Origin of the sequence: Lysobacter niastensis, from assembly GCF_015453285.1 — a bacterium.
GTDB classification, from domain to species: domain Bacteria; phylum Pseudomonadota; class Gammaproteobacteria; order Xanthomonadales; family Xanthomonadaceae; genus Lysobacter_J; species Lysobacter_J niastensis.
The window spans coordinates 1-446,315 of sequence record NZ_JADLZT010000003.1; the positions used below are offsets into that span (position 1 = coordinate 1).

The window sequence follows — 446,315 nt, forward strand, 5'->3', positions numbered from 1 at the left end:
CCGCCCGCTACGCCCGCCTCGGTGCACGCAGCCACCGAAACGCACTTCGGCATTACCGTCGATGACCCGGACCGCTGGCTGGAGGACCTCAAGAGCAAGGACGCGCAGGACTGGATCCGTGCCCAGGCGGACCGTACGCGCTCGGTCCTCGATGCGATCCCCGCGCGGGCGCAGGTACTGGCCGACGTCGAGCGTCTGGAGAAGACCACCGCCAGCAACATCGAAGCGGTGGTGCTGATGCACGGCGAGCGCCTGCTGATCCAGCGCCAGGACGCTGGCGAGGACGTCGCCAAGCTGTACCTGCGCGAGGGCTGGGACGGCGAGGACCGGCTGCTGCTGGACCCGGAGGACTGGCGCAAGCGCACCGGCAAGCCGCACGCGATGAACTACGCCGATCCATCACCGGACGGCCGCCATGTCGTGGTCGGCCTGTCCGAATCGGGTTCGGAGATGGCCTCGGCCTACGTGATCGACCTTGCCAACGGCAAGGTGGTGGAAGGACCGATCAGCCGCGTGCGCTTCGGCATCTCGTGGCTGCCCGATTCGAGCGGCTTCTTCTACAACCGCGAGAACGAAGTCGGGCCCGGCATGTCGGCGGCTGAGCACCAGCTCAACAGCCAGGCCTACCTGCACCTCATGGGCCAGGACATCGCGCGCGACCGTCTCGTGTTCGGTAACCGCTACGACCCGTCGCTGAACATCGCACCGGGACAGCTGCCCATCGTCATCGCCAGCGCCGAGAGTGACTGGCTGATCGGCATGCCCGCGTCGGTCGACAGCCGCCTGACCCTGTTCGCCGCGCCGCGCGCCGAGCTGGGCGCCGAACGCATCCAGTGGCGCAAGCTCGTCACCACCGACGACCAGGCGCGCAGCTTCGTCCTCCACGACAATGCGCTGTACCTGCTCACCGCGAGCAAGCCCAACCGCGAGATCAAGAGGCTCGCGCTGAAGAACGGCAAGCGCTCGACCGTAGTCGCTGAAGGCGCCCTGCCGCTCGACGAGGTTTACTACAGCGGCAATGCTCTCTACTACACGGCCAAGACCGCCAGCGGCGTGGGGATGCAGCTCAACCGCCTGCCGTGGCAGGGCGGCAAGCCCAGTGTGGTCGCGCTGCCGGGCATGGACTCGGTGTTCCCGTATACGGTGCAGGACAAAGTCGACGGCATCGCGGTCGGTGGAGTGGGCTGGGCCCACTTCCCCGACGTGGTGCGCATCGACGCCGAGGGCCGCGTGCATGAAACCAACCTGCAGCCGCCGCCGGCCGGTGTCGACGCCGGCCAGCTGGAAGCGACCATCGTGCAGGTGCCCAGCCACGATGGCGCGATGGTGCCGCTGTCGATCGTGCACCGCCGTGACCTGCGCCGCGACGGTAACAACCCCACCTTCCTGCAGGGCTACGGCGCCTACGGCATCAGCACCAACCCGGCGCTTGTGCCGGCGCACTTCGCCTACTTCGATCGCGGCTTCGTGCGCGCGTTCTGCCACGTGCGCGGCGGCGGCGAGAAGGGCGAGGCCTGGTACCGCGGCGGCTACCAGGAAACCAAGGCCAACACCTGGAAAGACTTCATCGCGTGCGCTGAATACCTTGTGCGCGAGAAGTACACCTCGCCCTCGCGGCTGGGCATTTCGGGCGGCAGCGCCGGCGGCATCCTGATCGGCAACGCGCTGATCGAACGCCCCGACCTGTTCGGTGCGGCGATGCCGCAGGTGGGCGTACTCGATTCCATCGGCGCCGCCCTGCGCGATCCCAATGGCCCGGTGAACTGGCCGGAGTTCGGCGACCCCAACAGCGAAAGCGGATTCAAGTCATTGGTCGGCATGAGCGCGTACCAGAAGGTGCACGACGGCACACCGTTCCCCGCGGTGATGCTCTCGCACGGCTTCAACGATCCGCGCGTGGCGGTCTGGCACTCGGCGAAGATGGCGGCGCGGCTGCAGCGCGCCAGCAGCAGCGACAAGCCGGTGCTGCTCAACATCGACTACGACTCCGGCCACGGCGTCGGCTCGACCCAGAGTTCGGTCAACCGCGAGCGCGCCGACCTGATCAGCTTCATGCTGTGGCAGTTCGGCGTGGATGGGTATGCGCCGAAGCCCGCCGAGGTCCGTCAAGCGGCGAAGTGAACGCGTGCGATCCGCGGCAGGTCATCGTCGCGGGGCAAGAAGGGAAAGGTCCGCAAACCAATGCCCCGGCGTGCCGGGGCATTTTTTATTGATCTTGAGCCGAGGGCGATTCCATCGCCTTGCCTCAGGCTGGATCACGAAGGGCTCGATATACGCCAATCCCCAGGAACAGGCCAATCTGGCAGAGGAACAGAACAAGCCAGGACGCCTTGAGCGCGATCAGGACCAGCGCGGACAGCAAGACCGACATCAATGCCCACAGAAAGCTGTAGTCGTACGCCGCGCCCACCGACTCCATTCGACCGGCGCGAAAGAACGTCACCGCGCACACGAGTGCCAGCATCACCTCGACACTAAGCGCCCCCATACACCTCCCCTTGCGCTTCCGGTCATACACGAGACTACGGAACCCGCCACGGGCTAACAAGCCGGCGCGCCGCGTAGAACCGGGACAAAGACGAAGATCTCAATGCCAGGGGTCGCGGGCGCCTTGCTTGTACCGGGCATTTCTCCGGCGCGATTCCAGCCGCATTTCATGACCATGGACTGGGCCCCGGGATTCTCCGAGGAGATGAAGCCGAGGACGTACTGCAAGGCCCCCGCCGTGGCGTGATCCATGGTGTGTCGGATGAGCGCTTCGCCGACACCTCTTCGTGCGGAAGCACTCGCTACATAAGTACTTGCCTCTGCCAGGAAGGGACGCGTCGCAGGATTATTGTCAAACGGAAGAAGGGCCTGCCATCCGACGACAACACCCTCGTCATCGCACGCCACCCAGAAGCCAAATGGCGGGCGAGCGGAACTGATTCGCTCAAGAAAAAAATCTTCCACGCGATCCACGTCCAGCGCGGGCCTGCCAATCGCGCTATCCACGCCCTCCTGCCAGATGCGGATCACCGCTGGGGCATCGTGCGCTTCGGCCAGTCGAATCGAAGTGTTCATGCTTCCTCAGCTCGCCAATGATGATCGCCAGGGGAACCGGATGGCCCCCTGCTCGTCTGGTTCAGAGCGCAGGTCGATCAGCGACATCCTCACGCAGGATGCGCAGGATCTCGTTCACCGCATCGCCGTTGTCGTACAGGTTGTGCCCCGCATGCATGACCAGCGTCGATGCCGCGCCGGGAAGCAGTGCGCTGCTCAGTGGCACGACGCCGTCGCCCGGCGGATCGATGCCAGGCAGTGCGCCGGCAATGACGTGATAGGGAATGTCGTGGCCGGGCATCAATGCTTCGCCGGCGCGCCGTACCGGCTGCGAAACCTGCAGGGTGGAAATGCTGTTGAGCCTGCCCTGCTGGTAGGTGGCGCGCAGTTCTTCCCGCACCATCTCCGGATGCTCGCGCACCAGCGTCCGCAGCACCCGTATCTCCGTGGTCCGATCGCCGACCAGGATCCGCGCCAGGCGCCCGAGCCAGTTGTCCGCGTTGGGGCTGCCGCGGTGCGGCGCGGCCAGGAAGATGGCGCGGCCCACGCCGGGGTAACGCTCGAACCGGAACACGTCGGGTACCTGCGGCGCTGCCGCCAGCGTGTGGACCGGGAACGCGCGCGGATCGACGGTGAAAGCCGCCGACCACAAGGCGTCGCCACTGTCCACGCACAGCATCCTCGCCACCACGCCGCCGAGACTGTGCCCGATCAGCACCATGCCCGAACGCGCCGCGGCGCGGCCTTCCGGATCCAGTCGCTGCCAGGTTTCGTCGAGATAGCCCTGGGCACGGCGACGTATCACCAGCGTCGGGGCGTTGCTGTTGTAGACCACGTGCCACACCTGGAAGCGCGCATGCAGCTGCGGGCACTGTTCGATGGCCTCGGTGAGACGCGACCAGGCAAGGGCGTCGCCGCCCAGGCCGTGGATCATCACGATCGTGCGCCTGTCGGGATCGAAGGGTTCGCACTGGTAAAGGCCGGCCGCGCCATCACCGTCCTGCAGGCCAAGCAGGCGCAGGGCAGCCGATATGCGGCGCAAGTACAGGCGCGTCGCACTCGAGTGCGGAAGCTGCTGCAATGAAACGCGCATCTTCATGATCCGTCGTCCATAAGGCCGACTGGCATGCGGACCCGACGCCCCCCTCGGCGCAGGACGACCGATGGGCGCCCGGGCATTGGCCCCATTCTAGAACCTGGCGCCGTTAACCTGCCGCGTCGGATCGCACGGCGCGGCGATATGCGACCGGGAGCCCTGGCGCAATGCTATTGCGCGCTACGTGCCACGCCCGCCATCGTAAGATCGCCGGATGATGACCCAACCTGCCTTCGCACCCGACTCCCCAGCCGACATCGATCGACTGATTGCCGCCCACCCGTTCGCGCTGATGATCAGCTCGGCCACCGGCACACCCATCGCGACGCCCTTGCCTCTGTTGATGGAACGCGACGCGGACGACGCGATCACACTGCTGGGCCATATTGCGCGCGTCAGTCCGCACACGGAACTGCTGCGCCGGCAGCCGCGGGCCCTCGTGGTGTTCCTGGGATCGCATGGATACATCTCGCCGTCGTGGCTTGCCGATCGCACCCAGGCGCCGACATGGAACTACGAAACCGTGCATTTCGAGGTCGACGTCGCCTTCGATGACCGCGCCGAGGCCACGCAGACCGCTCTGACTCAACTGGTCGACCATATGGAACGCGGGCGCCCCAATGCCTGGTCGGTGGCTGACATGGGAGCGCGCTATGACATGCTCGCGCAGGCAGTCGTCGCGTTCCGGGCGCGAGTGATCTCGACCAAAGCCAAGTTCAAGCTCGGCCAGAACGAACGGCCCGCTGACCGGGTGGACATCCTCAAGGGCCTGGAGCGCACGGCACAACTGCCACTGCTCGCAGCCATGACGCGGTCCAACCCTTGAGGTAACTCCAATTACGCACCCTTGCGCGCGCGCCACGACTTGAGCAGTTCCGCTTCCTGTTCGCGGGTGAGGCCGGCACGCAGCGTGGCCTGGCGCTCGGCCGGCTGGCTGCGGAACCAGGCGAGCAGGTCGGTCACAGTGGTCTCGAGCGGACGGTAGGTCAGCCCGGCGCGGATCGCGCGCGCGTTGCTGACCGCTCCGTAGCCCGCGTACGGGCCGCTCTTCCTCGACACCCAGATGGGCAGCTCGGGGACCTTCTGTTCTTCCAGGAACTCCGGGGTGACGTGCGTGTAGGTTGGCTTCGCACCCGTGACGGTCTGGCAGGTGCGCAACATCGCATCCATGGTCAACGGCTTTTCCGGGCCGACGGCGTTGAATGCGCCCAGAGTGCCCGCTTCCGCCAGCCGCATCATCCATTCACCCAGGTCGCGGCCGTCGATGACCTGCACTGGGTCGGCACCATCGCCGGGCACCAGCATTTCACCGCCCTGGGCAACGCGGTGTGGCCAATAGGTGAAGCGGTCGGTCTCGTCGCGCGGGCCCACGATGTAACCCGGACGCACGATCGTCACGCGCTCGCCGAACTGCTTGTGCGCTTCGGCCTCGCTCAGCGCCTTGAGTGGGCCGTACAGGTTCTCGATGTCGGCGCGCAGCGACTCCTGCGTCTCGGCCATCGCGTCCTTGCCCTTGTAGACGGCAAGCGCGTCGTCCTCGCTGATGCCGGGCCTGGTTCCGTCGGCATACACCGAGATCGTGGAGATGAAGAGGTAATGGCCGACGTTGCCACGCAGCACCTTGCCGGCATCACGCACCCAGAACGGCAGGCTGGTGGGATTGTCGATGCACACGTCCCACTTGCGCCCCTGCAATGCCTTGAGGTCGCCGGTGTTGCGATCACCGAGCAACTGCTCGACCTCGCCCGGCCACTCCGGCGACGGCTTCTTGCCGCGGTTGAACAGCGTCACCTTGTGCCCGCGCGCCAATGCGTAGTTCACCTGGAACGGGCCGGTGAAGCCGGTGCCGCCCAGGATGAGGATGTTCAGCGGCTTGCTCGCCTTGCCTACGGGCTTGGCGCCATGCGCGAACGCGAACGATGGCAGCGCGGCCGCCGCGGCGGCGAGCGCACTGAACTTGAGCAGGTCACGGCGGGTGGTCATGGAGTGGCTCCTGGCTGAGCGGGCGCACCAGCAGACGCCCCTGCCCCTCGGCTGGCGTCCTCCGGCTGCAAACGGGTCAACTCTAGACCGCCCCCATGGGGGTGCCGCAAGACCCGGAAGGCCAGTCAGACGGCGAGCAGCTTGCCTTTCGGAAGCAGTTCCCGCCCTTCCTCAGGAGCCCCGCACGCGCAGCGTCAGCCCCTTGAGGAAGTTGCGCAGCAGCTGGTCGCCGCACGCGCGGTAATTGTTGTGACCGGGCTGGCGGAACAGCGCCGTCAGCTCCGGCTTGGAGATCGGGAAGCCGGCGGATTCGAAGACCTGGTGCATGTCGACATCCTTCAGCTCGAACGCGACCCGCAGCTTCTTCAGCACCACGTTGTTGGTGACGCGCTTCTCGACCGGCCGCGGCGGCAAACTGTCGTTGCGGCCGCGGCAATAAATCACCAGCCCGTCGAGGAAATGCGCCAGCACCCCGTTGCTGCACTCGGCGTAGTCGGGATCGTCGTCCCGGCGCAGGAAGGCCTGCACGTCCGCTTTCTCAATCGGAAACGCCGGGTCGGCGAGCTTCGCGATCTCGACGACCTTGATGTCGCTGAGGTCGAGCATGTAGCGGATGCTCCGCAGCACGTCGTTGTTGATCATGGGGTTCCCGGGCTGCTGCCGGCCACGGCGTCGAGGCTCCCTAGTTTAGGCCACCGGGCCGTCGAAGGGCGTCCCGCGCTCCCCGGGCCCGGCAAGCGCATACTGCGCTGGCCTGGCTGCCACCGCAGCCGCCCACCACCACACGCACCAGGAGAAGCACATGAGCAAGGGCATGGACCAGAAGAAGGAACAGAAGAAGAAACCGGCCAAGACGATGAAGGAAAAGAAGGCCGAGAAGCGCGACAAGAAGGCGACGAAGGGGTTTTCTCCGCTCTGACGGCATAAGGCCGCCGACTGCCTGCAGGGTGCAATAAGCGAAGCGCATTGCACCCACCCCGCGTCAGGGAGACGCAACAAGCCGACGACCGCACTACTTCTGGTAGATCGCCGTCACCGCGGAGATCCAGTACTGAGCGGCGGTTAACGGCCGTAGCCGCTTCAGGCGTGCCTCCTCGGCGATACTGCCAGCCACGGATTGAGTCGCCAGTGGGGGCTGGATGAAGACGTTGGTATTAGGTGGCTACGGGAACTTCGGCGCCCGCATCTGCCGCGCCTTGGCGGCTGATTCCAATATTGAGCTGCAGGTGGCAGGACGCGACCGCGGGCAGGCGCACCGGCTCGCCGATTCCCTCGGCGGGCGGGCAATGGCCGTATCGATCGACTGCAATGCCTCGGACTTTGGCCAAACGCTGAGTGCGCTGGGTGTCGGCCTGGTGATCCACGTCGCCGGCCCGTTCCAGCAACAGTCGTATGCGGTGGCCCTCGCGGCGGCGCGCGCCGGCGCGCACTACATCGATCTGGCGGATGGCCGCCGCTTCGTCTGCGACTTCCCGCAGGCACTGCACGACACATTCCGGCAGGCCGGGCGAGCGGGCATCAGCGGCGCGAGCACGGTACCTGCCCTGTCTTCGGCTGTCGTCGACCACCTGTGCCCGGATTGGCGAGCCATCGACGCGGTGGACATCTGCATCGCGCCTGCGCAGACGGCGCCGCGGGGTAAGGCCACCCTGGAAGCAGTGCTGAGCTACTGCGGAGAGCCAATCCGCGTCTGGCGTGGAGGGCAATGGACACAAGCGTCAGGCTGGGCTTCGCCCGAGCGTGTTGAGTTCAAGCGGCTGAGCCCACGCATCGGAGCGCTGTGCGACATTCCCGACCTCGAACTGTTCCCGGGGCGATACAGCGTGCGGGACCGCGTGATGTTCCGTGCCGCACTCGAAGTGACCGCGACACAACATGCCTTCGCGCTGCTGGCGGCGTTGCGCAGCAGGGGGCTCCTGATGCAGCCGGGGCGCTGGGCCGGCGCCCTTAATCGCTTCGCTGGCGTGTTCGACTCGCTCGGCACGTCGCTGGGCGGGATGGTCGTTCGAGTCGAAGGGCTCGACAATGCAGGACATCCCGCGCGGCGTGCCTGGCACATCGCAGCGGACAACGACCATGGCCCCGAGATTCCCTGCATGGCCGCGATCGTGCTGGCGCGAAAGCTGGCCGCCAGTGACGCCATGGCATCAGGGGCTTTCACTGCGGCGGGGATGTTGTCGTTGAGAGAGTTCGAGCCGGAGTTCGCCAAGTGGGGCATGGTCACCGACCTCGTCGATGAAGCTCCCGCGTGGTCTCAGGCGACGCTTCCCGCCACTGCACCTTAGACATCGCGATGAATGCAAAGGACGAGAACGTATTGCGCTTCAGCGTGGCGATTGTATGGCTGGCAACGGCGGTCATCAGCCTGTGGGAATTCAACGGCCAGAGCATGGATCTGCTGGTGAACGCAGGCATCGGTAACCGCGTCGTCGCCAAGGCGCTGATTGCGGCGGGCGCGGGTTCCGACCTCCTGCTCGGTGTCGCGATGGCGCTGTGGCCATCGCGGCGCGTCTACCTGTTGGCACTGGCATTCATGTCGGCGATGACGGCAGTGGCCAGCGTGCTCGATCCCTCGCTTTGGTTGCATCCGCTAGGGCCATTGACCAAGAACATCCCCATCGCCGCGGCATTGTCGATACTGATCAGGGCAGCGAGATGACGACCTACCTGGTGGTGAAGTGGATACACGTGCTGTCCAGCGTCGTGCTGGTCGGTACCGGCTTCGGCACGGCGTTCTATCTGTTCTTCGCCAATCGCAGTGGGAACCTCCAGGCACAGGCCGTCGTGGCGCGACTGGTGGTTCGTGCCGATTGGTGGTTCACGACGCCAGCGGTCCTGATCCAGCCCGCCAGCGGCCTACGCCTACACGCTGTCGTCGCGCTACGCCTTCATCGGCGCCAACGCACGGATCAAGCCGCCGGTGCTGCCGGTGTACTTCATCGGCCGGGCCGGCTACCTGGCGCTGGAACGCAAGCTGGACGAAACCTACGTCGACCATCCCCTGAACACGTCGCCCGTCACCGGGCACAGCGCGTTCGAGGAAACCGATGGCGGCACGTACTACGGCGTCGGTGTAGGCACCACGATCCTGCCGCTGCTCGACATCGGCCTGATGGTCAACCAGTACCACTACTCGCAGGTGCAGTACGACCCGTCCAACGGCGACTACCAGCTGTCCGACGACAACCGCGATGCGCGCAGCGTGACCCTGTCGGTCGAGTACCGCTTCTAAGGGCCGGCACCGAGAAAAGGGGCCAGGGTCATTTACCGTCGTGAATGAACCTGTCCCCTTGTTTCCCCACGCTGCTAGCGCACATCGAAATCGATGATGGCATCCCCCGGCGGGAACTCTTTCCTGCGTTCCTGCCAGGCTCCTTCGGGACGCTTTATTCGAAACCGATCGATGACGTAGGGCAAACCTTCGCTCGCCAGGATGTCGGGACCATTCGTCACCTGGAGGTGGAGGTGCGGCTCGCGCGCATCGCCCGAGTTTCCGATCGCCCCTACCACTTCGCCACGGCGTACGCGATCGCCTGTCCGGACGCCTACGCTGCCCGGCTTCAGATGAGCGTAGTAGGCGTACTGGCCGTCGCCCAGGTCGAGTACCACCGAGTTCCCGGCGACCGTATCCATCGTCACAGGGACGGCCGTTTCGAACCCGGCCGCCGTGCGTGGAATGTTGTCCGGCAAGCCGTCCTTGACGTGCACGACCGTCGCATCCGCCACCGCGCGCACTTCGGCGCCGTACGCATGGTAGGAACGCACGTCCCGCGGATCACCGGAAAAGAAGGCGCCATCCTTGCGACGCTTCCAGTCCACGGCATAGCGACGCGAGATCTGCCCGAGCCCGCCAGCCACGATGATGCCTGAGCGGTGGTGCGCACCGGCACTCAACCCGCTCACTGCCACCCACTCCGAGCCCGACAGCGGCGCTGCCAGCGTCCTGAGTTTGACAGCCTGCGTGTCGACGGACGGCCCATCAGTCGCGGCATCGTCTAGCAGCACACGATGCATCAGCTTCCGCGGGGGCATCCGGTCACCGTCGAATGCGATGCACAGGAGTGCAATGGCCATGCGACCAGCGCCCAATGTCGACGCTTCATCGAGCTCACCCCCACCCACGGAAATGAGCTTGCGCCCAAGCTGCGGGCCTGAGAACGAGATGAGAGGGGCGTCAGCGGTACGGGTTCCATCGAAAACCTGGATGCCGCGCAACGGCATAGGCCTGTCCGAGAAGTTCTGGAGATGCAGTTCGTAGATCAGCAGGACATGGCCGCCCGCAGCGAACGCGGTGGGCGCCACCGGTGTGCGAACCTCGAGCTGCACCGGAGGGAACTGAGGGGCGTGAGCGACCGCAGTGGAAATCTCGCTCGCTTCTGATTGGACGTACTCGCATCCACCCGGGAGAGGCAGGTCACTCTGTTGCGTCGCAAATGCCGGAGCGCTCCCAAACAGCACAAGCCCTATTGCGGCTGTGCGCAACCATCCTGTCGACACTTGGTTCTTCCGTGGCTTCTCGTAGCGCAGAGTCTAGCTGAGTAAGTCGCTGCATTGATTGCAGACAAGGGCCAAAGGATCGCCAGCAGCTTTTGGCCGGAAGACGCGGACATGCGAACGCCTGAGTCAAGCTGCGCCGCTTGCACGGATTGTCAGGCCGGCAGATTCGAACGAATCAGGTCCGCGGTTTCCGCAAGTTGCCTGGTGGAAACTTGAACTCGTTCCCGGCGCTGTGCATCCCCGGTTGGATCGTGCGGAGTACCCCTCTGACGTCCGGCGCCATCGAAGGTCGCGAGTTGTGGTGGACCTATGCCCCAGTCACTGCCCTTCTGCCGAGGGACGACATGGAAATGGAAGTGCGGCGTTTCCTGTCCGCTGTAGACCCCGTTGTTCTGGAACGTAAGTATTCCGAGGGGCCGGTAGGTCCTGACGAGCGCCTCCGCAACTCTCCTGGCCGAGAGCATTACCGCCTCGCATTCCTGGTCGGAAAGATCCAGGAGCGTCGCGACGTGCCGGCGTGTGATGACGCAACATTGACCGACTTCGAATTGCCACGGATTGATGACCGTCAACGTATGTTCGCTTTCGTCGATGATCGCCCATCTGTCTTCGCGACCTGCCGTTTCACAAAGGTCGCACGGATCTCTTATGGGAAGTTCGATCATTTGCCTTCTCCGATAAAGCCGGCTGCCCCTGCTCCATCGATCGCCGGGTGACCTAGGCTGCATTGGTCGGAGACGGACATTAGCACCGCGCCGTCCGTCGCGCCCCCCCAATGACCGCTATCGGCCAGAAGCCGAGCAGCAACACCTCACTGCCTTTCGGAGTCAAGCACGTTCCGCGCATCTTCGCGTTGTTCCCGCCACTGCGCCGCAGTCTTACAGACACGTTCCCTGCGGTTGCTACCAAGAACGGGACGACGTTCGCACACCATGCGCTCGTCCTCACCCTGCCTGGCCGCGGCGCCAATCCACTCGATGGAATTGAACAAGTCGAGCTGCTGTTGTTCTGTCAGATCGTCCGTCGACCCCTTGCCTTCGATGACCTTGAGAACGTGGGCCTGCCTCTGCAACAACTCGCCGCGTTCGGCTTCACTGAGGTTGTCGTAAGGGGGCTTGCGTGCCTCGACGTCGGCTCGTATCTGTGCCTGCTGTGTGCGAATGTCGTCGACAGAGCGGGGGTAATCACCGGCAGCGGACACACTCATCGATGCCAGGATCAGGGGAATCAATACATAACGGTTCATAGCGCCCTAGGTAATCTGTTGACCAAGTTTGAACAGTGTTAACATTTAAGCTACCGGACAAACTTGGCAGTGTAAAGATGCCCAGGAAGATTGCTGCGCCCAAGCCCCCCGATCCGCCGCGATATCACCACGGCGATTTACGGGCAGCCTTGATCCAGGCCACGGATGCAATCCTGTCGGAGAACGGGGTGGAAGGCTTCACGCTTCGAGAGGCCGCCCGGCGCGCGGGCGTCTCGGCTGCGGCGCCGGCATACCACTTTGGCAGCTCAGCCGGACTGTTGTCGGAGGTCGCAGCCCTGGGGTTCGATCAGCTGGCCGCGCACCTGGAGGTCGACCCGGAAAAGGGTTCGCCAACCCAACGCCTGCGCCAACAAGGGGTCGGCTATGTGCGCTTCGCGCTCTCGCACCCCGGGCGTTTCCAGTTGATGTTCCGCCGCGATTTGCTCAGTGCCGAGCATGAAGGATTGAAGGCAGCTGGCGATCGCGCTTTCGGACAACTTGTATCAGCCATTCGCTCCATGCACGGGATTCCGGCCGACCAGCCGCTGAGCCCCGGTGAGCGAGCGGAGGTGCTTGCAGCCTGGTCGTTGGTTCATGGATTCGCGCGCCTTGCGTTGGATACCGAGTTGTCGCACTTGCACCAGGGTGCCAACAACCAGGAGCTACTGGAAACGGTGCTTCCGCGCATTCTTGAAAGCCAGTGGCCGGACCCATGAGGTCAAACTCCAGCTTGGATGAGGAACTCCTCCCTGGGGCCTGCTGTTCTGTCGCGGGGTAGTACACGCCTGCTCGTCAAAGCGTCTGTTTCTTCCAATCGGGATCACGCGCCTCGCGCGCTGAGCAAATGCGCAGCCTCGCGCAGATCAGCTGTCTGAAAGCCTTCGTTGAAGCGTAGATACGTGGCGCTCAGATCGGTCAGAGCTTGTGCACCGTCCTCGCTGGTCAGTCGAGCCCGGGTCATCGCAGAACGCAGCTCCCATGCCAGTGCGCCTTGTTGCTGCGAGATCCGGAGGGACGCTTCGATGCAGGCGCTGGCCTGCGGAAGCGCGGCGGCGTCGTCAGACTTCGCCAGCAGATCTGCCTTGATGCGCAGCGCTTCGGCCAGGTACCAGCGTTCCCCGCTCAGGTCGCACCACTGGATGGCGTCCTCGATCGTCGCCAGGGCATCCGTTGGCCGGCCGACCATCGCCTGTCCCTTCGCCAGTTCGCACAGGTACCACGAACGACGTAGCAGGTGACCCGCGGCGCGCACGTTGCCCAGCGCCTGCTCCAGGCGTGCGACTCCCGAGGAATCTCCTCGTGACACCATGACGATGCCCTGTACACACGAGACCAGCTGGCTGCCGATGAGCGATACGTTCTCCGGCACCATGTCGAGGATCTCCGACAGGTGCCGCTCCGCGGCGAGCCGGTCACCGGTGTGGAGCGACAAGGGTATTGCGACCTGCCCCAGCGCGGTGAACACCGACAGGGGATGATCGGCATGTCTCGCGTCGTCCACTGCGCTTTCCGCCATCCTTACAGCCTGGTCGGGACATCCCTGCAGCCACAGCACGTTGGCCAGCGTGGCGCGCGCCATGCTGCGTGGTTCGTACTGATAACGATCGATGTGCGATTGCCGCGCGAGTGACTCGTAGTCGCGGAGCATCCGTTCCGTTCGACGACGTGCGCTGTGCAAGCGGCCGAGGTAATAAAGCGTGGTGCCGATCAGGCGGTCGCAACTGAGCTGATCGGCGCGGTCTCCGTGTGTTCGCGCCACGGTACGGAAGCGGCGGAGATAGTCCAGGGCACGACGATAATCGCCCGCAAAGTTCAGGTGCAGCGGAAGCCCCCACAGCATCCTCAGCCGGTAGACCGTGTCGCCGGCCTGATCGGCGAGTTGCAGCGCTTCGTTCCAGAGCGACTCCGCATCTCCGCGAGGGCCGCGCGTGTGCAGCAGGACCACGGCCAAGGCCGCCTTCAGCGGCAGCGCTTCCTTCGGCGCCAGCGATCGGCCAAGGCGGTCATCGTCGAGTGCGCGCTGAAGGTTGTCGCGGCACTCCGTCAGCAACGACAGGTGCAACCACAGTGGAATGGCCGCGATCCTGAGCGCGAGGCAAAGCTCAGGGTCGCCCTCATCGGAGACGGCCCAGTCGATGGCACACCTGACGTCATCCAGGGATTCACCCTGCCCGGCGAACCCTGCCGCGCCGTGCTGCTCATGGGACTGTTGCTCGGCCTGTACCAGCGCCTGAAGCTGGAACTGCGCGTGTCTTCGGCGCGCCTGCCTTCCCTCGCCCGCCACATCCAGTTGCTGGCCGGCGTAGGCGCGCGTCGTGTCCAGCAGGCGATAGCGCACGGATGCCGCATCGTCGGCGAGCACGAGCGATTTAGCGATCAGACCTCCCATCACGCCGACGGCGTCGACGTCATCTCCCACGACGCCGGCGGCGCTTGCCAGCGCGAAGCCACCGGGAAACACCGACAGGCGCCGGAAGAGTGTCTGCTCGTCCCGCGACAGAAGACCGTAGCTCCAGTCCAGCGTATCCCACAGGCTTGCATGACGGGGCAGTGCCCCGCGACGTTCAAGCCGGAGCAGTCGCAGCCGATCCTCCAGCAGCGCCAGCAGATCGCGCAGCGGGTAGGCATCGACGCGCGTGGCTGCCAGCTCGATGGACAGAGGAATGCCCTCGAGCCTCGTGCACACCGCGACCACGAGTGGAACGTCGGCATCGTCGAACCTGAAGCGCTGGCTGCTCGCCAGAGCGCGCTCCACGAACAGCCGGACTGCCGAGTAGGACATGGCCTCGCTCGCCGAAAGCGGCCGCTTGCCATCAGGACATGTCAGCGGTTCGAGCCGATGGACCAGTTCTCCCACGACACGCAGCGGCTCTCGCGACGTGGCCAGGAATCGGATGCCGGGCAAGGCCGCCAGCAGGCGCTCCAGCAACGCGCTCGTTGCATCCAGCACCCGCTCGCAGCAATCCATCACGACCATCGCATTACGGCCGCGCAGCGCGGTGGCCAGCTCGGCGGCAACATCCTCGGAGTGAACTGCGACACCCAGCGCCCGCGCGACGGCAGCCGCCACGAATCCCGGATCGGAGATCGCGCCCAGGTCGACGAAATGGACGTCACCCTCGAACGAGTCGTCGAATCGCTCCGCCACCGCAAGCGAAACCAGCGTCTTACCGATTCCGCCCGGCCCGACGATCGACACCAGCCGATGCGATTGCAGGGACGCCACGAGCGCCGGGACAACCGCGTCGCGACCGATCAAGCGAGTGGGAAGGCAGGGCAGCGTGGCGGCCGGCGGCATCGCAGCGGTCATGCCTGCTTCGTGAGGCTCGTGCATGACGGGCGCGACGAACATGTAGCCGCGTCCTGGAACGTTGACCACGAACCTGCGGGCATCGCGGTCATCGCGAAGGACCTTTCGCAATTCGGCTACCGCCACCTTCAGGCTGCCCTCCCCGACGACCGTGCTTGGCCATACCCGCGAGGTCAGCTCCCGCTTGGTGACCACCTGCCCCGCATGCTCGACAAGCACGATCAACACATCGAGCGCTCGGCTGCCAAGCGCGACCTTCTCTCCGTCCTCCAGCAGGATCCGTTGGTTAGGCACCAACCTGAAGGAGCCGAAAGCGAAGCTCGCGTCATCCTGGATCGCTGGATGGTTGACCATGGCGGCACGCTGGGAGGCGGAGTGTTCCTCCGGCCGCTCAAGGCTCGACTCACCCCGATTCACTGTCAAGGCGGGTGGCGCGATGGCTCCTCGGCGCGCGCCACCCAGGGCGAAGCGCGAGTGTCGTCATGCCGTCGCGCATTCATCGGTAAACGCCCGGCCTTACCACTCTTAACCCGGATTGACTCGTGTCCGCGCCCGCCGGCCCATAGGCTGGTCCCCACTCGATGGCAACACAGCAACGCGGCAGGACGCCGCTCTGCGAGCCGGATGAGTACAAGGTCGGGCACCGGGACCTGCGGATGCCGAAAGCGACCAGGACGACACGTCGTCCAACCTCCCCCAACTGGTCCGTCGCATGGCGACGTAACTCTCGAAGGATCTCTCCAATGCGTTTGCACGACAAAGTGGTGCTCGTCACCGGCGCCGCCAGCGGCATCGGCCATGCCGTGGTTGAACTGTTCGCCAGCGAAGGCGCTCGCGTGGTCGCCACCGATATTTCCATCCCTCTCGCTCCCTACCCCGCTGGCGTGGAGTCGATGACACTCGACGTCACCAGCGAGGACGACTGGGCCAAGGCCGTCTCCGCCGTCGTCGCCAAGCACGGCAAGCTCGACGTGCTCATCAACAATGCCGGCATCATTGCTTACGAACCGCTACACGAGCTGGGCATCCAGGCATGGAACCGGATGATCGCGGTTGACCAGACCGGTGTCTTCCTCGGTATGCGCGAAGCGGTTCGCGTAATGCGCCAGCGCAAGCACGGCTCCATCGTCAACATCTCGTCGATCTGGGGCAGTGCGGCCGTCGCTGGTGCGCATTCCTACCACGCGGCGAAGGGAGCGGTGCGCAACATGTCCAAGAACGCCGCGATGACCTATGTAGGCGAAGGCATCCGCGTCAACTCCGTGCACCCGGGCTTCATCGCCACCCCGTTGACCGACGCACAGGCAAAGAACCTCAACGACCAGGTGATCGACGCCACGCCGATGAAGCGCGCCGGCACGCCGGTGGAAGTCGCCTACGGCTGCCTGTTCCTCGCGTCCGACGAATCGAGCTACGTGACCGGCACCGAGCTGGTGATCGACGGCGGCTACCTGGCCCAGTGAAGGACGCGTATCCGATGGAGTTCAGTACAGTCGTTCAGGAGCGCATCGACGCCTGGAACGAAGCCTCGCTGGCCTTCGGCCCCCTGTTGCGCGGCGAATCGAGAGCGTGGACCGAGGCGCGCCAGAACTATGTGGGCGTGCTGGCCGAGCACCCCACTCCGGAAGGCGTTTCGATCGAGGAGATCGACATGGGCGGCATTCCCGCCACTGTCGTCTCGCCCGAGACGATCGTGGGCGATCGCGTTCTGCTCTACCTCCACGGCGGCGGCTACATCGCAGGCAGTCCCGCCGGTTACCACGGCCTGGCGGGCCATTTCGCCAAGCTGCTCAATGCACGGGTCTACATGCCCGACTACCGGCTGGCGCCCGAGCACCCGTTTCCTGCCGCGATAGAGGACTCGCTCGCGGCGTATGCGTGGCTGCTCGATCAGGGCCACTCACCCGGATCGATCGTTTTTTCGGGCGACTCGGCCGGAGGCGCCATGGTGGTGTCGGTGATGGTCGCGGCGAAACGGGCGGGCCTGCCTCTGCCGGCGGCAGGCGCAGCCTTGTCACCCTGGGCCAACCTGGAGCATTCCGGCGCGTCCATGGCAACGCGCGATGGTGTCGATCCGACGGTGAGCCTGGCGGGCCTGAACCTGATGGCGCGAGCCTTCCTCGACGGCGTGCCGAAGAGTGACCCGGACGCCTCGCCCGTCTTTGCGGACGTGCGCGGCCTGCCGCCGATCCTCGTCCACATCGGCGAACGGGAGGTGATGCTGAGCGATGCCATGCGGCTGGCCGAACACCTGGCCGAGAATCGCGTGCGGGTGAGCCTGGAGGTGTGGCCCGGCATGTTCCATGTCTGGCATCTGTTCGCGGCCGTATTGCCGGAAGGCATGCAGGCGCTTACAGGAGCGGCGGCGTTCCTGGACGCCGCCATGTCGCGTCACGTGGCAACAAAGTGACAAAAAAGGGGTCAGGGTCATTTACCGCCCTGAATGAACCTGACCCCTTATCTTCTTGACCAGCGCGACATCCGGTGCGCGGTGACCGACTACAGCGCTCGGACCCGTTTCGACTAGGCAGTCTTCCGGTCATCGCGGGCTGCTCCCAACGTCGGCTGGTGGCCAAAAAGGAGACTGACATGTCCCGTTCGGGTTCCATCACACGAGCCTGGTTCCTGGCGTTGTTGCTTGGCGCCCTGCCCGCGGTTGAGACGAGCGCCGAGGTACGGCCTTTTCCTGCCGACTTCCACGCAAGCCAGATGCCGGTGGCCGGTGGCACGCAGTACGTGCGCGTCGGAGGAAAGGGCCCCGCGGTGGTGCTGCTGCATGGCTTCGGCGACACAGGCGACATGTGGGAGCCGCTGGCGGCCAGGCTCGTCAAGGACCACCTGGTCATCGTGCCGGATCTTCGCGGCATGGGACTGTCGTCGCACCCCGAAGACGGTTACGAGAAGGCGGCGCAGGCCCGCGACCTGGCCGGCATCCTCGACAAGTTGAAGGTCGAGAAGGCGCAGCTGGTGACCCACGATATCGGCAACATGGTCGGATACGCACTCGCCACGCACTATCCGGGCCGGGTGACGGCCTGGGTGGTCATGGATGCTCCACTCCCCGGGATGGGCACGTGGCAGGCTCAACTGGTGAACCCGAAAGTCTGGCACTTCAACTTCCGCGGTCCTGACGTCGAACGCCTGGTGGCGGGGCGCGAGCGCATCCTGCTCGATCGATTCTACAACGACCTCGGTGGCGACCCTGCCCGCATCGACGAACAGACACGCCAGCACTATGCCGCGCTCTATGCCCGGCCGAACGCCATCCACAACGCATTCGGCGGGCAATTCGAGGCGTTCTCGCGCGACGCAGAAGAGAACAAGGCCACCTTCGCCAAGAAGGGCAAGCTGGATATTCCGGTCCTGGCGATCGGTGGCGACAAATCGTATGGCGCTTCCATGAAGTCCGAGGTGGAGTACGTCGCATCGAACGTCGAAGGCGCCGTCATCCAGAACTCTGGACACTGGATCATGGAGGAACAACCGCAGCAGGCCATCGACCTGATCGTGCCATTCCTTGCCAGGCACTGAGCGAACGGGGAATAAGGGGTCGCGAAGCGGCAGTGGCTAGACTGGCCGCATGACACGCCGCTCCGTGCAAACCGCGCTTGCCGCCCTCGCACTCTTCATCGCGATCACTTTCGCCCTGTGGGTCGCGACTGGCACGCCGCTCCATTGGACCAAGGGCGTCGTCCTGCCCGGTTCGTGTACACGCGAGGGAAACTCGTACGCATGCCAGGTGGAACTCGTGCCCGACGGGACGCATGTGACGGTGCGGTCCGATGCAGCGCTTGCCGCGGGGCGCGGGGTCGAGCTGCGCGTATGGCACGACATGGTGTCGGGCACCGACACCTACACCGTCGTGCGCTGATGCGATGGGAGCAGGTTCATTTGCCGCCAGCCGACAAACGGGCCTGCCCCTTGTCGGCCATTACTGGCTCCTGAGCTCCATGCGGCCTGAGGCCACTTTGGCCGCGTAATCGATGATCTCCTGGGCTGTCATCCCAGCCACTTCATCCTTGATCCGGGAGATCGATGGCCGCTGCAACTCCGGATTACGCACGATCTCGCCAGCGCTTTGCACGCCCTTCAAATTGATGGCAATCATTGCCATCGAAAGCTTCTGCCAGTCGTCGCCAGGAAGCTCCTCCGACATCTTGCGGAACGAAGCTTCCGCCGACTCATTCGACGTTGCATCCAAGCGAGTGGCTGCTTGCCGGCTCGGCGAGGAGGCACATGCCGTCAACAGCATCAACAACACCGAAATGACCAGGTTTTTCATGACACCCCTCCCCATGAGGCCAGACGCCTTAATTGAGCCGATCCGCGAAGCAGCTTCGGCTCGGATGAGTGGTCATACCTGCCGCCCTCACTCTGCCGCTTCTGGAAAATGCAGATTGAACTTTGCCTGGAACAGGACCTTGTTGCCCGTCTTGCAAGTAAAGGTTTCCGCCTGCTTCGCCCTGTCAGGCGTTGTCATCGCGAAGACGTAGTACATGGGATTGAAGAAATGCCCATTCGCCCCTTCCAGCTCAAACTCATGCGATTGCGACGTTACGTCTTTAGCCAGCACCTTGGACGGGTTTCCCGGCGATGTCGGATGGGATGTCTCGACCTGGCACTGGAGCTTTGTCCCGATCTCATTCGCCGTGTAATCGAACTCAAAGCCAAACCATGTACAACGCTTTGTGGCGCCGTCGTAAACGCAGCGACTTTGGTCCGTCACGAGGATGTCCTGCGTCTCATGGCAGATCCAGCCATCAGCTACTCGCGCTGATTTCGGGGAGGAGCACACCAGGCCGGACTTGAAGTTCGCAATCTCTATGGCAGCCGCAGGCGAGCTGGCAAGAATCAGGAGCGACGCTATGGCAAGCCGCATACATTCTCCGCAGGATGACTACCTGGTTGACGGCCCCATGGGGACCGCGATGCATTGATTCCAGCGCGAGACTACGGGAAGCCGGGACCGGCTAACAAGCCGCCCATGCGGCGCGATGCCATTGCGCCCTATCGGCTACAGCCCGCCCCCCCAACGGCGCTGCCACGACACCCCGATGGCGTCGAAGTTGTTGCCGGTGCGTGCAGACACGCCGCTGCTCACGGCGAACTTGATCGAGTTCAAGGGGTCCACCGGCAACGCCAGGGAGGCGCCCACGCGCCAGTTCTGCTGCAGGTCGCGATTCCGGACGCCGTCCACCTCCGAACGCCCGCCGGCAAACCAGGTCGCATCGAACGACCACCACACGCCGGACGCCAGCCCGCGGATGACGTGCCCCTGCAGCGAATACACCGGGTCCTGCGAGCGCGTGGTGCCACGGAAGAACTCGTCGTTGTCGGTGAAGAAGGTCGCCGCCGCCTGCAGCTCCAGCGTCCACGGGCCTGCGGCCTTGGACAGGCCGAGCTCCGGCTTGAACGACCAGCGGTTGCTGCTGATGTTGATGATCCGGTCCGGGTCGTATTGCCCCAGCGGCGGCGCCACCTGCAGGCTCGCGCCGACGATCAGGTCCTGCTTCCACTCCCGCAGCTCCGGCAGCGACAGCGCCGGCGCGCCATGGAAGTTCACCGACATCCGGAACGCCGGCCGGCCGAAGCCAGTGACGTTGCGTTCGACCGGCTCGCCGTTCAACTCCGCGCTTCCGCGCAACTGCGTGTACGGCACGATCGCGTCGAACTTGGCCGACCGCCCCCACAGCTCGAACACGTGGGCATAGGCCATCACCAGGCTGGTCGTGCGCAGGTCCTCGTTGGTGACCGGCACCGTGGAGTCGGACGGCAGGCCGCCCCGGGTCTCCACCGCGCCGGCGATGAAAAAGTTCACGCCGATGGGGGCATTGGAATACGCGCGCGGTTCGATCTCCTGTGCAGGCGCACGCCACGCCATCACGGCCAGCGCCACCGCGGTCACGCAGCGGAGCCACCCGGCGATCTGTCCCCTCAACCGTGTCTGGCGCATTGGCTGCATCGGCTCCCAGTCCCGCACCTGCCACCGATCAGATAGGGTCTTCGATCGACCGGGCCAGCTCCGTGAAAAGTTTCGGGCCGGTCTCGGTCATGTACCAGCAGTCTTCCATCCGGATGCCGAACTCGCCGGGAATGTAGATGCCCGGTTCGTCGGAGAAACACATGCCCGGCGCCAGCGGTGTGGCGTCGCCATGCACGAGATAGGGCGGCTCGTGTCCGTCCAGCCCGATGCCGTGGCCCGTGCGGTGGGAAAGACCGGGCAGGCGGTAGCCGGGGCCCCAGCCTTCCTTTTCGTAGTAGGCGCGCACGGCATCGTCGATCGCGCCCACCGGGGTGCCCGGCTTGGCGGTGGCCAGCGCAAGCTCCTGGCCCCGCTTCACGGTGTCCCAGACCTTTCGCTGTTTCGCGGTCGGCTGACCCATCACCCACGTGCGCGAGATGTCGGATTGATAGCCATGCACGGTGCAGCCCACGTCCATCAGGATGACCGAGCCCTCGCGCAGCGTCTGCGGCTGGTGCGAGCCGTGCGGATAGGCGCTGGCCTCGTTGAGCAACACAAGGGCGAATCCCGGCTCGCCGCCCAGGGCCACGGTGGCGGCGTTCGTCATCGCGGCGATCTCGTCCGGGCGCATGCCGATGCGGACGTTGCCATGGACGTGGCGCAACGCCGCCAGGGTGACGTTGTTGGCGACTTGCATCAGCGCGAGCTCGGCCGGCGACTTGATCAGCCGGACGGCTTTCACCAGCGCGTCGCCGGACACCACTCGATAGGCCCCGGCGCTTGCCTCGCGCACGCCATCGACGATGAACAGACGCGTGGTGGATTCGAATGCGATCGGGCCGGAGGTCACACCGCGGTCACGCAGCGCGCCAACCAGGCGTACGAACGGGCTCTCATGCTCATTCCAGGGCCGCACGTCGCCGCCCACCGCCAGGGTTTCGCGGACCGAGGGCTCTTCGAAGGCCGGGGTCACGACGACGACATCGCCCCGGGCCGGGATCACCGCGGCCGTCGTACGCTCCGAGCGATGCCACTGGACGCCGGTGAAGTAATCCAGGCTCGAGCCCGACTCCAGGATCAGGGCACCGATCTTCTGGTCGACCATCAGCCGTTGCAGCTTGGCGATCCGCGCCAGGCGCTCCTCCACCGAGATCGGCTTGGCGCCAGCGGTCAGGGAGGCCAGTCCGCTCACCCCGGCAGGCGCAGCCTGAGCCGACCGGCCGGGCAGCATGAGGCCGGTGGACGCGGCACCGGTGGCAGCCACTGCTGCGAAGAGAAAGTCGCGACGACGCATGGGGACTCCGGACCGATGCCAAGGTGCTTCGCAGTATGAGGCCGAGTGGGCGACGCGACTGCCCTGCCCGTGTCGGGCTTGAATGGCCAGTTAGGCCTCAGGCTTGGTGTGCCTGGAGCCTTGCCAGGTCACTGCCACAGACACTGCTGCCAAACAGGGGAGCAAGACAAATGACAGAAAGGCGGACGCGCCAGTCGCAACAGCGGCCACGATCGCCGCAGTCCACAGGACTACATTGCTCAGGACATGCATCTGCTTCATTGGAATCCCTGCTAGTGATCTGTGGGGGACCTTAGCGCCTGAAGCAAGCCGAGCCGCGAAGCGGCTTGGGCTTGAATGAACTTCTAGATTTCACCAGCCCCGAAGAACGAGGTGATGTCGAAGTAGACGTGTCGCTTCTCGCCGGATGGCAACGTAACTTCGAATGCGTCGTAGATGCGGGAGCCGGAGATGAGTGATTGAGACTCCAGTTTTGCGCCGGGCAAGTTCTGCCTGATCCAGGCGTACTCAGCCGGAACGCCTTCCATGGAGCTGCGGGCGCCAGAGATGATCACGGCCTGCTGTGTGCTTGTGCCATCTCCTCCGGAATACTGGATGGATGACTGTCCAGTTGCTGATGAATTCGGACGGGTCGTCTGGCAAGCAGAGAGCCCCATGAGAATGCAAACTGCCAGAACTGCTGTGAGACGCATCGGACTCCCCCGTGAAATCTAACGCCTGAAGTAGGGCCGAGCCGCGAGCGGCTTCGGCTTGAGTGGGTTATTGGGCACCGCTGGCAGCGTCTAGCGGACATCCTGCCTTGTCATAAGGGTGTCGGCATGCCGATGGACGACACGCCAGCCTTCAGGACCGCGCCGAAAGATAATGGTGGCTCGATAATCCCGCCTGGCAGGCTCCTGCTGTCCTGGGCGGTGGTAGCGAATATGCTCGTACCGCACGATGTAAGCGAAATCTCCGCTAACCGTCGTTTGGATCTGCTCGATGGTTCTGGTGCCGGTCGTGCCCTTGAACTCGGAGCTCGCCCAATCGAGCCTCGAGCTGACGTTGCGCCACCCTTTCGCTGTGGTGCCACCAGCAGCGCCCGACAACGTTACGTCATCCGAGTGTGACCAAAGCGCCTTAACCGCCTCGGGTTTGCCGTTATAGAACAGTTCTGCAGCCTCGGCATACTGGTCGAGCATGGTCTGTAGTTCTTTGTCAGGAGCCGGTTGCACTGACGTTTCTGCAGCGAGACCAATTGGCGTCACGGCCAGGAGGGCGGCTGCGAAAACAACGGATCGCAACGATTTCATGCTCTTCTCCTGTGGTGGTTGGTACGGCGCCTAACGCCTGAATCAAGCAGAGCCGCGAAGCGGCTTCCGCTTGAATGAATTGCTAGACCGCGCCCTCACTGCTCATCCTCCGGTCGCAATGGAGAATGTAACCAGTCAAACGCGGTCAGAACCTCTTTGGCCAGTGCATCGAACTCCTCGCGGTAGTGATGCTCATGCGGTGCCGGAACGTCAGGCCGTCCGGGGCTAAAGCCCATAGACCTTAGAGTGGAAGAGTACCGGTCAAGTGGGCCGTAGCCGAACACTTGGTTATGCCGGTCCCACACAACAGTGGCCTTGCCCCCCGGAGAGTGTGCCCAGAGGTCAAAGCGTGCATCTGCGGAGAGAAACGGAGCAAACCGGGTCAGAAACTCTTTGACCAGGGCCAACGACAAGGCTGGGCTTTGGTAGCGGCCAGGCAGCGCCTCTCCGCGAGGAGTGTGAAGCACATACAGCAAGTAATACGGTGGCTCCGAGCACTCAACCAACCGCTCAAACACGACGGGGTCGCCGCCGGGAGCGCCCGCAGTTACGCGCTCACCGACGTCGAACACGGGCAGGTGCGAGTGCGCAATCCACTCGCCGTTAACAAGGTGGCCGAGACGGTACATAGCGGTCTAACGCCTGAATTAAGCCGAGCCGCGAAGCGGCTTCCGGTTGAATGAATTGTTAGATGGCAGCCTTACACGGAACCAGCGGCGGCGGATTACCCAGATCGTGACTGACCGGGCGCGCGGAGTCATACAGATTGAGCGCCAGTACCCGCCGTGCGCTGGACCCGCTGGGTCGACCACGATGGATAACGCCGGCCGGCAACACTAAGGACTGGCCGGGACCAAGACTATGGCTGCGCTCGGGTGTTTCCAAGCACTGCTCGCCAGCGACAACGTAGAACGCCTCTGGGCCTGAGTGAGTGTGGACGGGCGTAGCGGTTCCAGGCTCAAGCATGGAGGACAGTACCCGCATTGAATAACGCTCCCCGGCAGGCATTTCGAGAGGACCTATCCACGCTACATGGTGGCCGCCGTGATGTGATTCAGTCCGAGTTTCGACCGCCATGAGCCACACGGAGCCATGTGCCTCAGCAGCGACGCCGTCAGGGCCGGCCACTTTTGTTGCAGCCTCGAGGGAATCGAAACGATCAAGATGCCAGTACATGGGCTTGTTTATGGGCCCATGCAGAGGCCTATTCGCCAGAATTGTGCAACCGACTTCCCCTCGCCGTTCCGGAGAATCTTCGGTGCACCTTACGGAAGGTCGCTGTGCCGCAGAGGCAAGCCCGCAGACTGTCAAGATGATGAGAAGCATGCGACTCATGTGTCTCTCCTCTCGTTTCGGGCAGGGTTGCCGCCATCCGACTGACACGTAGCCTTCACTCTCACTGCCATCTAGCGCCTGAATTAAGCCGCGCCACGAAGCGGCTTCGGCTTGAATGAATTGCTAGCTTCCATGGGCCGTGAAGCATAGGGCGGCAAACGGAGCCAGATTGAATAGCAGGATGCCAATCTTATAGATGGCCATTCCGCTGTAATGAGCGACGTCGAAGCTCTCTGGAGCGAGCTTGAACCAGCGGGTATGAAGCCCAAAAAGCCAACTGCGACCGAAGACAAAGACCACGAACCAAACGAGCAGAACGCCGTAGTTGACGACCAGACACCACAGCAGGAACTCTTTCAGCATTCCAATGCTCATTGGCCACTCCCCTTGGTAGCTAACGCCTGAACTAGGCCGAGCCGCGAAGCGACGTCGGCTTGAATGAATTGTTGGGCGCGCAGCGAGCACGCCACAGAAAGTGGAAAGCGCAAGCGACGGGACCACCAAAGCCCCAATGGCGGACGAGCACGTCCCGAGTGGCCTCAACGAGCGGCACGCCGGTGGAACCGGTCACGAAGTCCGCGACGGTGCCGTAGAGCAGCACGACGGAGAACGGAAGCATTGCTACCAACCCGCAGACGAGGAGCAGCGAGGATATCCAGTAGGAGCCCCGTGAAACCGGGAATGACAGTACAGCCGCGATCGCCAAGCCTGCGATTCCCGCGAATGCACCAAGATGGACGACGCCACCAAACGCCCGCGCCATAGGCAGCACGAAAACGGCTGGCGCGAGGCCAACTGCGAAATAGACCAGACGTCGCCAAGTCTGTGTCATGCGCGCCTAACGATGGAGTTCAGCCGTGGCGCACGAGGAGCGAAGCGACGAGGGCGACGTCGGTTGCAACGAGTTGTCAGGCGGCATCTGCACCTCCACTTGAATCTTGTTGCTGCAGAAATTTTGCCGCGCTAGCTATGGGTACGATACGCGTCCATTTCGGTATACGGATCGCGAGCGAATATGTCTTCTACCCATTCTATAAACTCTGGCTGAAAGTAGCGCTTTCGCTGACGCCAATATAGATGCATCCCAGGTAGATCATTGGCCGCGTGCAGCGCCGTGCCGATTGAGTCTCGTAGCCCAATGTCCAGCGTTCCCACCTGGGCCAGAAAGAAGCATCTTTGAACGCCAAGGAAGAAGCTATGCATCATCATCAGGAACTGGTACTGCGCTTCCCGTGACAAGGTCTCTGGGTAGGTTAATCCGTCCAAAAACAGCTTGGCGGCAGCGGGATTGCTGCCGAGTTCCAGATAGAAGGCCTGCATCGCGGTTGTCGCGTCTGTGACCGCCGCTGACTTGGATGCGCGTGCGGCATCCCTTATCTGAATCGACAGGTAGAGCAACGTAATAACGATCGCAATCGCGCTGACGATTTCCGCGAGTCTACCGAGCTGTTCAAGCAACATTATGTTGAGCCCGAGTTTTGGCGTTGACGATAGCGCAGGTGGGATCTGTGACGCCTAACGCCTGAATTAAGGGGAGCCGTGAAGCGGCTTCGGCTTGAATGAATTGTCAGGCCGCGCCTTTAGCGACCATCCATGTTGCGGATCAAGTGAACCATAGACTCTTCACTGCGCTGCATATCACGCGGATTGGATAGCTTTGCATGGTTGCTAAGTAGCACTAGCAGTTCGACCAGGCGGGCGTTAACAGTGTCGGGTTCGGGAGACCAAGTCTCTCCGCACCCAGCCCGTGGAGACGAGAAGCGGTAGGAAACACCATCTACTCCGCGGCGATCTGTCTGACTGGCACCTGCTATGGCGCCGGCGTAGATTTCCTCAATGCGGCTGGCTAGCTCTGGGCTGATTGCAGCTCGATTCGTTCTGGTCTCTATGCGTGGCGATGCGAAGCTGCCGTATGAGTTGGCTTCGCCCCAAAAGGAAGACTTGAACTCGACAAAGTAGACATCCGAGCCAACTATGCGAACCCCAGACTCAGCCCAGAACGAAGGTAGGGTGGTCAATGACAAAGAAGGGGTTTGGCCCACGGCATTGTCGATAACCCTATCGACGCCGCGATAGTAGCCAGCCAGGAACTCAGGCTGACGACATGGCTCAAGTGTCTGTGCGTATGACCGCCCGCACAGAAGTGCGCTGACGAGAATCAACAGCAGCGATGCTTTTTTCATGCCGCCTGATGCCTGAGTTGAGCCGTGCCGCGAAGCGGCTTCGGCTTGAATGAATTGTTAGACCCTTATGGCCGCGCCTGCCGGACCGCCGCTATAACGGCATGCCCGGCGTGGAAGAGAGGCGAGAGGCTATCCCGCTCCTCGCCTAGCTCAGCCTCAGGTGCGGCATACGATCGAACGCCGTCAAACGTAAGAAAAAAGAACTGCGTTTGGCCCACCGCAGGCGGTTGCATGGAGGCAGCGGGATGGGCTGCCCCTAGAAGGCGATTACCCCAGCCAATGAACTGCTGGCTTGCCTCACGCACCTGCGCCTTTTCCCCTGCGCCGATGACGCCGCCGCCGGTACTGAAGTAAAGGCTGGTTGTGCCGTCGGCAAGGACTACGAGGGTGTAGTAACCGGCATCCATGCCGGTCTCCATGACCATGCCCCAAGCTTGGTGTGGGAAGTTCTGTGGGGATAGGCCGATCTCGGTAGGCGAGAGGTTGAGCACCATTGAGCGTAGATCGCTCGTGACAGGCGCGGGCGTCTGGTCTGGCGGGCGCGCTACCGCTTGGCCGAAACCAAAGATTGAGAGCAAGGCCACCAGGATCTTCCGCATAAGGTCTAACGCCTGAACTAAGCCGAGCCGCGAAGCGGCTTCGGCTTGAATGAATTGTTAGCGCTCATTGACCGAGAGCTCAGCTTTGAGAGCTTGTGCCGTCTCGATGAGCTGTGGAGCCACCTTGAGCATTCTCTCCTTCTCTTCCAGTGCGTCCGCAAGGACGGCTTGGCCACCGCCACCATCTGCCGTGTCAGGCCTCTTGGGCGCAGAGTCAATCGCGAGCAAAACCCAGGCAAGCCCCCGCGCTTGATCTTTCCCGATTCCAGCACCATCGAAATAGGCGATGCCTAGATGAGTCTGGGATTTCGCAAATCCGACCTTGGCGGCTTCCGCCCACAAACGAACCGCTTCAGCTTTGTCCTCGCGCCCCGCAAGGCCGGTGTATAGCAGATAACCGAGATTATTCTTTGCCGGGATAACGCCCAAGTCAGACGCTCTGCGCCACATCTTTGCGGCGTTCTCGTAACTCTTCGGGATAGCTGTGCAGCGCCCAGTGTAGAAGGCGACACCCAGATCATAGGCCGACCGAGGGTCATCGAGAGCAGCGTGAACTGCGAGTTCTGTAATGCCGTCGCACCGGTCATCGGCGAGAGCAGAAAGCGAAAACAAGAGAAGGATGGATGCGACTACATTCTTCATGAGCGCTAACGCCTGAATTAAGCCGAGCCACGAAGCGGCTTCGCCTTGAATGAATTGTTAGGGTGCGGAGCCTTACAGAGAAACATAGCCGCCCCTTCTGTAGGCAAGCCAGCCAAAGGGCACCAACGTAACGAGAAACGCAACGAGCAAGAGCGGCCTACTAGCACCGACAGGAAGAGCCCCGGTTTGCTCAAGAGCAATGATGAGCCCCAGGACAACGGCGCATAGTGCTAGGCCACCGAAGAACCAGTGCCAAGTGACCCTACTAGCTTTGAGCAAAGTGCGGCAGTGCGGGCAGCACCACCTGAAGGCATTGTGAGATCTGCACCACTCGCCGAAACCAATTGTCTGTTGCTCGCACTCTGGACAACGCATGGCTGCACCCTGACTACCCATTAGACGGACCCGCCGGTCCGGTTATACATCCAGCGCAAGACCCGCCGAATGTGGGCCAACGCGTTGATCTGACCTGAGATTAAGGATCCCGGGTCCAGCTAACAAGCCGACGCATAACCGGACCCGGCGGGTCAGTGCGGTGGCGAGAGCAGCACCGCTGCGCGGACCGGGGCGAGGCGCGCAGGCCGCTCTAGCGGTTCCACGTACTGCCGGCCCTGCCCCGCCCGATCGACGCGGTCGCCCGGGCGACGACCGGCCGATTTCCACGCAGGTTTGCGTTGGCCTTGGCGGCTACTGATCGCATGCTGGAGGCATCGCAATGATGAAAGAAGTGGCACTTGCCATCGCTTGCGGCATTGCCTGCACCGCGGCAAACGCCGGCGACACTCTGGTGGAACAGGTTCGCCAATGGCGCTCGGAACACGAGCCGGCGCTCGTGCGGCAGCTCTCCGAGTTCGCCGCGATTCCGAGCGTCGCCGAGGACGCCACTGGCCTCGACGCCATGGCCCATCGCCTGCAGGCCGAGCTTTCGCAACGCGGGTTTCAGGCGCAGCTGTTGCAAGGCGGTCCGGGTGTGCCGGCGCTCGTGTATGGCGAGTTCAACGCGCCCGGTGCCAAGCGGACGGTGGTGTTCTACGCCCATTACGACGGCCAACCCGTCAACCGCGCCGAGTGGGAGGCGGACCCGTTTGCGCCGGTATTGCGCGGCGCACCGAACCCCAAGGCGCCGCCTGTCGACCCGGGCAATCTGCGTCCACCGTTCAATCCGGAATGGCGACTGTTCGGCCGCGCTGTCAGCGACGACAAGTCGTCGATCACCGCATTCCTTGCAGCGTTTGACGCACTGAAGGCGCTGGGGCGAGCACCATCCGTCAACATCAAGGTGTTCTGGGAAGGCGAGGAGGAATTGGGTTCACCGCATCTGGCCGACCTGCTTCGCCGGAACCGGTCGCTACTCACTGCCGATCTGTGGTTGATCGGCGATGGGCCCATGCATCAGTCACGCCGGCCCACGCTCTACTTCGGCGCACGCGGGATGATTGGAGTGAAGGCAACGGTCTACGGTCCGCTCCGGCCGCTGCATAGCGGCCACTACGGCAACTGGGTGCCCAACCCGGCCTACCAGGCGGCGGAGCTGGTCATGGACCTGCGCGCGCCCGACGGCAGCATCCGCGTCCCCGGCTTTGATCGCGACGTGCGACCACTGACCACAGCAGAACGGGAATCCATCGCTGCACTGCCGCCGGTGGAGCCGTCGCTGAAGCGGGAGTTCGGCATCGCACAGGGCGAAGGCAGCGACGGCCTGACCGCGAGCACCATGCGCCCCGCGCTCAATGTGGTTGGCCTCCAAGCGGGTGGCCCCGGCCGAGCTATCCCCGCGACGGCAGAGGTGAGTCTGGATTTCCGTCTGGTTCCCGACCAGACGCCGGAGCGTGTGCGCGAACGGGTGGAGAAACGGCTGCAAGACCTCGGCTGGACGGTGCTGCAGGCGGAGCCCGATGAGGCCACGCGCAGCAGCAAGTCCAAGCTGGTGAAGCTCGATTGGGGCCCCGGTTATCCTGGCTACCGCGCCGACATGACCCAACCCGCTTCGCGCGCCGTGCTGGCTACCGCGCAGCGCGCCGCCGCTGGCCCCGTCGCCGTGCTGCCCATGATGGGAGGCAGCGTTCCGATCTATCTCTTCACCCAGATACTGGACGTTCCGGTCATCGGCCTGCCCATCGCCAACCATGACAACAACCAGCACGCCGCCAACGAGAACGCCCGACTGCAGAATCTGTGGGACGGAATAGAGACCTACTCCGCCATGCTCGGCGAGCTCAACTGGTAAAGCACCGGACGTCAGGTCCCGCCAGGTGCCGTCTCTGGCACGCGACAGAAATCTTCAAACGCCTTCTGCGTGTTGTCGAAGGCGCGCTGCTTCGCGAGTTCCCATGGCCTTTCACACTGCTGGGTCTTTGCGCACCAGGAGTAGCCGGCAGACGGAATGCAACCATGAGGGTCGCGGTCCGAACCGGGTGCGGGCTGTGGCTGCGGTTCACCGCTTGAGCACGCGACCAGAGAAGCGAAGCCGAGCAGACCAAAGAGGTGCGAGCGCTTCATACGACTCCCTCCGAGCTGGAATTGGGTCAGGCTCATCCAGCGTCAGCCGATGAATGAGCCTGATCTACTAAAGAGCGGGCAGACGCCCTTTACCATGACCGCTTCAGGCCCAAAGCGGCAATAGCACCGAACGCGGCCTCTTCGCGTTCCGTTCGAGCGGCACCCGGCCATCGGCCGGGTGCCGGGAGGACTCGATCAGAAGCGGTAGTCGAATCCCAGGGTGACGTAACGCCCGCGCAGGTCGTACTGAGTGATGTCGTACGGCACGCGCAGACCCGCGAAACCGGCAGGATCGTACGGCGGCTCCTCGTCGAAGAGGTTCTGCACCTTCGCGTACAGCGTCCAGCCTTCGAACCCCTTGTAGCCGACGTACAGGTCGAACTGGTTGCCCGCATCCACGCGCGCGGGGATGCCCGGTCCGATGACGGTGCGCTGGTCGTAACCACCCGTGTAGTACCAGGTGAGGCTGGTGCTGACGTCGGCGATGTCCCAGCCGAGGGAGGTCGTGGCCTTGTTGCGCGGCAACGCGGGGCCGAGGTTGCTGCCCGCGTAGTCCACAGGTGGCCCGCCAACTGTCGCCGGCCGCTTGTACTCCAGCACGTGCGTGTACACGCTCGACAGGTTGAAATCGCCGGCCGATGCAGTGCGCCAGCGCTGGCTCAGTTCGACGTCGATGCCGGACGTCTCCAGCTCGCTCAGGTTCTGGTAGCGGTTGTAGACCGCCACCAGCTTGCCGTTGGCATCGCGAATCACGTCGCTCGGGTCGTTGCGGTTGACGATGGCGGTGGTGTTGTTCGTGCCGATGAGGTTGTCGAGCTTGATGCGGTAGTAGTCGACGCTCACGCTGGTGTTGGCCAATGGCGACAGCACGAAGCCCAGGTTGTAGCTGCGCGTGCGCTCCGGGTCCAGGTCGCTGTTGCCGACGGTGAAGAATGTCGGCCGCTGCGTGGAGTTCGGCAGGTTCGGATCGTACGGGTCGACGACTGCGCCGTAGGAGATGTTGGTGCTGTCCGCGTTCTCCGACAGCGACGGCGCGCGGAAGCCGCGCGAAGCCGCTGCGCGCACCAGCAGCCAGTCGAGCGGCTGCCAGCGCAGGCTGGCCTTGGGCGAGAACGCGTTGCCGAAATCGCTGTAGTGATCGCCGCGACCGGCCAGCTGCACTTCCAGCGACGACGCCAGCGGCACGTTGAACTCGGCGTACACGGCGGCAACGTCGCGTTGACCGTCCACTTCCGCGATGGCCGGGCGGATCTGCAGGCCTGCGTCGATCTGCCACGGATTGCTCGAGCGCAGTTTCTCTTCGCGCCACTCGGCACCCGCGGCGAAGCCGACGCTGCCCGCGGGCAGGTCGAACAGGTCGCCGGTGACTTTGAAGTCGACGCCGTTGAGCTCCGATTCGGCCGGACGCACCGTGCTGAGGTTGATCGAGTCGATCACCGCCTGTGGCGTCGCCGACGGATTCAGCAGGTTGTAGCTGCCATCCGCCAGCGCGGCGGCCAGGCCGTAGCGGTTGGCGAAGCCGGCGGTGACCGTCTCGCGCTCGCGGCTCTTGGACGCGAACACCGTGCTCTCCCAGTCCCAGCGATCGGTGCGGCCGCGCACGCCGCCAAGCACCCGGTAGAAATGCGAGGTGTTGATCTTCTTCGACTGGCCGAGATCGAAGAACGTGTACTCGATCGGTGTATCCACGCCGAACGGGTTGTACGGATTGCCAGCCGGAAGTACCGCGGGCACAGGTTCGGCCAATCCCGTTTGCGCATTCAGCGCGAAGCGCCCGCTCTCCAGCGTGAAGTAAGGACTGGAGCCGAAGATCGAATCGCCGCGGATATAGCTGTAGAGCGCTTCGCCGAACACCTCCACGTCGTCCGTCGCAAGGTAAGTGCCTGTTACGTACGCCTGATAGCGCTCTGTGCCGGGGATCAGCGTCGTGTACGGCGCAACGTTGAACGCGCACGTGTTGCCGGCGCGGCCGTCGATCGGCGCGCTCGCGGTCAGCACCGTGCCCTCGGGGCAGTTGCCGTTCGCGTCGAGCAGCGGGATCGATGCACCGTTGGCGCCCAGCAGGCGCGCGCCCTTCGCCGACCAGCCGTTCCAGCGCCCGCCGGGCTTGTCGCTGTAGATGCCCGACTTCGTCAGGTCGCGCTCGTCCTGGTCGAGGCGGTCGCGCTGGAAATACTCGAAGCTGTAGAGCACGTTGAATCGGTCGGCTTCGAGATCGCCGACGCCGCCGACCAGCGTGAAGTGGTTCTGGTCCGCGCCGCCTTCGGTCGATGTGCCGACGCTGGCGCCGACCTCCACGTCCTGTGCGTTCTGCCGCGTGATGATGTTGATCACGCCCGCCACGGCGTCGGAGCCGTATACGGCCGATGCGCCGTCCTTGAGTACTTCGATGCGCTCTACCGCAACCAGCGGCAACGCGTTGAGGTTCACGAACGTGTCGGACAGGCCGCCCTGCGGGAAACCGTAGTTGGCAAGACGGCGTCCGTTGAGCAGCACCAGCGTGTTCTTCTGCGACAGTCCGCGCAGGCCGATGCCGGCTGCGCCCGACGCCCAGCCGTTGTTGTAGGTCTCGTTGTAGGCGTTGCCGGTGTTGGCGGAGATGGAGCGCAGCACGTCGGCAACGGTCTGCTTACCGGACTGCTCGAGTTGGACGCGGTCGATGACCTGGACGGGGCTGGGGCCTTCGGCGTCGGTGCGTTTGATGTTGGAGCCGGTGACCACGACCGCATCGAGCGTCTTTCCGGCAGGAGCTTCGGATTGGGCGAGCAGAGTTCCCGGTACGAGTGCCACGGCGATCGCCGCGGCCAGAGGTGCAGCTTTGCGCATTGCGAACAGACAAGTCAGTGGGCGGCACAGTAGGCCACACCCCATTCAGCCAACATAATGAAGGAACGGAATGGGGTCATGCGACATGCTTACTGCTGCGCCTTCATCGAAACGAATGCAACGGTGAAGTCCGCAGTGACGTACCCGGCAAGGCCGAAGGTCGCACCCGCGTTGCTCGCACGAGCCTCATCCGGTGACAAGGCCGGGGGTATAGTCCGGCCATGTGCTATTCCGCCCAGATCCGCCAGGACTACAAGAAGTACGTCAGAGCGTACGGCGCTGATATCAGCATCCGCGACTTCGTTCGCCTGTACTGGGAGAGGAATGGAAGCCCCCAGATTAAGATCCCCAAGGCGATGGACGCCGCGTTCGCCACGCCGCAATCCGAGGACGAGCGCGAGATCCGAACGCTGATCAATGAGTTCAACGCCCAGCAGGCGGCCAAGCTGGAGCAGGAGCTGTTCAAGCAGACCAAGCGCCGCGCCGACGCCGAGCGCACGTTGCAGACCAAGACGACGAAGAAAGCGCAGGAAGACCTGCGCATCTCAACCGACAAGATCGAGTGGGCGAAAGGCAAGCTCTCGGACCTGCGCCGCACCCAACTGATCGACGAGGATGAGCGGATCTTCCCGGGCTGGTACGCGCCGGTGCTGATCGTCGAGAACGGCCGGCGCGTGGTGAAGCCGATGCGCTACCAGTGCAGGCTGGCCGGCAAGTCCGCCGACTACGACCGGCTATACCCCGGCACCTACAACGCGCGTCGCGACAACCTGGAAGGATTCTGGGGCGACACGTTCGGCTACACCCATGGCATCACCGTGGTCAGCGCGTTCTACGAGAACGTCAGCCGGCATAAAGCCGAAGGCCGCGAACTGGCGCCCGGAGAGAGGGACGAGAGCGTCGTGTTGGAGTTCCGGCCATCGGAGCCGCAAGACATGCTGGTCGCTTGCCTGTGGTCGCATTGGCGGGGCCGCGGCAACGAGCCCGATCTGCTGTCGTTCGCGGCGATCACCGATGACCCGCCGCCCGAGATCGCGGCCGCCGGCCACGACCGCTGCATCATCCCGATCAAGCCCGAGCACATCGACGCCTGGCTCAATCCGGACCCGAAGAATCTCGCGGCGCTTTACGCGATCCTCGACGATCGGTTCCGTCCCTACTACGAGCATCGGTTGGCGGCATAGCGAATCAGCGGTGCGGGCATCCGGGCCAACAGCACGGCCTGCGCATGCCGCCTCGCATCTTGTCGATACCGACCTCGATGCGACGCTGCCTGGTCGCTTCCTGCTTGGGCGAAGTGACCCAACAGATCCACTCGTTCCGCGCCAACGGGGTGATATCGGCCCAGAGGCCCTTGGCCGTGGCATCAGATTCGATGGCTTTCCGGAAATCAGCAGGCAGCTTATGAACCGTGCCGTCCGCGAGCTTTTGAGTGGTCATGGGTCAATGGCTCGAATGAATTGTTAGGCGGCAATGATGTGCTACGACCCCTTGTAAACAATCGCAAGCTTCGCGCTGGGGTCCTGCACGATCAAGTTGCCGCCCTCAATGCAGTAATTGTGCGCGCCTGGAGCGCCATTGATCTCCAGCTTGTAGCAGTTGTCAGCCTCTCCGACGACCTTGTAGTTGCGGGCAATGGCCTCCGGGAATCCAGCGATCCTGATAATGAGCGTATCGCCCGTGATCTCGAGCTGCCCCCCATCATAGATCTCGCGAATTTGAGGTGACTCCGAATCCGGGATGCCAGCTTCCTTCGCCTTTCCAATAGTTGCTTCAACGTCTACCGCCCACTTTCCTTGCAAGGAAGGAGTTCGGCCACAGGCGGCAATAGCAAGAGCCGAGACGACAAGCAGCAAGGGCAATAGGAGATTTGGTCTTTTCATTCCGTGAGTACCTGATAAGTAATGGTGTGCCGCCAAAAATCTGAATCAGGCCGACCCGCGACGTACCTTCGGCTTGGATGAATTGTTAGCGCTCATTGAAAACATCCGTCCGGAATGACCAATGGGCACGAGGCTGGTACTGCTACTTTTGGCGACTGAAGCGAATAGCAGCGGTACTTTGGCTTTTCAGCTTCATGGCCCAGGAAAGTTCGGAGCATGACCTGTGCATCCGAGGCTGAAGCTTGGCATGGCCAGCCTGGAAGGGTCAGTGTCTTGACTGCCCTTACGCGGCCGCCGGGGACTCTTGAAAGCACGTACACGCTGCCGCGATTCTCCTGGAGATGAGCAAGGCCAGTTACCGCGACAACTCCAAACGGCATATTGAAGATGCCCTGGCTGTTGTCAGCTATCAACTGATACTCGGACCCATCGCGCTCCCGGAAGGTCACTTCGCCTCCCCACTCGCCCAAGTCCTTGCCGTTGACTGTTCCGTCGAACGATTGGAGTGAATGGTTTGGCACAGCGCGAGCGAGTCTCTCCTTCTCTTGTCGTTCCGCCTGTGCACGCAAATCTTCTCGGGAAGAACCGCAGCCTATACAAGCGAGCACAAGAATCGCGAGCATGTACCTCATGAGTTTTAGCGCCTGAACTGAGCCGAGCCGCGAAGCGGGCTCGGCTTGAATGAACTGTCAGGCGATCGGGCTGCGAATACCATGGCTAAAGTGCCTCGGGCGCGCTGTGAGGCTGATAGAGCATCGGTGTTTCATCAAACGCTACCCATCCGAACTGGTCGCAAAGCCTTTGCACGAGCGGGGTGTAATCCGAGCGAAGGGAGCAGCGGAGCGCGAGTGATTGAGTGGCGCCCTCGCCGGGCTGAGCGAACTCAACCCATCCCTCGCCCGTCTCCCCAGACGCCTCTGTAGAAGATGACCAGACCAGAGTAGGCAAAGCCTGTTTCAGGCAGGCGGCTACTTCCTTGGAGTCGATAGGCGAAACGGATTCCGCAGTCAGGGCGCGCCCGGAGAGCGGCAGTTGGGTGGGTTTCAGAAAGAGGTACGACTTCGCCATACAACCTCCAACCGACGCAAAACGTCTGAATCGAGCCGACCCGCGAAGCGGTTCGGCTTGAATGAATTGTCAGGCACGCCCTGAGGGGCTGACACCTTTGCGCACAATCCTATGGTACTCAAACGTGCCGACGGCGCCGTGGTAGTAGAAGAAGCCGAAGATCAGTGAAAGCACCAGCCCTTGCGGCTGACCTGCCTCCACCATGATGAGAATTTTGGATACAACAAAATAGACGAGCATCAGCACGGAACAGACGCGACTCTTCTTGTAGATGCCAAATGCAAGTCCAAAAATGAGAGCGGCATCGACCGACTCCAATGCCGAGTAGCCAAGGATGCTCTTGCCTGAGATCGCGAGAAGCGAGAGTGCAAGGGTAAAGGCCCCAGTGATCGCTGCCGTTATCCAGGCATACCTGATCTTCTTTAGAACGTCCTCGGGAATCTTCGGTGCAGCGACGTCGCCGACGGCCGCAGCTGGTGCTGCATATGGATTCTCAATCACGTGACCCCCTTGATCGCGCCTAACGTCTGGGTAATGCCAAAGCCGAGCCACGAAGCGGCTTCGGCTTGAATGAACGGTTGGACCGCGTCACCTGACGCTGGCCGCATCAAAGTGGGGATTCTCGATGATGCCGAACCTGTTTCCGAACGGGTCTGTTACCGCTGCGACCCTGATGCCGCCGCCAACGTCCGTGACTGGGTCGAGCGAGGTGGCACCGAGCTCAATAAGCCTGGCATAGGCTTGCGATGCGTCCAGCACACCCCAAAGGGCCTGTGGCCCGTCAACGCCGGGTTGGCCATCGGGAATCAAGCCAAGCTCAAATCCTCCGACGTTGAACCCAACGTAGAACGGTTCATCAAAGTAGGGCTGCAGGCCAAGAACCTGGGCGTACCAGTCCTTTGCAGCCGCAAGATCATGTGCAGGGTAGATCGTCGTACGTAACCCAAGGATCATTTTCCTTCCCTCTGAATCAGTTGACGGTGATGCTGATCAGCGGCCTAGCGCCTGAATCAAGCCGTGGCCGCGAAGCGGCTTCGACTTGAATGAATGGTCAGGCGGATGACCCGCTACCGCCACGCGAGAATGGTAGCTTTGATGCCCAAGGCCTGCTCAATGCGGGCGATGCACTTGGGCTTGGGACTGACCAGATAGCGCTCGGAGCTCAGCCGAAGCACCGGAAGGTCCACATGGTGATCCGTGTATGCAATGGCCCATGGCGGCGCGAAGCCGCGCGCGGAAAGCATTGGGATCTTGTTGGGGCCGAAGCAATGCTGATCCCGCACCAGGCCGCCGAGGAACGGACGAAGCGTAGAGGCCACCAACGGCACATGGCCGAACCCGGCGTGCCTCAGCAGGGCCTGGGCCAACGCCTCCACGCAGCCGGTAGCGATAACGACTTGATCGCCTTGATCCATATGGGCCTGCAGTTGCTCCGTAGCGGCGGGCAGAAATACAGAGGCATGCCCCATGGGTAGGGACTGAATGTGTTCGTCGGCAAGTACGGACAGGGAGTCGGACGAGCGGCCCAGCGTTGCGACCCATACAGCAAACCGGATGGGCCATTTCCGAGTGGATCTCGCCAACAGGAGTGGCCCCAGTATCGGAAGGGCGACAAGAATCAAGGCGAAGCGCCATGGGTCACGACGAAGCATCCACCGAAAGAAGCGGTCCGCGGTATCCCACCGTGTCAGGGTGAGATCGAAGTCGAACACAACGACACGCGACTCTTGATTCATCCACCTAACGCCTGAATTAAGCCGAGCCGCGAAGCGGATTCGGCTTGAACGACGTCAAGCAACCGGCGGAGAAGATCATCTCCTTCAGCAGAATTGGAGAGTAGGTAATCCCCGGACCAGTTGTCCCAGCCTGCATCCAGCGTCAGTTCCCCCTGCTGAAAACCTTGGCGCACCCCCTCACCCGTGCCCGCTACTACCACCTGGCCCGTCCGGCTAAACCCGAGATCAATCTCCAGGTAGTTGGATATGGCCGACCAAAGCGCTGAGTCGTATGTGCCAAACTCGAGCGTGAGGTGTCCGTTAGCTGCAGTGTGAAGTGATGGTTGCATGTGGGCCTAACGCCTGAACTAGGCCGAGCCGCGAAGCGGCTTCCCCTTGAGTGAATTGTTCGGCCTCAACATTGTCACGGTGCTTGCTTCGTTGTGCTGGTCTTTGAGAGCGCGATCAGCTCATCAGCGGTCATGCCATTGACACGATCCTTGATTAGCACGATCGACGGATTGCGGAGCTCGGGGCGAGTCATGGCCTCCTTAGCACTACCGACGCCATCCATCACTATCAGCAGCATCGCCACCTGAAGATCCATGCGCTTCTCAGGGGCGATTTGCTCCACCATCCGGTTGAAGCTTTCGTTGGCCGACTGATCAGTCGTTCCATCAATGCGCACTGGATCCGCAGCAGACGCGCTGAGCGAGGCAACGAGCACGAAGCATGCCGCCAGAGATTCCATCACCTTCCTAACCATAACGCCCTCCATTTGTCTGGCTTGAGGCCTAACGCCTGAACTAAGCCGAGCCGGGAAGCGGCTTCGGCTTGAATGAGTTGTCAGGTGCCACCTACGACACCATTTGGATCCAGAAAAAACATTCGCTTCCAGCCCTGCGTTGCGCTGCTTATCCGCCACGGTCTCGGCAACAGCGACGTGATGGCGTAGTGCAGGTGCGGGGGCTTTCCGGCTGCATTGCCAGAAGTGCCGACGTCCCCAACACGCTGGCCGCGTGACACGAACGAAAGCGGCGACACATGCCACTGACTAAGGTGCGCAAAGTAGTGGAAGTGCCAGCGAGGCCCAAGAATGATAATGGCTCGGCCACCGATCCCCATATCCCCACGAAACAGCACGATGCCGCTAACTGGTGCGACGACGGGCCTGCCGTCAGGAGCGAAGATGTCTATCCCTTTGTGTACGCCAGACTGGCCCCACGGCTCATACCAGAAAGACTGGGAGTTCCAGTCGCGCGTCGATGCGCCTTGCACCGGGATGATTGCGCGCTCGGGAATCAAGTAACCGACGGCAAGCACCGCAATCATCACTGCGAGTGAGGCTTTGAATATTCGTGTTTTCCAGAATCGCATCTGCGGCACCTGACTACCTGTTAGACGGACCCGCGGGTCCCGTTATACGTCCAGCTAGCCTCGCCCGATTACATCTCAGGCGTGGAATCCGCAATCGTTTCGATGGCGGCGTCCGCATCGCGCTTTTGCTTCCGAAGCTCGTCTGCGGAGACCGTCGACATCGGTGTCTTCGCACAGTGATCGATGTACGTGCCAGAGGGCTTGTCGATCACTTCATGGCAGGCGTCGGCATACGTGGCTACCTTCGAGTCCGTCACCGCTTGGACCGGCACGACGGTAGCCGGCGCTCCCGAGGGTTGCGACCGCGCCACCGGTGGCGGGGTGAGGATGGCCGTGATGTAGCGCGTGAACAGCCACCCTATTGCAGCCAGAAGTGACACGGTCAACGCCAGTCCCAGCAGCTTCATCACCAGCAGCGTCCCGAAGCTGCGGGCCGCCACCCGCCGATGACCACCAGCGGTCCCGTAACGAATGCGGTCCTCTGCCGACAGCAGGCGCTCCCCTACCCGCCTTGCGACGAGTGAGCCGGTGCCGCCTTCCCCGCCCATGCGGATGGAATCGAACGCTGACGGCTCCGGCTCGCGCACTGGCCCGAGCATCACCCGCAATTCGTCGCCATCGATCAGGTGCACATGGCCCAGGCGCGTCGCGGCTTCGATGGCCGCCTTGGTGAACTCGCCACTCGTCGCCAGGATGGCGCCCGTCGCGCCCTCGTTGACCATCAGCCCCAGCAACTCGTGCACGGCGTTGTGCGGCACCTTCATGGCGTTCCAGTGCTTGCACTGCACCACGATGTACTGCTCGCCGCGACGCAGCTTGAGGTCGATACCGCCGTCGAACTTGGCGCCGGTCGCGCCGGTTCCGACGTGCTCGACCTGATATCCCTCGCTGCGGTAGTAGGCCGCCAGCAGCGTTTCGAGGTGATCCCAGCCGACGCGCGCCAGGGCGTCGTCACGGCGCTGGGTTACCCGCTTGAGTCCTTTCATTCCGCCCCCTGCGGAAGTCCGTCGACCGGATGGTAGCGCCCAGTGGCGCACCCGGTAAGGGCGAACAGCTCCGGCGTGCGCTTTGCTGGCCGGACCGCCCGAGCGGCGCTTGGAGCTCCGAGCTCCATCGACGGAGCTCCCGAGCTCGGACCGCCGGGCATTTTGCTCGGCCGCTGGTGAAACTTTCACCACCGCCCGAGCTCGGAGCTCCACATTTGTGACTTTTCCTCGTCGGAGGTGGAGCTATTTGCTCCGTCGCTGGAGCTCGGAGCTCCGGTCCCCGAGCAAATAGTCACAACAACGGAGCTCAGAGCTCGGCGCGCCGAGCAAGATCAGTCGCGCGTCGAGCTCGGAAACCCAAACGGCTAACGGCCAGCGGCCCCGCGAGCCCATGTGGCGGGCTTTTCGGGTCAGAAGGCGCTACGCGCCCGCCGCCCCGCCCGGCCAGTGGGCGGCGCGGACGATGCCGTCCAGGTCGCCGGCGAGGCGGTCGAAGCAATGCGGCAGCGCGAGGGGCGACAGTGGGACTTCGTCGCCGTCGCCCCCGGTGCGGGTGCGCGGTTCGGCCAGGCGGGCGAGCGCACTACTGCTGATGGTCTTTGGCAACCTGCGCTTCACTCAAGCGCAGGAACCGTGCGGCATTGTTGTAGAAGATGTCGCGCTTCTGTTCCGCGCTGAGGAAAGGCGCGGCTTCGATCGACTTGATCGCCTCGCCTATGGCATCCGGCCAGTACATCTGGTCGGAGCCGAACAGTATCCGTTTCTCAAAACCGGCATCGACCATGCGTTTCAGCGCGTCGTAGAACTGCGCGCGCGGGAACGCGAAGACATTGCAGGAGACGTCCACGTAAAGGTTCGGGTGGGTGAACATCATTGCGATCATCTCGTCCACCAGCGGCGAGCCATAGTGCATGACGTAGATGCGCAGCTTCGGATGCTTGCGCAGCACATCCTCCAGCATGAACGGTGAGCCCATGCTGGCGCGGTATTCCTCGTAGCCCGGGATGCGCGCGGCGGCCGGCGGGCCTTCGCCCAGATGGATGCCGACCGGAATGTCCAGTTCCTCGGCAAGCGCGAAATAGGCTTCGTAGCGCGGGTCGTCGGGGCGGTGGCCGCGATATTGGAGATAGGCCTCCCCAAGCACCGCCAGTTGCCCATTCGCATGCAGCCGGCGCAGTTCGTCGATGCTCTTGTCCTTGCGCTTGCCGAAGGCAACGCCCGGAATGATCGTGTCGCCGCCCGCGGCCTTACGCCAGTCTGCGACCAGTTCCACCGGGCCCTCGGTCACCGCCCGTCGAACGTTGTACTTGCGCAACTCCGCGAGCGTGCGGTCGCGGAGCTCCGCATCGCTCTTCGCCGAGAAGATCGGCTTGTCGCAGGCGATGAAGCTGGCGAAGTCCAGTTCGGCCTTGGGATCGAAGGTGGGGATCGTTACGCCCTGGTCGCCCGGGCAGAGTGGCGTACCAGGCGGGAACTCATCCGCCGGGAAGGCATGCAGATGCATGTCGATGACCGGGAGCCGCTGCTGCGCGTAAACAGGGGTGCAGAGGAGAACACAGAGCACGAAGCTCAAGGCTTTCATGGAGTCACCTGAGAATGGGCGAGGAAAGTTTCGCAGCGGCAGCCATCGGTCACACGAACCCGCCGCGCCATCCCGCGCAACACTTCATCAAGTGGGACTGACGCGTTGATCCGGGCTGAGATTAAGGACCGCGGGTCCGGCTAACAAGCGGGTGCGTCGCCGGACCCTGCGTGTTCCAGGGTGCCCACTGCCCCACCCGGCCAGTGGGCGGCGCGGACGATGCCGTCGAGGTCGCCGGCGAGGCGGTCGAAGCAGTGCGCCAGCGCGAGGGCGACAGCGGGACTTCCTCGCCGTCGGCATCGGTGTTGGACTCTGGCAGGCGGCCCCGCTGCGCATAGCGCATATGGGCCTGAGTGAGACTGTCCGCGCTTGGATAGACTAGTTCGAACCCGCCAACACGAGTCCTACCGCCACATGGCAAACAATCAAGAACTGAAACAAGGCGACGGATTCATACGACCGGCACAAGATTGGCATGAACTTGAGCACAGCCAAGTTGTATCGACGGACAGTGACCCTTTCCAATGTTTGGTGCGCCTCCCCGGGGGAGCAGGCGCCAAGCTTGCGGACCTGGTGCCGTCTTCCGATCTCTTTGTTTCCCCTTTCACTCGAGCCTTCTCTGAGCGAGACCCGCAAGCTCATCAACAAGCACGAGCACTTTTCGACCTGGCGAGTTCCTTCATCCGTGAAGCAGGGGCGATAGAAGTCGGGGCATTGACTAAGAAGATCAAGAGTGATCTTCGGTTCAAGCATCTCGATATGCCGTACATTGAAAACTGCCTGAAATGCAGAGCCGCTATCGGCTCTTTTATCGTGGAGAGAATGAAAAGGCCACCATCTTTCCGGCTCTCATTGGCCGATAGCCTTAAGCAGCGAGAGAAGACTCGTATCTTCGCGGCAACATTCGCCGAAGAGTTGGACGCCCTCAGCAAGCGGGTGAGACACATAATTCCACACGCGGCCACTCTTGGAACTTACCGCGAGAACCTTCTTCAAAGCCTCCTTCGCAAGAACCTGCCGGATCGATACCACGTCGCCACAGGATTCATCCATGGGTGCGACCGACAACTCGATGTCTTGATCTACGATAGCGTCGATTACGCGCCGATATTCAGGGAGGGAGACCTTGTGGTCGCGACCCCAGAATCGGTTCGTGCCGTGATCGAGGTCAAGACTAGTCTGACCACTTCTGAGTTAGGCAATAGCCTCGCCCTATTGAACGAGGTGTGTGATTGCGATGAAGGCACCCCGCCGTTCTTCAAAGGAATCTTCGCTTTTGAGTCAGCAGACACCGACACTCTGATGAGCGGTGTACATGACTTTTACCGGGACACCTCTGACGAAGTCGAGGCTGAGGACCTTCCTACCTCCATCTCCCGTCCCTTTCAGCATCTAACTGCCCTTGCCGTTCCCGGAAAGTCCTTCATCTCAATCGACTATCTGAAAGGCAAGGACACATCACGGTACCGGCCTGTAGCCGTTTCGTGGGAAAGCGCTTCGAATCTGCGGCCTCAAGCTGCCCTCTTCTTGAGCATGCTGCTTTCCTACCTGCGACACGACACAGCAAAGCGACAGGGGAGCTGGGACCCTCAAGCACTCCTCGGTTCTGACACAAAACCAGTCCTGATGCGTCCCCTCGGGTCAGCTAGCTGGGGTAACTATGTACTCGAAGACCATGGACGCGAGATCGAAGGTGTGCCGCTCAACCAGCAGATCGAGAGTGTGCAACGCTGGCTCAGCGGGGCGGTGTGGGAGTCCTAGCCGCGCCATGCGGCATAAGACTTGACGCTTGGAGCTTGCTGTAAGCCCAGCGCATGGGACGGTACGGCGAGGCTGCGCGCCTCGCTCGACCGAGACCCCGACTATCTAGACGGGGATGCCCTGCCCGGCCAGTGGGCGGCTTGGACGATGCCGTCGAGGTCGCCGGCCAGGCGGTCAAAGCAATGCGCCAGCGCGAGCGGAGACAGCGGGACTTCGTCGTCGCCGGCTTCGGTGCGTGGTTCGGTCAGGCGGGCGAGCAGCCGCAGGTGGTCGCGGGCTTGTACGAGCGCCAGGTGCGCGTCCTCGGGAAGCTGATACGCCATCGGCGAGCGGTCGGCGGCGGTGGTTGCGGTGGTTGCGGTGGTGCGATGGTCCTTTCGCATCTCGATTCCTCCAGGCAGTCCTTGCTGGCTTGCGCCGCGAGCGCGACGCAAGGGTGTCGGGAGGCTAAGAACCGAGCGTAGTCGGCGGGCAGCTTTTCCCTTGCGGGTGTTGTATGGCTGCCGCCCTCCCGACGCGGAGCAACTACGTCGAGTTGTGCACCAAGAAACCTTGGACACAAAAAACCCACCGGTTTGACGGAGGTGGGGACCGCTACGCTCGGAGTTCTTAGGCTCCGGGAGTGAGTCTGCTACTGGGTGGTTGAGTGCGTCAAGCAGCGCTTTGCGCGCTTCGGGGGCCTGGGCGAACTCGCCGAGCGGACTTTTCCGAATGAGCGCCGACGGAGTATCGTCGCCGTGGGGACAAGGGGGAGCGACATGGGTCGTCGCAAACAGAATGGACTGGAGCTGATCGCCTCGCTGCCGTGGCCGGTCGGAATCGTCTTAGGCATCCTCGCGTTTGTTGGCATTCGCTACGGGCTGGGTTGGTACTTCACGACCACCGCATCGCACATCACGCAGCAGGTCGGGCGCCAGATGCTGTCGAGCGGCATGCTTGCCCCGATCGCGTGGATTTTCCTGGCGATCTGCTGGTTCGGCGCCCTGCTCTCCTGGCTCGGCAGGCGCAAGCGCAAGCAACTACTGGCCACACAGACCGGACTCGACAACCTGCGTGCCATGACCTGGCGCGAGTTCGAAATGCTCGTAGGAGAAGCCTTCCGTCGACGCGACTACGCCGTCGAAGAAACCGGGCTTGGAGGTGCGGATGGAGGCATCGACCTGATCCTCCGCAAGGACGGACGCAAGGAACTGGTCCAGTGCAAACAATGGCGCAGTATGCAGGTCGGCGTTTCCGTCGTGCGCGAGATGTGGGGACTCGCGAACCACCACAGCGCGGATGGCGCCAAGATCGTCAGCGTCGGCGACTACACGCGGGATGCAATCGAGTTTGCGAGGGACAAGCAGATCGAACTAATCAGCGCCCCGCAGTTGCTGGAAATGATTCGAAGCACCCAAATGCCCGGACGACACGAACCATCGACGGAAACCACAAGCGGAGCACCATCTTGCCCCTCTTGTTCGGCCGCCATGGTGCTACGTCGGAACAAAGCAAGCGGCCAATCCTTTTGGGGATGTGGCAACTACCCGAACTGCAGGGGCACAAGGGCGATGAAAAACCTACTCTGACCGCTGTTCTTTGCCCCGTGCCACCCAATTCCGCGGGGCGAAGCCAGATGGGACAAGAAACGCACTCTGCCCCTGCTTCGATAGGTCTCCTCCCCTTTTTCATCACAGGCATTCCATGGACACATTAGTTGACAGCACTGAACGCGCAGAAAAACGATGGCCAGATGATGTGTTGGGCCGGGATCGTCTTGCCGACTTCCTCACGACGTCATTGACCGAACAGGCACGCATCCGGACGCGATCACAGGGCACAGGACTGACGGTAGCCCTCGACGCGGACTGGGGCACCGGCAAGAGCTTCTTTGTTAGGCATTGGGCATCGGACCTTACGACCCTGGAACATCCCGTAGTGGTATTCGACGCTTGGGAGAATGACATCGGAGACGAGGCCGCTGTCGCTCTGATGGCATGCATAAAACTGGAACTGGAGAAGTGGACTGCAAAGCTGCCAAACAAGAATGCAATTCGAAATAAAGCAAAGGAAGCCACGACCAGCGCAATTCAAGGCCTCAGGAAAGCAATCGTTCCAGCTTCGAAAGTCATTGCCGCAGGCGTCTTGAAGAAGGCAACCGGAATTGTCGTAGAGGAAATTTTTGACGCCTATACAAGCACTTCAAACAAAGCCCTTGACGAAATCTCGGAAGCCACATCTGCAACACTAGAAGCGGGCCTCGATGAGCTTTTCAAAAGGTCGCTAGACGAGCATCAGAAACGAAGCGCGGCGATAAAACATTTCAAGACCTCAATTTCTAGTTTGATTGAGCTATTAGAGGCTGAGGCAAACGCAAGAATGCCGGTATTTGTCTTTATCGACGAAGTTGACCGATGTCGCCCAACGTATGCAATCAAGCTCCTTGAAGAGATCAAACATATTTTTGGAGTTTCCAAGATATGTTTTGTTGTCACGACCAATCTCAGCCAACTCCGGGAATCTGTCTGCGCCATCTACGGCGCTGGATTCGATGGTCACCGCTACTTGAAGAGGTTCTTTGATTACCAATACACACTTCCCGAACCCGACAACGAAAGCTTCTCTGCCCAACTGTTGACGGAAGGATCGGCAATCAGCTCAAGAAGCACGGCAAATGGGCTGCCTGCCCGATCTGCCGAGCCAGATGCAAAGCATGCAATTGCCCTCATAGCGAATGGGTTCGGACTCGACCTCAGGTCACAGAAGCAGGTCTTCTCTGTCGCAAATTCCGTAGCAGCAGCCATCCCAAATGACAAGAAAGTCTTCGTGATATGGCTGTTCTTCCTTTGCGCACTCCAGCATAAAAAGCCCGACCTTTTTGAGGCACTCCTACATACGAGACTGGACAAAAAAAGCTTTGATGACTTATGCCGTGAAGCTTTCAAGAAAGACATCGAGGTCGAGTATTCAAAGCCAGGGCAACACCCGTATGAACGACAGCCCCCCAGCGGCAGAGCATCGCTCTCAGAAATCGTCTGGGCCTACTACGACTGGTCGTTTGAAGATCTCTTGAAGCTACGTGACAGGAGCTCCGAAATAAATCTGTACAACTATCCTGCCTCGAACATTAGAGAGGTAGCTGACGAAGCACCGAATCCATACTACGAAAGAACAAAGTACCCTCCATCTATCGCAAGATATGCCGAGTGGGTCAAATACGCAGGACTTGCTTACGCGGATTAGCACAAGCAACTAACTTTCAGGGCCTGCCAAAGGCGCATCGGGGAACGTGGCAATTGAACTGGCATTGTTGCCATCTCTTGCGGCGCTCTCGGGCGGTGGTCTGTAGCGACTTCAGCCCTCGACCGCGTAGCCGTTGCGGTTGCCTGGTGGCCGGCGACGTTGTCGACCTGCCACGTCTAGCTCCTTTCTAGAGTCAGCCCCGATCAGTCCCCGCCCTGCGGTGCCGCTGCCACAAACCGAACCGCCTCGGCCACGGCCTTGGGATTTTCGCGGTGGAGGTTGTGCCCGGTGGCGTAGTACTGGTGGATGCCGCGCGACGCGCCGGCAAACAGGTCCGCGTGCTGGCGCTTCCACAGGGCCTTGCCCTGCGCGGTTTCCTCGAAGACGAACGGCTCGGCTGCCACCTGCGTCGTAGTGAGCAGGGCCACCGGCAGGTCAGGAAGAGTGCGCGGCGTGGTGGCGGCGTCGCTGTCGAGCTGGGCGATCAGCAGCTTGTAGTCTTCCGCCATGTTCGGCGGCAGCATCGACAGCAGCGCCTTGTCGTCGGCCAGTACGCGCTCGCGATCGGCGCGCAGGGTGTCGTGGCGTTGGCCCATGGTCGCCGGATCGACCAGCACCAGGCCCAGCAGGCGCTGCGGATGCTGGCGTGCGAACTCGGTGGCCAACAGGCCGCCATAGGAATGGCCGACGAGCACGACCTTGCGGTTGGGCGCCAACGTGTCCATGACGGCGTTGAGGTCCTGCAGGTGCTGCTCGATGGTCTTCGGGGCGCCGTCCGTGCCGGACTTGCCCAGGCCGGCGCGCGCATAGGCGATGCAGGTGCAGTCGGCGCCCAGGCTGGCGATGGTGTCCTTCCACACGCCGGCGCCCTGGCCGAAGCCGGACTCGAACACGACGGTGACCGGCCCCTGTCCCTGCTGCTCTGCCTGCAGGCTGTAGCCCTTGCGGGCGACCTGCACGCCGGCTGCCGGCGCGTCTGCTGCGTGCACCGTCGTTGCCGCGCATGCCAGCGCCAACGACAGCATCCATCCCTTCATTGCGAACGTCTTGCTCATTACCACTCCGTGTTGTGGGGTTTGTTGATGTGCGGATTCTGGCTGTATGAATGGGCGGTGCGGAGTGCGGTTGGTCATGTTGCGTTCTTACCCATGACGGTCGAACTCAAAAGCAAGGACAGCCGGATGCGGGAGTTTGCCGTGGTCATCCTTCGACTCCGCTTCGCGGAGCCTGTCCTGAGCGCCAGCGAAGGGCTCAGGACGAACGGTTAGGTGATTGCGTTGCTGATGGAATAAGCAGGGCCCGCTGGATGGCGCGCCCTCACCCCTACCCTCTCCCGCAAGCGGGAGAGGGGGAACAGCCCGCAAGGGAGATGGGGAACAGCGCGCAATGGAGAGGGGGAACGGCCCGCAAGGGAGAGGAAGAACAGCGGCGTTGCGTAGCTGTTCGCGGCAGCATCGGCAGCAGCGCCTCCCGCATGCAGGGAACGTGTCGGTGCCTACGTGCCCTTCGCACGTGCAGTCGCTGTGCCCGGGCGGCGCGGCACTTGGGCCGCGGCCGCGTTGTGCATTGAAGGTTCTTTGGTCTTGCGTTGCCGCGCTGGAGCAGCGGCTTCGGCGAGCAGGCGACGGAACGTCGGGCACTCCAGATGGCTCGGTGCCCGGCATGCGGCGGCGTGGCGCAGGCCATCGCGCATCGCGCTGAGCCGGTGGATGGTGCGGTCCAGTTCGGCGGCCTTCGCGGTGAGCATGCGTCGATCGATGCTGGGGCGGCCGTCGGCCGCAAACATCGCCGCTATCTCGTCCAGCGAGAAGCCAGCGGCGCGGCCGAGCGCGATCAACGCCAGGCGCTCCACCACCAAGGGATCGAAGACGCGCCGCAGGCCCTGTCGGCCGATGGATGCGATGAGCCCCTTCTCCTCGTAGTAGCGCAGCGTGGACGCGGGCACACCAGAGCGTTTCGCCACCGCGGCGATATCCATGCGGGCACCTCTTGACCTCAAGTCGACTTGAAGTGGCACTGTGCTCGCCATCGCACGACGGCACAAGCCGCGGAGGATGGATATGGACCTGGTGGCATGCACGGCAGGGATTGGCGCTGGGGCGACCCTGTTGATGGACCTCTGGTCACTCGCGCGGCGGAGCCTGCTGGGAGTGCCGCTGCCGAATTACAGCCTCGTCGGGCGCTGGCTGGGACATATGCGCAAAGGCCGCTTCCGTCATGAAGCCATCGCCAAGGCCGCACCCGTGCGGAATGAGCCGCTGATCGGCTGGGTCGCGCATTACCTGATCGGCATTGGCTTCGCTGCACTGGTGCCGCTGTTCTGGGGCGCAGCCTGGTTCCACGCGCCGACGCCCGGGCCGGCGCTGACGGTCGGGGTGGCCACGGTGGCCGCACCTTTTCTGCTGATGCAGCCCGGCATGGGCGCCGGCCTTGCCGCACGTCGAACGCCACACCCGCACGCGGCCCGCCTGCAGAGCCTCATCACGCACGCGGTGTTCGGGCTGGGCCTCTACATGGCGGCCGTGGTGCTGCGTGCCCTGCTCCCGCAGTAACCGCGCGCTCGCGCCTCTTCATTGCACCCACGACAGGAACATCACCATGCGTATTCCCGCCCGTTTTGCCCCGATCCTTTTCGGCGCCCTGCTCTCGATGATCATGGTCGCCGTGGTCACGGCCTTCGTGCTCGCGATCAATCAAGGCCTGCATCCCGGCTTCTTCGCTCAATGGTCGAAGAGCTGCATGACGACCTGGCCGATGGCCTTCGTCACCGTGACGATCGTTGCGCCGCTGGTGCGCAAGGCGGTGTCGAAGGTCACGGGCTGAAGCAAGCCCACAAAAAGAAACAGGCCCGCCAGTGGCGGGCCTGTGTTCTGAGACCTGGGCAGTCAGGTCACATGTTGCGGCGGTACTCGCCACCGACGTCGTACAGCGCGTGGCTGATCTGGCCGAGGCTGTGGGTCTTCACCGCTTCCATCAGGCTGGCGAAGACGTTGCGGCGTTCACGGGCGGTGGCCTGCAGGGTCTTGAGGCCGTCGGCGGCATGGCCGTTGCGGCTGTTCTGGTAGCCGGCCACGTTGTCGATCTGCTGGCCCTTCTCGCCTTCGGTCGAACGGATCAGCTCGATCTCGGTGACGATGTCGCCGCCGTGGTCCTTGGGCAGGAAGGTGTTGACGCCGATCAGCGGCAGGCTGCCGTCGTGCTTCTTGTGCTCGTAGTACAGCGACTCTTCCTGGATCTTGCCGCGCTGGTACATGGTGTCCATGGCGCCGAGCACGCCGCCGCGCTCGCTGATGGCCTCGAACTCCTTGTAGACGGCTTCCTCGACGATGTCGGTGAGCTTGTCGACGATGAAGCTGCCCTGCCAGGGGTTCTCGTTGAAGTTGAGGCCCAGTTCCTTGTTGATGATCATCTGGATCGCCACGGCGCGGCGCACGGACTCTTCCGTCGGCGTGGTGATCGCTTCGTCATACGCGTTGGTGTGCAGGCTGTTGCAGTTGTCGAACAGCGCGTACAGGGCCTGCAGCGTGGTGCGGATGTCGTTGAACTGGATCTCCTGCGCGTGCAGGGAGCGGCCGCTGGTCTGGATGTGGTACTTCATCATCTGGCTGCGTGCCGAGGCGCCGTAGCGCTCGCGCATGGCGCGGGCCCAGATGCGGCGGGCGACGCGGCCGATGACGGTGTACTCCGGGTCCATGCCGTTGCTGAAGAAGAACGACAGGTTCGGCGCGAAGTCGTCGATCTTCATGCCACGGGCGAGGTAGTACTCGACGATGGTGAAGCCGTTGCTCAGCGTGAAGGCGAGCTGGCTGATCGGGTTCGCACCGGCTTCGGCGATGTGGTAGCCCGAAATCGACACCGAGTAGAAGTTGCGGACGTTGCGGTCCACGAAGTACTGCTGGATGTCGCCCATCATGCGCAGGGCGAACTCGGTGCTGAAGATGCAGGTGTTCTGCGCCTGGTCTTCCTTGAGGATGTCGGCCTGCACGGTGCCGCGCACGGTGGCGAGCGTGTGCGCCTTGATCTTCTCGTAGGTCTCGGCGTCGACGACCTGGTCGCCGGTCACGCCCAGCAGACCCAGGCCGAGGCCGTCGTTGGTCTCGGGCAGCATGCCGGAGTACTCCGGACGCTTCCGACCTTCGAACATCTTTTCGATCTTGTCGTGCGCGGCGTCCCAGCGGGCCTGGTCGGCGCGCAGGTACTTCTCGACCTGCTGGTCGATCGCGGTGTTCATGAACATCGCCAGGATGATCGGCGCCGGGCCGTTGATCGTCATCGACACCGAGGTGCTCGGCGCGCACAGGTCGAAGCCGGAGTACAGCTTCTTCATGTCGTCCAGCGTGGCGATGTTGACGCCGGAGTTGCCGATCTTGCCGTAGATGTCCGGGCGCACGGCCGGGTCCTCGCCGTACAGCGTGACGCTGTCGAAGGCGGTGGACAGGCGCGCGGCCGGCTGGCCGACCGACAGGTAGTGGAAGCGGCGGTTGGTGCGCTCGGGCGTGCCCTCGCCCGCGAACATGCGGATGGGGTCCTCGCCGGTGCGGCGGTACGGATACACGCCGCCGGTGTACGGGTAGTAGCCCGGCAGGTTTTCCTTCTGCAGGAAGGTCAGCAGCTCGCCCCAGCTCTTGTAGGTGGGCGCGGCGATCTTCGGGATCTTCTGGTGGCTCAGCGACTCGCGGTAGTTCTCGACGCGGATGGTCTTGTCGCGGACCTGGTACTCGTTGACCTCGTCGGTGATCGACTTCAGGCGGGCCGGCCACTCGCGCAGCAGCTTCAGCGCTTCGGAGGTGAGCGACTGCACGGCGTCGTTGTAGCGCTGGCGGAGGGTGAGCAGGGTGCGGTCTACGGCAACAGCGCCCTCATCCGCCCTCCGGGCACCTTCTCCCGCAGGCGGGAGAAGGGCTTCCGCGGCGTACAGGTCGAGGGCCTTCGGCAGGTCCTTGTCGCCCAGGTCGTGCAGCGACTGCCTGTAGCTCTGCGCGCGATCGGCGGTCTCGGACTGCGTTTCGATCTTGGCGTTGATGCCGCGGCCCTGCTCGGCGATCTCGGCGAGGTAACGCACGCGGGCGCCCGGGATCAGCACGGTGGCGCGCGGCTCCTTCAGCGAGGTGTCGAGGGCCGGCGTCCACTTCTCGGCCGGCAGCGACAGCTTGTCGCGCAGCAGGCGGCACAGGTTGGCGAACATCCAGCTGATGCCGGGGTCGTTGAACTGGCTGGCAATGGTCGGGTAGACCGGGACGTCCTCGTCCTTGGTCTGGAAGGCGACGCGGTTGCGCTTCCATTGCTTGCGCACGTCGCGCAGCGCGTCTTCGGCACCGCGCTTGTCGAACTTGTTCAGCACGACCAGCTCGGCGTAATCGAGCATGTCGATCTTCTCGAGCTGGCTCGGCGCGCCGAAGTCGGACGTCATCACGTACATCGGGAAGTCGACCAGGTCGACGATCTCCGAGTCGGACTGGCCGATGCCGGCGGTCTCGACGATGACCAGGTCGTAGCCCAGCGACTTCAGGAAGGAGATGCAGTCCTTCAGCACGACGTTGGTGGCCATGTGCTGGCGGCGCGTGGCCATCGAGCGCATGAAGACGCGCTTGGAGCGCAGGGTGTTCATGCGGATGCGGTCGCCCAGCAGCGCGCCACCGGTGCGGCGGCGGGTCGGGTCGACCGAGATCACGGCGATGCGCATCTCCGGGAAGCTGGAGACGAAGCGGTTGAGCAGCTCGTCGGTGACCGACGACTTGCCGGCGCCGCCGGTGCCGGTGATGCCGATGACCGGGGTCTTGCCACCGGCCAGCTGCCACTCCTTGCGCAGGTGGGCGAGCTCGGATTCCTCCAGCGCGCTTTCCTCGATGGCGCTGAGCATGCGGCCGATCTCGATCTCGTTGCCGAGGTCGACCTGGTGCGGCTTGTCGACCGGCAGGCGCGCGGCGCCGGCGCGGCGCACGACGTCCTCGATCATCGCCACCAGGCCCATGTGCATGCCGTCGTTCGGGTGGTAGATGCGCTCCACGCCGTAGGCCTGCAGTTCGCGGATCTCCTCCGGCGTGATCGTGCCGCCACCGCCGCCGAACACGCGGATGTGCGAGGCGCCACGCTCCTTGAGCATGTCGACCATGTACTTGAAGTACTCGACGTGGCCGCCCTGGTAGGACGACAGCGCGATGGCGTCGGCGTCTTCCTGCAATGCGGCGCGGACGACGTCCTCGACCGAGCGGTTGTGGCCGAGGTGGATGACCTCGGCGCCCTGCCCCTGGATCAGGCGGCGCATGATGTTGATGGCCGCGTCGTGGCCATCGAACAAGCTGGCGGCGGTGACGAAACGCAGCGGGGAAGTTTCGACGGCGACTTCGGGGAGGGAGGTAGCAGGAGTGCTCATGACGCGCTCAATACGGACACAATCGAACGCGCATTGTAGCGCCGCGACGGTTTTCCCACCCGCAGCGGCATTCCGGCGCGGTCCGCAGCGGTGAATGGAGGCTTCCGTACGCGCCAGCATTGACTCGCGAAGGCGCGCCGCCCGGGCCACTGTGAAGGCCGCGCGACGTGGGTTAGGCTCGTGCGTCATGACCCAGATCGCCGAAGACTCCATCCTCACCCGCCTGCGCCAGGACGCCGATCGCGGTACGCCGCAGGCCCTGTACGCACTCGCCAGCGCACTGGTGACGCGGCAGCAGATGGCCGAGGCGTTCGACCTGCATCACCGCGCGGCGCAGGCCGGCCACGCGAACGCGCAGATCGAAACCGCACGGATGCTGATGTTCGGCATCGCCGCGAACGTGGACGTGCCGCGCGCCGGCGAATGGCTGCTGCGCGCCGAGGCTGCAGGAAGCCCGATCGCCGGGTACTTCCTCGCACTGATGGCGGTGGGCCATCCGTCGTTCGCGCGTGAGGCACGCACCAACGAGCGCGTGCTGGCGGCGGTCAACGCCAATTACCCGCCTGCACTGCGCGCGGCCGCCATCCATTTCGGCCGCAAGCCGGACGAGCACGACCAGACGCTGTGCCTGCAGCTGCTGGAACGGGCCACCCATGCTGGCGACGTCGTCGCGGCGCAGCTGCTCGCCGAACGCCTGATGCACGGCGAAGGCTGCATCCCCCAGCCCGAGGCCGCCGAGGAGTTGTGGGCCCAGCTGGCGCCGCTGGGGATCGAACGGCTGCCTGATATCTCGCTGCCGCTGCCGGCGTCCACGCCGGGCCCCTCGAACACGCTGGCACTGGAAGAGGTGCTGCAGCGCCCGGCGGTCAAGCTGCTTTCGGCCGGCCCGCGCATCGGGCAGGTCGATGGGCTCCTGTCGGCTGACGAGTGCCGCCTGCTGATGGCGTCGGCGCGCCCGCGCCTGCAGCGCTCGCGCACGATCGACCCGGAGACGGGCCTGCCGGTCGCCCAGGAAATCCGCACCAGCAGCGATGCCAGCATCGACCCGATCGTCGAGGACCTGGCGCTGCGGCTGGTGCAGCTGCGCATGTGCGTGGCCGCCGGCGTCTCGCTGACCCAGGCCGAAAACCTGACCGTGCTGCGCTACGAGCCGGGCCAGGAATACCGCCCGCACCGCGATTACCGCCCGCCGGGCGCGATCGAGCAGGACCGTCCGGAGGCCGGCAACCGCCTGCGCACGATCTGCGTCTACCTCAACGAGGTCGAAGCCGGCGGCGAAACGGAGTTCCCGATCGCCAGCGCGGTGATCTCGCCCGAGCCGGGGCGCGCGATCATCTTCGACAACCTGTTCCCCGACGGCCGGCCCGATCCGGACTCGCTCCACGCCGGCCGCCCGGTCCAGCAGGGCATCAAGTGGCTGGCCACGCTGTGGCTGCGCGAACGCCGCTACCGGCACTACTGAGCGGCGCGCTCCGCGGCGCAACACGTCGCACAATTGGCAACGCCAGCCCAACGGCTGACGCCTGAACAGGCCCAACCGCCAGAGTCGGCCAGACGCATACCTAGCCGTATCGCGGGTTTGCATTAGACTGTCGCCCCTGCGGCGGCCGGGCATTACCCGCTGCATAGGCGAATCCTTCAAAGATTCAACGACTTATCAGACAAAGCTGGCGCCGGGCGCATTGCGCAGAACCGGCGTCCAGGGCGGAGCATCCGATGATTTTCGAAACCCTCGACACCTTCGGTCACGAGCAGGTGGTTTTTTGCCACAACAAGGATGCGGGCCTGAAGGCCATCATCGCGATCCACAACACCGTGCTGGGTCCGGCGCTGGGCGGTACCCGCATGTGGCCGTACAAGACCGAGCAGGATGCTCTGAATGACGTGCTCCGCCTGTCGCGCGGCATGACCTACAAGAACGCGGTCGCCGGCCTCAACATCGGCGGCGGCAAGGCCGTGATCATCGGCGACCCGGCCGTCGACAAGTCCGAGGCGCTGTTCCGCGCGTTCGGCCAGTTCGTCGAAGCGCTGGGCGGCCGCTACATCACTGCCGAGGACGTCGGCATCGACGTCAACGACATGGAGTACGTGTACCGCGAGACCGAGTACGTCACCGGCGTGCACCAGGTCCACGGCGGTTCGGGCGACCCGTCGCCGTTCACCGCCTACGGCACGCTGCAGGGCCTGATGGCCACGCTCAACAAGCGCTTCGGCGACGAGGAAGTCGGCAAGTACTCCTACGCCGTGCAGGGCCTGGGCCATGTCGGCATGGAGTTCGTGAAGCTGCTCAAGGAGCGCGGCGCGAAGATGTTCGTCACCGACATCAACAAGGGCCTGGTCGACAAGGCCGTGTCCGAGTACGGCGCAGAAGCCGTGGGCCTGGACGAGATCTACGACGTGCCGGCCGACGTGTACTCGCCGTGCGCGCTGGGCGGCACCGTCAACGAGCAGACCCTGCCCCGCCTGAAGGCCAAGGTCATCTGCGGCGCGGCCAACAACCAGCTGGCCAACAACGCCATCGGCGACGAAGTGCAGAAGCGCGGCATCCTCTACGCGCCGGACTACGCGGTCAACGCCGGCGGCGTGATGAACGTGGCGCTGGAACTCGACGGCTACAACCGCGAGCGCGCCATGCGCATGATGCGCACGATCTACCACAACCTCGGCCGCATCTTCGAGATCGCCGAGCGTGACGCGATCCCGACCTACAAGGCTGCCGACCGCCTGGCCGAAGAGCGCATCAGCGCGATCGGCAAGCTGAAGCTGCCGCTGGGCCGTTCGGCTCCGCGCTTCCAGGGTCGTATCCGCGGCGGGCATTGATTCCGTCTTGCGACGGCATCAATCCCAAAGTTTGCATTCGCAAACTTCGGGCCCGGCCCACGCTGCCGAATCCCCGCCGCTATCGCGACGCCCCCTTTACCAAAGGGGGCTCTCCTCCAGAAGGGGAATCGGTCGCTGGAACTGGAAAGATAAAGAGAACGCCCGGCTGGTCCGGGCGTTTTTTTTGCGCCGCAGGACTGCGGTTTCACCTGTAACCGATAGAATCGGGTTTCGATCCGCGCCGCCCGCCACACGCACTCCAAGGAATCCCATGCGCCCGTTCCCTCTCGGTGAAGAAATCGATGCCCTGCGCGACGCCGTGCGTCGCTTCGCCGACGCCGAAATCGCACCGCGCGCCGCGCAGATCGACCACGACAACTGGTTCCCGCAGGACCTGTGGCCGAAGCTGGGCGAGCTGGGCCTGCTCGGCATGACCGTGCCGGGCGAATACGGCGGCAGCGAGATGGGTTACCTCGCCCACCTGGTGGCGATGGAGGAGATCTCGCGCGCTTCGGGTTCGGTCGGCCTGAGCTACGGCGCGCACTCCAACCTGTGCGTGTCCAACCTGTACGCCAACGGCAACGAGGCTCAGCGTTCGAAGTACCTGCCCAAGCTGTGCAGCGGCGAGTGGAAGGGCGCGCTGGCGATGAGCGAGCCGGGTGCTGGTTCCGACGTGGTGGGCTCGATGAGCTGCCGCGCCGAACTTCGCGACGGCGTGTGGGTCGCCAACGGCAACAAGATGTGGATCACCAACGGCCCCGAGGCCGATGTGCTGATCGTCTACATGCGCACCGCCGGCAAGGAATCCGGCAGCCAGTGCATGACCGCCTTCATCGTCGAGAAGGGCATGAAGGGTTTCTCCACTGCGCAGAAGCTCGACAAGCTCGGCATGCGCGGCTCCAACACCTGCGAACTGGTGTTCGACAACTGCGAGATCCCGGCCGAGAACGTGCTTGGCCACGTCAACCACGGCGTCAAGGTGCTGATGAGCGGCCTCAACACCGAGCGGCTGGTGCTGACCGGCGGCCCGCTCGGCCTGATGCAGTCCGCGCTCGACATCGCGCTGCCCTACGTGCGCGAGCGCAAGCAGTTCGACGCGGCGATCGGCACGTTCGGCCTGATGCAGGGCAAGATCGCCGACATGTACACCTCGCTGCAGTCCAGCCGTGCCTTCGCCTACCAGGTCGCGCGCGACTACGACGCCGGCCACAAGTCGCGCATCGATGCGGCCAGCTGCCTGCTGCACGCCAGCGAGGCCTGCGTGCAGGTGGCGCTGGAATCGATCCAGACGCTCGGCGGCAACGGCTACATCAACGAATACCCGACCGGACGCATCCTCCGCGACGCCAAGCTCTACGCGATTGGCGCCGGCACGAACGAGATCCGCCGGATGCTGATCGGGCGCGAACTGTTCGACGGCAGGAGCTGAGGCTTTAGCTTCGGTGACACCGACACCATCCCGGCCGTGCCGGGATGATGTGTTTGGTGGGCGCGACTCTTCTGGTTAGAACCCCACGGACCACGTCGCCATGGCGCGCGTGTAGGTCTGGCCGTACTCGTGCCGGCTGTCGAGATCGAACCCCAATCGGCTGCCGCGACCGAAGCGCGCCTCCAGGCCGACGCCGAACACACCGATGTCGTCGTCCAGCGATGCCCCGAGGATCGGCGACCACACATCCAGCGCCGTGAAACGCGCATTGATGTCGGTGCCCGACTGCGACAGCAGGTGCTGCCATTCGACACGCCCCTGCAGCGACCACAGCCAGCTCCCGGCACGCCACTCGCGCGCCGCGCGCACGCCGAACAGCGCCTGCGTCGCGCGCATGGTCGAATCTGCGGTGCTGAGACCGAAACCGGCGGCGCCGTCTTCGCCGAAACCATCGCGTTCCAGGTGCAGCGCCTGCACGCCGGCGTAAGGCGTGACGCGTCCGGCATCGAACGTCAACGGCAATCCCGCCTGCAGGCCCACCGTGGCGTAGCGGTCGGCGTAGTTGGCCCCGACGCGGAAGTCGTCCGCGCCGAGCACGATCTCGCGCTGCGTCCAGCGCTGCATCCGGCCCAGCGCCATGCTGCCAAAGAGGTAGCCGCGGCCGAGGTCGTACGCAGCGTAGAGCTGGCCTTCGACCTGGCGGTTGCGCTCGCGGTCGTAGCGGTCGGCATGCCACGCGTAGCCTTCGGTTTCGGAAACGGCCACGCCCAGCGCGAGGCGGTCGTTGTAGCGGACGTCCTGACCGAGCATCCAGCCGTCGGCGTCGACGTCGAAGCTCGACACGGCGCGTTGCGATTTGAGCCCATCGGCCCAGGCGCCCGTCGCAGGCGTCGCCAGCAGCGCGTCCGCGCGGGCCTCCAGCGCGCGTCGGTTGCTTTCGATCGCCATCATCGCGAACGCACTGTCGGCGCCGTGCAGTTCGCCGGACAGGCTGGAAAGCGTGCGTTCGGCCGCCTGTGCCGTGGGCACGCCCTGGATCGCACCGGCGCCGGTGCGGAAATCGCCGTCGATGGGCTCGGCCTGGCCATCGGCGTCGTCGATGCGGTCGAACGCGTCTTCGACCCGTTCCGCGCCCGATGCGGCCATGGCGCTCAAGCTCATCGACTGCGCGGCAGCGGTCACTTCCAGGCGGGTGATGTCCAGCCAGGCTTCGGTCGCGCTGTAGCCCAGCGTTGCAGTGAGAAGGACGTTCGACTGCGATGTGAGGCTGTTGAACTGCCCGGTCACGCTGCCCGCATCGAGAAAGACTTCCCGACTGGCATTCACGTAGCCGGGAAGGAGACCCAGCACGTGCAGGTTGCCGGCGAGGCTGGCGGTACCGCCTGCCCTGAAATGAGCGCCCACCATGAGCGCCATCCGCGCAGACGCCGTCTGTTGATAGTCGCCGGTCACGTAGGACGAGCCTGAATCGAGCAGCAGCGTGCCCTGGTTGATCACGCTGGCCGCACTTGCTCCGCTGGACCGGCCACCGCTGCCGATGGCCAGCGTGCCAGCCGGTCCGATGGTCACGGGCGAGGTGATCGTGGTGCCGATGCGCAATGTGCCGCCCTGTACGCGAGTGCTGCCGGCGTACTGGGCGGAACCGTTGATCACCAGCGTGCCGGTGCCCTGCTTGGTCAGTCCGCCGTCACCGAAGATGTTGTTCGCCCAGGTCGACGTGCCGCCGTCGAAATTGACCGTTACATCTCCCCAGTCGAACCGCGCGGGACCTCTCACGGCCTTGCCCACGTCGAGAGAGCCATACCCGAACGAAGCATCCACTCCGGGCGCGCCGAGGTCCGTCGCGGTTCCCAGCAGTGTCTGCCGCACCAGGTCGTTGTTGAAGTAGGGAAACGCCTGCCACACCAGCGCCGCCGCACCCGACACCAGCGGCGCCGCGAGCGACGTGCCGCTCCATCGCCAATACGTCGGGTTGCTCGGAGTGTCATTCGTGCCGGTCACTACGACGGTACCGGGCGCGGCCAGGCAATAGCGCATCGCCACGCCGCAGGCATTGGAGTAGCTCGCGAGCACATTCGGATTGGTGCCGTCGAGCGCGACGACCGACAACCAGCCACGTTCGAGATCCGCCGCGGGCAGGGTGCCATTGGGACCGGGCTGGCTCGGCAATGCCGCCATGCTGGACGGATTGGCGCGCGATTCGTTGCCGGCGGCGAACACCACGAGGCCGCCGTTGCTCTGGATGAAGGGCCTGTATTCGTCGGCGATGGGCGCGGTGGCGGCGCTGTTGGTCCAGTACAGGCCGCCCCACGAGTTGTTCATGATGCGGGCGCCGCGATTGATCAGGTCCTGATGGATCGACTTCAGTCCCAGCGCACCGTCGACTTCGTTGCCCTGCCCCGAGCCGTCATCAGTCGGCTCCTTGTCGGCGATGATCCGCGCCGAAACGATCTGCGCGCCGGGCGCGATGCCGCCGGGCCACGCACCGAACGGCGTGCCGGCCATGATCTGCGAAACGGCCGTGCCATGGCCGACGACGTCGTCGACCGCGAGGTTGTTCTGCGATGCGCTGATGTAGGTGAGGTTGGCCACAACGCGCGGCGCCAACGCCGGGTGGTTGCGCATCACACCGCTGTCGACAACGCCGATGCGCACGCCCGCGCCGCTGAGTCCGGCCTGATGCGCCGAAGATGCATTGGTGAGCGTCAGGTGCGTGCTGTATTGGGGATTGGGCGCGAACACCACCGGCGGCGGTGGCGTCGGCGGCGCAGGAGGAGGTGTAGTCGTCGCGGGCGGCGGACTGGGACGGACGTTGCCGCCTCCGCCTCCCCCGCCGCCGCATCCGGCCATCACCACGGCCGTGCCCAGGAGCACGCAGCGCACAGCCACGACAAGTCCATCCAACCGGTAGCGCATATCGTCCTCGGTCGATGACGCGTTCGCTCCCCAGCGAATCCAGCGCGCATCCCTGCTCTGCCGTTTTAATCCAATGCCCGCCGCTCCACAATCCACGCAGCCTCACGTCGATGAACCCTTCAGGCGCGCGGACATGGCTACACGCGATCCTCACATCGCCATTACAACGCGCGCATTGAAGCGCGACGACTGGCCGAGCATCGAGCGCCTGTTCGGCAAGAACGGCGCCTGCGGCGGCTGCTGGTGCATGTGGTGGCGCGTGCCGATGGGCGGCAAGACCTGGGATGCAGCCAAGGGCGCACCGAACCGGAAGGCGTTCCATGCCCTCGTCGAACACGGTGATGCGAGGGGCGTGCTCGCCTTCGCCGACGAGGAGCCGGTGGGCTGGTGCGCGATCGGTCCGCGACAGGACTTTCCGCGCCTGGACCGCAGCAAGGCACTGGTGCGCGATTGGCAGCCCGCAACGTGGTCGCTCAACTGCCTGTTCGTGCCATCGCGCTGGCGCGGCCAGGGCGTCGCCCGCGCTCTGATCGCCGCTGCGATCGACTTGGCCCGGCAGTCCGGCGCCAGCGAAATCGAGGCCTACCCGCAGGCCGTCGCCGCCGGCGAGCGGCAGGCCGGCGCCTTCGTCTGGACCGGCGTACCGGGTTTGTTCACGCCCTTCGGTTTCCGGGCGGTTCACCGTCATGAGCGTGGCCGGGGCCTCTACCTGCTCGAGCTGGGCTGACTCAGTTCCGGGGTTTGCCGCGGTGCAGCATGACGCCGCATAATCCGGGGGTTCCGGCCGCTGCGCCGGCCCGTGTTTTTTCCGGAGTCCTTCATGAGCGATGTCGTCATTGTCGGTGCCAAGCGCACCGCCATCGGTTCCTTCCTTGGCCAGTACACGGGCGTTCCCACGCCGACGCTGGGCACCGCCGTGATCGGCGGCGCGCTGGCGCACGCGGGCGTGGCTCCCGACCAGGTCGACGAGGTCATCATGGGCTGCGTGCTGCCGGCCGGCCTCGGCCAGGCTCCGGCCCGCCAGGCGTCGCTCGGCGCCGGCCTGCCGGCTTCGGCCGGCTGCACGACGATCAACAAGGTCTGCGGCTCGGGCATGAAGGCGATCATGCTGGGCACCGACCTGATCAAGGCCGGTTCGGCCAATGTCGTCGTGGCCGGCGGCATGGAGTCGATGACCAATGCCCCGCACCTGCTCAACGGTTCGCGCACCGGCATCCGCTACGGCAGCGGCGAGCTCCTCGACCACATGGCCTGGGACGGCCTGACGAACCCGTACGACGGCAAGGCGATGGGCGTGTTCGGCGACGCCACCTGCTCGACCTACGGCTTCGACCGCGAAGCGCTGGACGCCTATTCGGCCGAGAGCGTGCGCCGCGCGCAGGCCGCCGTGGCCGGCGGTGCGTTCAAGGACGAGATCGTTCCGGTGACGGTCAAGGGCCGCAAGGGCGAGGTCGTCATCGATACCGACGAGGAGCCCGGCAAGATCGACCCGTCCAAGATCCCGACCCTGCGTGCCGCGTTCGGCAAGGACGGCGTGCTGACGGCAGCCTCCTCCTCGAAGATTTCTGACGGCGCGGCCGCCACGGTGCTGATGAGCGCCGACGAAGCAGCCAAGCGCGGCCTGAAGCCGCTGGCGCGCATCGTCGCGCATGCCGGCCATGCGCAGGCGCCGGAGTGGTTCACCACGGCTCCGGTGAAAGCGATTTCAAATGTCCTGGACAAGGCCGGCTGGACGGTCGCCGACGTCGATCTGTTCGAGGTTAACGAAGCGTTCGCCTGCGTCGCGATGGCACCGATGAAGGACCTCGGGATCGCGCACGACAAGCTCAACGTCAACGGCGGCGCCTGCGCACTCGGCCACCCGATCGGCGCCAGCGGCGCTCGCCTGGTCGTCACCCTGCTGAACGCTCTGCGTACGCGCGGCGGCAAGCGCGGCGTGGCGTCGCTGTGCATCGGCGGCGGCGAAGCCACCGCGATCGCCATTGAGCTCCTGTAAAGGATTTCAAACGAAGTCTGTAAAAAAAACCGGCCAGCCGCTTGACACGCGTCACGGGCTTGTCATCATGTTATAGGCGCGCAGTTGCGCGTTGCCTAACTAACGACGAGGAAACGAACATGAACTTCAACAAGGCGCTGATCGCCCTGGCTCTGGGCCTCGCCCTGGCCGCTTGCTCGAACAAGGAGCAGGCTGAGAACGCTGCTGCTGACGCCGCTGCCGCTTCGACCGAAGCCCAGGCCGCTGCCGACACCGCCGCCGCCACCGGCGACGCCGCTACTGCCGACGCTGCCCAGGCCGCTGCCGACACCGCCGCTGCCGCTGCTGACGCCGCTGCCACCTCGGCCGACGCTGCTGCTACCGCCGCTGCTCCGGCCGCTGCCGACGCCGCTGCTGACGCTGCTGGCCAGGCTGCTGACGCCGCCGGCCAGGCTGCTGACGCTGCCGGCCAGGCCGCTGACGCTGCTAAGGAAGAAGTGAAGAAGTAATCGCAAGCAATTGCGATACACTGAAAAAGCCGTCGGTCCTCCGGCGGCTTTTTCTATGTGGGGTCAGTGACCGATCGAGCCGGACCTACCGGCAAGCCGCGACACTGGCGTTGCCCGATCGATGTAATTCCAGCTTTTCAGACAACCTTTTCGGAGACCGTCATGAATACCAAGCTCTACGTCGTCCTGGCCGCTGCCGTTCTCGCGCTGTCGGCCTGCACCAAGAAGGATGCCGATCAGGCCGCCGACCAGGCTGCCGCTTCGGCCGACCAGGCCGCTGCCGCCGCTGGCGACGCCGCGACCGCCGCGGGTGACGCTGCCTCGGCCGCCGGCGATGCCGCTGCTGCCGCCACCGACGCCGCCGCCACCTCGGCCGCCCAGGCTGTCGACCAGGCCGCCGCCACCACGGCTGCCGCTGCCGATTCCGCCCAGGCTGCTGCAACCGACGCCGCTGCCGGTGCCGCCCAGGCAACCGCGGACGCCGCGCAGAAGACCGCCGATGCCGCACAGAATGTGGCCGACAAGGCCGCTGACAAGGCTGCTGAAGAGAAGAAGCCGTAAGCGTCAGGCAATACGATTCCAGGAAAGGCCCGCGCAAGCGGGCCTTTCTTTTTTGACGACCCCGACGCAACGGTTGGCGCGCGTATACATCAGTGCGATTGGCCGCCTGCGGCCCTTTGTGGTTTGATGCCGCGTCCCATTGCATGCCGCGCTTCGATGCCCACGATCACGTCCCAGCTCGACCCCCGCTCGCAGGAGTTCCAGGAGAACGCCACCTACCACCGCGCGCTGGTCGAAGAGCTCGATGCACGCCTGGCACGTGCGGCCAACGGCGGCGGCGACAAGGCGCGGGCCAAGCACACCGAGCGCGGCAAGCTGCTCGCGCGTGACCGCATCACAGCCCTGCTCGACCCCGGTTCGCCATTCCTTGAAATCGCACCGCTGGCCGGTGAAGGCATGTACGAAGGCGCGGCCCCCGCCGCCGGCATGGTCTGCGGCATCGGCCGCGTCATGGACCAGGAAGTCGTGATCGTCGCCAACGACGCCACGGTAAAAGGCGGCACGTATTTCCCGATCACGGTGAAGAAGCACCTGCGGGCGCAGGAGATCGCTCGTGAGAACCGGCTGCCCTGCATCTACCTCGTCGATTCCGGCGGCGCGTTCCTGCCGCTGCAGGACGAGGTGTTCCCGGACAAGGAACACTTCGGGCGCATCTTCTACAACCAGGCCCGGCTGAGCGCGGAGAACATCCCGCAGGTCGCCGTCGTCATGGGCTCGTGCACGGCCGGCGGCGCCTATGTGCCGGCGATGTGCGACGAATCGATCATCGTCAAGGAACAGGGCACGATCTTCCTCGGCGGTCCGCCGCTGGTGAAGGCGGCCACCGGTGAAGTCGTCGATGCCGAGGCGCTGGGCGGCGCCGACGTGCATACCTCCGTGTCCGGCGTGGCCGACCACTTCGCCGAGGACGACCGCCATGCGCTGCAGATCGCGCGCGACGTGGTCGGCTCGCTCAACCGCAGCAAGCGCCTGCCCGTCGCCGTACAGCCGGCGCGCGAGCCGCTGCACGCCGCGCAGGAGCTGTACGGCATCGTGCCGAAGGACACGCGCCGCCCGTTCGACATCCGCGAGGTCATCGCGCGCGTGGTGGACGGCAGCGAGTTCCAGGAGTTCAAGGCGCGCTACGGCAAGACGCTGGTGACGGGCTTCGCCCACATCCATGGCTACCCGGTCGGCATCGTCGCCAACAACGGCATCCTGTTCTCGGAATCGGCGCTCAAGGGCGCTCACTTCATCGAACTGTGCAACCAGCGCGGCATCCCGCTGGTGTTCCTGCAGAACATCACCGGCTTCATGGTCGGCCGCAAGTACGAGAACGCCGGCATCGCCAAGGACGGCGCCAAGATGGTGACCGCGGTCGCGTGTTCGCACGTGCCCAAGTTCACCGTCGTCATTGGCGGCAGCTTCGGCGCCGGCAACTACGCGATGTGCGGCCGCGCCTACGGCGCACGCTTCCTGTGGATGTGGCCGAATGCGCGCATCTCCGTGATGGGCGGCGAACAGGCCGCAAGCGTGCTGGCCACGGTCAAGCGCGACGGCTTCGAAGCGGCCGGCAAGTCCTGGTCCGCCGAAGAGGAAGAAGCGTTCAAGGCACCGATCCGCGACCAGTACGAATCGCAGGGCAATCCGTATTACGCGACGGCGCGCCTGTGGGACGACGGCATCATCGATCCGGCCGACACGCGGCGGGTGCTCGGACTCGCACTGTCGGCCAGCCTCAACGCACCGATCGAGGATCGCACGCGCTTCGGCGTGTTCCGCATGTGACACATGCCGCCGTTCGCTGTGATGGTATCGATGCGCGACGGATTCAGGCAGGTGATCGCCAGATAAACGCAGGTGAGCGACAGCGCTATTGGTGAGTAGTGTCACACCCGATGTCGGGCGCGCTGCGTAGCCTCAAGGGGTTCTACAAACCCCAACGAGGAAGTACGCAATGGCGATTTTCAATCAGAGTGCCACGCCCAAGCGCGACACGATGCCGTCCCAGCCGGAGAGCGCGCTGGCGAAGGAGCCCGCACCCAACGAGATCTCGTTTGGCTCCCCTGCCCCGGCCGCTGCACCTGCACCCACTCTCTCTGCGCACACCTCCCGCGCCAGCGAGAGCAAGGAATCGCTGATCGCCGCGGACCTGTCGATCGAAGGCAAGATCCAGGGCGCGGGCCATGTGCGCATCGCCGGCCGCTTCAAGGGCGACGTGCATGTCGACGGCGACCTCACCATCGAGATCGGCGCACGCGTCCATGGCGCCGTGCGTGCGCGCAAGGTGGTGGTGGCGGGCGAACTGGAGGGCAACATCGAGTCGGCGCAGCGCGTCGAACTGCTCCACGGCGGCCAGATCGTCGGCGACGTCAAGGCCGGCTCGGTCACGGTTGCCGCCGGCGCGCGCATGCGCGGCCAGGTCGACTTCGGCTTCGAGGACAAGGCAGCGAAGGGCAACGGCAAGGCCGAGCACAAGGCGGAGGCGGACGCCGCCGCATGAGCACGCCGCGCCCCGGCACGCCCGGCGCCACGCGCACCTGCCCGCACTGCAAGACGACGATCCTCGAAAGCGCGAACGTCTGTCCGGGGTGCAAGCACCACCTGCGCTTCGACCCGGACGCCGAAGCCTCGGGCCGGCAGCGCAGCGTGCCGTTGCGCGTGGAAGGCACGATCGCTCCGGAGAGCGACACGGCTCTGGAATACCAGGTCGTGCTGACCATCGTCGACGACAATGGTCGCGAGATCGAACGCCAGGTGGTCGGCGTCGGTGCGCTCTATGCGGGCGACCGGCGCACCTTCACGCTTGCGGTGGAGGCGTTGGAGATCAAGGGTGTCCGCGCGCCGCGCAAGCGGCATTGATGCGCCGCGACGCGGCCATCCATTAAACCGGCATGCAACAAGGGGCCATCGGCGACGATGGCCCTTTCTCTTGGCGGGGATGGCTGCTCAGCGCTTGGAGGGGCCGCAGCTGTTGCAGCCGCCACACGCGTCTTCGAACTCACGTCCGGGCGGCGCGATGCGGCGTCCCAGCTCGCGCAGCCAGCGCGGACGGCCATCGCGCACCATCGGCACCGCGATGGCGATGCGCAGGCGCCGCACCGTTCCCGGGAACTGGCGCCTGGCGACGAAGCCCGCGCTGACCAGCACCGCCAGCGCGATCACCACGTACTGCGCGAGCAGCCCAGCGTCCACGATCATCCCCCGCCCAGCGCCACGGCGACCTGGTAGGTCAGCAGCGAGGCCAGGTACGCGAGCCCGAACAGGTAGCCGGCGCTGATCGCGACCTGCTTCCACGAATGCGTCTCGCGCTTGATCGTCGCAAGCGTCGAGATGCACATCGGCGCGTAGATGTACCAGACCAGCAGCGACAACGCCGTCGCCAGCGACCAGCCGTGGCTGATGATCGGACTGAGCGCCTGCGCGGCCGCCTCGTCGCTCACGGCGGACAGTGCATACACCGTCGCCAGCGACGACACCGCGACTTCGCGCGCGGCCAGGCCCGGGATCAGGGCGATGCAGATCTGCCAGTTGAAGCCCAGCGGCGAGAAGACGGTCGTCATGGCATGGCCGAGGCGGCCGGCGAAGCTGTAATCGATCGCCGGTCCGGTCGCGCCCACCGGCGCCGCCGGGAACGAGAGCAGGAACCACAACAGGATGGTGAGCGCGAGGATGATGCCGCCGACGCGGCGCAGGAAGATCCACGCGCGCTCCCACAGGCCGATCGCCAGGTCGCGCGGGTGCGGCACGCGATAGGACGGCAGTTCGAGCAGCAGTGCGTGCTCGCTCTTGTCGCGGCGCCACTTCTTCATCACCCACGCGACCAGCAGCGCGCTGAGGATGCCGGCCGCGTACAGCGCGAACAGCACCAGGCCCTGCAGGTTGAGCAGTCCGCCGGCCACCGAGCGTTGCGGGATGAAGGCGCCGATCAGCAGCGCATACACCGGCAGGCGCGCCGAACAGGTCATCAGCGGCGCGACGATGATCGTCGCCAGCCGGTCGCGGGGATCCTGGATCGAGCGCGTCGCCATGATGCCGGGTACCGCGCAGGCGAAGCTCGACAGCAGCGGAATGAAGGAACGCCCAGACAATCCGGCCTGGAACATCAGCCGATCGAGCAGGAACGCCGCGCGTGGCAGGTAGCCGGATTCCTCGAGCGCCAGGATGAAGGCGAACAGGATCAGGATCTGCGGCAGGAACACGATCACGCTGCCGAGGCCGGCGATGATGCCGTCGACCAGCAGGCTCCGCAGCGGTCCTTCCGGCATCGTCGCGCCGACGAACCCGCCCAGCCACGACGTGCCGGCCTCGATCAGGTCCATCAGCGGCGTCGCCCAGGCATACACCGCCTGGAAGATCAGGAACATCACCACGGCCAGCGACAGCAGGCCGATCACCGGATGCAGCAGCCAGCGATCGAGCGCATCGTCCACTTCCGCGGTACGGCGCGGCATCGTCACCGCCAGCGACAGCAGGCGGCGGGTTTCGGAATGCAACGCCTCGGGATCATGGGCCTGCCCGGCCGGCAGGTGCGAAGTGGGCTCATGCAGTCGCTCGGCGACGCGGTCGAGCATAGCCACGAGTTCGCGGGCGCCGCCATTGCGGACCGCGATGGTGGGCACCACCGGGATACCAAGCTCGCGCTCGAGCGCCGCGAGGTCGACATCGATGCCGCGACGCTTGGCCGCATCCATCATGTTGACCGCCAGCACCATCGGCCGGCCGAGCTCGCGCACTTCCAGCGCGAAGCGTAGGTGCAGGCGCAGGTTGGTCGCATCGACGACGCACACCAGCACATCGGGTGCGGGCTCGCCGGGATAGAAGCCGCGGCAGAGGTCGCGCGTGACCGCCTCATCGAGGCTGGCCGCCTGCAGGCTGTAGGCGCCGGGCAGGTCGAGGACGGCGTAGCTGCGGCCGGAAGGCGCATGGAAGCGGCCTTCCTTGCGTTCGACCGTGACGCCCGCGTAGTTGGCGACCTTCTGGCGGCTGCCGGTGAGCTGGTTGAACAACGCGGTCTTGCCGCAGTTGGGATTGCCGACCAGGGCGATGCGGATGGTATCGGCCTGGCTCATGCGGCGCTCCCGGCCTGCAACTGCACCCGTACCCGCGCCGCCTCGCTGCGGCGCAGGGCGAAGCGCGTGAACCCGACCTGCACCAGCAGGGGCTCGGCCGCGACCGGACCCGCCGCCATCACTTCGACCCGCTCGCCTTGCACGAAGCCCAGCTCACGCAGGCGGCGCGCGATCGTGTCGTTCGGCGAATGGTCCTCGACGGTCTCGACCGTGGCGGCGATGCGACGGGGCAGTTCGGACAGCTTCAAGGCTCACCTCAGGCCAGCCCGAAGGAGGCTCCGGCTTCGGCCACAAATGGGAATTGTTCTCAATTGTAGCACCCCCACCCGACCGCACGAGCCTTGAAAGCCACCGGCTATCATTCGCCAGACTCCAACAAGCGCCGACCGTCCATGACCCACCCGCTGTTGTGCCTTCGCGACGGTCCCGTCGCCCGGTTGCGCATGAACCGCCCCGATCTGCACAACGCGTTCGACGCGATGCTGATCGCCGCCCTGACCGGTGCGCTGGAGGCCCTGGCGCGCGACGACGAAGTCCGCGTGGTGGTGCTGGAGGGCGACGGCCCTTCCTTCTCGGCCGGCGCCGATCTCAACTGGATGCGCGGCATGGCCGCTGCCGGCGAGAACGAGAACCGCGAGGACGCCCTCGCCCTCGCCCGCCTGATGCGCGCGCTCGACGAACTGCCCAAGCCGACCATCGCGCGCGTGCACGGCGCCGCGTTCGGCGGCGGCGTCGGCCTGGTCGCCTGCTGCGACATCGCCATTGCCGCCACCGAAGCGAAGTTCGGACTGACCGAAAGCAAGCTCGGCCTGCTGCCCGCGGTGATCTCTCCCTACGTGATCGAGGCGATCGGCCCGCGCCAGGCGCGGCGCTGGTTCGCCACGGCGGAGTTGTTCGATTCAGCGACGGCGCTGCAGATCGGCCTGCTGCATGCGGTGGTGCCGGCGGACGGACTCGATGCCGCGGTCGATCGCCAGGTCGGCCTGCTGCTGAAGGCCGGCCCGTTGGCCTCGGCACAGGCGAAGTCGCTGGTCCGGCGTGTGGCGTCGGAGACCGGCCGCGACCGCCTCGACGCCGACAACGCCACGTTGATCGCCAAGCTGCGCGTGTCACCGGAAGGACAGGAGGGCCTCGGCGCCTTCCTCGACAAGCGCACCCCGCGATGGGCTCTGAAGGAGTGAGACCGTGACGGCACGCCCGCCCCACCCGATCCTCAATCTGGACGCGGTCGAGTTCGTGGACTACGAGCGCGGCTCCCCCGGCGCCGATCCGGAGCGCTATGGCAGCCGGCGCGGCGCGGTAGGCCCGCGAATCGGCGCGACCCAGCTCGGCTACAACGTTACGGTGATCGCGCCCGGCAAGCGCGCATTCCCGGCGCACCACCATGCCGTCAACGAAGAGATGTTCTTCATCCTCGAAGGCCAGGGCGAAGTGCGCATCGGCGATGCCGTGCACCCGCTCCGCGCGGGCGATTTCATTGCCTGCCCCGCCGGGGCTTCGGACACTGCACACCAGATCCGCAACACCGGCACCGCCGACCTGAAGTACATCGCGGTCAGCACCATGCGTTATCCCGAAGTCGTGGGTTACCCCGACTCGGGCAAGTTCGGAGTGCGCGCCGATCTGCCCGGCCCGGCCGGCACGCGCGAAAACTTCGTCTACATTGGCCGAGCCGGCGAAAGCCACGATTACTGGGAAGGCGAATAGGCCTCCTGCCCTCCACGACGTCCGCTGATCGCCTTCAAGAACGAGAACGCATGTTCGACAAGATCCTCATTGCCAATCGCGGCGAAATCGCCTGCCGCGTGATCCGCACCTGCCGCCGCCTCGGCATCCGCACCGTCGCGGTGTATTCGCAGGCCGATGCGGGCGCGCAGCATGTTCGTCTTGCCGACGAAGCGTGGCCGATCGGCGGCCCGCGTCCGGTCGAAAGCTACCTGCGCGGCGACGCCATCATCGACGTCGCGCGACAGTCCGGCGCACAGGCGATCCATCCGGGCTACGGCTTCCTCAGCGAGAACGCCGATTTCGCCGACGCGGTCGAAGCCGCCGGCATCGTCTTCATCGGCCCGAAAGCGGCGTCGATGCGCAAGATGGGCAGCAAGGCCGGCGCCAAGGAGCTGATGCATGCGGCCGGCGTGCCGGTCGTGCCGGGCTACACCGGCGAGGACCAGAGCCCGCAGACCCTGCAGCGCGAAGCCGACGCGATCGGCTATCCGCTGATGATCAAGGCCGCGCACGGCGGCGGCGGCAAGGGCATGCGGATCGTGCGCGACTCGGCCGAGTTCATCGCGAACCTGGAAAGCTGCCAGCGCGAAGCCGCCGGCGCATTCGGCCGCGACCGCGTGCTGCTGGAGCGTTATGTCGAACGCCCGCGCCACATCGAGATCCAGGTGTTCGCCGATGACCACGGCCACGCCATCCACCTCAACGAGCGCGAGTGCTCCGCGCAGCGCCGCTACCAGAAGGTGCTGGAGGAATCGCCCTCGCCCTTCCTCACGCAGGAACTGCGCGAGGCAATGGGCGCCGCCGCGGTGCTGGCCGCGCGCGCGATCGACTACGTCAACGCCGGCACCGTGGAGTTCATCGTCGGGCAGGACGGTGGCTTCTACTTCATGGAGATCAACACGCGCCTGCAGGTCGAACACCCGGTCACCGAGATGGTCACCGGGCTGGACCTGGTCGAGTGGCAACTGCGTGTCGCCGCCGGCGAAGCGCTGCCGCTCGCGCAGGACGCCATTGCACAGAACGGCCATGCCATCGAGGTGCGCCTGTACGCCGAGGATCCGGAAGCCGGCTTCCTGCCGGGCTCGGGCCGGCTCGAGCGGCTGCGACTGCCGGCCACCGATGCGCACGTGCGCATCGACTCGGGCGTGATCGAAGGCGACACCGTGACGATCTTCTACGACCCGATGATCGCCAAGCTGATCGTCCACGACGCCGACCGTCCGCGCGCCCTAGCCCGCCTGCGCGCGGCGCTGGCAGAGAGCGACATCGTCGGGCCGAAGTCCAACATCGAGTTCCTCGAGCGCCTGGTCCGCCACCCCGCGGTCGTCGCCGGGACGATCGATACCGGCTATCTGGACCGCAGCCTCGATGAGTTCATGCCCGCCGCGGGCGAAGACCACGAGGATCTGCTGATCGCCGCGACGGTGGCCCAGTTGCTCGCCCAGGAGCGCGACACGCTGCAGCGCGCGACACGCTCGGCCGACCCCACTTCGCCGTGGGCCATCGCCGACGGCTGGCGGCTGGGACATGGCAGCCGCCGCAGCCTGGCCTTCCTGGGCCGCGAACAGCGCCTGGAAGTCCATGCCCAGGGCAGCGGCGGCGAATACCGCATCGAACATGCCGGCCGCACCCGCCGGGTCGAGGGGGCACGCCTGAACGGGGCGGGGGCGCGCCTTAACGGAGCGGAGCTCAGCCTGCGGGTTGACGGGAAATCCCTGCGTTTTGCGTTGCTGGGGGATGAGGGGACGATCGTGGTGCACGACGGCGAGCGGCGGCTGCGCCTGCAACCGGTGCCGATGTATCGTCACGAACAGAGCGCGGGCGCCGGTGCCGGGCACCAGGTGATCGCGCCGATGCCGGGGCGGGTCGTGGTGGTCCGCGCCAGCGCGGGGGATCCGGTCGAGGCCGGACAGGAGCTGATGGTGATCGAAGCGATGAAGATGGAGTTGAGCCTGAAGGCACCGCGCGCCGGCACCATTGCCGAGGTGCGCGCCGCCGGTGGCGACTTCGTCGAAGCCGACGCCGTGCTGGTGACGCTGGCGTCATGAAGAGTTCGGTGCGCATCGTCGAGGTCGGTCCCCGCGACGGATTGCAGAACGAAAAGGCCACCATCGCCACGGCGGACAAGATCGAGCTGATCGACCGCCTGTCGGCGACCGGCCTGCGCAGCATCGAGGCGACCAGCTTCGTCAGCCCGAAATGGGTGCCGCAATTGGCCGATGCATCGGAAGTGTTCTCCGGCATCGCCCGCCAGCCGGGCGTGCGTTATCCGGTACTGGTGCCGAACGAGCAGGGCTACGAGCGCGCCCGCGCCGTCGGCGTCGAGGAGATCGCGGTATTCACCGCCGCGTCGGAAGCCTTCAACCTCAAGAACATCAACGCCAGCATCGACGAATCGCTGCAGCGCTTCGCGCCGGTGATGGCACGCGCCGCCGCCGACGGTGTCGCGGTGCGCGGGTATGTCTCCACCGTGCTCGGCTGCCCCTACCAGGGCGACGTGCCGCTGTCCGACGTCGTCCGCGTCGCCAAGGCACTGCACGAGATGGGCTGCTACGAGGTTTCGCTGGGCGACACGATCGGCGTCGGCACGCCGGCCAAGGCGCGGGCGATGCTGCTCGCGGTCGCGCAGGAAGTTCCGATCAGCTCGCTTGCCGTGCACTTCCACGACACCTATGGCCAGGCGCTGGCCAACATCCTTGCCTGCCTTGAAGAAGGCGTGGCGGTGGTCGACTCAGCGGTCTCCGGCACCGGCGGCTGCCCGTACGCGAAGGGCGCCAGCGGCAACGTCGCCAGCGAAGACGTTGTGTACATGCTGCACGGGCTCGGCATCGAGACCGGTGTCGACCTGCCGAAACTGGCCGAGACCGGCCGCTGGCTCGCCGCCCTGCTGGGGCGCGAGACCGGCAGCAAGGCCGGCAAGGCACTAGCCGCTGCATCATGAGCAGCGCGCCGCAGGCACCGGCCGCCACCAGGTCCTCCGCACCGGAGGAAACGGCAGCCACGCTTGCGGCGCTCGAGCACTCCCTCCTCGACCCGGCCTTGCCGGAGTCCACGCGCGTTCTGCTGGAACGCGCGCGCGACGCACTGGTCGCATCCATCGATGAAGCGCGAACCGCCCGGCAGAACTACCGGGCGTTGTTCGACGCCGTGCCCGACCCGGTCAGCATCATCGCCTGGGACGGCACCGTCCTCGATCTCAACAAGGCCGGCATGGCCGCCTACAAGCGACCGCGCGCGGAGATCGTCGGCCAGCCGATCCACGTGCTCAATCCGGATCTTCCGCGCGACCACATGGGCCCCGTGCACGACGCGTTGACGCGGGGCGACACCTACGTGGTCGAAGTGACCAACATGCGCGCCGACGGCACGCGTTTTCCGGTCGAGGTGCATTCGGCCGCTTTCGACCACGAAGGCGAGCGCTGCATGGTCGCCGTCGCCCGCGACCTCAGCGGCCGCCACGATGCCGAACTGCGCTACCGCGAGCTGATGGAAACCATCGACCGCGGCATCCTGGTGCGCAACGCCGACCAGCGCATCGTCTACGCCAATCCGGCGGCGATACGTCTGTTCGAAGTCGAGGAAGGCCTGAGCCTGGACGAAGAGCTGCGCCCCGAACGCTGGAAAGTGTTCGACGAGCACGGCCGCGAACTGACCGAGCCACAGCTGCCCTCGATGCGAGCGCTGCAGACGGGCGAGTTCTCCGCGAGCGCGGTGCTGGGCTTCTACAATTGCCGCCTGCGGCGTCTGCGCTGGATGTCGGTCACCACCGTGCCGCAGTTCGCCGCCGGCAGCCACCGCCCCCATCAGGTGCTGTCGCTGTTTTCTGACGTCACCGAGCTGAAGCGCGACAGCGCCCTGTTCGATCGCGCGCAGGCGCTGGCGCACATCGGTGGCTGGGAATGGGATACCGGCCGCAACCATTTGCACCTGACCGCCGAGGCACGCCACATCCTGGGCGCGCACCCAGCGCCGGAAACGGTCGATGACATGCTCGCATGCCTGCGCGATCCCGACCGTCACAGGCTTCGCTCCGCGCTCGACCACGCGGTGTCGTCCGGCCGCAGCTTCGACCTGGAACTGCAGGGCCAGCAGATGGAGGGCCCGTCTTTCTGGGTGCGCTTCATCGGCGAAGCCGAACCCGGCAATCCGATCGGCTCGCGCATCACCGGCACGCTGCAGGACATCACCGAACGGCGCCGTTCCGAGGAGAGCCTGCGCATGCAGGCGCGCAGCGACGCGCTCACCGGGCTGCTCAACCGGGATGCGGTGCTGCACGAACTCGAAACACGCCTCGACGACCCACGTCGCTCGACGCTGGCCGTGCTCTACATCGACCTGGACCGCTTCAAGGTGGTCAACGACGTGCTCGGCCACGCCGCCGGCGACCGCCTGCTCGCGTCGGCGGCACGGCGCATCCAGCGTGCCGTCGGCCATGAAGGGCTGATCGCCCGCTTCGGTGGCGACGAGTTCCTGGTGGTGTGCGACTGCGGCGACGAGCCGCAACGGCCGGAGCGCCTGGCCGATGCGATCCTGGAGATCTTCGCCGACAGTTTCCGCATGGACGGCGAGGAGTTCAGCATCACCGCCAGCATCGGTATCGCCCAGTCGCCGATCGACGGCCTGCGTTCGCAGCAGCTGATCCAGAGCGCCGACGTCGCCATGTACGACAGCAAGCGTCGCGGCCGCAACGGCTGGCAATCGTTCACCCCAGAACTCGCCGAGCAGCAGTTGCACCGGCTTCAGCTGGAAACGCACCTGCGCCGCGCGGTCGGCAACGAGGAGTTCCACCTGGTGTACCAGCCGCAGGTGCGGCTCACCGACGGCGCGGTGGTATCGGCCGAGGCGCTGATCCGGTGGCGTAACCAGTCGCTGGGCGAAATGCGCCCTGCCCGCTTCATCGACCATGCCGAGACCACCGGGGACATCGTCGGCATCGGCGGCTGGGTGCTGCGCGAGGCCTGCCAGCAGATGCGGCGCTGGCGCAACGACGGGCTCGGCATCGAACGTATCGCGGTCAACGTGTCGTACCGGCAGTTCCTCGGCGAGGACCTGGCCAGCAGCGTCGCCGCGGCGCTTGCCGAATCCGGCATTCCCGGCAGCGCGCTGGAACTGGAGTTCACCGAGCGCGTGCTGATCGAGGACGTGCCCGACACGCTGCGCACGTTCGAGATCCTGCGCGACCTCGGCGTGGTGCTGACCATCGATGACTTCGGCGAGGGCTACAGCGCCCTGAACTATCTGCGGCGCCTGCCGATCCACGGGCTCAAGCTGAGCCAGCTGTTCGTGCAGGGCGTGCCGCACAACCAGTCCGACGTCGCCGTGTGCCAGGCGGTGACCGGCATCGCGCGCAGCCTCGGACTCGGCCTCGTCGCCGAGGGCGTGGAGACCGAACTGCAGCGCCGCTTCCTGCTCGATCTCGGCGTCGAAACGGGCCAGGGCTTCCTGTTCTCCGCGGGCCTGGTACCCGACGCCTTCCGTCAGTACTGCCTGGCGCGCGGCGCAGCAATGGACATGACCGCGACGCTCTGAGCCCCGCTATCATCGATCGCCGCCCCAAATGACAGGCCACGATGAGCGACCAGACCCGCTACCTGATCCGTCCGATCGAACCGCGCGACGACGCCGCCATGGCCGCGATCATCCGCAAGGTGATGCCGGAGTTCGGCGCGGTCGGCGAAGGCTTCGCGATCAACGATCCGGAAGTCGACTGGATGCACCGCGCCTATTCGGCGCCGCGCAGTGCGTATTTCGTCGTCGAAAGCGAGGGCGTGGTCGTCGGTGGCGGCGGTGTCGCGCCGCTGACCGGCGGCGACGGCGCGACCTGCGAGTTGCGCAAGATGTACTTCCTGCCCGAGGCCCGCGGTCTCGGTGCCGGCGCCGCGATGATGGCGCGCTGCCTGGACGCGGCACGCGGGTTCGGCTTCCGCCGCTGCTACCTGGAAACGCTGTGCGGCATGGACGCTGCGAAGAAGCTCTACCTGCGCACAGGTTTCACGCCCCTCGATGCGCCTCTGGGCGACACCGGCCATGGCGGTTGCAACGCGTTCTACTCCCTCGACCTGTAGGCCCCTCCCTCCGTGCGAGGTGTGACGATGAAGTCCTGCCTGCGTGTTCTCGCTTGCATGCTGCTGGCTGCAAGCACCGCATCAACGGCCGCCGATGCACAGAAGCGTCCGCCGTCCGCGCCTGTCCTGCTGGTGCCGGAACGGGTCTGGACAGGCGACACCGACGCCGCGCATACCGGCTGGGCGGTGCTGGTGCGCGACGGCGTCATCGCGGCCGCCGGCCCCATTGGCCAGGTGCCTGCGCCCGCCGACGCACGACGCATCGACCTGCCCGGCGCCACGCTGGTGCCGGGCCTGATCGACCTGCATTCGCACCTGTTCCTGCATCCGTATAACGAAACGCTCTGGAACGACCAGGTCCTGAAGGAGCCGGTCGACTACCGCACGCTGATGGCGGCGAAGCATGCGCGCGACACGCTGCGCGCGGGCTTCACCACGCTGCGCGACCTCGGCACCGAAGGCGCCGGCTATGCCGACGTGGCGGTCAAACGCGCGATCGAGGACGGGCTGATCGAAGGCCCGCGCCTGTTCGTTTCCACGCTCGCGATCGTCGCCACGGCCAGCTACGGGCCGGGTCCGCGCGGCTTCCGCCCGGACCTGCATTTGCCGAGCGGCGCGCAGGAGGTCAGCGGCACCGGCGAGGTGATCCGCGCCGTGCGCGAGCAGGCCGGACACGGTGCCGACTGGATCAAGGTCTACGCCGATTACCGCATTGGCACCGATGGGAGCGCGCAGCCGACCTTCACCGCCGACGAACTGCGCGCCCTGGTCGAGGCGGCGCACGCCAGCGGACGCCCGGTGGCGGCGCATGCCTCCAGCGATGCCGGGATGCGCATGGCGATCGAGGCTGGCGTCGACAGTATCGAACACGGAACGGCGGGCACCGCCGCCACCTTCAAGCGGATGCGCGAGCGCGGCGTCGTCTACCTGCCGACCCTGACCGCGGTCGAATCCTACGGCCAGTATTTCGAGAAGTACGTGCCCGGGCAGTCGCCGCCGACTCCCGAGATGCGCGACGCCGAGCGCGCCTTCAAGGCGGCCCTGGCGGCCGGCACGACCATCGGCTGCGGCAGCGACGTGGGCGTGTTCCCGCATGGCGACAATTACCGCGAGCCGGTCTGGATGGTGCGGCTGGGCATGTCCGCGCCCCAGGCCCTGCGCGCCTGCACGTCGCTCGCCGCGCGCATCCTCCGCCAGGAAGCCCGCATCGGCCGGATCGCGCCGGGCCTGCGCGCCGACCTGGCCGCGTTCGAGGGGGATCCCAGCATGCGGATCGAGGATCTTCAGCACCCCGTCCTGGCGATGAAGGACGGCACCGTCTACCGCGAACCCGGCGAGGCCGCCCCGGAGCGCCCGGTCCGGTAAAATCGCGGTTTTCCCCGATCCGGATATCCCGATGCAACTCGACCACGTCCGCGCCGTCGTCACCGGCGGCGTTTCCGGCCTTGGCTTCGCCGTCGCCCAGCACCTGGTCGCCCAGGGTGGCAAGGTCGCCCTGTTCGATGTCAACGACGACAAGGGCGCCGCTGCCGTCGCCGAACTCGGCCAGGCCAATGCCCGCTACTTCAAGACCGACGTCACCAGCGAAGCCGGCGTCGCCGCCAACCTCGCCGCGGCGAAGGAATTCCTCGGCGGCCTGAACACGGTCGTCAACTGCGCGGGCATCCTCGGCGCCGGCCGCGTGCTGGGCAAGGAAGGCTCGATGCCGCTGTCGCAGTTCCAGACCACGGTGATGGTCAACCTGATCGGCAGCTTCAATGTCTCCAAGGCCGCCGCCGAACTGATGCAGCACAACGAGGCCGGCGTCGACGGCGAACGCGGCGTCATCGTCAACACTGCATCGGTCGCCGCCTACGAGGGACAGATCGGCCAGGCCGCCTACTCGGCCAGCAAGGGCGGCGTGGTCGGCATGACCCTGCCGATGGCGCGCGAACTGGCGCGCTTCGGCATCCGCGTGATGACCGTCGCACCGGGCATCTTCTGGACGCCGATGGTCGACGGCATGCCCGAGTCGGTGCAGCAGTCGCTCGCCGCGTCGATCCCGTTCCCGTCGCGCCTGGGCAAGCCGGAGGAGTTCGCCGACCTGGTCGCCTATATCCTGCGCAACACCTACCTCAACGGCGAGACCATCCGCCTGGATGGCGCGACGCGACTGGCGCCGAAGTAAGCGCCTGCCCGTTTTCCTGTCGTCCGGCCTGCCGGACGATGCCCAAAGAACACACCATGAGTTGCAGAGCATGAAAGCGTACGACGTCAAGAAAGGTAACGTGGTCGAGCACAACAACACCGTCTATCAGGTGCGCGACATCGAGCGCAGCTCGCCGCAGGGCCGCGGCGGCAACGTCAAGTTCCGTTTCACGATGTACTCGGTCCCGGGTGGTGCCAAGTTCGACCTCAGCCTGGGCGCGGAAGACGAACTCAAGGAAGTCGAGCTGAGCCGCCGCCAGGCGACGTTCTCCTACAAGGACGGCGATGCGTTCGTGTTCCTCGACGACGAGGACTACACGCCGTACACGCTCGATGCCGATGTCGTCGGCGACAGCGCGGGCTACATCGTGCCGGACCTCAGCGGCTGCTACGTGCAGATCATCGACGACGCGCCGGTGGCACTGCAGTTGCCGCAGAGCGTGGCGATCGAAGTCATCGAGACCCCGCCGGAACTGAAGGGCGGCACCGCGACCAAGCGCCCGAAGCCGGCCAAGCTGTCGACCGGCATCGAGATCATGGTGCCGGAGTACATCGGCAATGGTGAGCGCGTGCTGGTCAACACCACCACCGGCGAGTTCGCCGGCCGCGCGGACTGACCGGACCACGTCCGTGCACGCGCCTGCGTGCACGGACGATTCCCTTCAAGACCATGCTCGTCCGTCGCGCCACTGCCGCCGACGCTGCCACGCTGACCGCATTGACGCAGGCCAGCGGTGCCTACGAGGGTGAGTACCGTTCCATCCTCGATGGCCTGTCGATCACGCCGGAGCAGATCGACCGCGAACTGTTCTTCCTGGTCGAGGACGACCACGGCGGCACGGTCGGCTATTACGGCCTGATCGTCGGTTCCGCCGCAGTGGACCTGTCGGGTACACGCGAAGCGGAACTCGACCTGATGTTCGTCGCCGACCACGCACAGGGCGGCGGCCTGGGCGGATTGTTGTTCCGGCACATGGCGCAGCAGGCACGCGAACACGGCATCGCGCGCGTGCGCATCGTCTCGCATCCACCTGCCGAATCGTTCTACCTGCGCATGGGCGCCACGCGCATCGGCACGCAGCCCCCGCATGGGCGCGCCACCTGGGAGCGTCCGGTGCTGGAACTTCGCATCTGACTTCGCTTCTCCCGCGAGCGGGAGAAGGTGCCCGAAGGGCGGATCACCCGTTTCGCAGCAGCCACTTGTGCGCCATGCGGCGCATCGATTCGTCCGAGGCCGGATCGTCGGCGATGGCATCGATGTCGCGCCAGGCCAGGTCGTGCGATTCTTCGCTGACCACGTAGTCCTCCTCCCCTCCGGCGCGAATGACGAAACGTGCGTCGTAATGCCAGTGGCCCGGCACGTCGCCACGCTCCGGGATCCAGTGGCGGTCCAGATCGAACAGCTCCGGCTCCACGATCAGCTCAGTGAGCCCCGACTCTTCTTCGGCTTCGCGCAGCGCGACGCGTGCCAGGTCGCGATCGCCATCGGCGTGCCCACCCAACTGCAGCCAGCGGTCGAGCTTGCGGTGGTGGGTCAGCAGCACGCGCGTGCCGCTGCGATCGACCAGCCACGACGAAGCGGTGAAATGGCCGGCGAGGCGTGCGCGTTCGAACGGGTCCTGCGCATCGTCCAGCAGTTCCAGGAACTGCGCAGCGGCTTCTGCTTCCTCCGGCCAGCGTCCGGCGTACCCGGCAAATGCGGTGCGCAATGCGGACAGATCGTTCGCTAATGAATGGGGCATGGGCGTCCTGCAGGCGCGAGGGGGCGCCAATTATGGCGATAGCGCGACCGTGCCGGTGTTACTTGTGCCTGTGCGGCGCCGCGGGGTAATGTGCCCCGCCGGGCCACGCGCCACATTCGTGGGGGCCTATGCAGCCCGCCCGTATAAAAAATCACAGGGGAGAACGCAATGCTTTTCTGGCGCGTCAAGCCGCTCGACAAGATTCTAGAAACTGCTGAGAAGAAATCGCTGAAGCGCCAGCTCGGCGCCTTCCAGCTGACGATGCTGGGCATCGGCGCCGTGATCGGCACCGGCATCTTCGTGCTCACGGCCGAAGCCGGTCAGAAAGCCGGCCCGGGCATGATGATCGCCTTCGTCATCGCCGCGACCGTCTGCGCCCTGGCCGCGCTGGCCTACTCCGAACTGGCATCGATGGTGCCGGTCTCCGGTTCCGCCTACACCTATACCTACGGCGTGTTCGGCGAAGTCATCGCCTGGGTCGTGGGCTGGGCATTGGCGCTGGAATACGGCGTCGGCGCGTCCGTGGTATCGGTCGGCTGGTCCGGTTACATGAACGGCCTACTGGCGCACAGCGATCTGTTTGGCCTGGTGGCACCGGGCGCGCTGGCCCTGCCCGAAGCCCTGCGCGCGGGTCCGTTCGCGGGCGGCAGCTTCAATCTGCTGGCGTTCCTGATCTCCTTCGCCGTGACGGTGCTGCTGCTCATCGGCACGTCCAAGAGTGCGAAGGTCAACGCGATCCTGGTCGCCATCAAGATCGCCGCCCTGACCCTGTTCATCGCCCTCGCTCTGCCTGTGGTGAAGAGCTCCAACTTCGAGCCGTTCCTGCCTGGCGGTTGGGGTAGCCCGCTCGGCGGCGTCGGCGTGCTGGGTGCCGCGGCTTCGATCTTCTTCGCGTACGTGGGCTTCGACGCCGTGTCGACCGCCGCCGAGGAGACCAAGAATCCGAACCGCAACATCCCGATCGGCCTGATCGCCTCGTTGGCCATCTGCACCATCTTCTATCTGCTGGTCGGCTACTCCGCCGCCGGTTCGGTGGGTGCGCAGCCGATCCTGGGCGCCAACGGCCTGCCGCTGGATCCGGGCAGCGACGCGATGGCTGCGGCCTGTGCCGGCTCCGAAGCTCTGGTCTGCAGTCGCGAACCGCTGGCCCACGTGCTGCGTCTGATCGGCTTCCCGACGTGGGGCAACTGGATCGGCATCGCCGCGATCCTGGCGCTGCCTTCGGTCATCCTGATGATGATGTTCGGCCAGACCCGCATCTTCTTCACGATGTCTCGCGACGGCCTGCTGCCCGAGGCCCTGTCGCGCGTCCATCCGCGTTTCCACACGCCGCACGTCATCACCATCATCACCGGTGTCGTTGTCGCGGTGTGCTCGGCCCTGTTCCCGGTCGGCAAGCTGGCCGACACCTCGAACTCCGGCACGTTGCTGGCCTTCGCGATGGTGGCGATCGGCGTGATGATCCTGCGCAAACAGCAGCCTGAGCGCCATCGTCCGTTCCGCACCCCGCTGGTGTGGCTGGTGTGCCCGCTGGCGGTGGCAGGCTGCCTGCTGCTGTTCGTCAACCTGACCATGACCGCCAAGGTCGTGTTCGTGGTCTGGGCGGTGATCGGCCTGATCGTGTACCGCATGTACGGCTACCGCCGCAGCCAGCTGGCACCGGGTCACAAGGATCTGCCGGCCGCTCCGCATCTGGAGCCGCACCCGACCTTCCACGAAGGTCCGGATCCGGGCCCGTAAGCGCCCCGTGTGTCACACACGAAGGCCGGCGGACTCCGCCGGCCTTTGTTTCATCCATATCTCGCACTCATCCCGGCCACGCGCCGTATCCGGAAGTCGATAGATGTTCAGACAGCTCTGGGCCACCAAGCACCCACACGCCAGCCATGCCGACGCCGAAGGGCTGAGCCTGCATCGCACCCTCGGCCCCTGGGGCCTGACCGCGCTCGGCATCGGCGCGGTGATCGGCGGCGGCATCTTCGTCATCACCGGCCAGGCCGCGGCCGACCACGCCGGCCCGGCGATCATGTTGTCGTTCGTGCTGGCCGCGCTGTGCTGCACGTTCTGCGCGCTGGCCTATGCCGAGTTCGCGGCGATGGTGCCGGTCTCGGGCAGCGCCTACACCTACACCTACGCGACGCTCGGCGAACTGGCGGCGTGGTTCATCGGCTGGATGCTGGTGCTCGAATACGGCGTATCGGCCTCGGCGGTGGCGGTCAGCTGGACCGGCTACTTCCTGAGCCTGCTCGACCATTTCGGCATACACCTGCCGCAGGCACTGGTCAGCGCACCGCTCGACGCCCAGCTCAAGCCCACTGGCGCCATCGCCAACCTGCCGGCCGCCGGCATCGTGCTGCTGCTGACCTGGCTGTGCTACGTCGGCATCCGCAAGTCGTCGGGCCTGAACTCGGCGATGGTGGTGCTGAAGACCGGCCTGATCCTGCTGGTGATCTTCGCCGGCTGGAAGTACATCGACACCGCCAACTGGGAACCCTTCATCCCGGCCAATGAGGGGCCTGGCAAGTACGGCTTCGAAGGCGTGCTGCGCGGCGCCGCGCTGGTGTTCTTCGCCTACATCGGCTTCGAAGCGGTGTCGGTGGCGGCGCAGGAATCGCACAAGCCGCAGCGCGACCTGCCGATCGGCATGCTGCTGTCGCTGGCGATCTGCACGGTGCTGTACATCGCCATGGCCGCGGTGATGACCGGCCTGGTCCCGTACACGCAACTGGGCACCGACGAGCCCGTGGTCACTGCGGTGGCCGCGCATCCGCAGCTGGGCTGGCTGCGCGTGGTGGTCGAGATCGGCGCGCTGATCGGTCTGTCGTCGGTGGTGCTGGTGATGATCATCGGCCAGCCGCGCATCTTCATGATCATGGCGCGCGACGGCCTGCTGCCGCCGGTGTTCACCAAGATCCACCCGGAATACCGCACGCCGCACATCAACACGGTGATCACCGGCATCGGCATCGCGATACTGGCGGCGCTGTTCCCGCTGGACGTGCTGGGCGAGCTGACCTCGATGGGCACGCTGATCGCATTTGCCGCGGTTTGCGGCGGCGTACTGATCCTGCGCCGCACGCAGCCCGACCTGCCGCGCCCGTTCCGCATTCCGTTCGCCTGGGGCGTGTGCACGGCCGGCATCCTCAGCTGCCTGGCGCTGCTGTCGACGATGACCGCGCACAACTGGTTCCTGATGATCGTCTGGACGGCCGTCGGTTTCCTGATCTATTTCCTGTACGGCTACCGCCACAGCCGCATGCGGCGCTGATCGCAGGCGGACTCAAACGGCGCGGGCAACCGCGCCGTTTTCGTTTGTGGACTCGCAGGTCGCCCCAGCCGAACTGATCCGGTCTCCACGCCCGCCCGGACAGAATGCGGGCTCCCACCACCCGAGGAGTCCGTCATGCCGGGCATTCGCAATCCGTTGCCGGTCGCGGGTATCGCGGCCTGCGTGATCGCATTGGCGCAGCTGCTCGCCCCGGCGCGGGCGTGCACGCGGCTGGTTTACCTGGGCGCCGATGGCGACGTGATCACCGCGCGCAGCATGGACTGGAAGGTCGACGTAGCCACGAACCTGTGGATCTTCCCGCGTGGCATGCAGCGCAGCGGCGAGGCCGGCCCGAACAGTCTGCGCTGGACCTCGCGCTACGGCAGCGTCATCGCCTCCGGTTACGACGTCTCCACCACCGACGGCCTGAACGAAGCGGGCCTGTCGGCCAACCTGCTGTGGCTGGTGGAGTCGCAATATCCCGCCTTCGACAAGACCCGGCCTGGCCTGTCCATCGCGGCGTGGGCGCAGTACGTGCTCGACAACTTCGCCACGGTGCGCGAGGCCGTCGACGCGCTGCGCAAGGAACCGTTCTCGATCGTCACCGACAACGTCCCGGGCGAGAAGCGGCTGGCGACGCTGCACCTGTCGCTCTCCGACGCGAGCGGCGACAGCGCGATCATCGAATACATCGGCGGCAAGCAGGTGATCCACCACGACCGCAAGTACCAGGTGATGACCAACTCGCCCGTGTTCGACGAGCAGCTCGCGCTCAATACGTACTGGAAACAGATCGGCGGCACCGTGATGCTGCCCGGCACCAACCGCTCAGCCGACCGCTTCGCGCGTGCGTCCTTCTACGTCAACGCGATTCCGAAGAGCGAAGACCCGGTGATCGCGCTGGCCAGCGTCTTCAGCGTGATCCGCAACGTCTCGGTGCCCTACGGCATCAGCACGGAGAACGAGCCCAACCTGTCATCGACCCGCTGGCGCACCGTGGCGGACCACAAGCGCAAACTGTATTTCTTCGAGTCGGCGCTGACGCCCAACACGTTCTGGGTAGACCTGAACGACGTCGACTTCTCGCGCGAGACCGGCCGGGTGAAGAAGCTCGACCTGGGCCCGGACCAGCGCAATGTATTCGCAGGCAACGCCTTCGCCCGGTTCCAGGATGCCGAACCGTTCCACTTCCTGGGAATCTGAAGACGCCTCGTTTCGCGGCGAGCGGATCAGACCTTCTTGGCCCAACCGCTGCACCAGCCCTTGGCGGCCACCGAGTTCTGCGGGAACAACTGACAGGGTCCGTACGCCTGGCCGGCCACGCCCTTGTAGAGATTGCAGTTGGCGCAGTGGCTACCCGGTTTGAACGAGGGATGCTTCACTGACGCGGCATTCTCGGTATAGGCCAGCGCCTTGGCGGTCGGGTTGTCCAGCGGCAGCTTGGGCAGCGCCGCGGCCGGCTTGGCCGCCTGCCCGGCCGCCGTATTCACAGCCATGGCCGCCACCGAAACGGCAATGGCCTGAACCAGGAACCGCCTGCGCGAGGGATCTTGGACGTTCATGGGACACCTCCGCGCCCGAGTATGCGCCCACGCCGGACCGGCGTTGCTCCATTCGTCCAGAAAGGGCTGTAAATCGAACCCGAACACGGCCTTCCCCGGCATTTAGTTAAACTTCCCCCATGAGCACCCCACTGCCCTACTCCCCCGAACGCCTGGCCCAATGCGCGGACGAGATCATCGTCAACGTGCGCGAGCTGGCCGAACGCGGCTGGACGCCCGCGACCAGCAGCAATTTCTCGCGCCGCATCGACGATGCCCACGTCGCCATCACGGTCTCCGGCCGCGACAAGGGCCGCCTGACCGGGCCCGACATCATGGTCGTAGACCTGGACGGCCAGCCCGTCGCCACCAGCCAGAAGTCCTCCGCCGAGACGCTGCTGCACACGCAGTTGTACAAGCGCTATCCGGAGATCGGCTGCGTCCTGCACACGCACTCGCTGACCCAGACCGTCGCCTCGCGGCTGTACGCCGGCTCCGGCCATGTCCACCTGGAAGGCTACGAGCTCCTGAAAGCCTTCGCCGGCAACACCACCCACGAAACGAGCGTCGACCTCCCGGTCCTGCCCAACAGCCAGGACATGCACACGCTGGCCGCGCAGGTGGACTGCCTGCTCGACCAGCAGTGCATGTGGGGCTACCTGATCGACGGCCACGGCCTGTACGCCTGGGGCCGCGACATGGCCGAGGCCCGGCGCCACCTGGAAGCATTCGAATTCCTGCTCGGATGCGAGCTGGAATTGAGGAGGTTGCAACGATGAGCCGATTGCGCATTTTTTCCGAGAACGAACCCGGCACGCCGCAGCTGAGCTCGTCCGACCGCGCGCAGATCGCGAACGAACTGCAGCGCATCGGCGTCATCTTCGAACAATGGCAGGCCAGCGCGCCCGTCGCACCGGGCGACGCGCCCGAGAAGATCATGGAGGCCTATCGCGCCGACATCGATCGCCTGATCGCGGAACGCGGCTTCAAGACCGTCGACGTGGTCAGCATCGCGCCGGACAACCCGCAGCGCGAGGCGATGCGCACCAAGTTCCTCGACGAGCACTTCCACAAGGAGGACGAAGTCCGTTTCTTCGTCGCCGGGTCGGGGCTGTTCACGCTGCACGTCGAGGACAAGGTCTACGAGATCAAGTGCGAGCAGGGCGACCTGATCGGCGTTCCCGACAGCACCAAGCACTGGTTCGACATGGGCCCGGAGCCGAGCTTCGTCGCGATCCGCTTCTTCACCGAGCCGGACGGCTGGGTCGGACATTTCACCGGTACCGACATCGCCCAGCGCTTCCCTCGCTACGAGAAGGGCCAGGCGGGCTGACTCTGCCCCGCCAACACCCCACCATTCCCGCGTCCGACTGGACTCCCTTCGGTCGAATGCGGGAATGAAGTGCCTTGAGAGCTCGCTGGTTTGCCCGTGTGGGCATAACGAGCATCACGTCTCTGGATTCCCGCTTCCGCGGGAATGAACATCAACACAGCAAGAACGAGCGCCGCCCCATGCCCATCCGCGCCATCCTCACCGACATCGAAGGCACCACCAGCAGCATCTCGTTCGTCAAGGACGTGCTGTTCCCGTACGCGCGCCGCGCCCTGCCCGGCTTCGTCGCCACGCGCGGCAAGGAACCGGCGGTGCGCAAATGGCTCGATACGGTCGCGACCGAAAACGGCGGCATGTGCGAGGACGGCATGGTCGTCGAGGTCCTGCAGGGCTGGATCGACGAGGACCGCAAGCACACGGCGCTGAAGGCGCTGCAGGGCATGATCTGGGCCGATGGCTACCGCAGCGCGGACTTCACCGCCCACATCTATCCTGATGCGGCCGACGCGCTGAAAAGCTGGCACGCGGATGGCACGCCGCTGTACGTCTACTCCTCCGGCAGCGTCCCGGCGCAGCGCCTGTTCTTCGGCCACAGCGATGCCGGCGACCTGACGCCGATGTTCTCGGGCTGGTTCGACACCGAGATGGGCGGCAAGCGCGAGGCGGACAGCTACCGCAACATCGTCGCGGCGATGGGCCTTCCGGCCGGCGATATCCTGTTTCTCTCGGATGTCGTCGAGGAACTCGACGCCGCACGCGAAGCGGGCCTGCAGACGGCGCTGATCGACCGCCTCGAGGACTACCCGAAGCCGCGCACCGGCGAAGCCACGCACGGCCACACGCGCGTGGAAACCTTCGACCGCATCCAGTTCGACTGAAGCCAGGCTCCGCGGCGCTCAGCCGTGGAGCTTCTCGCCTCGCGCCAGCATCTCGACGAACTTCGCCGCCTTCGCCACGCGCGATTCCGGCTTCTTCAGCGTGTGCACGCGCCAGCAGTAGGCGTAGCGGTTGGTCTTGTCGAGCTGTTCGAAAAAGCGGCGCGCCTTCGCGTTCTTCGCCAGCGCGGCCTCCAGTTCCGGCGGCACCTCCATCCCGCTCGCCGCATGGTAGGCCGCCTGCCAGCGTCCGTCGGCCCTGGCTGCCTCAACCTCCTGCAAACCGGCCGGCTGCATGCGCCCGGCGGCGATCAGCTTCTCGACCTTGCCGACGTTGATCTTCGACCACAGGCTCTTCGGCCGCCGTGGCGTGAAGCGCTGCAGGAAGTATTGCTCGTCGCAGGCACGCTTGAGTCCGTCGATCCAGCCATGGCACAGCGCCACGTCCAGCGCTTCGGCATAGGTCACCGACACCACGCCCTGGTCCTTCTTGGCGATCTTCAGCCATAGCCCGGGCTCGCCGCCGTGCGTACCCAGCCACTTCTCCCACGCAGCCGCGTTGCGGAACAGCCTGATCGGAAGATCGGTGGGAAGCGTGGCCGTCATCGCGTCACTCCGGTGCTTCTTCGAGGCGGTAGTTCGTCTGTGCGCGCTGTTCGCCCTGCCAGCGGTCGAACGCGCGGACCTCGATGCGGTGCTCGCCAACCCCCAGATCCGTCGGCAACGTGCCGCGCCACAGGTGGGTGGATGGGTCGGCCTCCGGCGAACGGTCGTATCCGCGCAGTGTCGCGCTGCTCTCGTCTGCGACGTTCTCGGCCACGAGCCGCGGATCCGGCTGGTCGACGCGCTTCATCGCCTTCCACTCACCGCCATCGATGCGGTACTCGACGCGCGAGTCGGCCTCGCCCATGTAGACGTTGGCATACACCGCGAAGGCCGGCCAGGCACCGCGGCGCAACACCTTCGGCGCATGCAATCCGATCGCTTCGCCGGCCGGCGCGCGTGCCACCTGGTAACGCAGCGTGTAATCGCCTTTCGCGTCGAACGTCAGCCATGCGTAGCCGTTCGGCGTGCCATCGCTCATCGTCGTGTCGGGAATGCCCTGCGCGTCCTTCACGCCAGACCAGAACGCGCCACACGCGGCACCGGCGTTGTACTCGTGCAGCGGTTGCGTGCCGTGCCAGCCGGTGTCGGCGCCGTGGCGATAATGCCGCTGGTTGTGGGTATGGGCACTGAGCAGCAGCACGCGGCTGTGGTCCTCGAGCAGCGCGAACAGACGCTCGCGGTCAGCACGCCGGAACGTTTCCACGCCGGGCACCGGGTCGAAGAACGGGATGTGCACCGCGATCACCACGCGCCGGTCTTTCGGCAACGTCGCCAGGTACGCCTGCAGGAAGGCGAACTGGTCCTCGCGCAATCCACCGACGTAGGCCGGCTTCCTACCCGGCATGTAGACGACGTCGTCGAGCACGATGAAGCTGGCCTGCGCCTCTTCCCACGCATAGCTGTCCGGTCCGAACACATTGCGGAAGCCGAGCAGCGAATCCTCGTCGCGGGTGGCGTCGAAATCGAGGTCGTGGTTGCCGGGCACGTGCAGCCACGGCACGCCGAGGCGCGCAGTGACCCGGTTCATCTCGGGATACAGCGACAGGTCGTCGTTGACGATGTCGCCCAGGCTCAGGCCCAACTGCGCGTCGTGATGGCCTACCAGCGGCGCGACGATGTCGCGCTCGTAGTAGCCGACGTCGGTGCGGGTCTTGGGCTGCGGGTCGCCGAACACCAGCATCTTCAAGCCGCCGTCGCGGCGAGGCTGCGGCTTCAGCGCGAAGTCGAAGGCCGAGGTGGCATCGACCGCGCCGGTGGACGCGATGCCTCCGTAACGAACCTTCGCAGAACCTTCCGGAAAGACGTGCGCCCAGAATCGCGGCAGGCCATTGTCGCCGGTGGCCGCCGCATAACCTGACGGCTTGATCACGAACAGCGTGCTGCCGTCGCGATACGGCAGGCGGTAACGGCCCTGCGCGTCGGTGATGGCGAGATCGCGTCCATTGGAGACTTTGATGCCCGCAATACCGCGTTCGCGCTGGTCGCGCCGGCCATTGCCGTTATCGTCGCGAAAGACCGACCCCGCCAGCGGGGCATCCGCTGGGGCATCGATCGCGAGAGTCGCGCCGGACAGGCACAGCAGCAGGCATCCAAGCAACAAACGCATGGCGGGCTTCTCCGGCCACAGGCAGACCGGAGGATTATCTGCGGTGCGGATGGCCTTGCGAAGGCCTGCACCTCGTCATCGTCAGCCGCGATGGCGCTGGGCCAACAAGGCCTCCAGGTCGTGCAGGCCCAGGCCCCGCGAGCGCAGCAGCACCAGCAGGTGGTACAGCAGGTCGCCCGCCTCGCCGAGCAGTTCGGCATCGTCCTGCGACACCGCCGCCAGCGCCGTCTCCACGCCTTCCTCACCGACCTTTTGTGCGATGCGGCGGATGCCGCCTTCGAACAAGGTCGTCGTATAGCTGCCGGCGGGCCGCTCGTTTTCGCGCCGCGCGATCAGCGCATCGAGTTCGGCGACGAAGCCCGAAGGCGCCTGCGCGAAGCAGCTCGCGTTGCCGAGATGGCAGGTCGGGCCGTGCGGTCGCGCCCGCACCAGCAGCGTATCGGCATCGCAATCGGCCTCGATGTTCACGAGTTCGAGCACATTCCCCGAGCTCTCCCCCTTCGTCCACAGCCGCTGCCGGCTGCGGCTGAAGAAGGTGACGCGGCCGCTGTCGAGCGTCGCCTGCAGCGCGGCACGGTTCATGTAGCCGAGCATCAGCACGCGCAGCGTGCGGGAGTCCTGCACGATCGCCGGGATCAGCCCGCCCTGCTTGTCCCACGCCAACGCGTCGATGTCGAGTGCCTGGGCTTCAGTCGTCATCCCGCACCTCGATGCCGCGGGCCTTCAGGTCCCGCTTCAGTTCGCGGATACGCACGACACCGGAATGAAAGACGCTGGCAGCCAACGCCGCGTCGGCATCGGCCTCGCGGAACACCTCGGCGAAGTGCGCTGTTTCGCCAGCGCCGCCCGAAGCCACCAGCGGTACGCGGCAACGCCCGCGCACCGCTTGCAGTTGCACGATGTCGTAGCCGCTTCGAACGCCGTCGCTGCCCATGCAGTTGAGCACGATCTCGCCTGCACCGCGCTGCTGCACCTCGTCGACCCAATCGAGCGTTCGCCTCGACAGAGCGCGTGTGCGCGATGGGTCGCCGGTGTACTGGCGGACCCGCCATTCGCCGTCCTCGTCGCGCAGGCTGTCGATGCCGACCACCACGCACTGCTCGCCGAAGGCGTCAGCCAATTCCGCGATCAGTTCCGGGCGTTCCAGCGCGGGTGTGTTGACCGAGATCTTGTCGGCGCCGGCATGCAGCACGGCGCGTGCGTCCGCGACGCTGCGTATGCCGCCGGCCACGCAGAACGGAATGTCGATGATCCGCGCCACCCGCTCGACCCAGGCGCGATCGACGCTGCGCCCCTCCGGACTGGCGGTGATGTCGTAGAACACCAGTTCATCGGCACCTTCGTCGCGGTAACGCAGCGCGAGTTCCGCGATGTCGCCCATGTCGACGTGGTCGCGGAAACGCACGCCCTTGACCACGCGGCCGTCGCGCACATCCAGGCACGGCACGATTCGCCGGCTCAACATGACACGGCCCCTTCCAGCGCCTGTTCGAGCGTGAAGCGCCCTTCCAGCAGCCCTTTGCCGAGTACCGCGCCGCGGCAACCTGCGGACTGCACGGTGCGGATGTCTTCGACACCGCGGATGCCGCCCGAGGCCTGCACTTCCACCTCCGGCGCCAGCCCCGTCAGTGCGCGGTACAGGTCGGCATTCGGTCCCGTCAGCATGCCGTCGCGGGCGATATCGGTGCACAGCATGTGGCGAAGGCCGGCGTCGGCGAAACCTCGCACCAGCACGCCGAATTGCCGGTCGCTGTCCTGCGTCCATCCGGCAACGGGGAGCCTCCAGATGCCCTGCTCGTCCTGACGCGCATCCAGCGCGACAGTGATGCGTTCGGCACCGAAGTCGCGGATCCAGCCGGCCACGCGCTCCGGATCGCGCACTGCCAACGAGCCGACAACGACGCGGTCCGCCCCGGCCTGCAGGATGGCCTCGACGTCGCTTTCGCCGCGCACGCCACCACCGGTCTGCACGCGCAACGGCGTATCCGCCCGGATCGCAGCCAGCAACGGCGCAAGCGTGTAACCACCGGACCGCGCCGCATCCAGGTCGACGAGGTGCAGCCAGTCCGCACCGGCATCGGCATAGCGCCGCGCCGTGGCGAGCGGCGATTCCGGATAGCGCGTCTCCTGCTCGTAGTCGCCCTGGCGCAACCGCACGACGCGGCCGTCGCGGACGTCGATGGCCGGATAGAGAATGCAGCCGCTCATGCCGCCGCCCCGCGCAGGAAGTTCTCGAGCACGCGCGCCCCGACAGCTGCCGAACGCTCTGGATGGAACTGTGCACCGAGGCACCGGCCTCGGCCCACTACGGCCGCGAACTCGCTGCCATGGGCCGACGAGGCCAGCGTATCCGCGGTCAGCGGAGCCGCGTAGCTGTGCACGAAATACGCATGTGCGCCTTCATCGATACCGTCGAGGAGCGCACTGTCGCTCCGGCGGCTCAAGCGGTTCCATCCCATGTGGGGCACGCGGATGCCCTGCGATGCCGGCATGCGCCGGACGCGCCCCGGCAGCAGGCCAAGACATTCGACATCGCCCTCTTCCGACGACTCGAACAGCAACTGCATGCCCAGGCAGATGCCGAGCAGGGGTTGTTCGAGGGCTCGGATGAGATCGACCAGGCCGAGTTCCCGCAATCGCGCCATGGCCGGTGCAGCAGCACCGACCCCCGGAAGGATCACGCGATCCGCACGGGAAATGGTGTCCGCGTCCGCGCTCAGTACGGCGCTCGCGCCCAGTCGCTCCAGGGCGTAGCGCACCGAGCCGATGTTGGCGCCACCGGAATCGATCAGCACCACGTCCATCACAGCACTCCCTTGGTGCTGGGCAATTCGCTGCCCTCGCGCCGGATCGCCTGGCGCAGCGCACGCGCGACCGCCTTGAAGCAGGCCTCGACCTTGTGATGGTCGTTGTCGCCGTCGACCTTCAGGTTGAGGTTCAGACCCGCGCCCTCGCACAGCGAGCGGAAAAAGTGCGGAACCAGTTCGGTCGGCATCTCGCCGACGCGCTCGCGTGCGAAGCTGCCGGCGAACACGAAGTACGGCCGGCCGGAAAAATCCAGCGCAGCCGATGCCAGCGACTCGTCCATCGGCAACGTGAAGCCATAGCGCCCGATGCCGCGCTTGTCGCCCAGCGCTTCGCGCAATGCCTGGCCCAAGGCCAGCGCACTGTCCTCGACGGTGTGATGCTCGTCGATGTGCAGGTCGCCATCGCACTGCAGGTCCAGCGCGAAGCCGCCGTGCTTGCCGACCTGCTCCAGCATGTGGTCGAAGAACCCTATCCCGGTGCTGACCGTCGGCTCGGCAGCGCGATCCAGATCCACCTGCACGCGGACCCTCGTCTCACGCGTGTTTCGTTCGACCTTCGCAACGCGCGACTGCACCGCCAATGCATGCGCGATGCCCGCCCAATCCCATTCACCACCGTCGAAGCGGCCGTTGCGCAGACGGAAGCCGCGGATACCGAGGTTGCGTGCAAACGCAATGTCAGTCTCGCGGTCGCCCACCATGGCCGAGCGCGACCAGTCGATGCCACGGTCCTGCAGGTACGGCAGCACCAGGCCGATACCCGGCTTGCGTGTCGGCACGTTGTCGGCCGGCCGACTGCGGTCGATCAGCACCTCGCGGAACGCGATGCCCTGGCTGGCGAACACCTGCATCATCAGGCCGTGCGGGCCGTCGAAGCTTTGCTGCGGATAGGCTTCACTGCCCAAGCCATCCTGGTTGCTGACGATGACGAACTCGTAGCCGGCGTCGCGCAGGCGCAGCATCGCGGGGATGACGCCCTCGACGAAGCGCAGCTTCTCGTAGCGGTCGATCTGGAAGTCCTCCGGCTCCTCGATCAGCGTGCCATCGCGGTCGACGAACAGGATCGGTCGGAGCGTGGCGCCTGGGAGCGAGGTGTTCATGCAGCCTCCCGGCTTCGTGCCAGCACGTCGACCACCACTGCGTTCTGCTCTGGCGTGCCCAGACTGATGCGCAACGCATCGTGCAAGCCTGGCGCGGCGCGCATGTCGCGCACGACGACGCCGGCGCCGAGCAATCGATCGAACGCGCCCTGCGGATCGTCGAAACGCACCAGCAGGAAGTTCGCCTGCGACGGATAGACCCGCCTGACACCGGGCAATGCGCGCAGTTGCCGGTACAACCGGTCGCGCTCGCCGCGCGCGGTGGCGATATGCGATGACGTCTGCACCAGTCCATCGTCAGACAGAGCGCGCAATGCGATGGCCACGCTCGGCCCGGGCAATGGGTAAGGCGCCTGGCAGCGCTGCAGGACGCCGATCAGCGCTTCATCGGCGATCACGCAGCCGACCCGGGCGCCGGCGAGTGCATGCGCCTTGGACAACGTGCGCAGCACGGCGATGTTCGGCTGCGCTTCGATCAGGGACACGGCGGAACCGGCATCCGAATACTCGGCATAGGCCTCGTCCACCACCACCAGTGCCCGCCCCTGCAGACGCCTTGCCAGTCCGGCAATTGCGTCCAACGGCAATGCAGTGCCGGACGGATTACCCGGCGAGCACAGGAACACCAGCTTCGCTTCTGACGCAAGCGCGACTTCGGCGACCGTGTCGAAATCGCAGGCGAACCCATCCTCCGCGTCAACGAGGGAAACCTCGACCACGCGCGTGCCGTGCAGCCGCGCGCAGACGGCATACATGCCGAAGGTCGGCGGGGTCAGCACCACGGCATCCTGCCCAGGGCGGCACAAGGCCCTCACCAGCAGGTCGATCGCCTCATCGCTGCCACGTCCAGCCAGCAGTTGTTCGGCACTGCATCCGTACAGCCGCGCCAGGCGTTCGCGCAGCACCGCAGGTTGCGGATCCGGGTAGCGTCGAACCGTGGTTGCCGAATCGGCGTAGCTGGCCCAAGGCGATTCGTTTGCATTGAGCCAGATGCGCCCGTCCAGCGCCTCGCTTCGCGCAGACCGGTAGCCGGCGAAAGTGCGCAGGTCTTCGCGCACCAACGCGATGATGTCGTCGCTGCTCATGCCGCCACCGCCTGCAGGCGCAGGACCACCGCCTGCCGATGTGCGTGGAGCCCTTCGGCCGAGGCGAGCTCCACTGCGCAAGGCCCGATCGCGGCGATGCCTCGCGGCTCCACTTCCTGCACCGTGATCGCCACCTGGAAGCTGGCCACGGTGAGGCCGCCGATGAAGCGCGCCGCGCCGCTGGTCGGCAACACGTGGTTGGTTCCGCTGCAGTAGTCGCCCAATGCCTCCGGTGCCCAATCGCCGAGGAACACGGAACCTGCCGCCTGCACGCGTGGCAGCCAGGAGCGCGCGTCGCGCAACGCGAGGATCAGGTGCTCGGGCGCGTATCGGTTGCTGATGTCGAGCGCCTGCGCAATCGACCCGACGCGGATCGCACGCGAGCCGGTCAATGCCTGTCGAGCCACGTCGGCGCGCGGCAATGCGTCGAGCTGCGTATCGATTTCTGCCGATACCGCATCGATCAGTACATCGTCGTCGCTGAGCAGGATGACCTGCGAGTCCGGACCGTGCTCGGCCTGCGAGAGCAGGTCCGCGGCGACGAAAGCAGGATTCGCACCGGAATCGGCGATCACCAGCACTTCGGACGGACCGGCCGGCATGTCGATGGCGGCACCGTCATCGGCCAGCGCGACTTGGCGCTTGGCCTCGGTCACGTAGGCATTGCCCGGTCCGAACAGCTTGTCGCAGCGCGGAATACTGTCTGTGCCGAACGCCATCGCCGCGATCGCCTGCGCGCCGCCGGCCTTGTAGACGCGGGTGATGCCGCAGCGCCGCGCGGCGTACAGCACGGCCGGATCGGCGCTGCCGTCGCGCCTTGGCGGCGTGCACAGCACCACTTCCGCACAGCCCGCCAGCCGTGCCGGCACGCCCAGCATCAACGCCGTCGAAGGCAACGGGGCTGAGCCCGCGGGCACGTAGAGCCCCACCCGCTGGATGGCTCGCAGGATGCGCTCGCAACGCACGCCGGGCGCTGTCTCCAGCGCATAGGCCGAAGTCATGCCGGCTTCGTGGAAGCGGGCGATGCGCTGCGCGGCCTCGTCGATCGCGGCGCGCAGTGCGGGTGTCAGTTCACTTCCGGCGACGGCGAACTCCTCGTCCGTCACCTGCATGCTCTCCAGCGCAATGCCGTCGAAGCGTCGCGTGCAGGCACGCACAGCGTCGTCGCCGTCGCGCTGAACCTCATCCAGGATCGCCGACACCGCGGCGGCCGTGGTGGCCTGCGCGAGCTGCACAGGCCGGCGCAGCGCCTGTTCGCGCTCGCCGGGATCCAGCGCGTTCCAGTCCATCCGAATCAGTGGCGAGCGCTTCATGCGAGCATCCCCTCCACCGGCAACACCATCAACCCGCGCGCACCGGCGCGCTTGAGGTCCTCCAGCCGTTGCCAGGTGAGCGCACCGTGGCAAAGCGCCTGCAGCGCGAGACTGTCCTGCCCGTCGACCTGCATCACCGTCGGTGCTTCCGCATCGGGCAGCAGCGGCAGCAGGTCTGGCAGCACGTTGCGCGACGCCTGGAAGAGCAACAACTTGCTGTGGCGGATGCGCAGCGCGCCATCGAGGCGGCGCAGCAGCAGGTCGGCCAGTTCGCCGCGCACGTCGTCGAACGGCGCCACCGGCCCGGCCAGTACCGCTTCGCTTTCCAGCAACGTCTCCACCGGCTTGAGTTGGTTGGCGGTGAGCGTCGCGCCGCTGGATACGAGGTCGCAGACCGCATCAGCCTGGCCGAGCCGCGGCGCGATCTCGACCGAACCCAACAACACCACCACCTCTGCGGCGATACCCTCGCGCTCCAGCCACTGCGACAACAGCGCCGGGTAACTGGTGGCGATGCGCCTGCCGGCCAGTTGCGACGGCGAGCGCCAGTCGCAACTCTCCGGCACCGCCAGCGCCAGCCGGCAGCCTCCGAAACCCAGCGCGCGCCATTCACGGAAGGACGGCACGCGGCCGTTGCCGCGCCGGTCACCGTCCTGTTCCAGCAATACGTTGCGGCCGACGATACCGAGATCGCACACGCCATCGGCAATCAGGCCCGGGATGTCGTCGTCGCGCACCAGCAGCAGATCGACCGGCAATGTCTCGCCGTAGCAGAACAGGCGGTCGCGGCTCTCGCGCCAGCTCATGCCGCAGGAACTGAGCAGCGCGCGCGCGGGTTCGGCCAGGCGGCCGGATTTCTGGATGGCGATGCGCAGGCGATCACGCGCGGGCGCGGCGGTGGGCGGACTCATGTTGGACGTTGCTCGGAAAGCGGGGCGGACGGGATTCGACGTGCGTGGCCGGCGTTCAGCGCGACCGCTTCGTATGTCGCGCCATCGCCGCCGCATAGCCGCCTGCGCCGCGCTCGAGCGTGCGCGCGACACGCCCGATGGTCGTCACGCTGACCGCGGTGCGTTCATGGATTTCCCGGTACGGAACGCCCTCTGCCAGCAGCGGCACGACGCGCCAGCGGTCGGTCATCGACTCCAGCTCCGCCGGCGTGCACAGGTCCTCCAGGAACGCCTTGATCTGCGCCGTGCTGCGCAAGCCCGCGAAGGCAGCTGCGAGGCTGCCCATCGGGTCTTCTGCGGCATCGACTTCTTGGGCGCGGCGCTTCATGGCAAAGCCGGAGGATCGTTACAATGTATTAATGCGTTAATACACTATAAGAACGGAAGCGACCGCGTCAACCTGGTCCCTGAACGTTGGGAGCCCCTCCCTACGTCTGGGAGTGACGTCCCGGACCAGGGACTGGATCCGGTCGCTCGAGAATCAGGAGCAAAACGCAGGCACGGCGCTGCCTGCCCCGCTCGCACAGGGCAAAAACCCGCCATCGGCGGGCCTTGGCATCGGGGGAATGACCACGGCGCCAGGCGGCGCCGTGGTTGCACCGTCAGGCGGCGCGCGCCGCCGCGAGGACGCGGTTCTCGGCCACCAGGCGCACGGCCGTCGCTACTTCGCCATCGAGGGCGCGGTCGCGATCGAGGAACGGGATCTCGGCACGGATCGCCGCATGCGCGGCCGCCACCGCACGCCCCGGCAGGAACTCACCCGCCGCGGCCAGCTCGGCACGCAGACCCTCGACCTCGTCGAGGAAGGCGTCGTACTCCAGCGTCCCGGGCTGCGGGCCGCCGGCGATCTTCGCCACCAGCGCGGCCGCGTCCGTCCGACTGGCCACACCACGCGCGGCGTTGATCATGCCGCGGCGCAGGTCCAGCGCCTGGGCCGCCGTATACAGCTCCAGCGCCAGCACCTTGCCAAGGTCTTCCGCCATCGCCAGCACATGGCGCGCCTCGTTGGCGCCCATCGAGACATGGTCCTCGGCGTTGGCGCTGGTCGGAATCGAGTACACCGACGCCGGATGCGCGCGGCTGGCCAGGTCGTTGACGATGGCCGCGGCGGTGTACTGCACGATCATGTGGCCGGACTCGGTGGAGTCCTCGTTGCCGATCAGGAAGCCCGGCAGGCCGTCGTTGGTGGCCGGATCGACCAGCTTGTTGAGGCGACGTTCGGAGATGCTCGCCAGCACCGGGATCGCTGCCTTGACGTAGCTCATCACCAGCGCCAGCGGCATGCCGTGGAAGTGGCCGGCGGAGATCACCTGCTGCTCGACGAACTCGGCCTTGGCGTCCGGGAACACGATCGGATTGTCGGTAAGCGCATTGAGCTCGACCTCGAGCACGCGCGCGGCCTGTGCGACCGCATCGCGCACCGCGCCGTGCACCTGCGGAATGCAACGCAGCGAATAGCTGTCCTGCGGCTGGTGCTTCTTGCCGCCGCGGAACGGGCGGAAGCGCGTGTAGAACTTTTCGCGGCCATGACGCTGGGTGAGCGGCACCCAGTCCCAGCCGATATCGAACCGCAGAGCCTGCGATTCAGCCGTATCCCAGCTGCCCGGCTGCCAGGCGCGGAATTTCGGCACCAGGTGGTACGGGATGTCGGAGAGCGTCGAGCCCTGCAGCAGACGGCGCAGGTTGGCCGCGCTCTCGACCTGCCCCGGATGCGGACGCAGTGCGTGCACTTCTTCGGCGAACGCACCCAGGCGGCCGGCGAACGCATCGATGGTCATCGCCGCCGCGAGGTCTGCGGTATCCATCAGGTCCTCGAGCCGCGCCAGCGCCAGCACGCCACAGGCGAGCATCTGCGCTGTGCCGTTGTTCAGCGCGAGGCCTTCCTTGTACGACAGCGTGACCGGCGCCAGGCCGGCGCGCTTGAGCGCCTCACCGCCCGGGATGCGCTCGCCCTGGTAGAACGCTTCGCCACCGCCGAGCAGCACGATCGCCAAGTGCGACAGCGGCGCAAGATCGCCGCTGGCACCGACCGAACCCAGCTGCGGCACCACCGGCACGATACCGGCGTTGAGCATCGCGGCCAGTGCCTGCAGGGTTTCGACGCGGATGCCGGAATGGCCACGCATCAGCGTGTTGATGCGGATGCACAGCATCGCGCGGACGATCTCCGGCGCGAACGCCTCGCCCACGCACACGGCGTGAGTGACGATCAGGTTGCGTTGCAGTTCCTCGTGCAGCTTCTCGCCTGAGGGTTTCGCGCCCGGCAACTGGTCGCGCAGGTGATGCGCGCCAAGCAGGCGGTCGGCATTGCTGCCGAAGCCGGTCGACACGCCGTAGATCGGCTCCTCACGACGCACCTGCTCGGCCAGGAACTCGGCAGCGCGAGCCACCGCGGGGAGTTGTTCGGCGACGAGTTCAACCTGGGCGCCACGGGCCACTGCCACCAGGCCGGCGCGCGTCAGCGAGCGGCCATCGAGACGGACGACATTCTTGTTCATGCGTGCTGATCAGCCTTGCGGCAGTGCCTGGGCCTGCGCGAGTTCGACGCGCAAGGTTTTGGAAAGTTCGGAACGCGCGACCTCGAACTGGTCCTCGCGGCGCAGGTCCTTGACGGTGACGGTGTCCTTGGCGATCTCGTCCTCGCCCAGCACCACCACGAAACGGATGCCGGCGCGGTCCGCGTACTTGAACTGCTTGCCGAGCTTGGAAGGCTCCATCACCACTTCGGTGTTGAAACCGCCATGACGCAGCTCACTGGCCACCGCCAGGCAGTGCGGAAGGTGCGCGGCGTCCATCTGCGTGACCAGCACCTGCACGGTGCTCTGCGCGGTATCCAGCAGGCCGGCCTCGCGCAGCTGCCAGAACAGGCGCGTCAGGCCGATCGAGATGCCGACACCCGGCAGCTTCGACTTGGTGTAGTGGCTGGCCAGGTTCTCGTAGCGGCCGCCCGAGCAGATCGAGCCGATCTGCGGGTAGTCGTTGAGCGTGGTCTCGTAGACGGTGCCGGTGTAGTAATCGAGGCCGCGAGCGATCGAGAAGTTGAGTGCGTAGGCGCTTTCCGGCACGCCGAGGGCGTGCACCAGCTCCAGCACCTCGCGCAGCTCCTGCACGCCTTCGCGCAACACCTCGCTGCCCCCGCCGAGCGCATCAAGCTTGGCGATGGCGTCGGCGTGCGAGGTCGAGCGGACCTTGACGAACTCCAGGATGCGCGCGACGACGTCGTCCGCAAGGCCGAACTCGTCGACCAGCGTGTCGCGCACGTGGCCTTCGCCGCGCTTGTCGAGCTTGTCGACCTCGCGCAGCACCAGCGCCTGCTGCTCGCCGTCGGCAATACCCAGGGCCTCGAAGAAGCCGCGCATCAGTTTGCGGTTGTTGAGCTGGATGGTGAAGGCACCGATGTTCAGCTCGGAGAACACCGCATGGATCACCGCCGGCAGTTCGGCGTCGAAGCGGATCGACAGCGCGTCCTTGCCGATCACGTCGATGTCGCACTGGTAGAACTCGCGGAAGCGGCCACGCTGGGCGCGTTCGCCGCGGTACACGCGCTGCATCTGGTAGCGGCGGAACGGAAACGCCAGCTCGTGCTCGTGCTCGGCGACATAGCGCGCCAGGGGCACGGTCAGGTCGAAGCGCAGCGCAAGCTCGGGCATGCCCTCGCCACTGCCGCCCTCGGTCTTGTTAAGCGCGCCGGTGGACTGGACAAAATAGACCTGTCGCTCGGTCTCGCCGCCGGACTTGGTCAGCAGCACCTCAGACAGCTCCATCACCGGCGTCTCGACCGGCAGGAAACCGAAACGTTCGAAATTGCGGCGAATCGTGTCCAGCAAGCGCTGGAAAGCGATCTGGTCATGGGGCAGCAGCTCCATGACCCCGGGCGGGGTGCGCGGCTTGATCAAGCGGGGCTCCGGTGACGGCGGGCCGCGGCGCAGCCCGGTACAGGTGGGGAAAACCGGCACAGTTTAGCGGCTGCGGCAAGGCAAGTGCCGCGCAGGTGAACGAAATTGCATCAGACCCCTTGCCTCGACCCCACCAGACTCGCTAACATTTGCGGCTCAGCAGTCGGGGTGTAGCTCAGCCTGGTAGAGCGCTACGTTCGGGACGTAGAAGTCGCAGGTTCAAATCCTGTCTCCCCGACCAACTTTCGCGATCGCAAGAACGTGAATCATGCTGAAGACGGAACGCCGGCCACGAGCCGGCGTTTTTCGTTCCGGGCGCATGGTATCCGAACTCCGTCCGGAGCATGATGAGCCCCGCTCCATGGCGCGACACGATGCGATTCGAGCAGATCGAGCACAAAGGCCGCCCGCACCTGCGCCTGACCGCCGACGATGGCGCCAGCGCGGAAGTCAGCCTGCACGGCGCGCACGTGACCTCGTGGCAGCCGACGCCGGGCCGCGAACGCCTGTACCTCAGCCCGAACGCCAGCCACGCTACCGGGACCGCGATCCGCGGTGGCATCCCGGTGGTGTTTCCGCAGTTCGCCGGGCGCGGGCCGATGATCAAACATGGCTTCGCGCGCCTGCTGGACTGGCGGCTCATCAACGCTTCGAATGCGCGGACCGCGATCTTCGAGCTTAACGACGGTCCCGCTACGCACGCATACTGGCCCGCACGATTCTCGGCGCGACTCGGCGTGACGCTCGCACCCGCCACGCTCGAGGTCGATCTCGAAATCGTCAACGAGGGCGATGCCGCCTGGGATTTCACCGCGGCACTGCACACCTATCTGCGCGTGAGCGGCCTGGCCGGCGTGTCGCTGGGCGGCCTCGAGGGCGCGCCCTACTTCGACAGCGCAAACCATGGCTCGCGCGCGCCGGGTGACGGCAAAGTCGTGCATTTCTCAGGCGAACTCGACCGCATCTATCCCGATGCCGCTGGCCCCCTGCTGCTGCGCGGCGCCAACCTCCCGCCGCTCGAGATCACGGCACGTGGTTTCCGCGACACGGTCGTCTGGAATCCTGGCGCCCACCTCGCCGCATCGATCGCAGATCTGGGCGATGGCGAACACGAACACTTCGTCTGCGCCGAATCCGCCACCGTGATCGAACCGGTCACGCTGGCGCCCGGAGAGCGCTGGCGCGGCACGCAGCGCCTGCGGGAGCTTCCCGCGAGCTAGCGCGGCGCAGTCAGGTCCAGAGCTGCGGCTTCTCGATCCAGTAACCCTGCGCGTAGTTGACGCCCATGCTCGCCAGCAGGTCGACCGTGGCCTGATTCTCCACGTATTCGGCGATCGTCTCGATGCCCATGACGTGGCCGATGTGGTTGATGGCCTCCACCATCGCGCAATCGATCGGGTCCTGGTCCATGTGCTTGACGAAGGTGCCGTCGATTTTCAGGTAATCGACCGGCAGGTGCTTCAGATAGGCGAACGAGGACATGCCGCTGCCGAAATCGTCGAGCGCGAAGCGGCATCCCAGCTTCTTGATGTCGCTGATCATCGATTCGGCGTGGGCCAGGTTGGCGATGGCCGCGGTCTCGGTGATCTCGAAGCACACCGAATCGGCGCGCACACCGGAGGATTCGACCTGGGTCCGCACGAACTCGGTGAACGATTCGTCCCCCACCGACGCTCCCGAGAGATTGATGAAGCAGATCTCATCGCCCATATCTTCGCCTGCGAGCTTCTTCATCGCCGCGCCGATCACCCAGCGGTCGATCTCGGGCATCAGGCCGTAGCGCTCGGCCGAGGGTATGAACGTCATCGGCATGACCAGCTTGCCGTTGCTGTCCATCATGCGCAGCAGCGTTTCGAAATGCGCCGACTTCGCCGTCGGCAATTCGACGCTGGCCTGGCGGGCCAGCACGAAACGGTTCTCCTCCAACGCCTGGTGGATGCGGGCGATCCACCCGATCTCGCCGCGCCGGCGCATCCGGCGCTGGTCGTCGTTCTTGTAGACATGGATGCGGTTGCGGCCGCGATCCTTGGCCAGATAGCAGGCGGCGTCGGCCCGCCGCAGCATTTCCTCGCGCCCGACCGCGCCGCCGGTCGCAAGCACCAGTCCGATGCTGACGCCGACATGGAAGGTGTGCTCCTCCCACATGAAGGGGTAATGGGTGATGGCCTGGCGCAGGCTCTCGGCGATGCGCTTGGCGCCATCGGCCGAACAGTTCTCCAGAATCACGCCGAACTCGTCGCCACCCAGCCGGGCCAGCGTGTCGGCCTGGCGAAGGCGCCGGCGGAACACGCCAGCGAGCCGCTTGAGCAACTCATCTCCGGCGACGTGGCCGCCGGTGTCGTTGACCAGCTTGAACTGGTCCAGGTCCATGAAGAGCACGGCCATCTCGCCGTGCGTCACCTCGTTCTGCTTGAGCGCGGCATCGAGGCGGCGCTCGAAGCCGCGTCGGTTGACCAGGCCCGTCAACGGATCGTGCGATGCCTGGTGCGTCATTTCGGCGGCGATGCGGCGCGCCTCTGACACGTCATGGAACACCAGTACCGCGCCGATCACGTCGTCGCGCGCGTTCTTGATCGGCGCAGCGCTGTCCTCGATGGCAAACCGGCCGCCACCACGGCGCTCCAGGATCGAATCCTCTGTGAGTCCCCTCACCACGCCGTCGCGCAGCACGGTCTCCACCGGATTCGGCGGTGGATCGCTGCTGCCCTCCTCGGTCAGCACCAGCACCGTGGGCAGCGACTCTCCGATCGCCTCCTCGTTGCTCCAGCCGGTCATGCGTTCCGCCACCGGGTTGAGGTAGGTGATGCAGCCATGCGTATCGGTCGTGATGACGCCGTCGCCGATCGATTCCAGCGTGACGCGCAGGCGCTCCTTGTCGGCGAACAGTTCGGCTTCGGCCTTGCGCCGTTCGGTCACGTCGCGCATCACCGCCACAAACAGTTCGCCCTCTCCGGTAGTGAGCGCGTTGACGATGACTTCCAGGTGGATGACGGAACCGTCCTTGCGCAATGCCGGCAGGACTGCGTGACCCTTGCCCACCAGTTCCGGCTCGCCGCCCTGCAGGTAGGCCTGGATCTCGCCATCCCGCGCGTCGCGCAGGCGCTCGGTGAGCAGCACCTCGATGTTCGTGCCGATGATCTGCTCTGCGGCGTAACCAAACATCCGCGATGCGGCCCCGTTGAACGAATGGATCGTGCCGTTGGCGTCGAAGGTGATCAGGCCGTCGCCGATGTTGTCGACCACGCTGGACAGCTGCTCGTCCTTCTCGACCAGCCGCTGGTTGGCTTCACGAAGCTCCTGCTCGATGGCCTGCCGGTGGGAGATGTCGCGAACGACGCAGTAGCGGTGTCCATCGCGCGGATAGGTGTTCCACTCGAGCCAGCGGTAGTCGCCGTCCTTGCCCCTCACCAGGTTGCGGAAGCTGCGGGCTTCCTTGTCGTGTTGCAGGATCTCCGACAGCGCCGCCGCTTCCTCACGCTGCGTGGGATGTATGAGGTCGAGGAACGGCCGCGTGGCGAGGTCGTCCGCGCTCCACCCCAGCGTGCGCTGCCAGGCGGGATTGACGCGCTCGAGTCTGCTGATGTCGGACGGCGTCACCGCCAGCATGTCGGGCGACAGCCGGAACAGCACGTCGTTCTGGCGTTCGGTACGGCTTTCGACCGTAACGTCGCGCAACTGGGAGACGAAGAACCTGGGACGCAGCTTGCGATCGCGCGCCAGGCTGACCGTCTGGTAGATGCGTGCCGTGTCCCCGGTCTTGCGCACGAACCGCTTGGCGACGGTGAACGACTCGACGCGCCCGGCGAGCAGATCCTGCAGCCCGATGACGTCGACTTCACTGTCGCCGGGATGGGTAATGCTCTGCAGGTCGAGATCGAGCAGTTCCGCCTCGTCGTAGCCGAGCATGCGGCACGCTGCGGGGTTCGCAGCCAACGCACGCCCATTCAGTCCGGACAGGATGGTGCCCAGCGGCGCGTGCTCGAACGCCTGCTGCATGAGCTCGCGTTTGGTGCGTGGATCGGCGGACATTGCGTCCCTCGGCGCGCAGCTGTGGTTGGAAAGCCGGGACGAAGAAGATCGTCCGCCGCATTGTCGCCATCGGCGACCGGCACGTTAGTGAACGCTTCGCAGCGGATTATCAGGACGTGGATACAGGAGCAGTCCCTGCGGCACGCTACTTGCGTGCGACTGTTTTCCCCGGCTTCAGCCCGCCATCGATTCGGGATGTCGCACCTGGCCATCGCCCCGGACGACGAATCGTTCGATGGTCAGCGACTCCGCCCCCATCGGTCCGTACGCGTGCAGGCGCGTGGTCGAAATGCCGATCTCCGCTCCCAGCCCGAGCTGCCCGCCGTCGTTGAAGCGTGACGACGCATTCACCATCACCGCCGAGCTTCGCGTTCCCGCGATGAAGGCGTCGGACGCCGCGGCGTCCTCGGTCGCGATCACCTCGGTGTGGTCGGAACCGTAGCGCTGGATGTGCGCGAGCGCCTCGGCAAGGCTGTCGACCACGCGAACGGCCAGGATCAGGTCGAGGAACTCCGCGGCGTAATCAGCCTCCTCGGCCGGACGCACCGCATCGCCCCAGGTGCGCGTGCGCGCGCAGCCTCGCACCTCAACGCCGCGGTTCGCCAGCACCTCCAGTGCCAGCGGCATGAACACGGGCACGATGTCGCGATGCACCAGCAGGGTCTCGAGCGCGTTGCAGACGCCTGGCCGCGAGGCCTTGCCATCGACCAGCAGGTCGAGCGCCTTCACCGGATCGGCGGCGGCATCGACATAGAGGTGGCAGACGCCCTTGTAGTGCTTGATGACCGGCACGCGCGCATGTTCGGCGACGAACCGGATCAGTCCCTCGCCACCGCGCGGGATCGCGAGGTCGACCAGGCCGGTGAGCTGCAGCAGCTCCAGCACGTGCTCACGCGAGGCGTCGGCCACCAGCGATACCGCCGCTTCGGGAAGGCCATGCTCGCGCAATGCCGCATGCAGGCAGGCTGCGATGGCGGCGTTGCTAGCCCGCGCCTCCGAACCGCCCCGCAGCACGACGGCGTTGCCGGCCTTCACGCACAGTGCGGCGGCATCGGCCGTCACGTTGGGCCGGGCCTCGTAGATCATCGCGATCAGGCCCAGCGGCACGCGCTGGCGCTCGATCACGATGCCATTGGGCCGCCGGTCTCGACGCGTCACCTCGCCCAGCGGATCAGGCTGCGCGGCAACCTCTTCCAGTGCGACGGCCATCGACTCCAGGCGGGCGGCATCCAGCATCAGGCGGTCCAGCTGTGCCGGCGCGAGCCCGGCCTCGCGCGCCCGGGCCATGTCCCCGGCATTGGCAGCCAGCACCGCTGCGCCCTGCTGGCGCAGTTGCGCGGCCATGCCTTCGATCAGTTGTCGCCGCTCCTGTGGCTCCAGCGCCGCGATTGCGCGCTGCGCCTCGCGGGCGCGCTCTGCCAGTTCACGTACATAGCCACGGACATCCGAGCTCATTCCGCCTCCGCTGCCAGCAGTACCAGGTCGTCGCGGTGGACCACCGCCTCACCGTAACGGAACCCGAGCACGGCTTCGATGTCGCGGCTGTGGCGCCCGGCGATCCGTTGGATCTCCCCCGCACTGTACTGCGCCAGTCCGCGCGCGGACGGTGCGGCATCGGGATGCCCGGCGATCTCGATCACGTCGCCACGACGGAACCCCCCATGGACCGAGGTCACTCCGCCGGGCAACAGCGACGCACCCCGGCGGTGCAAGGCCTCGGCGGCGCCTCCATCGATGCACAGGCGGCCGGACGCCGGCGCGTGCCGCAACCACTGCTTGCGCGCGCGCAGGCGATCGCCCTGCCCCGACACCAGCGTGCCGTGCAGGCGTCCCTCGGCGAGGGCCTCGACCACGCCCACGTCGCGCCCGCAGAACAGCGCCGTGGCGATGCCGGCGGCAGCAGCCTTCGCCGCCGCCTCGAGCTTGGTGCGCATGCCGCCGGTCCCCAGCACGCCCGCCCCGCCGGCGGCATCGAGCAGCTCGGGCGTGACCCGCTCGGCATACGTGATCGGCCGCGCCGATGGGTCGCGCTGCGGATGCGCGCTGTACAGGCCGCCGATGTCGGTGGCGATCAGCAGCAGGTCGGCATCGACCAGCGAGGCCACGGCGGCAGCGAGGTTGTCGTTGTCTCCGAGCTTGAGCTCGTCGACGGCGACGGTGTCGTTCTCGTTGATGATGGGCAGCGTGCCCAGCCGCAGCAGCTCGCGCAGGCTGGCGCGGGCGTTGAGGTAACGGCGGCGGTGGCGCAGGTCGTCGTGCGTCAGCAGCACCTGGGCCACCGGGCGCTCGCTCAACTGCTGCCAGAACGCGATCAGCGAGGCCTGCCCGAGTGCCGCCAGGGCCTGCCGAAGCACGAGACCATCGCCACCGGAGGCAACACGCGCGCGTCCGGCTGCGACCGCGCCGGAGGACACCAGCACCACCTCGCGGCCCTGGGAATGGCTGTGTGCGATGAAGCGCGCCAGCCCCGCGGCATGGCGTGCATCGAGTCCCGGATGGGGATGATCGCCGAAGCCGGCCAGCAGGCTGCTGCCGACTTTCAGCACCGCGCGTTGCCAGCGCGGCAGGGGTTGCGCCGGGAAGTCTCGATCGATCGAACTTCCCGGCGCGCTCATTGCAGCGCGTCCAGGCGTTGCTGCAGTTCGGCCAGCCTCAGGTCGGCGGCGGAACCGGGTGAAGTGCGTGCCGCCAGGCTGGCTTCGGGATCACCCTGCGCCCAGCGCGCCGGGTCGGCCGCCTGGCGATACGCCTCGCGGAACGGCAGTCCCTGCCGCGCCAGGTCGACCGCGAGGTCGGTGGCGTACATCGACGGGTCGAGCGCGGCGCGCATCGCCTCGGTCTTCCACTCCAGGTTGCGCAGCAGGTCCGGCAGCAGCTCCAGGGCACCCAGGCCGCGACCGAAGGCGTGGAAGATCGCGCCCTTGGAGAACTGCAGGTCGCGGTGGTAGCCCGACGGCAGCGACAGCAACTGCTCGATCTCGGTGCGCGCAGCGGCCGCAGCCGAATAGCTGGCGCGCATCAGTTCGATCACGTCGGGATTGCGCTTGTTCGGCATGATCGAACTGCCGGTGGTGTACTGCGACGGCAGCGCGACGAAGCCGAACTCGGCGCTGGTGAACAGGCTCAGGTCCCAGGCCAGGCGGCGCAGGTCGAGCAGCGCCGAAGACAGCGCTTCGATGGCCGCCATCTCGAACTTGCCGCGCGACAGCTGCGCGTAGGCTGCCGACACCTGCATACGGCCGAAACCGAGCGCCGACGTCGTGTGCTCGCGCGCCAGCGGCAGGTTCACGCCGTAACCGGCGGCACTGCCGAGCGGATTGGCGTCGACCCAGCCCAGCGTCTGCTGCGCACGTTGTGCGTCATCGATGAAGCCCTCTGCCCACGCCGCCCACCACATGCCCAGCGACGACACCACCGCACGCTGCAGATGGGTATAGCCGGGCAGCGGCATCGCGCCTTCCACGCCGGCACGTGCCAGCGCGACCTGCGCGCTTTCGCGGCAGACCGCGGCGAGCCGCGCGAGCCGATCTTTCAGCCACAGGCGCGTGGCGACCAGGATCTGGTCGTTGCGGCTGCGGCCGGTATGGATCTTCTTGCCGGCATCGCCCAGGCGTTCGACCAGGCGCACTTCAATGGCCGAGTGGCCGTCCTCGTACTGTTCGTCGAGCACGAAGCGCCCGGCCTTGAAGTCCTCGGCCAGCGCGGTCAGTTCGCGCTCCAGTCCGGCCAGTTCATCGGCATCGAGGATGCCGATCTGCTGCAGGCCCTGCGCATGCGCGCGGCTGGCATCGATGTCGAACAGGAAAAACTCACGGTCGAGGATCACGTCCTCGCCGGCCAGGAACTGCTGGATGCGTGCATCGACCTGGACACCGGGCTTCTGCCAAAGCAGCTGGCTCATGCGTTGTGCTCCGCGGCGGGAATGCCCGCCATTTCATCAAACCCGAAGGCGAGATTGAGGTTCTGCAGGGCCTGCGTCGCCGCGCCCTTGAGCAGGTTGTCTTCGGTGGCGACCACGACCAGGCGACGCCCATCCGGCGACAGCGTGAAGCCGCCCAGCTCGACGTGGTGCCGGCCAGCGATGCGGCTGACCCACGGCGCTTCGTCCTGCACGTCCACCAGCGGTTCGCCGGCGTAGCGCGTGCGGTAGCGGCCGACGATGGCCTCGCGATCGAACGCCTGCGACAGCGGCAGGTTGGCGGTAATCGTCAATCCGCGGAAGTGCGGCGCGACGTGCGGCAGGAACTGCACCTCGTGGCCGAGTTGGCGCGTGACCTCGCGCTCGTGCACGTGGTTGGTCAGCGCGTACGGCATCAGGTTGTCGCGCAGCTTGTCGGGGTTGTTCTTGTCCGAGGGCGAAGTGCCTGCGCCGGAATAGCCCGACACGCCGAAGCACTGCACCGGCCCGTCCAGCGCGTCGAGCATCGGCGACACCGCCAGCTGCATCGCCGTGGCGTAGCAGCCGGGATTGCTGATGCGCTTCTGGCCTGAGTACTGCTTGCGAGTGAGCTCCGGCAGGCCGTAATACCAGCCGTTGTCGAAGCGGTAGTCGGCCGACAGGTCGATGATCACTGGATCGGCACCCGCGGCATCGAACGCCGCCACGCACGCCGCCGCCTTGCCGTTCGGCAGCGCGAGCACGACGGCATCGGCGCCGAGGCCCGGAAGTTCCTCGTGACTGGGCGAGGAATAGCGCAGCTCGCTACCGATGCGATCGGCGAACTCCGGGAACTGATCGGCCACGCGCTGGCCGACCAGCTCGCGCGACGACACGAATGCCAGTTCGAACTCCGGGTGCCCGGCGATCAGCCGGATCAGCTCCGCGCCGACGTAGCCGCGCGCGCCGACGATGCCTACCGACTTAGCCATGACCGTTATCTCCCTGGTCCAGGCGATAGCGGAGGTTGGCCTTCACTGCCGGCCACTCCGGCTGGATGATCGAGAACACCACGGTATCGCGCAGGCTGCCGTCCGGCATCCGCATGTGGCTGCGCAGCACGCCGTCCTGCTTGGCGCCCAGGCGCGCGATCGCCGCACGCGACTGCTGGTTGAACCAGTTCGTACGGAACTCCACGGCGATGCACTGCCATTCCTCGAAGGCGTGGCGCAGCAGCAACCACTTGCACTCGGTGTTGACCGCGGTGCGCTGCACGCGCTGCGAATACCAGGTGTAGCCGATCTCGACGCGGCGGTGGTCGTGATCCACATTGCAGAACGTGGTCTGCCCGACCACCTCGCCGCTGTCGCGCAGCGTCACGACGAACGGCAGAAAAGTGCGAAGCTCGCGCCGCTTCAGCATCAGCGCGACATGCTCGTCGATGGCTTCTGGCTTCGGCACGCTGGTGTACCACAGCTTCCACAGCTCGCCGTCGGCGGCCGCCGCGGCGAGTGCCGTCGCATGGCCGGCCCCCATCGGTTCCAGCCGCACGTGACGGCCTTCCAGCACGACAGGATCGAGGAACGCCGCGCTCATGCCGCGTCCACCAGGGTCGGTCGCCGCGTGGCGCAATGATCCACGCACCAGGCAATCTGTTCGAAGCCTTCCAGGCCGTACCAGAACACCTTCCACTTCTCCTGCTTGATGCAACCGTCGGATTCGGCGTAGTAGAACGGATTGACCGCATTGCCGTGGCGCGAACGCCAGAACAGCGTCGGATTCTGCTCTCGCATCACCTGCCACACCGCGCGGCCGAGGCCCTCGCCCTGCGCTTCGTCGAGCACGGCGAACTTGTCGAGGTAGGTCAGGCCATCCTCGCGCGTCAGGATCACCGCGGCCCGGTAGTTCTCGCTGACGTAGGCGCGGTGCAGCTTCGTGCGCTCGAAGTAATCGGGCAGCAGGCGGCGACCGAAGGCGGATTCGATCAGCTCTCGCAGGCGCGGCAGGTCCAGCTCGTCCCACTCGCTGACCTGCAACACGCGCTCGCCGCGCCGCACCAGCGTGCCCGAACCCTTGTGGGTGAACAGTTCCTTGGCCAGCTCGGAAGGCTTGGTGATCGACACCGACGAGGTCAGCGGCAGCTTGTCGAGCAGGTCCTTGATCTGCTCGATCTTCACGCGCATGCCGCCGTTGATCCACGACTGCGCCATCAGGTGTTCGTACTCGGTCGACAGGTTGATCGAGTCGATGACCTTGCCGGCATCGTCGAGCAGGCCGCCGGTGCCGGTCAGGAACACGATTTTGTACGGCTGCAGCACCTGCACCAGTTCGTTGGCGGCGAAGTCGGCGTTGACGTTGAGGATCTGCCCGCTCGCGGTCTCGCCAAGACTGGCGATGACCGGGATCGAACCGGCCTTCAGGCTGGCCTCGATCGGCGCCAGGTTGACGCGCTTGACCTCGCCGACCAGGCCATAGGTGTTCTGGTCGAGGTATTCGGACTCGAACACACCCGACACGATCGAAGTCGCGCGCGCATCGAACGCCTGCAGCGCCTCGACCAGCTTGAGGTTCTGTGTCTGGAACACGCGGCGCACGATGGCGAGCGCTTCCGGCGACGTGACGCGCAGGCCGTTGACGGTCTTCTTCTCGATGCCGGCGGCCGACAGCTCCGTGTCGAGCTGCGGGCCCGCGCCATGGATGACGATCGGGGTCAGGCCGACGTCCTGCAGGAACGCCAGCGAAGAGGTCAGCGCCTCGAGATCGTCGCGCAGCACGGCGCCACCGACCTTGACCACGGCGAAGCGCTTGGCGTCGAGCTGGGAGAACCGCTTGAGGTACTGCGAGATTTCCTTCGCGCTGGCCATGCTCGAAAGCAGGCGCACGATGGTCTGGCGGGTTTGGAGATCGTGGGTGTCGTTCATCTTTTTTGCGTTGCTGTTGTCTGTTCGCGTACTGGCTTCGGGTCGGCGGGCGCCGCTGCGCGGTGCCCTCAGGGTCTAGCGCCAGATCCCCGCCTCGCCGCTTCGCGTCGAGGCCGCCCCCTTGACTCAAGGGGGCTCCCAAAGCTCATGGTTCCCGAATCACTTGAAGGCTCATGGATTCTCGAGGATGCGGATGACGGAATCGGTGTACTGGCGAAGCTGCTGCAACTCCACCCATTCGTCGGCGGTGTGGGCCTGGGCGATGTCGCCGGGGCCGTAGACAATCGCGGTCAGGCCGGCGGCGGAGAACAGCGAAGCCTCGGTCCAGAAATCGACCGCATTGCCGATCGGCAACTGCAGCGCGTCGGCGAGATCGCGCGCCTCAAGACGGCGATGCTCGGCATCGGCAACGTCGCCGGATGGCAGCGACGGGCCACGGAAGGTTTCCTCGTAGCGCTCGATCGCACCGGCCTCCACCAGCGTGCCGAAGTGCTCGTGCAACGCGTCGATCGACATCGACGGCAGCGGCCGGAAGCCGAAACGCATTTCGGCGCTCGGCGCGATCATGTTCGCCTTGATGCCGCCTTCGACCCGGCCGATGTTGAAGCGCAGGCCGGTGAGACCGCCGAAGCGCTGGTGCGCCTGGCTCTCGACGAAATCCAGCGCGCGGCCACCCCAGCGGATCGACTGGTGCAGGGCGCTGGCCTGCATGGCGTTGGCGCCCGAGGCGTGACCGGCCATGCCGCGGAACTTCAGCAGCACCGAGCTGATGCCGCGATGCGCCAGCACCGCCTCGCAACGGGTTGGCTCGGCCACGATCGCTTCCTCGAACGCGGGCGCCGTCGCCAGGAATCCGGCGATGCAGCGTGGATCGTTGGCTTCCTCGTCGGTGCTGAACAGGAACGCGGCATCGCCCTTGGTGACCGACGCGGCGGTCAGCAGGCCGGCGGCGGCGCCCTTGATGTCGCAGGCACCCAGGCCGATGGCGCGATCTTCGGTCACGCGCAGCCGATGCGGATCCGCGCTCCACGCCTCCGACGACGGCACCGTGTCCAGGTGCACGTTGAACAGCCGGCGCGGATTGCCGCGCACGGCCAGCATCGACACCGCGCCATCGCCGTAGTCGGTCACCTCGATGTTGAAGTCCGCCAACTGCGAGCGCAGGTAGTCGAAGATGCCGCCGGTACCGATGGCACGCGGCGGATTGCGGGTGTCGAACGACACCAGCGCTTCGAGATGCTTGAGCGTCTTGGCGAGCACGTCAGCCCTTCCCGGCGCCACGATTGACCTCGGCCCACAGGGTACTGCTCATGCCGAACAGCTTGATGAATCCTTCGGCCTCGGCCACGCCCCAATCGGCCGCCTGCGCGTAGGTCGCGCCCTTGGCGTTGAGGATGTGCCTGGACTCTATCGCCACCGCGGTCACCGTGCCGCCCTGCGTCTCCAGCGTCACTTCGCCGTTGACGGTGGACTGCGTCGACTGCAGGAAGGCCTCCAGGTCGGTCTTGAGCGGATCGTGGAAGAAGCCCTCATAGACCAGCTCCACCCACTTGCGCGCCACGTCCGGCTTGAAGCGGTTCTGCTGCTTGCTCAGCACCGCCTCTTCGAGCGCGCGGTGCGCGGCAAGCAGCGCAGTCAGGCCCGGCGCTTCGAAGATGATGCGGCCCTTCAGGCCGATGGTGGTGTCGCCGGTGTAGATGCCGCGACCGACACCGTACTGGCCGAACAGGCCATTGAGCCTGGCGAGCATCGCGCGGCCGGCGATCTTCTGGCCATCCAGCGTCACCGCCTCGCCGTTCACGAAGCCGATCTTCACGCGCAGCGGCTGCGCCGGCCATTCGCTACGCGGCTTGCACCAGCCCACCGCGCCTTCGCCCGGTGCCTGCCAGCGGTCGATCTCGCCGCCGGACATGGTCAGGCCGAGCAGGTTCTCGTTGATGGTGTAGGCCTTCTGCTTGGCGCGCACGCCGAAGCCACGGTCTTCCAGGTACTTCTGCTCATAGGCGCGGACTTCGGTGTGCTCCTTCTGGATCTCGCGGATCGGGGCCACGATCTCGTAGTCGCCGAGCGCCTTCACCGCCAGGTCGAAGCGCACCTGGTCGTTGCCCATGCCGGTGCAGCCGTGCGCGATCGCCTTCGTGCCGAGCTCATCGCAGCGCTTGAGTGCGGCATCGACGATCAGGTAACGGTCGGACACCAGCAGCGGGTACTGCGACTGGTAGCCCTCGCCCGCCCACACGAACGGCTTGACGAAGCCCTCCCAGATCGCCGGGCCGCCATCGACGGTCACGTGCGAAGCCACGCCCAGTTCCGCCGCGCGCTGTTCGATGAAAGCACGCTCCTCGGCGTCGACGCCGCCGGTGTCGGCGAACACGGTGTGCACGTTCCAGCCGCGCTCCTTCAGGTAAGGCACGCAGAAGCTGGTGTCGAGGCCGCCGGAGAAGGCGAGGACGATGTCTTTGCTCATGATGGGTTCTCGGTTCTTTGTTCTTTGCTCCCTCCGCCGCTTTGCGGAAGAGGGTTTGGATGGGGGCGACGGGTGTGCGGCGACTTGCGCTCACCCCAAACCTCTCCCGTTCGCGGGAGGGGCTATGTCGTTACTTGCCGATCACCGCGGCCATGATCGCCTTCTGCACATGCAGGCGGTTCTCGGCTTCGTTGATCGCGATGCATTGCGGCGAATCCATCACCGCATCAGTGGCCTTGACGTTGCGGCGCAGCGGCAGGCAATGCGAGAACACGCCGTGGTTGGTCAGCGCCATCTTGGCTTCGTCGACGATGAAGTGCTTGTACTGGTCGCGGATGGGCTTTTCTGGTTCCCAGTTGCCGAAGTACGGCAGCGCGCCCCAGCTCTTCGCGTAGACGACATCGGCACCGCGGTAGGCGCTCTCGATGTCGTGACTGACGCTGAGCGAGCCACCGCTCTCGGCGACGTTCTGCTCGGCCCAGCCCATGTAGCGCTCGTCCAGGATGTACTCGGGCGTCGGGCACAGCAGCGTCACGTCCATGCCCATGCGCGTGGCGATAGTCAGTGCCGAGTTGGCCACGGCGGTGTTGAGCGGCTTGGGGTGATAGGTCCAGGTCAGCACGTACTTCTTGCCGCGCAGATCGGAGGTGCCGAAGTGCTCCTGCAGCGCGAGGATGTGCGCCAGCTCCTGGCACGGATGGGTGATCGTCTCCATGTTGATCACCGGCACCGGCGAGTACTTCGCGAAGCTGTTCAGGACGATGTCCTGGCGGTCGTACTGCCAGTCGACGAACTTCGGGAACGCGCGCACGCCGATCAGGTCGACGTAACGGCCCAGCACCCTGGCGACCTCGGCGATGTGCTCCTCGGTCTCGCCGTCCATGACCGTGCCGAGGTTGAACTCGATCGGCCACGCGTCCTTGCCCGGCTGCAGCACGACGGCGTGGCCGCCGAGCTGGAACGCGCCCAGTTCGAAACTGGTACGCGTGCGCATCGACGGATTGAAGAACACCAGCGCGATCGACTTGCCCTTGAGCTGGTCGCCGAGCTTGCTGCGCTTGAAGGCGCTGGCCTGGGCCAGCAGCGCGTCGAGGTCGGTGCGCGACCAGTCCTGGGTGTTGAGGAAATGCTTGAGGGTCATCGAGTGCGTTCCGTGTCTGAGGGGACAGTCGTTGCGCGGGCCCGAAAAGCAAAAAGCCCAGCGCTTAGGCTGGGCTTTTCTGTGTCACTTCGCCGTTACGAATGTTGGCGTGTGCAACCGTTACCCAGCTGGATGGCAGGGAAACGGTCGACGCGCGCGCGAGGTCATGCCCGCCGCCATGTAGGCGGAGGTCAGGATGTCGGCGTCGGCGTAGTGGGCGTTCATCAGGGCGCGAATGCTCGCATGCACCCGCCGCAGGCGCAAGCCCGAGAGGCCTGAGCAGGCATCAACGGCTGCGGGCCGGTGCCACCACCGGCGTCACCGAAACCCGGATCCGGAGGCGGTTACCGGGGTCTTCAGGCAGGCGGGAGCGGAACTTGGAGCCCTTGTAGACGTAGTCCACGTCATAGGCGATGGGACGGCGGAACTCACGCTCCACCGTCACCGGCTTGCAGTTCGCCGCGGCCGAGCCCTTGCCGTCCTTCTCGCCCTTGTCCTCGCGCGTCAGCGCGTCCTTGACCTTGCCGACCACCCGCGACAGGCGCGAATCCTCGTCGCCTTCGCACTGCTGCTCGACGCTGCTGGCGCGCAGGGTCTGGTAGACCGGGGTGACCCGCAGCACCTGGGCGTAATCGAAACGGACGTTCTCGGCCTGGATGACCGTGTTCTGCGCCACCGCGGCACTGACCCACAGGGCGAGCGTCAGGGTCGGCAGCAGCAGAAAAAATCGGTTCATCAGGCTCGCGGGGTCAGCTTTGTTCAGAAAGTGTAATGGCTGTCATGACTTAGGGCCTGAACCCCGGTTCAAGGACCCGGCGGCACGCACCTGCCGACGGCCCGGCAGGCCCGCATTTCGCAATCGCTCCGGGCCGTAGGGCCTGTTGACGCCATGGGGATAGGCCGCGTTGCACCTCAGGGGCCGCCAGGTGGTGTTGCGCGCCGCAGCGGCTTGCTGATTGCAAGCTCAAGGCACGCGACGCCGCATGGCGGCCCCTGAGGTGCAACCCGGAGGGCCGGCGCGGCCTGTCCCCCATAGCGTTAACAGGCCCTAGAATGGCCGCCATTCCCAGCGGTGCCCCCATGAGCCTGCAACTCTTCAACAGCCTGACGCGTCGGGTCGAGCCGTTCGTGCCGCTCGATCCCGCCCGCCCGACCATGTACGTGTGCGGGCCGACCGTCTACAACTATGCCCATATCGGCAATGCCCGCGGGCCGGTCGTGTTCGACGTGCTGGCACGATTGCTGCGCCGACGCTTCGGCGACCTGGCTTACGCCCGCAACATCACCGACGTCGACGACAAGATCAATACCGCCGCCAAGGAACAGGGCGTGCCGATCTCGACGATCACCGACCGCTTCGCCGCGATCTATCGCGAGGACATGGCCGCGCTGGGCGTGCAGCCGCCGGACCTGGAGCCCGAGGCCACCCGCCACATCGGCCAGATCATCGCCATGATCGAACGCCTGATCGAGGCCGGCCATGCCTACGCCGCCGAAGGCCATGCCCTGTTCTCGGTTGCCAGCTTTGCCGAATACGGCAAGCTCTCGCGCCGCGATCCCGAGGAACTGCTGGCCGGTGCGCGCGTCGACGTGGCGCCCTATAAGCGCGACCCGGGCGATTTCGTGCTGTGGAAGCCCTCGACCGACGACCTGCCGGGCTGGGACTCGCCCTGGGGCCGTGGCCGTCCGGGCTGGCACATCGAATGCTCGGCGATGGCGGCCACGCACCTCGGCGAAACCATCGACATCCATGCCGGTGGCGTCGACCTGCAGTTCCCGCACCACGAGAACGAGCTCGCACAGAGCGAATGCGCCCACGGCGGCAAGCCGTTCGCCCGTTTCTGGCTGCACAACGGCATGCTCAATTTCGCCGGCGCCAAGATGGCCAAGTCGGTGGGCAACATCCAGCGGGTGCACGAGCTGATCCAGCACCACCCGCACGAGGCGCTGCGCTACGCCCTGCTCTCCGCCCACTATCGCCAGCCGCTGGACTGGTCGGACGGCCTGATCGAACAGTGCGTGCGCACGCTGGACCGCCTGTACGGCACCTTGCGCGACCTGGCCGATGTCGCCGTCGTGACGGACCTTGCCGATCCTGCCATTCCGGCATCGATCGAGACCGCGCTGAACGACGACCTCAACACGCCCCAGGCGCTGGCCGAGCTGTCCCGCATCGCCGGCGATGCGCGCAAGGCCGAGACGGACGCGGACAAGTCGCGCCTGAAGGGTGAACTGCTCGGTGCCGGCCTGGCGCTGGGCCTGCTGCAGCAGGAGCCGGCGGCGTGGTTTGCGCGCGGCGCCTCCGCGGAGGACGACGTCCGCATCCAGGCGCTGATCGACGAGCGTATCGCGGCCAAGAGGGCTCGCGACTTCGCCCGTGCGGACGCCATCCGCGACCAGCTCGCCAGCGAAGGCATCGTGCTCGAGGACACGCCGCAGGGCGTGCGCTGGAAGCGGGGTTGATGGCCTGCTGTCGCGGCTTCCGCCGCGACAGCCACGCCGAGGTCGCGGTTGAAGTCGCTCCTGCAACGCACCAGGTCATCCGCGATCAAGGTCCGTCGACACGCGACGGCGTAAAATCCCATTGAAATGAACGCCATCGCCATCCCCGCCAGCCCCTTCCCGATCGAAACCAGCGCCACCGACGCGCAGGTCGCGATCCGCGACGAGTTCGCTTTCTTCGGCGACTGGTCCGAGCGCTATCAGTACCTGATCGATCTCGGCCGCAAGCTTCCCGACCTGCCGGCCGAGTGGAAGACCGAGGAGCATCGCCTGCACGGTTGCCAGTCGATGGTATGGATCGTCGCCGAGGGCGGCCGCGACCGGCTCGACTTCCATGCGATCAGCGACTCGGCCATCGTCTCCGGCCTGATCTACTTGGCGCTGCGCGTGTACTCCGGCCGCAGCGCCGCCGAGATCGCGCGCACCGACGCCGACTACATCGCCGACATCGGCCTGGCCAGGCATCTCTCGCCGACCCGCAGCAACGGCCTCGCCGCGCTGCTGGGCTTCATCCGCGACCAGGCCCAGCGCCACCTGTGAGCCAGCCCGCGGCCGAAGCCCCGGGCGTCTCGGCGCTGCTGCACAACCGCGGCTTCGTCGGCCTGCTGGTCTACCGTCTGCTGGCGATGCTGTCGTACCAGATCGTCGCGGTGACGGTCGGATGGCACGTTTACGAACTCACCCGCGATGCGCTCGCGCTGGGCCTGATCGGCCTGGCCGAGGTCATCCCGTACTTCTGCTTCGCGCTGTTTGCCGGTTATGCGGTCGACCACCTGCCTCGCCGCAAGCTCGGCATGGCGGCCTGCATCGGCCTGCTGGTGACGACGCTGACGCTTGCGGCGGTCGCCGGTGGCGTATTGCCCGCCGGCTTCGGCGGCTTCGGCACGCTCACCATCTATGCCGCCATCGCAGTCAACGGCGTGGTACGTGCGTTCCTCGCGCCGGTCTACATGTCGCTCTTCGCGCGCGTGCTCAAGCGCGAGCAGTTCGCACGCGGCGCCGGCGTCAGCAGCGTGGTGATGCAGAGCGGTCTGGTGCTGGGTCCGGCGATGGGCGGCCTGCTGGTGGCCTGGGGCGGCAAGACCTCGGCCTACCTGGTCGCGGCCGGCTTCGCCGCCGCCGCGGCCATCGCGGTCATCAGCCTGCGCGTCACCGAGCCACCGATGCCCTCCGAGCGCGCGCCCGTGTTCAAGAGCATCGGCGAAGGCCTGCGCTTCGTCTTCAATACCCAGGTCGTGCTCGGCGCGCAGGCATTGGACATGTTCTCGGTGCTGTTCGGTGGCGCGGTCGCGCTGTTGCCGGCGTTCATCAACGAGATCCTGCACTACGGGCCGGAGGCGCTCGGACTGCTGCGCGCCGCACCAGCGGCCGGTGCGGTACTCGTCGGCGTTTACCTGGCGCGGCACCCCCTTCAGCGCAATGCCGGACGGATCCTGCTGTTCGCGGTGGCCGGCTTCGGACTTTGCATCATCGGCTTCGCCCTGTCGCGGCAACTGTGGCTGTCGGCGCTGCTGCTGATGATGTCGGGCATGTGCGATGGCGTATCGGTGGTGGTGCGCTCGACCATCCTGCAACTGGCCACGCCCGACCACATGCGTGGGCGGGTGTCGTCGATCAACGGCATCTTCATCGGGTCGTCGAACGAACTGGGCGCATTCGAATCCGGCGTCGCGGCGCGCCTGCTCGGCCTGGTGCCCTCGGTGATCTTCGGCGGCTGCATGACGCTGGCCGTGGTCGGCATCACAGCGCGGCTGGCCCCGAAACTGCGGCGCCTGGACCTGCGCGAACTGCACTGAGCGTTCAGCCGCGCCCGTGTTGCCAGGCTTCGTACAAGCCGGCCTCGCCGTCCGGCATCAGTATGCGCACCGGGAGCGATTGCTGTTGCGGCGGACGCGCCATCTGTGCGTAGACCGCGGCGGTCGACAGTCCGTAGGGCTCGCCCTCCTCGTTGGAGTAGGCGTAGTACACCGCCTCGATGCCACACAGGTGCATCGCCGCCAGGCACATCGGGCACGGGTGGCCGCTGGCGTAGATCACGCAGCCGTCCAGGCGGGGGCTGCCCAGGGCGCGGGCGGCCTCGCGGATCGCGAGCAATTCCGCGTGCGCGGTCGGGTCGCCCGTCTCGTGGATGCGGTTGACGGCCCGCGCGATCACTTCACCGTCGCGCACCAGCACCGCGCCGAACGGCCTGCCGCCGGCGTCGATGTTGGCGCGGGCAAGCGCGATAGCCTCGCGCATCAACTCCGGCGCGTCCGTTGGGAAGGGCATGTCGGCGATTCCGCGATGGCCAGCGAATAGCATGCCTCCATGCGCGGCACGCCGCCCGCCGGTTCCTGTCCATTGGCGCCATGAACGAAAAAGCCCGGCCGTAGCCGGGCTTCAGCCCCCGCAGGGGGCGATTCGGGCGGGGTCCGGGCCATGCCCGGAACCTTCAGTCGCCCATCTGCTTCTGCAGGTGCTCCCACCGCTCTTGCGCATCGATCGTGCGCTCGGCGGTGAGGCGGGCCTCCAGGCGTTCCAGGCCGATTTCTTCGCCGGTATCGACGCAGTAGCCATAGTCGCCGGAGTCGACGCGCTTGAGCGTGCTGTCGATCTTGCTGATCAGCTTGCGGTAGCGGTCACGGGTGCGCAGTTCGAGCGAGTTCTCTGTCTCGCGGGTCGCGCGCTCGGCTTCGTCGCCGACGTCGCGGACTTCGTCCTTGAGGTTCTCGATGGTCTGCTTGGACTCCTCGACCAGGTCCGCGCGCCAATGCAGCAGGCGCTGGCGGAAATATTCGAGCTGGAGCGGGCTCATGTACTCCTCGTCCACCGTCGGGCGGTAGCCCTCCGGGACGATCGGACGCCCACTGGAATCGGATTTGTACGGCACGACCTTTACCTTGCCTTTCGGCGCCGGTGCCTGCGGCTTGGCCGCGATGGCGACCGCGACCTTGCCGGCCGGGCGCGGGGTCGCCGCAGGTTTTGCGGTGGAACTGACGGCTGCGGCTTTCTGCGCAGGTACCTTGCTGGGAACAGTTTGAGTCACGGAATTCTTTGCGGTTGCGGGAGTACTGGCTTCGGCCGCTACCGGTGCTGTCTTGGTGGCAGGACGAGGCGCGGGCTTCTTGACTACGGACGGCTTGGTGTCAGCCGGCTTGCTGACCGGTTCCGACGCCTTCGCGACCGGCGCCTTGGCGGCGACGGGCTTGGGTGCCGGTACCTGCTTCGCAGGAGCCTGCTTGACGGGAACTGACTTGGCGGCAGCCGGCTTGGCAGGAGCCGCCTTCTGGGCGACGACCTTCTTCACCGGAGCTGCTTTCTTTGCAACGGGTTTTGCGGCGGCGACCGGCTTCTTCGCAACCGGCTTCTTGGCGACCGCAGCCTTCTTCGCGGCCACCGGCTTCTTGGCAACGGCCTTCTTCGCCGCCGGCTTCACCGGCGCCTTCTTGGCGACCGGCTTCTTGGCCGCAACCTTCTTGACGGCAGCCTTCTTGGCTACCGGCTTCTTGGTCACGGCCTTCTTTGCGGCCGACTTGCTGGGAGCCGACTTGGCGGCGGCCTTCTTGACGGCCTTGGCGGCCTTCTTGACGGGTTTTTTCACTGCCACGAGTGAGATGTCCTTCTGTTCCCTTGTGACGGGAAAGCGCGCTGTTATACCCTGCCCCGGGCAACGGCGGCAACCGCACCACAAGTGATTGTCCGCATTAAGGAATCGTGATCGACCGTCTGCTCATCGTCCTGCTTCGCGCCTACAAGCGGTGGCTCAGTCCGCTGCTCGGTCCGCGCTGCCGCTTCCATCCCACCTGCTCCGTTTATGCGATGCAGGCGATCGCGCGTTTCGGCGCGATCAAGGGTAGTTGGCTGGCCGTGAGGCGAGTGTTGCGCTGCCACCCCCTTCACCCCGGCGGGTACGATCCCGTGCCCGGCGACGACTCACACGGAAAGAGCCCATGTCATCGACACTGATCGTCAACGCCCGCCTGGTCAACGAGGGTCGCGAGTTCGACGGAGACCTGCGCATCGAGGACGGACGCATCGCGCAGATCGGCAGCGGGCTGAAGGCGCGCGCGAACGAGGATGTCGTCGACGCCGCGGGCTGCCGGTTGCTGCCGGGCATGATCGACGACCAGGTCCACTTCCGCGAACCCGGCCTGGAGTACAAGGCCGACATGGCGACCGAGTCGGCAGCCGCGGTCGCCGGCGGCCTCACCACCTTCATGGACATGCCCAACACCAGCCCGCCGACGCTCAACGCGGCGGCGCTGGAGGACAAGTACCGCCGAGCGACCGGCCGCGCCTGGGGCAACTTCGGCTTCTACATGGGCGCCAGCAACGACAACCTCGCGGACATCCAGTCGCTGGACCCGCGCAGCGCGCCCGGCATCAAGGTGTTCATGGGCGCCTCGACCGGCAACATGCTGGTCGACAACCCCGACATCCTCGACGGCATCTTCCGCGACGCGCCCACGCCGATCATCACGCACTGCGAAGACACGCCGATGATCGACGCCGAGCTGGCGCGCTACAAGGCGCAGTACGGCGACGACATCCCGGCGGCCTGCCACCCCGACATCCGCTCGCGCGAAGCGTGCATGAAGTCGACGCAGCTGGCGCTGTCGCTGGCGCGCAGGCACGACTCGCGGCTGCACGTGCTGCACATCAGCACCGCCGACGAGCTCGCCCTGTTCGAGCGCGGTCCGCTGGTGCGCGCCGACGGCAGCCGCAAGCGCATCACCGCCGAAACCTGCGTGCATTTCCTGCGCTTCGACCGCGCCGACTACGAGCGGCTGGGCCACCTGATCAAGTGCAACCCGGCGATCAAGGACGCCGGTGACCGCGAGGCGCTGATCGCCGCGCTGGCGGAGGACGTCATCGACGTGCTGGCCACCGACCACGCACCGCACACGCTGGAGGAAAAGGCGCGCCCCTATACCTCCGCGCCGAGCGGCCTGCCCCTGGTCCAGTACGCACTGGTGGCGGCACTGGAACTGGTGCACGAAGGCCGCCTGACCACCGCCCAGGTGGTGCAGAAGTTCGCGCATGCCCCGGCCCAGCTGTTCGACGTCGAAGGACGCGGCTTCCTGCGCGAGGGCTACGCCGCCGACCTGGTGCTGGTCGAGGACACGCCCTTCACGGTGCAGCGCGAGGACGTGCTCTCCAAGTGCGGCTGGTCGCCGTTCGAGGGCACGACGTTCCATTCCCGCATCGCCTCGACCTGGGTCAATGGCGTGCTCGCGTGGAACGGACGGCAGCTCGTCGGCGCACCCGCCGGCCAGCGACTGGCCTTCGCGCGTTGAGGACGGAGTTGAGGCTGGCGTTGCCGGCCGCGCTGGCGCTGGCCGCATTGACTGCCTGCTCCGCGGCCCCTGCTCGCGAGAGCGTTGCGCCGAACTCATCCGTGGTACCTGCGGACACGCGCATCGTCTTCCCAACCTCGGTGCAGCAGGGAGCGCTGGTGATCGGCAAGGTGCCGCCGGGAAGCAGCGTCCGTTACCGCGGCCGGAACCTGCGCCCTACCCCTTATGGCTCGGTGGTATTCGGAGTCGGGCGCGACGAGAGCGGTCCGGCCAGCGTCGAGGTTACCTTCCCGGGCGGCCAGGCACAGACGCTTGAAGTGGCGGTCACGCCGCGCGACTGGCCGGTGGAGAAGATCGATGGCGTCCCACCTGCGACGGTCGAACCGCCGCCGGACATCGCCGCCCGCATCGAACGCGAACAGGCGCAGGTCAGTGCGGCGCGGGAACGCGACGACGACCGTGCGGACTTTGCCCAGGCGTTCGTCTGGCCGGTGCAGGGACGCATCAGCGGCCGCTTCGGCAACCAGCGCGTCTACAACGGCACGCCGAAATCGCCGCACTCCGGCATGGACATCGCCGCGCCCAACGGCACGGCGGTGCAGGCGCCGGCCAGCGGCATCGTCACCTTCGCCTCGCCCGACCTGTACCTGACCGGCGGCACGCTGCTGCTCGACCACGGCCACGGCGTCAGCTCGAACTTCCTGCACCTCTCGCGCATCGACGTGAAGGTGGGCGACCGCGTGAACCAGGGCCAGATCATCGGTGCCGTCGGCGCCACTGGACGCGCGACCGGACCGCACCTGCATTGGGGGATGAACTGGTTCGACGTGCGGATCGATCCGCTGCTGGTGCTCGAACGTGGGAAGTAACCACCTTTAGTTCACCGTCAGCACGCGCTGCGGCGCGTTCGTCACTGCCGCAGCTGTGTTTCCACACGGCGCGGAGCGACGTGCAGATCGGTCACGCCGTCGCGACAGCGTGACCGCTGCTGACGCGATTGCGCCCCGCGGCCTTGCTCGCGTACAGCGCGCCGTCGGCGCGCTCGATCAGTGCGGACATGCCCTCGCCCTGCCGCAACTCCGCGACGCCAATACTGAGGCTCGCTTCGAACAGGCCGCCATCGATCGACAGCGGCCGGCTGTCGATGGCCGAGCGCAGGTTCTCGGCGACGCCCATGGCTTCGCCCAGCCCGGTATCGGGCAGTATCACCAGGATCTCATCGCCGCCGTAGCGGCCGCACATGTCGTAGACGCGCAGGCGATTGCGCGCACGCAGCACGATGATGCGCAGGAACTCGTCGCCCACGCGATGACCGTGCTGGTCGTTGATCTGCTTGAAGCGATCGATGTCGAAGAACACGATCGACAGCCGCCGGCGTTGCGCGTGGGCATCGTCGATGGCATCACGCAGGCGCTCCTCGATCGCCACGCGAGACAGCGCGCCGGTGAGCTTGTCGTAGGTCGCCATCTGGCTGGCGCGGTCGCGATCGCGGCGCAACTGCTGCATCTTGTCGGTCAGGCCGACCATCAGCACCAGTCCGGCACCGGCGAAACTGGCCGGAAAGGCGTACTGCATCCACGGCGAAACCGGCCACCACTCCTGCAGCTCGCCTACGCGCCACACCGCCAGCGCGAACATCGGCAGCCACGACAGCAGCACGAAGAAGGCCGAGCGCTGGCGTTCGATGCAGCCGACCACGCTGGCCAGGAACAGTGTGCCGGTGACCACCAGCAGGACCAGATTGGCGATGCCGCCGACCATCTCCGATGGCGTCGCCAGCGAAACCAGCAGCAGGAGGCCCATCGCCGCGCTGCAGACTTCCACGAGACGCATCAGCCGTGGCTGCCGCTCGCTGAGATTCAGGTAGAACGCGAGGAAGTGCGTGCTCGCCAGCAGCGCGATCAGCCCGAGCAGGCGTCCGATGCGCGGGTCGCTTCCGATCAGGTCCGCCAGCACGGGCGACATGCGCAGCTCGCCGCCGGTCAACGACAGGTAGCCGATCTGCGCGATCAGCGTGAGCAGCAGGTAGGTATAGCTGGTCTCGCCCACGCCGACCCGGAACCCGACGGCCAGGAACGCCAGTACCGCCATTGTCGCGAGCACCGCCGTGCGCAAGGCGACATGGGTGAGGTCCTTTCGATGCACGTCCGCCATCGATTCGACGCTGACGGGCATCGGCAGCGTGGTCGGTGCGCGAACCCGCAGGTAGATCGGTTCGCCGGCGACCACGCCACGGGGCAGCGCGACCACCAGCGCCCGCGTGGATACCGCATCGTCGGCGGCGGGCCCGTACAACGCGCGGCGCACTGGCAGCGGCTCGCCGGGCGTCCAGACCTCGGCCTCGTTCAAGTAGGGCGCCATCAGCAGCAGTTGCGGGTCGTCCGCAGCCGGTATGTCCCGCGTGGCCACCAGCCGCCACCAGCGCGGCTGGCGGCTGGTCTCGAAGATGGTCTGGCCTTCGACGTCGCTGAACTGGTTGTCGAGAGCGCCGGTCAGGACTTCTGCAGGAACGGGATCGGCGTCGAGCCTGGCCACGCGGAAATCCTGCGCCGGCGCCGAGGCCGCCAACAGAATTCCGACCAGAAAACAGATGGCCCGCCCCGTCCGTCCCAAGGGTTCCCCCAACCCGTCGCGGCACTGCGCAGCGCCCCGAGCATAGCCCAGGTCATGTCGACCAAGTAAATAGGCCGTTCCGGAGGGTTACTCCCGGGCGCCGGTACCGCTCACCCGGGCGACCGCGTCGTGGGCGTGCAGGCTCTCGAAGTGCGACACCTGCGCATCGAAGCGCTCGATGCGCGGATCGGCCGAGAGCGCGGATGCGACGCGGCGGGCGGCGTCCTCGCAGAACATCAGGTTCTCGGCGTTGAGGCGGGCAAAAGCCTGTTCGTCCTCGCGCTTGACCGCCGTCTGCACCGGCGTGCCCAACGTCCGCTCCACGGCATCGATCAGCGCCGACAGGGGCAGTTCGTCGAAGGCCGGGCGCAGCTCGACGCGGATGTCGGCGCGGCTGCGCTGGGCGTGCGGCGTCGCCGCGAGGCCGCGCTCGGACGCCAGCCAGTCACTGACCACCGCCGCCGACAGCGGCCGGGCCGCGGCGAAATCCTCGGCGAAGCGTTCGGCGTTGAGCTGGCGCGACAGTGCAGCGGACGCCGGACAGGTACTGGAATATTCGACCGCGAAACGCAGCGCCAGGTGCAGGTGCCCTTCGCGCAGCGTGGCTTCGATCTCGACCGGATAGCGCTTCCAGCCGGCGTTGTCGCTGGCGAGTGCCTGGCGCAGCAGCAACTGCTCGTAACGCACCACCAGCCGCGACGCGGTGGAGATGCCGCCCTGGTTGTCGATGAGGGTCTGCAGCACCCGGCGCAGGCCAGCCGGCGTGACGGTCTCGCTGGCGAAAGCGCCCTGCAGCTGCAGGTACATGCGCGACATATGGATGCCGCGGGTGTCGGCATCCTTCAGGTCGACCGACACGTCGACGGAAGCCGCGACCGTGATCGCCTCGCCCTCGCCCGTCGCCACGCGCAGCGGCAGGGCCACGTTCGACATGCCGACCCAGTCGAGCGGCCGCGCGGCGGCGGCGGCGTCGAAGGCCACATCGGGAAGATGGCGCGGAGTGCTGGAAGGAGTGCTCACGTCGGTATCGGTTCGGCGCGTGGGGGACGCAACGGACGGCCATTGTAGCGGCCCGCCCGGACCGGGCCCCCTGCGGCCCTGCAACAGTCAGTTTCGGGGGTTCGCCTTGGATCAGCGTGCGCTGCGCCAGGCGGTCAGCAGCGTCGCCCAGGGCGGCAGCGGCAGGCCTGCATCGCCGCGGCTGAGGCGCTGGCGGGCCAAGGCCGACCAGATCCGCCGTGGCCGGGCGCCGGCGAGGGCTGGCCAATGCGCCAGGAGCTCGCCGTTCCAGGCCCGTCTAGGGCCGTGGTCGCCGGCAACCGCCAGCAGGCCCAGCGGTACCGCCGACTCGCCCATCTGCGCCAGGCGTGCATGCAGCAGGCCGGCGGTGACGGCCGGAATCGCGGGTTCGAACGGTGCTTCGAACAGGACGGCCTCGGTCGCGGCCACCGCGCGCGCGAACGGCTGCAGCGCGGCCACCGCGTCCGCGCGGTCGCGCGGACGTTCCCGGCTCTCGCGCAGTGCAGGCAACGCCGAAGCCAGTTGTGCCCACGGTGCCGGCTGGCGCTGCAACGCGGCGCCGAGGGGATGGCGGCGACGACCCAGGGCCCAGCCCTGCAGTTCCTCTCCCCACCAGGCCAGCTTGGCTTCGCCCGGGCGCGCGTCGCTTCCGCCCCAGGCGGCGTCGGTCAGTTCCTGCAGCAGCGAGGCCCAGGCCAGTGCGATGGGACGCTGCGCCGCAGGCACGAACACCTGCGCCACGGCCCACTCCGGCCAGCGCGCGCGCCATTTGTCGACGAAGCTTTCCAGCGCCTCGTCGTGGTCGTGCGCTGCGAACTGCGTTTCGGCCATGGTCATGCCGTCGCCGGCCAGGCTTCGGGCGCGGCCAGCGCTTCGGGGGTCTCGATCATGACGTCGCCCTGCCAGGCGAACGGATCGTCTTCGGTCAGTCGATAGCCCCACAGGGCGACCACCGACGGCATGCCCGCGGCGCGCGCGGCGAGGATGTCGCGCTCGTCGTCGCCGACATAGATGCACTGCTGTGGCGCCACGCCGATGCGCTCGGCCGCCACCGTCAGCGGCAGCGGATGCGGCTTGCGCTCCGGCAACGTGTCGCCGCCGATCAGCACCGCGCAGCGCTGCTCCCAGCCCAGCAGCGGAATCAGCTGCTGCGCGAGGTACTCGGGCTTGTTGGTGACGATGCCCCATGTGCATCCCGCGGCTTCCAGCGCGGACAGCATCGTCTCGATGCCTTCGAACGGCGTGCCGTGGCGTCCCAGCTCGCGCTGGTAATGGTCGAGGAACTCGGGGATCCACGCCTCGCGCTCGGCCGCCTCTACCTGCGGGAACGCCGCGGCCACCATCGCCCGCGCGCCCTTGGAGACATGGGGACGCAACGCCTCCAGCGGCATGCCGGACTGTCCACGGGCGGAACGCATCGCATTGACCGCAGCGAGCATGTCGGGCGCGCTGTCGAGCAGCGTGCCATCGAGGTCGAACAGGACCGCCTTCGGAAACGCCATCGTCCTGCTCACGCCTGCGCCTTGATCGCGCATGCCAGGTAGTTCACGTCGGTGCGGCCGATCACGCGTGCGCTGTTGCGCCACGGTTCGTACATCAGGCCACTGACGTCCTCCAGATGCAGACCAGCCGCACGCAACCAGGCCGCCAGTTCCGACGGCTTGATGAAGTCGCGGTACTGGTGCGTGCCCTTGGGCAGGATGCGGGCGACGTACTCGGCGCCGACGATCGCCAGTGCGAACGCCGCCGGGGTGCGGTTGAGCGTGGACAGGAACAGTCGGCCGCCCGGCTTCAGCAGCGATGCGCAGGCGCGGATCACCGAGCCCGGATCGGGCACATGCTCCAGCATCTCCATGCAGGTGATCGCGTCGAACTCGCCGGGCATCTCAGCCGCCAGCGACTCCACCGACTGCAGCCGGTAATCGACCTTCACGCCGCTCTCCAGGCCGTGCAGGCGGGCCACCTTCACCAGTTCCGGCGCGAGGTCGAGCGCGGTCACCTGCGCGCCTTCGGCGGCCATCGCTTCGCTCAGCAGACCGGCGCCACACCCCACGTCCAGCACGCGCGTGCCTTTCAGCGGCGTGCGGCCGGCGACGTAACCCAGGCGTGCCGGGTTGAGCGCGTGCAGCGCCTTCTGCGGGCCTTCCGGGTCCCACCAGCGCTGCGCCAGCGCACCGAACTTGTCGAGCTCGGCCTGGCTGTAGTTGTCGTTGTTGTTCGAAACGGGGGCGCCGGTCATCAATCGCTCTCTCTCAGGTCATCGCCCCGTAACGCCGGGACGTGCAACACCATCACGAAATCCGGATCGCGGCGATGCGGTCGCGCCACTGCCGTGCATTGGCGACCAGCGCGGCGGTATCCATGTCCACCAGAACGCGATTGCTCAGCTTCGCCTGGCCGGCGATCCACACATCGCTGACCTGGTGCCTGCCGGTCGCATAGATCAGCTGCGAGATGACGTGGTGCAGCGGCTGTGTCTCCAGCTGGCCGAGATCGACGCAGACCAGGTCGGCCTGCTTGCCGGCTTCGATCGAGCCGATCTTCGTTTCGAAGCCGAGCGCACGCGCGCCGCCCATCGTCGCCGCCTGCAGCGCGCTGGCAGCATCGAACGCGGAGGCGTCCTGGGCCACGGCCTTGGCGAGCAGCGCGGCGGTACGTGTCTCGCCGAACATGTCCAGGTCGTTGTTGCTGGCGCAGCCGTCCGTGCCGATGGCGATATTGACGCCCGCCTTCTGCAGCTTGCCGACCGGGCAGAAGCCCGAGGCCAGCTTGAGATTGGACTCCGGGCAGTGCACGACGCTGACGCCGCGCTGCGCGCACAGCTCGATTTCGGCGTGGGTCAGCTGGGTCATGTGCACCGCGATCAGGCGGTCGTTGACCAGCCCGAGCCGGTCCAGGCGCGCGAGCGGACGCTGGCCCAGCTTGTCGTGCGACTCGGTGACCTCGTGTGCGGTCTCGTGGGTGTGCAGGTGCACCGGCACATCGAGCTGGTCGGCGAGCATGCGGATGCGCTCGAAGTTCGCGTCCGACACCGTGTACGGCGCGTGCGGCGCGAAAGTCGTCGCGATCAGCGGATCGTCGCGCCACTGGTCGTGCACTTCACCGGCACGATCGAAGTATTCGTCCGACGAACTCGCCCAGGCGGTCGGGAAGTCGATCACCGGCAGGCCGACACGCGCGCGGAATCCATGCTTCTTGTAGACAGCGGCCTGGACGTCGGGGAAGAAGTAGTTCTCGCTGGCGCAGGTGGTGCCACCGCGCAGCATTTCGGCGATCGCCAGCGTGATGCCGTCGGCGACGAACTCCGGCCCGATCACCGCACCCTCGACTGGCCAGATGTGGCCCTGCAGCCACTCCATCAGCGGCAGGTCGTCGGCGATGCCGCGCAGCAGCGTCATCGGGTTGTGGGTGTGGGCGTTGACCAAGCCCGGGATCAGCGCCGCGTCGGGACGCGAGACCGTCTCGGTGGCGACGAAGCGTGCGCGTGCCTCGCGGGTCGGCAGCAGCGCGACGATCGCGCCGTCCTTCACGGCGACGGCGTGATCCTCCAGGACCACGCCGTGCGGTTCGACCGGAACCACCCAGCCGGCTTCGATCAAGAGGTCGCAGGACTGGGGGTGGGAGTCGGTCGTCATGGGCTTCCTGGTCCGTCATCCCGGCGAACGCCGGGATCCACTTTGACTTTACGGCTTTCGCGACAGGCATCGCGGCAAGTACTGGGATCCCATCTTGCCTTAGCCGTTTGGACCGGAATAAGACAACGCAACGGCCGAAGCTAGAAGCAACAGCAACATGGATCCCGGGGTTCGCCGGGATGACGCGTTGGCAAGGCCACCTGCGCTTTGCGCAGGCGGGCCAATGCGTCACTTCACGCGGCTGACGTACTCGCCCGAACGCGTGTCGACCTTGATGATTTCTTCCTGGCCGACGAACAGCGGCACGCGCACCACGGCACCAGTTTCCAGGGTGGCCGGCTTGCCGCCGCCGCCCGAGGTATCGCCGCGCACGCCCGGATCGGTCTCGACGATCTTCAGCTCGACGAAGTTCGGCGGCTGCACGGCGATCGGGGTGCCGTTCCACAGGGTGACCACGCACTCTTCCTCGCCCTTCAGCCACTTCTCGGCGCCGCCCATGCCGGCCTTGTCGGCCTGGACCTGCTCGAAGGACTCCTGGTTCATGAAGTGCCAGTACTCGCCGTCGCTGTACAGGTACTGCATGTCGGTGTCGACCACGTCCGCCTGCTCGACGCTGTCGGTGGCCTTCATGGTCATTTCGACGACGCGGCCCGACTTGATGCTGCGGTACTTCACGCGGGTGAAGGCCTGGCCCTTGCCCGGCTTGACGTATTCGGTCTCGGTGATGATGCACGGGTCGTTGTTGACCAGGATCTTCTGTCCGTTCTTGACGTCGTTCATGCCCAGGCTGGCCATGGTGAAACTCCTGCTAAGTGAATAGGTATCGGGGCGCCGCCCGCCGATGTGCGGCGGAGGCTAGAATGGCGGGTTGTTGTGCCGGGCCAGCGGGCCGCGGCGCAAGGAAAACCGATCCGCCATGATACCCGCAGCCCCCCTCCCTATGCAGCCCGCCCCGACCGGCCAGCGCTGGCAACAGCTTTGGCGCGAAGCCGTGCGCGATCCGCGCGAACTGCTCCGGCTGCTGCAGCTGGATGCCGCGGCGCTGGGGGTGTCCGATGAGGCCGCCGCGCAGTTCCCGCTGCGCGTGCCGCGCGGGTTCATCGCCCGCATGCGCCCCGGCGACGCCAACGACCCCCTGCTGCGCCAGGTACTGCCGATCGGCGAGGAAATGCGGCCCATGCCGGGCTTCAGCCTGGATGCCGTCGGCGATGCCGCGGCCAAGGCCGGCGATGGCGTCATCCGCAAGTACCGCGGCCGCGCCCTGCTGGTGGCCACGGGCAGCTGCGCGGTGAACTGCCGCTACTGCTTCCGCCGGCACTTCCCGTACGGAGACGAGACCGCGGCCGCAGGCGGCTGGCGCGAGGCGGTCGAGCTGATCCGCGCCGATGCCGGCATCGACGAGGTGATCCTGTCCGGCGGCGATCCCTGGTCACTGGCGACCGCCAAGCTGGCCGAACTCACGGCCGCGCTGGCCACCGTCCCGCATCTGAAGCGCCTGCGCATCCACACCCGCCTGCCGGTGGTCCTGCCCGAACGCGTCGACGACGCACTGCTGGAGTGGCTCGCGGGCCTGCCCTGGCCGGTCACCGTGGTGCTGCACGCCAACCATGCCAACGAGTTCGATGCGGCCGTCGATGCCGCGCTGGCGCGACTGCGCCGGGCTGGCGTTACTTTGCTAAATCAGGCGGTACTGCTGCGCGGCGTCAATGACGACGTCGACACGCTCGCCGCCCTGAGCGAGCGCGGCTATCGTGCCGGCGTCCTGCCGTACTACCTGCACCAGCTCGATCGCGTACAGGGCGCCGCGCATTTCGAAGTGTCGGACGAGCGCGCCCGCGAACTGCATCGCGCCCTCGCCGCCCGCCTGTCGGGCTACCTGGTGCCGAGGCTGGTGCGCGAAGTGGCAGGCGATCCGGGAAAGCGGCCGCTGTAGCTCTCACTTCACGCCGCCCTGCGTGGACGGGAACATCTGCTTCGTGTCATAAACGCGCTGGGGAGGAGCCACGGATGCAATTCGGCAAAGACACGGCGCTGCGCCTGCTGATCGTCGACGACAGCGTCGAGGCAGCTGAGGCCATCGTCAGCGGACTGCGCAACAGCGGTATTGCGGTACGGCCGTCCCGGCCGGAAAGCGAAGACGATCTGAAGGCGCTGATCTCCCAGCAGCCTCCCGACCTCGTGCTCGCCGCTCGCTCTGCGCACACCGTGCCATTGGACAAGGTCATGCAGGTGGTGACGGCGACTGGCAAGGACTTGCCGGTGCTGGTGCTGATCAACCAGCTCGACGACAGCCGCCTGCTCCAGGCGATGGCGCTGGGCGCACGCGGCGTTGTGCTCCGTGAGCACATGGACCATGTGCAGAACACGATCCGTGCCGAGTGGGCCGACCTGGAAGCACGTCGCTCGCTGCGTCGGCTCGAGGCGCAGGTCCGCGAGACCGAGCGCCGCTGCGACGCGCTGATCGATTCCTCGCGCGATCCGATCGCCTACATCCACGAAGGCATGCACATCCGGGCCAATCCGGCCTACCTGGAGATTTTCGGCTTCGACGCGTTCGAGGACATCGAGGGGATGTCCCTGCTCGACCTGATCGCGCCGCAGCACGTCAGCAACTTCAAGCAGCTGCTCAAGCAGCTGTCCAAGGGCGAGCCGCCGCCGCCGCGCTACGACACCCAGGCGCGGGCGCTGGACGGCGGCCTGTTCCCGGCCGTCATGGAGTTCACCCAGGCCAGCTACGAGGGCGAGACCTGCCTGCAGGTCGTGCTGCGCCGCCAGGAACTCGACCCCGAGCTCGCCCGCGAAGTCGAGGAACTGCGCCAGCGCGACCAGGTCACCGGCCTGCTCAATCGCGCCACGTTCCTGCGCGCGCTCGAGGACTGCGTCGCCGATGCCGCCCAGAACGCCTCGCACCACGCTTTGCTTCTGGTGGAGCCGGACCACTACACCCGCCTGATGCAGGACATCGGCCTGGACGCCGCCGACGACCTGATCGCCGCCTTCGCGGCGCGCCTGCGCTCGGCCCTGGGTCCGGACGACATCGCCGCGCGCTTCTCAGAACACCAGTTCGCCGTGCTCGGCCGCAACAGCGACCACCTTGGCACCACGGCGCTCGCCGAAAAGGTGCGCTCGGCTTTCGCAAACGACGTGCTGGAAATCGGCAGCCGCTCGCTCACGGCCACGGTCAGCATCGGCGGCGTACAGATCGGCGAGAAGATCGCCAGCGTCACCGCGGTGCTGGGCAAGGCCAACCAGGGCGTCCAGTCGACGATCGGCGTGGGCGGCAACCGCGTCGACCTGTTCGACCCGGGTGCGGTCGATCGCGCCGAGGAAGAACGGATCGAGGCCTGGGTGGCACGCATCCGCGATGCCCTGGACGGCGATCGCTTCCTGATGAATTACCAGCCGCTGATCAGCCTGCACGGCGAGCCCGGCGAGATGTACGAAGGCTACCTGCGCATGCAGGGCGACGAACCGGGCGAACTGGTGCAGCCGCTGACCTTCCTGCAGATCGCCGAGGAACACGGCCTGTTGTGGGAGATCGACCGCTGGGTCGTCGGCAAGGCGATCCAGGTCATCGGCGACCGCCAGCGCAGCGGTAAGCGCACCACCATGCTGGTGAAGATCACCCAGGCCTCGCTGCAGGACGACAGCCTGCTGCGGCATATCGAGGAGAAGCTGGCCAAGCACGGCACCGACGGCAGCCTGCTGGTGCTGCAGCTTCCGGAAGCCAAGGTGTTCACCAACCTGCGCGCCGCACAGGAATTCCAGAGCAAGGTCGCGCGTTTCGGCGTGCGCGTGGGCCTGGAGCAGTTCGGCGCGGGCCTGAACTCCTTCCAGTTGCTCAGCCATTTCGACGCGGCATTCCTCAAGATCGACCGCGGCTTCATGCAGGACCTGCCGAGCAACACCGACCACCAGCAGCGCATCCGCGAGATCGCCGACAAGGCGCACGAACTGGGCAAGCAGACCATCGCCGAGTTCGTGCAGGACGCGGGCAGCATGACGGTCCTGTTCGGCGCCGGCATCGACTACGCGCAGGGCCATTTCCTCGCAGCCGCGGGGCCGGAGATGGACTGGGAGTTCGAGTAACGACTTACCGACGCTTTGAGCCGCCCGCCCATCCGATGGGCCACGAAAAAGCCCGCCATCCGGCGGGCTTTTTTCGTGTTGCGAAACGTCGGGGACCTCAGGTCACCACGCGTCCGCGCACCTGCTCGACCGGGGCGTTGCGCAGGGTCTGGATGCGCTCCTCGAGCGGCGGGTGGCTCATCAGCAGGCGGCGCAGGCCATGGCCGACCGCGCCGCTGATGCCGAAGGCCTGTACGGTCTTGGGCAGCGTGCTCTCGCCGTAGGTCTGCGACAGGCGCTCCAGCGCCGAGATCATCTTGTCGCGGCCGGCCAGGCGCGCACCGCCGGCGTCGGCACGGAACTCGCGGTGACGCGAGAACCACATCGCGATCATGCTGGCGAACAAGCCGAACACCATGTCCAGCACGAACACGATCACGTAGTAACCAATGCCTGGGCTGCCCTCGCGGTTGCCGCTGAGGTAGCCGTCGATCACGCGGCCGACCACGCGCGCCAGCACGATCACGAACGTGTTCAGCACGCCCTGGATCAGCGCCATCGTCACCATGTCGCCGTTGGCGACGTGGCTGACTTCATGGCCCAGCACCGCCTCGGCCTCGTCGCGGTTCATCGCCCGCAGCAGGCCGGTGGACACGGCGACCAGCGAATTGTTGCGGCTCGGGCCGGTAGCGAAGGCGTTGATCTCGGGGCCGTCGTAGATCGCGACCTCCGGCATCTTGATGCCGGCGGCCTCGGCCTGGCGGCGCACGGTATTGACCAGCCACTGCTCGGACTCGTTGCGCGGCTGCTCGATCACGTGGGCGCCGGTGCTGCGCTTGGCGATCCACTTGGAGGTCATCAGCGAGATCAGCGAGCCACCGAAGCCGAACACGGTCGCCATCACCAGCAGGCTGCCGTTGTTGCCAAGGTTGATGCCAGCGCGCTGGAGCAGCGCCATGACGATGCTGAGCAGCGCCAGCACCGCGAGATTGGTGGCCAGGAACAGAGCGATACGTTTGAACATGACGGAACCTTTCGCGCACCACGCGCGTTCAGAACAGAAAATGTGGCAGGCTGGCGTTGAATTCAAGTGAACCCGTCACCACGCGCTTTGCCACGCCTGCCCGCAGTGCCCAGCCCTACGACGACATCCTACCGCGGCCGGTTCGCCCCCTCTCCGACCGGCGAGCTGCATTTCGGTTCCCTGCTGGCGGCCTTCGGCAGCTGGCTGCTGGCGCGGCATGCCGGCGGCGCCTGGCTGGTACGGGTGGAGGACCTGGATCCGCCTCGCGAAGTCGCCGGCGCGTCGGAACGGCAGCTCGCCACGCTGGCGGCCTTCGGCCTGCACAGCGACGAGCCGGTGGTTCGCCAGAGCGATCGCGGCGCGCTGTACCAGGTGGCCATCGATCGCCTGCTCGCCGCCGGCCTCGCCTTCGAATGCCATTGCAGCCGCACGGTGCTCGCCGCCAGCGGAGGCATCCATCGGGCCTGCGTGCGCACGAAACGTGCCGACCCCGCCATCCGCCTGCGCGTACCCGACGGAACGGTGGTGACGTTCGAGGATGCCGTGCACGGCATGCAATCCCAGGATGTGGCGGGCGAGGTCGGCGATTTCGTCCTCAGGCGGGCCGATGGCTACTGGGCCTACCAGTTGGCGGTGGTCGTCGACGATGCCGCGCAGGGCATCACCGATGTCGTGCGCGGTGCCGACCTGCTCGACTCCACCGCACGACAGATCCTGCTGCAGCGTGCCCTGGGATTGCCCATGCCCCGTTATGCGCACCTGCCGCTGGTGCTGGGCCAGGATGGCCGCAAGCTCTCCAAGTCCGATGCCGCAATGCCGGTCGACGCGGACGATCCGCTGCCGGCGCTGCGCGAAGCCTGGCGCTGGCTCGGCCAGGCGCCCGAGGCGTTGACCAGCGCACAGGACCTGCCGACCCTGCTCGCACTTGCCCGGGCTGCATTCGATCCATCCGTCATTCCGGCGCGCGGCGGCCGTACACCGGAAGCGGCGCCCTCGAACGTCACATTTGCGTCCTAGACTCGACCGCGCGCGATCGAATGCCTAGGATCGATCCTGCAACCGATTCGAAAGCACATCCGCAACCGGGGAGAGACGACAATGCAGTCACGCGTGGCACTGGTCACCGGCGGCACCGGTGGTATCGGCACTTCGATCATCCGCCGCCTGGCCCAGTCGGGTCATCGCGTCGCCACCAACTACCGCGACGAGGCCAGGGCCCTCGCCTGGCAGGCGCTGATGCGCGACCAGGGCGTCGAGGTTGCCCTCGCCCGCGGCGACGTGTCCTCGGCCGAAGAATCGGCGGGCATGGTGCGCGAGGTCGAGCGCCAGCTCGGCCCCGTCGACATCCTCATCAACAACGCGGGCATCACCCGCGACTCGACCTTCCACAGGATGGACGTGCTGCAGTGGAACGAGGTGATCAGCACCAACCTCAATTCCTGCTTCAACGTCACCCGCCCGGTGATCGAAGGCATGCGCGAGCGCCGCTGGGGCCGCGTCGTGCAGATCAGCTCGATCAACGGATTGAAGGGCCAGTACGGCCAGGCCAACTACGCCGCCGCCAAGGCCGGCATGCACGGCTTCACGATTTCGCTGGCTCGCGAGAACGCCCGCTTCGGCATCACCGTCAACACCGTCTCGCCGGGCTACGTCGCCACCGACATGGTGATGGCGGTGCCGGAGGAAGTGCGCGCCAAGATCGTCGCCGAGATCCCCACCGGCCGGCTCGGCGCACCGGAGGAGATCGCCTACGCGGTGTCCTTCCTGACCGCCGATGAAGCCGCCTGGATCACCGGCTCCAACCTCGACATCAATGGCGGCCACCACATGGGCTGGTGATGCGGACGGCATCCCCCGGGGATGCCAGCCGTACCGCGATCTTGAACGGCGCGCCCGTGCAGGCTTGCAAGGCCCCGCGGGCTGCGCCATGCTGCGAAGCATCATGATTTAGAGCCAAAGCTCGATGGCCTCGATCCGCGTCATCAAGAAGTATCCGAACCGGCGTCTCTACGACACCGAAATCTCGAGCTACATCACGATCGAGGACGTGCGCCAGTTGATCGTCGATGGCGAGGAGTTCGAGGTGCGCGATGCCCGCAGCGGCGAGGACCTCACCCGCCAGGTGCTGCTGCAGATCATCGCCGAGCACGAGCAGGACGGCGAACCGGTGCTGTCGACGCAACTGCTGAGCCAGATCATCCGTTTCTACGGCGACTCGCTGCAGGGCTTCATGGGTAATTACCTGGAGCGCTCGATGCAGGCCTTCCTCGACCAGCAGCAGCAGTTCCGCAACCAGATGGGCGGCATGCTGGGCCAGACGCCCTGGGCGATGATGAACCAGCTCACCGAGCGCAACCTCGCGCTGTGGAACGAGTTCCAGCGCAACCTGTCCGGCAACATGGGCCAGAGCGCCAGTGCCGAACAGAAGAAGACCGGCAACAAGCGCTGACGCCGCCGTCCGCGCTCCGCACAGAAGCCTCCCCAGTTCATGAATCCCCGCATCGCTGTCGTCAGCGGCGGCATCGGCGGTCTTGGCACCGCGATCTGCCTGTCCCTCGCCCGCCACGGCCGCCGCGTGATCGCGGCAGACCTCGATCGTGATCCCCAGCGCGTCGCCGGGTTCGCCGAAGCCACGCAGGACCACGACATCCGTTTCGCGCCACTCGACGTCACCGACCCCGAGGCCTGTGCCGGCTTCGTGCAGGGCATCGAGGAGGAGCACGGCGCGATCGACGTGCTGGTCAACGCCGCCGGCATCACCCGCGACACGCGCCTGCGCAACATGGCGCGCACGCAATGGGACGAGGTCATGTCGGTCAACCTCGACGGCGTGTTCAACCTGTGCCGGCCGGCGGTCGACGGCATGATCCGCCGCAGCTTCGGCCGCATCGTCAATATCAGCTCGGTCAACGGCCAGACCGGACAATCCGGGCAGACCAACTACGCGGCAGCGAAGGCCGGCATGCACGGCTTCACGATGGCGCTTGCGCGCGAAGTCGCGCGTCACGGCGTCACCGTCAATTCGGTGTCGCCCGGCTACTGCGAAACCGCGATGGTCATGGCGCTCAATGAGGACGCCCGCCGGAAGATCGTCGATGGCGTCCCGGCCGGGCGCCTCGGCAAGCCCGAGGAAATCGCACGCGCGGTCGAGTTCCTCGCCGCCGACGACGCCGGCTTCATCACCGGCGCCAACCTGCCGGTCAACGGCGGCTTGTTCATGAGCTTCTGACCTGCTGGCGGACTCGTCCGCCGCCGGTCTACGATGCCCCCGGGGACAAGCCCGCCGCGCGGGCAACGGGGAATGCCATGGATCGCAAGTACGCCTTCGCGGCGCTGCCGCTGCTGGCCGCCGTTCTCGCCGCACCGTGCATATCGAACGCCGCAGACGCGCCGGACAAGCCGGTGCTCGTGCATATGCAGGCCGCGCTCGACATCGACCGCGACGGCCGGGTCGCGGCAGTCGAGCTCATCGACGGCGAGAAGCTGCCGGATGTGATCCGGCAACAGGCGCAGCAACGCGCCCTGGCACTGAAGTTCCAGCCGCCGGTAAAGGCAGGACAGCCCGTCGGCGGCCGCACCTACGCCCACGTACAGGCCTGCATCGCCCCAAAGGCGGACGGACTCGATGTCTCCTTCGCTTTTACCGGCAATGGCCCAGCCAGCACATACCACCCACCGCGCAAGCCTCAGTCACCTGCTCTGCCGATCGCCAAGCTCATGGGACAGGGTATCGATGGAATGAAAGGCAAGGTGGTCTATGTAGTGTCGGTGGATGGCAAGGCCACACTGGAGCGCGCGACGCTCGACGACCCCGAGCTGCAGGCGCAGTACGGCGAGTTGTGGCTCAAGGACCAGCGCGCGTTCTTCAAGCGCTTCCGTTATCGCCCTGAGCTGATCGATGGCGTGCCGACTCCTACGCGCGTGGAGGACGAGATCGAGAATCGATGGGTCCGTTACCACACCAGCAAAGAGGCCGAGGCCAACAGGCAGGCCGAAAGGCAGGCGCGCGCTGAAAGCTCCGACGCCTGCCGCGCCCTGCGCAGCGACGACGGCCGCCAACTCGCCAGCGACAGTCCGTTCAAGCGCATCGACGGCTGATCGGCTTCAGCGCGATGGCATTTTGAAAAGCCGGCCTCCGCGCCGGCTTTTTCGTGGCGCCATTTGCCGCATCCACCGCGTCGCCCGAAGGACGCCGCAAGCGCAACGCGCGCGCATACAATGCCGCCCGCGATGCGTTCCCCCGCCTTCCACCTGCGAATGAGCCTGCTGGCACTGGCCGCCATGCTGCTTCTGCTGGCCGTCCCGACGGCGGGACGCGTGCTCGCGTCGTCGTCCGACGACGGCGGGACGTGGGCGCAGATCTGCACGATGGCCGGGCTCAAGCTGGTCAAGATCGCGCCTGGCGACAGCAATCCCCTTCAACCGGAGCAGCCTGGCAACGGCATGCCGGACGGCGATTGCGCCTATTGCCCGATCCTCGGCGCGATGGCCGCGCTGCTGGTGTGGGTGGCGTTCGTCCTGCTACCGTCCACCGGATCGCCGCTGCGTCCACGCCGCGAGCCGCTGCCTCGGACAACGCGGCATCCCTGCGGGCTCGGATCGCGCGGTCCGCCGATCGCACTCTGAAACACAGCGCCATTCCCTGATCGCGCCCGCTCTGCCGGGTGCGCGCCTTGTGCTTTCCGGAGTTTTTCCATGCCTTCGTTATTCGACGCGATGCCCCACGCATCGCGCCTGGCCGTGGCTGCGTCCACGGCCCTGGCCGCGTTCGGCCCCACGACCGCCTTCGCCGATGCTTCCTTCGATTCCGCGACCACGCTTGACGCTGTGGAGGTACGCAGTCAACGCCCGCCCCTGGCCACGGTCGAAAGCCTGCGCCAGGCACAACAGCGCCTCGATGAACGCGCCGGTGCGACCGGCCTCGTCGACGGCGAGTCCTATCGCGACGGCCGTGCCAGCACGCTGACCGATGCGCTTGGCCATGCCACCGGCGTGTTCGTGCAATCGCGATTCGGTGCCGAGGAGGCGCGCCTGTCGATCCGCGGCTCGGGATTGCAACGCACCTTCCACGGCCGCGGCATCGTGCTGCTGCAGGACGGCAGTCCGCTCAACCTCGCCGATGGCGCCTTCGATTTCCAGGCCGTAGAGCCGTTGGCGGCGCGCCAGATCGAGGTCTACCGCGGCGCCAATGCACTCGAGTACGGCGCATCGACTCTCGGCGGTGCGCTCAACTTCATTTCGCCCACCGGCTACGATGCCGCGCCGCTGGGTTTACGCGTGGAGTCGGGCAGTTTCGGTTACCTGCGCAGCCAGGCGACGCTCGCCGGGTTTTCCGATCGTGCCGACGGCTACCTGAGCCTCACCGGCCTCCGCCAGGACGGCTACCGCGACCACTCGCAGCAGGAGAACTACCGGTTGTTCGGCAACGCCGGCTGGCGCTTCAGCGATGCGCTCGATGCGCGCGTCTACCTGACGCATGTCGATACCCGTTCTGAATTGCCGGGCAACCTCACCCTCGCCCAGTCACGCGACAACCCGCGCGCAGCGGCGCCGGCAAGCGTCGCACTCGACCAGCGCCGAGATTTCCGGCTCGACCGCATCGCCGGCAAACTCGGCTGGTCGCCGGGAGACGGCCGCACGCTGACGCTCTCGGCCTTCTACTCCGGCAAGTCGCTGCACCACCCGATCTACCAGGTGCTCGAACAGGAGTCGCACGACGCCGGCCTCGACCTGCGCTGGCGCAACGAAGGCGAACTGGGCGGACGCAGGAATGTCCTCGTTGCCGGTATGGCCTATACGCAGGGGGACATCGACGATGACCGCTTCATCAACGCCGCCGGCCATGCCGGTGCACGCACCAATCGCTTCGACCAGCACGCCACCAATGCCAGTGCCTACGTCGAGAACCAGACGTGGCTCGATGCGCGCTGGGTACTGTCGCTGGGCGCGCAGGGCCTGTCCTCCACGCGTCGCTCGCGCGACGGCTTCATCACCGCGGGCAGGGATGAAAGCTACGACGTGGACTACGCCGGGTTCAGCCCGAAGGTGGGGGTGCGTTACCTGATCGACGCGCATGGCGAATGGTTCGCCAACCTCAGCCGCAGCCTGGAACCGCCGAGCTTCGGCGAGCTCTCCGGCGGTCCCAATGTCACGCAGGTGGACAAGCAGCACGCGGATTCGGGCGAGGTCGGCTTCCGTGTGCGACGCGACGCGCTGACCATAGACGCCGCACTCTATCGAGCCCGGCTGCGCGGTGAACTGTTGTCGCTGAGCGACGCGCAGGGCAACCCGCTCGGCACCGTCAACGCAGGCCGAACGCTGCACCAGGGCCTCGAACTCGGCGCGGATTGGCATCTGGGACAGGCATGGACGCTGTCGGGCAACTACCTGTGGAACGACTTCCGTTTCGATCGCGATCCCGTGTACGGCGACAACGCACTGGCGGGCGTGCCGCCGCAGCAGATGCGGATGACGGTGCGCTGGTCACCCGGCGACGGGCTGTACATCGCGCCGAACGTCGAATGGGTACCGCAGGACTACTACGTCGATCACGCCAACAGTTTCCGTGCACCGGGTTACGCGGTCACCGGCCTGCGCATAGGCGGACACGTGGGCGCGCAGTGGTCGTGGTTCGTCGATGCGCGCAATCTCGGCGACCGCCGCTGGATCGCAAGCACCAATGTCGTTGCCGACGCGCATGGAATGGACCAGGCCAACTTCCTGCCCGGCGACGGACGTGCGTTCTATGCGGGCATCGAATGGCGCATGCCCTGATACACGCGTTGCAGAAAAAGCCGGCTCGCGCCGGCTTTTTCGTTCACCTCACTTCAACGGCGGCTGTCCCTGGCAGTACTTGGCGTAGTACTGCTCGGCCTGAGGCATCAGCGACTGCAGGTGTGCGATGCGATTCGCAGGATCGGGGTGCGTGGAGGCGAACTCCGGCGGCCGCTCGCCGCCTTCGAGCTGCGACATGCGCTCCCACAGCGGGATCGCTTCGTGCGGGTTGTAGCAGGCGGCTGCCGCCAGCATCAGCCCGACCTGGTCGGCCTGGCTCTCGTGATTGCGCCCATAAGGCAGGATCAGTCCGTACTGCGCGCCGGCGCCGAGCGCGGCCATCACCGCCTGCTGCTGCCCCGGATCCATGCCGCCCAGCGCGACGCCGGCCGCCATCTGCCCCATCTGCACCAGCTTCTGCTGCGCCATGCGCTGCGAGCCGTGGCGCAGGAGCGCGTGCGCGATTTCGTGGCCCATCACCACCGCCATCGCGTCCTGGTTTTTCGCGATCGGCAAGAGCCCGGTATAGACCGCCATCTTGCCGCCCGGCAGGCAGAACGCGTTGGCCTGGTCAGACTGGATCACCGCCACGTCCCACTGGAAGTTCTGATGGTCGGTCGGCGCCTGCTGGTTATATTGCGCAGCGAGGTCAGCGGTCACCTGCGGCACACGCGCGACCAGGCGCTGCGCGATCTCGCGGATCTGCTTGCTCACCTGCGCATCGGGCGGCATCAGCGCGCCCTGCGCGTTGGCGTCGCCGATCACTTGCTGGAAGGCCTGCGCACCGAGCTGCACTTCTTCTTCCGCGGTCGCTCCGTAATGCGCCTTCTCGCCGGTGTACGGATCGACCTTGGCACTGCCGAACCACTGCCAGGCCGCGTAGCCGGCAAACAGGATCAGGATCCACCAGCGGATGCCGCCGAAGCCGCGTCGTGGGCGGCCTTGCCCGCCGTAGCTGCTGCCCATCGGATCGACTCTCATCTGCACACTCCTTCGGTCAGATTCCAACCCGTCGCAACCGGGTTGTCAGATCTCGCGCGCCACCCGGAATCCGGTGCGCGCACTGGTGGCGTTTGCCTCGCCGCTCGTGCGCCAGGACGAGCGCATCTCGTTGGGCGAACTGGCCCAGGAACCGCCACGCACCACGCGCGAGCGGCAGCCGGGATTCAACCAGGCCTCGCCGTCTCTCGGTGCACGGCGGTAGGTATCGTGCCAGCAGTCGGCCACCCACTCGCTGACATTGCCCGCCATGTCGTGAAGACCGAATGCATTGGCATCGTAGCGCCCGACCGTCGCGGGACCCCATGCGCCGTCGCCGTAGCGGGCGAAGGCATTACGCCAATGACGCCCGCTTGGCGAAGCATCGAGTGACCCGGTGAAATTGCCGCTGTTGGGGGGCGGTGCTCCTGCGCCCCACGGATACAGGCCGCCTCCTCCGGCACGCAGCGCGTATTCGAATTCAGCTTCGCTGAGCAGGCGGTAGCGCTGGCCGGTCTGCTCCGACAGCCATTGCGCGTAGGCCGTCGCGTCTTTCGCGCTGACATGGACGACCGGCATCGAATCCGCCGCGGGATGGCCGGCATAGTCGTCCTGCCAATCGACGTTGCCACTGCGCACGAAGTTGCCGCTGCGTTCGTCGTACGCGGTCGAATAGCCGCGCCGGGTCGCTCGCGGACGATGCTTGCTGGCCTGCACGAAGCGGCGGAACTCGCCGACGGTGATCTCGTACCGGGATACCGCGAGGCCACGCTCGAACCGGATGTTGCGCGCCGGGCGCTCGGTCTCTCCGCCGGGCTCGCCTTCGGCCGCCCCCATGCGGAACGCACCGTGCGGGATCACCACCATCTGCGGCCCGCGCCCGCCGTTGCGGATGCCGTCGGTCAACACCTGTCCCGGACGGAACAAACCGTAATGCGTGGCGAGGTCGATGCGCTGTCGCAATTCCGCGGAGGCAGGATCGGCGGCAGGTGCGATGCGCAACATCGTCGCCAGGTAGCCGCGCGCATCATCGATGCCACCCTCGCGCGTCAATGCCGCGATACCGAGGTCGCGCAGGCGCCCGACGCGCACCACGCGCTGCATCGCGATGCGTGCGCGCGCATCGTCCACCGAGGGGAAACCCGGCCGCACCTTGGCGGCCTGGTCGAGCCAGCGCGCCGCGGTCTCGTAGTCGTCGGCCGAGGCCGACAGCTCGGCGCGACGGATCAGCGTGCTCTCCGACGCGGCGAGTCCCTGCATCGCGCGCACGTCGCCGGGACGCAGGCGCAGCGCTTCGCGGAAATGACCGATCGCGCCCGGGCCGTCCTCGCCCAGGCGATCGGCATTGAGCGCGTTCTCGCCGAGGCGGTTGGCTTCCTGCGCTTCGTCGGCGCGGTCCAGCCGTTCGAGGTAAGCCGTCACGCGGTCGTCGTCGGCCGCCACGACACGCGCGACCGCCGCCACTTCGTGCGCACGGCGCAGAGACAGAGGATCGTCGTCGATCCGCTGGAGCGCCTCGTCGCCCTGCTTCACCAGCGCCGTCACGGCACGCTGCAGTCCCTGGCCTGTCGCGGCGTCGTCCGACTTGTGCGCTCGCAGGGCCAGGTACAGCGGGATCGCGCCGCTGGCGTCGTCGAACAGGTTTCCCGCCTGCAATGCGGCCGACGCCTGGCGCCGCAGCTTGGCGGCGTTGGCGTCGGTGACCTCGACGGCCGGTGCGCGCCACGGCGGGACCGGCGATACCGCCTGGTCGGCGCTGATCGTGACGATCGGCGCGCGCGCCGGACCGGCATCGCTGCGAGCGTCCTGTCCGCCCTGATCGCGCGAGCAACCGGCAAGCACCCCCGCCAGCAACACTCCCGCCCATCCGGCTACGACATGTGCGCGCAATCGCCCTCCTGACCTCGATCGGGGCCTCGCCGGGATCCGTCAGACCCGGTTCGGCAAAAAAGAGTCGAACCGCCCGAACCGGGCCCGCCGAAAGTAGGCTATTGTCGCCCGCCCCGGCAACCTCGCCCGCCCAACGTGTCCCTCTGGATCAATACCCCCGCCGCGCTGCAGGCGCACCTCGAACGCCGTCCCGCCCGCATCGGGCTGGATACCGAGTTCGTGCGCGAGCGCACCTTCTGGCCGCAACTGGCCCTGGTGCAGATCGCCATCGAGAACGGCCATGACGGCGGCGACGGCCCTAGCGAGACGATCCTGCTGATCGACCCGCTGGTGCCCGGCATGGCGCAGGCGCTGGTGCCGGTGCTGACCGACCCGGCGGTGCTGAAGATCATGCACAGCCCGAGCGAGGACCTGGTCGCGTTCCGGCACACCTGCGGCGTGGTGCCCAAGCCGTTGTTCGACACGCAGCAGGCGGCGGCGCTGGCCGGCGTCGGCGCCGGACTGGGCTACCAGAAACTGCTCGAGCAGCTGACCGGCGTCGCCCTGGCCAAGGGCGAGACGCGATCCGACTGGCTGCGTCGCCCGCTCTCACCGTCGCAGCTGGAGTACGCCGCCGACGACGTGCGCCATCTGTTCGAACTGAACGACATCCTCGATGGCATGCTCGACAAGCTCGGCCGGCGCGAATGGCTGGCCGAGGATGCCGCCCGCACGATCGTCAACGCCGAGAACGAGGCACCCGAGCGCTGGCCTCACCTGTCGATGCGCAGTGCATCGTTCCTCGATCGCGATTCGCAGCGTCGACTGTTGCGCCTGCTGCGCTGGCGCGACGTCTATGCCCGCGAGACCGACCGTCCGCGCAACTGGGTGCTCGACAACGAACTCGCCGTCGCCATCGCGCGGCGTGCTCCCACCGACCGGCAGGAACTGCAGGACCAGCTCGACGCCCATCCCAAGGCACCGCGCAAGCTCGGCGACACGATCTGGCGCGTGCTCGACACTCCCTTGCAGGACGAGGACGAGGCCCCTGACGCCACCCTCGGCGAAACCCGCGACAAGCAGCAGCTGCGCCGCCTGCAGGATGCTGTCGCCGCGCGCAGCGCCGCACTCGGCCTGCCCGACGGCGTGCTCGCCTCGCGCCGCTGGCTGGAAGCCTTGATGGACCAGGGCACCTGGCCCGACGCCCTCGCCGGCTGGCGCCGCGCCGCACTCGAAGCTGACCTGGCGCCGCTGCTGGGCACGCAGGAGTAATCACTCGCGTAGGCCCTGCACGCGATTCCGTCGCAGGGCCTCCGATGACATCATGCGATCAAGACGATCGCGAAGAACAATGCCATGCCCCGTAAAGCGCAGCCCTCCGACAAAGTGCTCAAGAGCCTGCGCGAGTTCGGTCTCGCCTACCCCGGTGCGCACACCAAGAGCCCTTGGCCCGGTCATCTGGACCTCGCCGTCAAGGACAAGACCTTCACCTACCTGAGCATCGAGGGCGAGCCCTTCAGCATCAGCTGCAAGCTGCCGCAATCGCACTCCGAAGCCTTGTGGCTGCCGTTCGCAAAGCCCACCGGCTACGGCCTGGGCAAGAGCGGCTGGGTCACCGCCACGTTCGAAGCCGGCGAAGAACCGCCGATGGACCTGTTCAAGGCGTGGATCGACGAAAGCTATCGCGCGCAGGCACCGAAGAAGCTGGTGGCGCAGATCGGGAAGTGAGGCATTCCTCCCATGAGCAATGCGCATGTCGCACGCTCGCCTCCAGTTCCCGGTACCGGGGGATGGGGCATCCGCTGGTAACCTCCGGGACAAGGGGCCGCAACGAGCGGCGGCAAGGGGGCAAGAAGATGGCATCACAGGGATTGCGTAGCGTAGCTCTGCACATGGGGGTTTCGCTTTCGTTGCTTGTCGCGTCCGTTAATGCACAGGCAGCCACTACCGAAACCGCCACGACGCCTGAATCGGACGCGGCCAGGGTCCTCCGGTACACACGCGCACTGGAGGCGTCGCCTGATCGCGCGGACGCGCCTGAACTTCGCAAATGGCTGATGGAATGGGCAGTCGAAACGCCCGATTACGTCGTCAACGTCTGTGACGTGCTCGACCTCGCCCATCCGGGCGACGACACCACGCCCCATGCCGGCGAGCTGTTGATGCAGGTGGTTTACGGAAACGCCGCGTTCCAGGTCGAGCACGGCGCGCAAACCGACGAACTGTCGAAGCAGGTCGCGGCGGTCGAAAGCGCACTGCGCGCTTATGCCGCGTTCGTCGCCAAGGATGCAAAGGCGAAGGTTCCCCATCTGGATGCGCTGGTCGCGAAGCGGAACGCGGGCACGCTGCGCGAATATCTGACGCCGGTCGTGGCGAAGGAGTGCGGCAGCCGCCCTGCGACCACCGCGAAGTCAGGTGATCCCATCGACGCGCCGAAAGCCTCCGAGACGGTGTTCCTCGGCGGCTTCCTCCAGGAATCGCACGTGGTGTATCCCGTCAAGCTCGATGGTTGGGAGATGCAGGGCGAACATCGTTACGACACGCAGGAAGCCGGCGCCTCCGTCCGGTTCCAGCGCGCTGGCGGCAAGAGTGGCTGGATCGACGTTTTCTTCTACCCGGTCGGCGTGCTGTCCGATGAGGACGTGGCGAAGATGGCCGGCACCGAACGCCAGACGCTGCTCGATACCTGGAGCAAGTCGATGGCAAGTCCGCAGGACATGACCGCGTTGGCGACTTTTGCTGTGCCGATCGGAGACGCCAGCGGCATCACCGCTTACGGCGTCGATTTCGCCTATGCACGCGACGGGAAGGTGCTCAGTTCGGCGATGGTGTTCACGGTCGACCGGATGTACGCCATCAAGTTTCGCTACAGCGCCGAGGCGTCGACGTCCACGCGTACCCGCGTGCGTCAGGACCTGGAGCAGTTCGCGAGGCACATGCTGCTGCGGCTCGACATCAGCAACACGGGTGGCTGCGGGTCGGCACAGGCGCCTCGTTACGAAGGGTGCACGGGTGCGGAGCCGTTTCAGCCGGACGTGAAGGACGGCATGCGCGAACTGCGCTTCGAGTACCGCGCCAGCGAGCCGGCACCGATGGATCGTCCGCTGAGGGCCAAGCGTTCGGGGACCGGTTGACCGCGGACACAGGCGGCCAATGCGGCGCTTCACGTTTGCGCCTGCACCCGCTCGTAATCTGCAGGATTAAAGCGGGACCAGGCTCCGCAACCGGTGCCTGGTCCCGTTCGCAGCATCGGCGGATCAGTACGCCGCCAGCACCGTCACATTAGCCGCCGCAGCCACACCGACCATGCGCAGGTAGTACGTGCCCGGCGCCGGATTGGTCAGCGTCATGGCCTCTGCATTGCCCAGGCGTGCCGACGACATCAGGTAGCTTGACGTGGTGGGCACAACGTTGCGCGCGACGTACAGCGACACGTCGCCGGTGCCGCCGTAGCTGCGCAGGCTCAGACTGCGCACGCCGGCCGGCACCGTGAAGCTGTACAGGCTGCTCCCACCTGCAGTGACCGACTGGCCGGGCACCGGCAGGCGGTTGACCAGCGGAACCGTCAGGTCCTCCTCGCGCACGCCGGCGATGGCGACGGCCACCGCGGCCGGCGCATCGACGATGCCCGAGCCCACCGGCGTCGCCACCGGCGGCACGATCGCGAACGGCTTCACCTTCGCACGCAGCACCGCCTTGACCAGGTCCGGCGTCAGCGGCGCATGCCCGGCGCCGACCGAGGCGCTCTGCATCAGTGCGACCACGCCGGCCACGTGCGGCGCCGCCATCGACGTACCGATCTGTCCGCGCAACACGTCACCGCCCGGACTCGCTACCGGCGTGGTGGCACCGCTGTTGCCAAGCGACCAGATCCACGCCGTGTCGCCATCGGCGCTGGAGGTGGCATTGCCGCCCGGCGCGGACAACGCAACCCCCGCGCCGTAGTTGGAGAAGTACGAACGGCCGCCGTCGATGCCGGTGGCACCGACCGTGATCACGCCCGAGCAACCGGCCGGCGAGTAGCCCTTGACATCGACGTTGGCGTTGCCGGCCGCGACCACCACCGATACGCCGCGCGACAGCGCGCCATTGATGGCGTCCTGCGTGGCCGGATCCTCGGAGCAGGCGTAACCACCGCCCAGGCTCATGTTCACGACTTCCGCCGGCGTGGGGTTGGCGGGTACGCCGGCGACGGTGCCACCCGAGGCCCAGGTCAGACCGTCGGCGATGTCGGAAGTCAGGCCGCCGCAATGACCAAGCACGCGCACCGGCTGCACCTTCGCACCGTACGCGACGCCCGCCACACCGACGGCGTTGTTGGTGACGGCGGCAATCGTGCCGGCCACGTGCGTGCCGTGCCAGGAGCTGCTGGAGATGTTGCCGCCGCAGAAGTTCTCGTTGCCGGTGAGGTAATCGCCGGGGTCGTGCGCGTCCGCGTCGCGGCCGTCGCCGTCACCGGCGACGTCCGGATACACGACACCGTCCTCGGTCTGCCCGTACCAGCTGATGAAGTCGTAACCAGGCACGATGTTGGCGTTGAGGTCGCGATGATCCACGTAACCGGTGTCGATGACCGCCACGACGACGCCGTCGCCGGTGGAGCCATCCCACGCCGCCGGCGCGCCGATACCGGCGACCGGATCGGTGAAGTCCCACTGCAGGTCCGCGAAGCGCGGGTCGTTCGGGATCACGTCCTGCTTGTACTTGAAGTAATCGGGCTGTGCGTACGCCACCGACGGATCGCTGCGAAGTGCGGCGAGCAGTGCCGCGGTTTCCTTCGCATCGAGCGCGCGCGAACTGCGCATTGCTTCGGCCCCGGTGGCGAGACGGCGTACGCGGCTCATCGCCAGCGGTTTCGCCGCGCTACGCGTCGTGGCCGCGGCATGCACCAGACCCGCGCGCTTCGCCGCGGCGTTCGCCGACTGCTCGACCGTGGCTGCGCTGGAACGCGCCGCGGCACCGGCCTTGTACTTGACGATGAAACGGTTGAAGTGGGTCTGCGCCGGCTTGCGGTCCGGCGTGTAGGTGACGAGGGGACCGGTGGCGCTGCGTGGAGTGCGCTTGACGGCCTGGCTGACGTCGGCGGCGCCGGCGACGAGAACGGTGCTGCCAAGCGCGCCCATCAGGGCGAACTGTTTGATGAGTTTCATGGAGTGTCCTGTTTGAGAGGGCGCACCGCGCATCGCACGGTGCGCACAACCTGGGGTCAGAGGTCGAGACCGAAGCCGATGCCGGCCGAACTGTCGTCGTCGGTGAAGGCACCGCCGATGCTGAAAGAAGCACGGGTGCCGATCGGCTTGGCGTAGCCGACCGAAAGCGCGCTCTCGCCGTTCTGCCAGCCGGCGCCGACCGCCACGCGACCACGAGGGCTATGCGTGTTGGCCGCGTTGATCGCCATGCTCATCATCGCGGAGTTCATCGCGCCCATCTTGTCCAGGTGCTTGTCCTGCTGCGAGAAGCGGTTCTCGATGTCCTGGGTGAAGTCGCTGAACTGGTCGCTGAGCGTCTGGAAGCGCTGGTCGGTATAGGTGTTGGCCGATGACAGAGTGCGCGTGGCCGTGGCGTCGGTGTACTGGTTGGCGGTGGCCAGCGTGGCCGCATCGGCCACATCCATCTGCCCCTTGGTGGCGGCATCGGTCGTGGCCACGCCATTGGCCAGGTTGCGGATCTGCGTGCCATTGGCACCGGCCAGCGTCAGGCTTGCCTTCGTGCCGCCGTCGTAGGCGACGCCGTCGCCGCTCGCGGGCGGTTGCGGATTGGCCGGCGGCTCGGGCAGCTGCGGCTCGGGCAGATCGTCGATGGTGTCCTGCAGGCCGCTCAACCGGCTGTCCACCGCGGCGAGCGCCGATCCCACGTCGTTGTAGGCGGTTCCCTGGATCGAATAGGTCGGCGCGTTCAGCACACCGAACTGCATGCTGGCACCGCCACCCAGCGCCCCGGCGTACTGACCGAGCTGCCCGACGTTCACCGCATCGGTGGCTTCCGTACCCGCGGACACGTTGACGATCTGGCGCGTGAAGGCGGCAATCGTGGAACCGTCGCGGCGCATCCACGACTGCGATGCACCGACCGATACCGTGTTGTCGCGGTCGGTCATCGAGTTGGCGCCCAACGCGACGCTGCTCTCGCCCATGGTCAGGCTCTGGTAACCCAATGCCAGGCTGCCGCTGCCGAATGCATGCGCCTTCTCGCCAATCGCCACCGCGTGAGGCGGCTGCTCGGGGCCTTCGTAATCGAACGGACCGATGATGACGCCGCCGCAGTCCTGCGTCGCAGGGTCGCACGGCGGTGGCGGCTCCTTCCATGGCCGATCACCGCCGGTCAGGGCCTGATAGCCCAACGCGACACTGCCCTCGCCCCAGGTAAAGGTCTGGAAGCCGATCGCGACGGTTCCGGTGGATTGGGAGATGGCTGCGTTGCCCATCGCAATGGATTGGAAGCCCCAGCCCATCGCAAAAGCGCCCGCCGCGGTCGACTCGTCGCCGTGCGCCAACGTGCCGGTGCCGAGCGCGGTTGAGTTCCGGCCGCGTGCAGTCGATGCGCCGCCGATCGCCGTGGCGGCGTGAGCCGTGGCTTCTGCCTCGCTGCCGAATGCGGAGCTCAGGTAATCGCTTGCCAATGCGAAATTGCCGACCGCGGTGGCTTTGTCGCTGGCCTGCGCACGGTGGCCGATCGCCACGCTGAGAAAGCCGCGCGATTCCGCGCCGGGGCCGATCGCGACCGACACGGCGCCGTCGGATGCGGCACCGGGACCGAGTGCAGTTGACAGCACGCCGTCGGCGCGCGTCACGAAGGTCGCGGTGCCGTCCCACGGAGCCGGGCTCACTGCCAGCGTCGCCTCGGTGCCGATCGCAATCGCGCCGGCGCCGTTGCTGCTGGCGTTGTAGCCCATCGCCAGCGAAGCGAAACCACCTGCGTTGGAGCCGTAGCCCAATGCCGAGCTGTAATCGCCGGTGGCGGTGGTGCTGAAGCCAAACGCCGAAGCCCCCTGCCCAACGGACAGGCTCAATGCGCCGACCGCCGTGCTGTCGGCACCCAACGCCATCGCGCCATAGCCGAACGCCGCTGCGTTATCGGCGCCAGCAAAACTGGAGGCGCCCGCAGCAATGGCGTACGTGCCGGCGGTGGCGGCCGAATCGCTGCCGTCGCCGGCACCATCGGCCTGGAAGTAGTTTTCCGCCGACGCGGCATCGGCCACTTCGACGGTGTCGCCGCTCTCATCTGCGGCGGCCGTTTCAGTGGCGGCGGCCTTCCCGTTCGACACCGGCTCGTTCGCCATCACCGGCGTGGCAATGAGCAATCCCAGCGCCATTGCGAGTGCCGTGCGCACAGGCATGCCGTTACGTCCGGCATTCGTGTTCAGTGCAGACGCTAGCGTGGCGTCCGCTTTGTTCGATTTCCTCGTCCCGATCGTGCAAAGCATAGTCATCCAACCCTTTCGGCTGATTCCAACCATTCGCTTGAAATCGAAGGGCATGCAACGCCGCTGCGGCGTGCGTTCGTGATCGCCCCTCTCCCATGCCGCTTCCCCGGCGGTGCAATCGTTCCGTCGCGCGGCATACTCGGCGCCCGCAGTCCATGGAACGAACGGGACACTACGTTTCAGTTCAATGACTTGTCACGCACGCTGGCTGCGCTATTTCTTCCCTATTTCTCACGCTTTTTCCGGAACCTCGACCGCAGATGCCCTCCAACGACGACGCCATCGCCGCATTGCTTCGCCGGATCCGTGCTGCCATCGCACCTGCGATGAGATGGCTTTCGAACGTGCCCATCGAGGACCCCATCGATCGGCGCAATGCGCCCACGATGCAGCTGCTCTTCTTCGTGTTCGGCACGACGCTTCCGCTCAGCTGGGCGCGTCATCTGGCGTCGATCACGGAGATTCCGAAAGGCTGGCTGCTCATCGGCGCGATGGACATGGTCACTGCGGCACTGGCGTTCTGTGGCATCACAATGATCCGCCGCGGCCGCTTCCGGCATGCGGTGACGATGTTCGTATCGGCGCTGCTGGTGGCGCTGTTCATCGGCCATCTCGCGGTGGGTTTCCAGAAGCATGCGATCGACCAGACCTCGCAGATGCTGACGCTGTCCATCGGCGGCCTGGTACTGGGCCGGCGCGCGTTGTGGGGCGTGTTCCTGGCACTGATAGCGGCATTCACTGCCGGGTTCGGCATCGATGCACTGGAGGCGCACCGTCGCGGCGAATCCATCGAAATGGCGTTCCATTTCCTGCCTTCGGCGGCGTTCAGCTACTTCGTCGTCACGCTGGTGCTGGACCGCTGCATCACCGCGCTGCGTTCGAGTCTGTCGGAGTCGCAGGAGCGCGGTCGCGAGCTGAGCCGCGAGATCGCCGAACGCGAGCGCGCCCAGTCGCAACTCGTGCATGCCCAGAAGATGGAAGCGGTCGGCCGCCTCGCAAGCGGCGTCGCGCACGACTTCAACAACATCCTGGGCGTCGTCGTCGGGTACACCGAGGCTCGTCACCAGCTGGACGACACCGACGTCGGTATCAAGGCGGCCGCCTACGAGATGGCCGACGCGCTCGAAGGCATCGAGCACACCGCGAACAAGGGCATGAACCTGACACGGCAGTTGCTGTGCTTCAGCCGGCAGGACCCGTCGCGCCCGGTGATCGTCTGCGCGGGCGAAGCCATACGCGACATCGAGCCGATGCTGCGTCGATTGCTGCCGCGCTCGATCGGCCTGTCATTGGACGTCCCCGGCGAAGCCATGCCGGTACACATCGATCGTGGACAGTTCGAGCTTGCGGTGCTCAACATCGCCTCCAACTCACGCGATGCGATGCCCGCGGGCGGGAAGTTCCATGTCCAGGTGCGGCAGGCTGGGGCCTCCATCGAGATCCGGATGTCGGACGACGGTCCCGGCATACCGAAACAGATCATCGACCGCGTGTTCGAGCCGTTCTTCAGCACCAAGCCGGCCGGCACCGGAACGGGACTTGGTCTCGCCACGGCCCACGCCCTGGTGACCGCCGTCAAGGGACGCATCCACCTGGAAAGCGAGCCTGGACGCGGTACGACGGCCTGCATCAGTCTGCCGCTGGCCGCTTCCGAACCGGTGCCACTTGCCGCGACCGCCTATGCCTTGAGCACGTAGCCTTCGCCGTGCACCGCCGTCAGCGGCAGCGCTTCGCCGCTGGCGCCGCTGACTTTGCGGCGCAGGCGATGGATCAGCGAGTCGAGCCGGTGGGGGTCGAACTCGTGCGCATCGGAGGTGAGTGCGTCGATGATCTGCGCACGCGTCACCAGCCTGCCTGCCGCGGACATCAGGGGCTTCACGAGTCGCCGTTCGGTCTTGCTCAGCGCGATGCTCGTACCGGCGGGCGTCACCAGGCACCAGCCTTCGGCATCCAGGTGCCACTTGCCGCTGGAGCGGCGGAAACCGGCATTCGAGTGGCGGCCGATGCGGCGCGCCAGGCTGTGCAGCGTCGCCGCAAGCAGGCCGAGGTCGACGGGCTTGGAAAGATAGGCGTCGGCGCCCTCGACCAGTCCACGGATGCGCGCATCGTTCTCGGCGCGTCCGGTCAGCATGACGATGCCCAGGCGCGGGTCGCTGTCGCGCAACGACGCCGCCAGCTGGAAACCATCGGCGTCGGGCAGGCCGATGTCGAGGATCACGATGTCGGGTGGATCGGTCTGCAGGAGCTCGTGCAGCTCCCGCGCACTGCGCATCCCCACCAGGTCGAAGCCGTAGCCGAGCATGCGCGGCACCAGCACCGAATCGCGCAGCACGTCGTCATCTTCGACCAGCGCGATACGCAGGTTGTCGTAGGCGGAGCGGGATTCCATGGGCGGCCCGGACATGGGAAGGCCCGCATCTTACGATGCTCACGATGACAGCCTGGGCCTCATCGCTGGAACAGGCTGTGTGCGCGGCGGCGGCAAACCGGGCGGCCTGCGGCTTCCCGCAGCGAGGATGCGGCCAGTGGCGGCCGTCAGCTCGCGAGCAGTTCGATGACCTTGACGACCGCTTCCCGCCGGCGGCTGTTCACGCGACGCAGCCCGATCAGCGCGCGGCTTTCGAGTTCGTCGCGCGCATAGTCCTGGGCGGTCAGAGCTGTTTCGAGCGCCCCCGGCGACGGCTGCGACTCGCCGCGCCCCGTGGCCAGCCATTCGAAGTGCACGCCGGTTTCGCACGCGATCTGGGCCAGGTGTGCAACGCTGGGATGCGTACCGCTGTCGCGCTCCCACTGCGTCACCGCACTGCGCTGCACGCCGAGCCGGCGCGCCAGCTCGGCCTGGGTCAGGCCGGCGCTCACTCTGGCACGACGGATCCGCGACGACATGGAGAACATGATCCCCCCTGTGGAACGAGAAACATGGACGATGCACATTCGAGGACGGACGGCCTCGAAGGCCTTCTGCTTGCGTTCGCTACACTCGCGAGTCACACGCATCAACGTCGACCGATCCGGGCACGGGTCATGGCCTGTCGCATCGGGATGGCGACTTCCGGTCGCAGGGAATTCGGGAGAAAGCGCGCCAACGTCCGCGGAAACGCTTATGGCAGCGACGACGCCGCCATATGTGACCAGAAGACAGCACGTTGCCGACAGAAACGGTCGCCGTGCCACTCCCGAGCACCTTCCTATCATCAGGCAACCGTTGCGGCAGTTGATTCGCCACTCACCCGGCTGGAATCTGCGACAACATCGGCCGGCCTTCCGGGTCGCTGCCGGCGCCATCAAAGCCCGCCCGGGGCTGGCATCCCCGCCGCCGCGCCGCTAAACTGCCTTCCTTTCATGGGGCGGTAGCTCAGCTGGGAGAGCGTCGCGTTCGCAATGCGAAGGTCGGGAGTTCGATCCTCCTCCGCTCCACCATGAAATCAAAGACTTACGAGAAGCCGGCCTAGTGCCGGCTTTTTCGTGCCCGCACGGTACCGGCCATCGTGTTGAGGCACTGGTCGCGGCGGACTTATCGGGTGACGTCACTTCGGACGCGCAAAACCCGACCCTGCGGCACTGCCCTTTACGGCTTCCAATCCACCGCATAGTCGGCGAGGTACGCATCGACGGCGGCGCCGATGGTCGGGTACTGCGGGCCCAGGCTGTCGAGGATCTCGAACCGTCGCAGCTTGTCCTTGACCGGGTCCTTGAACTCGGCGAAGCGCAGCTCGACGCCCGCCTCGCTCAACGTGCGCTGCAGGTCGGCCAGCATGTCCGCCGAGGTTACATCGATGCCGGTGACCGGCTCGGCCGCGACGATGATCCGCCGCACCGGCGTCGGCGATTGCGCTATCGCCTCCAGCACGCGCTGGTGGAACAGCTCGGCATTGGCGAAGAACAGCGGCGCATCCCAGCGGAACAACACCAGGCCAGGCACCAGGCGTGCTTCCGGATAGCGGCGGATGTCGTGATAGCCGCGGATTCCATCGACGCGCCCCATCACGGCGTGGTGCGGCCGCCAGCCGTCCCAAAGGAATTCGATCACCGCGATGGCGACAGCGATGCCGATGCCGGGAATCACGCCCCAGACGGCCACGCCGACGAAACACGCAATCGACAGCCAGAACTCCCACGGCTGCATGCGCAGGATGCGACGCAGGTCGTTGAACTCGAACAGGCCGATCGCCGCGGCGATCACCACTGCGGCGAGCGCGGTGCTGGGCAGGTACTTCAGCAGGTTCGGTGCGACCAGCAACAGCGTGGCCACCGCCAGCGCTCCGATCACGCCGGTGAGCTGGGTCTTCGCACCTGCCGCTTCCGCCACCGGCGTGCGCGAGGAACTGCTGCTGATCGGAAACCCCTGAAACAGCCCGGCCGCCAGGTTTGCCGCGCCGAGCCCGATCATCTCCTGGTTCGGGTCGACCACCGTGCGGGTTTTGGCCGCGTAAGTGCGAGACAGCACGCTGGTGTCGGCAAACGCCACCATCGCCACGGCACAACCGCCAATCACCACCTGTGCGAGGTGGGCCGGTTCGATCCACGGCAACACGAACGAAGGCAGGCCCTGCGGCAGTGGGCCCAGCACCTTCACCCCGGCGCTCTCGTCCAGCCCGAGCACACCGACCACGACCGTGGCCGCCACCACCGCGATGAGCAGGCCGGGAAGGCGCTTGAAGCGCTTGAGCAGCAGGATCGCCATCAACGTGCCGGCGCCGACGGCCAACGCCACCCAGTTGGTCTGGCCGTCGAGAATGGCCCGGACGATCCGCACGATGTCGCGCAGCGGCCCCGTGCTTTCGATCTTGAAGCCGAGCAGCTTCGGCAGCTGGCTGATAAGCACCGTGAGCGCGATGCCGTTCATGTAGCCGTAGCGGATCGGTTTGGACAGCAACTCGGTGATGAACCCCAGCCGCAGCACGCCGATCATGATGCAGAACAGTCCCGACACCACCGCCATCAGGCTCGCCACCAGCACCGCGCGCGCCGGGTCGCCCGCGGACAACGGCAACACCACCGCCAGTATCACCGCGGCCAACGACGAATCCGGCCCCAGTACGAGGATGCGACTCGGGCCGAACAGCGCGTACGCGAGCAGCGGCACGATGGTGGCGTACAAGCCGTAGATGCCCGGCACGCCCGAGGCCGTGGCATAGGCGATGCCGACCGGCACCAGCATCGCGGTCAGCACCAGGCCGGCCATGAGATCGTTGGGCAGCCAGGCGGCCCGGTAGTCACGAATGGTCTGCAGTCCGGGTAGCCAACGCTTCCAGTCGTTCATGCGCGAGCTCCGCACGTAGCCAGGTGATGCCGTTCGCGGCGATGGGTCGGCAACGCAGCCCGGGCGGCGCGTGCGCGGGCCCAGCGGGATCAGTATCGCTCTTTGATGTAGTTGAACGGATAGTCAGGCTCGACGTAATCGCCGCGCTTCTGCCGCTTTGGCAGGCGCACCTTCTCGCGTGCGAGTTCCTCGTAGGGGATGTGGTCGAGCAGGTGCCGGATGATGTTGAGCCGCCCGCGGCGCTTGTCGTCGGTGCGCGCAACGTACCAGGGTGCCTGCAGCGTGTCGGTTGCCTCGAACATGTCGTCTCGCGCGCGCGAGTAGTCGTACCAGCGTCCATACGACTTCAAATCCATGGGCGAAAGCTTCCACAGCTTGCGTCCGTCGGTGATACGGTCCTTCAGGCGCTGCGTCTGCTCATCCGCGCTGACTTCCAGCCAGTACTTGAGCAGGATGGTCCCGGAGTCGATGATTGCTGCTTCCACTGACGGCACCATGCGCAGGAACCGGCGCACGTCCTCCTCGCTGGTGAACCCCATCACGCGCTCGACCCCAGCGCGGTTGTACCAGCTGCGGTCGAAGATCACGATCTCGCCGGCCGCCGGCAGGTAACGCATGTAACGCTGGAAGTACATCTGGCTTTTTTCGCGCTCGGTTGGCGCCGGCAACGCCACCACGCGGAACACGCGTGGGCTCACGCGCTCGGTGATCGCCTTGATGACCCCGCCTTTCCCGGCCGTGTCGCGCCCCTCGAACACGACGCAGACCTTCTCCTTGCTGGCGGCGATCCACATCTGCAGCTTGACCAGCTCGACGTGCAGCTTGTCGAGTTCGGCTTCGTACTCCTTCCGCTTCATCATCTCCGGCGGAGCGGCGGGGTCGTCGTTGTGTTTGCGTGCTTTCATGTCGCGGCTCCGCTTTTTCGCCATGACGGCCCGCCTCGCCTGCGGTTGCCGATCGCTCGGCACCACCGCCAACCGGCGGCCTCGGGATACCCACTCATGGGGAAGCGCCCCGACAAGCCTGTTCCCCTGCAAGCCATTCTGCGCCGCGCCTGCCGGGCCCGGCGTGATGGTGGTTTCACGCGGCGCGGCCTCTTCTCCGCCTGCTCGAAGGCCTGCAGCATCGTGATGTCGGTTGGCCCGTTCCTCCGCAATCGGTTCTCCTTGCGGGAGCTGCGCGCGATGAGTCGGCGTTCCAGTGCGGCTCATCGGGCTGCGCCACGACGACGGCTTGGCTCCGGGACCGGGCGACCTTCGTTCAGCAGTTGATACAATCGTCACGACAGCTGCAGTCGGATGCGCCCGGCCGCACGGGTGAAGCCACGCAAGGCCTCCCCGGCGACTGTAAGCTATTGATCCAAAAGCATGGCCCCGTAGCTCAGCTGGATAGAGCGTCCCCCTCCTAAGGGGAAGGTCGCACGTTCGAATCGTGTCGGGGCCGCCATTTCCCCTAGGAGCTAGCTAATGACCCACCCCGTGCTCGCCGCACTCGGCCTGAACGACAGCGAATCCGGCACCTATCTCGGCAGCGGCCAGTGGTCGCAGACCCGCGACGCCGGCGTGCTGGAGCCGATCAATCCGACCACGGGCGACGTGCTGGGCAAGGTCTACGCCTCCTCGCAGGCCGACTACGACACCATCGTCGAGCGCGCCCAGGCCGCCTACAAGGTGTGGCGCACCACCCCGGCCCCGCGCCGCGGCGAGGCGATCCGCCTGTGTGCCGACGCCCTGCGCAAGCACAAGGACGCGCTGGGCTCGCTCGTCGCGCTGGAAATGGGCAAGTCCAAGCCTGAGGGCGACGGCGAAGTGCAGGAAATGATCGACATCGGCGACTTCGCCGTCGGTCTGTCGCGCCAGCTCTACGGTCTGACCATGCATTCCGAGCGCCCAGGCCACCGCATGTACGAGCAGTGGCACCCGATCGGCATCGTCGGCGTGATCTCGGCGTTCAACTTCCCGGTCGCGGTGTGGGCCTGGAACTCGTTCATCGCGGCGATCTGCGGCGACATCACCATCTGGAAGCCGTCGCCGAAGACCCCGCTCTCGGCGATCGCCTCGATGAAGATCTGCAACGAAGCCCTGCGCGCCGGTGGCTTCCCGGACATCTTCTACCTGTTCAACGACGCCGGCACCGAACTGGCATCCGGCTTCGTCGACGACAAGCGCGTCCCGCTGATCAGCTTCACCGGCTCGACCAAGGTCGGCCGTATCGTCGGCGAGCGCGTCGCCCGCCGCATGGGCCGTTCGCTGCTGGAACTGGGCGGCAACAACGCGATCATCGTCGACCCCAGCGCCGACCTGAAGCTGGCGATCCCGGCGATCGTGTTCGGCGCGGTCGGCACCGCCGGCCAGCGCTGCACCACGACGCGCCGCCTGTTCGTGCACGAGTCGATCTACGCCGACGTGCTGGGCAAGCTGGTCACGGCGTACAAGCAGGTCGAGAAGAAGATCGGCGACCCGACCGACCCGACCAACCTGATGGGCCCGCTCAACAGCAGCGATGGCGTGCAGGCCTACCTCGACGCCGTCGAGAAGGCCAAGGCATCGGGCGGCAAGATCGAGACCGGCGGTGCAGCGATCGAGGGCAAGGGCAACTTCGTCCTGCCGACGATCGTCACTGGCCTGGCCAACGACGCCGAGATCGTCCAACACGAGACCTTCGCGCCGATCCTGTACGTGATGAAGTACCGCGACCTGGACGAAGCCATCCACCTGCAGAACGACGTGCCGCAGGGCCTGTCGTCGGCGATCTTCACGCAGAACCTGAAGGCGGCCGAGGCTTTCCTGTCGGCGGCTGGTTCCGACTGCGGCATCGCCAACGTCAACATCGGCACCTCCGGCGCCGAGATCGGTGGTGCGTTCGGCGGCGAGAAGGAAACCGGTGGTGGCCGCGAGTCGGGCTCCGACGCGTGGAAGGCGTACATGCGCCGCCAGACCAACACCATCAACTACTCTGACTCGCTGCCGCTGGCACAGGGCATCAAGTTCGACCTGTAAGCTCGAACCTCCATTCCCGCACGCGACCGGCGTCTTCCGGTCGCGTGCGGGAATGACGATGGAACCACAATCCGGACCAACGACGAGTCGCTGACCCGCCCATGTACGGACTTGCCCGCCCATTCCTCTTCACTCTCGATGCCGAGACCGCGCACGGCCTCGGCCTGCAGGCGATGGAGGTGGCGTATCGCGCCGGCCTCAATCCGCTGCTGTCGCGGCGCCCGACGCCGCTGCCGACCAAGGCCTTCGGCCTGACGTTCCCCAATCCGGTCGGCCTCGCCGCCGGCCTGGACAAGAACGGTGCGCACATCGACGCCCTGCTCTCGCTGGGCTTCGGCTTCGTCGAGGTCGGCACGATCACGCCGCGCCCCCAGGAAGGCAATCCGAAGCCGCGCATGTTCCGACTGCCGGAACACGAGGCGGTGATCAACCGCCTTGGCTTCAACAACGAAGGCGTCGACGTGCTCGTGCGCAACGTCGAACGCGCCCAGCGCAAGGGCGGGCTGCTCGGCATCAACATCGGCAAGAACAAGGACACGCCCAACGACTCTGCAGAACGGGATTACCTGATCTGCATGGAGCGCGTGTATCCGCTCGCCGATTACATCACCGTCAACATCTCCTCGCCCAATACCGCCGGCCTGCGCGAACTGCAGGAAGAGCAGGCGCTGCGCCGCCTGGTCGGCACGCTGCGCGAGGCGCAGGAGAAGCTCGGCGCACGCCACGGCCGGCGCGTGCCGATGCTGGTGAAGATCGCCCCCGACCTCTCCGACAACGACGTCGAGGCCGCCGCGCGCGTGCTCAGCGACCTGCAGGTGGACGGCGTGATCGCCACCAACACCACCATCGCCCGCACCGGCGTGGAGAACTCGCCACTCGCGGGCGAACAGGGTGGCCTGTCAGGCCGTCCGCTGATGACGCAGGCCACCGCGGTGCTGCGGATGATGCGCACGCGACTACCCGAATCGATCCCGATGATCGGCGTCGGCGGCATCCTGTCCGGCGCCGACGCCGTCACCAAGATGGCCGCAGGCGCGACAATGGTGCAGTGCTACAGCGGCCTGGTCTATCGCGGCCCGGCGCTCATCGACGAATGCGTCGAGGCGATGCGCCGCCGCAAGGAAGCCCCCAGCCGGGGCCACGTGCCGCCGGTCATATGAGCGAGACCATCCGCATCCTCCGCGATGCCCCGCTGCTCACGCGCAACACCTTCGGTGTCGAGGCGACCGCGCCGCTGCTGGCCGAAGTATCCGACGCCGCCGCGTTGCCGGAACTGCTGGCGCGACCCGAGTTCGCCGGACGTCCCACGCTCGTCATCGGCGGCGGCAGCAACCTGCTGTTCGCCGGCAACCCCGACGTCCCGCTGCTCGCGCTGACCGCGCGCGGCGTGCGCATCGTTCGCGATGACGGTGAACGCGCGATCGTTCGCGCCGATGCCGGCGTCGCCTGGCACTGGTTCGTCATGCACACGCTGGCCGAAGGATTCGCCGGACTCGAGAACCTGGCACTGATCCCGGGCACGGTCGGCGCCGCGCCGATCCAGAACATCGGCGCCTACGGCGTGGAAGTGCGCGAGTTCATCCATGCCGTGGAGGCGTTCGAACCCGCCACCGGCCAGGTGCGTCGCCTGGATGCGCAGGCCTGCGCGTTCGCCTACCGCGACAGCGTGTTCAAGCATGCGCCCGACCGCTACGTCGTCACGGCGGTCGAGTTCGACTTGCCGCGCGCGCCCTCGCTGAAACTCGACTACGCCGGCATCGGCGACGCGCTGGCGGCGAAAGGCATCGCCAACCCGACGCCGCACGATGTCGCCGAGGCGGTCATCGCGATCCGCCGTCAGAAGCTGCCCGACCCGGTCGTGCTGGGCAACGCCGGCAGCTTCTTCAAGAACCCGATCGTGCCGATGGCGCAAGCGGAGGCGCTGCTGTCGGAGTATCCGCAGATGCCGGTGTTCCGCGGCAGCGATGCCGGCACGAAGAAGCTCTCGGCTGCCTGGTTCATCGATGCCTGCGGCTGGAAGGGACACCGCGACGGCGACGCCGGCGTGGCCCCGACGCATGCGCTGGTGCTGGTCAACCACGGCAACGCAACAGGCCGGCAACTGCTCGACCTGGCCCGCCGCATCGCCGATTCCGTGCAAACGCGTTTCGGCGTTGCCATCGAGCCCGAACCGCGGGTCATCGGCGCGGCCTGGTGAGCACGCCCGCCCACCACCCGATGCGCGCCGCGGGCTTCATGCTCGCCAGCACGATCTCGTTCGGGGTGATGGCGATCACCATCCGGCTGGCGTCGCAGACGCTGCATACGTTCGAGATCGCGTTCTTCCGCAACCTCTTCGGGCTGCTGGCGGTGCTACCGCTGGTGATCGGCATGGATCCCGCGTCGCTGCGCACGCAGCAGCTGCCACGTTACTTCATCCGCTGCGCGATCGGCATCGGCTCGATGCTCGCCGGCTTCTGGGCGATCGGGCACCTGCCGCTGGCGCAGGCGATCTCGCTGTCCTACTCGACGCCGGTATTCGTGACCATTGCCGCTGCCTTGTTCCTCGGCGAGCACGTGCGCGGCCGGCGCTGGGCCGCAGTGATCATCGGTTTCGTCGGAGTGCTGGTGATCGTGCGTCCGGGATCGGCCGAGTTCACCACCGGCACGCTGATCGCGTTGCTGGCGGCGGTGCTGAGTGGCATCGTCGCGATCCAGATCAAGCAGCTCTCGCGCGTCGATCCTGCCAACACGATCGTGCTGTACACGTATCTGTTCTGGGTGCCGATGTCGTTGGCACCGGCGCTGTGGGTCTGGGAGTGGCCGCACGGCATCGCCTGGCTGTGGGTGATCGGATCCGGCATATTCGGCACCGCCGGACAGGTGCTGTGGACGCACGCGCTCAAGCTCGGCGAGGTCTCGGCGCTGACGCCGATCAGCTTCATGCAGTTGCCGCTGGTCGCCACCGCGGGCTGGCTGTGGTTCGGCGAGAGCGTCGGCGTGTGGACCTGGGTGGGCGCGGCGATCATCCTTTCGGCCAACGCCTACATCGCGCACCGCGAAGCGCTGCTGTCGCGTCGCGCCGCGTCCGAAGCGCCGAGCGAGGGCGCCAAGCCGGGCGAGTGATGCCCGGCGCTCCCGGGCCGTCGTCCAAGTGTCCGGCGCTGGAATTCAGATATTGGTCGACGGCCATGGCCGCCGATGCACTCCGTAAACCGTCAGGAACACCGCCACCGCCCACGCCATCGCCGCGGCCCAGCCGGCGAGGATGTCGGATGGGTAATGCACGCCCAGGTACACGCGCGACAGGCCGACGAGTACCACGAAAGGCAGCAGCGCCAGCAGCAGCGGCCAGCGCCAGCGTGTGCGCCAGGCGAGCAGCACCAGCACGCAGGCCAGCGTCATCGACCCCATCGCGTGGCCGCTGGGAAAACTGAAATTGGCTTCCGGCGCGATCGACTCCCACAACGCAGGACGCGCCCGTGCGAATGCAGGCTTGGCCGCCAGGTTGAGCAATGCCGACCCGCCAAGCGCGACTGCCGCGAAGGTCGCTTCGCGGTATCGGCGCAACGCGGTCAGCAGCAGCACCAGCGCGATGTCGAAGGGCACCACGCCCCACTGGTAGCCGGCCCGCGATATCAGCACGAAGAAACGGTCGAAACCCTCGCGCGCCATCTCGTGCGCGAAACGCAGGATCGGTTCGTCGAAGGCGATGGCCTCCTGCTCGTGGATCTCGTCGGCCAGTTCGGCGAAACCCCACATCGGAAGCAGCAGGCCGATGAACACGAGCAGCAGGCGCCAGCCGTGCCGGCGCAGGAAGCCTGCGCCGAAGCGCAGTTCTTCCGTGACGGGACTTTCGTGGTCAGCCGCCACGCGCGCCGTAGGTGCGCTCGACGTAGCGGTCGATGAGCTCAACGAACTCGTGGGCGATGTTCTCGCCGCGCAGCGTGACGGTCTTCTCGCCGTCCTCGAACACCGGCGCCGAGGGCGCCTCGCCCGTGCCCGGCAGCGAGATGCCGATGTTGGCGTGGCGCGACTCGCCCGGACCGTTGACCACGCAGCCCATCACCGCGAGCGTCAGGTTCTCCGCGCCCGGATGGCTGATCTTCCACTCCGGCATCTTCGCGCGGACGTGCTCCTGCACCCGCTTCGCCAGCTCCTGGAAGAAGGTGCTGGTGGTGCGGCCGCACCCCGGACACGCGGTGACCATCGGCGTGAACGCGCGCATGCCCATCGTCTGCAGCAGTTCCTGCGCGACGATGACTTCCGTAGTGCGCGACTGGCCGGGCTCGGGCGTCAGCGAGATGCGGATGGTGTCGCCGATGCCTTCCTGCAGCAGCACGCCGAGCGCGGCGCTGGAGGCGACGATGCCCTTGCTGCCGATACCGGCCTCGGTCAGGCCCAGGTGCAGCGCGTAATCGCCGCGGCGCGCGAGTTCGCGATAGACCGCGATCAGTTCCTGCACGCCGCTGACCTTGGCGCTGAGCACGATGCGGTCGGCCGGCAGACCCAGCTCGACCGCGCGCGCGGCCGAGTCCAGCGCCGAGCGGATCAGCGCCTCGCGCAGCACTTCGGCGGCGTCCATGGGCTCGGCCAGCTTGTGGTTCTCGTCCATCAGCTGCGCGGCCAGGGCCTGGTCCAGCGAGCCCCAGTTGGCGCCGATGCGCACCGGCTTGCCATGCCTGATCGCCATCTCGATCAGCGTGGCGAACTGGGTGTCCTTCTTCTTGCCGAAGCCGACGTTGCCAGGGTTGATGCGGTACTTGGCCAGCGCTTCGGCACAGGCCGGCTCGGCGGTCAGCAACTGGTGGCCGTTGTAGTGGAAGTCGCCAATGATCGGCACCTCCACGCCCATCATCGCCAGCTTCTCGACGATGCGCGGCACCGCGGCGGCGGCCTCGACCGTATTGACGGTGACGCGCACCATCTCCGAACCCGCGCGCCACAGCTCGGCCACCTGCTTGGTGGTGGATGCAACGTCGGCGGTGTCGGTGTTGGTCATCGACTGCACGACCACCGGATGGCCGCCGCCCACGTCGACGCCGCCAATGCGGACGGCACGGGTCAGGCGGCGCGGGAGGGGACCAAAACCGGGGTTGGCGCAGGGCAAAGGAGCGTCTTGATTCATGCGGCCATTGTACCGCCGGCGTGACCACGGACCCCGAGGGCCTGTTAACGAATATGGCCCAGGCCGCAAACCCGAAGGGCCGGGCCTGCGGCGTCATCGCTCGGGCGCGTATCGACATACGCTTCCTCGCTCTTCCTGGCCTCGCACGTGCTCGGGCCCGGCGCGGTCTGGCCCATATGCGTTAACAGGCCCTAGTGCTACCGTGACCCGCCAAGCCCGCCCTCCTGCATGCGCAACGACGACGCCAGCGAAGTCCTGACCCCGAGCCAGCTGAACACGCTGGCGCGCGACCTGCTGGAAGGCGCCTTTCCGCTGATCTGGGTCGAGGGCGAGCTCGCCAACGTTTCGCGCCCCTCCTCCGGCCACCTGTATTTCACCCTCAAGGACGCGCGTGCGCAGGTGCGCTGCGCGATGTTCCGGCCCAAGAGCACCTGGCTGCGGTTCCAGCCGCGCGACGGCATGCAGGTGCTGGCGCGTGGCCGCCTCACGCTGTACGAAGCTCGCGGCGATTACCAGTTGGTCCTCGACCACATGGAAGAGGCCGGCGAAGGCGCCCTGCGCCGGGCCTATGAGGAGCTGCGCGCGCGCCTGACCGCCGAGGGCCTGTTCGACACCGAGCGCAAGCGGCCGTTGCCGCGCTTCGCCCGGCGCATCGGCGTGATCACCTCGCCCAGCGGCGCAGCAGTGCGCGACGTGCTCAGCGTGCTGGCCCGGCGCTTTCCGCTGGTCGAGGCCGAAGTGTTGCCGGTGCCGGTACAGGGCGAAGGCGCCGCCGCGCGGATCGTGGCCATGCTGCAGCGGGCGATCGCCTCGCAACGCTACGACGTGCTGGTGGTGGCGCGCGGCGGTGGTTCGCTGGAGGACCTGTGGGCCTTCAACGACGAGCATCTCGCGCGTGCGATCGCCGCATCGCCGGTGCCGGTGGTGTCCGCGGTCGGCCACGAGACCGACTTCAGCCTCAGCGATTTCGCCGCCGACGTGCGCGCACCGACGCCCTCGGTCGCGGCCGAACTCCTGGTGCCGCAGCGCGACGATCTGTTGCATCGACTCCGCATCCTGGAAGCACGCCTGCGCAACCTGCAGGTGCAGCGCCTGCGCCAGGCCATGCAGCGCGCCGATCGGGCGCAACTGCGCCTGAACGCCTGGAAGCCACGGGCGCGATTGGAACTGCTGCGCCATCGCCAGAACGAAGCGCTGCGTCGCCTGGTCGCCGGATGGCGGCGCCAGTTCGAGCGTGAAGAAGCGCGTCTGCGCCATGCCGATGCAGTGTTGCGTACCGCGCACCCGCAGCGTCGCATCGCGCGCCTGCGCGAACGCATGGCTGCCCTCGCCCACCGCCCGCAGGCAGCGATCGCACGGCGCCTGGGCAACGACGCGCTGCGCCTGCGCGGACTGGCGCGCTCGCTCGAAGCGGTCAGCCCGCTGGCGACCGTCGCGCGCGGCTACAGCATCCTCAGCCACGACGATGGTCGCATCGTGCGCAGCGTCCTCGATGCCTCCCCCGGCGACCATCTCGACGCTCGGCTCGTGGATGGCAGCCTGCGCATGAAGGTCGTCGGGCACGACGAGTAGAGCGAACACGCGTCGGGCGTCCTCGGGCACCACCGTCGCGGCCACGGATGACCCCGCCTTCACCGCGTTTGTCCGATCTTGCAGTTACGAGGGACCGCCATGCTCGCGAAACGCTACCCGTACTACCTGGCCAACCAGCCGGTCTCGGCCAACACCGACCTCGACGTGCTCGACAAGTACAGCGGCAAGCGCGCCACGCGAGTGGCCAAGGCCGATGCCACCGCGGTGCGCAAGGCGATCGTCGCGGCGCACCGCGCGCGCGAGGCGGTGGCGGCGTTCACGCCCGATGCGCGCCGCGACGTGCTTGAGCATTGCGTGAAGCGTTTCAGCGAACGCTTCGAAGAACTCGCGCTCGCGCTGTGCATCGAGGCCGGAAAACCGATCCGCGACGCACGTGGCGAAGTCACCCGCCTGATCGACACTTTCCGCATCGCCGCCGGCGAAGCCACGCGCATCGACGGCGAGGTCGTCGAGTTGCAGATCTCGCCGCGCACGCGCGGCTACCGCGGCATGGTCAAGCGTGTGCCGATAGGTGTGTGCAGCTTCATCACGCCGTTCAACTTCCCGCTCAACCTGGTCGCGCACAAGGTGGCTCCTGCGATCGCGGCGGGCTGCCCTTTCGTGCTGAAACCCTCGGAGAAGACGCCGATCGGCGCACTGATCATCGGCCAGGTGCTGGCCGAAACCGACCTTCCCAAGGGTGCGTTCTCGGTGCTGACATGTTCGAACGAGGATGCCGCGCAGCTGGTCGAGGACGAGCGCATCGCGCTGCTGAGCTTCACGGGCGGACTCGTCGGCTGGGACCTCAAGGCGCGCGCCGGCAGGAAGAAGGTCACGCTCGAACTCGGTGGAAACGCCGCGTGTATCGTCGATGCCGATCCCGGCATGCCGCTCGACCACGTCGTCGAGCGCCTCGTCTTCGGCGCGTATTACCAGAGCGGCCAGAGCTGCATCAGCGTGCAGCGCATCTACGCGCACAAGGACATCCACGACAAACTGCGCAAGAAGCTCAAGGCCGCGGTGGCCAAGTTGCGCATGGGCGACCCGCGCGACGAGAAGACCTTCATCGGGCCGATGATCGACGAGGCGGCGGCCAAACGCGTCGAAAGCTGGATCGCCGCAGCGCGCAAGGGCGGCGCCAAGGTATTGGCGGGTGGCAGCCGCAACGGCAACCTCGTGCCGGCCACGCTGATGGAAGGCGTGTCGCACGACAGCGACCTGTACCGCAAGGAAGCGTTTGCGCCGGTTGCGTTGCTGGAGCCGTTCGAGGATTTCGACGACGCCATCGCCAGCGTCAACGACAGCGATTTCGGCCTGCAGGCCGGCGTGTTCACCGGCCGGCTCGACCATGCGATGCGTGCTTGGGACCGGCTGGAAGTCGGCGGCGTGATCGTCGGCGACGTGCCCAGCTTCCGTGTCGACAACATGCCCTACGGTGGCGTGAAGCACTCCGGCCTCGGACGCGAAGGCGTGCGCTACGCCATCGAGGACATGACCGAGCAGCGGCTGCTGGTGATCCGCGACAGCATCCGGTAGCACCAACCCGCTCGTCCTGAGCGCAGGCCTCAGGCGGAGCCGAAGGATGAGCGAGGCGATGGGGCGCAGCCCGCCCCTGATCGCCTCAACCCCATTCCCCATCCCCGCGCGTTCTCTCTCGCAACCCAACCGGAGAACGCCCGATGAAACGCGAAGTCCGCACCGCCCCCGCACGCGCCGCGCTGTTCGTGGTCGTCCTGTCCGCGCTGTCGGCCTGCCAGACGGCGCGCCAAAGCGAAGCCGCCGCCGAAGCGGTAGAGCTGCGCAATGCGGCCGTCGCGGCGGCGGATGCTTCCGAATCCGAGGCATGGAGCCAGAACCGGGCGAGAGAGGCCGCTGCCACGCAGGCCGCCACCCGGCGACAAATGAAGCAGGCGCCAATGAAGGCGCTTGCCGCTCCTGCCGCGCCGTCGCCGCCACCACCGCCTGCCAGCTCCCTCGACATGATCACCGTCACCGGCGCGCGCATCGCCAGTGGCTACATGGCCATGCCGCAGCAGCCCGCCAACACGGAGAAGTACGCCGCACGCGAGGACAATCCGGTGCAGCGCGCGTCGGAACAGCCTGTGTCGACGTTCTCCATCGACGTCGATACCGGCAGCTACGCCAACGTGCGGCGCATGCTGGTGCAGGGCGAGCGCCCTCCGGCGGATGCAGTGCGAGCCGAGGAGTTCATCAACTACTTCGACTATGGCCACCCCGCCCCGGCCTCGCGCGAGACACCGTTCCGCGTGACGACCGAGCTGGCACCGGCGCCGTGGAATGCGAAGCGGCAGGTGCTGATGGTGGGCATCAAGGGCTACGACGTCCCCAAGGCCAAGCTGCCGCCGACGAACCTGGTGTTCCTGATCGACACATCCGGCTCGATGGACGAGCCCGACAAGCTGCCGCTGGTGAAGGAATCCCTGCGCCAGCTGGTGCCGCAACTGCGCCGCGAGGATCGTGTCTCGATGGTGGTGTATGCCGGCAGCGCCGGACTGGTGCTGCCGCCGACGCCGGGCGACCGCCACGACGAGATCCTCTCCGCGCTCGACCGCCTCGAAGCCGGCGGCAGCACCAACGGCGGCGACGGCATCCGCTTGGCCTACGCGATGGCGAAGCAGGCGTTCGTCCAGGGCGGCGTCAACCGGGTGATCCTGGCGACCGATGGCGACTTCAATGTCGGCACCGTGGACCAGGGGGCGTTGGAGACGCTGGTCGCTGACCAGCGCAAGAGTGGCGTGGCGCTGACCACGCTCGGCTTCGGCACCGGCAACTACAACGACGCAATGGCCGAACGGCTGGCCGACGTCGGCGATGGCAACCACGCCTACATCGACAGCGTGCGCGAGGGACGCAAGGTACTGGTCGAGCAGATGGGCTCGACGCTGATGACCATCGCCCGTGACGTGAAGGTGCAGATCGAGTTCAACCCTGCCCAGGTCGCGGAGTACCGGCTGATCGGCTACGAGAACCGCGTGCTGCGCAATGAGGACTTCGCCAACGATCGCGTCGACGCCGGCGATATTGGCGCCGGCCACGAAGTCACGGCGCTGTACGAGATCACACCGGCCGGATCGGATGCCACGCGCCTGCCTGCATTGCGCTATGGCGATTCGACGAGGCGGTCTGCCGCCTGCCAGGACAAGGGTTGCGAAGTCGCGACACTGCGCCTGCGCTACAAGCTGCCCATGCAATCTCAGAGCACGCAATCCAACAGCCGCCTGATCGAAACGCCGATCCTGGCCTCGCAATTGGGAACGCGTCCGGGCAGCGCGCTTCGCTTCGCCACCGCGGTGGCGGGCTTCGCCGACGCGCTGCGCGGCGGTACGGCGTTCGATGGCTGGAGCTGGCAGGCGATCGAGCGCGAGGCCCGCGCCGCGACCGCGACCGATCCGCGCGGCGAGCGCGCCGAGTTCATCGAACTGGTCGAACAGGGACGCCGCCTGGTGAGCGGCAACACGGACGCGGCGATTTCGTCACGCTGACAGGTTCATCGTCTCGGTCCTTCTCCCGTGCCCGGGGGAAGGACCGGACCTGTGATCAGGGCACCAGCGCCCGCACCAGCGCCGGATGGAAGTCTTCGGACGGCTGGCCGAACAGGAAGCCCTGTCCGTACGTGCACCCCAGCTCACGCAGGGCGTTGCGCTGGGCTTCGCTCTCGACGCCTTCGCCGATGGTGTGGATGCCCAGCGTACCGGCCAGCGCCTGGATCGCGCGGACCACGGCCACGCTCTCCGGCTGGGTTTCGCCGATCAAGCCGGCGACGAAGCTCTGGTCGATCTTCAGGCACTCGATCGGGAACCGGTGCAGGTAGGACAGCGCCGAGAAACCGGTGCCGAAGTCGTCCAGCTGCGCCAGCACGCCGTGGCTGCGGAGCGTGCGCAGCATGCGCAGCGCGCGCGGAACGTCGTCCAGCAACGCCACCTCGGTGATCTCGATGCGCAGGCGGTGCGGATCGGCGCCGGCGCGATCGATCATGCGCAGCAGGCGATCGGCGAAATCCGACGCCAGGAAATGGCGGGGCGAAACATTGACCGAGATGTAGCCGCTGTCGGTGCGGGCCAGCTGGTCGATCGCCTGCCGGTACAGCAGCCAGTCCACTTCCTCGATCAGGCCGCTGTCCTCACCCAGGCCGATGAAGTCGGCCGGCAACAGCAGGCCGCGACGCTCGTGGCGCCAGCGCAGCAGCGCCTCGTGGCCGATGATCTTGCGATCGTCGAGCCGCACGATCGGCTGGTAGAACGCGACGAAGCCGTCGACATTGATCGCGCGGCGCAGGTCGGCTTCGAGGTCGAGGATGCGCATCGCCTCCTCGCGCATCGCCTCGTCGAACACGGCGCAGCGGTCGCGTCCCGTCGACTTGGCCCGGTACATCGCGGCGTCGGCGTCGCGCAGCATCTCGGCACCGGAACGGTAGCGCGGATGCCATGCGGCGATGCCGATGCTGGCGGACGGAAACACCTCGCGGCCGGCGATCCAGCAAGGCTCGCCCAGCACCACGAGGATGCGTTGTGCCAGTTCTTCGACCGCGTGCAGGCCGTCGACCGCTTCGACCAGGATCGCGAACTCGTCGCCACCCAGTCGCGCCACGGTATCGTCCGAACGCACGGCCGAGACGATGCGGCGCCCCGCTTCGATCAGCAGTTCGTCGCCGGCGGCATGGCCGACGCTGTCGTTGACCAGCTTGAAGCGATCCAGGTCGAGGAACAGCACCGCGAACAGTCCGCCCCTGTCCGCCCTGACGCGTTCGATCGCGGTGTTGAGGCGATCGAGCAGCTGCGCGCGGTTCGGCAGACCAGTCAGGGAATCGTGCAGCGCCTGATGGGTGAGCTGCTGCTCGGCACGCAGGCGCTCGCCGATCTGCGAGAGCAGCTCGGCATTGGCTTCGGCCAGCTCGCGCGTGCGCGCGGTCACGCGCTGCTCCAGTTCGGCATGCGCCGCCACCAGCCGGTCCTGCGATTGCTTGCGCGCCAAGCCGATGCTGATGTGGTGGGCGACGAAGGTCAGCAGTTCCTGGTCGCGCAGCGAGAACGAGATCGCCGCCGAGTAACTCTGTACCGCGATCACGCCCACCACCGCCTCGTTGCGGAACAGCGGCACGCCGAGCCAGCAGTGCGCGAGTGAGCCGCGGCTGCGCAGCAGCCCCTGGGCCTCGAGCATCGCGATGCGGTGGCGGTCGGCCAGCAGCGGGCGGCCCTGGCCGATCACGTACTCGGTCAGGCCCGAACCCAGCTTGCGGCTGTGGCGCACCGGGTCGCGCTCGTCGACCGAATACGGGAACTCGAGCCGCTCGCCGTCGTCGGTCAGCAACGCGATGTAGAAGTTGCGCGCGTAGAGCAGCTCGCCGACGACGTCATGGACCTGGGTATAGAAGCGTTCCAGCGTCTCGGACGTGATCGACAGCTCCGCAATGCGGAACAACGCGCGCTGCAGGCGTTCGGCGCGCTGGCGCTCGATGATCTCGGCCTGCAGGTCGCGGTTGCTCAGCTGCAGCGCCTGGGTGCGCTCCTCGACGCGGCGCTCGAGCTCTTCGCGTGCGCGGAAGCGGTCCAGCGCGGTAAGGATGTGTTGCGCGACGAAGGCGAGCAGCGCGCGTTCCTCGTCGCCGTAGATGCCAGCGCGATCGTAGCTCTGCACCACGAGTGCGCCGCAGACGCGGTCATCACGGCGCATCGGTACGCCCAGCCAGTCCTGGGCCTCCGGTCCGTGCGCGATGTCGTCGCCAATCTCCAGCCGCTCACGGATGGCCTCGGAGGAACCGATCAGCGGCTCGCCGTGGCGCAGCAGCGCGAGCGTCAGGCTGTTGGGCATCTCGTCGACGGGAATCTCGCGATCGGGCTCGGCCACGTAAGTGTCGATGCGGTCGGCGAAATACAGGAAGCGCAGGCTGTCGCGAACATCGTCGTACAGCACGATGTAGAAATTTTCGGCGAACATCAGTCCGCCGACGACGCGGTGGATGCGGCCGAGCATGTCCCGCATTTCCAGGTCCGAGCCCGCCAGGTCGGCGATCTCGTACAGCGCCTGCTGCAGGCGTTCGGACTTTTCCAGCGATTCGACGCGGCACTGGGCCCGGACCGCGGCGAGTTCGGCCGCGACCAGGCGCTGCGCCATGGTCATCCAGGCCTCGCGCGAGGATGCCGTCAGCGGCTCAGCCGACCACGCCGCAATCGCCGCGCGCGCACCGTCATCGAATGTCCATGCGGTGGCGAGACGCTGCGGATGTTCGACGGCATCGGCGCCGTGCAGCAGTTGTTCCGCCAGTTGCGGCATGCCGTCGCCGGCCGCTCCCGAGACCGAGCCGGCCGACCCATGGCCGCCTTCGCGCCAGCCAACCGCCACCTGCGAGCCGTCGGGCAGGGTCTGCTGCAGGGTGCGGGCCAGGGCGTCGACGCAGACCGCCTCCCGTTCCCTGCCGCTTGCCATCTGCATACCAGCCCTGTGCACTGCTCGCCCCCGTTGCGAATCCGCAGCATACCGTGATGATCGCCCCGGTATGTTCAACCCCGTCACACCCCGGCGGCCGTTGATCAGAACATGGAAATGATCATCAAGGGAGGGGCGCCATTCCATACGGGCGCCCCCGGCGGCTTCACCTGGCCCTCGCCAACCCGTAACCTGCCCCGGATGAATTCGGCAGCGGACGCAAGCGACGACGTATTGATGCTGGCCTGGTCGGCCGGCGACGCGTCCGCCTTCGAACTGCTGTACGCCCGCCACCGCGGCCCCCTGTACAGGTTCCTGCTCCGCCAGGTGCGCGACAACGCGTTGGCCGACGAGTTCTTCCAGGACGTCTGGCAGCGGGTGATCGCTGCCCGCCACGGCTGGAAGCCGGACGCCGCATTCAGTACCTGGCTTTACCGGATCGCCCACAATCGCCTGAACGACCACTGGCGGGCGCTCAAGCACCGGCCGCCAGCCCCCGAGGATGGCGACGAGCGCGCCGCCCGGGTCCCCGACCCCGCCACGCCCGAGCGCGAGCTGTCGGAGTTCGAACAGCGCCGCCGCCTGCAACGGGCGATCGAGGAATTGCCCGAGGACCAGCGCGAGGCGGTGTTGCTGCGCCTGGAACAGGAATTGAGCCTGGAGGAGATCGGCGCCATCACCGGCGTCGGACGCGAGACCGTCAAATCACGGCTTCGCTACGCCCTCGACAAGCTGCGCGCGAGACTGACCGAATGAACCATCCCCGCCACGAACCGCTGACGCCGGAAGAGCGCGCGCTGGCCGAGCGCCTGGCGCGGATCGGCCCGCACGCCGACGGCCCGCCGCCAGCGCTCGACGCCCGCATCCTCGCCGCCGCGCATGCCGCCGTGGCCGTGGAGCCTCGCCGACGCCGCTGGCTGGCCCTGACCGGGGTGCCGGCCAGCCTGATCACGGGGGCCGGCATGGCCGCGGCGCTGGCGCTGGTCGTCGGCGTGGTCTGGCAGATGCAACCGGCCTCGGGGCCGGTGCGCGCGCCCAAGGGCGAGACCGCCGACATGGGCTATGTCAGCGCCGAGATGATCCGGCGCGAACGCGCGCCCGCTCCGCCACCGCCGCCTCCGCCGCCGGAAGCTCCCGCCGCGCCAGCGCTCGCAGTCGAGCCCCCGGCCCCGCGCAAGGCGCTGACGCCGCCCGCCGAGGCCCGGCGCGAGGCCGCCACGCCGCAGGCCGCTGCGGCACCGGCACAGGCCGCCAACGTGGCCGAGGACGCCTATCTGGACGAAGCCGTCGTCGATGCACCGGCGCCCGCGGCTCCGGCCGGTTACTCCCGTCAGCACCGGACGCCGCCTGCCGGTGCGATGGCACCGGCGCCGGCGTCCGCGCCGTCGATGGCGAGTCCGGCAGCGGATGAACCTCGCTTCGTGCCGGCTCCGCCCGCGCCACCGGCGCCTGCCGCCGCGATGGCGCAGCGCAAGGCCGTCGCGATCGAAGCCGAATCCCGGGCCAAAGCCGCCGCAGCCGAGGAAGACGCTTCCAAACAGTCGCTGGACACCATCACCGTAACCGGTTCGCGCATCCGCATGACCGATATCCCGCCGCGCGACGATGCCCGCCTCTCGCCGGATGACTGGCTCGAGCGCATTCGCCAGCGCCGCGATGACGGCGACCTGGACGGCGCACGTACCAGCCTGATGCTGTTCCGCCGCGAGCACCCGCATCGCCGTGTGCCGGATGGCCTGCGCGCCCTGCCCGCCGGGCCGGAGCGATGAGCGCCACCCTTGCCGCACCGGCCTCGCACCTGCTCGAGGTCAAGCACAGCCGTTTCCTCGTCCATGCCGCACCGGTCACCACGCCGGAAGCCGCGCTCGCGTTCTTCTCGGACGTCGGTGATCCGGCCGCCACGCACAACTGCTGGGCCTACCGCATCGGCAACGAGTACCGCTTCAACGACGACGGAGAACCCGCCGGCACCGCGGGACGGCCGATCCTCGCCGCGATCGACGGCCAGGGACTGGACCAGGTGGCGGTGGTGGTGACTCGCTGGTACGGCGGCATCAAGCTCGGCGCCGGCGGACTGGTCCGCGCCTACGGCGGCAGCGCGGCCGAATGCCTGCGCACGGCACCGCGCCGCACGCTGATCGTGCATGCCGACGTGCTGCTGGAGTATCCGTTCGACGTGACCGGTGCCGTGCATGCCGCGCTCGCCATGCATGGCGCGGAGAAGCTGGAGGAACGCTTCGATGCAGGCGGCGCACACCTGCACCTGCGCCTGCCCGAGTCGGAACTGGCGCCCTTGAAAGACAGGCTTCGCGACGCCACCCGTGATCGGGTGCGCCTGCGCACCGCCGCCCCCCAAAGCGAGTCCCGATGACCGGCAAGGTTGATCCCACCCAGGCCAAGGCGCCGATCGGCAGCCTGCAGGCCCTTTGGCCTTTCGTACGCCGCCACAAGACACTGTTCGCCGCTTGGCTGGTGGCGCTGGGTTGCTCTTCGGCCGCCACGCTGGTGTTGCCGAAAGCGTTCGGCACGATGATCGACCAGGGCTTCTCGCAGGGCGGCACCGCGATCGACCGTGCCTTCGTGCTGCTGTTCGTCGTGGCCGTCGCGCTCGCGCTGGCCACCGCGGCGCGCTTCTTCTTCGTGTCGCTGCTGGGCGAGCGCGTCGTCGCCGACCTGCGCGAACGGCTGTACGCACATCTGATCGGGCTCGATGCCGGCTTCCACGACCGCACCCGCAGCGGCGAGCTCGTCTCGCGCCTGACCGCCGATGCGGAACTGCTCCGCAGCGTGGTCGGCTCGAGCATGTCGGTGGCGCTGCGCAGCTCGGTCACCGTGGTCGGCAGCCTGGTGATGCTGTTCGTAACCAGTCCGCGCCTCGCCTCATACGCGCTGATCGGCATTCCGCTGGCGGTGCTGCCGATCGTGGTCGGCGGACGCCGCCTGAAGAAGATTTCGCGTTCCAGCCAGGACCGCATCGCCGATGCCAACACGATGGCCGCGGAGACGCTGGGCGCCGTGCGCACGGTACAGGCGCACGCACGCGAACCGTACGAGCGGGGCCGCTTCGGCGAAGCGCTCAACATCGCAGTAGGCACCGCAAGGCGCCGCATCCAGGCGCAGGCCTGGGTCACGGCCATCGCCATCACGCTGGTGTTCGGCGCGATCATCCTGGTGCTGTGGATGGGTGCACACGACGTCGCCGCCAAACGCATGAGCGCCGGCACGCTGGGGCAATTCGTGCTCTATGCGCTGATCGGCGGCGGCTCGATCGGTGCGCTGGCCGAGGTCTGGAACGAACTTCAGCGCGCTGCCGGTGGCATGGGCCGCATCAGCGAACTGCTCAGCGAAGACATCGCCATCACCTCGCCCGCGCATCCGCAGGCGCTGCCACAGCCGTTCCAGGGCAGCATCGACTTCGAAGACGTGACGTTCCACTATCCGATGCGCCCCGACCTGCCGGCGCTGGAAGACTTCACGTTGCATGTCCGTCCCGGCGAGACCGTCGCCCTGGTCGGCCCGTCCGGCGCCGGCAAGAGCACGGTGTTCTCGATGCTGCTTCGCTTCCACGATCCCCAGACAGGCCGCGTCCGCATCGACGATGCCGATGTCCGGCAACTCGACCTCGCGGTGTTGCGCGACACGATCGGGCTGGTGCCGCAGCAGCCGACGATCTTTGCCACCACCGCGCGCGACAACATCCGCTACGGCCGGCTCGAAGCCGACGATGCACAGGTGGAATCGGCCGTGCGCGCGGCCTACGCGAGCGACTTCATCGCCGACCTGCCGCAAGGCCTGGACACCGAACTCGGCGAGCGCGGCGCACGCCTTTCGGGCGGCCAGCAGCAGCGCATCGCGATCGCCCGCGCACTGCTGAAGGATGCGCCGATCCTGCTGCTGGACGAGGCCACCAGCGCGCTCGACGCGCAGAGCGAACGTGCCGTGCAGCAGGCGCTGGAAGGCCTGATGCGCGGCCGCACGACGCTGGTCATCGCGCATCGCCTGGCCACGGTGCTGAAGGCGGACCGCATCGTCGTGATGGATCGCGGCCGCATCATCGCCCAGGGTAGCCACGAGGAACTGCTTGCCCAGGGCGGGCTCTACGCCGAACTCGCCAAACTGCAGTTCCTGGACTGAGCTCCACGCCTACGCTTCGTTCCCGGCGCGGGCCTTTCACAAGGAAGTGTTCTGATGAACCTCGCTCTGTTCGACTTCGACGGCACCATCACGACCCGGGAGATGTTCCCGGATTTCATGAAGTTCGCCGTGTCGCCGGTGCGGTTGGCCATCGGCAGCGTGTTGTTCGCGCCACTGGTTGCGGGCTATCGCGCCGGGCTGGTGTCGGGTTCTCTGATCCGCGCCGCCGTCGTCGCCTTCGGCTTCCGTGGCGTTTCCGAGACGCGGCTGCGGCAGGCCGGGCTGAAGTTCTCGCGTGAAGTGCTGCCCCGCGTGATGCGCCCCGAGGCGCTCGATCGGATCCTGTGGCACCAGGCGCAGGGCGACACGGTCGTGGTGGTGTCGGGCGCGCTGGACGTCTACCTGACGCACTGGTGCGCGGCGCACGGCGTGGACCTGATCTGCTCGCAACTGGAAAGCCGCAACGGCCTGCTCACCGGCCGCTACGAAGGCCTGCAATGCGTGGCCGGCGAGAAGGCGCGGCGCGTGCGCGAACACTACGACATGAGCGCCTACGCCACGGTCTACGCCTACGGCGACACCATCGAAGACCGCGAACTGCTCGACATCGCGCAGAAAAAGTACTTCCGCTGGCGCGAGGTCGCCTGCGTTCCCGGCTGAAGCCGCGCTTCAGGGCAACGCACGCTCGATCAATCCGGCCAGGTCGATGCCACCCGGCAAGGTGCCGTAGACGTTGCCGTGATCGCCTCCCAGGCGAGTGCGGCAAAACGCCTCGGCCGCCAGACTGTGGTGGCGCAGCAGCAGGCCCGCCTGCAGGCCCAGCGCCATCGCCTCGACCCAGCGCCGTGCCTGCCACTCCTCGGCCTCGATGCCGCCGTCAAGCAGCGGCCTCAGACCGGCGAGATGCTCGTCGTATTCGGCATTCAACCCGCGCGCCAGTTCCAGTTCTGCGAGCAGCCGCGATCCCGTCCCGGGTTCCCGCGACAGCGCACGCAGCACGTCCAGGCACTGGATGTTGCCGCTGCCTTCCCAGATCGAATTGAGCGGCGCCTGCCGGTACAGCCGCGGCAGGATCGATTCCTCGACATAGCCCGCACCGCCGAGGCATTCCTGAGCCTCGTTGACGAACGCCGGGGCGCGCTTGCAGACCCAGTATTTGCCGACCGCGGTCGTGATGCGCGCGAAGGCGGCTTCGTGCGGATCGTGCGGGGCGCGGTCGACCGCGCGGGCGACGCGCATGGCGAGCGCGATCGACGCTTCGGCCTCGATCGCCAGGTCGGCCAGCACGTTACGCATCAGCGCGTGCTCGGACAGGTTCCGCCCGAAGGTCTGGCGGTGGCGCGCATGGTGGATGGCCTGCGCAAGCGCCATGCGCATCTCCGCCGCCGAACCAAGCATGCAGTCCAGGCGGGTCAGCATCACCATCTCGATGATGGTCGCCACGCCGCGGCCTTCCTCGCCGACGCGGTACGCCCATGCGTCGGCGAACTCGACCTCGGACGATGCATTCGCCCAATCGCCAAGCTTGTCCTTGAGCCGCATCAGGCGCAGCGCGTTGCGGCTGCCGTCGGGCCGCCAGCGCGGCAGCAGGAAGCATGTCAGTCCGCCTGGCGCCTGTGCCAGCACGAGGAAACCGTCCGACATCGGCGCCGAGAAGAACCACTTGTGCCCGACCAGCAGGTACTCGCCCTCGCCCGCGAGCGGCTTGGCGACCGTCGCGTTGGCGCGCACGTCGCTGCCGCCCTGCTTCTCGGTCATGCCCATGCCGATGGTGACGCCGCGCTTGTGCGGGATGCCGATGTCGCGCGGGTCGTAATGCGACACGGCGGCCTTCGTACCCCACTCGGCCAGCGTTGGCGCATGGCGCAGCACGGGGACGGCGGCGTGAGTCATGGTTAGCGGGCAACTCGTGCCCGGTTCGACCTGGTGGTGGAGATAGCTCAGCGCGGCGCGCGCGACGTGCGAGCCCGGCCGCGCATGCGACCACGACAGCCCGGCGACACCGTGCCCGATCGCGGCCTCCATGATGCGGTGGTAGTTCGGGTGGAACTCGACCAGGTCGATGCGCTCGCCGAAGCGGTCGTGCGTGCGCAGGCGCGGCCGGTCGCGGTGGGCGTCGAAGCTGAGGCGGTAAAGCTCGTCGCCAGCCAGCGCACCGTAGCCCGCGAGCACATCGGTGAAATCGCCTCCCCCTTCGTGCGCGACGGCTTCACGCAGGGCGTGGTCGTCGCGCCAGAGGTTGCGCGGTGCGAACTCGGGCGGCTGGTTGCCGACAACGTGCGTGGCGAACGGCGGCAGCGGTTCCATGTGCAATTCCGTCCTGGCGTTGCCGGGATTCTAGTAGTCGGCAGCTTCGGCCGATGAACGTGACGGCAGCGGAAAAGCGAGGATAGCGGTGCCGGCCTGCGCACGGGCACGCAAGAAAAAAGGCCTCGCCGAAGCGAGGCCTTTCAAACAAGTTACCGGTTGTAGTGCCTTGGCGGCCGGGATTACGGCGCCGGCGCCACACCCGATGCCTGTGCGCCCTTCGGCCCTTGGGTGAGCTCGTAGGTCACGCGCTGGCCTTCCTGCAGGCTGCGGAAACCCTTGGCGTTGATCGCAGAGAAGTGCACGAATACATCCGCGCTGCCGTCTTCGGGCGAAATGAAACCGAAGCCCTTGGCGTCGTTGAACCATTTCACGGTGCCGTACTGCATATCCTTGATGACCTCATGCTGGATGCGTTGTCGCGCGCGCTCGCCGGGCGGCCAGGCGCGCAACGAGTATGCAAACTGAATCACGCCTTGACAACTCACCCCCGCCCGGCCGAGTCCAACAGGGCTCGAAGCAGAGCCGGCAGGCCGGACGAGGCCGCGGCGACATGGTCGAGGACGTCCTGCAGGGTGATCACTTCGTCGGGATCCGGCCCGGCGCCGGCCGCCCAGTTGGCGACGATGCCCAGGCACGCGTAGTCCAACCCCATCTCGCGCGCGAGCCCGGCCTCGGGCATGCCGGTCATGCCGACCAGGTCGCATCCGTCCCGGCGCAGGCGGGCGATCTCGGCGCGGGTCTCCAGGCGCGGCCCCTGGGTGGCGCCATAGCAGCCGCCATCGACCAGCGCGACGCCGCTTCGCTGCGCGGCCGCCAGCACTTCGCCACGAAGGGCGCAGGTATAGGGCTCGCCGAAGTCGATATGCAGGACCTCGGTGCCTTCTTCTTCGCAGACGGTGGAGATGCGGCCCCAGGTGTAGTCAATCAATTGGTCCGGGCACGCCAGCACGCGCGGGCCGAACCGCTCGGTGATTCCGCCGACGGTGTTGAGCGCGAGCACGCGCGTGGCGCCCAGCGCCTTCAGCGCGGCGAGGTTGGCGCGGTAGTTGATCTTGTGCGGCGGCAGCGAATGCCCCTCGCCATGGCGGGCGAGGAAGGCGACCCGGTGCCCGTCGAGCGTGCCGACGCGGATCGGCCCTGACGGTGCGCCGTATTGCGTCGCCGGCTGGTGGGTTTCGACGTCCTGCAGGTCGGCCAGCTTGTACAGGCCGGTGCCGCCGATGACGGCCAGTTCGATGGTGCTCACGGTGATGTTGCTCACGGCAATGTAGTGGTTTCGGCGGCGGATGCCGCCACGAAGCGACGGTGGGCCGGGGCCGTCAGTGCCCTGCCGGCGGCGACCGCGGCAAACCAGAGCGCGGCGCCGGCCAGGGTTGCCCAGATGTCCTGCAGGTCGAACGTCCGATTGGGCCGGTACACCTGCACGAACTCCCATGCGAGCAGGCATCCGCTGGTGACCGCCACCGCCAGGACGTGCCTGACGGTATCGCGCCACAACTGCGACCAGCCATGGGGCAAATCCGCATCGAAGCCGCGCTTCAGGCGCAAGGAGACCCACAGTCCCGGCAGCGTTGCAGCAGCGACCAGGTTCGGCGCGTACCCCAGGAACGGTTCGGTGGCGCCGTGCTCACGCAGGTCCTTGATCCAGATGATCGCCAGCTGGCCCATCACCATGGCGACAGTCATCCAGCCGGCGATGCTCCTGCGCGTCGCCACGCGGTCAGTCCTTCAGCGCGTAGATCGCGGGCAGGTTGCGGCCCTGTTCGTGGTAATCCATGCCGTAGCCGAACACATAGCGGTCCGGTACTTCGACGCCGACGTAGTCCGCCACCAGGCCCGGCACGCAGCGGTCGTGCAGCTTCACTGCCAGCGCGGCGATGCCCACGTCGCGCGCACCCTGCTCCAGGCACCACCCGCGGATGCCGGCCAGCGTGTGGCCCTCATCGAGGATGTCGTCGGCCAGCAGCACGCGGCGGCCCTGCAGCGGCGTTGCCGGACGGTGCTTCCACACCAGCTCGCCGCCGGACGTGGCACCGCGGTAACGCGTGGCGTGCAGGTAGTCGAACTCCAGGTCGACGCCGAGCGCACCGACCTCCATCGCGAGCCGGCCCGCGAACGGCAGGCCGCCGTGCATCACGGTCAGGAACAGCGGCACTTCGTCCCGGTAGTCGTGGCGGATCAACTGCGCCATCCGCGCGATCGCCTGCTCCAGCGTGTCGCGGTCGAAGATCAGGTCGGAATTGGCCAATGCCTCGGCCAGGTTGTGTGCATTCGAGGTGGGCGCGGTCATCAGGCCAGGCCCTCCAGGCGGCCACGGGTGGCTCCGTAACGGGCATCGGCCAGCAGACCGTCCCAGCCCATCGCACCGCGGCCGAGAAGGCCAGCCAGCGCCATCGTGTTGAGCCGACGGCCTTCGACGGCCTTCAGCGATTCCTCGACCAGTTCCGGATGGCAGACCAGCACGACGTCGCAGCCGGCATCCAGGTGCGCGTCGATGCGCTGCTTGACGCCGCCCGCGGAGAACGCGGCCTTCATGCCGATGTCGTCGCTGAAGACGACGCCACGGAAGCCCATCTCGGTGCGCAGGACGTCCTCGATCCAGAAGCGCGAATAGCCCGCAGGCTCCGGTGCGACCGCCGGATACTTCACGTGCGCCATCATCACCGCGTCGGCCTTGGCCTCGATGCCGGCGACGAACGGAACCAGGTCGGTGGCTCGCATTTCATCCAGCGGACGCGGGTCGACGGCGTCGTCGAAGTGCGTATCGGCCAGCACCGAACCGTGTCCCGGGAAGTGCTTGAGCGTGGCCGCCATGCCGGCAGCGTGCATGCCGCGCACGTAGGCGCGGGTGAACTCGGCGACGATGGCCGGGTCGGCGGAGAAGGCGCGGTTGCCGATGGCGAGGTTGCCACGGCCCAGGTCGACCACCGGCGCGAAGCTCAGGTCGACGCCACTGGCGCGCACTTCATTGGCCATCAGCCAGGCGTGCTCTTCGGCCAGCTTCAGGGCGGCGTCGCGGTCGCTGGCATAGAGCCGGCCGAAGCCTTCGAGCGGCGGCAGCGCGCTGTAGCCTTCTCGGAAGCGCTGCACGCGGCCGCCTTCCTGGTCCACGCAGATCAGCTGGGGACGCGGCGCGGCCTCGCGGATCGCGGCCGACAGTTCGGCGACCTGAGCCTTCGACGCGAAGTTGCGGGTGAACAGGATCACGCCGGCGCAGGCATCGTGCTGCAGCCAGTCGCGCTCCTGCGCGGTGAGTTCGGTACCGGCGACGCCGATCACGAGCATGCGGAAACTCCAGGCGGGGGTGGCGGCGCCGAGGGCGCGGCCCCGCATTGTCGCGCAGTTGGCGACGCCGGCATAACCCGCGCGGGGCGGCTGTTCAGATCGTTGCCGCGCTCAGACCGCGCAACCATCCGGCCCGCAGGCGCCCGCCGCCTCCGGCGAGGCCGATGGCGTCGGGGCCACGCCGAGCCGGGCGAAGGCGTCACGGAACACCTCGGGCGTCTGCGCGCCCTGCACGGCCAGGCGGCCGTCGAGCACGAAGGTCGGCACCGCGCGGATGCCCATCGCCTGCGCCTGCCCGAGCTGGGCGCGCACCTCGCTGATGCCTTCATCGGAGTCGAGCATCCGGCGCACGCGCGCCTCGGACAGCCCACCCGCGGCGCCAGCATCGACCAGCGTCTGCGCATCGGCGAGATTGCGGCCCTGCTCGAAGTGCGCGCGGAACAACGCCTCGCCGACTGCCAGGGCATCGCCTTCCTGCGCGGCCAGCCACATCAACCGGTGCGCCTTGAACGTATTGACGCGGACCTGGCCGCGATCGAAGTCGAACGGCAGGCCTTCCGCGCGACCGGTGGCCTGGGTCTGCGCGAGGATCTGCTCGGTGCGCTCGCGGCCACCGAACTTGCGCTCGTAGGCCTCGCGCAGCGGCACCGGCATCTCGTCGGAATCGGCATCGAGCTGGAACGCGTGCCAGTGGATGTCGACGTTCTTCCCGGCTTCGCCGAGCGAATCCAGTGCCCGCTGCAGGCGGTGCTTGCCGATCCAGCACCAGGGGCAGACCACGTCGGACCAGATGTCGATGCGCAGGGGTTTCGCGTTCATGCCTGAAGTCTGTCTGCGTTCCCCGCGTGGCCCGCGCCGGGTTGGTGGGCACGCAGAGCAAGGAAGAGTGAGGGAGTGTATGTCGATACGCGACCGAGCGATGACGCGGCACTGCGTGTCCACCGGCCCGGCCTCAGGTTGCTTCGCGCTTGAAGCAACGCGGGCCGCGTGGGGATCGCAGCCAGACTTCTTGGGGCGTCAGTGCGCGGACGCAACCGAACCCGCACGCTCGGCCTCGGTCCACTGCGAGTACGGGCGCGTGGCCAAGGCGAGGTTGTAGTAACGAGTCGAGTCGGTCACCTCGGCGCCGATCCACTCCGGCTTCGCGAAAGCGGCATCGGCGGAGGCCAGCTCTATCTCGGCGACGACCAGCCCGGCGTTCTCGCCGAGGAACTCGTCGACCTCCCACAAATGACCCTCGTACTCGACGTAGTGACGGCGCTTGTCGACCAGCCCGCCGACGCTCAGCGCGAGCAGGCCGCGCGCGTCCTCGACCGGGATCGGGTAATCGAACTCCTGTCGCGTATGCCCCAGTTCGCGCGACTTGAGGTTGAGGAACGCCTCGTCGCCGGCGATGCGCACGCGCACCGAGGCCTTCATCGCGCCGGTGTCCATCGCCGCCAGGTCGTTGAGGTAACCCTGCGCCATCGGCACGACCTCGCGCGCAGCGGCACGCCAGCCGTCGCCGGTGACTAGGAACTTGCGTTCGATTTCGATGCCCATGGCGGACCCTATGTCTTCTTGATCGGTTGGAAGCCTTCCACACACCGTTCGCCCTGAGCGTAGCGAAGCGGAGTCGAAGGGTGAGCGGACGGTCGATCCGTCCGTCGACTCCGGCGCTGTCGCGCCTACGCTCAGAGCCTGCCCCGGACTAGATCCCGGGTTGAATATTCGAAGCCCTTACTGCTCGAACATCGCGATCGATTCCACGTGCGCGGTGTGCGGGAACATGTCCATCACGCCCGCGGCACGCAGCTTCCACCCGCGCTCGTTAACGAGGAATCCAGCATCGCGCGCCAGCGAGGCCGGATGGCAGCTCACGTAGACGATGCGCTTGAACTGTTTCAGCGGAAGCTGTGCGAGCACCACGTCGGCGCCGGAGCGCGGCGGGTCGAGCAGCAGCTTGTCGAAGGGATGACCCTTCATCCAGTACTCGCCGCTGAGGTCCTTGGCGAGGTCGGCCGCATGGAAGTCGGCGTTGGCGATGCCGTTGTGGGCGGCATTGTCGCGCGCGCGCCGCACCAGTCCGGCCTCGCCCTCCACACCGACGACCTCGCGCACGCGGCGCGCCAGAGGCAGGGTGAAGTTGCCGAGGCCGGCGAACAGGTCGAGCACGCGTTCCTCCGGCTGCGGATCCAGCAGCGTCAGCGCATGCTCGATCATCTTGCCGTTGAGGCCGGCATTGACCTGGATGAAGTCGAGCGGACGGAACAGGAACTCCAGGTTCCACTGCGGCAGCGTGAAGGCCAGCTTCGGGTCTTCCGGCCACAGCGCGTGCACGCTGTCGACGCCGCCGGGCTGCAGGAAGATCGCGAAGCCATGCTGCTTGCCGAAGGCGACGATGGCGTCCTTGTCCGCGTCCGTCAGCGGGACGAGGTGGCGGAACGTCAGCGCGATGCCCGAATAATCCTGCTGGGCATCGCCGGCGATGAACTCGATCTGCGGAATCTCGCGACGCGCCTGCAGGCTGTCGACCAGCGTCGCCAGCGCCGCGATCTTCTCGCCGATCTGCGGGATCACCGTGTGGCATTCGCCGAGCTCGGCGACGAAGCGCGGGTCCGTCTCGCGGAAGCCGACCAGCGTCTTGTCCTTCTTCTCCACGCGCCGCACCGAGAAGCGGCCCTTGCGGCGATAGCCCCACGACGCGTCGGTCAGCGGCGCCAGGATGCGCTCCGGCGTGACGTGGCCGATGCGCTCGAAGTTCTCCATCAGCACGCGCTGCTTGGCGAGGATCTGCTTGTCCTCGGCGTAGTGCTGCAGGGCGCAGCCGCTGCAGGTGCCGAAGTGCGGGCAGCGCGGAGTGACGCGTTCGGGAGCCGCCAGCAGCACCTCGACGGTCTTCGCTTCGTCGAAGCTGCGATGGCGGCCGGTCTGCGAGGCCATCACGCGCTCGCCCGGCAGCGCGCCGGCTACGAACACCGCCTTGCCATCGGGCCGGCGCGCGACGCCGCGGCCATCGTGGGTCAGGTCGGTGATCTCTACTTCAAAGGGGGTCTGGTCGATGCGGGCCACAGCTAACTGCGTGAAGCGGGGGGTCGGCTATTGTCGCAGAAGCGGCTCCCTCCCCGCCCAAAAACCCCGCCCAAAAACACAGACAGCCCGCCGGAGCGGGCTGTCCCTGACCACCTTCCGGCCTTATTTCTGGCGCCAGCCGCCACCGGAGTCCTGCACCCACCAGCCCGGACGCGCGCTGTCGATCCACTGCCGCGCGAACACCGCCCGGATCTGCTGCTCCCATTCCGGGTGGTTGTTGGCGACCGCGATCTCACGGTAGACCGCCTTGGCGTCGCGGCCCTGGTCGGACACGGCCTGGTTGACCGCCACGCGCTGCGGCAACGGGATCTTGTTGGCGTCGCGCACGCTGATGGTGCCGTCGTTGGCAAAGCCGAGCGCGCCGGAGTCGAAATGCTCGCGCAACTGGCTGTCGAAGCGCGACGCCATGCGCGACTGGATCGCCTGGATCGCCGGCGTCTTGATGGTGATGTCCGGTTGCTCCTGCGCATACGCAGTGCCGATGCCGACCAGCGACAGCCAGTCGATGCCGCGGTCCAGCGAGGCGCTCTGCCCGCCCGGCTTGTTCTCCTTCACCGGCTCCTTTGGCTGCGCTTCGTCGCCGATGACCTTCTCGACGAACTCCTTCGCGGCTTCCTTGGCCTCGGCGGCCGGGAAGTACACGTTGATCGTGACGCACGCGGTCAGCATCACCGCGGCGACCGGAACCCCCAACAAACGGCGCATATCCTTTCTCCCTGATATCTGAGGGCGCTGGCCCTGAGCGTGGCTAAGTTATCCGAACTGTCGCACGAAGGGTCACTCGAAGACCGGCGACACGTCACCCTTGCTGGCGGCCTCCAGGCGTTCAAGCAAGATCGGCCAGTCGACCCGGCGGTTGAAGCCGACCACCGACAGCCTCGGTACGCCGGAACCCTCGACGATAATGAAGCCGGGCCCGGCTGAACCCAGCCCTTCCATTTCGCAGACCTCGTCGTTCAAGCGGCAACGGATGCCGATGCGGCTGTACCCGAAATCATCGAACACCCCGATCAGCTGCGACTGCAGGCTGCTGATGAAGGACGCGTCGCTGACGCTGGACAGGTCCTGCACGGCGCGCTGGCTGATGCGCTGACGCACACGGGCCGCACGGGCCGCGGCACGATCGCTGTGCAGCTCGGCGTCGAACGCGACCGGCTGCCAGTCGACCAGGCGCAGGTGGGTGATCGAGCCGTCGAGCTTGCCGGTGACAGCGCCGAAGCCAAGCACGCCGGTGAGCGCCTCCAGGTCGATGTTGTCGAAAGCGATGTCGGAGGACAGCGTCGGCGCGACACCGAATGGCCGCTCCATCGCCAGCGACGACACCTGCACGCTGCCTCCGAACAGTTGCATCGCGAGGCCACCTTCGAACTCGAGGCGGTCGCCGGCGTAGCGCGCTTCGGGAATGTGCCCGGTCAGCTCGCCGGTGAATGCCGGCCAGTCCAGCGCCTTCGCAAGCGCGGCGATGTCCAGCCGCTCCAGTTCCATCCCGAAACGGATCTCGAGGCCCCGTTCGCCGGACGGCGGGCGCAGTTGCAGGTGGTCGAACCCCACTTGCCCGCCCAGCATCGGCACAGTCGCGGCTTCGCGCAGGCTCAGCACGCCGTCACGGCTGGTGAATGGCAGACGCGCCGCACCGAACGACAAGCCGTGCAATGCGCCGCCATGCCAGCGCAGTTCGCTGTCGATCGAAGCGACCGAGGAGAAGCGGACATCGCCTTCGAGCCCGTCGAAATCGAAACGTCCCTGCGGATCGTCGATCGTGAGCGCATGCGGGGTGAAGTCGGCTTCGCGCAGCTCGCCATCCTCGATACGAGTTCGCGTGTCGACCCCGCCACGCAACTGCAGGTCCGCAAGGCCGGCCAGGCCGAGGAAGCCGGTCAGGTATGCGTCGCGCAAGCCACCGGCATCGACGCTGCGTGCGCGCAGGTCAAGCGACCTCAGCGTGGCATCCGGTGCAAGCGCCGCGCTTCCATCGGCCTCCAGAAGATCACCGTCCTGCCAGTGCAGTCGCGGGAACTCCCAGCCTCCCGCGCCCCTTTGCACGGCATCCAGCGAGAACCCCACGCGTCGCTGCTGCAGCGCGAGATAGGCATTGCCGAACAGCAGATCGCCGCCGAGCAGGCTGCCATCGAGCTTCACGTGCGTCGTGTCGGCGATCCGGGCATCGATCTGCGCTTGCGCGCCGACATTCTCGCCGGCGATGGTGCCGTCGGGCGTGGCGAACGCGACTCCACCCAGCCGCACCGGGCCGGTGATGCGCATCGGTGCGTTGGCGGGTGCCGCGACCGTGAGGCGGCCGTCCAGCGTGCCCTTCGTGAACCTCCCCTGCTCCCAGGCTTTCGCCAGCATCGCCTGCGTCCACAACAACGGAACGCGCGTGAGGTCGATGCGAGTGAGATCCGGCGCGGCGGCATCACGATGCAGCGCGAGCACGCTGCCGCCACGGGCGAGGCGTGCGTCGGTACGGACCTCGTCGATATCGATGGCCAGCCGCATCGGCGCCGCGCGGCCGGAGCGAAGGTCTCCCTCGCACCGCCAGCGCGCGCCGTCGCGACGCAGCGGGCATTGCCACGTCACGTCGCGGAAGCGATAACCCAGCTCCGGCGCCTCGACACTTGCGGCCTGTACGTGCAATTGCCCCTGCGGTGCCCGATCGGGCCAGTCGAGCCGGACGACGACGTTCTCGAACACGCCGACGGCTGTAGTGATTTTTGCGACCCTCGCCTGCGCGGTACGCGCATGCGCCTCGCCGCCGGCCAGCCAGGGCACGGTCAGCAGGCACGCGATCAGCAGGCGTAAGATCGGTTGCGGCATGCAAAGAGCATAACGTCCACGATGTTTCGCGACTGGTACCGATGACGCAATCAGACCCGCCCCGCATCCTGCTGGTCGAAGACGATCCGACCAGCCGCTGGTTCCTCACATCGGCCCTGGTCGCCTTGCCGGCGGAAGTCGATGCCGCCGACAGCGTGACGGCAGCGGTCGCGCTCGCCTCCTCGCAGGACTACGCCTTGTGGCTGATCGACGCGCACCTGCCGGATGGCAGCGGCAGCGAACTGCTTGCGCGCCTGCGCGCGCAACGACCCGACACGCCTGCGCTGGCGCACACCGCCGCGACCGAGGCGGTGGTGCTCGATGAGCTGGTGGCCGCGGGCTTCGCCGAAGTCCTGGTCAAGCCGTTGCCCGCCGCCACGGTGCAGGGGGCTGCGCGGCGAGCGCTCGGCCAAGGGGTATCACACGAGTCCGTCAAGGTGCTCCCCGGCGGCAAGCTGCCGGTGTGGGACGACGACTCCGCGACCCAGGCGCTGAACGGCAACCGCGCCCACGTCGACACGTTGCGCGGATTGTTCGCGCAGGAACTTCCAAACTCGCTGAAGACCATCCAGTCGGCGGCAGCACGCGGAGATACGGCGACGGTGCGCGGCGAATTGCATCGCCTTCGCGCGAGCTGCGGCTTCGTCGGCGCGGCCCGGCTGGGCGCCGCCGTGCAGGCGCTTCAGGAGTTCCCGGACTCGCCCTCCCTGTTGTCCACGTTCGAATGCGTCGCGCAGGACACGCTCTCGCAAAGGGCATCCGATCAGTCGCCGCCACCCGCCTGATCGGCCTTGGCCCTGGGCGCGACGCGACCAAGCTCGGCCAGCATCTCCCATGACTTCAGGCCGCGCGGCCCGAGGTAGTGCGACAGCAAACCGCGCATGGCCCGGCGCAGGCCAGGCAGGTCATCGGCTTCGGGATGCTGGTCGCTCGCCAGCGAGAGCAGCGCCCGCCCGGTCGCCGCGCTGCTGCGGTCACCGTGGCCGCGATCACTCAGCACTCGGCGCGGTCCGTATTCCGGATCGAGGCGATAACGCGCGGCAGGATCGATCGGCGTGCCCTCGCCATCGTTCGACCAGTCGAAACCGAAGCCGAGCGCTTCGAGCAGGTCGCGCTCGTAGCGGCGCAGCGTCCAGCCGAGCGGCTCATCGGCGGCCAGGCGCGCACGCGCCTGTGCGTAGGCCTCGAACAGCTCCGGCACCGGATCCTGGCGCGGCGCCAGGCGCAGCGTCAGCTCGTTGAGGTAGAAGCCGGCCAGCATCGCTTCGCCGGCCAGCCTGGGCGCCACGTCGACGGCCTCGGCGGCCGTCAGCCGCGCCAGTTCGCCGGTCTGCACGGCATCGAAGCGGATCCACTGCAGTGGCTGCAATGCCGCACGCAATGGCTGCCGCTTCGGCCCCTGCACGCCGCGCGCCACCAGGCCGATGCGGCCGTGGTCGAAGCTCAACACCTCGACCAGCAGGCTGGTCTCGCGCCAGGGACGCGCGTGCAGCACGAAGGCGGGTTGGGCGGTGTAGCGCACTCAGCCGCCGGTGCGCTCAGTCGTGGTAGCCGAACGCGCGCAGCGCCGCTTCGTCGTCCGACCAACCCTCGCGCACGCGCACCCAGGTTTCCAGGAACACCTTGTTGCCGAACAGGCGTTCCATCTGCTGGCGCGCGCGCGAACCGATCTCGCGCAGGCGCTCGCCACCCTTGCCGATCACGATGGCCTTCTGCCCATCGCGCTCGACCCAGATCACCGCGCCGATGCGCAGCATCGTGCCGTCGACTTCGAACTTCTCGATCTCCACCGTCGTCGCGTACGGCAGCTCCTCGCCGAGCTGGCGCATCAGCTGCTCGCGCACCATCTCGCCGGCCAGGAAGCGCTGGCTCTTGTCGGTGATCTCGTCCTCGCCATACAGCGCCGCCTGTTCCGGCACGTGCGCGAGCACGGTCTTCACCAGCGGATCCAGGCCGCTGCGCTTGAGCGCCGACACCGGATGCACGCCGGCGAAGTCGCGCCCCTCGCTGACCTTGGCCAGGTACGGCAGCAGCGCGGACTTGTCCTTGAGCCGGTCGACCTGGTTGACCACCAGCACCACCGGCACGCCGGCCTTCTTCAGTGCATCGAAGGCGAGCGAGTCCTCGTCATCCCACTGCCCGGCGCGCACGACCAGCATCGCGGCATCCACGCCCTCCAGCGCACCGCGGGCGGCGCGGTTCATCCAGCGGTTCATCGCACGCTTCTGCTCGCGATGGATGCCGGGGGTGTCGACCAGCAGCAGTTGCCCTTCGGGGAAGGTGGCGATGCCGAGCAGCTGGTGGCGCGTGGTCTGCGGGCGGTTGGAGGTGATGCTGACCTTGGCGCCGACCAGCGCGTTGACCAGGGTGGATTTGCCGACGTTGGGACGGCCGATGACGGCCACGTGGCCGGCGCGATGGGCGGGGGTATTCATTGGGGGGATTGTCGGCCTGTGGGGGGACGAGGGCAAACGAGCGATGCCGAGGCACCTGTACGATTTTCCTTCTCCCGCACGCGGGCGAAGGTGCCCGGAGGGCGGATGAGGGCGGCTTGGGCTTTGCCCTCACCCGAGAGCGGGAGAGGGGCTTTGGAATGCCTCAGTCGGACTTCAGTCCAGCGCCTTGAGCTGTTCCAGCGCCGCTTCGGCCGCGATCTGCTCGGCGGCGCGGCGCGAGCCGGCGGTGCCTTCGGTCACCAGCGGCGGCTGCGTCAACGTGCAGGTGACCTGGAAGATCTTGGCATGATCCTCGCCGCCCTCTGCGTGCAGCTCGTAAACCGGCAACGGCTTCTGCCGGCCCTGCAGCCATTCCTGCAGGCGGGTCTTGGCGTCCTTGCCGACCTTGTGCGGCGGCGGCAGCGCGGCGATGGCCGCCTCGAACCACGGCAGGACCGCCGTGCGGCACGCCTCGAATCCGGCATCCATGTAGATGGCCGCGACGACCGCCTCCAAAGCATCGGCCAGGATCGAATCGCGGCGATGGCCGCCGGACTTCATCTCGCCGGGGCCCAGCGTCAGGCGGGGGCCGAGTTCGAGCGTGCGCGCGATCGGCGCCAGCGCGGATTCGCGGACGAGCTCGGCGCGGGCGCGGGTCAAGGCACCCTCGTCCGCTTGCGGCCAGTGTGCGTACAGCGCTTCGGCGACGATCAGGTTGACCAGTGCGTCGCCGAGGAACTCCAGGCGCTCGTTGTGTGGCGCCCCGGCGCTGCGGTGGGTCAGCGCCTGCGCGAGCAGCTCCGCCCGCGCGAAACGATGGGTGATCCGGTCACTCAAGCCCGCCGCCGCGACGCAGTTCCTTCACCGCGTTGAACCGGCCGACCACGTCCAGGTTGGCGATCAGCGGCTTGCGGACCTCGTAATCGACGGTGACCACGTAGCCGGCGTCCTTGCGCTGGACCTTCATGTTCTCCGGCTTGATGTTGTCGGCGTAGCTGATGTACAGGCGACGGAAGAACAGGTCCTTGACCTTGGCCGGGTCCTTGTCGGTGATCCCAGGCTCCTGAGCGATGCCGTTGAGGGCCTGCTTCACAGCGTAGAACTCCGAATACATCGGGATCGTCTTCATCCCCATGTAGATGAAAACACCGACCACGGCGAGCACGATGATGAACCCGACCAGGGTCATGCCGCTTTGCGAACGCTTCATTGACGCTCCCCCATCCCCGTTGATTGATTACTGAATGCTGTTGCCGATGCGCGAACCGTCGATGCCCCCATCGAAGTTCATCCAGATCAGGAACGCCTTGCCACGCAGGTTCTGCTCCGGCAGGAAACCCCAGTATCGGCTGTCCTCGCTATTATCGCGATTGTCGCCCATCACGAAATAGTGACCCGGCGGCACCACCCATTCGCCTTCCCCTTGATCGAGGAACGGCAGATCGGTGCGTTCCAGGACGTGGTGGCTGCGGCCGGCCAGGTTCTCGGTCAGTTCCTCGGCTCCGGTCATCTCCGCGCCGTTGCCCTTGCCCTGGTAGGCCCCGATCGGCTGGTAGGCGAGCGCCTTGCCATTCAGGAACACCTGGTTGTCGTGGTAGGCGACGCGGTCGCCCGGCAGGCCGACAACGCGCTTGATCCAGTCCTGGTCGGGGTGGTGCGGCGGCTTGAAGACCACGACGTCGCCCCGCTGGGGTTCGCCGATGGAAACGACCTTGTGGTTGGTGACCGGCAGGCGCAGGCCGTAGCGGAACTTGTTGACCAGGATGAAATCGCCGGTCAGCAGGGTCGGCATCATCGAGTTGGACGGGATCCGGAACGGCTCCGCGATGAAGCTGCGCAGGATCAGGACGACCGCCAGCACCGGGAAGAAGGCCTTGGAGTAGTCGACGACGATGGGCTCCTTGCCTTCGTCGAGCAGGCCTTCGCGGGCAGCGCGGCGCTTGGCAAGGAACAGCTTGTCGAGCAGCCAGACGATGCCGGTGAAGGCGGTCAGCAGTACCAGTCCGATCTCAAACCAACGCATGCATGCTCCTTTGGAGCCGGGATTGGGGGTTCGGGATTGGACATTCGGAATCGGAATCCTGAGCGCGTCCCGACGGGCTTGCCGTCCGGAGCATAGCGAGGGCCGCGCTCTTCGTCACAGCCCTGCCCGTGCTTGCCCGCGCCTCGCGAATCCCCGGTCCCGAATCCCCGATCCCGGCCTGTGTTACTTGCTGTCGACCTGCAGGACCGCCAGGAAGGCTTCCTGCGGAATCTCCACGCGTCCGACCTGCTTCATCCGCTTCTTGCCCTCTTTCTGTTTCTCGAGGAGCTTCTTCTTGCGGCTGATGTCGCCGCCGTAGCACTTGGCCAGGACGTTCTTGCGCATCGCCTTGACCGTGCTGCGGGCAATGATCTGCGAGCCGATCGCGGCCTGGATGGCGACGTCGAACATCTGCCGCGGAATCAGTTCCTTCATCTTCTCGCACAGGTCGCGACCGCGACGGTCGGCGTGGCTGCGGTGGGTGATGATGCTGAGCGCGTCGACCTTGTCGCCGTTGATCAGCGTGTCCACTCGCACGAACGGACCGGCCTGGAAACGCAGGAAGTGGTAGTCCAGCGACGCGTAGCCGCGGCTGACCGACTTGAGCTTGTCGAAGAAGTCCAGCACCACTTCGGCCATCGGCAGCTCATAGCTGATCTGCACCTGGCCGCCCATGTAGTTGATGCCGATCTGCACGCCGCGCTTTTCCTCGCACAGCGTGATCACGTTGCCGACGTAGTCCGGCGGCGTGAGGATGTTGGCGCGGATGATCGGCTCGCGGACCTCTTCGACCATGTTCACCGGCGGCAGCTTGGCCGGGTTGTCCATCGGCACGATGCTGCCGTCGGTCTTGAGGACCTCATAGATCACCGTTGGCGCGGTGCTGATCAGGTTGAGGTTGTACTCGCGCTCAAGGCGCTCCTGCACGATCTCCATGTGCAGCATGCCGAGGAAGCCGCAGCGGAAACCGAAGCCCATCGCTTCGGAACTCTCGGGCTCGAAGCGCAGCGCGGCGTCGTTGAGGCGCAGCTTTTCCAGCGCTTCGCGCAGGTCCGGGTAGTCCTCGGCGTCGACCGGGAACAGGCCTGCGAACACGCGCGGCTGCATTTCCTGGAAGCCCGGCAACGGCTTGGCCGCCGGATCGCTGGCCAGGGTCAAGGTGTCGCCGACGGGCGCGCCGTGCACGTCCTTGATCGATGCATGGATCCAGCCCACCTCGCCCGCAGCGAGCCTGGGCAGGTCCTTGCGCTTGGGCGTGAACACGCCGACCTTGTCGACCTGGTGGGTGCGTCCGGTCGACATCACCAGCAGCTTGTCGCCGGGCTTGATCTCGCCCTGCATCACGCGCACCAGCGAGACCACACCGAGGTAGTTGTCGAACCACGAGTCGATGATCAGCGCCTGCAGCTTGTCGGTATCGCGCGGCTTCGGCGGCGGGATGCGATGCACGATCGCCTCGAGCACCTCCTCCACGTTGAGGCCGGTCTTGGCGCTGATTGCGACGGCATCTTCGGCATCGATGCCGATGACCGCTTCGATTTCGCCCTTGGCACGTGCGATGTCGGCGGTCGGCAGGTCGATCTTGTTCAGGATCGGTACCACCTCCAGCCCCTGCTCCACCGCGGTGTAGCAGTTGGCGACGGACTGCGCCTCGACGCCCTGCGCGGCGTCGACCACCAGCAGCGCGCCTTCGCAGGCGGCCAGCGAACGGCTGACCTCATAGCTGAAGTCGACGTGGCCGGGGGTGTCGATGAAGTTCAGGAAATAGGTCTTGCCGTCGCGCGCCTTGTACGGCAGCGACACGGACTGGGCCTTGATGGTGATGCCGCGCTCGCGCTCGATCGGGTTGGAGTCGAGAACCTGGGCTTCCATTTCGCGGGCTTCGAGACCGCCACAGAGCTGGATGATGCGGTCAGCCAGGGTCGACTTGCCGTGGTCGACGTGGGCGATGATGGAAAAATTTCTGATCTGCTGCATGCGGGGCGGCGCGAGTCCGCCGGTTCCATAAAATTCAACGCCGGATTATCGCATACGGCATGGACCGGGCCGACACGGCGCTCAGTTCCCTGGCGCCGTGGGGCCGGAGACCGGGTCAGCCGGTCTTGCTTTCCGCGGTGACGGCCACGTACTGGGTGTTGCCCTGGCGCCGCACCAGCAGCATCACGGTCTCGCCCGGCCTGACTCCCGCCAGTTCACGATCCAGCGCAGAGGCCGATCCGACCGGATTGCGGCCCACGGCCAGCACCACGTCCCCCGGCCGCAGCCCGACTTCGGCGGCAGCATCACCCGGATTGCGGATCATTACGCCCTCCTTGCCCGACAGGCCAAGGCGCTGGCGATCGTTCGCGGACAGGTCCTGGGCCACCAGGCCGAGGCTGTTGCCGGCCGAGGGCTTGGACGGCACGCCACCGGGCACGTCGGATTGATCGTCGTTACCGGCGACCAGGCCGGTGTCGAGCTCGTTGACCACCACCGTGCGCTCGATCGTCTTGCCATCGCGGAACACCGAGACCTTCGCCTTGGTGCCCGGCGCCATCGAGCCGATCATCGGCGGCAGGTCGCTGGATTCCAGGATTTCCCGGCCGTTGACCGAGCGGATCACGTCGCCGCGCTCGATGCCGGCCTTGTCGGCCGGACTGCCCGGCAGCACCTGGGTGACCAGCGCGCCGTTGCTGTCCGGCACGCCGAAGCCGCGCGCGTTTTCGGACGTCAGCTGCTGGACGACCACGCCCAGCTGGCCACGGCTGACCTTGCCGGTCGCGCGCAGCTGCTCGGCCGCGCTCATCGCCACGTCGATGGGGATGGCGAAGCTCACGCCCATGTAGCCGCCGGAATTGCTGAAGATCTGCGAATTGATGCCAACCACCTCGCCGCCGGTATTGAGCAGCGGGCCACCGGAGTTGCCCTGGTTGATCGCCACGTCGGTCTGGATGAAGGGCACATAGCGCTGATCGGCATACGGATTGGCGCGGCCGACGGCACTGACGATGCCGGCCGTGACCGAATGGTCGAGACCAAACGGCGAGCCGATCGCGATCACCCACTGGCCCGGTTTGGCCGAGTCGGCCTTGGCCATGCGCAGGAACGGCAGGCCCTTGGCGTCGATCTTGAGCAGCGCGACGTCGGACTGTTCGTCGCTGCCGATCACCTTGGCGGTGAACTCGCGGCGGTCGGACAACATGACCTTCACCGTCTCGGCGCCATCGACGACGTGGTGGTTGGTCATCACGTAGCCGTCGTCGGAAATCAGGAACCCGCTACCGGCGGACGTGCCGCCGCCGCGAGGCCCACGCGGTCCGCGCGGACCCGGCATCGGCAGGTCGTCGCCGAAGAAGCGGCGGAAAATTTCAGGAACCTCTTCCTCGCCCGGCATCGTGCCCGCGCTGCGGCGCGGCGCGATTTCCGCACGGATGTTGACGACCGCCGGCCCCACTCGTTGAACCAGGCCGGTGAAGTCCGGCAACCCACTGACCAGCGGCGCGGCCGGCGTGGCTGCGGGCGGCGGAGCGATCGGCGTGGACGGTGGCTGCGCGGTACACGCCGCCGGCAGTGCCACGGCAATGGCACCGACCAGGGCAAGAGAGCGGAGACGGGTCATCGAATCGGCCTCGATCAGGTGAGAGGTTGTTGCGGAGCGCGTTGCAGGCGGCAACGCGTTTGGATTGCGTCAGTGCTGCGGCGGATTGCGCTCACCGCCTTCCGCTGCGGTCTCATGGGGCATGCTCGGTTCGAACGGATAAAACGACGGTGAAGTCCCGCCAAAGCTGGCGTTGAGCGCACCTGCATTCGAGTACTGCGGCAGGACTGCGCGCGGCCATGGGCGCGGCGCCGCTTCGCTGTGTTGCGGCCGGAAGGGATTGGCGTTCTGGCTTGCGGCAGCTGCGGGCGCGGCCGACGCGGTCAGCGCTTCGATCGCGCCGGGCGCTGCGGCCATGGCCGGCGCGGGCGCAGCCGATGCCACCGCTTCCATCGCCGAAGCCTCTCGGCGTGCACTGGCACGCATCGCCGCGCGCTGGTTCTGGCTGCGTGCGCTGCGACGCTCGATGGCCCGACGCGGAACCTCTGCGGCTGCGACGGCGGCCGTACCAAGATCGACCACCGGAGCGGTGGGTGCCGACGGCATGCGCGGCACCGTGCGACTGCCCACGGCCGGCGCACGTACCGGCGCGGCGGCATCCGCGACCTGGGTGGGTGCCGTCTCCGGAGCCGCTGGCGAGGAGCCGTTGCTCAACGGACGCGCCACGAACAGCGCGACAACAGCGACCGAAGCCGCCAGCGCACCGCCGATCCAGCCTCGCCTTCCACCAAAGACGGAAGAGCGCGGCGGGGCCGGCTGCGCCTGGGCGGGGGCCTGCTCCAGCGCGATGGCGGCGGCCACTCGCTCGGCAAAGCCGCCTGCCGCGACCGCGGACGCCTGGCCGCGCAGCACGTCGCCGCACAATTGCCAGCGGCCAAAAGCGGCGCGTGATGGCTCATCGTGCCCCAATCGCTTCAATGCGAAGCGCGCGGCATCGCCGCTCAATTCGCCGTCGAACAGCGCGCTGAGGGCATCGCGATCGTTCTCGTAGTTATTGGCCGCCATCAGTGCGCGCGCTCCCGTTCGTCGTGATCCAGCAGGGGCCGGAGTTCGGCATCGATCGCTTCGCGCGCCCGGAAAATGCGCGAACGCACGGTGCCGATCGGACAACCCATCTTCTGCGCGATCTCGTCGTAACTCAGGCCGTCCACCTCGCGCATGGTGATCGCGGCCCGCAATTCTTCCGGCAGTGAATCGACCACGCGCATCACCGTGCGTTCGATTTCCTGCCGCAGCAGCTCATGTTCGGGGGTGTCGGTGTCGCGCAGTCGCGTGCCGGTGTCGAACTGCTCGGCGTCGCCAGCATCGACATCGTCGGTGGGCGGTCTGCGGTTCTGCGCAACGAGGTAATTTTTGGCGGTATTCACTGCGATACGGTGCAACCACGTATAGAACTGGGCGTCGCCTCGGAAGTTCGGCAGCGCCCGGTAGGCGCGGATGAAGGTTTCCTGGGCCACGTCCTGGCATTCGCTCCAGTCGGGTATGTAGCGCCCGATCAGCGCGGTGATCCGATGCTGGTACTTGCGCACCAGGACATCGAAAGCCGTACTGTCGCCACGCTGGACACGCCTGACCAGCTCCTGGTCCAACTCCACATCTTTGGGCAACGTTGTTTCGGCCATGCCGTGCCGGCACTCCTGTCAGCTCGGCCTTGGCCGAACAATGGGACAACCCTGTCGGGGGAAAGTTCAATCACTACGATTAATGGGGGCGCACCGGGATCGGCGCAACGGCCAGGCGTCATGCGACGGGCTTCGCGGGTTCCCGGGCGCCGATTCGCGGGGCGATTTGACGGGCGATTTGACGGCACCGGAACGACATCGGGATGATAGCGGCCGATTCCATACCCGAACGGATGGTCCCGCAATGATCGCAGGCCTCGACGGTCTCCGCTTCCAGCACTGGCAGACCGAGCTGCGCCCCGATGGCATCCTCGTGCTGTCCTTCGACAAGGCTGGTTCGCCGGTCAACACTTTCTCCCAGGACGTCCTGATCGAGCTGGATGCCCTGCTCGAGCGTCTGGCGCTGGACCCGCCCAAGGGCGTGGTGCTGCGCTCGGCCAAGACGACCGGCTTCATCGCCGGCGCCGACATCAAGGAGTTCCAGAGCTTCGACGCCAAGGGCACGGTCGGCGATGCCATCCGCCGCGGCCAGCAGACGTTCCAGCGCCTGGCCGAGTTGCCCTGCCCGACCGTCGCCGCGATCCACGGATTCTGCATGGGCGGCGGCACCGAGATCTCGCTGGCCTGCCGTTATCGCGTCGCCAGCAACGATCCGTCCACGCGCATCGGCCTGCCCGAAGTCAAGCTCGGCATCTACCCCGGCTGGGGCGGCAGCGCACGCCTGCCGCAACTGGTCGGCGCGCCGGCCGCGTTCGACATGATGCTGACCGGCCGCACGCTGTCGGCGTCGGCAGCGCGCGGCATCGGCCTGGTCGACAAGGTGGTCGATGCGTCGTCGCTGATCGACGTCGCTGCCGCCTACGCAGCCAAGGGCTCGCTGCGTCCGTTCAAGCAGCGCTTCATGGGCTGGGCCACCAACGTGTGGCCGACGCGTCAGTTGCTCGCACCGATGCTGACCAAGCAGGTCGCACGCAAGGCACGCAAGGAGCACTACCCGGCGCCCTACGCGCTGATCAACACCTGGGCGCGCACCGGTGGAGGCATCCAGAACCGCCTGTCGGCTGAGCGCAAATCGGTGGTCAAGCTCGCTTCCACGCCCACCGCGCGCAACCTGATCCGCGTGTTCTTCCTGCAGGAGCGTCTCAAGGGCCTGGGCGGCAAGGATCACGGCATCGCGAACGTGCACGTCGTCGGCGCCGGCGTGATGGGCGGCGACATCGCCGCATGGTCGGCCTACAAGGGTTTCAACGTCACGCTGCAGGATCGCGAGCAACGTTTCATCGACGGCGCAATGACGCGTGCGCAGGAGTTGTTCGGCAAGAAGGTCAAGGACGAAGCCAAGCGCAGCACGGTATCGGCGCGACTGAAGAGCGACCTCGCCGGCGACGGAGTGGCGCAAGCCGACCTGGTGATCGAGGCGATCATCGAGAAGCCCGAAGCCAAGCGCGAGCTGTATGCGTCGGTCGAGCCGCGCATGAAGCCGGACGCGCTGCTGACCACCAATACCTCGTCGATTCCGCTGACCGAGTTGAGCGGGCACATCGCGCGACCGGCGCAGTTCGCCGGCCTGCACTACTTCAACCCGGTCGCGTTGATGCCGCTGGTGGAGATCATCCATCACGACACGATGGCGCCGCAGACGCAGCAGCGCCTGGCCGCGTTCTGCAAGGCGATCGACAAACTGCCAGTACCGGTCGCGGGCACGCCGGGCTTCCTGGTCAACCGCGTGCTGTTCCCGTACATGCTCGAAGCGGCAACCGCTTTCGCCGAAGGCATTCCGGGCCCGGCGATCGACAAGGCTGCCGTGAAGTTCGGCATGCCGATGGGACCGATCGAACTGATCGACACCGTCGGCCTCGACGTCGCCGCAGGCGTCGGCGCGGAGCTCGCACCGTTCCTCGGCCTGCCGATCCCGGCCTCGCTGTCGTCGCCTCCGGAGGCCGGCAAGCGCGGCAAGAAGGACGGCCAGGGCCTTTACAAGTGGGAGAACGGCAAGGCGGTGAAACCCGAACTGCCGAAGGACTACCAGACGCCGTCGGACCTGGAAGACCGCCTGATCCTGCCGCTGCTCAACGAAGCGGTCGCCTGCCTGCACGACGGCGTGGTCAGCGACTCCGAACTGCTCGATGCCGGCGTGATCTTCGGCACCGGCTTCGCTCCGTTCCGCGGCGGCCCGATCCAGCACATCCGCGAAGCCGGCGCCGACGCCCTGCTCGCGCGACTGAAGCTGCTGCACGCCCGCTACGGCGACCGCTTTGCGCCGCGTCCGGGTTGGGACAACCCGGCGCTACGTCAGCAGGCCGCCGAACTCAGCACCCCATCGGCAGCCTGAAGTCCAGGATGCTCAGCGTGCGCCAACCTTCCGGCGCACGTATCTCGATGCGCACGCGCACCGTGCTGATGGCAACGTAGGATTGCCCGCCGCCAGCATGCTGCGCCTCGCGGGCGATCTGCAGCCAATGCGCGTCGGCTTCCGCTCCCAGGTCGTAGCCCACGAGCACGCGACGGGTCTGTTCGACGATTTCCTCCGCCCGGACGGGTGGAAAGCAGGTTTCCTCCTGTTCCGCCGGCACCGGCAGCACGAAGTTCAATCCGTCTTCGCTGCTCGCCTCGTGCCAGGACGACAGGCAATGCTTCCAGTCGTGGAAATCCAGGTGAGGCCCGGAATCGCCCAGCGCCAGGCTGGTCTCGTACTGCACACGCACGCGGTAGCGCGAAGTCCGGTCCGTAGTGAGCAGACTCAGCGTCGCGCCATTAGGCGAGTCGCCCAGTTCAAGCGAAGCTTCGATCTGTGCCGGCAGCGGGTCGGGATGGCGCCAGATCGGCGTGGCAGCCCCCTCGCTGGATGGCTGCCGCAGTTCTGCGCCCATGGGGCGCTCAATCGGAGCGGTCTGCATTGACGCAACAGCCGATGACGCCAGCATCGATGTAAGCGCGAGTGCCAGGATGCTCCGCATGACATTGTCCATGACGTCCTGTGCCTTGCCGTGGGCCAATACGGCTATCGGCGCACCCGCGCCGTTAGGACTACATCGTGTGCGTCGCGCGCTCCGCGCTGAGCGTGCCGGCAAGCAGCGCTTCGATCTTGTGCCTGACCGCTTCGCCCTCGCTGCTGTCGGCGAACTGCACGCCGATGCCGGCCGGACGGTTGCCCTGCGCACCCACCGGCGTCACCCAGATGACCTTGCCGGCCACCGGCAGACGCTCGGTCGACTCGGGCAGCGTGAGCAGCAGGAACACTTCGTCGCCGATGAAGTAACGCTTGGGCGTGGCGACGAAGATGCCGCCGTGCCTCACGAACGGCATGTAGGCGCTGTACAGCGCCGCCTTGTCCTTGATCGCGAGCGACAGGATGCCCTGCCGTGCACCGCCGCCACCGCCCGCCGAGGCCATTCCGTTCATTTCCTGGTTCCCCCCTGGGCCCGCCCCGCCTCACCGGCGCGCCAGGCCAACAACAATTCGATGACCGCCAGATCGGAGCGGACCGTCGTCCGCAGCAGATCGCGCGTCCGGTTCGCCTGATCGAACCATGCGGCCAGACTGCGCGCTCGCACCGGGTCGGTCAAGCTGGCCGCGTCGGCCAAGGCCAGGTCCGCGGCATGGCGCAGGCGCAGCGCGGCATCCTCGTCCCCGCACCAGCGCTGCGCGACCTCGCTGGCCGAGGCCTCGCCGCGCCCCAGTTTGGCCAGGTCCGCCGCCACCTCGCGGCGCAGCTTGAGGCCTTCACCCTTCAGCCATTCATGCGCCAGTCCCGGATGTCCGCGGGCGGCATCCAGTGCCTCGCGCGCGGCAGCATCGGCATGGCCCTGCGCATTCAGCCAGGCCGAGGCCTCGGCCTGCGGCGGCAGCCGGAACTCCAGCCGCTGGCAGCGGCTGCGGATCGTCGCCGGCAGCCGCGCCGGATGAGCGCTCACCAGCCACAGGTAACGGCCCGGGACCGGCTCCTCGAGCGTCTTGAGCAACGCATTGCAGGCGGCCGTGTTGATGGCGTCGGCGGGATCGATGATCACGACCTGCGCGCCACCGTATTGCGGTGTCAGCGCCATCTGTTCGGACAGGCGGCGGATCTGCTCGATCACTATTTCCGTACGCAGTCGCGTGCCTTCCTTGTTCATAACGAAGGACACGACCTGATAGTCCGGATGGGTACCGGCCGCGATCAGGTGACAGCTGCGGCACGTGCCGCAGGGTTCGCCATCGGCGCCGCGCTGCTGGCACAGCACGCGCTGCGCGAGGCGCTCGGCGACTGCTCGCTTGCCCAGCTGCGCCGGGCCGCAGAACAGCAGGCCGTGACCCAGCCGCCCGGCATCGAGCGAGGACGCCGCCTGGTCGTAGATGCGCCTTTGCCAGGGCGCGAAGGACACCGGCGCGCTCACGGCGCGGCCTCGATCAACCGGCGCAGGTGAGCGACCGCCTCGGCGGCGACCGCCTCCACGGTTTGCGTGGCATCGATCACGCGGAAGCGCTGCGCATCGGCTCCGGCACGGGCCAGATACCCCTCGCGCACGCGTTCGAAAAAGTCGTCTCGCTCGCCTTCGATGCGGTCGGAGGCGCCGCGGCCGCGCGCACGCTGCAGGCCGATCGCCACCGGCACGTCCAGCAGCAGCGTCATCGCCGGCGCAATGCCGACGACACGACGCTCCAGCTCGGCGATGAAGGACGGATCGCCTCCCCGCGCCGCCCCCTGATAGGCGAAGCTGGCATCGGTGAAGCGGTCGCTGATGACCCATGCGCCACGTTCGAGCGCAGGCAGGATCGTCTCGCGCACGTGCTGCGCGCGGGCAGCGAACATCAGCAGCAGTTCCGTGTCGATCGTCGGCGGTTCGTGGTGCGTGTCGAGCAGCAGGCCGCGGATCTGTTCGGCCAGCGGCGTGCCGCCCGGCTCGCGCGTGCTGACCACTTCGCGGCCGGTGGCGTCCAAGACCTCGCGCAATGCCTTGAGCACGGTCGACTTGCCGGCGCCCTCGCCGCCTTCCAACGTGACGAAACGCGGATACGTGCGCAGCGTCATTGCGAGCCCTGCGATGCTTCGGCTCGCGACTGCTGGCTCTGCCGGTAACGCTGCAGGTAGGTGCGCACGTTGGCCTCGTGCTCGGACAGCGTCCTGGCGAACAGATGCCGGCCGCTGCCGTCGCCGACGGCAACGAAGAACAGCTCATCGCCCGGGGCCGGCTTCGCGGTGGCCATCAGCGCATCGCGCCCCGGCATGGCGATTGGCGTCGGCGGCAGCCCGGCGCGGGTGTACGTGTTGTAGGGCGTGTCGGTCTGCAGGTCGCGCTTGCGGATGTTGCCGTCGTAGCTCGCGCCGATGCCATAGATCACGGTCGGATCGGTCTGCAGGCGCATGCCGATGCGCAGGCGCCGTTCGAACAGTCCGGCGATGCGCGGCCGCTCTTCGGCGATGCCGGTTTCCTTCTCGACGATCGAGGCCAGGATCAGCAATTCATCCGGCGTCTTCAGCACGCTGTCGGACGCGCGCTGCTGCCAGGCGTCGTCGAGCGCCTTGTCCATCGCTTCGTGCGCGCGCTTGAGCACATCCAGGTCGCTGTCGCCGCGCGTGTACAGGTAGGTCTCGGGCAGGAACCGCCCTTCCGGATGCTGGCCTGGCTCGCCGATCGCCTTCATCAGCGCGGCATCGTCCAGCTTGCCGGTATCGTGTTCCAGCGGTTCGGCCTTGGCCAAGGCGGCGCGCATTTCGCGGATGTTCCAGCCCTCCACGATCGTGAAGCGGTGGCTGATCACCTTGCCATCGCGCATCGCGATCAGCAGTTCGCGCGGCGACGTCCCCGGCGCCAGCGCGTACTCGCCGACCTGCAGCTTGCCTGCGGCGCCAAGCTGCCGCGCCAGCGCGCGCCACTCGACCAGCTCGCCGCTACGCACGCCCGCCTCGCGCAGCTTGCGCACGACGATGGGCAGTGAGTCGCCGGGCGCGACCACGATGCTGTCACCCTCTTCCAGACCGGCCATCGGCGCGTCGGCGAAGCTCGTGTAGCGCTGCCACAGCAGTCCGCCGCCCACGGCCGCCAGCAACAGAACAAACAGGAAGAACCCGCCAAGACGGCGCCCAGTTTTACGACTCACGAAACCTCCGTGACGAATGCGGGATGCGCGGCAGCCAGCCGGTGCTGAAGTTCCATGACCTGCGGATGCGGCCGCCATGTGCGCGAACCGAGCCGGGCCACTGGCAGGATACCCCGCACGGCATTGCACAGGAAAACCGCATCGGCGGCTTCGACGTCGGTCACAGCCAGCCGTGCCTCGCAGGCTTGCAAGGCGTCGACCGCCCATGCGCGGCAGACCCCGGCGATGCCACAACGGTCCACGAGGGGCGTCGTCCATCGGCCGTCGCGAAGCACGAACACGTTGGCAGCGGTCGCACTGACCACGTCGCCTTCCGCGCTGAGCACAAGTCCTTCATGAATGTCAGGGTCGGCCCATTCGCTGCGCGCCAGGACCTGCTCGAGCCGGTTGCAATGCTTGATGCCGGCCAATGCCGGCTGGAGCGCGAGGCGCGTCTCGCACCAGCGCAGCGCCAAACCAGCAGATGGCGTTGCCGGAGGCAGTGGGTGCCGTGACAGGATCCAGTTCGGCACGGACTCCTCAGGGGCGGGATAGCCGCGACCACCGGCACCGCGCGTGACGATCAGCTTGAGCACGCCGTCTCCGCCCTCGAGCATGCGTTCGGCTTCTTCCCGCACCTGCGCCTCGGCGGGCAGCGACAGTCGCAATGCCTGCGCGCCTCGCTGCAATCGCTGCCAGTGCGCGGGCCACCATGGCACGGAGCCGTGCACGGCCCGCATCGTCTCGAACAGACCGTCGCCATAAGCCAGGCCGCGGTCGTGATCCGGCAGCGAGTCCACGCGATCGCGACCCACGAAATAACGGGGCGTCGCGACCATCACCCGGCGACCCCAAGCGCGCGAAGCATGCCGCGCGCCTTGGCGCGGGTCTCGTCGAGTTCGCGCTCGGGTACCGAGTCGAAGACGATGCCTGCGCCGGTGCGGAAACGCAGCGAATCACCCTCCACCTCCGCGCTGCGGATCAGGATGTTGAGGTCGAGGTCGCCATCGCGATTGAGCCAGCCCATCGCGCCGGTGTAGGCGCCGCGACCGACACCTTCGAGCTCGGCGATGATCTGCATGCAGCGGACCTTCGGGCATCCGGTGATCGTGCCGCCGGGGAACACCGCGCGGATCACCTGCCCCGGCGTCGCGTCAGCCTTCAACCGGCCGCGCACGTTGCTGACGATGTGGTGCACGTGCGCGTAGCTTTCCACCGTCATCAACTCGTCGACCTCCACGCTGCCCGGCGTGCAGACTCGGCCGAGATCGTTGCGCTCCAGGTCGATCAGCATCACGTGCTCGGCGCGCTCTTTCGGATGACCGACGAGTTCCTGGATCCGGGCGGCATCGTCGTCGCCGGCGAAGCGCGGCCGCGTGCCAGCGATGGGGCGCGTCTCGACCACGTCGCCACGCACCGAAACCAGGCGTTCCGGTGAGGCGCTCACCACGGCCCAACCGTCTCCGGCGAACACGCCCGCGAACGGCGCCGGATTGTTGTCGCGCAGGCGCTGGAACAATGCTGACGGTTGCAGCGGCGCATCGAAGGCCGCACGCCATGCGCGCGACAGGTTGACCTGGAACACATCGCCCGCGGCCAGGTATTCGAGCACGCGCTGGACGCCGTCGATGTAGCGCTGAGGTTCGTCCTCGTCGATCGCCCTCGGTGGCTGCCACTCCGGCAGGGCCGGCAGTTGCGCGGCGGATTCGACATCGGCCAGTACCTGGTCCAGCAGGTCTTCATGACCTCGCTCGGCCACCACCACGCAATCGCCGGTGGTGTGGTCGCGCAGCACCGCCGCCGGACAGCGCAGCGCCAGTGCGACCGGCAGACCACCCGGCGCCTGCGGCAGTTTCAGCACCGGCTCGACCTGCGCCGCGGCCTCGTACCCCATGAGCAACGCCCAGCCGCCGCGGAACGGCCAGCGCGGTTCGTCGCGCGGCACGCGTAATGGCGTCCACGCCGCATCCAGCACCGAAAAGAAATCGCCCTCCTTCGCAGCGCCTTCCGCATCGCGGGTGACGCCGTCCGCGTGCAGGCGCAGCGTTTCGCCATTGCCTACCAGCAGCATGTCCCAGCGCCCCTGCGCGGTGCCGTGCGCGGTGGACTCCAGCAGCAGCGGGTAGCGCTGCGGCGCCAGGCGTTGCAGCGACAGCAGGTCGATGGTGGTTCCGGGCCGGGACGGCAGCGAGCGAGTCAGGAGCATAGTTGCGTATTAGACCCCACAAACGACGATCCCCGCCGGAGCGGGGATCGCGGGACACGAGTTGCGGCGCCGTCAGAGGCGCTTGAACACCAGCGTGCCGTTGGTGCCGCCGAAGCCGAAGCCGTTGGAGACGGCGACGTCGACCTTGGCCTGGCGCGCCACGTTGGGCACGTAGTCCAGGTCGCAGCCTTCGCCCGGCTGCTCCAGGTTGATGGTCGGCGGGATGATGCCGTGATGCAGCGCCAGCACAGAGAAGATGGCCTCCACGCCGCCGGCGGCGCCGAGCAGGTGACCCGTCATCGACTTGGTCGAGCTGACCATGGTCTTGTAGGCGTGGTCGCCCAGCGCGCGCTTGATCGCCAGCGTTTCGGCGACGTCGCCCAGCGGCGTGGACGTGCCGTGCGCGTTGAGGTAGCCGACGTCCTGCGGATTGACTCCCGCGTCCTTCATCGCCGCGACCATGCAGCGGGCCGGGCCTTCACCGTTCTCGCTCGGTGCGGTCATGTGGAAGGCGTCGGAGCTGGCGCCGAAACCGGCGAGCTCGCAATAGATGCGGGCGCCGCGGGCCTTGGCGTGCTCGTATTCCTCGAGGACCAGGATGCCGGCACCGTCGCCGAGGACGAAGCCGTCACGGTCCTTGTCCCACGGACGCGAAGCGTGGGTCGGGTCGTCATTGCGGGTCGACATGGCCTTCATCGAGCAGAAGCCCGCGACCGAGGTCGGCGACGAGCCGCGTTCGGCACCGCCGGCGACCATGACGTCGGCGTCGCCGTACTGGATCATGCGCATCGCCATGCCGATGGAATGGTTGGCGGTGGCGCAGGCCGAAACGGCCGAGAAATTCGGGCCCTTGATGCCGGTCAGCAGCGACACCTGGCCGGGCAGCATGTTGATGATGGTGCTGGGCACGTAGAACGGCGAGACCTTGCGCGGGCCGCCCTCGTGATACTTGACCGTCTGCTCCTCGATGCCGAGCAGGCCGCCGATGCCCGAGCCGATCAGCGCACCGATGCGCTCGGCGTTGGACTCGTCGACGGTGAGGCTGGCGTCCTGCATCGCCATCAGCGAAGCAGCCACGCCGTAATGGATGAACTCCTCCATCTTCTTCGCGTCCTTCGGATTCACCCACTGGGTGATGTCGAAGTCGCGCACCTCGCCCGCGATGCGGGTGGTGAAAGCGGAGGCGTCGAAATGGGTGATCGGGCCGATGCCGGAGCGGCCGTTGACGATGCCGTCCCAGCTCTTGGCCAGGTCATTGCCGAGCGGCGACACGATGCCGAGGCCGGTGACGACAACACGCCTGCGATTGGACATGAAACACTCCATTTACCTACGCCGGCGTATCGGCCGGCTGATAAAACGCGGGGCCGCAAAGCGGCCCCGGTTTGACTTTCGTGGGAGCAGGCGGCCGTTGAGACCCCGCTCCCGCAAGACGCGCTTACGACTTGACGTGCGACTTGACGTAGTCGATCGCCTGCTGCACCGAGGTGATCTTCTCGGCTTCCTCGTCCGGGATCTCGCACTCGAACTCTTCTTCGAGGGCCATCACCAGCTCGACGGTGTCGAGCGAGTCAGCGCCGAGGTCGTCGACGAACGAAGCGTTGTTGGTGACTTCTTCTTCCTTCACGCCAAGCTGTTCGACAACGATCTTCTTAACGCGCTCTTCGATGCTGCTCATGGGTTCTCACTCCTCCCGGGACGGGATATTCGACGGAATAGTCTAAAGGAAACATTGGCGTTCGCGAGCATACGCGAAAGCCCTTTTGGTTCAAGTGGTTAGGACCGGAAGCCCCCCGCCACGGGGAGGTCTCAGGGCATGTACATGCCGCCGTTGACGTGCAGCGTCTCGCCGGTGATGTAGGCGGCCGCCGGGCCGGCCAGGAAGGCCACCGCACGGGCGATGTCGGCCGGTTCGCCGAAGCGGCCGAGCGCGATCTGGCCGAGCATCGCGTTCTTGGCATCGTCGGGCAGGGCCTTGGTCATATCGGTGTCGATGAAACCGGGCGCCACGACATTCACGGTCACGCCACGGCTACCGATTTCCTTGGCCAGCGACTTGCTGAAGGCGATGATGCCGGCCTTGGCCGCGGCGTAGTTGGCCTGGCCGGCATTGCCGGTCACGCCGATCACCGAGGCAATGTTGATGATGCGGCCCTTGCGCGCCTTCATCATCGAACGCATCACCGCCTTGCTGCTGCGGTAGACGCTGGTGAGGTTGGTGTCGAGGATCGCCTGCCAGTCCTCGTCCTTCATGCGCATCAGCAGGTTGTCGCGCGTGATGCCGGCATTGTTGACGAGGATCGAGATCGGGCCGATCTCCTTGCCGATGGATTCGATCAGCGCCTCGATCGACTCGGCCTCGCCGACATTGAGCACACGACCGTGGCCGCCGTGCGCGGCCAGGCGCTCGCCGATCGCCTTGGCGCCAGCCTCCGAAGTGGCGGTGCCGATGACCGTCGCGCCCTGCGCAGCCAGCTCGTCGGCGATGGCGGCACCGATGCCGCGGCTTGCGCCGGTGACGAGTGCGACCTCGCCCTTCAACACGTCATGGTGGCTCATGCGTTCTTCCATTCTTCGAGAGCGGTTTCGAACTCGCCCGGCGTGCCGAGCGCGCGTGCGTCGAGCGACTTGTCGATGCGCTTGACCAGGCCGGCCAGGACCTTGCCCGGGCCGCATTCGGCGATGCGGGTGATGCCGCGCGCGGACAGCGCCTGCACGCAACCGGTCCACTGCACCGGCAGGTACAGCTGGCGGACCAGTGCGTCGCGGATCGCATCGGTATTGTCGTGGATGCGCGCATCGACGTTCTGCACGACCGGCCACTGCGGCGCGTGCCAAGCCAGGCCGGCCATGGCTTCGGCCAGACGATTGGCGGCCTCACGCATCAGCGGAGTATGCGAGGGCACGCTGACGGCCAGCTTGACCGCCTTGCGCACACCGCGTTCGCCGAGCATCGCCAGCGCTTTGTCGACCGCAGCGGCATGGCCGCCGATCACGATCTGGCCCGGCGAGTTGTAATTGGCCGGCACGACGACTTCGCTGCCGGACGCGGCTTCGCAGACTTCCTGCACCAGCGCATCCTCGGCGCCGAGCACGGCCGCCATCGCGCCGGTGCCGGCGGGGGCGGCATCCTGCATCAGCTGACCACGCAGGCGCACCAGGTGCGCACCGTCCTTCAGGGACAGCGCGCCCGCTGCGACCAGCGCGGTGTATTCGCCCAGGCTGTGCCCGGCCAGCACCGACGGCTTCGTGCCACCGCGCTGCTGCCACAGGCGCCACACCGCCACGCCCGCGGCCAGCAGCGCCGGCTGAGTGAACTCGGTGCGGTTGAGCATTTCCTCGGGACCGCCCTGGCTCAGCGCCCACAAATCGGCACCAGCGCCGTCGCTGGCTTCAGCGAAGGTCTCGCGCACTTGCGGATGCAGTTCGGACAACTCGGCGAGCATGCCGAGCGACTGCGAACCCTGGCCCGGGAATACGAAGGCCAGCTGGGGGGATGAATCGGTCACGCGTGAATCCCTGCGAAAAGAGTGCGCATGATACGAGTGTTTGCTCTAGGACGTCTGTACCGGCACGTATTGAGCAGCTTCCGGATGTCGCAAAAACGAAACGCCCCCGCTGTTTCCGGCGGAGGCGTCACATGCAACCCGTACTGGTGGATCAGTAACGCAGCAGCGCCGATCCCCAGGTGAAGCCGCCGCCGAACGCCTCGAGCAGCAGCAACTGGCCGCGCTGGACACGGCCGGAACGCACCGCTTCGTCCAGCGCCAGCGGCACCGAACCGGACGACGTGTTGCCGTGCCTGTCGACGGTGACGATGACGCGATCCATCGGCATATCCAGGCGCTTGGCCGTGGCTTCGATGATGCGCAGGTTGGCTTGGTGCGGGATCAGCCAGTCGATTTCGTGGCGGTCGAGGCCGTTGGCTTCGAGCGCTTCCTCGACGACCGAGTCGAGCGCCTTGACCGCATGTTTGAACACTTCATTGCCGGTCATCAGCACACGCACACCGGCATTGTGCTCTTCAGGCTTGAAGCCGGCGGACACGCCGACCGGATTCCACAGCAGCTCCTTCTTGGCACCATCGGCATGCATGTGCGTGCTGAGGATGCCCGTCTCGGTATCGGCCTTGAGCACGACCGCACCCGCACCGTCGCCGAACAGCACGCAGGTGGCGCGATCGTTCCAGTCGAGCATGCGCGTAAGCGTTTCGGCGCCGACCACGAGCACGGTTTTTGCAGACCCCGAGCGGATGAATTTGTCCGCCACCGTCAGCGCATAGATGAAGCCCGAGCAGGCGGCGTTGACGTCGAACGCAGCGCAACCGGCGACACCAAGGCGGTGCTGCAGCAGGCAGGCGGTCGAGGGGAAGATCAGGTCCGGCGTGGTGGTGCCGACGACGATCAGGTCGATGTCCTGCGCGGTGATGCCTGCCGCTTCGATCGCGCGGGTCGCGGCATGGAACGCGAGGTCGCTGGTGGTTTCACCTTCGGCGGCGATGTGGCGCTCGCGGATGCCGGTACGGGCCGCGATCCATTCGTCGCTGGTGTCGACGAACTTGGCCAGATCGTCGTTGGTCAGCACTTTCTCCGGCAGATAGCTGCCGGTACCCGCAATGCGGGAATAAACGTTTGAAACCGCCTGCTCAGTCATCTCCACTCCGCTGCGAAACCGTTGCCAAGGCCCGCCGGCAATGGGCGGGACACCTTGCCGCACAGCGGCCGTGGATCCGGGTTGTCAGATCGCAGGCAGCCCGCGCGCCGCACCAGGGCAGCGCGCGGCGCGGCAGGACGCGAAGATTACTCTTCGTCGGCGACCTTGGCCTGGGTGTCGATCACCTTCTTGCCACGGTAGTAGCCGTCGGCGGTGACGTGATGGCGCAGATGGGTTTCGCCCGTGGTCGGGTCGGTCGCCAGCTGCTTGGCGCTGAGCGCGTCGTGCGAACGGCGCATGCCACGCTTGGACGGGGAAACGCGGGACTTCTGGACAGCCATGGTCTTGCTCCAAGAACTCGTGAGACGAATCTGTAAAAAAACGGAAAACTATTTTGGTTTGTGCTTCAGCGCCGCCAGCGCGGCAAACGGGTTGGCGCGCTCCTGTTCGGCCTCTTCGGCCGGCCAGTCGCGTTCCATCGCTTCCGTGCCAGGCGCCATCGGCACGACCGGGATGGCGAGGATGAGTTCATCCTCCACCAGCTCGGAAGCCCGCAGCATGCCGTCCTGCGGCATCAGCAGCGGTTCGTAACCTGGCGGCAGCGCAGCCTCGTCCGCTTCTTCGCGGATGAGACCAAGCCGCTGCACGATCCTTACCGACAGCAGGAACCGTTGCAGGCTGCGCTGGCATTCCAGCGGCAGCTCGGCCTCGATGCGCAGCTCGACATAAGGCACCTTCAGCGAATCGCGATCGAAATCGAGCGCGAAGCGCACGTCACCTTCGGTATCGAGCAGGCTGTCCCGCAGCCGCGTCAACGCAGACAACGGCAGGCGGCCTTCCACGCCGCGCCGGGCCTCCACCATGCGCCAAGCATCCAACATCTCGGGCAGGTTCGCTGACATAAGCTGGAGAATGCTACGGGGCGACTTCTCCTCTGTCAAACCTAAACCCCTGTCGGAACGGGGATTTGCCGATGGCGACGGCAAGCGTTCAGACTGGAGCCCTCTCGACGTGATCGCTGAACCGTGTCCACTACCCTGCTGATCCTGCTCGCCGCCGTGGTGGCCATTGCCGCATCCGTGCTGATGATCCGGAGCCGCCAGCCCGACCCTCGCCAGCGCGCGGTGCGGGAAGTCCTGGATGCCGCCGATGCCCTGGAGGCACGCCTGCGCACCGCCCGTGCCGAGATCGAGGCCATTGCCGGCGAGCGCAGCGAAGACCCGGTCGGCGAGGCGATGCGGGAAATGCTGAGGCAGCGCGTCTGGCTTCGCGACCACGGCCGCGACGCGACCCTGTCGCAACTGACCGAGGTCCGCAACTCGATCGACGCCGCCCGCGGCCGGATCGAGCAGCAGCTGACCCGCATCGAGCGGGCCCGCGCGCCGATGGCCTGAACGGGCCACCCATCATGCCGGCCCTGATCCTTGCTTCCACCTCGCCCTATCGCCGTGAGTTGCTGAACAGGCTGGGTCTGCCCTTCGACGTGGCCCGGCCCGAGACCGACGAAAGCCCGCTGCCTGGCGAACCGCCGGAGGCACTGGCGGTCCGGCTCTCGGCCGCCAAGGCCCAGGCCGTCGCTTCACGGCACCCCGAGGCCTGGGTCATCGGCTCGGACCAGGTCGCCGAGTTCGACGGCCGCCCGCTCGGCAAGCCCGGCGGACGCGAACCGGCGATCGCGCAACTTGCCTCGATGTCGGGCCGCAGCGTGCGCTTCCGCACGGGCCTCTGCCTCGCACGTGCCGGACACGCGCCGCTGCAGGCCCTGGATACGACCACGGTGCGCTTCCGCACGCTGACGCCGCGCGAGATCGAGCGCTATGTCGATGCCGAACGGCCATTCGACTGCGCCGGGAGCTTCAAATCCGAAGGGCTCGGCATCGCCTTGTTCGATGCCATCGAATCTCAGGATCCGACCGCGCTCATCGGCCTTCCGCTGATCGCAACGGCGCGCCTGCTGCGTGAAGCAGGCTACACCCTGCCCTAGTCGCGCACATCGACAGGCTGCTCCGACCAATCCTCGATGCTGCCATCGCGCGCATGCAGGCGCAGACCGAGCCAGTGCCGCCCCGGCGTGACCGCCCCGAGTTCGACCGGCCCGGAAAAGCCCACGTTCGGGTGCTGCGGGTCGTTGCTGATTTTCCAGTATCCCTGCACGCCCGGAGCGGGCTGTCCGTAGGCCATCGTCGCGACGACTTCGCCATCGAGCATGACCTCGACACGCGACAGGCCTTCGCCGTCCTTGAATGCCCAGCCACGGACTTCGAACGAGCGCGCGACCTTGTCTCCGCTGGCGGGCGCGTCGATCCACGCCATCGCCGGCGCGGTGCATCGCGACGACGGGCCCCGGGGCGCCGGCTCCAGCGCGAACAGGAGGAACCGTTGCCGGCCATGGTCGATGTTGAGCACGCGCGGTGGCGGCAATGGCCCGACCATCGAACACAGCGCGTGGTAACGCGCGAGCAGGTTCTTGTACTCCACTTCGCTGGCACCGACCACCAGCAGCACGGGCGCGGCGCCCCAGTCCTCGCGACCGCGCGTCAGCAGCCCCCACAGCGCCAACTGCGGCGCGCGACCATGCTTGTGGTTGAGAGGATGATCGAGCACGGGAATGTCGGCATCGCCGAGTGCGAAGCCCAGTTCGGAAGCGATCTTGAAGTTGTCGGCAACCACGCGCGTGCCGGCGGGCATCGCGGCGCGTTGCCGGCGCACGGCTTCGGCGAGTTCATTCCAGCCCGCGAAGTTCGAGGGATACCATTTCTGCGCCGCGCTGCGCGCACGGACGTCAGGCAGCGAGACGGCCACGTAGTAGCCCAGCATGCCGACCAGCCCCAGGGCTGCCACACCGAAGGTCAGCCTCCGCACCGTGCGCGGCCATGTCGCAAGCAGCGCCGGCAACAACGGCAGCAGCGCCAGGTAGCCGGGCATCGGCCAATGGAAACTGACACGCTCGGTATCGGCGAAGAAGCCCAGCGCGAAAAAGCCGAGCAGCACGCCACCGCCGAGCAGAGCGAAGTAACGGGCCGCCGGTATGACGCCATTGCGATCGCGCCACGCGGCCGCGAGCAGCGCCGCGAACAGCGGTGGAGTAACCAGCAGTGACTGGATCACCACGAACCACAGGCCGTCGGCGTGGAACGCCCAGGGATGGCGGTCGACCAGCTGGAAGCGAAGGCCGGCGTCGGCATTGTCGTAGTTCCATGCCACCAGCGGCGCCCACGCCGAAGCACCGATGGCGACCGCGATCCACACCCGCACGTCGCGCAGAAGCTTTCTTCCGTCCGGGATCGCCAGCAACACCAGGAAACCAACGCCGATCACCGCGATGAAGCGGTAATGGCTGAGCGCCCCGATGGCCAGGCCCGCCGCCAGTTCGAGCGACGACGACGCACGTACTTCACGCAGCAGCCTCGCTCCGGCGTCGAGGCACAGCAGCGTCGCCAGCGCCATTGCGGCATCCGGCAATGCCAGCAGTCCGAGCGTGCCTGAAAGTGGCAGCAGCAACGCGAAGCATCCGGCCTGCCATCCTGCCGCCGGACCGAACTCGCGCGTGGTGATGCGAGCGACCATCCACGGAACCAGCGCACCGATCAGCAGGAAGGGCGCGCGCAGCGCCAGCGTGCTGTCCCCGCCGAGCGACGTGCCCAGCCGGGCCAGCCATGCCGTCAGGCCTGGGAGATCGGAATAGGCCGCAGCGAGGTGCTGCCCCTCCGTCCAGTAAAAGGCTTCATCGACGAACAACGGCAGCCTCGCGGCAATGGCGAGCTTGAGCAGGAACACGGCGCCAAACAGCGCCCAGAACACATGCCGCAGCCGATCTTCATCCCGCATCCGTTCGCTACCTCGTTACACTCTGGGTCATCAAAGGAGAGACTCGATGGCAGCATCCCCTTCCGCGGCGGCCATGCTAACCGATGACCTGCGCACGACCCTGGATCGGGCCCAGAAACAGGTGAATGGCCTGGTGCTAGGCAAGCCGCACGAGGTGCGCCTGGCCTTCGTCGCGCTGCTGTCCGGCGGGCACCTGCTGATCGAGGACCTGCCCGGCCTGGGCAAGACCACGCTGGCGCATGCGCTGGCCGCCACGCTGGGGCTGGAGTTCCAGCGCGTGCAGTTCACCTCCGACCTGCTGCCGGCCGATGTCGTGGGCGTGTCGGTATTCGACCCACAGACCCGCCGTTTCGAGTTCCATCCGGGCCCGGTGTTCACCCAGGTACTGCTGGCCGATGAAATCAATCGCGCCCCGCCCCGCACGCAGAGTGCGCTGCTCGAAGCGATGGCCGAGCACCAGGTCACGGTGGATGGCACGACTCATGCCCTGCCCGATCCGTTCTTCGTCATCGCCACCCAGAACCCGGTGGATCTGTCCGGCACTTATCCGCTGCCGGATTCGCAGCTCGACCGCTTCCAGCTGCGCCTCACGCTCGGCTATCCGGGAGACGCCGCCGAACGCGACCTGCTGGCCAGCGGCGACCGCCGCGACCTCATCGTGCAGACGATGCCGTTGCTGGGCAGCGAAGACGTGATCGCGGCACGCCAGGCGGTGAATGCCGTGCATGCCAGCGATGCACTGATCGCCTACGTGCAGGCGCTGCTTGCCCGCAGCCGCCGGCATCCGGGCGTGCGCGTCGGACTGTCGCCGCGCGCCGGCCTGTCGCTGCTGCGCGCCGCACGTGCCTACGCATTGCTGCTGGGCCGCTCGCACGTGCTGCCGGAGGACGTGCAGGCCCTGTTCGCTCCCGTGGCGGCACACCGCCTCGTCGCCGATGCCAGCGCGGGTGACGACGCCATGCTCGCCAAGTCGATCCTGCACGCGGTGCCGGTGGACTGAGCATGACGCGCTGGGGGCGCCTGCGGCTGGCATTGCGCACGGGATTGACGCGTCCGCGCGATCCTGAAGCGCTGCCTGCGACCCTCGATCGCCGCCGCGTCTACGTGCTGCCGACGAAGTTCGGCCTGTTCTATGCCGCGCTGTTGCTGACGATGACGGTCGGCTCGCTCAACTACAACAACAATCCGGCGCTGCTGCTGGCCTTGTTGCTGGGAGGAGCGGGCCTGGCCAGCCTGGTCGCGGCCCAGTTGCAGCTCACCGGCCTGCAGGTCACCGCCATCGATGCGGAGTCGGTGGCCGCCGGTTCGCCGATGACGGTGCGCGTGCATGCCAGCGCGCCGCCCAAGCGCGTGCGCCGTGGGTTGCGTGTGGACGACGACGGCGCACTCGACGTGAAGCACGCGGTGCTCGACCTGGACCAGGGCCGCGGCGAGGTGTCGATCGTGTTCGCGACCGAGCGGCGCGGCTGGTTCGATCTGCCGCGCCTGCGCTTGTCGACGACGCGTCCGCTCGGACTGGCCCGCGCCTGGTCGTATGTGTGGCCGGAAGCGCCGCTGCTGGTCTATCCCGCACCTGAGGCCTACGGACCTCCCCTGCCCGCCGGCACCGGCGAACACGCGCAACGGCGACTGCATGCCGCTGGCGACGATGTGCATCACCTGCGCGCCTACCGGCCCGGCGACGCGCGGCGGGCCATCGCCTGGAAACCATCCGCACGTCGCGACACGCTGATCGTGCGCGAATACGAACGCCCGGTCGGTGCCGACGTCGTACTCGATTGGCGCCAGATGAGCGGCGTGCACTACGAAGCACGCATCGCCCGCCTGGCTCGCTGGGTCGACGAGGCCGAGCGCGATGGCAGGCGCTATCGGCTATGCCTGCCGGGCCAGCCGGAACTCGGTCCTGCCCGCGGTTCGCTGCATCGCCATGCCTGCCTGCGTGCCTTGGCGCTGATGCCCCATGCGTAAGCCGACCATCCCCCTCGATGCCCCGCGACGCCGCTGGACGCTGGCAGCGTCGGCGGCCTGTCTGTTGCCGCTGCTGTTGCAACTCCCGCCGGGACTCGCTGTGTTGATCGGCGCAAGCGCGATGGCGGTCGGCGCGATGGCGTGGCGGCAGCCACTCCCCGGCTGGATGCGGCTGGTGCTGACGCTGGCGCTGGTCGGCGCGGTGCTTGGCCTGGCCAGGTTTTCCTTCGGGCGCGATACCGGTTGCGCGCTGCTGGCCGCGATGCTGGCGATCAAGCCCTCCGAGACCGCGGGGCTGCGCGATGCCCGCAGCATGATTGGATTTGCGCTGTTCGCACCGTTCGCGACCTTCCTGCTCGACCAGGGCCCGGTGTCGCTGATGCTGGGCCTGGTTGCCATCGTCCTGTCACTGGCCGCCATGCAAACCCTGGCGGATCTGGAATCCGGCGACCGCATGCAGCGCACGCCCGGAAAGCGGCTGCGGGCGATCGGCCGGCTGCTGGCCATCGGGCTGCCGCTCGCGCTCTCGGTCTTCTGGCTGTTCCCGCGACTGGGCACGCCGCTGTGGGGCGTGCCGGAGCGCGCGATGGCGCGACCGGGCCTGTCCGACCGCATGACACCCGGCGAATGGATCGACCTGATGACCGACGACACGCCAGCACTGCGCGTGCGCTTCTTCGGTCCGGCGCCGGATACGTCGAGGATGTACTGGCGTGGCCCCGTGCTCTGGAACTTCGATGGCCGAAGCTGGACGCAACCTCAGTGGCTGCGTGGCGTTCCGGCAGCGGAAAGCACCCCGGCGGCCGAACGCTGGGACTACGAACTCGAAATCGAGCCCACCGACCGCCGGCAACTGGTCGCCCTCGACCTGCCGCTTGCCGCGCCGGACAGCATGCAGATGTCGCGCGATCACGGCCTGTACGCCCGGGCCCCACTCACCAGCATGACCCGGTTGCGCCTGCGCTCCGCCGAGCCCCGGCAATACGACATGAAGTTGGGACATGTGTTGCGCGGCATGGCACTGGCGCTGCCGGATGGCTACAACCCGCGCACGCTTGCGCTCGCGCGGCAATGGCGCGCGCAGGCCGGTAGCGACGATGAGGCGATTGTCCGTCGCGCTTTGGACTGGGTGCGGCGCGACTTCGCGTACACCCTGGAAACGCCGCTGCTCGGTCGCAACTCCGTCGATGAGTTCCTGTTCGACTACAAGGCCGGCTTCTGCGAACACTTCAGCTCGGCCTTCGTCGTGCTGATGCGCGGAACAGGCATACCGGCGCGCGTGGTCACCGGCTACACCGGCGGCTATCGCAATCCGATTGGCGACTATTGGCTCGTGCGCCGCTCCGACGCCCACGCCTGGGCCGAGGTCTGGCTGCCCCGCCGCGGCTGGGTGCGGGTGGACCCGACCGCCGCGGTCGCACCGGAACGCATCTACGACACCCTGGCCGATCGCGCACCCGGCGGCGACCTGCTGGGGGGCAGCGTTACGCCGTTGCTCAACACCAGCGACTGGCTTCGCCGTGGATGGAATAACCTGGTTCTCGGCTTCGACGCCAACCGCCAGCAACGCCTGCTCGCTCCACTTGGCATCGACCGGGTGGACGGCTCGCAACTGGCGCTGATGTTCGCGTTCGCGGCCTCGTTGGCGCTGCTGTGGATGCTCTGGCTGAGCGCAAAGGGCCATCGCGAGCCTGATCCGATCCTGCGCGCCTGGCATGCGCTCGATCGCCGTTACCGCCGCCTCGGACTGGGACGCGAACCTCACGAGCCCGCGTCGGATTGGGCCCAACGGGTCGGCCGGACCCGGCCGGAGCTGGCGTTGTCCTTGCAAATACTCAGCGACCGTTTCGTTGAATGGCGGTACGCTGAGGGCCAGACCGGGGGGCGCGCAGGCGTGGCGGATGGACAGCGCAGCCTGGCCAAGGCATTACGCGCACACCGCCCCCACTCCGGACGTCCGCGGCCGGACCCGCAGGCCGTGACAAGGGAATGATCCACTGGAGAATGCTGATGAATGTCCGCTTCGCCGTACTCGCCTGCAGCACGATGCTGCTTGCCGCCTGCGCCACGCAGCCCGAGCCGCTGCAGGGCGAATACAACCCGATCACGCCCCGCGAAGCCGCGGCAACCGACAGCACCGGCGCCACCGTGCGCTGGGGCGGGCGCATCGTCAGCGTCGAGCCATTGAGCAATCGCACCTGCTTCGAAATGATCTCGGGCAGCCTGACCAGTTCCGCACGCCCCTACTGGGGCAGCGACGATACGGGCGGCCGCTTCCTCGCCTGCCGCACCGGCTTCTACGATCCGGCCGTGTTCGAGCGCAACCGCGAGGTGACCTTCATCGGCCGCATTGATGGTTACGAAAACCGCCGCATCGGCCAGTACGACTACCGCTTTCCACGCGTGGAAGCCGACGTGGTCTACCTGTGGCCGCAGCGCGAGATGGTCGACGTGATCTATCCCTACCCGGCACCCTGGCCGTGGTGGGGCTGGTGGTAAGCCGTCGGCTCTGATGGCGAAACGCCCGGCCTGGCCGGGCGTTGTCGTTTCAGGAGTCCGCGATCAGCGCGAGGTGCCGAACCGGCCGAGCGGTGCTCCCGCCAACAGATGCAGGTGGACCTGGAACACGGTCTGGCCGCCGTAGCCGTTGCAGTTCATCACGATGCGGTAGCCGTCTTCGGCGAAGCCCTGCTGGCGGGCGTACTCCGCGGCGGCCAGTGCCAGCCGGCCGACGACTTCGGCCTGTGCAGGCTTGAGATCGTTGAGCGTCGCGACGTCGGTCTTGGGCACGAACAGCACGTGCACCGGCGCTTGCGGCGCGATGTCGCGGAATGCAATCAGGTGCTCGTCTTCGTAGACGATGTCCGCGGGAATTTCGCGACGGATGATCTTGTGGAAGATGGTGTCGGACATGGCGAACCCGCTTGGGGGATTGAGCGTGGATGATGCCATGGCGAGGAAAAGCGGAGCGATCCCGCCTGCCGCCACTCGTCTATTCGGCCATCTCGCTGCGACTGCCGAACGCATGCGACAACGTGCCGCGATCGACATACTCGAGCTCACCGCCCAGCGGCACGCCGTGCGCCAGGCGGCTCGGCCGCACCTTGTGCTGGCGCGCCAGCTGCGCGAGGTAATGCGCAGTCGCTTCGCCCTCCACCGTCGGGTTGGTGGCGATGATCAGCTCCTGCACCTCGCCTTCCGCCAGCCGCGACGCGAGCACGTCGAGGCCCAGCTCGCGCGGGCCGATGCCGTCCAGCGGCGACAGCCGCCCCTGCAGCACGAAGTACAGGCCCCGATACCCGGTGGCCTGCTCGATCGCCAGCCGGTCCGCCGGCGACTCGACCGCGCACAGCAGATGCGCGTCACGCGAAGCGCTGGCGCAGGTCGTGCAGACCTCGCTCTCGCTGAAATCGCGGCAACGCACGCAATGCCGGATGTTCTCCACGGCGCTGGAAAGCGCAGCGGCCAGGCGCTCCCCTCCCGCACGGTCTCGTTCGAGCACGTGGTAGGCCATGCGCTGGGCCGACTTCTGCCCGACACCGGGTAGCACGCGCAGCGCATCGATCAGTTGTTCGAGGAGTGGCGACGTCATCGTGGGTGATTACCATCAACGCCATCCCTGCGCGGGCAGGAATCCATGGCGCCTGGCATTTCCTGATGGAAAAGGCAGGTCCGTGGATCCCCGCGTTCGCAGGGATCGCGCGCGGAACTCAGAACGGCATCTTCATGCCAGGCGGAATCGGCATGCCGGCGGTCGCGGCCGACATCCTCGCCTGCGATTCGGCGTTGACCTTGTTGACCGCATCATTGAAGGCCGCTGCGACCAGGTCCTCGGCCATTTCCGGATCACTGAGCACGCTCGGGTCGATGCGCACCTTGCGGCACTCCATACGACCGGAGATGGTGACACTGACCATGCCGCCGCCGGCATTGCCGGTGACTTCGAGCTTGGCCAGTTCTTCCTGGGCGCGCTGCACGTTCTCCTGCATCCGCTGCGCCTGCTGCATCAGTTGGGCGATATTTCCACGCATGTCTTTCTACTCGTCTAGGTGAAGAACCCCTCTGGCGAGGGGGTGGCCGCATCGCAAGGACGACGCGGCGCAGTGGGGAATCAGTTCTCGTCGAACGGCCGGATCGAATCCGGCACGACGCGCGCGCCGTGCTGCGAAATCAGGCGCTGCACGTCTGGATCGTTCATGAAGATGGTTTCGGCGATGGCCTGGCGCTCGTCGCGGGCGCGCTCGTTGCGCTGGTGCAGCGATTCCGCCTTGGCCGCTTCCACGAACTTGATCTGCGGCACCTCGCCCAGCGCAGGAGCCAATGCTTCGGCGACCATCTTCACCATCGCGTCGCCGCGCAGGTGGTCGTCGGTGGGCGGCAGCGACAGACTCAGCACGCCGTTGGCATAACCGACGAAGCCGGCGTGTTCGGCCAGCAGACGCGCCGGACCGCGCAACGTGGTGGTCGAGACCAGTGCGTGCCATGCGTCATCGTCGGCGATGCCGGCCGACTGCGCGACGCCCGAAGGCATCGGCTCTGCGCGCACAGGGGCAGGCTCCTGGCGAACCGGCTCCTGACGAACCGGTTCCGCACGGACCGGTGCCGGCAATTCGGTCGCACGCGTTTCTTCCGCGGGTGCCGCAGCACGCGGCGGCTCGATGGACCTGGATTTGGCGGCTGTCTCCGCCAACGGATTCGGCGGGGGCACGCGTTGAGCGGACGGGGCCGGAACGGCCACGGCAGCCGCGCGCTGGACGGGCTCGCGCGCCACCGCGCTGCCCCCCGCTGCGGGCACGCGCGCACCGTCGCCCTCGGAGGGGCGGAACGCCAGCATGCGCAACACCGCCATCTCGAAACCGGCGCGGGGACTCGGCGCCAGCGGCAGGTCGCGCCGGCCGTTCAAGGCCATCTGGTACCAGAGCTGCACCACTTCGGCACGCAGTCGCGCGGCCAGTGCATCGACATCGACGCCATCGGCCTCCACGGTCGCACCCGGTACAAGTTGCCGTACCTGGATGCGGTGCAACGCATCGGCCAGCGCATCCAGCACGCTGCTCCAATCAGGCGAGAACTCGGCGAGCGTCGCCACTTCCGCGAGCAGGCGTTCGCCGTCGCCCTCAGCCAAGGCGTTGAGCACGGCGCCGACGCGCGTGCGATCGACCGTGCCGAGCATCGCCGCGACCGCGGCATCGCCCAGCTCGCCGCCGGTGTAGGCAATCGCCTGGTCCAGCAGCGACAGGCCGTCGCGCAGGCTGCCGTCGGCGGCCTTGGCGAGCTGACGTATCGCGCCTGACTCGGCCGCGATGGCTTCCGCCTCGAGGATGCGGGTCATCTGCCCCTGGATCTGCTGCTCGTCCAGGCGCTTGAGGTTGAACTGCAGGCAGCGCGACAGCACCGTCACCGGCAGCTTCTGCGGGTCGGTGGTCGCGAGCAGGAACTTCACGTGCCCCGGCGGCTCTTCCAGTGTCTTCAGCAACGCGTTGAAAGCCGACTTCGACAGCATGTGCACTTCGTCGATCAGGTAGACCTTCACCCGGCCGCGACTGGGCATGTACTGGGCGTTGTCGATGACCTCGCGCACGTCGTCGACACCGGTGTTGCTGGCGGCGTCGATTTCGAGCAGGTCGATGAAGCGGCCGGCGTCGATGTCGCGGCAGGAGGCGCACTCTCCGCACGGTTCGGCGGAGGTGCCCCGCTCGCAATTGAGCGACTTGGCGAAGATGCGCGCGATCGTGGTCTTGCCGACGCCACGCGTACCGGTGAACAGGAAGGCGTGGTGCACGCGGCCTGAATCGAGCGCATTGGTAAGCGCTCGGACCACGTGCTCCTGCCCCACCAGTTCGGCGAAGCGCTTCGGACGCCACTTGCGGGCGAGGACGAGGTAGGACATGTCACCATTCTGCCGCGCCACGATCCCGTTTGCCCACCCTGAACACAAACGCGCCGCAGCGCGCCGGGAACCATGCCCCTGGGCTTTGTTGTGGTGACCCACCTTCGCCGGTTAGAATCTTCGACCCTGGAAACGGCCGGATGCCGCGTTCAGGGCTGCAAGCCCCAGGTGCGGAGAGGTGTCCGAGTGGTTGAAGGAGCACGCCTGGAAAGTGTGTAAGCGTCTAAACCGCGCTTCGGGGGTTCGAATCCCCCTCTCTCCGCCAGCTTCGTCTTGCACGACAAGGCCCCGCCCGCAACGCGGGGCTTTTGATGAAAAAGTCCATGGTGGCCCCGTCGGCCCCTCGCGACGCTAGGTCGAAAACCCCGCCAGGGCCGGAAGGCAGCAACGGTATCGACTGACGCGGGTGCCGAGGTCAGCCGGCGGGGCCGCCGCCTTTTTGGGGCTCCGCCCCAAACGGCCCACGATTCGCTGCGCGAATCCCGGGTCCCGCTATGTACTTCCGAACCCCGCGGCTTCGCCGCGCCCCCTTACCAAGGGGGCTCTCCTCCAGCAGGTTTGCTGGCGAATTGCATGCATTCAACTTGGCTGCGCCGCGTTTGGGCTTGAGGAGCCTGACTTCGCAGGACGCATCACTCCACGATCGCAAGCGCGTCCGGTTCGCGGCCGGTGGTCCAGCGGTCGATGACTTTCCACGTCGCGGTGTCGATCACCGCGATCTCGTCGCCGCCGCTGATCGCGACATACACGCGCGGCCGCTCCGGATCGGCGATCACGCCGATCGGCAGTGCAGCGCGTCCAAGCAGGGTTTCCCGATATTCCACGCCAGCACGCGCCAGCGGGATCGCCCGCTCCACCCGTTTGCGTTCGGCATCGATCACGGAGAGCGTTGCCGCACGGGCATTCGTTGCCAGCGCGGTGCCACCGTCCGCCGTGAACACGACACGGATCGGGAAGCCTGGGCTTTGGAGCGTATGCAGTACCTTCAACGTTGCAGGATCGTGCACCGTGATGGTGCCGGCCTCGCGATTGCTGACCCACACCTCGCCATGTCCTGGTCGCACCGCCACGCCCTCGGCGCCCGCGCCGGCGGCGACTTCGTGCGTCTTGCGCAGCGCGCGCAGATCGATGCGGCTCACTGTGCCGGCGTCGATCTTGGTGACGTAGGCGAACCGTCCATCCTCGGAAACGGCCACCATGTGCCCGCGCCCTTCACCCAGGTCGATGGCCGAATCGACGCGTCCGGCCGCGATGTCCACGACTAGCAGCTTGTGCGAGGCCTCGGTGGTCACGACGGCGCGCCGGGTTCCGGGCACGAAACGCATCCCGTGTGGGCGGCCGTGCTCGCCCAGGTCGAGCGTCCGCGTCTTGTTCGAGTCCAGCTCGCGCACGCTAATGGTGTTGCCGGGCGAACCGGCGCCGTAATTGCTGACCAGTGCCGTGCGGCCATCGGCACTGACGACGATCTCGTGCGGCCCCTGCCCCGTCGCGAACTCGCCGAGCTTGCGGCCATCCTGCGTCGACAGGCGCCAGACGGTATCGGCCGACTTGTTGCCGACCAGCAGTTCGACGGCCTGCGCTCCAGGCGCCAGCAGCATCAGCGACAACACCAGGAAAGCCGGACGGATCATCGAGGCAGCTCCTTGCTCGGTTTGGACGTCAGCGCGAGTCCGGGTGCAGCCAGCCGGCGTCGCCGTCGGCGTACTGCTCGTGCTTCCAGATCGGCACCCGCGCCTTCACCTCGTCGATGATGTAGCGGCAGGCCGCGAACGCGGCGTCGCGATGGGCGGCGCTGACGCCGACCCAGACCGCCAGCTCGCCGATCGCAAGATCGCCGATGCGGTGTACGCAATGCGCATCGACGATCGCGAACCTGTCCATCGCCTCGTCCAGGATGCGCTGCCCTTCGGCCTCCGCCAAGGCGACGTACGCTTCGTAGCGCAGCCCTCCGACGGCACGGTTCTCATTGTGATTGCGCACCCAGCCTTCGAAACTGGCGTAGCCGCCGACGCGGTCGTCGAGCAGTTGCGCGCGCAGGGTTGCGGTGTCGAACGGGGTTTCGGAAAGGCTGAAGCGTTTCATCGGTTCGATTTTCGCATCATCGGACGCAAGTGGCATTCGCGGTTGAAACCGCTGCCTTCCATGGCGATGCCTCATCGGCTCCGGAAGATCCGGCCCGGCCATCCATGGCCGGGCGTTCGCTGGTGCGCGAGCCCGTGGCTCGCGAGCGCACGCGCTCACCCCCCGCTCACGGGGGGAATGAAGGCAATCTCGCTGCCGCTTCGCACGGCGTCGTCCCAGCGCGCGAACTCGCCGTCGACCGCCACGCGCAGCCGATCCTGCGGCAGCGCGAAGCCATGGCGGGCACGCAAGGCTTCGTAGAGCGCACGCAGGTCGCCGCCGGCCTCCACGGTTTCGCTGGCGACACCGGCGGCATCGCGCAAGCTGGCGAAATACAACACGGTGATCAGCGCCATCACGCGGCTCCAAAGTCGTGGCGTCCGCCACGCTTGCCGAGCAGTTTGGCCGGGCCGATGACGATGCGGTGCGACAGGGCCTTGCACATGTCGTAAACGGTCAGCGCGGCAACAGTGGCGCCGGTCAACGCCTCCATTTCCACGCCGGTGCGATGCGTGGTCTTGACCGCGCATTCGATGCGCAGCGAGTTCTCGCCATCCCAGTCGATGCCGACGCGGCACCCGTCGATGGGCAAGGGATGACAGAACGGGATCAGTTCGTGGGTGCGCTTCACCGCCATGGTCGCGGCCACGATCGCGGTTTCAACGATGCCTCCCTTGGCGCTTTTGAGCCCGCTGGCGCGCAACTGCGTGGCAACGTCGGCAGGAAAGCGCACACGGCATTCGGCGCGCGCCTCGCGCGCGGTGACGGCCTTCGCCGACACATCGACCATGGCCGGCCGCCCTGCGGGATCAAGGTGGGTCAGCTTCTTTGCTCGTGTCTTCATTCAACCGCCAATCAAGTACATCTCGACGTGCTTGCGGGGCGCGGACGCGGCTCCGCGCACTTCGCTGTAGCGGTCGCCGCGGCGCGCCCAGATCGCGGCTACGCGATCTCCCAGCGCGGCCTCGCCTTCCCCCAACGCCGCGCGCAGATCGTGGCCGTCGGCCGCGAACAGGCAGGTGTACACCTTGCCGTCGGCGGAGACGCGCGCGCGATGGCAATCGCCGCAGAACGGCTCGCTGACGGAGCTTACGAATCCGATCTCGCCCTGCCCGTCGGCGAAGGCGTAACGCGAGGCAACTTCACCGCGGTACTGCGCTTCCAGCGGCCGCAGCGGCCAGCGCGCGGCGATCCGGTCGCGCAGTTCGCGAGAAGGTACGACGCGTTCGCGGACCCAGCCATTGCAGGTGCCGACGTCCATGTATTCGATGAAGCGCACGATGTGGCCGCTGTCGCGAAAGCGCTCGACGAGCGGAAGCACCTGATCCTCGTTGATGCCGCGCTCGACCACGCAGTTGATCTTGATCGACTCGAATCCAGCGGCCTGCGCCGCATCGATCCCGGCGAGCACATCGGCGATGTCGCCACGGCCGCCGGACATCTCGCGAAAGCGCTGGGGATCCAGTGCATCCAGGCTGACCGTGATGCGACCGAGCCCGGCCTCGCGTAGCGCGCGCGCCTGCGCGGCCAGCAGCGAGCCATTCGTGGTCAGTGCAATGTCTTCCAGCCCCTGAATCGCGGCCAGACGGCGCACCAGGTCGGGCAGACGCTTGCGCAGCAGCGGCTCGCCGCCGGTCAGGCGCAGCTTGCGCACGCCCGCCCGCACGAAGCCGCGCACGAGCACCTCGATCTCGTCGAACGACAAGCGCTCCGCCGAATCAAACCCGTAGTCGTCCGGAACGCGGTCGGCCGGCATGCAATACGGACAGCGGAAGTTGCACGCCTCGATCACCGACAGGCGCAGGTCTCGCAGCGGGCGGCCGCGAAGATCGAGCGGGAGCGAAGGTAGCGCGGTCACGGCGCTCATGCCGCCTCCGATCTCGCCGCGGTGGGTTCGCTCAACGCCACGACCTCACCAGGATGTGCGACGCGATAGCCGCGCCCGGACAGCGTTTCGCCATCGTGCCGGTCGGCGTAGTGGTACAGCAGGCAGCGTTCGAGCAGTTCGCGCGGATATTCACGCTCCAGATCATCGATACCGCTGTGCGAAGGATTGCCATGCAGCGCGCAATCGTGGGCAACCAGTTCACCGGCATCGGCGAAGCGCGCCAGCGTTTCGGGGATCGGCCGCGTGTCGCCGGTCCACACCACACTGCCACGCAAACGCAGCCCATAGGCGGTTTCCGGCCAGTGATGCCGCGTGGGAAACACTTCCAGCCGCACGCCCTCGTGCCAGAACGAGACTCCGACCGGAATTACCTGGAATGCATCCCAGAAGTTCGCCCCGCCTTCAGCCAGCGTATTGGGATAGTCGCCGACGCGCTGGTGAAGCAGCGGCACGACCGTCGCCGGCACATATACCTTCATCTTGCCGCGGCGCGCCTCGTCGAAGTAATTCGACACGAATAGCCGCTCAAACCCGGCGACGTGGTCGAGATGCGTATGGGTGATGAACAACGCGTGCGGCGCCTTGCCGTAATGGGCGAGATAAGCGGTCAGGCCTTCGCCGCCGCAGTCGATCGTCAGCCACGGCGCGCCATCGCGCTCGATCGTCGCCATCGCCGAACCGAGCTCGACCGCCGACGCGTTGCCGACGCCGTGCAGACGCAGTTGCCAGCCCATCTCAGAACCCTCGTTGCCAGGCGCGATCGTACGCCTGGCGCAGCCTGGAGAAATCGCGCTCGATGTCCTCCATTGGGCGCCCGCCACGCAACTTCAACAGGGAACGCTTGAGCCTTGCCAGGTTGCGCTCCCGCCAGCCGGTGGCCGGGATCCGCAGCCGCCCCCGGTCCAGGTCGATGACCCAGCCGCGGCCGGTGGTGTCGAACAGCAGGTTATGGGCGTTGAGGTCAGCATGATCGAGGCCGGCCCGATGCATGCGTGCGATCAGCCGCCCGGCCTCCTCCCAAGGCGCGCCGTCGCCGGCGACCGCGGCCCGATCGGCCAGCGAACGCACGTCATTGAGACGCTCCAGCAGGATGGCCGCGTGATAATGCATGCCCTCGCGCCGGTAATAGGCGGCGATGGGCTTGGGTACCGGAACGCCCTTCTCGGCAACGGCTCGTGTCAGGCGGAACTCGGCGAAGCTGCGCGTTTCGCGCGCCCCGTGCCACCAGTAGCGATCGCGGCTGAAGCGCGCAACTATGCCGCCGCGCAGGTAGCGGCGTAGCAGCGTAGGACCAAAGGGCGCATCGACGAACCAGGCGCCACCGCGTCCTCCGCTTTCGACCGGACGAGCGCGTTCGCCCCAGAACGACGGCGAAAACCATTCCGGGTTCGCTTGCCGCACGCGGCCAAGGTCGAACAGAATCCCGCCATATCCGCTTTCGTCGCGGAAAGGCGTCAGTCCTTCGGTGGCGTCATACCCCGTCATTCCACGGAGTCTAGCAATTCACGTGCCCAGGAATCCGCTCTCATGTTTCGCATGGCCCTCGCTGGCGTTGCCCGCCCAGAGAGAGGGGGTGGATGTCTATCCACGACCGAACGATGACGCTCTCCTTCGGACGGGCAGCGCCTGCCCGAAGGGTGTCTGGCCCATGGGCCAGACACGAGGGGCGTGCGCAGCATGAAGACGGATTCCTCATCAGCTCAGTCCATCTGCCTGCTGCGCCTGTCCGCACTCGGCGACGTCACCCACGTCGTGCCGCTGGTGCACACGCTTCAGGCAGCCTGGCCGCAGTCCCGGCTGACCTGGATCATTGGCCGCGGCGAACATCGGCTGCTCGCCGGCCTGCCCGGCGTGGACTTCGTCGAGTACGACAAGAAGTCCGGCGTGGCCGGAATGCGAGCCCTGCGACGCGACCTTCGGGCGCGGCTCGCTCCGGGCAAGCGCTTCGACACGCTGCTGCAGATGCAGGTGGCCGCGCGCGCCAACCTGCTGTCGGCCTTCGTGCCCGCGCACCGGCGCGTCGGCTACGACCGCTCGCGCTCGAAGGACGGGCACGGGCTTTTCATCAATCAGCGCATCCCCGACCGGCCCGGCATCCATGTCCTGGACGCGATCGGCAGCTTCTGCGAACCGCTTGGCCTGCGCCAGACACAGGTGCGCTGGGACCTGACGGTCCCGGCCGACGCGCGCGAATGGGCGCGGGCACAATGGCCGGACGACGGCAAACCGACCCTGCTGATTTCGCCCTGTTCCAGCCACGTGCTGCGCAACTGGCGGGCGGAACGCTATGCAGCGGTCGCGGATCACGCGGCAGGCCGCGGCTGGCGTGTCGTGCTTTGCGGCGGCCGCAGCGAACTGGAGCGCAGCACGAGCGACGCGATCCTCGCGGCGATGACGCAACCGGCACTCGACCTGGTTGGCAAGGACACACTCAAACAGCTTCCTGCCCTGCTCGAACGTGGCCAGGTGCTGATGACGCCCGACTCGGGCCCGATGCACATCGCCAACGCGATGGGAACCAAGGTGCTGGGCCTGCATGCGGCCAGCAACCCGCACCGCAGCGGCCCCTACAGCGACCGCCGGTACTGCGCCGACCGCTACGACGATGCCGCGCGCCGTTACCTTGGGCGGCCGGCGTCGGAACTGCGCTGGGGCACCAAGATCGAGCACGAAGGCGTCATGGACCTGATCACCGTCGACGACGGCATCGCGGCATTCGAGCGTTACGTGTCCGATCACCCGTCCATGGACCACCGGAGTCGCTGACGGCCGCCGGGTTCACCTTCGTGGCACCGCTACCGGGCCTGGACCGTGCCGGTCACGGCGATGACGGCGGCGGCGCTGGCGTTTGCCGTCTTACGGGGCAGCGCCGGTCCGATAGTCCTGATAGGACTTTTCCTCGACGTAAGCCGAGCCGAGGGCCAGGTTGATGTCCTTCTTGATGCGCGCGCGCTCGTCGTTCTCGAAGTAGACGCTTCGCGCGAGACGGACAAACTCCGCGTCGAACTCCTGCGCCTTTTCCTTGATGCGGATGTCGTCCTCGATCACCCAGAGGCGCTCATTCACTGTCTTCAGTTCGGCGCGCAGTCGGGCGATGTCCTTGCCGGCAGCCGGATGCGCCATCCAGGTCTTTTCCAGCGCGGACAGTTCGTTGCGGACATTGGTCAGCTTGGCGGGGTCGCTCATGCGCTCGGACTTGATCTGCAGGATCGCGATCTTGTCCAGCAGTTCGCCAAAGGACACCGGGACCAGGATTTCGGACATGGGAAGCCGCTTCGTTCAGGGGGACGACAGTGTAGCCGTCGTACGCCATCTCTTGTCGTGACGGCCAGCTACCCGTATCATTGCCGGCTTGCTGCACCCGGAGAGGTGGCAGAGTGGTTGAATGTACCTGACTCGAAATCAGGCGTACGTTTATAGCGTACCGAGGGTTCGAATCCCTCCCTCTCCGCCAGTTTCATGAAAAGGGCCCCATGGGCCCTTTTTTCTTGCCCCGGATTTGTTCCGAGTCCGGAATTGGCTCGGGCGATGCCCAACCGTCGGCAAGAATCCCGCCCGTCTTGCGTCCCTGCATCCCAGTTTGTGACACCCGTTACAGGTCCGCCTTGCTTGACGGCCGCCCGGCCACGATGATTCCGTTATCCGGCATGAATAGCCCCGACGACGCGACCGCCCTGCTCGACACATGATCGAATTCGGACATCTGACGCACGTCGGCCTGCGACGCGAACTCAACGAAGACACCTATTACGGTGACAGCGAGTTGGGCTTGTGGCTGGTGGCCGACGGCATGGGCGGCCACGAGTATGGCGAGGTCGCCAGTGCGCTGGCGCGCGAAACGATCGTGCGCGAAGTCCGTGATGGCACGCCGCTTGCGCAGGCGATCCGGATCGCCGACGAAGAAATCATCCGCACCTCCAAGCGCCGCAACGATGCCCTGCCCATGGGCACCACGGTCGTCGCCGCGCGCATCGGAACAGGCAACCGGTTCGAGGTCGCCTGGGTCGGCGACAGCCGCGTGTACCTGTGGCGCGATGGCCACCTGGCCCAGCTGTCGCAGGATCACAGCTATGTGCAGGAACTGATCGCCAACGGCGCCATCACCCACGAGCAGGCGCGCAGCCACCCGCATCGCAACGTGGTGACCCAGGCACTGGGCGTCACCGATCCGCGCAACCTCAATGTCGAAACGATGACCGGCGAGCTCAAGCCGGGCATGCAGTTGCTGCTGTGCAGCGACGGCCTGACCGAGGAAGTCGACGATCGCAACATCGCCCGCGTGCTGGCGCACAGCGACTGCAGCGCACAGGAATGCGTGGACAGCCTGGTCGCGGCCGCGCTCGACGGCGGCGGCTCTGACAACGTCACGGTGATCCTGGTTCGCAGCCACTGACACGGCGACGCCGGCGCGCGGCCGGCCAGCCTCAAGCTCAGGCCAGCGCCATCTCCTCGGGCTCTTCCGCCGGGGTGTAGATATCCCACACGCATTTGCCGGCCTTCTTGCGCAGCTTTTCGAGCCGCGCCTCGTGCGCGGCGAGTTCGTCGGCCCCCACCAGCACGCGCGGGCGCGGTGCCGAGGCATCGGTGCGGAACCGCATGACTTCGACCTGGGCGCCCGCTTCCTCGATGCCGAAGCCGATCTCTTCCTGACCCGACGTCAGGCCGATGTAAACGTCCGCCAGCAGTTGGGCGTCGAGTAGCGCGCCATGCAACTGGCGGTGCGAGTTGTCCACGCCCAGGCGCTTGCACAGTGCATCGAGCGAGTTGCGCTGACCCGGGAAACGCTGGCGCGCCAGCAGCAGCGTGTCCTCGATCGTGCAGCGATCCTTCAGGCTGCCGTACTGCGGCCCCACCAGGCGCAACTCGTTGTCGAGGAAGCCGACGTCGAAGGCTGCGTTGTGGATGATCAGTTCGGCGCCGTCGATGAAGGCGACGAACTCGTCGACGACCTCGGCGAAGCGCGGCTTGTCGGCGAGGAACTCCAGCGTCAGGCCGGTGACTTCCTGTGCGCCCTGCTCGAAATCGCAATCGGGCTTGAGGTAGACATGGAACGTACGCCCGCTGGGGCGGCGCTCGATGTATTCGACGCAGCCGATTTCGACCACGCGGTTGCCGCGCTCCCAGCTCAGGCCGGTGGTTTCGGTATCGAGGATGATCTGACGCATCGTTGGATTCTTACAGGACTCGGTGGGAACGTCAGCGGGTGACGGCGGCGGTGCTGCGCAGGCGTACCGCCTGATTGCGGGCGAGCTGGTCGACGCGCTCGTTGTCAGGGTCGCCGGAATGCCCCTTCACCCATTTCCACTCGATCTTGTGGCGCTGGGAGGCCGCGTGCAGGCGTTCCCACAGGTCGCGGTTCTTGACCGGATCGCCCCCTGCCGTCTTCCAGCCGCGGCGCACCCAGTTGCCGATCCACTCGGTGATGCCCTGGCGGACGTATTGCGAGTCGGTGTGCAGGACCACCTCGCACGGCTCGCTGAGCGTCTCCAGCGCCATGATCGCGCCCATCAGCTCCATGCGGTTGTTGGTGGTGTCGGGCTCGCCGCCGGAGAGTTCGCGTTCTTTCCCCTTGTAGCGCAACAGCGCCGCCCAGCCGCCGGGGCCGGGATTGCCCAGGCAGGCGCCGTCGGTGTGGATGTCGACGGCTTTCATTTCGGATTTCGTCATCGGCGCATTATGGCCGTTGGCTGTCGCATCTGGTCGGACGACGCGGCGAGTGGCGCACGTCCGGCCTGCCAGCTCAGGCGTTTGAGCGGTGCAGGTGGGATTGCCGCGCGCACGCGCTTGCAAACCGACAGTGCGACCCCGGCCCGCAGCCGGTCTGCAGCGCCAATGCCGGCCTCGCCATGCGCCATGCGCCAGTGCGGCCCGAGCCATTGCAGGCTGACCGCCTCGCCGGCGAAACCCGCACGACGAAGGGCGGCCTGCCAGCGGCCCGGGTCGTGCCCACGCAAGCCGGTGCGCGCCCAGCGCGCGCGATAGGGACTCCAGGGGTTCAGGGCCGCCAGCCAGAGCAGCCCGCCCGGCGCCAGCACCCGCTCGCACTCGTCCAGCAAGGGCTGGGCGTCGATGTCGTCATCGAGCACGTGTTGCAGCATTACGGCCCCCAGCGACTCGCTGGCGAGGGGCAGCGGCAGTTGGCAGCGAATGGATCCATCGAATGCGCCCCCCCGCCTCCGCAGCAGTACGCCCCGGCGTCCGGCCAGCTCCGGCGGGGCCGCGCCCGGCAATCCGAACCAGGCCCAGGGCAGCGGCGGAGCGCTCTCCAGAACCCGCGCCATGGCCGCCACCTCAACTGCTAGCACGCCCTGCCCCGCCTCACTGCCAAACCAGGCCAGGGCGGGGGCGGGTTGACGGCCGTGGGCAAAGGCGGGCATCGTCGCGGCGTTTCCAGGTGGGCCCGGTCCCCCGGGCTGTTCTGATTCTGAGGGAAAGCCACAGGAGGGTCACGCGATGCCGTTATTGGCCCTGCCCGCTTTCAGCGACAACTACATCTGGGCGCTGGTCGGCGGCAACGGCCGGGCCGTCATCGTTGATCCGGGCGAAGCCGGCCCCGTGCTGGCCGCAGCCAACGACGGCCTCGAGCCTGCCGCCATCCTGCTGACGCACCACCATCACGACCACATCGGTGGCGTCGCGGAGCTGCGGGACCGTTGGCCGGCCCTCCCGGTGGTGGCTCCCCGCGACGACCGCATCACGACGGCAACGGTCAGGGTCGGCGAGGGCGAACTGGTCGAAGTCGCCGGCAGGTCTTTCGGCGTCATGGAAGTGCCGGGCCATACCCTCAGCCACATCGCCTATGCGCTCGACGACGGCCACGACAAGGTGCTGTTCAGCGGCGACACGCTGTTCAGCCTCGGCTGCGGGCGCCTCTTCGAAGGCAGCCCCGGCCAGATGCTGGATTCGTTGAGCAGGCTGGCCTCCCTTCCCGACGACACCCAGCTGTGCTGCGGCCACGAGTACACCCTGGCCAATGCGGCTTTCGCCCGGGCCGTCGAGCCGGACAACCAGGCCCTGCACCAGCGCACGGAACAGGCGCGAAACCTGCGCGAGCTGGGGCGGGCGACGCTTCCGACCACGCTCGGCGAGGAAAAGGCGGCCAACCCGTTCCTGCGCACCGATGCGCCGAGCGTGCTACGGACGCTGCGGGAACGGTTGGGACGCGAGCCGACGGATCGCGTCGAGGCCTTCGCCGAATTGCGGCGCTGGAAAGACGGGTTCGCCGCATGAAGTGCCAGTGGCTGGCCGCAACCGCCATGTGGCTCGCGCTGTCTGCGGCGTGCATGGCACAGACCCCGGCGGAAACCGGCGCATCCCCGACGACGCGCAACGGTCGCGAGATCTACGAGGAGTTCCGCAGCGGCTTGGCCGACCCGGAATGTGAGCCCGGCGCGACCAGTCCACGCTGGCGGCAGCATTTCGCCTCCGCGCCCAAGCGGATGGCCGCGGACAACGACGATCTGCTGCCACTGTTCGGCTACGTCGTCAGCGCACTGCGCGAGGCAAGCCTGCCGACCGAGTACGCATTGATTCCTTTCGTCGAAAGCGGCTATCGCCCCGGCGCGCGCAGCCCTTCCGGCCCGGCAGGCCTGTGGCAGATGATCGCGGTCACCGCGCGCGACCACGCCGTTCCGATCCGCAACGGCTACGACGGCCGGCTGTCGCCTATCGATTCGACACGGGCGGCCGTGCGCTATCTGAAGACCCTGCACGGCATGTTCGCCGGCGATTGGCGCCTGGCCGTGATGGCCTATAACGCAGGCGAGTACCGCGTGCTTGGCTCGCTCAAGCGCAGTGGCCAGAAGGCGCGCTCGGCCACGCCCGAACAGCTGGTCGGGTTGTCGGACATCACGCAGGCCTATGTGCGCAAGCTGCATGCCCTGTCGTGCCTGCTCGAACAGGCCGACGATCGCGAGGACTGGCTGCAGGCGCTGGACCGGCCGGTGCCGCGCCTGGAAGCATTGCCGGTGCCGGACGGCATCGACAGCATCGGCGAATGGGCCAGCCGGACTGGGCAGGACGCCGCGCAACTGCAGCGCTTCAACCCGGTATTCACCGATGGCCGTATCCGTCGCGCCAGTGGCCAGCCTCCGCGCCTGCTCGCGGTGCGGGCGGACATTGCGGTGGAGCGACAAACAGACGCCGCGTCCGCCATCCAGGCCGACGCAGCGGCCATCAGCACGGCGGTGCCGACCTCGGCCCGGCGCCATACCGTGGCACGCGGCGAGAGCGTCTCGACTATCGCGCGCCGCTACGGCATCCGCGTGGCGGATCTGCTGCAACGCAACGGCCTGCGCCCTGGCAGCGTGCTGCGGCCCGGACAAGCCTTGCTGATCGACCCGCTCGAGATCCTGGCCGACGGCATCCCCGCCAAGACCGGCACGCCGTAACCCTACGCTGCCGCATCGCAGCAACCGGCCGCGCTCGGCGGATACACTAGATCCTTTGCTCGACCGCGCCCGCGGTCACGACATCATCAGAGGAAGAGCCAATGGGTTTTCTGCAAGGCAAGCGTGCACTGATCACCGGCATCGCCAGCGAGCGTTCGATCGCCAGCGGCATCGCCGAGGCCATGCACCGCGAGGGCGCGCAACTGGCGTTCACCTACCAGAACGAGAAGCTCAAGTCGCGCGTCGAGTCGGCTGCCACCGAGTATGGAAGCGACATCGTGCTGCCGCTCGACGTCAGCGATGACGCGCAGATTGCCGCCTGCTTCGAACAACTCGGCCAGCGCTGGAACGACGGCTTCGACATCCTGGTGCATGCCATTGCCTACGCCCCGCGCGAAGCCATTGCAGGCCAGTACCTCGACGGCCTGACCCGCGAGAACTTCGCGATGGCCCATGACATCTCGGCGTATTCGCTGTCGGCGCTCGCCAAGGCCGCGCGCCCGCTGATGCAGGGCCGCAAGGGTTCGATCCTGACGTTGAGCTATCTCGGCGCCGAGCGTGCGTTGTCCAACTACAACGTCATGGGCGTCGCCAAGGCCAGCCTGGAGGCGTCTGTGCGCTACCTCGCGCTCAACCTCGGTCCGGAGGGCACCCGCGTCAATGCGATCTCGGCCGGTCCGATCCGCACGCTGGCCGCTTCGGGCATCGCCGGTTTCCGCAAGATCCTTGGCCACGTCGAAGACTATGCGCCGCTGCGTCGCAGTGTGACGATCGAGGATGTCGGCAATGTCGCCGCGTTCATGTGTTCCGACCTGGCCGCCGGTGTCACCGGCGAGGTCACCTACGTCGATGCCGGCTACAACATCCTCGGCATGACCGGCATCGATACGGAGTGATGCGAAGCATCCTCCTTCGATCAAGCTGAATAAGAAAAGGCCCGGTGGAAACCGGGCCTTTTTCTTTGCCTCATCAGCGGCGCACCGTCAGAGGTTGCGCTCGACCACGTTGATCTTCACGCGCTTGCGCATCGACTTCATCAGCGCTTCGGCATCGTCGGTACCGCCGACCTGCGCGACCTGCGCCGCCAGCATCTGACGCTGTCCCGGCGGCATCGTCGCCGCGTCGCCCGGGGTGACCTTGCTCACGGTGAACAGAACGATACCGCCGGTGCTGAGCACCGCCATGCCGGGCGACGCCTTGCCGGCAACGGGCGCCGGCACGGAGAAGAATGCCTCCGGCTGCGAAGGTTCCGGCACCGGCGCGCCACGCGGCACGCTGGTCACCTGCTGCGGCGGCGGCAATTGCTTCGATGCAGCGACGGCTTCCAGCGACTCGCCATTGCGCAGTCGCGCCAGCAGCGCCTCGGCCTCCTTGGTAGCCGCCTTGCGGGTGCGATCGGCGTGGATCGCGGCGACGACCTTCTCACGCACCTGCGCAAGCGGCTCCGCGCGCTCGGGCGTATGCGCGACGACACGGATCATGACGCTGTGGCCCGGCGCGATCTCGATGGGATCGCTGACGGTTCCATCCTGGATCAGGGTGTCGGAGAACGCGGCACGCAGCACGGCCGGCGTGGCTGCGATGCCCGGTGCGCCCTGGCGTGCGAACGGGCCCAGCTTCTGGACCGGCAGATTCACTCCGCGCGCAGCCGGAGCCAGCGAGGACGGATTCTTGTAAACCAGGTCGACGAGTCGGCTCGACAGGTCGTTGAATGCACGCTCGCGGTCGGCATCGGCCTGCTCGCGGGCAAGTGCTTCGCGGGCCTGCTCGAAGGTCTCCTGGCTGCCCGACTTCACCTCGCGCAACTGGATGACGTGCCAGCCGAACTCGGTCTTGACCGGTGCGCTGACCTCGCCCGCCTTCATTGCGAACAGGGCATTCTCGAACGGCCCGACCATCGTGCCCTTGCTGACCCAGCCCAGATCGCCACCGGCATCCTTGGAACCCGTGTCGTCGCTGCTGGCCTTGGCGAGTGCGGCGAAGTCGGCGCCCGGCGCCTTGGCCTGCGCGGCGAGCTGAGCGGCCTTCTGCTCGGCTGCCTTCTGTGCGGCCGCGTTCGCACCCTCATCCACGCGAACGAGGATGTGCGAGGCGAGGCGCTCTTCCTGCGCCACGAAACGGACCTTCTCCTTCTCGTAGCGCTGGCGCAGCGTGGCCTCGTCGGCAGCCGGCGGCGCCGGCATCGTCGCGCTGTTGAGTTCGACGTACTCGATCGCGACCGTTTCAGGTGCACGGAAATCGGCTGCGTGGCTGTCGTACCACTGCTTGATCTCGGCATCGCCGACCGGAGTTGCGTCTTCGGCGGGCGCCGGCAGGGCCAGCATGCTCACGTCGCGACGCTCGCCCATCAGGCGGATCAGGCGATCCATCTCGCCAGCCGTGAGGAAGTTGCTCGAGGCGATACCCGTGGGCACCAGCGCCTGCTGCAAACCGGAGCGCACCAGGTTCTCGAACTGGCGCGGCGTCTGCGCCGGCACCTGCGATGCCAGCGCCAGCTGGTAACGCTTGGGATCGAACTTGCCCTCGACCTGGAACGCCGGGATCTCCTGGATGGTCCGCACCACCATGGCATCGCTCACGCGCAGGCCGGCGCTGCTGGCCATCATCTGCTGGATGCGCTGGTCGATCAGGATGTCGAGGATCGCTCGCTTGTTTTCGACGCTCTCGAAAGCGCGCGCATCGAAGGCATCGCGCTGCTGCTCACGGGCACGCTGCCGCTCCTGCTCGAAACGGGTGCGGAACTCGTCGATCTCGATCTTGTCGTGGGCCCAGAACACGGACACCGGCCACCAGGACGGCGCCGACGACCACCACGACGGCGGGGCCGTGATCGTTGCGACCGAGGTGTCGGTCCGCTGGCCGAGGTATTGCTCGATGCCCACGAAGGCAAAGGGGACGATCAGCAGGCCAAGGATCACCGTGGCGATCCAGCCCGAGGTCTTGTCGCGAAGTTTCTGCAGCATGTCCGAAAGACGCGTCGATTCGAAGCGGGACAGTGTACGGTTCCGCCAGCGCGTTGTCGCGGCGGAACCAGAGAAAATGGGAGGCGGCCCGTACCGCGCCGAGCGCGTCGGCAGGGCTCCGCAGACAAAAAGAAAGGCGCCGTTGCCGGCGCCTTACAAAAACTAATGGCGGAGTGGACGGGACTCGAACCCGCGACCTCCGGCGTGACAGGCCAGCATTCTAACCGACTGAACTACCACTCCGCGCTTGAAACTCTGGCGTCGCGTACCCCGTAATCCGGGAGATGCGACGCCCTCATCTATTGTAAAACAAAGGCGCCGTTTCCGGCGCCTTTGGCGAAACTGGCGGAGTGGACGGGACTCGAACCCGCGACCTCCGGCGTGACAGGCCAGCATTCTAACCGACTGAACTACCACTCCGCGCTTCAAAAACCTTTCAAACAACCCACTGGGCGCTTGATGGTGGGTGCTGAGGGTTTCGAACCCCCGACCCTCTCCTTGTAAGGGAGACGCTCTACCGCTGAGCTAAGCACCCGTCTGTTGCCTGGTGCCTCTGCCGATTCCTTGGGTTACCCCAGTCCTCGGCGGCGAGTCGCTTAGTTTACGGCATCCTTGAGCGCCTTACCAGCCTTGAACGCCGGATTCTTCGAGGCCTCGATCTTGATCGTGTCGCCCGTCTTCGGGTTGCGGCCTTCGCGCGCGGCACGCGTGCGGACCTGGAAGGTACCGAAGCCGACCAGAGTGACGGTGTCGCCCTTCTTCAGCGCCTTGGTGATGGTGCTGATCATGGCATCCACCGCATTGGCTGCGTCGGTCTTCGTAAGCTCGGCGGCTTCAGCGACAGCAGCAACAAAATCGGCCTTATTCATTCGTATTGACTCCATGTGCGGGATTGATACCGCGGGTTGATATTCGGATCCGTCACGCGCATTGGCGAGCGTTCCGAGCGATTCTGCCGCGCTGCGCGCATGAAGGCGGCAGCGCGGTCGCGGTCGTTATACCAGCGGCATTTTTGAGGCGCAAGCCGGAAAGCCAGTATTCACGGGCTTTCCAGCGGTTTTTGCCATTCGCTTCGCCACCTTCGCGGCTTTGCGATCAGTGCTTGAAACCTGCCTCGGTTGCCGACTGCCCGTCTTCCCGAACCGGAATCTCGCCGCCCTGCGCAGGCGATGCGAGCGGCGTAAGCGGGCGCTCCAGTGCGATGTCGAGCACTTCGTCGATCCACTTGACCGGCACGATCTTCAAACCCTGCGTCACGCTCTTCGGCAGGTCGCTCAGGTCCTTCCTGTTTTCATCCGGAATGATGACCGTGCGGATCCCGCCGCGAAGCGCGGCCAGCAGCTTTTCCTTGAGGCCACCGATCGGCAGCACGCGGCCGCGCAGCGTGATCTCGCCGGTCATCGCCACATCTGCCTTCACCGGATTTTTGGTCAGCATCGAGACCAGCGCTGTCGCCATCGCGATGCCGGCACTCGGCCCGTCCTTCGGCGTCGCGCCCTCGGGCACATGCACGTGCACATCGTGCTTGGTCAGGAAGTCCAGATCGATGCCCAGCGATTCCGTGCGCGCACGCACCACCGACAGCGCCGCGGACGCGGACTCCTTCATCACGTCGCCCAGTTGCCCGGTGAGCAGCAATTGTCCCTTGCCCGGTACCAGCGTCGATTCGATCTGCAGCAGATCGCCTCCGACCTCAGTCCAGGCCAGACCGGTGACCAGCCCGACTTCGTTCTGCTCTTCGGCACGACCGAAGTCGAAGCGGCGCACGCCCAGGTACTTGTCGAGATTCTTGGAGGTGACGTTGACCATGCCCTCCTTGCCCTTCTTCTTCGGGCCCGCCAGCGCCAGTTCCTTCACCACCTTGCGGCAAATCTTGGAAACCTCGCGCTCGAGGCTGCGCACGCCAGACTCGCGCGTGTAGTAACGCACGATGTCGCGCACGGCGCTCTCCGCCACCTTCAACTCCTCCGGCTTGAGGCCGTTGGCTTTGATCTGCTTCGGCAGCAGGTAACGCATGGCGATATTGAGCTTCTCCTCCTCGGTGTAACCCGGGAGGCGGATCACTTCCATTCGGTCCAGCAGCGGCCCCGGAATGTTGAGCGAGTTCGAAGTCGCCACGAACATCACTTCGCTCAGGTCGAGATCGACCTCGAGGTAATGGTCGTTGAAGGAATTGTTCTGTTCCGGATCCAGCACTTCCAGCAGCGCCGAAGACGGATCGCCACGGAAGTCCATCGACATCTTGTCGATCTCGTCGAGCATGAACAACGCGTTCTTGCTGCCGACCTTGTTGAGGTTCTGCACGATGCGGCCCGGCATCGAACCCACGTACGTACGGCGATGGCCGCGGATCTCGGCTTCGTCACGCACGCCGCCGAGCGACATGCGCACGAACTTGCGGTTGGTGGCCTTCGCGATCGACTGGCCGAGCGAAGTCTTGCCGACGCCCGGCGGACCGACCAGGCACAGGATCGGCCCCTTCATCTGCTTCACGCGCGACTGCACCGCGAGGTATTCGAGGATGCGTTCCTTGACCTTCTCCAGGCCGAAATGATCGGCATCGAGCACGTCCTGGGCGGCCTTGAGGTCCTTGCGGACCTTGGTGCGCTTCTTCCACGGAACGCCTAGCAGCCAGTCGAGGTAGTTGCGCACGACCGCGGCTTCCGCCGACATCGGCGACATCTGCTTGAGCTTGTTGAGTTCGGCGCGCGCCTTCGTCTCCACCGGCTTGGGCATGCCCGCCTCGGCGATCTTGCGGGCGAGTTCGTCGATGTCGTTCGGCGCATCGTCGATCTCGCCCAGCTCCTTCTGGATCGCCTTCATCTGTTCGTTGAGGTAGTACTCGCGCTGGCTCTTCTCCATCTGCGACTTCACGCGGCCGCGGATGCGCTTCTCCAGCTGCTGCACATCGATCTCGCCGTCGACCAGCCCGACGAGCTGCTCCAGGCGCGCGCCAATGGCATGCGTCTCCAGCAGCTTCTGCTTGTCGCCGATGCGCACGCCGAGATGGGCGGCGATCGTGTCGGCGAGGCGGCCGGGCTCATCGATGCCCGACAGGGTCTGCATCAATTCGGGCGGCAGCTTGCGGTTGGTCTTGACGTACTGCTCGAACAGACTCATCAGCGAGCGCATGATCGCCTCGATCTCGCGCTGCTCGCGGTCGAACTCCGGCTCCACGACCTCGGCATGGCCTGCCAGCACGCCATCGCGCTCGGAGACCTTGCCGATCTTCACGCGGGCCACGCCCTCGACCAGCACCTTGATGGTTCCGTCGGGCAGCTTCAGCAACTGAAGCACCTGCGCCAGGGTGCCGACGTCGTACAGGTCGTCGGCACCGGGGTCGTCGGTTTCGGCCGAACGCTGGGCGACCAGCAGGATGCGCTTGTCAGACTCCATCGCGAGGTCGAGGGCGCGAATCGACTTGTCACGGCCGACGAACAGCGGGATGACCATGTGCGGGAACACGACGACGTCGCGCAGCGGCAGCACCGGCAGGTCCAGCGTTTCGGTGATATCGGTCATGGGGATGCTCCGGAAGACGGTGGTTCGGGCCCGGGGCCCGGAATGTCGCGGGCACGAGGCCCATGGCGTCGGTTATGGGGTCCGCCGAGAAAGGATGCAAGCGACCATCGGTTACGCCTCCGTATTCAGTCTATGGACGTATGAAAATCAGACACTTGAAACAAAACGGGCCGCCCTTTCGAGGCGGCCCGCAGGTTGCTGTTCAGGTTGTGCGCGATCAGTCGCCAGAAGCCACCTTCGGCGCCGCAGGCGGCGTCTGGTAGATCAGGTAGGGCTCGGTCTTGTGGTCGATGACCGACTCGTCCACCACGACCTTGCTGACGTTCTCCAGCGACGGCAGCTCGTACATCGTGTCGAGCAGAACCCCCTCGACGATGGTACGCAGGCCACGGGCTCCGGTCTTGCGCTTGAGCGCCTTGCGGGCGATGGCCGCGAGCGCGTCCTGGCGGAACTCGAGCTCCACGCCCTCCATCTCGAACAGCTTCTTGAACTGCTTGGTGATGGCGTTCTTGGGCTCGGTCAGGATCTTGACCAGTGCCGGCTCGTCCAGCTCTTCCAGGGTGGCGACCACCGGCAGGCGGCCGACGAACTCGGGGATCAGGCCGAACTTGATCAGGTCTTCAGGCTCGACATCCGCCAGCACCTTGCCGACATCGGACTTGCGCTCGGCGCTCTTGACCTTGGCGCCGAAGCCGATGCCGCCGGCCTCGGTGCTGCGCTGCTGGATGATCTTTTCCAGGCCTGCGAACGCGCCACCGACGATGAAGAGGATGTTGCGCGTGTCGACCTGCAGGAACTCCTGCTGCGGATGCTTGCGTCCGCCCTGCGGCGGCACGCTGGCGACGGTGCCCTCGATCAGCTTCAGCAGGGCCTGCTGCACGCCTTCGCCCGACACGTCGCGGGTAATCGACGGGTTGTCGCTCTTGCGCGAGATCTTGTCGATCTCATCGATATAGACGATGCCCTGCTGTGCCTTCTCGACGTCGTAGTCGCACTTCTGCAGCAGCTTCTGGATGATGTTCTCCACGTCCTCGCCGACATAGCCGGCTTCGGTCAGCGTGGTGGCATCGGCCATCGTGAAGGGCACGTTGAGCAGGCGCGCCAGCGTCTCGGCGAGCAGCGTCTTGCCCGAACCGGTCGGACCGACCAGCAGGATGTTCGACTTGGCGAGTTCGACGTCGTCGTTCTTCTGCCGGCTCTCGATGCGCTTGTAGTGGTTGTACACGGCGACCGCGAGCGTGCGCTTGGCGCGCTGCTGGCCGATCACGTACTGGTCCAGCACCTCGAGGATCTCGCGCGGCTTGGGCAGGTGGCTGCGAGCCGACTGCGCCTTCTCCTCGAGTTCCTCGCGGATGATGTCGTTGCACAGCTCGACGCATTCGTCGCAGATGAAGACGCTCGGGCCCGCGATGAGCTTGCGGACCTCGTGCTGGCTCTTCCCGCAGAACGAGCAATAGAGAATCTTGTTGCTGTCGGTGCTGCGGCCCTGTCGGTCGTCGCTCATTGCTTGTGCCCAAATGGTGCTGGTGTCGCGAACGCATCGTGAACAAACGCGTTCAGGTACTACGGCCCGAGAATAACACAGCGGTCCAGCCTGTCTGCAGGCCGGCCCGCCGGGCCAAAAGTCAATTAAAATCAATCAATTGCATGGCAACACTCAGGCCGACTGGATGGAATCTTCCGGTCGGCGTTCCAGCACCTGGTCGACCAGACCGTATTCGCGAGCCGCCTCGGCGCTCTTGAAGTTGTCGCGCTCGGTGTCCCGGGCGATGGTCTCGAGGGCCTGGCCGGTGTGCTTGGACAGCACCTCGTTGAGGCGCTGGCGCAGGGTCAGGATCTCGCGGGCATGGATGTCGATGTCCGTGGCCTGGCCCTGGAAGCCGCCCAGGGGCTGGTGGATCATCACCCGCGAGTTGGGCAGCGCATAGCGCTTGCCCTTGGCGCCGGCGGCCAGCAGGAGGGCACCCATCGAGGCGGCCTGGCCGACGCAGATGGTGCTCACGTCCGGCTTGATGTACTGCATGGTGTCGTAGATCGCCATGCCCGCCGTGACGATGCCGCCCGGCGAATTGATGTACAGGCTGATGTCCTTCTCAGGGTTCTCGGCTTCGAGGAACAGCATCTGCGCCACGATGACATTGGCGACGTGGTCGTCGATCGGCCCCACCAGGAAGATCACCCGTTCCTTCAGCAGGCGCGAGTAGATGTCATAGGCGCGCTCGCCGCGGCTGGTCTGTTCGACCACCATCGGCACGAGATTGAGGGCTTGGGTTCGGTTGTCCATCGGGCGGCACCTGGAAAGACTGTGGGCGCTATTGGATAGCGCGGTCCGCTCAAATTGGGGCCATCCGCGCCGGAGCGCAAGGGGCGGATGGCTCAGGATGCACCGCCGGTTGGCGGCGGTGCATCTGGCAACACCAGGATTACTGGCGGATCGCGTCGCTGAACGACAGCGCCTGCTCGGTGTGCTGGGCGCGCTCGGCGATCCAGTCGATCACCTGCTCTTCCATGACGCGCGCCTGCAGGCCGGACATCAGCTGCTGGTCGTTGCGATACAGCTCGATCACCTGCTGCGGCTCTTCGTAGGTCGAGGCGATCAGGTTGAGCGTTTCGGTGACACGGCGCGGATCCAGCATCAGCTGGTTGCGACGGGCGATTTCACCGACCAGCAGGCCAACCAGCACGCGCTTGCGGGCCGGGTCCATGAAACCCTGGTACGCATCGGCCGGGATCTCGCCGACCGCGCGACCCTGGCGACGGGCCTGCTCGAAGGTCTGGAAGGCCAGGTCGCGGGCTTCGTTCTCGACCAGCTTCGGCGGCATTTCGACGTGTGCGTAGGCAGCGATCAGCTGCTCGCCCACTTCGCGGCGCAGGCGGGTCATCAGCGCACCCTTGAGCTCGCGCTCGAGGTTGGAGCGGATGTCGGCGCGGAACTGGTCGGCATCGCCGCTGCGCACGCCGAAGCTCTTGATGAAACCGGCATCGACTTCCGGCAGCACCGGCTCGGACACCTTGGTCGCCTTCAGATGGACCTGGACCTTGCGGCCGGCGAACTGCGGCACGCGCCAATCGGCCGGGAACTCGACTTCGACCTGCTTCTCTTCGCCGGTCTTCATGCCGACCAGCGCCGACTCGATCGCCGGGAACATGGCACCGGAGCCGATCGCGGTGACACCGCGCTCGACGCCCTCGGCCGGCAGGCGCTCGTCGCCGATCTGCGACCAGGTTTCGATCTCGACCGCGTCACCGGCGGCGGCGGCGCGCTCGACCACGTTCCAGGTGCGGCGCTGCAGACGCAGGTTGTCGATCATCGCGTCGATGTCGGTGTCGCTGACTTCCGCGGTGTGGCGGATGACATTGAGCTTGGCCATGTCGATGTCGCCGAACTCCGGCACGACTTCGAACGTGGCGACATAGGCCAGCTCGCCTTCCGAGCCATCGGCCTGAACGATCTGCGGATTGCCGGCGATCTGCAGGGACTCCTGGCGCACGGCGTTGCTGAAACCTTCGCGCAGCATGCCATCCAGCGCTTCGGCGCGGACCTGCTGGCCGAACCGCTGCTCGATGACCTTGGCCGGCACTTTGCCAGGACGGAAGCCCTTGATCTTGGCGCCACGCGCGATCTCGCGCAGGCGACCACCGACCACCGCTTCCAGGCGATCCGCCGGGAGGCTGAAGGTCATACGGCGTTCGAGGTTTCCGAGCGATTCGACCGAAACTTGCATATCCACTCCTGCCACCACGGCGACCTGCCGCAGCACGATGTTGATGACCTGTCCGACCGCGGGCACGACACAACGTCGCCGGCCAGCGGAACGCAATAGTTTCGCTGATTACGGCCCGCGCCGCCAGCGCTGGAACCGAAGGTGGCTGAGGCTCGGGCGAGGTCTTTGCGGCTGCAAGCTGCCCCACTCGCCTGAACAGCCCGCGATGGTTTCGATGCGGCGGGCTACGGCTGAGGGCCGCCAGCCTTCAAATCAACAACGTCACTCGCGAGCGCTCGCTCGACACGGCCGGCTGCCACTCGCTGCGGAGGGCTGGTGCGAAAGGAGGGACTCGAACCCTCACGGGGTTACCCGCTGGAACCTAAATCCAGTGCGTCTACCAATTCCGCCACTTTCGCGAAGGGCACTGCGTGCGCCGGCATTCTAGGGCCGGCTCCGGAAAAGAAAAAAGCACCTGGCGAACCAGGTGCTTTCCGGATTGGTGGGCCGTCAAGGATTCGAACCTTGGACCTATTGATTAAGAGTCAACTGCTCTACCAACTGAGCTAACGGCCCGGAACAACTAGAAGCGAAACTATAACAATAAAAATCCGCTTCGCCAACATGTTTGGGGTGGCTGAGGGGACTCGAACCCCCGACAACTGGAATCACAATCCAGTACTCTAACCAACTGAGCTACAGCCACCGTAGAACACTTACTTCGCAACACCGTGGCGCGCCCGGCGGGACTCGAACCCACAACCACCGGCTTAGAAGGCCGGTGCTCTATCCGGTTGAGCTACGGGCGCCAGTCATCATCTTAACCGACGTACCGCAGATCTCCGCCTGATCGCTCTACCGAGGAACAGGATGGTCGGGGCAGAGGGATTCGAACCCACGACATCCAGCTCCCAAAGCTGGCGCTCTACCAGGCTGAGCTATACCCCGATCGAAACTCCGGGACTTCCGTTGCGCGCCAACGCCGCGAAAGGCCGACTAGTTTGGTGGCCGCGCGCGCGCCTGTCAATGCGGAACCGAATCGATGGGGCGCACCGGCTCAGGCCTCCGATGCCAGCGCCTCCGGCGCACGGCCACGTGCAGGCCACAGCATCGCGATCACGGTGACCGCACCCAGCAGCCAGCTGTAGTGCACGTTGCCGACGAGGGCGAAAGCCGAGACATTGCCGAGAGACGCCGCCAGCAGGATCTGCGCGCCGTAAGGCAGCACTCCCTGCGTCACGCAGGCGAAGATGTCCATGACACTGGCCGCACGTGCGGGTGGGACCCCGTGCTGCCCGGCGATGTCGCGCGCCAGACCGCCACTGATCAGGATCGCCACCGTGTTGTTGGCGGTGAACACATCGGTCGCCGCCGACAGCGTGGCGATGCTCACCTCGCCCGCCCGGCGGCTGCGATGGCCTCGCGCGAAACGGCCGATCACGGAGGCCAGCCATGCCAGGCCGCCAGTGGCCTTCATCAGCGCTCCCAGTCCGCCCACCAGCAGCGACAGCAGCGTGATCTCCACCATGCTCTCGAAGCCCTGCCAGACATGGTCGGCATAGCTCGCGATGCCGAAACCTTCCGCGAAGAAGAGGCCGAACGCGCCGGCGATGACCAGCCCCAGACCCAGCACGATGATCACGTCCACGCCCGCGAGCGCCAGGCCGAGCACCACCAGGTACGGCAGGATCAGCCAGGGCGACACAGGCTCGAGCGCCTGCACGGGCTCGGTTTCGCCGACGAAGCCCAGCACCACGAGAGTCAGCAGCGCCGCCGGCAGTGCGAGCTTCAGGTTCTCGCGGAATTTCTCCCGCATCGTGCAGCCCAGCGTGCGGCTGGCGACGATCGCGGTATCGGAAATGACCGACAGGTTGTCTCCGAAGGTGGCGCCGCCGATCACCGCGCCGAGCACCAGCGCGCGGTCCAGGCCAGACGCGTCGGACACGCCCAGCGCGATCGGCGCGACCGCGGCGATCGTGCCCATCGACGTGCCCAGCGACAACGAGATGAAGCCAGCCACGACGAACAACCCCGGCAGAAGCAGCGCCGGATGCACGTTGCCGACGCCAAGCGCGACGATCGCGTCGACCGCGCCGATCGCCTTGGAGACTTCGACGAAGCCGCCCGCGAGCAGGAAGATCAGGCACATCAGCACGACGTTGTGGTCGCCCATGCCCGACAGCAGCGTCTCCAGCGGTTTCAGACCGCGACGCCATGCGATGAAAGCGGCCAGAGCCAGCGCGGGCAGGATCGCGACCGGCGCCTTGAGCTGGTAGAAGCCGTCCTCGTGGCCGAGGACGTAGGTGAAGTACATCCCCGCCCCGAAGAACAACGCCAGGAACAGCAACAGGGGACTCAGCGCCAGCGCGCTCGGCTTGATGCCGGCGCCGGCGGCGGTCGATTCATTCATCTTTTCATCCGCATGAAGCAATAGGTTTGCGATTTTGCAGTGCAGCATCCGCACTGTCGAGCGGCGGCCGCGGAAATCTGTCGCCGCATCCATGGCCTCAATCCCGCGGTTTTCGGCTCCCTGAACGCATCGGGGCGCCCGAAGGCGCCCCGATGCCGGTTCTCTGAGCCAGTGTCCCGGAATCAGATGCGGGTGGCGATGGCCTTCGCGAACGACATCGTGTTGCCGCTGCCGCCCAGGTCCGGCGTCAGCGAGTCCTTCGCCTCCAGCGTGGCGATGATGGCTTCGCGCAGCCTGGTCGCCTTCTCCGGCATGGCGAGGTGGTCGAGCATCTGCGCAGCGGCGAGCAGCAGCGCGCACGGATTGGCCTTGCCCTGCCCCGCGATGTCCGGCGCGGTGCCGTGCACGGCTTCGAAGATCGCCGCATCGGTGCCGATGTTGGCGCCCGGCGCCAGGCCGAGGCCGCCGACCAGGCCGGCGCACAGGTCGGAAATGATGTCGCCGAACAGGTTGGTGGTGACGATGATGTCGAACTGCTCCGGACGCATCACCAGCTGCATGCAGGTGTTGTCCACGATCATCTCGTTGCACTCGATGTCCGGGTATTCCGTGGCGACGGCACGCGCAGTCTTCAGGAACAGGCCCGAGGTCGACTTCAGGATGTTGGCCTTGTGGACGATGGTGACCTTCTTGCGGCCAGTCCTGCGGGCCAGTTCGAAGGCGTAGCGCACGATGCGCTCGGAGCCGCGGCGGGTGATCTTCTGCGTCAGCGTCGCGACCTCGCCGTCTGCCGACAGCGTCTGGCCTTCGCCGATGTACGCGCCTTCGGTGTTCTCGCGGACCGTGATCAGGTCCACGCCCGAGGGGAAGCGCGACTTGGTGTTCGGGAACGACTTGGCCGGACGCACGTTGGCGTACAGGTCGAAGCGCTTGCGCAGCTCGACGTTGATCGAGCTGAAGCCCTCGCCCACCGGCGTGGTCAGCGGGCTCTTGAGCGCGATGCGGTTCTTGCGGATCGAGTCCATCGTCGCGGCGGGCAGCAGTTCGCCCTGCTTCTCGAGCGCGACCAGGCCGGCATCGGCGAACTCGTACTGAAGCCCGAGGTTCATCGAGTCCAGCACGTGCAGGGTGGCGTCCATGATTTCCGGGCCGATGCCGTCGCCACGGATGACCGTAATCGTCTGCGTCATAAAAAGGTTTCTTCCAGCTGAAGGGCGCGGCAGTGAGTACGGCGCCGGATGGTTAGCCGCGGAATTATGCCGGAAGCAGCGTCCCCCTGCAGGCACGAGCGCCCCCCGGAGCCTCGTCCTTTGGTCGCAAGTACCTGTCCCGAAAAGCAAAAGGGCGCCTCCCGAAGGGGCGCCCTTTGCCGGATCTGTCCGCCTGCTCAGTCGTGGTCGTGACCGGCGGGAGCCGTGGCCTCGCCCTGTTCCAGCTGATCGAGGAAGTCGACGGCGCGGCGCAGGTGCGGGATGACGATCGAGCCTCCGACCACCAGGCCGACCGAGAACGCCTCGAACATCTCGTCGCGATTGACGCCGGCCTCCTTGCACTGGGCGACGTGGTAGCTGATGCAGTCGTCGCAACGCAGCACCATCGACGCGACCAGCCCGAGCAGCTCCTTGGTCTTAACGTCCAGTGCGCCGGCCTGGTAGGTCTGCGTGTCGAGCGCGAAGAAGCGGCGCACGACCTGGTTCGGCTCGGCCAGGATGCGCTCGTTCATGCGCTTGCGGAACGCGGTGAACTCGGCGATGCGGTCCTTCCCGCCGCCTTCAGCATTGTCGGCGCTCATGCGGCACCTCCCGCTCCCAGCAGCGGCTCCAGGCCGCCCTCGCGATGCAGCGCGATCATGTCGTCGTAGCCGCCGACGTGGGTCTCGCCTACGAAGATCTGCGGCACGCTGGTGCGCCTGGCGCGCGCGACCATCTTCTCGCGCTCGGACGGATCGAGGTCCACGCGCACCTCGGTCCAGGACTGGCCCTTGCTCTTGAGGAAGTTCTTGGCCGCGACGCAATACGGGCAGATCGCGGTGGTGTAGATGACGATCTCTGGGACCGCCCGGACGGACTCGCTCACTCTTGGACTCCAGGGAAACTCGTTGGATTTGCCGCGGTCAAATACGGCTGAGCGCCAATATGGTCTCCGCCCGGCACCTTTTCCACCCCGGATACGGAGCACCTGCGGAACACAAGGGTGCCGCGTTCGCGACCAGTACCACGGTGGCATGGAGATTAACCGCCGATTCACGCGAACATCGACACCGGGCCGCATCCTGCCTTAGGTTGCGGCCGACAGCCCGATGCCCCGGCTCGAAACGAGTCAGCCCCACGAGGAAGCTCCACTTGCGACGCATCGCCCTGCTCACTGCCGCGATCACCTTGGCCGTCGCCAGTCTCGCGACTCCGGCGCAGGACTCGCGCCTGCCCGACATCGGCTCTTCGGCAGGCGAATTGCTGACGCCCTCCCAGCAGGAGGAGTACGGCTCGATGATGCTGGCGCAGTTGCGCCACTACGGCTACATCCTCGAAGACCCACTGATCGACAGTTGGCTCGACACGCTGGGCACGCGCCTGGCGGCCAACAGCGACCGTCCGCGCCAGCCCTTCACCTTCTTCATGCTGCGGGAGCGCCAGATCAACGCCTTCGCCACGCTGGGCGGCTATGTGGGCGTCAACTCCGGGCTCGTGCTCGCCGCCGAACGCGAGGACGAGGTGGCCGGCGTGCTGTCGCACGAAATCGCCCACGTCACCCAGGACCACGTGCTGCGCGCGGTCGAGCGCGCCCAGCGCGACCAGTTGCCGATCCTGCTGGCGATGCTGGGCGCGATCGTCGCGGCGCAGGCGGCGGGCAGCAATTCCTCCGACGACGCGGCGCAGGCGGCCATGGTCTCGGCGATGGGACTGATGGCGCAGCGCCAGATCAACTACACCCGCTCCAACGAATCCGAAGCCGACCGCCTCGGCATCCAGACGCTCGCACGCAGTCACTACGACCCGGTCGCGATGGCCGATTTCTTCACGCTGATGCAGGCGCGCTCCCGGGCCAACGCCGCCAACTACTGGGGCGAAGCGCCGGACTGGCTGATGACCCACCCGGTCACCATCACCCGCATCACCGAGGCCAAGGAGCGCGCGGAGCAGTTGCGGCGCGAACAGGGCACCAGCGAGGTCTGCGTGCGCGACCCCGACGGCCCGCCCGAATGCCGGCGCGAATCCACGGCCAAGCCGGACTACTCCGGCGGCGACAGCACCACGAACCCGTTGATCCCGGGCCACCTCGCCACCGGTCTTTCCTCGGCACTGCAATCCGGCGGCACCGGGCAGTTCGACCTCGCCCGCGAGCGCCTGCGCGTGTTGAGCGCCGACAGTCCGCGCGACGCCCTGCGCGAATACGACCGCCTGGCCGGCAACGGCAAGCTCGACGACGCGCAGCGCTACGGCCAGGCCGTCGCGCGCCTTCGCAGCAACCAGGCCGCGGCGGCGACGGAGACGTTGGCGCAGTTGCTGGCCAAGCGGCCCGGCGACGTCTGGCTGACCCTGGGCCTGGCCGAGGCCGAGTCGCGTACCGGCAAGACCGCTTCGGCCGACAGCCGTTTCGAGGCATTGACCCGGCAGATGCCGAACAATCGCGCCGTCGCCCTCACCTACGCCCAGGCGCTGGTCGAACGCGACGGCGCCGCGGCAGGCAAGCGCGCACAGGAAGTGCTTCGTCCGCTGCTGTCGCGTTCCGGAGGCGACCCCGAGTTCCAGCAGCTGTTCGGACGGGCCTGCGAGATTGGCGGCGACCCGGTTCGGGCCGGCGAAGCCCTCGCCCAGGCCGCCTACCTGAATGGCCGCCCGGAACAGGCGCTGATCCAGCTGAACACCCTCAAGAAGCGGCCGGACCTGGACTATTACGCCCGCGCCCGGATCGAGGCGCGGATCGCCGCGATCACACCGACGGTGCTGGAACTCAGGCGCCAGGGCATCCGCGACGAGGACCTGCGGCGACAGTGAACGCGAACTGGCCCGTCAGGCCGGGCCATGTAACGGCGCTGTCACAAAACGGTAGTGTACTGGCGCGGCTTCCAGAGGCCCCTTCAGTCTCTTCCCCCAGGTGACCGCGTGCAGAAGCGCATTCTGATAGTCGAAGACGAACCCGCCATCCGAGACATGGTGTCCTTCGCCCTGCGCAAGGGCGAGTACGACCCGGTGCATGCCGGCGACGCGCGGGAAGCGCAGGCGGCCATCGCCGACCGCGTCCCCGACCTCATCCTGCTGGACTGGATGCTGCCCGGCACCAGCGGCCTGGAGCTGGCCCGGCGCTGGCGCAAGGAGCAGCTGACGCGGGAGATCCCGATCATCATGCTGACCGCCCGCGGCGAGGAGAACGACCGCGTCGGCGGCCTCGAGGCCGGCGTCGACGACTACGTGGTCAAGCCGTTCTCGGCGCGCGAGCTGCTCGCCCGCATCCGCGCCGTGCTGCGCCGCTCGCGTGAGGACGACGAGGACGGCAGCGTCGGCGTGGGTCCGCTGCGCATCGACGGCGCCGCACACCGCGTGTTCGCGCAATCGGCAGAAGGCGACCAGGCGGTGCAGATCGGCCCGACCGAATACCGCCTGCTGCACTTCTTCATGACCCACCCCGACCGGGTCTACTCGCGTACGCAGCTGCTCGACCATGTCTGGGGCGGCAGCGTGTACGTGGAGGAGCGCACCGTCGACGTCCACATCCGGCGCCTGCGCAAGACACTGGAGCCGCACCAGCTCGATGGCATGGTGCAGACCGTGCGCGGCGCCGGCTACCGCTTCTCCGCCGCGGTAGAAGCCTGAGTGGCGGCGCTGGCGGCGGCGTACCGCGCTTGCCGCCCGCCCTCTGCCCGCCATCGGATGCCTTTCCGCGCCGCCCACGCGCGGTGTGTTCGCGCGCAGACGCCCCCATTTCCGAAGCGCGAACCGTAACGCGCCTTCGCCCATGACAATTCAATAGACTTCGCCCATGCCGCCCCGCGCACGCTCTGCCTGGTTCCGCACGCTCGGCCAGCTCGCCCTGATCCTGGCCGTGGCGGCCATGGTCGGCGTGCTGATCGGCTATCCCTGGCCGGTGATCACCGTGGCCGCGCTCGGCGTCGTTGCCTGGCACTACTGGCGCCTGCGCAGCGTGCTGATCCGCCTGACCGCGCGCCAGCGGATGTCGCCGGCGCTGGGCGAAGGCATCTGGAACGAACTCGACCGCCTGCTCTACCGCGGCCAGAGCGAGATGCGAAGCCGCAAGAAGCGCCTGATCGGCATGCTGCGCGCCTACCGCGCCGCGGCTGCGGCGCTGCCCGACGCGATCGTCGTGGTCGAGCGCAACAGCCAGCGCATCCAGTGGTTCAACGAGGCCGCCACCGGGCTGCTCGGCCTGAACCACCCGCGCGACATCGGTCAGCCGGTCGTGCAGCGGCTGCAGCCACTGACGCTGTCGCACTGGCTCGCAGCCGGCCGCAACGCCGAGCCGCTGGAAGTGCCCTCGCCCTGGCAACCCGGCAGCACGCTCAGCCTGCGCCTGATTCCCTACTCCGACGACCTCTGGCTGCTGATCGCGCGCGACGTCAGCCGCCTGCTGCAGCTGGAGCAGATGCGCCGCGACTTCGTCGCCAACGTCTCGCACGAACTGCGCACGCCGCTGACGGTCGTGCACGGCTACCTCGACATGCTCGATCCGCAGGAGCATCCGGACTGGGCGCCGATGCTGGCCGAGATGCAGCGCCAGTCGCAGCGCATGACCCAACTGGTCGAAGACCTGCTGATGCTGTCGCGGCTGGAGTCGCAGGACAGCCTGGCCACCGAGGAAACCGTATCGATGGCGCCGATGCTCGCCACGCTTCGTCGCGAGGCACAGGCGCTCAGCCAGGGCCGCCACGAGATCAGTATCGAGGACACCGCCGGCGTCGACCTGTGGGGTTCCAACAAGGAACTCCACAGCGCCTTCTCCAACCTCGTCGGCAATGCCGTGCGCTATACGCCCGCCGGCGGCAGCATCCGCGTGCGCCTGCGCAGTGAGCAGCGCGGCGGTGTCGCGCTGGAAGTGATCGACAGCGGCTACGGCATCCCGGCCGCGCACCTGCCGCGCGTCACCGAACGTTTCTACCGGGTTTCGACCAGCCGCTCGCGTGAAAGCGGTGGCACCGGACTCGGGCTGTCCATCGTCAAGCACGTGCTCAACCTGCACCAGGCCCGGCTGGAGATCACCAGCGAGGTCGGCCGCGGCAGCACGTTCTCCTGCCACTTCGGCGCCGAGCGCGTGAGACAGCGCGACCACGGCTTTGCCGATACTCTCGAAGCCTTGCCATGACGCGCCCCCAATGAACGCGCCCGCCAAAAACCATCCGGCCGACATGCTCGCCGACAGCACCGATCCGCTGCGCGACAACTCGCTGTACTTCAACCGCGAAATCGGCCAGCTCGACTTCAACTTCCGCGTGCTTGCCCAAGCGCAGGACCCGCAGGTGCCGCTGCTGGAGCGCCTGCGCTATCTGTGCATCTCCTGCACCAACCTCGACGAGTTCTTCGAGATCCGTGCCGGCACGCTGCGCCATGCCCAGGACCTCGGACTGGCCGCCGGCGCCGACGGCTTGTCGCCGGCAACGGTCCTGGCGCGCATCCACGACCGCGCCGCCGAACTCGTGCAGGCGCAGTACGAGTGCTGGAACAACGTGCTGCGCCCGGCACTGGGCGAGGCAGGCGTGCGCGTCCTCCACCGCGACGCATGGAGCGAGGCGCAGACCGCCTGGCTGCGCGGTTACTTCCAGGACGAGATCATGCCGGTGCTGTCGCCGCTCGGCCTCGACCCCGCGCATCCGTTCCCCAAGATCCTCAACAAGTCGCTCAACATCGTCGTCGTGCTCAAGGGCAAGGACGCGTTCGGGCGCGAGGGACATCTCGCCATCGTCCGCGCGCCGCGCTCGCTGCCGCGCATCATCCAGATCCCGGAGGAAGTCTCCGGCGGCAAGAGCGACTTCGTGTTCCTGTCGGCCGTGCTGTCTGCCTTCGTCGACGAGCTGTTCCCGGGCATGAAGGTCAAGGGCGCCTACCAGTTCCGCGTCACCCGCAACTCCGAGCTGCTGGTGGACGAGGAGGAAGTCGACAACATTGCCCTGGCGCTGCGCGACGAGCTGGTCGGCCGCGGCTACCTGCGCGCGGTGCGGCTGGAGATCGCCGAGCAGTGTCCGGACGACATCGTTCGCACGCTGCTGGAGAACTTCGACCTCACCGAGAACGCGGTCTACCGCATCAACGGCCCGGTCAACCTCAACCGCGTGATCCAGGTCTACGACCTGGTGCAGCGCCAGGACCTGAAGTTCCCGCTGTTCCAGCAGCGCGTGCTACCCGGCATCGAAGCGATGTTCGACAAGGTGGCCGAAGGCGACGTGCTGCTGCACCACCCCTTCGACGCGTTCACGCCGGTGCTGGAACTGATCCGCCAGGCCGCGGAGGACCCGAACGTACTGGCCATCAAGCAGACGCTCTACCGCACCGGCAAGGACTCGCCGATCGTCGAGCACCTGGTGCAGGCCGCGCGCAACGGCAAGGACGTCACCGTCGTGGTCGAGTTGCGCGCGCGCTTCGACGAAGAGGCCAACCTCGGTCTGGCCGATCGTCTGCAGGAGGCCGGCGTGCAGGTCGTGTACGGCGTGGTCGGCTACAAGACGCACGCGAAGATGCTGCTGATCGTGCGCCGCGAGGGCCGCAAGCTGCGCCGCTACGTGCACCTGGGTACCGGCAACTACCACAGCGGCACCACCCGCGTGTACACCGACTTCGGACTGATCACCGCCGACCCGGACATCGGCGCCGACGTTCACCTGATTTTCCAGCAGCTCTCCGGCCTGGCACCGCTGATCAAGCTCAAGCGCCTGCTGCAGTCGCCCTTCACCCTTCATGCTGGCGTGCTCAAGCGCATCGATCGCGAGACCAAGCATGCCCGGGCGGGCAAGCCGGCGCGCATCATCGCCAAGATGAACGCCCTCAACGAGCCGCAGGTGATCCGCGCGCTCTACCAGGCCTCGCAGGCCGGCGTGCAGATCGACCTGATCGTGCGCGGCGCCTGCACGCTGCGCCCCGGCGTGCCGGGCGTGTCCGACAACATCCGCGTGCGCTCGATCGTCGGCCGCTTCCTGGAACACCACCGCGTGTACTGGTTCGCCAACGACGGCGCGCCTGACCTGTTCTGCTCCAGCGCCGACTGGCTGGAGCGCAACCTGCTGCGCCGGGTCGAGGCCGCCTTCCCGGTTGTCGACACCGACCTGGCCTCGCGCGTGTGCGACGAAGCCCTGACCAACTACCTCGCCGATAACGTCAACGCCTGGCAGTTGGCGGCGGACGGCAGCTACCGCCGCGTCGTCCGCGAAGAAAACACCGCACCTCATTCCGCTCAGGCCATGTTATTGGCGAAAATCTGCGGATGAACAACGCCTACCCGACCTCCAGGCTGCCTCTAGCGGACGGCGACCTGCTCGCTGCCGTGGACCTGGGGTCGAACAGCTTCCACATGGTCGTGGCCCGCTACGTGCTGGGCCAGCTGCGCATCGTCGACCGCCTGCGCGAGACCGTGCGCATGGCCGAAGGCCTGGACCGCAAGGGCGGCCTGGCCCCGGACGTGCGCCAGCGCGCGCTCGACTGCCTCTCGCGCTTCGGCCAGCGCGTGCGCGATATCCCGCCGCAGCGCGTGCGTGCCATCGCCACCAACACGGTGCGCCGCCTGGCGCAGCCGCAGACTTTCCTGATGCCGGCGGAGAACGCGCTCGGCCACGCCATCGAAGTCGTTGCGGGCCGCGAAGAAGCGCGCCTGGTCTATCTCGGCGTCGCCCACGCGCAGCCGTCCAAGCCGGGCGACCTGCGTCTGGTGATCGACATCGGCGGCGGCTCCACCGAATGCATCATCGGTACCGGCTTCGAGGCGATCGAGCGCGAAAGCCTGCAACTGGGCTGCGTCGCCACAACGCGGCGCTTCTTCGAGAACGGCAAGCTGTCCAAGAAGAAATGGAAGGAGGCGCTGACCGAGGTCACCGCCGAGTTCCAGCAGTTCGCCGCCACCTACCGCGCCCTGGGCTGGGGCGACGCGCTCGGGTCCTCCGGCACCAACAAGGCGATCGGCGAGATCTGTGCGGCACTGAAGCTGACCAAGGGCGCGGTCACCGCCGAGGCGTTGCCGCAACTGCGCGAGCGCCTGTTGCAGGCCGACCGTATCGACGCCATCGACCTGCCCGGCCTGTCCAGCGAGCGACGCCCGGTCATCGCCGGCGGCGTGCTGATCCTGGAAGCCGCCTTCGACGCGCTCGGCATCCAGCGCATGGCGGTGAGCAAGGCGGCGATGCGCGAAGGCATCCTCTACGACATGGTCGGCCGCGGCGGCGTCGACGATCCGCGCGACGCGGCCGTGGCCGCGCTGATGCAGCGCTACGGCATCGACGATGCGCAGGCCAGCCGCGTCGTCGGCACTGCATTGCAGCTGTTCGACCAGGTCGCGCGGGCCTGGGCGCTGGACGACGATGATCGACTGATGCTGGCTCGCGCCGCGCGCCTGCACGAACTCGGCCTGGCCATCGCACATAGCGGGTACCACGTGCATGGTGCCTACGTCGTCGAGAACTCCGACATCGCCGGTTTCTCGCGCCAGCAGCAGCAGTTCCTCGCCGCGCTGGTGCGCACGCATCGCCGCGGGATTCCCAAGTCGGCGTTCGATGCATTGCCTGACCGCCTGCTGTTCAACGCACGTCGCACCGCCGCGCTGTTGCGCCTGGCCGTGCTGGTGCATCGCGCCCACGAGCCCGATCCGATCCCGCAACTGTCGGCGCGCGCCGACGGCGTCAACCTGACATTGACCGTGTCCAGGCGCTGGCTGGAGTCGCGCTCGCTGATTCGCGCCGACCTGGAAGGCGAGCCGCAGGACATGGCAGGCCTCGGCATCGCGCTGAAGCTCGAAGCCGTCTGATCCATTCCGGTGGCCGGCGGAACTCGCCGGCCTCACTCCGCAATACCTTGATCGAGCCGCAGGCTCAGCCGCGCCGAGCTGCCGCGCGCCGCAACTGCGCGGCCCGGGTAAGTACCGGCGGCGGCGTGTGCTCCTCGGGAATCGAGAAGATGCGCAGGCGGCGCAGCGCGAGACCCAGGCGACGCGACGAGGTCATCATGACGATGGGGATCGCCAGCACCAGGCCGAGGATCACCGGCGCCATCCAGGCGGCGAGCGACGGTGAGACCAGATAGGCGGCGACACCGGCGATGACGCCCAGCACGCTCAGGCCACCATAGCTGCGCACCAGGCTCGACAGTGGCACGGTGCCATCGTCGCGACATTGCGCATCCCACCCCGAGTCCTTGCCCGCGAGCACTTCGGCGACGCCGCGCGACTGCACGTACATCGTCACCGGCGCCATCAGCGCGGCCAGCAGCGTCTCCGTGACCATGCTCAACGCTGCGCGGAACCCGCCGCCGCAGCCGCGCCGCATGTCGCGATCGAACATCAGGGTCAGGTAGCCCATGCACTTGGGCGCCAGCAGCACCGCCATGGTCAGGATGAAGACCCACAGGAACCGCTCCGGGTCCTGCTGCTTCCAGTACTCGCCCGGCGAGAAGCCCGGCAGCGACAGGCTGCTCCAGGTGAACCCCGCGCTTTCCAGCGGTATGGCGAGGCCGATCAGCATCAGCATCGCCCACATCGGCGACGTGAAGTAATGGCCGATGCCCATCAGCAGGTGCCAGCGGCTGACCCAGTGCAGGCCGCGCGCCGGCAGCACCGCGCCGTGCTGCAGATTTCCCTGGCACCAGCGGCGGTCGCGGATCAGCATGTCGGTCAGCGTCGGCGGACCTTCCTCGTAGCTGCCCTGCAGCCCCGGCACCATGTGCAGCGCCCATCCGCCGCGCCGCAGCAGCGCCGCCTCGACGAAGTCGTGACTCAGCACCGTGCCGCCGAACGGCTTGAAGCCGCGCAACTCCGGCAGGCCCGCATGGTCGGCGAAAGTGCGCGTGCGGATGATCGCGTTGTGGCCCCAGTAGTTGCTCTCGGCGCCGTGCCACCAGGCGATGCCGTGCGCGATCACCGGTCCGTACACGCGCGAGGCGAACTGCTGCATGCGCGCGAACAATGTGTTGCCGTTGACGATCATCGGCAGCGTCTGGATCAGCGCGACGTCGGGATGGCGTTCCATCGCACCGGCCAGGCGCACGATCACGTCGCCGGTCATCAGGCTGTCGGCGTCGAGGATCAGCATCTGCGGATAGGCGCCGCCGAAGCGCCGCACCCATTCGGCGATGTTGCCGGCCTTGCGCTCGCGGTTGTCGTCGCGGCGCCGGTAGAACAGCCGCTCGCTGTCGCCGCTGCGCTCGCGCAGCGCGGCGAACGACTGCTCCTCGGCAGTGCGGATCTCCGGCCGCGTGGTATCGCTGAGCACGAAGAAATCGAACTGCGCGAGCTGGCCGGTGTCGCGCACCGATTCGTAGATCGCCTGAAGGCCTGCCAGCAGGCGCTCGGGGTCCTCGTTGTAGGTCGGCATCAGCAATGCCGTGCGCGACTGCAGCACGGGCAGCGGTCCGCGCGGCGACACACCCAGGCGGGCCGGCGTGCGCGAGGCGATCAGGATGAAGCCCGCCAGCGCGCTGACGAAGGCCATCGCGATCCACGCGAACAGTGCGATGAACAGCAGCACCAGCAGCAGTTCGAGCACGTTGATGCCGCCGCCGCGCAGCACCCACCAGATCTGGTAGGCGGCCAGCAGCGTCAGTGCGCCGGCGCCGCCGATGACGTAGGCACGACGCAAGGACATCGCACGCGGCGTGGTCGGCAGCGAAGGCTTGTCCAACCGCCCCGCGCGCAGCGTCTGCACGGGCATGTCCAGCGGCGACTCGGGCGGAAGCGTGAGCGGCCGGTTGGATGCATCGTCGGGGGTGTGGGGCGTCGCCACGATCGTCGCCCCGGTCACAGCGTCCACCGGTACAGCCAGGTTTCCGACAGCGGGCCGGCGCCGTCACGCAGCACGGCGCGCAACTCGACGCTGCGTTCCGCGCCCGGGAGCAGTTCGAACGCGATGCGCCAACCGCCTCCTTCCGGGTTCGGATGCGCGACGACGTTGGCCACCTGTCCCTTGGACGCACTGACATCGGCACGCACGTCCTTGCCGTCGCCCACCTTGGCCAGACGACCGCCGGCGACGTCGATCACGACGCGCCGCGAGCCCTTCGGGCCGGCGCCGATGCGGGTGCGCGCCACCGCCGCCAGCTGCGGCAGCCAAGTGTGGTCGTTGCACCAGTGCAGGCGATAGTCGAACCGATGCTCTCGTCCTGCCGCGAGCGGCTGCGTCGGCCGCCAGAACGCGACGATGTTGTCGTGGAACTCGTCCCCGGTCGGAAGCTCGAGCAGGTGCACGGCGCCCTCGCCCCAATCGCCCACGGGTTCTACCCACAGGCTCGGACGCTTCTCGTAATGCGCCTCGCTGTCGGCGTAATCGGCGAAGGCGCGCTTGCGCTGCATCAGGCCGAAGCCGCGCGGCCGGGTGTCCTCGAACCCGCTCTCCTGGATCACCGACGGATTCTGCAGCGGACGCCATATCTGCTCGCCGCGGCCGTTGATCATCGCGAGTCCATCCGAGTCGTGCACCGCAGGGCGGTAATCGTCGATGCCTGCGCGATCGTTCGCATCGAACTGGAACATGCTGGTCAGCGGCGCGATGCCGGCCTTGTCCAGCGCGACGCGCGGGAACAGGCGCATCGACACGTCGAACACGGTCTCGGTGCCCGGATGGATGTCGAAGCGGAACGCGCCGGCCGCACTGGGCGAATCCATCAGCGCATGCACCACCGCGTGGTCGGCGCCCTTGCCCGGCTGCTCCAGCCAGAACGCGCGGAACACCGGGAACTCCTCGGCCGGCCCGCCGCTGCCCAGGGCCAGCCCTCGCGCGGACAGCCCATAAGCCTGACCCTTGGCGACGGCGCGGAAGTAGCTGGCGCCGAGGAACGCGCACACCTCGTCGAAGTAATCGGGCCGGTTGATCGGCGAATGCAGGCGGAAGCCGGCATAGCCCAGGTCGTTCTCGGTCGGCGCGGGCGCGCCGTCGAAGGTGAACTGATCGGGGTGGTAGACCACCGGCGTCGCCTGTCCGCCACTCACCGCGTAGACATCGACGCGGTCGCGGAACAGGAAGGCCCGATGGAAGAACTGCGCCTGGAACGGCAGCCCCTGGTCGCGCCACAAGGCCTTGGCAGGATTGAAGCGGATGCCGCGGTACTGGTCGTATCCGATCTTCGCGAGCGACGGCGGCAGCGCCTGCGCCTGCGGCTTGAACGGCGCGGCGGCCAGCGTACGCGCCAGGCCGGCGACGGTGTCCTCGCCAAACGGCGTCGGTGCGGACCGCGACGCTTCCCGCGCCCGCGCGGCCCCGTCGGGCACCAGCGAGATCAACGGCCAACACAGTCCTGCCAACAGCACTTCCCGTCGTTGCACGTGCTCTCCTTGGGTCCCGGCATCCGGGTAGCCGCGCATTGTATGAACTGGAGCGTTAACGCCGCCGCGACGCGCGACCCATCTGCGCATCAGGACGGACGCTTGCCAGCACGCGTAATCGTTTTCTCACGCACGCCGTCATCGCGCCGTCATCGCATTGCCATCGCCGTTTCACCGTACCCGGCCAGCCTTGCAAAAACCGGGAGCCGCGCATGCGCTACGCGATCATCACCGAGACGTACCCGCCGGAAGTCAACGGCGTCGCCCTGACCGTGCAGGGCCTGGAGCGGGGACTCCGCTCCCGCGGCCACGACGTCCAGTTGATCCGGCCACGGCAGCCGGACGACGTCGAAGGCACCGATCATCTCGAACTGCTCCTGCCGGGCGCGCCGCTGCCGCGGTATCCGGGCCTGCGGCTGGGCCTTCCCGCCACGCGCCGGTTGCGCGCGCAATGGCAGCAATGGCGGCCGGACGCGATCTACGTCGCCACCGAAGGCCCGCTCGGCTGGTCGGCATTGCGCGCGGCAAGACGGCTCGGCATTCCGGCCGCAACCGGGTTCCACACCCGCTTCGACGAATACATGCGCGACTACGGCGCCGCTTTCCTGGCGCACACGGCGCTTCGCTGGATGCGCCGCTTCCACAACGGCGCCGATGCGACCCTGGTGCCGACCCAGGAGTTGCAGCAGTTCCTGCAGTCGCAACGCTTCGACAACGTGGTGCGACTGCCGCGCGCGGTCGACACCGGCCTGTTCGACCCGCAGCGCCGCGATCCCGCGCTGCGTCGCGAATGGGGGCTGGACGACAACGGCTTCGCCGCGATCTACGTCGGCCGCATCGCCGCGGAGAAGAACCTCGGCCTGGCGGTGCGCGCGTTCCGCGAACTGCAGAAGACCCGACCCGGGGCGCGCTTCGTCTGGGTCGGCGACGGCCCCGCGCGCGAACGGCTGCAGCACGACAACCCCGATTTCATCTTCTGCGGCGTGCAGCGCGGCGAGTCGCTGGCGCGCCACTTCGCCAGCGGCGACCTGTTCGTGTTCCCGAGCCTCAGCGAGACCTTCGGCAACGTCACGCTGGAGGCTCTCGCCAGCGGCGTGCCTACCGTGGCGTTCGACTACGGTGCGGCACGCGAGCACCTGATCAACGACGTGCACGGCGCCGCGATCGGCCCGGGCGACGAAGCCGGCTTCATCGCCGCCTGCGCCCGCATCGCCGGCGACGACCTGAGCCGCGCAGCGATGCGCATGGCCACGCGCCAGGCCGTGGCGACATTGCGCCCGGAACGTGTCGCCGCCGATTTCGATTCGCTGCTGATAGGCCTGGCCCAGGCACGCGTGGCAGACGAGCCCGCCCCGCCGGCGGAACAGGAGGTCCCATGAGCCGCATGCCGCTGCACAGGTCACCTCTTCGCCGACGCCTCATCGACCGCGACAGCGGCTGGTGCCTGCGCGCCAACCGCTGGGGCAAGCGCAGCCATTCGCGCGCCTACTTCGCTGCGATCAGCCGTCTCGGAGACGGCGTGTTCTGGTACGTGCTGATGGCGGCGCTGGTGCTGGTGGACGGCATCCAAGGCCTGGCCGCTTCGGCGCACATGGCCGCCACGGGCGTGATCGCACTGACGCTGTACAAGCTGCTCAAGCGCTGGACGCGCCGCCCACGGCCGTTTGCTTCCGACGCGCGCATCCGCGCCTGGGTGGCGCCGCTGGACGAGTTCAGCTTCCCATCGGGCCATACGCTGCATGCGATAGCCTTCAGCCTGGTGGCGATGGCGCACTACCCGACGCTGGCATGGCTGCTGGTGCCGTTCACGGCCAGCGTCGCGGCCTCGCGCGTCGTGCTGGGCCTGCACTATCCCAGCGATGTGCTCGCCGCAACGGCGATCGGCACGGCGCTCGCGGGGTTGTCGCTGTGGCTGGTGCCGGGCGTGTCGTTGTTCTGGTGACGCCTGCCGCTACCTGACGTAGCGCACCTCCACGGGGCCTATACGGGACTGCTCTTTGTACGTCACCGCATTCGCCGGCAACCGCACCTCAAGCGTGACGTCATCCACCCAGCGCACATCCAGCCTGACACGATCATCCACCACCAGAGCGTTTCCCGGATCATTTGGCAGGGCATCACTCCGAGACAGCACTGAAAGCTGTGTGCTGTGGCCCGTGGTCGCGCCGCAAGCACGCTCAAACACCACCGCAGTGCGGTGACTGCTCGGTGAGATCGTCGTTGCAACCAGATCGTTGCCGCAGAGATCAGCGCAAGCCGAAAGCGACACCACCGTCAGCAGCGTCAGGCAGCGCAGCCAGACATTGACTCCGCCACCCATCACCGCGCGAATGCGCTCACCTTCGCCCGAGCCACGCTGGGAAAATACTGGCTTGCCCAATCGCGATCGTTCGCCACCTGCGCCTGAGTGCGGCTTGCCTCCAGTGCGGCGAAGTCGAGCGTGGCTACGGCCCAGTGCTGCTGCCCGCTGGTCTGCACGATCATGCCGTCGTGCGGGAGACCCACGTCCATCGGTGCGATCAGCGCCGCCTCGCCGGTGTTGACGTCGAGCGCCGGGCTCCACAGAGCTTCCCCCGCGGTCACCGCCTGCGCGACGAAGGAGCGGTTTTCCAGTGCGCGAGCCAGGCAGCCGACGCGAACGCGTGTCGCGCCCGCCTCGGTGTCGGTACAACTCGGCACGATCAGCAACCGCGCGCCGGCCTCGCATTGGGCGCGCACAGGCAGCGGAAACTCGCTGTCGTAGCACACGGCGATCGCACTGCGGACCTCGCCGGTCTCGAACACCTTCAGCGCGTCGCCCGGTTCGATGACCTGCGCGCGTTTCTCGAAGCCGGTCAGGCGCAACTTGTCCTGCCAGACATGGCTGCCGTCGGGTGCGAACGCATAGCTTCGGTTGCGGTAGCGGCCGTGCCCCAGGTCGAGCAGGAACGTACCGGCCACGACGTGCATCGCGCACTCGCGCGCCAGTTGTGCGAACAGGTCGAGCCAGCGGCCATGATGAACCTGTATCGCCGCCATTGACGCATGCAGATCGCTGCGCGTGGCCTCGTCGAACGTCGCACCCAGTTCCAGCGACAGGTACTCGGGCAGCACCGCCATCTGCGCGCCGAGCCGGTGCGCTTCGTCCAGCCACTGCGCCTGCTTCGCCGCGAACGCATCGAAATCCCCCGGCGCGTCGATCGTGTACTTGGCCACCGCGACTTTCATCGCGCCTTGCATCACAGCGCTCATCGCCCCGCTCATAGCATGTCCTCCAGCGGCCGCAGCCAGTACGTCAGGGTGTGCATGACCTCGCCACCGCCTACCTCGTTCCACGGCAGCGACATGCTCAGATTGGCGGCACGCCGGTAACCGCGCTTGTGCCAGAACGCCTCGTTGCCGCGATGGGCGGACGGACGGCGCGGATCGTCGTCGCTGCGGTCGACCGCGCAGAACGACGTCCAGCGGAAGCCGCCCAGGGCGCGTGCATGCGCTTCGCGTTCGTCGAAGAAGCGATGGCCCAGGCCCAGGCCACGGTAACGTGGAAGCAGAACCGACTCGCCGCAGTAGAAGACCTGCCCGGTGTCGTAGCCGGCCTGGGCGAGCACCACCACGCTGCGCGGCGAGTCGACGTAGGTGCGCAGGTATTGCGCCTCGTAGCCGGCATCACCCTCGTAGAGGTAAGGCCAGTCGCGGAACACCGCGATGCGCAGCCGCGCGATGTCTTCGAGATGAGGTTCGATCGCGGTGCCGGAGCAGCATCGGATCGTCAGTGCTGAAGTATCCATGGCTCGATTCTAAGTCCTGAGATCCGGCGCCATGGCCCGGAGCGACCATACCGCCAGCACGGGTCAGGCCCGCGCCATCGCGGCACGGCTGCCGGACAGCTGGTACCAGTCGACTCGCCGCGTGACCACCATGATCGCCGCCAGGATCACGAACAGCAGCGCCGAGCCCAGCACGAGCGCGTTGTCCTCCGATACCAGCAATCCATACAGCGCCGCGTACAGCGTGGCCAGCATCGCCGCGAAACCGATGCCACGCACAGCGCTGTGCAACACGGCACTGACGTAGAAACCGAGCAGCCCGATGCAGGCGACGCTCGCGGCCAGATAGGCCCAGCCGAAGGCGATGTGCTCGCTCAGGCTGACCAGCAGCAGGAAGAAGATCGCCAGCGCCAGCCCGACCAGCACGTACTGGATCGGGTGGATGCGCAGCTGCTTGATCAGCTCGAACATGAAGAAGCCGACGAAGGTCAGCAGCACGAACAGCATGCCGTACTTGCTCGCGCGGTCGGCCTGCGAGTAGACATTGACCGGATCGACCAGCGACAGGCCCACCGCATCGATGCCGCCCATGCGCATCGCCTCCCCCTCCGCCTCACCGCTCTCCAGTTCCGGCAGGCGCTTGCCGGCCAGGTATTGCGCCTGCGCGTTGGTGGCCAGCGAGGACACCTCCCACTGCGCGTTGAAGCCCTTGGCGCTGATGTCATGCATGCGCGGAAGGAAGCTGCCACCGAAGCGCGGATGCGGCCAGGCCGACTCGATGGAGAAACGGTTGCTCTTGCCCAGCGGCACGATCGCCAACGACTCGGTGCCACCCAGCACGAAGTCCAGCCTCGTCTCCAGCTTCAGGACCTGTCCGGCGGAAGGTTCGGCCAGACGCACGTGCACGCCGCCGCCGTCGCGACTGCCCAGGCCTTCCTCCAGCGCCATGTCGACGCCGTTGACCTGCAGGCGCGGCGAGCCGATCAGGCCGCGCACGTCGGCGATGCCATAGCTCAGCCACGGGCGGCCGATGCGGCGGGCGGGCGCGACGCCTTCCGGTGCGGTAGCGGGATTGTCGGCGCCATCCTGCGGGATGCGCACGTCGAACCGGGCGCGGGCATTGGCCTGCCACTCGTAGACGCGCACCTCGTGCAGCCCGCGACGGCGGACGCCCGGCCGCAATTGACCGCCGGCCTCCAGCGACACCGGGAAGAAGGTCCACTGCCCCGCCTCCTCGCGCACTACCTTGCGGGGAAAGCCCCGGTCGTCCTTCTCCTCCACTTCCACCTTGCGCGTGTACGGCACCACCAGCACCGGACCGGCGAACGACTGCGCGCCCGCGTAGCTGCGCGCGATGCCTTCCACCGCCTGTGTCCGGTACATCTGCCGCTCGCCGATCACGCCGCGGATCATCGAAAGCGGCACCAGGATCGCCAGGGCCAGGCCCAGCACCATCAGTATCTTCAGTCCCAGACGCATGTGCGTCTCCCGTCGTTGGTCGTGACGGCAGGATCGAGGACGTTCGTGTGGCGCCGATGGCGCGACGGTGAAGCGAGGGTGAAGTCTCAGCGCAGCGGCAGGTCCAGCGACGCCACGGCGCCGCCGCCCTCGCGGTTGACCAGCGCGGCGCTGCCGCCGTGCAGTTGCGCGACTTCGGCGACGAAGCACAGCCCCAGACCGCTGCTGCGGCTGCCGTTGTCCGGACGTGCGAGCGAATAGAAGCGCTCGAACACGCGCGATACCGCATAGCCGGGAATTCCTGCTCCGCGGTCGCGGACCTCGATGTGCAGCCTGCCCGCGCGATGCGAATACTGCAGCTCGATCGTCCCGCCTTGCGGCGAAAAGTCGGCGGCGTTGTCGATCAGGTTGACCAGAGCCTGTCGTAGCAGGAAAGCGTCGCCTGACACCTCCAGCGACCCGTCGTCGGCCATCACTTCGACGCGCTGCCCGCGTTGCGACAACCGCAGCGCACACTGCGCGGCGGCCTCGCGTGCGATCCCGGCGACGTCGACACTCTCGGGATTGTCCAGCCGCTGGCGATGCTCCACTGCCGCCAGCGCCAGCATCTTGTCGATCATCTGTGCCAGACGCTCGCTCTGCGCGCGGATGCTGGCAGCGAAGCGCGCGCGGTCGGCTTCGTCCATCGGCGAGTCGCCGCCTGCCTGCTCGAGCAGTTCGGCGCTGCCACGGATCGCCGCCAGCGGACTCTTCATCTCATGCGTCAGCGTGTGCACGTACTGCTCGACGTACTGCTTGCCCTCCAGGCGCGCACGCATCGTCTCCAGCGCGTTTCCGAGGTCGGCGAACTCGCCGGCCGACTTCGGCAGCGTCGCGCGTTCGCCGGCGGTGACCGCGTGGGCATAACGGCGCAACCCACCGAGCTGGCGTGACAGCCACCACGCCGCGACCAGTCCCACCAGCAGCGCCACGCCCATCAGCACGATGCCCCAGCGCGTCACCACCGCCTGGCTGCGCTCGATGAAAGGCGCGATGGAGCGGTTGGGCTTGGCGATGGTCAGCACGCCGATGATGCGGTCGCCGTCGCGGATTGGCGCGGCGACGTGCATCACCGTGGAGTTCGGATCGTTCGGGTCGCTGCGGGTGGAGCGCGCACCGTAGCGTCCGCGCAGCGTCAGATAGACATCGTTCCAGCGCGAGTAGTCCTTGCCGACATCGCGTCCGGTGCTGTCGAACACGACGATGCCGCGGGCGTCGGTCACGTACAGTCGGTAGTTGGCGGCGCGCTTGTCGAAGCCCCAGATCTCGGCACCGAGGTCGCGCCCGCGCAGTGCCTTCACCCGGCGCGCGAAATTGCCGTCGTTGATGCGGCCAGCCATCAGGTCGTCGGTAGCCAGTTCGGCGAGAACGTTGGCGCTGTCGACCAGCGTGTCCTCCATCGCCTGGCGCACGCCAGGCTTGACCTCGGCGATGAACACCCGCGCCAGCAGCCACGCCGCCAGCGCGACTATCAGGAAGTAGCCCAGGAAGATGCGCAGTCCGATCTTCATCGCGATTCGAGCGAGTAGCCCAGCCCGCGATGGGTGCGGATCGGGTCGGAGTCCGGGGCGACCGCGTGCAGCTTGGCGCGCAGGGTCTTGATGTGGGTGTCGACGGTGCGGTCGCCGCTGTCCAGCGCATCGCCCCAGACGCGATCCATCAGCTGCGCACGCGACAGCACGGCGCCGGGACGCAGCAGCAGCGCCGCGAGCAGGCCGTACTCGTAACGGGTCAGGTCCAGCGGCTGGCCGCGGTAGCGGATCCGGCGGCTGTCGGCGTCGTGCACGAAACCGGCCAGGGCCGCCTCGGCCGGTTGTGGGCGTCCGCGCCGCAGCACCACCCGCACCCGGGTGGCGAGCTCGCGCGGCGAGAACGGCTTGGTGACGTAATCGTCGGCACCGATCTCCAGGCCGAGGATGCGATCGGCCTCGGCTCCCTGGGCGGTCAGGAAGATCACCGGCAGGTCGCCGTCGCGGCGCAGTTCGCGGCACAGCGCCAGCCCGCCGATGTCCGGCAGGCCGATGTCGAGTACTGCCAGGTCGAACGGCTGCGCGCGCGCCTGGCGCAGCGCCTCGCCGCCGGTCAGGCAGTGCACGGCCTCGAAACCCTCGGCCCGCAGCGCGTAAAGCACCGTTTCGGCGATTGCGGTTTCGTCTTCGACCAGCAGGATGCGCGGCATGCGGAGGCCATGGACCCGGGGGGCACCAGCATAGGACAAGCGCCACGGGCTACCCTATGCCCATGAACTACCGCCACGCCTTCCACGCCGGCAACCACGCCGACGTGCTCAAGCACGTCGTACTGCTGGCCCTGTGCGACGCAATGACCGCCAAGCCGGCGCCGCTGTTCGCCCTCGACACCCATGCCGGCCGCGGCCTGTACGCGCTCGACAGCAACTCCGCGCAGCGCACCGGCGAGGCCGAGGGTGGCATCGGGCGCCTGCTCGCCGAAGCCCCCAAGGATCCGCTGATCGACCACTACCTGCGGGCCGTGCGTGCCTGCCGCGTCGAACACGGACGCGCCGCCTACCCCGGCTCGCCGTGGCTGCTCGCCCATGCGCTGCGGGCGGACGACCGCATCGCCGTCTGCGAACTGCACCCCGAGGAAGCCGGCCAGCTCCGCGCCAACTTCAGCGCCGACGAGCGCGTCGCCGTGCACGAGCGCGACGGCTACGCGGCGATGAAAGCGCTGCTGCCCCCGCGCATCGGCAATACCCGCTACAACCGTGGGCTCGTGTTGATCGACCCGCCGTACGAGGCGCAGCTGGAGGAGTTCGACGCGGTCATCCACTCGTTGCGCGAAGCATTGACGCGCTGGCCGCAGGCGACCTACGCGCTGTGGTACCCGATCAAGCTGCGCCGCTCGCTGCAGCCGTTCTTCCGCCGTGCCGCCGCGCTGCCGGCCAAGTCGGCGCTGCTGGCCGAACTGCAGGTCTACCCCGACGATTCGCCGCTGCGCATGACCGGCAGCGGCATGCTGCTGCTCAACCCACCCTACAAGCTCGACGAAAAGCTCGCGCCCGCCCTGCCGGTACTGGCGCAGGTGCTGGGGGAAGTGCAGCCTCAGTCGCGGCTCGAATGGCTGCGGCAGGCGCCGTGATCGCGGGCGCGGTCCGGCACGGATAAGGAGAAACGCAGCAGCATGCCAGCTTCGATCCTGCGCCTGCTGTTCCGGCGCGTGCTGTTCAGACGCCTGCTCCCGGTCGTCCCGGCCATGGCCCTGCTGCTGGCCGCCGCCGTCCACGCGAACGAGCCCGACCGCCGCATCGCGGTGACCTTCGACGATCTTCCGTGGGCGTCGCTGGAACCGGCCACGCCGCTTCCGGCGGAGGGATCGGTGCCGATGGACATGCTGGACCACCACAAAAGGCTCGTGGATGCCCTGCGGCAAAGCGGCGTCCCCGCCATCGGCTTCGTCAACGAATCGCGGCTGTGGTCCCAGGGCAGTTTCCGCCCCGATCGCACGGCGATGCTCGAAGCCTGGCTGGAGGCCGGCCTGTCTCTCGGCAACCACACCGCCAGCCACCTCGACTTCAACGCGGTGGGCCTGGAGGCGTACCAGCGCGACATTCTGCTGGGCGAGGCGCACCTGCGGCCGCTGCTCGCGGCACGTGGCCAGACGCCGCAATGGTTCCGCCATCCCTACCTGCGAACCGGAACGAACCATGACGACCGGACCGCGCTGGAGACCTTCCTGCGCGAGCACGGCTATCGCATCGCGCCGGTCACGGTGACGAACTCGGACTGGATTTGGGCGGCCGCCTACCGCAACACCTTGCGGCAGGGCGACGAGCAGACCCGGCAACGGCTACGCCAGGACTATGTGAGATACATGATGCTGCGCGTCGCCTACTTCGAGCGCCGGTCCAGCATGCTGCTGGGCTACCTGGTGCCGCAGGTCCTGTTGCTGCATGCCAACGAACTCAACGCCGATGCGTTCGCTGCGCTGGGCGATGCCCTGCGCGGACACGGCTACCGGTTCGTGTCGCTGGAGGACGCCACCCGGGACCCCGCCTATGCGCGGCCCGACGGCTACACCGGCAGCTATGGCACCAGTTGGATCCATCGCTGGGCCGCGGCCGAGAACCGCGGCACTTCGTTCTACGGCGGCGAGCCCACGACGCCGCGCTGGGTTCTGGAACTGGCAGGCGTCGCCTCGGAATAGCGCAGCCGCCTCAGGCCGACTTGAAGTCCGGCTCGAAGAAGCTCCAGCGCACTTCCGGGAAAGCCTGCTTCATCGCCCGCTCCACGGCGTTGATGTGCTCGGAGAGCATCCGCACGCTGTTCTCTTCGCGCATCTGCGCCTGCACCGAGACCATGACCTCGTTGCCGAGCTGCAGCGTGATCACGCTGATCACGCGCGCGATCTCCGGGCGCTTGTCTAGGAACTCGCGGATCTGGCGCTGGCGCTCGGGATCCACGCTCTGGCCGATCAGCAGCGCCTTGATCTCGACCGCGACCAGCACCGCGACAACCACCAGCAGCGCGCCGATGGCGATGGTGCCGATGGCGTCCCACACCGGGTTGCCGGTGATCACGGCCAGCATCACCGCACCCAGCGCCAGCACCAGGCCGAGCAGCGCGGCCAGGTCCTCGCCGAAGATCACCACCAGCTCGGCCTGGCGGCTCTCGCGGAACCACTGCCAGATCGAGCGCGACCCGCGCGACTTCCTGACCTCATACAGGCAGGCCTTCATCGAGATGGCCTCGGCGATGATGCCGAACACCAGTACGCCTGCCGCCCACCACCACTGCTTCAGCGGTTCGGGGTGCTGCAGCTTGTGGATGCCCTCGTACAGCGAAAACATGCCGCCGATCGTGAAGAGCATCACCGCGACCAGGAACGACCAGAAGTAGATCGCCTTGCCATAGCCCAGGGGGTAGTCCGGAGACACCGGGCGCTTGGCCTGGCGCATGCCGAACAGCAGCAGCAACTGGTTTCCGCAGTCGGCCAGCGAGTGCACGGTTTCGGCCAGCATCGCGCTCGACCCGGTGAAAAAGGCAGCGACACCCTTCGCCACCGCAATAGCAAAATTGGCGCCAAGCGCGAACACGATCGCGCGGGTCGAATCTCCACCACCAGCCATGCTGTCTTCCTTGCTCCAGGTTGTCGGGCATTGTGCCGCGCGAGTCTAGCATCGGGGGCGATGCCCCCCGGCCGCCACGACTGCATCCGTGACGCGCTCGCACCCGTTCGCGACCCCGGCTCCCAGCCGATTGCACCCGCGAAAACCGGCCCTTGAGCAGCGCCTGGATGTAAAAACCGAATGAAGGGTTTTGCAAAAGCGTTGTGCGAATATCCGCCGCATGGCCGCGCGCGAACGACTCCCACCCTGGCACGAACGCCAGCGTCTCCCCAATGGGCGTGAGGTGCTCATCCGCCCCATCCGTCCCGAAGACGCGGAACCGATCCGCGCCGCCTTCGGGCTGCTGGGACCGGAAGAAGTGCGCCAGCGTTTCCTCTATGCGCTCAAGGAACTGACACCGGACATGGCCGAACGCCTGACCCGGATCAATCCGAAGACCGAGTTCGCACTGGTCGCCGCCGAGCCGCTGCCGCCCGGCGAAGCCCTGGTCGGTGCCGTTGCCCGCATCGCCATCGACGACAACGGCCACGATGCCGAGTTCGCCATCCTCGTGAGCCACTACGTCGCCGGGCTCGGCCTGGGCCGTTACCTGATGACGCGGCTGGTCAAGTGGGCGCGCGGCAAGAAGCTCGACCGCGTGTACGGCGACGTGTTCGAACACAACCAGCCGATGCTCGCGCTGGCGCAGTCGCTTGGCTTTGAACGCGAGTTCCAGCAGGACGCGCCCGGGCTCGTGCGGGTCGTGCTGAACCTCAAGCCGGCCGAAGCGGCCTGACATTCCCGAGCCGGATCGCGTGGCGCCCGGCCGCGCGCGGGCCGTGCCGGTAGCCCGCGGCAGGCGGTGCCGCTTGTCCATGGAAGGTCCGCATCACCCCGGGGCGCAGCCATGAGCATCAACGAAGACCGGCTCAACCAGTTTCTCGGCCACGCGGTCGGCGACCTCGGCGCCGCGATCAGCGCCGCGCTGATGCTCGTCGGCGACCAGCTCGGGCTGTACAAGGCGCTGGCGAAACGGCCGATGACCTCCGGCGAGCTGGCGCGGCAGACCGATACCAACGAACGCTACGTGCGCGAGTGGCTCGGCAACCAGGCCGCCGGCGGCTACGTGCAATACGACGCGGCCACCGACACTTACTCGTTGAGCGAGGAACAGGCGGCGTGCCTGGCAGACCCGCACGGGCCGGTCGACCTGCCCGGCGCGTACTCGGTGGTCGAAGCCACGTTCCATGCACTCGAACGCACCAAGGAAAACTTCCGCACGGGCAAGGGCATGGAGTGGGGCGAACACCATCCCTGCCTGTTCCAGGGCACCGAACGCTTCTTCCGCGCGGGCTACAACGCCAACCTGCTCGCCAGCTGGCTGCCAGCGCTCGACGGAGTGCTCGAGAAGCTCAGGGCCGGCGGCAAGGCGGCCGATGTCGGCTGCGGGCATGGCGCCAGCACCACGCTGATGGCGCATGCGTTCCCCAAGGCGAGCTTCATCGGCTACGACTACCATCCGCCTTCGATCGAGGTCGCACGCGAGCGTGCCAAGCAGGCCTGCGTCGACAATGCGTACTTCGAAGTCGCCGATGCCACCGGCTACAGCGGCCATCACTTCGACCTGATCTGCTTCTTCGACTGCCTGCACGACATGGGCGATCCGGTCGGTGCCGCGCGGCACGCGCTGCAGGCGCTCAGGCCCGATGGCAACTGCATGCTCGTGGAGCCCTTCGCCAACGACAAGGTCGAAGACAACCTCAATCCCGTCGGACGCGTGTACTACGGCGCATCCTCCCAGATCTGCGTGCCGGTATCGCTTGCGCGCAACGGGCCTGCACTGGGTGCGCAGGCAGGTGAAGCGCGGCTGCGTGCCGTGATGGAGGAAGCGGGCTTCACTCGCTTCCGCCGCGCGACGCAGACGCCGTTCAACCTCGTCTTCGAAGCGCGTCCGTAGTCCTCACACGACGACTCCCGGCGCGTGCCGGGAGTCGTCGAGCCTGCTCGGAGGTTTCCAGCGACGAGCGCTTACAGCACCGTCAGGGTGACGTCGACGTTGCCGCGGGTTGCGTTGGAGTACGGGCAGACGTGGTGCGCCTTCTGCACCAGCGCTTCGGCCTGCTCGCGCGGCATGCCCGGGATCGAGATCTTCAGTTCGACCGCAAGGCCGAAGCCGCCTTCGATCGGGCCGATGCCGACGGCACCTTCGATGCTGGTGTCGGCCGGCAGCGCGATCTTCTCCTTGCCGGCGACGAACTTGATCGCGCCGATGAAGCATGCCGAATAGCCGGCGGCGAACAACTGCTCGGGGTTGGTGCCTTCGCCACCGGCACCGCCGAGCTCGCGCGGCGTGGTGAGCTTGACGTCCAGCACCTTGTCGGAGGACACGGCGCGGCCATCACGGCCACCGGTGGCTTTGGCGTAGGCGGTGTAGAGGATCTGCGGGACGGACATGGGATGACTCCTGTTGGGGGGGACTGCGGGGATTGGATGCCGTTGCCGGCGGATTACCACTATGCGCTATTAAATAGCGCGCTATATGTTTGATCAAACGAAACGTGGGCAGTGGGGCTACGTGTTCCTGGCAAGGCTGGTCCGCAGCGACTCCAGTTGCTGCTTCATCGCGCCCAGCTCATCGACCGTGCATTCGGTCGCGCAGAACAGTTCCATCGGCACCGCGCGCGCTTCGGCCTTCTGCGCCCGGCCTTCCGGCGTCAGCGCGATGATGACCTGACGCTCGTCGTCCTTGGCCCGCGTGCGCGTAATCAGCCCGGACGCTTCCAGCCGCTTGAGCAGCGGCGTCAGCGTCGCCGAGTCGAGGAACAACCTTTCGCCGATTTCAGAGACGGTGACCTGGTCGCGCTCCCACAGCACCAGCATCACGAGGTACTGCGGATACGTCAGGCCAAGCGGGGCCAGCAGCTTGCGATAGACCTTGTTCAACGCCAGGCCGGTCGAATACAGCGCGAAACAGAGCTGGGCATCCAGCGTCTGCGGGGCTGCGGCCTTCGGCTTGCGGGTGGCGGCGGCGGTCTTCATGGGCCGGTAATTTACATAGCGCGCTATCTACTTGCAAGCGATCATTATCGCAACCGCTGGAACGGTGCGATCCGGCGACGGCGGGCGGAACCGGCCCCGTTCCTGCACAACCGCAGGCGAACCTCTCCCGTAAAATGCTGCCCTCTTTGCGCTGGAGCGATGGCTTCCGGCGCTGCCCGTGTTTTGCGCGAGATGCCCGAGCCGATGCCGAAATCCGCCTTCCCTTCCCCGCCCCTGCCCAGGACCGGCCAGCAGCGCGCCTGGTGGCGCGCGCCATCCTCGAGCTCAGCGCTCGCATTCCATATCGCGGCCGCAGCCAATGCGCACGATGGGCCGCTGCTGGCGGTGACCCGCGACAACCAAGGCGCGAACCAGCTCGAAAGCGACCTTCGCACCCTGCTGGGCGTCGCCTCGGACCTGCCGGTGCTGGCCTTCCCCGACTGGGAAACCCTGCCCTACGACGTCTTCAGCCCGCACCCGGACATCGTCAGCCAGCGACTGGCGGCATTGCATCGCCTGCCCTCGCTCGAACGCGGCATCGTCGTCGTGCCGATACAGACGCTGCTGCAACGGCTGGCTCCGCTCAAGCACGTCGTCGGCGGCAGTTTCGACGTCAAGGTCGGCCAGAGGCTGGACCTGGACGCCGAGAAGCGCCGGTTGGAATCGGCGGGCTACCGCCACGTCCCGCAGGTGCTCGATCCGGGCGACTTCGCGGTGCGCGGCGGCCTGCTCGACGTCTACCCGATGGGCGCGGACCAGCCGTTCCGCGTCGAACTGCTCGACGACGAGATCGAGACCATCCGCGCCTTCGACCCGGAGTCGCAGCGCTCGCTGGACAAGATCGACGCGGTGCACCTGCTGCCGGGCCGCGAAGTGCCGCTCGACGACGCCTCGCTCAAGCGCGCGCTCGATGCCCTGCGCGACCGCTTCGACCTCGACACCCGGCGCAGCGCGCTCTACCAGGACCTGAAGGCCGGACTCGCACCTCCGGGCATCGAGTACTACCTGCCGCTGTTCTTCGATCGCACCGCGACGCTGTTCGACTACCTGTCCGACCGCACGCTGCCGGTGCTCGCCGATGGCGCAATGGAGGCCGCCGACCAGTTCTGGACGCACACCGCCGAACGCTACGAGCAGCGCCGCCACGACCTCGAACGCCCGTTGCTGCCGCCCGACGCGCTTTACCTCGCGCCCGACGCATTGCGCGAGCGGCTCAACGACACGCAGCGCATCGAGGTCTGCGGCGAAGCGCACGCTCAGCGCGAACGCGCGTCGGCGCTGGGCGACCAGCCGGCAGCGGCGCTGCCGATCGCGGCGAAGGACCACGCTCCCGGCGAAGCGCTGCGCTCGTTCCTCGCCAGCTACCCGGGACGCGTACTCATTGCTGCCGATTCTCCCGGCCGCCGCGAAGCCCTCGGCGAGATGCTGGCTTCCGCCGACCTCCAGCCGAAGGTGCTAACCGGTTGGCCCGAGTTCGCCTCGACCGATGTGCGCTTCGCGCTGGCCGTGGCACCGTTCGACGACGGCTTCGCCATTACCGATCCCGCGCTGGCGGTGCTCACCGAGCGCCAGTTATTCCCGGAGCGCGCCAGCCAGCCGCGCCGCCGCCGTCGCGCCGGTCGCGAACCGGAAGCGATCATCCGTGACCTGGGCGAACTGTCCGAAGGCGCGCCGATCGTGCACGAGGATCACGGCGTCGGCCGCTACCGTGGACTGATCACGCTGGAGGCCGGCGGCCTCCCCGGCGAGTACCTGGAGATCGAATACGCCAAGGGCGACCGGTTGTACGTTCCTGTCGCGCAGCTGCACCTGATCAACCGCTACTCGGGCGCCTCGCAGGAAACCGCGCCGTTGCATTCGCTGGGTGGCGAACAGTGGACCAAGGCCAAGCGCAAGGCCGCGGAGAAGGTCCGCGACGTGGCCGCGGAACTGCTGGAGATCCAGGCCAAGCGCCAGGCACGCGCCGGTCTGGCGATCGACGTCGACCGCGTGGCGTACGAGCCGTTCGCGGCCACGTTCCCCTTCGAGGAAACGCCCGATCAGCACTCCGCGATCGAAGCGGTGATCCGCGACCTGGCTTCCAGCCAGCCCATGGACCGCGTGGTCTGCGGCGACGTCGGCTTCGGCAAGACCGAAGTCGCGGTGCGTGCTGCCTTCGTCAGCGCGATGAGCGGCAAGCAGGTCGCCGTGCTGGTGCCGACCACGCTGCTGGCCGAACAGCATTACCGCAACTTCCGCGACCGGTTCGCCGATTGGCCGATCAAGGTCGAGGTGCTGTCGCGCTTCAAGACCAAGAAGGAAATCGAGACCGAACTGCAGAAGGTATCCGAAGGCCAGATCGACGTGATCGTCGGCACGCACCGGCTGTTGCAGCCGGACGTGCGCTTCAAGGACCTGGGCGCGGTCATCGTCGACGAGGAACAGCGCTTCGGCGTGCGCCAGAAGGAGGCGCTGAAGGCCTTGCGCGCGAACGTGCACCTGCTCACGCTCACCGCGACGCCGATCCCGCGTACGCTCAACATGGCCATGGCAGGGCTGCGCGACCTGTCGATCATCGCCACGCCGCCTGCGCATCGACTCGCTGTGCAGACGTTCGTCGTGCCGTGGGACGACATGCAGCTGCGCGAGGCCTTCCAGCGCGAACTCTCGCGCGGCGGCCAGGTGTACTTCCTGCACAACGACGTGGAAAGCATCGGGCGCATGCAGCGCCAGCTCGAGGAACTGGTGCCGGAAGCCCGCATCGGCGTCGCCCACGGCCAGATGCCGGAACGCGAACTGGAACGGGTGATGCTCGACTTCCACAAGCAGCGCTTCAACGTGCTGCTGGCCACGACCATCATCGAGTCGGGCATCGACATTCCCAATGCCAACACCATCATCATGAACCGCGCCGACAAGTTCGGCCTTGCGCAGCTGCACCAGCTGCGCGGCCGCGTCGGCCGTTCGCACCACCGCGCGTATGCCTACCTGGTCGTGCCCGAACCGAAGGCGATGACCGCCGACGCACGCAAGCGCCTGGACGCGATCGCGGCGATGGACGAACTCGGCGCCGGCTTCACCCTGGCCACGCACGACCTGGAGATCCGCGGCGCCGGCGAGTTGCTGGGCGAAGACCAGAGCGGGCAGATGGCCGAAGTAGGCTTCAGCCTGTACACCGAACTGCTGGAGCGTGCGGTTCGCTCGATCAAGCAGGGCAAGCTGCCCGACGTCGACGCGCATGAGGCGCGTGGCGCCGAGGTCGAGCTGCACGTGCCCGCGCTGATCCCGGATGACTACCTGCCCGACGTACACACGCGCCTGACGCTGTACAAGCGCATCAGCAGCGCGCGCAATGCCGAGGAGCTGCGCGAGCTGCAGGTCGAGATGATCGACCGTTTCGGCCTCCTGCCCGATGCGGCCAAGCATCTGTTCACGGTCGCCGAGCTGAAGCTGCTGGCCACGGACCTGGGCGTCCGCAAGCTCGACCTGGGCGACAAGGGCGGGCGCGTGCAGTTCGTGGAGAAGCCCAACGTCGACCCGATGGCGATCATCAAGCTGATCCAGGGCCAGCCCAAGCTGTACCAGATGGAGGGCCCGGACAAGCTGCGCCTGAAGCTGGAACTGCCCGACGCGCCCGCACGGGTACAGGCCGCCAAGGGCCTGCTGATCACGCTGGGGAGGCAATAAGCGGCCAGCTGCGACCGCTGGCCTGCCGGCCGTCGTCTGCCTGAACCGGTCGGGTGCGGCGTTGACCGCCCGATCGGGTGACACCCGTTGGAAGCATGGAACGCGGCTTGCTAGAAGCCGCGCGCAGGGAAAGGCCATGCGACCCACCCGCATCCAACAGATCGACCTGCTGCGATTCCTCGCGGCCATGATGGTCGTCTTCTTCCACTACGGGTTCCGGGGTTATGCCGGCGAACGCACGGAGATGCCCTATCCGCTGTTGGCGCCCGTTGCCCAGTACGGCTACCTCGGAGTGCAGCTGTTCTTCATGATCAGCGGATTCGTGATCCTGATGACCGCATCGCATGCCAGCCTTCGCGGTTTTGTGGTGTCGCGGGCGGTTCGCCTTTACCCCGCGTTCTGGATCTGCTGCACGCTGACCTTCCTCGCCACCCTGGTGTTGGGCGCGGACCGGTTCCAGGCCACGGCCACCCAATATCTCCTCAACCTGACCATGCTGGGCGGCTTCCTGCACGTGAAGTCGATCGATGGCGTCTACTGGTCGCTGTTCGTCGAGCTGCAGTTCTACGCATTTGTCGCACTGCTGCTGGTGCTTGGCCAGATTCGACGCGCGGAAACCTGGCTGGTGCTGTGGCTGCTGGCCACCGCGGTGATCGAATGGCTGGATGCCGGTACATTGCGCGCACTGCTGATCACAGCGTATTCCGGCTACTTCATCGCCGGCGCCACGTGCTACCTGATCCATCAGCACGGATGGTCGGCCAACCGGATTGCGCTGATCGTCGCTGCCTGGCTGCACGTGCTGTATCAGGCCGCTGGCCGGATCGCCTCCTTCGAGCAGGTGTTCCATGTACCCATCAGTACGCTCATCGTGCTGGCGATCATCACCTCGTTCTTTGCCGTCATGCTGCTGGTGGCCACGCGTGGCACGTCGGCAACCAATGCCCGATGGGTCGCGCTCGGCGCATTGACCTACCCGCTCTACCTCCTGCACCAGAACATCGGGTACATGGCCTTCAATGCGCTGTACCCGGCCGTGAACCCCCACGTGCTGTTCTGGTCCGCCATCGCAACGATGCTGATTGCGTCCCACGTCGCGCACCTTTTCCTGGAGCGGCCGCTGTCGCGACGGCTCCGGTACCTGCTCGATTCGCTGCTCGATCTGCTTGCCAGGGCATGGCGCCCATGGACAACGGAGCCGAGCGACTCGTCCCTCGACATCAGCGGAGCCAGAGAGATGCCAGGCGGGCATGACAGTCGAAGCAACGAACTGCGATGATGCGGCACCGCACTCCTGGACAATGACATGCAGCGAAGAATCCCGGACGCAATGCGCTTTCTGGCTCCCCTGCTGCTCTGCTCAGTCCTGAATGCCTGCGCCACGCACGCCCCGGTTGCCGAGCCCGGCGCCACCTTCGTGCTGGTGAGGCATGCCGAGAAATCCACCGACGACCCCAAAGACCCGGCACTGACGGCGGCCGGCCACGCACGCGCGCAGCGCCTGGCCGACACGCTCGCCAATGCACCGCTCACTGCCGTCTATGCGACGGCCTACCGCCGCACGCAGCAGACCGCGGCCCCGACGGCACAGGCGCGCGGCTTGCCAGTTACGACGTACGACGCGAAGCAGCCGGCCGCAGAGTTTGCCGCGTCGCTGCGCGAGCGCCATCACGATGGCAGCGTGCTCGTGGTCGGGCACAGCAACACCGTTCCAGGCATCGCCGCGGCGCTGTGCGACTGCACGGTCACGGAGATGCCGGAGACGGAGTACGACCGGCTGATCACCATCCGGATCGCTGCCGACGGCAAGGCCGTGCTCGAACAGTCCCGGCAGCACTGACCGGGCTCGCGACGGCGTTCACGCGCCGCGACGGATACTCGCGCATGACAGCCTTCCGTGCCGACGCAGTTCCGGAGTGGAATGGCGACACGGCAGCGGCGCGTGACCTGCAGCTCCGCCTCGCCGCCGAGGTGGTGCTGGAAGACCGCCTGCCGTCGCCGCTACGCACCGTCGCGGGACTCGATGCCGGCTTTGAGGACGGTGGTGCCATCACCCGTGCTGCCGTCGTGCTGCTCGATGCAGACACGCTGCTGCCGCTGGAATCGCACATCGCACGCGTGCCAACGCGCATGCCGTACATCCCCGGCCTGCTCAGCTTCCGCGAGTTGCCCGCGCTGATCGAAGCGATGTCGAAGATGTCGAGGACGCCGGATCTCGTGTTCCTCGACGGACAGGGCATTGCCCATCCCCGTCGGCTCGGCGTGGCTGCACACTTCGGCGTCGCCAGCGGACTGCCCGCGATCGGCGTGGCCAAGACCGTGCTGACAGGTGAGTACGACGAGCCGGGGCCACAGCGTGGCGATGCTTCGCCGCTGCGCGATCGCGGCGAGGACATCGGCATGGCAGTCCGCAGCCGGCCGCGCTGCCGGCCATTGATCGTGTCACCCGGGCATCGCGTCTCGATAAGCACCGCCGTGGAACTGACCCTGCGATGCGTCACGCGCTATCGGCTGCCGGAGCCCACCCGCCTCGTCGACCGGCTGGCTTCGCGGCGCGATGAAAGACCGGCGCGGCGCGGGCGTTAGACTGGCGGCATGCGCACGAGACTCATGCAGCGATACCAGGTTGCCTTCGCCCTCGCGGTCAGCCTTGCGTTGTCCGGCGGATGCGCCAGCACGCAAGCCAACGAGCGGGCCGCGTCGCAGGTGTTGACGCTGCGCGGCGGCGAACAGGCCGCAGCCGGCGACGGCACGGTCCGATACGTCCGCCTGCTCAGCGACTCGCGCTGTCCGGTCGATGTGCAGTGCGTCTGGGCCGGCGACGTCGAGGTGCTGTTCGAGTTCGCTCCGCGTGGCGAAACGGCGAAAGCGCTGACGTTGACGTTGCTCCGGCCATCGTCTCCGCTCGGGGCCCGCTGGATCCACCTGATCGAAGTGGAACGTGGACCGTCGCCGAAGGTAACGATCCGCATCGACGACGCCCCCGCTCAACCCTGATGCGGCAAAAGCACGAAGCGGCCCGGCCGTAACGCCATTGCCACCGTAACCACTGATTACGACGAGGAAACGGATATGACCACGATCATCACGCCACGCATCCACGACCTCGGCGGCGGCTTCCAGGTCAGGCGCGCGGTGCCGAGCATCCAGGCCCGTTCGGTGGGTCCATTCGTGTTCGTCGACCACATGGGCCCGGCTGTGTTCGAACCCGGCCGCGGCATCGACGTGCGCCCGCACCCGCACATCGGACTGGCGACTGTGACGTTCCTGTGGGCCGGCACCATCACCCATCGCGACACGCTGGGCAGCGTGCAGGACATCAATCCCGGCGACGTCAACTGGATGACCGCGGGCCGCGGCATCGCCCACTCCGAGCGGTCGCCGCAGTCGCTGCGCGGCGGCGAACATGCGCTGCATGGCATGCAGACGTGGGTGGCGCTGCCCCGTTCGCAGGAAGAGGTCGCCCCCGAGTTCCATCACCACGGCGCGGCGGCGCTGCCGCACCAGCGCCGCGAAGGCGCCTGGCTGCGGGTGGTCGCCGGGCGCGGCTACGGCGAGGAGTCGCCGGTGCGGGTCTTCGCCGACACGCTGTACGTGGCGATCGACCTGGAACCCGGCGCCGAACTGGCGCTGGACGACGGCCATGCCGAGCGCGCCATCTACGTGCTGGAAGGCGATGCCCAGTTGGACGGTGCGGACATTCCCGACAAGCACCTGGTCGTCCTCGACCCCGGCACGCGTCCGGTCCTGCGGGCGAAGACCCCGGTCAAGGCGATGCTGCTGGGAGGCGAACCGCTGGATGGGCCCCGCCACCTGTGGTGGAACTTCGTGGCCAGTTCCAAGGAGCGCATCGAGCAGGCCAAGCAGGATTGGGTCGAAGGGCGCTTCGGCAAGGTCACCGGGGACGACGAGTTCATTCCGCTGCCCGATCGCTGACCTTCCCTCCTATTAATAATCGCAATTTGTCAAGGTCCGCGATCTGCTCTATGGTCGTATCGCGGTCACGTTTTGCGCGTGCCGCAGGGGAAATACAGAGCGCTTTTTGACGTTGCCTCAGGGGGTGTCACGTGAAGAAGACGGCATGGGGTATGCCCGTGACGGGGTTGTCCGCGCTGCGAGGGGTCATGGCAGCGGGATTGGGGCTGGGGCTTTTGGCCACCGGCTCCGCATGGGCCCAGGAGGCATCAGGATGCCCGGAGCTTGCAGCCGAAACCGGCCTGACCTGGGAATATCGCGGCAACGGCGACACGGACTTCTGCCGCGCGCTGCGCAGTGACGGTAGCGAGGCATTCGGCCTCTACATCGCCAAGAAGACGCCGTTCTCGCCCAAGAAGGGCAATCGCGTCGAGACCGGCCATATCGATGGCCAGGAAGTGAACTGGTACAAGGGCGAGCTGGCCGGCAAGCCGGACGTGCAGGTGCGCGAGACCCTGCTGCCGCTGGCCGACGGGCGCGTCGCTCACATCTGGATGCAGGCGGCGACCAAAGAAGAACTGGCCAAGGTGATCGGCCAGACCGAAACCATGCATTTCCCGGCCACGCGACTGAGCAGCAAGTAACACCTTGCCGCACCCGGAAGCCGGTCCAGGATGAAGCTGGTCTAGGATGAAGCTGTTCTAGTATGAAAAAGGGCCCCGCTCGCGGGGCCTGCATGACTGCGACAGCACCGCCCGGGCGTGTTGGAAGGCAGTGCGCCCAGGGCGTCGATCAATCCACTTCATCGGAAGGAGAGGCTGCATGATCAGACGACTGGGGGCCGAGTTCATCGGCACGTTCTGGCTGGTACTGGGCGGTTGCGGCAGCGCCGTGCTGGCCGCCAATTTCGGCGGCGAAGGCAATCCGCTCGGCATCGGCCTGCTTGGCGTGTCACTGGCCTTCGGCCTGACCGTGCTGACCGGCGCCTATGCGCTGGGCCATATTTCCGGCGGCCATTTCAATCCGGCGGTGAGTTTCGGGTTGTGGGCCGGCGGCCGCTTCCCGGCCCGCGACCTGCTGCCCTACATCGTCGCCCAAGTGCTTGGCGGACTGCTCGCCGGCTTCATCCTGCTGCACATCGCCAGCGGCACCGGCACCTTCAGCATCGACCCGAACGCCGCCGGCGCATTCGCCAGCAATGGCTACGGTTCGCACTCGCCCGGTGGCTATTCGGTGGCAGCGGGCTTCCTGTGCGAGGTGGTGATGACGGCGATGTTCCTGGTCGTCATCCTTGGCGCGACGCACCCGCGCGCGCCGGCAGGCTTCGCTCCGCTCGCCATCGGCCTGGCACTGACGCTGATCCACCTGGTCAGCATCCCGGTCACCAACACCTCGGTAAACCCGGCGCGTTCGACCGGCGTCGGGGTGTTCGCCGGTGCGACGGCGATCTCGCAACTGTGGCTGTTCTGGCTTGCACCGATCGCGGGCGGCCTGCTGGGCGGCGTGGTGTACCGCTGGCTCGGTGAAGACTGACACGGCGTGCAGTCTTCGCAGCGCAAAAGAAAAAGCCCGCCATGCGCGGGCTTTTTTTCGGCTCGTGAGTCGTCACTTGCGCGACTGCTTGAGCCTCTCGACGCACGACAGGTACAGCGTGTCACGGAAAACGGCCGCGATCCGGGGGGCCTCCGATGCGGGCACCGCGCGGACCTTGTAGGCGCGCATCGCGATCCGGTCCATGGCTTCGGCGATGTCGGGCTCGTGGCGCCGGTGGTTCTCTTCCACGAGGCTGCTCAGGGGAACGTCCTGGTAGCGGGACATGAAGGCCGCATGCCCGTATTCGCTGGCCTCCAGGCAACCGGGGTACGGCTTGCCTTCGAACCGGTCGTCATCGCCGAGACCCGGCTTTTCCTGTGCAGAAACCGGCCCGGCCCCGACGGCCAGCAGAAGGCTGAAAACTCCGATCTTCATAACCATGCTTCGTCGCCTCGAACGGTGTCCTCAGGGACGTATACGAAAGACGTACGAAACCGGGCCTGGCGGCCGACACCACCTCGCCCCAACGAGAAAGGCCACGCCGATGGCGTGGCCTTTCGTGACTTCGGACGCGCCGGGCGTCCTCAGAACTTGCCTTCCTGATAATCGACGAACGCCTGCATGATTTCCTGCTTGGTGTTCATCACGAACGGACCGTAGCGCGCGACCGGCTCGCGCAGCGGCGCACCGGCAACCAGGATCGCTCGCGCTCCGGCACCTCCAGCCTGAAGCCTGAAGACCGGGCCACCGATCAGCACCGCCAGCTCCTGCGAAGCCACGGCGCGCGCATCCGCTCCATCGCCCACGCTGCCGTCGCCTTCGAACAGGTAGGCGAATGCGTTGTGGCCTTCCGGCAACGCGTACTGCCAGCTGGCGCCGGGGGCGAGTTCGATGTCGAGGTACACCGGCTCGGTGGCAGGCTGCACGATCGGACCGGTCACGTCGCCGATACGGCCGGCAATGACCTTCACGTTGATGCCCTCGCCCGGCTGCACCTGCGGGATGCGATCCGGCGCGAACTCCTGGTAGCGCGGCTGCGTCATCTTCTCGCTCGCCGGCAGGTTCACCCACAGCTGGAAGCCGCGCATCCGGCCCTCCTGCTGCTCCGGCATTTCCGAATGCACCAGGCCACGGCCCGCGGTCATCCACTGCACGCTGCCCGGCACGAGGACGCCTTCGTTGCCGTGGTTGTCGCGGTGGCGCATGCGTCCGTCGAGCATGTAGGTCACCGTCTCGAAGCCGCGATGCGGGTGATCGGGAAAACCGGCGAGATAGTCCTCGGGCTTATCGGTGCCGAACTCGTCCAGCATCAGAAACGGGTCGAGCATGTCCAGCTGCGGCGTGCCGATGACGCGCGTGAGGCGCACGCCGGCGCCGTCCGAGGCGGGCATGCCGCGAATGACGCGGCCGACGCGGGTGAAGTCCTGGGGGGTGCTGCTCATGTTCGCCACTCCGGGTTATTGCCTGGCAGGCAATTTCGGGGCGCGAGCCGCCCCGCGCCAGCCCCATACGTGGAACGATCCATCCGGAAGACCCTTCATCGTCTCATTTGTCGTAGACGTAGACCGTCGCCGGCGGCACGTTGCGCAGCACGAACGCGCCGCGCCGGACCCGCAGACCGAGCTCCTCGACCACCTCGGCGGCGACCGGCGGCTGCGGACCGTAGGTGAACTGGATGAATCGGCCGGCCCCGCCCATGCAGGCGAAGGCGGCCTCGAGGATGTCCCGCTGGTGCTCCCGCGGCATTGCCAGCAGCCCCAGTCCGGATACCACCGCTTCGGCCGGACCGCGGGCGAGGTAACCGTCGCGGTTCACGACCTCGCGTAACTCGCGGGCATCACCCAGTTCGATGTGGACCAGCGGGAAGCGCTTGTGCAGGTGCTCGTACAGCGCTTCGTTGAGTTCGACCACGAGCAGGCCGCGACCGTTGATGCCGTGCGAGAGCAGCGCCCGCGTCAACGCGCCGGTACCGCCGCCGAGTTCGATCACGCGCTTCGCGCCCGGCGGCAACTCCGCCACCACCGCCTCCGCCAGCTCCTGCCCCGACGGCGCCAGGGCGGCGGTACGCAACGGGTTCTTCAGCCACTGACGGAAGAACGTCCACAGGCCATGTCGGCGGATTCGGTGCTTCATCCGGTGCTCGTCTCCGTGGCGCCCAGTCGCCCATCGTCAATGATGCAGCCGCTGCAACCTCCAGCAACGGTGGATGCGCGCATCGCGCGCGAAATCCGCCGGGATCGTCTGCGGCGAGATCTCTTCGCAGCGCGCGAACTGCGAGATCGCGGCTTCGTCCATTTTGAAGCGCCGGAAGTTGTTGGAGAAGTACAGCACGCCATCGTCGGCGAGGCGAGCGACCGCGGCGCGCAGCAGGCGCACGTGCTCGGCCTGCACATCGAAATCGTCGGCGCGCTTGGAATTGGAGAAGGTCGGCGGGTCGCAGAAGATCAGGTCGTAGCTCTGCGTGTCGGCCTCCAGCCAGGTCAACGCGTCGGCCTGCACCAGCCGGTGGCGAGTGCCCCCGACGTTGTTCTCGCGCAGGTTGTCCGCGCACCACTCCAGGTAGGTCGCCGACAGGTCGACCGTCGTGGTCATGCGTGCGCCGCCAACCGCCGCATGCACCGTCGCCGCACCGGTATAGCCGAACAGATTGAGGAAGCGGGTGTCCTGCGCCTCATCGGCGATACGCAGACGGATCGGCCGATGATCGAGGAACAGGCCGGTATCCAGGTAGTCAAACAGGTTCACGCGCAGGCGCGCATCGCCTTCACGCACGGTCAGCAGTTCGCCGCGCGAGCCAAGCACGCCGTACTTGCTGCCGCCCTTGCCGCGCGCGCGCGTCTTCAGGGCGACGTTCTCGCGCGGCACCGCGAATATCTCGCGCGCCGCCGACAGCAGTTCGTTGAGGCGCCTGCGCTGCACCGCTTCCGGAATCTCCGCCGGTGCCGCGTATTCCTGCACGTGCAGGAAAGTTCTCGGCGACGCTTCATCGGTCACGTACACGTCGATCGCGGCGGCGTATTCGGGCAGGTCGGCATCGTAGGCGCGGAAGCAGTCCACACCCTCGCGCTCGCGCCAACTCTTGAGCTTGCGCAGGTTCTTGCGCAGGCGGTTGGCGACCATCTGCGCGCCTTCGCTCAGCGCAGGCGCATCGTCGCGATCACGCTGCGGCGGCGCGACCGGATCGCTTACGATCAGCGTGCACTCGATGGCCCCATTGAACAGCTGGTACTTCTTGCCCGCGCGCAATCCGGTGGCGAACGCAAGCTCCGCGTCGCCGCACAGCAAGCTGGCGCGCCACTGTGGCGTCGCACGCTTGAGCCCATCACCGAGCGCGCGGTACAGCGCGGGATCGGCGGCGAGGCGCGCATCGTAGGGGGGATTGCATACGGCCAGGCCCCGTTCGGACGCGACGCCGGCCACCGACACGGCGGCGGCATCGAGCGAACGCACATCGCCCACCTGCCAGTCGATCAGCCCGGCGAGTCCCGCCGTTGCGGCGTTGTCGCGCGCCGCGCGGATCGCATGCGGGTCGAGGTCGCGGCCGAAGAACACCGAACGAAGCTCGTTCATGCCGGCGGCTTCGCGCTTGCGCGCGTCGTCGACCAGCGTCTGCCAGGCGGCCCCGTCGAAGCCGCGCCAGCGCGTCGGTGACGCGGAGCCGTGACGCATCAGTCCCGGGGCGACATCTGCCGCCATCAGCGCACCTTCGATCAGCAGCGTGCCGCTGCCGCACATCGGGTCGAGCAGCGCGCCGCCTTCGGCGTACACCTTCGGCCATTGCCCGCGCATCAGCACGGCCGCGGCCAGGTTCTCCTTCAACGGCGCTTCGCCCTGCTTCTGCCGCCAGCCGCGACGATGCAACGGGCCGCCGCCGAGGTCCACCGACAGGATCGCGCGACCCTTGCGCACGACCAGGTTCAGGCGCAGGTCCGGCGCTTCGACGTCGACGTCAGGACGCGCTCCGGTCTTCGCACGCATCACGTCGACCACCGCATCCTTGACGCGCTGCGCGGCATAGCGCGCGTGCGTGAGCGCCTCACCCGACACGTGCGCGTCGACCGCGATCGTGTCGTTCGGCGCCAGGTGCTCGGGCCACGCGACCGCCGCGGCACCGGCGTAGAGCGCATGTTCGTCGGCGCAATCGAACTCGGCGATCGGCCACAGCACGCGGCTGGCCAGTCGCGACCACATCACGGCGCGCTGCGCGTCGGCGAGCGAGCCTTCGGCGTTGGCACCGGCCATCGCCGCGGTCGCACGCGTGCAACCGAGCGCTGCGAGCTCGTCGGCGAGCAGGTATTCCAGGCCCTTTCCGCAACTGGCGTAGAACTTCATGTCAGAGCGCCGAGAGCAGTGCGGCGAACGCTTCGGCGCTGGCGCCGACGTGTTCTGAAAGCCGGTGACCGTCGTCGACCAGCAGCAGCCTGGCGTTGCGCGGCTGCGCCCAGCCAACCACTTCAGCCGCGGGAATCAGCTCGTCGCTCCAGCCGTGGATGATCGAGGTCGGCACGGGGGCGGCGTCCAGCACGGGTGCGGCACCCATGCGTACCGGTGGCGCCATCAGGAACAACGCCTTCGTCGGCACCTGCAGCGACACCAGGCCGGAGATATAGGCACCGAGGCTGGAACCGGCCAGCACGACCGGGCCGCGCGCTGCGGCCGACCGGGCGAGTGCGAGCAGGCGTTGCAGGCGCGCCGGCACGTCGCCCAGCTCGCTCACCTCACGCCGGGCGTCGAGGTCGGTGTAGTCCGGACGCTCGTGGCTCCAGCCGAACTGCTGCGCAACGTCGGCCAGCGCCGTCACCTTGGTGGCGTCCGGGCCGCTCTCGAAACCGTGCGAGAGGATGCAATGTCCCTTGATGCTGCTGCTCATCGTGTCCTGCTTGATGTGTCCAAAGATCAATCCGCGATCGCGACGACCGGGTCGCCGCGGCGGATCGTGCCGCCTTCGAGGATGCGCGCGCACAGACCGCCATGGCCGCGCATCGCGTTGAATCCGCCCGGCCCCAGCGCGGCCTCCATGCGCGAGCATGGATCGCACTCGTCGGTGCCTTCCAGCAGCACCTCGCCGATGCGGAAGCGCCGGCCCTTCAGCGCGATCAACGGCAAGCCGGAGACGACGAGGTTCCGGCGCAGCGTGGCTGGCGCGACCGCGTCGTGGCCCGATAGGGCGGCGATCGCCGGCAGGTGCTCGGCCTGGATCAGCGTGATGCCGCGCTTGCCGCTGCCGCCCGTGTAGCGGTCGCCGACCAGTCCGGCGCCGGCCTGCGCCAACGCGTGCTCGACCTCGTCCATCGGCACGTCACGGCGCGGCCGCAGGCCGATCCATTCGAGGCGGCCGGGGCGCGGCAGGTTGGCCATCAGCTTGCCGAGTTCGGAGTCGGCGGGAGGCAGGGTCATGACGGGCTCCATACGCGGCGGTCCGCTGATGCACGAAGCGATGGGCGATTCCGCGATCGGCGCCGGCCGAACGGGCCGGCGGGCATTCGCGCGGTCGATTCGCGGGCGTGGGGGCGAATGGTAGCATCCGGCCCCATGTCGCCCGACCTGCCGGCCCCGCCGATCGCCTTTGAACCCCTGCCCTACGAAGCCCGCCTCGACGCGCGGGACAAGGCGCAGATCGACCTGGCCGTGATCCACTGCACCGAGCTGCCGGACCTGGCGATGGCACGCCGCTTCGGCGAGGAAGTCCTCTACGAGGGCTCGCAGACCGGCAACTGCGGCCACTTCTACATCGACCGCGACGGCAGCATCCACCAGTACGTGCGGCTCGAGCGCATCGCCCACCACGTGCGCGGCCACAACCCGCGCGCGATCGGCATCGAACTGGTCAACCGCGGCCGCTATCCGGACTGGCTTGCCGCCCATCACCAGGCGATGGATCAGCCCTACACGCCGGCGCAGGTCGATGCGCTGATCGCCCTGCTGCGCTGGCTGTCCGAGGAGGTGCCGTCGCTGCGCCACATCGCCGGCCACGAAGACCTGGACACGACCGAAGTGCCCGCGACCGACGATCCGGACGTGATGGTCCGGCGCAAACTCGACCCGGGCCCACGCTTTCCGTGGCAGCAGGTGCTGGACGCGATCGCACTGAAGCGTATCCCTTGAGCTCCATCCCTTGAGCTCCATCCGTTGAGCCGCATCGCGCCGGGGTCGCGACAGGCCGGCGGTTATACTTGCACGCCGCGCCTACAGGGCTCCCCCGCATGACTTCCCACGCCGCCGAGCCCGTCGTTTCGGAACTGGTCGAGCTGCTCTCGCTCGAACGCCTCGAGGACAACCTGTTCCGCGGCCAGAGCCGCGACATCGGCACCAAGTACGTGTTCGGCGGGCAGGTGCTCGGCCAGGCGCTGTCGGCAGCGCAGGCGACGATGGACGCGCCGCGCAGTGCGCATTCGCTGCATGCCTACTTCCTGCGTGCCGGCGACATCGCCGCCCCGATCGTCTACCAGATCGACCGCACCCGCGATGGCGGCAGCTTCTCCGTGCGCCGCATCAGCGCGATCCAGCACGGCCAGGTGATCTTCTTCATGGCCGCCTCCTTCCAGCAGGAAGAAGGCGGCGGCGAGCACCAGTTGTCGATGCCGGAGGTCCCCAAGCCCGAAGACATCGACCCGGCGCCGGCCGTGCCCGAGCATGTGATGGCGACGCTGCCGATCAAGATCCAGCGCTGGCTGTCGCGCAAGGGACCGTTCGAGTTCCGCCATGTCTACCCGCGCGACGAGCTCAACCCGCCCAAGCGCCCGCCCTACCAGCAGGTCTGGTTCCGCCTGAGCGAGCGCGTCGGCGACGCGCCGGAACTGCACCGCGCCCTGCTCGCCTACGCGTCGGACTTCCACCTGCTCGGCACGGCGACGTTCCCGCACGGCATCAGCTATTACCAGCCGAATGTGCAGATGGCCTCGCTCGACCACGCGCTGTGGTTCCACCGTCCGTTCCGCGCCGACGACTGGCTGCTGTACTCGATCGACAGCCCGAGCGCGCAGGATGCGCGCGGACTGGCCCGCGGCCAGATCTTCGACCGCCAGGGCCGCCTGGTCGCCAGCACGGCGCAGGAAGGCCTGATCCGCGTCGTCGGCAACGCCGAAGCCGCCAAACTCGTACCGGCCAAGGCCTGAACACGGCTTCCCCGGGCCTGGCCGCACCTGCGGCATTAAAATGACCCGACAGCACACGGCCGGCCGGTCGCGTGCTCATGAGAAATGTCCACACCATGCGCCAGATTTTCAGCAGTCCCCGCCTCGAGAACGTCGAAGCCGTCGCCCAGATGCTCACGGACGCCGGCATCGAGGTCCGCATCACCGACGGCCGCACTTACAAAGGCGCGCTGCGTGGCAACTTCCGCTACAGCGACGACAGCTCGCCGCGCCCCGCGGTATGGGTGATCAAGTCCGAAGACCAGCTCAAGGCACGCGAGTTGCTGCGCGACAACGGTCTGATCGACACCACGCGCGGCGAAAGCGCCTACACGCTGCCGGTGTTCCGCACCGAGGAGCAGACTCGCACCAAGACTCCGCAGCAAAAGCGGATGTTCCGCATCAAGATGGGCCTGATCGCCGGCATCGTGATCGTGCTGGCGATGACGATGGTGCGCACGATCAGCGACAAGCCGGCTCCGGCGCCCGCGCCTCCGGAACTGGCGACCGGCCCGTTCGACGGCTCGGTCGCGCCGACGCTCGCGCCGATCGCCCAGGCGGTGTTCGCTTCGCAGATCGCCGATGCCAACGTGCCGGTGCTGTGCCTGGCCGTCGACGGCAAGGACGCGCCCGCGTCGATGATCAATGCGCTGAAGACGCCGGGCCGCACGGTGGTGCCCGCCTCGCAGTGCGTGCGCATTGCCGACAGCGATATGGGCAGCTTCCAGAAGTCCACCGGGCAGGCGGCAATGATGCTGGACGTGAACGCGTTCCGTCCGTCCGCGCCGGACGCAGGCCAGATCGAATACAGCGCCTACCACCACCGCATGTTCGCCCGCTACAAGACCCTCGAGGTCCGTCGCGTGAACGGCGCGTGGCAGGTCACCAGGGTCCTGAAGCACGTCGCGACCTGAGTAGCGTTGCCCAAAAAAAGACCCATGCGCGGAGACCGGCGTCATGGGTCGAGGGGGATGCTTTTTGGAGAAGCGGAGGCTTTGACCCGCCGCGAGCGCGAAAGTTCCGCGACCGGCTGATCGGCGTCAGGATCCTCGCGTTCAGCGATGGCGGCCCGAGTGCTCCAGGTCCTGGCGGGTCAGCTGGCCGTCCCGGTCCTCGTCCAGGAAGTTGAATGACTCGGCCAGTCGCGGCATGTTCGACTCCACCTCGGCTCGACTGAGCTTGCCATCGGCATTGCGATCGGCCCCTTTGAACTCCTGCTCGAACTGCTGCTGGTGCTGCGCCTTGCGCTCCGCGCGACGCTTCTCGCTCGACGCACGCAGCTCGCTGCGCACCAGGTAACCGTCGCGGTTGCTGTCGATCTCGGCAAAGCGCTCATCGAGGTGCGGTTGCGCTGCCGCTTCGGCGCGGCTGATGCGTCCGTCGCCGTCGGTATCGAGACGGACCGCGTGCTCCATGCGGTCGCCGTGGCCGCGGCCCATCCGTGACGGGCGTTCGGACGCGTCGAGCTTGCCGTCGCGGTTCTTGTCGAGCGTGTCGAACTTCTCGGCAAGGCGCGGATGCGCGGCGGCTTCGGCCTTGTCGATCACGCCGTCGCCATTGCTGTCGATCCGCGGCATGTGGCGGCCGGGCCCGGCCTTGGTCTCGGTGGAGGGCGCCTGCGTCGCGGCGAACGCGCTGCCGGCTGCGATGACTATCGCTGCGGCCAGCAGCAACGGTTGGAACGTCTTGCGGTGGTTCATAGGAAACTCCCAGCGAACGGCGCCGGACAGGCACCATGCCGAGGTCAACGCCTGTCATGACGTGCGGTTGACACGGCAACACCCACATTCAGCCGGCGCACGGCTTCGCAGCGGCGCTATGCTGGCGGCATGGACCGCGCCGTCATCGCCTGCCGGATCGGGTCAAGCGAAGCAACATCGCCTGATCGGGTAGCGCTTGACGTTGTTTCCATCATCCCCCTCCCGTGGCGCGGACCCGGCGCCACCGCAGCAGACCATGTCGAACGACCGTAGCCAGCGACAAGACGACGACGATCTGCGCCTGTTCCACACCGGCGAACACGCCTGCGGCTACTGGCCGGACCGGGCCGCGCGCGACCTCGTGCTCGACCCGCGCGATCCGCGCCTGGTGGACTGGTACCCGCATGCCTTGGGCTGGGGCTTCCGCCGATCCGGCGACATCGTCTACCGCCCGCACTGCAACGGCTGCCGCGCCTGCGTCGCGGTGCGCATACCGGTCGACCGTTTCGCGCCCGACCGGAGCCAGCGCCGTTGCCTGGCGCGCAACCGGGACGTGGACATGCGGGTCTGCGCCGCCCAGCGCACCGACGAGCAGCTGGCGCTGTATCGCCGCTATCTCGCCTCGCGCCACGCGGGCGGCGGCATGGACGACCATGGCGCGACCGAGTTCGACCAGTTCCTGATCGGCAGTTGGAGCGAGGGCCGTTTCCTCGAGTTCCGGGAGCACGGCCGGCTGCTGGCGGTAGCGGTCACCGATGTCACGCAGGCGGCATTGTCGGCGGTGTATACCTTCTATGAGCCCGAGGCAGGCGCGCGCGGCCTCGGCACCCTGGCCATCCTGCGACAGATCGAATGGGCACGACGCGAACGCCGCTCGCACCTGTATCTGGGCTACTGGATTGCCGGCCATCCGAAGATGGACTACAAGCGCCGCTTCCATCCGCTCGAAGCCTTCGACGGCCGCGGCTGGCACGACCTGACCGCTTGACCTCGATCGTTGACCTCGACGCCCCTTGCCCTGAATGTCCGCGACCGACCGTCGCGCCGGAGATGCTGCATGCCGATGTCATTGCGTTCCGTCCTCGCCGCCTGCGCACTCGCCGTGGCCCTGCCCGGCTGCGTGCAGGTCAACGTCAAGGGCGACCCGGACGCGTGGGCTGAACAGATGACCGGTGCATCGACGCTGCGGGTGGCGACCTACAACACCTCGCTCTACGACGAAGCCACCGGCGGCCTGGTCCGCCGGCTGGAGAACGACGACGCCAACGCGCGCAAGATCGCCGCGGTACTGCAGCGCGTACGTCCCGACCTGGTGCTGCTGAACGAGTTCGACTACGACGAAGGCGAGCGTGCCGCGGACCTGTTCCAGCGCCACTACCTCGAGGTGCCGCAAGCGGGCGGAGGCGAAGCACTGCGCTACCCGTACCGCTATCTCGCACCGGTCAACACCGGCGTGCCCAGCGGGCTGGACCTGGATCGCAATGGCGAGGCCGGCGGCAACGGACGCAACGGCGGCAACGATGCCTGGGGCTACGGTCTGCATCCCGGGCAATACGGCATGCTCGTGCTGTCGCGCCACCCGATCGATGCACCACAGGTGCGCACGTTCCGCCTGCTGAAATGGAGCGCGATGCCCGGTGCACGCCAGCCGCGCGATCCCGCCACCGGCCAGTCCTGGTACGCACCGGCGATCTGGTCGCAACTGCGGCTCTCGTCGAAGTCGCACTGGGATGTCCCGGTGCGCACGCCGTCGGGGACCGTGCATTTCCTCGTTTCCCATCCGACGCCGCCGGTGTTCGACGGACCGGAGGATCGCAACGGGTCGCGCAATGCCGACGAAATCCGTCTGTGGCGGGAATACCTCTCGCCTTCGACCGCCAATGCTTCCTGGCTGTGCGACGACAAGGGACATTGCGGCGGACTCGCCGAGGATGCGCGATTCGTGATCGCCGGCGACCTCAACAACGATCCGGTCGATGGCGACGGCGCGCACGAGGCCATCATCGAACTGCTCGAGCATCCGCGCGTCGCGCGCTATGCCACGCCGCGCAGCGAAGGCGCGGTCGAGGTCGCGCAGAAGTACGCGCAGGCCGGCATCGTGCATCGCGGCGCGCCTGCGCATGCGACCGGCGATTTCGGCCCCAAGGCCGGGACGATGCGGCTGGATTACGTGCTGCCGTCGGTCGGCTTCGCCGTGGAAGGCAGCGGCGTGTTCTGGCCGGCGTCGAGCCAGCCGGAGGCCGCAATCGCCGATGGCAGCGACCATCACCTGGTGTGGGTCGACCTCGTCACGGGATCGCCCTGATCGACTCCCCTTACTCATAAGCTGGGGAGCCGTGGATCACGCGAATCAGGGCTTCGGCGGCTCGCGCTTCAGCGTCTCGTCCGGAACGCCTTCCGGCTTCGGCGGCGCAGTTTCCAACGGCGCCGGAACCGCCTGCGGCTCGGCCTGGGCCGGCATCGCCGTGGGGCCGACGGTCGGCAGCGCGGGCAATCCCTCGCGCGGGCTGAAGCCGAACGTGGCGTCGTCGCTGTGCAGCGACACGATCATGCGGATCATGCTGGTCGGCACCATCAGTTCCAGCGACACCGTCTTGCCGTCGGCGCCGCGGCCTTCGATGGTCATCTCGATCAGCGCACCGCCGGTATCGATCTCGTGGCAGAGCACGTGCACGCCCGCCGGCCCGTCCTGCAGGTACGGCCTGATGGCATTGCCGAGGACTTCCAGCGCCTGCGGGAAGAAAAAGACGGCGTAGCCGTTGCTGTCGTTCATCGCTTTCTCCGTGCCCGAACGCCGCTCAGCGCAGTTCGATGTCGAGTTCGGCAGCGGCCTTGCGCGCACGCTCGCGCGCCTGGTCGATGCTTTCTGCCAGCGCCAGCGTGACCGCGACGCGACGATGACCTTCCACGCGCGGCTTGCCGAACAGGCGCAGCTGCGTGTCGGCGTGCGCCAATGCCCTGTCGACGCCGCTGAACACCGGCACGCCATGGCCTTGCGCCAGCACCGCGCAGGAGGCTGCCGGTCCGTACTCACGGATCGCCGGGATCGGCAAGCCGAGGATGGCGCGCGCATGCAGCGCGAACTCGCTGAGGTCCTGCGAGGCCAGCGTGACCAAGCCGGTGTCGTGCGGACGCGGAGATACTTCGCTGAACCACACCTCGTCGCCCTTCACGAACAACTCCACGCCGAACACGCCCCAGCCGCCGAGGTCGTCGGTGATGCTTCGCGCGATGCCCTGCGCACGCGCCAGGGCCCGCGTCGACATCGGCTGCGGCTGCCAGCTCTCGCGGTAGTCGCCGTCGCGCTGCAGGTGGCCGATCGGCGCGCAGAACGTGGTGCCGCCGGCATGGCGCACGGTGAGCAGCGTGATCTCGTAATCGAAATCGATGAAGCCTTCGACGATCACGCGGCCGGCACCCGCGCGGCCGCCGGTCTGCGCGTAATCCCAGGCCTGGTCGACGTCCGCATCGGTGCGGACCAGGCTCTGGCCCTTGCCGGAAGAGGACATCACCGGCTTGACCACGCACGGCAGGCCGATCTCCGCGACCGCCGCGCGGTAATCCTCGAGCGTGTCGACGAAGCGGTAAGGCGAGGTCGGCAGCCCCAGCGTCTCGGCGGCCAGACGGCGGATGCCCTCGCGGTCCATCGTCAGGCGCGCCGCGCGTGCGGTCGGGATCACGCGTATCTGCGTCCCGCGCTCGGCGAACTCCTTCTCGAGGTCGACCAGCGTCTGCGTATGGATCGCTTCGATCTCCGGCACGATCAGGTTCGGCCGCTCGTGTGCGATCAGCGCGCGCACCGCGTCGCCGTCGAGCATGTCCAGCACGTGGCTGCGATGCGCGACCTGCATCGCCGGCGCGTCGGCGTAACGATCGGCAGCGATCACCTCGACACCGAAGCGTTGCAGTTCGATCGCCACTTCCTTGCCGAGTTCGCCCGAGCCAAGCAGCAGCACGCGGAATGCGTGCGGGGATAACGGCGTACCGAGCGTGACCATGCGCAATCCGGACAGAATGTGGGGAGCGCTAGTTTAGCCGTCGCTTGGGGCTATGGCCCGGCATGCCGTGCATGCGATCCTTCGCGGATGCCCACGCGTCGCCACGCCCTGCCCGTCGCCATGATGGCCATGCTGATGGGCATGGCCGTGCTCGCAGGATGCCGTCGCGAAGCGCCGGTCGGCGAGCAGAGCGTGGAACTCGCGGGCATGCTGCTCGACCCGCAGATGGGGGAGATCAGTGGACTCGCCGCGTCGCGCCGGCATCGGGGCGTGCTGTGGATGCACGACGACGGCGGCAACCCGGAACGCCTGTTCGCGGTCGACAGCGGCGGCGACCGGCTGGCGACCTTCCGCCTGGAAGGCGTCACCAAGACCGATTGGGAGGACATGGCCGCATTCGACCTCGACGGCCGCCAGTACCTGCTGATCGCCGATACCGGCGACAACGGCGGCCTTCGCCGGACGCTGCAACTGCACGTCGTCGAGGAACCGGCACGACTGGAAAACGCGCGGATCCGCCCGGCGTGGTCGATCGCGTTCCGCTGGCCCGATGGCGCCCGCGACTGCGAAGCGGTTGCGGTCGACGCCGCGCGCGGGCAGATCCTGCTGATCTCGAAGAAGCGGCAACCGCCCGAACTCTTCACCCTGCCGTTGCGGCAGAGCGGCACTGGGCTGCTGACCGCGCGACGGGTCGGACACCTCGCCGGCATCCCGCAGCCGGATGCCGAGACCCTCAAGCGCAATCCGCAGCGTGCGCGCCAGCAAGGCCAGGTCACCGCCGCCGACGTGTCGCCGGACGGCCGCACGCTGGCGGTGATGACCTACCGCTACTTGCTGCTGTACACCCGCGGCGCCCGCCAGTCCTGGGGGGGCGCCGTCGGCAGGCCACCGAAGGTCCGGCTGCTGCCCTGGCTTCCGCAGGCGGAGGCCCTCGGCTGGGCGGCCGACGGACGCAGCCTTTACGCCACCGGCGAGTTCGTCCCAGCACCGCTGTACCGGATCCGGCCCTGACGGCCCCCTCCTTCACGGACCCGTCACTTCCATGATTGATATCTTTTTGATATCAACTATCAAGGTACACAGGAGCGCGCCATGAAGGAAAACCCGATCCGATCCCTGCCCGGCATTCCGGCCCTGCTGTTCCTGCTGGCCATCGACGCTGTCGCCATCTACGGGATGCTTTCCGCAGTGGCCCACGACTCGCATGCGTTGCTGGGCGCCGGTGCCCTCGTGGCCGTGGTGGCCTCGTTCTGCCTGGCCGGCCTGTACATGGTCGAGCCCAACCAGGCCGCGGTGGTGAGCCTGTTCGGCAAGTACGTCGGCACGGTCAAGGAGAATGGCCTGCGCTGGAACAACCCCTTCTACACCAAGAAGAAGGTCAGCCAGCGCGTGCGCAACTTCGAGAGCGGCAAGCTCAAGGTCAACGAGCTCGACGGCAGCCCCATCGAGATCGCCGCGGTCATCGTCTGGCAGGTCGTCGACAGCGCCGAGGCGGTGTACAACGTCGACGACTACGAAAGCTTCGTGCACATCCAGTCCGAATCGGCCTTGCGCGCGATGGCCACCAGCTACCCCTACGACCAGCACGAGGAAGGCCAGCTCGCCCTGCGCAGCCATGCCACCGAGATCAGCCAGCACCTGCAGCAGGAACTGGCGGAGCGCCTGGCCGATGCCGGCGTGCAGGTGCTGGACGCACGCATCAGCCACCTCGCCTATGCGCCCGAGATCGCCCAGGCGATGCTGCAACGTCAGCAGGCCAACGCGATCATCGCCGCGCGCACGCGGATCGTCGCCGGCGCGGTCGGCATGGTCGAGATGGCGCTGGCCGAATTGCAGAAGAACGGCGTCGTCCACCTCGACGAGGAGCGCAAGGCGCAGATGGTCAGCAACCTGCTGGTGGTGCTGTGCGGCGAGCGCTCGACGCAGCCGATCGTCAACGCCGGCACGCTGTACTGAGGCCGGGGAACGGATGGACGGCCTGCTGGTACCCCTGATCCTCGCTGCGAGCAGCCTGCCGGCGTTCCTCGCCGCGGCCCTCATCGCACGAGGAGCGCGCCGTGCCGGCCAGCCCGGCGCGCCTGCGCTGGCACGCCTGATGCTGATGGTCGGCATCGCCATCCTCGCCGGTGCCGCGGGACTGCTCTGGGCCGGCGACAATGACACGCGCCGTCTCGCGGTGATCGTCGCGATGGTGCTGGCGGTCAACGGACTGGGCGTGGTCCTGCTGGTCCGACTCGCCAGGAGCCGCCGCCGGTGAGCGAAAAGAAGGCCTATCCGCTGCGCATCAGTGCCGACGTGCTGGCCGCTGCGCAGCGCTGGGCCGACGATGAGTTGCGCAGCCTCAATGCGCAGATCGAATACATCCTGCGCGACGCCTTGCGCAAGGCTGGGCGCCTTCCCGCGCCCGGAAGCACTTCCGATTCAGAAGAGTATCCGTCATGAGCCAACACTGGACCTATCACGTGCTGGAGATCACCCCGAGCATGCTCGGCGCTTCCGTCAGCGAGCGCCTCACCGAAGCACTGAACCGGCTCGGTGCGGAAGGCTGGGAGCTGGTGTCGGTGATGGCGGTGACGCCGTTCGACCACCTGCGCGCGGTGCTGAAGAAGCCGGCCTGATGCGGCTCGCGCCTGCCAATCGACGCTTCGCGGATTCATGAAAGTCGAAGTGGCGGCTCGCTGCCCGGCCCGCTAACCTGCGCCCATGCGCGGACAGCCCAGGATCCTGATCAACACGCCGGAGATCGAGCTCTGGCCCGGCGGGCTATTGCGCGCGCGCAGCAATTTCGATGCGCGCGCCATCGCCCGCGCGCGCTACGTGCTGCGGCGCAAGCGCGATGGCCGATTCCTCGCTGCCGACCTGCCCGAAGGCCTGCTGGCGCTGGTGACGCACCTGCGCCGCGAACCCGGCCTCGACGCGGCGCTGGACGCGCTCGATTCGCTGCACCCGCACACCCGGAACGGCATCGAGCACGTCGCCGAACTGCCGCTGGACCGGCTCGAAGAACGCCTGCATGCACTCGGCCTGGATGACGGTTACGCCGAGCGCAGCGGACTGCCGCTCGTGGCCGAGCCCGACTGGCTCGCGTTCGCCGGACACGACCGGTACCGCCGTCCGCTCTGGCTGCACGTCGACGCCGCACGCGCGTGGTCGCACATGCGTGAGGCGGCACTGCGCGACGGCATCGTGCTGGAGGCGATCTCCGGCTATCGCAGCCATGACTACCAGCTCGGCATCTTCGAACGGAAGCTCGGGCGTGGACTGAGCGTGCAGGACATCCTCACCGTCAATGCCGCACCGGGATACAGCGAGCACCATTCCGGACTCGCGCTCGACATCGGCGCGCCTGGCGAACCGCCCGCCGAGGAGTCGTTCGAACACACGCCCGCCTTCGCGTGGCTGCGCGACCACGCTGGCGGCCATGGCTTCGTGATGAGCTACCCGCGCGACAACCCGCACGGCATCGTCTACGAGCCGTGGCACTGGTGTTACCGAACGGCCTAGTGCCAATCCCCGTGCACGCCGCCAATGGACCGGCGTGCATTTCCACACCAAGGACGGTTCCTTGCACACACTCGCAGACGGCTACGCCCGGCCCCGCAACAACTTCCACCTGATCCGCCTGTTCGCCGCCTGGCTGGTGATCTACGGTCATTCGTATCCGGTCACCGGCCACGCGGATGAACCCGACCTGCTGTTGCGGTTGGTGCAAATCAAGTTCGCCGGCGCGATCGCCGTCGACATGTTCTTCGTCATCAGCGGCTTCCTCATTGCCGCGAGCCTGGAGCGCAATCGTCTTACGGTGTATCTGGGCGCCCGCGTGCTGCGCATCTTCCCGGCGATGGCCGTGTGCCTGCTGCTCAGCGTGTTCGTCCTCGGCCCCCTGCTGACGACGGATCCGGGTTATTGGCAGTCGCCGCAGACCTGGGCGTATCTGTGGAAGAACCTGGTGCTCAAGCGCACTGAGTACTTCCTGCCGGGTGTGTTCGGCGACTTGCCGAGCGCGGCTATCAACGGCTCGCTGTGGACCCTGCCGGTCGAGTTCCGGCTGTATCTGGTGCTGGCGGTGCTCTCGCTACTGGGGCTGTTCCGGCGCAATCGCTTCAATGTGCTGTTCGTGGCGATCGCCGTCGCGGCATGGTTCCGCTACGGCGGTCAGCCGATCAAGCCCTCTAAGCTGGACCTGATCTGGTGCAGTGCCTTCTTCATGACCGGAACGCTGGCGTGGTTCAACCGCGACCGCATCGCGCTGTCGTGGCCGATTCTGCTCGCCGTGCTCGGTGCGGCCGCCATGGCGCGCGGCGGCGATTTCTATCGCCCCGCCTACTTCCTCGCGCTGGCTTATACGACGCTCTTCCTCGCGTTCGTGCCGAAGCTGCCGCAGATCCGCCACACCGACCTGTCCTACGGCGTCTACCTGTACGGATGGCCGTCGCAGCAATTGGTGCAGCACTTCGCCCCGGGCGGCCCGGCCTGGAATACGTTATGGGCCACGCTCCTCGCCGGTACGCTGGCCTGGTTGTCGTGGCGCGTGATCGAGCAGCCCGCATTGCGCCTGAAGGGGCTTTGGGCAGCGCGCGCACCGCAGAGCGCGTCGGCGCCAACCGATCCCGCGCCGGCGAGCGGCACGGCTCGCTGAGCCGACTCGTTGCGGTCGTGGCACCGCCGGGAGGGCCGATTGCTACTCCCTGTCGAGCGTGATGCGCACGCCTTTGGCGGTCTGCTCGGTAATCGTCAACTCGAAGTTCTTGTCGCCCATGTGCTTCTTCACCAGCACGTCTTCGCCGTCGTCGACTTCCACGCGATAACCATCGCCCAGCTTGGCGCGCATCGCGTCGCGGATCAGGCTGGCGATGCGGTTCTCGCCTGCGCCTTTCGGAATCGGGACGCTGACATCGATGGGCTGGCCATCGACCGGTGCGATACGGAAGGAGACAGCGCCGTCGCTGTCGGCATCGCTGCTGACCTGGATGCGCCATTTGTTGGACGGAGCGGCGAAAACCGCGCCCACGAACAACAGCAGCAGGCACGCGACAGCCGTGAGTTTCCGGGTCCAACGGGATTCGTGCATTCGCATGGCAGCCCCCTCCTGAAGTCGGGCGTGGCACAGGGCCGGCGGCCCTGGCGAATGCGAATCGTCCGATCAGTCCTGTGAACGCTTCGTCGCTTCCTTGACCGTCGCCGCGAAGTCGGCCACCCGCCACAGGTACAGGCTGGCGTAGGTGCGATATGGCCCCCAGCGCTCGCCGCTGGCGGCCAGTTCCTTCGGGGTCTGCATCGCGTCGAGCTTGTGGACGATCTGCGCTCCCTTGCGAACCCCCAGGTCGTCCACCGGCAGCACGTCGGGCCGGCCAAGGCGGAACATCAGCATCATCTCCACGGTCCAGCGGCCAATGCCGCGCACCGGCACCAGCGCATCGATGATCGCGTCGTTGTCCATCGTGCCCATGCGACGCAGGTCGGGGATCTCGCTGCGCGACTCGCGCAGGGCCAGGTCCCGCAGCGCCAGCAGCTTGTTGCCGGATACGCCGCAGGCGCGGATCGTGACGTCGTCGCAGCGTGCCAACGTGTCGCAGTGGAACCGGTCGCTGCCGATGGCGGCTTCGACACGTCCGACGATCGTCGCGGCGGCCTTGCCGCTGAGCTGCTGGTAGAGGATCGCCCGAGCCAGCGCATCGACCGGGTCGAACGGTTTGCGCCAGCGCGGATCGGGCGCGATCGGCCCGATCTTTTTCATCCACGTGGCGAGCTTGCGATCGCGCTTGGCAAGGTGGGCGTAGGCGGCCTCGGTGTCGAACCCGCGGGCGTGGCGCGGCATGGTCAGCGCCTCACCGCATCGGCCGCGTGCAGCAGCCACGCGAGGATCATCAGGCTGCCGCCGGCCGGCGCCAACGCCGTCGGGGTGCCGAGGAATACGGCTGCGGCCAGGCTGCCGGAGAAGAGCAGCACGCCTGCCAGCATCAGCACCAGGGCCGCGTGCCCCAGCCGCCGCGACGCCCGCGGTGCAAGCGCCGCCAGGGCGATGCCGTGACCGAACCCGAACAGCGCCGCGTGCTGCAGGCGAACCTGATCCGGACCAAGAGCAGCGTGCGATGCGTAAGCGGCCAGGGCGACGGAGATCGCGGCCAGCACGGCGCCGGCCGCGGCCAGTCCACGACCGATCGGCGCACTGGAAAGCTGCTGGGTCATGCCAGGGAATCCGGAATTGAAAGGACGGCGACACCTTATCAGGCGGCCTCGGGAACCGGGGTGCGCGATCAGCCGGAGTCGTTCCGGGATGCAAAAAAAAACGCGCCGCGGAAATCCGCGGCGCGCTTTCTTGTTACCGGTTGCGATTGACGCAGTGCTTACTTCAGCACCCAGTACACGTCGTACTCGCCGTCTTCGGTGAAGCCCTTGTCGATGCCGCCCTTCCACGACTCGTACGGACGCTCGATGGTCTCGTAACCGCGGGTCAGCGACCAGGCGCGCAGGGCGTCGCGGATCTTCGGCAGGTTGGCCATGTGGCCCTTGAACGGAACCATCGCGACCTTGGCCGGCTCGCGGAACTCGAACGTGACCGGACCTTCCAGCTTCACGTCCAGCTTGGTGGCCGGACCCGTCGCACCGGCCTTGCGGACCGGCTGGGTGACGTCGAACGAATAGGTTTCCGAACCGAACTCGTTGGTGACGATGCGCACCGGACCGGCAGCCTCGAGGCCGTTGGCGGCCATGACCTTGGTGATCCACTGCATGTTGTTCTGCATCGCGCGCTGCACGGCTTCGTTGCTGCGCTCGACCGCGGCGGTCACGATCAGCAGGTTCTCGGCCGGACGCTCGACGGTCTTCGGCGCCAGCGACGGGTCGTCCTTGCTCATCTCGGCGTAGTCGTAGTTCGGCACCGTGGCGAGCATGTTGGACAGGCGCGACAGGCCCAGCTTCATGTCTTCGCCGACGCTGCTGCTGACGTACAGACCGGCGTAACGGCCGATCAGGTTCCAGCCGTAGTCGACGTCGTAGGTCTGGGTGATCTCGACGTTGCGGCCCATGCGGCCGGTCGGCTTCAGCGTGAAGACGGTGCGCTTGTTGCGGCCCGGCTCGATGTCGGTCAGCGCATAGGCGACGCGCTTGCCCGGCTCGCTGGCGGTGATCTCCCAGCTACCCTGGCGCAGACCCTTTTCCTGGGAGTCGTAGTCCAGACGCGCACCGACGCCGGATTCCGGACCCGACAGCTTGAGCTGCATCTTGGGGTCCTTCATCACCAGCGGGTTCCAGTCCGGGAAACGGCGCAGGCTGTTGATGGTGTCGAACACGATCGTCACCTTGCGGTTGGTCTCGACCGAATGCGACAGGTGGCGGTTATCGGGCAGCAGCACGCCCACAATCAGAAACAGGGCGAGGACGATCGCCAGGGAAATCAAAATTTCGATCAGACGGGTCATTCAGGGTTCTCCAGGGCCGTGACCCGGGCCGGGCCGGGGCGCAGACCGACAATCGTAGCAAGGAAGCTGATCGGAGCGTAGCCGTCCATTCACTCGCCCGATCCGGCACGGGCCGGTACTGGTGACCCGATTTCGTCCGGCCGCGGCCGGCCACGAGTGCCCGGGCGCTGTGCCGGCCGCGGCCCACCGTTCGCCTGCGTAGACGCGAAGTGACGAAGTCGAAGGGTCGGCCCCTGCAACTCGAAGGCCTTGATCGGGCGCAGTTTGCGAACCATCGGTTCGCGCGCCCGCGAACGCCCGGCGCGCTGCGCCGGGCGGGACATCCTGCCGTCAGACCAGTTGCAGTTCGAAGGCCTTGAGTACGGCCCGGGTGCGGTCGCGCACGCCGAGCTTGGACAGGATGTTGGACACGTGGTTCTTGATCGTGCCCTCGGCCACGCCCAGGGAGTTGGCGATTTCCTTGTTGGAGAAGCCGCCGGCCATCAGGCGCAGGATTTCGGTCTCGCGCTCAGTCAACGGATCCGGGCGGTCCAGACTGACGAAGTCGTTGCGCATGTGCTCGAGCCCGGACAGCAGGCGCTGGGTCACCGCCGGCTGCACCAGCGAACCACCGTCGGCCACCGTCTGGATCGCGCCGACCAGTTGCTCCAGCGACACGTCCTTCAGCAGGTAGCCCTTGGCCCCCGCCTTGAGTCCGGCCAGCACCAGCTGATCGTCGTCGAAGGTGGTCAGGATGATGGTGGGTGGCAGGTTGTTGGTCCGGGCCAGCGCCTGCAGAGCCTCCAGCCCCGACATCACCGGCATGCGCATGTCCATCAGGACCACATCCGGATTCACCTGCGGAATGATCTCCACCGCTTGGCGGCCGTCGCCGGCCTCGGCCACGACCTCGATGCCCTCGGCCAGCGCCAGCAGCGATCGCACACCCTGGCGGACCAGGGTCTGGTCGTCCACTAACAACACACGGATCATGCGATCACTCCTTCACAGGCAGCGGCCGCAGCCGCCGAGGCCGGCAGCGTGAGGTAGAGGCAGAAGCCTTCCTCCGGCCGGGTTTCGATTTTCAGGTTGCCGCCGTGCTGCATCAGACGCTCGCGCATGCCGCGCAGGCCGTTGCCGCTGACGAAGTTGTCCGCACCGCGGCCGTCGTCGCGCGCGCTCATCGTGATGCATTCCTTCTCGCGACGCGCGCAGATCCACAGGTTGCGCGCGCCGGCGTGGCGGACCGCGTTGGTGATGATTTCCTGGGTGCAGCGGAGCATCACGTGGGCGCGCTCGGGATCGTCGACCGTCAACGGCGCCTCGATGTCCATGTGGATGTCCAGCGCAGGCACGTTCTCGGCCAACGGCAGCAGGGCCGCGGACAGGTCGATCGCGCCTTCCTCGCGCAGCTGGCTGACCACCTCGCGCACGTCGGTCAACAGCAGGCGCGCCAGGGTATGCGCCTGCTGGACATGCTCCTTGGCGCGCCCCTCTGAGAGATGGCCGGCGACCTCGAGGTTGAGGCTCAGCGCGGTGAGGTGGTGGCCGAGCAGATCATGCAGCTCCCGCGAGATCCGGGTGCGCTCGTTCACGCGGACGCTCTCGCCGAGCAGGGCGCGGGTGGCACGCAGCTCCGCATTCAGGCGGCGCTGCTCCTCGCGGGCCTCGGCCTGCTGGCGGGCGACCAGCGCGGTCACGAACACCAGGCTGGAGAACCCCATGTAGGCCATCGCCTGCAGCACCGCCAGGGTCGGCGGGAAGTCCAGCGCCATCACGAAAACCGGGATGGTCGCGATATTGCCGCCCACCAGCCAGGCCAGGCCCCAGCGGACCGGCATCAGCCAGGGCAGCAGGCCGGCCACGACCATCAGCAGGATGCTGCTGAGGCCGGTGCCCGAGAAATAGCCGACCCCGATCGCGCAGGTCGTCAGCAACAGCAGCAGGACGTGATCGACCACGCCCGGCTGGCGCTGGCCGAGCTGGTGGGTGATCCACCAGTACACGACGCCGAAGGCCAGGTAGGCCGCCAGCCAGCGCAGCACCAGCAGGAACGGCGGGCCGCCCGACTCGGGCTGGAGGATGGTCGGGTCGAACCAGATGTTCAGCAGCCACAGTCCGACCGCGGCCCAGGTGAACAGGCCGGCATAGCGCAGCAGTCGCGAATGGTTGAGTCGGGCCAACATGTCAGCATGCTAGCTGTATCAAGGCCCTGCCGGGCCATCCGAAAGTCATGCCTGAGCCCTCGCTGCCAATCTCCGCTCGCCGGAAGGGTCCCTGCACCCGGCCGGCGCGAAACGCCGGCGAGCCACGACACGCCGGACGCGGGTAGCCCGTACAACCCCCCAACGCACCGGCTTACGAGCACCGTCGAGCGGTCGCCGCAGTTCAAAGGCCATGCGATAATGACTTTTAAGGCCGCCAGTTTCTGCGGCCGCTGAACTGTGGAGTCCTGGAATGTCGATCGTCGTCCGCGACGTGCGAGAGCACGAGCTGGATTCCGTCCTTGCCCTCAATAACGCCGCCGGACCCGCGATCCTGCCGCTGGATGCGGCCAGACTGCGTCACTTCTTCGAGACCGCCGAGTACTTCCGCGTCGCTGAGCGCGATGGCACCCTCGCCGGCTTCCTGATCGGCATGGGCGCCGGCGCGGATCACGACAGCAGCAATTTCCGCTGGTTCCGCGAGCGCTATCCGGACTTCTTCTACATCGACCGCATCGTCGTCGCCAGCCGGCGTCGCGGTGGCGGTGTCGGCCGCGCGTTCTACGCCGATGCGCAGAGCTACGCCGAGCTGCGTTACCCGCAGCTGGCTTGCGAGGTCTTCCTCGAAGGCACCAACGATCCGGTGCTGCTCTTCCACGGCAGCTTCGGCTTCCGCGAAGTCGGCCAACACCTGATGACCGAGACCGGGCTGCGCGCCGCAATGCTGATGAAACAGCTGTGCAGCTATCCGTGGGTCCATGAGACTTACGGCAACGCACTGCCCGACGTGCCGTGGATCACCCAGCCGCGCACCTCCAACCAGGCCGCGCTGGTGCGCCGCCCGACGGGAACCTGCCCATGAGCGTGGCGGTGGACTACGAACAGGCCGGCGAACTCAAGATCGGCCAGGTCGGCATCGCCAATCTCCGCATCCGCACCCTCGACGTTTCCCGTCTCGTCGAAGAAATGCGCAGCCGCGTGCAGCGCGCGCCGAATCTGTTCGCGCGCGCCGCGATCGTCGTCGACTTCGGCGGCCTCACGCGCGCACCGGACACGAACACCGCGCGCGCCCTGATCGAAGGACTGCGCGATGCCGGCGTGCTGCCGGTGGCGATCGCCTACGGCACCAGCGAGATCGAACGCCTCTCCGAGGCGCTGGGCCTGCCGCTGCTCGCCAAGTTCCGCGCCTCGTACGAGCGCGCCGATGGCGCCAAGCCAGAACCCGAACCAGCGCCTCCGCCGCGCCGCGAAGCGGCTGCGGCGGCGCCCGCACCGGCGCCGGCACAGGCCGCCGCGGCGGCATCGCCAGGCATGATGCTGGCGAAGCCCGTGCGTTCCGGCCAGCAGATCTACGCCGACAACCGCGACCTGACCGTACTCACAACGGTCGGCGCCGGTGCAGAAGTCATTGCAGACGGCTCCGTGCATATTTACGGTGCATTGCGAGGGAGAGCACTGGCGGGGGCGCAGGGCAACGAAGAGGCGCGCATCTTCTGCCGCGAGTTCCATGCGGAGCTCGTGGCGATCGCCGGGCACTACAAGGTGCTGGAAGACATACCGAAGGACCTGCGCGGCAAGGCCGTGCAGGTCTGGCTCGAAGACCAACAACTTAGAATCGCGGCGCTCGACTGACGCTGCATCACCGGAGGATCAGAACTTGGCGGAGATCATCGTAGTCACCTCGGGCAAAGGCGGCGTCGGCAAGACCACGACCAGCGCCAGCCTCGCCTGCGGCCTCGCGCGCCGCGGCCACAAGGTTGCCGTCATCGACTTCGACGTCGGCCTGCGCAACCTCGACCTGATCATGGGCTGCGAGCGTCGCGTGGTTTACGACTTCGTCAACGTCGTCAACGGCGAAGCCTCGCTGAAGCAAGCGCTGATCAAGGACAAGCGCTTCGACACCCTGCACGTGCTGGCCGCCTCGCAGACGCGCGACAAGGACGCGCTGACCAAGGAAGGCGTGCAGAAGGTGCTGGAAGACCTGGCCGCCGACGGCTTCGACTACATCGTCTGCGACTCCCCGGCCGGCATCGAGAAGGGCGCGTTCCTGGCGATGTACTTCGCCGACCAGGCCGTCGTCGTCGTGAACCCGGAAGTGTCGTCGGTGCGCGACTCCGATCGCATCCTCGGCCTGCTCGCATCCAAGACCCGCCGCGCCGAGAACGGCGAGCGCGTCAAGGAGCACCTGCTGCTGACCCGATACAGCCCCAAGCGCGTGGAAACCGGCGAGATGCTCAGCATCGGCGACGTCGAGGAAATCCTCGGCCTGAAGTCGGTCGGCGTTATCCCTGAGTCCAGCGACGTGCTCAACGCCTCCAACAAGGGCGAGCCGGTGATCCTGGAGACCGAGTCCGATGCCGCCCAGGCTTACGACGACGCGGTGGCGCGCCTGCTCGGCGACACCCGGGCACTGCGATTCACCACGGTGGAGAAGAAGGGCTTCTTCAGCAAGATCTTCGGAGGTTGACCATGGGTCTGTTCGATTTCCTGCTTCAGAAGAAGCAGACCGCCACGATCGCCAAGGACCGCCTGCGCATCATCGTCGCGCACGAGCGCGCCGGCCGCGGCGGCACCAGCCCGGACTACCTGCCGATGCTGCAGCGCGAGCTGCTGGAAGTGATCCGCAAGTACATCAACGTCGATGCCGATGCGGTCAAGGTCGACCTGATCGGCGACGGCGACAACAAGGTGCTCGACATCTCCGTCGCGCTGCCCGAGTCGCCGGCTCAGGCCTGATGTCCGCATGCGTCATTCCGGCGAGGCCGGAATGACGCATGGGGCGATGAAGCAGTTCCACCGAACGCCGCCATGCTGATCCTCGCCGACGTCCGCTTCGACGACGTCGCCCACCTGCTCGCCCGCTACGACCTGCAGTTGCAGCGCGTGGACGACGGCCATCCGATCCCCGGCAGTTACTGGGGCGAATGCGAAGCGGGCCTGATCGGAAGCACCGTCTACGCACGCAGCGACACGCCGCTGCACTCGCTGTTGCACGAAGCCTCGCACCTGATTGTGCTGCCGCCCGAACGCCGCGCCGCGGTGCACACCGACGCGACCGATTCGGTGGAGGAAGAAGACGCGGTGTGCGTCCTGCAGGCATTGCTCGGCGATGTCCTGCCCGGCGTCGGCCACGAGCGCGTGCTCGCCGACATGGACGCCTGGGGCTACACATTCAGGCTCGGCTCGGCGCGTGCGTACTTCGAAGATGACGCCGACAACGCGTGGCGATGGCTGCATGCGCGCGGCCTCGCCGATCTGAATCTGCGCAAGATCTGCTTGCCCGGCAGCTGAACTGTTCAGCGCATTGCGATGCAGCGGCTTCGACGCTGGCCTGCATCGAAGAACGCATGCGTTCCTTCTGATTACAGGGGATTTCCCACGGCTTCGCATCGAAGCCCAATTCAGGAGGCAACATGGACGTGCGTATCGGCGCATGCACCTTGATCACCGCAGCCGGACTGCTTGCCGGCATCCATGACGCGTCGGCGGAGCGGCTGCTGACCATACGCGACCAGTCCACCGGGCAGAGCGTGACGCTGACCGGCGACAATGCGGGATTCCTCATCGACGGCAGCGGCGACGGCGTCAACATCGATGTGTTCGCGCAGTCAGCCAAGCTGGGGCCTGCGTTCGTGTCCGGTGCGACGTGGTTTATGCGCTTCGAGGCGCCGCCAGGCGAGACGCTGCAGCCTGGCCGTTACATCAACGCCGGCTGCCCGTTCGCGCTGCGCACGGGCCGCGTACCGTCCATGCAGGTGACCGAGGACAATCCGATCTGCCGCCCGGATACCGATTCAATCTGGGGCAGCTTCGAGATCCGCCAGATCGCCTACGACACCGCCGGCAAGATCTCCTCGATCGAACTGACCTTCAGGCAGCACTCCGGTTCGCCCGACGCACCGCCGCTGGTCGGCCTGCTGCGGCTGGATACCGACCCGCTGTCGTTCGTCGTGGAAAGCGATCGGCGGTTCGCACTGGGACAGACTTCGCAGAAGAACTTCGGCGACTCCAGCCTGTTCTCGCTCAACGGCACCACGGCGGGGATCGACTACACCGCCTCGGTGATCAAGGACCACTGGGCGATCACGATCGCTCCGCCGGAAGGGCAACTGCTGCAGGCGGGCAAGACCTATACGACGCGCAACTTCGCGACCGGCCCGAACGCGGGGCTGGTGGTGTTGCGCGGCCTGGGCTTCCGGGGTTGCAGCGACGCGACGGGCACGCTGCGCGTGCGCGGGCTGAACACGGACTCCGCGGGCAATGTCGTCGGATTGCATGCCGATTTCGAGTACCGCTGCCCCGGTTCGAACGCAGCCCTGCGCGGCACCATCCGTCACCACCTCTGAGGGAGGGGGACCGCCCGGAACTTCCGGGCCCGGAGCGCCGGCCGAACCCGGCCGCGCTCCGCTTTGCCGGCCTTGGCCCGGAACTTGCCAGCAGCGCCCCGCCCCTACTAGCCTGCGCACTCCACGCGCCGGCACCGGCGCCCGCAGAGGAAGTCCCGTGAACCACCGTCATCTCCTGCTCTCGCTGGCCGTTGCCACGAGCCTGCTTTCGCTCTCGGCCTGCAAGAAGGAGCCGACCCCGGCGACCGGCACTGCCGGCACCCAGGCTCCGTCCGGCGAAACCGCCGACCAGTTCGTCGCGCGCGTCAACGAGGAATACCGCAAGGCATTCCCGGAGATGACCGCTGCGCAATGGCTCTCGTCGACGTACATCAACGACGACAGCCAGCTCATCGCCGCCAAGGCCAATGAGCGCTCGCTGGCCCAGCTCAATGCATGGATCGAGCAGGCCAAGCAGTACGAAGGCAAGGAGATGTCGCCGCAGACCGCGCGCGCGATCCAGCTGCTCAAGCTGATGACCGCGATGCCGGCGCCGAAGGATCCGGCCAAGCTCACCGAACTCACGCAGATCGCCACGCGCATGGAAGGCATGTACGGCGCGGGCAGCTACTGCACCGGCAACGGCGACGCCAAGAAGTGCCGCCAGCTCGGCGACCTCGAGGACGTGCTGCGCCACAACCGCGACTACGACGCGCAGCTCGACGCGTGGCAGGGCTGGCACACGATCTCCCAGCCGATGCGCAAGGACTACACGCGCTTCGTCGAACTGGTCAACGAGGGCGCCCACGAGATGGGCTTCGCCGACACCGGCGAGATGTGGCGCTCCGGCTACGACATGACGCCGGCCGAGATCTCCGCCGAGACCGACCGCCTGTGGGGCCAGGTCAAGCCGCTGTACGAGCAGTTGCATTGCTATGCGCGCACCAAGCTCGAAACCAAGTACGGCGCCGACAAGGGCCACGTGGCCGGCAACATGCTGCCTGCGCACCTGATGGGCAACATGTGGCAGCAGGACTGGGGCAACCTCTGGGACATGCTGCAGCCGTACCAGAACGCCGGCAGCCTCGACATCACCGGGGCCCTGGAAGCGCAGTACCAGCAAGACCTCGCCGCCGAACTTACCAAGCACCCGGGCGAGCGTTCGTCGTCGCAGATCTCGCAGATCGAGCATGACGCACAGCTGGCCGTCGCCAAGCAGATGACCGAGCGCGCGCAGGACTTCTACATGTCGCTCGGCATGCAGAAGCTGCCGGAGAGCTACTGGACCAAGACCCAGTTCATCAAGCCGCGCGACCGCGACGTGGTCTGCCACGCCAGCGCGTGGGACATGAACATGGCGGGCGACGTGCGCACCAAGATGTGCATCAAGCCCAACGAAGAAGACTTCACCACGATCTACCACGAGCTGGGCCACATCTATTACGACCTGGCCTACAACAAGCAGCCGCCGCTGTTCCAGAACGGCGCCCACGACGGCTTCCACGAGGCGATCGGCGACACCATCGTGCTGGCGATGACGCCGAAGTACCTGCAGTCAATCGGCCTGGTCGGCGAGCAGCAGCAGTCCAAGGAAGCGCTGATCAACGCGCAGATGCGCATGGCGCTGGCCAAGGTCTCGTTCCTGCCGTTCGGTCTGATGATCGATCGCTGGCGCTGGGGCGTGTTCGACGGCTCGATCAAGCCGGGCGACTACAACAAGGCGTGGTGGGAACTGAAGGCCAAGTACCAGGGCGTCGCTCCGGTCGCCGCCCGCGGCGAGGAGTTCTTCGACGCCGGCGCCAAGTACCACGTGCCGGGCAACACCCCATACACCCGCTACTTCCTCTCGCACGTGCTGCAGTTCCAGTTCTACAAGGCGCTGTGCGACTCGGCCGGCTACAAGGGCCCGCTGTACGAGTGCAGCTTCTACGGCAACAAGGCGGCGGGCGCGAAGTTCCAGGCGATGCTCGACAAGGGTGCCAGCCAGCCGTGGCAGAAGACGCTGAAGGAACTGACCGGCGGCGAGAAGATGGACGCCTCCGCGGTGCTTGAATACTTCGCTCCGCTGCAGGAATGGCTGAAGCAGCAGAACGAAGGCCAGACCTGCGGCTGGCAGGCCTCCGGCGCCACCGCCGCTGCGCCTGCGAAGCCGGAAGCGCCAAAGAAGGGCTGACGGTCCAGCACATCCATCGCAACACCACAGGGCCGGCGCAAGCCGGCCCTGTTCTTTTGGGGTCGCCGTTCTTTCGGTTGAGCGCGGCAACCGCTGCTTCGACTCGCGGCCCCCTCCCACGGATCGGCCGTGTTCAGCCCATGCCGCCGCCGTCACATTCCGCACATCGAACCGGCCGACCAGGCGCTCGACGAGCCCCGACACGGCGCGGATACTGATACTTCAATGCCACCCCGATGAACGGGGTTCCGCATCACGGTCACCGCATGAAACAGTCCATGCTTCCCCTCGCCCTCGCCGCACTGCTGGTCACGGGCCAGGTCCATTCCGCCGAACGCGTCGACCTGCTGGTGCGCGATGCCACCGTCATCGACGTCGAGTCCGGGAAGCGCCTGCCCCACCGCGCCATCGCCGTGCGCGACGGCCGCATCCTCGCGATCGTCCCGTCTGCCAAGGCGCGGCGCTACGAGGCCACTCGCACCATCGATGCCGCTGGCAAGTACGCGATCCCCGGGCTGTGGGACATGCACGTGCATTTCGGCGGCGGCGACGCGCTGATCGAAGAGAACCGCAACCTGCTGCCGCTGTACCTCGCGCACGGCATCACCGCGGTGCGCGATTGTGCCGGCGACCTCAGCCCGAGCGTGTTCGAATGGCGCGCCGCCACGGCCTCGGGCGAATTGCTGGGCCCGACGATCTACACCTCGGGTCCCAAGATCGAAGGCTACAAGTCGATCTGGCCCGGTGACCTGGAAATCGGCACCGAAAAGGAACTCGACGCCGCGCTCGACCAGTTGCAGGGCTGGAAGGTCGATTTCGTCAAGATCACCGACAACACGCTGTCGCCCGAACTGTTGCTCGCCGCCGTGCGCGAAGCCGGCAAGCGCGGCCTGAAGACGTCGGCGCACGTGCCCTACTCGCTGACGCTGGACGAGGTCGGCAGTGCCGGCCTGGATTCGATCGAACACATCGATTACGCCTTCAAGGCAGGCTCGCCGCTGGAGAAGTCGCTGGGCGAGGCCATCGCCCGCGGCGAGATCAACAGCCGCGATGCCTTCACGCAGTGGGAGGCCACCTTCGACGCGACTCGCGCGCGATCGGCCTATGCGCGCCTTGCGCACAACGGCACCGCGATCACACCCACGCTCAACGGCAGCCGGGTCGTGGCGTACCTCGACCAGGACGATCACCGCAACGACGACTACCTCAAGTACATCGGCCCGGGCCTGCAGGCCACTTACAGCTGGCGCGTGGAGCGCGCTGCCAAGGACGATGCCGAGGCCATTCGCCGCCGCCACGAACGCTTCGAGAAGAGCGCATCGCTGTTGCCGATGTTGCAGGAGTCCGGCGTGACCATCCTCGCCGGCACCGATGCCGGTTTCCTGAACTCATACAACTACCCCGGCATCGGGCTGCACGACGAACTCGGCTGGCTGGTGCGCTACGGCCTCACGCCGTTGCAGGCACTGCAGGCATCGACGATCAACGGCGCCCGGTTCCTCGGCCACGCCGACACCCACGGCACGCTGGAGGCCGGCAAGGCCGCCGACCTGGTGCTGCTGGACGCCGACCCGCTGCAGGACATCGCCGCCACCCGCCGAATCGACACCGTGGTGCTGAAGGGCGAGGCCTACGACCGGGCCCGTCTGGACGCCATGCTGGCCGACGTGGCGGCACGCGTCGCGACGCAACAGGCGGCGGCGAAAAAGTAACTGGACGCTCCTCGGCGGCAGTGGTTCAGGCCGCCCCGGAGCGGTCATACTCCGGGCATGAACCGCACCGACGCCATCGACATCACCCTCGTTTCCCAGCCGCTCGACCACGCCACCTCGCTGGCGGCGCGGTACTACGTCGACCCCGCCATGGTGGCGCGCGACCGCAGCCTGATCTTCGATCGCGGTTGGCAGATCCTGGCCCACGTCTGCCAGCTGCAGAACGCGGGCGACCACGTCGTCGGCGATTTCGCCGGCTTGCCGGTGGTCGCGGTGCGCGGCGGCGATGGCCAGATCCGCGTGTTCCACAACGTCTGCCGCCATCGCGCCGGCCCGATCGCCAGTTGCGACGGCCTGGCCGCGAAGTCGCTGCGCTGCCGCTACCACGGCTGGACCTACACGCTGGAAGGCACGCTGCGTTCCGCGCCGGAAATGGGCACGGCGCCCGACTTCAACGTCGCCGACATCCAGCTGCCGCAACTGGCGGTGCGCGTGTGGCAGGGCCTGGTGTTCGCCGCGGTCGACGAGGCCCATGCGATCGACTTCGACACCTTCGTCGCCGGCATCGACGAGCGTCTTGGCGCCAACCGCCACCTCGAGCGCTACGGCCACCATCGCCGCGTCGGCTACGACATCAACTGCAACTGGAAGATCTACGTCGACAACTACCTGGAGGGCTACCACGTCCCGCACGTGCACCCCGGGTTGAACCGCCTGCTCGACTACCGCAACTACGTCACCGAGACGCACGAGTGGTATTCGCTGCAGTTCAGTCCGCTGGAAAGCGGCGACGACCTCTACGGCAGCGGCGACGCGCTGTATTACTGGATGTGGCCCAACACGATGCTCAACATCGTGCCCGGCCGCCTGCAGACCAACCGCATCATCCCGAAGGGCGTGGACAAGTGCCGCGTCGAGTTCGACTTCTACTACACGATGGACGAGTCCGACGAAGCGTCGGAGCGCAGGCTCGCCGACGTCAGCTTCAGCGACGAGGTGCAGTTCGAGGATCTCACCATCTGCGAGGACGTGCAGCGTGGCATGGCCTCAGGCTCCTACGTGCCGGGCCGCCTCAACCCGCTGCGCGAGAACGCGGTGCACCACTTCCACGAACTGCTGCGCCGGGTCTATCGCGAAGCCTGATCTGCCCCTCCCCTTGCCCGCGCAGCGGGCAGGCGGAGGTCAGAGCGTCTCTTCCGGCACGGTCGCAGCCGCCTCGCCCACGCATGTCGTCTGCGACACGCGCGACTCCCAGCGCCAGAACAGCCAGCCGAGCACCAGGAATCCGATCGCCACGCCCACCAGCCACAGCGTGTGGCTGCTGATCCACGGCGACAGCACGCCTGCGATGAAGGCGTTGAGCACCAGGCTGGTGAAGGCCTGCAGCGACGACGCCGAACCGCGCTGGCGCGGGTACATGTCGAGGATCGCCAGCGTCACGATCGGGAACACGAGCGCGATGCCGAAGGCGTTGAGCATCATCGGCAGCACCGCCCAGGGCACCTGCGGCGTATCGGTCCACAGGTTGTAGCCGAGGTTGAGCAGCATCGCGACCGCCGAACAGGCGAAGCCGATCGACACCAGCCGCTCGCCGCTGACCTTGCCGGCGCACCGGCCCGACACGAACGCGCCGAGGACCATGCCGCTGATCATCGGCACGAAGAACCAGCCGAACTGGCGCTCGTTGAGCTTGAGGATGTCGAGCACGAACGCCGGCGCCGACGAGATGTAGGTCCACAGCGCGGCGAAGTTGAACGCGCTTGCCGCGGCGAGGCGCTGGAAGCGCGGGTTGACCACGATGGCGACGTAGTCGCGCAGCAGGTGGCGCGGCACCATCGGCAGGCGCGCCTGCGGCGGATGCGTTTCCGGCAGCACGCGCCACGTTGCAACCAGCAGCACCACCGAGAACACGACCAGGAACCAGAAGATCGCCGGCCAGTGGCTCCAGCCCAGGATCCAGCCGCCGATCACCGGTGCCACCGCGGGCGCGACGCCGAAGATCATCGACACCTGGCTCATCAGCCGCTGCGCATCGTGGCCGTGCAGGACGTCGCGGATGACCGCGCGCCCGACGATCAGGCCGACGCCGGACGACAGGCCCTGCAATGCGCGGAACGCCAGCAGCGTGCCCAGATCGGTTGCCAGTGCACAGCCGGCCGAGGCGATCGCGAACACGACCAGCCCGCCGAGGATCACCCGGCGCCGGCCGATCGCGTCCGAGAGCGGGCCGTGCACGATGCTCATCGCCGCGTAGGCGACGAGGTAGACGCTGATCGTCTGCTGCATCGCGAGCTTGTCGGCGCCGAACTGCGCGCCGATCGCCGGGAACGCCGGGAAGATCGTGTCGATCGAGAACGGCCCGAACATCGCCAGGCCGCCCAGCAGCAATGCCAGGGCGCGGATGGAGATCGACAGGTTCGGCGCGGGGGCGTCGCTGGACATCGTGCTCGGTCAGGTAGTCGCGGAGGAGGAGGCGGTGTCGATCGGAACTTCGTCGGGCGGCCCCTTCAGTTCGACCATGTTGCCTTCGGGATCGAACAGGTACTGCGACGGCCCTTCGCCTTCAGCGCCATAACGCACGCCGAACTCGCCGATGCGCACGCCGCGTGCCTGCAGGTACGAGACGATCGCATCGCGGTCGAAGGGATCGGCACGCAGGCACAGGTGGTCCATGTTGCGTGCTTGTGTGCCCGGGGGCGTACCGCCCGCGCGTCCTATGGGACCGGCGACATCGACCAGGTCGATCAGCGAGTTACCGGCGCGCAGCTGCACCATGCCGGATTTCTCGAGGCGCCGCTCGACCTGGCAGCCGAGCACGCCGCAGTAGAACGCCTCGGTCGCCGCCATGTCGCGCACGCGCAGCACGACGTGGTCGATCTGCAACAACTGGAACGGCCTGTCGGTCATCACATGCATCCTGCATCGGGGCGTCGAAGCGTGGGCGACAGGATAGCCCCAGTTCGTAGAGAAGGCGTTGCGGAATGCGCGTGTTGCGAACTGTCAGCGCGCCAACGGAGTCACCGGCACCGGATTCGACGCCGCATCCCCGCGCGCTTCGGCATGCGCCCCTTTCCTGCCGATGGATTGCAACCGGGCGATGCTTTCGATCGGAATGGCCTCGGCAACGCGCTCCTCCGGCCACCACAGCATCACGAACGCGCTGGTGCTGCCGAGCAGGCGTGCGGCGCGTGGCTGCGGCGACACGTCCCCCGCCAACGTCACGCGCACGATGTTGCCGGCCTCGCCTTCGCGAATGGTCTGGGCCTTGTTGGCGACGTAGGCGGCCGACGCCCACACCATGCCCCAGAACACCGCCAGCACGACGCCGGTTTCAGGCGCCAGGCCAACGCCCTTCCAACTCCAGCCGCGCAGGTTGGCGAATACCACGCGTCCCCACCAGCGGCGGCGATACGCCTCCGCACGCTCCGGCTGCCTGCGCCGGTAGGTCTCCGGCCAGATGATCACCAGCACCAGTGCCAGCGAACTGACGAGCAGGAGCGCATACGCCGGATCGCGCAGTCCGGCGACCAGATAATCGCTGGCCTGCATGTACTCGAGGATCGGCAGGTCGAAGCCGCGGTAGAAGAAGTAGTTCGACCACAGGCCGATGAACGACACGAACAGGTAGGCCAGCGTCACCAGCAGGCTCGGCTCGCGCAGCAACCTCCGCCACACGTGGACGGCCCACGCCGTCGACTCGGGCTTCGTGGCTGTCGCGCCGGCGCGACCGGATATGGCGATTTCGGCGGCGATGAGGGCTTCCGCGCTTTCGGGGGCGGGGTTTGCGGGCGAATCCTGCTCGGTAACGTTCAAGCGGCACACTCCGTCGTGGCGGGCGCGATCCGGGCATGGACCGGCCCCATGGCGATGTTAAGCCGGATCGCCGGAATCTGAACGGGCGGCTCGCTGCTGCGGCGTCCGAAGCCCGACGGCGACCGGCTATAATTCCGCCTCCACGCACGTGGTGGGAGAAGTGGTCCGGCCTTCGAGGGCTGGACTGCTGCCGAAGGCGCAAACGCCCGTAATCGCTCAGGCCCCCGTACCTCCTCGTGCGAAAACTCTGGAGAGACCGACTGCCGTCATCGGCAGAACCGGCGCCGAAGGGGCAAGAAGCGCGCAAGGGGAATTCCTCCCCCTTCCCCGCCGCTTCCAAACTCTCAGGCAAAAGGACAGAGGGGCGCTTCCAGCCGCAAGTGCATCCGCAACCGCGGCACCAACGACGCCCTCGCCATGTCCCAGACCACGCCTTCCCTGCGCGACCTCGAGCACCACGACGCTTTCATCGAACGCCATATCGGCCCCAACGACGCCGAGATCGCGCAGATGCTGCGCACCGTCGGTTACGACTCGCTCGACGCGATGACCGACGCGATCGTTCCCGCCAACATCAAGTCCGCCGCGCCGCTGGCGCTGCCGCCGGCGATGACCGAGGTCGAGGCGCTGGCCAAGATCCGCAAGGTCGCCGACCGGAACCAGGTCTTCCGCAGCTTCATCGGCCAGGGCTACTTCGGTACGCACACGCCCAACGTCATCCTGCGCAACATCCTCGAGAACCCGGCGTGGTACACGGCCTACACGCCGTACCAGGCGGAGATCTCGCAGGGTCGCATGGAAGCGCTGATCAACTTTCAGACGATGTGCGCCGACCTCACCGGCATGGAGATCGCCAACGCATCGCTGCTCGACGAAGGCACCGCCGCCTCCGAAGCAATGACGCTGGCCAAGCGTTCGGCCAAGTCGAAGTCGAACGTCTTCTTCGTCTCCAATGGCGTGCACCCGCAGACGATCGAAGTGCTGCGCACCCGCGCCGAGCCGCTCGAGATCGAGCTGGTCATCGGCGACGACGCCGAGGCCGTCAGCATCGACAGCTTCGGCGTGCTGCTGCAGTACCCGAACACCTTCGGCCAGGTCCATGACTACCAGGCGCTCGCCAATGCCGTGCACGCGCGCGGCGGCCTGGTCGCCGTCGCCACCGACCTGCTCGCGCTGACGCTGATCGCGGCGCCGGGCGAATGGGGTGCCGACATCGTGGTCGGCAACAGCCAGCGCTTCGGCGTGCCGTTCGGTTTCGGCGGCCCGCATGCTGCGTTCATGGCCTGCCGCGACGCCTACAAGCGCTCGATGCCGGGCCGCCTGATCGGCGTCTCTGTCGACGCCGAGGGCAAGCCGGCCTACCGCCTGACCCTGCAGACCCGCGAGCAGCACATCCGCCGCGAGAAGGCCACGTCGAACATCTGCACCGCGCAGGTGCTGCTGGCGGTGATGGCCAGCATGTACGCCGTCTACCACGGTCCGGAAGGCCTGACCCGCATCGCCCGCCGCGTGCACCGCCTCGCCGCGATCCTCGCCGGCGCGCTGCGCCAGGCCGGCCTGACCGTCGGCCCGGACTTCTTCGACACGCTGCACGTGCTCGACGTCGACGCCGCCGCGATCCACGCCAAGGCCGAGGCCGCGCGCATCAACCTGCGCCGCATCGACGGCCGCAGTGTCGGCATCAGCCTCGACGAGACCACCACGCGCGCCGACGTCGTTGCGCTGGCCGCTCTGTTCGGCGCCAGCGTCGCCGACATCGATGCGCTCGATGCCGCCACAGCCGATGCCCTGCCTGCCGGCCTGAAGCGCTCCAGCGCCTTCCTGTCGCACCCGGTGTTCAACACGCACCACAGCGAGCACGAGCTGCTGCGCTACATGCGCGCACTGGCCGACAAGGACCTGGCGATGGATCGCACGATGATCCCGCTGGGCAGCTGCACCATGAAGCTCAATGCCACCGCCGAGATGATCCCGGTGACCTGGCCCGAGTTCGGCAACATCCATCCGCTGGCACCCGCGTCGCAGGCGCAGGGCTACAAGGAGCTGATCGAGGGCCTGGAAGCGATGCTGGTCGAATGCACCGGCTACGACGCCGTCAGCCTGCAGCCCAACTCCGGTGCGCAGGGCGAGTACGCCGGCCTGCTGGCGATCCGCGCCTACCACCGCTCGCGCGGCGAAGGCCACCGCGACATCTGCCTGATCCCGGAATCCGCGCACGGCACCAACCCGGCCTCGGCGCAGATGTGCGGCATGCAGGTCGTGGTGACCAAGTGTGACGCCAACGGCAACGTCGACGTCGAGGACATCCAGCGCGCCGCCGAGAAGTACAGCCAGCGCCTCGCCGCGTTGATGATCACCTACCCCTCGACGCACGGCGTGTTCGAGGAAGACGTGGTCAAGATCTGCGAGATCGTCCACGCGCACGGCGGCCAGGTGTACACCGACGGCGCCAACATGAACGCACTGGTCGGCGTGGCCAAGCCCGGCAAGTGGGGCTCCGACGTCTCGCACCTCAACCTGCACAAGACCTTCTGCATCCCGCACGGCGGCGGCGGCCCGGGCGTCGGCCCGTGCGCGGTCAAGTCGCACCTGGCGCCGTTCCTGCCGCGCACGTTCGGCGGCGATGGCGAAGTGGGCATGGTCTCGGCGGCGAGCTTCGGCTCGGCTTCGATCCTGCCGATCAGCTGGATGTACGTGACGATGATGGGTAACGCCGGCCTGCGCCGCGCGACCCAGGTCGCGCTGCTCAACGCCAACTACATCGCCAAGCGCCTGGCGCCGCACTACGAGACGCTGTACACCGGCCGCAACGGCCTGGTGGCGCACGAGTGCATCCTCGACCTGCGCCCGCTGAAGGACAGCACCGGCGTGTCGGCCGAGGACGTGGCCAAGCGCCTGATCGACTTCGGCTTCCACGCGCCGACGCTGAGCTTCCCGGTCGCCGGCACGCTGATGGTGGAACCGACCGAGAGCGAATCGATGCACGAGCTCGACCGCTTCATCGACGCGATGATCGAGATCCGCGAGGAAATCCGCGCGGTCGAGGAAGGCAAGCTGGATCGCGAGGACAACCCGCTCAAGAACGCCCCGCACACCGCGACGATGGTGGCCGGCAGCGAGTGGACCCACGCTTATCCGCGCGAGCTGGCGGTGTTCCCGCTGCCGTCGCTGAAGGTGCAGAAGTACTGGCCGCCGGTCGCGCGCGTGGACAACGTCTACGGCGACAAGAACGTCATGTGCGCCTGCATCCCGGTGGACGCGTACAAGGACGACGTCGTCGAGGCCTGATTGTCGAGGCCTGATGTTGAGGCCTGATCCCGGCCGCACCTGGAAATGCACGAGGCCCCGCAATGCGGGGCCTCGTCATTTCTGCCCGGCCAAGCGCGGACCGCTCAATCGCGGCCGCCCGCCAGGCGTCCTCGGCTCAACACGGCATAGCCTTCGCGGCCGTCGCTGCCGCCTGCGCAATCGGGCACCAGTGAAGCATCGAGCGATGCCAGCGTGCAGTTCAACGACACCCTCTGCTGCGCCGACTCCTGCTGCTCGGACTCGATCGGGCGGATGCCACGGCGCTGGCTGCCGCGCGGCACGGCCAGCTTGCCGCGCGAGGCCACGGGGCGATACAGCCCCAGGTCCTCGGCCTGCGCGTACACGCGCACGCGGGGCATGTCGTGGACGCGCAACGCGACCTGCAGCGGGTCCGGCTGCTCTTCACGCTTCACTTCCGGTTCGGCATACACGCGCACGGCCGGCAGGTCATGGATGCGGGTGGCGACCTGCGCCAGTGCCGCGTCTTCTTCCTCACGGAACACCCGCGTTGAAATGGCATGGGTGGCGGCCAGCAGGGCGGCAGCGGCCATCAGGGTCATCAGTTTCATGGTGGCAAGTCCGGTAATCGCGACGCCGGGGGATCGTCGGAACGACATGCAGGCGCGGCTGTGAAAACGGTTCGTTATGGCAGTTCACTTCAAGGATCGACAGTTCGTTGGGACATCAGGAAGGCAGGATCGGCGCTAGCGCGGTAACGATCCGCTGCATCTGTTCCGGCGTGGCCATCTCCAGCAGCAGCTTGCTGAAGCGCGGGTGCTGCACGCCGGAGACGATGTACTGCCAGCGGTAGGCACGCAGCAGCGTCTCGCCGAGGCGGGCTTCCTGGCCCGCGTCGAGCCGCCGCGCGATGCACGCCAGGCTGTAGCGCGTGTCCTGCACCGCCTGTGCCTGCAGGATTCCGTCGACGGCGCCGACCAGCGCGATCAGGTCGTCGACAGCGGCATCGAGCTCGGCCTCGCCGATGCGCTCGTGCTCCGCGCGCCATTCCAGTTCGTCGAGGATCGCGTGCTGGCATTCCTCGCGCCAATGGAACAGGAACACGTCCTTCCAGAGCGGACACAAGCCGGCCTGAGGCGCGATGCTCTGCTCGTAGTGGCTCTGCACGAACAATTCGATGTGGCAGATCAACGCCAGCACCGCCCAGCTGCGGCGGCCGAGCACTTCGCGCGCCACCGCGTTGGGCTCGGCGACGCGCGCATATCCGGCGGGCATGCGCGCGTCCATCATCAACTCCATGCGACGGAACAACTCCTGATGCTTGAGCTCCTCGTCGGAGAAACGCACCAGCGCTTCCAGCGCCGCCTGGTCGCCCAGCCAATGCTGGCCGGAGGTCTGGAGCATCTTCGCGCCGATGAAGCGCTCCACCAGGCCGAACATGTAGGCGTAGGTGCGGCCCTGCACCTGGCTGACGAAGCGGCGCTCGTCCGCGTCGAGGAAGTCCAGCTCATCGACCTTGGACAACCCGACCGGCAGGAAGGTGCGTTCGTAGTCGAACTCGCGGCCGCGGATCACGTCGGCATCGATGTCCCAGCGCACGCGCTTGGACACCTGCACGCAACGCGCATAACGCTGGTGCCGCGCTTCGCTTTCTGAACCTTCCCAGGACTGGACCGGGAGTACGGCGGTTGCAACGTTCATTCAATGACTCCAAAGACCGGCGCGGCCGGCATGAGGCAATCGGCGCCGGATCAGGACGGCGCCATGGTCGGATCGAGCACCGACCGGACTTCGGCGATCGAGTCGGCGGGAATGCCCGCACGTGCGGCGTGTTCGCGGATCAACGACTCGTCGCGCGCCAGATAGACGCAGTAGGTGCGGTCGTTGACGACGTAGGAATGCAGCCACTGCACGCCGGTACCAAGTTCGTCCAGCACCTTGTTCGACTGCAGGGCGACGTCGCACAGCACTTCCGCCGGCTGATCGCCGATGCCGGCGATGTTGCGTTCGATCACGTACTTCCTGAGCATGGCTCACCTCGCTTGTTGCCCCGGCCGGGGCGGGGGCCGGCGTCAGGCCGGCGTCGGACCGGGCTTCACGGCATGGACGTTGACGCCGCATGCGTGGAGCCGGCCATGGAACTTGTGGTCGATGCTGGTGCCGGCGAAGCATTCGAAGCGTTCGGTGACGCGAACGCTGCCCAGCCCGCCTTCCTCGATCAGTTGCAGCAACGCCGGCTCGGTCATGGCGCCGCCGATGCAGGTGGCCCACAGCCCGGCATTGGCGCGGGCACGCTCGTCCAGCTCGCGGTCGAGCACGACATCGGCCAGGAACAGCTGTCCGCCGGGCTTGAGCACCCGCTGGATCTCGCGCAGCACGCGCGGCTTGTCCGGTGCCAGGTTCAGGACGCCGTTTGACAGGACGAGATCGACGCTGGCATCCGCAACCGGCAGGTCCTCGAAAGTGCCCTCATGCAACTCGACACGCTCCAGCACTCCCGCCTGGGCCGCGGCCCGCAACGCGCAGCGACGCATCGCCGGCGTCAGGTCCACGCCGATCGCGCGCCCCTGCGGGCCGGCCGCCAGCGCCGCCAGCAGCAGGTCCATGCCTGCGCCGCAAGCGTGGTCGAGCACGGTCGCACCGGGCTTCACCGCTCCGATACGCAGCGGGTTGCCGACGCCTGCGAACGGCTCGGTGCAATCCGTCGGCAGCGCTGCCAGTTCGGCCGCGTCGTAACCCAGGCGCTGCACCGCATAGGCAGGACCGGTGTGGAAGTGGAAGCGGCCGGCCGGCTCGCGCGCCACGCGTTCGTACATGGCGCGGACCTGACGCTGCAGGTCGTTCGCATCCAGGACGAGCGGGCAATCGCGCATGTCGGTCTCCGTGGCGCCATCGCACTGCGTGATGGCATGGGACCGACTCTAGGCAGCACGCGTAACGGACTAATGTCCGCCGCCCGGAGATTTGTATATCTGTGTAACGCGGGCGGATACTTTCGTCCGGTTCCAAGGCAGGCTCGGCGATGACACATACGCCCTGTGTGCTGGTGGTCGATGACGACCAGCCAACCCGCGAGATGCTGGTGGAGTTCCTCGCCACCCAGGGCTACCGCGCCCTGCAGGCCGAAGACGGCACGGCCATGCGCCGGCAGCTCGAACACGAGGCGCCCGACATCGTGCTGCTCGACGTGCGCCTCCCCGGGGAGGACGGCCTGACCCTGGCACGCTACCTGCGCGAGCGCTACGACGCCGGCATCATCATGGTCACCGGTTCAGGCGACGTCGTCGATCGCATCGTCGGGCTCGAGATCGGCGCCGACGACTACGTCGCCAAGCCATTCGACCCGCGCGAACTGTTCGCACGCATCAAGAGCGTGCTGCGGCGCCTGCAGGCGCGCCCGCCCTCGCCTTCCGCTGCCGTGCCCGACCAGCCGCTCCGCGTTCCGTTCGGACGCTGCACGGTCGACCTCGGCGCGCACCAGGTGTTCGACGCAGACGGCAGCGAGGTGATGGTCACGCACATGGAGTTCGACCTGCTCAGGGTGCTGTACGACAACCCGGGCAAGGCGCTCTCGCGCGACCAGATCCTCTCCCTCACCAAGAACCGCGAATGGGAGCCGTTCGATCGCTCCATCGACATCCGCATCGCGCGACTGCGCCGCAAGGTCGAACGCGACCCCGACCAGCCCCGCGCGATCCGTACCGTCCGCGGCGTGGGTTACATGTTCGTGCCGGAACCGTAACAGCCGCGGCGTTTTTGTTTCCGCCGTGTAACAGCGCCCCGCGACCGCATTTTCCGCTCCTATACTCGACGCACGGTCCGTTGCCAGGACACCCCCATGCAGCCCGGCAGCCCCTTTCAGAGCCCGCAGAGCGGCGATCCCGAACAGGCGTTGCGCGACAGCGAAGCGCGCCTGCAGCAGGTGCTCGACAACACCAGCGCCGCCGTCTTCGCCAAGGACCGTAACGGCCGCTATCTGTTCGTCAACCGCGAGTTCGAACGGCTGGTCGGGCTCGACGCGGCCTCGCTGATCGGCCGCACCGACCGCGACATCTTTCCGCCCGACCTCGCCGCGGGGTTTCGCCGCAACGACATGCGCGTGCTGCTGGAGGCGCGTCCGCTCGAGTTCGAGGAAGCCGGCGTGTTCGCCGGTGCGCCGCGCACGTTCCTGTCGGCGAAGTTCCCGCTCTTCGACAGCCAGCAGGTGCCGTACGCGGTGTGCGGCATCTCCACCGACATCACCCACCGCAAGCAGATCGAAACGGCGCTGAGCGCTTCGGCCCTGGCGGTATCCACCGCCTGCGGACGCGAGCTGTTCGTCGAGCTGTCGCGCTACCTCGCCGCGATCCTGGCCGTGGACGTGGCCTTCATCGCCGAGATCCGCGAGGATGTGCCCGACACGATGCGGATGCTGTCATTCGTGCACGATGGCGCGCCGCGCGAGAACTTCGAGTACGCCCTGACCGGAACCGCCTGCGAGACCGTCGTCGGCCACGGCTTCCGCATCTATCCCGCCGCACTGGGGCAGCAGTTTCCGCTCGACGATGACTTCAAGGCGCTTGGCGCGGAAAGTTATGCCGGCTATCCGTTGACCGACACGCAGGGCAGTCCTCTCGGACTGATCTCGATCGTTTCCAGCCACCCGCTGGAGCAGGCCGAGTTCATCGAATCGGTGATGAAGATCTTCGCCGTGCGCGCGGCGGCCGAGCTCGAACGCATCCGCGCCGACGCGGCGCTGCTGGCATCGCAGGCCAGTTACCGGCAGATCTTCGAGGCCAGCGAGGACGCGATCTTCGTCCACGATTACGACAGCGGCCGCATCGTCGACGTCAATCCCAAGGCCTGCGCGATCTATGGCTACGACTACGACGAGTTCCTGAGCGTCCCGATGGACGGTCTCGGATCGGGCGAACGGCCTTACACCGGCGCCGACGCTGCCGCGCACCTGCAGCGCGCGCGCGAACTGGGCTCCACCGGCTTCGAATGGCGCCGGCGCAACAAGGACGGCAGCCTGCATTGGGACGAGGTATTCCTGAAGGCGGCCAACATCGGCGGGCAACCGCGCATCCTCGCCTTCACCCGCGAAATCACCGAGCGCAAACTCGCCGAAGAAGCGGCGGAGCGGAACGCCGAACACCTCAAAGCCACCGTCAATGCCGCGTTGGACTGCATCATCGCGATGGACGAAAGCGGCGTAATCATCAAGTTCAATCCTGCCGCGGAGGCCTGCTTCGGCATCAGCCAGGCGCAGGCACTGGGACGGCCGCTGGCCGACGTGATCATCCCCGAGCGCCTTCGCGATCAGCATCGGCAGGGCCTTGAGCGTTACCTTGCCGGCGGGCCAGGCCCGGTGTTGCAGCGCCGCGTCGAGGTGACCGGAATGCGCGCCGACGGCAGCGAGTTTCCCGCGGAGCTGGCCGTAGGCGTCGACCACAGCCCCTCCGGCAAGATCTTCATCGGCTACCTGCGCGACATCACCGACCGCATCGAGTCGGACGAACGCAGGCGCCGCCTGGAGACGCAACTGCAGCAGGCCAAGAAGATGGAAGCGATCGGCCACCTGACCGGCGGCATCGCGCACGATTTCAACAACCTGCTGGCCAGCATCATGGGCTATGTCGTTCTCGCCAGTGAGCGTCCGGTCACCGCCGGCGACGAACGCCTGCAGGCGCACCTGGACAAGGCATTGCGCTCCTGCGAACGGGCGCGCGACCTGATCCGGCAGATGCTGATGTTCAGCCGTGGCCAGAAAGGCACGCCACAACCGGTAGACGCCGCCGAAAGCCTCGAGCAGAACCTCGGCATGCTGCGGCCGACGATTCCCGACGGTATCCGGATTGCCAACGAAACCTCGGGCGACGTGCCACTGGTGGCGATCGATCCGGTGCAGCTCGACCAGGTCATCGCCAACCTGTGCGTCAATGCCTGCGACGCGATGCAGGACGGCGGAACCTTACGGGTGAGCGCGGCGCGCACCAGCATCGAGGGCCGCTTTTGCAGTGCCTGCCGCCAGCCGGTGCTGGGCGAGTTCGTCGAACTGCGCGTGCAGGATGACGGCCCCGGCATCGAGGCCGCGATCCTCGAACGCATCTTCGATCCATTCTTCTCGACCAAGCCCAGCGGCAAGGGCACCGGCATGGGTTTGGCGACGGTGCACGGCATCGTCCACGAACACGGCGGCCATCTGCTGGTCGACTCCGCGCCCGGTCAGGGGTCGTGCTTCCGCGTGCTGCTACCGGTCTGCCGCGACCAGGCACCGGCGAGCCGCGAAGCGGAGCGCGCCGCGATGGCCCCGCTGCAACTCAGCGGGCGCGTGCTGGTCGTGGACGACGAACACAGCGTGGGCGAGTTCATGTGCGAGCTGCTCGACGGCTGGGGCCTGCAGGCGGATTTCACCGCGAGTCCCGCCGATGCGCTGGAGCGCGTCCGCGCCGAACCTGGCCGCTACCAGCTGCTGATCAGCGATCACGCCATGCCCGGCATTACGGGTGTCGACTTGGCGCGTGCCCTGGCCGGCGCCGCCCCGGAACTTCCGATCCTGCTCTACAGCGGCCTGACCGACAGGATCGGGCCCGACGCGCTGGCGCACACCCAGGTCCGCGGCGTACTACAGAAGCCGGTCGACCGGCATCACCTGGGACGCATGCTGGTCCAGCTGTTGCAGGAGCCGCCGGAGAGAATGGCCGGAGGCGCCTAGCGCGCAATCACGACTCCATCACGCGATGGCGCACGGACTATCGTCCATTGCCCACGAGTCAGGAGGCGCCATGGACAAGCCGAGCCGTTTCACCCGGGCCGCACGCGCGGCCGCGCGCTTCACCGGCCGGCCGTTGTGCTTCAACCTCGCGCTGCTGATCGTCATCGTCTGGCTCGTCACCGGACCGGTGTTCGGCTTCAGCGATACATGGCAGCTGGTCATCAATACCGGCACCACGATCGTGACGTTCCTGATGGTGTTCCTGATCCAGAACACGCAGAACCGCGATACCGAGGCGATGCACATCAAGCTCGACGAGATCATCCGCGCGACGAGGACGGCGCAGAACGAACTGCTGGACCTCGAAGAACTGGACGAAAAGACACTCGACGATTATCGCCGCCGCTACGAGCGGCTGGCCGAACACGCACGCCACAAGATCAGCGAAAAAAGCAAAAAATAGGCGGCCCGGTATCCCGGACCGCCCTGTGCTACTGCCATCGGGTTACGGCTCAGTAGCCGGCTTTCTTCACGGTCAGCCCGCTGGAATCGACTTTCTTGACGCCGTCGATCTTCTTGGCGACGGCTACGGCCTTGTCGGCCTGGGCCTTGCTGTCGACCTGGCCCTTCAGCATGACCACGCCGTCCACGGTATCGACATCGATTGCCAGACCCGAGACGTCCTTCGTCGCCAGCAGGTCGGACTTGACCTTGGTGGTGATCCACGCGTCGCCCATCGGCTGGTCGGTCGCGCCTTGTGCGGTAGCGCTGGTGCTGGTGTCCTGCGCCGAGGCGGCTGACACCGCTCCCAGACCAAGCACCAGTGCAATGGCGACCGTCATGGTCGTAGAACGCTTGTTAAAGCTCATCTTGTTGAAACTCATCAACCTACCCTCCTCATCCGAATACGAAACAACGTTCGTTCCTTCGCGCCGTGCTCCAGATGGCAACGTAGCGGCCCGGAAGTTAACCAACGGGGAGATCGGTGTTATTCGACCGGATCCGTTCACGCACGAATCGCTGCAATCACGGCCCGATGCGCAATTGCGCACAAAAGCGGTGAAGCGCCGTCACGCTGCGCTCGCAGGCGTGAACCGTTCAGAACCATGACGCCGCATTGACGAATCGCCGGGCACCTTGAGCGCATGGGCATGGTCGAGCAACTGTGGGTACTGGCAGGCGTCGCGTACGCGATGCTGCTCGGCGGTGTGGTCGGCTTCGAGCGCGAACTGAAGAACCGGCCAGCGGGATTCCGCACGCACATGCTGGTCGCCGGTGCGTCGGCACTGCTCATCGGCATCGGCCAGTTGCTGATGATCGACCCGAGCCATACGGGCCGCGAGATGGTGCATGTCGACCCGTTGCGCCTGGTCGAGGCGGTGGTGGCAGGCGTGTCCTTCATCGGAGCAGGCACGATCTTCGCCCATCGTGGGGGCGCCGCCATCGCCGGCATCACTACCGCTGCGTCCTTGCTGATGGTCGCGGTCATCGGCGTGGCGGTAGGCCTGCGCTATCTGCTGCTGGCGACGGCCGCGACCGGGCTGACGCTGCTGGTGCTGACGCTGTTGAATGTCGTCGAGCGCCGGCTGCTGGCACGTGCCCGGGAATCGGATCAAAGCAAGGATTCCTAGAGACGCCGTCCGCAGCCACACAGGTTGCGCTAGGGTATCGATGATCACTGCCCCAAGGCACGCGCCCATGAGCGAGCCGCTGTCCGCTTCGGTTCGTATTCTGTCCACGGTGCCGTTGCTGGCAGCCGCGCTGACGCTGGCCGCCTGCGGCAACGCACCACCGGTCAAACCCGACGAGGCCATCGCGGTTCACGGGCCCCCGTCGCAATTGCTCGCCGAAGCGCAGGCCGCCGCGAGCCGAGGCGAGCGAGGTGGCCACTCCGCTGATGCCGCGCGGGCGTGGGTGGAATGCGCAACGCTCGCTTACCGCCTACTTGACGCGACGCCGCACGCCATCGGCATGCAGGCCTCTGAACTCGCTACGCATTGCACCGACCGTTTGCTCGTGCAGGCATTGCGCCACCGCGACCGGCGCTGGTCGCCGGGCCCGATGGAACTCGACGGCGTGCCCCTCAGCGTCGAGTTCCGCCAACTGTCGCCCACGCTGCAGCCACCGCTCACGCTCGTGCGTGCGCAGGACGTGCCGATGCAGATGTACGGTGGCCAGCGCTTCTCGCGACCGGGCTTCGGCGTGCCCTTGGCGGCGATCACGCCGCGCTGCGAGGATGCGCCAAGTTGCCAGCTTTATCCGCCGGAGGGCGTGTTCCGCTGGGCCACCGCGTGGATCGAGGCTGATGCCGATGGCGGCACGCCGCATCTGGTCATCGGCGATCCCGTCGCGGTCGATCGCCTCACGCATGGCGCGTGGCAATACCCGCTGGCAGCCGACACGTCGGCGTTCTACGCATACGGCGCCGGCACGTCGAAACTGGAACGGCTGGCGATCTGGGGCTTGCTGGGCGGCGACGAGGTGGGTCGTCGCGCGGGCCTGTACCTGCTCGAGGACTACGACCCGAACAAGCGCCCGATCATCATGATCCATGGGCTCGGCAGCAGCCCCTTGACCTGGGCGAGACTGTCCAACGCCATCTGGGGCGATCCGCTGCTGCGATCGCAGTTCCAGGTCTGGCATGTCGTCTACCAGACCAACGCGCCATTGCTGGTGATACGACGCCGCGTGAAGGGATACATCGACGATGGTTGGCGCCTGCTGGACCCCGAAGGAGACGACCCCGCACGCAACGGCGTCGTGCTCATAGGCCACAGCCTGGGCGGAGTGGTGTCGCGGCTGCTGTGCGCCGACAGCGGCGAGGTGCTGTGGGACGCCGGTTTCACCCGGCCGCCGCAGGCGCTGGACGGCGATCCCGAGGACATTCGTCGCGTCGCCGAGGTCTTCCACTTCACGCATTACCCGGGCATTTCGCGCGCGATCTTCATGGCCACGCCACACCGCGGCAGCCCCACCGCCGAACATTTCATCGGCCGTTTCATGCGCGTGCTGGTCGGCCGCCGCGCACCGGAGCTCGAAGGTCTGCGCCGGGTCGCCATCGCGAACCCCGAAGCCGTGCGCGAGGAACTGCGTCCGGTGTTCACCCGCTCCCGCCTCAACAGCATCTCCACGCTGCAACCGATGCAGCCGGTGCGCCGCGCCGGGGAGACGCTGATGCCGGCCGCCGGCATTCCCTTCCACACCATCGCCGGCGTCGTGCCCGGCAGCCGCCCGGAATCGGATGGTGTCGTGCCGTTGGCGAGCGCAATCATCCCCGGCGCGCAATCCACGCTGGTCATCGCTTCCGAACACAACGTGCAGGAAAATCCGGAAGCCGTCGCCGAAGTGCTGCGCATCCTGCGCGAGGACATCGGACATGGCAGGTGACGGGAGATGATTCAAGGCAGCGATCGCCACTGCCCTTCGAAGCTCCATGCGAGTGTTACGTGCATCACCGCTGCAGAAGCTTGGCCTTCAACCTCAGCCGCCTTCTGTTTTCTTGTGGACTTGACGACACAAAGCCAGGAGATGACGATCGCGCAGCACCACAGTGGTTCCAACTGAATTGTTAGGCGGCTGACCGATATGCGGAAACTTGCCACTTTCATCCGGTATATCGGCCTGCTGGCTGGCTTGTTCCTCGTCGCATCGGCGATCGCAGACATAGCCGGCCTGATCCCGCACTCCAACGATATGCCGTCGCTTGGTGCAAGGGCAGCCTCGAACCTGCCGCCGCTCCTGTTCGGTACTGTGCTGCTACTGCCGCATCGCTGGTTCCTGGTCAGTCCGCGCTTCTACGCTCTGTTCGGGGCTTACGCTCTTCTCATTGGGGCGGTTGGCTATAAGGCTGCGGAGACATTCTCCCTGGTCCGCACGGGGGAGCTGGATCCGGCAGCCATGCCTGTAGCCATGCTTGCATTGGGCATTCCAGCGCTCAATGCAGCAGCGCTCTGGTTGCGGCGGCGTACCGCAACATGAGGAACGGCATGGACCTGCATGTCACCCGCCGGGACGTCGCACCTGATGCTCGTGCCTGGTATGCGCACAGGATCTGGAAACTGGCATTTCCCTTGATCCTCGCAATGGCGGTGGCCGGCTGCGCAACCGTCCCTCCTTCCTACGAGGAGCGGGACCAGCCGGTTTCCGTCGCGGATGTCGAGATCCTGGACAAGGCCGACCAGTTACTGGCCAGCGAGTCCGACTGGAACCGGAAGGACACACGGGAGTGTCCGCCGGACGCCAAGACATTGAGCCTGTTCTGCGCGCTTCAGAAGGCGAGCATTGAAGTTCTCGGCTCGTACGATCACAGGCGGGTTGCACTGCAGGAGGTGCGCTTCGCCATCGAGGACGTCTCTGGCGGACGCGAATTCGAACATCGCCTGATGGACTTCAACAACTTGCCGGAAACGAAGTTCGGCGATGTCAAGAAAGTCATCGCCATTGCTCGTGGCCGGGTAGTCGAGCGCCTCGAGAACGATGCGCACTAGTGTTCCTTGGCCTGGAGGCTTTCGGCAGCGGTAGGAGCCGACGTTGTCGATCACTGGCGTCGACATGAAGCTCCTCCAGAAAGCAGACAGGCCCCGGGAACAGGGCCTGTCTGTTTCGCAGGAAGGAACTCGTCCTCAGCCGCCGTGCGCCTGCAGCCAGGCATCGACCGCTGGCAGGCGCTCGCTGCGCACCTTGATGCGGTATTGCACGTCGGCAATGGCGGTCTCGGAAGCACGACGCGAACCCGCTGCCACATGGGCGTCGGCATACGCGCGGATCTTGCCGGTCATCGACGGGTCCAGCGAACGGTTGGCCAGCGCCGGGTAGTACCGGCTGCGCGAGGTCGAATCGACCTTGCCATCCACCTGGGCGCGGTGGGCGACCGCGAAGTCGAACGCGAGGTCCGGATGCTGGTAGGCCACCGTGGCGATCATGCTGGCGCTGTTGGTCGCGCCGGGCTCGTCGGTGAGCGCCAGTTCGAGCGCCCGCCGCGCCAGCGCATCGTCCTCGGCCGACGACAGCAGCCCATACAGCTCGTCCTTCACCAGCGGCGTCTTCTCGGCCTGCGCCTGGGCGCGCAGGCGGTCCCAGGTAGCGGAGTCGGCGTGGTGCGCCACCACCGACAGGATCGTCTTGCGCAGCGCCGGGGGCATGTCGTTGGCGGCATGGCGGCGACGCGCTTCGGCGATCACCACACTGTCGCCGAGCTCGCCGAGGTTCGCGATCAGCTGCGTGCGCAGGATCTTGACCGGGTCGGCCTCGCCGGCTTTCTCATCCCAGCCGATGCGGGCCAGCACCGGTGACAGCTGCGCGATGGCGAACTTGCGGAAGCGCGTCTGACGCGTCGCGTCGCCACGGTAGTAGTCGTCCAGGCTGCCCAGGCTGCTGGCGATGTCACCCCAGATCTGTGGATCGGCGTCGCGCGGCGTCGCCTTGACCAGATCGAGATAGTCGGACGCCGGTTGCAGGCCCGCCCAGCCCTGCGCCCAGGTGTCGTCCATCACGCCGAGCTGGTCGATCGGCGCCAGTTTGGCGAAGCCGCCGCTGAGCGACTTGAACTGTTGCGGCGCGTACAGCGTGCGGTAGTAGCCGGTCTGGCCGGCGTTGACCACGACCGGTCCGCAACCCGGTACGTCGAGCGTCGCGCGCCCGCCTTCGACCACCGTGCGCGCGGCCTCCTGGCTGCCAGCCACCTGCGCGATCACCGGCACGCGCCACGACAGCGGCGCCTTGCCCGGACGATCCTTCGTGAACTCGCCCTGCGCCAGCGTCAGCGTCGTCCTGCCGCCCTTGCAGGTAGCCTGTTCGACACGGATCAACGGCACGCCCGGCTGCAGCGTGAAGTCATGGGCGATCGCGGTCACCGGCTTGCCGGCGGCGGCTTCGATCTGGCGCCACAGGTCGTCGGACACGGTGTTCCCGTAGGCATGTCCCTTGATGTAGCTGCGCACGCCATCACGCCACGCCTCGGCGCCGACGTAGCCTTCGAGCATGCGGATCACCGCCTCGCCCTTGGAGTAGGTGATCGAGTCGAACGCCTGGCTCGCCTGCTCCACCGTCTCCACGTGCTGCACGACCGGGTGCGTGGTGGCGACGGCGTCGAGCGACATCGCGCGGGCACGCACGCCCACCGACGACAGTGCGGTGTTCCATTCCGGATGCAGCTTCTCGGTGGTGCGGCCTTCCATCCAAGAGGCGAAGCCTTCGTTGAGCCACAGGTCGTCCCACCAGTTCATCGTCACCAGGTTGCCGAACCACTGGTGGGCGATCTCGTGCGCGGCGACCGAGAACACGGACTGCTTGTCCGACTGCGTCGAGATCGTCGGATCTAGCAATAGCGTGTATTCGAACGTGAAGATCGCGCCCCAGTTCTCCATGGCGCCGAAGAACTGGCTGCGGCCAGGCGAGGCGACGTTGTCGAGCTTGGGCAGCGGATACGGCACGCCGAAGTAATCGTGGTACTCGCGCAGCACCGCCTGCGAGGAATCCAGGGCGAACTGCGCCTGCGGCAACATGCCCTTCTGCGTGACCACGCCGACCTCGACACCGTCGGTGGTGGCGGTGGCGCGCTCGAAGTCGCCCACGCTGAAAAACATCAGGTAGGTCGACATCTTCGGCGACTGCGCGAACCTGATGCGCTTGTTGCCGTTGCCGAGTTCCTCGGTCGAGGTGGCCGGCATGTTGCTGACCGCCATCTCGTTCGCCGGCACGGTCGCTTCCAGCGTGAAAGTGGCCTTGTGCGAGGGCTCGTCCCACGACGGGATCATGCGGCGTGCATCGGAGTTCTCGAACTGCGTGAACAGCGCGCGCTTCCGGCCTCCTTTCGTGTCGTAGTCGATCGCGAACAGGCCGTTGGCCTGCGTGCCGATCTTGCCCGCATAGTCGATCGACAGCCGGTAGCTTCCCGCGGGAACGGGCTCGGCGAAGGTGAACGTCGCGGTCTGCGCGTCGTTGTCCACCACGACCTTAGGTGCGGCGAACTTCGCCTTGCCGCTGGCCGGCGCCAGCCGCACGGACGCGAAGGTCATGTCGAGCTGGTTGAGCGTGATGGTGCGCGTCGGCTCCAGCACGTCGAGGGTGATGGTGACGCGGCCGTCATAGCTCAGCGATTGCGCATGCGGCACCAGCGCCACGTCGTAATGCGTGGGCACCACGTTCCGCGGCAGTTGCGTGGTCGCCTGGGCCTGCAACGACGGCAGCGTGCCGGCCGTCTGCGCCAGTGCGGCCGCGGAGCCGCCGGCCAGGGCCAGCGCGATGGCGGTAACCAGAAAACGACGCATCTTTTCCCCTCGATTCTTCAATGGCCTACAGGCCGGAGCCGGCGCTTGCCGGCAGGAAACTGACAGACCCCGCCACCGTCCCGAGGTTCCGCACCGCAGACCGGGAGGGCGGAGTCTTCCGATGTATCCCGATGGTGGCGGGCCTGTGCGCCCCCACACAGCGCCGAAAGTCATGCGCGGCGGAGAACAGCCCGCCACGCAAAGCCGGACCCTGCCGCATTCAGGCGATGGCGCCCGGCTCTACAGCTGGGACCGGATCGGCAGGATGAACTTCTCGATGAACTTTTCCTTCCATGGCCGCCGTTCCCAGGTTTCATGGGTATAGCGCTGGGTCGGCTTGAGATCCTGCTCGAACACCAGGGTCATGCGCTGCGCGAACGCGCGGTCGTAGACATTCAGGCTGGCTTCGTCGTTCAGGCGGAACGAGCGCGGATCGAAGTTGGTCGACCCCACCGATACCATGGCCTGGTCGATGATCAGCAGCTTGTTGTGCATCATCGTCGGCAGGTATTCGTGGATCTCCACGCCAGCCAGCAACAGGTCGCCCCACTGCGCCTTGCTGGCCAAGCGCACGGATTCCGAATCGATGTGCGGACCCGGCACGAGGATGCGCACCCTCACGCCGCGCTTGCGCGCCGCCAGTAGTGCGTGCAACGCCAGGTCGTCGGGGACGAAGTAAGCGGCCTCCATGTCGATGCTTTTCTCGGCCGCGGCAATCGCCATCAGGTACATCAGGTGCATGCTCTCGCTGCCGCCCGAAGGCGAGGCGATGAACATGTGCGCGGCCTGGTCGCCCACGGATGGCAACGCCGGAAAGTAACCATCGCCGTTCAGCACCACGCCGCTGGTCTTGATCCAGTTGTCGTTGAACGCGGCCTGGAACTGCGCCACCACCGGCCCTTCGATGCGGAAATGCATGTCGCGCCAGTGTTCCGGGTCCTCCGCGTGCCCGCTCCAGACGTCGGCGATGCCGACGCCGCCGGTGAAAGCGACCTTGCCGTCCACCACCAGCAGCTTGCGGTGCGTGCGGTTGTTGAGCCGGCCGAGGTTGTACCAGCGCAGCGGGCGGTAGCGCACGATCTCCACGCCGGCGCTCTTCATCTGGTCCAGCAGGGTCTCCTCCATCTTGACGCTGCCGACCCAGTCGATCGTGACGCGCACCTCCACGCCGGCCCGCGCGCGATCCGACAGCGCGTCGGCGAAGCGCTTGCCGACCTCGCCCGACCAGTAGATGTAGGTTTCGAAGGTGATGGTCTTCTGCGCGGAGGCAATCGCCTCGAGCATGGATGGAAATATCTCGTCGCCGTTCTGCAGGTCCTCGACGCGATTGCCCGGCAGGATCGACGGCCCGAGCAACACCGACATCTCGCGCATGAACTGCGGATCGGACACCGCGTAGTGATGCTCGATGCGGCGCTCGAGCTTCTTCTCGGGTGTGGTGAAGTTCATGCCGATGACCACGGCCAGCACCGTCAACGCGATCGTCACCAGCACGGTCAAGATCATCTTCGCCCTGCCCCAACGCTTCATGGGTGCGCTCCGCGTCCGCAACAGGTGGCGCAGGCGCCAAGATAGCGGCTGGAGAGGCATCGCGTTTCAAGACGGCGTGAAAAGCGGCCGCTGGTCCGGCGGTCGGGGCAGTCGCAGCCGGGGCTGCTTTCACGCGTCGGCTACGCGCATAGCCGGCCCGTTCGTCGCAACGTATCGGCCGCTACACGATCATGGCGTCGATCGGCATGCAGCAGCCGGCGCCGGTCCAACTCGCTCCCAATGCGAGTGCGCTAGGCCTCGCCCTTCGTGCGCCCATTGCCGCCGCACGAAAAGCCCAGGCGCGCAAGATCGGCCTCCACCGATACCCGCATCCGCACCAGGCGCTCGCGGGAATCACCGGGCGACGTCCTCGACTCGGCGGATCGCAACCACGACCACAACTGGTGCAGCCGCAACAGGTCGCCGCCATTCACCGCAGAATCCACAATGCGCTGCACGCGGGTCTCCACCTGATCTATATCGCCAATGGTCGGATCGATAAGCATGATGTCCCCCGCGATGGACTTAACCGGCTGCGCCGCGACATCCGCGTGAAATTGCGGTGTTCCAGACGGGTGCAACCTTAAGAGTTCAGCTCCGGCTGACACGGGCGCTGCCCCTCGGTGGCCGCTTCACATCGCCGTAAGACGTGCGCGTGCACGCTTTCCAAGCGCCGAGGAAGCGTGTGCCGCCATGGCGATCCTCGGGGTGACGACAGGCCGAAACGGCCTGCCATCGAGCCGCCAGCCGATGCACCGACTGGCGGCTTTTGTTTGTGCCGGGAGTGGCGTCACGCACGAAAGATGCCGAGCGCCCATCGCGCCGCCCACCAGACCGCCACGCTCCACACCACCACGATGAACGCGGCGGCCGGCCAACTCACCGGCTTTCCCGAGGCTTGTCTTGCGCGCTCGCGTGCGGACTCCAGCACTTCGATGGGCGTCAGCCGGACCACCAGCGCCAAGCCGAGTGGCACCAGCAGCAGGTCATCCAGATAACCGACCACGGGTATGAAGTCCGGCACCAGGTCGATGGGACTGAGCGCATAGGCGGCAACCAGCAACGCCAGTAGCCGGACCGGCCAGGGCGTACGGGGATCGCGCGCGGCGAAGTAGACCGTCAGCGTGTGCTGCTTGAGTGCGGCTGCCTTTGCCTTTGTCGAGTCGAGCAGGCCCATGACGCGGCCAGCATGCCGCAGCGGCGATGAACGCCGCGCGCAGCCCCGCGTGCCTTGCGCCCGCTACCTGCGAATCAGGCTTCTTCCGGCACCCAGTCCGTCACCGACAGGAACCGCTCCGACTCCGGCGACTTCTCGAACACGCTGCCCTCAGGCGCATCGAGGAACGGAATGATCGAAGGGTCGTAATTGGCGATGGTGTTGACGTCGTAGGCGCCGTGATTGGACGCATCGTCCATGTAGGCATCGTCCTCGAAGCCGGACAGGAAGCGCCAGCCGCTGTCGACCTCGTTGTCCGGCGGCTCGCGGTACATGAAACGCACGGGGTACCCGTCCACCGTGATGCGGTCCGTCGCTATGCAGGCGCCGTAGCCTTCCGCCAGCGGCCTGATCTCGTCCTTCGACAACTTGAACTGCTTGGCCATCGAGCCTCCGCCTGTGTGATCGTGGATCCCTGCTTCCCCGGAACCGAGCCCGTCCAACGCCTACGTCCCCGGCAGCACCAGCTGGCTGCGCAGCAACGTATCGTTCTTGTTGGACGTCGGAAAATCGAAACTGCCTTCACCGGCGCGGATGATCGCGTTCACCAGCGCACCCGCTTCGGGGGTCGTGGCCGGCTTTCCGCGGATGAAGAAGAATGTCGCGCCCTTGGCCGGATCCCTGGGCAGGTAGATCCCGCAGTCGAAAGGCGTGGTGTAGGCGAACTCGGGTTGCCTGGGCGGCACCACGTTCATCTCGACGCAGTGGCTGCCACCGATGAGATAGATGGCGCGCGCGTCCTCGTACTTCTGCACGTACTCGCCAGCGCGCAGCGTGAACGTGGCCGCCTTCTCCCTGTAGACGTAGTCCTGCTGCAGGGAATACCGCGCGCCGTCGGCCACCGCATCCAGCATCTTCGGGTACACGTGCTTGGCCGCGGCAGTACCGGCCAAAGCCGTCATCAGCGCGACAGACGCCCACGACCGTCCCTTCAAGTCCGCCCCCGGATCATGTTGTTCAGGACCGCCGTGCGGCGGCCCTCCCCTGGGTCCGATCGTACATGCGGGCGATGCGGCTTGCAGCAGCCGTGTTGCCTACCCTGCCGGAGACGGTTGCGATCAAAGCTCGCGGCCGCGAGGCCGCAGCCATTCCAGGTCGCGCAGGGCCGCGTCGTAGGCGAGCTCGAGTTGCAGCACGCGCATCCGGGCCTGCTCGCGGGCTTCGATGGGCAGGTGCGCGATGCGGTCGGGGTGGTACTCGGCGACCTTGGCACGGAATGCAGCCTCGATCGTTTCGCGGGCGGCGTCCGGTGCTATCCCGAGTTCCTCGTGCCACATCACGGCCTGTTGCCCCGGCACCGGCGGCGGCGAGGAAGCGCGGCCCGCGCGCAGGCTGGGCCACATCACCGCCACCAGCCAGTAGCCCAGTACGCCGCAGCCGATGATCACCGCCAGTTCGGTGCCGGTCATTTCAGGGTCTCCAGGCGTTGTTTTGCATCCAGAAGGCGCTGCTCGAGCGGTGCTCCGTCACCGGCGAAATCCATCGCGTAATCCAGGCGTTGGCCGATGCGCGTACCGATGCCGGCGACCTCGTCCGCATCGAGCAGATGGCGCGCGACATCCATGGCATTGCCGTGCAGGCCCCGGCGCAGCGACAGCCGGCGCACGACGTTGATCGCGTGCGGCGGGCAGCACAGGAGCTCGAACCCCATCGTGAGCGCCTGCCGTCTGTCCAGTTCGTACGCGCGCCGATAGCGCCACAGCTGCATCGCAACGACCAGGCAGGTGCCGTAGATCAATGCTGCCAGCGCAAGCAGCGCCAGCGGATGCGCGAAGCGCCAGAGCAGCGCCGGCAAGACCAGTAGTTGAAGCGCCCACAGCAGCCAGCACGCGGGCTTGAGCGCCGACAGCGCGGCGATGAAGTGGCCAAGCCCGGCCCAGTGTTCGCGCGCCTGGCCTTCGCCATTGCCCAGCCAGGTCACGCGGAACATGGCGTCGGCGGGACGCAGCGGATCGGGCAGGAACAGGCGCCGTCCGCGAAACTCCAGCGCGCTGCCGGTCGTGGCTCGCCAGCGACGGCCACGCACCATCGCTACCTCGTCGTAATGCAGCAGCAGCGTGGCGTCCTGCAGGTACAACGCGAGGACGCCCGCCACCAGCAGCACTTCCATCGGCAGGTTCATTCCGCCGGCTGTTCCTTCTTGCCAGCGAAGAACTTGCGGACCGCCGCCCAGCCGCCCGCCACTCCGATAAGCAGCAGCTTCCAGGCCTTGGCCAGGAACACCGCGATCGCCGCGAAGAAGCCCTTCTTCGACGCCACCGCGGCGGCACCGCCGGTGATCAGCGCGGCGAGGCCGTACTCGGCGACATGGTCGCCCGGCTTGAACTCCGCGTACTTCTCGCCGGAGTTGAACGAATAGCCGGGCAGCACCTTCTTGAACTGCGTGATGGCGGCATCGAGGCCATCCGGGTCGGACACGACGATCACTTCCATCACGCCGCGGCGGCCGAGCAGGCGCGTGTTGTAGTTGACCACCTTGTTGTGCGATTGCATTCCCTCAGCCAGGATCGCCCACTCCAGCAGGTTGGTCTGCTTGTCGTACTGCGGCTTGAAGCTCCAGCCGACGATGTTGAACGTCTCCCAGCCACGCTGTTTGCGCTCGACGTTGGATTCCGCCGTACCTTCCTTCACGGAATCGAGGATGGCGTCGGCATCGAGTTCTTCTTTGTCCTCGATGTAACCGACCTCGTTGAAGCGGAAGAACGAGAGCCACTCCATGTCCTTCGGCGCCAGCGTGTACTCCTCGGCGTCGGTCGGCGGGTTCTCAAGCATCTCGTTGAGCTTGCGGGTGCCGTCCGCGTCGAGGAAGGCATAGCCTTCCGGCACGTCGATGACCGCCTTGTCGCCCACCTTGCCCTTGGCCGGGCCTACCTGCCACGGCAGGTCGCCGATGTCGCCGTTGCCCTGTGCTTCCTGTGCCGCTGCAGGCATGACGACCGCTGCCAGCGCGAACGCAGCCGCCGCCAGCACCGCAAAAAGATGCTTCCGCATGAATCCCCCTGTCGATGTACCGCCTGGATGCGGACGATCCCCATCGTCCGCATCCCCCTGCGGCAAGCCTAGGGGTTGCATGCGGGACGTGGCAACCCGTGAAGCCCGTCGCAGAATCGGCGCGCGCGGCTCATTCCGCCGCCGTATTCAGCCTTCGATACACATGCCCATAACGGCCGCTGCCCCAGAGTCCCTGCCGGAGGGGTCCCCCTTGCATGCGTATCGGCCGCGTCACGGGCCGGGCATGGCTATCCCCGGAGATCGAGACATGGATGCGGAAGTGGCGATGGCGCGCATGCGCCCCTGGCTGGCGGCGCTGGCGATCGTGAGCCTGATGGCGGCCAGCACATCGGCGGCGGAACGCGTGGCGTTCGCACACGGCATGACCTCGGCGACGCTCTCTGGCCAGGTTGGCGAGGGCAGGAGCTACGTGCTCGGCGCCAAGGCCGGGCAAACGATGACGGTCGCGCTGAAATCGACCCCGGACGTCTACTTCAACGTGATGGCGCCCGGCAACGACACCGCCATCGTCAACACCTCGATCACCGGCGAGACCACGTGGAGCGGCAAACTGCCGGCGACGGGCGACTACACCGTGCAGGTCTACCAGATGCGTGCGGCCGTGCGGCAAGGCAAGAACCCGAAGTACGCGGTGACATTCACCATCCATTAGCGAGGGTGTCATGGAGCGCAATGCGGTCGGCTGGTTCGAGATCTACGTGCAGGACATGGCGCGTGCGAAAGCGTTCTACGAGGCCGTGTTCGGCACGAAGCTCGAACGACTGGAGAGCCCGGGCATCGAGATGTGGGCGTTCCCGATGAAGCCCGATGGCGGCGGCGCCGCCGGTTCGCTCGTGAAGTACGAGGGCTACCCTTCCGGCGGCAACAGCACGCTGGTGTACTTCAGCTGCGCGGACTGCGCGAACGAAGCCAGGCGCGCGGCAGACAGCGGCGGCAAGGTCTTCAAGGAAAAGTTCTCCATCGGCCCCTACGGTTTCATCGCGCTGGTGACCGACACGGAAGGCAACATGATCGGGCTGCACTCGATGCAGTAGCGGAAGGGAGGGTGGCGCGATGTCCAGCGGAATCCGTTCCGTCGAACTCGATCACCTCATCGTGCCTTGCCGCGACCGTGTCGCTGCGGCGAAGCAGCTGGCCGGTCTGCTCGGTGTGCCCTGGTCCGAATCAGGGCTCGGGCCGTTCTCGCCCGTGTACGTCAACGACGGGCTGACGCTCGATTTCGACCAGACCGAAGAACCTTTCCCGATCGGGCACTACGCATTCCGCGTCAGCGAGGATGTCTTCGATGCGGTCCTCGGCCGTATGCGTGCAGCCGGCATCACCTACCGCAGCACGCCGCAGGGGCCCGCCGACATGCAGGTCAACGCCGGCTACGGCGGCCGCATCGTCTACTGGAGCGAGCCCGACGGACACTACTGGGAGATCCTGACGGTCAGCTATGCGCGGCGGCCCGAATGACTCCACGGCGGTAGTCGTCGTGAGCCATCGCGTTGCCCCGGTGAACGCGCAACGGCTACGCTGACGGTCGGGGCCTCGGGGAAAGGTCCGTCGGGGAAGAAACATGATCGGATCGATCAGGGCCGTGGCAGGCGCAGGTTTGCTTCTGCTCGCTTCGGGTGCGTGGGCTGCGCACGACAACGCCGCAAGCGCCGTGCAGACGGCGGGCGGCGCGCCGAACACGCCGGCGATCGAGTACTACGACTTGTCCGGAAACAACCTGCGCGAGCTGCGCAAGGATCTGGAACTGCGCCGCCCGCGCGATCAGTACGGCGAGCCCTACGACGGCTATACCGATTGGCATGTCAGCTGGTCGTACCGGCTGTCCGGCAGCGGGAAGAATTGCCGGGTGGAGTCCCTCGATACCGAACTGAAAGTCGGCATGAAGCTGCCCCGCTGGACACCACCCGCCGATGCATCGAAAGTCCTGGTTGCGGCCTGGGAGCGATACAGCACCGCACTCCGACATCATGAGGACGGGCATCACGCCCTCGCCGTCGAGGCGGAAACGGAACTCGTGCGCCGCCTGGCCGATCGCAGCGGAAGCTCAGGCTGCGACGCCCTCGCCCGGCAGATCGACAAGGCCGCCGATTCCATCCTGGGCGAGTACGAAATCAAGCAGGCGGAGTACGACCTGGTCACCGACCACGGTGCGAAGCAGGGAGTTCAGCTCTCCATGTAGGTTGCGCTGCAGCCGCGCCGCGACGAGCCGCGCGCGGGCGGAGGCTCACTTGCCCACGAGGAGAGGCTTTCCTTTTTCCACGATGTAGGTGGCGAGTTCGGCGGCGTTGCCGCTGCCGGCATTCTTCACCGAGTGGATCGCTCCGGCCGGGATGAACAGCACGTCACCGGACTTGAGGGTCACCGGCGACTGGCCCTCCACCTGGTATTCCATCGCGCCTTCGATCGCGTAGACGATCTCTTCTCCCGGATGGCTGTGCGCAGGCACCGCCGCACCGGGGGCGAAATCGACGTGGACCTGGATGACCTCTCGCCCGGGCGCCGACAGGTCATGCCGCTGGAGGTCGGTGCGTTTGATTCCCGGCCACGACTGCGGCTTCGCCTGCTGGGCTTCGGCAGCAGCGAACGGGAACAGCACGGCAAGCGCAACGGTGGCCGATGCAACGGCGAGGCTGGTCTTCATGAGGGCCTTCGAACCTTGAGTGGACGACGCATGCATTAGACGTTGCGTTTGTAGCGCAGCTTTGTCGGCTGGCGGCGCGTTTGTATCCGCGTGTGTCGGCACGCCTGCACTACACAGTGGCGCACGGCGTTCCCGGCGAAGCGTGGGTCGAGTCATCCGTTGCCCTGCTTCGGATACAACAGCGTCAGCGTGAAGCGCAGACCCCATTCGGGAGCGAGCTCCGGCGCCTGCGCGTACCAGATGACACCGCCTTGCACACTGAACATCTGCCGGCGCGCGGGAATGACCTGGCTGATGCCGAGATTGACCGGCACTGTCCATTCGCCCTGCTTCCAGTCGTAGGTGGCTTCGGTATTCATCGTCACCGTGCGTCCCGGGCCGATCCGCTTCGCGACAAATGGCTGCAGGAACGTGGCGCTGATATCGCGCCCGTCGCCACCACCGACCGAGACGATGTGGTTGACCAGTCCACCGTAGGTCCATCCGCGGCTCGTCTGGCGCAGCGCCACGGCCGTGGGACCGATGCCCCATCGATCGCTGCCCAGCAGATCGTCGCTGGCGGTCGGCAGCAGGAACACCGGGCCAGCGCCCCAGGTCCAGCCGCTGCCGGTCACCGCCTTGGGCGAGAAGAACAGACTCTGCATCACGTTGCCGATGCCGGACTGGTCGCCGGCCCCGGGAATGATCCCGTGCTGATCGATGAGCGGGACGATGGTGCGCGAGATCAGGTTCCAGTCCTCGCCGATCGAGAAGGGAATCACCGGCTGGATGTTCAGTCGCAGGCGCTCGCCATCGCCGGCAACGCCGGCACCGTGCTCGTGGTTGAACTGGAACGGGACGCTGGTGAGGCTGGCGATGGGATTGGAGAGCTGCCTGGCGACCTCGTCGGCATTCTGCGCGAAACATGGCGCGCACGCGGCTGTCCACAACGTCATCGTGGTGAGTGTTTTCTTCATGCAAGGCTGCGAGTCGAGGAGTGGCCCCTCATGGAGCAGATCGCGTGCCAACCACGACGAATCGACGCTCCTCGATGCAAGCCCCTGATGCAATGGGACTTTGCCGCGCAACTACGGAAACGCTGCACGATCTGACGACAGGCATTGGTGGCTGGAAGCCACCAATGTTGGCGGATGTGTGGCTGCCTTGATGGAATCGCCGGGGCGTCGCGCCCCGTCAAACCATGGCGAGCGCGCTCCCCACCGAGCAGGCCAGCACTAACTGCGCGGCGTAGTACAACGGCAGGCCCCACGCCCGGTTGGTGAAACCCGGAGCGACGAAGCGATCTCGCGCCACCGAAATGTCGGAGGCGGCAAACGCGATGGCGCCGGCCGCAAGCGCCCAGGCGCCGGATGCGGGGCTTGCGGCAATGGCCAGCGAGCACATCGCGACGATCGCCGCCACATAGGCGGACACCGCGACACGGTAGAACGGCGACAGATGCGGCCACAGCCAGCGCAGGACGATCCCGCCCACGCAGGCCATCGCCAGGAAGCCCACGGCGAGCGCGATGCGACTCGACGGCAATTGCGCGAACGCGGCGGCGAACGCGACGTGCGCCAGCAGGAACGCGCCGATGCCGAACAGGAAGATGCGGCTTCGCGCCGACAACAACAGCGCGTCGCCCACCCAGCTCAGTACGAGTGCCACGAGCACCAGTCGGCCGTAGTGCGTGTCGGATGCACCCAGCTGCAACGCGAGAAGCACGAACGCCGTGCTCGCGGCGAGCTTGAAGATCGCGCGACCCAGGCGCCAATGACGCGATTCCGCCCAGACCAGCGCGGCGGTCGCCGTCGCGCAGGCGATCAGCCAGAGTGTCGTACCGGTCCCCATGCCCTGTGGCCTCCAGATGTCCTTATTCGAGCGGCCCGGCGAGCTTATGCAGGCCGCGCCCGCCCAACAAGTCACCCAGAAAAAGCCCCGCTTCCGCGGGGCTTTTCGTGCAGTCAGTCAGTGCAGCGGCTTACGCGAACGGATCCTGCAGCACCATGGTGGCGTTGCGGTCCGGACCGGTGCTGACGATGGCGATCGGGCAACCGGCCAGTTCCTCCAGCGCGCGCAGGTAGGCGCGTGCGGCGGCCGGAAGCTTGTCCCACTCGGTGATGCCGTGCGTGTTCTCTTCCCAGCCCGGGAACTCCAGGTACACCGGCGTGCACTCTTCCCAGCCAGCGGCGTCGAGCGGCGCGTACTCGGTGCGCTTGCCGCGGTATTCGTAGGCGATGCAGATCTTCAGCTTCTCCATGCCGTCGAGCACGTCGAGCTTGGTGATGCACAGGCCGGTGATGCCGTTGACCGCGACGGCGCGACGCAGCGCGACGATGTCCATCCAGCCGCAGCGGCGCGGACGGCCGGTGGTGGCGCCGTACTCGGCGCCGCGATCGCGCAGGCCCTGGCCGATCTCGTCGTTGAGTTCGGTCGGGAACGGACCGCCGCCGACACGCGTGGCATAGGCCTTGGCGATGCCGAGCACGTAGTCGACCGCGTCCGCGCCCACGCCGGTGCCGGCATAGGCGCCGCCGACGGTGGTGTTGGACGAGGTGACGTACGGGTAGGTGCCATGGTCGATGTCCAGCAGCGAGCCCTGCGCGCCTTCGAACAGCACCTTCTTGCCCTGCTTGCGCAGCTCGTGAAGGATGCCGGCGACGTCGGACTTCATCGGCTCGACGTATTCGCCGAAGGCCAGCGCCTCGTCGAGGGTCTTCTGGAAGTCGACGGCTTCAACGCCCAGGTACTTGGTCAGCACGAAGTTGTGGTAGTCCATCGTGCTGCGCAGCTTCTCGGCGAGCTGCTGCGGGTAATGCAGGTCGGCGACGCGGATGCCGCGGCGGGCGACCTTGTCCTCGTAGGCCGGGCCGATGCCGCGGCCGGTGGTGCCGATGGCCTTGCCGCCGGCGGCCTTCTCGCGGGCCTGATCCAGCGCGATGTGGTACGGCATGATCAGCGGCGTCGCCGGGCTGATCTTCAGGCGCGAACGCACTTCCACGCCGTTCGCTTCCAGCTCGCCGATTTCCTTCTGAAGGGCGGCTGGCGACAGCACGACGCCGTTGCCGATCAGGCACAGCGCACCTTCGCGCAGGATGCCGGAGGGGATCAGGTGCAGGACGGTCTTCTTGCCGCCGATGACCAGGGTATGACCGGCGTTGTGGCCGCCCTGGAAGCGCACCACGGCGCCGATGTCCTGGGTCAGCAGATCGACGATCTTGCCCTTGCCTTCATCGCCCCACTGGGCACCGAGAACGACGACTGACTGACCCATCACAGAGCTCCTGTACTGCAAATACGGTGGGGGTGCCCGGACGTCCGGGCGATTGGCGGGAGGGTCCCGCAAACAGCAAGAAAGCCGGCGGGGAATGCCCCCGTCCGGCTTTTGTGCATTATCCGGGTTTTGGGTCGCCGGGGCCACCCCGGACGGCGTGAAAGCAGCAGCCCGCCCCGGGCGGCAAACCCTGGCCTGGTCCGGCCTACGGACCCCTCGCTACTGCCTCACCAGCCACAACGACAGCAGACCGACGCCCACTGCCACCGCGCCGACCAGCCGCAACAGGCGGTCGGGCAAGGCGTGGAGCTGCTCGGCGGCGCGCTTCCAGCCGCGCGGGGCGACGAAGAGGAACAGCCCCTCCAGCACCGCGACCAGGCACAGGGCCGACAACAGCTCGATCGACATCTGCAGGCGGCGCCGTCAGCGGTCGGACCTGAGGTACTGCAGGAACGGGTCGTCGCGGTCGAGCACGATCACGCCATCGCCGTCGGCAAACGAGCGGCGGTAGGCCTCGAGGCTGCGCTGGAATGCGTAGAACGAGGGATCCTTGTTGGCCGCGGCGGCATAGGCCTGCGCGGCAAGCGCATCGCCCTCGCCGCGCAGGCGCTGGGCATCGCGCTCGGCCTCGGCGACGATCACTTCCTTGTCGCGGTCGGCCTGGGCGCGCACGGTATTGGCCTGCTCGGCACCTTCCGCGCGCAGGCGGCTGGCGACCTGCTGGCGCTGCGCGCGCATGCGGCGGTAGACGTCCTGGATGACCTGGCTGTCGGTCGGCAGGTCGATCTGCTTGATGCGCATGTCGACGATGCGCACGCCCATGGTGGCGGCGCCTTCGTTGATCGCCTTGATCTGATGGCCGATGACCTCGGCGCGCGAGCCGGAGACCACCTGCTGCAGCGTGCGGGCGTTGATCTCGTTGCGCAGCGAGTCCTTGATGATCGGCGCCAGGCGTTGCACGGCCACCGATTCGTCGCCGCCGGTGGCGCGGTAGAACGCGCGCACGTCCTCGATCATGCCGACGGCGAAGAAGTCGACGCTGACGTCCTTGCGCTCGGAGGTGAGATAGCGCTCCGGCTCGGCGTCGAGCACCTGCAGGCGGCGATCGAACACGCGCGCGGTTTCGACCAGCGGCCACTTGAAGTGCAGGCCGGGACCGATGTCGCTACGCGAGACGCGGCCGAAGTTGAGCACCATGCCGGTCTGGCCTTCGTTGACGACGAAGACCGAGCCGAGCAGTGCGAGCAGTGCCGCCACGATCAGGGCGACCCACATGGAAATCCTCATCGTTCAACCTCCTCACGGCCGGCGGGGCGCGGCGCGCGGCCGCTGCGGGCCGATTCCTGAGCCTGCTGCTCGATGGTGGTGATGGCCGGGGCCAGCGCTTCCGGTGCCAGGATGCCGCTCGCGGAGGCGGCCGGACGCGCGGCGCCCTTCTCAGGCATCGGCACGTAGAGCAACTGGCGGGAATCGCCGCCGACGATCTTGCGGTTGTCCGCCAGCACCTGCTGCAGCGTTTCCAGCCAGAGGCGCTTGCGGGTGACTTCCGGCGCCGCCTTGTACTGGTCGACCAGCAGCGAGAAGCGGTCGGCGTCACCCTGCGCGCGCGCGATGGCGGCGGTCCTGTAACCCTGGGAGACGGTGCGCACGCGGGCTGCCTGGCCACGCGCCTCCGGCACCACCTGCGCGGCGTACGCGCGGGCTTCGCTGATCAGGCGGTCCTTGTCCTGCTGCGCGCTGTTGACGTCGTCGAAGGCCGGCTTGACCTCTTCCGGCGGGCGCGCGTTGGGCAGGTTGAGTTCGGTGACGTCCAGTCCGGTGCGGTAGGCCGCGAGCGACTTCTGCAGCTGCTCGCGCGCCGACACGGCCAGCGCGTTGCGCGCGCCGAGCACGGTGTCGAGGGTGGAGCGGCCGACCTGCTCGCGCACGGTGCTGAGCGCGGCCTGCTGGAGCATCTGGTCGCCATCGCGGGTGCCGAACAAGTACAGCTTCGGATCGCTGACGCGGTACTGGACGTTGATCTCGACGAAAACGATGTTCTCGTCGGCAGTCAGGACCGGCACGTTGTCGCTGAAGGTCTTGATCTGGGTGGCGTTGAGCTTGGTCACTCGCTCGATCGGCCACGGCGCCTTGAAGTGCGGACCCGGCTGCAGGACGCGCGAGAACTGGCCGAAACGCAGGACCACGCCGCGCTCCTGCTCGGTCACCAGCACGAAGCAGTTGAAGGCCAGCCACAGCGCGAACACGATGCCGACCCAGCGCAGGATGCCGTTGCCGCCGCCTCCGAGGCCGCCGAACAGGCCGCGAATGGAGTCGATCACGCCATCGAGGCCGCCGCCTCCGCGTCGCCGCGGGGACCGGCGATCGCCGCCGGAATTGTCACTGCCAGGGGTGTTCCAGGCCATGCCTGCTCCTAGGTTGTGGGAGGCACGTCCCGTCCTGGGACGCGGGCACCACGGCGATGCCGGAGGGTGCCATCGAATGCAGCGACGCGATCGACAGGTTCAGACGGCCGGCTGAACAGTCGATCGCGGGCGCTTGGTGATTCTAGGTGTGGGCCCACCCTGCCTCAAGCAAGGGCAGATCATGCAAGGTAACGGTCGGCTTCTTCGTCATCGGCCGGCAGGGTTTCCAGCAGCGGGCGCAGCCACTCGCCGTGGGCCTGGGCGAACAGGCGCTGCGCGTCGGCGATGGCCAGGTCGACCTCCAGCAGCCAGCCGTGCTCGTCGTGCGACTCGGCACGCACGGCGCCGAGCTCGTGCAGGCGGGCGCGCAGGCGCGCGGCCTGCGGCGGTACGCGCAGCGTCCCGGCGACGTGGCGAAGCTCCAGCGCCTCGGCCAAGGCCCTGCGCAGCAGGTCCATGCCGGTGCCATCGCGAGCGGACACCCAGACGCGGTCGCGGCCCTCACCGGGGTGATCGTGGCGAGGCGCGGCGCCCTCGACCCGGTCGATCTTGTTGAATACCAGCACCTGCGGCAGGTCCCCGGCGCCGATCTCCTCCAGCACCTCATCGACCTGGCGGATGCGCTCATCACGCAGCGGGTCGGACGCGTCGACCACGTGCAGGAGCAAATCGGCTTCGCGCGCCTCCGACAGGGTCGACCGGAACGCGGCGACCAGCGCATGCGGCAGGTCGCGAACGAAGCCGACGGTGTCGGCGAGCACCGCGCCGCCGCCGGGTAGCTCGATGCGGCGGACGGTGGGGTCCAGCGTCGCGAACAACTGGTCGGCGGCGTAGGCATCGGCGCCGGTGAGAGAGTTGAACAACGTCGACTTGCCGGCGTTGGTGTAACCGACCAGCGCCACGCGGGGCAGTTCGCTGCGCATGCGTGCGCGGCGCATCTGCGTGCGCTGCACTTCGACTTTGTCCAGACGCTTCTGCAGCTGCTCCAGGCGCTTCTGCAGCAGGCGGCGGTCGGTTTCCAGCTGCGTTTCGCCCGGGCCGCGCAGGCCGATCGAACCGCCGCGCTGGCGCTCCAGGTGGGTCCATCCGCGCACCAGGCGCGTGGCCATGTGGCGCAACTGGGCCAGTTCGACCTGCAGCTTGCCCTCGTGACTGCGCGCACGCTGGGCAAAGATGTCGAGGATCAGGCCGGTACGGTCGACCACGCGGCGCTGCAACTCGCGTTCGAGGTTGCGCTCCTGTCCGGGCGTCAGCGGGTGGTTGACCAGGATCAGGTCGGCGCCGGTCGCATCGGCGGCCGCCTTCACTTCTTCCAGCTTGCCGCTGCCGATCAGCATGGCGGCATTGGGACGGTCGATGCGGGCGGTGAGCACGGCGGCCACGGTGGCCCCTGCCGAACGCGCGAGGTCGGCGAACTCCTCCAGCAGACCCTCATCCGGCGGACCGCCGGCATGGGGCTGTATCAGAAGCGCGTTTTCGCCTTTTTTGGATCTTTCAAACAAACCGGGGCATGCCTGTGTGGGGACCTCAGACGAGGCCTACGACCAAGATGGGCCCGCCCCCGGGCCGACACAAGGGCAGTTCGTTTCCGGCGCGGGGCCGGAGCCTCTGCCCGTGCCGATTACTCGGCTTCGTCGCTGCCTTCGCTCGTGCCGTCCGCCGACTGGACGTAGCCGCCGCCCGGTCCCACGCGCACGTTGCGCGCCGGAACGACCGTGGAAATGGCGTGCTTGTAGACCATCTGGCTGACGGTATTGCGCAACAGCACCACGAACTGGTCGAAGGATTCGATCGTGCCCTGCAGCTTGATGCCGTTGACCAGGTAGACCGAAACCGGCACACGTTCGCGACGCAGCGCGTTCAGGAAAGGATCCTGCAAAGATTGCCCCTTGGACATCTGTTACTCCCCGGTCGAGTTCTAGTTATAGGGTGATCGGCCGTGTCAGCTGGCCGTGTCGCCGGCCTGTCCCCACAGCGGCGACGGGGCCGATGGTAACGCAAGTCGACGACGCTGTTCGCTCTCCAATGGGACCAAACGCACGGTCCGCGATCCTGCGGTCGCTCAGCCAGCGGATCGGGAGGCGCCGCCGGCGAACAGCGCCAGCGCGGTTTCGAGGTCTTCGCGCTCGCGGAGCGGGTCGAACCATCGCGCGTCGAGCTCGCCGCGCAGCCAGGTCAACTGGCGCTTGGCGAGCTGGCGGGTGGCGTAGATGCCGCGGTCGCGCAGCTCTGCGGCGTCGAACGCGCCATCGAGATGCTCCCAGGCCTGGCGGTAACCCACCGCCCGCAGCGCGGGCAGTTCCAGCGGCCGCGGATGATCGCGCAACCCGGGCATGGCGCGCAGGCTGCGGACCTCGTCGAGGAAGCCGCCGGACAGCATCGCGTCGAACCGGCGGGCGATGCGCTCGTGCAGCACCGCGCGGTCGTCCGGCGCCAATACCAGCTTCAGCACCCGGTACGGCAGTCGCGGCACGGCGACGGCATCGCTGCGCCATTGGCTGATGGTGCGGCCGGACAACCGATAAACCTCGAGTGCCCGCTGGATGCGCTGGGCGTCGGTGACATGGATGCGCGAAGCCGCCAGTGGATCGACGGCGGCCAGTTCGGCATGGAGCGCCGCCCAGCCGCGCTCAGCGGCTTCGGCCTCGATCCGGGCACGCGTCGCCGCGTCGGCCTCCGGCATCGGCGACAGGCCGTGCAAAAGCGCATGGAAGTACAGGCCGGTGCCGCCGGCAAGGATCGGCACCCGACCGCGAGCGGCGATATCGTCGAGTGCGCGGCGCGCATCGGTCGCAAACTCGGCCGCTGAGTAAGGCTGCCAAGGCTCCCGCAGGTCGACCAGGTGGTGCGGCACCCTCGCCTGCTCCGCGGCGGTCGGCTTGGCCGCGCCGATGTCGAGGCCGCGATACACCAATGCGGAGTCGACGCTGACGATTTCCCCGCCGAGCTGTTCGGCCCACTCCAGGGCGAGCGCGGTCTTGCCCGACGCGGTCGGGCCCATCAGTGCGATGGCGATCGGTCGTTGATCGGCGGACATGGGAGGGCTCGTAACACCTGGGGGCCGGGCCGTCGGGCGCGGCCGGCGGAAGCGAAGCCTCGCACAGTCGTGCGCGGGCTTTCCACAATGGCTGTGGAGAACCGCCGGGGCAAGCCTGTGGACAAGGCGCTGCGACGCAGCAACGGCAAGGCCCTCCGGCTGATTGGCGATTTTTTGTCCACCCTCTTCCGGATGTCCACAAGCCCTGTGGACAAGCCTGCGGACAGACGCGTGATGAAGCCCCGCATCGCTTGATGGGATGGGGCTTGCCGCAGGTTTGGCGTTTTTTTGACCAGTGATTCGCATTGACAAATTGCGGCACATGCGCCGCATGCCGCCAACACCGACGCCGCTGCGATGCAGCAACTTCATCCGGCTCTGCGAGTGCGCATAGCGCACTGTCCACAACATCTGTGGACAAGCCTGCGGACAGACGCGTGATGAACATGCTGCGAGCCAGCAACGACGCGGGCTTCGCGAAGTTTGGACATTTCTTGACCACCGCTTCGGTTTGACATCCTGCATTGGATGCTCGTGCCGGCTCGATCGGCCCGCTCACCCCACGACTACGTTGCGCTGACTGATCCACGCACGACCCAAAGCAGCAGCGCGGCGACGGCGTGGACTGACGTCAAGCGTCTACGAGTCTGTTCGCGCTGGTCGTCATTGCTGTCCACAGACGCTGTGGACAACCATGCGGACAGCGGTGTGGAGAATGCGCTGCGAGCCTTGCGCCGCAAGGCTCAGCGCAATATTGATCAAAAATTGACCACGCCGGAAGCCAACGAAAAGCTTGACTTATTCGTCGTCAGGCCACTTGAGCGAAGTCGCGCTCTTGTCCTTGCGCGCTTGCGGCATGGCGGCTAGCGCGTTCCACACCTTGATCGCGTCCACCGTGGCAGCCACGTCATGCACGCGCAGCAGCTTCGCGCCGCGTTGCGCGGCGATCAGGTGCGCAGCCACCGAACCCGATACACGTTCGCGCGGATCGTCGCGGCCCGTGAGCTCGCCGATGGTGCGTTTGCGCGACAACCCCGCCAGCACGGGAACGCCGAGCTCAGCGAAGCGATCGAGGTGCGCAAGCAACTGCAGGTTGTGCTGCGTGTTCTTGCCGAAGCCGAAGCCGGGATCGACCACGATCTTCTTCTTGGCGATGCCGGCCATCTCGGCAGAAAAAATGCGCTCCGCCAGGAAGCGATGGACCTCGGCGACGACATCGTCGTACTGCGGCGACTCCTGCATCGAGCGCGGTTCGCCCTGCATGTGCATCAGCACCACCGGCACGCCGAGCGAGGCTGCCATATCGAGCGCGCCCTCTCGGCGCAGTGCGTAGACGTCGTTGATCATGCCGGCACCGGCCGCCACCGCGGCGCGCATCACCTCCGGCTTGGACGTGTCGATGCTGATGGGCAGCGCGATCTGCTGCGCCAGGCGCTCGATCACCGGAATGGTGCGGCGCAGTTCCTCCTCCAGCGACACCTCGGCGGCGCCGGGACGCGTCGACTCGCCGCCGATATCGAGGATGTCGGCCCCCTCCTCCGCCAAACGAAGCCCGTGCGCGACCGCGGCTTCCAGCGTGTCGTGCGCGCCGCCGTCGGAGAAAGAATCCGGCGTGACGTTGACGATGCCCATCACCCGGGGGCGGTCGAGCACCAGCGGGCGTCCGTTGCAGTCCAGGGTGGGGGCGGTATCGAACATGGGCGGGATCCTTGTAGATGCCACGGCAATGCTAATGCCTTCGCGGAAGCAACAGCGGCAGGCTCGTGGGCGGCGGGCGCGGGGCGGTCCGGGCAGCCGCTCCTCGATAATCGCTTGGTGCCCGAACCACCCCGCGCCCGCCTGGAAGGTTCGCTGCTGTTCGAGGACAGCGGACAAGCGTCCACCAGGCTCCGGGAATATCTCCAGCGCGTGCTGGATGGCCTTGCGAACCAAGCGATTATCGAGGAACGACTTCGCGGGCCATCCGGCCCGCGCCTCCGCCAGTTCAACGCCAAAGAAAAAGCCGGCATTTCTGCCGGCCTTTTCCTGGGTAGATCAGTACAACCGTCAGGTCTGCGCCGCAGGCCCGCCGATCGCGCCGGGGCGCTCGCCATCGTCCTTGTTCGGCTTGCCCGTCTTGGACCAGTCGGCCGGCGGACCCGGAGTACGACCGGCCATGATGTCGTCAATCTGGTGCGCGTCGATGGTCTCGTACAGCAGCAGCGCATCGGCCATCACGTGCAGCTTGTCGAGGTTGTCCTTGAGGATCTGCGTGGTGCGTCCGTAGGCCTTGTCGAGGATGCTGCGCACGACTTCGTCGATGCGGCGCGCGGTCTCGTTGGAGACGTTCTTGTGCTGCGTGACCGAGCGTCCGAGGAACACCTCGTCCTCCTCCTCGCCGTAGGCGATCGGGCCGAGCTCGTCCGACAGGCCCCACTTGGTGACCATGTTGCGCGCCATCTTGGTCGCACGCTCGATGTCGTTGGAGGCGCCGGTGGTGACCTTGTCGGTGCCGAAGATCAGCTCTTCGGCGACGCGGCCGCCATACAGCGAGCACAGCTGCGATTCGATCGCGGTGCGGTTGTAGCTGTACTTGTCGCCTTCCGGCAGGTACATCGTCACGCCCAGCGCGCGGCCGCGCGGGATGATGGTGACCTTGTAGACCGGATCGTGCTCGGGAACCATGCGGCCCACGATCGCGTGGCCGGCCTCGTGGTAGGCGGTGAGCTTCTTCTCCTCCTCGCTCATCGCCATCGAGCGGCGCTCGGCGCCCATCAGGATCTTGTCGCGCGCCTTGTCGAAGTGGTCCATGCGGACTTCCTTCGCGTTCTCGCGCGCGGCAAACAGCGCCGCCTCGTTGCAGAGGTTGGCGAGGTCCGCGCCCGAGAAGCCCGGTGTGCCGCGGGCGATCGTCATCGGTTCGACGTCGTCGGCCAGCGGCAGCTTGCGCATGTGCACGCGCACGATCTGCTCACGGCCCTTCACGTCGGGCAGGCCCACCACGACCTGGCGGTCGAAGCGGCCCGGACGCAGCAGCGCCGGATCGAGCACGTCAGGACGGTTGGTCGCGGCGATCACGATCACGCCCTCGCCACCTTCGAAACCGTCCATCTCGACCAGCAACTGGTTGAGGGTCTGCTCGCGCTCGTCGTGACCGCCGCCCAGGCCAGCGCCGCGATGGCGGCCGACCGCGTCGATCTCGTCGATGAAGATGATGCAGGGCGCGTGCTTCTTGCCCTGGTCGAACATGTCGCGCACGCGGCTGGCGCCGACGCCGACGAACATCTCGACGAAGTCGGAACCGGAAATGCTGAAGAACGGCACCTTGGCCTCGCCGGCGATGGCGCGGGCCAGCAGGGTCTTGCCGGTGCCCGGCGGGCCGACCATCAGCACGCCGCGCGGAATCTTGCCGCCGAGCTTCTGGAAGCGGCCCGGGTCACGGAGGAACTCGACCAGTTCGCCGACTTCTTCCTTGGCTTCGTCGCAGCCCGCGACGTCGGCCAGGGTGACCTTGACCTGGTCCTCGCCCTGCAGCTTGGCGCGCGAGCGGCCGAAACTCATGGCGCCCTTGCTTCCACCCTGCTGCATCTGGCGCATGAAATAGATCCAGATGCCGACGAACAGCAGCCATGGCAGCACGTTGATCAGGATGTACAGCAGCGACGGGCCGTTCTGCGGCGGTGCCTGGTCGATCGCCACCTTGTGGGTGATCAGATCGTTGACCAGGTCCTTGTCGCCCGGGCTGTACGTCGTGAACTTGCTGCCATCCTTGCGTTCGCCCGTGATCGTGGTGCGATCCTCGGCGATCTTGACCTGCTTGACGCGGTCCGTCTGGACCTGCTGAACGAACTGGTCGTACGCCAGCGTCTCGCTGCCTGCCGCCCGCGGGCCGAACGCCTGGAACACCACCATCAACACGACGGCGACGATCACCCAGAGCAGCAGATTCTTGGCCAAGTCGTTCATCTATTCCTACCTGACGCCTGTCGGCGTTGTTGCAGCGGGGGAGGCGCACTCCGGCGCCGATGGCACATTACTTCATTACCGCACGCTTGCCCTGTGCCAGGGCATACACCTCGGGCGACCGCTTGCGCGAGGCCTCCGGCTTGCGGATGACGACCTTGTCATAGCGGCGCCGCAGCTCTTTGACGTACTCGTCGAAGCCCACGCCCTGGAACAGCTTGATCAGGAACGCTCCGCCGGTACGCAGGTGCTGGTCGGCGAACTCCATGGCCAGTTCGGACAGGTACATCGCCCGCGGCATGTCGACCGCATCCACACCGCTCTTATTGGGGGCCATATCCGACAGGACAAGGTCCACCGGTTTGCCGCCCACGGCGTCTACCAGCTGCGATAGCACCGCATCGTCCCTGAAATCCCCATGAAGGAATTCGACGCCGGCCAGGGACGGCATTTCCAGGATGTCCAGGGCGATCACGCGGCCCGGACGGGCCGGATCGAGGCGGTCGAGCTCCTGCCGGATCCATTGCGACCAGCCGCCCGGGGCTGCCCCCAGGTCGACCACGACCATCCCCGGCTTCAGCAGGCGGTCGCGCGCGACCAGCTCCTCCAGCTTGTAGGCGGCGCGTGAACGCATGCCTTCCGCCTGAGCCTTCTTCACGAAGGGGTCGGAGAAGTGCTCCTTGAGCCAGCGCTGACTGGATTTGCTGCGGGTCGCCATGGGGCGCGTGGTCGGACGTGGGGACGTGGGGGCGGTCATGATACCCTGCACGCCGCTCCCCCTCCCGCTTCCTGTGCCCAGATGCCGACTGTCCTGACCTCCGCCCAGACCCGTTTCCTGCGCGGCCAGGCTCATGACCTGAAAGCCATGCTGCAGGTTGGCGGCAAGGGCATCACCGATGCGCTGGTGGCGGAAATCGACCTGGCGCTTGAGCACCACGAGCTCATCAAGGTCAAAGTCGGCGCGGAAGATCGCGACACCCGCGATGCCATGATCGACGACCTGGCCGACCGGACCGGCGCCGCGCTGGTCCAGCGCATCGGCCATACCGCGATCCTGTACCGGCCGAGCAAGGACAAGCGCCAGATCGTGCTGCCGCGCTCCTGAAGCGCACCCGCCCCGACGTCATCCGGAGGGGTTGGAAGCAAAGACGATGCAGCTGAACCTCGAACGCCCCGAACACGAGTTCTTCCTGCGCAGCGCCGATGGCGCAAGCGCGCGGGTCAACGATCGCCGCCTCCAGGCCAGCTTCGTGCTGGCGCCCGACCGGCTCGTGGACTGGACTCCGCGTGACGCAAAAGCGCTGACGCCGGCGGACATGGAGCCGCTGCTGGCGCTGGAGCCGGAGGTGATCCTGCTCGGCACCGGCGCCACCCAGGTGTTCCCGCCCGCCGCCACGCTGGCGGCGTGCCTGAGCCGGAAGGTCGGGGTCGAGGTCATGACCAATTCAGCCGCGGCGCGCACGTTCAATGTGCTGGCCGGCGAAGGGCGGCGCGTGGTGGCCGGGTTCATCCTGAACGAATAGTCGGCCTTCGACTTCAACATCCCGCCAAGCGGGAATCGAGCCATCGCGTCAGGGACGCTTCCCGGGCCCGTTCCACCGCAGCCGCGCCTGCACGCCGAAGTGATCGGATGCCCACAGCCCGTCTTCCCCCGGACGATCCAGAATCCGCTGCGATTGCAGCGGCGTGAACGTGTCGCGCTGCGCGAAGACGAGATCGATGCGCTGCGGCGCGGCGTGGTAGTGCGGATTCAGCGTTACGTATTCGGCGGCATTCGTTTTCGCCGCCGGATGCCGCGCTTCGTAAGCATCGAAGTAGCCGGTGCGCAGCGGCGCCAGTTCGGGACGATCGGCAGTCGTGTTGAAGTCGCCGGCGATCACGGCCGGAGCATCGCCGCGCGTGGCATCGACGAAGGCAAGCAAGTCGGAAATCTGTTGCGCCCGCGTCGCGCCGGTGGCGTCGCTGAAGTTCAAGTGGACGGCATAGACATTGAGTGGCCGGCCGTGGATCTCGGCACGCACCCAACCGGCAATCCGGTAGTCGTCGGCCGGCCGTAACGGCTGCTCGCCGTGCGCCAGCAGCTTCCGGGCGAGGATCGCATTGCCGTAGCGACGCGTTCGCCCGGGCGGATCGACGGAAACGAAATGCCACTGGTAACCGAGCTGGCGCGCCAACTCCCCGGCCTGATTGGGCAGGCCGGTGTCCTGCAGCACTTCCTGCAGCACGATCACATCCGGCTGCAGGCGGCGAAGCGTATCGACGATCAGCGGCTGCCGGCGCGGCCAGTCGCCCTGGTCATGCCAGAGGTTGAGGGTGACGATATCGAGCGCATCGGCATCGCGCGACGGTGACTCGGCGTCGCCCGGCGCCATCGAGCGGCACGCCACCAGGCACAGCACCAGCAACGCATTCGACATCCGCAGCCATCGCCATGCGGCCGCCGCGGCGCCTTTGCGCTGCGCGTGGCCGCCTTCGTTCATCGCTTGGGCAGGTACAGAAGCGGATCGACCGGCTTGCCGTTGTAGCGCACCTCGAAATGCAGCATGTCGCGTGCGGCGCCGCTGCGCCCCATTTCCGCGATCTGTTCGCCGGCCTTGACCAGCTGGCCTTCGTTCACGAGGCGGCTGCGGTTGTGGCCATAGGCCGACAGCCACTGTTCGCTGTGCTTGATGATGACCAGTTCGCCGTAGCCGACCAGGCCCGAGCCGGAGTACACGACCACGCCATCCGCCGCGGCACGCACTGCGGCGCCACCGTTGCCGGCGATGTCCACGCCCTGCTTGGTGGGATCGCCCGCCACGTAACGACCGATCAGGTCGCCATCGGCAGGCCAGCGCCAACCGAAACCGCTGCTGGCGGGAACCGGAGGCGGTGCAGGCGCGGCGGGCTTCGGTTTCGGTGCGACGGGTTTCGTTGCACCGGGCTTCGACGTCGCGGCCGTGGAACGCGGCGGATTAGCCGGACGTGATGCCGGCGCGGTCGTGGCCGCAGAAGGCGGATACAGCTTCAGTCGCTGCCCCGGCTGGATCGTGTACGGCTCGGCGATGCCATTCCACGCGGCGAGATCGCGGGCGTTGATGCCGTTGCTGAAGGCGATGCGATACAGCGTGTCGCCACGCTTCACCACGGTGGTGGCGCCCGGCTTGGGCTGCGAGGGCCGCACGGCATTCGCGCTGGCGCCCGGCTCGCGGATGACCCGGCTGGAACAGCCGGTAAGTGCGGCCACCGCTGCCATCGCGGCCAACGCCGCGGCGACGTATGCGGCGTAACCCGCTCCCCTGGTGCGTACCGTCATGCGACTCCTACCCTGCGAACTGCGCTTTCCAGATCAGCCAAGCCGCCGCTGCCGCCAGCAGCAGCGATGCGGCCCATCCGATCGGTTCGATGTAACGCCTCAGCGCGGCTTCCGCACGTACGCCGCCGAGACGGATCGCCAACGCGACGAGGTACACACGCTTGCCACGTCCGATCACCATGCTCGCCATGAACGGCAGCAGCGGCACACCGACGATGCCGGACGCCCACGTGAATATCTTCAACGGAATCGGCGTGAATCCGGCCAGAACAAGCAGCCAGAACGCCTGCCACGGCGAGTTCGTGGCGATCTCGCGCAACTGCGCCACCTGCGCGTCGATGCGGTGGATCCAGCCCAGCATCGTCAGCAGCGGCTTGACCAGTTCGTAGGCGAAATGACCGAGCGCGTAACCGAGCACGGCGCCCACAAGCGATCCAGCCAGGCTCAGCGTCGCGAACCAGAAGCCGCGCCGCGGCTGCGCCAGCGCCATCGGCGCCAGCATCACTTCCGGCGGCACAGGAAAGACGACCGCCTCTGCGAAACTCAACCCGGTGAGGTAACCCGGTGCGTGGCGATGTCGCGCCCAGCCGATAGTGCGCTCGTAGAGCGGGCCAAAAATCTTCAACACGATCCCCTGTTACTGGTGATATGGGCGGACGAGGTTCAATCGATCATCCCCGACAGCAGCGGCACGAACACCACCGGCGCCAGCGACTGCTGCGTGACGACGCCGTCGGCGTCCTTGGTCAACTTGAGCAGCGACTGCGACGACGGCCCGCCGACCGGCGCCACCAGCGTGCCGCCCGGCGCCAGTTGCACGGTCAGTGCATCCACCAGCGCGGGCGCCGCGGCCGTCACGACGATCGCGTCGAACGGGCCGTTCTCGGGCCAGCCGATGCGGCCGTCGTCGTGCTTGCTGCGAATGTTCATGCCGAGCTGGCGGAAACGCTTCCGCGCGGTGCGCAGCAGTTCGCCGATGCGCTCGACGGTGTGCACTTCCAAGCCCAGTGCGGCGAGTATCGCGGCCTGGTAGCCCGAGCCGGTGCCGACTTCGAGCACCTTGGCCGGAGTCTTGCCCTCGTCGAACAACGCCTCGGTCATCTTCGCCACCACCCACGGCTGCGAGATGGTCTGGCCGTGGCCGATCGGCAGCGCGGTGTCCTCGTAGGCGCGAGTGGCCAGTGCCTCGTCGACGAACATATGGCGCGGCACGGTGCGGATCGCGTTGAGCACGCGCTCGTCCCGGATGCCGTTCTCGCGCAGGCGTTCGACGAGCCGGTCGCGCACGCGCTGCGACGTCATGCCGGTGCCGATCGCTTCGGGTTGCAGTCGCATGCGCAGGTTCATGCCGGCGACTCCGATCCATGCAGCGATGCAGCCAGACCGCCGACCCAGCCGGCGACCTGTTCCAGCGACTGGTAGCGCGTCAGGTCAACCTGAATGGGGGTGATCGAAATGTGGCCGGTGCGTACCGAGTGAAAATCGGTACCGGGGCCGGCGTCCTGCTCGGGACCGGCGGCGCCGATCCACCACCACTGTCTTCCACGCGGGTCCTGCTGCGGGATGCAGCTTTCGGCGCGATGGCGATTGCCCAGGCGCGAGACCTCGAAGCCACGCACCTGCTCCCACGGCACGTCCGGGACGTTGACGTTGAGAATGGTGTCGGCGGGCAGCGGATCGGTCTTCAGCCGCGCGATGATCTCCACCGCGGCACGCGCGGCGGTTTCGTAATGACGGCCGGTGTGGTCCACCGTCTGCAGCGACATCGCCACCGCCGGCAAGCCCAGGAAGCGGCCTTCCATCGCGGCGGCAACGGTGCCGGAATAGATCACGTCGTCGCCGAGGTTGGCGGTGTTGTTGATGCCGGAGACGACGATGTCGGGCTCGGCCTCGAGCATGCCGGTGATGGCCACGTGCACGCAGTCGGTCGGCGTGCCGAAGACGCGCCAGGTCGAGGCATCGAGCTGCTGCACCCGCACGGGTGCGTCGAGGGTCAGCGAGTTGCTGGCTCCGGAACGATCGCGGTCGGGCGCGACGACCAGCACCTCATGGCCGGCGGCCCGCAGGCCCTCGGCGAGGATGCGGATGCCGGGGGCGTCGACGCCGTCATCGTTGCTGACCAGGACTCGCATGAACTCCCTTGTGGTGGCTGCGGCATCCGGAGCGCCGCGACGACCCCATGATAGCTGATGCGGATTGCCTGCCATGGCTTGCAGCAGCGCCTGCAGCGCCTAAGCTTTGCGCATGCCCGAAGATCGCGACGACGACGACGCCGAACTGTTCCGCACCGCGATAGGCCCGGTGCGGCGCATGCGCGAGACGGTGGCGCCGCCGTCGGCGCCCCGGCCGAAGCCGCGTGCCCGCATGGCCGAGCGCGACGAGGCGCACGCACGCGACGAGTTCAGGCATGCGCTGGCGGGATCGGTCGAGCCGCTGGATGCCGGCGACGCCCTCGCCTATCGGCGCGACGACGTGCCGCCGCGGGTCCTGCAGCGTCTCAAGCGGGGCGAGATCTCGGTCCAGGAAGAACTGGACCTCCACGGATCCGATTCGCGCGAAGCCGAGCAACTTCTACGCGCGTTCCTGCACGACGCCCGCCAGCACGGCGTCGGCTGCGTGCGGATCATCCACGGGAAGGGTTTGCACGGCACTGCCAGCATCGCCAGCGGCGGCATGCCGGTGCTGAAGAATCTCGTCGACCGCCTGCTGCGTCAGCGCGCAGACATCCTCGCCTTCCACTCCGCGCCCCCGGCACAGGGCGGCACTGGAGCGGTGGTGGTACTTCTCGCGCCCCGTCGTCCCCGTCACTCCTGAAAAACCAGGCCTGCGACCTCCGCGGCGCGCGGGGTCGGCAGGCCCTGCCCATCACTTGCAGGCGCAGGGCGCCGGGCAGCGATTACTTGTCGCCGGATTCCTTCTCGGCCGGTTTGCGAGGCGTGTTCACCCACACCACCTCGATGCCACGACGGCGGGCGACCCGCTCGACGTAGGCGACGTAGGCTTCGTCGTTGTCATTCAGCGACGGGGCCTTATCGGGCGGTACGTAGGTGGATTTGACTTCGGTTCCGGCGCAGGCGGCCAGTCCGAGGACCGAGAGCGACAGGACAGCCATGCGTAACGATGCGTTCATGACGACATCTCCATGACATTGCCAACGCCCGGGCGAAATGCGGGGGCGGCGCATCTGGATGCGACCAGTGCGCAATTTGGCTTATACGCCGGCCATACCGCGCTGCCAGTGACGAAAGTGATAGGACCGATGACCTAGGGCCTGTTAACGCTATCGGGACAGGCCCTGCGGTCGGCGGAGGCACTCAGTCGTCGCGGCCCGCGCTGGCGATCTCGCCGAGTTCCGACAGCACCGTCGTGGCATAGGCACCCGCGGGGAGCGAGAACGCGACCTCGAGGGCGCCGGCATCGAGCCAGCGCCACGTCATCGCCTCCGGGCGCAGGCGCAGCGCGCGCCGCTCCTGGCGCAGGCCTTCGGTCTCCAGCCCGGCGCGCAGCGCGGCGGCGTCGACTCCCTCCAGCGCCGACAGCTCCAACGACTGGCATTCCCCCGTGCTGCGCAGCTCGCCGCGTCCCCAGAGCGGGCCGGTGGGATGGATGTCGCAGGACGCCAGGCGCTGCGCGAGTTCTTCGCTCCAAGGCTCGGGTCCGAACACGCTGCGGCTGCCGTCGAGCATCCACACCTCGCCTTCGAGCGGGCGGTCCCAGTGGCCGGCGGCGACACGCGCCGCCAGCACACGGTTGAACAACTCCGATCGCGCCGCCGATACCAGCAGCGTGCGCTGCTCGCGCCGCACGCGGCGTCCGCCGAACATCGCCAGCGCCTGGGCGACGTTGTCGCCGCTGCGGCCGAAGCGTTGCTCGCCGAAGTAGTTGGGTACGCCGCGGCTGGCCATGGCCTGCAGGCGGGTCTCGATGGCCGCCGCATCGCCTTGCACGTCGCGCAGCACCAGCACGAACCGGTTTCCGGCCAGCGCGCCGCGCGGCAGCTTCTTCGCGTGCCACTGCGATTCGAGCACGCGCAGGCTTTCGTCCGGTCCATCGATGGCCAGCGTCGCCAGGTCCGGCGCCACCCGCTTGGGCAAGTGCACCGTGAAGCGCTGGCGCGTCACCGCGTGGCGGTCCTTGAGTCCGGCGTAGCCGATCGCGACTTCGCCGACACCGGCCCACTGCGCGAGGTGGCGAGCCACGAACGCGGTGTTCATGCCGCGCTTCTCGATGGTCAGCAGCAGGTGTTCGCCGCTGCCCGAGGCCTCGAAACCGGGCAGTTCCTCTACGAAGAAATCCTCGGGACGCGTGCGGATGCGCGCGCTCAGCACGGCATCGCCATGCGCGCGCGGCTGCGATGAGCTCGCGCTCACGAGCGCACCAGCAGGCAAACCGCCATCGCCGCGATGCCTTCGCGGCGGCCGGTGAAGCCAAGCTGCTCGCTGGTGGTCGCCTTGATGCTGATGTCGTCGACGGCCACCTGCAGGTCCTGCGCGAGCGTCGCACGCATGCCCTGTGCATGCGGACCGACCTTGGGGCGCTCGCAGACCACGGTGATGTCGGCATTGCCGAGCCGCCAGCCACGCTCGTTCGCGAGCGCCAGGCAGTGACGCAGGAAGGCGCGGCTGTCGGCGTCCTTCCAGCGTGCGTCGCTGGGCGGGAAGTGCTGGCCGATATCGCCCAGCGCCAGCGCACCAAGCATCGCGTCGCACAGTGCGTGGATCACGACATCGCCATCGGAATGGGCCACGACGCCGCGGTCGTGCGGGACGCGCACGCCACCGAGCATGACGTGGTCGCCATCGCCGAACGCGTGGACGTCATAGCCCTGGCCGATACGGATGTTCATGCGATCTTCCTGTTATCGCCGGCCACGCCGGCATGCGCCCGCAGGTTCAGGTGCGGACGCGTTGCGTGAGAAGGTATTCGGCGAGCGCGAGGTCCGCGGACGTGGTGACCTTGAGGTTGTCCTCGCGGCCCTCGACCAGCATCGGCCTCGCCCCGGCACGTTCCATCGCCATCGCCTCGTCGGTGACCACGATGCCGGCGGCCTGCGCCTGCTGCAGCGCGGCCGTCAGCGCACCGCGCCGGAACGCCTGCGGGGTGAAGGCACGCCAAAGCCCCTCGCGCGGCTCGGTGGCGGCGATGCGGTCGCTGTCGCTGGCCCGCTTGAGCGTGTCGCGCACGGGTGCGGCGAGGATCGCGCCGTCGTGGGCCAGGTCGGCCGCGGCGATCAGGCGCTCCAGGTCGGTGTCATGCAGGTTGGGCCGCGCGGCATCGTGCACCAGCACGAGCGCACTGGCGGGCACCTCCGGCGGCAGCGCCTGCAGCGCGGCGAGCACCGAGTCGGCACGTTCGCCACCGCCGTCGCAGCGCAGCACAGGCTTGCCGTTCCAGTGCGTCCAGCCCGGCCAGCGCGTGTCGTCGGCCGACAGCGCGACGATCGCCCCGACGACCCGCGGATGCGCCAGCAGCGCGTCCAGCGCATGCGCGATCAACGGCCGCCCGGCGACATTCAAGTACTGCTTGGGGATGTCGCCGCCGAATCGGGTGCCGCGGCCTGCGGCGGGAATGACGGCCCAGATGCCGGAGCGGCTCACGGAGCGGCTTCGCCGGAATCGTTGGCAGCATCGCCTTCGGCCGCGGGCGCCGTGCCTTCCGGCTCGACGACGCGGTAGAAGGTCTCACCGGGCTTGATCATGCCGAGCTCGCTGCGTGCGCGCTCCTCGACCGCCGCCTCGCCGGACTTGAGGTCCTCGACTTCGGCGGCCAATGCGTCGTTGCGCTGCTGCAGACCCTCGTTCTCGCGGGTCTGCTTGAGCACCTGCTGTCCGAGAGCGGCCACCGCGTGGCGGCCGCTCTGTCCGAACCAGAGGCGGTACTGCAGCAGCGCCACCAGCGCCACCAGCACCACCAGCAGGAGCCTGATCCAGCGCATCCTCCGGGATCAGCGCTTCAGCGAGACGAAGGCGTCGCGGCCGGCGTACTTCGCCGCCGAACCGAGCTGCTCCTCGATGCGCAGCAGCTGGTTGTACTTGGCGACGCGGTCGCTGCGGCACAGCGAGCCGGTCTTGATCTGGGTGGCGGTGGTAGCCACGGCGATGTCGGAGATCGTCGTGTCCTCGGTCTCGCCCGAACGGTGCGAGACGATCGCCGCGTACTTCGCCGCGTCGGCCATCGCGATGGCCTCCAGCGTCTCGGTCAGCGTGCCGATCTGGTTGACCTTGATCAGGATGGCGTTGGCCACGCCCTGCTCGATGCCTTCCTTGAAGATCTTCGGGTTGGTCACGAACAGGTCGTCGCCGACCAGCTGCACCTTGTTGCCGACGCGCTCGGTGAGCAGCTTCCAGCCGGCCCAATCGTGCTCGGCCATGCCGTCCTCGATCGTCACGATCGGGTACTGCGCGGCCCAGCCGGCCAGGAAGTCGACGAACTGCTCGCTGGTCAGGCGCTTGCCTTCGCCGGTGAGGTTGTACTTGCCGTTCTCGAAGAACTCGCTGGAAGCGACGTCCAGGCCGAGCAGGATGTCCTCGCCCGCCTTGTAGCCGGCCTTGCCGATCGCCTCGAGGATGGTCTCCAGCGCTTCCTCGTTGCTGCGCAGGTCGGGGGCGAAACCGCCCTCGTCGCCGACCGACGTGCTCAGGCCGCGGCCCTTGAGCACCGACTTCAGCGCATGGAACACCTCGGTACCGGCGCGCAGCGCCTCGGCGAAGTTGTCCACGCCCACCGGCAGGATCATGAACTCCTGCAGGTCGACGTTGTTATCGGCATGCGCGCCACCGTTGATGATGTTCATCATCGGCACCGGCAGAACCGCCTGGCGGCCGTGCGCGAGGTACTGCCACAGCGGCAGTTTCTTCGACGCGGCCATCGCGTGTGCGTTGGCCATCGAAACGCCGAGCAGCGCGTTGGCGCCCAGGCGGCCTTTGTTCTCGGTGCCGTCCAGGTCGATCATGCGGCGGTCGAGGCCGGTCTGGTCGGCAGCGTCGAAGCCGTCCAGCGCCTTGGCGATGACGGTGTTGACGTTCTCAACCGCCTTGCGCACGCCCTTGCCCAGGTAACGGGTCTTGTCGCCGTCGCGCAGCTCGACGGCCTCCTTGGTGCCGGTCGAAGCGCCGGACGGCACCGCGGCGCGGCCGAAGCTGCCGTCGCTCAGGGTGACTTCGGCTTCAAGGGTCGGGTTGCCGCGGCTGTCGAGGATTTCGCGGGCGTGGACTTTGGCGATCGTTGTCATGTCGTCGTGGATCTAAGGGTTTGAAAAAGTGGATGTCCGTCACCAACCGCGGACGATAGCCGAGTTGGCGCCGTGGCGCGCGCCCGGGCGCCGGCGCGGTCGCGCCAGGCACCCGGAAGGGCATCACGCCTGTTCGAGGAAACCGTTGCGCTTGGTGACGTCGTCGATCTGCTTGAGGGTTTCCAGCAGCGCGCGCATCTTCGGCAGCGGCCAGGCATTGGGGCCATCGGACAGCGCTTCGTCCGGCACCGGATGGGTTTCCATGAAGATGCCGTCGATGCCGACCGCCATCGCCGCGCGCGACAGCACCGGCACGAACTCGCGCTGGCCGCCGCTCTTGCCGCCGGCACCGCCAGGCAGCTGCACCGAATGGGTGGCGTCGAACACCACCGGGCAGCCGGTGTCACGCATCACGCTCAGCGAGCGCATGTCGCTGACCAGGTTGTTGTAGCCGAAGCTGACGCCGCGCTCGCAGGCCATGATCTGCTGGTTGCCGGTGGCCTTGGCCTTGTCGGTGACGTGCTTCATCTCCCACGGCGAGAGGAACTGGCCCTTCTTGATGTTCACCGGCTTGCCGGCGCGGGCCACGTTCTGGATGAAGTCGGTCTGGCGACACAGGAACGCCGGGGTCTGCAGCACGTCGACGACGGCGGCGACCTCGTTCATGGGCGTGTACTCGTGCACGTCGGTCAGCACCGGCACGCCGATCTGGCGCTTCACTTCGGCCAGCACCTTCAGTCCCTCTTCGAGGCCGGGGCCGCGGAAGCTGGTGGCCGACGTGCGGTTGGCCTTGTCGAAGCTGGACTTGAAGATGAAGTTGATGCCCAGCTCGGAGGTGATTTCCTTGAGCTTGCCGGCGACATCGAGCTGCAACTGCATCGACTCGATCACGCACGGGCCGGCGATCAGGAAAAACGGCTTGTCGAGACCGACTTCGAAACCACAAAGGTTCATGGTGCAGCTTCTCCATTCCCCCTCTCCCACTTGCGGGAGAGGGCCTAGGTAAGGGGGTGCGGGCCACGGAAAGCGCCCTCATCCGGCGCTTCGCGCCACCTCCTCCCGCACGCGGGAGAAGGGTCCAGCCGGCTTACGCCGTCGCTTCCTTCAACAGCCGTCCACCCGCCTGCGCCTTGTGCTCGCGCGCGGCGCGGATGAAACCGACGAACAGCGGATGGCCGTCGCGCGGCGTGGAGAGGAACTCCGGGTGCGCCTGGCACGCCAGGAACCACGGATGCTGCGAACGCGGCAGTTCGACCATCTCCACCAGCAGGTCGTCCATCGACTTGGCGCTGATGACCAGGCCGGCGTCTTCCAGCTGCGTGCGGTAGCGGTTGTTGAACTCGTAGCGGTGGCGGTGGCGTTCGGCGACGACATCCTTGCCGTACATGTCGCGCGAAAGAGTGCCCGGCTTGACCCGCTGTTCCTGCAGGCCCAAGCGCATGGTGCCGCCCAGGTCGCTCTCCTCGGTGCGGCGCTCGATCTCACCGCTGGAGGTGCGCCATTCGGTGATCAGGCCGATCACCGGGTGCGGGCTGGCCTTGTCGTTCTCGGTGCTGTTGGCACCGCCCAGGCCGGCAACGTGACGGGCGTAGTCCACCACCGCCGCCTGCATGCCGTAGCAGATGCCGAAATACGGAAGGCCGGTTTCGCGCGCGAACTTGGCGGTGAGCACCTTGCCCTCGAAGCCACGGTCGCCGAAGCCGCCCGGCACCAGGATGCCGTCGACGTCCTTCAGCGCGTCCACGCCCTGCTGCTCGAGGTCGGTCGATTCCAGCCACTTCAACTTCACGCGCGTGCGCTGGCGCAGTCCGCCGTGCTTGAGCGCCTCGCCGACGGACTTGTAGGCGTCCTGGTGGTCCACGTACTTGCCGACCACGGCGATAGTGACCGTGTCGACCGGATGCTCGCTGGCATCGACCACTTCGTCCCACTGCGACAGGTCGGCCGGACCGGCGCTGATGCGCAGGCGGTCGAGGATGATCGCGTCCAGGCCTTCCTCGTGGAAGCGGCGCGGCATCTTGTAGATGTTGTCCAGGTCGACCGCCGAGATGACGGCGCGCTCGGGCACGTTGGTGAACAGCGCGATCTTGCGGCGCTCGCTGTCGGGCAGCGGCTGCTCGCTGCGGCACAGCAGCACGTCGGGCTGGATACCGATCGAGCGCAGTTCCTTGACCGAGTGCTGGGTCGGCTTGGTCTTCAGCTCGCCGGCCGCGGCGATCCACGGCACCAGCGTGAGGTGCATGAACAATGCGCCCTCGGGGCCGCGCTCGCTGCGGATCTGGCGGATGGCTTCCAGGAACGGCAGCGACTCGATGTCGCCGACCGTGCCGCCGATCTCGACCAGGCCGACGTCGAAGCCTTCGGTGGCCTCGATGATGCAGCGCTTGATCTCGTCGGTGATGTGCGGGATCACCTGCACGGTACCGCCGAGGTAGTCGCCGCGGCGTTCCTTGCGGATCACGTTGTCGTAGATCCGGCCGGTGGTGATGGAGTTCTTGCGGCTCAGGCGCGTGCGCAGGTAGCGCTCGTAGTGGCCCAGGTCCAGGTCGGTCTCGGCGCCGTCGTCGGTGACGTACACCTCGCCGTGCTGGAACGGGCTCATCGTGCCCGGATCGACGTTGATGTAGGGGTCGAGCTTCATCATCGTCACGCGCAGTCCGCGCGCTTCGAGGACGGCCGCCAGCGAGGCTGCCGCGATGCCCTTGCCAAGTGAGGACACCACGCCGCCGGTGACGAAAATCAGGGGAGTCATGGTTTTGCTACCGCTGGAAAGCCATAGTCTACCGGCTCGGCTCCTTCGCGGCGAGCCGACCCGAGCTTCGAGCGCAAAAAACCCCGGGGCGCGAACCCCGGGGTTGGCCCGGAAACGGCCTTGAAAAGCACCGTCGCGCCTAGCGTTCGCCTGCTTGGCGATCGCCTGCTGGCTGCTGTGCCGGCTCGGTGCCGGTCGCCGAATGGACGGACGCCGCGGCCTGCGCACCCACCGTGGCTTTCGCGCTGGCGCGGCGCGACTTCCGGGCGCCCGCATCGCGAACCTCACGCGCGGCGCCCGATGCCTGGTCGTGGGCCTCGCCGGCGACGTCCATGCCGGCATCGCGCGCGGCTCGGGCCGTATCCCGAACCGGGCCGGCATTGGCGCGGGCATCCGCCGCCGCTGAAACGCCGACGTTGACCGGACCGGCTTGGACGGCAGCGCCGCCGCCGGCGCCAACGCCGAGATCGATCGCCTTTGCCGCGGGCGCGATGATCGCGGCGGCCATCATCGCCGGAAGGAGCAGCGCGGCCTTTGCGGCCGTCGATTGGGAGAAAGCGGGTTTGCGGGCTACGAATCGATGCCTGGGTGTCCTGCGCATGCGTCTTGCCTCCTGGTTCGGGCCGAAAGGCGGCCCAACAACGGGGAACGGTGGCATCCCCCGAACGTCCGACGGGACGATGCGGCCGACCGTAGGCAACCACGCCCTGCTGCGCCCTGAACTCCCGCAGGCGCCATTCATGCCGGCGACATCTCGCGTCCATCCGCGTGCCGGACGTCGCAAAAAAAAACGAAAACACCCCGGACTGGCCGGGGCGTTTCGATCAGGGCGAAGGAGCTCCGATCAGGAAGAAGCGCCGATCAGCGATCGTCGTCTTCCTCGGGCTCGTAGGTCGGATCGGACTTGTCCTTCTTCTTGCGCTCCTTGGACTTGTCCTTGGAGGCGTCCGTGCGCGCGGCATCGTTCTGCCTGGAAGCGTCGGCCGCCTTGTCCGCCGACTGGGACTGCTGCGCCTTGCGGTCTTTCGCGTCAGCGCTCTTGTCCTGCTGGGCATGGGCCGGCAAGGCCAGGGCGGCCGCGATCAGGCCCGGCAACAGTGCGCCCGGCAGCAGAAGCTTGCGGTTACTCATGCGGATGACCTCCAGGTGGTTCGTACGACGACCCTAGCGCAGGCGTGCAGGCTGTGGACTGAACCACCCATGCCATGCCGTCTGGAGCCGGAAATGGGCGCGGATGCCGGCCAATTCAATGCCCGCACGTGAACGGACGGCTCGGGCGTATCGTACCCGCGGGCCCGTCCGGCCCGACCCGCGGTTGTAATTAGACCGCCGCCCGCCGACCATCCCCGCTCTTGCCCCTGCAGTCGTGTCCGAATGAGTTCTCGTTACAACGCCGCCGACATTGAAGTTCTCTCCGGTCTTGACCCGGTCAAGCGCCGCCCCGGCATGTACACCGACACCGCGCGCCCGAACCACCTGGCGCAGGAAGTCATCGACAACGCGGTCGACGAAGCCCTGGCCGGCCATGCGCGCAGCATCGAGGTCACCCTGTATGCCGACGGCAGCTGCGAGGTCGGTGACGACGGCCGCGGCATGCCGGTCGACATCCACCCGGAAGAGAAGATCCCGGGCGTCGAACTGATCCTCACGCGGCTGCACGCGGGCGGCAAGTTCAGCAACAAGAACTACACCTTCTCCGGCGGCCTGCATGGCGTCGGTGTCAGCGTGGTCAACGCGCTGTCGACGCTGGTCGAAGTGCACATCCGCCGCGACGGCAACGAATACCGGATGACTTTCAAGGACGGCGACCGCGCTACGCCGCTGGAGGTCGTCGGCAGCGTCGGCAAGAAGAACACCGGCACGCGCGTTCGCTTCTGGCCCGACCCGAAGTATTTCGACACGCCCAAGTTCAACCTGCGCTCGCTCAAGCACCTGCTGCGCGCCAAGGCCGTGCTGTGCCCGGGCCTCACCGTGAAGCTGTTCGACGAGGCCAGCGGCGAGCGGACGGAGTGGTACTACGAGGACGGCCTGCGCGATTACCTGTCCGGCGAACTGCGCGCCGGCCAGCCCAACCGCGAACTGCTGCCGCCGGACCTGTTCGTCGGCAAGCTGACCAAGGACACCGAGACGGTCGACTGGGCCGTGGCCTGGGCGGTCGATGGCGAGCTGGCGCAGGAGAGCTACGTCAACCTGATCCCGACCGCGCAGCACGGCACCCACGTGAACGGCCTGCGCACCGGCTTCACCGATGCGCTGCGCGAGTTCTGCGACTTCCGCAACCTGCTACCGCGCGGCGTCAAGCTGGCGCCGGAAGACGTGTGGGACCGCGTCGCGTTCGTGCTCAGCATCAAGATGACCGACCCGCAGTTCAGCGGGCAGACCAAGGAGCGCCTGTCCTCGCGCCAGGCCGCGGGCTTCGTCGAGGGCGCCGCGCACGACGCGTTCTCGTTGTGGCTCAACCAGCACGTCGAACTCGGCGAGAAGATCGCGCAACTGGCGATCGAACGCGCCGCCGCGCGCCTGAAGACCGAGAAGCAGGTCACCCGCAAGAAGGTCACCCAGGGCCCCGCCCTGCCCGGCAAGCTCGCCGACTGCACTAGCCAGGACCTGTCGCGCACCGAACTGTTCCTCGTGGAAGGCGACTCCGCCGGCGGCAGCGCGCGCCAGGCGCGCGACAAGGACTTCCAGGCGATCCTGCCGCTGCGCGGCAAGATCCTCAACACCTGGGAAGTCGCCTCCGGCAGCGTGCTCGCCTCGCAGGAAGTGCACGATCTCGCCGTCGCCATCGGTTGCGATCCGGGCAAGGACGACCTGTCGGGCCTGCGCTACGGCAAGGTCATCATCCTCGCCGACGCCGACTCCGACGGCCTGCACATCGCCACGCTGCTGACGGCATTGTTCCTCAAGCACTTCCCAGCACTGGTCGCGTCCGGACACGTGTTCGTGGCCATGCCGCCGCTGTTCCGCGTGGACGTGGGCAAGCAGGTGTTCTACGCGCTGGATGAGGAAGAGAAGCGCATCCTGCTGGAGAAGATCGAGCGCGAGAAGATCAAGGGGCAGGTCCATACCACCCGCTTCAAGGGCCTGGGCGAGATGAATCCCTCGCAGTTGCGCGAGTCCACCATCCACCCGGACACGCGCCGGCTCGTCCAGCTGACCGTCGACGACGACATGCAGACGCATTCGCTGATGGACATGCTGCTGGCCAAGAAGCGGGCGAGCGACCGAAAGGCTTGGCTCGAGACCAAGGGCGACCTCGCGACGCTGGAAGTCTGATACTGACTGTGCAGGCACCCCCTGAGGGCGGGTGCTTCACCAACGAACAGCGCCGCCTCACGTAGGCGGCGCTGTTTTTTTGTCATCAACCAAAGCGGATACAGCGGCGGATCGCGCGCGCCTCAACGCACCAGCGCGTCGTAATGCCCGCGCAGCCAGCCCGCGAGACGGTTGACCTCGGCATCGTAGCGCCCGCTGTAGGCGAGCCAGATCAGCGCCGCGATGACCGCGAACAGGAAACCCGCCAGAACGCGCTGCCGGGTTTCGGCAAATTGCAAAGACTTACCCGATGGATTGTGGTTCTTCATGCGCCTCCCCTTGTGCCGAACGATTCACGACACCGACTCTACGTCACCACTTCAAAGCGCGGCCTCCAGCAGCGAACGGATCACCGCCTGCGCATCGCCGGCCTTGGCTTCGTCGTAGGCGAAGCTGGCCTCGTCCATGTAGATGCGCTGGCTGATCTCCAGTTGCACCGCATCGATCCCGCGCGCGGGATCGCCGTAATGCCGGGTGATGTGTCCACCCTTGAAGCGGCCGTTGGCCACCCAGTCGTAACGCGACTGCGCGGCCAATGCGGCCTCGAGCCGGGCCTGCAACTGCGGCGAGCAGCTGGTGCCGGTGGCGGTGCCGAGATTGAGGTCCGGTAGTCGGCCCGGGAACAGGAACGGCAGGTCGCTGCCGCGGATCGAATGCCCCTCCCAGAGCACGAGCCGGCCATGCTGGGCGTGCAGTCGCTCGATCTCGCCGCGCAGTGCGTCGTGATACGGGCGCCAGTAGCGCTCCACGCGTGCGGCGATCTCGTCGCTAGACGGCTCCTGGCCTTCGAGGTAGACCGGCTCGCCGGTGAACTCCACCGCCGGGCACAAACCCGTGGTGTTCTGGCCGGGATACAGCGAGGTGTCGTCCGGCGGGCGATTGAGGTCGATCACGTAGCGCGAATGGCTCGGCACCAGGATCGAGGCGCCGAGCCCGCGCGCGAAGTCGTACAGCCGCGAGACGTGCCAGTCGGTATCCGGCGCGCGCCGTGCCGAAGGCGTCATGCGCGCGGCGAGCTCGTCCGGGATGAGGCTGCCGTTGTGCGGCAGGCTGATCAGAAGCGGCGCTGTGCCGCGATGCAGGGTGCAGATGTCGTTGCTCATGTCGCTGTATCGATGAAATGCGGGAAGGCGATGCTCATCGCATCAGCACCACTTCCTCGGCACTGGTGGGATGGATCGCGACCGTGTCGCGGAGGTCTTCGAGGGTGATGCCGCGCTTCATCGCGACCGCAAAGCCCTGCAGGATCTCGTCGACGGCCTCGCCCATCAGGTGGATGCCGACGACGCGGCGGGCATCGCCGACGCATACGAGCTTGAAGAGACTGCGCTGCGGCACGTCAGCGAGCGCATACAGCATCGGCCGGAAGCCGGCGCGATAGACGTGCACGTCGTCGCCGTGGCGCTGCCTGGCTTCTTCTTCGGTGAGTCCGACCTTGCCCAGTGGCGGATGCGAGAACACCACCGTCGGCACGTTGTCCTGGTCCAGGCGAGTGTCGCGGCCACCGAACAACCGGTCCATCAGGCGACGCGCCGCGGCGATGGCGAGCGGCGTCAGTGCCAGGTTCGGCGTGACGTCGCCGACCGCATGGATGCCCTCGACGCTGGTTGCGTGCAGTTCGTCGACAAGCACGTGGCCGTCGGCGTCGAGCGCGACGCCCGCGGCCTCCAGCCCGAGATTCGTCGTATTGGGACGGCGCCCGGTGGCGAACAGCAACGCGTCGAAGCGCTCGCCGATGACGCCGTCGACATCGCACAGGCGTACACCGCCGTCGGCCGATTGCACGCGTCCAAGCTTGTAGTCGAACTGCAGGTGCACGCCCGCCTGCCGGTAGTCCTCGACCAGCTGATCGGTCACTTCGGTGTCGAATCCGGCCAGCAGGCGAGGCCCGCGCGCGAAGATCTCGACGCGACTGCCCAGCGCCTGCAGCACGCCCGCCAGTTCGACCGCGATGTAGCCACCACCGACGATCGCCACGCGCGGCGGCGCTCCGCACCACGTGAAAAAGTCGTCGGAAGTGCCGCCGAGTTCGGCTCCCGGCACCTGCGGTTTGACCGGATGTCCGCCGGTGGCGATCAGGACGTGGCGCGCTCTCAGCGGCATGCCTTCGCCGCACAGCACGGTGCGCTCGTCGAGCAGTCTTCCGTGGCTCGCGATGGTGACGATGCCGGCTGCATCCAGGCGCCGCCGGTAGCTGTCGTGGATGTTGCTGATGTAGCGCTGGCGATGGACCAGGAAGGTCTTCCAGTCCAGCCTGGCCTCGGGCACTGCGAAGCCCAGTGTCGGCGCCAGCTTGAGCCGGTTGCCGACCTCGGCCGCCAGCCACATCGCCTTTTTCGGCACGCAGCCGACGTTGACGCAGGTGCCGCCGAACAGATGCGGTTCCAGCAGTGCCACTCGCGCGCCATGTTCGGCGGCGCGGAATGCCCCGGCCAGTCCGCCGGAGCCGCCGCCGATGACGATCAGATCGAAATCTTCGTTCGATGCGTCGCAGGCGGCGGGCTGGCTCATGTGAAGCGCTCCATCCGGTACGGCGTGGGATCGACCGCGGGCGCACGCCCGGCGATCAGGTCGGCGACGAGCTGACCGGTGCCGGTGCTCATCCCGACGCCCATCATGCCGTGTCCGGTGGCCAGCCACAGCCCGTCGCGGCCCGGCACGCCTCCGATGATCGGAATGTCGTCGCAGCTCATCGGGCGCCAGCCGTACCACTGCTCCTGGCGTTCGGCGCCGAACGGCTCGTGCAGGTACTCGCGTGCACCGCGTTCGAGCGCACCTAGCCGGCGCGCATTCAGTGTGTCGTCGAAGCCGGAGAACTCCATCGTGCTGCCCAGGCGGAAACCGCTGCCCCACGCCGTCACGCAGACCGAACGATCGCGCAGCATCAGCGGCCGCTTCGGCACGAGGCTCGGCGAGGAGTAGGTGATCGAGTAACCCTTGCCGGGCTGCATGGCCTGCTTCAGGAACGGGAGTCCGACCGCATCGGCCAGACGCGGCGACCAGGCGCCCATCGCCAGCACGACGTCACGCGCACGCCGCTCGCCCTGCGCCGTGCGCACGCGCACGCCGTCGCGGCCGTGCTCGACGCCCTGCAACGCGCACTGTTCGACGATGGTACCGCCCTTCTCGCGCACGACGCGCGCCAGTTCGTCGACATAGCGATCGGGACGCAGCGCGGCATCGCCGTCGAAGCGGATCGCCCCGGCGACTCCAGGCTTCAATGCGGGCTCGAGCGTTTCGTAACGCGGGCCGTCGATCACCTCGACCGACACGCCCAGCTCGCGCAGCAAGCCGAGTTCGCGATGGCCGTGCTCGAACAGACGCGGATCGCGGAAGACGTAATCCTCGCCGCTCTCGACGAACTCGCAGGCGAGGCCGTAGCCGGTTACCCAATCGGCCAGGCGCGCACGTGAGTCGTTGAGCAGCGCCGACTTGGCCACGGCGCTGGTGCGCCAGTCGCGGGTGTTGCAGCGATGCGCGAATCGCATCAGCCAGCGCCACAGCGCCGGATCGAAACGCGGCGGGATGTACAGAGGCGCGTCCGCCGTCAGCATCCATTTCAGCGCTTTCAATACCGTGCCGGGCGCGGCCAGCGGTGGCGCATGGCTCGGCGTGATCGTGCCGCAATTGCCGTGCGAACTGCCGCTGCCGACGCGGCCCGCGTCGATCACGCGGACACGGCGCCCGGATTCGATCAATGCCAGCGCGCTGGCCAGGCCGATGACGCCGGCACCGGCGATCAGTACATCGTCGTGTTGGTCCATTCCGACAGTTTAAAAGGTGGAAAGCCGGTTCGAGCAGCGCCCGCCAAGGCCGGCACAGCATCGGTCAGGCGCGGATCGGCACAACGTGCCAGTAGGTGATGCAGCGCCAGGCCCATTCCGCCGGTCCGTAACGGAAGCGCGCCAGCCACCAGCGGCTGGCCAGCACCTGCAGCGCGAACACCGCCACGACTCCGATGACCTGCCAAGCCCGCCCGACCTGCCCCCACAGCCCCAGGCCGTAGTGATAGAAGACCAGCGTGCCGATCACCGACTGCATCAGGTAGTTGCTCAGCGCCATCCGGCCCGCCGGCGCGAACCAGCCCTGCAGGCGCCGCCCCATGGAGCCGGAGAGTGCCAGCATCAGCGTCGCTCCGTAGGCCAGCGCGAGCACCAGCGAAGCGACGAGGAACAGGACCACCTGCACGGCTTCGCGCAGGCTCAGTTGCTCGTCCGGCGCTGCCGTGCCAAGCCAGGTACTGACCGCCATCGTGGCGAACCCGAGCGGCAGGCCGAAGTTTCGCGTCCACCGCAGCGCGCGGTCATGCGCGCCTGGATTCGCCATCACGCCGCTGCGCAGCAACGCGCCGCCGATCAGGAACAGACCGAGGATCCAGAACGACGCGATCGGCAGCGTGCCCATCTGCCAGGTCGTGTCGACGATGCGCTGGTCGACGGCGTCGGCGTACGTGCCCTGGCTGTAGGCCTGCACCGCGTTCGTGCGCTGGATGGCCTTCTCGGCGCTGCGCTGCGCCTGCTCGGCCTGGGCGTGCGTCGGCGCCGTCGCCTGGCCCGGCGACGCCGGCGGCGAATCGAACATGCCGGCCATCAGGATCACCACCAGTGGCAGTCCGTACAGCGCAGCGCCCCAGCCGCCCATGCGCGAGGCGCTCATGGGTGCGGGCTCATTGCGCGCCACCCGACGCCGCCACGCACGCCGCACCTGCCGGGCCAGCAGCAACAGCAGCGCAGCCACGGCATAGCTGACGAGGATGTCGCCCGACCAGATCAGCACGGTGTGCACCGCGCCGATGCCGAGCAACGCGAGGCTGCGCCGCAGGTAGGCCGGCACGAACGGGCGGCCGGCGCGACGGGCGCGCTCGATCATCACCGTGAAGCCCATGCCGAACAGCAGCGCGAACATCGTCCAGAACTTGCCCTGGACGAAGAAGTACGTGAGCCACTCGGCCAGGTAATCGAGCCCGCGTGTGTTCGGGTCTATGCCCGCGGCATCGATGTCCTGCAGCGGACGGGTGAAGAACTCGACGTTGACCAGCGCGATGCCGAGCAACGCGAAGCCGCGCAGCGCATCGAGCGTGTGAATCCGTTCGCCCGGCGCGACCGGCGCCAGGACGTCATCGGTGGTGGTGGACATGCAGACTCCCCGGGAACGCCGCCGAGTACAACACGACTGCGCCCCGTCGTCGGCGTGCCGGTTGTCACTGCTCCAGAAACGACAACGGCCCGAAACCGGGCCGTTGTCTGGAACGCGTCGAGGCAGGCCTCAGTGGTGGTGGCCACCGTCGCCGTGCACGTGCTTGTGCTCGATCTCTTCCGGCGTGGCTTCGCGCACGTCGACGATCTCGACGGCGAAGTGCAGGTCCTTACCGGCCATCGGGTGGTTCAGGTCGACGTCGACCACGCTCATGCCGACCTTCTCGATCGTCACGGCGCGCGGACCGAAGTTGGTCGGCAGCACGGCCTGCATGCCCGGCACGAGGCGCGCGTCCTTGAAGTACTTCTTCGGAACGCGCTGGGTCAGGCCTTCCTGGCGCACGCCGTAAGCATCGGCGGCAGCGACGTCGACCTCGAACTTCTCGCCGGCCTCGCGGCCTTCCATCGCCTTCTCCAGGCCCGGGATGATGTTGCCGTGGCCGATCAGGATCGCGAGCGGCTCGCGGCCTTCCGAGGTTTCCAGCGGCTCCTGGCCCTGCTCGGAAACGGTGTAGTGGAAGCGGACGACGCGATCATTCTCGATTTTCATTGCGGGACTCGACTGATTGCCGCCCAGGGCAGCAAGATGAGGAAAAGATGCGGCGGTTGCCGCGATCGAACGGCCAGGCTGGAGCCCATGACCGCGACGAAGACCGCCCATTATCCCGGCAAGCCTGCCACCACGCCAGCGCGCGGCCTCATCGCCGCGATGGGCCTCGCCCTGCTCGCCGCGGCCTCCCTCGCCGGTTGCGGCGGCGGCCGCGAGGCGGTCCGCTCGGCGCCGCCGGGCCGCGAGTGGCCGGTGGTCCAGCCTGAGGACCCGGCCGCGGCCAACGCGGTCCTGATGCGGGCGATCAGCCTGGTCGGCACGTCTTACCGGTACGGCGGCAACACGCCCGAGGGCGGGTTCGACTGCAGCGGCCTGGTCAATTACGTCTTCCGGGACATGGTGGCCCTGCGCCTGCCCCGGACATCGCGGGACCTGGCCGGATTCCAGGGGCCGCGCATCGACCCCTACCGCCTGGCTGCCGCGGACCTGGTGTTCTTCAGCCAGTCCGGGACTGTCACCCACGTCGGCATCTATGTGGGCGAAGGCCGTTTCGTCCATGCCCCGAGCACCGGGGGTACGGTCCGGCTGGACCGCCTGGACGGCCCCTATTGGCGGGACCATTACAGCGGAGCTAAACGGGTCATCCGTTGATCCGGATGGCACGATTCTGGCCGCGAGTCACGCTTCTTAACGAGGATTTAACGAAATCTGAACCCCTTTTGAGGCTCGGACGGGCATGATCCCTCGGACCGACGAGATTGTGATGACCGCGTGACGATCACCCCGCCCCGCTCTGGCCTCTCTGCCGTATCCCGCCCGACGCGGGCCATCCGTCGTGTTCTGCTTTCCGTCCTGCTGGGTGCTGTCGCCGTTCCGGCGCTGGCCCAGCAGATCACGCCCAGCTCCTCGCTCGCAGGCGATTCCGCTGACGCTCCTGCCCCGGTGACCCGCAACTCGCTGCCGGAGGCCATGACCTTCTCCGATCGCGCGCTGCTCCTGGCCACGGACCTCAACCGCCTGCTGCTGCCCAGCTCGACGACCGAAGGCGAGAGCCTCCCGGCCGCCGAACAGGGCCGTATCCAGACGGTGATGCAGCGGGCGCTGGCCCTGCTGGGCACACCGTACCGCTGGGGCGGCACCGACCCGAACAAGGGCTTCGACTGCAGCGGCCTGGTCGGCTACGTCTTCCGCAACGCCCTCGGCATCGAGCTGCCGCGCGTCTCGCGCGAGATGGCCAAGACCGGCGAGCTCGTCACCGACAAGGCCAAGCTGGCCGCCGGCGACCTGGTGTTCTTCGGCCGCCGAGGCCGCGTCGACCATGTCGGCATCTATGTCGGCGAAGGCCGCTTCGTGCATGCCCCGAGCCGCGGCAAGGACGTGCAGGTGTCCAGCCTCGAGACCGGCTACTGGAGCGCCAAGTTCATGCAGGCGCGCCGCGTCGACGGCATCTGAGCCGCACTCATCCTGATTCCTGAAGGCCGCCCCCGGGGCGGCCTTCTTCGTTCCGGCGCCAGAGCACGCGCGTCAAACCACGCCGGCGTTGACCGCGGCCAGGCGCTCGACCGTTTCCTCGATGCCCTTGCTCAGCTCCATCACCTTCACCGCGTAATCGGCCAGGCGGCGATCGTCATCGCTTTCCGGCTTCCATGCGGGCACCGGTGTCGGCTTGCCCTCGACCTCGTCCATGGCGACGAACACGATCACGCAGTGCGTGCACAGCCGGTCCTCGCCGCCCATCGGATCGCGCGCCTTCACGTCGATGGTGAAATGCATGCTGCTGGTGCCCGTGTAGACCAGCTTGGTGTGCACGGTGACGAGGTCGGAGATGCGGATCGGCGCGACGAAGCGGATGCCGCCGACGGCGACCGTCACGCTGTACTTGCCGCTCCAGCCGACCGCCGCCGCATAGCCGGCCTGGTCGATCCACTTCATCACCATGCCGCCGTGGACCTTGCCGCCGTAATTGACGTCGGTCGGCTGGGCCAGGAACCGCAGGTTCAATTCACGCTGCTGCCCGATCATGTCGTCGCTCCCGCGCGTGTCAGGTGGCGGACGACGGCGGCGCCGACGCCGTGCACCTGGGTCTTCTGCCGATCGTCCGCCAGTACGCCGTAATCGGGCAACTTGTCGGACGCCTGCCCGACCGCGACCTGCTGCGGCACCACGAGCAGCCCGAGCTTGGCCAGCGCATCGCGCAGCACCAGTAGTGAACGCAGCCCGCCGAGCGGACCGGGCGACGCCGACACGATGCCCGCCACCTTGTCCTGGAACAGGCCCACACCGGAGCCGCCCTCGGCGGTCGGCCGCGAAATCCAGTCCAGCGTGTTCTTCACCAGCGCCGGCATCGAACCGTTGTACTCCGGCGTGCTGATCAGCAGGCCATCGTGCTCGCCCATCAGCCGCTGCAACTGGCGCACCGCTTCAGGCATGCCGGCCGCCTCGATGTCGCCGTAGTAGACCGGCAGCGGATAGTCGCGCAGTTCGACCAGCGTGACCTCGGCGCCAGCATTGCGCGCGCCTTCGGCCAGGACGTGGATCAATCGGCGGTTGAAGGAACCTTGTCGCAGGCTGCCGGCGAAGGCGAGCAGGCGCGGAACGGAAGCAGACATGCCGGACTCCATGGGGGTGGGATTCGACCACGGCGCTGAGCCTGATCGAGGCCGACATCATGACGCCGCGAGACTTGCGGTTGCGAGCATCAAGCCGGATGCTCGCAACCCATGGCGCTAGGGAGTGGAGCGATGGGACGCACGATCCTGGGAATGCTGGCCGGCGTGGTGGTGGCCGTGCTGGTGATCATGGCGATAGAGATGCTCGGCCACCACTTCTATCCGCCGCCGGCAGGCCTGGATCCGATGGACCCGGCCAACGAGGCCGCCTTCGCACAGTTCGTCGCGAACATGCCGTTCGGCGGCAAGGTCATGCTGCTGCTGGCCTGGGTGAGCGGCACGTTCGTGGGAAGCCTGGTGGCCGCGAAGATCGCCCGCCACCAGACCGCGGCGGCGCTGATGGTCTCGCTGGTGGTGATGTCGGGCGTCGTCGGCATGATCATCAAGGTCCCGCACCCGGGCTGGCTGAGCATCCTCGGCCTGCTGCTGCCGATTCCGGTCGCGCTGCTGGCGGTGAGGCTGGTGTATCGGCGCAGCACGCTGCCGCGGGTGTGAACCACGCAGTCGGGTGTCAGGCCTTGGAGCAACCTATGCCGACCATTCGCGTTGTGGCACTTCTCCTTGGGTGCATGCTTGCGGCTTCGTGCACAACCAAACCACCAACCTCAGATGCTCGTGTGTGTGACAAGCTCGATGCCTTGGCCCAAAGCGTCCAACCCGGCCAATCCAAAACTGTCCGTCTGGTTCGCGGCGGCACTTGGATGGTCGATCACTACAAGAAATGCGAACACGTTGATGGCGACGCGGCCGCAGAGCAGTTTTGTCAGTGGCTGATCGAAAACTCGTCAACCGAGTTTATGGAGGTCAACATCAACCGGACGGTAAGCTGCCTACAGGGCCAGCGAATCGTAGGCTACATAGGCAATACGAGTGTTGAGTCCTGGTCGGGAAAGGCCCGGTTCTCCATGCCCAAGCTCACAGCCGATGTAGAAGTAGAAATTGAGTATTCGGTGGACTATGTCACCAACGAAAAAGAAGACTTTATCCAGTTCAAAGTCATAGCCGACTAGGTGTGTCAGCCAGCGGCCTTACGAGAGCTTGCGCCCCAACAATGCATTCAAGCCGAAGCTACTTCGCGGCTCGGCTTGATTCCAGCCAACGCTACACAACGACAAAGGCCGCCCTCGCGGGCGGCCCTGTCACATGCGGACGGTACTGGAAGGATCAGGGATCCTGACGGAACTCGCCGTAGGCCTTGAGCTGGTCCGACACCGCCTTGCTGTCACCGACCACGACGATCGACTGGTCCTTCGGCGCGTAGTACTTCTTCGCCATCGCCTGCACCTGCGCGGCGTCCACCGCGCGGATCTTCGGCACGTACTGGCCGAGGAAGTCAGCGGGCAGGCCGACCAGCCAGTTGTTGGCTAGCGTGGTTGCGACCGCGCCCTGCAACTGGTTGGTAATCAGGTAGCCACCGGCGACGTAGCGCTTGGTGTCTTCCAGCTCCTGCGCCGGCACCGGCTCGTTGCCGAGGCGCTCGTACTCGCCGATGAACTCTTTCAGCGCTGCGCCCGTGACCTCGTTGCGCACGTCGGCGCTGGCGGCGATGCGGCCGCCCTCGCGCAACGCGCTGACCTGCGAGCGTGCGCCGTAGGTGTAGCCCTTGTCCTCGCGCAGGTTCTGCATCAGGCGACTGCTGAAGCCGCCACCCAGCACGGTGTTGGCCAGTTGCAGCGGCACGTAGTCAGGATTGGTCGCGGCGATCGCCGGACGCCCCAGGCGCACCGCCGACTGCACGCTGCCCGGACGCTCCACCAGCACATGGCTCGGGGTTGCCTGCGCGGCCGCCTTCGGCGTTTCCGCCGCGGCCGTGCCCGTGCCCTTCCAGTCACCGAATGCAGCTTCGGCCAGCTTGAAGGCCTGCGCTGGATCGATGCGTCCGGCGATCACCAGCAACGCGTGGTCGGGACGGAAGCGCTGCGCATGCGCGTCGCGGAACTGCTGCGGCGTGACCGCCATGATCGCTCCCTCGGTCGGCTGCGTGCGCGCATACGGATGATCGCCGTACACCGCCTTCGACAGCGCGCGCTCGGCCTTGAAACCGGGCTGCGCCTCGGCAGCCTTCAGCGCCTGCAATGCGTTGGCCTGGGCCAGCTTCACTTCGTTGTCGGGGAACGACGGCTGACGCGCCACTTCGGCGAGCAGGCCGAGCATGCCCTGCGCCTGCGATGCCAACGCGTTGCCGAACACGCTGATGCCGTCGCTGCTGGCGCCCGCACCGACGCTGCCACCGAAGCCCTGCGCCGTTTCCGCGATGGCCTTGGAATCGCGCTTGGCGGTGCCCTCGCTGAGCAGGCCGGCCAGCATGCTGGCGAAGGCCGGCGCATTCGGCGCGTCGACGGCGTAACCGGCGCCGCGCATCGCCAGCACGTAGTCCACGCGCGGCAAGCCTTCGCGCGGCACCACCCACACGGTCATGCCGTTGGCGAGCGTCTTCTGCGCGATGTCGGCCACCGGCAGCGGCTTGTCAGCGGCGTACGGCGGCAGGTCCTTGGGCAGCGGTGCGTTTGGGCCAGCCATCGCGGCACCGGCACAGGCGAGGGACACGGCCAGCGCCAGCAGCGTCCGCACTGCGGCCGGGGAACGGGAAATCTTGTTCTGGGTCGTCATGGTCGCAGTCTCCTTACTTCGACGATGCGGCGGGCGCGGCCGGGGCCATCATCGCCGCAGGCTTGCGGTCGATGACGGTGCGGTTGGCCTGGGTGAGGTAGGTCTTCGCCACGCGCTGCACGTCGGCGGAGGTCACGCCTTCGATCCAGCCGGGGATCTTGTTGACCACGTTCGCATCGCCCCACAGCGTCTGCAGCTTGGCCAGCGTGTCGGCTCGGCCGAGGATGCTTTCCAGGTCGTTGTACCAGTTGGCCAGCATGCGGGTCTTGGTGCGCTGGAGCGTGGCGGCGTCTACGCCATCCTTCGCCACCTTCGCGATCTCCTCGTCCATCGCCGTCAGCATCGCGTCTGCGCTGCTGTTGGGCTTGTACAGCGCGAACACCGTGAACAGCGTCGGGCCGTCGTAGGTCCACGGGTCGGTCAGGCCGTACAGCGACTCGACATTCAGCGCGAGCTCGCGTCCCTTCACTATGCCCTGGTAGAAACGCGACGCATCGCCGCCGGCGAGCAGTTCGCCGAGCACCGCCATCGGCGCCTGGTCCTTGCTGCCACGGTCGGGCATCTTCCAGGCCGCCGCGATCGCAGGCACCTGCGCAAGCGCATCGCTCTGGGTGATGCGCTTCTCCTGCGTGTTGAGGCCTTCGCTGTAGTCGGGCGCGGCCGGCGTCGGGCGCGACGCGATCTTGCCGAAGTACTTCTCGGCCAGCGCGAACGCCTGCTCCGGCTTGATGTCGCCGGCGATGCCGAGCACGGCGTTGTTGGGGCCGTAGTAATCGCGGTGGAAAGCAGCCACGTCGTCGAGGCTGGCGTTCTCCAGGTCCTGGAAGCTGCCGTAGCCGTCGTGGTTGTTCTCCCACTTCTGGAAGGCCTGCTGGCCGATGTCGATCCACATGAAGCCGCCGTAGGGCTGGTTCTTCACGTTGACGCGGATCTCCTCCTTCACCACGTCCTGCTGGTTCTTCAGCGTGGCCGGGTTGAAGTCCAGCGTCTTCATGCGGTCGGCTTCGAGCCACAGGATCGGCTCGATCGCCGACGCGGGCGCGACTTCGATGTAGTTGGTGAAGTCGGCGCGCGTGGAACCGTTGTTGCGGCCGCCACCGCCGGTGATCACGCGGTCGAACACGCCTTCCTTCGCATTGGGCGTGCCTTCGAACATCAGGTGCTCGAACAGGTGGGCGAAGCCGGTGCGGTTCTTCGGCTCCAGGCGCATGCCGACGTGGTAGACCACGCTGACGCCGACCGTCGGCGAACTGTGGTCCTCCGAGACGACGACGGTGAGTCCGTTGTCGAGCTTCTTCACCGACACGGGCAGGTTCCAGCGATCCTTGTCCGCGGCCGGGGCCGCCGAGGTGAACGCCAGTCCCGCCAGCAATACCGCAAGGAGATACCGTCTACGCATGTCTGCCTCCCTTGGCTGATGCGATGGTCTGCCGGACGCCCGGCCCAACGCGGACCGTATCCCGGCTTCGCCTCCACCATACCGGCCAGAAGTCACGGCCGGATGTCACTCCTGATCGGCACGCTGGCCGCATCGCAGCAAATCGCCGACACTGTGATTCGCGCCTTCTCCCCCCTCATTCGCCGAACATGCGAATCGCCTCTATTGCAGCCCTGCTGCTGACCGTTGCCGCCTCCGCTCCCGCCGCAGAACCCGTCCTGCCTCCCTTGCAGGCCTACCAGTCGCCCGACGGCTGGCGCCAGCCGGTCACGCCCTTCAAGCTCGGCGACCGCAGCTGGTACATCGGCACCGACGGCCTCACTGCCGTGCTGGTGAAGACCGATGCCGGCGCCGTGCTGATCGACGGCGGCATGCCGCAGGCCGCGGACATGCTGCTCAAGCGCATGCGCGAGCTCGGCGTCGCGCCATCCGACCTGCGCCTGATCCTGCACAGCCACGCCCACATCGACCACGCCGGCCCGCTCGCCGCGGTGCAGCGCGCGACCGGTGCGCAACTGGTCAGCAATGCCGAATCGGCGGTGCTGCTGGCGCGAGGTGGCAGCGGCGACCTGCATAACGGCGACGGCATGGTGTTCCCGGTCCCCCGCGTCGACCGCCTGGTGATGGACGGCGAAGTGGTCGAACTCGGCGGCGTCGCCTTCACCGTGCACTACACGCCGGCCCACACGCCCGGCAGCATGAGCTGGACGTGGACCGACACGCGCGATGGCCGGCCGCTGCGCATCGCCTACGCCGACAGCCTCAGCGCGCCGGATTACCAGCTCATCGGCAACCCGCGTTATCCGCACATCGTCGATGACTACCGCCGCGGCTTCGCCGCCGTGCGCGCCCTGCCCTGCGATCTCCTGCTGACACCGCATCCGTCGGCGAGCGGCTGGACCCCGTCGGACACCAAGGCCCCACACAAGACGCCCACGACCTGCGCCGCGTACGCCGACCAGTCCGAACGCAATTTCGATGCGCAGCTGGCGAAACAGCGCGCGGCCCAGACCGGGAGTCGCCGCTGATGCCGTACACGCCCATCGTCGCCACGCTTGGCTACGTGCTTTCGCCCGACGGACGCGAAGTGCTGATGGTCCACCGCAACGCGAGGCCCGAGGATCACCAGCTCGGCAAGTACAACGGCCTGGGCGGCAAGCTCGAAGCGCATGAAGACGTCGTCGCCGGCATGCGCCGCGAGATCCATGAAGAGGCGGGCATCGACTGCGAGGAAATGAAGCTGCGCGGCACGATCAGCTGGCCCGGCTTCGGCAAGCACGGCGAGGACTGGCTGGGTTTCGTCTTCATCATCACCCGCTTCTCCGGCACGCCGTTCGCGAGCAATCCGGAGGGCACGCTTGAGTGGGTTCCTATCGAACGCCTCGACGAACTGCCGATGTGGGAGGGCGACCGCAACTTCCTGCCGCTGGTGTTCGACGACGACCCGCGCGCCTTCCACGGCGTGATGCCGTATCGCGACGGGCGCATGGTGTCCTGGGCCTATTCGCGGGTGTAGCGCATCGCGGGTGTGAGGCACCAGTGGCGACCTGACGCGATGGCCCGAGGCATCAATCGCGTGGCGGCGCCTTGACGCGGTACTCCATGTTGACCGCATGCGGCGCGCTCTCGACAAAGCCGTACTTGGCATACAGGTGCTTCGCATCGCCATCGGCGACCAGCGACACCACCGACGATACCGGCGCGTTCGCGCGCAGCCAGGCGTCGAGTGCGGTCATGATGCGCTTGCCTAGGCCGCGGCCCTGATGGGGCGGCGCCACGGCGATGTCGACCACCAGGAAGAAGCAGCCACCGTCCCCGACGATGCGGCCCATGCCGATCACGTGGTCGTTGTGCAGCAGGCTCACCCCGTAGAGCGTATTGCTCAGGCCGCGCTCGGCGGCCTCGCGACTGCGCGACGACATGCCGGCTTCGACGCGCAGGCGGCAGTAATCCTCTACGCCAGGGAAGTGCTCGACCAGTTCGATCACGTTGGCCGCAGGACCGCTCACTCAGCCCAGGTCCTTGATCCGCACTTCGGCCTTTTCGCCTTCGGCAATGCCCAGGTTGCTCGACGCCGATTCGTACAGCTCGCGGTCGAGCATGCCGGTTTCCTTGGCGACGATGACGGGCACGAGCATCTGCCCGGTGACGTTGGTCATCGTGCGCATCATGTCGAGGATGCGGTCGATCGCGTAGAGATAGGCGATCGCCTCCAATGGCAGTCCGGCCGCGCTCAGCACGACCGTGGCCATGATGACCGCGGTGCCCGGCACGCCGGCGGTGCCGAAGCTGCCCAGCACCGACGCCAGCACGATGATCAGGTACTGCGACCACGACAGGTCGATGCCGGTGTACTGGGCGATGAATACCGCCGCCAGCGCCGGATAGATCGCGCCGCAACCGTCCATCTTGATGCTGGCCGCCAGCGGCACCGCGAAGGCGGCGTAGTCGCGGTCGACACCGTGGTTGTGGGTCACGCTGCGCAGCGCCACCGGCATCGCGGCGAAGCTGCTGGAAGCGACGAAGCCCACCTGCATCGCGGGCGCCGCGCCGCGGAAGAACTTCAGCGGATTGAGTCCGTGCACCAGCAGCAGGCCGCTGTAGACGACCACGATGTGCAGCGCGCACGCCAGGTACAGGGCGAAGACGAAGTTGCCCAGCGGCAGCAGCTTGTCGAAACCGTAGGCGCCGACCAGCCCGGCGATCAGGCCGAACGTGCCGAGTGGCGTGAACTCCAGCACGAAGCGGGTCACCTGGATCATCGTCTCGCTGGCCTCGCCGGCGAGCCGGCGCAGGTTGGCCGTCTTCTCGCCCAGTTTGACGAAGGCGAAGCCGATCAGGCCGGCGAAGAAGATCACCTGCAACACCGTGCTGTTGCTGGGCACGATGATGTTCTGGCCGTCCGCGGTTTTGCCGGCACTCATCGCCGCGAGCGCACGGAACGGATTCTGCGGAACGATGTTGAACAGCACGTCCAGCGGGCCCGGCACCTGCTTCGGTGTGTAGTCCGAGGCCACCTGCAGCGTGCTGATGTTGACGCCCGCACCCGGCTTGACGATCAGCCCGACGACCAGGCCAACGCACACCGCCAGTACCGCGGTGATCGCAAACCACAGGAACGTGCGGCCGCCGAGCGCGGCGATCGACTTCTGCCCATGCAGGGAGCTGACCGCATTGATCACCGCGAAGAACACCAGCGGGATCGCGATCATCTTGATCAGGTTGACGTAGACATCGCCGAGAGGTCCGAACCAGGTCTCCGCGGAAGGGCCGAACGCCCAGCCGGCGAGCGCGCCGAGCACGAAGCCAGCCAGCACGCGCTGCCAGAACGGGATGCCCAACCAGGCCGAAACCACCTTCATCGATACCCCAACGCTTTACATGGATTGCCGGTTTGCACCATATCCGAGCCCGGACGCCCCGGCGAGCCCGCCAGTGCAACGCCGGTGTCCCATTTGCTGCACGGGGGGCGGGCATAATCGCGCCCTGCCTGTTGCCAAGACTTGAAGATGTCGCGCCTGCCCTCCGCCTCCGCCCTCGCCGTCACCCTGCTGGCTGCCGCCTGCACGTCGGTCCCTCACACCCCCGCTGCCACCACGGCCGCATCCGATGGGGCATTCGTGGTCGAGGTTCCGGCGATACCGCGCCCCGCCGGTGAGACCCCGGAGTGGTGGTTCCGCGACGGCGCCGCACAGGCGGCCGCACGCGGCGCGATGTCGGGCCGCGCGAAGAACGTGATCCTGTTCGTCGGCGATGGCATGAGCCTGACCACCGTCGCGGCGGCTCGCATCCTCGACGGCCAGCGCAAGGGCCAGCCGGGTGAGGAAAACCGGCTGAGCTGGGAGAAGTTCCCCGCCACCGCGCTGAGCCGCACCTACAACACCGACTCGCAGACGCCCGACTCGGCCGGCACGATGAGCGCGATGGCCACCGGCGTGAAGACGCGGATGGGCGTGCTGAGCATCGGCCAGCAAGCCGCACGCGGCGACTGCGCGCAGGCCCAGGCCGCACCGGTGCTGTCGCTGTGGGAGCTGGCCGCCAGCCGCGGCTTCGCTACCGGCGTGGTGACCACCACGCGTGTGACGCACGCGACGCCGGGCGCGACGTTCAGCCATTCCGCCGACCGCAACTGGGAAAGCGATGCCGAGATGCCGGCCGCGGCCAAGGCCGCCGGCTGCCTCGACATCGCCCGGCAGATCGTGGAATCGCCATTCGGCACCGGCCCCGATGTGCTGATGGGCGGCGGCCGCGGCAACTTCATGCCGGCACAGCAGCGCGACCCGGAGTACGACGACAAGGTCGGCAAGCGTCTCGACGGTCGCGACCTGGTCGCGGAATGGAAGCAGCGCCATCCCGACGGCACCTACGTGTGGAACGCGAAGCAGTTGGAAGCGGCACCGGCTGGCAAGCCGCTGCTGGCGCTGTTCGAGCCCGGCCACATGCAGTTCTCGCACGACCAGCCCAGCGACCGCGGCGGTGAGCCGACACTGGCGCAGATGACGCGCGCCGCGATCTCGCGACTGCAAGGCAATCCGCAGGGCTTCGTGCTGCTGGTCGAAGGCGGCCGCATCGACCACGCCCACCACTTCGGCAATGCCTATCGCGCGCTCACCGACACGATCGCGCTGAGCGAAGCGGTGCAGGCCGCCATCGACGCCACTTCGGCCGACGACACGCTGATCCTCGTCACCGCCGACCACGCGCACACGCTGAGCTTCGTCGGCTATCCGGTGCGCGGCAATCCGATCCTCGACAAGGTGCGCGGGCGCAGCGGCGAGGAAGGCGACAGCGAATCGCACTACGCGCGCGACGCGACCGGCCTGCCCTACACCACGCTCAGCTATAGCAACGGCCCCGGCTACACCGGCGCGAGCGCGCAGCAGAAAGCAGGCCCGAAGCGGTTCCTGCACGAGCCCGGCGGCCACTATGAACCCTCGACGGGACGCCCGGACCTGACCCACGTCGATACGCAGGATCCGGACTACCTGCAGGAAGCGCTGGTGCCGACCGCCAACGAATCCCACGGCGGCGACGACGTCGGTATCTGGGCGCGCGGCCCGGGCAGCCAGGCGGTGCGTGGCAGCGTCGAGCAGAACGCGATCTTCCACTTCTTGCTGCAGGCGATGCCGACATTGCGCGCGCAACTGTGCGACGCGGGCGACTGCGATGGCAACGGCGTGCCGGTCACGCTGCCGGATCCGGCGAAGTTCCGCTCGCAGGCGCGTTGAACCTGCGCACGAATTGCTACTCCGTTCGCCCTGAGCGTAGCGAAGCGGAATCGAAGGATGGACGGGCTTGAAACAACCCGCTTCACCCTTCGACTCCGGCGCAGGCGCCTACGCTCAGGGCGAACGGTGAAAGAAGGTCGTACCTTTCGATTGGACTGCGCTCACTCGCTGCAGCGAACAGCGAACAGCGAACAGCGAACAGCGAACAGCGAACAGCGAACAGCGAACAGCGACGGATGCTCCTGGATGGACCAGGCTACCCCCGCCGTTCGTCCTGAGCGTAGCGAAGCGGAGTCGAAGGATGGACGGGCTGGGCTGAACTCCGGGAGGCGAACGACGCCGCTCAGCCCTCGCCGCGTGCCTGATCAGAACGGCTTGGCCAGCACCAGGTAGACCACCGCGACCAGCAGGAACACCGGCAGTTCGTTGAACCAGCGCAGCGCCTTCGACGACGGCAGCGCGCGGCCCGCATCCACGCCTTTCAGCCAGCGGCCGCTGACGATGTAGTACGCCAGCATCACCGCCACCAGCGCGAGCTTGGCGTGCAACCAGCCGGTGCCCGGCGCGACCATCGTCGGGAAATCCGGGAACACGCGGTATCCCAGCCACAGCACCAGGCCCATCGCGAAAGCGAAGCCGAACATCATGTGGCCGAAGCGATAGAGGCGGCGCCCCATCAGCACCAGGCGCGCGCGCACCGCGGGCTCGTCGCCGGCTTCGGCGAGGTTCACCAGGATCCGCGGCAGGTAGAACACGCCACCCATCCACGCCATGACGAAGACGACGTGGGCGGTCTTGATCCAGAAATAGGCGGTCATGGCGATCCTTGGAATGCAGGGCGGTTGTCGTGGCGCGATAGCATGGCACGGCGCCGCGACGATGCGGCCATCCACTTCCGGCACACTCGCACCATGACCAAGCACTACGACCAGGCCTACTTCGAACGGTGGTATCGCGATCCCGCACTGAAGGAGCACGCCATCGGCGGCACGGCGCGTCTGGCGCGCAAGGTCGCCATGGCCGTCGCCACCGCCGAATACCACCTCGAACGCCCGATCCGCTCCGTGCTCGACATCGGCTGCGGCGAAGGCGCGTGGCGCGCGCCTTTGCTGAAGCTGCGGCCGAAGCTGAGCTACCTCGGCTTCGACAGCAGCCAATACGCGATCGAGCGATACGGCCGCAAGCGCAACCTGCACTTCGCGCAGTTCGGCGACTTCGAGTACCTGCGCCCGTGCGCGCCAGTGGACCTGCTGGTGTGCAGCGACGTCATGCACTACCTCGATACGCGCGAACTCGACCGCGGCCTGCCGGCACTGGCCGAGCTGTGCCACGGGGTCGCGTTCCTCGAGACCTTCACCCGCGAGGACGGCATCGACGGCGACACGCACGGCTTCAAGCGGCGCCCGGCGAAGTTCTACCGCCAGCGCCTGCAGTCCGTCGGTCTGATGCCACTGGGCTCGCACCTGTGGCTGTCCCCGGTGCATCAGGACGACACCGCCGCCCTCGAACGCCCGGCCTGACCGGCCCGGCCGGTTCACCCGGCAGACGGGTTGATCCGCTATGCTGCGCTGCAGCAACGGCCCGGCCCGGGCCGAACCACGGAATCCGACGATGCTCTACCAGATGCATGAACTCGGCCGCGCCTGGATGGCCCCGGTCACCTACTGGGCCGAGGCCGGCGCCCGCATGTTCTCGGCTTCCGGCAGCTGGATGTCCGGCCTGCCCGGTGCCACCCGCGTCGCCGCCGGTTACGAACTGCTCTACCGCATCGGCAAGGACTACGAGAAGCCCGAGTTCGGCATCCACTCGATCGACATCGAAGGCACCGCCTACCCGGTGGTCGAGCGCGAGATGCTGCGCAAGCCGTTCTGCCGGCTGCTGCGCTTCAAGCGCTACGCCGACGACGCCGGCAACCTGAAGGACCTGAAGGATGACCCGCCGGTGCTGGTCGTCGCACCGCTGTCGGGACACCACTCCACGCTGCTGCGCGACACCGTGCGCACGCTGCTGCGCGACCACAAGGTCTACATCACCGACTGGGTCGACGCGCGCATGGTGCCCGCCAGCGAAGGCGGCTTCTCGCTCGACGACTACATCGCCTACGTGCAGGAGTTCATCCGCCTGATCGGCGCCGAATCGCTGCACGTCATCAGCGTGTGCCAGCCGACCGTGCCTGTGCTGGCGGCGGTGTCGCTGATGGCGTCCAACGGCGAAACCACGCCGCGCTCGCTGGTGATGATGGGCGGCCCGATCGACACGCGCGAGAACCCGACGCAGGTCAACGACCTCGCCACGCGCGAACCGCTGTGGTGGTTCGAGAACAACCTGATCCATCCCGTCCCGGTCAACTACCCGGGCCATGGCCGCCACGTGTATCCCGGTTTCCTGCAGCACGGCGGGTTCGTGGCGATGAATCCCGAGCGCCATTTCCAGTCGCACTGGGACTTCTACGAAGATCTGCTCAAGGGCGATCTGGAGGACGCGCAGGCGCACCGCCGCTTCTACGACGAGTACAACGCCGTGCTCGACATGCCGGCCGAGTACTACCTCGACACGGTGCGCATCGTGTTCCAGGAGCACCTGCTGCCGCGCGGACTGTGGGACGTGCGTGGCCAGCGCGTGGACCCGTCGAAGATCACCGGCACCGCGCTGCTGACCATCGAGGGCGAACTCGACGATATTTCCGGCCAGGGCCAGACCCGCGCCGCGCACAAGCTTTGCAGCGGCATCGCCGAGACGAATCGCGAGCACCTCACCGTCGCCGGTGCCGGCCACTACGGCATCTTCAGCGGCCGCCGCTGGCGCACGCAGGTATACCCGCAGGTGCGCGACTTCATCGCGCGCCACGCCGGACCCGGCGCCTGATACGAAAAGCCCCGCTCGAAGCGGGGCTTTTTTTCGGCTTCGTCATCCCCGCGAAGGCGGGATGACCGACGGATGGTCAATCACAGGCTCAGTCGTACTGCGCCGTCTTCACCAGCATGTGCTTGGCCAGCTGCCCGTGCAGCATGCCGATGGCGCGTGCCAGGTGCAGCGTCAGGAACAGCAGCACCACACCCGCGAGCATCGCCAGCGGCCACGCCCACGCATCGACGTCCAGGACCAGATTGTCGTCGATGAACCAGTGGCTGCCGAAGCCGAACAGCAACGCGAACGGCGCCGCGATCAGCGACAGCGACACCGACAGACCGGTGACCACGATCGTGAAGTACAGGATGCCCAGCGGCAGCATCAGCAGGAAGTACAGCTGCGTGCCCCAGATTCGCGGATCGGTGAACAGCTCCTTGATCCGCTCCATCCACGGCCGTCCGCGCGTGCTGTACAGCGGCCGGCGCGGCATGCGCTCACCCAGCATGACCTCGACGATGCGCCCTTCCACCAGCGACAGGATGCGCACCGATCCGAAATACAGGATCAGGAACGGGATGCCGATGATCAGCACTGCCAGGCCCAGCGACAGCGAGATGCCGGTGACCACCCAGGTGAAGTAGAAGATGCCCGTCGCCAGCGCCAGCAGCATGTAGAACAGCGACGCATAGGTGCGCGGTTCGGCGATCACGCCGAAGAAGCGGCCGAGCGCAGACTTGCGCGGCGGCGGTGCCGGCGGCCGCAGCGCCGTCTGCACCTTCACCTCGGTGTCGCGATAGATGTCGGCGACCTCGTCCGGCGCGCCGTAGCTGCCGGCGACCGCCGCGATCACCTCGGCCTCGCTCCGGCCCGGGTTCTCGGCCAGTTCGGAGCGCAGGTACTCCTCGGCGTCGTACAGCGCGTCCTGCACCAGCGCCGGATCAGCACCGGCCAACGAACGCCGCAGCTGCTCCAGGTATTCGGGGATCGTGGCCGGCAACCGTACCTGGCCGGGTTGGAAGGCGTTCATGGCGTGGGTCCTTCAAGGACGGAATCGACGGAATCGCGGGTGGCGCGCCAGGCGGCGGTCCATTCATCGAGCACGGCGCGGCCGGCGCCGGTGATGCGGTAGTAGCGGCGCGGCGGACCGGAGTCGGACGGCTCGGTGTGGCTGTCGAGCAGGCCGGAGGCGCCGAGGTTGCGCAGCACCGGGTACAGCGCGCTCTGCTTGCCGCTGAGCACGCCCTCGCCGAAGCGCTCCAGCCGCTTGGCGATCTGGTAGCCGTACATCGGCTCCTCGGCGGCGGCCAGGACGGCCAGCAGGGCCAGCGACACGGTCCCGGCACTCAGCTCCTTCTGGAACTTCCGCAGATGGTTGTCGAGGTCGGTCATGGCGGCAGGCCGGGCTATCGTGGAGTCAACACTATGCTCAACTTCACTATAGTGCGCATGCCATTAGTCATCCCCGCCGCCTTGCCACGCCCTCGACCCCTGCCCTGCTAATCAGTGCCCGGGTAAGGCGTTTCGGGAGGCGTGCCATGTCGCGTGGAGACAAGTCCGCCTATACCAGGAAGCAGAAGCGGCAGGCCGAGCACATCGAGGACAGCGAACTCGAGCAGGGACGCTCGCAGGAAGATGCCCAGCGCATCGCCTGGGCGACGGTGAACAAGCAAAGCGGTGGCGGCAAGCTCTCGGGATCGGGACGAAAGACCGCGAAGAAGGCGGCGACGAAGTCCGCCAGCAAAGCCATGAAACAGGTGGCCCGGAAGACGGCCAGCAAAGCGGTGAAGAAAGCCACGAAGAAGGCGGCGAAAACGACCGCACGCAAGACCGTACCCAAGACCGCGCGGAAGGTTGCTGCAAAGAAGGTCGTTGCAAAGAAGGTCGCGAAGAAGGCGGTCAGGAAGGCGGCACGCAAGACGACCGGGCCCGCGACGAAGCGAGCGGCAAAGAAGACCGCGAAGAAAACCGTACGAAAGGCCACCCGCACCGCCACGCGAACCCATCGCGGCGATGGCGCGAGGGTTCACGCCGCCCTGGCCCATTAGCCACGCGCTAGCCGGCACCGCGGTGCTTGTGCAGAATCAGGCGCTCGCCCGCCTGGAGTTCCACCGTGCCGAAGCCGCGCCTGTTGTCCGCCGTCCTGCCTGCCGCCCTGATGCTCGTCCTTGCTGCAGCCCAGGCCCCGGCCCAATCGCCGGCACCGGCCAAGGCGCGCTCGATGCAGGAAATCCTGGATGCGTCCAAGGCTTCGGACTGGCGCACGCTCGATCCGGACAACACGCTCTACCTCGACCTCGCCGCGGGCCGCGTCGTGATCGAACTCGCCCCGGACTTCGCGCCCGAGCACGTCGCCAACCTGCGCACGCTGGCGCGCGAGGGCTATTGGAATGGCCTCAGCATCAACCGCTCGCAGGACAACTTCGTCGTGCAGTGGGGCGACGCCGCCGAGGACGAGAAGGCGCGCAAGCCGCTCGGCACCGCCAAGACCAAACTGCCCGCCGAGTTCACCAGCACCAGCAAAAATCTGTCCTTCCACGCCCTGCCCGACCGTGACGGCTGGGCGCCGCAGGTCGGCTTCGCCGAGGGCTTTCCGGCCGGCCGCGATCCGGCCAACGGCGCGACCTGGATCGCGCACTGCTACGGTGCGGTCGGCGCCGGACGCGACGTCGCCGCCGACTCCAGCAACGGCACCGAGCTGTATGTCGTGACCGGCCAGTCGCCGCGCCAGCTCGACCGCAACATGAGCATGGTCGGCCGCGTCGTGCAGGGCATGGAACTGCTGTCGGTGCTGCCGCGCGGCACCGGCCCGCTTGGGTTCTACGAGAAGCCCGAGCAGCGCATGCCGATCCAGGCGATCCGGCTGGCCTCGCAGGTGCCCGCGGGCGAACGCACCAGGCTGGAAGTGCTGCGCACCGACACGCGGTTGTTCGACGAACTGGTCGAGGCGCGCCGCAACCGCCGCGACGACTTCTACAAGCGCCCGGCCGGCCACATCGACCTGTGCAACGTGCCGCTGCCGGTGCGCGTGCCGAAGGGCTGACCCCTCTCCCGGCGCCGCGCGCCACCCTCTCCCGCGAGGGGAGAGGGGCAAACCAGATCAGGTGCCGCGGCGGTTCTCGTCGCGGCCCAGCGCCTGGTACTGGAACAGGCACATGCGCACCACGTTGTGGTAGCGGCCGTCGCTGAAGAACTCGTCGATCAGCACGCCCTCGCGGCGGAAGTCCGCGTCCTCGTAGATGCGGATCGCACGCGTGTTGTCCTCGTCGACCAGCAGGTACAGCTTGTACAGGTTGAGTACCCGGAACGCGTAGTTGATCGCCAGCCGCGTCGCGGCCCGCGCGTAGCCGCGGCCCTGCTGTTCTGGCGAGATCATGATCAGGAACTCGGCGCGCCGGTGCAGGTGGTCGATCTCGACCAGCTCGACGAGTCCGACGCGCTCGTGTCCTGCATCCTCGACGATGAAGCGCCGCTCGGACTGGTCGTGGATGTGCTTGCGGTACAGCTCCTCCAGTTCGACGAACGACTCGTACGGCTCCTCGAACCAGTACGCCATCACGCTGCGGTTGTTGTTGAGGACATGGATGAAGTGCAGGTCGCCGCGCTCAAGCGGGCGCAGCGTGACCGTGGCGTGCCTGATCACCTTGTCCACCGGGTTCGACGTGTCTGCCGGGTTCGCCGTATTCATGCAGCCAACCCTACTCCTTCCACGTGACACCGGCGTGCTCGCGCGCCACCGTCCGGACACGCCATCACGCGGTCTTATCCCACGGCTCAATAGCCTCGTGATGACCATCCCACATCCGTCCGCGAAGGTGCGTGCCATGCCTCTAATGCGCCTGCGAGTCACCGGCAGCGACGACGCCGTCCGCGCCATCGGCAACCTGCTGGTCAGCATCGACGGCATCGAACATGTCGAGGAGGTGGCCGACCTGATGCCGCGCATGGACGATGCCGATTCCAGTTCGGCCGGCCTGAGCGACCTGATCGGGGGAGCGGACGCCCACGAAATCGAGATCGAGGCGCCCAACCTGTCGACCGCCCGCCGCGTGCGCGACGCCGTCGAGGCGCTGGCCTACGACCTGAACGTGCTGGTCGAGTTCGAAGCGGAAGACGAATAGCCCAGGCATCCGCGCCCGCACATCCTGAGAACGCGCAGCCCCGCCGGATCGCTCGGGCGCGGGTCGGACGGCCTATCATGCATGCAGGCCGACGGCCCCTCTTCCTGCTGCGATGTCCGACAAGAAATCCATCGATGTCTATCTGAAACCCGCCGGCGGCTGGGATGCGCTGAAGAGTTCCTGGCATGCCCTGCGCGACCAGCAGGTCGTGCTGAAGGGGGCCGGCACGCTGCTGCGCGCCAACCAGCCCAGCGGTTTCGACTGCCCCGGCTGCGCCTGGCCGGATCGCAACCCGCATTCGACGTTCGAGTTCTGCGAGAACGGGGTCAAGGCGGTGGCGAACGAAGCCACGTCGAAGCGCGTGACCCGCGAGTTCTTCGCCGAACACAGCGTGCAGTGGCTGTCGCAGCAGGACGACCATTTCCTCGAGGCGCAGGGCCGCCTCACCGAGCCGATGGCCTACGACGCCGCAGGCGACCGCTACCGGCCGATCGGCTGGGACGAGGCATTCGCGACGATCGCGGGCTCGCTCAACGCGCTGGCATCGCCCGACGAGGCGATCTTCTACACCTCCGGCCGCACGTCCAACGAAGCCGCGTTCCTGTACCAGTTGTTCGTCCGTGAGTACGGCACCAACAACCTGCCCGACTGCTCGAACATGTGCCACGAGGCATCGGGCGTCGCGCTGACCGAGCAGCTCGGCAGCGGCAAGGGTTCGGTCACGCTGGAAGACTTCGAACTCGCCGAGGCGATCTTCATCTTCGGCCAGAACCCCGGCACCAACCACCCGCGCATGCTGGCGGAGCTGCGCGACGCCTCGCGTCGTGGTTGCCGCATCGTCGCGTTCAATCCGCTGCGCGAGCGCGGGCTGGAGCGTTTCGCCAATCCGCAATCGCCCGCCGAGATGCTCGGCGGCGGCAGCACGAAGATCGCTTCGGAGTACTACCAGCCGCGCATCGGCGGCGACCTGGCGGTGGCGACGGCACTGGCCAAGGTCGTGGTGGAGCGCGACGCCGTGGACCGCGAGTTCATCGCGACGCACACGCTGGGCTTCGAGGAGTTCGCCGCGTCGGTCCGTGCAGCCGACTGGGACGAGCTGGAACGCGAATCCGGCCTCAGCCGCGCGCAACTGGAGGAGGCGGCCGGGATCTACATCGACAGCCGCGCCACGATCCTGTGCTGGGGCATGGGCATCACCCAGCATCCGCGCAGCGTCGCCACGATCCAGATGCTGGCCGCGCTGCTGCTGTTGCGAGGCAACATCGGCAAGCCCGGCGCGGGACCCTGCCCGGTGCGCGGCCACTCCAACGTGCAGGGCGACCGCACGATGGGCATCTACGAGCAGCCCTCGCCCGCCTTCCTCGACCGACTCGGCGCGGAATTCGATTTCCAGCCGCCGCGCGAGCACGGCTACGACACGATCGGCGCGATCGAGGCGATGCACGACCGCCGTGCCAGTGTGTTCTTCGCGATGGGCGGCAACTTCGCCGCGGCCACGCCCGACAGCGCACATGTGCACGAAGCGATGCGCCGCTGCGAGCTCACCGTGCACGTCAGCACCAAGCTCAACCGCTCGCATCTGGTGCACGGACGGCAGGCGCTGATCCTGCCATGCCTCGGACGTACCGAGATCGACCTGCAGGCCAACGGTCCGCAGGCGGTGACGGTGGAGGACTCGATGAGCATGGTCCACCTGTCCAGCGGCATGAACCCGCCCGCTTCCGATTACCTGTTGTCGGAACCGGCGATCGTCGCGCGGCTCGCCGCCGCAACGCTGCCACGCAGCCGCACACCATGGCTGTGGCTGGTGGAGGATTACGACCGCATCCGCGAGCGGATCGCGCAGGTGATTTCCGGCTTTGAGGACTTCAACCGGCGCGTGCGCGCGCCCGGCGGGTTCCACCTTCACCATCCGGGACGCGAACGCGTGTTTCCGACCGCCAGCGGGAAGGCCGGGTTCTTCGTGCATCCGCTGTCTTCGGACAGCAGCAAAAGCGAAGCACCGCTGCGCCTGATGACCGTGCGCTCGCACGACCAGTACAACACCACGGTGTACGGCCTCGATGACCGCTACCGTGGCGTGCACGGGCTGCGCCGGGTCTGCTTCATCTCCACGCACGACCTGCAGCGGCTGGGCCTGCGCGATGGCGAGATGGTCGACATCACCTCGCTCTGGCGCGACGGCGAACGCACCGTGACCGGATTCCGGCTGGTCGAGTACGACATTCCGTCCGGCTGCCTGGCCAGTTACTTTCCCGAGACCAACGCACTGGTGCCGCTCGAACACCACGCCGAGCGCGCACGCACGCCCGCGTCGAAGTCGATTCCTGTGCGGCTGAGCCGCAGCGCTGCTGCCTGACGGGACATGCGATGAGCGAGGATCCGGTATTGGCGCTGCTGCACCTGCTGGCGGCAGAAGACGGCCAGTCGATCCATCGCGTCGCCAAGCGCCTCGGACTCGGCCTCAGCGAACTGCAGCGTTTGCTGGTCGCGCTCGGCAGCGATCCGCGCTTCGACGGCCTCGATCTGGTCGAGCAGCGCCGCGATGGCGAACGCACGCTGTTGTGGCTCACCGGAAAAGGACGGCAACTGTGCGGGACCGCATGAACGACGCGCTGCAGCCGGTGCAGGCGCTGCGCCTGAGCGAGGACGCGCGTACCGCGCACGACGACCGGGTGATCGTCGAAGCGCCGGTCGCGCTGCTCTACAACGGCGAGTCCTTCGCGGTGATGATGGCCACGCCGGAATCGCTGGAGGACTTCGCGCTGGGATTCGCGCTGAGCGAGGGCATCGTCACCACGCCGGCGGAGTTCCGCCTGGTCGACACGGTGCGCCACGACGACGGCGTCGCCCTGCATGCGGCGATCCCGCAGGCACGCTTCGACGCATTGCAGGAACGCCGCCGCGGACTGGAAGGACGCAGCGGTTGCGGCTTGTGCGGCGTCGAATCGCTGCAGGCCGCCATGCGCCCCGTGCCTCGCGTCGCCACGCCGCGACCGGTGGCGGCCGCGCGCATTCGCGACGCGCTTGCCGCGCTGTCGCAGAGCCAACCACTCAACGCGCGCAGCGGCGGTGTGCATGCGGCCGGGTTCGCCTACGGCGCGGAACTGCTGGTCCGCGAGGACGTCGGCCGCCACAACGCCCTGGACAAACTGATCGGCGCGATGGCGGGGCAGCCGGCCTGCGATCCGAGCCAGGGTTTCCTGGTCATCACCTCGCGCGCGTCCTACGAGATCGTGCACAAGGCTGCCACCGCCGGGATCGGCGTGGTGGTGGCGATCTCCGCTCCCACCGACCTCGCGATCCGCACGGCCGACGTTGCAGGCGTCACGCTGGTCGCGTTCGCACGCGGCGACTCGCTCAACGTCTACACGCACAGCGACCGGCTCCTGCCGGACTGACCGTCACCGCTTCAGGTTTTTGTCGAGGAAGTCGAGCGCCGACTGGTAATAGGTCGTGCGATTCTTCTCGTCGTAGAAGCCATGCGTTTCATCCGACGGAAAGAATCCTCGGTACGGCTTGCCGATCGCGTCCAGCGCACGCCGCATCGCGCGCAGGTGCTCGGGCGAAACCCGTCGGTCGCGCATGCCCTGCACCAGCATGATGTCGGCCTTGATGCGCCCGGCATGGGTGGTCGGGGAGTTCTCCCGCAACTGCGCCATGTCGTCGCCCAACGCTCGTCCCAGGAAGTTGCGGCCGGCGCGCGAGCGCTGCGTGTCTCCCCATCGGTACAGGGTGGGCAAGTCGTAGGGGCCGGCCATGCCGATCACGCATCGATAGAGCTCGGGCTCGCGCACGGCTCCCATCAGTGCGGCATAGCCGCCATAGCTCTCCCCCCAGATGCAAATGCGCGAGGGATCGATGCCCGCGTTCGCAATCGACCAACGCGTCGCATCGGTCAGGTCGTCCTGCATCGCGCGGCCCCACTGCCGATACCCCAACTCCTCGAAAACGCGACCGCGTCCCGAGGAGCCGCGGTAGTTGACGCGCAGGACCGCATAACCGTGCGTGGCCAGCATCTGCACCTGGTCGTTGTAGCTCCAGGAATCCGATACGCCGAACGGCCCACCGTGCGGCAGCAGCACGAGCGGAAACGGCCCGGGGCCTTGCGGCAGCGTGAGCCAGCCGTTCAGCCGTACTCCGTCGCGCGCGGCGAACTCCACCGGCTGGGTGGGACGCATGGCGGACCCGCGCAGCCAGGGCCTGCTGCGTGCGAGCAACTTGAGGTCACCACTGGTGGTATCGAGCAGGTAGAAACTGTCTGGCTCGGTGGCGCTGCTGACCGTGACCAGCGCGGTGCGGCCATTGCGGCTGGCGCTGGTCACGCGTGCCACCGCGCCAGGGAAGGCCGCCATCAGCTCGCGCATCAGGGCCGCGTGCTGGTGTCCCGCGTCGAAGAACCGGATCTCGGGCTTCAGACCGCCGTAGACCGCGCCGATAGGTTCATGTCCGTCGAACGACCAGACCAGAGTTTCCGGATCGACCCGGTCATCGCTGACCACGACGGTACGGGCACCGCTGGCGAAGTCGACGCGCTCGATGACGTCGGGGCCGCTCTTGCGCTCGCTCCACAGGAAACCGTACTTCCGGTCGTAGCTCGTACCGATCGGCGTGGTTTCGATGCCGCTGGCGTTCTCGTCGTTGATCAGCTCCCAGCGGCCATCGCGCAGCAGGAACACCTGCTGGCGATCGTCCTTGTCCCAGTTCCAGCTGAAGCGAACGGTGCCGGCGCGATCGGCCAGGAAACCGGCGTTGGGCACGGGGGCATCGACCACCTCCTCGCGCTTGCCGAGCCCATCGGTGCGCACTTTTCGCACGCGGGTCCAGCACTCTTCCTTCACGACCTTGCGGCAATCGGAAGTCAGCACGTACTCCGGATCGTCGACGAGCGGATCGATGACGTTGCCCCAGAATGCTTTTCCGCGCCGGCCATCGACATCCAGCGCCTGCAGGCTGCTGAGCTGGTAAGGCTGCTCCAGCGTGCCGAACTTCATCGAAATCGACGCGAACAGCCGCGTGTCTGAAACCCAGAACTCCGAATCGACGAAGCCGTCCTTGCCGGGATCAAGCCGATTGATGACGTGCATGTCGCTGCGCCGGACGATCACCAGCACGGTGCGGTCCTCGAACGGCACACGCGCCGCCAGGTAGTCGCCGCCGGGCGACAGCGACATCGATTCGTACTGGGCGGCCTTCAGGAACTCGCCCAATGCAGGCCCTTCGGCCCTGGCCATGCCGGCGAACGCTAGGCAGGCCGCAAGAAAAATGTGCTTCATGTGTCCCCCATGGCCGATCCGTCAGCACCTGACGCGATGATGCCTCAATCCCGCGACGGACCGCCCGGCCCGGCAAAACCGCTCAACCAACGGCCCATGCCACCGGACCGACGGGAGCGATATCCTCCGCGGATCGCGGCCGCGCCGCCTGTCCGAGATCGTCCATGCTTCCGTTGCGCCCGTCCCTGCTTGCCCTCGCCGTGCTCGGCGCCGTCCTGGCCGGCTGCAAGCCGCAAACCCCGGCTCCCACCCAGCCCGCGACCGAGGCCGCCCAACCGGCCGCCACGTCCGATGCCGCGACGGATGCCAAGCTCAACGAACTGTCGCGCCAGTGGCTCGACGGCTGGCTGCAGCTCAACCCGATCGCCGCCACCCAGATCGGCAAGCACGACTACGACAGCAAGCTCGACGACCTCAGCGCGGCGGGCCGGCAGAAGCTGGTCGACTTCAGCAAGAAGACGCTGGCCGAACTCGACGCCATCGACACCAGCAAGCTCTCGCGCGAGAACCAGATCGACGCCGCGATCCTGCGCAACCAGCTGCGCTCGGACATCTGGAACCTCGAGACCCTGCAGAGCTGGGCCTGGGACCCGCAGGTCTACAGCGGCCTGGCCGGCGGCGCGATCTACAACCTGATGGCGCGCGACTTCGCGCCGATGCCGCAGCGCCTGCGCTCGGCGACCGCGCGCATGAAGCAGATCCCGACGCTGTTCAAGCAGATGCGCGAGAACCTGGATCCGGCGCGCGTGCCGAAGATCCACGCCGAAACCGTCGCCAAGCAGAACGGTGGCCTGTTGAGCCTGATCGACGGACTGGTGATGCCATACGCCGACCAGATCCAGGGCGAGGACCGCAAGAAGCTCGACGAGGCCGTCGCCGAACTGCGCACCGCCGTCGCCGACCAGCAGAAGTGGCTGGACGAAACGCTGGTGCCCAACGCCAAGGGCGACTTCCGCATCGGCCAGACGCTGTACGACGAGAAGCTGCAGTACTCGCTGAACTCGTCGCTGTCGCGTGCCGAGATCAAGCAGCGCGCGGAGAGCGAGCTCAAGCGCGTGCGCGGCGAGATGTACGCCATCGCCCAGACCGTGCTGAAGGACAAGGCGGGCGCTCCGGCAACGCCGGCCAACCCGTCGCCTGACCAGCAGCAGAAGGCGATCGAGGCCGCGCTCGAACTGGCTTATGCAGACCGTCCGGCGCGCGACAAGGTCGTCGACTTCGCCAAGCAGACGCTGGCCGACGCGACGAAGTTCACGCGCGAGCACGACCTCGTCACCGTGCCGAACGATCCGGTCAAGGTGATCCTGATGCCGGAGTTCCAGCGCGGCGTCGCGGTCGCGTACTGCGATTCGCCGGGCCCGCTCGACAAGGGCCTGGACACCTACTACGCGATCTCGCCGATTCCGGACGACTGGAGCAAGGACCAGGTCGACTCGTTCCTGCGCGAGTACAACAGCCGGATGATCCACCTGCTGTCGATCCACGAGGCGATGCCGGGCCACTACCTGGAAGGCGCACACTCGGCCAAGTCGTACTCGGTGCTGCGCTCGGTGCTTCGCTCGGGCCTGTTCGCCGAAGGCTGGGCGGTCTACACCGAAGACATGATGGCCGACGCTGGCTATCTGGATAACGACCCGCTGTTCCGCCTGGTCCAGCTCAAGTTCTACCTGCGCACGATCGCCAACGCGATCCTCGACCAGGGCGTGCATGTCGACAACTGGACGCGCGAACAGGCGATGGAGCTGATGACCAAGCAGGCTTTCCAGCAGGAGCGCGAAGCGTCCGGCAAGTGGGTGCGCGCGCAGCTGACCTCGGCACAGCTGCCGACCTACTTCGTCGGCGCGCAGGAGTTCTTCGACATGCGCAAGGCCGTGGAAGCCAAGCTCGGCAACAACTTCAACGCCAAGGCCTACCACGACAAGGTGCTGTCGTACGGCGCACCGCCGGTGCGTTTCGTCCGCGAGATGATGCTGGACGAGCCGATTCAGTAAGGCACCACGCGTCCTTACAACCGTTCGAGCATGGGGCCCTGCGGGGCCCCATGTCTTTTCAGGCGGCAGTGCCCACTGAAGGGGCACGATCTCTGCGCGATACTCTCCAGCGTGATAGCCGGGGCCAACCCGATGGCGAGCGTCCGCATCCCTACTGAAGCAAGGCTGCTGCTGCTCACGCGGGGATTGCGCGCGCTGGTCGATGGTTACGTGGCCGTGCTGCTGCCGGCCTACCTGCTGGCGCTGGGGTTTGGCACCTGGGAGGTCGGGCTGATGAGCACGGTCACCCTGTCGGGCTCGGCGTTGGCGACCCTGGCGCTGGGCACCTGGGGACACCGCATCCATCATCGCCACCTGCTGCGCGCGGCGGCCCTGGTGATGATGGTCACCGGACTGGGCTTCGCGGGCTTCTCCGATCTCTGGCCGTTGCTGGTGGTGGCATTCGTCGGCACGCTGAACCCCAGCTCGGGTGACGTCAGCGTGTTCCTGCCGCTGGAGCACGCACGCCTGGCGCACATGGCGGTGGGCCATGAGCGCACCACCCTCTTCGCACGCTACAGCCTGGCCGGAGCGCTGTGCGCGGCACTGGGTTCGCTCGCGGCCGCAGTCCCCGACCATCTGATCAAGCTGGGCATCGGCCAGCTCCCCGCCCTGCGGGCCATGTTTGTCGTCTACGCCCTGGCGGGGTTCGCGCTCTGGCTGCTCTACCGGCAGTTGCCGGCGCCCGACCGCCAGTTGCCCGAGCCGCCCGCATCGCTGGGGCCGTCGCGCAGCGTCGTAGCGCGGCTGGCTGCGCTGTTCTGCGTCGATGCGTTTGCTGGCGGCCTGCTGGTGCAGTCGCTGCTGGCGCTGTGGCTGTTCGAGCGTTTCGACATGTCGCTGGCGTCCGCCGGTGCGTTCTTCTTCTGGGCCGGCCTTCTGACCGCGTTCTCCCAGCTCGCAGCGCCGCACATCGCCAGGCGGATCGGCCTGCTGAACACCATGGTGTTCACCCACATCCCGTCCAGCCTCGCGCTCATCGGAGCCGCGTTCGCCCCGCGCATGGAGATCGCACTGGGGTTGCTGCTCCTCAGGTCGGCGCTATCGCAGATGGATGTGCCGACCCGGTCGGCGTTCGTGATGTCGGTGGTGACGCCACCGGAGCGGGTGGCGGCAGCAAGCTACACCGCCGTTCCCCGAAGCCTGGCGTCTGCCCTCAGTCCGTCGCTGGGGGGCGCGATGTTCGCGGCAGGCTGGCTGGCCGCGCCACTGGTGTTCTGCGGCGCACTCAAGATCGCCTATGACCTCGTCCTTCTCGGCGCATTCCGGCGCGTGGATGCGGCCAAGCGATCCGAAGCGGAATGACCTCAGCGCGAACGCCCGTCGTACGGCACGATCTTCAGCGTGGCCGGATCGACGCCGTCGAGGCAGCGCGCGTTGACGCAGGCGATCGGGCTGCCGTCGGGCATCTTGCCCTCGCTGAAAGGCGAGATGCCGCAGGTCGGGCAGAAGTGGTGGTCGATGACGTGCTTGTTGAAGTGGTAGGTGCCGTAGTCGCCCTCGGGCGTCTTCAGCGTCAACGCCGAACGCGGCACGAACCACAGCAGGCCGCCTCGCTTGGCGCACAGCGAACAGTTGCAGTCGAGCACCTGGTCGATCTCGCCCTCGACCTGGTAGGCGATGCGGCCGCAGTGACAACCGCCGGTGTAGGTGGCCATGCTCGGTGACTCCTGTCGGGTGGGCCCCGATTGTGCACGACTTGTTGCGCACGGCTCGCCTCGCCGGCAAGCCACGGTGGCTTCACCGACAGGCGGTATCCTCCGGACCTGTCCAGCGCCCCGGAACCGACCATGCCCGCCCCCACCGGCAGCACCATCATCCCCGCGATGACGTACCGCGATGCACCGGCGATGATCGAGTGGCTGTGCCGCGCCTTCGGTTTCGAGAAGCACGCCGTGTATGCCGACGGTGATGTCGTGCATCACGCGCAGCTGGTCTACGGCACCGGCATGATCATGCTCGCCACCGCCCACAAGGAAGGCGAATGGAGCGAACGCATCGCACAGCCCGACGAGATCGGCATGCGAGAGACGCAGAGCCCCTGCGTGATCGTGCCCGATGCTGACGCGCACTACGCGCGCGCCAAGGCCGCCGGCGCGAAGATCGAGATCGACATCGCCGACCAGGACTACGGCGGGCGCGGCTACGCCTGCCGCGATCCCGAAGGCCACCTGTGGTGGTTCGGCAGCTACAACCCGTGGACGGCGGAGGCCTGATGGATCTGTTCGCGGCCCCGCCCCATCCCGTCGACGGCATCCGGGTCGGCATCGGCGGCTGGACCTACGCGCCGTGGCGCGACAATTTCTATCCGAAGGGCCTGGTGCAGCGGCGCGAGCTGGAGTTCGCCAGCCGCCATCTGACCGCCATCGAGATCAACGGCACCTATTACGGCACGCAGAAGCCGGCGACCTACGCCAAGTGGGCCGCGGAAACGCCGGACGGCTTCGTGTTCTCGGCCAAGGCGCCGATGCGGATCATGCAGTCGCGCGCACTGGCGAAGACCGGGCCGCAGATCGACGACTTCCTCGGCGGAATCGCGTCGCTCGGCGACCGCCTCGGGCCGATCGTGTGGCAGTTCGATGCCGGACTGAAGATCGATCGTGACGCCTTCGCCGAGTTCCTGCAGCTGCTCCCCGGCCAGGTCGACGGGCGTTCGCTGCGCCATGTGCTGGACGTACGCGATCCGGCATTCGTCGATGCGGGCTTCATCGAACTGGCGCGGCGCCACGGCATGGCCACGGTGTTCACCGACTCGCCCGACTACCCGTCCTTCGCCGACGTCACCGCCGACTTCGTCTACGCGCGGCTGATGCGATCGCGCAGCGACGTCGCTACCGGTTATCCCGAAGTCGAACTCTCGCAATGGCATGCGCGGGCGCACGTGTGGGCGCGAGGCTGCGAACCCGTGGACCTGCCCCGGCTGACGCCCGGCGGTGCAGCCAGCAAACCGCGCGAAGTGTTTGTGTTCTTCATCAGCAGCGCCAAGGAGCGCAATCCCGCCGCCGCCATGGCGCTGCTGAAGCAACTGGGCTCCGGCTGACGGTCACCGCGGCGCCCATGCCGAAAGGCACTGGCCGCCAGCACGTGACGCAACGCAAGGTCAGCCGGGTTCGACGTTCGCTCCTTGTGCGAGAGACCACGCCATGACCAACCGTCGCGACTTCCTCACCACCGCCTCGCTCGCTGCCGCCGGCATCGCGCTGGCGCCGCTGGCGGCATGCAGCCGCGAGAACCAGGCGACCGCGCCGGTCGGCGGAACGCCCGCGTCCGTGCCGGCCGCCGCACAACCCGCTGCGTTCACCGGCACCCTGCTGTCGCGCGCCATTCCATCGACCGGCGAAAAGATCCCGGTCATCGGCATGGGCACGTCGGGCAGTTTCGAAGTAGACGGCGACGCCGACGCGCGCGCGCCGCTGCGCGAGGTGCTGGCGACCTTTGTCGCCGCCGGCGCCAAGCTGATCGATACCGCCCCCACCTACTCCTCGGCCGAGGACGTGCTGGGCGACCTCGTCGCCGAAGCGAAGGTGCGCGAGCGGCTGTTCCTCGCCACCAAGCTGTCGGGCGTCAGCGGCCGCGACGAGGGCATGGCGCAGTTCCAGGATTCGCTGCGGCGTCTGCGCACCGACAAGGTCGAGCTGCTGCAGGTCCACAACCTGCGCGACACCGGCACGCAGATCGCCCTCGCGCGCGAGCTCCAGCAGCAGGGCAAGACCCGCTACGTCGGACTGACCCACTACCGCGAGGACGCACAGAAGCAGCTCGCGCAGGAGATGCGCCAGCACAAGCCCGACTTCATCCAGATCAACTACTCGCCGGTGTCGCGCGGCATCGAGAAGACCATCCTGCCGATGGCGAAGGACCTGGGCATCGCGGTGATGATCAACCGCGCCTTCGAGGACGGCCGCCTGATCGCGCAGGTGCGCGACAAGCCCCTGCCGGACTGGGCCAAGGATGCCGGCGCCGATTCGTGGGCGCAGCTGATCCTGAAGTTCGTGCTGTCGCCGGAGGCGGTGACCGTGGTGATTCCCGCCACGTCGAAGCCGCGACACCAGCTCGACAACCTCAAGGCCGGCACCGGGCCGATGCTCGACGAGAAGCAGCGTGCCGCGCTGGTCGCGGCGCTGGGCTGACGAATGACGACTGGCAGGGCCTGGCTCGCAAGGCTATTCGGCGTCGCCGAGGACGAGATCGCCCCGGTCGCGTTCGCGCAGCTGGTGTTCTTCCTGCTGTTCGCCGCCTATTTCATGCTGCGCCCGGTGCGCGAGACGATGGGCGTCGCCGGCGGCGTCGAGAACCTGCAATGGCTGTTCACCGGCACGTTCCTGGCGACGCTGGCGGCGATGCCGCTGTTCGGCTGGGTCGCTGGGCGCGTGCAGCGCCGGCGCATCCTCCCTTGGACGTTCGCCTTCTTCGCCGCCAACCTGGCCCTGTTCGCGATCGCGTTCCGCTGGCAGCCGGAGAACCTGTGGATCGCGCGCACGTTCTACATCTGGATCTCGGTATTCAACCTGATCGCGATCTCGGTGGTGTGGAGCGTGCTGGTCGACCTGATCCCGACGGGACAGGCCAAGCGCACCTTCGCGCTGATGGCCGCCGGCGCCAGCCTGGGCGGACTCGTCGGGCCGCTGGTCGGCATCGCGCTGGTCGAGCGGATCGGGCATGACGGCCTGCTGTGGTTGGCAGCGTCGCTGCTGGTGCTGGCGATCGTCGCCTCGCGGAAGTTGCAGCACTGGCGCGATGCGCACCCGCTGCACGAGGGACTCAGCGCCAGCGCGCGGCAACGGCCGCTCGGCGGCAGCCCGTTCGCCGGCATCACCACGGTACTGGCATCGCCCTACCTGCTCGGTATCGCCGCATTCGTGCTGTTGCTCGCCAGCGTCAGCACGTTCCTGTACTTCGAGCAGGCACGGCTCGTCGAGATGCGTTTCCCGAATCGCGCCGATCAGACGCAGGTGTTCGGCACGATCGATTTCGTCGTGCAGAGCCTGACGATCCTCTCGCAGCTGTTCATTACCGGGCGCATCGTGCAGCGGTTGGGCATCTGGGTGCTGCTGGTGGCGGTGCCCGTCGTCACGATGCTGGGCTTCGTGTGGCTGGCGCTGGCGCCGACCTTCGCCGTGCTGGCGGTGGTGATGGTGGTGCGGCGCGCCGGCGAGTACGCGTTCGTGCGGCCGGGGCGCGAGATGCTGTTCACCGTCGTACCGACGGAAGCCAAGTACAAGGCCAAGAACGTCATCGACAGCCTCGTCTACCGCGGCGCCGACGCGGTCAGCGGCTGGGCCAAAACGCTGGTCGACATGCTCGCCCAGCAACCGGCCATCGCCGCGCTGGTGGGTGCCGCCATCGCGTTGACGTGGGCCGTCACCGGCGCCGGACTCGCCCGCGCGCAGCATCGCAAGGCGATCGCGATCACTCCGCCGGGGGATGCGGGCGGCGACGCGGATTTGTCGGCGCGGCAGCGGATCTGAATTGGGCGTGGCGCCGCGCGCAACGGCGTAAGATCGCGGCAGCGGCTGCAGCGGGGAGCTGATCCCGGGCCGCCCTGGGGAGCGCAGCGCCCGTGATGTGGCGCATCCAAGCTACCGCAGGAGGTTGACCATGGCACTGCAGATTGGCGACACCGCACCGGACTTCGAAGCCGACACCACCGAAGGCAGGATCCGCTTCCACGAGTGGATGGGCGACAGCTGGTGCGTGCTGTTCTCGCACCCCAAGGATTTCACGCCGGTGTGCACGACCGAGCTCGGATACATGGCACGCATCAAGCCCGAGTTCGACAAGCGCAACGTCAAGGTGATCGGCCTCAGCGTCGATACGATCGAGGACCACAAGCGCTGGGCGAAAGACATCCAGGAAACGCAGGGCGTCGCGCCGAACTACCCGATGATCGGCGACCCCGAACTCAAGCTCTCCAAGCTGTACAACATGCTGCCGGCGGAAACACCGGGCACCGCGCAGGGACGCACGCCAGCCGACAACCAGACCGTCCGCAACGTGTTCGTGATCGGCCCGGACAAGAAGATCAAGCTCGAACTGATCTATCCGATGACCACCGGCCGCAACTTCGACGAAGTGCTGCGCGTGATCGACTCGATGCAGCTCACCGCGAAACACAAGGTCGCCACGCCGGTGAACTGGCAGCCGGGTGAGGACGTGATCATCGCCGCGTCGGTGTCGGACGACGATGCACGCCAACTGTTCCCGGAAGGCTGGACCGCGTCCAAGCCGTACATCCGCGTCGTGCACCAGCCGCGTGCTTGAGCGATCGGCGTGATGGGGAAGGATCGCGCGCCGCTCCTTCCCCCGCGTCAGTCCGCTGCCTCCAGCGCTTCCACATCCGCGCCGACGATCTTCTCCAGGTGGCGCGTGATCCTGGCCGCGTCCCAGTCCCACCACGCGATGCGCAGCAGGCGCTGCACCGTGGCGTCATCGAAGCGGGAGCGGATCAGCCGCGCCGGATTGCCGCCGACGATGCCGTAAGCCGGCACGTCGCTGACGACCACCGAACGCGCGGCGACAATGGCGCCGTCGCCGATCTTCACGCCCGGCATCACCATCGCGTCGTAGCCGATCCAGACGTCGTTGCCGATCACCGTGTCGCCCTTGAACGGCAACTCCTCCGGCGCCGGCGCGAAACGTTCCCAGCCGCCTCCGAAGATGTTGAACGGATACGTCGAGATGCCGGACATGCGGTGGTTCGCGCCGTTCATGACGAACTTCACGCCGCGCGCCAGCGCACAGAAGCGACCGATCACCAGCCGGTCGCCAATGAACGGAAACAGGTACAGCACGTTGCGCTCGAAGTTATCGGCGCCGTCGGGATCGTCGTAGTAGGTGTACTCGCCGATCTCGATCTGCGGGTTTCGCACGACATTGCGCAGGTAGCAGATCTGCGGGAAGCCCGCCATCGGATGCGGGTTGGCGGGATCGGGACCGTTCATGGGCGCCTCGTCGCAAGAGCGGAGCGCAGTATCGCACTGCTGCTCGCCTGCACTTCGGCGGTGCGCCTCGGCTCGTAGAGGGAAAGCCCGCTGCAGCAACCTGCGAGGGCACCCTGGCGAGGCGCATTGGCTGTTCGAGCCCGGTGCGCGGAGCAAATTGCTGCGTTCGCCGGGCTTTTTGCTCGGTCGATGGTGAACTTTTCACCACCTCTTGGACCGTAGCGCCCTGGATCTGTGACTTTCTTCTCCGGCGCCGGAGAAAAAAGCTCTGCCGCCCAAGCTCCATGGTCGGAACGCCGAGCTCGCGGCCCCGACGACGGAGCTCGGAGCTCGGCGCGCCGAGCTCAGACACCCGACGATGGTGCTCGGAGCCCGGACCGCGTGGCAGCCCCAAGACCTCGGAAAATGAACCTGACCCCTTTTTTGCCGGCTTGCGCCGCCCCTTCCCTTTAACAGACCACCTCAGCCCGCGACTCGATCTGCAACTCGCATATACATAGCCCCCATCACACCAAGCAGGGCAAACACTGATAGAGCGGCATACGCGATGGCGAGAACTGGAGACAGCGAGCTTTGGCGAGCCAGAACCTTATTCCCTCGCAAGGCGATGTACACCGCGTTCAACACTAACAGCGAACCGATGATCAGGAAGATCACACTCCTGGTGAGTCCGATGCCAGACTCAATCATGTACATGCGAAAAAAGAGCAACGCCAGCACATTCGCAGATTGAAGACCACTCAACAATATCCATGCTGCGGTCGAACTCGGATGACTATCCGAGTTCGTGCGTCCGCTAAGCGCGTACATGCTTACAAACAATCTGTCGTAGAAGAACACTTGCACCTCGAGAGAAAGGGGTCAGGTTGACTTCCGCGATGTATCGGCCCCGCACGCGTGCGCCGCCAGGTCGTCGAGGATCGGGCACTCGGGGCGTTCGTCGCCGTGGCAGCGGTTGGCCAGGTCCTGCAGAGTGCGCTGCATGGCCTGCATCTCGCTGATCTTCGCGGCGAGTTCGTCGGCATGCTCCTGCGCCAGCCGTTTCACTTCGGCGCTGGCTCGCGCGCGGTTGCTCCACAGTCCCAGCAGCGCCTCGATCTGCCGGATCGAGAAGCCCAGCACGCGTGCGCGCCGGATGAACTGGAAGCGATGCACGTCGGCGTCGGAATAGATGCGGTAGCCGGCGAACGTTCGTCCGGCCTCCGGGATCAGGCCGATGCTCTCGTAGTGCCGGATCATCTTCGCGCTGACGCCGCTCAACTGCGCCGCCTCGCCGATGTTGTGGAAGCCCTGCTCGCGGGCGTCGGACAGTTCAGGCCGAAGGGTCTTGCTCATGACGATCGATCCTCTTTCACGCGTCCGGATGCCAGCGGCGCAGCAGCAAGGTGTTGGCGAGCACGCTGACCGACGACAGCGCCATGGCCGCGCCCGCGATCACCGGGTCCAGCAGGCCCAACGCCGCGAGCGGGATGCCGACCACGTTGTAGCCGAACGCCCAGAACAGATTCTGATGGATCTTGCGCGTGGTGCGGCGCGAGATCCCGATCGCATCGGCCACCAGGGCCGGCTCCGGCCGCATCAGCGTGACACCAGCGGCATGCATGGCGACGTCGGTGCCGCTGCCCATCGCGAAACCGACATCCGCGGCGGCCAACGCCGGCGCGTCGTTGACGCCATCGCCGACCATCGCGACGGTGCCCTGATGGCCGAGCTCGGCGACGATCGCAGCCTTGTCCTCCGGCACGACGTTGGCGCGCACCTCGTCGATGCCGAGTGCGTGCGCCACCGCGTGCGCGGCGCCGGGGTTGTCACCCGACACCATCACCGTGCGCAGCCCCATCTCATGCAGCCGCGCGATGGCGTCCTTCGCACCGTGCCGTGGCTGGTCGCGGAACGACAGCAGCCCGAGCAGTCGCGTCCCTTCGTCCGCGCGCTCGGCGAGCCAGGACACGGTGTGCCCCGATTCCACCAGCACTTCGGCGCGGGTTTCCAGCGCGGACAGGTCGGCGCCCGCCTCGACCATCATGCGCGTGCTGCCCAGCAGCAATGTCCGGCCCGCCACCTCGCCACGCACGCCACGCCCGGCGACGGCGTGCAGCCCGGTGGCAGGCAGCAGCCGCCGATCACCGTAAGCACCCAGCACCGCCTTGGCGAGCGGATGCTCGCTTCCCGACTGGAGCGCGGCGCCCTGCGCCAGCAGTTCGCCGTCATTGCCACCGACGGCACGGTACTCGGCCAGCACGGGCCTTCCCTCGGTCAGCGTTCCGGTCTTGTCGAACGCAACGATCGAGACCTTGCGTGCAATCTCCAGCGCCTCGGCGTCCTTGATCAGGATGCCCGCGCGGGCAGCCACGCCGGTGCCGGCCATGATCGCGGTCGGCGTGGCCAATCCCAGCGCGCACGGACAGGCGATGACCAGCACCGCGACGGCGTTGAGGATGGCTTGTTGCCAGTCGCCCACCGCCAGACCCCAGCCGAGCAGCGTCACGAGCGCGACACCCACGACGACCGGCACGAACACGGCGCTGACGCGATCGACCACGCGCTGGATCGGTGCCTTCTTGGCCTGCGCATCCTCGACCAGACGGATGATGCGGGCGAGCACGCCTTCCGCGGCGGACGCGGTGGTCTCGATCGCGATCAGGCCTTCGCCGTTCACCGCGCCACCAGTGACGCGATCGCCCTCCGTCTTGGCGACGGGCAGCGACTCGCCGGTGATCAGCGACTCGTCTGCATGCGTCCGTCCTTCGATGATGCGTCCGTCGATCGGTATGCGCTCACCGGGCCGCACCACCACCACGTCAGTCACCGCGACACTGGCGATGGGCACTTCGGTTACGCGGCCGTCGCGCCGCACTCGCGCCGTGGCCGGACGCAATGCCTGCAGCGCGCGGATGGCCTCGGTGGTCTGGCGCTTGGCCCGCGCCTCCAGCCACTTGCCCATCAGGATCAACGTGATGACGACGGCGGAGGCTTCGAAGTACAGCGGCGCACCGTGGTGTACCGCATCCGACAGCAGGTTGTAGGCACTCAATCCGTAAGCGGCGCTGGTGCCCAGCGCGACCAGCAGGTCCATGTTGCCGGTCCCCGCCTTCAACGCGTGCCAGCCGGCGCGATAGAAACGCGCGCCCAGCCAGAACTGCACCGGAGTGGCGAGTACGAGTTGCAGCCATCCCGGCAGCATCCAGTGCTCGCCCAGCAACAGTCCTGCCATCGGCAATGCAAGCGGCAGCGACAGTAGCGCCGCGGCGATCAGGTGCAGTGTCTCGCGCGGCCAGGCCTTCGTCTGTGCCCGTTCCGGCTTTGAACCGTCAGCGGCATCGGTGAGTGCGGCGGAATAACCCGCGCCCGCCACGGCAGCGATCAGTCCGGCATCATCGATCTGCGCAGTCGCTCGCACGTACGCACGCTCGGTGGCCAGGTTCACGGTTGCGTCGAGCACGCCTGGCAATGCGCGCAACGCCCGCTCGATACGTGCCACGCACGAAGCGCAGGTCATCCCCGAAATCGCCAGTTCGACTTCGCGCTGCGCGATGCCGTAGCCGGCCTGGCGCACGGCATCGGCGAGGACTTGCAGAGCGACCGGCTCGCCGGTGGCGACTTCGACGGTTTCGGTCGCGAGGTTGACGCTGGCCGAGGTGACGCCCGGAACCGACATCAGACCACGTTCGACTCGTCCGGCGCAGGACGCGCAGGTCATGCCGGATATGCCGAATCGGAACTGGTTCTGCAGGCCGGTGGAAGCCTGCGACAGGGACGCGTTCATGCGGGTGCCGATAGCGAGGATGGCGCAAGGCTGGGCCTTCCCATCATGGGAAGGTCAATGGCCGCACGCCACCCCAACCCGCCGCGCGTTGACTTTGCCACTGTGGGAAGCCCGAGGCTGCGCGCTCCGCCATCCCGCATGGAATTCCCCGTGTGCCTCGCCCCATTCACACCGAGCCGTGCACCCGATCAGCGCACGGCGCTGCCCGACGTCCACATGCTCCTCAACCTCGACGGTCCGTGCAGGGAGCCTCGGCGCTTGATCGGCGCGCTGCTCCGGGTCGACCTGGGCGCGCGCATCCGCGTCGATCACGTCGCGGGCCGCGTGCAGATGGAAGGCCGCTTCTGGAAGCACGAGGTGATCGCGGCCATCGAACGGCAGGGCTACCGGCTGCGTGGCTGGGAAGAACGACCGCTTTCGCCGCGAGTGATGCCTGGCGCGCTGGCTGCCTGACGGCCGCGCCGAACACTCAACCGGAAATGGCGACCGTGTCGCGCTCCCGCTTGTGCGCCTCGGCGATGATGCGCTTGTTGTCGATGCGCACGCTGCCGACCATCAGCAGGCGCATGTCGCGCACGATGTAGTCGGCGAGCACGTCGTCGGCGATGTCGTCGCCTTCGATGTCGAGGCGGAAGTCCCAGCCTTTCAGGCCGCCGCCATTGCTGAAGTGAATCTCGAAGTCGAACACGACGCGCTTGTCGGTCATTCGCGCACTCCCTTGATTCCGTTCGCTCGTCATCCCCGCCTACGCAGGGATGACGATTTGGCAATGCCCAGCCCGCTGCGCGGCCTCGGGCCGATTCGTCACTTCCCCATGCGCTGGCTCAACGCCACGCTGCCGAGGATCATCGCGCCGGCGATGCCCATCGTCGCGGTCAGCGGCTCGTCCAGCAGCAGCCAGGCCCAGGCCACGCCGAACACCGGGATCAGGTAGGTGACGGTCGAAGCGCGGCTGGCGCCGATGCGGGCAATCAGTCGGTAGTACATGACGAAGGCCAGGCCGGTGCACAGCACGCCGAGCATCGCCGCCGAGAACCAGGACGCTGCCGGGATCGCGTGTTGCGGCCAGTAGCTGATGGCGAACGGCAACGTCAGCAGCGCCGACACGCCGAGCGTGGCCGAGGCGACCGCGGCCGGCGGCAATCCGGTCAGGTGACGACGCACGAGGTTGATGCCGATGCCGTACAGGAACGCCGCGCCCACACCGGCCATCACCGCCCAGCCGATGCTGGCGCCGGCGGTCTTGCCGCTGGCCAGCACCACCACGCCGGCGAAACCGGTCAGCAGCGCCACCGCGCGACGCGCGCCGATCTTCTCGCCGAAGAACAGGAAGCCGACCAGCGCGGTGAACAACACCGTCATCGCATTGGCGATCGCACCGATGCCGGCGGGTGCGCGCTGCGCAGCCCACGCGAACAGCATGAAAGGCACCGCCGAGTTGATCGCGCCGATGATCGCCAGCTTCGGCCACAACCGCGCCGGGAACTGCGCCCGCGCCCGCCACAGGAACGGCAGCAGCACCAGCGAACCCAGCGCCAGGCGCACCTCGACCAGCGGCATCGCACCGAAGTCCTTGGCGGCCACGCGCATGAAGAGGAACGAAGCGCCCCAGATCGCGCCGAGCAGGGCGAGTTCGAGCGGGGTGATCCAGCCGCGTTCGCGTGTGTCGGTCATGCCGGATGCCGTGGCGACGCTGTTCATCGTAAGACCTCGTGGGGGAGGACGCCTCGTGGGGGAGGACGTGTCTGGCGACGCGGGTCAGCCCTGCGTCGGATGGAAGTGGTGGGTGATCGAATCGGGGTTGCCGCCGGCGGCCAGGAAGGCCGTCGAGCTGACGTTGAGGCCGATCAGGCGGACGCCCGATTCGGTGCGCGGACGATGCCGGCTGTCGGGCGCGAAGGCGACATAGGTGCCGGCGCCGTAGCGCGACTCGCCCTCGATCACTTCGCCGCTGATGACGTAGAAGGACTCGCCGGTGTCGTGGTGGTCGACGTACGGCCACTGCGCGCCGGGTGCCATGTCGACCACCCAGACGCGCACGCCCGGATTGCTCGGCAGGTCGCGGCGCGTGCAGCCATCGCCGACCTCGATCACCGCGACATCATCGATCTGCATGGCCTGCAGGTCATCGTTGGACAGCATGCTCGGATCGCTCCCGGTGGCCGTGGCAGACGGCCCACCCATAATCTGGCTCTTGCCTGGTGGCTATTTTCCGGTGGCGCGCCGCCGCCACAAGCGCATACTTTCGCGGTCAGACACAAACCATATTTGAGGCTCGACATGGCCCTGCGCGCGGACTGGCTGCCTGCTCTGGCCGCCTTCGAATCGGCGGCCCGCCACCAGAACTTCGCCCATGCCGCCGAGGAACTGCACCTGACGGCCAGCGCGGTCAGCCACCACGTGCGCAAGCTCGAATCCCGGCTGGGGGTCGCGCTGTTCCAGCGCCATGCCCGCGGCGTGTCGCTGACCGCCGAAGGCCGCCAGCTGGCCGACGCTGCCGGCAGCGCGATGGCAGACATGGAGGGAGTGCTGCGCACGCTGCACGGCACTCGCGACGAGCACGACCGGGTCCGCATCACCACCCTGCACTCGCTGGTCTACACCTGGCTGATGCCGCGACTGCCTGACTTCCACCAGCGCCACCCGCACATCCGGCTCAGCATCGACACCGAGATCGCGCTGACCCGCTTCGACGACGGCGGCCCGGACCTCGGCATCCGCCATGGCCCCGGCCACTGGCCCGGGCTGACCGCGCACCTGCTGATGGACGACGCATTGTTCCCGCTCGCATCCCCGCACTACCCGGGGCTGCCGGCGATCCGCGAAGCGGCGGACGTCACCCGGCTGCCGCTGATCTCCGACCACGCACGGCAGGGCTGGCTGGACTGGTTCCGCCACGCCGGCGTGCATGGCGCGAAGTTCGAGGAGAGCTACACCTTCAGCGACAGCACGGACGCGATGAATGCCGCCGCGCACGGGCTCGGCGCGGTGCTGGCGCGTGGGCGTATCGCACAGCCCTACCTCGACGCCGGAAGGCTGCAGCGACTGCCGGGCCCCGCGCTGAAGACACGCTGGAGCTACTTCGTCGTCTACCCCTCGCACCGCCGGCTGCGTCCGGCGGCGCAGGCGTTCGTCGACTGGCTGCTGGCGCAGCCGACCGAGGACTAGCGCGCCGCTTTCTTCGCCCGTCTGGGCGGCTTCTTCGCAGCCTTGCGCAGCGCTGCCTCCTGGGCGAGACGCAGCCAGATCCGCCAGGTGTCGGCCGAGTCCAGTGCCTCTTCCGGCACCGACCAGTAACTCATCGTGATCGGCTGCTGCTGACCCTGGTACACGTAAGGCGCGCAACCGGCCGCCTCGAACCTCGCGCGGGTCTCGTCGTCGGCCTTCAGGTACACGCCTTCCTCGATCAGCACGCCGACCAGCAGGCCGTCGAGGTACAGGCCGTGGCCGCCGAACATCGCGCGGGCGGTCAGCCGCCCCGACTCGGCGCTGAGATCTTGCAGGTGGGCAATCAGGTCGGCGCTCATGCTGCGAGAATAGCGTGCCCTCCGCCGCCGCCACGACTCATGAGCCCGACCAGCAAGGCCCAGCTGCAAATCCATTTCTGCGTGCTGCTGTGGGGCTTCACCGCGATCCTGGGCAAGATGATCACGCTGCCGGCGCTGCCGCTGGTGTGGTGGCGCATGTTGCTGGTGGTCGCGGCGCTGGCGCTGGTGCCGCGCGTGTGGCGCGGGCTGCGCGCGATGAAGCCGCGCCTGATCCTGGCCTATGCCGGCATCGGCACGCTGGTGGCGTTGCACTGGCTGACCTTCTACGGCGCGATCAAGCTGTCCAACGCGTCCGTCGGCGCGACGTGCATGGCGCTGGGCACGGTGTTCGTGGCGATGATCGAACCGTGGCTGACGCGCACGCGCTTCTCCAAGCGCGAGCTCGCGCTGGGCCTGATGGTGCTGCCCGGCGTGGTGATGGTGGTCGGTGGCGTCCCGGCCGGCATGCGCGTGGGCATCGCGGTGGGCGCGGTGTCGGCGTTCCTGGTGGCGATCTTCGGATCGCTCAACAAGCGCCTGGTCGAGCACGGCGATCCGCTCACCGTGACCGCGCTGGAACTGGGTGCCGGCACGCTGATGCTGACGCTGCTGGCGCCGCTGATGCCGCTGCTGTTCCCGTCGTTCGCCGGTTCGCTGCTGGTGGTGCCCAGCGGCCACGATGCCGCCCTGCTGCTGGCGCTGGCGCTGGCTTGCACGCTGCTGCCGTTCACGCTGTCGCTGGTGGCGCTGCGGCACATGAGCGCGTTCGCGCAGCAGCTCGCGGTGAACCTCGAACCGGTCTACGCGATCGTGCTGGCGGTGTTGCTGCTGGGCGAGCAGCGCGAGCTCACGCCGCTGTTCTATGGCGGCGTGGCGATCATCCTGGCCGCGGTCTTCATCCACCCCCTGCTCGGCTCGCCGCGGCCGCTGCAGCACCCCGAGGTCCTCGGGACGGCCGAAGCCAAGGGCGCCGCCGAATAGCCCTCGCCCGGCGCGTTCAGGCCGGTTGGCGTGGACGCCTGCGTTTTTCATGGCAGGCTAGTGGGGACTTCGCCCATCAACGGTACGCGCATGTATCTCGAGCACTACGGCCTGCAGCAGCCGCCGTTCTCGATCACGCCCGATCCGCGCTTCGTCTTTCTCAGCGAGCGCCACCGGGACGCTCTCGCGCACCTGCTTTTCGGCATCGGCCAGGGCGGCGGCGGCGGTTTCGTCCAGCTGACCGGCGAGGTCGGCACCGGCAAGACCACGCTGTGCCGCCTGCTGCTGGAGCAGTTGCCGGAGAACACGCGCGCCGCGCTCGTCCTCAATCCGCGGCTGTCGCCGGTGGAGCTGCTGGAGACGATCTGCGAGGAACTGCACCTGGACCTGGAAGGCGCGCGCGGCAGCGTCAAGGCGCTGGTCGACCGGCTCAACGCCTACCTGCTCGATGCCTACGCGCAGGGCCTGTGCGTGGTGCTGATCATCGACGAGGCGCAGAACCTCTCGGTCGAGGCGCTCGAGCAGGTGCGGTTGCTGACCAACCTGGAAACGCCGACGCAGAAGCTGCTGCAGATCATCCTGCTCGGCCAGCCGGAGCTGCGCGAGATGCTGGCCCGGCCCGATATGCGCCAGCTCGCGCAGCGCATCACCGCGCGTTACCACCTGACTCCGCTCAACGCCGCCGAGACCGGCGAGTACCTGCGCCATCGCTATCGCGTGGCCGGAGGCCAGCGTTTTCCCTTCACCGCTGCCGCGGTGCGGCGCATCCACAAGCATTCCATCGGCGTGCCGCGCCTGGTCAACGTGATCGCCGAGCGCACGCTGCTCGCCGGTTATGCGCATGACGAAACCAAGCTCGATGCGCGCTGGGTCGATCGCGCTGCGCGCGAGGCGCTGGCTCCGTCGCGCCCGCGTGGCCCGCTCGCATGGCCCCTCGCTGCGGTGCTGGCCCTCGCCGCGCTGACAGGCGCCGGCTGGGCGTGGTGGCCGCGTGCCGCCGTGACTCCTCCCGTCGCGACGGCCAAGGCGGCGGCGAAAGAACCGGCGAAACCCAGCGTGGCCGCCGCCCCCACCCGGCTCGACGAGGACGCGCTGCAGGCGCGCCTGCAGCAGGCCGATGCCTCGCCGCTGCCGGCCTGGCGCGAACTGCTGGCGCTGTGGAAGCTGCCCGCTGCCGACGCCGACGCCACCGCGGCTTCGGCCTGCCTGCCGGTGCTGGCGCCGGGCGTGTACTGCGTGCGCGGCCGCGCCGGGCTCGACAAGCTCGCCGCGCAGGGACGGCCTGCGTTGCTGCGGCTGCATTCCGGCGATCGCGAACAGTGGGCGCTGCTGCGCGGCGCGGATGCTGTCAGCGTGCGTCTGTCGCTCGGCGGACAGGACCTCGATACCAGCCGGGTCGCGCTGGAGCACGTGTGGGCCGGCGAATACGCCACGCTGTGGCGCGGTCCGGATTACCTCGATGCGTCATTGCCGGTGGGCGCCACGGGACCGGCGGTCGGCTGGATCGGCCAGCGCCTGGCTCCCGGCAAGTTCACCGCGGATGCGTCTTCGACGTTGGACGCAGCGATGATCGAGGCTGTGCGCCGCTTCCAGCGCGCGCGCGGCCTCGACAGCGATGGCGTCATCGGCCCGGAAACGCTGCTGGCGCTGTCTTCCGCCGACAACGGCCCTCGCATGCTCAAGGTCCTGGAGTAACGATGTCTCTCATCCTTGAGGCCCTGCGCAAGTCCGAAGCCGAGCGCCGCCGCGGCCAGACGCCGGACCTGCATGCCGAGTTGCCGCCCGCGGCGCGCCCTGCGCGTACGCGCGCCTTGCCCTGGCCATGGCTGTTGCTCGCTGCTGCCACCGCCCTCGGCATGAGTGGCTGGGCCGCACGTGGCTACTGGCTTGCGACGCCGGCCGCTGCCGCTGCGGTGACCGGAGCGACCATCGACCCGGCACCCGCAGCCTCACCGGCACCGGTGGAATGGAAGCCGGCGGCACGCACCGTTCGCCCCGTCGTCCCCGCGCCACAACCGCAGCAGGCACCTGCACTGGCGCCCGTCGCCCGGGCACCTGCGGTAGTGCCGCCCGCGCCTGCCATCGAAACCGCCCCGCAGGCTTCCGCACCGCCCGTCGCCGCCACGCGCGAACATGCGGCGCCGGCCGCATTGCCGCCGCCCCCGAGCGAACTGCCGCCCGCACCGGCGCCGATCGCTTCCGCCGGCTCGGCCGTGCTGCGCCTGTCCGACCTCAGCGCCGCCGATCGCCAGCAGTTGCCGCCATTGAAGATGAGCATGCACATGTGGGGCCAGAGCGCCCCGCAGCGCTTCGCCATCATCGACGGCTCACGGGTGTCCGAAGGCGACCGCCTCGGCCCGGCCGTCGTCGACGAGATCAGTGCGGACGGTGTGCTGCTCAGCTGGAACGGGCTGCACCTCAAACTGCCGGTACGCTGACGGCCGGTTTTCCGCACCGCGCCATGCCCTTGCGCCGGGCTGGACTATCATCGGTTACCACCTCGGGGAGTCGCCATGAACACGAGTACCCAGCAGGACCTCGGCAAGCTCATCATCCGCATCGCCCTCGGCGTGCTCGTGCTGCTGCATGGCATCAGCAAGCTCGACGGCGGCCTGGAAGGCATCATGAAGATGGTCGAGACCCAGGGCTTCCCGGCCTCGTTCGGCTATGGCGTGCTGGCCGGCGAAGTGCTCGGACCGCTGCTGGTGATCACCGGCTTCTTCTCGCGCATCGGCGCCGTGCTGATCGTGTTGAACATGATCGTCGCGCTGTACCTGGTGCACACGGGCGACATCGGCCACCTCAACGAGCAGGGCGGCTGGGCGATCGAACTGCAGGTGATGTACCTGGCCACCGCGCTCGGCATCGCGTTGATGGGCCCGGGCAAGTACGCGTTCAACCAGCGCTGAGCACATCGCGCCCCTCTCCCGCTTGCGGGAGAGGGATTTGGTGACGGTCCCGCTTGCGGGAGAGGGATTGGGTGACGGCCTACAGGCGGTTCACCCGGAACTTCCGCCCCTTGATCTTGCCTTCGCGCAGCCGCGCCAGCGCCTGCGCAGCCTGTCCGCGCGCGACGGCGACATAGGCGCGCGTGGCGAACACGTCGATCTTGCCGATCGCATCGGCCTTCAGGCCCGCTTCGCCGGTCAGGGCACCCAGGATGTCGCCCGGGCGCAGCTTGTCGCTGCGTCCGGCATCGATGCGCAGCGTCGTCATCGCCGCCATCGGCACGTTGCCTGCCTTGCCGGTCAACGGCGCCGCCTTGTACCACTGAGCCGGCGCGCCGATGCGCTGCTCGATCGCCTCGATGCGCGAGGTCTCTCGCGACGTGCACAGGCTCAATGCGAGGCCATCCGCGCCGGCGCGGCCGGTGCGGCCGATGCGGTGCACGTAGGTGTCGGCATCGCTGGGCAGGTCATAGTTGACCACCATCGCCAGCTCCTTGACGTCGAGCCCGCGCGCGGCGACGTCGCTGGCCACAAGCACGTTGCAGCTACGGTTGGCGAAGCGCACCAGCACTTCGTCGCGATCGCGCTGCTCCATGTCGCCGTGCAGCGCCAGCGCGGTGAAGCCGTAGTGCTCCAGCGAGCCGGCGACTTCGTCCACTTGGCGACGCATGTTGCAGAACACCACGCACGACTCCGGCCGCTCCTGCACCAGCAGCGCCGCCAGCAGCGGCGTCTTGCGCGCCGCATCGATCTCGTAGAAGCGCTGCTCGATCGGCGCGTGGTGCTCCTCGCCCTCGACCGTCACCTCGACCGGATCGCGCAGCATGCCGCGGCTGATCGTGCGTACGCCTTCCGGGAAAGTGGCTGAGAACAGCAGGCCCTGCCGCGACTTCGGCGTCTTCCCGACGATCTCGCGGATCGGTTCCTCGAAGCCCATGTCGAGCATGCGGTCGGCCTCGTCGAACACCAGCGTGCGCAGGCCAGAGAAGTCCAGCGCGCGCTTGCGCAGGAGTTCCTGGATGCGGCCCGGCGTGCCGACCACCACGTGCGGCGCGTGCTCCAGCGAGGCCAGCTGCGGCGCGAGCGGCATGCCGCCGCACAGGATCGACAGCTTCAGGTTGGGAATGGCGAAGGCCAGCTTGCGCAGCTGCTTGCCGACCTGGTCGGCCAACTCGCGCGTCGGGCACAGCACCAGCGCCTGCGTGCCGGAGGACGCCGCATCGAGGCGGTGCAGCAAGCCCAGGCCGAAGGCTGCGGTCTTGCCGCTGCCGGTGGGCGCCTGCGCGATCAGGTCGCGCCCCTCGAGGATCGGCGGCAGGCTGCGCGCCTGCACGGGCGTCATCTGGGTGTAGCCCAGGGCCTGCACCCCCTGCATCAGTGCAGGGGTCAGGGAGAGGGTCGAGAAACACTCGGAAACTAGGTCAGTCATGCGCACATGATCGCAGCATCGGGCCGAGCATGGGCTCGGGAGCGGCCCGTCGCAGGTCGCAGGCACCCGGGACGCTATGCTCGGCCGACGCGCGAGGAGGCTGGCGATGCAGGGCGACCCGCTGTTCACCTACATCCGCATCGTGCTGGGCATCGTGCTCGGCCTGGCCCTGACCACGCTGCTCAAGGGCATGGCGCGCTTCGTCCAGCACCCCGGCCGCGAACGCATCTACTGGGTGCACATGGGATGGGCGCTCTCGATGTTCGTGCTGCTGACCCACTTCTGGTGGTGGCAGTTCAGCCTGATCCACGTCCATCCGTGGAGCTTCCCCGCTACGCCTTCCTGATCCTCTACGTCGTCGTGCTGTTCCTGCTGTGCACGCTGCTGTTTCCCGACGACACCTCCGACTACGACGGCTGGCGCGACTACTTCCTGTCGCGGCGCGGTTGGTTCTTCGGGATCATGGCGCTGGCCTACGTGATCGACTTCATCGACACGCTGATCAAGGCGCGGCCCTACTTCCGCCACTTCGGCTACGAGTACCCGTTGCGCAACGCCGCGATGGTGGTGCTTTGCCTGGTCGCGATGCGTACGCGCGCGGAGTGGTTCCACCGGACCTTCGTCGTCTTCGCCCTGCTCTACGAGCTGTCCTGGATCTACCGGCTCTACGACGTCATCGAATGACCGGCAGGCGCCTTCTGGCCTGAGGCCGCCCGCGCCCGCGTTCGCCCTAGCGGACCAGCGGCGTTCCGGCCGCGCTGCGCGGCGGGAGCGGCATGTTCGATCACGACGATACGGCGTCGCTGGCCAGCCTGGTGGTCGGGGTCACCGGACATCGCAAGCTGCGGGAGGCGGACCTTCCCGGACTGCGGACCCGTGTGCGCGACTTCCTGCAGGACCTGCAGGCGCGATATCCCGAATTGCCGGTGGTCGTGCTGTCGTCGCTGGCCGAAGGCGGCGACCAGCTCGTGGCGCAGGTCGCGCTCGACCTCGGCCTGCGCGTGATCGCGCCTCTGCCATTGCCGGTCGACCTGTACCGCCACGACTTCGAAGACCCAGACAGCCGCGACGCGTTCGACCGGCAACGCCTGCTCGCCGACACGATGGTGCTGCCGCTGCGCCACGACAGCCACCAAGACGCCATCGCAAAGGCGGGCCCGGCGCGTGACCAGCAATACGCACAGGCCGGCATCTTCGTATCCAGCCACTGCCACATCCTGCTGGCGCTGTGGGACGGCGTCGATTCGGACCGGCTCGGCGGCACCTCGCAGATCGTGCATTACCACCTGCAGGGCACGGTGCCGGGCGAGATCGACCGTCGCCGCCGCGTCGCGCTGGCACGGCTGGGTCTGGACGAGGAAACGCTGCTCTACCACCTGCCCGTCGCCCGCGAAGGCAGCAACGACGACATCGAGGATCGCGGCCGCTGGCTCACCGCCGACGACGGGATCATCGTGCACGAGCAGCTGCCGCCGGCATTCGACCTGATGTTCCGCCGGCAGGCCGAGTTCAACACCGACGTGCGCCGCTACGAAAAGGCGATAGGCACTGCTTTCCAGCTCGAATCGGCAGGCGGCGACGAACCGGCGCCCTGCCCGATCGAGATCCTGTTCGCCGCGACCGACTGGCTGGCGCGCACGTACCAGCGGCGCGTCGGGCATGTGCTGCGCATCGTCTATCTGCTGGCGGCAGCGATGGGGTTCGCGTTCTTCACCTACACGCACATCACCGCGCACCACCTCGTGATCAACCTGTTCCTGGTGTTTTTCCTCGCCGGCCTGGGCGTGGTGGTGCTGGCGCGACGGCGCGAATGGCAGCGCAAGCATCTGGACTACCGCGCACTCGCTGAAGGATTGCGCGTGCAGTCGTACTGGCGGCGCGCCGGTATCGTCGACCTCGCCTCGCCGGCGTTCGCCCACGACAACTTCCTGCAGAAGCAGGACGTCGAGCTGGGCTGGATACGCAACGTGATGCGCGGCGCCAGCCTCGATGGACTGCGCATTCCGGCCAAGGGCGGTGCATCGCAGGTCGACGCGGTGATCCGCGACTGGATCGGCACGCCAGAAAGTGGCGGACAGCTGCGCTACTTCGCGGCGACCGCATCGCGGCGATCGCGGCTGCACCATCGCGCCGAGGTTCTCGGAATGGCCTGCCTGTGGGCCGGCGTCGGCATCAGCGTTCTGCTGGCGATCTTCGCCAGCGGCATGGATACGCACCAGCAGCACCTGCTGGTCTCGACCATGGGCATCCTGTCGGTCGCAGCCGCCGTACACGAGGCCTACGCGTACAAGAAGGCCGACAAGGAACTGATCAAGCAGTACCGCTTCATGCAGCGCATCTTCGGTGCGGCGCGGCGGCGCCTGGGCTGCTGCGCCGACCTCGCGGAGAAACGCCAGGTGCTGCGCACGCTGGGCGAGGCGGCGCTGGCCGAGCACGCCGAGTGGACGCTGATGCATCGCGAGCGGCAGCTGGAGCATTCGCGCCTGTAACGCACGTTCGCGTAAGCGGCATCACCCGACATGGTGATGCCGGCGCTGTCCGAAGGCTGCCCCGGCAGGCGTTTGATTGGTCGCCATCCGCGGGTCACGCCATGCGATTCCGGGCCTTCCTCAGCTACAGCCATGCCGACGCCGCCTGGGCACGCTGGCTGCTGCGCCGGCTCGAAACCTATCGCGTGCCGTCGCGGCTGGTCGGTGCGCATGCGGGCAACGGCACCATCGACCGCCGCCTGGGCACGTTCTTCCGCGATCGCGAGGAACTGCCGACCGCTGGCGACCTTGGCTCGACGATTCGCGAAGCGCTCGCCGATTCCGCCACGCTGATCGTGATCTGCTCACCCGCCGCGGCGCAGTCGCGATGGGTCAATGCCGAAGTCCAGGCGTTCCAGGACTCCGGCCGCGGCGATCGCGTGCTGTGCTTCGTGGTTGACGGCGAACCGGGCAGCGCCGATCCGGCACGGCAATGCTTCCCTCCCGCCCTGCTGCAACCCGCTCCGGATGGCAACACGCGCGAACCGCTCGCCGCCGATGCGCGGCGTGAAGGCGACGGACGCGAGCGTGCTTTCCTGAAGCTGGTCGCGGGATTGCTCGGCGTCGGCTACGACGCGCTCGCACAACGCGAAGCACAGCGGCGGCAACGCAAGTGGGCCGTGGTGACGGCGGCCTCCATCGCCGGCATGGCGATCGCGATGGCCCTGGCCGTCACTGCATGGGTCGCACGCAACGATGCCCAGCGCCGCCAGGCGCAGGCCGAGGACATCCTCGGATTCATGCTCGGCGACCTGCGCAAGAAGCTGGACACCGTCGGCCGGCTCGACCTGATGCGCTCGGTCGACGACAAGGCCACGGCGTACTTCGCCACGCTGGATCCGCGCGACCTCACCGACCGCGCGCTCGAAGAGCAGGCCCGCTCACTGACCGGCATCGGCCAGGTGCGCCTCAATGAAGGCAAGCATGACCCTGCGATGGCGGCGTTCCGCGAGGCACATGCGCGCAGCACCACGCTGCACCAGCGCGCACCGGACAACGGCCAGCGCCTGTTCGATCTGGCACAGGCCGAGTACTGGATCGGGTTTGTCGCCCTGGAACAGGGGCGCTACGACGAATCGGGGGTCTGGTTCCGCAAGTATCGGGACAGCGGGATCCGGCTGGCGGCGATGGATCGCGCGAACTTCGACTGGCAACGCGAAGTCGCCTACGGCCACCAGACCCTGGCGGTGCTCGACGAGCGGCGCGGGCGCTACCCGGAAGCCGAGCGCGCCGTCCGCGAAGAGCTTGCCCTGTACCAGGTCTGGACGGCACAGCGACCGCATGACAATGCACTGCGCTTCGAGGCCACCAATGTCCTGTCGTGGCTGGGCACCCTGTCGGCCCGCCAAGGCAAGCTCGCCGACGCGGAGGCGTTCTTCAGCGAGCAGCTCGCCGGGATGCAACGCAATGTCGCGGCGGAGCCGGCAAACGCCAAATGGCAGGATCTGCGCGTCAATGCGTTGTATCTGCTGGTGGAAGCACAGGCCCAGCGCGGCCGGCGCAGCGAGGCCCTCACGAACATCCTCGCGGCAACGACGTCCGCCGACACATTGGCCAGGCAGGATCCGGCCAACAATCTGTGGCAGACGCCACCTGCGATCTGCCGCTGGTGGCAGGCCCAGTTGATCGCCCCCTCCGACAGCGCGGCGGCTGTCCAGATCGCAGACGAAGCCGCCGCGATCCTGACCCGCGCTCGGGCCGCCGAACCCGAGAACGAGCGCGTGCTTCGTTGGCTCGTCATGGCGCGCAACCTGCAGGCCCAGCTCGCACTTTCGACAGGTGACAGCCGTGCGTCGCGAACGCACGCCGCCGAAGCGCTGGCCTTGTTGGAACCGGCCTGGAAGAAGAGTCCGAACGAGGTCCTGCGCCTGGTGCTGGCGAACAACCGGATCGTGGCCGGAGAAGGCGCGCAGGCAGCAGGCGACGTCGCAGCAGCCCGCGCGGATTGGCGACAGGCCGAGCAACTGCTGACGGCGGACGCACGCGACGCGTTGCCATTCGAACGGCTCGATCCACTGGTGCGAACCCTGCTGCTTCTCGACCGCGCTACCGAGGCGCAGCCGCACCAGCAACGCCTCACCGCCGCGGGCTACGTCCCGCTGCGGCCATTCCCGGCAGCCGGCCGGATCGCCGCGCAATAGACAGGTTCCGTCCCGGCCCGAACGGCCATCCCCCAAGAGGAGTCACGACCATGCCGAACACCCCGAACATCAATCTCGACGTACGCAACTTCGCCTCCGGCGCCCCCTACAAGAACGTCGCCGCCTCCAACGGCCAGACCTACAGCTACTGCTACACCGGTGGCGACGATGGCAACGGCGGCCTGGACCAGACCGTAGGCAATGGCCGCGATACCGCCCTCGTGTCGCTGATCGCCGACCAGCGTTACGAGATCAGCGGGCACAACTTCCTCAACGACCCCAACAACCAGCTCAGCTGGAGCGGCAACAGCAAGCGCAACGGCAACATCATCGACGCCAACAACGCCATCGCGAACGCCGAATACTGCGTCATCGTGACGGACACGGGCAACGGCAATTGCACGATCGTCTGCGATCCGCCGATCATCAACCGGTAGCCACCGCGGGGCGCGGCGCACACGAGTGCGCCGCAACGCCCGGAATGCCACGATTCACGGTCTGCCTTGCACCTGAGCACCAATCGGCGGCACAAAAAAAAGCGGGCCTGAGCCCGCTTTTTTCATCCAGCGGTCGCAGGCACCATCAGGCGCGTGCGGCCTTCGGAAACCCGACCATGCGTCCGGTCTCCTCGCACCACAGCTTCAGGCGCGCGCTCTTCAGGCTCGACCACATCGTCAGGCGCGGCGCGGACTGCAGCAGCGGACTCGATTCGAACGCCTCGCGCAGGCGGTAGTTCGGGATGCGGCTGGCCAGGTGGTGGATGTGGTGATAACCGATGTTGCCGGTGAACCAGTGCAGCACGCGCGGCAGGTCGTAATACGAGCTGCCGGCAACCGCGGCCTGGCTGGAATCCCACTCGCCCTTGCGCGCCCAGTACGCGTCCTCGAACGTGTGCTGCACGTAGAACAGCCAGACGCCCGCGGCACCGGCGATCAGCACGATCGGCAGGTGCACCACCAGCGCCGTGTGCCAGCCGATGGCGAAGCCCAGCGAGACCAGCGCAACCGCCAGCATCAGGTTGTTGAGCAGCACGCTCGCCCATTCCTTCTTCCACGTGAACGGAAGGTCGAACGGAAAGCGATGCTTGATCACGAACTGGTAGACGGGACCGATGCCCAGCAGCACCGGGGTGCTGCGATACATCCGATACGCCAGGCGACCCCGCCACGAGCGCGCGCGGTATTCGGCGACGGTCAGCGTGTCGATGTCGCCCATCTCGCGGCGGTCGAGGTTGCCTGACGTGCCGTGGTGCACGGCGTGGGTCTTCTTCCAGTAACCGTAGGGGAACAGCGTGACCAGCCCCAGGCAGCGGCCGACCATGTCATTGGCGCGGGCGCTGGCGAAGAACGATCCGTGCCCGCAGTCGTGCTGGATGATGAACAACCGCACGTACAGGCCCGCAGCGGGAAGCGCCAGCAGCAGCGTCCAGCCGTAGTTCCATTGCGCGACCACGCTCCAGGCCATCAGTGCCCAGACGGCCACGAAGGGAATCAGCGTGTTGACCAGCTGCCACACGGCCCGTCCCAGGTGCGGCTTGGCGAAGCTCGCGCACAGCTGGCGGAGTTGGGTGGCGGTTTTGACTTCGGTGTTCAAGTGCACGCTTCTTCTCAGGGGACGAAGCATTGTCGGAGAGCAGCGGCTCCCGAACAATCACGTGCGCATGCGTACGGAGGGATATCGCACCGGAACTGGGAGGCAGTACCCGGATTAATCGGGGTGAGAAAGGCTAAGAACCGTTCGTCGGCTGGACCCGTTCCACCCTGAACGGGCACGATTGCGCCAATGACCGCCTGGTACGTCTACCTGCTCGAATGCCGCGATGGCAGCCTCTACACCGGCATCGCCACCGATGTCGATCGACGTTTCGCGCAGCATCTGGCCGGCAAGGGCGCACGCTACACCCGCTCGCATCCTCCTTCGCGCCTGCTGGCGCGCTTCGCCTACGCCAACCGCTCGGACGCCAGCCGCGCCGAGTACGCGATCAAGCAGCTCAGTCCGGCGCGCAAGCGTGCGCTCTGCGACGGCGACGCCAGCGCCCTACCCGCCTTGGACTAGGGCCTGTTAACGCTATCGGGATAGGCCGCGTTACACCTCAGGGGCCGCCAGGTGGTGTTGCGCGCCGCAGCGGCTTGCTGATTGCAAGCTCAAGGCACGCGGCACCGCATGGCGGCCCCTGGGGTGCAACCCGAAGGGCCGGGCGTGGAGGCGCGCGATGCGGCGTCATCGCTCGGTTGCGTATCGACATACGCGTCTTCGCTCTTTCTGGCCTCGCACGCCTCCACGCCCGGCGCGGCCTGTCCCGATAGCGTTAGCAGGCCCTGACATTGCGCGCGGGCCGCGCGCCTGCGACGCTGTGCGACCCGCTCGCACTTCATCCACCCCTGCTCATGCAACCCATCGATTTCGAACTGGATCGCGAATACGTCGAGCTCAACCAGCTGTTGAAGCTGGTCGGCCTGTGCGACAGCGGCGGCGCTGGCAAGGCCATCGTCGCAAGTGGCGCGGTCACGGTCGACGGCGCGGTCGAACTGCGCAAGACCTGCAAGATCCACGCGGGCCAGGTGGTGCGTGTGGAAGGCGTGGAGATCCGCGTGGTCGGTGTCGCCTGACGCGGACGATCACGGTTCGCCGCGGGCGTCCTGCATCCGCGAGACCAGCCGCAGGCTGACCAGCGACGCGACCAGCACCGCCAGGTACAGCTGGCCGAACACCGCTTCGAATATCGCCAGCCCGCGCGCGATCGCTCCCAGCGGCGAGATGTCGCCGTAACCCAGCGTCGCGAGCGTGACGAAGCTGTAGTAGATGCCGTCGGCCAGCGAGAATTCTCCCATCAGCGGCGAACCGCCGAGCGTGAAAGAGCCCGGCACAAGCCGCTCCAGCGACACATAGGCCACGCCCCAGAACACGCCGGCGAGCAGATAGACGCTCAGCCCCGCACACAGGTGCTCGGTATCGACGCGCTTGGCGCGAAGCGCGTGCGTGAGCGCGCGCCAGCCCGCGATCGTGGCGAGCACGGCCCACAAGAGGAGCCCGATCGAGGACAGGTCGGGCAAGCCGAGCATGGCCGCCACCAGCCGCAACAGCACGGCGGCAGCGACCAGCACGATCAGGAACGTCCAGCGCCGTTCGCCGAACACCGGCATGACCGCGATCAACAGGCTGGCACCGAGGGACCACTCGAGGACGCGATCACCGAACCCCAGGTGGCGCAGCAGCGGCCCGATCGCGATCGTCGCCAGCAGTGAGCACAGCAGCATCGCGTAGCGATGGCGCGCGAACGTCCGGACCAGCGCGCGGAAGCGGTCACGCGCCGCCAACATGGCCGCGTCAACCCGCCGCGTCCGGCACGAAGTAGAAGACCACCGCGAGGATCAGGTACACGGCGAGCAGCTGCACGCCGCGCAGCCAGTGCGAGCGCCCGTCGGAGGTGAGCTGGCCGCAGATCAGCACCGCGAACATGATCGAGAACACCAGACCGGGCCGGAACACCAGGTCCATCGGGTGCGGGCCGACCACGTAGCTCAGCAGCACCAGCAGCGGCGCGACCATCAGCGCCAGCTGCACGCTGGAGCCGAGCGCGATCGACAGCGACAGGTCCATGCGGTCGTGGCGCGCAGCCACGATCGCAGTCGCCTGCTCGGCCGCGCCGCCCAGCACGGCCAGCACGAACACGCCGGCGAACAGGTCGGTCAGGCCCAGCGAGGCCGCTGCAGGTTCCACCGCGGCGACCAGGATCTCGCTCATCCAGACGATGCCCAGCGTCACCGCGCCCAGCACCAGCGCCGCCTTCTTCGGCGCCCACTCCGCCTCGTGACCGTGGCCGTGGCCATCGTCGCCGTGCCCGCCACCCGTGAACAGTTCCTTGTTGGTGACCAGGGTGAAGAGCACATTGGCGGCGTAGGTCGCCAGCAGGATCACGGCGATCCAGTTGCTGATAGGGCCGATGTTCTCGCGAGCGCCCGGTGGCGCGGAGGCGTGGAACGCCGCCGGCAGGATCAGTGCGATCACCCCCAGCGTCAGCATCGTCGCCAGCGACCGCACGGCGGTGGCGTTGTAGAGCTGCTCCTTGCGCCCCAGACCACCAACGAACATGGCCACGCCCGTGACCAGCAGGATGTTGCCGATGATGGTGCCGGCCAGCGAAGCCTTCACCATGTCGTACAGGCCGCCGCGCAGCGCGGCGAAGGCGATGATGAACTCGGCTGCGTTACCGAACGTCGCGTTGAGCAGGCCACCGACACCAGCTCCCAGCCGTGCCGCCAGGCTTCCGGTGGCCCGCGCCATCAGCGCGCACAGCGGGATGATGGCAAGCGCGGCGACGGCAAACGTCAGCAACGGCCTGCCGGGCGCGAAGTGCTCCAGCGCCGCGGCAATGGGCATCAGCAGCAGCAACCATTTCATTTCTGCTCCGATGACGCACCAGCATCAGCGCCGGCCGCATCGGCAGGAGGTGTCACCACGAAGTTTCCGCCCAGCGCCAGATGCAGGTCGACGCGCCGGTCGAGGTGCTCGCGGCGCACCTGCAGCAGTGCGATCTCCGTGGCGAAGCTGGACAGCTGGCTCTGGGTGACGTCGCGCAGGTCGGCCTTGCCGACGCGGTAGGACGTGCGTTCCAGGTCCAGCGCGCGGCGGCTGTCGTCGAGCGCGCCGCGCAGGATGTTTTCGCGCTGGCCGAAGATGTTCTCGGCGTCGAGCGCGTCCTCGACTTCGCCCAATGCGCGCAACGCGAGCCGCCCGTATTCGGCGACGGCCTGCTTCTGCTCGGCGCTGCGCAGTTGGATCTGCGAGTCGATCGCACCACCGAGGTAGATCGGCTGCACTACCTGGGCGCCGGCGCTCTTGGTGGTGTTGCTGCGCTCGGAGGTGACGTCTTCGAGATCGTCGGTGTTCACCCATCCAAAATTGGCGGAAAGCGTCAGGCTGGGCAGACGCGCCGCCTTCGCCGCACGGGTGCGATTGAACGCCGCCGCAACACGGCGCTCGGCGGCGATCAGGTCGGGGCGGCGCTCCAGCGCTTCGAGTGGTACACCCACCGGGATCGGCCCGGGAAACGCCGCCAGGTCCTGACGCGACTGGATCTCCGCAGCGGGATAGCGGCCCAGCAACAATTCCAGCGCGCGCAATGCCTGCCGGTGCGCCAGCTCGACCTGCTGCGCTGCGTCCTGATAACTGGCGGAACTGGCACGCGCCAGCGCGACGTCGGTGCCGGTACCTGCGCCAACTCGCTCCCGCTGTTCGGCGAGCTCCACGAGCTTGGCCGCATTGCGCGCCATTTCATCGCTGAGCTGCTGCTGGCGAGCGGTCGCCGCTGCCAGGAACCACGCGCGCGCGGTGGACGCCGCGATCGACTGCTGGGCGAAGCGGTAATCGGCACCGGCCGCGTCGCGCTCTGCACGGGCGGCGTTGCGCTCGTAGCGCAGGCGGCCCCACAGGTCGAGCTCCCACCAGGCGCGCAGGATCACGCCGCTCAATATCGGGATCAGATCGGAGACCGGCTTGGTGCTGGTCCGTCCGAGGATGCCGATAGCCGGGCGCAACTGCGCCTTCGCGGCCTCGACGGCAGCGTCGGCCTGCTCCACCCTCGCTGCGGCGATCTGAAGGTCCGGGTTGTTGGCGATGGCTTCGGCAACCAGAGCATCGAGCTGCGGATCGCCGAAGGTGGTGACCCAGCCATCGCCGATGCTGCCGGCGCGGGCAGCCGGGTTCACTTTCCATTGTGCCGGTACGTCGACCTGCGGCAGAGCCTGCGCCCGGATCTCCTCACCCGAGGGCGGATCCAGCGTCGCACAGCCGGCAAGCAGCACCAGCGCGGCGGCGCATGTCGCCACCGCTAGCTGGGAACCACCCGGTTTTCTCCGCATGCGCGCCATGTCGGCCTCAGTGCAGCTTCAGGACGAGCCAGTCGAGCTTGGTGCTCACCCGCACGAACACCTTGCGCACGATGTGGATCAGCTTGATGTGTTCGGTATAGATGGCGCCCTGTCCCTGCGCACCCATCGCCAGGAAGATGTCCTTGTCCTCGCCGGTCGGCCGCAGGCGCACGGCATAGCGTCCCTCTGGAATCGGCGTGGTGCCTGTATTGGGCACGAATCCGCCGATCGGCAATTGTCCGGTGCCGGACCCCCACACGATTGAATCCACCTTGGCTTTGATGATCCGGTTCGGATAGGTGCGCATGAAGATCTCGGCATCGTTGCCCGCCTCCACGTAGCGCAGCTCGTTCTGCCCGTACAGCGCGATGACCCACTGTTCCTTCTCGATGAAGCTCATCACCGGCGCCAGCGGTAGCGGCACTGCATACGAACCCTCGCGCAACTGCAGGTTGACGATGGTGCCGTCCGCCGGCGCGTAGACGGTGGTCTGCTCCAGGTTCCAGCGTGCCTCGGCCAGTTGCGCCTGCACGTTCGCTAGGTCGGCGCGAGCCTGCGCAATCTCGGACAGCTCGCCCTTGTCGGTCAGCGCCGACAGCTTCTGTCGCACCTGCCCAGCCGTCGCGGTCGCGGCGGCCAGGTCGGCGGTCAGGCTGTCGAGGTCGGCCTGCGCCTGCTCCTTGTCGTACTTGGAGCCGGCGCCGGTGCTGGCAAGCTCGCTCGTCTGCGCCCTGCGCTTGCGCGCCAGTTCGAGCTTGGCGGCCAGGGCACTGCGCTGCGAGGTCGCGGTGCGCAACTGCTCGTTGAGCTCGCGCTGATAGGCGCTCGCGCTCGCGACCTTGGCGCTCAGCCCGGGAACCTGCGCCTCCAGCGCCAGCATCTGCTGCTTGTACGGCGTGGGATCGATCCGGAACAGAACGTCGCCCTTCTTCACCGGGCGGTTGGCCTCCACCGGCACTTCGATCACGCGGCCGGAGACGCGCGGCACGATCTGCACCGTGTAGTTGAGCACGCGCACGTCGTGCGACGACGGTGCGACGATGTTCATCAGCAGGATCAGGATCGTCAGGAAGATGATCGGGATCGTCACCACGATGACCTGGCTGGTGATGTTCCAGGGCAGCCATTTCTTCTTGAAGAAGACGAACCAGACGATGCCCGAATAGATGAGTAGCAGCAGGATTTCCATCAGACGTCGCCTCCCTTCGGGGGTTCGCGCGAGGCCGCGAGCTGTGCTTCCAACGCCGCGACCTTCTGGCGCAGCTGCATGACCTCCATGCTCTCGGCCAGGCTGCTCCTCGGCGCTTCGGGTGCCTTGGATGCTGCGGGATGCGCGGCTGCAGGCTCGGCGGGCGCCGCTGCTGCGTCATCGCCATGCCCATGCGTGTCGTCGACATCGGTGCCGTAGGCCATCTTGTGCAAGACCGGCTTGGTGTATGCCCACAGCCACGCCAGCGGCCACAGCAGGCCGCCGAAGAACAGCGACAGCAGGCACAGCGTCTGGATCGCCTTGACCTGCGGATGGCGGCGCTTCTCGGCGATCTTCTCCGGCAGGATGTGCACCAGCCAGAACACCGTGATGCCGATGATCGGCGCGATGATCAGCGCGACCCACGAGATCACGTTGGCCAGCCCGTCCTCCAGCTCGGGCGGCAGCAGCGATGCGTGCGCGGGCAATGCGGCCAGCGACAGTGCCCCAAGCGCGCACGCCCGCAATGGAGTAATCCTCGTCATAGCAGCACCTTCATCAGGCGTTCGGCGACATCGCGCGCCGAATAGATCGTGAATGCGAGCGGCAGGAACGGAACGGCAGCGGCGCCGGCCGCGGTGATGACCGTGCGCAGGCCCATCGGCGCGGGCCGCATGCCCTCGACGTTCTGGTATCCGCCGCCGATGTCGGCGAGGGCGGAAATGTCGGGACTACCGACAAAGGGCTCGTCCGGCGGTGCCTGCCCCTCCAGCCACTTGGCCTCGAACTCGCGCACGCAACGGGCGCCGAGCCCGCCGTAGTGATAGATACCCGCACGCCGCTGTTCGAGCAGCTTCGGGATCATCGTGCACAACGGCAGCAGCACCGCGATGGTCAGGGCCACGACCAGGATCGCGATGTCGACCTTGAAGGCGAGCACGGTGGTGCCCTCGACCTGCGCGCGCCGTGCAATCAGGCCGGATGCGGCCACGGCCTGCGCGAACAACACCGGCGCGAAAGCCGGCACGCCGTCCTCGAGGAAGCCAAGTCCGCACGTGCGGTCCGGATGCGAAGGCAATAGCCGCAGGGGCAATTTCGACACCTGCCAAAGCAGGCGCGCCCAGATGAACAAACGGAAGTAGAGGCGCAGGATGAGGAACTGGAAGATCGGCGCACTGACGTGGACCAGCCATTGCCCGGCGCCGGTCAGGTGCGCGCGTCCGCCGCCGGCATCGACGATCCAGGTCTCGACCGGAACGATCGAGCGATTCCAGATCCAGGCCAGCGAGACGAATGCGAAGGCGAACAGGACCAGCTCGATCAGGATCGAATCGCGCAACCGCAACGCCGATGCGACGAGGTCGTCAAAGCGTGCCTCCTGATCGGTGGTCACGATGCCGCGCCGCTTGAACTCCTGGACCGCTTCGCCGAGTCGGTTGTGCAGGACCACTTCGGCCACCAGCACCAGCGGCAAGGCGAGCAGGAACTTGGCGTGTATCGACGGGTCGCGCAGGAACGGCAACGTCGTGGTGCCGAAGGCGCGCCCTTCCGCCAGCGAGAACGCGAGCAGCGGCAGCCATGTGAGCGCCGTGAAGACCACGATGCGACGGGGCAGCAGCCGAACCGGTCTGGCCATGAGGCGCAACCGCAACAACAGGCGGTACAGCGGCCCGCCCGAAACCAGCGAAAAGTCTGCGCCCGTCTCAGCCACGGGGCACCTTCGCGGAAGCCGCTCGCGGCGCGAGGCCCGTTCTGCGTTGGACGTGCTGGGCCATGCGGCCTCCCCCCGAGATTCCCACCTTGAGTTGAAACGGGATCGGCGCGCCGGACCCGGCCACCCGTTCAGCCTTGTGCGAGGGGCCTCACACCATGGCGGCGGCACGCTCAGGGAGTCGGTTCTTTGTCCTCGACCAGCTTCGGCACCAGGCTCACCAGCATGGCCGCACCGATCCCGAGCAGGGTTTCGACCATGCGGACCACCGCATAGGCCCACGGCTGTTCGCCGTGATCGAGCAGCACGATGCCGCAGATGTAACCGGCCACCTTGGCGGCGTGCCGCATCCGCAGCAGCTGGCTGAGCAGCATGGCCGCCGCGACCCCGAACGCGACCGTCCAGAGCCCCGAAGGCAACAGGGCGTTCATCGAAGCCCCGATCCCCGTGCCCATGACGGTCGCCACCAGGCGAGGCCAGCCGAGCCGGCGCGTCTGCAGCGGCGACAGGTCGGTGACCAGCACCGCCGAGATCATCGCGTAGATCGGATACGGCAAACGCAGCAGATCGGCCACCACGACGGCCAGCCCCGCCGCAATCGCCGCCCGCAGCGAGAGCTGCAGGTCGGCGAGCTTGAGGGCCCCGGAAAACATCGATGCCCGGTTGCCGGAAGATGAGTCCTGCGCGCGCCTTCGCGATCACAACGACGGCGGATCGTAGTAGACCATGATGCGCAGGTCATCCAGATCGGTGTCGGCAGGATCAGACTGCTCCACGTGCGCGTAACGCAAGCGAAGCATCAAACCCTTCAGCACCCCCTCGCCGATCGTCCACTGCCAGTTGAAGTCGTACTCGTCCTTGGCGAACTGCCCCGGCGCTTCCGGCGTCGAGCCGTCGACGTAGAGACCGTAGATGCTCATGCCCTTGACGGTCTGGAAGTTGTAGGCCGCGCGCAGCAGCCATGCATCCTCGCCATCGCGGTTGAAATCCTCGACCTGCACGCTGGTGTAGCCCGGATAGCCGCTCCACGGGTTCTGCATGTTGGTGTCGCCGCTGGCGGCAGTGTAGCCGGCGGTCAGCAACGCACCTCTCCAGCCCAGTTCGGCCTTGGCGCCCCACTGCCGCGCCTCGAAATCGTCGCCGCGTAGCAGGTTGTCGCCGGTCGCCTGCTGGTCGGAATACTGCAGCGCGAAATTGAGCTTGGTCTTCTCGCCCAGCGGAACCCCGTACTTCGCCTCGGTGTAGAAGATGTTGATGATGTCGTTGCTGTAGTAGTCGACGGCACCGAACGAGAAATCACCCATCTTGTAGTTGCCACCGAGGGCATACACGCCGCGTTCGACCGTGGCGCCGGCATCGCGCGACATCGATACGAAATCATCCGAATTACGTTCCTTGATTTCATCGAAGTAGCCGCCGCCCCAGCGCCATTCCGGCCGGCCTTCATCGCCACCGTGCAAGCCCTGCACGGTGGCGGCCTGGAAGGTGTTCGGCGTCATGCGGCTGTCGTTGCGGTTGATGTACGGCGTGTCGATCGCGCGCCGCCCGAGGCTGAGCCGTATGTCCTCGGTGACCAGGAACTCGCCGTAGAGCTCGCCCAGCACGGCGTAGGCTTCCTGTCCCGGCTTGAGCAGCAGCGTGCCGTCCTTGTCGTCCGGCGCATACAGCGGCGCCGAGCCATAGCCGGTCGCGCCGAACGCGAACCGCTCACGGAAGTAGCCGGTCTTGAAGCCCACCGAACCGCCCAGCGCCCAGGCGGTGCTGTCGGTGTCGTCGTACTTCTCGCGGTCCAGATAGTAGCTGCGGACCTGCACGTCCCACTTGGTGTCTTCCAGTGCCTTGCGCCGCGTTTCCCGCACCCATTCCTGATGTGTCTTCAGGCCGAAGCTTTCGTCCAGCGGTGTCTGGCCCTGCTCAGTCGATGTCGGTTCCTCCTCCGTCGACTCGTCGCCGGGCGGCACCGATTGCTGCGCCATGGCATTGGATGCCCACATGCCCAGGACCAGGGCAGCCGCTGCCGACAGCGGGTGAAGGCGTTGCCAGCAGGGCCGGCCAAGTGGTTTCGTGAAAGTACTCATGGAACCTCCGCGTTCTCAGCCCCGGTTACTGCGACAACACCATCGCGAAGTAACCGAATACGGTGTAAAGCACGCCGGACACGGCGTAGCCCACCGGGAATCCCACCCACGGCACGCTGCTGTCGATCTCCTTGGCGGCTTCACGTGCAGGACCCGAGTGCGACCGTGATCCGGCGACGCCGCCCATCAGCACCGCCGGATTGATCTTGAAGACGTGGTAGCCGATCGCCCAGGTAATGAACGGCGGGATCGTGCTGGCGACGAAGCCGGCGAGGAAGATCTTCACAGCGATCGCACCGGTGAGCTGCTCCAGCAGCGTCGCGCCGGCGTTGATGCCGACGATCGCGATGAAGGTGACCAGGCCCAGGTCTTCGAGGATGTTGCGCGCCGCATTCGGCGTGCTGCCGAAGAAGCGCAGGCGCGACACGACCGACGACACCAGGATGCCCGACAGCAGCAGGCCACCGGCGTTGCCCAGGCCGACGGAGAAGCTGCCGACCGGCACGTTGATCTTGCCGATCAGCAGGCCGATCACCATGCCGGCGGACAGCGTCAGTAGGTCGGTGGACGTGCTCGGACGGGCGACTTTGCCCATCAGCGCCGCCACCTTGTTGACTGCGCTCTTGAGCCCGGTCAGGTACAGCACATCGAAACGCTTCAGCTCGATGTCTGCGCCGAGCGGAATCGGTTCGCCCGAACGTTCGACGCGCGTGACCTGCAACTGCCCGGCAAAGTCTTCGCCACCGAACGCCTTCAGCGGCTTGCCTTCGAGGGCCTTCTCAGTGACGAGAACCTCAGCCTGGTCGAGCGGGATGTTCAGGGCCTTCGCGTCCGGCACCTCGGCACCGATCAGACCCAGGTTGCTGGTCAGGTCCTCGAGCCGGCCGCCGAGTGCAACGACGTCGCCCTTCTGCATGACCAGGTCGGACCCGGCACCGAGATGCTCGTCGCCGCGCAGCACATTGACGATGCGGTACTGCGGATACGTCTTGCGGAACTGCGCGATGCTCTGGCCCGAGACCGCCGAATTTTCGAGCCGGTAGGCACGCAGGCCACCGCCGCGATAGCCGGTCAGGCCGCTGTCGTCGACGTTCTTCACGCCGTGCGCGGCTTCGTATTCCTTCGCCGCCTTGCGCGCGTCGACGCCCCACCAGCGCGGCAGGTACTTGCACACCAGGATGATGCCGACCGTGCCCCAGATGTAGGTCACGCCGTAACCGAGCGCGATCATGCCCGAGACCGCTTCAGCCGTAGAGCCGGCCGGCAGTTTGTAGGCGCCCTGCTCCACCGCCATCTCCGCCGTGCCGATCGCCGCCGACATGGTCTGCGAACCCGCCAGCACGCCACCTGCCGCTCCGGGCGGAAGCGCAAGGATGCGGCACATGAACACCACCAGGAACAGACCCAGCACCGCGCAGATCACGGCGAGGATCGTGAAGGTGATGCCGTCCTTCTTCAGGCTGTTGAAGAACGCCGGGCCCACGCGCAACCCGACGCCGTACATGAAGAGGTAATAGAAGAGTGACTTGGCGAAGTTGTCGAGCTGCAGCTTCACCCCGTAGGTCGACGCCCACGTAGCAAGGGCTGCGCCGACCACCACCGCGGCCGCCACCATGCCCAGGCCGTAGCCCTTGACCGAGAACTTGCCTACCAGCACCGCCATACCGACGGTGAAGAACAGGAGGATGTACGGATTGTCTGCAAGGAACTGGAAAAAGGCTTGCATGGCGGCTGTCTCCGGCAGCGGGGTGCGGGATTACTGATCCGACGTGGCCTTGCGACCGGCCAGGACCGAAGGCTTGATCAGCTTCAGTCCCTGCGCGGCGTGGTAGCCGTGGATTTCCTTCACGTCGAGCTTGCGCATGAACGTGATCGTGTCTTCGGTGATCACCTGCCCCGGCACCATGATCGGGAAGCCGGGCGGATACGGGATGACGAAGTTGGCCGACACCATCTCCGGCCCATCCTTGAGCCGCTTGTCGATCTCCTCGCTCGCCAGCCTGACGAACTCGCAGTTCGATTCGTCGTAAGCCATGAAGAACGCCGGCCGCATGTGGCCTTCATTGCTGGCGGCCTTGCTGTTCTCGCGGAACGCTTCGTGGAAACAGCTGAAGTTCGGCAGGTCCGGAACGTCGGTCATCAGCGACTTGGCGCGCGCGGCCAAGGCATCGCGGGCACGCGGGCCGTCCTGCGCCAGCCGCTCCTCGATCTCGCGCGACAGGTCGGCCAGCGCCTTGATCAGCAGCGCGGCGTCGCTGTGGGTGTTGTTGATGTTGGTCTGGACCAGCACGCTGTTGCGCGAGGTCTTGTTGATCTGGATGTCGAAGCGTTCGGCCAGCAGCCCCTTGAACTGGGTGCCGTCGAATCCGGCCGCTCCGCAGATCAGCGTCAGCCGGGTCGGATCGAGCGCGAACTCGTCCTCGTCCCAGGAGCGGACGATCTCCACCCAGCTCGCGTGCGGTTCGCCATAGTCCTTGATGCCTGAGCTGCGGAACTCGGCCGGGATCATTTCCTCTGGGGACGCCACGCGGAAATACTTCGAGATCAGTGGATGGCCGTTGATGGCGTGGCGCAGCCGCACCGCCAGGTCGGTCATGCGCATCGTCAGCGAGTAGCCCTCCAGTTCCATCTGCCGGCGCGCGAGGTCGAGCGAGGCGATCAGCTGCAGGTTGGGCGAGGTCGAGGTATGCGCGAAGAACGCTTCCTCGAACGGGCCTTCGACGTGATGGAAGTCGTCGTCCCACACCAGCATCATCGAGCCCTGACGGAACGCCGACATCGACTTGTGCGTCGAGTTGGTCTGGTAGACGCGGATGCGGACCTTGTCGGGATCGGGCAGGCGCTTCGCATCCACCGCGCCGGGATCCTTCGGGTCGATCGGCTTCTGCGCGGCCGCCCAGGCCTCGTATTCCTTGCGATACGCAGCGCTGCGATAGCGCCGGCTGAGCGCATCGGCGGCGCCCATCGCGGTGCGGCGCCGGTGCAGCGGACTGAAGCGGGCGAATCCGAACCAGGCCTCGTCCCACAGGAAGATCAGGTCGGGCTTGATCGCCAGGCACTCTTCCATCACCCGGCGCGGGTTGTACATGTGGCCGTCGAAGGTGCAGTTGGTCATGTCGATGACCTTGACCCGATCCAGCGTGCCTTCGGCCATGCAGTTCAGCAGCGCCTGCTTGATCGTGCGCAGCGGCACCGCGCCGTACATCGAGTACTCGGTCAACGGGAACGCTTCGACGTAATACGGCTGCGCGCCGCTCAGCACGAAACCGTAGTGGTGCGATTTGTGGCAGTTGCGGTCGACGATGACGATGTCGCCGGGCTTGCACACCGCCTGCACGACGATCTTGTTGGACGTCGAAGTGCCGTTGGTGCCGAGATACGCCCGCTTGGCGCCGAATGCCCGCGCGACCGCCTCCTGCGCACGCTTGATGGTGCCGGTCGGCTCCAGCAGGGAGTCGAGGCCGCCGGTGGTGGCGGAGGACTCGGCGAACAGGATGTTGGTGCCGTAGAACTGTCCCATGTCGCGGATCCAGTTGGACGGGAACACCGACTTGCCGCGTGCGATCGGCAGCGCATGGAAGGTGCCGATCGGCCGCTGCGCATACTTCTTCAGGTTGTCGAAGTAAGGCGTTTCGTAGCGGTCCTTGATGCCGTCGAGGATCGCCAGGTGCAGCTCCATCGGCTCCTCGATGTGGTGGAACACGCGTCGGAGCGGTGCGGCCTCGTCGCTGCCCGCCAGCAGTTCGGGACTGCGGTCGGTGAGCATGTAGAGGTCCAGTTCCGGACGCAGCTTGTGGAGTGCATCGGCCAGCCGCGTCGACAGTGCCCCCGGCTTGACCGAGTCTTCCTCGGGTGTGAAGAACCGCGACAGGAACTCCTTGAGGTCGGGCAGCGCATGCGGCGAGGCATAGCCGAAGCCGTCGATCAGCACCACGGCCTGCAGGTCGCCGTTGACCATCGCCGCCAGTGCGGCATCCTCGAAACTGCCGACGTGCACCACCTCGTACTGGAACGCGTCATCGACGCGTCGCATGCGCACGATTTCGTCGCGAGACCGTGTCCACTCCGCAGGCGCGGACGGTGTCACCACGAGCACTTCAAAGTACGGCCTGCGGGCCATCGGCCCGCCGAGATCGGGCGGAAGGACGTCGAGCGCGCGGCCTTCGACTTCGGCGGCGGCCTCCCAGATCTGCTCGTCGCGACGGAAATCGCCCGACAGCAACGCACCGGAGACGCGCTGGACGAGCCGCGTGAAGGTGGCGGGTTCCTGGTGCTCCAACGCATCGGTCATCGCGCCCAGCAGGCGGCGTCCCGGATACGCCCAGCAATGTTCGATCCTGAGCACGTCGGCCATCAGCCGCGCGCATTCAGTCCGCCGCGCCCGTCCCTTCTCGTCGCTGTCCGCCAACGCCCAGGAGGCCGCGGCCGCGTGCAACTGACGCCAGTGATCGTTCCGGGCCGAGGAGGCGGCCAGGACGGTGGACAACCGGTTCTGCTCTTCTTTGGGACGATTCATGACGTGCTCCTGGTGTTTCCGGAATCGCCAACGGCGCGCCCGCTCATCACCAGCGGTGATGGGCGATGCGCTCGTGGCGTGGCGATGGTGGCCTTGGGTCTACTGGTTGGCGTTCGCTCCCGCACCGCCAATGGCGGATGCAATCGCGCTGATCAGGACGTCTTCGTCGACGGGCTTGCACAGGTAAGAGCGGGCGCCGTTCTCCAGTGCGCGTACACGCGAGCCCGGCGTGTCGTGCCCGGTCAGCACGACGACGGGAATGTCGATCCGGCTCGCGAACAGCGCGTCCTGCACGTCGAAGCCGGTCATGTCCGGCATGTGCAGGTCCAGCACCAGGCAATCCTGTTCGCTTGCCGAGGCATGCTTCATGAACTCGCTTCCCGACGCATATACCTGCACCTGGAATCCTGCCGCTCGCAGAAGCCGTTGCAGGGCCCGTCTCACATCAGCCTCATCGTCGACCACGGCTATCACT

General features: G+C 67.0%; 440 protein-coding genes, 13 tRNA genes, 1 other RNA gene, 2 pseudogenes and 2 riboswitches (1 of these 458 running past the window's edge). Of the genes and pseudogenes, 187 read left to right on the top strand and 269 right to left on the bottom strand.

Features of this window, described 5'->3' with window-relative positions:
- Window positions 1-2,121, top strand: a 2,121-nt coding sequence (locus IU514_RS05025; protein WP_194930013.1) for a prolyl oligopeptidase family serine peptidase, incomplete at its 5' end; no start/stop codon positions are given.
- A gap of 124 nt (window positions 2,122-2,245) precedes the next feature.
- On the opposite strand, the gene IU514_RS05030 is transcribed toward IU514_RS05025, so the two are convergent.
- From IU514_RS05030 to IU514_RS05040, 3 genes are all read right to left on the bottom strand, one after another.
- Complete coding sequence (locus IU514_RS05030; RefSeq protein ID WP_194930014.1) at window positions 2,246-2,464, bottom strand: hypothetical protein; 219 nt, start codon at window positions 2,462-2,464, stop codon at window positions 2,246-2,248.
- 77 nt (window positions 2,465-2,541) lie between these two features.
- A complete protein-coding gene (locus IU514_RS05035; RefSeq protein ID WP_194930015.1) occupies window positions 2,542-3,063 on the bottom strand; it encodes a GNAT family N-acetyltransferase in 522 nt (173 codons plus the stop codon).
- A 61-nt stretch (window positions 3,064-3,124) separates the two neighbouring features.
- On the bottom strand, window positions 3,125-4,141 hold the full coding sequence (locus IU514_RS05040) for an esterase/lipase family protein (protein ID WP_194930016.1): 1,017 nt from the start codon (window positions 4,139-4,141) through the stop codon (window positions 3,125-3,127).
- 214 nt (window positions 4,142-4,355) lie between these two features.
- Between IU514_RS05040 and IU514_RS05045 the strand changes: the two genes are divergently transcribed.
- Window positions 4,356-4,964: an FMN-binding negative transcriptional regulator gene (locus IU514_RS05045; RefSeq protein ID WP_194930017.1), complete on the top strand. Its 609-nt coding sequence runs from the start codon at window positions 4,356-4,358 to the stop codon at window positions 4,962-4,964.
- A gap of 11 nt (window positions 4,965-4,975) precedes the next feature.
- On the opposite strand, the gene IU514_RS05050 is transcribed toward IU514_RS05045, so the two are convergent.
- Together IU514_RS05050 and IU514_RS05055 are read right to left on the bottom strand one after the other, a co-directional pair.
- On the bottom strand, window positions 4,976-6,121 hold the full coding sequence (locus IU514_RS05050; protein WP_194930018.1) for an SDR family oxidoreductase: 1,146 nt from the start codon (window positions 6,119-6,121) through the stop codon (window positions 4,976-4,978).
- A gap of 171 nt (window positions 6,122-6,292) precedes the next feature.
- On the bottom strand, window positions 6,293-6,763 hold the full coding sequence (locus tag IU514_RS05055) for a YehS family protein (protein WP_194930019.1): 471 nt from the start codon (window positions 6,761-6,763) through the stop codon (window positions 6,293-6,295).
- 497 nt (window positions 6,764-7,260) lie between these two features.
- Between IU514_RS05055 and IU514_RS05060 the strand changes: the two genes are divergently transcribed.
- The 4 genes and pseudogenes from IU514_RS05060 (at window position 7,261) to IU514_RS18910 (ending at window position 9,353) form a co-directional block, all read left to right on the top strand.
- Complete coding sequence (locus IU514_RS05060; RefSeq protein ID WP_194930020.1) at window positions 7,261-8,406, top strand: saccharopine dehydrogenase family protein; 1,146 nt, start codon at window positions 7,261-7,263, stop codon at window positions 8,404-8,406.
- Between the two features lie 8 nt (window positions 8,407-8,414).
- Complete coding sequence (locus IU514_RS05065; protein ID WP_194930021.1) at window positions 8,415-8,780, top strand: DoxX-like family protein; 366 nt, start codon at window positions 8,415-8,417, stop codon at window positions 8,778-8,780.
- Window positions 8,777-8,992: pseudogene (locus tag IU514_RS19210) on the top strand (DUF2269 family protein); the annotation flags it as partial. The gene IU514_RS05065 and the pseudogene IU514_RS19210, both read left to right, overlap by 4 nt.
- Before the next feature lie 49 nt (window positions 8,993-9,041).
- The gene (locus tag IU514_RS18910) at window positions 9,042-9,353 is read left to right on the top strand and encodes a hypothetical protein (RefSeq protein WP_228760512.1); all 312 of its coding nucleotides are present in this window, start codon (window positions 9,042-9,044) and stop codon (window positions 9,351-9,353) included.
- A 74-nt stretch (window positions 9,354-9,427) separates the two neighbouring features.
- Here IU514_RS18910 and IU514_RS05075 read toward each other — a convergent pair whose 3' ends face one another.
- The 3 genes from IU514_RS05075 to IU514_RS05085 form a co-directional block, all read right to left on the bottom strand.
- The gene (locus IU514_RS05075; protein WP_194930023.1) at window positions 9,428-10,423 is read right to left on the bottom strand and encodes a peptidoglycan DD-metalloendopeptidase family protein; all 996 of its coding nucleotides are present in this window, start codon (window positions 10,421-10,423) and stop codon (window positions 9,428-9,430) included.
- A 347-nt stretch (window positions 10,424-10,770) separates the two neighbouring features.
- On the bottom strand, window positions 10,771-11,346 hold the full coding sequence (locus IU514_RS19215; protein ID WP_425492002.1) for an HIT family protein: 576 nt from the start codon (window positions 11,344-11,346) through the stop codon (window positions 10,771-10,773).
- Window positions 11,347-11,429: 83 nt separating this feature from the next.
- Window positions 11,430-11,864: a hypothetical protein gene (locus IU514_RS05085; RefSeq protein ID WP_194930025.1), complete on the bottom strand. Its 435-nt coding sequence runs from the start codon at window positions 11,862-11,864 to the stop codon at window positions 11,430-11,432.
- 77 nt (window positions 11,865-11,941) lie between these two features.
- Here IU514_RS05085 and IU514_RS05090 point away from each other — a divergent pair, with 77 nt between their 5' ends.
- Window positions 11,942-12,580, top strand: a complete 639-nt coding sequence (locus IU514_RS05090) for a TetR/AcrR family transcriptional regulator (RefSeq protein WP_194930026.1) — start codon at window positions 11,942-11,944, stop codon at window positions 12,578-12,580.
- 104 nt (window positions 12,581-12,684) lie between these two features.
- Here the strand turns inward: IU514_RS05090 and IU514_RS05095 are convergent, their stop codons facing one another.
- Window positions 12,685-15,528: an ATP-binding protein gene (locus tag IU514_RS05095; RefSeq protein ID WP_194930027.1), complete on the bottom strand. Its 2,844-nt coding sequence runs from the start codon at window positions 15,526-15,528 to the stop codon at window positions 12,685-12,687.
- 389 nt (window positions 15,529-15,917) lie between these two features.
- Between IU514_RS05095 and IU514_RS05100 the strand changes: the two genes are divergently transcribed.
- The 4 genes from IU514_RS05100 to IU514_RS05115 all read left to right on the top strand — a co-directional run bounded on the left by IU514_RS05100 (window position 15,918) and on the right by IU514_RS05115 (window position 19,045).
- Entirely contained in the window at window positions 15,918-16,637 is a 720-nt protein-coding gene (locus IU514_RS05100; RefSeq protein WP_194930028.1) for an SDR family NAD(P)-dependent oxidoreductase, read from the top strand.
- Window positions 16,634-17,584, top strand: a complete 951-nt coding sequence (locus tag IU514_RS05105) for an alpha/beta hydrolase (RefSeq protein WP_324187785.1) — start codon at window positions 16,634-16,636, stop codon at window positions 17,582-17,584. The genes IU514_RS05100 and IU514_RS05105 overlap by 4 nt, the downstream gene beginning before the upstream one ends.
- Window positions 17,585-17,763: 179 nt before the next feature.
- Entirely contained in the window at window positions 17,764-18,705 is a 942-nt protein-coding gene (locus IU514_RS05110; protein WP_194930029.1) for an alpha/beta fold hydrolase, read from the top strand.
- 49 nt (window positions 18,706-18,754) lie between these two features.
- On the top strand, window positions 18,755-19,045 hold the full coding sequence (locus IU514_RS05115; RefSeq protein ID WP_194930030.1) for a hypothetical protein: 291 nt from the start codon (window positions 18,755-18,757) through the stop codon (window positions 19,043-19,045).
- Between the two features lie 60 nt (window positions 19,046-19,105).
- Here the strand turns inward: IU514_RS05115 and IU514_RS05120 are convergent, their stop codons facing one another.
- From IU514_RS05120 to IU514_RS05185, 14 genes are all read right to left on the bottom strand, one after another.
- Window positions 19,106-19,456 (bottom strand): DUF6694 family lipoprotein, encoded by a 351-nt coding sequence (locus IU514_RS05120; protein ID WP_194930031.1) that lies wholly within the window; start codon window positions 19,454-19,456, stop codon window positions 19,106-19,108.
- Window positions 19,457-19,543: 87 nt separating this feature from the next.
- Window positions 19,544-20,053 (bottom strand): hypothetical protein, encoded by a 510-nt coding sequence (locus IU514_RS05125; protein ID WP_194930032.1) that lies wholly within the window; start codon window positions 20,051-20,053, stop codon window positions 19,544-19,546.
- Window positions 20,054-20,188: 135 nt separating this feature from the next.
- Window positions 20,189-21,127: a transporter gene (locus tag IU514_RS05130; protein WP_228760514.1), complete on the bottom strand. Its 939-nt coding sequence runs from the start codon at window positions 21,125-21,127 to the stop codon at window positions 20,189-20,191.
- 37 nt (window positions 21,128-21,164) lie between these two features.
- Complete coding sequence (locus IU514_RS05135) at window positions 21,165-22,400, bottom strand: M24 family metallopeptidase (protein ID WP_324187786.1); 1,236 nt, start codon at window positions 22,398-22,400, stop codon at window positions 21,165-21,167.
- Window positions 22,401-22,774: 374 nt separating this feature from the next.
- Entirely contained in the window at window positions 22,775-23,122 is a 348-nt protein-coding gene (locus IU514_RS05140) for a hypothetical protein (RefSeq protein WP_194930035.1), read from the bottom strand.
- A 90-nt stretch (window positions 23,123-23,212) separates the two neighbouring features.
- The gene (locus IU514_RS05145) at window positions 23,213-23,722 is read right to left on the bottom strand and encodes a nuclear transport factor 2 family protein (protein WP_194930036.1); all 510 of its coding nucleotides are present in this window, start codon (window positions 23,720-23,722) and stop codon (window positions 23,213-23,215) included.
- A gap of 95 nt (window positions 23,723-23,817) precedes the next feature.
- Window positions 23,818-24,351: a hypothetical protein gene (locus tag IU514_RS05150; RefSeq protein WP_194930037.1), complete on the bottom strand. Its 534-nt coding sequence runs from the start codon at window positions 24,349-24,351 to the stop codon at window positions 23,818-23,820.
- Window positions 24,352-24,409: 58 nt separating this feature from the next.
- Entirely contained in the window at window positions 24,410-25,057 is a 648-nt protein-coding gene (locus IU514_RS19220; protein ID WP_425492003.1) for a cupin domain-containing protein, read from the bottom strand.
- Between the two features lie 123 nt (window positions 25,058-25,180).
- Window positions 25,181-25,432, bottom strand: coding sequence for a DUF6868 family protein (locus tag IU514_RS05160; RefSeq protein WP_194930039.1), 252 nt, complete (start codon window positions 25,430-25,432; stop codon window positions 25,181-25,183).
- A gap of 31 nt (window positions 25,433-25,463) precedes the next feature.
- Window positions 25,464-25,889, bottom strand: a complete 426-nt coding sequence (locus tag IU514_RS05165) for a hypothetical protein (protein ID WP_194930040.1) — start codon at window positions 25,887-25,889, stop codon at window positions 25,464-25,466.
- 131 nt (window positions 25,890-26,020) lie between these two features.
- Window positions 26,021-26,518, bottom strand: coding sequence for a hypothetical protein (locus IU514_RS05170; protein WP_194930041.1), 498 nt, complete (start codon window positions 26,516-26,518; stop codon window positions 26,021-26,023).
- A 119-nt stretch (window positions 26,519-26,637) separates the two neighbouring features.
- Window positions 26,638-27,240 (bottom strand): hypothetical protein, encoded by a 603-nt coding sequence (locus tag IU514_RS05175; protein WP_194930042.1) that lies wholly within the window; start codon window positions 27,238-27,240, stop codon window positions 26,638-26,640.
- Between the two features lie 65 nt (window positions 27,241-27,305).
- Window positions 27,306-27,839 (bottom strand): hypothetical protein, encoded by a 534-nt coding sequence (locus IU514_RS05180; RefSeq protein ID WP_194930043.1) that lies wholly within the window; start codon window positions 27,837-27,839, stop codon window positions 27,306-27,308.
- 57 nt (window positions 27,840-27,896) lie between these two features.
- Entirely contained in the window at window positions 27,897-28,481 is a 585-nt protein-coding gene (locus IU514_RS05185) for a tetratricopeptide repeat protein (RefSeq protein WP_194930044.1), read from the bottom strand.
- 715 nt (window positions 28,482-29,196) lie between these two features.
- On the opposite strand from IU514_RS05185, the gene IU514_RS05190 reads away from it, so the two are divergent.
- Entirely contained in the window at window positions 29,197-30,708 is a 1,512-nt protein-coding gene (locus IU514_RS05190; protein WP_194930045.1) for a M20/M25/M40 family metallo-hydrolase, read from the top strand.
- 467 nt (window positions 30,709-31,175) lie between these two features.
- Here the strand turns inward: IU514_RS05190 and IU514_RS05195 are convergent, their stop codons facing one another.
- Window positions 31,176-33,806, bottom strand: a complete 2,631-nt coding sequence (locus tag IU514_RS05195) for a TonB-dependent receptor plug domain-containing protein (RefSeq protein ID WP_194930046.1) — start codon at window positions 33,804-33,806, stop codon at window positions 31,176-31,178.
- A gap of 221 nt (window positions 33,807-34,027) precedes the next feature.
- On the opposite strand from IU514_RS05195, the gene IU514_RS05200 reads away from it, so the two are divergent.
- Window positions 34,028-34,990, top strand: a complete 963-nt coding sequence (locus IU514_RS05200; protein WP_194930047.1) for an SOS response-associated peptidase family protein — start codon at window positions 34,028-34,030, stop codon at window positions 34,988-34,990.
- Window positions 34,991-34,994: 4 nt separating this feature from the next.
- Here the strand turns inward: IU514_RS05200 and IU514_RS05205 are convergent, their stop codons facing one another.
- The 12 genes from IU514_RS05205 to IU514_RS05260 all read right to left on the bottom strand — a co-directional run bounded on the left by IU514_RS05205 (window position 34,995) and on the right by IU514_RS05260 (window position 42,417).
- Window positions 34,995-35,246: a YdeI/OmpD-associated family protein gene (locus IU514_RS05205; protein WP_194930048.1), complete on the bottom strand. Its 252-nt coding sequence runs from the start codon at window positions 35,244-35,246 to the stop codon at window positions 34,995-34,997.
- 41 nt (window positions 35,247-35,287) lie between these two features.
- Window positions 35,288-35,689, bottom strand: coding sequence for a hypothetical protein (locus IU514_RS05210; protein WP_194930049.1), 402 nt, complete (start codon window positions 35,687-35,689; stop codon window positions 35,288-35,290).
- 717 nt (window positions 35,690-36,406) lie between these two features.
- Entirely contained in the window at window positions 36,407-36,757 is a 351-nt protein-coding gene (locus IU514_RS05215; protein ID WP_194930050.1) for a hypothetical protein, read from the bottom strand.
- A gap of 69 nt (window positions 36,758-36,826) precedes the next feature.
- Entirely contained in the window at window positions 36,827-37,258 is a 432-nt protein-coding gene (locus tag IU514_RS05220) for a hypothetical protein (protein WP_194930051.1), read from the bottom strand.
- Window positions 37,259-37,345: 87 nt separating this feature from the next.
- Complete coding sequence (locus IU514_RS05225) at window positions 37,346-37,711, bottom strand: VOC family protein (protein WP_194930052.1); 366 nt, start codon at window positions 37,709-37,711, stop codon at window positions 37,346-37,348.
- Window positions 37,712-37,824: 113 nt separating this feature from the next.
- Window positions 37,825-38,493 carry an HAD family hydrolase gene (locus tag IU514_RS05230; protein WP_194930053.1) on the bottom strand — a complete coding sequence of 223 codons (669 nt, stop codon included), beginning with the start codon at window positions 38,491-38,493 and terminating at the stop codon, window positions 37,825-37,827.
- Window positions 38,490-38,822, bottom strand: coding sequence for a hypothetical protein (locus tag IU514_RS05235; RefSeq protein WP_194930054.1), 333 nt, complete (start codon window positions 38,820-38,822; stop codon window positions 38,490-38,492). The genes IU514_RS05230 and IU514_RS05235 overlap by 4 nt, the downstream gene beginning before the upstream one ends.
- A 74-nt stretch (window positions 38,823-38,896) precedes the next feature.
- Window positions 38,897-39,223, bottom strand: a complete 327-nt coding sequence (locus IU514_RS05240) for a hypothetical protein (protein WP_194930055.1) — start codon at window positions 39,221-39,223, stop codon at window positions 38,897-38,899.
- A gap of 95 nt (window positions 39,224-39,318) precedes the next feature.
- The gene (locus tag IU514_RS05245) at window positions 39,319-39,849 is read right to left on the bottom strand and encodes a M23 family metallopeptidase (protein WP_194930056.1); all 531 of its coding nucleotides are present in this window, start codon (window positions 39,847-39,849) and stop codon (window positions 39,319-39,321) included.
- A 68-nt stretch (window positions 39,850-39,917) separates the two neighbouring features.
- Window positions 39,918-40,835 carry a restriction endonuclease gene (locus IU514_RS05250; RefSeq protein ID WP_194930057.1) on the bottom strand — a complete coding sequence of 306 codons (918 nt, stop codon included), beginning with the start codon at window positions 40,833-40,835 and terminating at the stop codon, window positions 39,918-39,920.
- Between the two features lie 420 nt (window positions 40,836-41,255).
- Window positions 41,256-41,441 (bottom strand): hypothetical protein, encoded by a 186-nt coding sequence (locus IU514_RS05255; RefSeq protein ID WP_194930058.1) that lies wholly within the window; start codon window positions 41,439-41,441, stop codon window positions 41,256-41,258.
- A complete protein-coding gene (locus IU514_RS05260; RefSeq protein WP_194930059.1) occupies window positions 41,419-42,417 on the bottom strand; it encodes an amidohydrolase family protein in 999 nt (332 codons plus the stop codon). The genes IU514_RS05255 and IU514_RS05260 overlap by 23 nt, the downstream gene beginning before the upstream one ends.
- A 414-nt stretch (window positions 42,418-42,831) precedes the next feature.
- On the opposite strand from IU514_RS05260, the gene IU514_RS05265 reads away from it, so the two are divergent.
- Window positions 42,832-44,178 (top strand): DUF6602 domain-containing protein, encoded by a 1,347-nt coding sequence (locus IU514_RS05265; RefSeq protein ID WP_194930060.1) that lies wholly within the window; start codon window positions 42,832-42,834, stop codon window positions 44,176-44,178.
- Window positions 44,179-44,279: 101 nt separating this feature from the next.
- On the opposite strand, the gene IU514_RS05270 is transcribed toward IU514_RS05265, so the two are convergent.
- Complete coding sequence (locus IU514_RS05270; RefSeq protein WP_228760515.1) at window positions 44,280-44,561, bottom strand: XAC0095 family protein; 282 nt, start codon at window positions 44,559-44,561, stop codon at window positions 44,280-44,282.
- Window positions 44,562-44,936: 375 nt separating this feature from the next.
- Between IU514_RS05270 and IU514_RS05275 the strand changes: the two genes are divergently transcribed.
- Entirely contained in the window at window positions 44,937-45,746 is an 810-nt protein-coding gene (locus IU514_RS05275) for a restriction endonuclease (protein ID WP_194930061.1), read from the top strand.
- Between the two features lie 115 nt (window positions 45,747-45,861).
- On the top strand, window positions 45,862-47,400 hold the full coding sequence (locus IU514_RS05280) for a KAP family P-loop NTPase fold protein (RefSeq protein WP_194930062.1): 1,539 nt from the start codon (window positions 45,862-45,864) through the stop codon (window positions 47,398-47,400).
- Between the two features lie 203 nt (window positions 47,401-47,603).
- On the opposite strand, the gene IU514_RS05285 is transcribed toward IU514_RS05280, so the two are convergent.
- Window positions 47,604-48,455: an alpha/beta fold hydrolase gene (locus IU514_RS05285; protein WP_228760516.1), complete on the bottom strand. Its 852-nt coding sequence runs from the start codon at window positions 48,453-48,455 to the stop codon at window positions 47,604-47,606.
- A 440-nt stretch (window positions 48,456-48,895) separates the two neighbouring features.
- The gene (locus IU514_RS05290; RefSeq protein ID WP_194930063.1) at window positions 48,896-49,378 is read right to left on the bottom strand and encodes a helix-turn-helix domain-containing protein; all 483 of its coding nucleotides are present in this window, start codon (window positions 49,376-49,378) and stop codon (window positions 48,896-48,898) included.
- An 82-nt stretch (window positions 49,379-49,460) separates the two neighbouring features.
- Between IU514_RS05290 and IU514_RS05295 the strand changes: the two genes are divergently transcribed.
- The gene (locus tag IU514_RS05295; protein WP_194930064.1) at window positions 49,461-49,952 is read left to right on the top strand and encodes a DUF2938 domain-containing protein; all 492 of its coding nucleotides are present in this window, start codon (window positions 49,461-49,463) and stop codon (window positions 49,950-49,952) included.
- A 46-nt stretch (window positions 49,953-49,998) separates the two neighbouring features.
- Window positions 49,999-50,223 (top strand): DUF2798 domain-containing protein, encoded by a 225-nt coding sequence (locus IU514_RS05300; protein ID WP_228760517.1) that lies wholly within the window; start codon window positions 49,999-50,001, stop codon window positions 50,221-50,223.
- A gap of 67 nt (window positions 50,224-50,290) precedes the next feature.
- Here IU514_RS05300 and IU514_RS05305 read toward each other — a convergent pair whose 3' ends face one another.
- A complete protein-coding gene (locus tag IU514_RS05305) occupies window positions 50,291-53,773 on the bottom strand; it encodes a methylmalonyl-CoA mutase family protein (RefSeq protein WP_194930065.1) in 3,483 nt (1,160 codons plus the stop codon).
- 187 nt (window positions 53,774-53,960) lie between these two features.
- On the opposite strand from IU514_RS05305, the gene IU514_RS05310 reads away from it, so the two are divergent.
- The 3 genes from IU514_RS05310 to IU514_RS05320 all read left to right on the top strand — a co-directional run bounded on the left by IU514_RS05310 (window position 53,961) and on the right by IU514_RS05320 (window position 58,022).
- Window positions 53,961-55,235 (top strand): 2OG-Fe(II) oxygenase, encoded by a 1,275-nt coding sequence (locus tag IU514_RS05310; RefSeq protein ID WP_194930066.1) that lies wholly within the window; start codon window positions 53,961-53,963, stop codon window positions 55,233-55,235.
- A gap of 254 nt (window positions 55,236-55,489) precedes the next feature.
- Window positions 55,490-56,593: a Glu/Leu/Phe/Val dehydrogenase gene (locus IU514_RS05315; protein ID WP_194930067.1), complete on the top strand. Its 1,104-nt coding sequence runs from the start codon at window positions 55,490-55,492 to the stop codon at window positions 56,591-56,593.
- Between the two features lie 271 nt (window positions 56,594-56,864).
- Window positions 56,865-58,022, top strand: a complete 1,158-nt coding sequence (locus IU514_RS05320) for an isovaleryl-CoA dehydrogenase (protein WP_194930068.1) — start codon at window positions 56,865-56,867, stop codon at window positions 58,020-58,022.
- 75 nt (window positions 58,023-58,097) lie between these two features.
- On the opposite strand, the gene IU514_RS05325 is transcribed toward IU514_RS05320, so the two are convergent.
- The gene (locus IU514_RS05325; protein WP_228760518.1) at window positions 58,098-60,938 is read right to left on the bottom strand and encodes a S8 family serine peptidase; all 2,841 of its coding nucleotides are present in this window, start codon (window positions 60,936-60,938) and stop codon (window positions 58,098-58,100) included.
- Between the two features lie 133 nt (window positions 60,939-61,071).
- Here IU514_RS05325 and IU514_RS05330 point away from each other — a divergent pair, with 133 nt between their 5' ends.
- From IU514_RS05330 to IU514_RS05360, 7 genes are all read left to right on the top strand, one after another.
- Entirely contained in the window at window positions 61,072-61,665 is a 594-nt protein-coding gene (locus tag IU514_RS05330) for a GNAT family N-acetyltransferase (RefSeq protein WP_194930069.1), read from the top strand.
- A 93-nt stretch (window positions 61,666-61,758) separates the two neighbouring features.
- Complete coding sequence (locus IU514_RS05335) at window positions 61,759-62,934, top strand: thiolase family protein (protein ID WP_194930070.1); 1,176 nt, start codon at window positions 61,759-61,761, stop codon at window positions 62,932-62,934.
- Between the two features lie 119 nt (window positions 62,935-63,053).
- A complete protein-coding gene (locus IU514_RS05340) occupies window positions 63,054-63,422 on the top strand; it encodes a hypothetical protein (protein WP_194930071.1) in 369 nt (122 codons plus the stop codon).
- A 162-nt stretch (window positions 63,423-63,584) separates the two neighbouring features.
- Window positions 63,585-63,983: a hypothetical protein gene (locus IU514_RS05345; RefSeq protein WP_194930072.1), complete on the top strand. Its 399-nt coding sequence runs from the start codon at window positions 63,585-63,587 to the stop codon at window positions 63,981-63,983.
- 156 nt (window positions 63,984-64,139) lie between these two features.
- Entirely contained in the window at window positions 64,140-65,750 is a 1,611-nt protein-coding gene (locus IU514_RS05350; protein ID WP_194930073.1) for a carboxyl transferase domain-containing protein, read from the top strand.
- A 169-nt stretch (window positions 65,751-65,919) separates the two neighbouring features.
- Window positions 65,920-66,465 (top strand): bactofilin family protein, encoded by a 546-nt coding sequence (locus tag IU514_RS05355; RefSeq protein WP_194930074.1) that lies wholly within the window; start codon window positions 65,920-65,922, stop codon window positions 66,463-66,465.
- On the top strand, window positions 66,462-66,824 hold the full coding sequence (locus IU514_RS05360) for a hypothetical protein (RefSeq protein WP_194930075.1): 363 nt from the start codon (window positions 66,462-66,464) through the stop codon (window positions 66,822-66,824). Before IU514_RS05355 ends, IU514_RS05360 begins: the two co-directional genes overlap by 4 nt.
- 87 nt (window positions 66,825-66,911) lie before the next feature.
- Here the strand turns inward: IU514_RS05360 and IU514_RS05365 are convergent, their stop codons facing one another.
- Genes IU514_RS05365 through IU514_RS05375 form a run of 3 tightly spaced genes read right to left on the bottom strand, consistent with a single transcriptional unit; the run spans window position 66,912 to window position 69,282 of the window.
- Complete coding sequence (locus IU514_RS05365) at window positions 66,912-67,163, bottom strand: DUF6587 family protein (protein WP_194930076.1); 252 nt, start codon at window positions 67,161-67,163, stop codon at window positions 66,912-66,914.
- Window positions 67,160-69,034, bottom strand: coding sequence for a ferrous iron transport protein B (gene feoB, locus IU514_RS05370; RefSeq protein ID WP_194930077.1), 1,875 nt, complete (start codon window positions 69,032-69,034; stop codon window positions 67,160-67,162). Before feoB ends, IU514_RS05365 begins: the two co-directional genes overlap by 4 nt.
- Window positions 69,031-69,282, bottom strand: coding sequence for a FeoA family protein (locus tag IU514_RS05375; protein WP_194930078.1), 252 nt, complete (start codon window positions 69,280-69,282; stop codon window positions 69,031-69,033). Before IU514_RS05375 ends, feoB begins: the two co-directional genes overlap by 4 nt.
- Before the next feature lie 144 nt (window positions 69,283-69,426).
- Between IU514_RS05375 and IU514_RS05380 the strand changes: the two genes are divergently transcribed.
- The 10 genes from IU514_RS05380 (at window position 69,427) to IU514_RS05425 (ending at window position 80,149) form a co-directional block, all read left to right on the top strand.
- Window positions 69,427-70,215, top strand: coding sequence for an enoyl-CoA hydratase/isomerase family protein (locus tag IU514_RS05380; RefSeq protein WP_194930079.1), 789 nt, complete (start codon window positions 69,427-69,429; stop codon window positions 70,213-70,215).
- Window positions 70,216-70,219: 4 nt separating this feature from the next.
- Window positions 70,220-70,741, top strand: coding sequence for a cupin domain-containing protein (locus tag IU514_RS05385; RefSeq protein WP_324187787.1), 522 nt, complete (start codon window positions 70,220-70,222; stop codon window positions 70,739-70,741).
- Between the two features lie 50 nt (window positions 70,742-70,791).
- Entirely contained in the window at window positions 70,792-72,810 is a 2,019-nt protein-coding gene (locus IU514_RS05390; RefSeq protein ID WP_194930080.1) for an acetyl/propionyl/methylcrotonyl-CoA carboxylase subunit alpha, read from the top strand.
- The gene (locus tag IU514_RS05395; protein ID WP_194930081.1) at window positions 72,807-73,703 is read left to right on the top strand and encodes a hydroxymethylglutaryl-CoA lyase; all 897 of its coding nucleotides are present in this window, start codon (window positions 72,807-72,809) and stop codon (window positions 73,701-73,703) included. Before IU514_RS05390 ends, IU514_RS05395 begins: the two co-directional genes overlap by 4 nt.
- On the top strand, window positions 73,700-76,291 hold the full coding sequence (locus tag IU514_RS05400) for a sensor domain-containing protein (protein WP_194930082.1): 2,592 nt from the start codon (window positions 73,700-73,702) through the stop codon (window positions 76,289-76,291). The genes IU514_RS05395 and IU514_RS05400 overlap by 4 nt, the downstream gene beginning before the upstream one ends.
- A gap of 41 nt (window positions 76,292-76,332) precedes the next feature.
- Complete coding sequence (locus IU514_RS05405; protein WP_194930083.1) at window positions 76,333-76,827, top strand: GNAT family N-acetyltransferase; 495 nt, start codon at window positions 76,333-76,335, stop codon at window positions 76,825-76,827.
- Between the two features lie 27 nt (window positions 76,828-76,854).
- Window positions 76,855-78,192, top strand: coding sequence for a metal-dependent hydrolase family protein (locus IU514_RS05410; RefSeq protein WP_194930084.1), 1,338 nt, complete (start codon window positions 76,855-76,857; stop codon window positions 78,190-78,192).
- Window positions 78,193-78,223: 31 nt separating this feature from the next.
- On the top strand, window positions 78,224-78,994 hold the full coding sequence (locus IU514_RS05415; RefSeq protein ID WP_194930085.1) for an SDR family NAD(P)-dependent oxidoreductase: 771 nt from the start codon (window positions 78,224-78,226) through the stop codon (window positions 78,992-78,994).
- Window positions 78,995-79,064: 70 nt separating this feature from the next.
- Window positions 79,065-79,631, top strand: a complete 567-nt coding sequence (yeiP, locus tag IU514_RS05420) for an elongation factor P-like protein YeiP (protein ID WP_194930086.1) — start codon at window positions 79,065-79,067, stop codon at window positions 79,629-79,631.
- A 53-nt stretch (window positions 79,632-79,684) separates the two neighbouring features.
- Window positions 79,685-80,149, top strand: a complete 465-nt coding sequence (locus IU514_RS05425; protein ID WP_194930087.1) for a GNAT family N-acetyltransferase — start codon at window positions 79,685-79,687, stop codon at window positions 80,147-80,149.
- Window positions 80,150-80,192: 43 nt separating this feature from the next.
- Here IU514_RS05425 and IU514_RS05430 read toward each other — a convergent pair whose 3' ends face one another.
- Entirely contained in the window at window positions 80,193-80,756 is a 564-nt protein-coding gene (locus tag IU514_RS05430; protein WP_194930088.1) for an NUDIX hydrolase, read from the bottom strand.
- A gap of 168 nt (window positions 80,757-80,924) precedes the next feature.
- Between IU514_RS05430 and IU514_RS05435 the strand changes: the two genes are divergently transcribed.
- The 3 genes from IU514_RS05435 (at window position 80,925) to IU514_RS05445 (ending at window position 85,227) form a co-directional block, all read left to right on the top strand.
- Complete coding sequence (locus IU514_RS05435; RefSeq protein ID WP_194930089.1) at window positions 80,925-82,496, top strand: amino acid permease; 1,572 nt, start codon at window positions 80,925-80,927, stop codon at window positions 82,494-82,496.
- A 103-nt stretch (window positions 82,497-82,599) separates the two neighbouring features.
- Complete coding sequence (locus IU514_RS05440) at window positions 82,600-84,024, top strand: amino acid permease (RefSeq protein WP_194930090.1); 1,425 nt, start codon at window positions 82,600-82,602, stop codon at window positions 84,022-84,024.
- A gap of 135 nt (window positions 84,025-84,159) precedes the next feature.
- Window positions 84,160-85,227, top strand: coding sequence for a linear amide C-N hydrolase (locus IU514_RS05445; RefSeq protein WP_194930091.1), 1,068 nt, complete (start codon window positions 84,160-84,162; stop codon window positions 85,225-85,227).
- Window positions 85,228-85,253: 26 nt separating this feature from the next.
- Here IU514_RS05445 and IU514_RS05450 read toward each other — a convergent pair whose 3' ends face one another.
- Window positions 85,254-85,586, bottom strand: coding sequence for a high-potential iron-sulfur protein (locus tag IU514_RS05450; RefSeq protein ID WP_194930092.1), 333 nt, complete (start codon window positions 85,584-85,586; stop codon window positions 85,254-85,256).
- A gap of 119 nt (window positions 85,587-85,705) precedes the next feature.
- Between IU514_RS05450 and IU514_RS05455 the strand changes: the two genes are divergently transcribed.
- The 3 genes from IU514_RS05455 to mtnC all read left to right on the top strand — a co-directional run bounded on the left by IU514_RS05455 (window position 85,706) and on the right by mtnC (window position 87,776).
- Window positions 85,706-86,344: a methylthioribulose 1-phosphate dehydratase gene (locus IU514_RS05455; RefSeq protein WP_194930093.1), complete on the top strand. Its 639-nt coding sequence runs from the start codon at window positions 85,706-85,708 to the stop codon at window positions 86,342-86,344.
- A complete protein-coding gene (locus IU514_RS05460) occupies window positions 86,341-86,898 on the top strand; it encodes a 1,2-dihydroxy-3-keto-5-methylthiopentene dioxygenase (RefSeq protein ID WP_194930094.1) in 558 nt (185 codons plus the stop codon). The genes IU514_RS05455 and IU514_RS05460 overlap by 4 nt, the downstream gene beginning before the upstream one ends.
- A 179-nt stretch (window positions 86,899-87,077) precedes the next feature.
- A complete protein-coding gene (gene mtnC, locus IU514_RS05465; protein WP_194930095.1) occupies window positions 87,078-87,776 on the top strand; it encodes an acireductone synthase in 699 nt (232 codons plus the stop codon).
- 18 nt (window positions 87,777-87,794) lie between these two features.
- On the opposite strand, the gene IU514_RS05470 is transcribed toward mtnC, so the two are convergent.
- From IU514_RS05470 to hisS, 13 genes are all read right to left on the bottom strand, one after another.
- Window positions 87,795-88,379, bottom strand: a complete 585-nt coding sequence (locus IU514_RS05470) for a YdeI/OmpD-associated family protein (protein ID WP_194930096.1) — start codon at window positions 88,377-88,379, stop codon at window positions 87,795-87,797.
- Between the two features lie 4 nt (window positions 88,380-88,383).
- Window positions 88,384-89,985, bottom strand: a complete 1,602-nt coding sequence (locus IU514_RS05475; RefSeq protein ID WP_194930097.1) for a calcineurin-like phosphoesterase C-terminal domain-containing protein — start codon at window positions 89,983-89,985, stop codon at window positions 88,384-88,386.
- An 81-nt stretch (window positions 89,986-90,066) separates the two neighbouring features.
- A complete protein-coding gene (gene hisIE / locus IU514_RS05480; RefSeq protein ID WP_194930098.1) occupies window positions 90,067-90,684 on the bottom strand; it encodes a bifunctional phosphoribosyl-AMP cyclohydrolase/phosphoribosyl-ATP diphosphatase HisIE in 618 nt (205 codons plus the stop codon).
- On the bottom strand, window positions 90,674-91,450 hold the full coding sequence (gene hisF / locus IU514_RS05485) for an imidazole glycerol phosphate synthase subunit HisF (protein WP_194930099.1): 777 nt from the start codon (window positions 91,448-91,450) through the stop codon (window positions 90,674-90,676). The genes hisIE and hisF overlap by 11 nt, the downstream gene beginning before the upstream one ends.
- The gene (gene hisA, locus IU514_RS05490; protein ID WP_194930100.1) at window positions 91,444-92,193 is read right to left on the bottom strand and encodes a 1-(5-phosphoribosyl)-5-[(5-phosphoribosylamino)methylideneamino]imidazole-4-carboxamide isomerase; all 750 of its coding nucleotides are present in this window, start codon (window positions 92,191-92,193) and stop codon (window positions 91,444-91,446) included. The genes hisF and hisA overlap by 7 nt, the downstream gene beginning before the upstream one ends.
- On the bottom strand, window positions 92,190-92,789 hold the full coding sequence (gene hisH / locus IU514_RS05495; protein ID WP_194930101.1) for an imidazole glycerol phosphate synthase subunit HisH: 600 nt from the start codon (window positions 92,787-92,789) through the stop codon (window positions 92,190-92,192). The genes hisA and hisH overlap by 4 nt, the downstream gene beginning before the upstream one ends.
- Window positions 92,789-93,892, bottom strand: coding sequence for a bifunctional histidinol-phosphatase/imidazoleglycerol-phosphate dehydratase HisB (hisB, locus tag IU514_RS05500; protein ID WP_194930102.1), 1,104 nt, complete (start codon window positions 93,890-93,892; stop codon window positions 92,789-92,791). Before hisB ends, hisH begins: the two co-directional genes overlap by 1 nt.
- Window positions 93,889-94,977 carry a histidinol-phosphate transaminase gene (hisC, locus tag IU514_RS05505; RefSeq protein ID WP_194930103.1) on the bottom strand — a complete coding sequence of 363 codons (1,089 nt, stop codon included), beginning with the start codon at window positions 94,975-94,977 and terminating at the stop codon, window positions 93,889-93,891. Before hisC ends, hisB begins: the two co-directional genes overlap by 4 nt.
- A complete protein-coding gene (hisD, locus tag IU514_RS05510) occupies window positions 94,974-96,290 on the bottom strand; it encodes a histidinol dehydrogenase (RefSeq protein ID WP_386760945.1) in 1,317 nt (438 codons plus the stop codon). Before hisD ends, hisC begins: the two co-directional genes overlap by 4 nt.
- Window positions 96,287-97,201 carry an ATP phosphoribosyltransferase gene (gene hisG, locus IU514_RS05515; RefSeq protein WP_194930104.1) on the bottom strand — a complete coding sequence of 305 codons (915 nt, stop codon included), beginning with the start codon at window positions 97,199-97,201 and terminating at the stop codon, window positions 96,287-96,289. Before hisG ends, hisD begins: the two co-directional genes overlap by 4 nt.
- A gap of 55 nt (window positions 97,202-97,256) precedes the next feature.
- Entirely contained in the window at window positions 97,257-97,526 is a 270-nt protein-coding gene (locus IU514_RS05520) for a YerC/YecD family TrpR-related protein (RefSeq protein WP_386761148.1), read from the bottom strand.
- Between the two features lie 316 nt (window positions 97,527-97,842).
- Entirely contained in the window at window positions 97,843-99,738 is a 1,896-nt protein-coding gene (locus IU514_RS05525; protein WP_194930106.1) for an HAL/PAL/TAL family ammonia-lyase, read from the bottom strand.
- Between the two features lie 9 nt (window positions 99,739-99,747).
- On the bottom strand, window positions 99,748-101,136 hold the full coding sequence (gene hisS, locus IU514_RS05530; RefSeq protein WP_194930107.1) for a histidine--tRNA ligase: 1,389 nt from the start codon (window positions 101,134-101,136) through the stop codon (window positions 99,748-99,750).
- 164 nt (window positions 101,137-101,300) lie between these two features.
- Between hisS and IU514_RS05535 the strand changes: the two genes are divergently transcribed.
- Together IU514_RS05535 and IU514_RS05540 are read left to right on the top strand one after the other, a co-directional pair.
- Window positions 101,301-101,377: transfer RNA gene (locus tag IU514_RS05535), tRNA-Pro, on the top strand.
- 106 nt (window positions 101,378-101,483) lie between these two features.
- Window positions 101,484-102,356 carry a D-hexose-6-phosphate mutarotase gene (locus IU514_RS05540; RefSeq protein ID WP_194930108.1) on the top strand — a complete coding sequence of 291 codons (873 nt, stop codon included), beginning with the start codon at window positions 101,484-101,486 and terminating at the stop codon, window positions 102,354-102,356.
- 10 nt (window positions 102,357-102,366) lie between these two features.
- Here IU514_RS05540 and IU514_RS05545 read toward each other — a convergent pair whose 3' ends face one another.
- From IU514_RS05545 to IU514_RS05595, 11 genes are all read right to left on the bottom strand, one after another.
- Window positions 102,367-105,165 (bottom strand): PAS domain S-box protein, encoded by a 2,799-nt coding sequence (locus IU514_RS05545; protein WP_194930109.1) that lies wholly within the window; start codon window positions 105,163-105,165, stop codon window positions 102,367-102,369.
- Window positions 105,166-105,339: 174 nt separating this feature from the next.
- Window positions 105,340-106,620, bottom strand: a complete 1,281-nt coding sequence (locus IU514_RS05550; RefSeq protein WP_194930110.1) for a glutamate-5-semialdehyde dehydrogenase — start codon at window positions 106,618-106,620, stop codon at window positions 105,340-105,342.
- On the bottom strand, window positions 106,617-107,780 hold the full coding sequence (proB, locus tag IU514_RS05555) for a glutamate 5-kinase (RefSeq protein ID WP_194930111.1): 1,164 nt from the start codon (window positions 107,778-107,780) through the stop codon (window positions 106,617-106,619). Before proB ends, IU514_RS05550 begins: the two co-directional genes overlap by 4 nt.
- Window positions 107,777-109,066 (bottom strand): argininosuccinate lyase, encoded by a 1,290-nt coding sequence (gene argH, locus IU514_RS05560; RefSeq protein WP_194930112.1) that lies wholly within the window; start codon window positions 109,064-109,066, stop codon window positions 107,777-107,779. Before argH ends, proB begins: the two co-directional genes overlap by 4 nt.
- Window positions 109,063-110,043 (bottom strand): N-acetyl-gamma-glutamyl-phosphate reductase, encoded by a 981-nt coding sequence (gene argC / locus IU514_RS05565; protein ID WP_194930464.1) that lies wholly within the window; start codon window positions 110,041-110,043, stop codon window positions 109,063-109,065. The genes argH and argC overlap by 4 nt, the downstream gene beginning before the upstream one ends.
- On the bottom strand, window positions 110,027-110,638 hold the full coding sequence (locus tag IU514_RS05570) for a GNAT family N-acetyltransferase (protein WP_194930113.1): 612 nt from the start codon (window positions 110,636-110,638) through the stop codon (window positions 110,027-110,029). The genes argC and IU514_RS05570 overlap by 17 nt, the downstream gene beginning before the upstream one ends.
- Window positions 110,635-111,963: an acetylglutamate kinase gene (locus IU514_RS05575; protein WP_194930114.1), complete on the bottom strand. Its 1,329-nt coding sequence runs from the start codon at window positions 111,961-111,963 to the stop codon at window positions 110,635-110,637. The genes IU514_RS05570 and IU514_RS05575 overlap by 4 nt, the downstream gene beginning before the upstream one ends.
- Window positions 111,964-112,134: 171 nt before the next feature.
- Entirely contained in the window at window positions 112,135-113,223 is a 1,089-nt protein-coding gene (locus tag IU514_RS05580) for an acetylornithine deacetylase (protein ID WP_194930115.1), read from the bottom strand.
- Between the two features lies 1 nt (window position 113,224).
- Window positions 113,225-114,433: an argininosuccinate synthase gene (locus tag IU514_RS05585; RefSeq protein ID WP_194930465.1), complete on the bottom strand. Its 1,209-nt coding sequence runs from the start codon at window positions 114,431-114,433 to the stop codon at window positions 113,225-113,227.
- Between the two features lie 127 nt (window positions 114,434-114,560).
- On the bottom strand, window positions 114,561-115,571 hold the full coding sequence (locus tag IU514_RS05590) for an N-acetylornithine carbamoyltransferase (protein ID WP_194930116.1): 1,011 nt from the start codon (window positions 115,569-115,571) through the stop codon (window positions 114,561-114,563).
- Window positions 115,572-115,857: 286 nt separating this feature from the next.
- Window positions 115,858-116,307, bottom strand: a complete 450-nt coding sequence (locus tag IU514_RS05595) for a hypothetical protein (protein ID WP_194930117.1) — start codon at window positions 116,305-116,307, stop codon at window positions 115,858-115,860.
- Window positions 116,308-116,651: 344 nt separating this feature from the next.
- Here IU514_RS05595 and cysS point away from each other — a divergent pair, with 344 nt between their 5' ends.
- From cysS to IU514_RS05610, 3 genes are all read left to right on the top strand, one after another.
- Entirely contained in the window at window positions 116,652-118,034 is a 1,383-nt protein-coding gene (cysS, locus tag IU514_RS05600) for a cysteine--tRNA ligase (RefSeq protein WP_194930118.1), read from the top strand.
- Window positions 118,035-118,160: 126 nt separating this feature from the next.
- A complete protein-coding gene (locus tag IU514_RS05605) occupies window positions 118,161-118,613 on the top strand; it encodes a SufE family protein (protein ID WP_228760521.1) in 453 nt (150 codons plus the stop codon).
- Window positions 118,610-119,869 (top strand): MFS transporter, encoded by a 1,260-nt coding sequence (locus IU514_RS05610; RefSeq protein WP_194930119.1) that lies wholly within the window; start codon window positions 118,610-118,612, stop codon window positions 119,867-119,869. Before IU514_RS05605 ends, IU514_RS05610 begins: the two co-directional genes overlap by 4 nt.
- A 4-nt stretch (window positions 119,870-119,873) precedes the next feature.
- On the opposite strand, the gene IU514_RS05615 is transcribed toward IU514_RS05610, so the two are convergent.
- Window positions 119,874-120,341: a nucleoside deaminase gene (locus tag IU514_RS05615; RefSeq protein WP_228760522.1), complete on the bottom strand. Its 468-nt coding sequence runs from the start codon at window positions 120,339-120,341 to the stop codon at window positions 119,874-119,876.
- A gap of 163 nt (window positions 120,342-120,504) precedes the next feature.
- Window positions 120,505-121,659 carry an RNA polymerase-binding protein DksA gene (gene dksA, locus IU514_RS19080; RefSeq protein WP_194930120.1) on the bottom strand — a complete coding sequence of 385 codons (1,155 nt, stop codon included), beginning with the start codon at window positions 121,657-121,659 and terminating at the stop codon, window positions 120,505-120,507.
- 107 nt (window positions 121,660-121,766) lie between these two features.
- Here dksA and yidD point away from each other — a divergent pair, with 107 nt between their 5' ends.
- The 3 genes from yidD to IU514_RS05635 are packed head-to-tail and all read left to right on the top strand — an operon-like array spanning window position 121,767 to window position 124,218.
- Window positions 121,767-122,018 carry a membrane protein insertion efficiency factor YidD gene (gene yidD, locus IU514_RS05625; protein WP_194930121.1) on the top strand — a complete coding sequence of 84 codons (252 nt, stop codon included), beginning with the start codon at window positions 121,767-121,769 and terminating at the stop codon, window positions 122,016-122,018.
- Window positions 122,003-123,349, top strand: coding sequence for a dihydroorotase (locus tag IU514_RS05630; RefSeq protein ID WP_194930122.1), 1,347 nt, complete (start codon window positions 122,003-122,005; stop codon window positions 123,347-123,349). The genes yidD and IU514_RS05630 overlap by 16 nt, the downstream gene beginning before the upstream one ends.
- Before the next feature lie 8 nt (window positions 123,350-123,357).
- Window positions 123,358-124,218, top strand: coding sequence for a M23 family metallopeptidase (locus tag IU514_RS05635; RefSeq protein WP_194930123.1), 861 nt, complete (start codon window positions 123,358-123,360; stop codon window positions 124,216-124,218).
- A 91-nt stretch (window positions 124,219-124,309) separates the two neighbouring features.
- On the opposite strand, the gene IU514_RS05640 is transcribed toward IU514_RS05635, so the two are convergent.
- The 7 genes from IU514_RS05640 to efp all read right to left on the bottom strand — a co-directional run bounded on the left by IU514_RS05640 (window position 124,310) and on the right by efp (window position 131,412).
- Entirely contained in the window at window positions 124,310-125,884 is a 1,575-nt protein-coding gene (locus IU514_RS05640; protein WP_194930124.1) for a GGDEF domain-containing protein, read from the bottom strand.
- 165 nt (window positions 125,885-126,049) lie between these two features.
- Complete coding sequence (folE2, locus tag IU514_RS05645) at window positions 126,050-126,982, bottom strand: GTP cyclohydrolase FolE2 (protein ID WP_194930125.1); 933 nt, start codon at window positions 126,980-126,982, stop codon at window positions 126,050-126,052.
- Window positions 126,983-127,093: 111 nt separating this feature from the next.
- Window positions 127,094-127,819, bottom strand: a complete 726-nt coding sequence (locus IU514_RS05650) for a phytoene/squalene synthase family protein (protein ID WP_194930126.1) — start codon at window positions 127,817-127,819, stop codon at window positions 127,094-127,096.
- Complete coding sequence (locus IU514_RS05655) at window positions 127,816-128,484, bottom strand: phosphoglycolate phosphatase (RefSeq protein ID WP_194930468.1); 669 nt, start codon at window positions 128,482-128,484, stop codon at window positions 127,816-127,818. The genes IU514_RS05650 and IU514_RS05655 overlap by 4 nt, the downstream gene beginning before the upstream one ends.
- An 8-nt stretch (window positions 128,485-128,492) precedes the next feature.
- Window positions 128,493-129,221, bottom strand: a complete 729-nt coding sequence (gene ubiG / locus IU514_RS05660; RefSeq protein WP_194930127.1) for a bifunctional 2-polyprenyl-6-hydroxyphenol methylase/3-demethylubiquinol 3-O-methyltransferase UbiG — start codon at window positions 129,219-129,221, stop codon at window positions 128,493-128,495.
- Window positions 129,222-129,273: 52 nt separating this feature from the next.
- Window positions 129,274-130,617, bottom strand: a complete 1,344-nt coding sequence (locus IU514_RS05665; RefSeq protein WP_194930128.1) for a TRZ/ATZ family hydrolase — start codon at window positions 130,615-130,617, stop codon at window positions 129,274-129,276.
- A 228-nt stretch (window positions 130,618-130,845) separates the two neighbouring features.
- A complete protein-coding gene (gene efp / locus IU514_RS05670) occupies window positions 130,846-131,412 on the bottom strand; it encodes an elongation factor P (protein WP_194930129.1) in 567 nt (188 codons plus the stop codon).
- Window positions 131,413-131,533: 121 nt separating this feature from the next.
- Here efp and epmB point away from each other — a divergent pair, with 121 nt between their 5' ends.
- A complete protein-coding gene (gene epmB / locus IU514_RS05675) occupies window positions 131,534-132,550 on the top strand; it encodes an EF-P beta-lysylation protein EpmB (RefSeq protein ID WP_194930130.1) in 1,017 nt (338 codons plus the stop codon).
- Between the two features lie 74 nt (window positions 132,551-132,624).
- Window positions 132,625-134,706 carry an EAL domain-containing response regulator gene (locus tag IU514_RS05680; protein WP_194930131.1) on the top strand — a complete coding sequence of 694 codons (2,082 nt, stop codon included), beginning with the start codon at window positions 132,625-132,627 and terminating at the stop codon, window positions 134,704-134,706.
- Window positions 134,707-134,803: 97 nt separating this feature from the next.
- Here IU514_RS05680 and htpX read toward each other — a convergent pair whose 3' ends face one another.
- Complete coding sequence (gene htpX / locus IU514_RS05685) at window positions 134,804-135,709, bottom strand: protease HtpX (protein ID WP_194930132.1); 906 nt, start codon at window positions 135,707-135,709, stop codon at window positions 134,804-134,806.
- Between the two features lie 105 nt (window positions 135,710-135,814).
- Here htpX and gluQRS point away from each other — a divergent pair, with 105 nt between their 5' ends.
- The 7 genes from gluQRS (at window position 135,815) to IU514_RS05720 (ending at window position 142,483) form a co-directional block, all read left to right on the top strand.
- Window positions 135,815-136,726 (top strand): tRNA glutamyl-Q(34) synthetase GluQRS, encoded by a 912-nt coding sequence (gluQRS, locus tag IU514_RS05690; protein WP_194930133.1) that lies wholly within the window; start codon window positions 135,815-135,817, stop codon window positions 136,724-136,726.
- 81 nt (window positions 136,727-136,807) lie between these two features.
- Window positions 136,808-137,548 carry an acetoacetyl-CoA reductase gene (gene phbB / locus IU514_RS05695; RefSeq protein WP_194930134.1) on the top strand — a complete coding sequence of 247 codons (741 nt, stop codon included), beginning with the start codon at window positions 136,808-136,810 and terminating at the stop codon, window positions 137,546-137,548.
- 124 nt (window positions 137,549-137,672) lie between these two features.
- Complete coding sequence (gene phaR, locus IU514_RS05700; RefSeq protein ID WP_194930135.1) at window positions 137,673-138,158, top strand: polyhydroxyalkanoate synthesis repressor PhaR; 486 nt, start codon at window positions 137,673-137,675, stop codon at window positions 138,156-138,158.
- 39 nt (window positions 138,159-138,197) lie between these two features.
- On the top strand, window positions 138,198-138,938 hold the full coding sequence (phbB, locus tag IU514_RS05705) for an acetoacetyl-CoA reductase (protein WP_194930136.1): 741 nt from the start codon (window positions 138,198-138,200) through the stop codon (window positions 138,936-138,938).
- Window positions 138,939-139,015: 77 nt separating this feature from the next.
- Window positions 139,016-139,807 (top strand): energy transducer TonB, encoded by a 792-nt coding sequence (locus tag IU514_RS05710; protein WP_194930137.1) that lies wholly within the window; start codon window positions 139,016-139,018, stop codon window positions 139,805-139,807.
- A gap of 132 nt (window positions 139,808-139,939) precedes the next feature.
- Complete coding sequence (locus tag IU514_RS05715) at window positions 139,940-140,335, top strand: DUF2946 family protein (protein ID WP_194930138.1); 396 nt, start codon at window positions 139,940-139,942, stop codon at window positions 140,333-140,335.
- 69 nt (window positions 140,336-140,404) lie between these two features.
- Window positions 140,405-142,483, top strand: a complete 2,079-nt coding sequence (locus IU514_RS05720) for a TonB-dependent receptor family protein (protein ID WP_194930139.1) — start codon at window positions 140,405-140,407, stop codon at window positions 142,481-142,483.
- 48 nt (window positions 142,484-142,531) lie between these two features.
- Here the strand turns inward: IU514_RS05720 and IU514_RS05725 are convergent, their stop codons facing one another.
- A complete protein-coding gene (locus IU514_RS05725; protein ID WP_194930140.1) occupies window positions 142,532-143,464 on the bottom strand; it encodes a M48 family metallopeptidase in 933 nt (310 codons plus the stop codon).
- Between the two features lie 45 nt (window positions 143,465-143,509).
- Window positions 143,510-145,318, bottom strand: coding sequence for an SUMF1/EgtB/PvdO family nonheme iron enzyme (locus IU514_RS05730; protein ID WP_324187788.1), 1,809 nt, complete (start codon window positions 145,316-145,318; stop codon window positions 143,510-143,512).
- A gap of 168 nt (window positions 145,319-145,486) precedes the next feature.
- Here IU514_RS05730 and rnd point away from each other — a divergent pair, with 168 nt between their 5' ends.
- From rnd to IU514_RS05745, 3 genes are all read left to right on the top strand, one after another.
- The gene (rnd, locus tag IU514_RS05735) at window positions 145,487-146,602 is read left to right on the top strand and encodes a ribonuclease D (protein WP_194930141.1); all 1,116 of its coding nucleotides are present in this window, start codon (window positions 145,487-145,489) and stop codon (window positions 146,600-146,602) included.
- 84 nt (window positions 146,603-146,686) lie between these two features.
- Complete coding sequence (locus IU514_RS05740; protein WP_194930142.1) at window positions 146,687-147,058, top strand: MmcQ/YjbR family DNA-binding protein; 372 nt, start codon at window positions 146,687-146,689, stop codon at window positions 147,056-147,058.
- Between the two features lie 329 nt (window positions 147,059-147,387).
- The gene (locus tag IU514_RS05745) at window positions 147,388-148,464 is read left to right on the top strand and encodes a hypothetical protein (protein ID WP_194930143.1); all 1,077 of its coding nucleotides are present in this window, start codon (window positions 147,388-147,390) and stop codon (window positions 148,462-148,464) included.
- A 123-nt stretch (window positions 148,465-148,587) separates the two neighbouring features.
- Here IU514_RS05745 and IU514_RS05750 read toward each other — a convergent pair whose 3' ends face one another.
- A complete protein-coding gene (locus IU514_RS05750) occupies window positions 148,588-150,480 on the bottom strand; it encodes a S8 family peptidase (RefSeq protein WP_194930144.1) in 1,893 nt (630 codons plus the stop codon).
- 56 nt (window positions 150,481-150,536) lie between these two features.
- On the bottom strand, window positions 150,537-152,666 hold the full coding sequence (locus IU514_RS05755; protein WP_194930145.1) for a hypothetical protein: 2,130 nt from the start codon (window positions 152,664-152,666) through the stop codon (window positions 150,537-150,539).
- Between the two features lie 347 nt (window positions 152,667-153,013).
- On the opposite strand from IU514_RS05755, the gene IU514_RS05760 reads away from it, so the two are divergent.
- Window positions 153,014-154,450: a sensor histidine kinase gene (locus tag IU514_RS05760; protein WP_194930146.1), complete on the top strand. Its 1,437-nt coding sequence runs from the start codon at window positions 153,014-153,016 to the stop codon at window positions 154,448-154,450.
- Here IU514_RS05760 and IU514_RS05765 read toward each other — a convergent pair.
- Both IU514_RS05765 and IU514_RS05770 read right to left on the bottom strand, forming a co-directional pair.
- Window positions 154,432-155,142: a response regulator transcription factor gene (locus IU514_RS05765; protein ID WP_194930147.1), complete on the bottom strand. Its 711-nt coding sequence runs from the start codon at window positions 155,140-155,142 to the stop codon at window positions 154,432-154,434. The genes IU514_RS05760 and IU514_RS05765 overlap by 19 nt on opposite strands.
- A gap of 146 nt (window positions 155,143-155,288) precedes the next feature.
- Window positions 155,289-155,648, bottom strand: a complete 360-nt coding sequence (locus IU514_RS05770; RefSeq protein WP_194930148.1) for a helix-turn-helix domain-containing protein — start codon at window positions 155,646-155,648, stop codon at window positions 155,289-155,291.
- Between the two features lie 449 nt (window positions 155,649-156,097).
- Between IU514_RS05770 and IU514_RS05775 the strand changes: the two genes are divergently transcribed.
- A tRNA-Ala gene (locus IU514_RS05775) sits at window positions 156,098-156,173 on the top strand.
- Between the two features lie 148 nt (window positions 156,174-156,321).
- Here IU514_RS05775 and IU514_RS05780 read toward each other — a convergent pair.
- Together IU514_RS05780 and ppk2 are read right to left on the bottom strand one after the other, a co-directional pair.
- Window positions 156,322-158,016: a SulP family inorganic anion transporter gene (locus IU514_RS05780; protein ID WP_194930149.1), complete on the bottom strand. Its 1,695-nt coding sequence runs from the start codon at window positions 158,014-158,016 to the stop codon at window positions 156,322-156,324.
- Between the two features lie 89 nt (window positions 158,017-158,105).
- Window positions 158,106-158,921, bottom strand: a complete 816-nt coding sequence (ppk2, locus tag IU514_RS05785; RefSeq protein ID WP_228760523.1) for a polyphosphate kinase 2 — start codon at window positions 158,919-158,921, stop codon at window positions 158,106-158,108.
- A gap of 464 nt (window positions 158,922-159,385) precedes the next feature.
- Here ppk2 and IU514_RS05790 point away from each other — a divergent pair.
- The 5 genes from IU514_RS05790 to IU514_RS05810 all read left to right on the top strand — a co-directional run bounded on the left by IU514_RS05790 (window position 159,386) and on the right by IU514_RS05810 (window position 164,120).
- A tRNA-Arg gene (locus IU514_RS05790) sits at window positions 159,386-159,462 on the top strand.
- Window positions 159,463-159,482: 20 nt separating this feature from the next.
- On the top strand, window positions 159,483-161,015 hold the full coding sequence (amaB, locus tag IU514_RS05795) for an L-piperidine-6-carboxylate dehydrogenase (protein ID WP_194930150.1): 1,533 nt from the start codon (window positions 159,483-159,485) through the stop codon (window positions 161,013-161,015).
- A 101-nt stretch (window positions 161,016-161,116) separates the two neighbouring features.
- Window positions 161,117-162,175, top strand: coding sequence for a quinone-dependent dihydroorotate dehydrogenase (locus tag IU514_RS05800; protein WP_194930151.1), 1,059 nt, complete (start codon window positions 161,117-161,119; stop codon window positions 162,173-162,175).
- Entirely contained in the window at window positions 162,172-163,212 is a 1,041-nt protein-coding gene (murB, locus tag IU514_RS05805) for a UDP-N-acetylmuramate dehydrogenase (protein ID WP_194930152.1), read from the top strand. The genes IU514_RS05800 and murB overlap by 4 nt, the downstream gene beginning before the upstream one ends.
- A gap of 20 nt (window positions 163,213-163,232) precedes the next feature.
- On the top strand, window positions 163,233-164,120 hold the full coding sequence (locus IU514_RS05810) for a DMT family transporter (RefSeq protein WP_194930471.1): 888 nt from the start codon (window positions 163,233-163,235) through the stop codon (window positions 164,118-164,120).
- 45 nt (window positions 164,121-164,165) lie between these two features.
- Here the strand turns inward: IU514_RS05810 and IU514_RS05815 are convergent, their stop codons facing one another.
- Both IU514_RS05815 and ispG read right to left on the bottom strand, forming a co-directional pair.
- Window positions 164,166-164,867: a phosphatase PAP2 family protein gene (locus IU514_RS05815; protein ID WP_324187789.1), complete on the bottom strand. Its 702-nt coding sequence runs from the start codon at window positions 164,865-164,867 to the stop codon at window positions 164,166-164,168.
- A complete protein-coding gene (gene ispG / locus IU514_RS05820; protein ID WP_194930153.1) occupies window positions 164,857-166,122 on the bottom strand; it encodes a flavodoxin-dependent (E)-4-hydroxy-3-methylbut-2-enyl-diphosphate synthase in 1,266 nt (421 codons plus the stop codon). Before ispG ends, IU514_RS05815 begins: the two co-directional genes overlap by 11 nt.
- Window positions 166,123-166,350: 228 nt before the next feature.
- On the opposite strand from ispG, the gene xseA reads away from it, so the two are divergent.
- From xseA to IU514_RS05835, 3 genes are all read left to right on the top strand, one after another.
- Window positions 166,351-167,694: an exodeoxyribonuclease VII large subunit gene (gene xseA / locus IU514_RS05825; RefSeq protein ID WP_194930154.1), complete on the top strand. Its 1,344-nt coding sequence runs from the start codon at window positions 166,351-166,353 to the stop codon at window positions 167,692-167,694.
- 99 nt (window positions 167,695-167,793) lie between these two features.
- A complete protein-coding gene (locus IU514_RS05830; RefSeq protein WP_194930155.1) occupies window positions 167,794-169,230 on the top strand; it encodes an aldehyde dehydrogenase family protein in 1,437 nt (478 codons plus the stop codon).
- Window positions 169,231-169,373: 143 nt separating this feature from the next.
- Window positions 169,374-171,197 (top strand): vWA domain-containing protein, encoded by a 1,824-nt coding sequence (locus IU514_RS05835; RefSeq protein ID WP_194930156.1) that lies wholly within the window; start codon window positions 169,374-169,376, stop codon window positions 171,195-171,197.
- A gap of 55 nt (window positions 171,198-171,252) precedes the next feature.
- Here the strand turns inward: IU514_RS05835 and IU514_RS05840 are convergent, their stop codons facing one another.
- On the bottom strand, window positions 171,253-174,138 hold the full coding sequence (locus IU514_RS05840; RefSeq protein ID WP_228760524.1) for an EAL domain-containing protein: 2,886 nt from the start codon (window positions 174,136-174,138) through the stop codon (window positions 171,253-171,255).
- 201 nt (window positions 174,139-174,339) lie between these two features.
- Here IU514_RS05840 and IU514_RS05845 point away from each other — a divergent pair, with 201 nt between their 5' ends.
- Genes IU514_RS05845 through IU514_RS05865 form a run of 5 tightly spaced genes read left to right on the top strand, consistent with a single transcriptional unit; the run spans window position 174,340 to window position 178,932 of the window.
- A complete protein-coding gene (locus IU514_RS05845; protein ID WP_194930473.1) occupies window positions 174,340-174,894 on the top strand; it encodes an RNA polymerase sigma factor in 555 nt (184 codons plus the stop codon).
- Window positions 174,891-175,907 carry a hypothetical protein gene (locus IU514_RS05850; RefSeq protein ID WP_194930158.1) on the top strand — a complete coding sequence of 339 codons (1,017 nt, stop codon included), beginning with the start codon at window positions 174,891-174,893 and terminating at the stop codon, window positions 175,905-175,907. The genes IU514_RS05845 and IU514_RS05850 overlap by 4 nt, the downstream gene beginning before the upstream one ends.
- On the top strand, window positions 175,904-176,509 hold the full coding sequence (locus IU514_RS05855) for an IMPACT family protein (RefSeq protein WP_194930159.1): 606 nt from the start codon (window positions 175,904-175,906) through the stop codon (window positions 176,507-176,509). Before IU514_RS05850 ends, IU514_RS05855 begins: the two co-directional genes overlap by 4 nt.
- Window positions 176,506-178,272, top strand: coding sequence for an ABC transporter transmembrane domain-containing protein (locus IU514_RS05860; protein WP_194930160.1), 1,767 nt, complete (start codon window positions 176,506-176,508; stop codon window positions 178,270-178,272). The genes IU514_RS05855 and IU514_RS05860 overlap by 4 nt, the downstream gene beginning before the upstream one ends.
- A 54-nt stretch (window positions 178,273-178,326) precedes the next feature.
- Window positions 178,327-178,932 (top strand): HAD family hydrolase, encoded by a 606-nt coding sequence (locus IU514_RS05865; protein ID WP_194930161.1) that lies wholly within the window; start codon window positions 178,327-178,329, stop codon window positions 178,930-178,932.
- A 9-nt stretch (window positions 178,933-178,941) separates the two neighbouring features.
- On the opposite strand, the gene IU514_RS05870 is transcribed toward IU514_RS05865, so the two are convergent.
- The 11 genes from IU514_RS05870 to IU514_RS05920 form a co-directional block, all read right to left on the bottom strand.
- Window positions 178,942-180,579 (bottom strand): acyl-CoA dehydrogenase family protein, encoded by a 1,638-nt coding sequence (locus IU514_RS05870; protein ID WP_194930162.1) that lies wholly within the window; start codon window positions 180,577-180,579, stop codon window positions 178,942-178,944.
- A gap of 182 nt (window positions 180,580-180,761) precedes the next feature.
- A complete protein-coding gene (locus IU514_RS05875) occupies window positions 180,762-180,968 on the bottom strand; it encodes a cold-shock protein (RefSeq protein ID WP_194930474.1) in 207 nt (68 codons plus the stop codon).
- Window positions 180,969-181,063: 95 nt separating this feature from the next.
- On the bottom strand, window positions 181,064-181,828 hold the full coding sequence (locus IU514_RS05880) for an S-methyl-5'-thioinosine phosphorylase (protein ID WP_386760923.1): 765 nt from the start codon (window positions 181,826-181,828) through the stop codon (window positions 181,064-181,066).
- A gap of 11 nt (window positions 181,829-181,839) precedes the next feature.
- A complete protein-coding gene (locus IU514_RS05885) occupies window positions 181,840-182,298 on the bottom strand; it encodes a hypothetical protein (RefSeq protein ID WP_194930163.1) in 459 nt (152 codons plus the stop codon).
- Between the two features lie 4 nt (window positions 182,299-182,302).
- Window positions 182,303-182,872 carry a hypoxanthine-guanine phosphoribosyltransferase gene (locus tag IU514_RS05890; RefSeq protein WP_194930164.1) on the bottom strand — a complete coding sequence of 190 codons (570 nt, stop codon included), beginning with the start codon at window positions 182,870-182,872 and terminating at the stop codon, window positions 182,303-182,305.
- A complete protein-coding gene (gene nagZ, locus IU514_RS05895; protein WP_194930165.1) occupies window positions 182,872-183,867 on the bottom strand; it encodes a beta-N-acetylhexosaminidase in 996 nt (331 codons plus the stop codon). Before nagZ ends, IU514_RS05890 begins: the two co-directional genes overlap by 1 nt.
- A gap of 111 nt (window positions 183,868-183,978) precedes the next feature.
- A complete protein-coding gene (locus tag IU514_RS05900) occupies window positions 183,979-184,671 on the bottom strand; it encodes a DsbA family oxidoreductase (RefSeq protein ID WP_194930476.1) in 693 nt (230 codons plus the stop codon).
- A 213-nt stretch (window positions 184,672-184,884) separates the two neighbouring features.
- On the bottom strand, window positions 184,885-185,409 hold the full coding sequence (locus tag IU514_RS05905; RefSeq protein ID WP_194930166.1) for a CYTH domain-containing protein: 525 nt from the start codon (window positions 185,407-185,409) through the stop codon (window positions 184,885-184,887).
- A 177-nt stretch (window positions 185,410-185,586) separates the two neighbouring features.
- A complete protein-coding gene (gene rlmD / locus IU514_RS05910) occupies window positions 185,587-186,918 on the bottom strand; it encodes a 23S rRNA (uracil(1939)-C(5))-methyltransferase RlmD (RefSeq protein ID WP_194930167.1) in 1,332 nt (443 codons plus the stop codon).
- Between the two features lie 123 nt (window positions 186,919-187,041).
- A complete protein-coding gene (locus tag IU514_RS05915) occupies window positions 187,042-187,644 on the bottom strand; it encodes a YdbL family probable chaperone protein (protein WP_194930168.1) in 603 nt (200 codons plus the stop codon).
- 72 nt (window positions 187,645-187,716) lie between these two features.
- On the bottom strand, window positions 187,717-189,753 hold the full coding sequence (locus IU514_RS05920; protein WP_194930169.1) for a translocation/assembly module TamB domain-containing protein: 2,037 nt from the start codon (window positions 189,751-189,753) through the stop codon (window positions 187,717-187,719).
- A gap of 41 nt (window positions 189,754-189,794) precedes the next feature.
- On the opposite strand from IU514_RS05920, the gene IU514_RS05925 reads away from it, so the two are divergent.
- Window positions 189,795-190,538 (top strand): Hpt domain-containing response regulator, encoded by a 744-nt coding sequence (locus IU514_RS05925; RefSeq protein WP_194930170.1) that lies wholly within the window; start codon window positions 189,795-189,797, stop codon window positions 190,536-190,538.
- Here IU514_RS05925 and recO read toward each other — a convergent pair.
- The 9 genes from recO to rpoE all read right to left on the bottom strand — a co-directional run bounded on the left by recO (window position 190,517) and on the right by rpoE (window position 199,410).
- Entirely contained in the window at window positions 190,517-191,275 is a 759-nt protein-coding gene (gene recO / locus IU514_RS05930) for a DNA repair protein RecO (RefSeq protein WP_194930171.1), read from the bottom strand. The two genes, IU514_RS05925 and recO, sit on opposite strands and share 22 nt — an antisense overlap.
- 16 nt (window positions 191,276-191,291) lie before the next feature.
- Window positions 191,292-192,188, bottom strand: coding sequence for a GTPase Era (gene era, locus IU514_RS05935; protein ID WP_194930172.1), 897 nt, complete (start codon window positions 192,186-192,188; stop codon window positions 191,292-191,294).
- Window positions 192,189-192,362: 174 nt separating this feature from the next.
- The gene (rnc, locus tag IU514_RS05940) at window positions 192,363-193,025 is read right to left on the bottom strand and encodes a ribonuclease III (RefSeq protein ID WP_194930173.1); all 663 of its coding nucleotides are present in this window, start codon (window positions 193,023-193,025) and stop codon (window positions 192,363-192,365) included.
- Window positions 193,018-193,398, bottom strand: a complete 381-nt coding sequence (locus IU514_RS05945; protein WP_194930174.1) for a DUF4845 domain-containing protein — start codon at window positions 193,396-193,398, stop codon at window positions 193,018-193,020. The genes rnc and IU514_RS05945 overlap by 8 nt, the downstream gene beginning before the upstream one ends.
- A 27-nt stretch (window positions 193,399-193,425) precedes the next feature.
- Window positions 193,426-194,211 carry a signal peptidase I gene (lepB, locus tag IU514_RS05950; RefSeq protein ID WP_194930175.1) on the bottom strand — a complete coding sequence of 262 codons (786 nt, stop codon included), beginning with the start codon at window positions 194,209-194,211 and terminating at the stop codon, window positions 193,426-193,428.
- A 183-nt stretch (window positions 194,212-194,394) separates the two neighbouring features.
- Entirely contained in the window at window positions 194,395-196,188 is a 1,794-nt protein-coding gene (gene lepA, locus IU514_RS05955) for a translation elongation factor 4 (RefSeq protein WP_194930176.1), read from the bottom strand.
- 115 nt (window positions 196,189-196,303) lie between these two features.
- A complete protein-coding gene (locus tag IU514_RS05960) occupies window positions 196,304-197,809 on the bottom strand; it encodes a DegQ family serine endoprotease (protein WP_194930177.1) in 1,506 nt (501 codons plus the stop codon).
- Between the two features lie 69 nt (window positions 197,810-197,878).
- Window positions 197,879-198,793 carry a sigma-E factor negative regulatory protein gene (locus tag IU514_RS05965; protein WP_194930178.1) on the bottom strand — a complete coding sequence of 305 codons (915 nt, stop codon included), beginning with the start codon at window positions 198,791-198,793 and terminating at the stop codon, window positions 197,879-197,881.
- Entirely contained in the window at window positions 198,793-199,410 is a 618-nt protein-coding gene (gene rpoE / locus IU514_RS05970) for an RNA polymerase sigma factor RpoE (RefSeq protein ID WP_194930179.1), read from the bottom strand. The genes IU514_RS05965 and rpoE overlap by 1 nt, the downstream gene beginning before the upstream one ends.
- 244 nt (window positions 199,411-199,654) lie before the next feature.
- Here rpoE and IU514_RS05975 point away from each other — a divergent pair, with 244 nt between their 5' ends.
- The gene (locus tag IU514_RS05975) at window positions 199,655-201,742 is read left to right on the top strand and encodes a 3-hydroxyacyl-CoA dehydrogenase NAD-binding domain-containing protein (protein ID WP_194930180.1); all 2,088 of its coding nucleotides are present in this window, start codon (window positions 199,655-199,657) and stop codon (window positions 201,740-201,742) included.
- Here IU514_RS05975 and IU514_RS05980 read toward each other — a convergent pair.
- The 14 genes from IU514_RS05980 to IU514_RS06045 all read right to left on the bottom strand — a co-directional run bounded on the left by IU514_RS05980 (window position 201,720) and on the right by IU514_RS06045 (window position 213,231).
- The gene (locus IU514_RS05980; RefSeq protein WP_194930181.1) at window positions 201,720-202,280 is read right to left on the bottom strand and encodes a hypothetical protein; all 561 of its coding nucleotides are present in this window, start codon (window positions 202,278-202,280) and stop codon (window positions 201,720-201,722) included. The two genes, IU514_RS05975 and IU514_RS05980, sit on opposite strands and share 23 nt — an antisense overlap.
- Window positions 202,281-202,437: 157 nt before the next feature.
- Window positions 202,438-202,803 carry a PilZ domain-containing protein gene (locus IU514_RS05985; protein ID WP_194930477.1) on the bottom strand — a complete coding sequence of 122 codons (366 nt, stop codon included), beginning with the start codon at window positions 202,801-202,803 and terminating at the stop codon, window positions 202,438-202,440.
- A 5-nt stretch (window positions 202,804-202,808) separates the two neighbouring features.
- The gene (locus tag IU514_RS05990) at window positions 202,809-203,786 is read right to left on the bottom strand and encodes a DNA polymerase III subunit delta' (RefSeq protein WP_194930182.1); all 978 of its coding nucleotides are present in this window, start codon (window positions 203,784-203,786) and stop codon (window positions 202,809-202,811) included.
- Window positions 203,783-204,421, bottom strand: coding sequence for a dTMP kinase (gene tmk, locus IU514_RS05995; RefSeq protein ID WP_194930183.1), 639 nt, complete (start codon window positions 204,419-204,421; stop codon window positions 203,783-203,785). Before tmk ends, IU514_RS05990 begins: the two co-directional genes overlap by 4 nt.
- On the bottom strand, window positions 204,418-205,491 hold the full coding sequence (mltG, locus tag IU514_RS06000) for an endolytic transglycosylase MltG (protein WP_386760915.1): 1,074 nt from the start codon (window positions 205,489-205,491) through the stop codon (window positions 204,418-204,420). The genes tmk and mltG overlap by 4 nt, the downstream gene beginning before the upstream one ends.
- Window positions 205,488-206,270, bottom strand: a complete 783-nt coding sequence (pabC, locus tag IU514_RS06005) for an aminodeoxychorismate lyase (RefSeq protein ID WP_324187790.1) — start codon at window positions 206,268-206,270, stop codon at window positions 205,488-205,490. The genes mltG and pabC overlap by 4 nt, the downstream gene beginning before the upstream one ends.
- Window positions 206,271-206,308: 38 nt before the next feature.
- The gene (locus IU514_RS06010; RefSeq protein ID WP_194930186.1) at window positions 206,309-207,676 is read right to left on the bottom strand and encodes an aminodeoxychorismate synthase component I; all 1,368 of its coding nucleotides are present in this window, start codon (window positions 207,674-207,676) and stop codon (window positions 206,309-206,311) included.
- A gap of 72 nt (window positions 207,677-207,748) precedes the next feature.
- Complete coding sequence (gene fabF, locus IU514_RS06015; RefSeq protein WP_194930187.1) at window positions 207,749-208,990, bottom strand: beta-ketoacyl-ACP synthase II; 1,242 nt, start codon at window positions 208,988-208,990, stop codon at window positions 207,749-207,751.
- 124 nt (window positions 208,991-209,114) lie between these two features.
- On the bottom strand, window positions 209,115-209,354 hold the full coding sequence (acpP, locus tag IU514_RS06020) for an acyl carrier protein (RefSeq protein WP_194930188.1): 240 nt from the start codon (window positions 209,352-209,354) through the stop codon (window positions 209,115-209,117).
- 131 nt (window positions 209,355-209,485) lie between these two features.
- Window positions 209,486-210,235, bottom strand: coding sequence for a 3-oxoacyl-ACP reductase FabG (gene fabG, locus IU514_RS06025; RefSeq protein ID WP_194930189.1), 750 nt, complete (start codon window positions 210,233-210,235; stop codon window positions 209,486-209,488).
- A complete protein-coding gene (gene fabD / locus IU514_RS06030) occupies window positions 210,232-211,185 on the bottom strand; it encodes an ACP S-malonyltransferase (protein WP_194930190.1) in 954 nt (317 codons plus the stop codon). The genes fabG and fabD overlap by 4 nt, the downstream gene beginning before the upstream one ends.
- 151 nt (window positions 211,186-211,336) lie before the next feature.
- Entirely contained in the window at window positions 211,337-212,329 is a 993-nt protein-coding gene (locus tag IU514_RS06035) for a beta-ketoacyl-ACP synthase III (RefSeq protein ID WP_194930191.1), read from the bottom strand.
- Window positions 212,330-212,475: 146 nt separating this feature from the next.
- Window positions 212,476-212,670 carry a 50S ribosomal protein L32 gene (gene rpmF / locus IU514_RS06040; RefSeq protein WP_194930192.1) on the bottom strand — a complete coding sequence of 65 codons (195 nt, stop codon included), beginning with the start codon at window positions 212,668-212,670 and terminating at the stop codon, window positions 212,476-212,478.
- A 48-nt stretch (window positions 212,671-212,718) separates the two neighbouring features.
- Window positions 212,719-213,231: a YceD family protein gene (locus tag IU514_RS06045; RefSeq protein WP_194930478.1), complete on the bottom strand. Its 513-nt coding sequence runs from the start codon at window positions 213,229-213,231 to the stop codon at window positions 212,719-212,721.
- Between the two features lie 123 nt (window positions 213,232-213,354).
- On the opposite strand from IU514_RS06045, the gene IU514_RS06050 reads away from it, so the two are divergent.
- Together IU514_RS06050 and IU514_RS06055 are read left to right on the top strand one after the other, a co-directional pair.
- Window positions 213,355-213,723 (top strand): hypothetical protein, encoded by a 369-nt coding sequence (locus IU514_RS06050; protein ID WP_194930193.1) that lies wholly within the window; start codon window positions 213,355-213,357, stop codon window positions 213,721-213,723.
- Between the two features lie 14 nt (window positions 213,724-213,737).
- Window positions 213,738-214,313, top strand: a complete 576-nt coding sequence (locus tag IU514_RS06055; protein WP_194930194.1) for a Maf family protein — start codon at window positions 213,738-213,740, stop codon at window positions 214,311-214,313.
- Here IU514_RS06055 and IU514_RS06060 read toward each other — a convergent pair.
- Window positions 214,310-216,157, bottom strand: coding sequence for a glycosyltransferase family 39 protein (locus IU514_RS06060; RefSeq protein ID WP_194930195.1), 1,848 nt, complete (start codon window positions 216,155-216,157; stop codon window positions 214,310-214,312). The two genes, IU514_RS06055 and IU514_RS06060, sit on opposite strands and share 4 nt — an antisense overlap.
- Before the next feature lie 46 nt (window positions 216,158-216,203).
- Here IU514_RS06060 and IU514_RS06065 point away from each other — a divergent pair, with 46 nt between their 5' ends.
- From IU514_RS06065 to IU514_RS06080, 4 genes are read left to right on the top strand one after another with little or no spacing between them, the layout of a single operon-like run.
- A complete protein-coding gene (locus tag IU514_RS06065; RefSeq protein WP_228760525.1) occupies window positions 216,204-217,157 on the top strand; it encodes an AAA family ATPase in 954 nt (317 codons plus the stop codon).
- 2 nt (window positions 217,158-217,159) lie between these two features.
- On the top strand, window positions 217,160-218,125 hold the full coding sequence (locus tag IU514_RS06070; protein ID WP_194930196.1) for a DUF58 domain-containing protein: 966 nt from the start codon (window positions 217,160-217,162) through the stop codon (window positions 218,123-218,125).
- A complete protein-coding gene (locus IU514_RS06075; RefSeq protein ID WP_194930197.1) occupies window positions 218,118-220,118 on the top strand; it encodes a transglutaminase TgpA family protein in 2,001 nt (666 codons plus the stop codon). Before IU514_RS06070 ends, IU514_RS06075 begins: the two co-directional genes overlap by 8 nt.
- A gap of 17 nt (window positions 220,119-220,135) precedes the next feature.
- Entirely contained in the window at window positions 220,136-220,624 is a 489-nt protein-coding gene (locus IU514_RS06080) for a Slp family lipoprotein (RefSeq protein WP_194930198.1), read from the top strand.
- Between the two features lie 63 nt (window positions 220,625-220,687).
- Here the strand turns inward: IU514_RS06080 and IU514_RS06085 are convergent, their stop codons facing one another.
- From IU514_RS06085 to dnaX, 4 genes are all read right to left on the bottom strand, one after another.
- Window positions 220,688-221,038, bottom strand: coding sequence for a histidine triad nucleotide-binding protein (locus IU514_RS06085; RefSeq protein ID WP_194930199.1), 351 nt, complete (start codon window positions 221,036-221,038; stop codon window positions 220,688-220,690).
- Window positions 221,039-221,117: 79 nt separating this feature from the next.
- Entirely contained in the window at window positions 221,118-221,717 is a 600-nt protein-coding gene (gene recR / locus IU514_RS06090) for a recombination mediator RecR (RefSeq protein ID WP_194930200.1), read from the bottom strand.
- Between the two features lie 118 nt (window positions 221,718-221,835).
- On the bottom strand, window positions 221,836-222,156 hold the full coding sequence (locus IU514_RS06095) for a YbaB/EbfC family nucleoid-associated protein (protein WP_194930201.1): 321 nt from the start codon (window positions 222,154-222,156) through the stop codon (window positions 221,836-221,838).
- An 80-nt stretch (window positions 222,157-222,236) separates the two neighbouring features.
- Window positions 222,237-224,015, bottom strand: coding sequence for a DNA polymerase III subunit gamma/tau (dnaX, locus tag IU514_RS06100; RefSeq protein WP_194930202.1), 1,779 nt, complete (start codon window positions 224,013-224,015; stop codon window positions 222,237-222,239).
- Between the two features lie 172 nt (window positions 224,016-224,187).
- Between dnaX and IU514_RS06105 the strand changes: the two genes are divergently transcribed.
- Window positions 224,188-224,280, top strand: a tRNA-Ser gene (locus IU514_RS06105).
- A 67-nt stretch (window positions 224,281-224,347) separates the two neighbouring features.
- Window positions 224,348-224,444, top strand: an RNA gene (ffs, locus tag IU514_RS06110) — signal recognition particle sRNA small type.
- A gap of 203 nt (window positions 224,445-224,647) precedes the next feature.
- Here the strand turns inward: ffs and IU514_RS06115 are convergent.
- From IU514_RS06115 to IU514_RS06145, 7 genes are all read right to left on the bottom strand, one after another.
- Entirely contained in the window at window positions 224,648-225,646 is a 999-nt protein-coding gene (locus IU514_RS06115; protein WP_228760526.1) for a YncE family protein, read from the bottom strand.
- A 28-nt stretch (window positions 225,647-225,674) separates the two neighbouring features.
- A complete protein-coding gene (locus IU514_RS06120) occupies window positions 225,675-226,097 on the bottom strand; it encodes a molybdenum cofactor biosynthesis protein MoaE (RefSeq protein WP_194930203.1) in 423 nt (140 codons plus the stop codon).
- A 155-nt stretch (window positions 226,098-226,252) separates the two neighbouring features.
- The gene (gene moaD, locus IU514_RS06125) at window positions 226,253-226,492 is read right to left on the bottom strand and encodes a molybdopterin converting factor subunit 1 (RefSeq protein ID WP_228760527.1); all 240 of its coding nucleotides are present in this window, start codon (window positions 226,490-226,492) and stop codon (window positions 226,253-226,255) included.
- Window positions 226,492-226,980, bottom strand: coding sequence for a cyclic pyranopterin monophosphate synthase MoaC (moaC, locus tag IU514_RS06130; protein ID WP_194930205.1), 489 nt, complete (start codon window positions 226,978-226,980; stop codon window positions 226,492-226,494). The genes moaD and moaC overlap by 1 nt, the downstream gene beginning before the upstream one ends.
- A complete protein-coding gene (gene moaA, locus IU514_RS06135) occupies window positions 226,981-228,003 on the bottom strand; it encodes a GTP 3',8-cyclase MoaA (RefSeq protein ID WP_194930206.1) in 1,023 nt (340 codons plus the stop codon). It lies immediately after the preceding gene.
- A complete protein-coding gene (locus IU514_RS06140) occupies window positions 228,000-228,758 on the bottom strand; it encodes an MBL fold metallo-hydrolase (protein ID WP_194930207.1) in 759 nt (252 codons plus the stop codon). Before IU514_RS06140 ends, moaA begins: the two co-directional genes overlap by 4 nt.
- A gap of 1 nt (window position 228,759) precedes the next feature.
- Entirely contained in the window at window positions 228,760-229,509 is a 750-nt protein-coding gene (locus tag IU514_RS06145; RefSeq protein WP_194930208.1) for a 3-deoxy-D-manno-octulosonic acid kinase, read from the bottom strand.
- A gap of 192 nt (window positions 229,510-229,701) precedes the next feature.
- On the opposite strand from IU514_RS06145, the gene IU514_RS06150 reads away from it, so the two are divergent.
- Window positions 229,702-230,790, top strand: a complete 1,089-nt coding sequence (locus IU514_RS06150) for a glycosyltransferase family 9 protein (protein ID WP_194930209.1) — start codon at window positions 229,702-229,704, stop codon at window positions 230,788-230,790.
- Window positions 230,791-230,880: 90 nt separating this feature from the next.
- On the opposite strand, the gene IU514_RS06155 is transcribed toward IU514_RS06150, so the two are convergent.
- Complete coding sequence (locus IU514_RS06155; protein WP_194930210.1) at window positions 230,881-231,288, bottom strand: DUF6165 family protein; 408 nt, start codon at window positions 231,286-231,288, stop codon at window positions 230,881-230,883.
- A gap of 99 nt (window positions 231,289-231,387) precedes the next feature.
- Between IU514_RS06155 and IU514_RS06160 the strand changes: the two genes are divergently transcribed.
- Together IU514_RS06160 and IU514_RS06165 are read left to right on the top strand one after the other, a co-directional pair.
- Window positions 231,388-231,478, top strand: a tRNA-Ser gene (locus IU514_RS06160).
- Between the two features lie 231 nt (window positions 231,479-231,709).
- A complete protein-coding gene (locus IU514_RS06165; RefSeq protein ID WP_194930211.1) occupies window positions 231,710-232,417 on the top strand; it encodes a PP2C family protein-serine/threonine phosphatase in 708 nt (235 codons plus the stop codon).
- 37 nt (window positions 232,418-232,454) lie between these two features.
- On the opposite strand, the gene dnaQ is transcribed toward IU514_RS06165, so the two are convergent.
- The 3 genes from dnaQ to IU514_RS06180 are packed head-to-tail and all read right to left on the bottom strand — an operon-like array spanning window position 232,455 to window position 234,401.
- Window positions 232,455-233,189: a DNA polymerase III subunit epsilon gene (gene dnaQ, locus IU514_RS06170; protein WP_194930212.1), complete on the bottom strand. Its 735-nt coding sequence runs from the start codon at window positions 233,187-233,189 to the stop codon at window positions 232,455-232,457.
- Between the two features lie 31 nt (window positions 233,190-233,220).
- On the bottom strand, window positions 233,221-233,676 hold the full coding sequence (rnhA, locus tag IU514_RS06175; protein WP_194930213.1) for a ribonuclease HI: 456 nt from the start codon (window positions 233,674-233,676) through the stop codon (window positions 233,221-233,223).
- Between the two features lie 11 nt (window positions 233,677-233,687).
- A complete protein-coding gene (locus tag IU514_RS06180; protein WP_194930214.1) occupies window positions 233,688-234,401 on the bottom strand; it encodes a methyltransferase domain-containing protein in 714 nt (237 codons plus the stop codon).
- Between the two features lie 76 nt (window positions 234,402-234,477).
- Between IU514_RS06180 and gloB the strand changes: the two genes are divergently transcribed.
- From gloB to IU514_RS06195, 3 genes are all read left to right on the top strand, one after another.
- On the top strand, window positions 234,478-235,254 hold the full coding sequence (gloB, locus tag IU514_RS06185) for a hydroxyacylglutathione hydrolase (protein WP_194930215.1): 777 nt from the start codon (window positions 234,478-234,480) through the stop codon (window positions 235,252-235,254).
- Entirely contained in the window at window positions 235,251-236,414 is a 1,164-nt protein-coding gene (locus tag IU514_RS06190) for a lytic transglycosylase domain-containing protein (protein WP_228760528.1), read from the top strand. The genes gloB and IU514_RS06190 overlap by 4 nt, the downstream gene beginning before the upstream one ends.
- A 101-nt stretch (window positions 236,415-236,515) precedes the next feature.
- Window positions 236,516-237,310: an enoyl-ACP reductase FabI gene (locus IU514_RS06195; protein ID WP_194930216.1), complete on the top strand. Its 795-nt coding sequence runs from the start codon at window positions 236,516-236,518 to the stop codon at window positions 237,308-237,310.
- A gap of 87 nt (window positions 237,311-237,397) precedes the next feature.
- On the opposite strand, the gene IU514_RS06200 is transcribed toward IU514_RS06195, so the two are convergent.
- From IU514_RS06200 to grxC, 18 genes are all read right to left on the bottom strand, one after another.
- Entirely contained in the window at window positions 237,398-239,377 is a 1,980-nt protein-coding gene (locus IU514_RS06200) for a peptidylprolyl isomerase (RefSeq protein ID WP_194930217.1), read from the bottom strand.
- Window positions 239,378-239,543: 166 nt separating this feature from the next.
- Window positions 239,544-239,620 (bottom strand) — tRNA-Asp (locus IU514_RS06205).
- Window positions 239,621-239,720: 100 nt separating this feature from the next.
- Window positions 239,721-239,797: transfer RNA gene (locus IU514_RS06210), tRNA-Asp, on the bottom strand.
- A 40-nt stretch (window positions 239,798-239,837) separates the two neighbouring features.
- Window positions 239,838-239,912 (bottom strand) — tRNA-Val (locus IU514_RS06215).
- Between the two features lie 61 nt (window positions 239,913-239,973).
- On the bottom strand, window positions 239,974-240,261 hold the full coding sequence (locus IU514_RS06220) for an HU family DNA-binding protein (protein WP_228760529.1): 288 nt from the start codon (window positions 240,259-240,261) through the stop codon (window positions 239,974-239,976).
- A 211-nt stretch (window positions 240,262-240,472) separates the two neighbouring features.
- Complete coding sequence (gene lon, locus IU514_RS06225) at window positions 240,473-242,899, bottom strand: endopeptidase La (protein WP_194930219.1); 2,427 nt, start codon at window positions 242,897-242,899, stop codon at window positions 240,473-240,475.
- A gap of 217 nt (window positions 242,900-243,116) precedes the next feature.
- Complete coding sequence (gene clpX, locus IU514_RS06230; protein WP_194930220.1) at window positions 243,117-244,403, bottom strand: ATP-dependent Clp protease ATP-binding subunit ClpX; 1,287 nt, start codon at window positions 244,401-244,403, stop codon at window positions 243,117-243,119.
- 153 nt (window positions 244,404-244,556) lie between these two features.
- Entirely contained in the window at window positions 244,557-245,183 is a 627-nt protein-coding gene (gene clpP, locus IU514_RS06235; protein WP_194930221.1) for an ATP-dependent Clp endopeptidase proteolytic subunit ClpP, read from the bottom strand.
- Between the two features lie 139 nt (window positions 245,184-245,322).
- A complete protein-coding gene (gene tig / locus IU514_RS06240; RefSeq protein WP_194930222.1) occupies window positions 245,323-246,624 on the bottom strand; it encodes a trigger factor in 1,302 nt (433 codons plus the stop codon).
- Window positions 246,625-246,937: 313 nt separating this feature from the next.
- A tRNA-Leu gene (locus tag IU514_RS06245) sits at window positions 246,938-247,022 on the bottom strand.
- Between the two features lie 81 nt (window positions 247,023-247,103).
- A tRNA-Lys gene (locus tag IU514_RS06250) sits at window positions 247,104-247,179 on the bottom strand.
- 53 nt (window positions 247,180-247,232) lie between these two features.
- A tRNA-His gene (locus IU514_RS06255) sits at window positions 247,233-247,309 on the bottom strand.
- Between the two features lie 26 nt (window positions 247,310-247,335).
- Window positions 247,336-247,412, bottom strand: a tRNA-Arg gene (locus tag IU514_RS06260).
- 62 nt (window positions 247,413-247,474) lie between these two features.
- Window positions 247,475-247,551: transfer RNA gene (locus IU514_RS06265), tRNA-Pro, on the bottom strand.
- Between the two features lie 109 nt (window positions 247,552-247,660).
- Window positions 247,661-249,013, bottom strand: a complete 1,353-nt coding sequence (locus tag IU514_RS06270; RefSeq protein ID WP_194930223.1) for a Na+/H+ antiporter NhaC family protein — start codon at window positions 249,011-249,013, stop codon at window positions 247,661-247,663.
- 182 nt (window positions 249,014-249,195) lie between these two features.
- Entirely contained in the window at window positions 249,196-250,203 is a 1,008-nt protein-coding gene (locus IU514_RS06275; RefSeq protein WP_194930224.1) for an isocitrate dehydrogenase, read from the bottom strand.
- Between the two features lie 197 nt (window positions 250,204-250,400).
- Complete coding sequence (locus IU514_RS06280) at window positions 250,401-250,805, bottom strand: carboxymuconolactone decarboxylase family protein (RefSeq protein ID WP_194930225.1); 405 nt, start codon at window positions 250,803-250,805, stop codon at window positions 250,401-250,403.
- Window positions 250,802-251,089 (bottom strand): glutaredoxin 3, encoded by a 288-nt coding sequence (grxC, locus tag IU514_RS06285; RefSeq protein ID WP_194930226.1) that lies wholly within the window; start codon window positions 251,087-251,089, stop codon window positions 250,802-250,804. Before grxC ends, IU514_RS06280 begins: the two co-directional genes overlap by 4 nt.
- Window positions 251,090-251,355: 266 nt before the next feature.
- Between grxC and IU514_RS06290 the strand changes: the two genes are divergently transcribed.
- The 5 genes from IU514_RS06290 to ppx all read left to right on the top strand — a co-directional run bounded on the left by IU514_RS06290 (window position 251,356) and on the right by ppx (window position 258,967).
- Window positions 251,356-253,008, top strand: coding sequence for a M48 family metalloprotease (locus IU514_RS06290; RefSeq protein ID WP_228760530.1), 1,653 nt, complete (start codon window positions 251,356-251,358; stop codon window positions 253,006-253,008).
- 108 nt (window positions 253,009-253,116) lie between these two features.
- Window positions 253,117-253,824: a phosphate regulon transcriptional regulator PhoB gene (gene phoB / locus IU514_RS06295; RefSeq protein ID WP_194930228.1), complete on the top strand. Its 708-nt coding sequence runs from the start codon at window positions 253,117-253,119 to the stop codon at window positions 253,822-253,824.
- A gap of 166 nt (window positions 253,825-253,990) precedes the next feature.
- A complete protein-coding gene (gene phoR / locus IU514_RS06300) occupies window positions 253,991-255,328 on the top strand; it encodes a phosphate regulon sensor histidine kinase PhoR (protein WP_194930229.1) in 1,338 nt (445 codons plus the stop codon).
- A gap of 10 nt (window positions 255,329-255,338) precedes the next feature.
- Complete coding sequence (gene ppk1, locus IU514_RS06305) at window positions 255,339-257,441, top strand: polyphosphate kinase 1 (protein ID WP_194930230.1); 2,103 nt, start codon at window positions 255,339-255,341, stop codon at window positions 257,439-257,441.
- Entirely contained in the window at window positions 257,438-258,967 is a 1,530-nt protein-coding gene (gene ppx, locus IU514_RS06310; protein ID WP_194930231.1) for an exopolyphosphatase, read from the top strand. The genes ppk1 and ppx overlap by 4 nt, the downstream gene beginning before the upstream one ends.
- Before the next feature lie 64 nt (window positions 258,968-259,031).
- Here the strand turns inward: ppx and mdoH are convergent, their stop codons facing one another.
- Window positions 259,032-260,936 carry a glucans biosynthesis glucosyltransferase MdoH gene (gene mdoH, locus IU514_RS06315; RefSeq protein WP_324187791.1) on the bottom strand — a complete coding sequence of 635 codons (1,905 nt, stop codon included), beginning with the start codon at window positions 260,934-260,936 and terminating at the stop codon, window positions 259,032-259,034.
- A 14-nt stretch (window positions 260,937-260,950) separates the two neighbouring features.
- Window positions 260,951-262,471 (bottom strand): OpgD/OpgG family glucan biosynthesis protein, encoded by a 1,521-nt coding sequence (locus IU514_RS06320; protein ID WP_324187792.1) that lies wholly within the window; start codon window positions 262,469-262,471, stop codon window positions 260,951-260,953.
- 212 nt (window positions 262,472-262,683) lie between these two features.
- On the opposite strand from IU514_RS06320, the gene IU514_RS06325 reads away from it, so the two are divergent.
- A complete protein-coding gene (locus tag IU514_RS06325; RefSeq protein WP_194930233.1) occupies window positions 262,684-263,850 on the top strand; it encodes a glycosyltransferase family 4 protein in 1,167 nt (388 codons plus the stop codon).
- Window positions 263,851-263,855: 5 nt separating this feature from the next.
- Window positions 263,856-264,413 (top strand): phosphatase PAP2 family protein, encoded by a 558-nt coding sequence (locus tag IU514_RS06330; protein WP_194930483.1) that lies wholly within the window; start codon window positions 263,856-263,858, stop codon window positions 264,411-264,413.
- Window positions 264,414-264,422: 9 nt separating this feature from the next.
- Here IU514_RS06330 and IU514_RS06335 read toward each other — a convergent pair whose 3' ends face one another.
- From IU514_RS06335 to creB, 6 genes are all read right to left on the bottom strand, one after another.
- Window positions 264,423-264,851, bottom strand: a complete 429-nt coding sequence (locus tag IU514_RS06335; RefSeq protein ID WP_194930234.1) for a hypothetical protein — start codon at window positions 264,849-264,851, stop codon at window positions 264,423-264,425.
- Window positions 264,791-265,678, bottom strand: coding sequence for a carbon-nitrogen hydrolase family protein (locus IU514_RS06340; protein WP_194930484.1), 888 nt, complete (start codon window positions 265,676-265,678; stop codon window positions 264,791-264,793). Before IU514_RS06340 ends, IU514_RS06335 begins: the two co-directional genes overlap by 61 nt.
- Before the next feature lie 32 nt (window positions 265,679-265,710).
- Window positions 265,711-266,238, bottom strand: a complete 528-nt coding sequence (locus IU514_RS06345) for a GNAT family N-acetyltransferase (RefSeq protein ID WP_194930235.1) — start codon at window positions 266,236-266,238, stop codon at window positions 265,711-265,713.
- Window positions 266,239-266,301: 63 nt separating this feature from the next.
- Window positions 266,302-267,696, bottom strand: a complete 1,395-nt coding sequence (creD, locus tag IU514_RS06350; RefSeq protein WP_194930236.1) for a cell envelope integrity protein CreD — start codon at window positions 267,694-267,696, stop codon at window positions 266,302-266,304.
- Between the two features lie 86 nt (window positions 267,697-267,782).
- Window positions 267,783-269,225 carry a two-component system sensor histidine kinase CreC gene (creC, locus tag IU514_RS06355; protein WP_194930237.1) on the bottom strand — a complete coding sequence of 481 codons (1,443 nt, stop codon included), beginning with the start codon at window positions 269,223-269,225 and terminating at the stop codon, window positions 267,783-267,785.
- The gene (gene creB, locus IU514_RS06360; protein ID WP_194930238.1) at window positions 269,222-269,893 is read right to left on the bottom strand and encodes a two-component system response regulator CreB; all 672 of its coding nucleotides are present in this window, start codon (window positions 269,891-269,893) and stop codon (window positions 269,222-269,224) included. Before creB ends, creC begins: the two co-directional genes overlap by 4 nt.
- Before the next feature lie 62 nt (window positions 269,894-269,955).
- On the opposite strand from creB, the gene IU514_RS06365 reads away from it, so the two are divergent.
- The gene (locus IU514_RS06365; RefSeq protein WP_194930239.1) at window positions 269,956-270,813 is read left to right on the top strand and encodes a 23S rRNA (adenine(2030)-N(6))-methyltransferase RlmJ; all 858 of its coding nucleotides are present in this window, start codon (window positions 269,956-269,958) and stop codon (window positions 270,811-270,813) included.
- 42 nt (window positions 270,814-270,855) lie between these two features.
- Entirely contained in the window at window positions 270,856-271,878 is a 1,023-nt protein-coding gene (locus IU514_RS06370) for a polysaccharide deacetylase family protein (protein WP_386760893.1), read from the top strand.
- Between the two features lie 10 nt (window positions 271,879-271,888).
- Here IU514_RS06370 and IU514_RS06375 read toward each other — a convergent pair whose 3' ends face one another.
- Window positions 271,889-272,800 (bottom strand): cation diffusion facilitator family transporter, encoded by a 912-nt coding sequence (locus tag IU514_RS06375; protein WP_194930240.1) that lies wholly within the window; start codon window positions 272,798-272,800, stop codon window positions 271,889-271,891.
- Between the two features lie 220 nt (window positions 272,801-273,020).
- Between IU514_RS06375 and IU514_RS06380 the strand changes: the two genes are divergently transcribed.
- Window positions 273,021-273,575 (top strand): GNAT family N-acetyltransferase, encoded by a 555-nt coding sequence (locus IU514_RS06380; RefSeq protein WP_194930241.1) that lies wholly within the window; start codon window positions 273,021-273,023, stop codon window positions 273,573-273,575.
- Between the two features lie 111 nt (window positions 273,576-273,686).
- On the top strand, window positions 273,687-274,736 hold the full coding sequence (locus IU514_RS06385; RefSeq protein ID WP_194930242.1) for a class I SAM-dependent methyltransferase: 1,050 nt from the start codon (window positions 273,687-273,689) through the stop codon (window positions 274,734-274,736).
- 71 nt (window positions 274,737-274,807) lie between these two features.
- Here IU514_RS06385 and IU514_RS06390 read toward each other — a convergent pair whose 3' ends face one another.
- The gene (locus IU514_RS06390; protein ID WP_194930243.1) at window positions 274,808-275,233 is read right to left on the bottom strand and encodes an organic hydroperoxide resistance protein; all 426 of its coding nucleotides are present in this window, start codon (window positions 275,231-275,233) and stop codon (window positions 274,808-274,810) included.
- A 117-nt stretch (window positions 275,234-275,350) separates the two neighbouring features.
- Window positions 275,351-275,818 (bottom strand): MarR family winged helix-turn-helix transcriptional regulator, encoded by a 468-nt coding sequence (locus IU514_RS06395; RefSeq protein ID WP_194930244.1) that lies wholly within the window; start codon window positions 275,816-275,818, stop codon window positions 275,351-275,353.
- A gap of 204 nt (window positions 275,819-276,022) precedes the next feature.
- On the opposite strand from IU514_RS06395, the gene mfd reads away from it, so the two are divergent.
- The 8 genes from mfd (at window position 276,023) to aqpZ (ending at window position 284,932) form a co-directional block, all read left to right on the top strand.
- Window positions 276,023-279,484: a transcription-repair coupling factor gene (mfd, locus tag IU514_RS06400; protein ID WP_194930245.1), complete on the top strand. Its 3,462-nt coding sequence runs from the start codon at window positions 276,023-276,025 to the stop codon at window positions 279,482-279,484.
- Between the two features lie 136 nt (window positions 279,485-279,620).
- Window positions 279,621-280,763, top strand: coding sequence for an acyltransferase family protein (locus IU514_RS06405; protein WP_194930246.1), 1,143 nt, complete (start codon window positions 279,621-279,623; stop codon window positions 280,761-280,763).
- 51 nt (window positions 280,764-280,814) lie between these two features.
- Entirely contained in the window at window positions 280,815-281,324 is a 510-nt protein-coding gene (locus IU514_RS06410; protein WP_194930247.1) for a SixA phosphatase family protein, read from the top strand.
- A 44-nt stretch (window positions 281,325-281,368) separates the two neighbouring features.
- Window positions 281,369-282,070: a deoxyribonuclease V gene (gene nfi / locus IU514_RS06415; RefSeq protein ID WP_194930248.1), complete on the top strand. Its 702-nt coding sequence runs from the start codon at window positions 281,369-281,371 to the stop codon at window positions 282,068-282,070.
- Window positions 282,071-282,079: 9 nt separating this feature from the next.
- Window positions 282,080-282,481: a hypothetical protein gene (locus IU514_RS06420; protein WP_194930249.1), complete on the top strand. Its 402-nt coding sequence runs from the start codon at window positions 282,080-282,082 to the stop codon at window positions 282,479-282,481.
- A gap of 75 nt (window positions 282,482-282,556) precedes the next feature.
- The gene (locus IU514_RS06425) at window positions 282,557-283,420 is read left to right on the top strand and encodes a pirin family protein (protein WP_194930250.1); all 864 of its coding nucleotides are present in this window, start codon (window positions 282,557-282,559) and stop codon (window positions 283,418-283,420) included.
- A gap of 131 nt (window positions 283,421-283,551) precedes the next feature.
- A complete protein-coding gene (locus IU514_RS06430; protein WP_194930251.1) occupies window positions 283,552-284,043 on the top strand; it encodes a hypothetical protein in 492 nt (163 codons plus the stop codon).
- A gap of 178 nt (window positions 284,044-284,221) precedes the next feature.
- Window positions 284,222-284,932, top strand: a complete 711-nt coding sequence (gene aqpZ, locus IU514_RS06435) for an aquaporin Z (protein WP_194930252.1) — start codon at window positions 284,222-284,224, stop codon at window positions 284,930-284,932.
- A gap of 72 nt (window positions 284,933-285,004) precedes the next feature.
- Here aqpZ and IU514_RS06440 read toward each other — a convergent pair whose 3' ends face one another.
- The 6 genes from IU514_RS06440 to IU514_RS06465 form a co-directional block, all read right to left on the bottom strand.
- A complete protein-coding gene (locus IU514_RS06440; protein WP_194930253.1) occupies window positions 285,005-285,367 on the bottom strand; it encodes a hypothetical protein in 363 nt (120 codons plus the stop codon).
- A gap of 149 nt (window positions 285,368-285,516) precedes the next feature.
- Entirely contained in the window at window positions 285,517-286,374 is an 858-nt protein-coding gene (locus IU514_RS06445; RefSeq protein WP_194930254.1) for a pirin family protein, read from the bottom strand.
- A 103-nt stretch (window positions 286,375-286,477) separates the two neighbouring features.
- Window positions 286,478-287,065, bottom strand: coding sequence for a class I SAM-dependent methyltransferase (locus tag IU514_RS06450; RefSeq protein WP_194930255.1), 588 nt, complete (start codon window positions 287,063-287,065; stop codon window positions 286,478-286,480).
- Window positions 287,066-287,101: 36 nt separating this feature from the next.
- The gene (gene rlmKL / locus IU514_RS06455; RefSeq protein WP_194930256.1) at window positions 287,102-289,264 is read right to left on the bottom strand and encodes a bifunctional 23S rRNA (guanine(2069)-N(7))-methyltransferase RlmK/23S rRNA (guanine(2445)-N(2))-methyltransferase RlmL; all 2,163 of its coding nucleotides are present in this window, start codon (window positions 289,262-289,264) and stop codon (window positions 287,102-287,104) included.
- Between the two features lies 1 nt (window position 289,265).
- Window positions 289,266-289,802, bottom strand: a complete 537-nt coding sequence (locus IU514_RS06460; protein WP_194930257.1) for a hypothetical protein — start codon at window positions 289,800-289,802, stop codon at window positions 289,266-289,268.
- A 26-nt stretch (window positions 289,803-289,828) separates the two neighbouring features.
- Window positions 289,829-290,329, bottom strand: a complete 501-nt coding sequence (locus tag IU514_RS06465; RefSeq protein WP_194930258.1) for an MOSC domain-containing protein — start codon at window positions 290,327-290,329, stop codon at window positions 289,829-289,831.
- Between the two features lie 135 nt (window positions 290,330-290,464).
- Here IU514_RS06465 and IU514_RS06470 point away from each other — a divergent pair, with 135 nt between their 5' ends.
- The 3 genes from IU514_RS06470 to IU514_RS06480 all read left to right on the top strand — a co-directional run bounded on the left by IU514_RS06470 (window position 290,465) and on the right by IU514_RS06480 (window position 292,979).
- Window positions 290,465-291,037 (top strand): N-acetylmuramoyl-L-alanine amidase, encoded by a 573-nt coding sequence (locus IU514_RS06470; protein ID WP_194930259.1) that lies wholly within the window; start codon window positions 290,465-290,467, stop codon window positions 291,035-291,037.
- 98 nt (window positions 291,038-291,135) lie between these two features.
- Window positions 291,136-292,047, top strand: coding sequence for an acyl-CoA thioesterase II (gene tesB, locus IU514_RS06475; protein ID WP_194930260.1), 912 nt, complete (start codon window positions 291,136-291,138; stop codon window positions 292,045-292,047).
- A gap of 95 nt (window positions 292,048-292,142) precedes the next feature.
- Window positions 292,143-292,979 carry a hypothetical protein gene (locus tag IU514_RS06480; protein ID WP_194930261.1) on the top strand — a complete coding sequence of 279 codons (837 nt, stop codon included), beginning with the start codon at window positions 292,143-292,145 and terminating at the stop codon, window positions 292,977-292,979.
- 141 nt (window positions 292,980-293,120) lie between these two features.
- Here IU514_RS06480 and IU514_RS06485 read toward each other — a convergent pair whose 3' ends face one another.
- The gene (locus tag IU514_RS06485; protein WP_194930262.1) at window positions 293,121-293,765 is read right to left on the bottom strand and encodes an EF-hand domain-containing protein; all 645 of its coding nucleotides are present in this window, start codon (window positions 293,763-293,765) and stop codon (window positions 293,121-293,123) included.
- A gap of 256 nt (window positions 293,766-294,021) precedes the next feature.
- On the opposite strand from IU514_RS06485, the gene IU514_RS06490 reads away from it, so the two are divergent.
- The gene (locus tag IU514_RS06490) at window positions 294,022-294,753 is read left to right on the top strand and encodes an arginyltransferase (RefSeq protein WP_194930263.1); all 732 of its coding nucleotides are present in this window, start codon (window positions 294,022-294,024) and stop codon (window positions 294,751-294,753) included.
- A 186-nt stretch (window positions 294,754-294,939) separates the two neighbouring features.
- Window positions 294,940-296,070, top strand: a pseudogene (locus tag IU514_RS06495) (endonuclease/exonuclease/phosphatase family protein); the annotation flags it as partial.
- A 45-nt stretch (window positions 296,071-296,115) separates the two neighbouring features.
- On the opposite strand, the gene IU514_RS06500 reads toward IU514_RS06495, so the two are convergent.
- Window positions 296,116-296,538, bottom strand: a complete 423-nt coding sequence (locus IU514_RS06500) for a hypothetical protein (RefSeq protein WP_194930264.1) — start codon at window positions 296,536-296,538, stop codon at window positions 296,116-296,118.
- Window positions 296,539-296,563: 25 nt separating this feature from the next.
- On the bottom strand, window positions 296,564-297,763 hold the full coding sequence (gene purT, locus IU514_RS06505) for a formate-dependent phosphoribosylglycinamide formyltransferase (protein ID WP_194930265.1): 1,200 nt from the start codon (window positions 297,761-297,763) through the stop codon (window positions 296,564-296,566).
- A gap of 87 nt (window positions 297,764-297,850) precedes the next feature.
- Between purT and IU514_RS06510 the strand changes: the two genes are divergently transcribed.
- From IU514_RS06510 to IU514_RS06540, 7 genes are all read left to right on the top strand, one after another.
- Entirely contained in the window at window positions 297,851-298,774 is a 924-nt protein-coding gene (locus IU514_RS06510; protein ID WP_194930266.1) for an SdiA-regulated/phytase-like domain-containing protein, read from the top strand.
- A gap of 165 nt (window positions 298,775-298,939) precedes the next feature.
- On the top strand, window positions 298,940-299,719 hold the full coding sequence (locus IU514_RS06515) for an SPFH domain-containing protein (protein WP_386761142.1): 780 nt from the start codon (window positions 298,940-298,942) through the stop codon (window positions 299,717-299,719).
- Window positions 299,720-299,732: 13 nt separating this feature from the next.
- Complete coding sequence (locus IU514_RS06520; RefSeq protein WP_194930268.1) at window positions 299,733-300,020, top strand: hypothetical protein; 288 nt, start codon at window positions 299,733-299,735, stop codon at window positions 300,018-300,020.
- On the top strand, window positions 300,017-300,205 hold the full coding sequence (locus tag IU514_RS06525) for a type II toxin-antitoxin system antitoxin (RefSeq protein WP_194930269.1): 189 nt from the start codon (window positions 300,017-300,019) through the stop codon (window positions 300,203-300,205). Before IU514_RS06520 ends, IU514_RS06525 begins: the two co-directional genes overlap by 4 nt.
- A complete protein-coding gene (locus IU514_RS06530) occupies window positions 300,202-300,381 on the top strand; it encodes a DUF4177 domain-containing protein (RefSeq protein ID WP_194930270.1) in 180 nt (59 codons plus the stop codon). Before IU514_RS06525 ends, IU514_RS06530 begins: the two co-directional genes overlap by 4 nt.
- A gap of 85 nt (window positions 300,382-300,466) precedes the next feature.
- Window positions 300,467-301,267 carry a M15 family metallopeptidase gene (locus IU514_RS06535; RefSeq protein ID WP_194930271.1) on the top strand — a complete coding sequence of 267 codons (801 nt, stop codon included), beginning with the start codon at window positions 300,467-300,469 and terminating at the stop codon, window positions 301,265-301,267.
- 61 nt (window positions 301,268-301,328) lie between these two features.
- Window positions 301,329-302,402: an acyltransferase family protein gene (locus IU514_RS06540; protein WP_194930272.1), complete on the top strand. Its 1,074-nt coding sequence runs from the start codon at window positions 301,329-301,331 to the stop codon at window positions 302,400-302,402.
- Window positions 302,403-302,444: 42 nt separating this feature from the next.
- Here the strand turns inward: IU514_RS06540 and IU514_RS06545 are convergent, their stop codons facing one another.
- The 6 genes from IU514_RS06545 to IU514_RS06570 form a co-directional block, all read right to left on the bottom strand.
- Window positions 302,445-302,840: a hypothetical protein gene (locus IU514_RS06545; RefSeq protein WP_194930273.1), complete on the bottom strand. Its 396-nt coding sequence runs from the start codon at window positions 302,838-302,840 to the stop codon at window positions 302,445-302,447.
- Between the two features lie 66 nt (window positions 302,841-302,906).
- Window positions 302,907-303,581, bottom strand: coding sequence for a DNA-3-methyladenine glycosylase family protein (locus IU514_RS06550; RefSeq protein WP_194930274.1), 675 nt, complete (start codon window positions 303,579-303,581; stop codon window positions 302,907-302,909).
- A gap of 2 nt (window positions 303,582-303,583) precedes the next feature.
- A complete protein-coding gene (locus IU514_RS06555) occupies window positions 303,584-303,952 on the bottom strand; it encodes a DUF423 domain-containing protein (RefSeq protein ID WP_194930275.1) in 369 nt (122 codons plus the stop codon).
- A 158-nt stretch (window positions 303,953-304,110) separates the two neighbouring features.
- The gene (locus IU514_RS06560) at window positions 304,111-305,184 is read right to left on the bottom strand and encodes a polyketide cyclase (RefSeq protein ID WP_194930276.1); all 1,074 of its coding nucleotides are present in this window, start codon (window positions 305,182-305,184) and stop codon (window positions 304,111-304,113) included.
- Between the two features lie 330 nt (window positions 305,185-305,514).
- Entirely contained in the window at window positions 305,515-306,156 is a 642-nt protein-coding gene (locus IU514_RS06565) for a response regulator (protein WP_194930277.1), read from the bottom strand.
- Window positions 306,153-307,349 (bottom strand): sensor histidine kinase, encoded by a 1,197-nt coding sequence (locus IU514_RS06570; protein WP_194930278.1) that lies wholly within the window; start codon window positions 307,347-307,349, stop codon window positions 306,153-306,155. Before IU514_RS06570 ends, IU514_RS06565 begins: the two co-directional genes overlap by 4 nt.
- Before the next feature lie 271 nt (window positions 307,350-307,620).
- On the opposite strand from IU514_RS06570, the gene IU514_RS06575 reads away from it, so the two are divergent.
- From IU514_RS06575 to IU514_RS06615, 9 genes are all read left to right on the top strand, one after another.
- Window positions 307,621-308,229 (top strand): GNAT family N-acetyltransferase, encoded by a 609-nt coding sequence (locus tag IU514_RS06575; protein WP_194930279.1) that lies wholly within the window; start codon window positions 307,621-307,623, stop codon window positions 308,227-308,229.
- Entirely contained in the window at window positions 308,226-308,999 is a 774-nt protein-coding gene (gene minC, locus IU514_RS06580) for a septum site-determining protein MinC (RefSeq protein WP_194930280.1), read from the top strand. Before IU514_RS06575 ends, minC begins: the two co-directional genes overlap by 4 nt.
- 25 nt (window positions 309,000-309,024) lie before the next feature.
- The gene (minD, locus tag IU514_RS06585) at window positions 309,025-309,834 is read left to right on the top strand and encodes a septum site-determining protein MinD (protein WP_194930281.1); all 810 of its coding nucleotides are present in this window, start codon (window positions 309,025-309,027) and stop codon (window positions 309,832-309,834) included.
- Window positions 309,835-309,836: 2 nt separating this feature from the next.
- The gene (gene minE / locus IU514_RS06590; protein ID WP_194930282.1) at window positions 309,837-310,103 is read left to right on the top strand and encodes a cell division topological specificity factor MinE; all 267 of its coding nucleotides are present in this window, start codon (window positions 309,837-309,839) and stop codon (window positions 310,101-310,103) included.
- Between the two features lie 72 nt (window positions 310,104-310,175).
- Window positions 310,176-310,658, top strand: a complete 483-nt coding sequence (locus tag IU514_RS06595; protein ID WP_194930283.1) for a hypothetical protein — start codon at window positions 310,176-310,178, stop codon at window positions 310,656-310,658.
- Between the two features lie 122 nt (window positions 310,659-310,780).
- Window positions 310,781-311,713: a hypothetical protein gene (locus IU514_RS06600; protein ID WP_194930284.1), complete on the top strand. Its 933-nt coding sequence runs from the start codon at window positions 310,781-310,783 to the stop codon at window positions 311,711-311,713.
- 157 nt (window positions 311,714-311,870) lie between these two features.
- The gene (locus IU514_RS06605) at window positions 311,871-313,865 is read left to right on the top strand and encodes a M2 family metallopeptidase (RefSeq protein ID WP_194930285.1); all 1,995 of its coding nucleotides are present in this window, start codon (window positions 311,871-311,873) and stop codon (window positions 313,863-313,865) included.
- 278 nt (window positions 313,866-314,143) lie between these two features.
- Window positions 314,144-315,577 (top strand): amidohydrolase family protein, encoded by a 1,434-nt coding sequence (locus IU514_RS06610; protein ID WP_228760531.1) that lies wholly within the window; start codon window positions 314,144-314,146, stop codon window positions 315,575-315,577.
- 57 nt (window positions 315,578-315,634) lie between these two features.
- Window positions 315,635-316,720, top strand: coding sequence for an aromatic ring-hydroxylating oxygenase subunit alpha (locus IU514_RS06615; protein WP_194930287.1), 1,086 nt, complete (start codon window positions 315,635-315,637; stop codon window positions 316,718-316,720).
- A gap of 39 nt (window positions 316,721-316,759) precedes the next feature.
- Here the strand turns inward: IU514_RS06615 and IU514_RS06620 are convergent, their stop codons facing one another.
- The 3 genes from IU514_RS06620 to IU514_RS06630 all read right to left on the bottom strand — a co-directional run bounded on the left by IU514_RS06620 (window position 316,760) and on the right by IU514_RS06630 (window position 319,390).
- The gene (locus tag IU514_RS06620; protein WP_194930288.1) at window positions 316,760-318,019 is read right to left on the bottom strand and encodes a multidrug effflux MFS transporter; all 1,260 of its coding nucleotides are present in this window, start codon (window positions 318,017-318,019) and stop codon (window positions 316,760-316,762) included.
- Window positions 318,020-318,028: 9 nt separating this feature from the next.
- Window positions 318,029-318,484: a VOC family protein gene (locus IU514_RS06625; protein ID WP_194930289.1), complete on the bottom strand. Its 456-nt coding sequence runs from the start codon at window positions 318,482-318,484 to the stop codon at window positions 318,029-318,031.
- A gap of 93 nt (window positions 318,485-318,577) precedes the next feature.
- Window positions 318,578-319,390, bottom strand: coding sequence for a hypothetical protein (locus IU514_RS06630; protein ID WP_194930290.1), 813 nt, complete (start codon window positions 319,388-319,390; stop codon window positions 318,578-318,580).
- Window positions 319,391-319,532: 142 nt separating this feature from the next.
- Window positions 319,533-319,632: riboswitch (glycine riboswitch) on the top strand.
- 3 nt (window positions 319,633-319,635) lie between these two features.
- A riboswitch (glycine riboswitch) is annotated at window positions 319,636-319,752 on the top strand.
- Between the two features lie 55 nt (window positions 319,753-319,807).
- Between IU514_RS06630 and gcvP the strand changes: the two genes are divergently transcribed.
- Window positions 319,808-322,678 carry an aminomethyl-transferring glycine dehydrogenase gene (gcvP, locus tag IU514_RS06635; protein ID WP_194930291.1) on the top strand — a complete coding sequence of 957 codons (2,871 nt, stop codon included), beginning with the start codon at window positions 319,808-319,810 and terminating at the stop codon, window positions 322,676-322,678.
- A gap of 104 nt (window positions 322,679-322,782) precedes the next feature.
- On the opposite strand, the gene IU514_RS06640 is transcribed toward gcvP, so the two are convergent.
- From IU514_RS06640 to IU514_RS06655, 4 genes are all read right to left on the bottom strand, one after another.
- Entirely contained in the window at window positions 322,783-323,268 is a 486-nt protein-coding gene (locus tag IU514_RS06640; protein WP_194930292.1) for a hypothetical protein, read from the bottom strand.
- Between the two features lie 115 nt (window positions 323,269-323,383).
- On the bottom strand, window positions 323,384-324,358 hold the full coding sequence (locus IU514_RS06645) for a hypothetical protein (protein ID WP_194930293.1): 975 nt from the start codon (window positions 324,356-324,358) through the stop codon (window positions 323,384-323,386).
- Between the two features lie 50 nt (window positions 324,359-324,408).
- The gene (locus tag IU514_RS06650) at window positions 324,409-324,687 is read right to left on the bottom strand and encodes a DUF4242 domain-containing protein (RefSeq protein ID WP_194930294.1); all 279 of its coding nucleotides are present in this window, start codon (window positions 324,685-324,687) and stop codon (window positions 324,409-324,411) included.
- Between the two features lie 42 nt (window positions 324,688-324,729).
- Window positions 324,730-325,530: a methyltransferase domain-containing protein gene (locus IU514_RS06655; protein WP_194930295.1), complete on the bottom strand. Its 801-nt coding sequence runs from the start codon at window positions 325,528-325,530 to the stop codon at window positions 324,730-324,732.
- A 149-nt stretch (window positions 325,531-325,679) separates the two neighbouring features.
- Here IU514_RS06655 and IU514_RS06660 point away from each other — a divergent pair, with 149 nt between their 5' ends.
- From IU514_RS06660 to IU514_RS06670, 3 genes are all read left to right on the top strand, one after another.
- A complete protein-coding gene (locus tag IU514_RS06660; RefSeq protein ID WP_194930296.1) occupies window positions 325,680-326,399 on the top strand; it encodes a response regulator in 720 nt (239 codons plus the stop codon).
- A 96-nt stretch (window positions 326,400-326,495) separates the two neighbouring features.
- Window positions 326,496-329,354, top strand: coding sequence for a PAS domain-containing hybrid sensor histidine kinase/response regulator (locus IU514_RS06665; RefSeq protein ID WP_194930297.1), 2,859 nt, complete (start codon window positions 326,496-326,498; stop codon window positions 329,352-329,354).
- Between the two features lie 70 nt (window positions 329,355-329,424).
- The gene (locus tag IU514_RS06670; RefSeq protein WP_194930298.1) at window positions 329,425-329,817 is read left to right on the top strand and encodes a low affinity iron permease family protein; all 393 of its coding nucleotides are present in this window, start codon (window positions 329,425-329,427) and stop codon (window positions 329,815-329,817) included.
- Between the two features lie 49 nt (window positions 329,818-329,866).
- Here IU514_RS06670 and IU514_RS06675 read toward each other — a convergent pair whose 3' ends face one another.
- Window positions 329,867-330,196: a BON domain-containing protein gene (locus IU514_RS06675; protein WP_228760532.1), complete on the bottom strand. Its 330-nt coding sequence runs from the start codon at window positions 330,194-330,196 to the stop codon at window positions 329,867-329,869.
- Between IU514_RS06675 and IU514_RS06680 the strand changes: the two genes are divergently transcribed.
- The 5 genes from IU514_RS06680 to IU514_RS06700 all read left to right on the top strand — a co-directional run bounded on the left by IU514_RS06680 (window position 330,183) and on the right by IU514_RS06700 (window position 333,841).
- Entirely contained in the window at window positions 330,183-330,464 is a 282-nt protein-coding gene (locus tag IU514_RS06680) for a hypothetical protein (protein ID WP_194930497.1), read from the top strand. The two genes, IU514_RS06675 and IU514_RS06680, sit on opposite strands and share 14 nt — an antisense overlap.
- A gap of 41 nt (window positions 330,465-330,505) precedes the next feature.
- On the top strand, window positions 330,506-330,985 hold the full coding sequence (locus tag IU514_RS06685; RefSeq protein WP_228760533.1) for an MgtC/SapB family protein: 480 nt from the start codon (window positions 330,506-330,508) through the stop codon (window positions 330,983-330,985).
- A 67-nt stretch (window positions 330,986-331,052) separates the two neighbouring features.
- Window positions 331,053-332,741, top strand: coding sequence for an esterase/lipase family protein (locus IU514_RS06690; protein WP_194930301.1), 1,689 nt, complete (start codon window positions 331,053-331,055; stop codon window positions 332,739-332,741).
- Between the two features lie 198 nt (window positions 332,742-332,939).
- Window positions 332,940-333,332 (top strand): hypothetical protein, encoded by a 393-nt coding sequence (locus IU514_RS06695; RefSeq protein ID WP_194930302.1) that lies wholly within the window; start codon window positions 332,940-332,942, stop codon window positions 333,330-333,332.
- Window positions 333,333-333,340: 8 nt separating this feature from the next.
- Window positions 333,341-333,841 carry a DUF6197 family protein gene (locus tag IU514_RS06700; RefSeq protein WP_194930303.1) on the top strand — a complete coding sequence of 167 codons (501 nt, stop codon included), beginning with the start codon at window positions 333,341-333,343 and terminating at the stop codon, window positions 333,839-333,841.
- 135 nt (window positions 333,842-333,976) lie between these two features.
- Here the strand turns inward: IU514_RS06700 and IU514_RS06705 are convergent, their stop codons facing one another.
- From IU514_RS06705 to IU514_RS06745, 9 genes are all read right to left on the bottom strand, one after another.
- Window positions 333,977-336,622: a M1 family metallopeptidase gene (locus tag IU514_RS06705; protein WP_194930304.1), complete on the bottom strand. Its 2,646-nt coding sequence runs from the start codon at window positions 336,620-336,622 to the stop codon at window positions 333,977-333,979.
- Between the two features lie 240 nt (window positions 336,623-336,862).
- On the bottom strand, window positions 336,863-338,128 hold the full coding sequence (locus tag IU514_RS06710) for a phospholipase D-like domain-containing protein (RefSeq protein ID WP_194930487.1): 1,266 nt from the start codon (window positions 338,126-338,128) through the stop codon (window positions 336,863-336,865).
- 275 nt (window positions 338,129-338,403) lie between these two features.
- Window positions 338,404-338,658, bottom strand: a complete 255-nt coding sequence (locus IU514_RS06715; RefSeq protein WP_194930305.1) for a hypothetical protein — start codon at window positions 338,656-338,658, stop codon at window positions 338,404-338,406.
- A 284-nt stretch (window positions 338,659-338,942) separates the two neighbouring features.
- On the bottom strand, window positions 338,943-339,329 hold the full coding sequence (locus tag IU514_RS06720; protein WP_194930306.1) for a YkvA family protein: 387 nt from the start codon (window positions 339,327-339,329) through the stop codon (window positions 338,943-338,945).
- Window positions 339,330-339,403: 74 nt separating this feature from the next.
- Complete coding sequence (locus tag IU514_RS06725; protein WP_194930307.1) at window positions 339,404-339,754, bottom strand: DUF2185 domain-containing protein; 351 nt, start codon at window positions 339,752-339,754, stop codon at window positions 339,404-339,406.
- 60 nt (window positions 339,755-339,814) lie between these two features.
- On the bottom strand, window positions 339,815-340,303 hold the full coding sequence (locus IU514_RS06730) for a hypothetical protein (RefSeq protein ID WP_194930308.1): 489 nt from the start codon (window positions 340,301-340,303) through the stop codon (window positions 339,815-339,817).
- A gap of 123 nt (window positions 340,304-340,426) precedes the next feature.
- The gene (locus IU514_RS06735) at window positions 340,427-340,777 is read right to left on the bottom strand and encodes a J domain-containing protein (RefSeq protein WP_194930309.1); all 351 of its coding nucleotides are present in this window, start codon (window positions 340,775-340,777) and stop codon (window positions 340,427-340,429) included.
- Entirely contained in the window at window positions 340,774-341,490 is a 717-nt protein-coding gene (locus tag IU514_RS06740; protein WP_194930310.1) for a hypothetical protein, read from the bottom strand. The genes IU514_RS06735 and IU514_RS06740 overlap by 4 nt, the downstream gene beginning before the upstream one ends.
- Window positions 341,487-342,359 carry a DUF2167 domain-containing protein gene (locus IU514_RS06745; protein ID WP_194930311.1) on the bottom strand — a complete coding sequence of 291 codons (873 nt, stop codon included), beginning with the start codon at window positions 342,357-342,359 and terminating at the stop codon, window positions 341,487-341,489. Before IU514_RS06745 ends, IU514_RS06740 begins: the two co-directional genes overlap by 4 nt.
- A gap of 268 nt (window positions 342,360-342,627) precedes the next feature.
- Here IU514_RS06745 and IU514_RS06750 point away from each other — a divergent pair, with 268 nt between their 5' ends.
- From IU514_RS06750 to IU514_RS06765, 4 genes are all read left to right on the top strand, one after another.
- Window positions 342,628-343,032 carry a g-type lysozyme inhibitor gene (locus IU514_RS06750; protein WP_194930312.1) on the top strand — a complete coding sequence of 135 codons (405 nt, stop codon included), beginning with the start codon at window positions 342,628-342,630 and terminating at the stop codon, window positions 343,030-343,032.
- Window positions 343,033-343,042: 10 nt separating this feature from the next.
- Window positions 343,043-343,414, top strand: coding sequence for a VOC family protein (locus tag IU514_RS06755; RefSeq protein ID WP_194930313.1), 372 nt, complete (start codon window positions 343,043-343,045; stop codon window positions 343,412-343,414).
- 19 nt (window positions 343,415-343,433) lie between these two features.
- Window positions 343,434-343,838 (top strand): VOC family protein, encoded by a 405-nt coding sequence (locus tag IU514_RS06760; protein WP_194930314.1) that lies wholly within the window; start codon window positions 343,434-343,436, stop codon window positions 343,836-343,838.
- Window positions 343,839-343,941: 103 nt separating this feature from the next.
- Complete coding sequence (locus IU514_RS06765; protein ID WP_194930315.1) at window positions 343,942-344,559, top strand: DUF922 domain-containing protein; 618 nt, start codon at window positions 343,942-343,944, stop codon at window positions 344,557-344,559.
- 45 nt (window positions 344,560-344,604) lie between these two features.
- Here IU514_RS06765 and IU514_RS06770 read toward each other — a convergent pair whose 3' ends face one another.
- The 13 genes from IU514_RS06770 to rlmE all read right to left on the bottom strand — a co-directional run bounded on the left by IU514_RS06770 (window position 344,605) and on the right by rlmE (window position 358,376).
- Window positions 344,605-345,021: a cupin domain-containing protein gene (locus IU514_RS06770; protein ID WP_194930316.1), complete on the bottom strand. Its 417-nt coding sequence runs from the start codon at window positions 345,019-345,021 to the stop codon at window positions 344,605-344,607.
- Window positions 345,022-345,173: 152 nt separating this feature from the next.
- The gene (locus tag IU514_RS06775; protein WP_194930317.1) at window positions 345,174-345,977 is read right to left on the bottom strand and encodes a transporter; all 804 of its coding nucleotides are present in this window, start codon (window positions 345,975-345,977) and stop codon (window positions 345,174-345,176) included.
- Between the two features lie 217 nt (window positions 345,978-346,194).
- Window positions 346,195-346,851: a lysoplasmalogenase family protein gene (locus IU514_RS06780; protein WP_194930318.1), complete on the bottom strand. Its 657-nt coding sequence runs from the start codon at window positions 346,849-346,851 to the stop codon at window positions 346,195-346,197.
- A 130-nt stretch (window positions 346,852-346,981) separates the two neighbouring features.
- Entirely contained in the window at window positions 346,982-348,274 is a 1,293-nt protein-coding gene (locus tag IU514_RS06785) for an adenylosuccinate synthase (RefSeq protein WP_194930319.1), read from the bottom strand.
- A gap of 219 nt (window positions 348,275-348,493) precedes the next feature.
- Window positions 348,494-348,682, bottom strand: a complete 189-nt coding sequence (locus IU514_RS06790) for a DUF2065 domain-containing protein (protein WP_194930320.1) — start codon at window positions 348,680-348,682, stop codon at window positions 348,494-348,496.
- Between the two features lie 15 nt (window positions 348,683-348,697).
- Entirely contained in the window at window positions 348,698-349,561 is an 864-nt protein-coding gene (hflC, locus tag IU514_RS06795; protein WP_194930321.1) for a protease modulator HflC, read from the bottom strand.
- A complete protein-coding gene (gene hflK, locus IU514_RS06800; protein ID WP_194930322.1) occupies window positions 349,558-350,679 on the bottom strand; it encodes an FtsH protease activity modulator HflK in 1,122 nt (373 codons plus the stop codon). The genes hflC and hflK overlap by 4 nt, the downstream gene beginning before the upstream one ends.
- A 179-nt stretch (window positions 350,680-350,858) precedes the next feature.
- A complete protein-coding gene (gene hflX, locus IU514_RS06805; RefSeq protein ID WP_194930323.1) occupies window positions 350,859-352,181 on the bottom strand; it encodes a ribosome rescue GTPase HflX in 1,323 nt (440 codons plus the stop codon).
- Between the two features lie 119 nt (window positions 352,182-352,300).
- Window positions 352,301-352,576, bottom strand: a complete 276-nt coding sequence (gene hfq / locus IU514_RS06810) for an RNA chaperone Hfq (RefSeq protein ID WP_194930324.1) — start codon at window positions 352,574-352,576, stop codon at window positions 352,301-352,303.
- A gap of 165 nt (window positions 352,577-352,741) precedes the next feature.
- Complete coding sequence (gene miaA, locus IU514_RS06815) at window positions 352,742-353,716, bottom strand: tRNA (adenosine(37)-N6)-dimethylallyltransferase MiaA (RefSeq protein ID WP_194930325.1); 975 nt, start codon at window positions 353,714-353,716, stop codon at window positions 352,742-352,744.
- A gap of 798 nt (window positions 353,717-354,514) precedes the next feature.
- Window positions 354,515-355,414 (bottom strand): dihydropteroate synthase, encoded by a 900-nt coding sequence (gene folP, locus IU514_RS06820; protein WP_194930326.1) that lies wholly within the window; start codon window positions 355,412-355,414, stop codon window positions 354,515-354,517.
- 348 nt (window positions 355,415-355,762) lie between these two features.
- Window positions 355,763-357,661 (bottom strand): ATP-dependent zinc metalloprotease FtsH, encoded by a 1,899-nt coding sequence (gene ftsH / locus IU514_RS06825; protein ID WP_194930327.1) that lies wholly within the window; start codon window positions 357,659-357,661, stop codon window positions 355,763-355,765.
- A gap of 67 nt (window positions 357,662-357,728) precedes the next feature.
- Window positions 357,729-358,376 (bottom strand): 23S rRNA (uridine(2552)-2'-O)-methyltransferase RlmE, encoded by a 648-nt coding sequence (rlmE, locus tag IU514_RS06830; protein ID WP_194930328.1) that lies wholly within the window; start codon window positions 358,374-358,376, stop codon window positions 357,729-357,731.
- Window positions 358,377-358,457: 81 nt separating this feature from the next.
- On the opposite strand from rlmE, the gene yhbY reads away from it, so the two are divergent.
- The gene (gene yhbY, locus IU514_RS06835) at window positions 358,458-358,763 is read left to right on the top strand and encodes a ribosome assembly RNA-binding protein YhbY (RefSeq protein WP_194930329.1); all 306 of its coding nucleotides are present in this window, start codon (window positions 358,458-358,460) and stop codon (window positions 358,761-358,763) included.
- A gap of 46 nt (window positions 358,764-358,809) precedes the next feature.
- Window positions 358,810-359,181 (top strand): Mth938-like domain-containing protein, encoded by a 372-nt coding sequence (locus IU514_RS06840; RefSeq protein ID WP_194930330.1) that lies wholly within the window; start codon window positions 358,810-358,812, stop codon window positions 359,179-359,181.
- Between the two features lie 48 nt (window positions 359,182-359,229).
- Here IU514_RS06840 and IU514_RS06845 read toward each other — a convergent pair whose 3' ends face one another.
- Genes IU514_RS06845 through surE form a run of 5 tightly spaced genes read right to left on the bottom strand, consistent with a single transcriptional unit; the run spans window position 359,230 to window position 363,085 of the window.
- A complete protein-coding gene (locus IU514_RS06845) occupies window positions 359,230-360,138 on the bottom strand; it encodes an endonuclease/exonuclease/phosphatase family protein (RefSeq protein ID WP_194930331.1) in 909 nt (302 codons plus the stop codon).
- Entirely contained in the window at window positions 360,135-360,953 is an 819-nt protein-coding gene (locus IU514_RS06850; protein ID WP_194930332.1) for a peptidoglycan DD-metalloendopeptidase family protein, read from the bottom strand. Before IU514_RS06850 ends, IU514_RS06845 begins: the two co-directional genes overlap by 4 nt.
- A gap of 7 nt (window positions 360,954-360,960) precedes the next feature.
- Entirely contained in the window at window positions 360,961-361,578 is a 618-nt protein-coding gene (locus IU514_RS06855; RefSeq protein WP_194930488.1) for a YqaA family protein, read from the bottom strand.
- Between the two features lie 38 nt (window positions 361,579-361,616).
- Entirely contained in the window at window positions 361,617-362,300 is a 684-nt protein-coding gene (locus IU514_RS06860) for a protein-L-isoaspartate(D-aspartate) O-methyltransferase (protein ID WP_194930333.1), read from the bottom strand.
- A complete protein-coding gene (gene surE / locus IU514_RS06865; RefSeq protein WP_194930334.1) occupies window positions 362,297-363,085 on the bottom strand; it encodes a 5'/3'-nucleotidase SurE in 789 nt (262 codons plus the stop codon). Before surE ends, IU514_RS06860 begins: the two co-directional genes overlap by 4 nt.
- A 112-nt stretch (window positions 363,086-363,197) precedes the next feature.
- Here surE and IU514_RS06870 point away from each other — a divergent pair, with 112 nt between their 5' ends.
- Window positions 363,198-363,767, top strand: coding sequence for a Smr/MutS family protein (locus IU514_RS06870; protein WP_194930335.1), 570 nt, complete (start codon window positions 363,198-363,200; stop codon window positions 363,765-363,767).
- A gap of 82 nt (window positions 363,768-363,849) precedes the next feature.
- On the opposite strand, the gene IU514_RS06875 is transcribed toward IU514_RS06870, so the two are convergent.
- The 10 genes from IU514_RS06875 to IU514_RS06920 form a co-directional block, all read right to left on the bottom strand.
- On the bottom strand, window positions 363,850-364,083 hold the full coding sequence (locus tag IU514_RS06875; RefSeq protein WP_194930336.1) for a hypothetical protein: 234 nt from the start codon (window positions 364,081-364,083) through the stop codon (window positions 363,850-363,852).
- Between the two features lie 184 nt (window positions 364,084-364,267).
- Complete coding sequence (gene truD / locus IU514_RS06880; RefSeq protein WP_194930337.1) at window positions 364,268-365,323, bottom strand: tRNA pseudouridine(13) synthase TruD; 1,056 nt, start codon at window positions 365,321-365,323, stop codon at window positions 364,268-364,270.
- Window positions 365,320-365,799 (bottom strand): 2-C-methyl-D-erythritol 2,4-cyclodiphosphate synthase, encoded by a 480-nt coding sequence (gene ispF, locus IU514_RS06885; RefSeq protein WP_194930338.1) that lies wholly within the window; start codon window positions 365,797-365,799, stop codon window positions 365,320-365,322. The genes truD and ispF overlap by 4 nt, the downstream gene beginning before the upstream one ends.
- Window positions 365,800-365,845: 46 nt before the next feature.
- Window positions 365,846-366,550 carry a 2-C-methyl-D-erythritol 4-phosphate cytidylyltransferase gene (gene ispD, locus IU514_RS06890; protein ID WP_194930339.1) on the bottom strand — a complete coding sequence of 235 codons (705 nt, stop codon included), beginning with the start codon at window positions 366,548-366,550 and terminating at the stop codon, window positions 365,846-365,848.
- Window positions 366,547-366,888 carry a cell division protein FtsB gene (gene ftsB / locus IU514_RS06895; RefSeq protein ID WP_194930340.1) on the bottom strand — a complete coding sequence of 114 codons (342 nt, stop codon included), beginning with the start codon at window positions 366,886-366,888 and terminating at the stop codon, window positions 366,547-366,549. Before ftsB ends, ispD begins: the two co-directional genes overlap by 4 nt.
- A gap of 9 nt (window positions 366,889-366,897) precedes the next feature.
- Window positions 366,898-368,184, bottom strand: a complete 1,287-nt coding sequence (gene eno / locus IU514_RS06900) for a phosphopyruvate hydratase (protein ID WP_194930341.1) — start codon at window positions 368,182-368,184, stop codon at window positions 366,898-366,900.
- A gap of 123 nt (window positions 368,185-368,307) precedes the next feature.
- Window positions 368,308-369,138: a 3-deoxy-8-phosphooctulonate synthase gene (gene kdsA / locus IU514_RS06905; protein ID WP_194930342.1), complete on the bottom strand. Its 831-nt coding sequence runs from the start codon at window positions 369,136-369,138 to the stop codon at window positions 368,308-368,310.
- 133 nt (window positions 369,139-369,271) lie between these two features.
- Window positions 369,272-370,936, bottom strand: coding sequence for a CTP synthase (pyrG, locus tag IU514_RS06910; RefSeq protein ID WP_194930343.1), 1,665 nt, complete (start codon window positions 370,934-370,936; stop codon window positions 369,272-369,274).
- A 139-nt stretch (window positions 370,937-371,075) separates the two neighbouring features.
- Window positions 371,076-371,444, bottom strand: coding sequence for a hypothetical protein (locus tag IU514_RS06915; protein ID WP_194930344.1), 369 nt, complete (start codon window positions 371,442-371,444; stop codon window positions 371,076-371,078).
- A gap of 353 nt (window positions 371,445-371,797) precedes the next feature.
- Window positions 371,798-372,067: a hypothetical protein gene (locus IU514_RS06920; protein WP_194930345.1), complete on the bottom strand. Its 270-nt coding sequence runs from the start codon at window positions 372,065-372,067 to the stop codon at window positions 371,798-371,800.
- Between the two features lie 243 nt (window positions 372,068-372,310).
- Here IU514_RS06920 and parE point away from each other — a divergent pair, with 243 nt between their 5' ends.
- The gene (gene parE / locus IU514_RS06925) at window positions 372,311-374,212 is read left to right on the top strand and encodes a DNA topoisomerase IV subunit B (protein WP_194930346.1); all 1,902 of its coding nucleotides are present in this window, start codon (window positions 372,311-372,313) and stop codon (window positions 374,210-374,212) included.
- A 122-nt stretch (window positions 374,213-374,334) separates the two neighbouring features.
- Here parE and IU514_RS06930 read toward each other — a convergent pair whose 3' ends face one another.
- From IU514_RS06930 to IU514_RS06955, 6 genes are all read right to left on the bottom strand, one after another.
- A complete protein-coding gene (locus IU514_RS06930; protein ID WP_194930347.1) occupies window positions 374,335-374,520 on the bottom strand; it encodes a hypothetical protein in 186 nt (61 codons plus the stop codon).
- 51 nt (window positions 374,521-374,571) lie between these two features.
- The gene (gene hutG / locus IU514_RS06935) at window positions 374,572-375,354 is read right to left on the bottom strand and encodes an N-formylglutamate deformylase (protein WP_194930348.1); all 783 of its coding nucleotides are present in this window, start codon (window positions 375,352-375,354) and stop codon (window positions 374,572-374,574) included.
- 34 nt (window positions 375,355-375,388) lie between these two features.
- Entirely contained in the window at window positions 375,389-376,762 is a 1,374-nt protein-coding gene (gene gorA, locus IU514_RS06940; RefSeq protein WP_194930349.1) for a glutathione-disulfide reductase, read from the bottom strand.
- Window positions 376,759-378,015 carry an NAD(P)/FAD-dependent oxidoreductase gene (locus IU514_RS06945; RefSeq protein WP_194930350.1) on the bottom strand — a complete coding sequence of 419 codons (1,257 nt, stop codon included), beginning with the start codon at window positions 378,013-378,015 and terminating at the stop codon, window positions 376,759-376,761. The genes gorA and IU514_RS06945 overlap by 4 nt, the downstream gene beginning before the upstream one ends.
- A 64-nt stretch (window positions 378,016-378,079) precedes the next feature.
- A complete protein-coding gene (locus IU514_RS06950) occupies window positions 378,080-379,387 on the bottom strand; it encodes a DUF418 domain-containing protein (protein WP_194930351.1) in 1,308 nt (435 codons plus the stop codon).
- 129 nt (window positions 379,388-379,516) lie between these two features.
- The gene (locus tag IU514_RS06955) at window positions 379,517-379,996 is read right to left on the bottom strand and encodes an FKBP-type peptidyl-prolyl cis-trans isomerase (protein WP_194930352.1); all 480 of its coding nucleotides are present in this window, start codon (window positions 379,994-379,996) and stop codon (window positions 379,517-379,519) included.
- Between the two features lie 87 nt (window positions 379,997-380,083).
- Between IU514_RS06955 and IU514_RS06960 the strand changes: the two genes are divergently transcribed.
- Both IU514_RS06960 and IU514_RS06965 read left to right on the top strand, forming a co-directional pair.
- Window positions 380,084-380,647: a C40 family peptidase gene (locus IU514_RS06960; protein ID WP_194930353.1), complete on the top strand. Its 564-nt coding sequence runs from the start codon at window positions 380,084-380,086 to the stop codon at window positions 380,645-380,647.
- 126 nt (window positions 380,648-380,773) lie between these two features.
- A complete protein-coding gene (locus IU514_RS06965; protein ID WP_324187795.1) occupies window positions 380,774-381,448 on the top strand; it encodes a C40 family peptidase in 675 nt (224 codons plus the stop codon).
- A 72-nt stretch (window positions 381,449-381,520) separates the two neighbouring features.
- Here IU514_RS06965 and IU514_RS06970 read toward each other — a convergent pair whose 3' ends face one another.
- Together IU514_RS06970 and IU514_RS06975 are read right to left on the bottom strand one after the other, a co-directional pair.
- A complete protein-coding gene (locus tag IU514_RS06970; protein WP_194930355.1) occupies window positions 381,521-382,018 on the bottom strand; it encodes an acyl-CoA thioesterase in 498 nt (165 codons plus the stop codon).
- Window positions 382,015-382,605 carry an NADPH-dependent FMN reductase gene (locus tag IU514_RS06975; RefSeq protein WP_194930356.1) on the bottom strand — a complete coding sequence of 197 codons (591 nt, stop codon included), beginning with the start codon at window positions 382,603-382,605 and terminating at the stop codon, window positions 382,015-382,017. Before IU514_RS06975 ends, IU514_RS06970 begins: the two co-directional genes overlap by 4 nt.
- Window positions 382,606-382,737: 132 nt before the next feature.
- Here IU514_RS06975 and IU514_RS06980 point away from each other — a divergent pair, with 132 nt between their 5' ends.
- Both IU514_RS06980 and IU514_RS06985 read left to right on the top strand, forming a co-directional pair.
- Entirely contained in the window at window positions 382,738-383,160 is a 423-nt protein-coding gene (locus IU514_RS06980; RefSeq protein WP_194930357.1) for a hypothetical protein, read from the top strand.
- Between the two features lie 35 nt (window positions 383,161-383,195).
- Window positions 383,196-383,675 carry a hypothetical protein gene (locus IU514_RS06985; protein WP_194930358.1) on the top strand — a complete coding sequence of 160 codons (480 nt, stop codon included), beginning with the start codon at window positions 383,196-383,198 and terminating at the stop codon, window positions 383,673-383,675.
- Window positions 383,676-383,829: 154 nt separating this feature from the next.
- Here IU514_RS06985 and IU514_RS06990 read toward each other — a convergent pair whose 3' ends face one another.
- Window positions 383,830-385,275: a M16 family metallopeptidase gene (locus IU514_RS06990; RefSeq protein ID WP_194930359.1), complete on the bottom strand. Its 1,446-nt coding sequence runs from the start codon at window positions 385,273-385,275 to the stop codon at window positions 383,830-383,832.
- Between the two features lie 13 nt (window positions 385,276-385,288).
- Complete coding sequence (locus tag IU514_RS06995) at window positions 385,289-386,674, bottom strand: M16 family metallopeptidase (protein ID WP_194930360.1); 1,386 nt, start codon at window positions 386,672-386,674, stop codon at window positions 385,289-385,291.
- Between the two features lie 188 nt (window positions 386,675-386,862).
- Here IU514_RS06995 and bla point away from each other — a divergent pair, with 188 nt between their 5' ends.
- Window positions 386,863-387,741 (top strand): subclass B3 metallo-beta-lactamase, encoded by an 879-nt coding sequence (bla, locus tag IU514_RS07000; protein ID WP_194930361.1) that lies wholly within the window; start codon window positions 386,863-386,865, stop codon window positions 387,739-387,741.
- The gene (locus IU514_RS07005; protein ID WP_194930362.1) at window positions 387,741-388,229 is read left to right on the top strand and encodes an NUDIX hydrolase; all 489 of its coding nucleotides are present in this window, start codon (window positions 387,741-387,743) and stop codon (window positions 388,227-388,229) included. Before bla ends, IU514_RS07005 begins: the two co-directional genes overlap by 1 nt.
- 52 nt (window positions 388,230-388,281) lie before the next feature.
- Here the strand turns inward: IU514_RS07005 and IU514_RS07010 are convergent, their stop codons facing one another.
- Together IU514_RS07010 and IU514_RS07015 are read right to left on the bottom strand one after the other, a co-directional pair.
- A complete protein-coding gene (locus IU514_RS07010; RefSeq protein WP_194930489.1) occupies window positions 388,282-388,635 on the bottom strand; it encodes a GNAT family N-acetyltransferase in 354 nt (117 codons plus the stop codon).
- 87 nt (window positions 388,636-388,722) lie between these two features.
- Window positions 388,723-390,075 (bottom strand): dicarboxylate/amino acid:cation symporter, encoded by a 1,353-nt coding sequence (locus IU514_RS07015; RefSeq protein ID WP_194930363.1) that lies wholly within the window; start codon window positions 390,073-390,075, stop codon window positions 388,723-388,725.
- A 147-nt stretch (window positions 390,076-390,222) separates the two neighbouring features.
- Between IU514_RS07015 and IU514_RS07020 the strand changes: the two genes are divergently transcribed.
- Window positions 390,223-391,941, top strand: a complete 1,719-nt coding sequence (locus IU514_RS07020) for an alkaline phosphatase (protein ID WP_194930364.1) — start codon at window positions 390,223-390,225, stop codon at window positions 391,939-391,941.
- Window positions 391,942-392,306: 365 nt separating this feature from the next.
- Here IU514_RS07020 and IU514_RS07025 read toward each other — a convergent pair whose 3' ends face one another.
- On the bottom strand, window positions 392,307-392,759 hold the full coding sequence (locus tag IU514_RS07025) for a CopD family protein (protein WP_194930365.1): 453 nt from the start codon (window positions 392,757-392,759) through the stop codon (window positions 392,307-392,309).
- A gap of 93 nt (window positions 392,760-392,852) precedes the next feature.
- Between IU514_RS07025 and IU514_RS07030 the strand changes: the two genes are divergently transcribed.
- On the top strand, window positions 392,853-393,461 hold the full coding sequence (locus IU514_RS07030) for a class I SAM-dependent DNA methyltransferase (RefSeq protein ID WP_194930366.1): 609 nt from the start codon (window positions 392,853-392,855) through the stop codon (window positions 393,459-393,461).
- A gap of 91 nt (window positions 393,462-393,552) precedes the next feature.
- Entirely contained in the window at window positions 393,553-394,806 is a 1,254-nt protein-coding gene (locus IU514_RS07035; protein WP_194930367.1) for a polyhydroxyalkanoate depolymerase, read from the top strand.
- Between the two features lie 88 nt (window positions 394,807-394,894).
- On the opposite strand, the gene IU514_RS07040 is transcribed toward IU514_RS07035, so the two are convergent.
- Window positions 394,895-395,818 carry a sensor domain-containing protein gene (locus tag IU514_RS07040; protein ID WP_194930368.1) on the bottom strand — a complete coding sequence of 308 codons (924 nt, stop codon included), beginning with the start codon at window positions 395,816-395,818 and terminating at the stop codon, window positions 394,895-394,897.
- A complete protein-coding gene (locus IU514_RS07045) occupies window positions 395,815-396,180 on the bottom strand; it encodes a PadR family transcriptional regulator (protein ID WP_194930369.1) in 366 nt (121 codons plus the stop codon). Before IU514_RS07045 ends, IU514_RS07040 begins: the two co-directional genes overlap by 4 nt.
- Before the next feature lie 146 nt (window positions 396,181-396,326).
- Here IU514_RS07045 and IU514_RS07050 point away from each other — a divergent pair, with 146 nt between their 5' ends.
- Window positions 396,327-396,836, top strand: coding sequence for a hypothetical protein (locus IU514_RS07050; RefSeq protein WP_194930370.1), 510 nt, complete (start codon window positions 396,327-396,329; stop codon window positions 396,834-396,836).
- A gap of 110 nt (window positions 396,837-396,946) precedes the next feature.
- On the top strand, window positions 396,947-397,831 hold the full coding sequence (locus tag IU514_RS07055; protein ID WP_194930490.1) for a peptidylprolyl isomerase: 885 nt from the start codon (window positions 396,947-396,949) through the stop codon (window positions 397,829-397,831).
- A 57-nt stretch (window positions 397,832-397,888) separates the two neighbouring features.
- On the opposite strand, the gene speG is transcribed toward IU514_RS07055, so the two are convergent.
- Entirely contained in the window at window positions 397,889-398,476 is a 588-nt protein-coding gene (speG, locus tag IU514_RS07060) for a spermidine N1-acetyltransferase (protein ID WP_194930371.1), read from the bottom strand.
- A 136-nt stretch (window positions 398,477-398,612) separates the two neighbouring features.
- Between speG and IU514_RS07065 the strand changes: the two genes are divergently transcribed.
- The 4 genes from IU514_RS07065 to fdhD all read left to right on the top strand — a co-directional run bounded on the left by IU514_RS07065 (window position 398,613) and on the right by fdhD (window position 402,310).
- Window positions 398,613-398,909: a hypothetical protein gene (locus IU514_RS07065; RefSeq protein ID WP_194930372.1), complete on the top strand. Its 297-nt coding sequence runs from the start codon at window positions 398,613-398,615 to the stop codon at window positions 398,907-398,909.
- Between the two features lie 112 nt (window positions 398,910-399,021).
- Window positions 399,022-401,268, top strand: a complete 2,247-nt coding sequence (locus IU514_RS07070; RefSeq protein ID WP_194930373.1) for an FdhF/YdeP family oxidoreductase — start codon at window positions 399,022-399,024, stop codon at window positions 401,266-401,268.
- Between the two features lie 11 nt (window positions 401,269-401,279).
- Complete coding sequence (locus tag IU514_RS07075; protein ID WP_194930374.1) at window positions 401,280-401,516, top strand: hypothetical protein; 237 nt, start codon at window positions 401,280-401,282, stop codon at window positions 401,514-401,516.
- Window positions 401,513-402,310 (top strand): formate dehydrogenase accessory sulfurtransferase FdhD, encoded by a 798-nt coding sequence (gene fdhD, locus IU514_RS07080; protein WP_194930375.1) that lies wholly within the window; start codon window positions 401,513-401,515, stop codon window positions 402,308-402,310. Before IU514_RS07075 ends, fdhD begins: the two co-directional genes overlap by 4 nt.
- A gap of 3 nt (window positions 402,311-402,313) precedes the next feature.
- Here fdhD and IU514_RS07085 read toward each other — a convergent pair whose 3' ends face one another.
- Entirely contained in the window at window positions 402,314-404,185 is a 1,872-nt protein-coding gene (locus IU514_RS07085) for an alpha/beta hydrolase family protein (protein ID WP_194930376.1), read from the bottom strand.
- A gap of 173 nt (window positions 404,186-404,358) precedes the next feature.
- Between IU514_RS07085 and IU514_RS07090 the strand changes: the two genes are divergently transcribed.
- Window positions 404,359-406,176: a DUF885 domain-containing protein gene (locus tag IU514_RS07090; RefSeq protein WP_194930491.1), complete on the top strand. Its 1,818-nt coding sequence runs from the start codon at window positions 404,359-404,361 to the stop codon at window positions 406,174-406,176.
- 132 nt (window positions 406,177-406,308) lie between these two features.
- A complete protein-coding gene (locus tag IU514_RS07095; RefSeq protein WP_194930377.1) occupies window positions 406,309-407,520 on the top strand; it encodes an MFS transporter in 1,212 nt (403 codons plus the stop codon).
- A 2-nt stretch (window positions 407,521-407,522) separates the two neighbouring features.
- Here IU514_RS07095 and IU514_RS07100 read toward each other — a convergent pair whose 3' ends face one another.
- Window positions 407,523-407,873, bottom strand: a complete 351-nt coding sequence (locus tag IU514_RS07100; protein ID WP_194930378.1) for a GFA family protein — start codon at window positions 407,871-407,873, stop codon at window positions 407,523-407,525.
- Between the two features lie 132 nt (window positions 407,874-408,005).
- On the opposite strand from IU514_RS07100, the gene IU514_RS07105 reads away from it, so the two are divergent.
- The 5 genes from IU514_RS07105 (at window position 408,006) to IU514_RS07125 (ending at window position 412,476) form a co-directional block, all read left to right on the top strand.
- On the top strand, window positions 408,006-408,431 hold the full coding sequence (locus tag IU514_RS07105) for a VOC family protein (RefSeq protein ID WP_194930379.1): 426 nt from the start codon (window positions 408,006-408,008) through the stop codon (window positions 408,429-408,431).
- The gene (locus tag IU514_RS07110) at window positions 408,428-409,255 is read left to right on the top strand and encodes a DUF72 domain-containing protein (protein ID WP_194930492.1); all 828 of its coding nucleotides are present in this window, start codon (window positions 408,428-408,430) and stop codon (window positions 409,253-409,255) included. The genes IU514_RS07105 and IU514_RS07110 overlap by 4 nt, the downstream gene beginning before the upstream one ends.
- Window positions 409,256-409,358: 103 nt before the next feature.
- Window positions 409,359-410,345, top strand: coding sequence for an aldo/keto reductase (locus IU514_RS07115; protein WP_194930380.1), 987 nt, complete (start codon window positions 409,359-409,361; stop codon window positions 410,343-410,345).
- 3 nt (window positions 410,346-410,348) lie between these two features.
- A complete protein-coding gene (locus IU514_RS07120) occupies window positions 410,349-411,683 on the top strand; it encodes an NTP/NDP exchange transporter (RefSeq protein WP_194930381.1) in 1,335 nt (444 codons plus the stop codon).
- A gap of 130 nt (window positions 411,684-411,813) precedes the next feature.
- Window positions 411,814-412,476 (top strand): peroxiredoxin, encoded by a 663-nt coding sequence (locus IU514_RS07125; RefSeq protein ID WP_194930382.1) that lies wholly within the window; start codon window positions 411,814-411,816, stop codon window positions 412,474-412,476.
- A 47-nt stretch (window positions 412,477-412,523) separates the two neighbouring features.
- On the opposite strand, the gene IU514_RS07130 is transcribed toward IU514_RS07125, so the two are convergent.
- The 4 genes from IU514_RS07130 to IU514_RS07145 all read right to left on the bottom strand — a co-directional run bounded on the left by IU514_RS07130 (window position 412,524) and on the right by IU514_RS07145 (window position 416,922).
- Window positions 412,524-413,156, bottom strand: coding sequence for a Vat family streptogramin A O-acetyltransferase (locus IU514_RS07130; RefSeq protein ID WP_194930383.1), 633 nt, complete (start codon window positions 413,154-413,156; stop codon window positions 412,524-412,526).
- 462 nt (window positions 413,157-413,618) lie between these two features.
- The gene (locus IU514_RS07135; RefSeq protein ID WP_194930384.1) at window positions 413,619-413,996 is read right to left on the bottom strand and encodes a hypothetical protein; all 378 of its coding nucleotides are present in this window, start codon (window positions 413,994-413,996) and stop codon (window positions 413,619-413,621) included.
- 21 nt (window positions 413,997-414,017) lie between these two features.
- Entirely contained in the window at window positions 414,018-414,491 is a 474-nt protein-coding gene (gene cueR, locus IU514_RS07140) for a Cu(I)-responsive transcriptional regulator (RefSeq protein WP_194930385.1), read from the bottom strand.
- A gap of 16 nt (window positions 414,492-414,507) precedes the next feature.
- On the bottom strand, window positions 414,508-416,922 hold the full coding sequence (locus tag IU514_RS07145) for a heavy metal translocating P-type ATPase (protein WP_194930386.1): 2,415 nt from the start codon (window positions 416,920-416,922) through the stop codon (window positions 414,508-414,510).
- Window positions 416,923-417,138: 216 nt separating this feature from the next.
- Between IU514_RS07145 and IU514_RS07150 the strand changes: the two genes are divergently transcribed.
- Window positions 417,139-417,375 carry a hypothetical protein gene (locus IU514_RS07150; RefSeq protein ID WP_194930387.1) on the top strand — a complete coding sequence of 79 codons (237 nt, stop codon included), beginning with the start codon at window positions 417,139-417,141 and terminating at the stop codon, window positions 417,373-417,375.
- 16 nt (window positions 417,376-417,391) lie between these two features.
- Here IU514_RS07150 and IU514_RS07155 read toward each other — a convergent pair whose 3' ends face one another.
- From IU514_RS07155 to IU514_RS07165, 3 genes are all read right to left on the bottom strand, one after another.
- Window positions 417,392-417,628: a cyclase gene (locus IU514_RS07155; RefSeq protein ID WP_194930388.1), complete on the bottom strand. Its 237-nt coding sequence runs from the start codon at window positions 417,626-417,628 to the stop codon at window positions 417,392-417,394.
- A gap of 98 nt (window positions 417,629-417,726) precedes the next feature.
- On the bottom strand, window positions 417,727-418,623 hold the full coding sequence (locus IU514_RS07160; protein WP_194930389.1) for a DMT family transporter: 897 nt from the start codon (window positions 418,621-418,623) through the stop codon (window positions 417,727-417,729).
- Between the two features lie 57 nt (window positions 418,624-418,680).
- Entirely contained in the window at window positions 418,681-419,064 is a 384-nt protein-coding gene (locus tag IU514_RS07165) for a cupin domain-containing protein (RefSeq protein WP_194930390.1), read from the bottom strand.
- Between the two features lie 138 nt (window positions 419,065-419,202).
- Between IU514_RS07165 and IU514_RS07170 the strand changes: the two genes are divergently transcribed.
- Window positions 419,203-420,090, top strand: a complete 888-nt coding sequence (locus tag IU514_RS07170; protein ID WP_194930391.1) for a LysR substrate-binding domain-containing protein — start codon at window positions 419,203-419,205, stop codon at window positions 420,088-420,090.
- Here the strand turns inward: IU514_RS07170 and IU514_RS07175 are convergent.
- A complete protein-coding gene (locus tag IU514_RS07175; protein WP_194930392.1) occupies window positions 420,087-420,449 on the bottom strand; it encodes a TfoX/Sxy family protein in 363 nt (120 codons plus the stop codon). The genes IU514_RS07170 and IU514_RS07175 overlap by 4 nt on opposite strands.
- Window positions 420,450-420,488: 39 nt before the next feature.
- Here IU514_RS07175 and IU514_RS07180 point away from each other — a divergent pair, with 39 nt between their 5' ends.
- The 4 genes from IU514_RS07180 (at window position 420,489) to IU514_RS07195 (ending at window position 424,339) form a co-directional block, all read left to right on the top strand.
- Window positions 420,489-421,430: a DMT family transporter gene (locus IU514_RS07180; protein ID WP_194930393.1), complete on the top strand. Its 942-nt coding sequence runs from the start codon at window positions 420,489-420,491 to the stop codon at window positions 421,428-421,430.
- A 90-nt stretch (window positions 421,431-421,520) separates the two neighbouring features.
- Window positions 421,521-423,125 carry an ExeA family protein gene (locus IU514_RS07185; protein ID WP_194930394.1) on the top strand — a complete coding sequence of 535 codons (1,605 nt, stop codon included), beginning with the start codon at window positions 421,521-421,523 and terminating at the stop codon, window positions 423,123-423,125.
- 2 nt (window positions 423,126-423,127) lie between these two features.
- Window positions 423,128-423,868, top strand: a complete 741-nt coding sequence (locus IU514_RS07190) for a general secretion pathway protein GspB (protein WP_194930395.1) — start codon at window positions 423,128-423,130, stop codon at window positions 423,866-423,868.
- 75 nt (window positions 423,869-423,943) lie between these two features.
- Entirely contained in the window at window positions 423,944-424,339 is a 396-nt protein-coding gene (locus IU514_RS07195; RefSeq protein ID WP_194930396.1) for a DoxX family protein, read from the top strand.
- A gap of 79 nt (window positions 424,340-424,418) precedes the next feature.
- Here the strand turns inward: IU514_RS07195 and dbpA are convergent, their stop codons facing one another.
- Window positions 424,419-425,807: an ATP-dependent RNA helicase DbpA gene (gene dbpA, locus IU514_RS07200; protein WP_194930397.1), complete on the bottom strand. Its 1,389-nt coding sequence runs from the start codon at window positions 425,805-425,807 to the stop codon at window positions 424,419-424,421.
- Between the two features lie 106 nt (window positions 425,808-425,913).
- Between dbpA and IU514_RS18925 the strand changes: the two genes are divergently transcribed.
- From IU514_RS18925 to IU514_RS07220, 5 genes are all read left to right on the top strand, one after another.
- A complete protein-coding gene (locus IU514_RS18925; RefSeq protein ID WP_228760534.1) occupies window positions 425,914-426,153 on the top strand; it encodes a hypothetical protein in 240 nt (79 codons plus the stop codon).
- Complete coding sequence (locus IU514_RS18930) at window positions 426,126-426,491, top strand: hypothetical protein (RefSeq protein ID WP_228760535.1); 366 nt, start codon at window positions 426,126-426,128, stop codon at window positions 426,489-426,491. The genes IU514_RS18925 and IU514_RS18930 overlap by 28 nt, the downstream gene beginning before the upstream one ends.
- Before the next feature lie 92 nt (window positions 426,492-426,583).
- On the top strand, window positions 426,584-428,296 hold the full coding sequence (locus IU514_RS07210; protein WP_228760536.1) for a hypothetical protein: 1,713 nt from the start codon (window positions 426,584-426,586) through the stop codon (window positions 428,294-428,296).
- 101 nt (window positions 428,297-428,397) lie between these two features.
- Window positions 428,398-430,476 carry a toll/interleukin-1 receptor domain-containing protein gene (locus IU514_RS07215; protein WP_194930398.1) on the top strand — a complete coding sequence of 693 codons (2,079 nt, stop codon included), beginning with the start codon at window positions 428,398-428,400 and terminating at the stop codon, window positions 430,474-430,476.
- Between the two features lie 50 nt (window positions 430,477-430,526).
- Window positions 430,527-430,913: a hypothetical protein gene (locus IU514_RS07220; protein WP_194930399.1), complete on the top strand. Its 387-nt coding sequence runs from the start codon at window positions 430,527-430,529 to the stop codon at window positions 430,911-430,913.
- Window positions 430,914-431,058: 145 nt separating this feature from the next.
- Here the strand turns inward: IU514_RS07220 and IU514_RS07225 are convergent, their stop codons facing one another.
- Complete coding sequence (locus IU514_RS07225) at window positions 431,059-432,069, bottom strand: fatty acid desaturase (protein WP_228760537.1); 1,011 nt, start codon at window positions 432,067-432,069, stop codon at window positions 431,059-431,061.
- A 189-nt stretch (window positions 432,070-432,258) separates the two neighbouring features.
- Between IU514_RS07225 and IU514_RS07230 the strand changes: the two genes are divergently transcribed.
- Window positions 432,259-432,531 carry a GIY-YIG nuclease family protein gene (locus IU514_RS07230; RefSeq protein ID WP_194930401.1) on the top strand — a complete coding sequence of 91 codons (273 nt, stop codon included), beginning with the start codon at window positions 432,259-432,261 and terminating at the stop codon, window positions 432,529-432,531.
- A 332-nt stretch (window positions 432,532-432,863) separates the two neighbouring features.
- Entirely contained in the window at window positions 432,864-433,085 is a 222-nt protein-coding gene (locus IU514_RS07235; protein ID WP_194930402.1) for an RNA-binding S4 domain-containing protein, read from the top strand.
- 9 nt (window positions 433,086-433,094) lie between these two features.
- Here the strand turns inward: IU514_RS07235 and IU514_RS07240 are convergent, their stop codons facing one another.
- The 11 genes from IU514_RS07240 to IU514_RS07290 form a co-directional block, all read right to left on the bottom strand.
- On the bottom strand, window positions 433,095-433,796 hold the full coding sequence (locus IU514_RS07240; protein WP_194930403.1) for a potassium channel family protein: 702 nt from the start codon (window positions 433,794-433,796) through the stop codon (window positions 433,095-433,097).
- Between the two features lie 7 nt (window positions 433,797-433,803).
- A complete protein-coding gene (gene cax / locus IU514_RS07245; protein ID WP_194930404.1) occupies window positions 433,804-434,877 on the bottom strand; it encodes a calcium/proton exchanger in 1,074 nt (357 codons plus the stop codon).
- Entirely contained in the window at window positions 434,874-436,304 is a 1,431-nt protein-coding gene (locus tag IU514_RS07250) for an efflux transporter outer membrane subunit (protein ID WP_194930405.1), read from the bottom strand. The genes cax and IU514_RS07250 overlap by 4 nt, the downstream gene beginning before the upstream one ends.
- 49 nt (window positions 436,305-436,353) lie before the next feature.
- A complete protein-coding gene (locus IU514_RS07255; protein WP_194930406.1) occupies window positions 436,354-437,535 on the bottom strand; it encodes an HlyD family secretion protein in 1,182 nt (393 codons plus the stop codon).
- Window positions 437,535-438,080, bottom strand: coding sequence for a DUF3302 domain-containing protein (locus tag IU514_RS07260; protein WP_194930407.1), 546 nt, complete (start codon window positions 438,078-438,080; stop codon window positions 437,535-437,537). Before IU514_RS07260 ends, IU514_RS07255 begins: the two co-directional genes overlap by 1 nt.
- Window positions 438,077-439,171 carry a hypothetical protein gene (locus tag IU514_RS07265; RefSeq protein WP_194930408.1) on the bottom strand — a complete coding sequence of 365 codons (1,095 nt, stop codon included), beginning with the start codon at window positions 439,169-439,171 and terminating at the stop codon, window positions 438,077-438,079. Before IU514_RS07265 ends, IU514_RS07260 begins: the two co-directional genes overlap by 4 nt.
- Window positions 439,172-439,419: 248 nt before the next feature.
- Window positions 439,420-439,899, bottom strand: a complete 480-nt coding sequence (locus IU514_RS07270; RefSeq protein WP_194930409.1) for an FUSC family protein — start codon at window positions 439,897-439,899, stop codon at window positions 439,420-439,422.
- A 45-nt stretch (window positions 439,900-439,944) separates the two neighbouring features.
- Complete coding sequence (locus tag IU514_RS07275) at window positions 439,945-441,324, bottom strand: OprD family outer membrane porin (protein ID WP_194930410.1); 1,380 nt, start codon at window positions 441,322-441,324, stop codon at window positions 439,945-439,947.
- Window positions 441,325-441,349: 25 nt separating this feature from the next.
- Window positions 441,350-443,050, bottom strand: coding sequence for an aspartate:alanine exchanger family transporter (locus IU514_RS07280; protein WP_194930411.1), 1,701 nt, complete (start codon window positions 443,048-443,050; stop codon window positions 441,350-441,352).
- A gap of 30 nt (window positions 443,051-443,080) precedes the next feature.
- Entirely contained in the window at window positions 443,081-445,840 is a 2,760-nt protein-coding gene (locus IU514_RS07285) for an aminotransferase class I/II-fold pyridoxal phosphate-dependent enzyme (protein ID WP_194930412.1), read from the bottom strand.
- 99 nt (window positions 445,841-445,939) lie between these two features.
- Window positions 445,940-446,315, bottom strand: partial view of a response regulator transcription factor gene (locus IU514_RS07290; protein WP_228760538.1) — the 3' portion only. 17 nt of this gene lie beyond the right edge of the window; 376 of the gene's 393 nt are visible here — the last part of the coding sequence; the start codon falls outside the window, past its right edge; it ends in the stop codon at window positions 445,940-445,942.

What these genes read in the sequence shown, in the direction of transcription:
- IU514_RS06420 (WP_194930249.1), top strand. Translation starts at nt 282,080, where the DNA reads ATGCGCACGAGACTCATGCAGCGATACCAGGTTGCCTTCGCCCTCGCG.
- lon (WP_194930219.1), bottom strand. Translation starts at nt 242,899, where the DNA reads ATGACCGATATCACCGAAACGCTGGACCTGCCGGTGCTGCCGCTGCGC.
- fdhD (WP_194930375.1), top strand. Translation starts at nt 401,513, where the DNA reads ATGAACGACGCGCTGCAGCCGGTGCAGGCGCTGCGCCTGAGCGAGGAC.
- IU514_RS05345 (WP_194930072.1), top strand. Translation starts at nt 63,585, where the DNA reads ATGAATACCAAGCTCTACGTCGTCCTGGCCGCTGCCGTTCTCGCGCTG.
- IU514_RS06610 (WP_228760531.1), top strand. Translation starts at nt 314,144, where the DNA reads ATGCTTCCCCTCGCCCTCGCCGCACTGCTGGTCACGGGCCAGGTCCAT.
- IU514_RS05325 (WP_228760518.1), bottom strand. Translation starts at nt 60,938, where the DNA reads ATGCGCTACCGGTTGGATGGACTTGTCGTGGCTGTGCGCTGCGTGCTC.
- IU514_RS05595 (WP_194930117.1), bottom strand. Translation starts at nt 116,307, where the DNA reads ATGAACCGATTTTTTCTGCTGCTGCCGACCCTGACGCTCGCCCTGTGG.
- IU514_RS05350 (WP_194930073.1), top strand. Translation starts at nt 64,140, where the DNA reads ATGCCCACGATCACGTCCCAGCTCGACCCCCGCTCGCAGGAGTTCCAG.
- IU514_RS06095 (WP_194930201.1), bottom strand. Translation starts at nt 222,156, where the DNA reads ATGCGTGGAAATATCGCCCAACTGATGCAGCAGGCGCAGCGGATGCAG.
- IU514_RS07165 (WP_194930390.1), bottom strand. Translation starts at nt 419,064, where the DNA reads ATGCTGTCCAACGATGACCTGCAGGCCATGCAGATCGATGATGTCGCG.
- IU514_RS05270 (WP_228760515.1), bottom strand. Translation starts at nt 44,561, where the DNA reads ATGCGAAAGGACCATCGCACCACCGCAACCACCGCAACCACCGCCGCC.
- IU514_RS06055 (WP_194930194.1), top strand. Translation starts at nt 213,738, where the DNA reads ATGCCGGCCCTGATCCTTGCTTCCACCTCGCCCTATCGCCGTGAGTTG.
- IU514_RS07170 (WP_194930391.1), top strand. Translation starts at nt 419,203, where the DNA reads ATGGCCCTGCGCGCGGACTGGCTGCCTGCTCTGGCCGCCTTCGAATCG.
- IU514_RS06570 (WP_194930278.1), bottom strand. Translation starts at nt 307,349, where the DNA reads ATGTTGGCCCGACTCAACCATTCGCGACTGCTGCGCTATGCCGGCCTG.
- IU514_RS06065 (WP_228760525.1), top strand. Translation starts at nt 216,204, where the DNA reads ATGGCAGCATCCCCTTCCGCGGCGGCCATGCTAACCGATGACCTGCGC.
- IU514_RS06195 (WP_194930216.1), top strand. Translation starts at nt 236,516, where the DNA reads ATGGGTTTTCTGCAAGGCAAGCGTGCACTGATCACCGGCATCGCCAGC.
- IU514_RS05290 (WP_194930063.1), bottom strand. Translation starts at nt 49,378, where the DNA reads ATGGATATCGCCGCGGTGGCGAAACGCTCTGGTGTGCCCGCGTCCACG.
- IU514_RS07025 (WP_194930365.1), bottom strand. Translation starts at nt 392,759, where the DNA reads ATGACCGCCTATTTCTGGATCAAGACCGCCCACGTCGTCTTCGTCATG.
- IU514_RS07030 (WP_194930366.1), top strand. Translation starts at nt 392,853, where the DNA reads ATGACCAAGCACTACGACCAGGCCTACTTCGAACGGTGGTATCGCGAT.
- hisF (WP_194930099.1), bottom strand. Translation starts at nt 91,450, where the DNA reads ATGTTGAGCCGGCGAATCGTGCCGTGCCTGGATGTGCGCGACGGCCGC.
- IU514_RS05890 (WP_194930164.1), bottom strand. Translation starts at nt 182,872, where the DNA reads ATGACCGCGCCCACCTCGAATGCACACAACCTGGCCGAGGCATTGGCC.
- IU514_RS05160 (WP_194930039.1), bottom strand. Translation starts at nt 25,432, where the DNA reads ATGAGCATTGGAATGCTGAAAGAGTTCCTGCTGTGGTGTCTGGTCGTC.
- IU514_RS06180 (WP_194930214.1), bottom strand. Translation starts at nt 234,401, where the DNA reads ATGCCCGCCTTTGCCCACGGCCGTCAACCCGCCCCCGCCCTGGCCTGG.
- IU514_RS05845 (WP_194930473.1), top strand. Translation starts at nt 174,340, where the DNA reads ATGAATTCGGCAGCGGACGCAAGCGACGACGTATTGATGCTGGCCTGG.
- ubiG (WP_194930127.1), bottom strand. Translation starts at nt 129,221, where the DNA reads ATGACCGGCGCCCCCGTTTCGAACAACAACGACAACTACAGCCAGGCC.
- IU514_RS06555 (WP_194930275.1), bottom strand. Translation starts at nt 303,952, where the DNA reads ATGACCCAGCAGCTTTCCAGTGCGCCGATCGGTCGTGGACTGGCCGCG.
- IU514_RS05150 (WP_194930037.1), bottom strand. Translation starts at nt 24,351, where the DNA reads ATGTACCGTCTCGGCCACCTTGTTAACGGCGAGTGGATTGCGCACTCG.
- hisH (WP_194930101.1), bottom strand. Translation starts at nt 92,789, where the DNA reads ATGGACGTGGTGCTGATCGATTCCGGTGGCGCCAACATCGGCTCGGTG.
- IU514_RS06975 (WP_194930356.1), bottom strand. Translation starts at nt 382,605, where the DNA reads ATGTCTGCTTCCGTTCCGCGCCTGCTCGCCTTCGCCGGCAGCCTGCGA.
- mtnC (WP_194930095.1), top strand. Translation starts at nt 87,078, where the DNA reads ATGCCCATCCGCGCCATCCTCACCGACATCGAAGGCACCACCAGCAGC.
- IU514_RS06560 (WP_194930276.1), bottom strand. Translation starts at nt 305,184, where the DNA reads ATGACCCGTCTGATCGAAATTTTGATTTCCCTGGCGATCGTCCTCGCC.
- kdsA (WP_194930342.1), bottom strand. Translation starts at nt 369,138, where the DNA reads ATGAACCTTTGTGGTTTCGAAGTCGGTCTCGACAAGCCGTTTTTCCTG.
- IU514_RS06120 (WP_194930203.1), bottom strand. Translation starts at nt 226,097, where the DNA reads ATGAAACGCTTCAGCCTTTCCGAAACCCCGTTCGACACCGCAACCCTG.
- IU514_RS06960 (WP_194930353.1), top strand. Translation starts at nt 380,084, where the DNA reads ATGACCGCGACGAAGACCGCCCATTATCCCGGCAAGCCTGCCACCACG.
- IU514_RS06410 (WP_194930247.1), top strand. Translation starts at nt 280,815, where the DNA reads ATGCGCTTTCTGGCTCCCCTGCTGCTCTGCTCAGTCCTGAATGCCTGC.
- IU514_RS05835 (WP_194930156.1), top strand. Translation starts at nt 169,374, where the DNA reads ATGAAACGCGAAGTCCGCACCGCCCCCGCACGCGCCGCGCTGTTCGTG.
- IU514_RS06405 (WP_194930246.1), top strand. Translation starts at nt 279,621, where the DNA reads ATGCGACCCACCCGCATCCAACAGATCGACCTGCTGCGATTCCTCGCG.
- clpP (WP_194930221.1), bottom strand. Translation starts at nt 245,183, where the DNA reads ATGGACAACCGAACCCAAGCCCTCAATCTCGTGCCGATGGTGGTCGAA.
- mfd (WP_194930245.1), top strand. Translation starts at nt 276,023, where the DNA reads ATGCCGAAATCCGCCTTCCCTTCCCCGCCCCTGCCCAGGACCGGCCAG.
- htpX (WP_194930132.1), bottom strand. Translation starts at nt 135,709, where the DNA reads ATGTTCAAACGTATCGCTCTGTTCCTGGCCACCAATCTCGCGGTGCTG.
- aqpZ (WP_194930252.1), top strand. Translation starts at nt 284,222, where the DNA reads ATGATCAGACGACTGGGGGCCGAGTTCATCGGCACGTTCTGGCTGGTA.
- phbB (WP_194930136.1), top strand. Translation starts at nt 138,198, where the DNA reads ATGAATCCCCGCATCGCTGTCGTCAGCGGCGGCATCGGCGGTCTTGGC.
- IU514_RS06485 (WP_194930262.1), bottom strand. Translation starts at nt 293,765, where the DNA reads ATGAACCACCGCAAGACGTTCCAACCGTTGCTGCTGGCCGCAGCGATA.
- cysS (WP_194930118.1), top strand. Translation starts at nt 116,652, where the DNA reads ATGAGCCTGCAACTCTTCAACAGCCTGACGCGTCGGGTCGAGCCGTTC.
- IU514_RS05590 (WP_194930116.1), bottom strand. Translation starts at nt 115,571, where the DNA reads ATGACCCTCAAGCATTTCCTCAACACCCAGGACTGGTCGCGCACCGAC.
- IU514_RS05055 (WP_194930019.1), bottom strand. Translation starts at nt 6,763, where the DNA reads ATGATCAACAACGACGTGCTGCGGAGCATCCGCTACATGCTCGACCTC.
- IU514_RS05680 (WP_194930131.1), top strand. Translation starts at nt 132,625, where the DNA reads ATGCAATTCGGCAAAGACACGGCGCTGCGCCTGCTGATCGTCGACGAC.
- IU514_RS06790 (WP_194930320.1), bottom strand. Translation starts at nt 348,682, where the DNA reads ATGTCGATCGAGCTGTTGTCGGCCCTGTGCCTGGTCGCGGTGCTGGAG.
- IU514_RS06875 (WP_194930336.1), bottom strand. Translation starts at nt 364,083, where the DNA reads ATGAACGCATCGTTACGCATGGCTGTCCTGTCGCTCTCGGTCCTCGGA.
- gcvP (WP_194930291.1), top strand. Translation starts at nt 319,808, where the DNA reads ATGTCCCAGACCACGCCTTCCCTGCGCGACCTCGAGCACCACGACGCT.
- IU514_RS05170 (WP_194930041.1), bottom strand. Translation starts at nt 26,518, where the DNA reads ATGTTGCTTGAACAGCTCGGTAGACTCGCGGAAATCGTCAGCGCGATT.
- IU514_RS06035 (WP_194930191.1), bottom strand. Translation starts at nt 212,329, where the DNA reads ATGACTGAGCAGGCGGTTTCAAACGTTTATTCCCGCATTGCGGGTACC.
- IU514_RS07070 (WP_194930373.1), top strand. Translation starts at nt 399,022, where the DNA reads ATGTCCGACAAGAAATCCATCGATGTCTATCTGAAACCCGCCGGCGGC.
- IU514_RS05355 (WP_194930074.1), top strand. Translation starts at nt 65,920, where the DNA reads ATGGCGATTTTCAATCAGAGTGCCACGCCCAAGCGCGACACGATGCCG.
- IU514_RS05360 (WP_194930075.1), top strand. Translation starts at nt 66,462, where the DNA reads ATGAGCACGCCGCGCCCCGGCACGCCCGGCGCCACGCGCACCTGCCCG.
- IU514_RS05035 (WP_194930015.1), bottom strand. Translation starts at nt 3,063, where the DNA reads ATGAACACTTCGATTCGACTGGCCGAAGCGCACGATGCCCCAGCGGTG.
- IU514_RS07035 (WP_194930367.1), top strand. Translation starts at nt 393,553, where the DNA reads ATGCTCTACCAGATGCATGAACTCGGCCGCGCCTGGATGGCCCCGGTC.
- IU514_RS06765 (WP_194930315.1), top strand. Translation starts at nt 343,942, where the DNA reads ATGATCGGATCGATCAGGGCCGTGGCAGGCGCAGGTTTGCTTCTGCTC.
- efp (WP_194930129.1), bottom strand. Translation starts at nt 131,412, where the DNA reads ATGGCCAGCCTGGGCATGAACGACGTCAAGAACGGACAGAAGATCCTG.
- IU514_RS06620 (WP_194930288.1), bottom strand. Translation starts at nt 318,019, where the DNA reads ATGTCCAGCGACGCCCCCGCGCCGAACCTGTCGATCTCCATCCGCGCC.
- speG (WP_194930371.1), bottom strand. Translation starts at nt 398,476, where the DNA reads ATGAATACGGCGAACCCGGCAGACACGTCGAACCCGGTGGACAAGGTG.
- IU514_RS05285 (WP_228760516.1), bottom strand. Translation starts at nt 48,455, where the DNA reads ATGAGCAAGACGTTCGCAATGAAGGGATGGATGCTGTCGTTGGCGCTG.
- rnhA (WP_194930213.1), bottom strand. Translation starts at nt 233,676, where the DNA reads ATGAAAGCCGTCGACATCCACACCGACGGCGCCTGCCTGGGCAATCCC.
- xseA (WP_194930154.1), top strand. Translation starts at nt 166,351, where the DNA reads ATGCGCAACGACGACGCCAGCGAAGTCCTGACCCCGAGCCAGCTGAAC.
- epmB (WP_194930130.1), top strand. Translation starts at nt 131,534, where the DNA reads ATGATACCCGCAGCCCCCCTCCCTATGCAGCCCGCCCCGACCGGCCAG.
- IU514_RS06955 (WP_194930352.1), bottom strand. Translation starts at nt 379,996, where the DNA reads ATGAAAATCGAGAATGATCGCGTCGTCCGCTTCCACTACACCGTTTCC.
- ppx (WP_194930231.1), top strand. Translation starts at nt 257,438, where the DNA reads ATGAACAACGCCTACCCGACCTCCAGGCTGCCTCTAGCGGACGGCGAC.
- hisA (WP_194930100.1), bottom strand. Translation starts at nt 92,193, where the DNA reads ATGAGCGGCTGCATTCTCTATCCGGCCATCGACGTCCGCGACGGCCGC.
- hflC (WP_194930321.1), bottom strand. Translation starts at nt 349,561, where the DNA reads ATGAGGATTTCCATGTGGGTCGCCCTGATCGTGGCGGCACTGCTCGCA.
- IU514_RS05205 (WP_194930048.1), bottom strand. Translation starts at nt 35,246, where the DNA reads ATGACCACTCAAAAGCTCGCGGACGGCACGGTTCATAAGCTGCCTGCT.
- IU514_RS05400 (WP_194930082.1), top strand. Translation starts at nt 73,700, where the DNA reads ATGAGCAGCGCGCCGCAGGCACCGGCCGCCACCAGGTCCTCCGCACCG.
- tesB (WP_194930260.1), top strand. Translation starts at nt 291,136, where the DNA reads ATGACTTCCCACGCCGCCGAGCCCGTCGTTTCGGAACTGGTCGAGCTG.
- IU514_RS07095 (WP_194930377.1), top strand. Translation starts at nt 406,309, where the DNA reads ATGGCGAGCGTCCGCATCCCTACTGAAGCAAGGCTGCTGCTGCTCACG.
- IU514_RS06520 (WP_194930268.1), top strand. Translation starts at nt 299,733, where the DNA reads ATGGACGGCCTGCTGGTACCCCTGATCCTCGCTGCGAGCAGCCTGCCG.
- IU514_RS07280 (WP_194930411.1), bottom strand. Translation starts at nt 443,050, where the DNA reads ATGCAAGCCTTTTTCCAGTTCCTTGCAGACAATCCGTACATCCTCCTG.
- IU514_RS06115 (WP_228760526.1), bottom strand. Translation starts at nt 225,646, where the DNA reads ATGATCCGTCCGGCTTTCCTGGTGTTGTCGCTGATGCTGCTGGCGCCT.
- IU514_RS05850 (WP_194930158.1), top strand. Translation starts at nt 174,891, where the DNA reads ATGAACCATCCCCGCCACGAACCGCTGACGCCGGAAGAGCGCGCGCTG.
- IU514_RS05225 (WP_194930052.1), bottom strand. Translation starts at nt 37,711, where the DNA reads ATGATCCTTGGGTTACGTACGACGATCTACCCTGCACATGATCTTGCG.
- IU514_RS05280 (WP_194930062.1), top strand. Translation starts at nt 45,862, where the DNA reads ATGGACACATTAGTTGACAGCACTGAACGCGCAGAAAAACGATGGCCA.
- IU514_RS05045 (WP_194930017.1), top strand. Translation starts at nt 4,356, where the DNA reads ATGACCCAACCTGCCTTCGCACCCGACTCCCCAGCCGACATCGATCGA.
- IU514_RS06490 (WP_194930263.1), top strand. Translation starts at nt 294,022, where the DNA reads ATGTCGAACGACCGTAGCCAGCGACAAGACGACGACGATCTGCGCCTG.
- IU514_RS05525 (WP_194930106.1), bottom strand. Translation starts at nt 99,738, where the DNA reads ATGAACAAGAATGTCGTCCGTCTCGATGGCCGCTCGCTGACGCGCGCC.
- IU514_RS05540 (WP_194930108.1), top strand. Translation starts at nt 101,484, where the DNA reads ATGAGCCCCGCTCCATGGCGCGACACGATGCGATTCGAGCAGATCGAG.
- creC (WP_194930237.1), bottom strand. Translation starts at nt 269,225, where the DNA reads ATGAAGATCGGACTGCGCATCTTCCTGGGCTACTTCCTGATAGTCGCG.
- IU514_RS06480 (WP_194930261.1), top strand. Translation starts at nt 292,143, where the DNA reads ATGCGCCAGATTTTCAGCAGTCCCCGCCTCGAGAACGTCGAAGCCGTC.
- IU514_RS06750 (WP_194930312.1), top strand. Translation starts at nt 342,628, where the DNA reads ATGGATGCGGAAGTGGCGATGGCGCGCATGCGCCCCTGGCTGGCGGCG.
- IU514_RS05300 (WP_228760517.1), top strand. Translation starts at nt 49,999, where the DNA reads ATGCGTATTCCCGCCCGTTTTGCCCCGATCCTTTTCGGCGCCCTGCTC.
- IU514_RS05745 (WP_194930143.1), top strand. Translation starts at nt 147,388, where the DNA reads ATGGAATGGGCAGTCGAAACGCCCGATTACGTCGTCAACGTCTGTGAC.
- folP (WP_194930326.1), bottom strand. Translation starts at nt 355,414, where the DNA reads ATGTTCGATACCGCCCCCACCCTGGACTGCAACGGACGCCCGCTGGTG.
- IU514_RS07010 (WP_194930489.1), bottom strand. Translation starts at nt 388,635, where the DNA reads ATGTCGTCGCGCAGTCGCGAGGCCGCCGAGCGCGGCCTGAGCAATACG.
- IU514_RS05475 (WP_194930097.1), bottom strand. Translation starts at nt 89,985, where the DNA reads ATGCGTTTGTTGCTTGGATGCCTGCTGCTGTGCCTGTCCGGCGCGACT.
- parE (WP_194930346.1), top strand. Translation starts at nt 372,311, where the DNA reads ATGAGTTCTCGTTACAACGCCGCCGACATTGAAGTTCTCTCCGGTCTT.
- IU514_RS05115 (WP_194930030.1), top strand. Translation starts at nt 18,755, where the DNA reads ATGACACGCCGCTCCGTGCAAACCGCGCTTGCCGCCCTCGCACTCTTC.
- dbpA (WP_194930397.1), bottom strand. Translation starts at nt 425,807, where the DNA reads ATGACTGACCTAGTTTCCGAGTGTTTCTCGACCCTCTCCCTGACCCCT.
- IU514_RS05125 (WP_194930032.1), bottom strand. Translation starts at nt 20,053, where the DNA reads ATGCGGCTTGCCATAGCGTCGCTCCTGATTCTTGCCAGCTCGCCTGCG.
- IU514_RS06145 (WP_194930208.1), bottom strand. Translation starts at nt 229,509, where the DNA reads ATGACGGGGTATGACGCCACCGAAGGACTGACGCCTTTCCGCGACGAA.
- IU514_RS05460 (WP_194930094.1), top strand. Translation starts at nt 86,341, where the DNA reads ATGAGCCGATTGCGCATTTTTTCCGAGAACGAACCCGGCACGCCGCAG.
- IU514_RS06345 (WP_194930235.1), bottom strand. Translation starts at nt 266,238, where the DNA reads ATGGATACTTCAGCACTGACGATCCGATGCTGCTCCGGCACCGCGATC.
- IU514_RS05250 (WP_194930057.1), bottom strand. Translation starts at nt 40,835, where the DNA reads ATGAAAGGACTCAAGCGGGTAACCCAGCGCCGTGACGACGCCCTGGCG.
- IU514_RS06390 (WP_194930243.1), bottom strand. Translation starts at nt 275,233, where the DNA reads ATGTCCGTCCCGCAGATCCTCTACACCGCCTACGCCAAAGCCACCGGT.
- IU514_RS05830 (WP_194930155.1), top strand. Translation starts at nt 167,794, where the DNA reads ATGCTCGCGAAACGCTACCCGTACTACCTGGCCAACCAGCCGGTCTCG.
- IU514_RS05310 (WP_194930066.1), top strand. Translation starts at nt 53,961, where the DNA reads ATGACCCAGATCGCCGAAGACTCCATCCTCACCCGCCTGCGCCAGGAC.
- IU514_RS05770 (WP_194930148.1), bottom strand. Translation starts at nt 155,648, where the DNA reads ATGTTCTCCATGTCGTCGCGGATCCGTCGTGCCAGAGTGAGCGCCGGC.
- IU514_RS06155 (WP_194930210.1), bottom strand. Translation starts at nt 231,288, where the DNA reads ATGTCCGAAATCCTGGTCCCGGTGTCCTTTGGCGAACTGCTGGACAAG.
- cax (WP_194930404.1), bottom strand. Translation starts at nt 434,877, where the DNA reads ATGAAATGGTTGCTGCTGCTGATGCCCATTGCCGCGGCGCTGGAGCAC.
- IU514_RS07045 (WP_194930369.1), bottom strand. Translation starts at nt 396,180, where the DNA reads ATGACCGACCTCGACAACCATCTGCGGAAGTTCCAGAAGGAGCTGAGT.
- lepA (WP_194930176.1), bottom strand. Translation starts at nt 196,188, where the DNA reads ATGCAGCAGATCAGAAATTTTTCCATCATCGCCCACGTCGACCACGGC.
- IU514_RS06425 (WP_194930250.1), top strand. Translation starts at nt 282,557, where the DNA reads ATGACCACGATCATCACGCCACGCATCCACGACCTCGGCGGCGGCTTC.
- IU514_RS06660 (WP_194930296.1), top strand. Translation starts at nt 325,680, where the DNA reads ATGACACATACGCCCTGTGTGCTGGTGGTCGATGACGACCAGCCAACC.
- moaA (WP_194930206.1), bottom strand. Translation starts at nt 228,003, where the DNA reads ATGAGCGCCGTGACCGCGCTACCTTCGCTCCCGCTCGATCTTCGCGGC.
- IU514_RS05550 (WP_194930110.1), bottom strand. Translation starts at nt 106,620, where the DNA reads ATGAGCTCGGATGTCCGTGGCTATGTACGTGAACTGGCAGAGCGCGCC.
- moaD (WP_228760527.1), bottom strand. Translation starts at nt 226,492, where the DNA reads ATGGCGCTGATCACCGTGTTGTATTTCGCCAGCTTGCGCGATGCCGCC.
- IU514_RS05665 (WP_194930128.1), bottom strand. Translation starts at nt 130,617, where the DNA reads ATGACGACCGACTCCCACCCCCAGTCCTGCGACCTCTTGATCGAAGCC.
- IU514_RS06395 (WP_194930244.1), bottom strand. Translation starts at nt 275,818, where the DNA reads ATGAAGACCGCCGCCGCCACCCGCAAGCCGAAGGCCGCAGCCCCGCAG.
- IU514_RS07240 (WP_194930403.1), bottom strand. Translation starts at nt 433,796, where the DNA reads ATGTTGGCGGCGCGTGACCGCTTCCGCGCGCTGGTCCGGACGTTCGCG.
- IU514_RS19220 (WP_425492003.1), bottom strand. Translation starts at nt 25,057, where the DNA reads ATGAGTCGCATGCTTCTCATCATCTTGACAGTCTGCGGGCTTGCCTCT.
- IU514_RS05455 (WP_194930093.1), top strand. Translation starts at nt 85,706, where the DNA reads ATGAGCACCCCACTGCCCTACTCCCCCGAACGCCTGGCCCAATGCGCG.
- rpmF (WP_194930192.1), bottom strand. Translation starts at nt 212,670, where the DNA reads ATGGCTGTCCAGAAGTCCCGCGTTTCCCCGTCCAAGCGTGGCATGCGC.
- nagZ (WP_194930165.1), bottom strand. Translation starts at nt 183,867, where the DNA reads ATGCTCGTGATCGGCGTCGCCGGTACCGAACTCACCGCGCAGGAGCGC.
- IU514_RS07230 (WP_194930401.1), top strand. Translation starts at nt 432,259, where the DNA reads ATGACCGCCTGGTACGTCTACCTGCTCGAATGCCGCGATGGCAGCCTC.
- hisG (WP_194930104.1), bottom strand. Translation starts at nt 97,201, where the DNA reads ATGAGTCCGCCCACCGCCGCGCCCGCGCGTGATCGCCTGCGCATCGCC.
- hisC (WP_194930103.1), bottom strand. Translation starts at nt 94,977, where the DNA reads ATGAGCAGCGACGACATCATCGCGTTGGTGCGCGAAGACCTGCGCACT.
- IU514_RS05190 (WP_194930045.1), top strand. Translation starts at nt 29,197, where the DNA reads ATGATGAAAGAAGTGGCACTTGCCATCGCTTGCGGCATTGCCTGCACC.
- IU514_RS06655 (WP_194930295.1), bottom strand. Translation starts at nt 325,530, where the DNA reads ATGCGCGATTGCCCGCTCGTCCTGGATGCGAACGACCTGCAGCGTCAG.
- ispG (WP_194930153.1), bottom strand. Translation starts at nt 166,122, where the DNA reads ATGAATCAAGACGCTCCTTTGCCCTGCGCCAACCCCGGTTTTGGTCCC.
- IU514_RS05210 (WP_194930049.1), bottom strand. Translation starts at nt 35,689, where the DNA reads ATGAAAAGACCAAATCTCCTATTGCCCTTGCTGCTTGTCGTCTCGGCT.
- fabG (WP_194930189.1), bottom strand. Translation starts at nt 210,235, where the DNA reads ATGAGCCACCATGACGTGTTGAAGGGCGAGGTCGCACTCGTCACCGGC.
- IU514_RS05405 (WP_194930083.1), top strand. Translation starts at nt 76,333, where the DNA reads ATGAGCGACCAGACCCGCTACCTGATCCGTCCGATCGAACCGCGCGAC.
- IU514_RS05040 (WP_194930016.1), bottom strand. Translation starts at nt 4,141, where the DNA reads ATGAAGATGCGCGTTTCATTGCAGCAGCTTCCGCACTCGAGTGCGACG.
- IU514_RS06950 (WP_194930351.1), bottom strand. Translation starts at nt 379,387, where the DNA reads ATGTCCACCACCACCGATGACGTCCTGGCGCCGGTCGCGCCGGGCGAA.
- IU514_RS07235 (WP_194930402.1), top strand. Translation starts at nt 432,864, where the DNA reads ATGCAACCCATCGATTTCGAACTGGATCGCGAATACGTCGAGCTCAAC.
- IU514_RS06330 (WP_194930483.1), top strand. Translation starts at nt 263,856, where the DNA reads ATGCCGCTGCACAGGTCACCTCTTCGCCGACGCCTCATCGACCGCGAC.
- IU514_RS05630 (WP_194930122.1), top strand. Translation starts at nt 122,003, where the DNA reads ATGTCATCGACACTGATCGTCAACGCCCGCCTGGTCAACGAGGGTCGC.
- IU514_RS05780 (WP_194930149.1), bottom strand. Translation starts at nt 158,016, where the DNA reads ATGAACGACTGGAAGCGTTGGCTACCCGGACTGCAGACCATTCGTGAC.
- IU514_RS06980 (WP_194930357.1), top strand. Translation starts at nt 382,738, where the DNA reads ATGGGACGCACGATCCTGGGAATGCTGGCCGGCGTGGTGGTGGCCGTG.
- IU514_RS06220 (WP_228760529.1), bottom strand. Translation starts at nt 240,261, where the DNA reads ATGGAGTCAATACGAATGAATAAGGCCGATTTTGTTGCTGCTGTCGCT.
- IU514_RS06780 (WP_194930318.1), bottom strand. Translation starts at nt 346,851, where the DNA reads ATGGGGACCGGTACGACACTCTGGCTGATCGCCTGCGCGACGGCGACC.
- IU514_RS07180 (WP_194930393.1), top strand. Translation starts at nt 420,489, where the DNA reads ATGAGCCCGACCAGCAAGGCCCAGCTGCAAATCCATTTCTGCGTGCTG.
- IU514_RS06370 (WP_386760893.1), top strand. Translation starts at nt 270,856, where the DNA reads ATGCCAGCTTCGATCCTGCGCCTGCTGTTCCGGCGCGTGCTGTTCAGA.
- IU514_RS06915 (WP_194930344.1), bottom strand. Translation starts at nt 371,444, where the DNA reads ATGGCCGCCGCGATCATCGCGCCCGCGGCAAAGGCGATCGATCTCGGC.
- IU514_RS06270 (WP_194930223.1), bottom strand. Translation starts at nt 249,013, where the DNA reads ATGAATGAATCGACCGCCGCCGGCGCCGGCATCAAGCCGAGCGCGCTG.
- IU514_RS05200 (WP_194930047.1), top strand. Translation starts at nt 34,028, where the DNA reads ATGTGCTATTCCGCCCAGATCCGCCAGGACTACAAGAAGTACGTCAGA.
- IU514_RS05840 (WP_228760524.1), bottom strand. Translation starts at nt 174,138, where the DNA reads ATGGCAAGCGGCAGGGAACGGGAGGCGGTCTGCGTCGACGCCCTGGCC.
- fabF (WP_194930187.1), bottom strand. Translation starts at nt 208,990, where the DNA reads ATGTCCAATCGCAGGCGTGTTGTCGTCACCGGCCTCGGCATCGTGTCG.
- rlmE (WP_194930328.1), bottom strand. Translation starts at nt 358,376, where the DNA reads ATGGCGACCCGCAGCAAATCCAGTCAGCGCTGGCTCAAGGAGCACTTC.
- IU514_RS07055 (WP_194930490.1), top strand. Translation starts at nt 396,947, where the DNA reads ATGCTCGTCCTTGCTGCAGCCCAGGCCCCGGCCCAATCGCCGGCACCG.
- IU514_RS06840 (WP_194930330.1), top strand. Translation starts at nt 358,810, where the DNA reads ATGCAGCTGAACCTCGAACGCCCCGAACACGAGTTCTTCCTGCGCAGC.
- IU514_RS06645 (WP_194930293.1), bottom strand. Translation starts at nt 324,358, where the DNA reads ATGAACGTTGCAACCGCCGTACTCCCGGTCCAGTCCTGGGAAGGTTCA.
- IU514_RS06340 (WP_194930484.1), bottom strand. Translation starts at nt 265,678, where the DNA reads ATGAAAGTCGCGGTGGCCAAGTACACGATCGACGCGCCGGGGGATTTC.
- tmk (WP_194930183.1), bottom strand. Translation starts at nt 204,421, where the DNA reads ATGACGCTGCGCACGTATCCGCGTTTCGTCACGTTGGAAGGCGGCGAG.
- IU514_RS05065 (WP_194930021.1), top strand. Translation starts at nt 8,415, where the DNA reads ATGAATGCAAAGGACGAGAACGTATTGCGCTTCAGCGTGGCGATTGTA.
- IU514_RS07150 (WP_194930387.1), top strand. Translation starts at nt 417,139, where the DNA reads ATGCTCCTCAACCTCGACGGTCCGTGCAGGGAGCCTCGGCGCTTGATC.
- IU514_RS06985 (WP_194930358.1), top strand. Translation starts at nt 383,196, where the DNA reads ATGCCGACCATTCGCGTTGTGGCACTTCTCCTTGGGTGCATGCTTGCG.
- IU514_RS07220 (WP_194930399.1), top strand. Translation starts at nt 430,527, where the DNA reads ATGCCGAACACCCCGAACATCAATCTCGACGTACGCAACTTCGCCTCC.
- IU514_RS05710 (WP_194930137.1), top strand. Translation starts at nt 139,016, where the DNA reads ATGGATCGCAAGTACGCCTTCGCGGCGCTGCCGCTGCTGGCCGCCGTT.
- IU514_RS06640 (WP_194930292.1), bottom strand. Translation starts at nt 323,268, where the DNA reads ATGAAACTGATGACCCTGATGGCCGCTGCCGCCCTGCTGGCCGCCACC.
- IU514_RS06650 (WP_194930294.1), bottom strand. Translation starts at nt 324,687, where the DNA reads ATGCTCAGGAAGTACGTGATCGAACGCAACATCGCCGGCATCGGCGAT.
- IU514_RS05765 (WP_194930147.1), bottom strand. Translation starts at nt 155,142, where the DNA reads ATGGAATCCCGCTCCGCCTACGACAACCTGCGTATCGCGCTGGTCGAA.
- gloB (WP_194930215.1), top strand. Translation starts at nt 234,478, where the DNA reads ATGCCGTTATTGGCCCTGCCCGCTTTCAGCGACAACTACATCTGGGCG.
- minE (WP_194930282.1), top strand. Translation starts at nt 309,837, where the DNA reads ATGGGTCTGTTCGATTTCCTGCTTCAGAAGAAGCAGACCGCCACGATC.
- IU514_RS06060 (WP_194930195.1), bottom strand. Translation starts at nt 216,157, where the DNA reads ATGCGGGATGAAGATCGGCTGCGGCATGTGTTCTGGGCGCTGTTTGGC.
- IU514_RS05755 (WP_194930145.1), bottom strand. Translation starts at nt 152,666, where the DNA reads ATGCCTGTGCGCACGGCACTCGCAATGGCGCTGGGATTGCTCATTGCC.
- IU514_RS07020 (WP_194930364.1), top strand. Translation starts at nt 390,223, where the DNA reads ATGTCGCGCCTGCCCTCCGCCTCCGCCCTCGCCGTCACCCTGCTGGCT.
- IU514_RS05110 (WP_194930029.1), top strand. Translation starts at nt 17,764, where the DNA reads ATGTCCCGTTCGGGTTCCATCACACGAGCCTGGTTCCTGGCGTTGTTG.
- IU514_RS05240 (WP_194930055.1), bottom strand. Translation starts at nt 39,223, where the DNA reads ATGGAATCTCTGGCGGCATGCTTCGTGCTCGTTGCCTCGCTCAGCGCG.
- surE (WP_194930334.1), bottom strand. Translation starts at nt 363,085, where the DNA reads ATGCGAGTCCTGGTCAGCAACGATGACGGCGTCGACGCCCCCGGCATC.
- IU514_RS06165 (WP_194930211.1), top strand. Translation starts at nt 231,710, where the DNA reads ATGATCGAATTCGGACATCTGACGCACGTCGGCCTGCGACGCGAACTC.
- IU514_RS06550 (WP_194930274.1), bottom strand. Translation starts at nt 303,581, where the DNA reads ATGCCGCGCCACGCCCGCGGGTTCGACACCGAGGCCGCCTACGCCCAC.
- IU514_RS06200 (WP_194930217.1), bottom strand. Translation starts at nt 239,377, where the DNA reads ATGCTGCAGAAACTTCGCGACAAGACCTCGGGCTGGATCGCCACGGTG.
- IU514_RS06450 (WP_194930255.1), bottom strand. Translation starts at nt 287,065, where the DNA reads ATGAAGCACCGAATCCGCCGACATGGCCTGTGGACGTTCTTCCGTCAG.
- IU514_RS06530 (WP_194930270.1), top strand. Translation starts at nt 300,202, where the DNA reads ATGAGCCAACACTGGACCTATCACGTGCTGGAGATCACCCCGAGCATG.
- ppk2 (WP_228760523.1), bottom strand. Translation starts at nt 158,921, where the DNA reads ATGAAAGCACGCAAACACAACGACGACCCCGCCGCTCCGCCGGAGATG.
- IU514_RS06945 (WP_194930350.1), bottom strand. Translation starts at nt 378,015, where the DNA reads ATGGACCAACACGACGATGTACTGATCGCCGGTGCCGGCGTCATCGGC.
- IU514_RS07175 (WP_194930392.1), bottom strand. Translation starts at nt 420,449, where the DNA reads ATGAGCGCCGACCTGATTGCCCACCTGCAAGATCTCAGCGCCGAGTCG.
- eno (WP_194930341.1), bottom strand. Translation starts at nt 368,184, where the DNA reads ATGACAACGATCGCCAAAGTCCACGCCCGCGAAATCCTCGACAGCCGC.
- IU514_RS06675 (WP_228760532.1), bottom strand. Translation starts at nt 330,196, where the DNA reads ATGACGGTCGCCATTGCACTGGTGCTTGGTCTGGGAGCGGTGTCAGCC.
- hisIE (WP_194930098.1), bottom strand. Translation starts at nt 90,684, where the DNA reads ATGACGACTGAAGCCCAGGCACTCGACATCGACGCGTTGGCGTGGGAC.
- IU514_RS06680 (WP_194930497.1), top strand. Translation starts at nt 330,183, where the DNA reads ATGGCGACCGTCATGGTCGTAGAACGCTTGTTAAAGCTCATCTTGTTG.
- IU514_RS05380 (WP_194930079.1), top strand. Translation starts at nt 69,427, where the DNA reads ATGACCCACCCGCTGTTGTGCCTTCGCGACGGTCCCGTCGCCCGGTTG.
- IU514_RS06665 (WP_194930297.1), top strand. Translation starts at nt 326,496, where the DNA reads ATGCAGCCCGGCAGCCCCTTTCAGAGCCCGCAGAGCGGCGATCCCGAA.
- IU514_RS06500 (WP_194930264.1), bottom strand. Translation starts at nt 296,538, where the DNA reads ATGAACGACAGCAACGGCTACGCCGTCTTTTTCTTCCCGCAGGCGCTG.
- IU514_RS06745 (WP_194930311.1), bottom strand. Translation starts at nt 342,359, where the DNA reads ATGCGGAAGCATCTTTTTGCGGTGCTGGCGGCGGCTGCGTTCGCGCTG.
- IU514_RS07155 (WP_194930388.1), bottom strand. Translation starts at nt 417,628, where the DNA reads ATGACCGACAAGCGCGTCGTGTTCGACTTCGAGATTCACTTCAGCAAT.
- IU514_RS05335 (WP_194930070.1), top strand. Translation starts at nt 61,759, where the DNA reads ATGAGCGATGTCGTCATTGTCGGTGCCAAGCGCACCGCCATCGGTTCC.
- IU514_RS05060 (WP_194930020.1), top strand. Translation starts at nt 7,261, where the DNA reads ATGAAGACGTTGGTATTAGGTGGCTACGGGAACTTCGGCGCCCGCATC.
- IU514_RS05295 (WP_194930064.1), top strand. Translation starts at nt 49,461, where the DNA reads ATGGACCTGGTGGCATGCACGGCAGGGATTGGCGCTGGGGCGACCCTG.
- IU514_RS05185 (WP_194930044.1), bottom strand. Translation starts at nt 28,481, where the DNA reads ATGAAGAATGTAGTCGCATCCATCCTTCTCTTGTTTTCGCTTTCTGCT.
- nfi (WP_194930248.1), top strand. Translation starts at nt 281,369, where the DNA reads ATGACAGCCTTCCGTGCCGACGCAGTTCCGGAGTGGAATGGCGACACG.
- IU514_RS06440 (WP_194930253.1), bottom strand. Translation starts at nt 285,367, where the DNA reads ATGAAGATCGGAGTTTTCAGCCTTCTGCTGGCCGTCGGGGCCGGGCCG.
- IU514_RS07040 (WP_194930368.1), bottom strand. Translation starts at nt 395,818, where the DNA reads ATGAACGCCTTCCAACCCGGCCAGGTACGGTTGCCGGCCACGATCCCC.
- IU514_RS05245 (WP_194930056.1), bottom strand. Translation starts at nt 39,849, where the DNA reads ATGCGATTCTGGAAAACACGAATATTCAAAGCCTCACTCGCAGTGATG.
- dnaX (WP_194930202.1), bottom strand. Translation starts at nt 224,015, where the DNA reads ATGTCCTACCTCGTCCTCGCCCGCAAGTGGCGTCCGAAGCGCTTCGCC.
- murB (WP_194930152.1), top strand. Translation starts at nt 162,172, where the DNA reads ATGAGCGAGACCATCCGCATCCTCCGCGATGCCCCGCTGCTCACGCGC.
- IU514_RS06725 (WP_194930307.1), bottom strand. Translation starts at nt 339,754, where the DNA reads ATGGCCAAGCAGTTCAAGTTGTCGAAGGACGAGATCAGGCCGCTGGCG.
- amaB (WP_194930150.1), top strand. Translation starts at nt 159,483, where the DNA reads ATGACCCACCCCGTGCTCGCCGCACTCGGCCTGAACGACAGCGAATCC.
- IU514_RS05140 (WP_194930035.1), bottom strand. Translation starts at nt 23,122, where the DNA reads ATGCGTCTCACAGCAGTTCTGGCAGTTTGCATTCTCATGGGGCTCTCT.
- yhbY (WP_194930329.1), top strand. Translation starts at nt 358,458, where the DNA reads ATGCCGACTGTCCTGACCTCCGCCCAGACCCGTTTCCTGCGCGGCCAG.
- IU514_RS06615 (WP_194930287.1), top strand. Translation starts at nt 315,635, where the DNA reads ATGAACCGCACCGACGCCATCGACATCACCCTCGTTTCCCAGCCGCTC.
- IU514_RS05085 (WP_194930025.1), bottom strand. Translation starts at nt 11,864, where the DNA reads ATGAACCGTTATGTATTGATTCCCCTGATCCTGGCATCGATGAGTGTG.
- IU514_RS07265 (WP_194930408.1), bottom strand. Translation starts at nt 439,171, where the DNA reads ATGGCCAGACCGGTTCGGCTGCTGCCCCGTCGCATCGTGGTCTTCACG.
- IU514_RS06045 (WP_194930478.1), bottom strand. Translation starts at nt 213,231, where the DNA reads ATGTCAGCGAACCTGCCCGAGATGTTGGATGCTTGGCGCATGGTGGAG.
- IU514_RS06695 (WP_194930302.1), top strand. Translation starts at nt 332,940, where the DNA reads ATGCGGAAACTTGCCACTTTCATCCGGTATATCGGCCTGCTGGCTGGC.
- IU514_RS06625 (WP_194930289.1), bottom strand. Translation starts at nt 318,484, where the DNA reads ATGACCGACAGGCCGTTCCAGTTGTTGCAGATCGACCACGTCGTGCTG.
- IU514_RS05090 (WP_194930026.1), top strand. Translation starts at nt 11,942, where the DNA reads ATGCCCAGGAAGATTGCTGCGCCCAAGCCCCCCGATCCGCCGCGATAT.
- IU514_RS05320 (WP_194930068.1), top strand. Translation starts at nt 56,865, where the DNA reads ATGCGCCCGTTCCCTCTCGGTGAAGAAATCGATGCCCTGCGCGACGCC.
- IU514_RS06510 (WP_194930266.1), top strand. Translation starts at nt 297,851, where the DNA reads ATGCCCACGCGTCGCCACGCCCTGCCCGTCGCCATGATGGCCATGCTG.
- IU514_RS05260 (WP_194930059.1), bottom strand. Translation starts at nt 42,417, where the DNA reads ATGAAAGCCTTGAGCTTCGTGCTCTGTGTTCTCCTCTGCACCCCTGTT.
- era (WP_194930172.1), bottom strand. Translation starts at nt 192,188, where the DNA reads ATGAATACCCCCGCCCATCGCGCCGGCCACGTGGCCGTCATCGGCCGT.
- IU514_RS06365 (WP_194930239.1), top strand. Translation starts at nt 269,956, where the DNA reads ATGAACTACCGCCACGCCTTCCACGCCGGCAACCACGCCGACGTGCTC.
- IU514_RS06535 (WP_194930271.1), top strand. Translation starts at nt 300,467, where the DNA reads ATGCGCGGACAGCCCAGGATCCTGATCAACACGCCGGAGATCGAGCTC.
- IU514_RS07130 (WP_194930383.1), bottom strand. Translation starts at nt 413,156, where the DNA reads ATGAACGGTCCCGATCCCGCCAACCCGCATCCGATGGCGGGCTTCCCG.
- IU514_RS05100 (WP_194930028.1), top strand. Translation starts at nt 15,918, where the DNA reads ATGCGTTTGCACGACAAAGTGGTGCTCGTCACCGGCGCCGCCAGCGGC.
- IU514_RS06970 (WP_194930355.1), bottom strand. Translation starts at nt 382,018, where the DNA reads ATGATCGGGCAGCAGCGTGAATTGAACCTGCGGTTCCTGGCCCAGCCG.
- IU514_RS07050 (WP_194930370.1), top strand. Translation starts at nt 396,327, where the DNA reads ATGTCGCGTGGAGACAAGTCCGCCTATACCAGGAAGCAGAAGCGGCAG.
- IU514_RS05130 (WP_228760514.1), bottom strand. Translation starts at nt 21,127, where the DNA reads ATGCGCCAGACACGGTTGAGGGGACAGATCGCCGGGTGGCTCCGCTGC.
- IU514_RS06775 (WP_194930317.1), bottom strand. Translation starts at nt 345,977, where the DNA reads ATGAAGAAAACACTCACCACGATGACGTTGTGGACAGCCGCGTGCGCG.
- IU514_RS05425 (WP_194930087.1), top strand. Translation starts at nt 79,685, where the DNA reads ATGCTCGTCCGTCGCGCCACTGCCGCCGACGCTGCCACGCTGACCGCA.
- IU514_RS06545 (WP_194930273.1), bottom strand. Translation starts at nt 302,840, where the DNA reads ATGCGAATGCACGAATCCCGTTGGACCCGGAAACTCACGGCTGTCGCG.
- ispF (WP_194930338.1), bottom strand. Translation starts at nt 365,799, where the DNA reads ATGAACATCCGTATCGGCCAGGGCTATGACGTCCACGCGTTCGGCGAT.
- hflK (WP_194930322.1), bottom strand. Translation starts at nt 350,679, where the DNA reads ATGGCCTGGAACACCCCTGGCAGTGACAATTCCGGCGGCGATCGCCGG.
- IU514_RS05715 (WP_194930138.1), top strand. Translation starts at nt 139,940, where the DNA reads ATGCGTTCCCCCGCCTTCCACCTGCGAATGAGCCTGCTGGCACTGGCC.
- IU514_RS07275 (WP_194930410.1), bottom strand. Translation starts at nt 441,324, where the DNA reads ATGAGTACTTTCACGAAACCACTTGGCCGGCCCTGCTGGCAACGCCTT.
- IU514_RS07120 (WP_194930381.1), top strand. Translation starts at nt 410,349, where the DNA reads ATGACGACTGGCAGGGCCTGGCTCGCAAGGCTATTCGGCGTCGCCGAG.
- phoR (WP_194930229.1), top strand. Translation starts at nt 253,991, where the DNA reads ATGCCGCCCCGCGCACGCTCTGCCTGGTTCCGCACGCTCGGCCAGCTC.
- IU514_RS05720 (WP_194930139.1), top strand. Translation starts at nt 140,405, where the DNA reads ATGCCTTCGTTATTCGACGCGATGCCCCACGCATCGCGCCTGGCCGTG.
- IU514_RS06275 (WP_194930224.1), bottom strand. Translation starts at nt 250,203, where the DNA reads ATGACGCAGACGATTACGGTCATCCGTGGCGACGGCATCGGCCCGGAA.
- phbB (WP_194930134.1), top strand. Translation starts at nt 136,808, where the DNA reads ATGCAGTCACGCGTGGCACTGGTCACCGGCGGCACCGGTGGTATCGGC.
- IU514_RS05195 (WP_194930046.1), bottom strand. Translation starts at nt 33,806, where the DNA reads ATGCGCAAAGCTGCACCTCTGGCCGCGGCGATCGCCGTGGCACTCGTA.
- IU514_RS18925 (WP_228760534.1), top strand. Translation starts at nt 425,914, where the DNA reads ATGCAGGGCGACCCGCTGTTCACCTACATCCGCATCGTGCTGGGCATC.
- IU514_RS05655 (WP_194930468.1), bottom strand. Translation starts at nt 128,484, where the DNA reads ATGGCGTTTCCGAAGGCGGTCCTGTTCGACCTCGATGGCACGCTGCTC.
- IU514_RS06600 (WP_194930284.1), top strand. Translation starts at nt 310,781, where the DNA reads ATGGACGTGCGTATCGGCGCATGCACCTTGATCACCGCAGCCGGACTG.
- IU514_RS05120 (WP_194930031.1), bottom strand. Translation starts at nt 19,456, where the DNA reads ATGAAAAACCTGGTCATTTCGGTGTTGTTGATGCTGTTGACGGCATGT.
- IU514_RS06460 (WP_194930257.1), bottom strand. Translation starts at nt 289,802, where the DNA reads ATGAGCAGCAGCATCAAGGGACATTGCATCCTCTCGCACGGTTTCGAG.
- IU514_RS05390 (WP_194930080.1), top strand. Translation starts at nt 70,792, where the DNA reads ATGTTCGACAAGATCCTCATTGCCAATCGCGGCGAAATCGCCTGCCGC.
- IU514_RS06685 (WP_228760533.1), top strand. Translation starts at nt 330,506, where the DNA reads ATGGTCGAGCAACTGTGGGTACTGGCAGGCGTCGCGTACGCGATGCTG.
- lepB (WP_194930175.1), bottom strand. Translation starts at nt 194,211, where the DNA reads ATGCGTTGGTTTGAGATCGGACTGGTACTGCTGACCGCCTTCACCGGC.
- IU514_RS07260 (WP_194930407.1), bottom strand. Translation starts at nt 438,080, where the DNA reads ATGACGAGGATTACTCCATTGCGGGCGTGCGCGCTTGGGGCACTGTCG.
- IU514_RS05920 (WP_194930169.1), bottom strand. Translation starts at nt 189,753, where the DNA reads ATGCCGCAACCGATCTTACGCCTGCTGATCGCGTGCCTGCTGACCGTG.
- IU514_RS05440 (WP_194930090.1), top strand. Translation starts at nt 82,600, where the DNA reads ATGTTCAGACAGCTCTGGGCCACCAAGCACCCACACGCCAGCCATGCC.
- IU514_RS06755 (WP_194930313.1), top strand. Translation starts at nt 343,043, where the DNA reads ATGGAGCGCAATGCGGTCGGCTGGTTCGAGATCTACGTGCAGGACATG.
- IU514_RS07285 (WP_194930412.1), bottom strand. Translation starts at nt 445,840, where the DNA reads ATGAATCGTCCCAAAGAAGAGCAGAACCGGTTGTCCACCGTCCTGGCC.
- IU514_RS06710 (WP_194930487.1), bottom strand. Translation starts at nt 338,128, where the DNA reads ATGATCTTGACCGTGCTGGTGACGATCGCGTTGACGGTGCTGGCCGTG.
- IU514_RS06740 (WP_194930310.1), bottom strand. Translation starts at nt 341,490, where the DNA reads ATGAACCTGCCGATGGAAGTGCTGCTGGTGGCGGGCGTCCTCGCGTTG.
- pyrG (WP_194930343.1), bottom strand. Translation starts at nt 370,936, where the DNA reads ATGACTCCCCTGATTTTCGTCACCGGCGGCGTGGTGTCCTCACTTGGC.
- IU514_RS06375 (WP_194930240.1), bottom strand. Translation starts at nt 272,800, where the DNA reads ATGGCTGGTGGTGGAGATTCGACCCGCGCGATCGTGTTCGCGCTTGGC.
- IU514_RS05960 (WP_194930177.1), bottom strand. Translation starts at nt 197,809, where the DNA reads ATGACCCGTCTCCGCTCTCTTGCCCTGGTCGGTGCCATTGCCGTGGCA.
- phaR (WP_194930135.1), top strand. Translation starts at nt 137,673, where the DNA reads ATGGCCTCGATCCGCGTCATCAAGAAGTATCCGAACCGGCGTCTCTAC.
- IU514_RS05865 (WP_194930161.1), top strand. Translation starts at nt 178,327, where the DNA reads ATGAACCTCGCTCTGTTCGACTTCGACGGCACCATCACGACCCGGGAG.
- IU514_RS06705 (WP_194930304.1), bottom strand. Translation starts at nt 336,622, where the DNA reads ATGCGTCGTTTTCTGGTTACCGCCATCGCGCTGGCCCTGGCCGGCGGC.
- IU514_RS05945 (WP_194930174.1), bottom strand. Translation starts at nt 193,398, where the DNA reads ATGAAGCGTTCGCAAAGCGGCATGACCCTGGTCGGGTTCATCATCGTG.
- IU514_RS19215 (WP_425492002.1), bottom strand. Translation starts at nt 11,346, where the DNA reads ATGCAGCCTAGGTCACCCGGCGATCGATGGAGCAGGGGCAGCCGGCTT.
- IU514_RS07145 (WP_194930386.1), bottom strand. Translation starts at nt 416,922, where the DNA reads ATGAACGCGTCCCTGTCGCAGGCTTCCACCGGCCTGCAGAACCAGTTC.
- IU514_RS06070 (WP_194930196.1), top strand. Translation starts at nt 217,160, where the DNA reads ATGACGCGCTGGGGGCGCCTGCGGCTGGCATTGCGCACGGGATTGACG.
- IU514_RS06385 (WP_194930242.1), top strand. Translation starts at nt 273,687, where the DNA reads ATGAGCATCAACGAAGACCGGCTCAACCAGTTTCTCGGCCACGCGGTC.
- IU514_RS07255 (WP_194930406.1), bottom strand. Translation starts at nt 437,535, where the DNA reads ATGGAAATCCTGCTGCTACTCATCTATTCGGGCATCGTCTGGTTCGTC.
- purT (WP_194930265.1), bottom strand. Translation starts at nt 297,763, where the DNA reads ATGGTCACGCTCGGTACGCCGTTATCCCCGCACGCATTCCGCGTGCTG.
- minC (WP_194930280.1), top strand. Translation starts at nt 308,226, where the DNA reads ATGAGCGTGGCGGTGGACTACGAACAGGCCGGCGAACTCAAGATCGGC.
- creD (WP_194930236.1), bottom strand. Translation starts at nt 267,696, where the DNA reads ATGCGTCTGGGACTGAAGATACTGATGGTGCTGGGCCTGGCCCTGGCG.
- feoB (WP_194930077.1), bottom strand. Translation starts at nt 69,034, where the DNA reads ATGAGCCAGGCCGATACCATCCGCATCGCCCTGGTCGGCAATCCCAAC.
- IU514_RS06930 (WP_194930347.1), bottom strand. Translation starts at nt 374,520, where the DNA reads ATGAAGAACCACAATCCATCGGGTAAGTCTTTGCAATTTGCCGAAACC.
- IU514_RS05275 (WP_194930061.1), top strand. Translation starts at nt 44,937, where the DNA reads ATGGGTCGTCGCAAACAGAATGGACTGGAGCTGATCGCCTCGCTGCCG.
- IU514_RS05605 (WP_228760521.1), top strand. Translation starts at nt 118,161, where the DNA reads ATGAACGCCATCGCCATCCCCGCCAGCCCCTTCCCGATCGAAACCAGC.
- IU514_RS05050 (WP_194930018.1), bottom strand. Translation starts at nt 6,121, where the DNA reads ATGACCACCCGCCGTGACCTGCTCAAGTTCAGTGCGCTCGCCGCCGCG.
- IU514_RS06150 (WP_194930209.1), top strand. Translation starts at nt 229,702, where the DNA reads ATGAAGACGGATTCCTCATCAGCTCAGTCCATCTGCCTGCTGCGCCTG.
- hisD (WP_386760945.1), bottom strand. Translation starts at nt 96,290, where the DNA reads ATGAAGCGCTCGCCACTGATTCGGATGGACTGGAACGCGCTGGATCCC.
- dnaQ (WP_194930212.1), bottom strand. Translation starts at nt 233,189, where the DNA reads ATGCGTCAGATCATCCTCGATACCGAAACCACCGGCCTGAGCTGGGAG.
- IU514_RS06470 (WP_194930259.1), top strand. Translation starts at nt 290,465, where the DNA reads ATGTCGCCCGACCTGCCGGCCCCGCCGATCGCCTTTGAACCCCTGCCC.
- IU514_RS06860 (WP_194930333.1), bottom strand. Translation starts at nt 362,300, where the DNA reads ATGAACCTGCGCATGCGACTGCAACCCGAAGCGATCGGCACCGGCATG.
- IU514_RS05305 (WP_194930065.1), bottom strand. Translation starts at nt 53,773, where the DNA reads ATGAGCACTCCTGCTACCTCCCTCCCCGAAGTCGCCGTCGAAACTTCC.
- rpoE (WP_194930179.1), bottom strand. Translation starts at nt 199,410, where the DNA reads ATGGCCGAAACAACGTTGCCCAAAGATGTGGAGTTGGACCAGGAGCTG.
- ppk1 (WP_194930230.1), top strand. Translation starts at nt 255,339, where the DNA reads ATGAACGCGCCCGCCAAAAACCATCCGGCCGACATGCTCGCCGACAGC.
- IU514_RS05315 (WP_194930067.1), top strand. Translation starts at nt 55,490, where the DNA reads ATGATTTTCGAAACCCTCGACACCTTCGGTCACGAGCAGGTGGTTTTT.
- IU514_RS05570 (WP_194930113.1), bottom strand. Translation starts at nt 110,638, where the DNA reads ATGAGCGCGGCGTTCCTCGATCCTGTCGTGCTGGAAGGCCGTCACGTG.
- IU514_RS06190 (WP_228760528.1), top strand. Translation starts at nt 235,251, where the DNA reads ATGAAGTGCCAGTGGCTGGCCGCAACCGCCATGTGGCTCGCGCTGTCT.
- yeiP (WP_194930086.1), top strand. Translation starts at nt 79,065, where the DNA reads ATGAAAGCGTACGACGTCAAGAAAGGTAACGTGGTCGAGCACAACAAC.
- gorA (WP_194930349.1), bottom strand. Translation starts at nt 376,762, where the DNA reads ATGAGCCAGCCCGCCGCCTGCGACGCATCGAACGAAGATTTCGATCTG.
- IU514_RS06670 (WP_194930298.1), top strand. Translation starts at nt 329,425, where the DNA reads ATGGACAAGCCGAGCCGTTTCACCCGGGCCGCACGCGCGGCCGCGCGC.
- IU514_RS05870 (WP_194930162.1), bottom strand. Translation starts at nt 180,579, where the DNA reads ATGGAACCGCTGCCGCCGTTCGCCACGCACGTTGTCGGCAACCAGCCG.
- IU514_RS05810 (WP_194930471.1), top strand. Translation starts at nt 163,233, where the DNA reads ATGCGCGCCGCGGGCTTCATGCTCGCCAGCACGATCTCGTTCGGGGTG.
- IU514_RS06995 (WP_194930360.1), bottom strand. Translation starts at nt 386,674, where the DNA reads ATGCGTAGACGGTATCTCCTTGCGGTATTGCTGGCGGGACTGGCGTTC.
- IU514_RS05410 (WP_194930084.1), top strand. Translation starts at nt 76,855, where the DNA reads ATGAAGTCCTGCCTGCGTGTTCTCGCTTGCATGCTGCTGGCTGCAAGC.
- IU514_RS06845 (WP_194930331.1), bottom strand. Translation starts at nt 360,138, where the DNA reads ATGAACGAAGGCGGCCACGCGCAGCGCAAAGGCGCCGCGGCGGCCGCA.
- IU514_RS05800 (WP_194930151.1), top strand. Translation starts at nt 161,117, where the DNA reads ATGTACGGACTTGCCCGCCCATTCCTCTTCACTCTCGATGCCGAGACC.
- IU514_RS07160 (WP_194930389.1), bottom strand. Translation starts at nt 418,623, where the DNA reads ATGAACAGCGTCGCCACGGCATCCGGCATGACCGACACACGCGAACGC.
- IU514_RS05985 (WP_194930477.1), bottom strand. Translation starts at nt 202,803, where the DNA reads ATGGCCTCGGCGGGCGGTGGCGGCGGTGCACGGCAGGGCATCCTGTCG.
- IU514_RS06690 (WP_194930301.1), top strand. Translation starts at nt 331,053, where the DNA reads ATGAGCGAGCCGCTGTCCGCTTCGGTTCGTATTCTGTCCACGGTGCCG.
- IU514_RS06990 (WP_194930359.1), bottom strand. Translation starts at nt 385,275, where the DNA reads ATGACGACCCAGAACAAGATTTCCCGTTCCCCGGCCGCAGTGCGGACG.
- IU514_RS05175 (WP_194930042.1), bottom strand. Translation starts at nt 27,240, where the DNA reads ATGAAAAAAGCATCGCTGCTGTTGATTCTCGTCAGCGCACTTCTGTGC.
- IU514_RS07075 (WP_194930374.1), top strand. Translation starts at nt 401,280, where the DNA reads ATGAGCGAGGATCCGGTATTGGCGCTGCTGCACCTGCTGGCGGCAGAA.
- clpX (WP_194930220.1), bottom strand. Translation starts at nt 244,403, where the DNA reads ATGAGCGACGACCGACAGGGCCGCAGCACCGACAGCAACAAGATTCTC.
- IU514_RS05740 (WP_194930142.1), top strand. Translation starts at nt 146,687, where the DNA reads ATGCCCCGTAAAGCGCAGCCCTCCGACAAAGTGCTCAAGAGCCTGCGC.
- recR (WP_194930200.1), bottom strand. Translation starts at nt 221,717, where the DNA reads ATGACGTCGCCACTCCTCGAACAACTGATCGATGCGCTGCGCGTGCTA.
- acpP (WP_194930188.1), bottom strand. Translation starts at nt 209,354, where the DNA reads ATGAGCAGCATCGAAGAGCGCGTTAAGAAGATCGTTGTCGAACAGCTT.
- IU514_RS05860 (WP_194930160.1), top strand. Translation starts at nt 176,506, where the DNA reads ATGACCGGCAAGGTTGATCCCACCCAGGCCAAGGCGCCGATCGGCAGC.
- IU514_RS05905 (WP_194930166.1), bottom strand. Translation starts at nt 185,409, where the DNA reads ATGGGCATCGAAATCGAACGCAAGTTCCTAGTCACCGGCGACGGCTGG.
- IU514_RS05165 (WP_194930040.1), bottom strand. Translation starts at nt 25,889, where the DNA reads ATGACACAGACTTGGCGACGTCTGGTCTATTTCGCAGTTGGCCTCGCG.
- IU514_RS05145 (WP_194930036.1), bottom strand. Translation starts at nt 23,722, where the DNA reads ATGAAATCGTTGCGATCCGTTGTTTTCGCAGCCGCCCTCCTGGCCGTG.
- hutG (WP_194930348.1), bottom strand. Translation starts at nt 375,354, where the DNA reads ATGAGCAACGACATCTGCACCCTGCATCGCGGCACAGCGCCGCTTCTG.
- hisB (WP_194930102.1), bottom strand. Translation starts at nt 93,892, where the DNA reads ATGAACACCTCGCTCCCAGGCGCCACGCTCCGACCGATCCTGTTCGTC.
- tig (WP_194930222.1), bottom strand. Translation starts at nt 246,624, where the DNA reads ATGCAAGTTTCGGTCGAATCGCTCGGAAACCTCGAACGCCGTATGACC.
- IU514_RS05415 (WP_194930085.1), top strand. Translation starts at nt 78,224, where the DNA reads ATGCAACTCGACCACGTCCGCGCCGTCGTCACCGGCGGCGTTTCCGGC.
- IU514_RS05330 (WP_194930069.1), top strand. Translation starts at nt 61,072, where the DNA reads ATGGCTACACGCGATCCTCACATCGCCATTACAACGCGCGCATTGAAG.
- IU514_RS06720 (WP_194930306.1), bottom strand. Translation starts at nt 339,329, where the DNA reads ATGGGCCTGCTCGACTCGACAAAGGCAAAGGCAGCCGCACTCAAGCAG.
- IU514_RS07270 (WP_194930409.1), bottom strand. Translation starts at nt 439,899, where the DNA reads ATGTTTTCCGGGGCCCTCAAGCTCGCCGACCTGCAGCTCTCGCTGCGG.
- IU514_RS06565 (WP_194930277.1), bottom strand. Translation starts at nt 306,156, where the DNA reads ATGATCCGTGTGTTGTTAGTGGACGACCAGACCCTGGTCCGCCAGGGT.
- IU514_RS07015 (WP_194930363.1), bottom strand. Translation starts at nt 390,075, where the DNA reads ATGAAGGTGGTTTCGGCCTGGTTGGGCATCCCGTTCTGGCAGCGCGTG.
- IU514_RS06850 (WP_194930332.1), bottom strand. Translation starts at nt 360,953, where the DNA reads ATGACGGTACGCACCAGGGGAGCGGGTTACGCCGCATACGTCGCCGCG.
- IU514_RS06140 (WP_194930207.1), bottom strand. Translation starts at nt 228,758, where the DNA reads ATGGGCTGGCAACTGCGTCTGCACGGCGTCGGCAACGCGTCGGCGGTC.
- IU514_RS06785 (WP_194930319.1), bottom strand. Translation starts at nt 348,274, where the DNA reads ATGGGTCAGTCAGTCGTCGTTCTCGGTGCCCAGTGGGGCGATGAAGGC.
- IU514_RS06575 (WP_194930279.1), top strand. Translation starts at nt 307,621, where the DNA reads ATGTCGATCGTCGTCCGCGACGTGCGAGAGCACGAGCTGGATTCCGTC.
- IU514_RS06325 (WP_194930233.1), top strand. Translation starts at nt 262,684, where the DNA reads ATGCGCTACGCGATCATCACCGAGACGTACCCGCCGGAAGTCAACGGC.
- moaC (WP_194930205.1), bottom strand. Translation starts at nt 226,980, where the DNA reads ATGAAGACACGAGCAAAGAAGCTGACCCACCTTGATCCCGCAGGGCGG.
- IU514_RS06920 (WP_194930345.1), bottom strand. Translation starts at nt 372,067, where the DNA reads ATGAGTAACCGCAAGCTTCTGCTGCCGGGCGCACTGTTGCCGGGCCTG.
- IU514_RS06380 (WP_194930241.1), top strand. Translation starts at nt 273,021, where the DNA reads ATGGCCGCGCGCGAACGACTCCCACCCTGGCACGAACGCCAGCGTCTC.
- argH (WP_194930112.1), bottom strand. Translation starts at nt 109,066, where the DNA reads ATGAGCCAGCTGCTTTGGCAGAAGCCCGGTGTCCAGGTCGATGCACGC.
- IU514_RS06280 (WP_194930225.1), bottom strand. Translation starts at nt 250,805, where the DNA reads ATGAGCGCCGACAATGCTGAAGGCGGCGGGAAGGACCGCATCGCCGAG.
- IU514_RS05760 (WP_194930146.1), top strand. Translation starts at nt 153,014, where the DNA reads ATGCCCTCCAACGACGACGCCATCGCCGCATTGCTTCGCCGGATCCGT.
- IU514_RS06735 (WP_194930309.1), bottom strand. Translation starts at nt 340,777, where the DNA reads ATGACCGGCACCGAACTGGCGGTGATCATCGGCTGCGGCGTACTGGGC.
- IU514_RS05520 (WP_386761148.1), bottom strand. Translation starts at nt 97,526, where the DNA reads ATGGGCAGCCTCGCAGCTGCCTTCGCGGGCTTGCGCAGCACGGCGCAG.
- IU514_RS05980 (WP_194930181.1), bottom strand. Translation starts at nt 202,280, where the DNA reads ATGGGCGCAGAACTGCGGCAGCCATCCAGCGAGGGGGCTGCCACGCCG.
- rlmKL (WP_194930256.1), bottom strand. Translation starts at nt 289,264, where the DNA reads ATGAAGTTCTACGCCAGTTGCGGAAAGGGCCTGGAATACCTGCTCGCC.
- IU514_RS07085 (WP_194930376.1), bottom strand. Translation starts at nt 404,185, where the DNA reads ATGAAGCACATTTTTCTTGCGGCCTGCCTAGCGTTCGCCGGCATGGCC.
- ftsB (WP_194930340.1), bottom strand. Translation starts at nt 366,888, where the DNA reads ATGCGCTGGATCAGGCTCCTGCTGGTGGTGCTGGTGGCGCTGGTGGCG.
- IU514_RS06770 (WP_194930316.1), bottom strand. Translation starts at nt 345,021, where the DNA reads ATGAAGACCAGCCTCGCCGTTGCATCGGCCACCGTTGCGCTTGCCGTG.
- IU514_RS06465 (WP_194930258.1), bottom strand. Translation starts at nt 290,329, where the DNA reads ATGACCCTGCCTCCCGCCGACTCCGAACTCGGCAAGCTGATGGCCAAC.
- IU514_RS05235 (WP_194930054.1), bottom strand. Translation starts at nt 38,822, where the DNA reads ATGCAACCATCACTTCACACTGCAGCTAACGGACACCTCACGCTCGAG.
- IU514_RS07100 (WP_194930378.1), bottom strand. Translation starts at nt 407,873, where the DNA reads ATGGCCACCTACACCGGCGGTTGTCACTGCGGCCGCATCGCCTACCAG.
- IU514_RS05030 (WP_194930014.1), bottom strand. Translation starts at nt 2,464, where the DNA reads ATGCTGGCACTCGTGTGCGCGGTGACGTTCTTTCGCGCCGGTCGAATG.
- creB (WP_194930238.1), bottom strand. Translation starts at nt 269,893, where the DNA reads ATGCCGCGCATCCTGCTGGTCGAAGACGAAACCGCAATCGCCGAAACG.
- IU514_RS05725 (WP_194930140.1), bottom strand. Translation starts at nt 143,464, where the DNA reads ATGAGAGTCGATCCGATGGGCAGCAGCTACGGCGGGCAAGGCCGCCCA.
- IU514_RS05575 (WP_194930114.1), bottom strand. Translation starts at nt 111,963, where the DNA reads ATGAACGACACCCACGATCTCCAAACCCGCCAGACCATCGTGCGCCTG.
- IU514_RS05975 (WP_194930180.1), top strand. Translation starts at nt 199,655, where the DNA reads ATGATCGCAGGCCTCGACGGTCTCCGCTTCCAGCACTGGCAGACCGAG.
- proB (WP_194930111.1), bottom strand. Translation starts at nt 107,780, where the DNA reads ATGAGCGCGCCGGGAAGTTCGATCGATCGAGACTTCCCGGCGCAACCC.
- IU514_RS06445 (WP_194930254.1), bottom strand. Translation starts at nt 286,374, where the DNA reads ATGAGCAGCACCCCCCAGGACTTCACCCGCGTCGGCCGCGTCATTCGC.
- IU514_RS05215 (WP_194930050.1), bottom strand. Translation starts at nt 36,757, where the DNA reads ATGGCGAAGTCGTACCTCTTTCTGAAACCCACCCAACTGCCGCTCTCC.
- IU514_RS06515 (WP_386761142.1), top strand. Translation starts at nt 298,940, where the DNA reads ATGCTTTCCGCAGTGGCCCACGACTCGCATGCGTTGCTGGGCGCCGGT.
- IU514_RS06085 (WP_194930199.1), bottom strand. Translation starts at nt 221,038, where the DNA reads ATGTCCGACACCATCTTCCACAAGATCATCCGTCGCGAAATTCCCGCG.
- IU514_RS07125 (WP_194930382.1), top strand. Translation starts at nt 411,814, where the DNA reads ATGGCACTGCAGATTGGCGACACCGCACCGGACTTCGAAGCCGACACC.
- IU514_RS06870 (WP_194930335.1), top strand. Translation starts at nt 363,198, where the DNA reads ATGCCCGAAGATCGCGACGACGACGACGCCGAACTGTTCCGCACCGCG.
- IU514_RS05450 (WP_194930092.1), bottom strand. Translation starts at nt 85,586, where the DNA reads ATGAACGTCCAAGATCCCTCGCGCAGGCGGTTCCTGGTTCAGGCCATT.
- IU514_RS07185 (WP_194930394.1), top strand. Translation starts at nt 421,521, where the DNA reads ATGTATCTCGAGCACTACGGCCTGCAGCAGCCGCCGTTCTCGATCACG.
- IU514_RS06715 (WP_194930305.1), bottom strand. Translation starts at nt 338,658, where the DNA reads ATGCTTATCGATCCGACCATTGGCGATATAGATCAGGTGGAGACCCGC.
- IU514_RS06700 (WP_194930303.1), top strand. Translation starts at nt 333,341, where the DNA reads ATGGACCTGCATGTCACCCGCCGGGACGTCGCACCTGATGCTCGTGCC.
- IU514_RS05615 (WP_228760522.1), bottom strand. Translation starts at nt 120,341, where the DNA reads ATGCCCTTCCCAACGGACGCGCCGGAGTTGATGCGCGAGGCTATCGCG.
- IU514_RS05750 (WP_194930144.1), bottom strand. Translation starts at nt 150,480, where the DNA reads ATGAAACTCATCAAACAGTTCGCCCTGATGGGCGCGCTTGGCAGCACC.
- IU514_RS07190 (WP_194930395.1), top strand. Translation starts at nt 423,128, where the DNA reads ATGTCTCTCATCCTTGAGGCCCTGCGCAAGTCCGAAGCCGAGCGCCGC.
- IU514_RS07215 (WP_194930398.1), top strand. Translation starts at nt 428,398, where the DNA reads ATGCGATTCCGGGCCTTCCTCAGCTACAGCCATGCCGACGCCGCCTGG.
- IU514_RS05470 (WP_194930096.1), bottom strand. Translation starts at nt 88,379, where the DNA reads ATGACGGCCACGCTTCCCACCGATCTTCCGATCAGGCTGTTCCGCAAC.
- IU514_RS05915 (WP_194930168.1), bottom strand. Translation starts at nt 187,644, where the DNA reads ATGCGCCGTTTGTTGGGGGTTCCGGTCGCCGCGGTGATGCTGACCGCG.
- IU514_RS05965 (WP_194930178.1), bottom strand. Translation starts at nt 198,793, where the DNA reads ATGGCGGCCAATAACTACGAGAACGATCGCGATGCCCTCAGCGCGCTG.
- IU514_RS06080 (WP_194930198.1), top strand. Translation starts at nt 220,136, where the DNA reads ATGAATGTCCGCTTCGCCGTACTCGCCTGCAGCACGATGCTGCTTGCC.
- hfq (WP_194930324.1), bottom strand. Translation starts at nt 352,576, where the DNA reads ATGTCCAAGGGGCAATCTTTGCAGGATCCTTTCCTGAACGCGCTGCGT.
- cueR (WP_194930385.1), bottom strand. Translation starts at nt 414,491, where the DNA reads ATGAGCAAGACCCTTCGGCCTGAACTGTCCGACGCCCGCGAGCAGGGC.
- IU514_RS05925 (WP_194930170.1), top strand. Translation starts at nt 189,795, where the DNA reads ATGACGCAATCAGACCCGCCCCGCATCCTGCTGGTCGAAGACGATCCG.
- IU514_RS05230 (WP_194930053.1), bottom strand. Translation starts at nt 38,493, where the DNA reads ATGAATCAAGAGTCGCGTGTCGTTGTGTTCGACTTCGATCTCACCCTG.
- IU514_RS05650 (WP_194930126.1), bottom strand. Translation starts at nt 127,819, where the DNA reads ATGACCATGGCCGAAACGCAGTTCGCAGCGCACGACCACGACGAGGCG.
- IU514_RS06760 (WP_194930314.1), top strand. Translation starts at nt 343,434, where the DNA reads ATGTCCAGCGGAATCCGTTCCGTCGAACTCGATCACCTCATCGTGCCT.
- IU514_RS05445 (WP_194930091.1), top strand. Translation starts at nt 84,160, where the DNA reads ATGCCGGGCATTCGCAATCCGTTGCCGGTCGCGGGTATCGCGGCCTGC.
- IU514_RS07195 (WP_194930396.1), top strand. Translation starts at nt 423,944, where the DNA reads ATGAACACGAGTACCCAGCAGGACCTCGGCAAGCTCATCATCCGCATC.
- IU514_RS06075 (WP_194930197.1), top strand. Translation starts at nt 218,118, where the DNA reads ATGCGTAAGCCGACCATCCCCCTCGATGCCCCGCGACGCCGCTGGACG.
- IU514_RS05265 (WP_194930060.1), top strand. Translation starts at nt 42,832, where the DNA reads ATGGCAAACAATCAAGAACTGAAACAAGGCGACGGATTCATACGACCG.
- IU514_RS05365 (WP_194930076.1), bottom strand. Translation starts at nt 67,163, where the DNA reads ATGATCGTGGACGCTGGGCTGCTCGCGCAGTACGTGGTGATCGCGCTG.
- IU514_RS05435 (WP_194930089.1), top strand. Translation starts at nt 80,925, where the DNA reads ATGCTTTTCTGGCGCGTCAAGCCGCTCGACAAGATTCTAGAAACTGCT.
- IU514_RS06010 (WP_194930186.1), bottom strand. Translation starts at nt 207,676, where the DNA reads ATGCTCCTGACTCGCTCGCTGCCGTCCCGGCCCGGAACCACCATCGAC.
- IU514_RS05430 (WP_194930088.1), bottom strand. Translation starts at nt 80,756, where the DNA reads ATGCCCCATTCATTAGCGAACGATCTGTCCGCATTGCGCACCGCATTT.
- IU514_RS07105 (WP_194930379.1), top strand. Translation starts at nt 408,006, where the DNA reads ATGCCCGCCCCCACCGGCAGCACCATCATCCCCGCGATGACGTACCGC.
- IU514_RS07210 (WP_228760536.1), top strand. Translation starts at nt 426,584, where the DNA reads ATGTTCGATCACGACGATACGGCGTCGCTGGCCAGCCTGGTGGTCGGG.
- IU514_RS07115 (WP_194930380.1), top strand. Translation starts at nt 409,359, where the DNA reads ATGACCAACCGTCGCGACTTCCTCACCACCGCCTCGCTCGCTGCCGCC.
- IU514_RS05875 (WP_194930474.1), bottom strand. Translation starts at nt 180,968, where the DNA reads ATGCAGTACGGCACCGTGAAATGGTTCAACGACGCCAAGGGCTTCGGT.
- IU514_RS05180 (WP_194930043.1), bottom strand. Translation starts at nt 27,839, where the DNA reads ATGCGGAAGATCCTGGTGGCCTTGCTCTCAATCTTTGGTTTCGGCCAA.
- bla (WP_194930361.1), top strand. Translation starts at nt 386,863, where the DNA reads ATGCGAATCGCCTCTATTGCAGCCCTGCTGCTGACCGTTGCCGCCTCC.
- IU514_RS07005 (WP_194930362.1), top strand. Translation starts at nt 387,741, where the DNA reads ATGCCGTACACGCCCATCGTCGCCACGCTTGGCTACGTGCTTTCGCCC.
- IU514_RS05340 (WP_194930071.1), top strand. Translation starts at nt 63,054, where the DNA reads ATGAACTTCAACAAGGCGCTGATCGCCCTGGCTCTGGGCCTCGCCCTG.
- IU514_RS06595 (WP_194930283.1), top strand. Translation starts at nt 310,176, where the DNA reads ATGCTGATCCTCGCCGACGTCCGCTTCGACGACGTCGCCCACCTGCTC.
- IU514_RS05855 (WP_194930159.1), top strand. Translation starts at nt 175,904, where the DNA reads ATGAGCGCCACCCTTGCCGCACCGGCCTCGCACCTGCTCGAGGTCAAG.
- IU514_RS05545 (WP_194930109.1), bottom strand. Translation starts at nt 105,165, where the DNA reads ATGTCCGCCGATCCACGCACCAAACGCGAGCTCATGCAGCAGGCGTTC.
- miaA (WP_194930325.1), bottom strand. Translation starts at nt 353,716, where the DNA reads ATGTCCGCCGATCAACGACCGATCGCCATCGCACTGATGGGCCCGACC.
- ftsH (WP_194930327.1), bottom strand. Translation starts at nt 357,661, where the DNA reads ATGAACGACTTGGCCAAGAATCTGCTGCTCTGGGTGATCGTCGCCGTC.
- IU514_RS07065 (WP_194930372.1), top strand. Translation starts at nt 398,613, where the DNA reads ATGCCTCTAATGCGCCTGCGAGTCACCGGCAGCGACGACGCCGTCCGC.
- IU514_RS05395 (WP_194930081.1), top strand. Translation starts at nt 72,807, where the DNA reads ATGAAGAGTTCGGTGCGCATCGTCGAGGTCGGTCCCCGCGACGGATTG.
- IU514_RS05095 (WP_194930027.1), bottom strand. Translation starts at nt 15,528, where the DNA reads ATGGTCAACCATCCAGCGATCCAGGATGACGCGAGCTTCGCTTTCGGC.